A 461,373-nucleotide genomic window follows, 5' to 3' on the forward strand; every position below is an offset into this window, starting at 1 on the left:
CTAGGGTGTTGGCCTCGGGCTGTCGTAATTGGCCAATCATGCCCCATAAACCTTCCGAGCCGCCGAAGGTCATAGTGCCTAGGCACATTTCAGAGACAAACAAACCACTGTTGCCAAGTCGTTTCGTTTTCATATTGGGTATCCTTCAGGTAAGTTGCTGTAAGCAGTAGGGATACCTTGCCATAGCGGTGTGTCCCGGCGGCAGTGCGATCATCGCAAAGGCTTGCCTATTTCTATCAAGCCGGGGCAAAACCACCCATGTATGGAGCAATTGGGATAGACTCAGAGCCATGGACAACATCGAGCACTTAATACCGATTACCCGTCAACTGTTTGAGCTTTACGGCCAAGAACCACCGTTGCCGGGCCTTAAAATTACCTACGCAGAAGCCCCCACGGGGCTTATTCGTGCGGTGTATCAACCGTCTCTATGCGTCGTGCTGCAAGGTGCCAAAAAAAGTGTGCTAGGAGACCAAACCTACCATTACCAGGCGGGAGAGTGCCTGTTTGCCAGTGCCGATCTTCCGGTGAGCGCCAATATTTTGCAGGCATCGCCCCAGCAGCCCTATATTGCGTTCAGTATTGCTATCAACCCCAGCGTGGTTACCGAGCTGTGGTTACAGCAGCAGGCGCAAGCTAAGGGTGCCGGCGCTACTGCAAGCACGCAATCCGCAGGCACCAGCAGCCCGGCGTTAATCACCGCCAAATTGCCGCCCACCGTGCTAGACCCGCTCAGCCGCTTGTTGCAATTGGTGGGGGACGACGTTAACCAACCGGTGCTGGGCCCGTTGACCGAGCGAGAGTTGATTTGGCGCTTGCTGAGTACCGAATTAAAACCGGCCTTATGCCAGCTAGGTGTGGCCGATGGTTACAACGCAAGAATCAACACCGTTACTCAATATCTGCGCAATAATTACCAGGCTACAATAACCGTTGCTGAGCTGGCCGCCATGGCCAGTATGAGCGTGGCCAGTTTTCATCGGCATTTTAAATCGGTTACCCAGCTCTCACCGGTGCAGTTTCAAAAGCGCATCCGCTTACACGAGGCGCGCCGGCAGTTGGTGGCGCAACAAGAAATTGCCGCCATCAGCTACGCCGTGGGCTACGACAGCCCATCGCAATTCAGCCGAGATTACCGCAAACATTTTGGTTTATCCCCACTGCAAGATCGGCAAGAGCTGTTAGCCGAAGTGGGTTGACCAGCAAGTCTAAACGTTGGGCGTGAAGCTTGCCGTGTTTCTCTCCGTTGAAGTAACACGCGCATGATTGCGCACCGCTTACAAATTCAATAGCTCACTTCTAGTATTTTAAGCACATCCCTACACAGTGCTATCGTCTTCCAGAAACTTTTATCTCCGTGAACAATGTTGGCTTAAATTGTTTGATTTGTTCTGTTCGGGTTTTTATTTCGTTTTTTGCAAGCCAAGGCGCCGCCGCGCCAAAACCACTGTTTATATCGGGCCACTGTAACTACTTTGCCTATTTTATGGCAGAGTTTTCATGCTAGATTTGAATCGTCCCGGCAGAGGTTTTAAAAACAAACTAATAAAAGAATTTAATATTTCTGTTTATTCTTTGAGTTCAACAAAAATAATAAATGTGTTCAAAGGATCGGGCGTGCATCAATCGAAGACCTCCGGCCTACGCTGCGCGATTCGCAGTTTGGGTTGTTAATAATAAAAAATACAAAGATTGGAGTACCCTATGAAGCCTAGCTTTCGCAAAACACTCATTGCCAGCAGTGTCACCACCGCAATCAGCACTTTACCGATTCCTGCATTTGCACAGTCCGATGCGTTGGCGGCATTGGAAGAAGTGGTTGTAACCGCTCGTCGTCGCGACGAAAGTTTACAAGACGTGCCGCTAACGGTTAACGCCGTTAGCGGCGAGCAAATTGCCGATTTAAATATCCGCGAATTCGAAGACTTAGAAGGCGTGGTGGCAGGGTTAACCTTGGCCACCGATAGCATTGCCCCTAATGCCTCCATGCGCGGGGTTAAATACGATACCTTTGCCAGTGGTAACAATGCCACGGTGGAGTTCTACCTTAATGATGCGCCCTACGTTTCGGCCTCGGTTATGCAGGCCATGTTCGATGTGGGTCAAATTGAGGTATTACATGGCCCCCAAGGAACATTGCGTGGCCGGGCGTCGCCTTCCGGTTCTATTACGTTGACCAGTGTTGAGCCATCGCTCAGCGAGTTTGAAGGTTACGTGGATGTCACTGGCACCGACATTGGCGGCGCTAATTTTAACGGCGCGGTTAGCGTTCCTGTGATTGAAGATGTGCTTGGCTTTCGACTGGCGGCGTTTTCTGAAGAAAACGAAATCACCCAGGTAAAAAATCTGCGCGGTGAGGAATCTGGCTACGAAGCCGATGGCTACCGCATTACCGCATTGTACGAACCTACCGATTTTCTCTCAGCAAAAGCCTACTACCAACAGTTTGAACCTACTCGCGGATTGGTTTACCAAGTGGAATCCGCCTACCGGGCCGACCCCAGTAAAGCGCCGCCCAGTTTGTCTCGCGATATCAGCGCCAGCGATCGGTTAGGTACATCCTTCCGAGAAAGCAACGAGCAGGAACACCAGCGCCTTGGCGTAGAGTTATCGGTCGAGTTTGCCGGGCAGGCGTTAAAATACGTGTATTCTGATTCTGAGTTTACGTTAGATCGCACCTTGTCCGATGAATCCGGTGATGTTACCGGCGCACTGTTGCAAAACACCGACACTGCCATGTTAGAGGCTTGGTATTCCGTAGGCCAGAACACAAAAACCACGCAAACCTCGGAGAGCCACGAGCTGCGTTTGCAATCCACCGAGCCATTGTTCGGATTTATGGATTACGTGGTGGGCGGGTTTAAGTTAGATGCTGTACCGGATACTCGGCTGCAAAACCCCACGTTGTTAGAGATAACCGATTTCGGCGTTTATACCACCACCAATACGGCCATTCGCAGTACCAACCGCGCCTTTGAGGAATCCTTTTACGGCAACCTAACGTTTCGGCTCGGTGAAGTTACTGAACTGTCTTTAGGTGGGCGATATATCGAATATCGCGAAGACCGTTTTTTAGATGTGGGTGTGGTGATCTTGGGCGAGGGGTCGGTGTTTGGCAATGATGGCCAATCCACCAACTATGCCGACATCTATTCAATGACGCTAAAACACAATTTTACAGATGACGTTATGGCCTATGCCAACTACGGTTCTGCGTGGCGTGGCCCGGCTGCTGCCATTGGTGATTTTAGCCCGTTGCAATCGGCCAACCAAGCGGAGTTTGCCCGCACCGAGCCAGAGGAATCGGGCTCGTTTGAATTGGGAGTTCGCTCAACCTTCATGGATGGCCGTCTGCGATTAAACGGCACCGTGTTTAAGCAAGGATTTGAAAACTATGTTTACCGCGCACCCGGTAGCGGAATTTATTACAACAATTATTCAGTTGCGGTTGACCCTAGCACCGGAGCGCTGAGTTTTAACCCTAGTGTTACCCAACACAATTTTATTTCCGGCGTGGATATCGATGTGTTTGGTGTTGAGCTAGAAGCGCAATTTGTTGCCACAGAAAACCTACATTTCGGTGCGCAGTTGAGTTATTCGAAGGGTGAAATACAAGACGGAAAAATTCCCTGTAATGATTTAGATGGCGACGGCCAGCCGGATGGTTTCATTAACGGTGCTCCCAGCGTCGCCGATATCGAAGCCGTAAACGGCGGTAGCTACTTTGCCGGTGGCGAAAATGTTTCTGCCTGTGTTGTTAACTTTAGGGCCAACGATGCGCCGCTTTGGTTTGGTTCGTTTACTTCGGAGTACAATTTTGCGGTGGGTGATTTGAACGCCTACGTCAGAGGCCTATGGACTGTGTATGGTGATTCGGAAAACGACCCCATCAACCCCCTGGACGACGTCGACAGCTACAGCCTGTTTAACCTATACGCGGGCATTGGTGACCCCAACAACGGCTGGGAAGTTAAGCTGTTTGCCAAGAATCTTTTCGATACCGAAGAAGTGCTGGAGCGGGAGCAGTTCCCGGGCTCGCTCGGTTATCGCCAAGTCAGTGGTGGTAATGTGGTGGGCCAAGTCACCTTGGATTCCGACTATCGCCTAATCCAAATTACCAAGCCGAGGGAAGTGGGCATTAACCTTCGGTACGCGTTTTAACGTTTCCCTCAATTCACTTCTCAATTTGCTTCTCGCTTTGCCCGGTAGGCCGTTACGGCTACCGGGCCCTTCTTTAAATGTAAGTTGGAGTGCAAATTTTCTGTAATGTATATGAAATATAACTGTCACAAAATGCGGCGATTGCACGCTAAACAACCTTTAAAGTGCTAAATTTGCGTTATATCGCATTTCTTTGCTGTGAAGCCTTGAATATTCGAATTCGGTGTATATACTGCGCCTATCGTTCGTAATTAATGCGGACGAACTTACACTTGTTGTTTTAATTATTATAGAGAGGTCACTTCCATGGCTAAGAAAGCTTCAAAAAAAGTAGTATCACTGAAAAAAGAAATCAAAGCTCGTAAGGCTAAAGTTGCTAAGCAAACCGGCAAAATCAAAAAGCTGAAAAAGCAACTGAAAAAAGCGGCATAATTGCGCTAAATCAGTTTTCAAAAAACGGGCAGGGTGCAAACCCTGCCCGTTTTTTTGTGCCCAGAATTTGACTAATTGATTTTCATCCGTGCTTGCACCCTTGCCGCGCCTCGAAGCTATCGTCGCCAGATGGGCGTTGACTAAGCAGTTACCTTACGCCGGCTAGCCACCCTTGCCGCGAATGAGAGCAGACGCTAATACGTGATGGGTGTGTGAATAAAGGTCAATTTTTGGTAATTCTTCCGGTCGTCATATTTCAGTAGGATAATTTTGTAAGTATTAAGAAACTCGCTGTCGTTTGCAGGTATTGCAAGCATGCTGAGTCCTAGGGCCTACACGAATTCGGAGCCTCCAGCAGTGGTGCCAAATTAGTGTTAACAGGCCCCTATAGGTTAAATTACCCGCCGCCTTGCAGAATTAACACAATAAGGAATCATTGTGACCTTGACTTGCCCACGGTTGACCTTGCTGCTAACCAGCCTTGCCGCGCACACCGCGCTGGCTGACGGAGTCCACATTGAAGAAATCAACGTGATTGGTCGTCATGTTGAAACCGCCACCACGGCCTCCCACGGGCAAATCAGTGGTGAGCAGTTGGGCCAACGGCCCATTTTGCGCACCGGAGAGATATTGGAAGTTGTACCGGGGTTAGTAGCAACCCAGCACAGTGGCAGTGGCAAGGCAAACCAATACTTTTTGCGTGGTTTTAACTTGGATCACGGCACAGACTTCTCCACCACCGTGGATGCCATGCCGGTAAATATGCCCAGCCATGGCCACGGCCAAGGCTATGCCGATCTCAATTTTATTATCCCGGAGCTAGTCGCCTCCATCGCCTATAAAAAGGGCGCCTACTACGCCGATTTGGCGGATTTCTCTGGCACCGGCGGCGCACAGGTGCGCAGTGTTAATTACCTGAACGACTCGCAACTAGAGCTGGGGGTGGGCAACTACAACCACCGCCGGTTGCTGGCCACTGGCAGCCTGTTGTCCGCCGGCGGGGCGGAGTTTATTTATGGCTTGGAAGCACAGAAATACGACGGCCCTTGGGATGATATCAGCGAGGATGTGGATAAAAAGAATCTGTGGTTAAAGCAGGTTTGGGGTGACGAAGAAAATTTGCTATCCATCACCGCCATGGCCTACCAAAACAGTTGGAACTCCGCCGATCAAATTCCTCGCAGGGCAGTTCAGCAAGGGATTATTTCTGATTTAGGATCTATCGATACTACGTTAGGGGGCGAATCCAACCGTTACAGTTTGTCCGGCCACTGGTTAAAAACCGGTAGCGATTCCGTACTCGACGTCAACCTATACGCCATTGGCTACGATATGAATTTGTGGTCGAATTTTACCTACTTCACCCAGCCCCAGGGCGATCAGTTTGAGCAGGTAGATGACCGAACCATTGCCGGTTGGGATGCCCGCTACGCGCTCAACAGTGAATTTAATTCGCTGTCCATGACGAACACGTTTGGTAGCCAACTACGCCACGATGACATCGACCAAGTTGGCCTATTTGCCAGCAATCAGCGGGTGAGAACCGGCGTGTTCCGCCAGGACGAAGTGCAACAAACCAGCCTCGGTTGGTACTGGCAGAATCGCTTGCAGTGGTCAGAAAAACTCAGCACCACCTTAGGCGTACGCTACGACCGCTATTGGTTTGATGTTAACGCTTTGGCCGCTGCAGACCCGTCTACCTTGGCGGTTAACAGCGGCGATAGCAGCGACGATATTGTGACCGGATCATTTAATGTCGCCTATCAATTTAATTCGCATCTCAATGGATTTTTTAGTGTTGGCCAGGGTTTCCACAGTAACGATGCGCGGGGTACCTCCATACAACGAGACCCTGTTACCGGTGAAACGGTAGACCCCGTCGATCCGCTGGTGCCGACCTTGGGCTATGAGCTGGGCCTACGCAATGTGGTGAGTAATAATATTGAGCTGTCGGCGGCGCTTTGGTATTTAGAAGTAGATTCCGAGCTTTTATTTGTGGGCGATGCCGGCACCACCGAAGACACTGGCGTGGGCAGCGAGCGCACCGGGCTGGAGCTAACACTGTACGCGCGCTTGGGCGAAAAGCACCTGGTCGACGTTGAGTACAGTTATACCGATGCCCAGTTTGTGCAGCCATTGGACGGCTCGCGGGATATTCCCGGCGCCTTGCAAGATGTCTTTAGCTTGGGCCTCAACACCCAGTGGACGGAACAATTTTATACTCACCTGCGGGTTCGGCATTTTGGCGATTACGCTTTGGATGGCGGCGCCCAGGCAGAGCCCAGTACCTTGGTGAACCTGAGGGCAGGCATGCAGTTTAACGAGCGGTGGCAGGCCAAACTGGATATTCTTAACCTGTTGGATGCCGACGACGCCGATATCACCTATTACTATGCCTCCCAGCTGCAAACAGAAGCGCAGTCGGTGGATGATATTCATTACCACGTTTTTGAGCCAAGGGCCTTTCGCTTATCGGTTGGGTATCATTTTTAAAATGTTATTTTAATTTGTAAGCTTTTCTAGTGCAGGGCCCCGGCCAGGGGTAATTCAAACATTATCCCAATAGGGCGGTTGGCCAAAATAGCCGCTTAAGAATTCTAAAAATACTTTAAGCTTGGCCGCCATCAATTTGCGGTGGGGGTAGGTGGCGTATAAACCCATGGGTGCCGGCTCGTACTGTGGTAACAGTATTTTAAGTGTTCCGGCTTGTAATTCTCGCCAAATAATAAACGTGGGTTGTAACGCGTAGCCAAGGCCGGCCACCGCCGCTGCGGTTAATACCTCGCCGTTGTTGGCCACAAAGTTGGATTGTTTTTGGCTTAGTGCCAGCAGCAGTGCGGAATCTTTAGGGTGGTTATTCATATAGCTGTAGCTGAGATAATGGCCGCTGATTAAATCCTCCGGTTGTTCCGGAATGCCGTATTGTTCAAGGTAGCTTGGCGATGCGCACAGCACCAAGCGCATGGGGGCTACCTTGCGGGCGATCATGGACGAATCTTTCAAATAACCAATTCGCAGGGCTAAATCAAAGCCTTCTTCGACCACGTCGATAGTGCGGTCGTTGAGCTGCAAATCGATATTGACCGCGCTGTGCAACTTTTTAAAATCATTGAGCAGTGGCGCCAGGTGCAAGGTAGAAAACGACACCGGCGCGCTGAGCTTTAACACCCCTTGGGCCTGGCTATGCAATTGGCCCAGGTGGTTTTCCATATCCTGCAGGTTTTCCAGTATCAACTGAGCGTGTTGTAGGCACTGCTCGCCTGCCTCGGTGAGGTGAATGCGCCGGGTGGTACGGTTAAATAGGCGCTCCCCGATGTACTCCTCAAGCTGCGCTACGTATTTGCTCACCAGTTGATTCGAGGTATCTAACTTAGCCGCCGCTTTGGTAAAGCTGCCCTCTGCGGCCACTGCGGTAAATGCCTGCAATGCGTCGAACCGGTCCATCTCCACTCCTATCTACGCTATTGTCAATATTTTGTTGGTAATAATACAACAAAACCACCGTTTATCTTTACTTTGGAGGTTATTAATCTGTGTTCATCGGTTAGCGCAGAGGGCGCACCACACAAATCCAGAGGAATTCCGACATGAACCGCATTATCAATACCGTTTTATCCAGCAACGCAGGCGCAGGCGCTTTAATTCTGCGCGTACCCGTGGGCATTGTTTTGGCCGCCCACGGCAGCCAAAAATTATTTGGTTGGTTCGGTGGTTATGGCCTGGAAGGCACCGGCCAGTGGATGGCCAGCATCGGCATAGAGCCGGGCTTTGCAATGGCCCTGCTGGCCGGCAGCGCAGAGTTTTTTGGTGGTTTGGCTTTGGCGCTGGGTTTGTTAACCCGTCCTGCAGCGGTGGTGACTGCTTTCACCATGCTAGTGGCCATTTTTAGTGTGCACTTTAGCAACGGCTTGTTTTTAACCAACAACGGCTATGAATACGCACTGAGCTTATTTGCCGCCACAGCGGCCCTAGCAGTGCAAGGCGCGGGCAGTGTGTCGGTGGATCGATGGTTAACACATCGCTCGGGCCAGCCACGCAACAGCAACGCGGCCTCTATACCTGCGGCAGCTTAATCCCACCTCTTAGCCCCATGAGTTTGTATGCGCCCGGCCTGTACCCGGCGCTTTTCGAGCTTTGTTTTTAGGTGCGGCTACCTCGAAGAGTTAGCTCGATGCAAAAAATAGGAGACAGTTATGTTGGTGAAAGGCAAATGGCAGTCGGCCTGGCAGCCGGTGCAAAATAAAGATGAACAGGGCCGGTTTATTCGGCAGACCTCGTATTTTCGCAATTGGATTACGGCAGATGGTGCCCCCGGCCCAACCGGTAACGGCGGCTTTAAAGCAGAACCCGGCCGCTACCACCTATACATCGCATACATCTGCCCATGGGCCAGCCGAGCCTTAATGGCTAGGGCGATACTGGGGCTTACTGATTACATCACGGTATCGGTGGTTAACCCACAGTTGAGCGATCAGGGCTGGCGCTTTGGTGGCTACCCGGGCAGCGACGAAGCCGATGTTCTTAACCATTGCAAGTATCTACACCAGTTGTACACCCAGGTAGATCCAAGCTTCACCGGCCGCGCAACGGTACCGGTGCTGTGGGATAACAAAACCAACACCATCGTTAACAACGAATCTGCGGATATTGTGCGCATGCTCAATTCCGCTTTTCGCCATCTAACCAACGAGGGGCCTGATTTGTACCCAAGTGCACTGCAGTTGGATATAGACCAGCTCAACAGAACGCTATACACCGATTTTAATAACGGTGTTTATCAGGCTGGGTTCGCCTCTAGCCAGCAAGCCTATGATGAGGCCTACGAAAAAGTGTTTGCCGCCATGGATGGGTTGGAACACCAGCTGGCTGATGGCCGCCAGTATTTGTTTGGCGAACACATTACAGAAACGGATATCCGTGCTTATGTAACGTTGGTGCGATTCGACTTGGCCTATTACGGGCTATTTAAATGCAACCGCAATAGAGTTAAAGATATGCCAAATTTGCACGCCTATTTGCATCGCGTGCTAGCCTTAGATGCCGTAAAAAGCACCGTAAAGGTTGACCACATTAAAGCCGGCTATTACTCGATTAAAGCGCTTAACCCCACCGGAATTGTGCCAGTGGGGCCAGCGGAGATCGGTTAAGCCGGCAGTCTTTTTAAAGTAGCGCGCTTGTAAAACAATGATGGCGCTGGGTTGCCCAGCGTCACCGCTGTTATTCTTTTACGCAGTCTATGGAGTACACCGCCTTACCGTTTACGACTTCTTTAACAAGGCCGTGAATATCGGTTTCAAAACCGGGGAATAGCTCGTTAAATGTGCGTGCAAAGCGCAAGTACTCAACAATGGTTTTGTTAAAGCATTCCCCAGGGATTAACAGGGGAATACCCGGTGGGTAGGGCGTTACCATCATGGCGGTTACTCGTCCCTCCAGTTCATCAATGGGGACCCGCTCAATTTCGCGGTGGGCCATTTTAGACCAGGCGTCCGTGGGGCGCATTGCGGGCGTTAAATCGCTTAGGTACATATCCGTGGTTAGGCGGGCAACGTTGTGTTGTTTGTACACGTCGTGGATTTTTTGGCACAAATCCCTTAATCCCATGCCTTCGTACTGTGGGTGTTTAGCTAAAAAGTCTGGCATGCAGCGCCACAGTTGCATATTGGTATCGTAGCAATCTTTAAATTGCTGAAGCTCGGTAACCAGTGTATTCCAGCGGCCCTTGGTTATGCCGATAGTGAACATAATAAAAAACGAATAGAGGCCGCACTTCTCAACAATAATGCCGTGTTCACTTAAATACTTGGTGAGTAAACCAGCAGGAATACCCGACTCAGAAAAATGCCCGTCTACATCCAGCCCCGGGGTGATGATGGTGGCTTTGATTGGGTCTAGCATATTGAAGTCTTCGGCGAGATTGCCAAAGCCGTGCCAGCGCTCGTTGGCTTTTAACGTCCAGTGTTCGCGGTCGCCCATGCCTTCCTCGGCTAGGTAGTCCGGCCCCCACACTTTAAACCACCAATCGGCCCCCCATTCGTCGTCCACCTTGCGCATGGCGCGGCGAAACTCCATGGCCTCGGCAATGGATTCCTCCACCAGTGCAGTGCCACCGGGTGGCTCCATCATAGCCGCGGCCACATCGCAGGAGGCGATAATGGCGTATTGCGGAGAGGTAGAGGTATGCATTAAATAGGCTTCGTTAAATAGGTCTTTATCCAGTTTTCGGTTGTCGGAATCCTGCACCAAGATTTGCGAAGCCTGGGAAATACCCGCCAATAATTTATGCGTGCTTTGGGTGGCAAAAACTAGGGAGTCTTTGCACGGCGTTCGGTCTTCACCAATAGCGTGAAAATCGCCATAAAAATCGTGAAACGCTGCGTGGGGCAGCCAGGCCTCATCAAAATGCAGGGAGTCTATTTTGCCGTCGAGTTCTTCTTTGATTTCTTCCACGTTGTACAGCACACCATCGTAGGTGCTTTGGGTGATGGTTAGCACTCGGGGCTTGGCGTTTTTATTTTCGATAAAGGGGTTTTTTTCGATTTTTGCGCGGATGTTTTCCCACTGAAATTCACTCTTGGGAATGGGGCCGATAATGCCAAAATTATTGCGGGTGGGCATTAGAAAAATGGGAATGGCGCCGGTCATAATGATGGAGTGCAGAATAGATTTATGGCAATTACGATCTACCACCACGATATCGCCGGGGGCGACGGTGGAGTTCCATACGATTTTATTGGAGGTGGATGTACCATTGGTGACAAAAAACAAATGGTCCGAGTGAAAAATCCGCGCCGCGTTTTTCTCACTGGCGGCCACCGGCCCGGTGTGGTCTAGCAACTGACCTAATTCATCCACGGCATTACACACGTCGGCGCGTAACATATTCTCACCAAAAAACTGGTGGAACATATGGCCAACGGGGCTCTTTAAAAAAGCAACACCACCGGAATGCCCCGGGCAGTGCCAAGAGTAAGATCCATCGGCTGCGTAATCCACCAAGGCCTTAAAGAAGGGCGGCGCCAGGGTGGCCATATAGGCCTTGGCTTCGCGTACCACGGTACGCGCGATAAACTCCGGCGTATCTTCAAACATGTGAATAAACCCGTGCAGCTCTCGCAGTATATCGTTGGGGATATGGTAAGAGGTGCGGGTTTCACCGTAGAGGAAGATTGGGATGTCTGGGTTGCGATTGCGCAGCTCCGCCATAAAGGCGCGTAGGTTGCTTAACGTGAGCTCTGCTTGGTCGTCGTGGAACTCTTCATCGTCAATACTCAAGATAAAACACGAGGCGCGGCTCTGTTGCTGCACAAACGATGTTAAATCGCCGTAGCTGGTAACGCCCAAAACCTCTAGGCCTTCCGCTTCTATGGGTTCTACCAGTGATCGAATGCCCAGGCCAGAGGTGTTCTCCGACCGGAAATCTTCATCAATGATAATAATAGGAAACTGAAAACGCATGCTGCACCTCAATTACAAAGGGGCCGGAATCGGCAGTGGCTGTTATTGTGGTGGGCAGTGTAAACCAAGCTTGTGGGGCGGGCTACAAATAACGATTGGCCAGTAAACTGGCCCTTTTCACAGGCTGCATTAGGGTTAACAGCTGTCTAACATGCCAAGCGCCATTCAGGAGGGTGGGGGCCAAGAGGGTGGGCCATAGGGATAAGCATGGCAGGAGAATGGGGCCGATGGCGAATAGCCCAGGCGGGCAAAGGCAACTAATTGCTTTTGTAGCGGTCGCATCAGTATGCCAACTTTTAAACGCTGTTTTGCCAAGGCTGAATCTAAGGCCAATGCAAGTTACCTCCGTCCAGGCACTGATACAGTCGCCCAGCTCGTACCACTTCATGGCGGTCCGCCTCGTCGGCGGGTGTGCCAACTCTGGCAATAACGCGCCGTCGTGTTCTAAAGGGTAAAGCATTGCGCTTTCCGTTATCTTTAAAATTTATTTTTACACATCGCTTCCGGGCACCGGCTGGCATAACCGTTTATGTTGCTTTACTGGGAGATACCCATGGCTAAGCTATTTTTAACCTCATCTTTTGTCGACGTATTTTAACAACGCATTCATCGCTTAGCGCAGGGTAAAAGCGTTGCGTTTATCCCTACCGCCAGCAAGGTGGAAGAGGTCAGTTTTTACGCAGAAAAGGCTAGGCTCTGTGTTGATCAGCTGGGCATCGACGCACATGAATTGGATATCGCCACGGTAGCCAAGCAAGATATTCGCCAAACACTTGAGCGTTGTGATTATGTCTACCTGTCTGGCGGTAAACCTTATTATTTGTTGCAGCAGTTGCGCGCTACCGGTGCAGACCGATGGATCTTAAATGAGGCCGGAAAGGGCATGGCTATTATTGGTGAATCGGCCGCCAGTATCGTCATGGCGCCTAGTATTAACTACTTAGCAGCCATGGACGACCCCACTGTGCGGCAGGCCTAAGCGATTATACGGCTCTTAAGCTCGTTGCTTTTTACCCAGTACCCCAAAGCGGCAGCGAACACTTTCAGCCGGCGATTGATAAAGTTGTAGAGGACTACCAACAGTTGGACTTAAGGTTGTTGACCAATCAGCAGGCGTTGGAGGTGACCGATAACAACGTTGTCTTATTTGATCAAAACAATGAAGTTAAGTGACTGGAGCGTTGACACTCGGGTGTTAATCTCTACCTGCGGCATGGTTGTTTGCAGCGAGTAATTAATTGCAGTAAGTAGTTGTTTGCAGTTAGCGGTTGTTTGTAGTGAAGAGTTCTTTGAGGGGAAAATCTTATGTCTGTTGGTGTTAAGTGCGTTAAACGTACCACGAGCAATAAACGAGCTACTCAGATCAAGATTGCTCGGCGTAAAAAATGCCTGTATCAACACCTGCACACACCCACCACCGCCACGAGCTAACGTTTAAAAAGTATATCCAACAAAGATTTGCTTTTTATGGGGGGGATGGCGTCGCCTTGTTCGTCGATCAAGACTCCACTTTTGGCCGCTGATTTTAGTGCCGTATCGATTAGCTCAGCATCCATAGGCAGCGCCGCTTTCATTGATTGATAGGACGCAGGCCCTAACTGAATCGATAGGAAAGCGCCTTGATTAGGGAGCGCGAAAACTGAATAGTGAATCGGGCCACCGCTTGCGGAATAGCTCAGACTGGCCTCCTTATTTGACAAAATAATTTACCGGTGTACTATATGTTAATCATTGTTGCCTGGGTTGTGTACGAACAATAAACCTGGTCAATCAGGCATTCCCTGGTTGAACCTGCCGGGTTTACTGGTATGAGTCGATTTAACTAACGGCTTAATCATACAACGATAACTATTCTGTGAGAGAGTAATATGAATCAAAGAACCGGCCTTAACTATGAATTGGTCAGCGCTTGGTGTGGGCCTGTTTTTTTGATTGCGTTTGTTATTTTTTGGGGGGTGCTGGGGCAAAATCTTCCTAACCCGGCACCTTCTTTAACCGCCGTGGAGCTGGCAGATCGGTATGTCGAAAACCTGGAGATGATTCGTTTAGGTTTTATCATTTCATTGATTACGGTTGTGTTATACCTTCCCTGGACGTCTCTACTAAGTATGCAAATGGAGCGCATCGAAGGGCCGTACACGGTACTTTCGAAATTGCAGCTTTTGGGTGGCGGGCTTACCGTTATGGTTGTTTCCTTTAGCGCCATGTTTTGGGTGGTGGCGGGTTTCCGGCCTGAGCAGTCGCCAGAGATGATACAAATGTTAACCGACGTGGGCTGGTTGTGTATTGATCTACAGTATGCGTGTACAACGCTACAGATGTTTGCAGCCGCTTTCGTTGGTTTGAGCGATACGAGAGAGGTAAAACTTTTTCCGCGCTGGGTGTGTTTCCTTACCATTTGGTGCGGCATTAGCTTTATACCAGCCAGCCTAACCGGCGTGTTAAAAACGGGCCCCTTTGCTTGGAACGGCTTACTAAGTTACTACATCCCCTACGCGTGTTGGCTGGGGTGGTATTCTATTGCCAGCTATTTCATGCTTAAGGATGTTTATCGCCGCAAAGCGCTTGTGACTGAGGCGCCTGGGGCTTGAGTGGTGGGGGGTGAAGTACTCCGGTCAACTTCACCCCAACAGCCAGTCAAGTGCTTGTGTGTCTGTGTTGGTAGGTTGTTATCGGCGTATCAACACAGACACGTTATTCACAGTGTTTAGGTCTTCGTCACGCGCGAGCATTGGGTGTATCTTTCTATAAGGCTGATTACTATAAGGCTGATTAGTTTGCTCTGTTCCTTACTTGCTACGATGCCTCCACTATTGGCCAAACTGTCTTTGCTTAAGGCCATTCAGAAATGTTTGTACGTGCGCACGGCGCTGTGCCAGCGATGGTACCGTGGCACTCGCCCTGAAACCGGTTTAATGGCGCTATGCCGAGGTTTACCAAAGCGTACCGTCGGTGGATAGGGTGTTTGGTTTCGGGGCTGAACCATGTGGGGTTTAGTGCCTAACATTCTTAGCTAAAATCGGTAAAATAGTGGCATTTAACCCGATTCTTTATCCATGGCGAGTATAATCCGCGTGGACAACACTAAGAGGTTTTTGCGTGAGAGGAACAGAGCGACTTAAAGTAATCGAAAAAACCACAGATCCCCTTTTTGATGCATTACCGTTGTTGCCTAAGGCTGAAACGATTTTAGTCCGCTTGCTGCGGGTAGGCGCTCTAGGTTTAGACGAGTATTTTGCGCATATTTTTCGCCACTTGGATATAACCGAGAAACATTACCATGCTTTATGTGTATTGGTTTCCACTCGTCAGGGTACTTTGTATCCTAGCGAGCTGAGTGAAATTATCGGAACAAGTAGAGCCAACATAACGAAAGTTTTGTCATCGCTCGAAGCGAAAGGGTATGTAAGCCGTAAAAATAGTAATAAAGATGGGCGTCGTAATAGTATTTTAATTACAACCAAGGGCCGCCAAATAGTGGGCCGTATTACCGAGCAAATGGATACGCCAGTAGAGGCTGCGTTTGCTAATCTCACCAGTCGCGAGCGTAACCAGCTCGATAAATTACTGCGTAAAATGATCGTTTCGTTTGATGACGCTCTGCATGCCAATGATCCGATTGTGTAGCCGCGGTTTGGTTTAGGCTCGCAGTTGCTGATATTTGACGGGTGCGTTCTAAGTGTTTACCTTGCTTTGTCCCTTTAGTCTATTGTGTTGGTTGAAATGGTTCCACTGTCGATTTTGGATTTAGTACGTGTTACAGAAGCATCAGGGGTCCGTGGTGCGTTGGATAACGCCAGAGACCTGGCCGCCCACGCTGAAGGGTGGGGCTATCGGCGATACTGGGTGGCAGAGCATCATAATATGGTCAGTATCGCTTCGGCGGCGACATCCGTGGTTATTGGCCATATCGCCGCGGGTACTCAAACGATCCGCGTTGGCTCTGGTGGCATTATGCTACCCAACCATTCGCCGCTGGTTGTGGCCGAGCAATTTGGTACTCTGGCGGAGCTGTATCCAAACCGTATTGACTTAGGCTTAGGCAGAGCGCCAGGAACGGATCAGATGACGCTAAGAGCCTTACGCAGGTCACCGGCGGCGGCCGAGCGTTTCTCCGAGGATGTTAGCGAGCTACAAATGCTCTTGGGCGAGCCGGTGCCAGGCCAAAGCATAAAAGCGATACCCGGTGCAGGAACAAACGTACCCTTGTGGATTTTGGGCTCCAGCTTATTTGGTGCTCAGCTTGCTGCCGAAAAAGGATTACCCTATGCTTTTGCCTCGCACTTTGCCCCGCAGCAGTTGATTGCTGCATTGCGCATTTACCGCCGTTATTTTAAACCCTCGCAGCAACTAACCGCGCCCCACGCCGTCGTAACCATTAATGTCATAGCTGCTGACACCGATGAGGAGGCGCAGTACCTGGCCACCACAAAATTGATGTCTTTTACCAATTTAATTCGCGGTCAATTTCAGTTAAGCCAGCCACCAATTGAATCAATGGACAATTATTGGTCTCAGCCTGAGAAATCACAGGTAATGTCCATGCTTGCGCGTACCGTGGTTGGCTCTAAAGCCACGGTGGCCCGTGGTGTCGCTGATATCGTTACCGAGACCGAAGCGGATGAAATATTGGTTGTGAGCGATGTATACGACCACCAAAAGCGATTGCGTTCGTATCAGTTGTTGCGAGAAGCGTTTGAAGAGCATGGCTGACCCATGAACACTGGGAGTGGAAGCCACGTTGCAATGATGTTGACCGATGGCTGTGAGGGTGTTTAAGGCGGTTTTTGAGTGGCATGGTGATAGAAACATAAAGGGTAGAACATCTTCAGTCGATATCGCCATCAATCCCCAGGCTTGCCAAAATAACCGGGGTGCTATTTTTATTCTTCGTATAAACAGTATTGCTCAAGTACAAACCGGTATAGGTATACTAGAGATACGTATTTCTTTGCGTTGAGTGTTTTGCCTGTGCAGCGCTTACCGCACGGCGTTAGGGTATTGGATAACACTTTGTTGGCCCTCGTAAGATCGTAAAGCGACCTACCCAGATCAAAATTGCTCGGCGTAAAAAGTGCTTGTATCAATACTTGCACACGCCTACTGCCGCCGCGAGCTAACGTTTAAAAAGCATATCCAACAAAGATTTGCTTTCTATGGGGGGGATGGCCTCGCCTTGTTCGTCGATTAAAACTCCGTTTTTGGCCGCTGAGTTTAGTACTGTATCGATTAGCTCTGCATCCATAGGCAGTGCGGCCTTCATTGATTGGTAGGATACAGGCTGGCTGGCCATAATCTCCAACCACATCGCCAGCTCTGCGGTAACCGGTAAGCTAGAAAAATTCGTTTTGCCCTTAAACTGTATATTCTTTTTGGCCCAGGGAATGCCGCCGGATTTTGGTTGTGTTGCTTCTATCTTTTTTTGTGCTTTATCGGTTTGTTTGCTGGCTTGCTTGGGCCAAAGCGCCTTGGACGCTTTACCGGCCGACAGTTGTTCTACCGCTGTATCCAATAATTTGATTAATTTAAGCGCACGGAAGGGGGCAGGTAAGTGCATGCGGCCAGCGGTTTGCTGGGCATCTGCCGTGCCGACAATAATTTGCAGTGGGCTATCGCTTACGCCAATTCGCTGCCACACTTTGCTGCGACTATCGCAAATAATCAAATCCGCTTGCTCGGGCGCGGCCACCCATTGCCAAGTCTCTTTGCGTAATTTTAGCGTGGAGCGAACCACGGTTAGATGCTCTTGGGTGAGTTCGGCAAACAGAGCAAGCTTCATTATTGCAATATCCTGTAAAGCACAGCGTTAATCTTTAAATAACCGGTAGCCGTTGATCATGGTGCTCACCATGCTCTGCCTGCCAAGAATGTCTTCGCGGATGGCCGCGTAAATATGCAGCATAATAAAGCACAGCATTATCCACATACCGTAGTAGTGAATGGTGTGCACGGAATGGGAAGAGCCAAATAGCGGGATGACCCAGGAGGTGAACAGTGTGTGGGCGATGTGGCCGGGCATTGCACCCTCGCCGTAAAGTGCAAAGCCTGTGCAGATCATGATAATACCCAGCAGCACAAAGCACACAAACATGGACAGCCGCGCAATGGGGTTATGGCCAATATAACGGTTGGGGTAGGCGCGCAAAAATAAATACCAGCGCAGCATAGAAAATAACTCGCGCCAAAATAACTTGGTAAAGATTGGGATAAAAAACATTTCCCGTGCGTGGTAATTGCCGACAAAAGCCCAATAGACACGGCCTAAAAATCCGATGGCAAAAATATAGGCCGAGGCAAAATGGATAAACCGAATATAGCCAAAGAGAAAGTGTTCAGAAGCCTCGCCGTGGATGGACGTGGGCGGCGCAGAAATGAGGTAACCGGTGGCAATTAAGCACACCATGGCGCAGGCATTGATCCAATGCCAGGCACGGATGGGTGCCTCGTAAACGTAAATAGATTTTATTGTGGGTACCGCGTGTACAACTTGGTTGTCCACCGCTGCGGCTCGAGGTGTATTTGCTTCCTGCATATTGTTTTGGCCTCTGGGTTTGCACCAAGGTTAATGGTTTGAAAAGTGAATAACAACGTCTATTCAATGGTGAAAATAAAAAATCAAAAAAATTAACGCGCGCCAAAAGCAAAAGCTAAAAAGTGGAAACAAAGCTTACTTTTTGGTGGTAATAAGGTGTGCAAAAAACACCAATGATTAATGTTCTGGCTTGTACATTATTTGGCGGCAGTTTGTCGTGTGCGGAATAATTGGCACGCGTTTTAAACGCAGCATACTGGTGGGTAACCATGCGCTGGCCAAACGTTTGTTGTGGGCATTTGTGCGCCTTTGCGCGCTTTCTTTTGTGGGCAGGCGCGTTTGGGCGCGTTTGAGGACAGGCACGCCAAGGACAGGCACGCCAAGTATCTTTCGTGGACAGGCACACCATGGCTGCGTGGGATTGAGATTTGCTGCCTAGCCACAATTGGTTCTAGGTCGGCTGTGGCGTCCTCGAGGGGCTCGCAATTTAAAGGCGCGGGCAGGGTTGAACTTTAGCCTGTTCATTGGTACCAAAGCATCATTGAGGTGGTCTTTGGGCTCGCGTACAACAAGGGCGTGGCCACGGCCAACTACCCATAATCACTTATCCTAACGAGGTGGCACAGTGCAAGCGATCCGATTAAAACAGCCTGGCGGTTTAGAGAATATCTACGCCGAGCAAACCAATGCCCCAGAAACGCTAGGGCCCAACGATGTGCAGGTGCGCATCCACGCGGGTTCGCTCAATTATCACGACTATCTCGTGGCCGCCGGGGCCTTGCCCACGGACGATGGCCGTATTTTATTGTCTGATGGTGCCGGCGTGGTGGAAGCCGTAGGCGCCGAGGTTAGCGACCTTGCCGTGGGCGACCATGTGGTGTCTTGTTTTTACCCCCAATGGGAATCCGGCCCGGTGGTAGCCAGTGCTGGTGGCTTTGCGCGCACTCCGGGTGATGGCGTGGACGGCATGGCAGCCGAGGTTGTGGTGCGTAATCAATCCGCTTTCACCTTGGCCCCCGAGGGGTGGAGCCATGCAGAATCCGCCACTATAACCACCGCCGGTGTTACTGCCTGGCGAGCCTTAGTGGCAGAGGGTGGACTTAAAGCAGGGGACACGGTGGTTACCTTAGGTACCGGTGGGGTATCCATGGCGGCGCTGCAGTTGGCCAAGGCCATGGGCGCCAGTGTGATTGTGACCTCCTCCTCGGACGAAAAACTGGCCAAGGCAAAAGCGTTGGGAGCAGATGCCACTATCAATTACCGCGCCACGCCAGAATGGGGTAAAGCGGTGATGGAGCTAACCGAAGGCCTGGGCGCAAACCACATTGTGGAGCTGGGTGGCCCAGGCACATTGGCGCAATCCATAGAGGCGGTAGCCGTAGGCGGGCAAATTGCGCTAATCGGTGTGCTCACCGGTTTTGATGGGCCGGTGCCCACCGCGCAATTGATGTTTAAAAACGCGCGTTTGCAGGGCCTGTTGGTGGGCAGCCGAGCCAACCAACGAGACTACGTTAAAGCGCTGGAGCAAAACGGTATTCGCCCGGTGATCGACCGTACCTTCCGCTACGGCGAATTAGCGGAGGCCTTTGAATATCAATTGGCCGGCTCCCATATGGGTAAAATTTGCGTGGAGTGGTAGCGTAGCGCCCTGGGCTGGCAGCGGGGTAATCAAAAAGCGAGTTGCTGGCTGATCCTTGCCACGCGCTGGCCCAAGTAAACGGCGCTTGCTAAATCGCCACTGTGTACCACGCCATCAGCGCTGTGCGCCACCAAACCGGATTGGGCGCCCAATCTGTTCTGTGGCTTCATTGCAGTAGTCCCTTCGCCGGGCGAATTCGTGCCCGGTACATCCAGCCCTGCCCAAAGCATGCCATGCTGGCTGGCAAACACCTGCAGATACTGCAAGGTATTGAGTTGGTCGCCACTTAGATTGGAGCCAATGGTAAAACCCGCAGCAATTTTATTGGCCCAGCGCTGCTGCTCCCATAAATCGCCGGTGGCGTCGGCAAAGGCTTTAAACTGAGCGCTTACGCAGCCCATGTAAGTGGGGGAGCCAAAAATAATGGCTTTGGCTGGTTCTAATTGCTGTAAGAGCTCGGGGTTGCGAAAGCGGCCTTCGATAATCGCCTTGCCAGTAATTTGCAATAATTCTGAGCTAACCCCGCCGACGGAGATGCAGCCCTGGTGTACGGCCTGGGCCAACTGTTGAGTGGATCCATTATCGGAATGAAACACCACGGCTACATCTGCCATGCAACATCCTTATTCATTATTTAATCCATCGCTATCGATGGTCTATTTTACGCAACCCGTGGGACGGCAACGCCGCCGTCTTGGGTGTAGCTAGCTTCTCATAAAGTACATCACAACTGCGCACTGCGAGCCATCCAAGCGCTCTATGGGTATGGCCAGTAGTGTGTTGCCGTGGCCATGATCGGCGGCCGAAGTAAGTTGGGGCACGCCTGTTGTCAGAGCGCGGCCAGTTGGCCCTGCATCAGCCGCTATGGTGTTGAGGTGATCCTCAGAATCCACTGTGGTGCTGCCTGCGGTAATGCCTGCTGCTAACCAAAGCGTGTTGGTCTCTGTAGATTTTTGCCAAACTTCAAAACGCTGGGCCAGGGGTGTTTGTTTGGCCGACAAAAATACCAGCACCGCGGCGATGTCTTCATCGTGGCTGGGAGCGTAAAAGGGAATACCAACGCCGGTGGCGATGCCCGCTTCTTTGGCGTTAGCTGCCCGCAAAAATGAGCTGCTGTTGGCCAAATCTGGCATTATGGTGGGCTGGTGAGATTTCCAAACGCCGCCGGGTAAGCCAACCCCCAAAGGGAAGCGAACCTGCTTGGAGATCCACTCAAAGCGCTCCATGGCGCCATAGTAACCCTCAACCAGCGCCATGCCGCTTAAGCCGTCATCTTGCCACACCTCGATAGCGCCGGTGGCGGCATCCACGTCGCCGCACAGCATCACAACGACGGCTTTGCACTCACCGCCCATAAATACCGGCAGCGCCACACCGGAGGTTAGCCCGGCGTCTCGCGCTGCTGCGGTGCGTACAAAAGTGGCTTCTTCAAACTCTTTCAACACCAGCGGGCGCTGGCTTTGCCAAGCCTTGCCAGGTAAACCCTCCCCAAGGGCAAAGCTGGTTTCAGCGCTGACCTGGCTAAACGCCTTAAGGCCACCGTAATCGGCGCTGCTTAATACCAAGTTGGCACCGCTGGATTCCGGCACCCAAATCTCTATAACGCGAATAAAACTGCTGGCTGTTACCTTGTCTTGCTCCATAAAAATCTCCACAGGTCGAGGCTTTGCGCGGGTTGATAGGCACCGCTATCGCCTTAATCAATTGGTTTTTATATCGAGCTCATAAAACTTGCGGGTATTGGTGAGGTTGGCCTCACTCTGATTTGAACGGACGTTGTTCAGGATACTGCAATGTGGTGGGTTTGAGAATGGTTGATATAGGGAAACCCTGGGGGCAAGCTAGGTTGCGATACAACCACGTCTGCTTTAACCAAGTAGCGTAAATGGCATTTGTATCGAATGCCTACATCAACATCATGAGTGTTGTTAGCTACAGAGCGCAGGTGCGGGTAGCAAGAGGCTGAACTATTGAGCCGTGGCGGCACCTACATCAGCGGAAAGATACATGCTCTTAATAAATCGGCCGAGTAATGGCTAAACATCTGCTTGGAACAGCTAGCTAAAAATACGGTTAACACTAATGCCTGAATATATCCCTGGCCTGACTGTTGGCGTATTCCTAGCAGCTGCGATTTCTATGGAGGTTAATTAAAAAATGATGACAACTCCTACATCGACTTCGGCTCTTGCGTGATTTTCGATACCGCGCCGCTTTTACCATATTCAATTAACACCGATTCAGTTTTCGATGGCTTGCCGTTGCTGGTCATATCGGCAACTGCCTGCACAACGCCAAAAGGAATTTTGTCGGATAGGCAAGTTTCGTTGTCGCTATCAACTCTTATCTTTTTAATCACAATATTAATTTCTGTGCTGCCAGTGCCTTGGTAGGCAGTACAGGCGATAGTGCCTGCCGGGACTTTTAACGATTGCTCACCTACTTTTGAAAATTGGTAGGAAACCTTGGTGCCCAAGCTTTGCAGCATGGTTTGGCCAATTAAGCCACTTTGCTCGATTCTAATAGGGGCGTCGTCGCCGGTTTGAAAAATGATTTCGCGCCCATACTTGTTGATGTTACCCATCACATTGGCGACTTCACCGTTGGCCACGCTGGCGTCAACCAGCGCCTTCATTACTACCGGCTTACCCTTGGCTTTGCGCTTATCATTTTTCAGTTTGTACGAGGCCATTTCCATTTCTACCCAATAGTGAGGCGCGCCGTTATATTCCGTTTTGCTCAGCAGTGAAGTTTTAATAACGGTTAGCTCTTGCTTGCCTTTGTGATTGGTCGTGATCTCCTCACGCACCTGCCAGCTGCCAACCGGCGTTGATTTGGCAAAATCGAACTGCATATCCGCTCTTGCAACAGACATCATCGGCAGGGCGACGGCGAACACGATGAGTGCGTTGATAATGAATTTATTGATTCCTACCATGGTTTTGTTTCCCTTTGTTATTGTGCAGATTCTAAGTATTAGTGCAGTTTGTCTAGATTCTTTCCCAGTTGGAGCCGGCCTGGTTTGGATCCGTTAACGGATTCAACGGAGCAGGCGGCCGCAGAATGATAACAAACCTAGCCAGGGAGAATAGAAAAGAATTTGTTAAGGAAATGGGTTTTAATTTTAGACTGGGTTGGCTAAAAATATAGTTGTAGGGTTTTATCAACGAATCAATAACCTGGCAGCCCAGCGGCAGCCAGTCCCTGATATACCACAATGATTGATTGGCAGTGCGTGTCCTTGAGGCAGTGATTGGCCGTGCCTGTCCCCGGTCTTTGCCGATCTTGAGGTGCCTGTCCCTGAGGCCGATCATGAGGTGCCTGTCCCTGAGATGCCTGTTGCGGTCGGATTCTGACTTTTTTGGTCGTGCCTGTCCCTCCGGTGTCCAGCCCAGCGGGTACCTGTCCCTGAGATGCCTGTTCAATTGGGAACTGTGGTCTGGACAATCTTTTGAAATCGATCGATTTGGGTTTGCAGCTGCGCAGCTTTTCTGTTGCTTAAGTTTTCAACCGCCTGTAAGTCTCTAGATATTGCACGAATACTATCGTTGTCCAAGGCTGGCTGATTTGGGCTTTGGCTTCTGGCTAATGAAACAATTTTCTCATTGGTATTGCTGATCTCTGTTTGGAAATCAGCCAGTACTTCACGTGCAGCTACTACCTGCTCCACCGCTTGGTCGCGGTTAACTTTGGCCATTTCAATTTCATCTGCTGCAAAATAATAGGTGCACATAGCCCCTATGGCCGCTCCCATTACAGCGCCTATGCCGTTCCACAGCTTAATGGCTCCCTCAGCGCCGGACTTAATGACAGCGGCTAATAAGATTAAAAACGTGCCGCCAAGAATGGTGAGTGCTATTAGGGTCACATCGCTTAACAGTTGCATGGCTTTGATCCTTTCCTTGGCCTAATTTTGCTTGGTGTTATTCTTGTCGGTTCTGTGAAATATCCTAAACGGGCGCCCTTGGTGGCTTGCAATGGTAAGACGAAATACAGCCTTAGGTTTGCTGGCGATTCCAGTTGGGGCGGCACGCCGTTAGTCATCATCTTTTCATTTGCTGGCTTTGGAATCCGCGCCAAAATTCTCAGCTTGATGGCATCGGGTAGGTCACGACTAAGCCTTCCGGCTGGTGAGCGCTTTACACGGTTAGTGGTAGTTTTCTCTTGGCTATCCCAGCTGTGCAAAAATAAAAGTAGTGCAATGGCAGTTTAGATTTCTAATCAATAGCAATGGTAAATAAAACGTAATAAAGCCTATCGATTGGCATTAGGTTGTAGTCCTAACAGCAAGTCTGATGAGGTCATGTTCTGATGTTTTCCTATGCAGCCCAATAGACAAAGATCTACTTTGTTTAGTGTGGGAAGAGCGGGGTCGATGGTAGCAGGCGGGGGCGGATATGGGAGTGTTTGAACTTTGGAAATCTATACAATCAAGGATAAAAAATAAAATTGATAGTGCCTTTAAAAATGCCAACCAGTTATCTTTTGCTCTCGTTTAGGCATGGTGTATATTGCGTTAGTACTGGATGTATAATCATGTAACGGATTGCCATGACTCGCCCTAGAAAAACACAGGTCTGTATAGAAGGCACTCCGTACTACCATGTCGTTTCCCGTTGTGTTCGGCGCACATACCTGTGTGGTGTGGATCATAGCACTGGTCGTAGCTTCGAGCATCGTCGTAATTGGATAGAAGATAGGATCCGACTGCTCGCTTCTATTTTCAGTATTGATGTCAGTGCCTATGCTGTGATGTCTAATCACTGCCATATTGTATTAAAACTCAGCCCAGAGGAATCTTTGGGCTGGTCCGATAAAGAAGTATTGACGCGATGGACCAGCCTGTTCAAAGGGCCCACGTTGGTACAAAAGTACATCGATAATCAAAATCTTAGTCCAGTCGAATTAAACGCTGTAAGCGATTGTGTAGACGTCTACCGCAAACGGTTAGCTGATCTGGGTTGGTATATGAAATGCTTAAACGAGCCCATTGCTCGGCAAGCCAATAAAGAAGACGAATGCACAGGGCACTTTTGGGAGTCACGCTATAAATCCCAAGCTCTACTAACGCAAGAAGCCCTTCTGTCCGCGATGTGTTATGTTGATCTAAACCCGGTGAGAGCGGGTATGGCTATTACACCAGAGCAATCAGATTATACGAGCATCCAGGAGCGTATTAGGCCAAAGTTCAATACAGAGAAATCTGTTGGCGAACAGATAGAGCTGGGTGCCTTATCGGCGTTTGATTTAACGATAAAGCCATTACAACCTTTCGAGGAGGCAATCACCAACAGTCCTCAAAATGGCTTACCTTTTAATTTCCCAGATTATCTAGAGTTAGTCGATTTTACGGGCAGGGCGGTATTAGCAAATAAACGAGGGGCTATCGATAAACACTTGCCACCGATTTTACTGCGGCTGAATATTTCAACAGAAAGCTGGCTTAAAAATTCAACACAATTTGAGGCCAAGTACCGGTCAAGTTTCGCAAAAGGGCCGCCATCCATACGCCGCTCGGCCTGACCCGCCTTATATTTTTTCTACCTTCCTTTTGTTCCTTTCTTGCTAGGTTAAAGTAGTAGGCCTTAATTCGTCTTCAGTTGGTGAAATGTGGCTAATTGGTTTAACTTAAGGTCATATCTATAGTTTGTTGGTAGAGGTCGGGCCAAAAACCGTGCTCAAATAAGCTAGTTACTCCGACCTTGTATCTTAGATTTCGAATCTAGGTCTTTATTTATATAGTGCCTGTCCCCGGGATTCGGGATTGGATTTAGCCAGGCTAAAAAAAAATGCTTGTCCAAGAATGCCTGCAAGGTCTGGAGCGGCGAGCCCCAATACCAAAGTTGCCCTTTGTAGTGCCTGTCCCTGCAGTGTGTGTGTCCCTGCAGTGTGTGTGGTACTGCAGTGTGTGATTCAACTGAGACGCAGTTCTCAAATCTGCCGTTGCATTACCGCACAGCTTGAATGATCGTTAATTTTGCCCTGTGGCTATGGCATCATCCTGTTGATGTGTTGTACAAGGGAGGGAGTTCACCAAATTGAGTTTGTCTGGTGTGGTCTATAAAAGCCCGTTGACAGCCGGAAACGATTCTTTGTGTGAATAAATAATATTATGGAAAATATCAAATTAATTGTTTGCCTCCTATCCTTCTTTGCCGTTAGTTGCGCCAGCGCCAATAACCCCGAACCGTTAAGAGAACCCCTTGATAGTAAGCAGCGTATGCCCGTCGAACAAAGAGATTTGTCGGGTATCGAGTTCTGGGCAGCGTATATGTCGAAAGACGTTAAGCAGCGAAGATTTGCAGAAATGTATCTGGTTGGTGTATTGGATAGTAGTGAAGGCTATATGTGGTGCGGATATGACCAAGTCAAAGGTGGCTCCATTCAGGAGTTGCTTTATCGGAAGTTATCGAAAGCAAATGAAGAGTTTATGGCGGTGCGGGCGTCACATTTAATCACGAATATTTTAGCAGATAGTCTGCCTTGCAGGGAGCGCAAATGAGACCAACGTATCAAACTCTAAAAAGCAACTACTACTCGTCAAATGAATTGGCCGCTAATTTCGTTGATGGTGAGACCCTCTATTCAGAGATAGGTTATGATCAGAATAAATTAATCGAGCAAAACTCTGGTTATGTAAATACCTGTGCCACAAGGGTTAGTCTGGCATTGTTGAAATCCGGAGTCCGATTTCAGGGCCGCTTGAAAATAAAGCAAGGAGCCTATGAGGGTTATAAAGTTGAACCCGGTGCAAAGCTATTGGCCGATCAGCTGATGGATAACCCAAAGTTTGGCCGCCCTGAAATCTACAAGCCCAATGAGTTCGTCGAGAAGGTTAAGAATCGAAAAGGGATTGTTCTTTTTTGGAAGATTGCTGGTTACGGCGGCGGTCATATTGATCTTATAGAAGTTCATAATGCGGTTTCGGTATGTAACTCAAATTGTTATTTTCAATCCAAAGAAATTTGGTTTTGGGAGCTGAAATAGTAATATTTCCGATTTTATAGGGCGTGATCCTATATTAACCTTGCCTCACAGAGTCATAAAGGATGTGGAAGAGATGTGTCTGGGATATTAGGCTGATCCAGTCTGGTGGCGACCTTCTGTCAGCATCTGGTTATTCGTTTACTGCACAGCCAAACAAAAGTTTTAGTGTTTGGTCTTCTTTAGCATCGTTTAGTTTGGCCAGCTCAATAGTATCGATGCGACTATCCAAGGAATTGAAGGTGCCTGCATTAATTCGGCGGGCCAATTCGTTTTCCACGATGTAGGTGTGATAACTCACCATTGCTGATTTGCATCCGCAATACCCAATCGGCTTTTTAAAATCAAGTCTAGCTGCCAAGTGCAGGGTGCCGCTTTTATCTCGTATGCTCTGATTTGTTATATAGAGACAATCGCTGATAGGGTTGTTTACTTCCAGTGCTGGCTGGGCTGCGAATGTGGAGCAGCTTACTAGAACGACGAATAACCACAGAAATTGATGTTTTTGTGCCGCCATAGGCGATTCATCCTTTCTCTATATAGGCTTTATACGGTATTAATGTTTAATAGTGCCTGTCCCCGGGGAGTGCCAACTCGAAAAAGTAATTCATTGTGCCTGTCCCCGAGGAGTTTTCCCGAGGAGTTTTACTTCCAGAGCTGGCTGGGCTGCGAATGTTGAGCAGCTTACTAGAACGACGAATAACCACAGAAATTTATGTTTTTGTGCCGCCATAGGCGATTCCTTTCTCTATATAGGCATTATACGGTATTAATGTTTAATAGTGCCTTGTCCCTGGGAGTGCCTTTAATGTTTAAGAGTGCCTGTCCCGGGGAGTGAAATATTATGAGCTCTATCACACAAGCGAAACGTCGGGATAAGCTGTGCCTGTCTCCGGGAGCTACGCGTGCAGAAATTTGTTAGGTTTTAAGTATAACCCTTTGAGTATGCTGGCTCTGGTTACAGACTAAATGCTCACCTCGCCTAATTTTTGAGAATGCATTTAAAGCCGCCCATGCATAAATGCCACCAAAAGGTAGAGTGAATACTAAATACGTGAACATTTTGAAGACAGGTATACCGAAGTAATCTTGAGCCAAAAACGGTGATATGGCGAGAAATGCAAAAAAGATATAGAAAAACGTGTACATGGCTTTAAGCCACGTTCGGTACAGCTTAAAGGAGTACCTCTTTTTGAACCTCACTTTAAGATCCCCTTTCGTATCAATTTTTTCCATTAACTGCCTGGATAAAATATAGTCATCCAGGCACTGCAAAGGGTCTTCTAGGGAAAGTATGTATTCTACTTCTTGTGCCTTAACCGTATCTGTTCCAGCAATTGCTTGATAGCCTTTTTCGACAGAATATGGATGAAGATTTATCTCTTTATTATCAATATCACCCAAAAACTCTTTTGAAAATTTATACTCATCACGGAAGTATGACTTCTTCCATGACTTTATTTGATAAAAAAACTTCCAGATTCCAAATAACGCAACGCCAGAAACTATAACCTTTAATACTGTTTCTATTTCCATATTCGTTTCCATGATCTTAAGCTCGCAAACCTAACGTCCAGCGTACCTGCAAAATTCGAGCGCAGCGAGTATATTGTCCAGTGGAGCTAATTGTTATGCGATTCACAAGCGTAAAGTCGTTCTGCAAGCCTTGCTATATACAAGATATTCTCCGGAATAACCGAGCAAACGTAAGAGGTATTCACGCACTACATCGTGACAATAATCGTAATTCTTGATTAATGACTCGTAGGGTTTTCTTGATAAGCCGAAGTGAATGATTTCGTTCCGCAACCTGATTATTCGTTTGAGCTTCGGTTTCATTCCTTCGGCTGCAAGCATTTTTGTTAGTAAATCATTGAATGAAAGTTGCTTTTCTTTCTTTGTATTAGTCTTGGGAGGGTTGCTTATCTCACGAAAGAAGCCAGCTACAAATGGAATGCCAGAGTATTTGGCAAAAGTACCTTTTAAGTTTTCTAATATCACGAACATTTGCCCAAGCTGGATCTCAAGCGGTAAGCCAGGAAGCTCGCAAGTTGTTAGCATGTCGATTACTTCAGGTAACTTCCTAGATCTCTTTAATTTTCGATAGTTTGGCCACACTTTCTCCAAATATGACTTCACGACTGAACCATCGTGAATTTCAAGCAGCGGACGATATCGCATTGATTGCCCAACCGCCGACAAAGATTTAGCGCTGCCACGAAACTCAAAGTGATAAGGCGTGACTTGTGACATTGATGCCAAAGACAACAAATAACATATATCGAGTACTACCGACTGACCTTCGGAGAACGTTTTCACTCCTGCTACTGAAATACACGTAGTTTCAACAAACCCTTGGGGCTGTTCGGCATTCCACAAGATCGAGGGATTCTGCTCAAGTTCTACGCGGTACTTCCCTAGTTTCATCTTTATTAGGCATAAGCACCAAGATCCATCTTGGTAGTGCTTTACCTCACTGCCTGTGCCGAAATAATTTGCGATTTTAGCTTTGAACATCGTTTCTCTTACGCATACCAATTTTATATATGACTTGCGACTGCTCCATCTGTCGTATATCTACAAGAAGGTAAGCGGGGCCTAGCCATTGAGGATCAATATTCACTGGTTTCATTAACATTTTACCGCTAGCAAAAAAGCCCGTTAGCCACATATCCCTCAAAAGTTTTTAGCCATATGTGCCGCTGTATTTGTGCTATCGCCAACTTAACGGCAGTTGATCAAAAGTTCAAGAAATTGTCTAGGCCTGATGAGCCCATCAAGACGCGCCCCTTTTGTAGGCGGCCACGACAAAAACAGGGCTGTAACTTACCGATAAGGCCCGATAACGCCGGATACAGGAATCGCTGTTTGTAGGAAGTGGTTCCCAGCACAATATCGGGCATCGGCTTGAATACGGTGGGCCTTCACAGACTTCAAGAGTGGACCTACCTTGTCTTATACAGAGTAGAGTCGGGTGCTCTAACCAGCGTTATGGCTGGTGATGCTGCAATCATAACCTGTCCGCATTTTGTAACCATATCTTGGCCTTTATTAAGGCTAAAAATTGCTCTGCTCTCGCCACGATTTGAGGTATCTATTGACCTTCTCAATATCCTCAAAGTTACCAGTACTCATAATATCCAATGCAGACGCACCATCCCATTCACTGTTTGGTTTTCTTATCCAGGAACGGCGGGCTTGCTCGCCACCCAGGAGCACTTGAAGAGACTCATAAATCCCAATGAGTGCTGAAATCTTATAAAGATCTGGCATGGGAATGTTGAGATCATCCGTCAATTCGGTATTCAGCAGCGAGCGCTTCTCTGATTCTGTTAATGCCCATTCATCAGCTATTTTATCAAACAGCTTTTTGGCAACCTCGTGGGTGACCTTTGAATCCATTGCCATCTCTAACTCCTCGGCCGCAACACTAAATTCTGACGCTATCAGCTATTAATTTATAGGCTTCATGGAAGATACGTGACCAGAAGCGAGAGTGTCTGACTTTTCAAAAGGTATACCGTCAATCTGAAATTTTGCAGCCGAAAGTGCAATATAAATTGCACTTTGAAGCGGTTCCAGCTGAGAAACTGCAATATTTATTAACATATTGAAAAATATAGAGAAATTATCTCTATTATTCTTTACTCGCTCTATTTGATCCAATAATCTTTTTAAAAAATTACTGGATCGAGTGAAGTGATGACACCGTTTGGTAAAGTCCTCTCACAATTACGGCGTAGCCGAAAACTCCAGCAGCGTGAGCTGGCAGAACGTATTGGCGTTCAGCCTTGCTATATCTCCGCAATGGAAGGCGGCAAGAAGGGACCACCTTCAAAAGCCGTCATGCACAAGCTGATAGAAGCACTCGAACTTTCCCCTGAAGAAGCCGATTCCCTGACATCTTCCATTGGCCCATCTGAGCGCGTTTTCCGTGTCCCGGAAAGCGTCAGCCTGGAGGAGTATGCCTTTTTGTGGGAACTCAGACAGAGGCTTGGTTCTTTGAGTGGGGAAGAATTGGCCATTATGACCAATGCCCTGCGCCTTGGCGGGGCGAACAGGTAACAGCGCTAACCAAAAGAGGAGCTAAATCCATGATATAGAAACAAAAAAACCGAAAACAATGGCTTGCTTTCGGCTTCTTCGGGAGTAGTTACTCCGGTGTCGTGACCAAAGTATCTCTCTCAAGTCCCCGACCGTCAAGCCCTCAACTTCACGAAATCATGTTCGAGGCTTGGTTGCGCCCAGAGAAACTCGCATCCGGCCCTGGCAAGGGGATACCTATGCATACTGAAAATGAATTACACGACTACCTCTATCGTAGCGGCCACAACCTGTCGCTGGCTGCCATCGACTACATTCGCCAGAGCTGGATCAATCCATCAAGGATGGTGGGAGCTCATGCGCAAAGCAATGTGATTTCCTTTGTGCCAAGCCGAAAACTAAATGGCAAAACCTACTCCACTGAGAGCCGCTCACCGGAACGCTCGTTCTTGACCCTGTGCGAGTTCGACGATGACGTTATTTGCGCCTTGGATCAGCCTGATCCAATACAGATACAACAGACCATCAAGAACGGCATCAAACGCTGGGCAGGCTACACCCCAGATGCCCTGATCCTCACCCGAAATGGCCCGAAGGTCGTTGAGGTAAAAGCCTCTACCGAGGTGGACGACTTTCTTGTCAGCAAAGCAGAAGACTGGAAACGCTATGAGTCGGGTGAAATTGTGTTTGAGCCTGCACGGAAAGCCTTTGCCGAAATGGGTCTTGAGCATGTGGTGTATGTGTACAGCCAAGAGGATCGATTTCTGGTTGAGAATCTGGATCAGTTGCTCCTGTCCAGAACGCACGAAACCGAGTTGGTTCTGGATGAGGAGCGATTAACCAAGCTAATGCACAATGCATTTGCGATGACGCTTCATGATCTAAGGGAAAAGTTAAAGCTCAAAGATATGACGCCGCTCATCCACGCCATTGATCGAGGGCTGTTGGCCGCCGATTTGAAGCAGCACCGGTTAGCCGATTGCAGAAACTGTCTGGTTTCTTTGAATGAAGACATGCTTGAACACGCCATTGAGCTGCGTAACAAGCAACGGGTGTACTGGGATGGATTGTCTGAGCACAGTGACTTAACGCTGATACCGACCTTAGAGGCCGCTGAGAAAGCTATCACCAGGTTAGACAAAATAAAATCCGAGCGCTCTAGTCGAAGCATCCGCCGCTGGAAGCATCAACTCAGAATCGGGCAGGAGAATAACCTGACTGAATTTCAGTCGCTGATCCCGATGATACATCTTCGCGGAAACCGTAACCGCAAGATTCCCGCAGTCGTCGATGAGCTCTTAATGGAGTTCCTAATGGGCACTTACATTCACGAGCAGGGCTTATCCATATACAGGGGGTACATGCGCTACAAATCCCTGGCGCTGGATACTCACCCGCAGTTTCGACCTGTCTCGCGCCAAACCTTTACGACCCGTCTTGAGCAGATCCCCGGTGAAGTGATTGGCGAAGCCAGAGGTGGTAAGCGCAAGCGCAATGCGATGGGTGCACCAACTGACCCAGAAAAGCGCGGGTTAAAGGCCAGTATTCCCTGGCAAAGGGCGGCAATTGACCACTACCTTGCCGATATTTATCTCGTGGTGTTTACCCGCACGGGTGAAGTCTATGTAGAGCGTCCTTGGGTAACGGCCATGGTGGATCTTGCCACGTCCAAAATTCTGGGGTTATCCATCTCGTTCAGCTCCCCATCGCGTCGGTCTGTAGCCAAAGTCATGCGTGATTGTGTGCGCAGACACGGCAAACTGCCGAGAGAAATCATCGTAGACCGAGGGCCAGACTTTAAGTCGGTATACCTGGCATCCTTCATGGCCCACTACGGCTTGATACTCAGCCTGCGTCCGTCTGGATACCCGCAATTTGGCGGGGAAATGGAGGGCTTCTTTGGTGAGTTTGTGAAGCAGTGGCTATGCCAGCGCCCCGGCAACCTGGCTGATTACAAAGAAGTGCGCTCCGTCGATGGCAGCAAGGCACCGAAGAAGGCCGCGATACTCCAGCCGGTGGACTTCTATCAGGAACTTTGGGCATTTTGTGAATGGCGCGAAAACAAATGCCGGGGAACGGGAGCCAATTCAATCGAGGTCGCCTTTATGGAGGGGGCCGAGCTGTATCCCTTCTATGCCAAATCCATTAACTACGATTCTGAGTTCATCACCGTGACTGCTGTGGAAACTAAGAAGTACAGCTTTAGTTACCAGCGTGGCATCAACATAAAAAACACTTGGTACTACTCCCCGGCACTACGCAAGCTGAATGGTCGCAAGAAAAAGGTGGATGTGCGGCTCGACCCGGAGAATCCCAACCTGATTTTTGCGCGGGTAGAGGATAAATGGGAGCCCTGCTATAGCTCCAGCATCAACGCATATTCAGCTAAATGTGCAGTTCACCAGCTTGTGGAAGGCATGATCAAGCATGAGGCGTTTGGCCTCAGAGAAAAAATCAGTGAGCAACATGATCTGGAGTTGGCCAGAAAGATTCGTGAACTGGATGAGTTCAAGGAGCAGACCAAAACCACCCCGGTATTAGAGGTGCCCATTCCCGAGGGTGAGCCAGATAACACCGAGAATCTATTCAGCCAATTAGCCAACGCCACAGTGCGCCCCATCAACATTCAGCAATGGAGTGCCTGATCATGGATGAGTTGAATAACATCGATATAACCCGCGTGACGAACCTCAACTTCAAAATTCCGCATCGAAACTGGAAGCAGGCGTTGGCTGAAGCGTACATACTAATGACGACAGCGATGCCTGGCGAAGTTATTTGTATCTATGGGCCGTCTCGCGCAGGAAAGTCGTCGATGCTCCTAGAGCTAAGAAATGCGATCTGCGGCAACCCCAAGCAGAACCAGAATGAGATGCCATTTGTGCTGCTTGAAATAGACAATAACGGTGGCAAGGCAGCATTTAGCTACAAAGCATTTCTGCTGGATATGCTAGAACTAATTCAACATCCGATTTATTCAACAAGAAATTCTGGGGGTTGGTCAGATTTCACAAAGAGTAAAAGGAGCGAACGTGCAACAGAAGTGGTGCTTGCTCAGGCGCTGGTTGAATCGCTTAAAAATATGAATACCTTGTTTTGGGTGTTGGACGAGGCTCAGCATGTTCGGTATGCCGGGAAAGATGTCTTAGCAGCTTCTGGTGTAATGGATGCAATAAAAAATCTTGCCAAAAAAGCCAGTGTAGTCCTTGTTATTTGTGGAACTTACCCAGTATTGCAGTCAATAAATTATTCGGGACATCTCGAAAATCGTAAACATGATGTGCATTTAGCGCGATATCGCAATACTGATGATGATCTGAAGGAGTTTATCTGGATACTGGATAACTATGGCTCCAATCTGGACCTTGCCGCACCGCTAGGGTCATTAAGAAATTGCGCGGAGATACTCTACAAAGGAAGCTTTGGTTGCATAGGATCTGTTAGGGCAATTTTGTACCGAGCTTCAGTTTATGCTGCGCTAGAACACAAAAAAATCAACTTATCTCATATCCAGCGAGGACTGAAATCCCCAAATCAACTTGTTACAGCAGCAATGGAGATCTGGGATGGCGAGCGACTGCTTGGGAGTGAGCCTTGCATGGTTCTTGAAGAAGTGGTTATGACCCAAACTCCGATCGCCAAGAGCAAAGCTTCCGGGAAGCCATTTCAACGTAAACCGAAGCGCTACGATGCTGGAAATCGGTTATAAGGAGGCCGCATCATGCTTACGTGGAGATTGTTTCCGATTCCCATGCAGGGTCAGGGCACTGCGGACGTCGAGTCGCTGCCGTCATACCTGCTTCGCAGCGCCTACGCTCATGGTGCTTCGGGTGGTGTGCTGCTACAGGTGATTCATGAGTTTGGCGGGTGTAGCCAGAAGACTAAACCAAGAAGCATTGCCGGTAAGCATGGCATAGCTACTCTGGCGAGGGTAAATCAGTTTACTTGGGAGTTGCGCGATCGACTCGCGGAGTTTACGGGGCGGGATATGAGCTGTGAGCCCCTGCGATTTCTAGACAGCCAGGTGTACTGCATCAGCACTGAAATTGGGACTTTTCGTTGGTGCCCTGAATGCTTGGCCGAAATGGCGCGTATTGATGCGCCACTCTACTTCAAGCAGCTGTGGCATATGACAGCGGTTAGTCATTGTCCGGTTCATCGCGTGCGATTAAGTGAATGCTGTGAATTTTGCGGAAGCACACAGCATTCCCTCAAGGCAAAGCATCCCGTTGGCTATTGTGCTGAATGTGGTGAGCCGCTGTTCAATCGACGGATAGCTCTCTCAACAAAGGATATTCAGCCATCATGGGAATGCCCATCCCATGACGTACAGGAAATTTTTGAAAAGGCGGCAAGGCCAGGGATGACGGTCAATGGTTGGTTTGATGCATGTTGGTTTATTCGGTCAATGGCCGCATCGGCTGACCATGGACGGGAAAACTCCCATCTTACCGGCGAACTACGAGAGTTGCTTCGGGAGTTCGGGCGCAATTGGAAAGGCAATTGTCGCCTGATTAGTCTCCGGCGCCTTGCTTACCTGATGAACATGTCGCTTTACGAGTTGCTAACCTGCTCCGGTACAGCCTACAGGTTGTCATATGACGTACTCAACATTCAGTCTTTGCCTGAGCACCTGAAACGCAGGAAGAAGACAGTGCGAAATCACAAGCATGTATACCGAAAACTGGTTGCATATCTGGAGGAGCAGCAAATTCCACCGAGCTTGAAACAGGCGGCACGATTCGCACAGGTTTCACCAGGATATCTTGAATACCGCTTTCCTAGTCTTGTTCGTCGAATTGTTGATCGTTATCAGGCTCATCGATACCAGACATCCTTGGTGAATCGGTACCGCGCCCAAACTGCCGCGCTCCAGTTCTTTATTGATGACCGCTATGCCGACCACACCCAGTCCCGCAAAGAGGCGTTTCGGGTACTAAAGGAGGAAACAGGACTGCCCAAGTGGGTGCTGAAGAATGCCATTCAGACCGCCTACGGGGTGTTTCAAGTGGGAGCCGGGTAATCTACCAGTAGATTCAGAGGGGAGGATGGATGCTCTTCTTGTTTTTCCTCCTCATTTGAGGTATAAAAACCGGAAGACTCAAGCTTCATCCCGGAGAAGACTGAATGAACGACCAACTACACACTGAAGAAAATGCCCTGGATCGGTTATCCCAGCTGGGTATCCCGATGGCAGCGCTTACAGAGTCTGTATGGCAAGGTTACCTTGCACGGTCACGCACCACGAGCAATCACCCACGAATCGCTCGCGGAATCATCATGTGGGCAGAAGTCGTTGCAGTATTGAGAGAGCAGCTTATATCCCATGGTTGGGTTAAAGAGGATAAAGGCAACTACGAACTATCGGTAAACCAGAAAGCAGGTTTGGCCATTGTCGTTACTACTGGCGATGAAGCAACCGGCATGATCGGAGCGACGCCTTCAAATAAGTGCCCTAAGGGTGTGAACACGGCTGAGGCCGTTGAAACAAACAATCAGCTGGACATGTTCAGTGAGCTATTACCTGCAATTGAAGATGTTCAAGGCCTTACAACGTGGGTATTGCTGATGCACTTGGGTACTGATGAGGTGCGTTGCGAGCTCTCACTGCCATCGAGCATATCTAATGGCAAAATCAATGGCTGGAAAGAGCGCATTATTTTACCGAGCATGCCGTTGGATGATGATTCAATCGAAATTCAAGCACCTGATTTGCCGGATATAGAAGTACCTATCAAGAAGAAGGCATAACATGTTTAACAATACTCGTTTTGCTCTCGCGCGAAAGCGCCGAGGGCTAACAAAGCGGGCATTGGCGAAAGAAGTGGGTGTAACAGATCGGTCGATTACTGCTTATGAGAGCGGTCAAACCGTGCCTGAAAGCCAGACTATTGAAAAGATCGCGAACGCACTTCGTTTTCCGGTCGAATTTTTCTTTGCTGATGACGTAGAAGAGCTACCTGTTGAGGTGGCTAGCTTTCGTGCGCTTACCAAAATGACTGCTGCCCAAAGAGACATTGCGCTTTCTGCGGGATCTGTTGCGTTACTTTTGAACCAATGGATTGAGAATAAGTTTGATTTGCCTGCGCCGGATTTTCCAGAGGATTACAGAATCTCTTTGGGTGAAAGGGCAAAAAAGGATAAAGGCCAGCAATCGTCTGAAGGAGACCAATACCCAAGCGGGGGGCATGGCAATGACCCGGAAGCGGCCGCAGAAATGCTCCGCCGCTACTGGGATTTAGGTGAACTTCCAATCAAAAACATGATCGCATTGCTTGAAGCTAAGGGTGTGCGTGTCTTCTCGCTATCTGTTGATGCCAGAGAAGTTGACGCCTTTTCCATGTGGTATGGCGACATTCCTTTTGTGTTTCTCAACACCAAGAAAACAGCGGAACGTTGCCGCTTTGATGCGGCACATGAACTCGGCCATTTGGTTATGCATCGTCACGGTGCTCCCCAAGGGCAAGAAGCGGAGAAAGAGGCCAATGCCTTCGCGTCGGCCTTTTTAATGCCACGCAGGAGTGTTCTGGCCAATGCGCCGAGGTCGGCAACCTTAAAAAGCCTCATCTCCCATAAAAAGTACTGGAATGTGTCTGCTGCGGCACTTAACTACCGGCTTCACTCGCTCAACCTGACAACCGACTGGAGCTATCGAACGCTATGCATTGATTTGGCCAAACTAGGGCGGGATCATGAGCCGGAGCCGTCACCTTTTGAAACATCGCAAGTGCTCAAAAAGGTATTTGCTAGCTTGCGAGAGGACGGCATTTCCAAAGCCGATGTTGCGAGAGAACTACTCATCCAGCCAGAGGAGCTGGACGAGCTTACTTTTGGTTTGATGTTGAACGTCTTGAGCGGAAGATCACACGGTAATATCTCTCACAATAAGCGACCAAGTTTAAAGCTGGTGAATTAGCCTCAGAAGAATCTTACTACTTGGGCGGCAGCTTTCGTCTGTCGCCCAATATTCTAAATCCTTCGGGCACAGGTTTAAATTTGTCGCCTTCTTCTGGCCAGCGTTTAGCGCGACTTTGAAATCCTCTGAGTGCTGCAATATCCAAGGTCGCAGCAACCACGAAGTCATTGTCCCCACCTCTAAGTCTGGCAATATCCCTCAGGAAGCTCTCTTTGGCTGGTGATCGAACGCGGCTATCGCCATACTTCCGGTTGTTTACCAATATAGTGTAAGCATGAACATCCAGTGCAGCGGATTCGATCAGGGATGCGAAAGTATCCAGATCTCTATTCCAACTGAGCACCATAAGGGCATCAACAGCACCTTGGAAGCGAATCCGTGATTTGCTGTTTTGCAGTTCTGAGCAAACCATGACACCAAAGTTAACGCCGTTGTGAATATAAATTGGCTTCGGTGATTTTTTAGAAAGATCCCACTCCTTGCCAAATTTCACCGTGAGGTCTTTGTCTTCGCCAACGGCTGGCTCAAGCTTGGGTTGCCATATTTTTACAAAGGTTGGATAGCCGAGTCGGTTATCTGCCAAAACCAGAGCGGCCTCACTTAGAATCTTGTTTCCTTCGCTATGCCGATACTCCGTTCCTGCAATTAAACTAATACCCGCCGCACTAAGTCTGGCTGCAATGCTGTTCAGCCAGCGCAACGGGATTGAAAGCTCAGGGAAAAGGACGTAATCCGGCCTCGGATTAAGCTTTAATACATCGTTAACCAATTTGGATATTTTCTGGTAACGCTTGCGGCTTAAATTCGGCTTATTACATGCGGTAGCCGCCCAATCGCTGTCCTCGGTACGCAGGTTGGTTAATGCAACCACCACCTTGTCTTTACTGTCAGTGCCAATTTTCAGATACTTTTTGCGTCGTTTTGCTTTCTTATCGTTGGCGTCTTGTTCCGCTGCCAGAAGAGTGGGTTTTATCCAAACGCCACGCAAAACTTGCGTATATTTAGCCCATGTTACTGCTGGGCAGAAGGCTGGAGTTTTGCCTGAAGCGGATGGCAAGCCAACGCACTCGGGGGCTAATTCCGATATTTCAGCCGGAGATAGAGGTCGAGTGGGGAAAAGATAAGGCAGGTAGCTGTCATTTTTCTTCTGCCCTCTGGTTACCTTGCCTAATCTGGTTTTGCGTGTAGAGTTGATAAACTGTTCAAATATTTCCACGTCGAGAAGCTCGGCGCTGCCGAGCAACTTCAGAATTTTCTTCTCTTTCTTAGTATCACGTTTGCCAACGAGCTCCTCAGCAGACTGGCTATTCAAAATGTACTTGTAAGCCTCTTTCGCAAGATCTGCTGACGCAACAAGCGGTGCTTTATTCTCGAAATCAGCCACATCAAAGCGCAGATCCAGCAGCGCCTCAAAATCAGTCAGAGTTGCCACAATTTGATTCAGAAAGAGATCTGCTAAACGCTTCTTCTTGCTTGATCGTTCACCCAGAAATAGCTTGCTGGGATCATGGTAGCGTGTGGCTGCATCAATAAAAAGCCAAGTTAAAGTACCTTTGATATAACCCCAAAGATCTTTTAATACTTTGGCATCGCATCCGTTAATGCGAACTGTTTTTCCTCTGTCGACCTCAGAAGCTAAGGCATCAATTGCTCGATAGGACTTCACTGCTATTTGCTCAGCCTGCTCCCACTCATTCATGCTGATTGCAAAGCCGAGCAGTCTTGGTAAGTAGGTAAAATGAGCAAAGAGATTGTCTGCCCGTAAGATATGGTTATGGGCAAACTGATAAAATTCCTCGCGCTGCTCCTTCCATTGATTTGGTGGCAGATCCCGAGCCAGGGTTTCTACGTGACGCAGCTGTAGTGACCATCCTAACCGACGAATGGTCAGGCCATCAGCTCGACGCAAAGTATCTGCATTTTCGCCCACGCTTCCGGCAGCAGAGAGCACCTTGGCTGCCGTCGAGTGCTCTAATTGATCTGGCGATGGCATCAAACGGTGCTCGCTGGACAGTTCGTATATCTCCTTTTCGATACTGTCCAGCAGGTCGAGGCCGGCGCGCCCTTGCAATACAAATAGTTTTTGTTTGTCAGACTGGAGCGATATTCTGGTCTCGCCTTGGACGTCCGAACCCTGGTTAATCTCCCAAACCTTATCGTTCTTGGCGTTCTGTGAAATGTAACTTTCACCTATTCGAGACTGAACCATGTTCATCAGATCCAGGCTATTGGTGATCGTGCCCGTATCACGCAGTACCAGGAACATATCATCTACGTAGCGGCCATAGTGAATTGGCGCTAATTTCTCCAGAACAAGCTTGTCCCACCTGTGAAGCAAAGCATTGGAAATAACACGGCTGCACGTCAGACCTATCACTAATCCTCCGCTTATCTTGGCTTTCTTGCCCCCAACGGATTGGCCGAATTTTTCAGCACCCTTAGCCCAGGCGCATAGAAAACTTGCGAGTTGTTCGGTAAAGACCTTCTCTTCATCTGTCAGCTTCAGATCAAGTGCTTCAAGTAACGCTTTACCAGAAATCGCCGTCGGGTCAATAAAGTGGTAGTAGCTCTTCAAGTCGAGAGAAACCGCAATAACGTCGCGATCTTTTTCCAGCTCATCACGAATGGCCTTTAAACCATCGCTTCGCCACTTTTGATATGGCTGAAAATACGGCACAAATGATCCAATGGAACTGATATGAAACGGCTTTTCATCGTCCTCTGCGAATAGTTCATCGTTCCGGATGCGCTTTAGCCGAGCACCATAGCAGCTGTCGTCGAGCTTGGCATCAAACTGGTGGCCAATCATATTGATCCACAAGGCTGAGATGATGTGGGCATCAACCGGAAAGTCCCCCACAATCCGGAATTCAGGCGTTATATTGTAATTTTTGAATAGGCTTTCGACTGCCCGTTCAGGTTTGGAGAAATGTACATGGCCATTTTCGGTACTATCTGCCTTTCTAACAGTGGATAGCTTCTTTGGTAGTAATCGAAAATCCCCAAGCAGCTCTTTATCGTTTTCAAAGCCTGAGTTACTCTTCAATCGGCTTAACAGGTCATTTAGGTTGGCCAGCAGGTCTTGTTCGTATTCTGCGAACTTAATCGCAGTGGGGAATGTGTTTTCGAAGAAGCAGTCGGCTTTGGCTTTTCGATATGCGACAAGAAGATCTTCTATAGAGAGTAAATCCCATCCCTTAAATTTGGCTTGGTAACCCACTATTGCTCCCCTTGATTATCTATCGCTACTTGTTCAATCAATCGTTTAATTGTTGGATGGCTTAGCTTGGATGAGAGAGGTGATACATAGTCACGGCCTTGGCTCCAGTGCAGGTTGGTGTTGTAAATCAAACCAAGTAAGAAGTAGCTCTCTGGAATATCAATACCCGTGCTGGCCACGAACTCCATTTTGTTCTTGGTCTTTTTGGTATCAAGAAATTCGCTTCTTTTTTCGTCGGTTGTCAGCAATTCATAGCTGAGCCTCTCTACAGCAACACGGACAGCAAAGCAAACTGCAATTGGATCGTAGTTTTTGTGTTGTAGATAACGATTGAGTTCGTTAAGGATATATTCGTGAAATACTTCAGAGCGCCGCCAGTTTTTCGGTAAGTTGGTTGGCCAATCATTCTCTGGTATTTCGCATTGGCCTGTATGAAAGTGGAACCAATACACCTCCAGACGATCTTTGACCCCTGCCTGCGTATCTCTCGCCTTAATCAAGTGAAGTGCGTCCTGTGACTTTCCTATTTTCTTTGAATGAAGGTAATTTATCTGGATCTTGTGTTTATTGAAGCAGAAATCAAAGAATACGCCGGGGTCTAGGTGTGTCAGTATTATTGGATAAATTACTTGGTTACGCGCTTTGTATTCTTCAATGATTGAAGTGACGTAGTATTGGAAGGCTACTAGATTAGCGTCATCCAAGTAATCAAATACCTCATCGATGACCAATATGAGCGGTTTTTTGCTGCCCTCGTATAAGGTTTTGTGGAGCTGAACCACAAGCGTGATGATGTCTCTCTGTCCGTTCGATAATTGGTGGGCTTTGGGGAAGTTAATAACCAGCTCTTTCTTCTTTTTGGTTTCTTCAACTTTAGCCCATTGCCAGGTCGAACTTTTGAAGTTGGTAAGCAAGTCTTGATAATGTGCTTTGACTGTAACGTAATATAGCCAGTCTGTTGCAGCGGAAAATATTTTAGGATCGGCTGCATGTATGCTGGCGATCTGATAAGCCGTGAAAAATCCCTCAATCTCAGAATCAACAGCACCATACTGGACTAATCGTTCCGAGATGCTATTTAAAATTGGTACTGCTCTGAGCTCTTGAATACAGTTATCCAATATCCATTGGGATATTACGGCTGCACTCCCGTTTTGTTGGTTCACCTTTTCGACTATGGCTTGAACTGCTGTCTGAATGCGAACCTGGGTGAATTTTGATAAATCTACGCCCTGAATCGCATCCAAAAGTCTTGAGTCTTTTAATAGGTCAGAGATGTTGTGCAAAATCTTTCCATTTTGACCAAAGCTGGTTTTAGCATCAGTAGGTTTATAGGAAAATTCTGCTTTAGTTGGGATTTTACAGATGGTAATGGGCTTGACTTCAATAGTTGAGGATACCGCCCCCTTGAAGTGCTTTTTTGCCTTCGGGGTAAGACCGCTATTAACTACTAACACATCAAATTGTTTCCGAATCTCGTTTTTCGTTTTGTCGGCGGTTAATTTGTTTGTGTCAACTGTAATGCTCAATTCCGGCTCTAGTTTTAAATCTTCCTTGTGATGATCTTTATCGGCGAGATCCATTCGCTGGGTATTCATCGACGAGAATGCAGTCGCGACCGAGCTCTTGCCAAAGCCATTAGGTGCAACTAAAAGGTTGGGCTTGTAAGCTTTTAATTGCACCTTAAAGCATTCGTTTAAAATGCCTTTGATATTCCTTATCTCAATTTGGCTTATTGTCATCGCCCAATTTCCTTATTTTACCGTCACCTGACCGTTCATTAACATAGGGAGGAGCCAGTCCCGGAGTTTCGATAGCTCTGAATTTTGTTGATTGTTGCTAATAATCTTGCTGAGTATCGGCGAGAGCTTGGCATCCATGGCTTGAATTAGTTCTTTCGGAGGCAGGCTAACTCGGCTTGCAACAAGATGATCTTTGGTTATATGTCCCATTGTGGTTTTTCGAAGCTCCGCGACCATTTTGAAATACTCCAAGTATTTCAAAACTTCGAAGTAATAGAAAGTTTTTGGGTAACTATCCGATGTAACCTTGAATATGTGTTGATTTAACGCTCCTGTTCCACCAGTCCATAGCTGCACTTCTAAAGTTGCTGACCACGAGAAAAGAATGTCGCCATCATATACCACGACCTTCTCAGGAACACCTTGATGAACGGACTCCGAGCTGTCATCGAATCCAGAACTAAATTCTCTTATTTTGATTACTTTGTAAGTTGGTTCGTCCCCAGTGGGATAATACTTCTGACAAGCAATACCGTTTGTAAATGTCGCAATATCTACTAGCGATGCATCGCACCACCCCTCCGGTATTTCCCGCTTCAGGGTTGGGTTGTAGACCATTTTGCCGCCGGAGGTTTTATATGGTTTGCCGTTGGCGTCGGGAAAATCGAACTGTACAAACCAGTAGTCGTACAGGGTTTTGGCCATGGCTTCCAGTTCGGCGCTGATGCGGTTGTTGAGTGCAATCTTTTCATCTAAAAGATAAAGAAGATCACCTGCTTTCACTTGGTCATCATATTCGGGCAACAGAAGATCCAAATATGAGAATATCGCCTCATTCAGGCTTGCTCTAAGCGTCATGACAGCGTTGTTTGTCATGGTTTTTCTGAACATTGGGCTTCTTAAGTAGAAAGCCATAAATTTTGAGTAAGTTATATCAGTTTGTGTTGGCCGAAGACGTTTCAAAAAGCCACTATATGATGCATCGGGGTAATCCTTGATTGCTACACAGCTCATCGCGAGCTCATCAACTACTTCACTGGTTCGAGTAAGAAAAATATCACCGCTCTTTATTGAATAGGTCTCTTTTTCTTTATCAGATGTGGCCATCAAGTCGGGCAGTTCATCTGGTACGAAATAATTATTAAATACCACAGAGAACGATAGAAATGGGCTACCATGCCCAGCTTGGTCTTTTGTAGACGATATCCCGGAAGACATCGTGTATAGATCGCAAAACCGATACTTCTTGAGTTTATTCATGCTTCAACCCCGTCAACTGTTTTTTAATCTCAGTTTCCAACTCACGAGACTGGCTAAACAAGCTATCCAGATTGCTGGTAAAGCCCTGCATTTTTTCCGCAAACTGCTCCGGGGTAATATCCACATACTCGATTTTGACATCGAAATACTGGCCTGCGCTTAGTGAGTAGTTCTTGGCTTCAATCTCGTCATAGCTGACCGCAACGGAAAAGTCTTCCACGGCTTCTTTGGCATTGAAGGTGTCGATAATGCGTTGTTCTTCATCCGCGCTCAGTACGGTTTTCTGGTTCTTGCCGTCTTTGATTTTTTCGCCCAGGTTAGAGGCGTCAATCAGTACCACCTTGTCTTTGTTGCTGTCATCCATAAACAGGATGGAGACGTTGGTGCCGGTGGTAGCAAAAATGTTGGATGGCATGGAAACCACACCTGCCAGCATTTTGTGCTCGACTAAATACTTGCGAATACCTTTGTCGATACCCGATTGTGCCGTGATAAAGCCAGTCGGCACCACTACTGCCGCCTTGCCGCCCGGTTTTAGCGAGTGGATGATGTGCTGCAAGAACAATTGGTAAATCTCCATCTTGTCCTTGGCTTTGGCTTTAATCTTGGGGATACCCGCAAAGAAGCGCTCTTTGTTCTCTTTGCTGTCCAGCTCATCGCGGAAGTCGCTGAAATCCATCTTAAACGGTGGATTAGAAACGATGTAGTCAAACTTCTTCAGGTCTTTTCCATCCCGGTGATACGGATGTAATACGGTATTACCCTGGATCACATTGGGAATGGAGTGCACCAGATTGTTGAGGATCAGGTTGAGGCGCAGCAAATTGGAGGACTTTTGCGAGATATCCTGGGTGTAGATGCTGCAACGGTTTTCGCCAATGGCGTGGGCCACGTTCATTAACAATGTACCGGAACCGGCAGATGGGTCGTAGCAACTGACATTTTTCACTTTGCCTTGCTGGTCGGCAGGCACCAGAATGGCTGCCATAATGCGCGCCACCGCATGGGGTGTGTAGTACTCGGCGTATTTGCCACCGGAATTGCTGTTGTAGTCTTTGATCAGGTATTCAAAGATGGTGGCGTAAAAATCGAATTTCTGCGTGAAGATACGCTCGAAGCTGAATTCCACCAGCTTGTTGATGATGGCACGGCAGAAGGCATCGCGCTTGGATTCATCGGCAATGTATTCACTGACGCGATCAAACAGCACTACCTTGGCGCCGCCATCGGTTTTTACGGCAAACACGTCGTTATTGGTTTGAGCAATGTCACGCAGGGTGTCGTCAAACAGCTTGGCAAAGTCCGGCGCGTTCTGCTGGCTGAACAGGTAGCTGATAAAATGATGAGGCTTTAAACGAGCCGTATCGCCCCCCATTTGCAGTTGCAGCATTTCCAGCTCGTCTTCGCTCATGGCGACCAGGGCTTCTTCCCATTTCTCCGAGCTGGCGACCTTCTCGTCGATTTGTTTCGCCTCATAGGCGAACTTGTCGTTCAGAAACTTGTACAAGAAGGTCTGGGTAATGATTTTGAATTCATTACCATCATTGCCCAATCCATAGTGGGCACAGATGTTCTTCAGGCTGTCGATCAGCGCTTTGGTCTTTTGTTGAAATTCTAGCTCTACCATTTCTTACGGCTCTTATGATTTACCGACACTCATACCTAAGCATCACCATGCTCGGCTGCCGGTATTGAATTCTTTCAGGTACTCTGCGACCACCAGGTGATTAATAAATCTTGATGCGTCGGCGTTGAGTGGTATGTTTTGTTCTCCTTTGAAACGGCGTATGACTAGCGGCATCATCTGGCGTTCAAAGTAGCTTTCGTTGTCCAGTATCTGGCTGTTGTTCAGCACCTGCTCGTCGGCGTCTTGTTTTACGCCGGTTAGTGCTTCAAAAATCTTGCGTTCGTTCTCTGATATATCGCTCTTGTTCTCATGGCGCTCCTGCAAGCGCTTGTGAATACGGGTGTATTTGGCATCGCCCAGGTACTTCTGTCGCAGTTGATTATTCTGGCGGTTCAGTTCTTTTACGCGATCGTGAATCTTATTGAGCGCGTCAATATTGGCCACCATTTCATCCTGCGTGACCTCGCTGAGGTTCTTTTTCTTGAACAGCCTTTCCAACTCTTCTTTCAGGCTGACAAATTTTGGGTCCTGCTGATCAAAATTGCTGGCCAGGGCCTCGCGGGTTTGGCGAAGGGTGTTCTTTAACTGGTCAGCCAAAACCAGCTCTTCTTCGCCTACCTTGATAAAGCGGAACACCACATCTTCAAGGGCGACATTAAGCAGGTTGGCGGTGTCGGTGCCTTGTTCGATGCTCTCTTTCAGGTTGAGCATATCGAGGTGGTTGCAGGTTTCCCGATAGAGGATATTGAGCTTGGCAAAGTCCAGCTGTTCCAGTAACTCGTAGTCGCCTTGCAAGCGGATCAAGTTGTATAGGCTTTTGGCGTTTTCCAGCGCCTTTTTCAGAGCCAATACGGTTTCGCGGTCCTGAATCTGGCTGATTTGATCGGTAAAGATCTCGGCGTTGTCGGTATCAAAGCGGAACAGTACGTCTTTGATATGATCTATCTCTGCCGCGATCTCTTCCTGTGATTTGAACAGGTTGGAGTAGTGCTCCATTTCATCGCCGAGCTCAGATTGCAGCTCATCGAAATAGGCTTTGTTGGTGGCATCGAATTCTTTGCGAATGTCGGCAAAGTCCACCACGTAACCGTAGCGGAAGTCCTTATAGGTGCGGTTGACCCGTGTGAGTGCCTGGAGCAGGTTGTGTTTGCGGATTATCCGGCCGAGATAGAGCTTTTTCAGGCGTTTGGCATCAAAGCCCGTGAGCAGCATGTTGTAGACAAAGAGGAAGTCGATCTTGCCTGCTTTGAAGTCTTCTACCCATTCTTTGCGTTCTTCTTTCGTGCCGATGTCGTGCAGGATCAATGCTGCACTTTTAACCTTTCTTTCATTGGTTACTTTATTCCCGTTGGATTTTTTGTGATCGGCGCTTGGCTCACTACCGGGTACTGCGCCCGAAACGTTATATTCCGGGGAGTCTTCCGCCACCATCGGAAGGCCGTAACTCGGATTGTTGTCGTCGTTTACAGCCGCACCGGGTAGCTCATTTTCTGCGTATTTTTCACCGAAGAGCTTGAACATCTCTTTGGCCTGGTCTGAACTATCACAAATGACCATGCCGCCGATGCTGGCATCATTAAGCGCGCCGCGACTTTTCTCAAAATCGGTAACGATGTAATCCAGCATAGGCTCCACAAAGCTCGGATGGGCATAGATGAGCTTGCGATCGACATCCCCCATTTGGACTTCTACCTCTTCTAAGGCTTGTTGCAGCACCATCTTGTAGTTGGTGGCGATCTCTTCTCGAATCAGTCGCAGGGTGTAGCCATCGGCGATCGAGGCGTTGTAGTAGTACTTGTGGATATAGTCGCCAAAGATCTGCTTGGAGCTGATGGCTTTGGAATCGGGGTTCTTTCTGGCTGTGTCTTCGTCAACAATCAGTGGCGTGCCGGTTAGCGCGATCTTGATGGCGTTGGGATCGGACTGATATAGATTGGCCAGAAAGCTGCCTTTCGGGTTGTAACTTCGGTGCGCTTCGTCCAGAACGAATATGCGCTGGATGTTGATGTCATAGTCTTTGGTCGACATGACATCCGGGTCGTCCTGAAACTTCTGGATATTTACCACAGTGATTTCCGGCTTGCCGGAATGGTTGTGAATCACCTGTGTGGCCTTAATGTCTTTGGCAAAGGCATCACGGGAGTTAATGGTGTGCACCGTTAGCCCGCGCGCTGTGAATTCCCGCTGGGATTGCTGTAGCAGGTCAAGCCTGTCCACGATGAAGTAGAACTTGGGAATGACCTGTTGCTTTTGGAAATAGTCCGTCAGAAAACGAACGTTGTAATAGGTTAGCGCCGTTTTTCCACTACCCTGGGTGTGCCAGATGATGCCTTTCTTCACGCCCTCATTAAGCTTGCGTTCAATGGCTTTGGTGGCAAACAACTGGGGGTAGCGCATGATGTGCTTTTGCAGGCCATCGGTCTCAGCTACATAGGCCAGTGCATAACGCAGGATGAACGCCAGACGATCACGGCTAACCAAGGAGGTACAGATACTATTCGTTGGACGTTCTGGCTGCTTATTGGTCTGAAACTCCGGGTTGCTGCGAATGACTTCCAGGTTGTTGTCTTTCAGTACCCTTAGCTCTTCTTCCTCAGAAACGGACTTCAGCAACGCCGTGAGATTCAGTATCTCTTCTTCCCGGAAGTAGTTGAATACCGGCTTGTGATAGGAGCTGCTTGCGTAGAAAGCCCCTTGCACGGGTTCCGGATCGCCGTCGTCATACTCCATATTGTTGGAGAAGATCATGAATTGGGTGATGTTGGCGAAGCGCTTGAATTTCGGGTTCTGAAAACGTTTGTTGATGCGGTCGCGCTCAGCCAGGATGCCTTCGCGGTTATTGGGCTTTTTCACCTCAATAAAGACCAGCGGCATACCATTAATCAATAAGGTGATGTCTGGGCGGAATTCCTCATCACCATTTTGGCACGTCAGCTCAGTGACTACGTGAAAGCTGTTGTTGTTGAAGTTCTCAAAGTCGATCAGCTTGGTGTTCGATCGGTCTGTCAGGCGCTCAAAGAAAGCTCGCCCAAGGTCTTCGTTGTCGAGCTCCAACTTAATATCTTCGAGCAGGCGACTTACATCATCGGGCTCAATGCCTGGGTTGATTTTGAGAATCGCTGCGTTGAAAAGCTCGGGGAAAATATTGGTACCCAGATCCCAACTTTGGCCTTTCAGTGACAGGTACTGATAGCCGAGTCGCATCAAATGAAGGATGGTGGGAATTTTTACGCGAGTATCTTCATTAAACTTCATAACATTCCCTGTCTATTGTTGTGTCAGCTCTAGCAGGTCACCTACCTGGCACTCAAACAGCAGGCAGAGTTTCTCAATGGCTTCCAGATCCACTTTCTGGGCCGTCTCTTTATAAAGCAGGGTCACCGTAGCACGGCTTAACCCCGTTTCTCTGGCAACGTCGGCAATACGCATCTTGTGCTCGCCCATCATGCGGGCGAGATGGCAGCGGATCATGGCTGTGCCTCTGGCTGGTAATCAAGTTATCAGAATAACAAAGAAGCATACCATGACTTTGATATTTGCCTAGCATTTTGTGAGTTGAAATTGAATTATGTGGGGCTGATTTTTAAAAATAGGATAAAGAATTTCTAAATTACGCGGAGTTACGCGCCATATGCGTAATTACGCAAACCATGCGTAATCGCGCGTAATTTATATCTCACGGCGGAATAGTGGGGGCAAGAGCGTGTGACAATGCCGTACAGGCACTACCGCAGACGCAGGTTTAGGTTGTTGTGAATAGGGGCTGAGAGGAGGTTGTTTCGAGAAGATTTTGCTATTTGGCATGCGGCCAATTCTGCTTACCTATGGAAGCATAACCTGGCCAAAGCGGCCACATTATGGTTTCAATACCACTGGTGGTGTTAGGAGTAGGAAAATGGTGGGCCTTCACGGACTTGAACCGTGGACCTACCTGGTCTTATATAGAGTCGAGTCGGGTGCTCTAATCAGCGATATAGCTGGTGGTGTTAGGGGTAGGAAAGTGGTGGGTCTTTACGGACTTCGAGTGTGGACCTACCTGGTTTTATAAAGAGTCGAGTCGGGTGCTCTAATCAGCGACTTAGCTGGTGTTATGGATGGTTGGATAGCGGATAGCAGGAAAATGGTGGGCCTTCACGGACTTGAACCGTGGACCTACCGATTATGAGTCGGGTGCTCTAACCAGCTGAGCTAAAGGCCCATTTTCCTAGCTGGCTTGCCTGTTACTGCGGCAAGCCTGAGGACCTCACACCAGCCGGTGGTCTGGCTGGTGCGGGGGAGGGCCGCATTATAGTGCGGCCGCGATTGGTTGCAAATGCCTATTTGCGAATTTGCTAAATTATCGTTACTCGTCCAAGAAGCTACGCAGGTGATCCGAGCGCGATGGGTGGCGCAGTTTGCGTAGGGCTTTGGCCTCAATTTGACGAATCCGCTCGCGGGTTACGTCGAACTGTTTGCCCACTTCCTCTAGGGTGTGGTCGGTGTTCATATCGATACCGAAGCGCATGCGCAATACTTTGGCTTCACGGGCGGTGAGGCCGGCCAGTACTTCGCGGGTGGCTTCGGTTAGGCCTTGGCCGGTGGCCATATCGATGGGTGAGCTGACGCCCACGTCTTCGATAAAGTCACCCAAGTGCGAGTCTTCGTCGTCGCCGATTGGGGTCTCCATGGAGATCGGCTCTTTGGCGATTTTTAGCACCTTGCGGATCTTGTCCTCTGGCATTTCCATGCGCTCGCCCAGTTCTTCCGGGGTGGGCTCGCGGCCCATCTCCTGCAGCATTTGCCGCGAGATACGGTTGAGCTTGTTGATGGTTTCTATCATGTGCACCGGAATACGAATGGTGCGGGCCTGATCCGCGATGGAGCGGGTAATGGCCTGACGAATCCACCAAGTGGCGTAGGTTGAGAACTTGTAACCGCGGCGGTATTCGAACTTGTCTACCGCTTTCATTAGGCCGATGTTGCCCTCTTGGATGAGATCCAGAAACTGCAAACCACGGTTGGTGTACTTTTTGGCGATAGAAATCACCAGTCGCAGGTTGGCCTCTACCATTTCTTTTTTGGCGCGGCGGGCGCGAGCCTCACCAATGGACATACGGCGGTTGATTTCTTTGATGGAAGCCAGTTCTAGGCCGGTTTCTTCTTCAAGTTGCGCCAATTTACGCTGTGAGCGCATGATATCGTTGGCCAGCGGGCGCAGGGTTTCGGCGTAATCGCGTTTTTTAGCGATGATGTCCGGAATCCAGGAGTCGATGGTTTCGTTACCAGGGAACTCCTTGACAAAGGTTTTGCGCGGCATTTTACCTTTGCGCACACACAGGGCCATGATAACGCGTTCTTCACGGCGCACTTTCTCTAGCACGCCACGCACATATAGGTAGATTGGGTCGAACTGGCGCGGTGGCAGTTTGAAGAATTTGAAGATGTCGCCCAGGGCCTCTAGCTCTTTGCCGGCTTCTTTGCTGTTGCGGCCGTGCTTGTCGAGGGCTTGGTTGGCTTTGGCCAATTGCGCAGTCAGCTGGCCGAAGCGCTCTTTGGCCTCTTCTGGGTCTACGCCGGATATGGTTTCTTCATCATCATCATCGGAGCTGTCGTCGTCGTCATCGTCGTCGTCCTTGTCTTCCTCTTTGCTTTTAGCCGTGCTGCTGACGATTTCGGCCGGAGGCACGTCTTCGGTTGGGTCTAGCCAGCCGCTGATAACGTCTGCTAGGCGACGCTCTTCTTTGTCTACCAGGCTGTATTCGTCGAGAACTTTGGAAACGGCGCCAGGCCAAAAAGATAGGGCGTGCATCAGCTCGCGCACGCCTTCTTCAATGCGCTTGGCAATGGCAATTTCGCCTTCGCGGGTAAGCAGCTCTACGGTGCCCATCTCGCGCATATACATGCGCACAGGGTCCGTGGTGCGGCCGGCCTCGGTTTCCACGGCGGCCAGGGCGGCAGCGGCCTCGGCGGCGGCGATTTCATCGGTGGATGATTCGCCATCGGTCATCATTAGTTGATCGGCATCGGGCGCGGTTTCATATACCTTAATGCCCATGTCGTTGATCATCTGAATGATTTCTTCGACCTGATCCGGATCAGAGATGTCATCGGGTAGGTGGTCGTTGACCTCAGAGTAGGTCAAGTAGCCCTGTTCCTTACCGCGCGCGATAAGTTCTTTAATGCGTGATTGTTGCTGGGTATTTTCGGCCATTCTAAACCTTGCAAAAAACCAGTGATTACGAAAAGCGTAAACGCTCAATTATAGCTTGAATATGGTGCCGGGTGCGAACAAATCAACCACCGGTTACCACCGTTAAGTACTTGTACAGCTTGGAAATTCCGTTTTTGTGCCGCCGTTGACTCAGGTATGGCCGGTGGCGGTCGTTGTTTCCTGGTTAAATCCTAGATCGTGAGCTGCGGCGAGACTTACTGGCCGCTGTTCTCATCGGGCGCCGGGGCGTCATTTTGATGCTTGTTGGCTAATATTTGTTCTATCAGTTGTTTGCGCTCTTCTTTGCTTAGCTCGCCAATGGTGGCGGCTTGCAGACGCTTTAGGTCGGCCTGGCGGCGATACTCGGTTAAGCGCTTGTTAACTTGGTTGAGGCAGTCTTTAAATTCCCCTTGCACGTCGTATTCCAAACGGCTGCCGGCGCTGGCCAGCATGTCTTCGGCCACCAGGGATGCAAGGTCTTCGGTTTCCTGGGCGCCGCGGGTAGCTCGCCAGTAGCCCAGTACCCGGTTGATGGAGTAGTGCGGCCGTTGCTGCAGCAGGTCGAAGATGTCTCTAAAACGCGCTATATCGGGACTATCCACACTGAAGTTGCGCCAATTTATATCTTGCTTGGCGAGGTCTGGATGTTGCAGCAGCAGCGCACTAAGGCGTTTTTCAGGCGTCAATTTAAATAGGCTCTTATGTGTTTCTGCCAGGGGTTTTGGTGCCCTTTTGGCAGCCGGGCCGTAGCTCGGGTTCGGTGCTTTTGTGTGTTGCGGTAGATAGGCCGCAGACCGAGGTTGCTCGGCGTACTCGTTGTTGGCCGGCTGGGCCGGTGCCGGGCTGACGACGGGGGCTGGCTCCGGGGGCAGCTCGGTTAAATCCCGTATGGTGTCCAGGCTCAAATCTGTGCGTTTGGCCAACAGGCTGAACATCAGTTCGCGGTAAACACCGCTGGGCAGCTTGTTGATCAGTGGCGCGGCGCGCTTACTCATGTGCGCCATGCCCTCCATGGAGTTGATGTTCAGGCCTTCGGCGGCGCTGTCGAACAAAAAGTCCTCTAGTGGAACGGCTCTATCGATTAAATCGCTAAAGCGTTCAGCGCCGATTTGCCGCACCAGGGTGTCCGGGTCTTCGCCTTCGGGCAAAAACAAAAACTTCACCGCTCGGCCATCGGTCATCACCGGTAGGCTGTTTTCCAGCGCTCTGCGGGCAGCGGATCGGCCGGCCCGGTCGCCATCAAAGCAAAACACCACTTCGCTGGTGTGTTTAAAGGCCAGCTTGAGGTGGTCTTCGCCGCAGGCGGTACCCAGTGTGGCCACGCCGTAATGGATGCCAAATTGGGCCAGTGCCACCACATCCATATAGCCCTCAACGACCAGCAGGCGTTGGACTTGGCTGTGCTTTTGTTTTGCTGCCCACAGCCCGTACAGCTCCTTACCCTTGTAAAACACCGGTGTCTCCGGTGAGTTGAGGTATTTGGGCTGCTTTTTGCCGCTGTTTTCTTCCAGCATGCGGCCACCAAACCCAATAACACGGCCGCGTATGTCCTGAATGGGGAACATGATGCGGTGTCGGAAGCGATCGTACCGGCGCTTACTCTCTGGGTTTTCGATGGCTAGGCCGGCATCTTCGGCCAGCTTAAATATTTGCTCGCTGGTTAAACCGTTGTTTTTCTCAGCCAGGGCTTTGAGCAGTCCGTCCCAGCCCGGTGGTGCTAGGCCCAGGTTAAAATCTTTTACCACTTCTGCGCTGAGGCCACGTTTACGCAGGTAGTTGGCGGCTTCGCCCCGGGCCGGGTGTCGTCGCAACTGCGTTTGGAAAAAGACGCTGGCTTGATCCAAAGCTTGGTAAATCTGTTTACGGCGTCGTTCTGCCGCCTGCGCCGCAGTGGACTTTTCGGTCTCTTGCGGGATGTTAACGCCGGCCATTTTGGCCAGCCCCTCAATGGCTTCTCTAAAGCTTGTGCGGTCGTAATCCATCACAAAGCCCAAAGCGTTGCCACTGGCGCCGCAGCCAAAGCAGTAGTAAAACTGTTTGTCTTGGCTTACGGTAAATGAGGGTGTTTTTTCATCGTGAAACGGGCAGCACGCTGCGTAATTTTTACCGGTGCGCTTAAGCTTTACCCGCGAATCCACAATATCGACGATATCCAATCGGTCGAGTAGGTCATCGATAAAAGACTGCGGTATGCGTCCACTCATGGTGTGCCCGGCATTAAAGCGCAACGCGCGGAGCCAATGCCCGCACAATTAGCCCAATTGTTGTTTAACTAATTTACTGACTTCGCCCATATCGGCACGGCCTTGTACCTGGGGCTTAACGATGGCCATAACCTTACCCATGTCGCGGGTGGATTCGGCACCGGATTGCGCCACAGCGGCAGTCACTAGGGCTTTAATTTCGTCTTCGGTTAATGCTTGGGGTAAAAAGTCGGCAATGATGTCGATTTCCAGCTGTTCTTGTGCGGCCAAATCTTCGCGGCCGGCGTCAATGTATTGCTGGTAGGAGTCGCGCCGCTGCTTGGTCATTTTATCCAGCACGGCCAGAATACGAGCGTCATCGAGCTCAATGCGCTCGTCAACCTCAATGCGTTTAAACTCCGCGGTGATCATGCGCAAGGTGGCTAGGCGCTCTTTATCTTTAGCGCGCATGGCGGCTTTAACGGCGTTTTTAACGCTGGTGTAAAGTTCTGCGGTCATCTCAGCTCCGGTCTGTTCAATCGGTGGGCGAGGGTGATTATTACACCCGTGACGTCTAGAGATGCCAAAGCCTCAGAGCACCTATGTTATAACGCGTGGGTTAAAGACATCGGCGGCTGAGGCTTGGTAGGCCGGCACCTTGGTTGCCAGGCGGCATTAGCGCGCGCAGCGGGGCCCGGCAGCGATGGTTATATCGCTTAGTAAAGACGCTGAAATTTACGGCTTTCGCGTTGTACCTTTTTAGCGTGACGCTTAACAGCGGCAGCGGCTTGACGCTTACGAACAGTGGTGGGTTTTTCGTAGTGCTCGCGACGACGTACTTCGGCCAGGATGCCGGCCTTTTCGCAAGAGCGCTTGAAGCGGCGCAAAGCAACGTCAAATGGCTCGTTTTCTTTGATCTTTACTGAAGGCATAGAGCTACCTATTGTCGATTTAACTAGTTTGGTCGGCGATGCTCAGTATGATTGCTCGCTAAATGACCATTTAAAGGGGCGCAGAGTTTAAACGCTGGGCAGTCGGTGCGCAAGCTTAAATTTTATCAATCTTGCCATTGGGCGCTATGCCGCCGAAAAGCGCTGGCCGTAGGGCAGATGCGCAATTATCATGTCGCCGCTCTTAAGTTGTGACGCGAGGTAGGTAGAAAGGCCCTTGCCATAACATGGGCCCCGGCAAGGGTAGCTGCCTGCCGAAAAGGTTTGGGCTGGCACCGGATTCTATCTTCTTTATATAAGTAATGTTCTATCTAGGCGGGCTTCGTTCCTGCCCAACAACGTGGTTTATCTATCGTTATGCGTGTACTTGGAATCGAAACCTCCTGTGATGAGACTGGTGTAGCGGTGTTTGACACCAAGCACGGCCTGCTGGCGCACAGCTTGTACAGCCAGGCTAAGCTGCATGCTGAATACGGCGGTGTGGTACCGGAGTTGGCTTCCCGCGATCACGTGCGTAAATTGCTGCCGCTGGTGAACGAGACCTTGGCTAAAGCTGAAACCCGCCCCGACCAAATTGATGCCATTGCCTATACGGCGGGGCCCGGCTTGATTGGCGCCTTGATGGTAGGCGCCTGTTTTGCCCGTTCGTTGGCCTACGCTTGGGGGGTTCAGGCTTTGGGTGTGCACCATATGGAAGGCCACCTGCTGGCCCCTATGCTGGAGGATAACCCACCGGCATTTCCGTTTGTGGCGCTGTTGGTGTCCGGCGGCCATACCCAGTTGGTAGATGTGCAAGGCTTAGGGCAATACCAGGTGTTGGGCGAATCCTTAGACGACGCCGCCGGCGAAGCCTTTGATAAGGCGGCCAAAATGCTGGATTTGGATTACCCCGGTGGTCCACTGGTGGCCAAGCTCGCTGAGCAGGGGCGGCCTGGCCGGTTTGTATTCCCTCGGCCTATGGTGGATCGGCCCGGCCTGGAATTTAGTTTTAGTGGTTTAAAAACCTACACCCTCAATACCGTGGCCGAGCACGCCTTGGAAGATGGCCTGCCCGACGAGCAAACCTGCGCCGATATTGCCCACGCGTTTCAAGAGGCGGTGGTGCAAACCCTGGCGATTAAATGCCGCAGAGCTTTGCAGCAAACCGGGCATAAAACTCTGATTATTGCCGGTGGTGTTTCGGCCAACACCCGGTTGCGGGAGGAGTTGGAAATTCAACTGCAGAAAATTGGGGCGCAGGTGTATTATGCTCGCCACGAATTCTGTACGGACAATGGCGCCATGATTGCCTATGCCGGTGCCCAGCGTTTATTGCATGGCCAGCGGGAGCCGCTATCGGTAGCCGTGCACCCCCGCTGGGACATGACAATCCTGCCCGCGCTTTAGTGATTGTCCAACCGGCGCCGATGGCTCTGGATTGAAAACCGATTATTTATTTACTGCAAAAAAGAACCATTTGTGGACAAAGTTTTTATACAAGATCTTAACGTTGAAACCCTAATAGGCCTTTACCCTTGGGAGCAACAAGTTAAACAGCCCATGGTAATTAACCTGGAGTTGGGCTGGGATATGCGCAAGGCAGCGGCCACCGGCGATTTACAGTACACCCTCAATTACGCCGAAGTGGTGGAGCGGGTTCATCGGTTTTGCCGCGAGCACCAGCATATTTTGCTGGAATCTTTTAGCGACGATTTGGCGCGCATTTTAATACAGCAATTTAATGTGCCGTGGTTGAAACTGGCGGTTGGCAAAACCACCACCATTACCGCCGCCCGCCAGGTGGGTATCGAAATAGAGCGCAGCGCTGGCGATTACGCGAGCAAGTAACCCTTTAAGCCGCTAAAACCTCACATTTTGGTCAATTTTTTTCTGAATGTCCTGCGCTGTGGTTGACCTGGCTTACAAAAAGCACCACACTCAGGGCGGTGGAATTTTCACCGTCTTTCGAAATCTGTATTTGTCTTTCGAAGTTCCTGTATAAAGTTCCTGTATAAAGTTCCTGGCAAAACTGCGCCCCATATTTTCATGGCTGTCGCCGGAGTTATGTCTTGCCACTGTTTCATTTTTAATGACCTTTTAATCAGCGATTTACAGTAGTCACGATAATATGAATATTATGCCCTGCCACATTGCCAAACGTATTTGGCGCAAACTGCCGGTCGTCTATGACGAGCCGCGGCTGGGTTATGCATTGGTGCTTTAAATACTGCACCAAATTAATGTCCTAAAAGCCGCAGCACAGTCTGCGGCTTTTTTGTTTTTACGCACTCACTTTAGGGAGAAGGGGTTGTGCCAATTGCGTTAGTGTATGCCGTGGTGGTTTTAATTTGGTCTACCACACCGTTAGCCATTTTCTTTAGTAATGCTGATTTTGGCTTTTCGTTATCCGTTTTGTTGCGCATGGCCATTGGTGTGGTGTTGGTGTGGCTGCTGTTGGCTATTGGCAAACGCAAGCTCTTGGCCAGCCGTAACGATTGGCGCGTGGGCGCATTGGCCAGTATCGGTATTTTTCCTGCTATGCCGTTGGTGTATTGGGCTACTCAATTTGTGCCCACGGGTTTGGTATCGCTGATGTTTTCGTCATCGCCGTTTTTTGTCGGTGGCCTTTCCTGGTTTGTGTTGGGCGAAGCCATGGGTGCCCGAAAGGTGGCTGGTGTGTGCGTTGCCTTTGTGGGTATGGCGATTATTTTTTTGGATCAAATGCAGTTTGGCATGCAAACGGTGTACGGTATTTTGGTGTTGATTGCCTCCACATTCTTTTTCTCATGCAGCGCGGTGTTGTTGAAAAAATACAATGCTCATACCAGCCCCTTACAGCAAGCTGGTGGCTCTATGCTGTTTGCTTTACCCGGTTTGTTGGTGACGTGGTTGGTGGTGGATGGCAGTGTGCCCAGTGCGGTTAATTGGCAGCCAAGTCTGGCCTTGCTGTATTTGGCCGTGGTGGGGTCTGTGGTTGGCTTTAGTGGCTATTTTTATTTATTAAAAAATCTAACGGCAAGCTCGGTATCATTGATTAGCATGTTGTCGCCGGTGCTGGCCATGGGGTGGGGTTTTTTATTTAAGGGTGAGGTGGTTAATATTATATTTCTCACCGGGGCTGCCATTTTATTGCTTGGCTTAGGTGTTTACAGCGGTGTGCTTAAGGTGCGTCGGCGCGCTAAAGGTTTGGCTCACGTTGAGCCAAACGTTTAATGCGCCGATTGTGCAGGGCTGGGTGATTTTTCTTTTTGCTTAATGGGCAGTGTAATAATAAATTTGCTGCCCTTGCCCTCGTCGGTTTCCACTGCGATGCTGCCGTTGTGGCTTTGGATAATTCCGTAGGAAACAGACAACCCCAGGCCAGTGCCTTCACCCACGGGTTTGGTGGTGAAGAAGGGGTCGTAAATTTTATCCAGGTTTAGGTTAGCAATGCCTTGGCCGTTGTCTTCGATTTCGATAATGGCTTGGTTATTAACCGTATGCGAGGTGGTGATTTTTATTTCGCCAAAGTCGTCGATGGCTTGGGCTGCATTGACCAGTAAGTTAACCAGTACTTGGTTAATTTGCGGTACAACGCATTGGATAGCAGGTATCTCTCCATAGTTTTTAATGACGTTGGCTTTGTATTTAATTTCGTTGTTGGCAATGTTTAACGCAGATTCAATGCAGGCATTAATGCCTACGGTTTGCCAAGATTGTTGCTCTGGGTGGGAGAATACGCGTAAGTCGTGCACGATTTGTGTTACTCGAGTAACGCCGGTTAGAGATTCCTGCAATAGCTGTTTAGCATCGCCAAACAAAAAGCGAAAATTGTTTTTGTTCTCCAGCTCTTTGGCTTGTAGCCAGCGCGGGTCATCGCTGAAGTTTTCGGGTATGCCCATATAAGCCTGGGCTAATTGTTCGAAGTCGCCACAGTAGTTGGCCAACATCTGTAGGTTGGAATTAATGTAGGCGATGGGGTTGTTGATCTCGTGGGCGATGCCTGCAGACAGCTGCCCCAGCGAGGCCATCTTTTCGGCTTGTAGCAGCTGATGCAGGGTTTGCTGTAGCCGCTGGTTGGTGTCGCTTAGCTCCCGTGTTCTTACTGCTACCAGGTCTTCCAGGTATTGCGACCGGCGTTTTAGCGCTAGCTGGGTTTGCACTCTAGCCAGTAACTCCTCTTGGCTATAGGGCGTGGCCAGATAATCATCCGCGCCGGCTTTAAACGCTTTGGCTACGGTTTCTGGGCTGTGGTCTGCGGATACAATCATCACTCTGGGTCGGGCTGCTTTTGCAAGCTTGGGGATGCTTTGAAGAACATCGAAACCGGAAACCCCTGGCATGTTCATATCCAGCAGTAGCAGGTCTACGTTCTGTCGATTTAATGTTGCTAGGCATTCGTCGCCGGAGGCGGCCTCAAGCAATAGGTGGTATTGCTGGCCTAGGTGAGCGCGCAAAAGCTTGAGGTTAACGGCGTTGTCGTCGGTTAGGAGAATTCTGGGGTTATACGCTAGCGGCATATTCATAGGGTCGGTTTTCAATCTTCCACGCAAATTGAAATTAATAGAGCGCGTTGCTCTGTAGAAAATGCATTTCCCTATGTTGCAAAGCAGTATACCCAATAAAGAGCAGATTAGACCACGGGCTTGTGTGGTTAAAGGTGGAGTCTGTTGGTTGAGTGTGACCCTAAAAAAAGCCCCTCGATACAGCGGAGGGGAAAGGGTCTTAGGGTTGGGTTGCTAATGTAGCAAGCGTGTAAGTAAGTACTTACTGATTAGAATATGAGGGCGCGTATTATTAAGAAACCTGTCTAAACTGTCAACACGATCTTTGCATCGAGTAGGACGCACGGAATTCTTAAAACTTGTACAAATGACTCGGGCGCCGGGTTATAGTTTGCCGTTATCAGGCGGGGCGTATACTCGGTGTGGCTACTCTTTATTGCGGTTCCTATCCTTTGGATCGTTTTTTTATGTCTGGGTGATAAAAATAACAACGGCGACAGTGGTTAGATTGCCGGTAACGAATTTTTGTAAGTGCATTTAGGTGGCTTTATTTAGGTTGATCTAAACAAGAGTGCCGACTGAAGACGAGGGGAGCTGGCATGACAGAAGTACGGGTCTTAACCACGGGAGAAGCAGCGAAGTTCTGCGGGGTTAACTTTCGTACCATTATTCGATGGATCGAACGCGGCAAGTTAAAGGCGTATAAGTTGCCTGGCCGTGGCGATCACCGAATACGAGTTGAAGATTTTGTGGTGTTTTTGCAGGAAAATGACCTGCCCATTCCGGATGAGTTTTTGCCCGCCACGCGCTCGGTGTTGATTGTTGAAGACAACCGAGAGATGGCCTCGGCCATTGGCAGAGTATTGCTAAGAGAAGGGTTCACCGTGGAGGTGGCGCACGATGGCTTTGCCGCTGGCGCGCAATTGGCCGCTAGCAAGCCAGCCATTATGACGCTGGATTTAAAGATGCCTGGCCTGGATGGCTACGGTGTTTTGGAATACGTGCGCAACCACGAAGACTACAAGAATCTAAAAATTTTGGTGGTTTCTGCCGATACGGAAGAGGGCTTGGCTAAGGCGCAATCTGCCGGTGCGGACGCCATACTGCGTAAGCCCTTTCAAAACGAAGAGCTGCTGCAAGCGGTGGAAGCCCTGATGCCGTCCTAGGACGGCATCGTAATCTGCGTTTACCGGTGGGTTTCAACCGGCTGGTTGATCCAGGTCAGCTTAAAACAGTTCTTCGGCGTTGGGCGGGCAATGGTAGCTCTCACATACAACGCCGTCGTCGGTGGATACCAAATGCACATCAAATCCCCATATGCGGTGCACGTGGCGCAGCACTTCGTCCGCCGATTCGCCCAGGGGCATACGATTGTGGCGGGTGTGTTCTAGGGTAATGGAGCGGTCGCCACGCACGTTGACCTTTTTCACCTGGATGTTTGGCTCGCGGTTGCCCAGATTGTATTGGCCAGCCAGTGACTCTCTTATGCGTTGGTAGCCGTCGTAATCGTGAATGGCGCCAATCAAAATATCGCTCTCTAGGTTATCGTCGACGATATTGAACAGTTTCATATCGCGCATTACTTTGGGCGATAAGTACTGCAAAATAAAACTCTCATCTTTGAAGTTGCGCATGGCGAAATGCAGCGTCTCTACCCAGTTGCTGCCGGCGATATCGGGGAACCAATCGCGGTCCTCGGCGGTGGGGTTTTCACAAATTCTGCGCAGGTCTGTAAAGATGTTGAATCCCAGGGTGTATGGGTTGATACCGGAGTAATACTTGCTGTTGTAGGGTGGTTGGTAAACCACACTGGAATGTGACTGTAAAAACTCCATCATAAAGCCGTCGGACAGCTTACCGCGGTCGTAGAGGGTATTCAGCAAGGTGTAGTGCCAAAAAGTGGCCCAGCCTTCGTTCATTACCTGGGTTTGGCGTTGAGGATAAAAATACTGCGCTACCTTACGCACGATGCGGACGATTTCTCGCTGCCAGGGCTCCAGCAGAGGAGCGTTTTTCTCAAAGAAATAGAGCAGGTTCTCCTGGGGCTCCGACGGGAACAAAAACTCTTCTTTGGTGGCGGTACTGGCCTCGCTGATAGGGATGGTGCGCCATAGGTCGTTAACCTGGCGTTGTAAATACTCAGCCCGCTCTTTCTGTCGGAACTGTTCCTCGGCATTGGAGATGGGGGTGGGGCGCTGATAGCGATCGACGCCGTAATTCATAATGGCGTGGCAGGAATCCAGCAGTTGTTCCACTGCATTGATGCCGTGGCGTTCTTCGCACTTGGCGACGTAATTTTTTGCAAAAACCAAGTAATCGATGATGGACTCGGCATCGGTCCAGGCACGGAATAGGTAGTTGCCTTTAAAAAACGAATTGTGGCCGTAGCTGGCGTGGGCAATCACCAGGGCTTGCATGGTCATGGTGTTTTCTTCCATGAGGTAAGCAATACACGGCGATGAGTTGATAACGATCTCGTAGGCCAAGCCCATTTGGCCACGCGTATAGGAGCGCTCGGTGTTTAAAAATTGCTTGCCGTAGCTCCAGTGGTTGTAACCGATGGGCATGCCTACCGATGAGTAGGCGTCCATCATTTGCTCTGAGCTGATGATCTCGATCTGGTTGGGGTAGGTGTCCAAGCCAAATTCTTTGGCGATGGCGCCTATCTCTTTGTCGTAGGTTTCGATCAGCTCGAACGTCCATTCGGACGAGGTCGAGATGGGATTCTGGCTCATGCTGTCTTCTTCTGAAATAGTTCTCGAAATACCGGGTAGATGTCCGTTAGATCAATGATCTGCTGCATGGCAAATCGATCCGGAAAGGCCTCTGCCACGGTTTCGTATTCCTCCCACAGCGCTTGATGCTGGCGCGGGGTGATTTCGATGTACGAGTAATATTGCAGTTTCGGCAATATGTCTTTGATCAACAAGGTAGAACAGGTGGTGGAGTCGTCATTCCAGTTGTCGCCATCCGAAGCTTGGGCGCCGTATACGTTCCACTCGCTGGTGGGGTAACGCTCTTCCAGGATGTCTTTCATCATGTACAGAGCGCTGGATACAATGGTGCCCCCGGTTTCACGGGAATAAAAGAACTCTTCTTCCTCTACCTCTTTGGCGCTGGTGTGGTGGCGTATAAACACGACCTCGGTGCGCTCGTAATTACGCTGCAAAAACAAATACAGCAAAATGAAAAACCGTTTGGCCATGTCTTTGGTGGCTTGGCTCATGGAGCCGGAGACGTCCATTAGGCAAAACATTACCGCTTTGCTGTGTGGCACCGGGTATTTCACTTGCAGGTTGTATTTGATGTCGAAGTCGTCGAGCCACGGTACCTTTTGAATGGCGCCACGCAGGGCGGCAATCTCCGTTAACACCGCTTCGATACGTTTGTGGTCTTTGAGCGCTGGATCCATAGCCTCGAGTTTTTCGAGTTCTTCTTCCAGTGCCTTAATTTTTCTGCGTTTGCCACCGGTCAGTGCAATGCGCCGAGCATTGGCTGAACGCAACGAACGCACAATGTTGATTTGGCCGGGGGAGCCCTGGTTGGACACCCCCGCCCGACGGGTTTTAAATTCCTCGTTACCCGACAGTTGGCGCTTCACTAGATTGGGCAGTTCTAAATCCTCGAACATAAAGTCGAGAAATTCGTCCTGTGTTATTTGAAAGACGAAATCGTCTATGCCCTCGCCCTGGTCACTGGCATTGCCTTCGCCGGCTCCGTCGCCGCCGCCTCCACCGGGTGGTCGGGGTACACGGTCGCCCGCGACAAACTGATCATTACCGGGCAGTACGCGCTCCTGATACCCTCCTTGGCCGTGGTGAAACACCGGCTCGGATATATCCTTGGTGGGTATGCTTATTTGCTCACCGTTTTCCATGTCGGTGATGGAACGCTTGGTAACTGCCTCTGAAACCGCTTTCTTGATATGCTGCCGATAGCGTCGCAAAAATCGTTGCCGGTTCACCATGGACTTGTTTTTGGCGTTTAGGCGCCGGTCTATGATGTAACTCATCCAAACTCCTCAGTTGGTTGCCGTTATTGGCTGTGCCACGTTACTGAGATTTGCGCACGCGGAGGTACCATTCAGACAGCAGGCGAACTTGTTTTTCTGTATAGCCGCGCTCAGTCATGCGGACGACAAAATCTTGGTGTTTCTTTTTGTCGTCGTTAGACGCTTTGGCATTAAAAGAGATAACTGGCAATAAATCTTCAGTATTAGAGAACATTTTCTTCTCTATTACTGTGCGCAGTTTTTCGTAGCTATTCCAGGCGGGGTTCTTCCCGTTATTGTTCGCACGGGCCCTTAACACAAAGTTAACAACTTCGTTGCGGAAGTCTTTCGGATTGCTTATGCCTGCCGGTTTTTCGATTTTTTCCAGTTCTTCGTTGAGAGAAGCACGGTCTAGTATCTCGCCGGTTTCTGGGTCTCGGTACTCTTGGTCCTGAATCCAGAAGTCGGCGTAGGTCACGTACCGGTCAAAGATATTTTGGCCATACTCGGCGTAGGACTCTAAATACGCGGTTTGAATCTCTTTACCGATAAACTCGACGTACTTGGGCGCGAGGTACTCTTTGATGTAACCGACGTAGCGGTCCTGAACTTCTTGCTGGTATTGTTCCTGTTCAATTTGTTGCTCCAGTACGTACAACAAGTGCACTGGATTGGCGGCAACTTCGGTGGGATCGAAGTTGAAAACCTTGGATAAAATCTTGAATGCAAAGCGAGTTGAAAGTCCCGCCATGCCTTCGTCTACCCCGGCGTTGTCTTTGTATTCTTGTAAAGATTTGGCTTTGGGGTCGGTGTCTTTCAGGTTTTCACCGTTGTAAATGCGCATTTTGGAAAATACATTGGAGTTTTCCGGCATTTTTATGCGCGACAAAACACTGAACTGCGCCAGCATTTTGAGGGTGTCCGGCGCGCAGGGTGACTGACTCAACGAGGAGTGCTCAAGCAGTTTCTCGTAAATTTTTATTTCTTCCGATACGCGCAAACAATACGGGACTTTAACGATGTAAACCCGGTCAATGAATGCTTCGTTGTTTTTGTTAGTTTTAAAACTCTGCCACTCGCTTTCGTTTGAGTGAGCCAGGATAACACCTTCGTAGGGGATGGCGCCCAGGCCTTCTGTACTGTTGTAGTTGCCCTCTTGGGTAGCGGTGAGCAGAGGGTGCAGTACTTTGATGGGCGCTTTAAACATCTCCACAAATTCCATGATGCCCTGGTTGGCTCGGCACAGACCGCCGGAGAAACTGTAGGCATCGGGATCGTTTTGTGGGAATTCTTCCAAGCGGCGAATATCCACTTTGCCCACCAAAGAAGAAATATCTTGGTTGTTTTCGTCACCGGGCTCGGTTTTTGAAATGGCTACTTGGTCTAGGGTGGAGGGGTAAACTTTTACTACTTTAAATTTACTAATGTCGCCGCGGAATTCATGCAGGCGCTTAACGGCCCAAGGCGACATAATGGTTTTGATATAACGAGAAGGAATACCGAAGTCTTCGCGCAGAATCTCGCCATCTTCTTCTGGATCAAACAGGCCCAAGGGGCTTTCGAAAACCGGCGAACCTTTGATGCAATAAATGGGTTGATTTTCCATTAAGGATTTGAGTTTTTCCGCCAGGGATGACTTGCCGCCGCCCACCGGGCCCAGTAGGTAGAGTATTTGTTTTTTCTCTTCCAAGCCCTGCGCCGCGTGTTTAAAAAACGACACGATTTGTTCGATGGCTTCTTCCATGCCATAGAATTCTTCGAAGGCTTTGTAGCGCTTGATAATTTTGTTGGAAAAAATACGAGAAAGCCGCGAATCCAGAGAGGTGTCGACCAGCTCGGGTTCGCCAATGGCCATTAACATCCGCTCTGCGGCAGTGGCATAAACCCCCGGATCTGCCTTGCACAGATCGAGATACTCTTGAATGGTAAGTTCTTCCTCCTGAGTGGTCGCGTAACGATCCTGATAGTGACTGAAAATACTCATCTGATGCATCCTCTTGCGTTTGCTTGGCGCGCGGGGCCGATATAGCACGATTTACAATTTACGTGCCAGAAGGCAGTGCGGACCAAAACCAGTTGACGTTTCCACCTGAGCTGCCCGATTCAACGGTGAAACTTAGGTGAGACTCTGTACTTGTAACTGTCGCCGGTGCAGGTAGCGATTCTTGTTTGGCTGGGGTTCTCCTTGCGGGGAATGCCGTAAGCAGTTTGCTTGATGCCAAGTGGGCTCGTTTGCGATGTTTGGCGCACTTGGTGGCATATAACGGGCTATGAAGTTTAAGAACCGTAAAAAGGCATGAAGTTCATAGCTTTACCCGAAGGCAATCTCTTTTTTTGTGTTGTCTTTCAAAGGAGATTAGCCAGACTGTAATCAATTCAGTATTACAGTTATTATTGGTTCATAAACTGCGAAAGCGCAATAAAAAAGATCGTAAAACACCAAATTAAATATAGGAAGAAATTGATCATGGGAATGATTTTGGTGACCGGCGGTGCCGGATACATAGGCAGCCACACCTGTTTAGAACTGCTCGCAGCAGGCTTTGAGCTGGTGGTGTTAGACAACCTGAAAAACAGCAAGTCCGAATCGCTCACTCGGGTGGAAAAAATTACGGGAAAGTCGATCTCTTTCGTTGAAGGAGATATACGAGACAGAAATCTATTGCGGGAGTTGTTTAACGAATATTCAGTTGATGCGGTGATTCACTTTGCCGGTTTAAAAGCGGTGGGCGAATCTGCCGAAAAACCCTTGGCTTACTACGACAATAACGTATCCGGTTCAGTTGCCTTGTTTGAGGTAATGGAAGAGTGCGGCTGTACTAATATTGTGTTCAGTTCCTCCGCTACAGTGTACGGCGCTGATGCCCCTGTGCCCTACCAAGAATCCATGGCAACCAGCGCAACTAACGTCTATGGGCGCACCAAGCTAATGGTGGAAGAGATCCTCAAAGATACTTGTGCTAAACCCAACTCTGCGTGGCGAGTGTCTCTGCTGCGTTACTTTAACCCTATTGGTGCCCACCCCAGCGGTGATATCGGTGAAGATCCCAACGGCATTCCCAACAATCTTTTACCTTACATTGCCCAGGTGAGCGTAGGTAAGCGCGAATTCCTAGGCGTGTTTGGCGATGATTACCCCACCCGTGACGGCACTGGCGTGCGTGACTATATCCACGTGGTGGATTTGGCCAAGGGCCACCTGGCGGCGTTAAACAAGCTGCTGGGCAGCGACAGTGGTTGCCAGGTATACAACCTGGGCGCTGGCCGTGGTTTGAGCGTGTTAGAAATGGTAAAGGCCTACGAAGAAGCCTGTGGTAAGCCAATCCCTTACAGGGTGCTGCCACGGCGGGCAGGGGACTTGGCCGAGTTCTACGCCGACGCCGATAAAGCCCTGGCGGAATTGGGCTGGAAGGTGGAGTTGGGCGTGGAAGCCATGGTGGCGGATACCTGGCGCTGGCAGTCCAATAATCCCAACGGGTTTGGTGATTAATTCCTCGTCGTGCTAAAGCAGCGTGCCCGCCGCTTCGCGTATCAAAGCAAGCGCTGGCGTTAAGCACAAAAAAGCCCGGGTTTATGCCCGGGCCAGACTGCTGACAAAGCCCTAGCGCGTGCGCTGGGGCTTTGTTTTAATGGGGAATGCTTAAAGATCGCCCCCAAACCCAGTCATCGCTTGAGTTTGTCAGTATCGACGAGCTCGTTCCTCAAGATCACTTGTTGCGTAAGATCGAAGCCAAAGTGGATTTCAGTTTTATCCACGACTTGGTAAAAGAGTTTTACTGCGACAACAACGGTCGTCCCGCCCTAGACCCAACCCTGATGTTCAAATTGCTGTTCATTGGCTACCTATTTGGGGTTCGCAGTGAACGCCAATTGATTCGGGATGTTCAAGTGAACGTAGCCTATCGTTGGTTCCTGGGTCTTAGTCTGACCGATAAAGTGCCGGATCCATCCACCCTCAGCCAAAACCGTATCCGACGGTTTAATGAATCTGATGTCTATCAGCAGATCTTTGATCAGATTGTGTTGCAAGCGATGAAGAAAAAACTGGTGGGAGGTCATACCTTTTACACAGATTCCACCCATCTCAAAGCCAATGCCAACAAAAATAAGCATGTAAAAGTAAAGGTGCAGGAAGAGCGTCAGGCTTACCTCGAAGCGCTCAATGATTCCATCGAAGAGGATAGAATCGCTCATGGAAAAAAGCCCTTAGCGCCGCAATCAGCGGCGCCCAAAGAGAAAGAGATTAAGCAGAGCACCACCGATCCTGAGAGCGGATATATGGTTCGAGACGACAAGCCACGAGGCTTCTTCTATCTTGATCACCGCACAGTGGATAGCCGTTGTAACATCATCACCGATGTTCACGTAACCCCTGGAAATAAGCACGATTCCGTGCCTTATCTGCAGAGACTGGATCGCCAAGTTGAGCGCTTTGGGTTCGATATTGAAGCGGTTGGGTTGGACGCTGGTTACTTTACAACAGCGGTGTGTCATGGCCTGGAAGAGCGGGAGATCTACGCGGTCATGGGGTATCGTCGACCGACTCATAAAAAAGGATACTTCTATAAAAGAGAGTATGAGTACGACGAGAAGAAAGACGTTTATCGATGCCCAGAGGGTCAAGAACTTATTTACGCCACAACAGGTAGGGATGGTTATCGACGTTACCACTCCGATCCAAATCTTTGTAAACAATGCCCTTCGTTAGACCGATGCACCAAAAACCGTGACAAGGTAAAAACGGTAACTCGACATGTTTGGGAAGACAGCAAAGAGCGCGTTAATGAGCATCGGTTAACGGAGGAAGGCAAACAGATTTACGCGCGCCGAAAAGAAACCGTCGAACGAAGCTTTGCTGATGCCAAGCAGTTACATAATTATCGCTATGCGCGATTTAGAGGGCAGAGCAAGGTTCAAGCACAATGCTTAATGGTCGCTGCTGCCCAAAATATGAAGAAGATTGCGCTAATGGCCTAAAAGGGCCATTTTATGTTCGATTATCCGTCAATAAAGCCCCAAATCGGCTCTTCAATGGCTCTAGGCGACTCAGAAGTGGGACTCTGCCATTACAAGCCCGAAATCTAGCAGAACCGTAAATCAGCCTGAGCAGACTCCCAAAATAGAAAACCCCGACTAAAAAGCCGGGGTTTATCAACGATCTGGCCCGGGTTTATGCCCGGGCTTTTTTATGGACATTGTTATTACATTTCGATGCCTAGCCGCTTGAGCAGTGGCATTGCCAGCGGCGGCCGTCATCTAGGCACAGCAGCGTCATGCGGTTGCCCCACACGCAGCCGGTGTCCAGGCCGATGACTTTTTGGCTGCGAGTTTCACCATCCAGTGCCGCCCAGTGGCCAAAAATTAACGGTGGGTTGTTTGGGTTTTCCAAGTAGAACTCAAACCAGGGGCGGTAGCCTTCCGGGCCGTTCCTTGGGTCGCCCTTGTTGCTCAGCTCCAGCTCACCCTGTGCACTGCAAAAGCGCATGCGAGTGCAGTAATTGGTGATTAATCGCAGCCGTTCCATGCCTTTTAGGTTGTCGTCCCAGCGTCTCGGTTCGTTGCCGTACATATTGGCTAGATACTGTTCAAGCCGCGAGTCGTCTTGCAATGCGGCGGATACCTCGGCGCTGCGCTTGAGTGCTTGCTTAAGGCTCCATTGAGGCGGAATGCCCGCGTGCACCATGCCGTAGCCAATTGCTTCATCCCAGTGCACTAATGGCAGGGTTCTTAACCAACCTAACAGCTCCGCTCGGCGCGGGGATGCCAAAATCGGCGCTAGAGTATCGCCTCGGCTGGCCTTTCGGTAACCGTGGGCGTGGGCCAGTAGGTGTAGGTCATGGTTGCCGAGCACGGCGGTAATGCTGGTGCGATTGTGGTAGAGGAATTCTAAGGTCTCAAGGGATTGCGGGCCCCGGTTTACCAGGTCGCCTACCAGCCACAGCCGGTCGCGGCCGGGTTTGAAGTCGACTTCGTCGAGCAAACACAATAGTGGGTCTAGGCAACCCTGTAGGTCGCCAACGGCGTAGGTGGTCATGATTGTTAAATCTTAGTGCAGTGCGTGGGGAGGCACCAGTGCGAAGGTGGGCACTTGAGCATCGAAGGTGTCGCCGTTATCCGTCACCATTTGGTAGCTGCCTTCCATGGTGCCTATTTCGGTCTCTAATACCACGCCGCTGGTGTAGGTGTATTCCTCGCCCGGCTCTAGGTGGGGCTGTTCACCCACGACGCCTTCTCCGCGTACCTCTTGCACATTGTTGTTACCGTTGGTGATCAGCCAGTGGCGGCTAAGCAGTTTGGTGGCGATGTTGCTCTGGTTGCGAATGGTGATGGTGTAGGCGTACACAAAGCGGTGATCTGTCGGGTCGGATTGATCGGCAATGTAGTGCGTTTTCACGCTAACGGCGATGTCGGTGGTCATTGAGTCGGTTCTGTGCGATGGGCGATAGTTGTTTTTCTTTGGCTTTCACCAAGGTTACGCTGGGTTTAGCGTTGCTGGCAATAGTTGGCTAAGCGCACAAAGGCTTCTAGGTCGATGGTTTCCGCCCGGGCGGTGGGGTTGATGCCCTGCTGTTCCAGTTCTTCGGCGCTGCACCACTGCTTCAGCGCGTTGCGCAGGGTTTTCCGGCGTTGGCCAAAGGCGGCGGTGACCAGTTGGTCGAGAATGGCGACATCATTGGCTTGGTATTTTATTTCAACCCTGGGGACCAGGCGCACAATGGCAGAATCCACCTTGGGTTGAGGGGTGAAGCACTCCGGCGGCACATTGAATAGCTGCAGAACCTGGCAGTGGTATTGGGTCATGATAGACAGCCGGCCGTAGTTTTTACCTCCGGGTGCCGCAGCCATGCGCTCCACCACCTCTTTTTGCAGCATAAAGTGCATGTCTTTTACCTGGTTGCCCAGAGCCAGCAGGTGAAAAATCAGTGGTGTGGAAATGTTATAGGGCAGATTGCCAACAATGCGCAGGGGGCGCTCGGGCTCAAAGAATTGGCTGAAATCAAATTTCAGTGCATCCGCCTGGTGGATGGCAAAGCCTTTGTGGTTGGCAAATTGTGCCAACAAAATGGGTATTAAATCGCGGTCTAATTCCACCACGTTGAGCGTTTTTGTGCGCTCCAGTAGCAGACCAGTAATGGCGCCTTGGCCGGGGCCGATTTCAACCAGGTTGTCGTTTTCTTTAACGGCTACGGCAGCCACGATGCGCTGAATAACGCCTGGGTCGCGGAGAAAGTTTTGGCCGAAGCGTTTGCGGGCTTTATGCATGTAATGTGTGTCGGTTATCTGTGCTAATGAGTCATAAAACGGCATTGCTGCCGTTTCTTGTGGGTGGCCATAACTGGGTGTGGTGATCTATTTTGCGCAGGTACGAGCCATGGCCACTGCTTGGCGAATGGCCTCAAACAGGCCGCCGGGGTGGGCTTGGCCACTGCCGGCGATGTTCAATGCCGTACCATGATCCACCGAAGTGCGGATAATTGGCAAGCCTAGGGTGATATTGACCGCCCGGTGGAAGCCAATGTGTTTCAACACCGGCAGGCCCTGGTCGTGGTACATGGCCACCACGGCATCGGCTTCGGGCAGATGGTTGGGGGTGAAAGTTGTATCCGCCGGTAGTGGGCCGTCTAGGTTGAGCCCCTGGGCGTTGAGATGCTCTAGCACGGGAATGATAACGTCGATTTCTTCCCGTCCCAGGTAACCGCCTTCGCCGGCGTGGGGGTTTAACCCGCACACCTTAATGCGCGGCTGTTGAATGCCGAATTTACGGCGCAGCTCGGCATCGACGATGGTTAAGGTTTTGCTGAGTGAGGCTTGGGTGATGGCGTCGGGCACGTCGCGCAGGGGCAGGTGGGTGGTGGCCAGGGCCACTCGCAAGCCTTCGGTGGCCAGCATCATCACCACCTGTTCGGTGTCGGTTTGCTGGGCCAGGTATTCGGTATGGCCGGTAAAGGCCATGCCCGCTTGGTTGATAACGCCCTTGTGCACAGGGCCGGTGATCAGGCCGTCAAACAAGCCGGATTGGCAGCCTTCAATAGCGCGGTCTAGGCAGTTGATGACGTAGCTGGCGTTTTCTGGGTTGGTAACGCCGGGGCTCACCGCCGCCGCCAGGGGTTGATCCCACACTTGCACGTGGCCGGGCAGGTGGGGCTGTGGGTCTTCTGGGTCGAAGGGCACCAGGGTGATGGCGCGGCCCAGGGTTTGGCAACGCTGCTGGATTAGCTCTGCATTGCCGATCACCACCAAATTGGCGCAGGCCGAGGGCGATGCCTCGGCTTCATCCTGGGCCAAAGGCAGATCGGCGATTAAATCTGGGCCAATGCCGGCGGGCTCACCGGGGGTGATGGCCAGCCAGGGGCGGTTATTGCTGGAGTCGCGTTTCGACATAGGCTTGGGTGCGTAGTTCTTGGAGCCAAATTTCCAGTTCTTCGTTAAACCTGCGGCTGCGCAGAAGATTAACGGCTTGGTTTCTGACTACGGTGTCGGTCATGTTTTGGTCACGGCGGTCGTCTACCATCAGTATGTGCCAGCCAAATTGGGAGCGGAACGGCATGCTTATGGCGCCGACTTCTGTTTTACCCATGATCTGTTCGAACTCTGGCACAAACTTACCGGGCAGGGACCAGCCCAAATCGCCACCGCTGAGCATGGAGCCGATGTCTTCGGAATTCTCCTTGGCCAATTCGACAAAGTCAGCATCACCAGCCTCGACTTGATCACGCATTTCCATTAGCCGGTTGTAGGCTTCTTCGTCGGTCAGAATCTCAGAAGGCTTTAACAAAATATGGCGTACTTTGGTTTGTTGTATTACGGTTTCCTCTGCGCCACGTCGATCGTAAACCTTCAAAATATGGAAGCCAGCGCCGCTTTTGAAGGGCTCGGTGATGTCGCCAACCTTGGCCTCTTGCAACTCTTCGCTGAATAGCTCGGGCAGCTCGACGCCTTTGCGCCATCCGAGATCACCGCCCTGCAGGGCATTTTGGCCGCCGGACTGAGCCACGGCCAGGGAGCGGAAATCTGCACCGGCCTCAAGCTCGTTAAACACCGCTTGGGCACGGGCTCGGGTGTTGTCCAGGTCATCGCCGCGACCATTGCCTTCAAAGGAGATCAGAATGTGGCCCAACTGGAACTCGGGCGACAACCAAAATTTACCTTCCTCTGAGGCTAAAAAGTTGTCGATTTCCTGCTCGGATATTTGAATTCGGTAGTACACCCGGGCCTGCTGTACTTTTTGAATGGTAAGCTCGTTGCGCAATTGTTGGCGTAGCTGGCCAAGGCTTAGGCCATCGGCGCCGAGCTGGGCCATAAATTGATCAGGCGTAAGGTTATTTTGTGCCCGCATGCGCTCAATGGTTTGGTCGATCTCGGCATCGGTGATCTCCAGCCCCATACGCTCGGCCAGGCTCATTTGCAGCCGCTGCATCACCAGATGCTCTAGCACTTGTTCTTTGAGCACGTCTTCCGGTGGCAGATTGCTGCGGCCGGTAAATTGTTTTTTCACCTGCTTAAGTTGCCCGGCCAGTTCACTGGCCATCACCACGTCTTCGTCAACCACCGCGACTACGCGGTCTAGATCCTGAACTTTCGCCGCCACCGAATGCGCCAAGCTAAAAGCGATGGGCAGGGCCAAGGCGTGCCAAAGACGGGCGATGCGGCGCTGGGTGCGTGGTGAGGAAGTATTGCGGTGTTTGTGTTTCATAACGCTTTGTTACTCTGGGAAAACTGCTTGCTCGCGGAGGCTGTAGCCTGGAATGGTTTCGGACATTAACTGATAGAACTTACCGGTGCCACTGCCAAAGCCTTTAAATTGGATATCCAGAAACCAGCCGCGTTTATAGTTTAAATCGTCGTCGGCCACAACTCGGGATAGGTCGTTACTGACCCAGCGCCGCCATACCAGGCGGGCGCGGTAGCAACAGCTGTTGTATTCGAGGCCGGCAAAGCTGTCCAGTTCCCGCTCGAAGGTAAAATCGTGCAGGTTGCGGGCGATGAAATTCACCTTGTCGGATACCGGCAGCATCATGGAAATATCGCTTTGGCGGGTATGTTGCTCGATGGTTTCATCGTTGAGTGTGGTATCTGGTTTGCGGCGATAGCTAAAACCTAGGTTGATCAGGCGGTGGTCGTTGTCTAGGTACTGCAGATTGGAGCGGCCTTCGTTGATCACCTGTTGCCCCTCATCGTACAGCACCGAGGTGTTCCAGCTGATGGTGGAGCCAATGTTAAACGCCAGTTCAGCGGCCAGCTCTGAGCGTGGTGCATCGGTATATTGGTTGCTGGCGCTAATGTAATTGTTGTTGTACTGGGCCACAAAGTTGCGGCGATCCTGCAGGTAGTAGATTTGCCCCAGGCTGGCCCGCACCACCTCTCGGCCGCTGGTGCTGTCGATGAAGCGCGTGGTTAGGCCCACAGAAACGCGGTTGTCATCGTCAATGCGGTCGCCACCGGAGAAGCGACTATCACGGAACAGCTGGTTGTAGCTCATGGTAATGTCGGCGGAGTCGAAATCCACGTCCTGGCCATCGGCGGTAAGGTTGAACAGGCTACTTTGGTCGGTGTAATCGCTGTAAAAATAAAACAGTCGGGGCTCAAAGGTTTGCAGATAGTTGCGTTTGAAAATAGTGCCTTCGCGCTCAAAGAAAAGGCCACCGTCCAGGCTGGTTTGTAAGGCAGTAAACGATTGCTGAGCGTCTGCTTCGGGCAGGAGGTTGTAGTCATCCAGCTGGTAGCCGAGGTGTTTGAAGTACACCGCCGGGGTGAAGAATCCCCAAATGCTTTGCAGCGGATAGCTGACTTTATAATCTGCCCGGGCGCGCGCGCCTTTAATGATGCTGCGATCGTTGTTGTCAAAGTTCTGGCTTTGATCAAACCGCACCAGCTCGTGGTTGAGCTCTGTCAGCAGGCCCTGATAGAGGTAGGAGCCGTCTAATTTCATTCGTGGCAGCTCTTGGTAGGGCTGCTGCGTGTAGAAGTCGAGGGTTTGGTAAGCCCGGGCAGTGATACTGGATTGCCAATTGTCCCAGCGGTAGCCAAAGGTGCCCTGGCGCAACAGGTGGGTGTCGTAATTAACATCGATGGCAGTGTTGTCGAGATCACGAAAGTAGTTTTGGTCGCTGACCTTGGTAAAGTCGACATCGGTGTACCAAGCTGTGTTTTGGTCATTGGCCGAACCCCCCTTACTTTGAATGCCGAGTAACCAGCGATCCTCGCCAATAAAGGGGTTGTTGTCGCCTTCTTCGATGATACCTGCGTCCACCAAATAATCGACATTTTGGTTGTTAATGCCGCGGTCGTTGTTTAACAGAGCAAAATCCACGCTGCTGGCAAATAGCGAAGACAGATGGCGGAATTGGCCCTCTACGCCGGTGCCTCGGTTGTGAATGTAACGCGGGCTGAGCATTAGGTCGTAATTGGGGGCAAGGTTGAAATAAAAAGGAAATGACAAGTCAAAGCCGCCGTTGTCACTAAAGCCCATGCCTGGCCATAGGAAGCCAGACAATCGCGCGTCACTGGCCGGGAAGGTGATAAACGGCAGCCACATATAGGGCACGTTTTTAAAGCGAAACACCGGGTTTTTGGCCACTCCCCAAATGTTATCTTCGCGGATATCAATATGTTGGGCTTGGATTACCCAGTCCTCAGTGCCCGGCGGGCAGGTGGTTAACGTGGCATTACTGAGGTGAATACTGGCGTCGGTGTGCTTTTTGAAGCGGCTGGCGTCCGAACGCATTTGGTTCTGATAGAGCACGACGCCAACATTATGTAACTCGGCGGTGCCGCGTTGGTTGTTAATATGGCCGGATTCTGCCGCGACGCGGGCCGATGGGTCGCGCAGAACGATGTTGCCAGAGATTTCAGCCGTGCCGGTACTGCGGTCTACCTCGAGGCGGTCGGCCTCAATGGACTGCCGGCCCTGTTGGGCTTGTACGTTGCCTTCTAATATAAAGCGATTGCTGTTGATGGCACGTGAGCGGTCCGCGCTGGCGCGCATTGGGGCCTGGCTTGGGGCTAGGTCGGATTCGCCGGCGGCGGGGGTGGGGTAAAAATAAGCCCCGGTGCAGTTGCGGCCGACGGAACGCATTTGCTCGTCGGTGAGGTTGACCTTGGGTTGCCAATCGATGCGTTCTCGATTCACCGTCTCCGCAACTAAGCCGACGGGAGCTGTGACCAGGGTCAGGCCCATAACGGCAGTGCGCAGGCTGGCGCGCAGAGAAAACATCGGCCGTACGGCAGCTGTGGAAGTCTGGTTTGAATCGGGCATACCGTTGGCAAAAATCGTTGGCTAAAGCAGGCGCAGATTCTACGGAAACGGCGTTGTCAGGTGAAGGCCTGAAGCACAAAGCCGCGAAATTAAACGCACATCCACCGCTTGTATGGGCCGTAGTTGCAGTTTTGTTTGTTGAATTCGGCGCATTATGCGTCTTTGGTGGTACTCTATTGCAAACTTTAATAACACTGTTAGCCAGTCTATGAATGCATCCCAGCACACCAATCTAACCCAGTGGGTTAACCAACAGCTGCAAGCGCTGGGCGCTACAGAGCCCTGCACCCTGGCAGCACTTAGTGGCGATGCTGGGTTTCGTCAGTACCTGCGGGTGGATAACGGCCCGCGCCCAATGCTGGCGGTGTTGGCGCCGCCGGAGTCGGAAAACAACCCGTTGTTTGTGGCCTTGGCCATCGCCCTGCGTAAAGGACATTTATGCACGCCGGAGGTATTTGCCGCAGACTTTGAGCGCGGCTATCTGTTGGTGGAGGATTTTGGCGATCAACTGCTATGGTGCAGTTTGCAGCAACAGCCCATCAACGCCGATTGCCTCTACGGCCAAGCCTTAATCAGCTTATTGTCTTTACAGCAAGAACAACCCTACCACATCGATTTGCCCAGCTATGGCCCGCAGATGTTACTGCGCGAGATGAACCTATTTAACCATTGGTTTGTGGGTGAATTGCTGGGCTTGGACGAGCAACTGGGCCACGACACCCTGGCGCCCATTTACAACCAGCTAGTGGCCAACGCGTTGGCTCAACCCCAGGTGCTGGTGCACCGCGATTTCCACTCTCGCAACTTGCTAGAACGGCCCGGCCTGCCCCTGGGGGTGATTGATTTTCAGGGCGCCGTGTGGGGGCCGATTACCTATGATGTGGTGTCGTTACTAAAAGACTGTTACCTGCAATGGCCTCGCGCCAAGGTTGAAGGCTGGGCGCTGAGCTACTCCGAGCTGGCCAAGGACACCGGGCTGCTTGCGGAGGTAGATAACGCCACGTTTTTGCGCTGGTTTGACTGGACGGGGTTGCAGCGCCACATCAAGGTGTTGGGAATCTTTGCTCGCCTAGCGCTGCGCGATAACAAACCCAACTATCTGCAGGATTTACCGCTGGTGGTGCACTACGTGCGTGACTGCGCAAGCCGGTACAGTGCGCTACAGCCACTGGCCGATTTATTTGATCAACAGCTTATGCCAGTTGTCGAGGCGCAAAGTTGGTATCAACCGGTGGTAGCAGCGCAAATATGAGCCAATCGCCGGTCACTAAAGCCATGTTATTGGCCGCCGGGGAGGGCAGGCGCATGCTGCCTTTGACCCAGGATACGCCCAAACCCTTGCTGCCGGTGGTGAGCGATACGTTAATCGGTCATCAGTTGCAACGCATCCGCGCCGCGGGCCTGCAACAGGTGATCATCAATGTGGCATATTTGGGGCAACAAATCATCGAGCGGCTGGGCCACGGCGCAGACTACGATGTTACCATCGCCTATTCCGAAGAGCCTCAACCGTTGGAAACCGCTGGTGGTATTAACCGAGCCCTGCCGCTGCTAGGTGATGGACCCTTTGTGCTTGTCAACGGCGATGTTTGGTGCGATTTCGACCTGGCGCAGTTGGTGGATAAAATGTTGCCCGAACAATGCTTGGGGCACTTGGTTTTGGTGCCAAACCCAAGCCATAACTCGGGCGGGGATTTCGCCTTAGTTGACGGCCTATTGGTGCCCAGTGCCGGCGCTGACACCAGCTTTACCTACAGTGGCATTGCATTGCTGCGGCCAGAACTAATCGCCCATTATCCCCAGCGGCGGGAGCGCTTTGGGCTGAAAGAAGTGTTCGATTGGGCCATTGCCCAGGGTCGGCTCAGTGGTGAGGTGCATTCCGGCCATTGGCTGGATGTGGGCACCCCCGAGCGGCTGGATCAACTACGCATGCATCTGCGATAACCCGATTAAGGCGCTTAGCGGCGAATAAACCCCTTCACCCTGTTAACCAAACGCCGATCCGCCTGGTCTGAGGCCGCCGTGGGTGGGTGGTAATGCTGCTGCCGAAAGTACCCTCCGTAACCCGCTTTTTGCGCTGCCAAACGCCGTTGCTGGGGTTGGTTTTGAGTGCGTTCTGGTATTAGGTCCAACACCGGCATGGGGGCTTGCAGGAAGCTGGGCAGCGTTTGTGCTTGGCTGGGCAGTTGGTTGCGCGCTTCAATGAGCACCAGCTTGAGTGTAATCCGAGGCGTTTCTTCGTCTTCCGAGTTTATCTCGGCGGCGAGTTGCTCTGCCCAACGCGCAGCCCAGTAGCCGCCATCTCCGACCCCCACCAACACAATGTTCCTGCGCAAGGGCTCCTCCACCAGGGTAAAAGCCTGCAAGGTGAGTTGGTCGACAATGGTTTCTGCCGGTATGGCAGGTTCTGGGGCTGGCTCTGGATCAGTGGGCGGTTGGGCTGGCGCCGGAGCGGGCGATTGTGGTTGCTCGGCATCCGGTGCAGAGACCTCGGTTTCTTCTGCGGCTGGCTCTTGGTCGCCGTCGTCTGCCTCAGCTTCGGTTTCTGGTGTTGTGGGCGCTGGTGCTGGTACCGGCCGCGCTGGAATGGCCGGTGGGTTGGGCTCTGGTAAGGCCATGGCCAGCACTGTCCAGCCACTCTCTGACAGCTCGTTTCGCAACGGCCGAATCTGCAGCGGCCAATCTGGATGCTGGCCGCGGTCTGGCAGCAGTACCACCAGCCCACGGTTGTTGGGTTTTTGGCTTGGTTGCAGCAAAGCGAGGTAATTGTGCTCGGCAACCATTAAGCGGTGGGGCTGGGTATTGGGGTGCTCCCGAGTGACGGCGTCAATCAGCCATTGCGGTGTTTGATCCGGCAGCAGGCCAATGCGTTCTATGGGCAGGGGTGTGGCGGGCTGATCGGTTTCTTCGCTGGCCCCAGCGTCGGTTTGGTCTGGATTGGGGGCTTCTTGCGCCTTGCTGGGGAAGGCTGCGACCAACCAGCAGAGCACAAATATTGGCCAAAGTTTTTGCCCTAGGGGCCTGGCTTTGTTTACAATCCGCGCCCTCGCAAGTGGCTTGCCTGCTATTGGTAGCCAATCATTAAAAAAAGCATTCACATCACACATCAAAACCGAGATTCCTACGAGGCACAGGTAACACTATGGCAGATTATTGCATTGCTCCCTCTATTTTAGCTGCAGATTTTGCTCGTTTGGGCGAAGAAGTGGACGCGGTGTTGGCCGCTGGTGCCGACATGGTGCATTTTGATGTTATGGACAACCACTACGTTCCCAACCTGACTGTTGGCCCCATGGTGGCCAAAGCGCTGCGCAAGCACGGTGTGACTGCGCCGATCGACGTGCACCTGATGGTTGAGCCCGTGGACGACATGATCAGTATGTTTGCCGAGGCCGGTGCCAGCTATATCACCTTCCATCCGGAAGCCTCACGGCACGTCGACCGCTCCATTCAATTGATTAAAAATGCCGGTGTGAAAGCAGGCTTGGTGCTAAACCCCGCCACCGAGATTGATAGTATTAAAACCATCCTACCTCAGCTGGACATGCTGTTGTTGATGTCCGTAAACCCCGGCTTTGGCGGTCAAAAGTTTATCCCCTACGTGTTGGATAAGGTCAAGCAAGCCCGTGCCGCTATCGACGCCACAGGCTGTGACATTCGCCTGCAAGTCGACGGTGGCGTAACCGCAGATAACATCCGCGCGCTGGCCGAAGCCGGCGCCGACACTTTCGTGGCCGGCTCTGCCATCTTCGGCAAAGACGACTACCAAGCCGCCATCGGCGCCCTGCGTGAAGAACTGGCAAAGGCTTAACCACCCATCGTCAAACGTCACAGCAACGGCTGAAATAAGACCACTAGAACCCCTCTCTTAACGAGACACCCATGTTAACGAGACACTTAATGTGTGGGTGTCTTGATAAGGAAACCGTAGGGAAGCGGAAGGCAGGGAGATCGGCTTTGTTGAAGTGGGTGTCTTAGTAGCATCTTAGTAGCAATGCATCTTCGTGAGACAGCCGTGTTAACAAGACGTGTTAACAAGACGTGTTAACAAGACGTGTTAACAAGACGTGTTAACAAGACGTGTTAACAAGACGTGTTAACAAGACACCCACGTTAATAAGAGCCGTGTTAACAAGACACCCACGTTAATAAGGCACTCAGCGTGTGGATGTCCTGAGTAAGAACAAGGAGTCCTTAGCATGGGTGTCTTGTTAGTGGGTGATTACAAGACACCCACGGTTAATAATGCACTCAGCATGTGGGTGTCCTAAATAAGGACGACTAAGCCTTTGCATGGGTGTCTCGATAGGAAAGCTCCTTTAACATGGGTGTCTCAATAAGGAAGCGATAGTGAGGCAGAAGGCGTGTAAAACGGAGCTCTTCACATGGGTGTCTTACTTAGTGGGGCGAGACATGGTGTGGGTTTGTGGTTACAGTGTTGGCTTGTATTGAGTTGAGTGAGATCTTGGGTAATGAGTTCACAGTCCCCCAGTAGTACCGTTTTGGCCCAGTTGTTGGGTGGTTTGCCTGAGTTGGTGATGTACGATTTGGATGGCACGTTGGTCGACAGTGTGCCGGGTATTGCCCTGGCCGTGGACCGGGCATTGGAAGAATTGGGGGCTTCGCCTGCGGGGGAGGCTTTGGTGCGCACTTGGGTGGGCGGTGGTCAGCGGCTGTTGGTGCAGCAGGCGATCAATTTTGCTGGTATGGCTCCGGCCCAGCTGGATAGCGCCATCAAGGCGTTTCGTAAGCACTATGCCCACACTGCGGATCATAATTTGGCTCTATTCCCTGGGGTGGCGGAGACTTTGGCGTTTTTTGCCGATCACGGCGTTAGCCAGGTGGTGGTGACTAACAAGCCCATTGAGTTTGTGCCTGCCATGCTAGAGGGCCTGGGCATCGCCCATTACTTTGCCGATCAGCTGGGCGGCGAGTGTTTGGCCACGCGTAAACCAGATCCGTTGATGCTCAATACCATGCTGCAGCGTTTTTCTGTGCGCCCGGATAATGCCGTGATGGTGGGCGATTCCAGCAACGATTTGCTGGCCGCCAATGCCGCTGAAGTACCCTGTTTGGCAGTCAGCTACGGCTATGCCCGTGGCGATGACCTCAGCCAATATAACCCGGTTTGGTTGGGCGATAACTTGGCGCAATTGTTGGCCCCCAATTGAAACTGGACTCCACTTCAAAGGGTGGCTACACTAGCGCCGAAAATTGACCGCCAGGAACTCGGTACAATCCACCCATGTTTACTATCTGCAACATGACAGTCACCTCTCAATTGACCGCTAAGGTCAACCACCACTCTTGGCGATGGCGTCGCTAATCTGACCCTTTTTGCCCTTTACTAGGGCTGCTCGTACTCAATTTGCCTAAGGCAGGCTACAACAATCACTGATTTCAGTGGCTGGCCTACTGCACAGGATTACAACGATGACGCCAGAACAATTTACCCAATATCAACAGCAAGGCTACAACTGCATTCCCGTCTATCGGGAAGTGTTGGCCGACTTAGACACGCCAGTGTCGACCTACCTGAAACTGGCCCAGGGGCCTTATTCTTATCTGCTTGAGTCGGTCCATGGTGGCGAAAAATGGGGCCGTTACTCGATCATCGGTCTGCCGGCCAAAACCGTGCTTACCGCGCGCGGTGATAAGGTCGAAGTGCGTCGCGAGGGCAAATTGATTGAATCCCTCACCACCCCCGATCCACTGAGCTTTGTGGAGAGTTTCCGCAGCCGTTATCAGGTTCCATCCATGGACAGCCTGCCGGAGTTCAGTGGCGGCTTGGTGGGCTACTTTGGCTACGACTGCGTGCGATATGTGGAGCCAAAGCTCAAGCAAGGCCAAAACCGTGACGTAATCGGCACTCCAGATATTTTGCTGATGGTGTCCGAAGAGGTGTTGGTGTTTGACAACTTGGCCGGCAAAATACTGTTGATTGTGATTGCTGAAGCCAATGACCACGGCTACCAAAAGGCGCAATCTCGCTTGGATAGCCTGCAGGCGAGTTTATCCGAGCCCGCGCCGCGCACGGATTTGATCAAACTCAGTGGCGAAAAGGCCCGTGAAGGCCAATTTACCTCCAGCTTCGGCGAAGATAACTTCCATAACGCCATTGATTCCATCAAACAGCATGTACTGGCAGGCGATACCATGCAGGTGGTCCTATCCCAGCGTTTGTCCATTCCGTTTGCCGCATCACCGTTTAATTTGTACCGAGCTCTGCGCAACCTGAATCCCTCGCCCTACATGTACTTCTTGGATCTGGACGACCACCAGGTTGTGGGTTCTAGCCCAGAGATCCTGGCTCGTTTGGAGCACGGTGAGGTCACCGTGCGGCCCATCGCTGGCACTCGCCGCCGTGGCAAAACCGAGGCGGAAGATCTTGCCTTGGAACAAGAAATGCTGGCCGATCCGAAAGAAATCGCCGAACACCTAATGCTCATCGATCTGGGGCGTAACGACGTCGGCCGGGTGGCGCAGACAGGAACCGTAAAACTCACCGACAAAATGGTGGTGGAGCGCTATTCTCATGTTATGCACATCACCTCCAACGTCACCGGCCAGATCAACCCAGGTTTGACGGCCATGGACGTACTTAAAGCTAGCTTGCCGGCGGGAACTCTGAGTGGCGCCCCCAAGGTTCGCGCCATGGAAATCATCGACGAGCTGGAAAACGAAAAACGCGGCATCTACGGCGGTGCCGTTGGTTATATTGGCTGGAATGGCAACATGGATACCGCCATCGCCATTCGTACGGCGGTGATCAAAGACGGCACCTTATATGTGCAAGCCGGAGCCGGGGTGGTGGCGGATTCCGTGCCCGAGCTGGAGTGGAAAGAAACCATGAATAAAGCCAGGGCCATGTTCCGCGCTGTGGATATGGTGCTGTAGGAGGAATAGCCATGATATTAATGATCGATAACTACGACTCCTTCACCTACAACGTGGTGCAGTACTTGGCCGAGCTAAACGCTGAGGTTAAAGTCATTCGTAATGATGAGCTCAGTGTGGATGAAATTATCGACCTGGGGGCCGACAAAATCGTAGTTTCACCTGGCCCCGGCAACCCAGATGATGCCGGCGTCTCATTAGAAGTAATCAGCCGCTTGGGTGGCGCGGTGCCGATCTTAGGCATTTGCTTGGGCCACCAGAGTATTGGTCAAGCCTTTGGTGGGCGCATCGTGCGAGCCGGCCAAATCATGCACGGCAAAATTTCACAAATGCACCACAATGGCGTGGGGGTGTTTCGCAACCTACCTAGCCCATACCCAGCAACACGCTACCACTCCCTGGTATTGGACAAAAGCCAAGTGCCGGATTGCTTAGAAATTACAGCCTGGACGCAAACCGAGTCCGGTGAGATGGAAGAGATTATGGGTATTCGCCATAAAGACATGGCCATAGAGGGTGTGCAATTCCACCCGGAATCGATCCTGTCCGATCATGGTCATGCCCTATTGCAGAACTTTATCGATGGCTAATCCAAACAATAACAACAAGGAGGATGAAGTGATGGATATTAAGGCCGCATTGGCCCAGGTGGTGGAAGGCAAAGACCTCAGCACCGAACAAATGGCCGCGGTTATGCAGCAAATCATGACCGGCCAGGCCACCGACGCTCAAATTGGTGGATTTTTAGTGGCGTTGCGCCTCAAAGGCGAAACCGTGGATGAGATCACCGGCGCCGTTCAAGTAATGCGCGCCCTGGCAACCAAAGTTGAGCTGGGCGCAGACGATTTGGTCGATACCTGCGGCACCGGTGGCGATGGCGCTGATTTGTTTAACGTATCAACCGCGGCTGCGTTTGTGGTGGCCGCTGCCGGTGGACGTGTGGCAAAGCATGGTAATCGCTCGGTTTCTTCCAGTACCGGCAGTGCGGATCTGCTCGAAGCCGCTGGCATCAACCTGGCGCTGTCACCGGAGCAGGTAGGCCGCTGTATCGAAGCCTTAGGTGTGGGCTTTATGTTTGCACCGGCCCATCACAGCGCCATGAAGCACGCTATAGGCCCGCGTAAGGAGCTGGGCCTGCGTACCATTTTTAATATTCTGGGGCCGCTTACCAACCCCGCCGGAGTAAAGCGTCAGGTCATTGGTGTGTTCAATAAAGCGCTGTGCCGGCCGGTGGCTGAGGTGCTGGGCCGTTTGGGCAGCGAGCATGTGTTGGTGGTTCACGCCGAAGACGGCCTGGATGAGATCTCTCTGGCCGCACCCACCCACGTGGCTGAGCTACGCGCAGGAGAGGTGACCGAGTTCAGTATCGCGCCGGAAGATTTCGGTGTCGCCCGGCAAGAGCTCACTGGCTTAACTGTGGCCAACAGCCAAGAGAGCCTGGCGCTGGTTCGCGCAGCGTTGGGCAATGAGAAAACAGATTTGGCACAAAAAGCGCAAGATCTTATCGCCCTAAATGCCGGAGCGGCTATTTATGTCAGCGGCGCTGCAGCGAGCTTGGCCGAGGGTGTTACCCTGGCGCAGGATGCCCTGGGCAGTGGTTTGGCAAAAGAGAAAGTGTCTGAGCTGATGGCGTTTAGCGCCGTATTTGCCGAACACTAACAGTCAGCTAACAACCAGATTAGCCAACAGCACACAACCGCTGATTCGTCTATGGACGAACCAAACACAGAAAGAGAAGCATCATGGAAACGCCTACAGTATTACGTAAGATTGTTGCCAGAAAATTTGAGGAAATCCGCGAGCGCGAGCAAAAGGTCAACCGTGATCAACTGCTCCAAATCATCAAAGACAACAACGATACACCGCGCGGTTTTGTTAACGGCATGGAGCAGAAAGTCGCCCAGGGCCATGCCGCTGTTATTGCCGAAATTAAAAAAGCCTCGCCCAGTAAAGGTGTGATACGGGAAGATTTTTACCCTGGAGAAATCGCCCGCAGTTACGCCCGCGGGGGTGCCGCCTGTTTATCGGTGCTTACCGACGTGGATTTTTTCCAGGGCAGCAATGAATATCTGCAGCAAGTGCGCTTGGAAGTTGACCTACCGGTAATTCGTAAAGATTTCATCGTTGACGAGTATCAAGTATTTGAAGCTCGCGCCATTGGTGCCGATTGCATTCTATTGATTGTGGCCTGTTTGCAGCCGGAGCGCTTAAAGGCCTTAAATGAGCTGGCTATGGAGCTGGGCATGGATGTCCTGGTTGAGGTGCATAACGCCGAAGAATTGGAAACCGCCTTACAGTTACCCAATCGCTTAATCGGTATCAACAATCGCAACCTGCACAATTTTGAAGTGACCTTAGATACCACCTTCGATTTACTGCAGTCTATTCCTGATGATCGCATGGTGGTGACCGAAAGCGGCATCAACACTATTGACGATATCGCTGCGATGCGTGGCCACAACGTCAATGCGTTTTTGGTGGGCGAAGCCTTTATGCGTGCCGATGACCCTGGTCACCGGTTAATGGAAATGTTTAATTAACGGTTTTCTGTCTTTACCCATCGCTTGCCCTCGGGCGGGATTTTAATTGCTGTCAATGTCACGCAAACAATGTCACAGTAAGAAAAGTTTAACGCTCAAAAGCTAGGGTTAACAATTGCAAAAAAATCGCCGTGTTGATTAACAATACGGCGATTTTTTTTGCTTTAAATTTACGCTCGATGTCAGTTTGTTTACCGCCATCGTTAGGCCAATATTCGGCGCGCTCGTCAAGCGCTTGGACATGAGTCACGCCCAACGCGACAGATGTTTCACACGACCTTTATCCACAATAGCTCGAATCGACTTTAACTTCTTGGGGGTTAGGTGTTTATACACTGTCACTGCAATGCACCTCGCCGGCGAATGCCATTGGGCGAGTGTTACTGTGTAGTGCAAAAAAAGTTAATGTTGTTGATTTATGAAACAGTTTGACGCTCGGCGTAACAGAGGTTTCGTGGTGGTTAAAAAATCGCCAGAGGCGGCAAGGCAGCGAATTGTGACTTTTTAGCTTCATTATCCACAGTTTATATTCAAGCCTATGCACGAATTCTGTGAGTTAGTCACTAAACAGGAAAAATTGAGGGATGAGTGGAGTAAGCCAGTGTAAAACTTTGGGTTTTAATAGCGAAATATTACAAGTAAAGTTGATCTAACCCGCCGTATTGTTTCACGCACATTCGGCAGCGCCGTGTTTATTTGCGAATGAACCCGCGTAGTATGATGTTTTTGTTACCACTGTTGAGAGTATGGTCCATGAGAAGCTATCCCGCCACCCGCATGCGTCGATTACGCGCCAACGAATTTTCACGTCGCCTAGGGCGGGAAAATAATCTGACTGTGGATGACTTAATCTACCCTGTGTTTGTGCTGGAAGGCAGCCAGCAGCGCGAGAGCGTAACCTCCATGCCTGGAGTGGAACGGCTGAGTATTGATTTACTGTTAGAAGAGGCCGAAACCTGGGTGGCTCTGGGCATTCCTATGGTGGCCTTGTTTCCAGTAACTCCCGCCAGCGCTAAATCCGAGTTGGCGGAGGAGTCATACAACCCCGAGGGTCTGGCCCAGCGCGCAGTGCGGGCGCTTAAAGCACGCTTCCCTGAGCTCGGCGTGATGACCGATGTGGCTCTGGATCCTTTCACCACCCACGGCCAGGACGGCATCATTGATGAACAAGGTTACGTGTTGAATGATGTCACTGTGGATACCTTGGTTAAGCAGGCTTTGTCCCACGCCCAGGCTGGGGCCGACGTCATTGCGCCTTCGGATATGATGGATGGTCGAATCGGGGCTATCCGTGCTTGCTTGGAGTCCCAGGGCCACGTTAATACTTTAATCATGGCCTACTCGGCTAAGTATGCATCGGCCTTCTATGGCCCCTTTCGTGACGCCGTAGGCTCTGCCGGTAATTTAAAAGGCGGCAATAAATTTACCTACCAAATGGACCCGGCGAATTCCGACGAAGCTATTCAGGAAGTTGCCCTGGACCTCGCCGAGGGGGCTGATATGGTGATGGTAAAACCGGGCATGCCGTATTTGGATATTGTGCGCCGGGTGAAGGATGAATTGTCGGTACCGACTTATGTTTATCAAGTGAGCGGTGAATACGCCATGCTGCAAGCAGCGGCGCAAAACGGTTGGTTGGATTTAAATGCGGTGGTGCTGGAATCTCTGCTGGGCTTTAAACGAGCGGGTGCCAACGGCATTTTGACCTACTTTGCGCCCATGGTGGCCCAGTTATTTCAACAGCAAAAATAACCCGCAGCGCGGGTTAGGCGCTGGCGGGTTCTTGTTCGGTGGTTTCGCTAGTCGCTGTGGCCGTCGGAGCAGGTTGGCTTGTGCCTGGCTCGCCACTTAAATGGGCATACAGTTGATCAAACTCCAGGGCGACTTTGTGCTTGGGGGCAAAAAACGCCAGCGGTTTGTGGCTGCGGTGGGATTCGCGGATTTTCACCGAGCTGGAAATAAACGGCTCTAAAATGGGCAGGTCGGCCTGCTTTAACTCAGCCACGGCTTGGCTGGGTAATTTCGCCTGGGCGGAAAACTGATTAATGACCACGCCCTCAATAACCAGCTTCGGGTTGTGATCTTCTTTCACTTCTTTAATGTTCTCCAGCAGCTCAAATAGGGCATCGCGGCTAAAAATATCGCAATCGAAGGGGATAAGGCAGCGGTCGCTGGCAATCAAAGCTGATAGGGAATAAAAATTCAGCACCGGTGGTGTGTCGATGAAGATTTCATCGTAGAGCTTGCTCAGTTCGGTTAAAAAGCTGCGCAATTTATAGATTTTGTGGCGGGCGGCAAGCTTGGTTTCCAAATCGATTAAATCTTGGTTGGCCGATACCAAAAATAAGTTATCGAAGGACGTAGGGCGGACGAAGTCGTCCGCGCCAAAATCGCGAAAGCTGTAGTTGATTTGCGAATCGAAAAATTCCGGCATGCCCACAACGTTGTCGTTACCATTTTGACCAAGATAGTTGGTGCTATTGGCTTGTGGGTCTATATCGATTACCAGGGTGCGTTTACCGCGAGCGGCGGCCACCGCGGCGAGGTTGCAAGTGATGGTGGATTTGCCAACGCCACCCTTGCGATTAAATACCGTGCGGATCATTCCTTATTGCCTCCGAGCCAAGTTGGTTCAACTTCACAACAACTAACAGTCAGGTCAAAGCGTGTCGATAAACTAAGGTCTGTGTGGGACTGGGGTGCAAGCACATTATCCCGCCATTAAAAATAAGACGGTCATTGTCTGATTGACATCATGAAGCAAGTCCATGGTCTGGGCAACCTTTAGCGGGTTACGGGCACGCTAGATGGGTTGCCAAAAGAGGGTCTTTCATTGATGGGCTTGGTGTACGCGTGTTTGAAGCGAGGCGATTGAGGCGATGCGATTGCGGCGAGGTGGAAGCGAAGGTAGGGGGCGGAGCAGGTGGCCAAGATGTGTGAGGCGCCGGCGATGCCGGTGCCCCCACACAAAGGTGTAACGCTAGGCCTATACAGCGATAACGTTTTCGGCTTGTGGGCCTTTTTTACCGTCGGTTACATCCATTTCAACTTTTTGACCTTCAGCAAGTGACTTAAAGCCGTCGCCTGTGATCGCGCTATAGTGAACAAAAACGTCTGGACCAGACTCTTGAGAGATAAATCCAAAACCCTTGGTTTCATTGAACCATTTAACTGTGCCGACTGATTTGGCCATGATGTTAGTCCTGTATATAAAGTTTTTATCTGGGCTGGGCCTTTAACCGTTGTGCGACGGGCGCACAATGTGGGTCTCGGAGCCTGGTGCTCAGTTTTAAATGGCTCTAATGAGCCGAAACGTTAAATACGGTTGTTGCTTGATACACAAGACGTGGCACTGCTGAGGTTTGGTTGAAACGGAAAGCATGTGGACGCGATGAAAGGTGTGACAAGTGAGGTTCTACCGACATTTAAACGAAAACTAGCTTACTACTCGCGGGTTAAAAGGCAAGAGAAAGTTTGCGAAGAACACAAGAAAAACGGGACTTCTGTCAAAAAAACGCCCAATGATTGTTATCGGGCGAGTTTCTGTAAACGTTTTGTTACACGGCAAACCAAAAGGTCGTTGACTGTAACCGATTACTTCCATGGTTGGGTTGTTGGCCGTCGGAGCTCGGCCTGTTGAGTTGCCGATTATGGGCAAGCAGCTCGTCTAAAACCGGCCTTGCAAGCACCGCTCGGCCGTTAGCCCCAGCTGCGCGCGCGGATGTCGTCGTATTGCTCGGGTGACAAACGCGGACCAAATTGCGTCACCAATTGCGCGGAGGCGAGGCTTGCCAGCTTGCCAGCTTCGGCAAAGGTGTGGCCGTGACTGATGGCGTACAAGAATGCACCAGCGAACAGATCTCCCGCACCGTTGCTGTCTTTAGGTTGTACGGAGTGAGCCTCAATTTTGTGCAGGCTGTCGCCATCAAAGGCCAAAGCGCCTTCTGCACCCTGAGTAAGCACAAACTGACCGGCGATTTTCTTCAGCTCGGCGATGGCGGCTTCCGGGTTGTCGGCGCCGGTGAAATCCATGGCCTCGGTTTCGTTGCAAAATAACAGGTCTACGCCGTCGCCAATGATTTTAACCAAGTTATCCCGGCAGTAGTTCACCATGGATGGGTCAGAAAAGGTCAGCGCAACCTTAGTGCCGGCCTGTTTGGCCAGTGCTTTGATTTGTAAGCAGGCGTCGGTGGCCACATCGGAGGAGGCTAAATACCCCTCTAAATAAGCGTATTTGGCGTTGGTCACCGCCGGGGCGTGAATTTGCTGGGCATCGATGGTGGCGCTAATGCCTAGGTAGGTGTTCATGGTGCGCTCGGCGTCTGGGGTGATTAATACCAAACATTTGCCACTGGTGCCCTGGTTACTAGCAAACTCCGGCAGGTAATCAACGCCGGCGCGTTCTAAGTCGTTTAAATAGAAAGCCCCATTGTCGTCTTCGGCCAGCTTGCAGCTGTAAAAGGTTTTTGCACCGAAGTAACTGGCAGCGATGATAGTGTTACAGGCTGAGCCGCCACTGGCCCGGCGGGATGCCGTTAGGTGGTTGGCCAGCAGTTTGGTTAGTTCAACCTGGCGGTCTTCGTCTACCAGGGTCATAAACCCTTTCTCTATACCAAAACGAGTGAGATCTTCGTCGCTAACTTCGATTTCGGTATCCACCAAGGCGTTACCAATGGCGTAAATGTCGTATTCTTTCACGGTGAGTTCCCGGTAATGTAAACGCGATACCATAAGAGTTTAGCCCACGGCTGTCCAGAAGCTGCCTGGGCTGGGAGGTGCCATGCAAATCGCTCTGGATACGTGTCTCAGTAGTGGCGAAAAAGCGGTGCATTCCAGCGGTGTTGTCGCTAAACTGCCGCGCCATGGCAGCCAGAAAACCCTCCAAAACTCGCAAAAAACCCGCTTCCCGCAATTCCGCTAAAAAAACCACCGTCAGTTGGCGCGGCCGAATCTGGCGTGGCCTATTTTATGTGGGCCTGGCGGCGGTGCTCCTGTTCGCCGGCTATTGGGGCTGGATGGACCACAAGGTGCGCGACCGCTTTGCCGGTGCCAAATGGGAGTTAGCGGCTCGCATTTATGCTCGGCCACTGGAGCTTTACGCCGGAGCGCCGGTGTCCGCGCAAATGCTGCGCTTGGAGCTGAAAGGGCTGAATTATCAGCCGGTGGAAAAGGTGGTGCGGCCAGGGCAATTTTCTTGGCAGGGTAACCGAGTGGAAGTGTATCGCCGGGCGCACAAATTGGGTGCCGAAATGATCCCAGCGCTGCCGCTGGCGTTAACCTTTACCAGTAGAGATGCCCAGCAAATTGACAGCTTCACCGCCGACGATGCCATCGTCGCCCTAGAGCCGAAAGAAATCGGCTCTATTTATCCTGCCACCGGGGAAGACCGTGTGCTCACCCGTCTGCAAGAGATTCCTCCGCTATTGGGAGAAACCCTGCTGGCGGTGGAAGATCGCAGCTTTATGGATCATCACGGTATTTCTCTGCGCGCTATTTCGCGCGCGTTTATGGCCAACCTAAAAGCCGGCGCCGTGGTTCAGGGCGGCAGCACCCTCACCCAGCAGTTGGTTAAGAACATGTATTTAACCAACGAGCGCAGCTTAATTCGCAAGCTAAACGAAGCCTTGATGACGCTGTCTCTGGAGTGGCATTACAGCAAAAGCGACATCCTGGAGGCCTACCTCAACGAAGTGTTTTTGGGTCAAAGCGGCAATCGTGCCATCCACGGTTTTGCCTTGGCGTCGCAGTTTTACTTCAATAAAAATGTGTCCGCGCTGAATACAGAAGAAATCGCCTTGCTGGTTGGCTTGGTCAAAGGTGCTTCATTTTACAGCCCCTGGCGTCAGCCCCAACGCTCCAAAGCCCGGCGCGACACGGTGCTAGCAGTGATGCGCGATAGTGGCTTAATCACCGATGTGGAATTGACCCACGCCCTGGCTCAACCACTGACGGTGGTGAAATCGCCTGCAAGCCAACACGCGTATCCCGCCTTTGTGGGCTTGGTAAAACAACAACTGCTGCGCGATTATCCCCTCGAGCTTCTGCAATCCGATGGCTTAACCATCTACACCACCCTGGCGCCCAGTGTGCAAACCATGGCCGAGGAGTCGCTATCCCAAACCCTGGGACAATTGGAAACCCAATATAAAATCCCTGCCAGTCAACTGCAGGGTGCGGTGGTGGTCACTGCCGTGGGCAGTGGCGAGGTGCGCGCGGTGGTTGGGGACAGAAACCCGCGCTATCACGGCTTTAACCGAGCCCTGGATACCCAGCGAGCCATCGGCTCATTGATTAAACCCGCGCTGTATCTCACCGCTCTGGAAAGCGGTAATTTTACCTTGGCCACGCCATTGGACGATGGCCCGGTGGAGCACGAATTACGCAATGGCGATGTGTGGACACCGACCAATTTTTCCGGCATCGATCACGGTTTGGTGCCGCTGTATACCGCCTTGGCCAATTCCTACAACCAAGCTGCCGCCCGATTAGGGCTGGAGATAGGCATTGATGAAGTGGTTGATACGGTCCATAGGCTGGGGGTTGAACAGGCCATTGCCGAGGTGCCGGCGGTGGTGCTGGGCGCTGTTGATTTGTCGCCCCTGGTGGTGAGTGATTATTTTCACACCCTCGCTAACGAGGGTATCTACTCGCCGTTACGGGCCATTCGCGAAGTCTATGCCGCTGATGGTGCGCGCCTGCGTCGCTATCCGCTCAATGCGCGGGAGGCCATATCGTCTAATGCGTCTTATCTGATCGATTTTGCCATGCAAATTACGGCACGCCAGGGTACCGCGCGCAAATTGTACACCCAGTTGCCGGAGTCGCTGTCGGTGGCGGGCAAAACCGGCACCACAAACGATCAGCGTGACAGCTGGTTTGCCGGGTATACCGGCTCTGATCTCGGCGTGGTTTGGGTCGGCAGTGACGACAACGCCCCGCTGCCATTGACCGGGGCAACCGGTGCTCTGCCAGTGTGGCGAGCATTGTTTAAACAACTGCCGTCTGAGAGTATTAACCGAGTGCAGCCGCCGGAGGTTACCTTCGTATGGGTGGATGCCGCCAGCGGTATGCTCAGCGGTAGTGAGTGCCAGGGGGCTCTGTTGCTGCCCTTTGTTAAAGGCACGCAGCCTCATCAACGGGCCAATTGTGAGCGCATGAAGCGGCGTGAGTCTTGGTGGCGTCGCCTATGGGATGAAAATAACTAGTGGCTACTGCGGGCAGCCGACTTTAAGAAGGATGTACTAACCATGCGGATCTCATTAATCAGATCACTGCCAGGGGCAGGGCTTATTCCCCTGGTCACACTTATAACTGGGTGCGCCGGCAGTGCCATAACTCAAACACCGCCTTCCGTGCCCGGCGAGGTACAAGTTGTAGATAGCCAACCTATGGAGCCGTCGCCCCCGCCGCGTGTGCCGCAGACAGGCGATCCAGCCTCGGCGCCGTCCACGGCGGTGCCCATCGAGCAGCAGTTTATCATTGCCGCTAACCAAGCCCAGGCACAGCAGGATTGGAGCACGGCCATTGAGCAGGCCGAGCGCGGCCTGCGCGTCAATCGCCGTCAGCCCGAGCTGTATCTGATATTGGCGCAGTCCTATTGGCAGCTAGGAGAGAGTGCGCAGGCCAGCCAATTTGCTCGCCAGGGTTTGCGTTACCTGGGGCCGGGGAGTGAAGTTTTACAATTAAACCTTAGGAAGTTGGCTTATCCTAATAACGCAAATTAGTGATAGGCCAACACTAACAGCGTTAACAATTCTGTTCGGTGGTGCACAAAATATCGCAAATCCGATTTTTTGTTGCTTAATGTGTCTTTATTTCGCTAATCTTTGAGCTACATTAGAGATGGGTCATAGGGAAATTGCCTCATGGTCTCTGGGTAGCGGGCGCGTTGCGTCACGGTAGAACCCACATTCAAGCCGCTTTGATGTTTGCTTGTAAGTTGCAGTTTATACGTCCAGGGTGAGTCAAATGGTGCGCCTGTTAGGGAAGCTGAACTGGGTAAGTGAGCAAGCATTAACTATGCTTAGAGGTGGTGGTATTAACTTGCTTAGTCCGCACACAGCGTCGAAACTTCACTTAAACAAGCGCAAGCCATGCACTCGAGACAAACATCGCCACAAAGTAACGCGGAGCTGCAACTGATTGCACGCCTAAAGTCGTGCCAAAAAATCGTTGTAGATTACTCAGAGGAACAAATTCGGTTTTTCTACCAGGCACTGTGCGAACGTGTAGCAGAGCAGTCCCAGGCAGCCGGCTCAAATGCCGAGCAAAATGCGCTTATCGAGATCCAGCGCAGCTTTCGCCACCACCTGCCAGAGCTTGAACGCCACCTGTGCGGCGCTTTGGCCGAAGGGTTTGTAAAGTTCAAACAGGGTGACTTGAACACCCACCCCGCCACCAGTGATGACAATCACCTGTCTTTGTTAGGCAACGAAGAACTGGAAGAAGCCATTGCGGTTTCCTCGGTTGCTCGTCGGGCGGATACCCGCCACGTTGAATTACTGTGGTTGCTTAACAAGCGTTTTTCAAAGCTGCTGGGCGACTTACCGGTAAATGATGCCAGTAACCCTGTATCGCCCATTCAATTTTGCGAGTCTTTTCGCAAGGCGTTGGGCGCAATTCAAGTCAATTTGAAAGCCAAGCTGTTGGCCGTAGATGTGTTTGAACGGCACTTTATGGTGAAGTTGGATCACGTGCTAAACCAGGTTAACGAGTACTTGGTGGGTGAGGGCATCCTGCCCGACCTCACGTTCCACCAACACAGCAGCCAGGGTGACGTACCCACCGCCGCCACTCAATATCAGACCGAATTTGTGCCAGACCCGGCCAGCATGGAACAGGCGCCAACCTTTGGCCAACCTCAGTTTGATCAGCACGCCAGCTATGAGCATCAAGCCAACTTGCTGCGCGCCATCCGCGAGATTCAAAACTACGGTGGTCTTGCCGCTATGGATGGTCACCAAGCCGCGCCGGTCAGCTACGACCCGGTACCCATTTCAGCCCTGGCCGGATTCGCCGGCCAGTATCAAACCAGCCCATCGCGTTACAGCGCGGGTGCCATGCCTCCGGGGGCTGTTGCCGGCGGCGCTGCGGGCGGCCGGCCCATGACGGTGTTTACCAACCAGCAGTTGGTGGGTGCTCTGCAGTCCATGCAAGAGCAGATCGTCAATATTCGCCAGGCTACCGCGGATGTGTTGCAGCCTTTGCAAGTTGCCCAAATTACCGAGCAGCTTACCGAACAACTGGCCAAAGAAGCGGCGGACGGAGCGGTAGAAGCCGACGACATGCACGTCATCGAATTGGTGGGCATGTTGTTTGACTACATGCTGTCCGATGATTGCCTGCCCGACAACGTTAAAGCCCTGCTCAGTTATCTACACACGCCCTATCTGAAGGTGGCTTTCCTGGATGCCGAGTTCTTTGAACAAAGCGAGCACCCGGCCCGCTTGCTGTTAAATAATTTGGCCGAGGCCGGCGTGCGTTGGGTGGCCAATGACGGTAGCAGCCAGTTTGATATTTACGAAAAAATCAAAACCACGGTATCGCGGGTGCTTGAAGAATTTACAGACGACGTGCGTTTGTTTGCCGAACTGCTGGTGGACTTCAGTTCTTACACCAAAAAAGTTTTGCGTCGGCAGGAGCTGATGGAAAAACGCGCCATGGAAAAGGTGCACGGTGAAGAGAAACTGCGCGAAGTTAAAATCCGTGTCAATAATGAAGTGCGCAAGCGCACCGACGGCAAAGAGTTACCGTCTGCATTGTTGCTACTCTTATTGCAGCCGTGGAGTGATTATTTAGCGTTTATTTTGCTGCGTTACGGTGATCAATCGGACAGCTGGGCGCGGGCGGTAAAATTTATCGACGACATCATTTGGAGTGTGCAGCCCAAAAACAGCCCCGACGACCGGGCTCGTCAGCTGGAAATGCAAGACGAGTTGTTAGATCAAATGGAAGCCGGGCTTGAGACGATTGGCTACGACCAAGGCAAATCGTCCAAGCTGGTGGAAGCCCTTTCTAGGGTTCAGCGCACCGCCATTACCAAACGCGAGGTGGAGACCGCGCCGCCTCCCATGCGGCAAAAACTGGAAGCCATGGCTGCGCAAAAAGCTGGCAAAGCCCAGGTTACCAGCGATCGTATGAGCGAAGAAGAAGTCCGCTTGGTAGAAAGCCTTAAAATGATTGAGTTTGGCACCTGGTTTGAATTTGACGAAGGTCAGCGATTGAAAGTGGCTTGGTACAACTCCAAAACCTCGCACTATATGCTGGTGGATCAGACCGGCAAAAAGGTCGGTATGAAAACCGGACTAGAGCTGGCCCGAGACATGCTGGCCCGCAAAGCGCGAGTTATTATCGGTAGTACCAAACCTTTCTTTGAACGCGCCTTGGAAAATATTTTTGAAACCATGCAAGCCAACCCCAGTAAAACGCCTGAGAGCGTGCATTAATTATGACTGATCAGCCCCTCGGCCAAGATTCGGATCGTCGTTCCGAGCCTCGTTACCCGCTGGATGACAATGTACAAGTTATCGACTTGGGCAACGACTCTACACTCGGGGTGATTATGGATTTGCACTCCCACGGATTTATGTTGATGTGCCCCAAGGGAGCTGAGCAATCATTAACTTACTCGTTGAAGTTTTTGTTGCCCCGCCACATTAACGGCTGCTCCGAGCTGGCGCTGCATGCAACTTGTCTATGGACCGCTGAATCCATGTCGGAATCCGAAGACATGCAATGGGCTGGATTTGCTGTGGTGTCAGTAAGCGAGCATGCAGTAATTCGGCTGCAAGATATTGTGGCGGAATTTGGTATAGAGCCGAAAGATTGATTGCCAACGGTTGCTTGGCCAATCCATTTATCGAATTGCTATAAAAAAGGATAGCCTTTGTTGGGACTATCCATTTTTTTGGCCTTTTTTTGCGGCTGTGTGCGTTATTTCACCTTTTAATTAAGGTTTTTTATTTCCGCCGGGCGCTAATGGTTACGGCGCTGGGCAAACCGCTAAAGCGTTGCGAAAACCTCTCTCGCGGCCTGTAGGGTTTGGTCGATGTCGTCGCTGCTGTGTGCGGCAGACATAAACCCGGCTTCGTACGAGGCCGGCGCCAGGTAAACACCGCGCTTCAGCATGCCGTGGAAAAACTTATTAAAACGCGGAATATCGCAGGCCATCACCTGTTGATAATTGGTAATCTTAGCTTCTTCGGTGAAGAAAACCCCAAACATACTGCCTACATGGTTGGTGGTAAAAGCAATGCCGGCGTCGTTGGCCAGGGCGGTTAAGCCGTGTATTAACGTGTCGGTTTTGACGCTCAGTGTTTCATAAAATCCCTCGGCTTTGACGTGCTGTAGGTTGGCCAAACCCGCCGCCATGGCCACCGGGTTGCCCGACAGTGTTCCGGCCTGATAAATAGGGCCAAGTGGTGCAATCTGCTCCATCACTTCTCGCTTGCCGCCAAAGGCACCCACCGGCATACCGCCGCCCATGACCTTGCCCAGAGTGGTGATGTCCGCAGTGACGCCATAGTGACCCTGGGCGCCGGTTAGGCCAACGCGAAAACCGGTCATTACCTCGTCGATAATGAGCAGAGCGCCGTGGGCGTCGCACTGGGCGCGTAGGCATTGCAAAAAGCCCGGCACTGGCGGTACGCAGTTCATGTTGCCCGCCACAGGCTCTACGATTACACCGGCCACTTGGTCGCCGATGTCGGCGAAGGCCTGCTCCACACCGGCAATGTCGTTGTAGGTTAGCGTAACGGTGTGTTGCGCCAAGGACTCCGGTACGCCAGGGGAGCTGGGTACGCCCATGGTCAGTGCCCCGGAGCCGGCTTTGATCAGTAGGGAGTCGGAATGGCCGTGGTAGCAGCCTTCAAACTTAATGATTTTATCGCGGCCGGTAACACCTCGAGCCAGGCGGATGGCCGACATGGTTGCCTCGGTGCCGGAGTTTACAAACCGTACCAAGTCCATTCCGGGCATAATTTGCGTGAGTTCTTGCGCCAACGTGGTTTCAATTTCTGTGGGCGCACCAAAGCTCAGGCCGTGCTGTACTTTATCTACCACCGCTGCAATGACATCCGGGTGGGCGTGGCCTAACACCATGGGTCCCCAGGATTGCACATAATCGATATAGCGTTTGTCATCCACGTCAAACAGATGCGCGCCCTTGGCTTTTTGAAAGAACACAGGGGTGCCGCCAACGGCTTTAAATGCTCTTACTGGTGAGTTAACGCCACCAGGGATATATTTTTGGGCTTGGGTAAACATCTGCTCAGAGCGGCTCATACGGCTTTCCTTCCGGCTAAAACGATAAATCTACGAGTATCGTACCCAAACGGGCACAAGAGGTGCTTATGATACCTCAGATGCTCGGTTTGGGATTAATAGTGGGATTAATTGGTTGAGCAGTTTAACGCGGCTGGGGCGTTAATGCTTGGCGGAGTTGTTCTCGCGGGCCCAGTGCATGCGGTCGGGTACTGGTTGGCCCATGCCGATTCGGCGAGCCTGCGACAATGAGAGTATGGTAAATTTGTGGGCCAAGGTCACGCACTCTTGCAGTTGTACGCCGTGGGCCAGGTAGGCGGAGATACAGGCGCTGAGTACGGCAGCGGCATTGGATAAGGGCGCGCCAAGGTGGCCTTCATTGCTGTAACTGCGCATGGCTCCGCGTTGACTGTAGAGCTTGCAATAGGTTGTGCTGGCGCCTTTTTCTAAGCCCATCAACAGTAGGTGCTCACAGCCGGTTTCCAGTATTTCTGCGGCGCTGGCATCTAAGTTGTCGGCGGCTTTGGAGTAATCAAACACGCTACTGTGTGCCATGATGGCCAGATGCGCCCGTGGTAACAGCAAATTGCTGGAGGCCTCTGCCATGGCGGCCAGGTCGGCGTGGTTGTCGGCGCGGGAGTGGACCAGGGTTGGCTCTAACACCAGCGGTAGATTTGGGTAATCCTCTAGGATGGAGTGCAGAACCTCGATGTTTTCCACGCTGGTCAGCATGCTGCTTTTAACAATGTTGACCGGTACATCTTCTAATAGAGCGCGGGTTTGCTCAATGACCAAGCCTGGGTCAGTGGACGCGACTTCTTTTATTTCAGTGGTGTCCCGGGCAAGAATGGCGGTGGCAACGCCCAGGCAATGAGCGCCTAGGCTGGCGCAGGTTTCGATATCGTTATGTAACCCCGAAATTCCACTGGGGTCCACCGCGTTCAGGCTAAGCACCACAGGGGTGGCCTGGTTGGCAGGAGTCATCATACGGCTAGCGCCTCACAATTGAGTATGGGCAGGCCCTGTTCCCTGTTGTTGATGACGGTGTGGCTAACACTCGGGCTCTGGCGTGATAATCACCTTATATTAAGTCAGTGATTCTGATTACATTATTGTGCATATGCTCTTTAGTGCACGTGCTCGGCATTGCATCTGTTCTTTACAGTGCCTGTGCTACCTAACTATAGCAACGATATCCTTATAACGTACGAAACGTTTTATACACGCATGTCTTTCGACATTGGATTGTTAATATTGGATATCAATCTGTTAATAAGCATCAAAACGGCTTTACGATCACCAAAATCAGGATGCCCAGCAGTATTAACACCGGCGCTTCGTTAAACCAGCGAAAAAACACATGGCCACGTAGGTTTTCGTCCCGGGCAAAACGCTTCACAAATGCACCGCACATATGGTGGTAGCCAATCAGTAGCACTACCAAGGTGAGTTTGGCGTGCATCCAGCCGGAGGTAAAGTACGCGGCGGGATTCAAGCTGATCAGTGCCGTGCCGAAGATTAGAGTGCCGAGCATGGTGAAAGTGCCCATGCCTTTGTAGAGCTTGCGCTCCATCACCTTGAAGCGCTCATTGCCGGCTTGGTCGTCGCATTGCGCGTGGTAGACAAACAGGCGCGGCAGATAAAACAACACGGCAAACCAAGACACCACAAAAAACAGATGAAGCACTTTTAGCCATAAATACAGCACGTTGGGCGATTCCTTATCGATAGGCGGGACGATTTGCTTGCAAGAGTTTTATCACAGTTGTGCTACCATGCCGCAACTTTTTAAACGCCGAATCAGCTTTGGCAGGTGGCCAAACTGGCGGGTTGATCAACATACTAACAGGGTCAAATGGGCTATGCATTGTCCGTTTTGTGGAGCAGTAGAAACCAAGGTCATCGATTCCAGATTGGTGGCGGAAGGCGACCAGGTGCGCCGCCGGCGGGAATGTCTGTCGTGCAAAGAGCGTTTTACTACCTACGAAGTGGCTGAATTACTGATGCCCAGGGTGATTAAAAACGACGGCATCCGCGAGCCCTTTGATGAATCGAAGCTGCGTGCGGGTTTTCTGCGGGCCTTGGAAAAGCGGCCGGTGTCCACCGAAGCCATCGAAAGCGCCGTGGCGCAAATTAAGCACTTTCTGCAAGCCACCGGTGAGCGAGAGATCAAATCCAGAGTGATTGGAGAGCAGGTCATGGAAGCGCTGCGGGGCCTGGATGAAGTCGCCTACGTGCGTTTTGCATCCGTTTACCGCCGGTTCAAAGACTTAAACGAGTTTCGGCAAGAAATTGAACGATTGGAAAGCGGCGAGCGTAAATAGAACCGTTGACCGAACGGAGGCATTACTATTCGTTGGGTCCACCCCACAGTTAAGCGCGAAATCGGGGTCTTGCCTTCGAGCCACTCGTGTTAACCAGCGCTCGCGCTAATAAAGACGCGCTGACGAGACACCCATTAGAACAGCGCTAACAAGACACCCATATTAAGTCGCTTGAAAGCGCAATCAAGCGCAATCAAGACACCCATAATTACGTTGTAAGAATCGAGCGTAATCAAGACACCCATGTTAACCGAATCGCTAAGAAAGCTAACAAGACATCCAATAACAAGACTTCCACTAACAAGACACCCATAAAAGCAACCGCAATCATGCCCTCTCACCAGCCCTCCACTGACACCCTTGATGCTCAATATATGACGCGAGCGTTGGGTTTGGCGCGTCTTGGATTAAACACCACATCGCCCAACCCCAGGGTGGGCTGTGTGTTGGTGGTCGATGATGAGGTTATCGGCGAGGGATTTCACGTGGCGGCGGGTGGTCCCCACGCTGAAATTAATGCGCTTAATTCGGTAACCTCAGCCAACCGCAGCCGTATTAGGGGAGCGACGGCCTACGTCACCCTAGAGCCCTGCAGTCATCATGGGCGTACCGGCCCGTGTTGCGAGGCATTGGCTACGGCGGGTGTTGACCGAGTGGTGTTCGGCTGTGAAGACGCGAACCCTAGTGTCAGCGGCCGTGGTTTGGCGTATTTGCGCAGCAAGGGCATTGCCGTGGCCGGCCCGGTTCTGGAAGCCGAGGCCGCCGCATTAAACCCAGGCTTTAATGCCAGGATGTGCGGTCAGCGGCCCTATGTTCGCGTTAAGCTGGCCATGAGCTTGGATGGCCGGACTGCTATGGCCAGTGGCGAAAGCCAATGGATTACAGGCTCGGCGGCGCGCGCCCAGGTACAGGCCCTGCGCGCGCGCAGTTGTGCTGTTATCAGCGGTCACAGCACCGTGGCATTGGATCAGGCGCGGCTCAACGTGCGTGCCGATCAGTTGCCTGCCAGTACGGCTCAGATGCCTGCCGGCCACCCGGTGTACAGCGGCGTGCGCCAGCCATTGCGTGTGGTATTGGATGGGCAGGGCGGCCTGACCGGCCAGGAGCCATTGTTCCAAACACCGGGTCCAATCCTTTGGGTAACGGGCCACGGGCCTGCCATTGAGCGAGAAAATGTTGACCTTTTGGCTTTGCCTGGGCAGTCCGGGCGGGTAAACTTGCCAGCCCTTTTGCAGGCCCTGGCCCAGCGCCAGTGTAACGAGGTGTTAGTGGAGGCCGGGCCAACCCTGGCTGGGCAGTTTGTCGCCCAGGGTTTGGTGGACGAATTAATCGTGTTTATGGCGCCGGTGCTGATGGGCTCGGCGGCGCGGCCTCTGTTACAGCTGCCCATTGAAACCATGGCCGGAAAACACCACTTGCAAATAACCGACATCCGCGCCGTTGGCTCGGATTGGCAAATAACCGCCAAGCCCCAGGGGGCTGGCAGTACTGGAGCCCAATAGCCATGTTTACAGGCATTGTTGAAGCCGTTGGTGAAGTTGTTGCTGTTGAACCCAAAGGCGGCGACGTGCGACTGCGCATTGGCACCGGCAAACTGGATTTATCTGACGTACAACTCGGGGATTCCATCGCCACCAACGGTGTTTGCCTAACAGTGGTGGAGCTGCCCGGCGATGGCTACTGGGCCGATGTGTCGGTGGAGACATTGACCCACACAACCGTTGGCCAGTGGCAGAAAGGCCGCAAGGTCAATTTGGAAAAAGCTCTTACGCCCCGCAGCCGTCTGGGTGGGCATATTGTCAGTGGCCATGTCGATGGCGTGGGCACCATCGTCAGCCAGCACAGCGATGCTCGGGCCGAGCGCTTTAGGGTGCAGGCTCCGGCGCAGTTGGCGAAATACATCGCCCACAAAGGCTCCATTACTGTAGATGGTACTAGCCTTACCGTGAACGCCATCGATGGCGATCGGTTTGAACTCGCCATTGTGCCGCACACCATGGCTGAGACCATATTTGAGCAGTACCAAGCGGGGACCGAGATCAATCTCGAGGTGGACGTCATTGCGCGCTATCTTGAGCGCCTGTTACTGGGTGATAAAGCCGCCCAGGCTCAAGGCAGCAACATAGACCTGGCCTTTTTAGCCGAGCACGGTTTCCACCGTGGCTAAGTCATAACAGCCCAGGCACACAGATAAATTACAACGCACAAGGCAAGCTATGCAGTTAAATACCGTAGAAGAACTCATCGAAGACTTACGACAAGGTAAGATGGTTATTCTCATGGACGACGAAGGCCGTGAAAACGAAGGTGACCTGATTATGGCCGCCGATATGGTGCGGCCGGAAGACATCAACTTTATGGCCACCCACGCGCGCGGCTTAATTTGCCTGACGCTCACTGAGCAGCGCTGCCAAACTCTGGATTTGCCACTGATGGTGAGTGATAACCGGGCTGCGCATTCCACCGCGTTTACGGTATCCATCGAAGCGGCAGAAGGGGTTACCACGGGTATTTCCGCCGCCGATCGCGCGCGCACCGTTAGCGCTGCGGTAGCCGCTAATGCCGTAGCCAAAGATATTGTGCAACCGGGGCATATCTTTCCTTTAATGTGCCAACCTGGTGGCGTGTTGAGCCGTGCTGGCCACACCGAAGCCGGTTGCGATTTGGCGCGCTTAGCCGGCCGAGAGCCAGCCGCGGTGATCGTTGAAATTATGAACGAAGACGGCACCATGGCGCGCCGTCCGGATTTGGAAGTGTTTGCCAAGCAGCACAATTTAAAAATCGGCACCATCGCCGATTTGATTCACTACCGTTCCGTGAAAGAGCAAACCGTGGAGCGCATCAACGAGCGCCGTGTGGAAACAGCCTATGGCGAATTTACGCTCTACACTTATAAGGATTTGGCCAGCTCTGAATTGCACTACGCCATGGTGAAAGGGGATATTAATCCCGACGATGCTGTGCCGGTGCGTGTGCACGTGCTGGATGCCGCCCGCGATCTGCTCAGCATCCTGCGTGAAAGCGACAAGCAGTACAATTCTTGGACCTTCCAGCAGGCGTTGAAGTACGTGGCCGAGCAGGGTACCGGTGTGGTGGCCCTGATTTGCCATAGCATGTCTACCAAAGAAATTGACGAAAGCATTGACTGGATGCTGGCTGGTAAAAAGAAGGCTACCTCCCAGGATATGGTGTACCGCCAAGTGGGTACCGGCGCACAAATGCTGCGCGATCTGGGGGTGCGCAAGATGAATATCCTGGCCGCGCCGCTGAAATTTAGTGCGCTATCGGGTTTCGACTTAGAAGTGGTAGAGCGCACCGACGCGCCGGCTAACACCGAGCACTAATCTCAGTAACTAACCCCAGTAACTAATCCCAGGAATTACAGTGCGGGCCAAAGGCCCCAAACAGCGCAGCCCAGCTGCGCCAAGACAGAGGAAATATCATGAGTGGAATTACTGTCATTGAAGGCGATTTTTGCGACGTCAAAGGCAAGTACGCGCTGATCGTTAGCCGCTGGAACAGCTTTGTTGTAGAGAGCCTCAAATCCGGCGCTTTGGATACCTTGCGTCGCCACGGCGTGGCCGAGGAAGACATCACCATTTACTATGTTCCCGGCGCCTTTGAGTTTCCTATCATGGCTCAGAAAATCGCCGCCAGTGGTAAGTTTGATGCCATCATTGCCCTGGGTGCGGTGATTCGCGGTGGCACGCCGCACTTCGATTACGTTGCCGGTGAATGCACCAAGGGCTTGGCTCAGGTATCGTTAACCGCCTGTGTGCCCATCACCTTTGGTGTGCTCACAGTGGATTCCATTGAGCAGGCCATCGAACGTTCCGGTACCAAAGCCGGTAACAAAGGCGAAGAAGCCGCCGTTACCGCGTTGGAAATGGTCTCTGTATTAGGCAAGGTATAAGCCCTGTGAGCAACTCTCCCGCAGCCCGCCGTAAAGCCCGTCACTACGCCATGCAGGCCTTGTATCAATGGCATATGTCCGGCAGCGACATCAACAAAATCGAAGCCGAGTTTCGTACCGACTACGACATGAAACCCGTGGACGTTGCCTACTTCCACGAGATTCTGCACGAAGTGCCCAAACAGCTTAGTGAGCTGGAAGCGGTGTTTGTACCCCATCTGCAAGGTCGCGCGCTCAACGAACTGGACCCAATCACGCTGGCATTACTGCGCATGGCTTGCTATGAATTAAAGCAGCGCATCGACGTGCCCTACAAAGTGGTGATCAATGAATCGGTGTCGCTGGCAAAAAAATTTGGTGCCACCGATGCGCACAAGTTTATCAACGGTGTGTTGGATAAGGTATCCGCTGAGCTGCGCTCGGTGGAAGTCAACCATCGCGGGTAGCCAAAGGTCACAAAACACGGCGCCAAGGCAGGCGTGGCAAGCGGGAGCAGGAAGGCATGGCCAACATCAATGAATTCGATCTAATAGAAGAATATTTTGCCGGCCAGGTGGCCTCCTATGGCGTTAACCTGGGCATCGGTGACGATTGCGCCCTAGTGACCGTACCCCCGGGCCATCAGTTGGCCATGTCCATGGACTCCCTGATTGGCGGCGTGCACTTCCCGAAAAATGCTGATCCAGAACTCATTGCCGAACGCGCCGTGCGGGTAACCGTGAGCGACCTCGCCGCTATGGGCGCTGACCCATTGTGGATGACCTTGGGGCTCACCATGCCCACTTCCGAAAGCCATTGGCTAGCCGGATTTAGCCGTGGTTTGTTTCGCGCCGCCGAGGAATTCAACCTGTGTTTGGTCGGGGGCGATACTACTCGCGGCCCACTGGCGATCACTCTGCAAGTCCATGGCAGTGTAGAGCCTGGCAAAGCCATGCTGCGTTCCGACGCACGGGTGGGTGACATCATTTTTGTCACTGGCAATGTGGGCGATGGTGCCGCCGCATTGGCGGTGATCAAAAAACAATTGGACGTCGGTAAATCCGCCTTTGGCTACATGATGCAAGCTTACTACTCGCCCAAGGTGCGAGTGCGCGAGGGTAAAATCATCAACGCTGTGGCCAGCGCTGCCATTGATGTATCCGATGGCCTAATGGCGGACTTAAAACACATTTGCAAAGCCAGTGGTGTTGGTGCCGTGGTTGAGGCCGAGCGCTTGCCTATCTCGGAGCCCGTGCGCAAATTAACCGATCCGGACGTGGCCCTAGCTTGGGCGCTCACCGGTGGCGATGACTACCAGCTGTGCTTTACCGTACCACCGCAAAAAATTGCCCGTCTAGAAGAGCTGCAAGCAAAGCACAAACTGGATATCACTGCCATTGGCGAAATTGTGCGCGGCCCGGATTGTGTCTGTCTGAGTGACGGCCGTATCGTAGAATGCGATGTTAGTGGCTATAAGCACTTCTGATGTCTCGCGCCGATAAATCCGCCGTTCCGGCACCGTCCTTTCGTCGCTTGCTGCGCTCACCTTCACTGTTGTTGGCTTTCGGCTTTGGCTCGGGTTGTAGCCGTTGGGCGCCGGGCACCGTGGGCACGGTGGCGGCCATGCCGTTTGCCATTGCGTTGTTGCAATTACCTTTATGGGCATACGCGATATTGGTTCTTCTAGCGGCGGTGGCCGGCGTGTGGATTTGCCGCCAAGCCAGTGACGAGCTGCAAGTACACGATCACTCTGGCATTGTCTGGGATGAGTTTGTGGGCCTGTGGATCACGCTGATCGCTGCTCCCCAGCATTGGTTTTGGCTGTTGTTGGGGTTTGCGTTGTTTCGCTTTTTCGACATCCTAAAACCCTGGCCCATCAGCTACTTCGACCGCCACGTGCACGGCGGCCTGGGTATCATGATTGATGACATACTGGCCGGCTTTTTTGCCGCCCTGTGCCTGCAAGGCCTGGTCTACTGGGTGGGGTAGCTGACCATGGGTAACCAATGGCTTTGGAGGTACGTAATAGCCGCATTGTTATTGGCCACGTTGGCCGCAATCAGCCCTGCGAAGGCTGCCAATGTGGCCGTTAAAGGCTTATTCGCAGGCAGCGCGGTGCTCACCATTGACGGTCGGCAACGCCTGCTAAAAGCCGGTGCCACCAGCCCGGAAGGCGTTACCTTGGTCAGTGCCAACAGCCGCTACGCGGTGGTTGAAATTGACGGCCAGCGCCACCAACTAGGCATAAGCCAACACATCGCCTCGGGCTTTGCCAACGCCCAGCGGCGCGAGGTGCGTATAAACGAAGGTGCCGGCGGCCACTATTGGGCGGCGGGCCAAATTAACGGCCACGCCATCCGTTTTATGGTGGATACCGGGGCCACAAATATTGCCATGAACCGAGCCACCGCCGAGCGCTTAGGAGTTAATTTTCGCGCCGGTCGCGAGGCTCGGGCAGGCACCGCCGGGGGTATAGTGCCCATTTATTTGGTGCAGCTGGCGCGCGTGTCTGTGGGCGCTATTGTCCTCGACAATGTACAAGCTTCGGTACATCTGGATGAATCGCCGGCGCACGTATTACTAGGGAACAGTTTTTTAAGTCAGCTTGAAATGCAAAAAGAAAATGGCGTTTTGGTGTTAAGTTCCCAACGCTGAGAGGAGTCCCAGTGACAGTTAAGTATATCGAGTCGTGTAAGTTGCCAACTCCATTCGGCATTTTCGACATGCACGGCTTTGAGGACGGCGAATCCGATAAAGAGCACGTTGTGCTCACCATGGGTGACTTTGATGGCGAAGAGCCAGTGTTGGCCCGGGTTCATTCAGAGTGTTTAACCGGTGACGGCTTGTTTAGCCTGCGCTGTGATTGCGGTGCGCAACTGCAAGCGGCGTTGCATAAAATTGCCCAGCAGGGCCGTGGCGCTATTTTTTATTTGCGCCAAGAAGGCCGTGGTATTGGCTTATTGAATAAAATCCGCGCTTACCATCTGCAAGATGCCGGTGCTGATACCGTTGAAGCCAACGAGGCCCTGGGCTTCGGTGCGGACCTGCGCCGCTACGATATGCTCAAACCTATGATGGCGCATTTCGGCATCCAAAGCCTGCGCATAATGACCAACAACCCTCGCAAAATAGAAGCACTGCGGGAAATCGGCATTGACGTCACCGAGCGTCTGCCCCACGAAACCGGTCGTAATCCACACAACGCCAAATATCTAGAAACCAAAAAAGGCAAGCTGGGCCACATGCTCGACAGCGAGTAATTATCCAAGGTTTGCCGTTTGGTTCGTCAAAGCAGCGTATTCCCCAAACCCAGCGTAAGGTTTTGGGGGCGAGCTTTCTTTACGGACCTCTCCCATGTCTCAATTGGCACCCCACTGGCAACGATTTTTGGCCGCCAAGCGCCGGTCAGAAGCCGAGTATATTCCCGAGCTGTTGCAACAGCTGCATTTGTCCGAGGCCGACCGCACCGAGATATCCCAGCAAGCCCTGGTCATCATCGGTGCTGCGCGCAGTAATGCTACGCCACTGCTGGATAGCTTTTTAAGCGAATACAAAATCAGTGAAGGCGAAGGCGTGGCTCTAATGTGCCTGGCAGAGGCACTGCTGCGTATTCCCGATGCCCGCACTCGCGATCAGCTCATCCAAGACAAGCTCGGTTTTGCGCAGTGGGCCGAGCACAAGGGTCAATCGAAAAAATTTTGGGTTAATGCTTCCACCTACGGTTTGGCGCTCACCGGCCGAGTGCTGAATTTGAAACAGCGCAACAGCGTGGGTAAATCGCTGCATCGGCTAAGCCAACCGGTGATCCGCCGTGCGGTGGCCCAGGCCGTGGCCATGTTAGGCGAGCAATTTGTTCTGGGCGAAAGCTTGGCCCGCGCCCGCGCCAAAGCCGTGAAATTGCACTATGGCCCATGGTTGTTTTCTTACGATATGCTGGGCGAGGGCGCCCGCACCCGTGAAGACGCCGAGCGCTACTTTCAAGATTACAAATCCTCCATCGAGGCCTTGGCCGGCCAAACCCAGCCCAACCTACTTCTGCGGGCCGGCGTGTCGGTGAAGTTATCCGCGTTATACCCCCGCTTTGAATTCAGCCACGCCCAGAGCGCACTGACTATATTGCAAGAAAAGCTACTGACGTTGGCGCTAGCGGCGGCCGCGGCCGGCATACCGCTCACCATCGATGCGGAAGAATCCCATCGCCAGATGATGACCTTAAAGCTGGTGCAAACGCTTATCGCTGCACCGCAGCTGGCCGGCTGGAACGGCTTGGGTGTGGCCATGCAAGCCTACAGTAAATCGGCCCTGGCAGCGGTGCACTGGTTAATTGCCCTGGTTCAAAGCACGGACAAAACGCTCACCGTGCGCTTGGTTAAGGGAGCCTATTGGGACAGCGAAATTAAACAAGCCCAGGAGCAGGGCCTGGAGGACTTTCCGGTATTTAGCCGGCGCTGCAATACGGATTTGTCGTATCTCGCCTGCGCCCAACGTTTATTGGCCGCGCGGCCGGCCATCTACCCAGCCTTCGCCAGCCACAATGCCAATACCCTAGCCGCCGTGCGCCATATGGCCGGCAACAGTGAGGGCTATGAATTTCAGCGTTTGCACGGCATGGGCGAAGCGGTTTATCGCCAAGCCAGGCAGCACTGGCGCGTCATGGCTCCGGCACGCATCTACGCACCGGTTGGCAGCCACAAGGAGCTGCTGGCGTACTTGGTACGGCGACTAATTGAAAACGGCGCTAACAGCTCGTTTGTCAATCAATTAGCTGACGCCGAAGTGAGCACTCAACAATTGGCCCACGACGCGGTAGCCCAGGCGGCTAACAGCAGCGATCACCGTCACCCGGGCGTGGTGTGGCCCCGGCAACTGTTTGGCCAGCGGCCCAATGCCATGGGGTTGGATTTAAACGATGTACTGGTATGGCGGCAAATAAAAGCTGCCCTGGCCGAGCACAGCCAAAGCAAAGTAAAAATTACGCCGCTGGTTGCCGGCTGGCAGCCGTCAGCGGATGCCTCTAAAAACACCTTGGTTAACCCGGCCAACAACGGTGACGTGTTAGGCACCGCCGTATGGGCCGATGACGCCGCCGTGCAACAGGCCTTTACCATGGCCCAACAACACTGGCCCCAGTGGCGTGATACAGATGTGGCGCAGCGAGCCCAGTGTTTGCGCGCCGCGGCGGATTGCCTGGAGCAAGATATGTATCCGTGGCTTGCGTTACTGGTGCGAGAAGCGGGTAAAACCTGGGGCGATGCCGTGGCAGAAATTCGCGAGGCCGTGGATTTTTGCCGCTATTACGCACAGCAAGCGCAACAGCAGTTTGCCCAGCCAATACCGTTGCCAGAGGGCGGCGCCGGCGTTGCCGGAGAAAGTAACCAACTGAGCTACCACGGCCGGGGTATTTTTGTCTGCATCAGCCCGTGGAATTTTCCGTTAGCTATTTTTATTGGCCAGGTGACAGCAGCGCTGGTCACGGGTAACGCCGTCGTGGCAAAGCCTGCCCAGCAAACATCCATTATTGCTCAGCAGGCGGTGGCGCTGTTGCATCGTTGTGGCATCCCGGAGGGCGTATTGGCGCTGTTGCCCGGCGGCCGTGAGCTGGGCGCTGATATGATTAAACAGCCCCTGGTGGCCGGTGTTGCATTTACCGGCAGCGTAGCCGCAGCCCAGGCGGTTAATCGCGCCCTGGCCGCAAAGGATGGCCCCATTGTGCCTTTGATTGCCGAAACCGGTGGCCAAAACGTTATGATCGCCGACAGCAGCGCGCTACCAGAGCAACTGTGCGACGACGTAATGCGCTCCGCCTTTGCCAGTGCCGGCCAGCGTTGCTCTGCGCTGCGGGTGCTGTACCTGCAAAAAGAAATCTACCCTAAGGTGGTAGCCATGCTCAAAGGTGCCATGGCCCAATGGGTGGTGGCTAATCCAGAAAATTTATACAGTGACGCCGGCCCAATTATCGATGCCGAAGCGCGGGAAAAATTGCGCGCTTACATTGCGCAACAAAAAGCCACCGCAAAAGGGTATTTTTGTGCCGCCGCCGAGGTTGCCCGGGGCGGTTATTATTTGGCGCCGTGCCTACTAGAGATTGACGATATTCAGCAAATACCCGGCGAGCAGTTCGGCCCGATTTTGCATGTAATCGAATACCAGGAGAAAAACTTACCCCAGGTGTTGGAGCAAGCCCAAAGCACAGACTTTGGCTTAACCTTTGGTATTCACAGCCGCATTGAAACCAAGGCCCGTGCCATTGCGCAAAATATTGCGGTGGGTAACGTTTATGTGAATCGCAATATGATTGGTGCCGTGGTGGGATTGCAGCCCTTTGGCGGCATTGGACTATCCGGTACCGGCCCTAAGGCGGGCGGACCACATTATTTAACGCGTTTCTGTAACGAAAAAAGTATTTCTGTAAACACGGTGGCGGTGGGCGGCAACAGCCAGTTACTGAATTTAACGGATTAAATCCAACTAAGGTTTTCTCTGAAAAACGCATTTTTAATTTGACGTCGCTTCAGTTCATAGCACTCAGTTAGTGTTTATAGAATGCAACCGCTGAGCTAGCCCTAAGGCGATCTACAGTAAATTGTCGGGCAGTAAAATGGACATTAAGTAACAAACTTTATGACAGCGCCTCATAGAATATGCGCCGTTCATCGTGGTCTGACAGAGCTTGCTAAAGCGGTCGCGAGGCGATAGCCGTGTGGATCTTGGTAATAAGTAGGAGGTGGCGCGGTAGGAAGATAGTGTGATGCGGTGGTAGGCAGCGCTAGAGGCTGCCTAATGCAAAGTAGCTTAATACAAAGTAACTTAAAGCAAAGTAGCTTAAGGCATAAACCTAAGGTTGGTTTTTTTCGGATCCGGGCGGCCGGCTTTTTTGAATATCAACACAACCTTACCAATCTCTTGTACGACCTCGGCGCCGGTGCTGTCGACCAATTCAGCGATGATGGCCTTGCGGGCTTCGCGATCTGGGATGGCCAGTTTGATCTTGATCAGCTCATGGTCGCGCAGGGCTCTGAAGACTTCGTCCAATACCGATTCGCTCAGGCCGTTGCCGGCGATGGTGACGCAGGGCTTAAGTTGGTGGCCGATGGTGCGAAGACGTTTTTTGGTGTCGTTGGCGGTGGACATGTGGAGTGACCCTGATTGCGCTGCTGGGGTTGCGCCCATTAGCGGTTGCTGAAATGAAAAGGCCCTAGTCAAAGGGCGCCGGAGTCTAGCAGTTTACGGCGGCTTTGCCTAGAGTGCCTAGCAGGGCGCTAGGCTAAGGTTCACTCTGGGAGGGGTTGCGAGGTAACACCTGGGTGTTATTCGCCTTTGTCTTTACGGAACTTGCGCTCGCCGCGTTCGGCTGCGAACTTTTCTTTCATGCTTGAGCGCATGGCGGATTTCAGTTCATCAATTTCATCTTCAGTTAACAGCTCGCTTAGGCTGGCGTCGTATTCTTCTTTCAGCGCTTCTCTTTGTTCCTGAAAGCTGGTTTGTAATTCGATGCGCTTTTCGCTGCTTTCGGCAATCAGGGTTTTAACTTGTTCGGCAACGGCAGGCCGTAAATCCAGTTCGTCCACGGCTTCTTGTTGGACCGTGATCATTTCTGCCATTTGCTCCTCGCTTGGCGCTTCAAAGTGTGGGCGCTTGGCGTATGCCTGTGAGGCCATAACGACGCTTGCGGCTAATGCGATTGCAGTTGTTACTTTTTTCATAGCAATTTCTCTCTTTGGTTAGGACCGTTTGTCTAACTGACAGTGTTAGATTACGAGCCAAATGCGCAACAAATATGCACGCAATGAGGATTCGCTAATTATTTGGGCTCAAATTTGTAACCCACGCCATACACCGATTGCACATAGTGGTGGTTGGGCTCACAGGCTTCGATTTTCTTGCGCAGCTTTTTAATATGGCTATCAATAGTGCGTTCGCTCACCACGCGGTAATCGCGGTAGATGCTGTCCATTATCTGCCCGCGGGAGTAGATGCGACCGGGCTCTTTCATCAGCAGTGCCAGCAGTTGGGTTTCGGTGTTAGTTAACTCCACGGTTTGGCCGGAGATAGCCACCTGGCAGCGCTCTTGTAATAGCTCGATGTCTTTATTCGTGTCGCTGGTGCTGTCTGTGCGGCGCAGTACGGTTTTCACCCGAGCCACTACCTCTCTCGGGCTGTAGGGTTTGCAGATGTAATCGTCGGCGCCAAGCTCCAGGCCTACCAGCCGGTCTATTTCCTCCACGCGGGCGGTGGTCATTAAAATGGGAACATCGCTTTTGGCGCGAATTTTCTTACACAGATCGATGCCGTCGGTGCCCGGTAGCATTATGTCGAGCAAAATGGTTTGCACCGGGTGATCCAATAGCCAGGGCAGTACTTCGTCGCCGTGGTGGATTTTATGGGTGGCGAAGCCCGCTGCGTGCAGGTAGTCCGCCAAAAGATCGGCCAAGTGCTTTTCGTCTTCAACGATTAGCACCATTTTTTTGTGTTCGGTCATCGGGGGTGTTAATCCAGGTTCTGTAAAATTGGGATGGTGACAGTCACTTGCAGGCCACCCAATTCGCTGTGGTGCAAGGTAATGTCGCCGCCGTGGGCTTCGACAATGTTTTTGCACAGTGTTAAGCCGATGCCCGAGCCGCCGGTGGCTGAATTGCGCGATTGATCCGTGCGGTACAGCCGATCAAACAGCTTAGGCAATTCGTCGTCGTTAACACCTGGGTTTGAGTCTAACAATGTGATGGTGAGGCCAATATCATTACCCACGGCGGTTAAAGTCACCTGGCCGGGTGCTGCGGTGTGGCGCAAGCTGTTTGCCAAAAGGTTGTTCATCAGTTGGCAGAATCGCGATTCGTCTATAAACAATAAATAATCACTGGCAACACGGTTTATGACCGTAAACTCAAGTCCTTTATCCCTCATGGCAGCCGAGGCTTGGTCTGTGGTGAGGTCGATCAAGTCTTTTACTTGCAGCCAATGTTTTTTGTAGTTCATACCGCCCAACTCGGATTGAGACAGGGCGTAGAGTTCGTCGATTAATTTACTGAGCTGGTTTATTTGCTGTTCCAGTGCTTGCAGGTTTTCCGCCGTGGTGGGGCGAATGCCGTCTATTAAGGCTTCTATCTGCCCCTTAATAAAGGTGACTGGCGTGCGCAGCTCGTGGGAAATATCCGTCACCCATTTGCGGCGGGAGTTCTCATTGGCCTCCAAGGTGGCGGCAAGCTCGTTGAAATGCAGAGCCAGAGAGCCCAGTTCATCGTTACTGATCTGATCAATGCGGGTTTGATAGTTGCCCCGGGTTAACGCCTGGGTGGAGGATTCCAACTTGCGAATGGGGCGCACCAAATACGCCGCCAGTGGAAACGCAAACACGGCGCTAATCAGTAAACCCATTATCCCGATAATGACCAAGTTCTCGGTTTGCCGTTTAAGAAATTTTACCTCCTCCGGCGATTTAAACCGCTTCGGCGCTGCGTACCCGACGTAGCCCACCACCTCGCCATTGTGCTGTAACGGCAGCCATTTCGGGTTGTCGTCTAGGATATGGTAAGAGCCGAGCATAAAATTGTGCTGGCGATCTGCCAGTGCCACGCGGGTGTTGGTTTTGGAGTGCTTGTTGTCACGTCGGCGATCGTTGCTGCGATCAGGCTCAATCGGCGGAGGCATGTCCGCGCCGGGGGGGGGCTCAGCGTCATCGCCACGGTCGAAGCGATCGGTGGATTGCAGCCAAGCCTCACGTACCAATTGCCGCCATAGCTGAGGATCATTTAATAAAAACTGCCAGCTGCCCTCGGCCGTATACAGAGACTCTAGCTCGGGAATCAAGGCCTCAACATGGGCTCGGTTAAGCCGTTCAATAAAGTTTTGGAAGCCGTGGTTGACGCTAAAACGGAACCAAAGCAGGAGGCTGGCCACTAGTATAGAGGTGGCGGCAAACAGCACCATCCACAATTTTAAGGCTAGGTTGAAACGAAGGTGTTTGCGTTTGAGGCTGGGATTCATAAAACGTACTTACTGGCGCAAGCGTGTGCGTTTGGTGACGAATTGGCGTTGTGTAAGGTTACTTAAGGTTAATACTAAAGCCAAAACTACGGAAATGGGGACGATGGTGGTAAAGTCCTCAATCTTTCCTAAATCGTGCCCAGCCTTGGTGTGTAAAGCTGCCAAACAAGTGCTACCAAGGTGAGTAATGTAACAATCCGACAGGCTGGAGCGGTCAAAGAGTAGGGCTATGTCTCGATCAAAAAGCAGTAATCAGTGGTTGAATGAACATTTTTCGGACCAATACGTCAAACAATCTAAGAGCGACGGCTTTCGCTCCCGAGCGAGCTATAAACTGCTCGAAATTAACGAAAAAGACCGGCTCTTTCGGCCAGGGTTGTGCGTATTGGACTTAGGCGCTGCGCCCGGTGGCTGGACCCAAGTAGCCAGTCAACTGGTGGGCGAAAAAGGCGTGGTTTTCGCCTCAGATATCCTACCCATGGATAGCCTGGCCGGTGTTGAGTTTATTCAGGGCGATTTTACCGAGCAGTCGGTATACGACGAGCTTATGGCAACCCTTGGCGAGTATGGCCATTCTGGCGTAGATCTTGTTATTTCAGATATGGCCCCCAATATGAGTGGTATGACGGACATTGATCAACCCGCTGCTATGCATCTGGTGGAATTGGCCTTAGACATGGCCTGTTCGGTGCTTAAGCCCAACGGCAATTTTGTGGCCAAGGTGTTCCAGGGCGAAGGGTTCGATAATTACCTGCGAGATCTAAGAGAAAAGTTCAGTAAAGTCGTCACTCGCAAGCCTGGGGCTTCGCGAGCTCGCTCACGTGAATGCTACCTTGTCGGTAAGGGTTTTCGTGGATAACTGGCGCCATTTTTGAGACGGTCGGGTGGATATCGCATATCCCAATTAACTTACGCGCTAGCGCCAATAATCTGGCGGGCCAAAGCGCTGGCAGAACCTCGGGTGGTTGTGCCATGCTTAGAGTCTTGCGCATGCATTTATTGAGCGTACCCACGGGGTACGCAAAGCTCATTACAACGAGGACAATGCCTTGAATGACATGGTGAAAAATTTAGTTTTGTGGCTGGTTATAGCGGGGGTGTTGCTATTCACCTTCAACAGCTTCAATTCCACCACCGGGCCACAAGAGATCACCTACTCGCAATTCCTACAGGAAGTGCAATCGGATCGCGTCCGCTCCGTCACTATCGACGGCATGGTCATCTTGGGTGAGCGCCACGATAACCAAATGTTTAAGGTAATCCGCCCGCAGGTGCGCGACGATAACCTGATGAACGACATGTACACCCACAAAGTGGAGGTGAAAGGTCGTGAGCCAGAAACCCCCAGCTTGCTGCAGCAGTTGTTGGTGGCCAGCTTCCCAATCCTGATTATCATCGCCGTCTTTATGTTTTTTATGCGCCAAATGCAGGGTGGGGCCGGGGGTCGTGGCAGCCCAATGAGTTTTGGCAAAAGCAAAGCGCGCCTGTTGGGCGAAGACCAAATTAAAACCACCTTTGCCGATGTGGCAGGGGTAGACGAGGCCAAAGAAGAAGTACAAGAGCTGGTGGAGTTCCTGCGCGACCCATCCAAGTTCCAGCGCTTGGGCGGTATGATTCCACGCGGTGTGCTAATGGCGGGCCCTCCCGGAACCGGTAAAACCCTGTTGGCGAAAGCCATTGCCGGTGAAGCCAAAGTACCTTTCTTCTCGATCTCTGGTTCCGACTTTGTAGAAATGTTTGTTGGTGTCGGCGCCAGCCGTGTGCGCGACATGTTCGAACAAGCTAAAAAACAAGCGCCGTGCATTATCTTTATTGATGAGATTGACGCGGTTGGTCGCCATCGTGGAGGCGGTCATGGCGGTGGCCACGACGAGCGTGAGCAAACTCTAAACCAATTACTGGTGGAAATGGACGGCTTTGAAGGTAACGAAGGCGTTATTGTCATTGCGGCCACTAACCGTCCAGACGTACTGGATAAAGCACTGCTGCGTCCAGGCCGTTTTGACCGCCAGGTGTTTGTTGGCTTGCCGGACATCCGCGGCCGTGAGCAGGTACTTAAAGTACACATGCGCAAGGTGCCCATTGATGACAGCGTTGAAGCCAGTGTTGTGGCCCGTGGTACCCCCGGTTTCTCCGGTGCCGATTTGGCTAACCTGGTGAACGAAGCGGCATTGTTCGCTGCCCGCGCCAACAAGCGTGTGGTGACCATGGAAGAGTTTGAAAAAGCGCGCGATAAAATCCTTATGGGTGCCGAGCGTAAAACCATGGTGATGAGCGAGCAAGAGAAAGAAAACACCGCCTACCACGAAGCCGGCCACGCTATTGTTGGTCGTTTGGTGCCAGAGCACGATCCAGTGCATAAGGTAACCATTATTCCTCGTGGCCGCGCCCTGGGTGTGACGCAATTCTTGCCTGAGGCCGACAAATACAGCTACAGCAAACGTGCCATCGAAAGCCAGATTTGCTCGCTGTTTGGTGGCCGAATTGCAGAGGAGATGACGCTGGGTTTTGAAGGGGTTACCACCGGTGCCTCCAACGATATTGAGCGTGCCACTGAATTGGCTCGTAACATGGTGACCAAATGGGGCTTGTCTGAAAAACTCGGACCGCTGCATTACGGCGAAGACGAGTCTGGTATGCCTGGCGGCGGTAATCCAAACTACTCCGGCGCCACCAGTACCACCATTGATGAAGAGATTCGCGATATTGTCGACCGCTGTTACAAGCGAGCGGAAGAACTGCTGCAAGAAAACCGCGACATCTTAGAAGCCATGAAAGACGCGCTGATGGAATTTGAAACCATCGACGCCGAGCAAGTTGACGACCTGATGTCGCGCAAGAAAATGCGCCCGCCGCGCGACTGGCACGACGGTGGCTTTAGCAGTAGCAACAAAAGCGACGACGATGGTAAAAAGCCCTCCGGTGACACCATTGGTGACCCTGCCAAGGACGTTTAAACCGGGCGCTTAGCCCTACGCAAAAGCCGGCGCATGCGCCGGCTTTTGCGTTTCTGTGAATTACCTTCTAAGGAACCGCGCCCTATGGCCCCCACCCAATTACGCTGTGGTGATCTTTCCATCAGCCTGGCCAGCCCGCTGGTAATGGCCATTGTCAATGTCACGCCGGATTCCTTCTCAGACGGTGGCTCCTACCACTCTGCCCAAGGGCAGCTGCAGCTCACCGCCGTGTTAAACCGAGTGGAAGCCATGTTGCAAGAGGGCGCAGACATCATCGACGTAGGCGGTGAATCCACCCGGCCGGGCGCGATACCGGTAAGCTTAGAAGACGAGTTGGCTCGGGTGATTCCTGTGATAGAAGCCATTCGCAAGCGCTTTGATGTGGTGGTTTCTGTGGATACCAGCCGGCCCGAGGTCATCAGCCAGGCGGCAGACGCAGGCGCCGGCATTATAAATGACGTTAGAGCGTTGGAATTACCCGGTGCATTAGCCGCCGCAGCAAATACCAGCTTGCCGGTGTGCTTAATGCACATGCGCGGAAGCCCGCAAACTATGCAGGCCAACACCGAGTACGACGACTGCTTAAACGAAGTTCACGCCTATTTGGCGGGCCGTCAACGGGCGGCGTTGGACGCCAGTATCGCTGGCGACAATATTTTACTCGACCCAGGCTTTGGCTTTGGTAAAACCGAGCAGCACAATTTGGCGTTAATTAATCAGTTATACAGGTTTCACGACCTAGAGTGCCCGCTATTGGTTGGTGTATCGCGCAAGTCCACCATTGGCACCATTCTAAACAAACCGGTGGAGGAACGGCTGGTTGGCAGCCTTGTGTTGGCCTACGAGAGCCTGCGCCAGGGGGCAAAAATATTGCGAGTGCACGACGTTGGCCCTACCGTCGATATGGTAAAAATGTACAATGCGCTCGATCAAAACCGCGGCAGCTAAACGCGTACAATAGGTAACAGCGAGCTTTTAACTTTATGGCAAGAAAATACTTTGGTACTGACGGCATTCGCGGTCGGGTAGGTGAGGGGGCGATCACGCCAGAGTTTGTGTTGCGTTTGGGCTGGGCCGCGGGCCAAGTCTTGGTTGAGCACAGTGCCAAAACCGGTGGCAGCCGATTAATACTCATCGGTAAAGACACTCGTATCTCCGGCTACATGTTTGAGTCTGCCCTGCAGGCGGGTCTTATCAGTGCCGGCATCGACGTTGGCTTATTGGGTCCCATGCCGACCCCAGCCATTGCCTACCTTACCCGCACCTTTCAGGCCCAAGCGGGTATTGTTATAAGCGCCTCTCATAACCCTTATTACGACAACGGCATCAAATTCTTCTCCGCTACCGGTACTAAGTTGGACGACGAGCTGGAACAAGCCATCGAGGCCAAGCTGGATGAAGCCATGCAAACCGCACCGGGTCTTGGCAAGGCTCGGCGTATCACCGACGCCGCTGGCCGGTATATTGAGTACTGCAAAGGTACGGTGCCCTGGGGCTTCACCCTTACCGGCCTGCAAATCGTACTGGATTGCGCCAACGGCGCCACCTACCACGTAGCGCCCAAAGTGTTTGCCGAGCTAGGCGCGCGAGTGATTCCCATGGCTGTTGAGCCTGATGGCCTCAATATTAACAGCGATTGCGGTTCAACCCACCCGGAGCGCCTGCAAGCGGCAGTGCTGGCCCAGGGGGCCGACCTAGGTATTGCACTAGACGGTGACGGCGACCGATTGCTGATGGTGGATCACAAGGGTGAATTGGTGGATGGCGACGAATTATTGTATATCATCGCCGCCCATCGCCACCGCCAAAAAACGGCCTGTGCCGGTGTGGTGGGCACGCAAATGACCAACCTCGGTTTGGAAGTTGCTCTCAAAGAGCTGGGTATGGAGTTGGTGCGCGCCAAGGTCGGTGACCGCTACGTTATTGAGGCCATGCACAAACACCAGTGGCTACTGGGCGGTGAATCCTCAGGTCACATCATCTGCAACGACGTCTCCACCACCGGGGACGGCATCATTGCCGCGCTGCAAGTGGTAATGGCCATGATGGAAAGCGGCAACAATCTTAATCAGCTAAAACTGGGTATGTCGAAATACCCACAAACCATGATTAATGTGCGCACGCCGGCCAAAGATAAGCTGGCAGAACACACCGAAGTGCATCAAGCGGTGGCCGATGGTGAAGCTAAGCTTAACGGCAAAGGCCGCGTGTTGTTACGCCCCTCCGGTACCGAACCACTGGTGCGGGTAATGGTGGAAGGCGAAAACCAGCCACTGGTGCGAGAAGTGGCTCAGGATATCGCCGACGTGGTAGAGCGCTGCCTACAATAGTAAGCCATACTAAGACGGGCCGCTTTGCTTTCCCATGGTGCAGAGCTAACCGACTGTTAAATATAGAGATTTTCTCTACAGCCCAGGTTAATTGCCTGCGTAACTAAAATTTGCGGCCGGGCCGCCGATGGTTTATTGCAACTGAAATGCAACTCATATACCATTGGCGCCCGTTTTAGCTGCACCCCCTGGAACCAGCTGATTTAAAAGGAATAGTCATGCGAACACCTTTGGTGGTTGGCAACTGGAAAATGAACGGCAGCATCAGCGCTAACAAAGCGTTGCTGGCTGGTTTAACCGAGCAATGGCAAGGGCAGTCGGCAGAGCTGGCAGTGTGCCCACCGGCGGCTTACTTAAACCAAGCGCAACAATTGTTGGCGGGCAGCACTATCGCTCTGGGCGCACAGGATGCCTCGGCCCAGGCCAGCGGTGCCTACACCGGTGAGCACTCCGCGGCCATGTTGCAAGAGTTTGGTTGTCGGTTTGCGATTATCGGCCACTCCGAGCGGCGTGAATATCACGCGGAGACCGACCAGGCTGTTGCAGAAAAGTGCAAAGCCTTATTGGCAGCCGGTTTAGTCCCCATTGTTTGCGTGGGTGAAACCCTGGCCCAGCGTGAGTCCAACGAAACCTTGGACGTCATCAAGCGCCAGGTGAGTGCCGTTACCGATTTCGTAGGTAGCGAAGCTCTTGCTGGTGTGGTTATCGCATACGAGCCCGTGTGGGCTATCGGTACTGGCCTAACCGCCACACCGGAGCAAGCCCAAGAGGTGCACGCCTTTATTCGCCAGCAGTTGGGCAGTTTAGGCGACGAAACCCGTATCCTATACGGTGGTAGTGTAAAAGCGGATAACGCAGAAAAGCTGTTCGGTATGGCCGATATCGACGGCGCCCTAGTGGGCGGCGCATCGTTAAAAGTCGATGACTTTATTGCCATTGGCAATGCCGCAGCACAGTAGCGCTGCGCGGTTTAATTTAATGTTTAATTAGGTTTGCCAACGGCAAGCCGACACTGAGGCAACAATGGAATTACACACCATTGCAATGATTTTATATCTGCTAACGTCTTTCGCCATTATTGGCTTAATTCTAATGCAGCAAGGCAAGGGCGCAGAAGCGGGTGCTTCTTTTGGTGCGGGCTCATCCGCCACTGTATTTGGTAGCGCAGGCGGCGGCAACTTTTTCTCTCGCCTCACCGCCATCCTGGCCACCGTGTTTTTTGTGTTGGCCTTCGGCTTAACCCTGTTGGCCAAGCAAAGCGTCGGCGTAAGCGATATCCCTGCTGCAATCGAGCAAAACGTTGAGCAAGTGGAAGAATCCGATATTCCAACCTTGGATACGGCCCCGGCGGAATCCGCCGACGACGTACCAGCGATGGATGCCAGCGACGTACCGGCAGAAGATGTACCAGCCGCTGACGTACCTGCTGCGGAAGATGCACCGGTTGAAGAAACCGAGCGATAGAAAAACGTTTTATACCCCAAAATATGCCCAGGTGGTGGAATTGGTAGACGACGCACATGGATGTGCTAGTGTCGCGGGAGGCAGGATGCCGGGAGCGACCAAGCGTAGCGTGTCGGATCAATGGCACGTACGTTACAAGCAGTAATTGAGTTTTTATACTCCGAATATGCCCAGGTGGTGGAATTGGTAGACACGCTATCTTGAGGGGGTAGTGGCTTCGGCCGTGCGGGTTCAAGTCCCGCCCTGGGCACCAACTAAGGCCTTTTTTTATTTCCAGGCCGGGACTGCGTCCCGCGCACACTCGGCACATCCATGTGCCTTGCCCTTCGGGTTCGCTTTGCGAATGCTAATTCGTTCCCGACGAATTAGTGGGCACCAACTAAGGAGGCATCAGTATTCGGGGCTCTACACAGTTATCGGGGTATGACGCTTATCTCGTGCTATTAATCACGTCATTCCACCCGCAGTGGGCTTGCGCTCTTAAGCGATAGTTTTCTATTTTTCTAAAGCCATTCCCTGGTCTCCACTACATTTCCATTCTGATTCTGATCGAAAGGGCTTTAGTGATGCCAATGCTTTCTGCTGAGCCGGAACATCGCGGTTCTGGATTAACCGAATCAATCCTAACGAAAAAACATTGTGCTCCGCGCTGCGAATGAATTCGCCGGCATTGTGCGAGAATTCATTGACCAATTCGCAGTAGAAAGAAAGTGGGTCACGAACACAAGTTATTGCACGCTGATCAATGCTAATGATACCGTAACCGGCGCAAATCGCCTCGAAGCCTACTAGATTACCGAAAAAGCCATTTTTACATGAACTGCGCCACTTCGTATAAATGGTCCACTTAAGTGGTCGCCAACAACAGGCGAGACATAGCCCAGGTATGGACCTGTAATAACCTGCACGAATTCGAGAAGAACATCGGTCGAGGATCCGGATGTACGAATGTAGGGGTTACTTCATCATCTACGACTTCGTAAAAGCGCACTGTAACTTTGCTGATCCAGGCAGGGATGTTGAACTGCTTGAGCCTGAGGTCTGTAAAACATTCGATAATAAGTCTTGAAGTTGCTATCGGCTATGTCACGTGCTTGACTCTTAGGAGAGTACACTCCTTGTCAGCTATGTATTAGCTCGGATGGCAAAGCCATCGTAGCAAAATAATTAAGGAAGTGTTTGTCTGCTAAGTTGCCGTAGTTCATTTACGCCGACGAAGAACAATTGCTCGAAATCTAGAGCGATCGCTTCACCGCAGCTAAAGCTACGTGAAAACTTAGCGGAGGCCGGTTGTGACGAAGAAAAGCTAAGAAAAGGTATAGAGGGCCTGGTCGATGCTCAGGAAAGCGGCGTATAAGGTACGTTAGCATTCGTTTCTTGTATAACTAGGCAGGATGGTTTAAAGGTCGAGAGTCCAAATTCAGCGGCGGCTTACACTAGCTAGGAACAAGGTTTTTCATCCATTTCGTTCTTAACAAACTTTTAGAAAGCAGCCTCTGTGAGGGGTTCCTTTTCCCAGCTAGAAGGCTTAATACGTTTGAAGTGCATAACTATCAATAAAACAGTTGATGAGAAGATAACACCGACGGAAATTCTCAAGGTCTTTGTAGTGTTTCGAAAGCGCTTATAACGTGCAGAGTGCACGTTTTAAGCCTTGAATTACGCTGTTTATGACTCAACATGTCACAAAAGAGTGCTCGATGTTAGGCTTGGTTATAGATGGGTTGTCAACTTTTTGACTATGCTGAGCTTCTGAATGGCAGATTGTTTAACACGACTTATGAGGTTTATCCGTGTGTTTTAAACGGCAAGCTAATAAAGTCGGTTTTTTTGCTCATCTTGGAGCGTCGTTTGCTTAACGTTTCATTGTCTTGGCGCTGGCAAAAACATTTGCCTCAATATTAGTGGAAATGAGCAAGATGTTGGTTGTTGGGGCACTCACTTCGGCATATTTAGTGCTCTGCTTAACGTTTTTCGACATTACAGATCGACTGGTCATTAGTTAAGAAAATTTACGTGTCACAAGTGGTGATAATTTAAACATTAATTGGTAACATTTTTGTCGCTCTCAGCATGGAAGAGCGAGGATTAGTGTCTATACCTAAAGAATAGATACCTCAAAGGCTACTAGGTGCAATCAAAATGAATGTTGCGCAGAAATTGGCAAGGGACGTTTACAGTCAATATGCTGGATCTCTCCCCGTTGACCCCATTATGGTCGCAAGAGACATGGGGTGTGAAGTGGAACCCATAGATCCGTTTACGAGCGAGTTTGATCGGGAACCAAACTGTAGCGGCATGGCGTATTTAGACAGGGGTGTTAAGTATATAAAGTACTCTGCGAGTGAATCACCACTACGGCAAAGGTTCACTGTTGCGCATGAGTTGGGGCATCACCTTCTGGGTCATGTAAAGAAAGGCATGAAATTCAGAGATACGCCCAATGAATTTAGGGCAAGCGTTTCTAGTCGCGAGGAACGTGAGGCAAATGTGTTTGCGGCAGAGTTATTAATGCCTAGTGAACTTGTCATGTCTGCCTATCTCAACTCAAGTATCCGGGATGTCGAAAAACTCGCAAGTGCATTTGGAGTATCTAAAGTTGCGATGAGAATCAAGTTACAAGAGTTAGACCTAATTACGTCCATTTCCATAGACAGATCGGGAGTAAGGTACCCCTATAATGCCGGGTGATGATAACTCCGATGATCTTTCGGGAGGTTCCGATGGCACTAACTCGGCTTCTGAAAGCGGGGGAACTACAGACCAGCCGGTTTCAAATAGCAATTCTTCCGTTTCACAAAGTGATAGATCATCTAGTGCTGGCCCCACGGAAGAGCAAAGTAAGATAATTAAAGATTTTGACAAAGCGAAAAATCAGGCCCGACTTTTTAAATGGGTGTCTTTTACTGTCGCGTGGATAATCGCCTTTGTATTTTTTGTTTTCTTACTTTACCTAGGCTGGTTGGCTAAAGGTTTTTTCGAAACTCAGATAGAGATAGAAAAAAATAATATAGAAATCAAAGAGGCACTGATTAATTTCTATAAGAAACAGTCAAAATCTCCTCCGGAAACAAAGAAAGATTCAACGATTGTGATAATGCTTGGTGGAGATGAAACGAAGAAAATAGTCGCTAAAAAGGCCATTGGAAACGTAGCTGGTGTTGAGTTGGGCGATAAGCTCATCGAGTCAATGAAAGATGATGGTCAAAGAAGCATAATGACGCACTACCTATTGATGATGGTAATCTTTGCTAGTGTGGGGCTGTCGATAAGTATCATAGCTCTCCGTTTTTCATTCCAGTCGGAATCTCAGTCCTTTGAAAGTAATCAGTCTGGAGTTACTACTCCGTCGGTCGAAGTTCTGAAAGCATTCTCAGAGGCGTTTAATGCCGCCTTTAAAAAATTATGATTGGAATTTCTATTAGATCGTGTTGCAGCTATTGACGCCGTTAACTCGACAAAGTTATTCAAAAGTTGCCACCCATCCGTCTTCATTCATATGGTGTATGTTCCGCCTACTCTGCGAATCCAAAGTCTCACACTGGTTATGGGCGTCGCGGTGAGTCTAATCCAAGTCTTCACCAGTAAGCATTTGCCAGAACTTCTGCTGTTTCTCAGGCCCGGTATCCCGTGCGGTGTAGTACACAACGTGTTGTTCCGCTGTGGCGGTGGGGTTGAGTTCTATACCCCAAAGTGGGCTGATTTCGTTGGGCACCATGGAATAGCGCGTGTCTATGATGCGGTTGGGGGTTTTGGGATCTAGGGCTAGGTAGTGGTTGGAGAACCAATCGAAGCGTTGCACATCCTGATACTGCTGGCTGGTTGGCTTGAGCCAGGGAAAATCCGCTGCCAAATCGAGCTTGCGCGCGGCCTCACCGGGGTAGAGTTTGCTCTGGTTGAGCACCCGAACGGCATCGATGTAAAAATGGGTTTCTGTTTCGTAGACGATTTTCCATAGCAATAGGTTGCCAAACGATGGCTTGGCCTCTAGCCGAATTGGCGCATGGCCACGGGATTGCGCTAATTGCCAGCCAACGGTTTCTGCGCGGTCGCGCTGTACTAGGCCGAGCAGCAAATAGCACAGCCCGTACGCCAATCCCACCCGGCTGTATAGGGGCCGCTTCTTAACCAAGCCTAGTGTAATGCACACCAGAAGTGGCAGCGTAAATAAGGGGTCGATTATGGAAACCGTGTTCCAGGCGACCCGGGCGTTACTGAACGGCCAGAGCAACTGTGTGCCGTAGGTGGTGCAGGCGTCCAATAGGGCGTGGGTGGCGTAGCCAAGCGTGGTAAATAGCACGGTGGACTTAAGGGTTAGGCCCAATATTCGCCCGAATACGAAGAATAGCAACAGGCCAGTCAACACGCCGCCGATGGGAATAAATATCAGTGAGTGGGTGAATTGCCGGTGATATTCAAGAAACAGCAGTGGGTCTGTGGAGGAGCGCATTAATACGTCTAGGTCTGGCACCATGCCGCCAATGGCGCCAACCAAGCTGGCGGCGATAACCTGTTTACCTCGGCGCGCAGCCGCCTGGGATAAGCTGGCGCCTAATGCGCCTTGAGAAATCGGGTCCATCGGTGTCTTCTGCAATACATTCCCAGCCAGGATAACCGTTTTAAGGCGATATCCCAAAGAGCGAACTGTCCCTGGATGTTTTGGTGCACAGCTTTGTGGAATGAACTATCAAGATCGTCATTATCTAATCATCGACACCACTGTTTGCGGGGCTCTAGCTATTCACCATAGGGATGCTGGCCTCAGGGTACGTAATCGGCGGTGAAAGCAGATCGAAAACAAAGCAGAGCGACAAAAAGATGATAATGAGATTACTTCTGGTGTTGGTGGCGTTGCTCAGCGTTGGCTGTGGCCGCTTTTCAGTGCAAACCAACGCTAGCAACGTCTTGGCGGGCCAAACATCTGCGCTGCTGGTTAAGGAGTACGCGCCCACTGAAATCGCCCAGTACGATGCCTCTGTATTGGGCTATGTGGAGGCCTCTGATTGTCAGCAACGGGCCAGCGATACCAAGCCCAACCGAAGGTCGGTGGTAAATAAACTAAAAATTCAAACTCAAAAAATGGGCGGCAATGGCTTGGTGGTAATGGCCTGTGCCGAGTCCGTAGAGGCTATGTGCAATCGCTACTTGGCGTGTAGGGCAGAGGCTTATTTGGTGCCAGAACGTTAATCTGCGATCGGCAAAATGGTTGGCGCAAACAGACGCAGGGCAAAATTTGACGTGGTCTGATCCGTACAGGGGTCAGACACTTAATTTTTTTATTTGCTAAAAAACAATAGAAAAAACTGGGCCACAACAATTCTTACGAAGCGCGAGCGCAAGGCTTATTTTGTCAATATTCTTTTGGCTGTTATAACCGTATCGTTATTAAACCGATCGTTTTCCGCTATAAATTGTGCGTGGGAAGACTTTTTTGTCTTATAAAATCCTGGTCTTCTTTTGAATTGCAATAAGTAATCGCTTCCAATTATCAATCCAAAGTAGCAAGGCATCCATATAGGTGTTTTGCTGGTATCCGCCGCTTTCCTGGCCACTTTAAATTCTAAAATCTTGTGCTAATTTTTAAGTGAGTTGTACTGTCGCTGTAATCTTCTGGCGACGACAAAATCCGCGAGTCTTTGGCACCTAATACCGAATATAAAGCATATGAGTGGCAGCGATATTAAGATTTTAATAGTGGATGACTCTCCAACCGAAGTAGAGATTTTGGTGGAGTTATTGTCCGGTGAATACGAAGTGACGGCGGCGATGTCCGGCACCGAGGCAATGGCGCTGGTGAATTTAGGCTTCGACCCCAACGTGATATTGCTCGACGTCAATATGACCGGTGTTGATGGCTACGAAACCTGCCGGATGTTGAAAGAAGACCCGGCAACGGTGAACTCCGAGGTTGTATTTATCAGTGGCAACGACTCGGTAGAAGAAATTATGAAAGGCTACGAGGTTGGCGCTAGTGATTACCTCAGTAAGCCCATTCAGCCGCGTGAGCTGATGAGCAAATTACAGGTATTGGCGGTACAAATTCAAAAACGCAGCCACGCCATGGAAGATGTGAGTAGCGCTAGGGAAGAAGCCCAAAGCGCGCGAGACATGGCCATGAGCGCCATTATTGACGCCGGTGAGCAGGCCGCTGTTATTGATTTTATCCGCCAGTGCGGCCAAGCGACGACGGTATCTGGCCTGGGCAGTTTATTGATTGATGCGGTAGAAGCCTACGGTTTAGAGGCATCGCTGCGTTTGATGATGTCCGGTAAAGCCGAGTATATGAGCTCGGACGATTTAATGACGCCGCTGGAGCTAGAGATTTTACAAAAATCGCAAAATGTCAGCCGGCTCTACCAAAGTGGCAGCAAGCTCATTGCCAACTACCCAGGGGTGGTGGCCATGATTAAAAACCTACCCATGGAAGATGAAGAGCGGTGCGGTAGATTGCGAGATCACCTTGCCATTATTGTTGAGTCGGCCAGTAATCAGCTCAAAGCCATAAATCTTTCGGAAGATGTGAGCGCGTTGCTTGTGGACTTTAACAACTCCCTAGACCGCGTGCAAATCCAGCAAACCGCCTGCAAAAAGGGCAGCGTTCAATTATTGGATGCGTTGTCCGGTGAGATCCAAAAAACGTTCAATGATTTTGGTTTAAGCGAAGCCCAAGAGTCCGAGCTGATGGGAACCATTAGCCAATACGCCGAGAGGATTTTGGCGAATTATTCAGAAGGCATCGGCTTGGATGACGAGATGAAAAACGTATCCGATGGTTTGCGCATCATCGCCGATAAATTGGTTCCTAAATCGGAAGACATTGAATTTGATGTCTAATTTGGAGTTCTTTAATGGTTGGGTGCGTAAACGTTAGCTACGTAACCGATGACTAAGAACCGAGCCAGTAGAAGATGATAAAGCTTCATTTAACTAACAGCGAGCAACACCGCGGTGTTGTTTCGGATAAAAGTCAATTCATAAACCCCCCGTTTTGTGGGCTCTTAAAACGTTAGGTATGACGATGACAAAAGCAGCGTTAGTGGTTGATGATTCTATTTCTGTTCGGCAGGTTGTTTCGTTGGTAATGAAGAACGCCGGATTTGAAGTTTATGAAGCAGCCGATGGTAAACAAGCTTTGGATTTGCTGGACGGCCGGAAGTTACACATCATAATTTCCGATATTAATATGCCAGAGTTAGACGGTATCAGTTTTGTGAAGGCGGCAAAGGCCATCGAAGAATATCAGTACACGCCAATACTGATGCTGACCACGGAATCCAGTTCGGATATGAAAAAAAAGGGCGCCGAGGCCGGTGTGAAAGCTTGGTTGGTAAAACCTTTTCAGCCGAAAAAATTATTAATGGCTATCAATAAATTAACCTAAGGCTTTCCTTGGCCTCATTGTACCGGTTTACACCATGATTGCGCTGCAAATGCCCAGCGAGTTAACCATTTATACTGCACAGTCTGTGCTTGATCAGGTGTTGGCCGAGGAGGACTCCAGGGCCTTGCAGTTAGATTTATCCGCTACGCAAGAAATTGACGGTGCCGGCGTCCAGCTGTTGCTAGCCATTCAGGCCCATGCCAAGCAACGCCAATGGTCGGTTTCGCTCACCAACGCCTGCGCTAGTGTCTCAGCAGTGCTGGCTTTGTTCCAAATGGCTGATCTAATGACAGAGCCCCGTATCGATGAGTAAGGATGATTTAATTGGTCAGGTTGAGACTTTTCGAATCGAAGCGCGGGAGCATTTGGCCACGCTGGAAGAATCTCTGCTTGAACTCGAAGAATCACCCGAAGCGTTGCACCACGTTGACCAGGCTTTCCGCGCTATGCACACCATTAAGGGTGCTGGTGGGATGTTTGGTTATCACGATCTGTCTCAATTTACCCACTATCTGGAATCGGCGTTAGATCAACTGCGCGAAGGTGGCCTGGTCCTGTCATCCGAGTTTATCAGCCTTATGTTGGAGGCTGTGGATGCCATTAAATCGATGATTGCCGAGCCGGCATTTACGGTTGATCAAAATCTATTGGCCCAGGCATTGTTGTCGCGCCTGCGGCGGTTGGTGCCCAACTTAGACGAACAACAAGTCGAAGTAGAGGCGTCTTCGCAGGCGGCAGGAGAAGGCCCTGCTATTTACCGCGTGCGCTTTAAACCCAATCAAACAACCTTCACAGATGGTTTCGACGTAGTACCTATTTTACGAGAACTAAGCGCCTTAGGTGAATGTTCCGTTACCACTAAAACGGAAGCCATACCGCCGTTGGAACAATTTGAGTCATCGAATTGTTATTTGGCGTGGGATGTGGTGGTAACCAGCTGTGCAAGCCGATCGGATATCGAAGAGACCTTTATGTTCGTGGAGGACGACTGGTCCATCGGCATTGAAAAAATTGATTTACAGGATACGTCAAAAGAATCCGATCAATTAGGTGAGTTATTGGTTAGCCGCGGGCTGGTTACCCCGCAGCAGGTCGACGCCAATCTCTCCGATGAGCAACGTCTTGGTAAAGCACTCAGCGAGCAAGGGTTGGTTAAGGGGTCGGACGTGAACGCTGCTTTAAAAGAACAGCAGGCCACACGGCAACTAAAACAGGCCCTACAGCACAACAAAGTAGAAGACACCGTTCGTGTTCCGGCGGCGCGCTTGGACGCACTGATGAATTTAGTGGGTGAACTGGTGATTGTGCAAGCCCGGCTGAGCCAGTATTCACACCAGCATCACGATGAGACCATTGTTTCAATATCCGAAGATCTGGATTTGCTATCCACCGAATTGCGAGATCAAACTTTCAGTATTCGAATGCTGCCCATCGGTACCACCTTTGGTCGATTTCGGCGCCTGGTGCGAGATTTATCTAATAATTTGGATAAGAAAATTCAGTTGGTCACCAAAGGGGCAGAAACCGAACTGGATAAGATGGTCATCGACAAATTGTCTGATCCTCTGGTGCATTTAATCCGCAACAGTATTGATCACGGAATCGAAACCGCCGCTGAACGTGAGCAGTTGGGTAAGCCTGAGTGCGGCACGATTCAGTTGGTGGCAGAGCATTCCGATTCCAATGTCATTATTCATATTCGCGACGACGGCCGTGGTCTGAACCGCGATAGTATTTACGCCAAAGCCCTTTCCAAAGGCTTGGTCACGGCCCAAGATATTTTATCCGATAACGAAATTTGCCAACTCATTTTTGAGCCAGGCTTTTCCACTGCGGCGACGGTTTCTGATATCTCTGGCCGAGGTGTTGGTATGGATGTGGTAAAGCGATCCATACAGGAGTTGGGTGGCAAAATTGATTTGGTGTCCACCCAAGGCGAAGGCACCCACTTAACCATTCGCCTACCCATGACTCTGGCCATCATTGAAGGGTTAATGGTGAAAGTGGCCGATGAATATTATGTCTTGCCGCTGGGGTTGGTGGAAGAGTGTATTGAATACGAAAAAAGCAGCCGTACTTCCGCTCGTTGTCAACGTTTGGTTACCTTGCGTGGGGCCCAGGTTCCCTGTATGCATCTGCGAGAGTGGTTTGACGTCGACGGCGTTAATCCCACCATTGAGCAGATTGTTATTACGCGTATTGAGCAAGAGCGGTTCGGCTTTGTGGTGGATGAAGTGGTAGGGCAGTACCAGACGGTTATTAAACGTCTTGGTAAAATGTATGAGGGCATCATCGGTTTTAGTGGTGCCACTATTCTTGGCGACGGCAGCGTGGCGATGATTCTAGACCCGGTAGCATTGATAGAAGCGTTAGAAGCTCCTCTGAACCGTGTGCAGCCAATATCTTTGAATTGACGTGGAGCTTTTGTAATGAATCGTTTTGGCTTTAAAGCGCTAATGAGTGTCGCTTTTGTTGTCATTTTTGCCATGTTGGCGTTGACCAACTACATCGGTTTAGCGTCCTTAGCTGACATCAACACACGCGTGGCGGATATCGTCGATGGCTCGGTGCAGCGCGCCCAGTTGGCGGCTAGAATACGGCAGGATTTGCTCTATATTTCCCGTGCTGAGTTGGACATTCTTTTGGCTAAAGAAGGAGGCGAACGTGAGCAGTACGCGCAACAAATCGAAACCACTAAACAACAGCTCACGGACAAAACAGCGGATCTTCGTCAGAGAATAGACCCCGAAAATAAAGCCGAACTGGATCAATTCACCCGTGTGTGGCAAGAGTACTTGGAGGTGGATGAAGAAATACAACGGCTTACCGCTTTGGATTCCAACACGCGGGCGCAGACCATCAGCCGGCTGGAAGCTAACCCCGTAGCAGAAGAGCTTAGAAGCCTATTAGATGAACTACGCACCACCATCAACGCCGACATCAGTAAAAGCAGTAGTGTTGCCGGCGTGCGTAACCTGGTTGGTAGCCTGGATATCATTGCCAATATTGAAAGTGGTTTTAGTCGTGTTCAACAAAACGAAAAGAATATTTTATTGGCGATTACCATAGACGAAGTGGAGCGTTACAACAAAGTTATTCAGTCCGACCTTTTAAGCCTTACTGCCACGGTTAATCAATTGGTAGGCCAGCTAAACGGGCAGTCTCAGGAGCGCACCGAAGCCTTGCGCATTACCCTGGCAACCTATATTGAACTCAATGAGAAAATTCGTACAGCTAGGTTAGAAAACACTAACGGTGTAGCGTTTGGCCTGTCGCGAGATGAAAGCAAGCGGTTGCTGGAGCGAGCCGAAGCGTTGCTTCAAAATATTGTACAATACAACGAAGCCCGTATGGACAGCACCGCGGTGGACTCTTCGGCAATCTACAGCGAGACCAAAAGTCGCTTGCTGTTGTCTTTTGGTGTGGCGGTTTTGCTTATCGCCGCCTGTGCTTATCTTTTGGTTATTAGGATTGGCGTTATTGGGCGTATTACTGCTCGCATAGGGCGGGGTGATCTTACTGGAGAATTCGATGCCGGTGCCAGTAACTCCGATGTCTACGGCGTGCTGCGTAATATGAACACCAACCTGAAAGGCATCGTTGCTGAAATTGTTGAGGCCGCCAACAGCGTTTCTATGGGCAGTGCTCAGACCAGTGTTACCGGTCGGCAAATTGCCCAAGGCGCCACGGAGCAAGCTGCATCTTTGGAGGAGATATCCTCTTCCATGGAGGAGATGGCCAGCAACATTGCGCACAGCGCAGAAAACGCCGAGCAAACCGAAAAAATCGCCCAGTTCGCCGCCAATAATGCCGAAGTTACCGGCCAGGCAGTGGATGAAGCAGTGGCGGCCATGAAAGATATCGCTGATAAAATTGGCATTATCGAAGAGATCTCTCGGCAAACAAACTTACTGGCCTTAAATGCCGCCATCGAAGCCGCGCGCGCAGGTGAGCACGGTAAGGGCTTTACTGTGGTCGCCGCAGAGGTGCGTAAATTGGCCGAGCGAAGTCAATTTGCGGCCGGAGAAATTGTCACCCAAGCCAAACGTAGCTTAGAGGTTTCCGAGCAGGCCGGCAGCATGCTGGCTAAGCTATTGCCCGATATTCAAAAAACGTCGGAACTGGTGCAAGAGATTAGCGCTTCCGCCCGGGAGCAGGATGCTGGTGCTACAGAAATCAATAAAGCCCTGCAGCAGTTGGATCAAGTGGTACAGCAGTCGGCGGCCTCGGCGGAGGAAATGTCATCCACAGCGGAAGAGCTGTCCGCGCAGGCAGAGCAATTGCAAACCACGGTGAGCTTTTTCAAAGTCAACGATCAAGCAAAGGGTAAACAACACACATCCAAACGCGGAGGTAATCATAATTCCGGTGGCTCGGATACTGCCAAAGGGCAGTCTGCCAGCGCGACTAATATGGCTGGTGATGACGATGAGCGTGGTGTCGACATAAATTTAGATGACGACTCCACTGAGTTTGTGCGCTACTAAAGGACCCCACCATGCAGTCATCTCAATCTGTAGGCACCGGCCAAGAGCCCGCTGCGGCCGCCGGCACCGCGCAATTGCTGACCTTTATGTTAGATCAAGAGGTTTATGGCACCGATATATCACAGATACAAGAAGTACTGGAGTATCGCAAAATCACCTCGGTACCGAAAACCCCGGATGCACTCCTCGGTGTGATTAACCTGCGTGGCCAAGTGGTGCCGGTGTTGGATTTGCGCCGGCAATTTAATATGACGGTAACCGATGTTTCGGTGAATACCTGTATTGTTATTGTTGATGTCTGCCTAGACGGTGAAAAAACGCCCCTGGGCATTTTGGCCGATGCAGTGAAAGAAGTGCTTGAGCTACCCTACGACGCCATCAGCGCCCCACCCAAAATCGGCAGTAGAATCGACACGCAGTTTATCAGTGGCATGGGGGCCTATAACGGTGATTTTATTATTATTTTAAACTTGCCTAGGGTGCTGGGCGAGGAAGAATTGTCGGAAGTACTGGAGTCCATTCCCAGTGAATCCTAGAGGGGGTAACTCGCAGCGATATTTGCCATGCACGCTATTGATTTAAAGCCGCTAAAATGACCGCGAAGCCAGGGCCGTACCGGAATGGCTCGGATCAACTGTCGGTGGCGGATCGCCGTCGCATTGCGGATTTCGTTACTCGTGAGACCGGTATCCAATTGCCGGAGTCCAAGCACCAATTGGTGGAAGTAAGGCTGCGCAAGCGCCAGCGTGCCCTGGGTTTACCTTCCATAAAACACTACGTGAATTATGCTTTGGATAATAGCGCTCAAAATAACGAGCGAGGTCATTTGTTCGATGCCCTAACCACCAATAAAACCCAGTTTTACCGAGAAGCCAATCATTTTACGCTGTTGCGGCAGTACGTAGAGCAAGGCATGCAAAGCGTTGATGATGTTATAACACACAGCGACGGTTACGGTGATTCTGAATTGGCGGTGTGGAGCGCCGGTTGTTCCACCGGGCAAGAAGCCTATACCCTAGCTTTTGAATTAATGGAGCTGCAACAGGGTAATTCCGATTTTCACTTTTCCATCGCTGCCAGCGATATTTCCTCCCGCTGCTTAGAGCACGCCGCCAGAGCCACCTACAAGCACCAAGAAGCTGAGCAGATTCCCCTGGCGCTAAGAAAAAAATATCTGCTGCGCTCTAAGGGCGGCGAAGTTGATCGTGTTCGCATGGCGCCGGAGGTGACGCGGCACGTGCGGTTTTTTAATTTTAATTTGTTGCGTGGCAATTACTCGGCTTGGACGGCTCACTACGACGTTATATTTTGCCGCAATGTCATGATTTATTTTAGCCATGAAGATCGTGCCAAAATAGTGGCCAAATTGGCGAGCTGTTTAAAACCCGGTGGTCTTTTATTCGTCGGCCATTCAGAATCCATTGTCGATGTCGGGAAATCGCTAAGCCGATTGCAGCCGGCAGTTTACCGCAAGCGCCAATAATACCGTGGCTAGGATTCGAGTGTTAGTGGTGCATGATTCTGCGGTGGTTCGGCAAAGCTTAGTTGACGTGGTGGCTGCAGACCCTCAGCTTAGCCAGTGCGGTATAGCGTCCAACCCATACCTTGCCGTGGAAAAAATAAAGCAACTTACGCCCCATGTGATTATTACGGGTTTGGTGATGGCTAAAATGGATGGCGTCACTTTTATAGAAAAGGTTATGCAGCAGCACCCCATTCCCATTATTGTCTGCACGGCCTTGGATGAATCGGAATCCCCCATGGTGGCGAGGGCGATTCAGGCGGGGGCCATTGAAGTCATAAAGCGCCCAGTTATTGGTGGTAAAGTATTTTTTCAGCAATCGGCTCGTTTGATTTGTAATTCAGTTAAGGCGGCCGCAGCGGTTCGGCTTAAATGTCGGTCTGCGGTGTCTGTGGTATCGCAACCAAAACAAAATGCCGATGCCGTTATTGCCCCGGTCAAGAAACTTCAGTTGCCACCGGCCGAAGAGCCGGTGCTGTTATTGGGCGCTTCCACCGGCGGTACCCAGGCGCTGGATTTAATACTTGCACAAATGCCCAGTCACTGCCCTGGCATTTGTATTGTTCAACATATGCCCCGGGGGTTCACGGCAATGTTCGCCCGTCGCTTAAACGAATGCTGCGGTATTACTGTGCAACAGGCCTACCACGGCCAACGTGTGTGCGCGGGGCTGGCGTTAATCGCCCCCGGCAATAGCCACATGTTGTTACGCAGAGATGGGCGGGGCTATTTTGTTGAAATCGTCCACGGACCTTTGGTGGCTCGCCATCGTCCGGCGGTGGATGTTTTGTTTCGCTCCGCGGCTTACTGTGCCGGCCCCAAAGCGGTTGCCGCCGTGCTTACGGGCATGGGTGACGATGGTGCCCAGGGTTTGCTGGAGTTGCGTAGCCACGGAGCGTGGACCTGTAACCAAGATGAAGCCTCCAGTGTGGTTTACGGTATGCCAAAAGCTGCGCGCAAACAGGGTGGCTCGGGTGTGGAGTTGCCTTTGGAGACCATCGCCCAAGCCATGTTGGGGGCGGCGGGTGATGTTTAATTATTCCACCAATGACCCTTGTTATAGAGTTGGGGAGCGCCTGCCGTGAAACAAGCAGAACGCAAAGTTGTGCTGCACGCGGGCGAATATTGTTTTACCTCCGCCGGCACCCATGTGCACACGCTGTTGGGCTCGTGCATCTCCATTACGCTGTGGCACCCCGAGCTCAAAATTGGCGGCATGTGCCATTTCGCTTTACCGGAACGTACATCCAATGGCACGGGTATTGGTAATGGCATTGGCACCATTGCGGCTCAGCCGCGAAAACTCGACCCCCGCTACGCTGAGGATTGTATCGCTTTATTTTTGCGCTCTGTTCGGCGTAATAATACGGACATCACCGAGTACGAAGCCAAGATTTTTGGCGGTGGCAATATGTACGAAAAATATCCCAGCGTTGATATCGGTATGGTGGAGCGTTTACCGGTGGGCGAAAAAAATACGCTTGCGGCGTTTACGTTATTAACCGAACTGAGTGTCGATATCGCCGTGGCCCATGTGGGTGAATTTGGCTACCGTAGAATTATTTTTGATGTTGCCACGGGAGATGTATGGGTTAAGTTCAAACCCATAGGGCCGGGGGCAGGCGACCAGCGCTCGCTCAGTGGTAGGAGTTAAACGCTAAGAACAGGCGCCAAGAACAAACGGCAACAACCCAGGTTGGCAATCTGCGCCAGCCTCTGTGTTAATATCCAATCACTTTTAGCGCTTGTCATTGCCCCGAGTTATGAATACCGATCTTATCCAATTCATTAAAACCACTACCGGTGCCACGGAGATCTGCGGCGAAGAATCGCTACAGAGCCTGTGGAGTGGCTATGGCGAGATTCTGCGCCTGCAATTGCAGGGCGGCTCGGTGCCATCGGTGGTTGTTAAATGTATTCAAACCCAGCCCGTGGCCGAGCACCCTAGGGGGTGGAATACCGACACCAGCCATCAGCGGAAGTTAAAATCCTATCAAGTGGAGGTGGAGTGGTATCGCCGATGGGCAGGTGAGTGTGGCTCAGGCCCGCGTGTAGCGCATTGCTACGGTGTGCTCAGTAACCAAGCGCTGACGGTGATTGTGCTAGAGGATTTAGACAACAGTGGCTTTGCCTTACGCAAAAGCCATTTAACCTTGGCCCAGGTGCAGGTGTGTTTGCGCTGGCTGGCGGACTTTCATGGCCGTTTTTTGCAACGTTCGCCGGTTGGATTGTGGTCGGTGGGCAGTTACTGGCATTTGGCCACCCGGCCGGACGAATACCGGGCAATGGCGGATGGCCCGTTGAAGTCGGCCGCTGATAAAATCGATGACGCGCTCAATAATGCTCAGTATCAAACCCTGGTTCACGGCGATGCCAAGGTGGCCAATTTTTGTTTCTCCGCCCAGGCCGATGCCGTGGTCGCGGTGGATTTTCAGTACGTGGGCGGTGGTTGTGGCATCAAGGATATGGCCTATTTAATGGGTAGCTGCCTAACTGAGCGAGAATGTGCCCAGTGGCAAGACCAATGCCTGGCGGTTTATTTTCAGCAGTTGCGCGCCACCGTCGCTGCCGAGCAACGAGCGGCCGAGGACATCGATATGAACGCCTTGGAAGACGAATGGCGTTGCTTGTACGCCGTGGCCTGGGCGGATTTTCAACGGTTTTTATTGGGTTGGATGCCCAGCCATAAAAAAGTGAATGCCTACAGCAAAGACATGACCCAGCGGGCGCTGGAATATTTAAGTGGCGAGAGCGGTAAAAAATAACACTGTTTAATAACCACCGATCAATTGCAGTGGTTCATTGGCAGCGAGTTTGGTTACCACAAACAAAAACGATAACCGGTAGGTGCCGTTGTATTCGGTGTTGGTCACCTGCAATAGGGCGTCTTCCGTGCCATCTAAATTGACATCACCCCGGGCCAGTACGGTAACGGTCTGTGAGCCAAAGCCGAGGTCAAACACGGCGCTGTAGTCCCCTTGGGGCTGATAATGCACCACCGGTGAGATTTCCGCCGCGCTACCTTGGCTACTGCGGGCGCGAAGGGCATCTTGCTCTGTTACCACAAACGCGGATGAGGCGGGCATTTGCTGTAGAAAACTGCCGTCGATGATGGGGTCACCCAAATAACTGTATTCGGCCTGCTCCATATTGTGGGCCAACTGAATGGCCATGCATTGTACTACGCCATAGCGGAATTGCGGATAGGCCACCGGGCTCTCCGGTGCTATACCAAGTTGTGCCGTACTCAAGGCCTGTAAGCAATTGGTGACCACGTACTGTTGGCCGTCCTCCGGGGATACCACCGGGATCATCATCGACCAAGGCGCCACTAGCTGGTCTTCCAAGGCCATACTCTGATTACCCTCAGCCAGGTAGGAAAATATATTCAGCTCTGGGTTGATGAATGTGCTGTAAGTGACGCCGGAGGCGGGTTTACTGGCCGGGGCCGGGGCCGCGGCTGGCTCGGGTTGGCTTTGAGCTTGCGGTTGTGCCTGTTGGGTTTGGCAAGCCTGCAATAAGAAGGGCACCGTAAACAAGACCGCCAATAGGCTCCGTCGGTGTGCTGCAATTGAAAATGTGTGGATCACGTTATGCATAACAAGGCTATCAAATCGGAATCAAAGTTGCGCAAAGTTTAAGATAGACTGGCGCTTAAAGATAGCCGGGGAGGCTGGCTACAGGCGTGAGGAATCATTGTGTTTTATTTCCACCGGGCACAATGGCCGGGATTGCATGGCACGACCGACCGGTGCAGATATCAGACAATAATAAAGGCGATGGGGACACAGGTAAATGTGGCCCCATGCAGGCGAGGAGATTGGGATCGTTTTAGAATGTAATGCTGGCGCCTAGAGAAAAGTAATCGATGTCGGCATCGTCGAGTTCAAAAACCTCGTACTCGGCGCGAACCGCCAGCGATGCCAGTTGAATCTTAGCGCCCACGCCGTAGTACGGGTCGGTGCCAGAGGCGGAATCGTCAAATTCGAAGGCTTCCACATCGGTATCCCAATTGACCACACCCACCTTACCAAACAGCCCCAATGGCCCGAAATTCAGTCCACCCAGAGCAGCCGCGCTTAAAGCGGTGGTATCTAACTTGACCGGGGAGTTGGCGAAGCTGTCTTCCAAGGTGCCCAGGTCGAGATAAGAAAACTCAACGGCGACATCGATCAGTGGTAACAGGCCAAAGTTATAACCGGCGTAGACTTTGTATCCGGTGTCATCGTCTTCAAAGTTTACGTCGTCCAAATTGGGGTCGGAGTCGGAGTAATCGATACTGGCCGAGGCAATGGCGCCACCTATGTAGACGCCACTGTCGCTACCGGCGTGGGCGCTGTTGATGGCCAAAGCTAAACCGGCGCATAAAACTACTGAAAACAAAGGTTTGACTGCCATGGTAATTTCTCACTGCTGAATATAAGAAAAATTACAATAAGTGAGAGTGGGAATTGTCGTCTATGACTAAATTTTCAAGCTTAGACCTGCGCCATAAAATCAACAAAAACTCGCTCAATCTGGGCAAAAGAGCCTGGGCATTAATTGCCTATTCATTTTGAGGAAAGTTAACCGGTTATTGGCATTTTCAACCCGCTCACAGTCTTGCCTTAGTAGAGCGGTGATCTATAGTTAGGAAGACGCAGGTGTAAATCGTTGCCATTGCAGTAGCGTATCAATAAACCATTACGATCAGACCGAAAAATGAGCGAAGCCATTTCAGTTACGAACACCTCGCAGTTGTTGTCCATTATTAAGCGCCACCCCAAAGGGCTGTCTGAGTATCAGTTGCTGACCCTCGTTTACGAGCAGAATTCGGCGCAAGGTTTGCCCAATCTGCGAGACAGCTTAGTATTGTTTCAACAGCATTTTTGCTTGTTCCATTCGCTATACTTGCTGCGCGAAGGTTTGCACCGTGACAACCAAGGAACTCTGTTGATAGATGTGCTCAACATCCAATGGCTGCCGGCGGTGGGTTGCGGTGAAAATATGATGGCAGTACCGGACAGCCTGCGGGAATACTACCTCAATACCGAAAATTTATGCGCCACCAGCCGAGATCAGGTGGAGGCGTTATTGGATGGGTTTTGGTGTAGGATGCTGGCCAGCTCGGAACAGACCGAGGCTCTAGAAACCCTAGGATTGGCGCAACCGGTGAGCTGGCCAGACATCAAAAAACGCTACCGTCAATGCCTTAGCGAGTGCCACCCAGACCGCGGCGGCAGCCACGACCAAGCGGTAAAATACAATCAAGCCATCGCCGTGCTGGAGCGGTGTTACGGCTAGAGCTTATATCGGGCAACCAGGGTTGTTTGAGAAACGACGGCCAATAAGCCTAGCAGTCAAACTGCAAACTGGCGGCATCATCGATTAAGCCGCCCATTTTTCCGGCCAATGCCAAATGTGCTGGGTGTTCAATATAACGGCTGTAATCCTCGGCACTGGCAAACTCCGCTACCACGCCATAATCGAATTTGCCGGTATTGATGGTGGCGGCTGCGCCGTGGTCAAAATGTTGAACCACATCTATTTTTGCTTTCAGTTCCGATACCTCAGCCACAAACTCCTCAATGCTCTGTTTACTGGCATCGGTTTTAAACCGCAATAATACTACGTGTTTAATCATCAATTCGCTCACTTCTAACAAGGTTTCGCTGTAGTGTAATTTGGGCTTTGAGTCTCATAAAGAGGGGAGGGCTTGCTGAAGAGGTTAGATGGCCAAATGCGATATTTTTTTCTTTTGAAAACGAGCCCGTTGTTGCTTGGCACTGAATTAGAAACCGTGGGTTTCTATTGGTTGATTTAATTGCTGTTTGTTTTAACGAGTGCCATCGGTTGGGATTAGTCCTCTGGCCATTTTGTTGGGTGGCAGTTCCCTCTGCCACCTCTCTGTCTACCCGCTACTTGCCAGGCTTATAGACCCGCGATGGCTGCCTGGTCGTTGGTTTCAGGCTGAGTGTGAGTCAGGCTCATGGTGCGGGTGCGGTTGATGGCACCGGCAACGTAGGTTGTTTTGCCAGCTTCAACCGTAACCGTAACACTGCTGCGTTTTTTATCTTGTGCGGTGATAGTGTGCTCGCCGGGGGCCAAGGTTAAGCGCAGGGCCGAGGCGCTTTTCAGTTTGCCGGCGGGCTCGCCATCAACCGATACGCGGTAGTACACGCCCTTAGTCTTGGCGGATTCAGACAGTCGATAAATTATCAGGTTAGGCTCTTCCGATTGGGTGGCGCTAGCCGTATCAGCCTGGGCTAGACCGATGTTAGTCATCAATGCAAACAATGCTGCGGTGGCGGCGATTAAATGCTTCATAGTGTTGCTCCCTGGTAGGTTTTGCAGTTAAAGGTGTGTTGATTGGGGTCTATGGCGTGGCAGTTTAAGGGCTGGTATTGTTGTCGTAAATTGCATATTGTTAAACAATCATTGTTCAAAAATAAACAATAAGGGTTTGACAACAGAGGCTTAACAGCAGGTACTTATGAGAGACTGGGAAAACCTGCGCTTCTTTTTGGCTGTGGCGCGCTCGGGTACGGTATTGGCTGCGGCCAAGGAATTGCGCGTGAGCCACTCCACGGTGCTCAGGCGCATCGACCAATTCGAAACCAGCTTGGACAGCAAGTTGTTTCGCAAGTTACAGCGTGGCTACGAGTTAACCCAGGCCGGAGAGACTCTGTATGCCCAGGCGCAGGACGTGGCGGCAGATATCGACCGCGTGTTGGCGGATGCCGAGGGCAAAGACGACGCTACCGGTGGTGTGCTGCGGATTTCGCAGCCAGAAATCGGCATTCTAAACATGTACCCGCTGTACGCAGGGTTCCGTCGGTTGCACCCCGATATCACCTTACAAATACACAGCACCATGCAGCCTTCAAATGTGAATCAACAAGAGGTGGATATTGTGTTCCGCATTTCGGAGTCGCCACCGGATTTGTTGGTGGGGCGATGCCTAGGGCAGGTTAAAGCCAAGGCCTACGCACATCAGCAGTATCTGGCAGGGCTCGGCAGCCAGCACAATAGCGGTGATTACCAGTGGATTTTGTGGCAGCCAACGGCCGAGGCCAACCTAGCGTTGCTGGCCAGGGAGAATATCATAGACCCCAATGTGGTCATGTACGGTGCTTCGATGCCGGACGTGGTGTCGGCTATTCACCACCAAATGGGCGCGGGTTTTTTGTCCACCCAGCAGGCAAAGTTACACCGCAACCTAGTGCCTTTGTTTGATGGCCGGGTGTTTGCCCATTATTCAGTATGGATGCTCACCCACCGCGATCTGCGTAATAGTACACGGGTTAAAACCTTTATGCGCTTTATGGCTGACAATCTAAACTTGGATTAAAACAACCAAGGTTACGTTCAGCGATGGTTGCCAGTCAGCCGAAGCTACTTACAAGCCCAAACGGGAATCTTGGCTCGTACCGTAGATAACCTCAGGGTGAACTTCGGCATCGGCGGGGTTGGCATCCCGGGACATTCTCATAATCCACTGAAAGTATTTGATTTCGGCGATGGTTTTGCGCCGGCCCTCCACAAATGCAGCTCTCTTTTGGGGCAAGTGCGCACTTTGGCGCAGGCCGTCACTCATGAGCTGATGCGCTTTTAGAAGTACCTCCATCGCCGTAAGATAGCGGCCTTGGCACTTTAAGCACTCGGCCAGGCTGTGGTAACTGGTAACCACAGCTTCTACCACGTCGGAGCTGTTGTCATTTAATAATAAGCGCTTCTCGATGTGCTCGCAGGCGCGTATGTATGCCAATTCTGCTTCGTCTAAAACTGCATTGTGTAAGTGCTGGTCGCCGCAGCGAATGAGGTTTTGCCATACGTCCATCTGATTTGCCCTCGAGATATCGGTTGGGAAATGAGCGATCACTCATTTATGTAAATAATAATCATTATCATTTGTTGTGGCAACCGCTTTTTACCCCCTGTTTTTCATTTTGTGCTCTGTGTATCGCTTGGGTGTGTAAATGTTGGGTATCGGTATACACTTGCGGCTTTGCTAATAAATGTAAAGGATTCCGATATGGTTATCGCACTCACGTTGCATCTGCTCAGTGCTGTTATTTGGGTGGGTGGCATGTTCTTCGCCTACGTGGCACTGCGGCCGGTAGCTGCCGCATTATTAGAGCCGCCGTTGAGATTGCAGCTCTGGCAGGCCGTTTTCGCCCGCTTTTTTATCTGGGTCAGTGTGGCGGTGGTGGTGCTGTTGGCCACGGGCCTGTGGATGATTTTGGATGTGTACGGCGGTTTCGCCAACGTGCGGCCCTACGTACACGTTATGTTTTTAATTGGTCTAATCATGATGGCCATCTACGGTCACTTGTTTTTTGTGCCCTATCAACGCCTCTGTCGCGCGGTTAACAGCGAAGATTGGCCAACAGGGGGGCAGCAATTGGCACAAATTCGCAAATTGGTGGCGGTTAATTTAAGCCTGGGCGTGCTCGTCGTCGCCGTTGCCGGCGGCGGCCGTTATTTGATGTAAAACGTCGCCAGTTTAAGGTGGGGATGATTGTGTTGTCCGTCAGCGCGCGAGTGTGGCTGTCGTCTATACTGCAAGCATAGTTTAAGTAAAAGAAGTATTGTTTATGAAAGCGATAGGCCTTTTTGTGCTATCGGCGATTGCGTATTTTGCTGCTGGCAAGGTGGGAGGAGTACTCAGTATACCGCCCGGCTTTGCTTCGGCCGTTTGGCCGGCCAGTGGCGTGGCGTTGGCGCTGGCATTGCGTTTTGGCTTATGGCCTGCCGCTTTAGGTGCCTGGCTGGGCAACTTGGCTACCAGTTTGGCTCTGTCGTCAGATAACTTTTCTCACATCACTTTCCCCGGTGCCATGTCCTCAGGCTCCGTGGGTTTTGCAGCTTGTCTTCAGGTTGTTATTGGCTTTTGGCTGTTTCGGCGTTTACTGGGGGAGCAGCTCGAATTAACCGTGGCCCGGGCTATCACCAGCTTTGTGTTTGTGGTTGCCATGGTGGGCTGTTTTGTTTCCTGCACCGTTAGCAGCTTCGCGCTGTGGTTTTGGGGCCTCATTCCGGCCAGTATAATCGGTTTTACCTGGGTTACCTGGTGGGTGGGCGATAGCCTAGGGGTGTTGTTCTTCACACCGTTTTTACTGACCGTGATGACGTCTAATCGGTTGGTTACGATCATTCAGAAACTGCAGATTTTACTGCCCACCACCGCTATTTTTCTCTGCACTTGGATTATGTTTTCCACCTCGCAGGAGTGGCAGAAAAAAAGCACATTATTGCAAATTGAAAACGAATCCTTAGATATTTATCACTTTATTTCTGAGCACATGCAAACCTCCGGCGATGTGCTGGCGGCCTATGATGCGTTAGTAAATAGCTTAGATAGCTTCGACCAAAATCGATTCGAAACATTTTCAGCGGTGATGCTAAAAAACAACTTGGCGCTGTACGGCGTGGGTTGGACTGAAATTGTGCCGCACAGTGAACGGGCGGCTATAGAGCAACATTACCGGGATAACGGTTATCCAGATTTCAGTTTTACACAACTAACACCCGAGGGAGCACTCATCCAGGCTTTACCTCAGGATGAATACTATCCGGTTTTGAATATCTCACCATTAGCCAATAACCACCGCGCCTTTGGCTTAAACCTGGGGGCGGATAAGGATCGTTTTGCAGCACTAAGGCAGGCGCGGGAATTGGCTAGACCCATTGCTACTGCGCCCATTGTGCTAGCTCAGGAGCTCGATAACCAAAAAGCCATAATTGTTTACCGCCCCGTATTTGGCATTAACGACAATGTTTTTAAAGGCTACGTTAGCGGCGTTATGCGGGTGGACGGCATTATAGGCCAAGGCCTAAATCTGTTGCGCGATATTGGTTTCTCCCTGGTGTTAACGGATGTCACCAATCCGCAAAACCCACAGGGCTTAGTCCGTCAAGAGGGCCTCCGTTTGGCCGGGGTGGAGTCTTTTAATTATTTTACCTCCTTTGGAGGGCGGGACTATCAGTTAGAACTTTACCCTAATACTAATCATTCTTTGCCTAGTAAAAATTGGGTGAGTTGGGCGGTGCTTACCAGTGGCTTTTTTATTGCGGCTCTTACACAAATGTTTATTTTATCGGTGATTGGTAACCACGGTCGTATTCGCGAAGAAGTTGATCGCAAAACACTGGATTTAAAAACTCAAACCCTTCGGGCCAATGAGGCCAGCCGGGCCAAAAGCGACTTTTTATCCAATATGAGTCATGAGTTGCGCACGCCACTCAACGCCATTATTGGCCTGATTAACCTCTGTCGAAAGACTAACCTCACCAGCCAGCAGAGTGATTATCTTTATAAAGCAACTTTGGCATCTACCACTTTATTGTCGCTGATTAACCAAACCTTGGATCACGCTAAAATCGAAGCGGGGCGTATGGAATTATCGGTTGAGCCGTTTTCGTTGACCTACATGCTGCAGAAATTACACGCGGTATTTGACCAATCCGGCGAAGGTAAAGACATTACCTTTAACATTGTGAGCCGCGGCAGTTGTCCGGATTTGGTGGTAGGGGATGAGCTGCGCATTGAGCAAATCCTGATTAATTTATTGGGTAACGCGTTTAAATTTACCGAGGCCGGAACCATTACGCTATCCGTGGCCTACCAGGCCGAAGTTGGTTACCAATTTGAGGTGGCAGACACCGGCTGCGGCATCCCGCAGACCTACCAAAAAGACTTGTTCACCGCCTTTACCCAAGTGGACAGTTCCACCAGCCGTATCTTCGGTGGCACGGGTCTAGGGTTAAGCATCAGCGCCAATTTGGCGAGCATGATGAACGGAACACTGGAGTTGGTTAACAGTAGCGAGCAAGGCAGCTGTTTTAGAGTAACAGTGCCATTGCAAGTGCGCGTCAGTGAGCCGAGCATACAACTGATTACCGCGCTGCAACCCCATGCGGCATTGGCGGTTGGTGACGTTGAGCCAGAAACTGCCATGACCAATGACAAAGCTACCCTACAACAAACCCTAAAGGATCAGCCGTTGAGGGGGGTGGTGGTGTTGCTGGTGGAAGACATTGCGCTTAATCAAATGGTAGCCGAAGGTATTCTTAAAAGCTTCGGCGCCGAGGTGATTGTCGCCGCCAATGGTGAAGAGGCGCTGGCTGCATTAGCTGGAAAGCCCGGCGTAGATCTGATTTTGATGGACGTGCAAATGCCGATCATGGATGGTTACGAGGCTACCCGAAGAATACGTCAGCAACCGCAATTTAAGTCTCTTCCGATCCTTGCCATGACTGCAAACGCTATGGAGCAAGACATACTGTTGTGTCTGGAAGCTGGTATGGACGACCATATCAGCAAGCCGATAGAAGCGAATACATTGTGTGAGAAGATTCTGAAAAAGACTGACCAAGCCGCTTAGTCGATCTCCTCTGAGACGGCAAATCTGCCGTTTGGCGGGCTTTTTAAGCCACGCGCCTAGGGCAAATCTGATCCAAACGCCTCACAAAACCGCTCATATGCACTCCTCATATACACTCCTCATATACACACCTCATAGATAGCCCAGGGCCCCGCTAGTCTCAGCGACAGCGCTCCATTGCCCTTGCTTATCGTTCTGCATTGACTAAATTTATCGCCGCGCTAAAAATCATTAATTTCCTAAATCTCATGGGCGGACGCATACTGACCCTGTTCCTTACATAAACCGACTCAATTTAGGAGTTCACAATGATTAACACCGAAATCAAACCATTCAAAGCCACCGCCTTCAAACAAGGCGAATTCGTTGACGTAACCGAAGCCGATGTAAAAGGTAAGTGGGCGATTTTCTTCTTCTACCCAGCCGATTTTACCTTTGTTTGCCCAACAGAATTAGGTGATGTTGCGGACAAGTACGAAGAGCTGCAAAAGCTGGGCGTTGAAGTTTACTCCGTATCAACCGATACCCACTTCACCCACAAAGCTTGGCACGATACTTCCGACACCATCGGCAAAATCAACTACTACATGCTTGGCGACCAAACCGGCACCATCACCAACAACTTTGGTGTAATGCGTGAGGGTCAAGGCCTTGCAGACCGCGCCACCTTCTTAATCGACCCAGAAGGCATCATCCAGGTGGTAGAAATCACTGCCGAAGGTATTGGCCGTGACGCCGACGACCTGCTGCGCAAAGTAAAAGCGGCTCAGTACGTTGCCACTCATCCAGGCGAAGTATGCCCAGCCAAGTGGAAAGAAGGTGAAGCTACCCTTGCGCCTTCATTGGATTTAGTTGGCAAAATCTAAATGACGTTTGCGGCGGGCTCAGCCCGCTGCTTAGTCGCAAGACTTTTTAGACGAAACACTTTGGCGCTGGCCAACATTTTCTTAGCCACAGTTAACCGAACACCGAATTACTAATTGGAAACATAGCCATGTTAGAAGCAACAATGAAACAACAACTGGGCGCTTATCTGGAAAAGATCGTTACTCCGATCGCGTTGACAGTGTCCACCAATAGCAATGAAAAGTCGCAAGAGTTGGAATCACTTGCGCGCGAGATTTCTGAAATGTCAGAGAAAATTTCTCTGACCGTAAACAGCAACGACAGCGGCCGTGTACCTCGCATGGTGGTTGGCCCGCAAGGTGAGCAAGGCCGAGTAACCTTTGCCGGCGTTCCGATGGGCCACGAATTCACCTCCTTGGTGTTGGCGCTGTTACAGGCTGGTGGGCATCCGTCCAAAGCCAGCCAAGAGCTGCTCAGCCAAATTAAAGGTTTGTCCAAACCCCTGCGGTTTGAGGCCTATGTGTCGCTGTCCTGTCACAACTGCCCAGACGTTGTGCAAGCCATCAATTTAATGGCGGTGCTCAATCCCAATATTGAAGCCACCATGGTAGACGGCGGTGTCTTTCCGCAAGAGGTGGAAGAACTCGGCATTATGGCGGTGCCCACCCTGTACCTTAACGGTGAGCCCCTGGGCAACGGCCGCATGAGCCTGGAAGAAATCGTCAATAAAGTAGACGACGATGCCGATGCACGCATCGCCCAAGAACTGAACGCCAAAGCCCCCTACGATGTGTTGGTGGTGGGCGGTGGTCCGGCCGGCGCTTCGGCTGCAATCTACGCCGCCCGTAAAGGCATTCGCACCGGTATTGTGGCCGAGCGTTTTGGCGGCCAAGTGATGGACACTCTATCGATTGAGAATTTTATCTCTGTTAAAGAGACCGAAGGCCCTAAATTGGCCATGGCCTTGGAAGAACACGTTAAACAGTACGACGTAGACTTAATGACTAACCAGCGCGCTACGGCACTGCGCGAGGTGGGCAGTGTAAAAGAAGTTGAGCTGGCCTGCGGCGCGGTATTAAAAGCCAAAACCGTAATCTTGGCCACCGGCGCTCGCTGGCGAGAAATGAACGTACCCGGTGAGACGCAATACAAAACCAAGGGCGTTGCGTTCTGCCCACACTGCGATGGGCCGCTGTTCAAAGGCAAGCCTGTGGCCGTAATTGGCGGAGGCAACTCTGGTATTGAAGCTGCCATCGACCTGGCGGGCATTACCCGCGACGTGACTGTTTTAGAGTTCGCCGACAGCCTGCGTGCAGACGATGTGCTGGTGAAAAAGGCAGAGTCTCTTCCTAATGTGAAAATCGTGAAAAGCGCCATGACCACCGAAGTACTGGGCGCGGATGGCAAGGTAGTGGGATTGCAATATAAAGACCGCACCAGCGATGAGAGCCACGTGTTGGATGTAGATGGCATATTCGTGCAAATTGGTTTGGTGCCTAACAGTGAATTTTTAAAAGGCGCACTGGAGTTAACCGCCCGCGGTGAAGTAGTCATCGACGCCCACGGTCAGACCTCGCTGCCTGGCGTGTTTGCCGCCGGTGATGTGACCACCACGCCGTACAAACAAATTATTATTTCCATGGGTACCGGAGCCACCGCCGCCTTAGGCGCCTTCGATTACCTAATTCGAAACAGTTGATTTCGATGTTTATCAACCTCCCTCGGTTGATCTCTGGCCACCGCTTGCGGTGGCTTTTTTTTGTTCGTAAACTTTATTCGGGGCATAGAGGTCAAAGAGCTTATCTGTAGCCTAAACCTGGGTTGGGCTAAACCAAAGGACTTTTGATGATTACCTATTTTTACTGGGCCATTGTGCTGTTAATTGCCGTCGCCATTTTGGCCAGCTTTGCCAAGGCAGGGCAGTGGTTAGTGGCCGTGGGCGGCTTTATAGCCGTCATGGCCATCGGCAGCTTGGCTTACTATTTTCATTTTCAGCAGGTGTTTGTAAAAAATTACGGTGGGGTGATGTCGGTAACCGTACCCGAGGGTCAGCGTCACGTTGCGGCCACCTGGAAGGACAACAATTTATGGATTGAAAATTACGATCCGGCCACCAATACCTGCCATTTTAACGAGTACTCCAAAGGCAACCTGTTGCAGGGTAAGGTGATTATTAAAAACTGCTCGCCTGTGGCCCTAGGCGAGGCGCGTGCTACACCAAGCCCTTAAACCGTCTTTGTTTAAAACCGCCTATGATTAGGCGCCGCCCGCGCTCCATTGCCATGCCTTACTAGCCTGGGTTTGGTTAGAGCCTTATTTGCTTTAGAATTCAGCCACTTTTATTAAGGCCGGCGACAGTGCTGGCCAGCAACAGTGGGTGGCCAGTGCAAGACATCATCGAAAACATCGTTAGCACCGTGGGTGCCAGCCAGCAACGCGGCCAAGTTGCCGACTACATTCCGCAACTAGGCCGAGTGGACATCAATCACTTCGCCATCTCGGTGGCCACCTGCGATGGCCAGTTATTCAGCGGTGGCGATGCGCAAACACCGTTTTCGATTCAGAGCATCTCCAAGGTTTTTACCCTGACCCAGGCCCTGGGTAAGCTGGGTGACGGCCTATGGCGCCACGTAGGGCGTGAACCCTCCGGCGACCCTTTCAATTCCATTGTTCAGCTAGAACACGAACAGGGCAAACCTCGTAACCCCTTTATTAATGCTGGCGCCATCGCCGTGGCGGATGCCTTGCTCAGCGGTTGCCAGCCGAAAGAGATGCTGGCGGAGTTGCTGCGATTTGTGCGCAACCTGGCCAACGATGATTCTGTGTTTATCGATGAGGCCGTGGCTAAATCCGAGTTGGCCACCGGTGACCGCAACGCCTCTTTGGCGCACTTTATGGCCGGTTTTCGTCACCTGCGTCATCCGGTGGATAGCGTGCTGGGGGCGTATTTCCACCAATGCGCCATCGCCATGACTACCCAGCAGCTGGCCCAGGCCGGGTTATTTTTGGCCGGGGACGGCTTAAATCCTATAACCCAGTCTCGGGTAGTGCCCAGCCGCAGGGCTAGGCGGATAAACTCTTTGATGATGATGTGCGGGCATTACGATGGCTCAGGTGAGTTCGCTTATCGCGTGGGATTGCCGGGCAAGAGTGGCGTGGGTGGTGGTATTTTGGCCATTGCGCCGGGTAAAGCGTCAATTGCCGTCTGGTCGCCAGGCTTGGATCCCATTGGCAACAGTAAATTGGGCACCGAAGCACTGGAAGCCTTGATGCAGCGCACCGGTTGGTCGGTGTTTGTGTAGGAATATGAGCGAGTAAAGGGCTAAACACGGCGTAATCCGAAGCGTAAAATTAGGGAAACTCTGAATAATATCGGATGACTTCTGGCTCCCAGAGCTTTTTGAGATCGAGGCAGCGTTTTGAAGGCATACTGGCCGTACGTCAAAAAACGCTAACAAAGATATCAGAAAGCTCTGGAAGCCCCGTAGGGCGCGGTCTCAAAGCCCATCTGACTGCGTTGATTTTCTTGCTAAGGACGACGGCCATTAACTGCGAAAATCGCCTTGTCAGCTGAGCTTTGAGAACTCGCGCAGAAGCAACCGAGATTGATCAGAGGTTCCCTCGGTATAACCTTCGCACCTTGGTAAGCAATATCTGGTAGTCTGCGCTCAACGACGCTTATGGTCCATAGACCATGGTTCATAGATCTTGAGGTATCAGTATGAAGAAATCGGTTTTAGTATTGTGCTGCGCATTGGCCGCCACTGGCTGTTCCGAACTTACGCCTATTTTGGAGGCCGGCGCCGGTGTGGCCAGCGCCTCTGGTTACGGTAATCAGCAACAATTGGTCGACGGCATTAAGCAGGCCCTGGAGCTTGGCGCGGACCGCGCAACCACGGAGCTATCCGCCGACGGTGGCTACAGTAACAGCGAAGCTTATCGCATTGAGCTACCAGAGAACGTGCAAAATATTGCAACGACTCTGCGTCGCTTTGGCTTGGGCGGGCAGATCGACCGCGTAGAAAGTTTAATGAACGAGGGCGCCGAGCAGGCCGCCGCCGCCGCCAAACCTGTGTTTGTGGATGCCATTAAAAACATGAGCGTTACCGATGCGCTAACGATTATTCGCGGCAGCAACACCGAGGCCACCGATTATTTCCGCACAGAAACCGAAACCAGCCTGCGGACTCGCTACCAACCCATCATCGATGAAAGCCTGCAAAAAATCGGTTTTTACAGCCAGTACCAGCAATTGTTGAAAGTGTACGAGGGTCTGCCAATCAATAACAAACCGAACCTGGATTTGGAACAGCATGTATTAACGGCCAGTTTGGATGCGCTGTTTAAACAAATAGCGGTGGAAGAGCAAGCCATCCGGCAAGACCCAGTAGGTAAAGGCACGCAACTTATTTATTCCGTGTTTGGCAATCCGCAGACCCCGGCGCAATAAAACCTTGCAGCACCTTGCGTTGTTAAATGAGTGGTTGGCGTTGCCCAATAAAAGCTTCGCCCGCCACACCCATTTGGCCGAGGATAGTTTGGCCAGCGATTGTGCCGGGTTAATTGCTCTGTTGGCACAAACGCTTGCAATTGAGCCCGCGTGGGGGCTCAGTCGGCCGCGAGCGGTGCATTATTATAATTGGTTGCAAGAGGTTGGCAGCAACGTCATCACCAATCTAAAACCCGGCAATCTACTGGCTTGGCGCAAAGACCGCCTGCCCAAATCCGGAGATACCGGCCACGTTTTGGTGGTTAACGGCGAGCCGCAACCATGCGCGGATGGTGTTTATCGCGTTCGAGTTTTTGATAGCAGTAAAGTTAGCGGTGGCCTGGCGCTGCGAGACATCGAATTACACTGCCAGCAGCAACGTATTGTGGGAGTGCGGTTTGATTTAAACCAACGCAAAATTAAGCGCACCGCCATTTATCATTATCCAATGCTGGGTGGCCGCTATTGTTTTGGTTGCGCGCTGCCCCGCCGTGCCTGCAATTGTGGGGCGCTGGTGGCCGCTGATAACACCATTAACCTTGCCGTGTTACGCCACCCCCAAGAACGTAAACGAACACTGTCCACCGTGTCGTTGATCAAACAACGTTACCCCGCTATTTTGGTGAAAGACGGCGAGGTATTTGATGCCCGGGGCTTCCCGGAAGCCGCTTTGTTATTCCCAGAAGATGACACTGATTCGGCCTCGACAAGCCCACCGGCCAGTGAAAAGAAAGGTTCCTACCAGTTATTACTGATTGACGGCACCTGGCGTAAGGCGAAAAAAATACTGCATTTAAACCCTTGGTTAATGGCGCTGCCCAAGGTCAGCCTAGAGCCCGCGGCGACCTCGGATTACCTGCTGCGTAAAGTTCAGGGTGCTCAGATGCTGTCCAGTGTGGAGGCCTGCGCACTGGCGGTGGGGGATGACACCTTGGCGGCATCCCTGCGCCCGTTTATGGAAAAGCAAATCGCCCTATTGGGGCGCGATGTGTATCAAAAAAACTACGCCCACTACCTAAACTTTCAGCCCTAGCCAGCAACCATACCCTCCACCGAAACCCTTGCCGATGCTCATTTTTGGCGAACCCGCCGGGGCTTGCTACACTGCCGCCCATTGAATGTACTGATACTGGTAGGCGCTATGAAAAAAACCATCCTCTTTGTTGCTACTCTCGCCCTGGTTGCGTTAGGTGCCTTGTGGTTTATGAACTCCACGGGCGGCACCTACCCACTGCCAAAGGTCTTAGATTCCAATGCCAGGGGCCAGCTGCTGGCCTTGCCGGTGGTAACCACGGAAAAGCAAATCACCTGGAAGCCAGAGTGGGTGCCTGCCTCCCAGCCGGGCCAAGATGCGGTACAGCAAGCCCTGGCCAGCGTGGTTGAAGAGCTAGAGGGCGCGCCGGTATCGCTCAGCGTGATGGCTCACAAGGGCTTGGCCAGCCGAGAGCAGATTGCCCAGCGTTTGGGTGAGGCGCTTTCCCAGAATGGGGTGGGCCGTTATCAATTGCAGCCGTTGAATGAGGGCGAGCAGCAAAAGGTTGGTGTGGTATTAAATTGTGCCGTAGCGGATAGCGCGGTTGCCAAAAAACTGCTCGGCGCATTATCGCCCTACCTGGGTGGCCGAGTGGCTTTGCTGTACGGTGCACAGCCAGCCGGGGAGATGACCTTGGAGTTGTTGGGGACCCCGTTTTTTAACAGCCAAGGCCAAGCCACCTTTGACCCCAATATGATTAATCGTGGCAATGAATAAACCGTCCTTGCAGCCTGTATGCGGCGGCCTTGCAACGGCAACGGCAACGGCGGTGGCCCATGGATAAGGTACTGGTTTTGGTGGATGTGCAAAATGTGTATTACACCACCCGGCAAGCGTTTCGGCGAAACTTTGATTACAACGCTTTTTGGGCCAAGGTCGGCGCCAACCGTAGCATTGTTAAAGCCATTGCCTATGCCACCGACCGGGGGGACACCAAGCAGCGTGAGTTTCAAAATATTTTGCGCGCCATTGGCTTTGAGGTAAAACTAAAACCCTATTTGCAGCGGGCCGATGGCTCGGCCAAAGCCGATTGGGATGTGGGCATTACCATTGATGCCCTGGAATACGCCGAGCTGGCGGATGTGGTGGTGTTGGTGAGTGGCGATGGCGACTACGACCTACTGGTGCAAAACCTGCGGCACAAACGCAAAAAGCGAGTAGAAGTCTACGGGGTACGGCAACTCAGCGCCGATAATTTAATTAAGGCAGCCAGCCAATTTGAAGCCATCGACGACCCACTGCTGCTGTAATACTGGTGCAACAGTGGGCCACGCAATGACCCTGTTATTCGAGCTTCACTAATCGATTTCCACGGCTAGAATTCCACCAGATAGTACGGGCTTTTATCGCGCCCAGTATCCAGTTGTACTTTGCCATCCTTTAACGGCACGGTGGCGCCGGTTTTTTGGCCGTCGTGGTCTAATACCGTTATCCGTTTGGGTGTGCGCTTAAAGCTTACCTCGGCCTTCACCGGCTCCAACAGGGTAGGCGCCTGGCCCACCGAAATAATCAAATCTTTATCAAAACTCATTCCGGTGTTGTGCGCGCGGGACATAGCCACTAGCAGCACGCCATCGTCGTTAGCCAGGGTTTTATTCTGCCCCTGGGCGGTGGCTAAAATTACGCCATAGGGCGAACGGTTGGTGATGCTAAGATCATCAAAATTAAAACCTTGCTTACCGGTAAAACCGGCCACGCCTTGTGTGCCCGCGGTATTGATTTCAATAAAGCCGGATTGTGCGGTGTCGCCCTCTGTCCATTTTAATTGGCCAGTAGTGGAGTGAATAGTTTTACCCTTGCGATATTTTTGCCAGTCACCAATGGTGGAGGGTGTGGGTTTGTCGGTAAATTCAATCAGCACCTGGCCCACGGCCAACGCTTTTTGGCTGGGGGTGCCGTCAAAGCCTTTTAAATCTTGGGTTTGTACGCTGGTGCTGGTGAAATCATAGCTGCCCGTGCGGGCTTGCTCTGGCGTTAAACGGCGGGTAGCGATAACTTCGCCCGGGGTCACGTCGCCGCGCAATACCATGCGGCTTAGGATGGGGTATAGACCCACACCCACCGGCGTGAGATTGTTAAATTTTTTCTCCCGAGGGAAATTCAAGGTGCCAGTAAAGCCGTTGCCGTTGGACACAAAATGGTAGCTCATGTCCCAGCCCTGTAGGCCCATTCCGTAGGCGGCCATAATGGTGGTATCTGCCGCCGCCCATTCGGCCGGTGGCACCACCAACCATTCGCTCACCACAAACGGTTTGTCTTTCATCTGTTGCATGCCCGTACTCAACAACCGGCTACCGGCCTTGGGCAGCATGGTGTCATTTTTGAGGGTGTAGCCGGGCATTAATTTGTGTTGGGTTGGGCCATCGGCACCGCCCATATAGTTGTGTCGGTCTACCATGCCGAAGGAGGCATCGGAATATAAGTTGAGTAAATGCGCCGGCCCGCTCCCGGCCTGCCAGTTACTGGTTACGATCTCGCCTTTAAAACCCGTGGCGCGGATGGCCTCCACCGCACGTCGGTAATAATTGTTTTGGGTTTCCAATAAAAATTGAGCGGTGTCCTGTAAGCGTTTGCCCAGTCGGCTATCGTTAATTTGGTTGTCCCAAAACCAGGGGTTACCGGCTGGGTATATATTGTTTTTGTCCAGATGTTCGTCGGCAAAAGCGCCTTTGCCTTTAAAGCCATCTATGGCACCTCGGCCCCAGGCTTTGACTAACCCGCTGTGGCCGCCATAGCGCTGTTTTAACCATTGGCTAAATTGCTCGGCAAACATTTTTTTGTACGATGGCGAGCGCTGTATAAAACGATCGGTGGTGTAAAAGAAAATATCCGATTCGTTTTGGATCTCAAAAAAGCTGTGGTTTGGGTCCTCGGCGTAGGTCAACCCGGTGTATTGGTTTTTATGGGTTAGCAGGTTGACCATGGTTTCTATGTGCAGATCTTGCACATCTTTGGCAAACCAAACTGCGCCCCGAGTGTGGCCAACCTTGGCCAGCTCATCGTAGTAGGTGAGTTTGTTTTTGTCGCCGGGAAATATTTTCAAATCCCAGATGGGCGACAGGGTATAAGTAATATTGTGCTTGCCAAGCTCAGCGGTGAAGAAATCAAACTTTTCCAGTTTGTCGGCGGCAAATTCGCTGGCGCTGCGTTTGGTGCCTAAGCCTTCCCAACCCGGGTTGGTTAATTTGTGCAGGCGCACGCCGTTGATTCCGTACTTAGCAAAAAAAGCGGCCCGTTGCTCGGCATCTCTATGGCTGGGCGCCACCGCCGCGTATTCCACGTTGGTGCCCCAAATCTTTGCCGGCTTATCGTTGATTAAAACGTTGCCTCCGTCACTGGTAAGAGCCTTTTTAGGTGCTTGCAGCCAGTGGCTCATATCAAACTCGCTGGCGGAGGTTGAGCTTTTGGGGGTGAAGGCGTACCAGCCGTTGTGTTGGCTGGTGACCGGGTGTTGGCTAATGTCGGCGTAAAATTTCCCCGGCTGGGGGAAGCTAAGGGTGTACTGATTAGTCACGCTTTGTTGGGCGTTGATGCTCTGCGCAATCATTTTGATGCGCAGCGAGCGATCCATATGTACCGACGCCGGTTGTTTAAACGCCAGGCTAAAGCGAGACTGGTTGTTTTTATCCACCAACGTAACCTGGGTGATGCCGTCTGCCTCACCTTTGGCCAAAGGAAGACCTAATTTTTGGTTTTTACCGCTGCTATTGGTAAGCATCAGGTGGCTGAATTGGCCAGGTTCTAAAATCTCTAATTGCAGTCCCAAGTACTCCAAGGCCACATTGCGCTTGGCATCGACCTCGGCGTTGATGGCGATGCCTTCACCCTGGCTGCTGATGCCCAGGTACCAGCGCAGTGGCGCATTGGCATTGCCGTAGCGGTAACCTTCACCCTGTGCCAAGCGCTCGGTGGTGGGCTTGGGGCGGTTTAGCCACTGGTAGCCTTTGCCATAACCCACCAGGGATAGCTTAGCCAGGTTGGCGTCATCGTCTTTGATTAGAAAACGTTGATCATCCAAGTTAACCATGGCCGGAGCGGCCAAGCTGGGCGCCGCCCACTGGGCCAGCAGGCACAGTACAGCGCCGGCCACAGTCGAACCGATGGAAGCTGTTAGCCGGCGTGGCGCCAGGGGCGACTTGGTTTTGGGCTTAAAGCGGGCGCTGATATTTAACATAGGGGTAAACAATTCCGGTTGTTGTGCGAGAATTCCGTTTTTAGTCTTGTCGCCTTGGATTGAGCGCAAGGGCGTTAAGTTCCGCCTTGCATATGTACTCTCATATGTACTCTGGGCAACCTGAATTGCCCATTAATCTGTTACGCCTACCGGCCATTTGTCCGGTGGGGGCCTAACTCCGTGGCAGACGCAAATATATACTCATTGGCTGTCAATTCAATTACAGCTAATAGAACAACACCATGGCCAAGACCCAAGATGCGCAGGTAAGCGCCCCCAATAACGACCCGGATGCCATAGCCCAGCGTCACCAATACATTCTAGGCGCGTCGCCACGCCTGCCGCCTCTGCCCGAAGACCAACGCAGCCCTAGCCAGCAGGCTGTATTGGATGAGATCAGCATGGTTGTGGTGGATGGCGTGCGCAAACCCCGGGAAGATCTGGATTCTTTGGAGATTCTAATCCGTCACTCCAAGCTGTACTGCGCCCATCTAGAGGTCAGTAAAATCTACTTATCCGATGGCGAACTCTGTGTGCGTGATCGTGAGTTAGCTATCCTGCGCATCGGTTGGCTGTCCCAAGCGCCGTTTGAATGGGGCTCCCACGTGGTAATTGCCAAGCGCAACGGCGTCAGCGCGCAGGAAATAGAATGGATTATAGAGGGATCCCAGGCGTCGGCTTGGGGTGAGCGAGACGCCGCGTTGCTCAGGGCCATGGAGGAATTACATTTTGATTCCATGGTGAGTGACCCAACCTGGGCGACACTAGAGCGCAGCTTTAGCGATAAAGAGCTGATAGAGCTGCTGATTTTAGCTGGCCAGTACAAAACCGTGGCCTATCTGCAAAACAGTCTGCGGCTGCGAATCCCCAGCCATAAGCAGGGGTTGGATGCTCGTTAGCGAGCATCTGGCGCGCGTCTGGCCAGATTGCTTTCATAACAAGCTACAGCGAAGAACGCTCTGTATATAAGCGCTAAAAGCTCGTTTCTACAATGCCGCCTTCTACCCTCAGTGCCGCACCGGTGGTGTAGCTGGCTTGTTCAGACGCAACGTAAACACAAAGGTTGGCCACTTCCTCAGGGCGGGCAAACCGGGTCATCAAGGTTGATGGTCGGTTCTCATTCAGAAATAGCGTCTGCATTTCTTCTAGAGTGACGCCTCGCTCCTCGGCCATTTTTCCAATAAAGGTTTCGGTGCCCTCGGTGAGCGTCGGGCCGGGGAGGATGGAATTTACCGTCACTCCGCTACCAGCCAGAACCTTGGCCAGCCCTCGGGCCGCAGCCTGCAGTGCCGCCTTACTGACACCGTAGTGCACCATATCGCTGGGAATATTAATGGCGGACTCGCTGGAGATAAATTCGATACGGCCCCATCCGTTGTCTTTCATGCCTTGGGCATAGTGTTTTGCCAAGCGGATGGCGCTAAGAACATTAATGTGAAAAATGGTCAACCAATCGTCGTCGGTAAGTTCGAAGAAAGGTTTGGCGCCGTAGATACCGAGATTGTTCACCAAGATATCGGCCTTCGGCTCACGGGCGGTAAGCTCCTGGCAGCCGTCGGCGGTACTTAAATCCACGGCGTGGTAGCGGATTTGGCACTGGCTGTGCTCTGCAGTGATGGCGTCCACTTGCTGTTGCAACGTCTTTTCATTCCGGCCAGTCAGTACCACCGAGGCGCCCGCCAAAGCCAGCGCTTTACCAATGGCTAAACCGATGCCGCCGGAAGAGCCAGTTACTATTGCCGTTTTACCGGTCAAACGAATTTGCATAAAAACCTCTACAGTGTAAATCAACAGCATTACGATTTACTGTCATCAAAACCAATACCGATTTGCTTTAGAACAATACCTAATAGGTATTATTGTGTGCGGGTTTGAATTGCGGGAATCACCGAGATTTATCGTTAGGTTCTAGACAATTGGGTTCCATTTATCTACTCAACAACGATTCTAATATTATGGACGCCAAGTTCTGTGTTGAGTTCCGTGTCTATTTCTTTGTAAAACCTCGGCAAAAATAAGGTCTAAAGGATAAAGCCTTGATGTACTTACCTGCCGGTTGGGCTTAGCCGGTCTATACTAAGCCACTATGTGATTTTCTTTCTAGCGCAACGGTGGCTCGATATCGGTGGGGCAGTTCCAAAACGTTCGATTTGCAAATGAGAAATGCGCCTGCTGGGCAGCAGGAACGTTTTGGGCAGCGTTGCTAATGCTTATGGCTGGCGTTTCGGCTCACGCCAGCGTTGTGCTTGATAACGATTCTCAGTCCGTGAACCTGTCGCGTTATATGTCCATTTTGGAAGATGTGTCGGGTGAGCTGACGTTGCCCGATATATTAGCGCTAAATTCAAACGATGGGTTTACCGCTATTAACGACGAACACCTACAGTTGGGTTATAGCACCAGTGCTTTTTGGTTGCGATTTTCGGTGTCCAACCGTTTACCTGCCAGCGACATCTCCGCCTTAGAAGATCGATTTTATCTGACGTTAAAATACCCACTATTAGATTCCGTGGATTTTTACCGGGTGGCCGGGGATGATATCGTTCAGCTGAAGGAAGGCGATATGCTGCCGTTTCATCAACGGTTGTTCGCGGTGAGTGACTATGTGTTTCCTTTTTCATTAGCTAAACACGGTTCTGCCACGCTTTTTGTCCGAGTGGCTTCCTCCAGCTCCTTGCCAATACCACTACGATTACAAACCGAAAAAGCCTTTGTCGAAAACAGCTCTAAAGAGGATATGTTGAATGGCATTTATGTTGGTATTTCGGTTGGGCTAGGCGTTTATAACCTTATACTGTTTTTAATTATTCGCAGCCGGGCTCATGGTTTTTACGTGTTAATGGTGTTCAGCATCATGATGTTTAACACCGGCATGGCCGGGCTCACCTATCGTTTTTGGCCAGAGAGTATTCAGTTTCAACAAATGAATATCTATCTTTGGAGTTTTACCTCTGCGGTGCTCGTGCCGCTGTTTGGTATGGAGTTTTTAAAAACCAAGGAGAGCTTTCCTCGCTTTCACTCGGTGTTAAAACTGTTGGTGTGGTTAAACCTGCTGGTTATTCCATGCCTGTGGTGGGTTTCTGTGGCAACGGCGGCTAAACTCACGGTGGTGTTCACGGGTGTGACCGCGCTATCTGTGATTTTTGTAGCCATCAGCAGAGTGTTTCAAGGTTTTACGCCAGCGATTTATTACACCATTGGCCAGGGGGCGGTGATTGGCAGCGTTATTTTTACCGCGGTAACGTCGCAAAAGGTGATCCCTTTGTACCATTTGGCGCCGGAGGTTATGAAATGGTGCTCGGCGTTTGAATTGATGTTGTTCTCTATTGGCTTGGCCGGCATTGTAACAACCGAGCGGCGACTGAGAGAGCAAGCCCAGAGAGAATCGGCAAAGGCGCAAAAAGCGCTGTTGGATTCTCAAATTAAGCGCAACGAGGATTTGGATGTGCTGGTGGAGCAGCGCACCCGAGAATTAGAAAGCCTTAACTTACAACTGCTGCGCTTAAGCAATCAGGATGAGTTAACCGGTATGCATAACCGGCGCTATTTGAACGAATCACTGATAAAAGAATACGAGCAGGCTCGCGCCAATCAAAAACCGATTTCCATTTTAATGATCGATATAGACCACTTTAAACTAATCAACGATCACTACGGCCATCAATTCGGCGATTTCTGTTTGCAAGCGGCAGGGTCTATTCTGCACGCCAACACCCACCGGCCACCAGATGTCTGCGCACGCTACGGTGGGGAAGAATTCGTGGTGGTGTTGCCCGATACCAGTTTAAAAAACGCCACCATTGTGGCTGAAAAAATACGCCGTAATTTCGAGAACTATGACTTTTGTTTCCATGAGGATCACGCGCAAGTGTCGGTTAGCATTGGTGTGTGTTGCGAAACACCGAGCCCAATAGATCACCACGAGCTGTTACTGAATAGAGCCGACGAGTTGTTGTACCAAGCCAAATCCGAGGGGCGTAATCGAGTAGTGGTGCAACCCCCGGAGTCTGGCTCGCAGTTAGTGCCGGTCAGCTAGCGCTTTTAAGTCTATTCCTTTGAATCATCTTTTTCTAAGGTGTACATGGTATCGATGAAGCATTTTTCTTCGAATGAACGCGGTGCGTCAAACACCACAATAGCGTCGAAGTTAGAAAGTACGCTTCCGGTGGTGCTGGTTAAGCCAATGGTGTTGGTGCTGCGCAATGAGTGGCAGGGTGAGCGTAACAGCACCAGGTAATCTAGGCTGGGCCGGGCAGGGATGATGATGGCGTCGTCGCTCACGTACTGCCAGCCGTCAATCATATAGTTGTTGATGCGTTTCACTTCCTCACCTAGCTTGTAGCCGCGATCAATAACCTTAGCTACAGGGTCATCGCCCAGGGAATCCATGGGTGATTGCTGGGTGTTGCCGGCACAGGCGGTGAGGCTGGCCAGCAGTGCTATAACAAATAATGCTTTCATCATTCAGGCTCTTGCTTACAGCTCGTGCAGGGGGTTTCTGCACGGGTTTAGGTTATTGCGATGGGGGAACGGCCAGCGGGTCTTTGGTGTCGTCGGTGTAGTTTAAGCGCAGGGCGAAGTCCTCTTTTCTACCGAGGTAAATCACTAAACCGCTACGGCCGTTCTCTAGGTCGTTGACCATTTCGTACTGTTTAATTTGCTGCAGTTCTGGGCGTGGCTCGGTATCGGTGATTTTTTTCCCGTAAACAACCACTTCTTCCAGTTGGCCATTGCTGCCGTCGGCAATTTCTGCCGGCACGGACACCGATATTTTTACGCCGTTTTCATCTTCTTCCACACTGTGTACTTTTACGCCCAGTGTGGTCTCTTCCTGGCCAATTTCGCCTTTGAGCTCGCCGCTTTCTAACCACCGCTTGCTAGTCTGCGCAGTGCTCAGAGCTGTGAATAACGTTAGGGTGATGGCGATAAGGGTTTGGGCCAGAATAAGCGTGGGTTTGGCTGTGGGGGAGATGGCGCGTTTCATGGTAAGTCCTTCTATTTTTCGCTGAATATTAGTCTATATTAAAGTCACTTTGTTCCGTTTTGATCCCAGTCAGAGGCGCGAGAAGCTTTTGGTTTAACTTGTGAACCATTAGCGGTTGTTGATACTAAATTGCAGTATTATGCCGCGCTGAAGCTGATTCTTGGTACCGGTACCGCCTTTGGCTCATTTCCCCGGAACACTGCGATAAATTGATAAATAAATGATTACTTTTAAAAGGTTACTTTTTAGAGGTTACTTTGGACATCTATGAAAACCCAAACCAGTAAACCACCGATCACCGAACCCGCTCGCGCCCCATTGCTTGTGCAAACTGAGGCAGTGCAAACTGGAACTCCTACGCAGGGTAAAAGCAATCCTTGCGCCAACAGTAAGACATTGCTTTGTGCCATCGCGGGTTTTGGCGTGGCGCTATCGCTGGCGGCGCCTTGGGCGCTGGCCGATGCAACCGCACAAGCCATTGAGCAGGTTGAAGTGAAGGGTAAGGCGTACCAGAGTAAAGCCACAACCGGTGATGCGGCGCAGCTGTTGGCAGAACAGGGGGTGGAGTTTTCCAACGCCGGGGGTATCTCCAGTTTACCGATTTTGCGTGGTCTCAACGACGAACGTGTAAAGCTGGTGGTGGATGGCGCAGAGTCCACGTCTGCCTGCGGTAACCACATGAACCCGGCGTTATCGTACATTGATGCCAGCCGCGTCAGCAGCGTAGAGGTTTTGGCTGGGTTAACACCCGTGAGTATGGGCGGTGATAGCATCGCCGGCACCATTGTTGTGGAGTCCGAGCCTACGCGCTACGCGGAATCCGCCGATAAACTGCTGACCACCGGCTCTGCGGGCTACTTTTACCGCAGCAACTCGCGCAACGATGGTGTATCTCTGCAGGCCGTGCTGGCCAATCAAACCCTAAGCCTTACCTACAGTGGCTCCTGGGACAAGGCCGAAAGCTATCGTGATGGTGATGGCAATACAGTGCTGGATACCCTGTACGAATCGCAAAGTCACAATCTGACCCTGGGTTGGCAGGGCGAGAACCAAGAGCTCAGCGCCAAGCTTACCCACCAAGAGGTGCCCCACCAGGGCTTCCCCAACCAATATATGGATATGGTGGGCAACACCAGTAACGGGATTAATCTGCGTTACCAACGAGATTTTGCCTGGGGCCGACTAAATGCCAGCGCCAACTGGCAAGATGTTGACCATGAAATGGGTTTTTTCACCGACGAAAAGCCCGGCACCATGCCCATGGTGACCGAGGGGCGGGATATCGGCTATAAACTGGCCTTGGCGCTGCCCGTGGGCGACGACGCCACTCTGCGTTTGGGCCATGAATTCCACCGCTTTGAGTTGGACGACTACTGGCCTGCGGTGGCGGGCTCGATGATGATGGGGCCCATGGACTACATCAATATCAACGATGGCCAACGCGATAGACTGGCCCTTTACGCCGAACTAGACCAAGTGCTGAATGAGCAGTGGCAACTGCAAATGGGGCTGCGTTACGAGCATTTGGTGAGCGATACGGGCGGTGTGCAGCCCTATAACACCATGAGCTCGGGGATGGGAGGCATGGGTGGCATGGCTGGCATGGGCAACGCCGATGCAGCCGCCGCCATGGCGTTCAATGCCATTGGTCACCAACGCAAAGACGACAACCTGGACATAACGCTCCTGGCCAAGTATCAAATTAACGCGCAGACGCAACTGGAATTCGGCATAGCCCAGAAAACACGCTCTCCCAGCTTGTACGAGCGCTATTCCTGGGGTCGAGGCACCATGAGCATGGCCATGATCGGCTGGTACGGCGACGGTAATGGCTACGTGGGCGATCCAAATCTCAAGCCCGAGGTGGCGACCACGGCGGCGGCAACATTTACCTGGCAAGGCGACGGCCAAGAGTTCAGTCTGGCACCTTACTATACCCACGTGGATAACTATATTGATGCCGTGCAAGTTGGTAGCTTCAACCCGCGTATGGCCATGATGGTATCGCGGCCACAATTGCAGTTTACCAATGTAGAAGCTGAACTCTGGGGAGTAGAATTACGCGGTAAGCAGCGTGTGCTCAGCCGAAATGATCACGAGCTCAGTCTGTCGTTTAGTGCTGATGTCACCCGAGGCAAAAACACCGACAGCGACAACAATTTGTATCACATCATGCCGTTAAACACGTCGCTGAGCTTGGTGCACCAGTACAAGCAATGGAGCAACACCTTGCAGTGGCAGTGGGTGGATGAAAAGTCTCGGGTGGATGAACTGCGCTTGGCAAACACCACCGATGAATATTCGGTATTGAATCTCACCAGCCAATTGCAGTGGAACCAGTTTTCACTCAGTGCCGGTGTTAGCAATCTGTTAGGTGAGCAATACCAGGAGCCGTTAGGCGGGGTTTATCTGTCTGGGTGGATTGCCAGCGACCAAACGCAAAGCTTTGCTGCGCTGCCCGGGCGGGGGCGCTCGGTGGATTTGGGCATTCGCTATCAGTTCTAGCAAGTGTCGCTGGTTAAACAACTATTAAAAAAACCGGGGCATCCCGGTTTTTTATGGTTGTTGTTTAAATCTAGGTTATTTTTTATAAATCACGTACGTTAACTAGGCCGCTTGAAGCAGTGCAGCGAGGTCGTCGGCGTGTTCCTCTTCCACGGCAAGAATTTCTTCAATAATTCGCCGTGTGGTGGAGTCTTTCTCACCCAAATAATCAATCATCTCACGATAGCTGTCGATGGCGATTCGCTCGGCTATAAGGTTTTCTTTAATCATCTCGTCCACGCTGGTGGCAGGTACGTATTCCGAGTGCGCGTTATCGCTAAGATGTGCCGGGTCCATATCTGGCGTGCCCCCCAGTTGCGCGATGCGCTCAGCCAATTTATCGGCATGCTCTTGCTCTTGGTTGGCGTGCTCTAAAAATTCGTCGGCGGCGGCCTGGGCGTTAAAACCGTCGCACATGTAATAGTGCTGCTTGTATCTTAGGGTACAAATAATTTCCGTGGCCAGGGCGCCATTTAGCATGTTAATTACGCTGTCTCGGTCCAGTTCATACCCGGCGGTGACGGCGCCGTCTTCAATGTGTTGGCGAGCGTTGGCGCGAATCTGTTTAATATCACTGATAAAAGTTGCGGAGTTCATTGTGGTTTCTCCTTACATTGCTGAGCGTTATTTGTTGGCGACACTCCCGCAGGTAAGCTGCCGCCGTTGTAGTTAATAACGCAAGCCGTGTGCCATAGCGGCAAATCGCCGGCGCTGCCATTTAATTTGGTTAAAGCAGTTAGAATTGGCGAGGCAATATGGGTGGGTTTTGCAAAAAAACGTAAGCTTTACAATTTTCCGGACGACATCAATCGACCTGTCTAAGTGATTCCGTGGTGGCCAGTGAAGGCCAGCGGTGCGGCACCGCGCAGACGCCGTTCTCGTAGATAGCGTTTAAAAGAGAAGCGTTTGGACAGGGGCAAAACTAACGCGGGCGCGTTAGTGTAATAATCAGCGTCGCCACCACCAGCACCGCGGCCAATATAAACGGGGCCGGCCCGCCACTCAATTGCAACACCAACAACACTGCAACGCAACTGGCGCCGGCGGTTTGCCCCAGGGTGCGGCCGGTGGTAATTAAACTGGCCGCCGCCGCGGAGCGTGCGAGGGCAACGCTGCCGATGATCATGCGAGCGTTGGGCGAAAAGAACATCCCTACACCGGCGCCGATTAGCCAAAGCCGCCAGGTAATGTTGGCCAGAGACATTTCCTGCGGGGCAAATATCATTAAGCACAAGCCCACCAGCGATACCAGCATTCCAAGGCTGCACAGAAGCTCTATGGAAACTTTATCGGATAAATAGCCAGAAGTAGGGGCAAATAACAAGCTAGCTGTGGCGTAAATAGCTAATACGGAACCCACCTGAGACGGGCCGTAGCCAAGGCTGTTTTGCAAATAAAACGGCAAGTACAGAATGATCAGCATACCGGCTAAGGTGGCTAAGAAATTGGCCAGCAGGGCAAGAGACAATTTGGGGTTGGCCAGCATATCCAGCGGAAGCACAGGGTTTTCCACGGCCAGTTCGTGGCGCACAAACCAATAGCCTACGGCTAAGCCGAGCGCAGCGGTGAGCGCGCCGGCTAGCACCTGGCCTCCGTGTACCGCCAGTTCCACTCCGATAATAATGGCGCCGATAGACAGAGCACACAACAGCGAGCCTTTGCCATCAAATCGGCCTGGGTGAATTTCCGGTTTGGGAATGGTTTTAAACATGGCCAGGGCGATGGCCGACAATGGCACGATGGCGCAAAACACCCAGCGCCAATCGACGCTAGCGGCCAAGTAGCCGCCAATGGCCGGGGCCAGTGATGTGCCACCGGCATTGGCCACGGTATTTAGCGACATGCCCTTGCCCAAATGTTGGCTGGGATAAATATAGCGTACCAAGCCTATGGCGACGCTCAAGCCGGCTGCTGTGCCAATGGCCTGTAAAGAACGGGCCATTAATGCGGCGGTATATGACTCGGTGGTTAAAATCAGTAGGCCGCCGGCGGCGTGCAGCAATAATCCCAGGCAATACAGCTTGCGCATACCCAGGCGGTTGGCCAGGGCCGATAGTGGCAGCAGAGTCATGGCCAAAATAAGTTGGTAGAGCGTAACAAATATTACCGCTTTGGCATCGCTGATATTGAGCTGCTCGGCGATGGTGGGTAATACCACGGCGGCGATGGCAATATCCATGGATAACACCATAGAGCCACAAAAAACGGCAATAATTGCGTAAACGCGGCGGGGTAAGGGTAGGCCTAGATGAATATCTGTCACGCGGGAGTCTCTTTAACCAGACGGCATTATCGGCTTAGTATTCCACTTCTTCCACCGTGGCTATTTTGCTTTTGCCACGATCTAAAAATCGTTCTTCATCGTCGATAATCGCTTGCGGCATGGTATGACTGGACAAATACTGCACCGTGTTGTGGTAAATAGTTTCGTCCTTAAACCACAGCTCGGTAATCACATCGAATTCGGGTTCGGTTACTGCCCCGGTTTCGGCGTTGGGCAGTACATCGATGTATCGGCGTAGGTAACGGTCTACACCTTGGGAATATTGTAACGCTAATTTGGCGTGGGTGGTTTCGTAATAGTTTCGAAATTCCGCCACGCTGGTGCCTGGTTTGCGTTTCAAAAAAATCAGTATTTTATACATTGGATTGAACCTTATTATTGTTTTGCCGGCCTTTTTTTAAGCGAGTGCAGGTAGGGCTGTTAATTGATAATAAGGCTTAAACAGGCTGCAAACCATAAAACTCGCGCACGGGCAGAAATTTAATGATTTTATTTAACAGGCGGGAGGGTTTTGTTTAACGCAGGGAGGGGGTTAAAACAGCGCAGGCCATAATTGGCTCAATAGATGAATAATCTATATGACCTGCGCAATAAGAATTAGCGAACATTAAATGGCGTAGTTGGTATCCTCACCGCCAAATAGTGCGTACAAACTTCGAATAAAGTTGGCCAGCTCCAAGGTCATAATGGTGAAATCCACATCGAATTGTTGGGCCGCGGTATCGGGCTCTTCGGCATCGGCTTTTTCTTGAATCATATCGCCAAACTTGAGCCGTTTAACGGTTAGGTTTTCGTCCACAATACACTCAATACCGGCGCTGGAGATGATGGCCAGTTTGCTCACCAGCATGCCTTCTTGCAGATGGTTGATGATGTTCTCTGCACTTAAATCTTGGTTTTTGCAACGAATAATACCGCCATCTTCACCGGGGTCGCGTAACTCGCATTCCTGTCCCAAAACAAAATCCGAGTCGGTCTCCTGGTGTTTTAACCAATTGGTCATCACCTGTTGCGGAATGCTCTTACTGGCAGCGGGCACCACGGGTAAGCTGCCCAGGGCTTCGCGCAAGTTAACCAGCAGTTCTTCGGCGGCGGTAACCGAGCTGGAGTTAACAATTAAGTGGCCTTCTTTGGGGGCAAAGTAGGCATACAGGCGGCTAGAGCGAGTGAAGGCCTTGGGTAGCATGGTTATCACCAGCTCTTCTTTGATTTGTTGCTGCTCTTTGCGGCCAACCTTGCGGCCTTCATCTGCCTCTATGGCCTTCACCTTATCTTCCACAGCTTCATTAACGGCCGCAGCGGGTAGTACGCGCTGCTGTTTTTTGCTGCACACCATGGTGTAACCACCGGCGGCGTGCACTAGGTCGCCCTGTTCGCCAATGGGTGACACAAAGCCGGTGCGGCTGATTTCTTGGCTGCCGCAGGGCTTAAAGGGGTGCTCGGCCAGCTTTTCGGCCAGCTCTTCAGCGGAGATGTCAAACGGTTGCGTAAAGCGATAGATAATTAGGTTTTTAAACCACATAGTGTCTAGCCTGTCGGATTGCTGGTTTTTTGTTCAAATGGCGGCGGGCCGCGGCGAAAAGGGCAGCGATGATGACGAATTTCGCCGCAAAAGGATAGGCGCTATTTGCCTTTTTGCGGCCCGGTTTCCCATCTGGCTGATTTGTGAGCATTGCCATGGCGGTGGCGGTGCGATGCCGGTAGACTGAATGCAATTGCATTAAACGACGGACGGGTAGCCCTATGGACTCTGTATTGGCCTTGCAGCCCTGGCATTGGGTGGTATTTGGCGTAATTCTAGTGCTTAGCGAATTGTTAATTACCACCTTTTTTATCCTATGGTTTGGCATTGCCGCCATCTTGATGGGGGTGTTGCTGTTATTTTTGCCCATGTTGGCGTTAAGCACCCAAGTGCTGTTATGGACGGTGCTCTCGGTGCTATTTGCCGTGGCCTGGTTTAAGTTTTTGAAGCCCCTGTCGGTGGATAAAACCAAAGCCGGTTTGTCCAAAGAAGCCATTCTTGGTGAAGTTGGTCAAATAATATCCGCTCCCAATGGTGACCGGCGTGGTACCCTTCGATTTCCGGTGCCAATTTTAGGTGAAGCCGAATGGGCGGTGATCACCCAGGACTGCGTGCGCGAGGGCGACCGAGTGCGGGTGATTGATGTCGCCGGTAATGCGCTGGTTGTGGAAGCAATTTAAAACAAAAAGGAGATCAATGTTATGGGCGAAGTTTCGGGGTTAGGGATGGATGGTTTATACGTAGTTATTGCCATTTTTGTGTTGGTTTTGGTGACCGTCGCCAAGGGCGTACGGTTGGTGCCACAGGGCCATAAATGGGTGGTGCAACGGTTGGGTAAATACCACACCACGTTAAACCCGGGGTTGAATATCTTGATCCCCTATGTGGATCAAGTGGCTTATAAAGTCACCACCAAAGATATTGTGTTGGATATTCCATCCCAAGAAGTTATCACGCGGGATAACGCCGTAATCATTGCCAATGCTGTGGCTTACATCAATATTATTTCGCCAGAGAAAGCCGTATACGGTGTGGAAGATTACCAAATTGCCATCCAAACCCTGGTGCAAACCTCGTTGCGATCCATTATCGGTGAAATGGATTTGGACGATGCTCTATCCTCGCGCGATAAAATAAAAGCCCACCTCAAAAACGCTATCTCTGATGATATCTCGGACTGGGGTATCACACTAAAAACCGTTGAAATTCAGGATATTAACCCCTCGGGGACTATGCAGCAGGCCATGGAAGAGCAAGCCGCCGCAGAGAGGGCGCGCCGTGCCACGGTAACTAGGGCCGACGGTGATAAACAAGCCGCTATTCTAGAGGCCGAAGGTCGGTTGGAAGCATCCCGGCGCGATGGTGAAGCCCAGGTTGTGTTGGCCAAGGCCAGTCAGCAAGCCATTGAGATGGTAAGCACAGCCATCGGTGAAAAAGAAATGCCCGTAGTGTATCTACTGGGGGAGAAATACGTCAAAGCGCTGGAGGAGTTGGCGGTATCACAAAACAGCAAACACGTGGTATTCCCGGCGGACATATCCTCGGCCATCAAGGGTATGCTGGGTAAGTAGTTGTGGTAACAACTATTTGTTAGCGGCTAGATAGTTGATAGGCGATATAAGGGTAGTTAGGCGGTAAAGGTCGGCGCAAAAAAGCCAACCATGCAAAACAGAGTTACCGGCAGCGCCAACAAAGCGCAAGCCACACTAAGCCGAATCAGCACAACGTTGGTTCGGCTTTTTAGTTTCGGAGCCAGCCAAATTGCCAAGGGCATTGCACTTAGTACCACAAGGCACCATAGTACCGAAGGCAAACCCAGTGCTATTTTGGTTACCGTGGGTAGGGCGTTTTGGTCTAGGGTTGCGAATACCTCTGTGAAGCTTTGGTTGGTGCGGATTAAAATGCAGTAAAATACTACAGCGAACACGCTGCACAGAGTGCAGACAATTTTCTGCCCGGTACTAATGCTCGAGTCATTGTCTGGTGCTTGGCTCATAGTGCGGGGCCTTTCCCTGGTTAACGTGGCGCGGCCCGGTGGTGTTATTCAACCTGCACCGCGCCACTACAAATCATAGCCAGCAGTATAACCGCAGGCTGGGTGGGCGTCACCGTCGACGCCACAGGTGATTCCTTTCAACGTGCGGCTTTAATGTGGCTTTCACAGGTTTGGATTGGGCTGGGCCTTGTAGTGGCGGGCTAGGTCTAATTCTCGGGCGCTGAAATACGTTTGCGCAATTTGATCAATTTGCTCAAGTTTATCCTGCTCCACTAGGCCTGCTTTGAGTATTGCCCTTTTGTCTTTGTTAAAGCGCGCTAAGCGCTGCTGGAAGTCTCTTTTCTTGTTTGCATTGGTGATGGCTTTTTGCGCTGCAAAAAATGTGATGTTTTGATCGTGCAAATGGTTGATAAACGAATCGCTGGCACCTTGCTCCCGCAGCGTATAGGCTTGGTTCTTAATATAGGCAATGCCTGGGTTATCCGGTGCACCCAAGTGCAAATAACCGGCGGCAAGGTCTTCTTTCAGCCGGTCGGTTTGCTGCGCCATTTGTTGTTGGTTGGTGTCCGGTTGTTGGTGGATTTGTTGTGCCTTGGCGTAAAAGCGTACCAGGGCTTCTTCGTTGCCGTACAACTGGTTGGCCAACTCACCGCCCAGGTGTTGGCGCCGCAGTTGCGCCAGGGGTTCAACCTGTAATTCGTCAGCTTTGGGTGCTGCTGATAAGTACTGTTTTTCGGCCCGCTTATAATCGTAAAAATTTCTCAGCAGAGAGCCCGCCTGGGCGCCGAAGGGTTCTGGCAGAGTGCCCACCAACAGAGCCGTTAACTCTTTTAGGTTGTCATCGCTGAGGTCTAACCCCAATTGCACCACCGATTGCTCCAGTAGATATTTGGCGTTGTTGTCGATCACCAGGGCGTCGCCCTCAATCTCGATTTCACCTATGGCTTGATAAATACGGCTGAGGCTAAACCCAAAGCTTGTGAACTCACTGGCTTCGGAAGTGGTTGCCCGGGTCGATTGCCCGGCTTGGTAGCTTGGGTTTAACTGGCCTTGCATCAATGATGCTAGGCGTACCCGTTTAGTGGCGGGTTTGTTTTCCATGGCTTCAGTGGCCGTGTGCATCACTTGAGGCGGTGTTGGCTGCGCCGATTGTCGCCAAAAAAATGTGCCCGCTGTCAGGCTGGCCAGGGCTAGCCCGGTGAGGAGTATCGGCTGATAGGTCGTTTTCATTGGGCTTGCTCTTTTACAAAATATCCAGCAGTTCTACATCGAATATTAATACCGCGTTGGGGCCAACAAAATCACCTGAACCGCGTTCGCCGTAGGCGATGCTCGGTGGAATATAGAGCTCCCAGCGTGCGCCTTTGGTCATTAATTGCAACGCCTCAGACCAACCGGGAATCAATTGCTTCACCTTAACTTGGTAGGGCGTATTGCGGCTATGGGTACTTTCGAATTCGGTGTTATTCACAAAACGGGCGGTGTAATGCACCAACACCTCATCGGTGGGGGCGGGATGCTGTTGGCCTGTTCCGGTTTCTATGATTTTATATTGCAGGCCGGTGTCGGTTACCTTTATTCCGGGCTGTTGTGCGTTGTTACGCAAAAACGTTTCGCCCTGTTCAGAATTTTTTACGCCGGCGGCGGCCCAATCGGCTTCTTTCTTGTGGGTGTACACTTGCTGGTAGGCCTGTAGGGTGGCCTGTACCTCACCGGTTTTCAGGGCTGGCTGAGCATCGTCGAATACCGCTTGCATGGCCGAGGCGAGCAGAACCACATCCAGGGTTATACCTTCGGCTTTAAACTTGTTGGCCAAGTCTACACCATAGGCGTAACTGAACCGCTCTTCTAGAGATTTAAACTGTTGTTCGTTTTGCCCATAGGCTATTTGTCCGCAGCTGAAAACGGCAAAGATTAGAGCGGGAAGGTTTAATAGTCGTTTTAACTCGAAGTTGTTTGATGTGCTCATTTTTATTGTTTACGTTCTTTATCAATCAAAGCGTTTTAAAGATAGTTTACCTGTGGCGCAAATTCGATGACTTGTGTCATCGAATTTGGCAGCGCCCTGTCGCCACGCGTTGGTGTGGACGCGGAAATTACAACTAATTCGCTAACCAGCGCTGGGTATATTCGCGCATGGCATCGCCCACGGCACCACCGTCACCGGTGGTGGGGGTGAAATGAGAACCAGAGGTAAGCTCCTCGGTGTAGTTGGTTGCATTGCGGCGGCAGTTGCCAGAGTTAAATGGTAGCGCCGGAGCTAGGGTGTCGCCGGTACTGAAGATACACACTACATCAACGTTGCTTGCCACAGGGTTAAAAATGGAGGTGGTGTAAACCGTATCGGGCTGAACCGCAATGACGCAATCGGCATCCAGGCGATTGGCAGCGTTAAAGGAGCCGCCGCCGCCCTGTGAATGGCCAGAGGTACAGACCTTAGGGTTTGCGCCAACGATGCTGCTGTAACGGGATTTCGCTGATTCTACGGAATCCTCAACCTCACTGCCGGTACCGGAGTTGGCGGTGGTGGCTGCGGCTACCAAAATACATTGCTCTGCTACGGATTCCAACAAGCCTCGGTAGGTGCTGGAGGTGCCGCCGGTGCCGTTGCCCCAGCCCAAAATATTGTAGGTGCCGCTGCCGCCACTAGGCACATAAAAAACCGAGCCCAGTGCGGACTCGCGATCCACACTACAGGTGGTGCTGCCACCGCCACCGCCGCCACTACTGGCAAGGGTGCCGCTGGATGCAAAAACGCCGGCTAAAACTGCTATGCCACTAACAAGAACCTGCTTATGAAATTTCATAATATTCCCTATATTATTTCGTTTTAATGGGTGTTGTGAATGTTAACGCTGCTTCAATAAGTTAATGAGTTAACGATTGGCAAAGTAGATGATTAAAAAATGCGCCGCAACAAAATGGGCGCAAGAGTGTCGATTCGTGAAAGCAATTTATTGGCGAAGCAAAAAAACTTGCGCTGGTTTTAACTAACGCATGATGCCTGTCACACTGGGGCTATCAACGATGAGTTGTAATATGCAATTTAAATTTGCGCCACACACAAATGCCAAAATCACTAACGGTTTGCCGGTGGCACAGGCGCTGGTGTTGATGTGCGTTATTGCCTTGCTGGCACTTTGGACTGGCGGAGAGAAAAAGCCCATCATCACTCAAATTGTTCGCCTTGGCGATGTTGCCGGTAGTGCGCAGCTCGATTTTAATCGCGCAGAGGCTGGGTGGAGCGAGTTGAGTTGGAGCCGGGATGGCCGTTTGCTAATAGATAACCGCACCGAGCCGGCGTTGTCGGCATTGGTTGAAACAATGGTTGCAGCCGATAGCCTGCTCAAAAGTCAGCGGATATCTATTTTGTTGGAAAAACAATTTGGCCAACGGCGGGGCCAGCAAGTGGTGACGCTGGTAAATCAATTGGTCGCATTTAAAAAACGCGAACAAGCGTGGTTAAGCCGCAATGCAGATCAGACTCCGCCGCCTTTTGCTGAATTAATGGCACTGCAAGACGAGGCGTTCGGGGCCGATGTGGCGGCGCAACTATTTGCCGGCCAGCGACAGGTTATGCAGGTAATCCTCAATAGTCAATCAGCACCTGCGCTTCAAGGCAACCAGCGATAAACATCCACTGATGCTTCTAGATGCATCTAGGTGCATCTCATAAGTCGCTACTCTGGCGGTAAACTTTTAAAAAATAACAAAGGATTTCAATGCAAAGGTTAACCCACAATGAAGTAGATGCCCAGTGACTAGGCCTTCGGTGTTACTGCACAGGGCAGCTGCACATTGGTGGTTGACCTTTCCCCTATTAACGGCCCTGGGTTGCGCTTTAAGCTCGCTTTTTCCATCCCTGCATTTACTGGGGTGGGTTGCTTTGGTGCCGTTTTATGTCGGCTTGCAACGTTGCAGGGGTTATCGGCAATCGGCCTGGTTCGGTTTTATTACCGGGTTATTAACCTTTGGGTTGTCCACCTACTGGATGGCTGAATTTATTACCCTGTTTAAAAATTATCGCTTGGTTAGTGCCGTGGCAATGGCTTCTGTCTACTGGTGCTATTGCGCTCTGATATTTGTGGTAGTTGCGATTGTTACGCACCGGGCAAGGCAAACTCGGTGCGAACTTTGGTTATTTCCGTTGGCGTTGGCTCTGGTTTTTGCTTGGTTCCCGGTGTTGTTCCCTTGGCAATTGGGTAATGGACAGCATCCGTTTTTGGTGGCAATCCAAGGGGTGGACATCACCGGCGTTAGCGGTTTGGATTTTATCATCGGCTTGGTAAATGTGTTATTGGCCCAGGGCTTTATGCGCAAACGCATCCGAGCAGGGTGGCAACGGCGGTTAGCCTACGGTTTGCTGCTGGGGTGGTTTGGCTATGGCGCAGTGCAATTACATTTTTGGCAGAAGCCCCAGGCAGCCAACGCCGTTTTGGCCGTTGGCTTGGTGCAGGCTAACGGGCCGCCTTCACTGAATCCGCCCATCGCGCCCAAGGGCTACAGTTTAAGCTACCCGCCGGAGATGGCGCTAACCGAGCAATTAGCGCAACAGGGCGCGGCACTGGTGGTTTGGCCGGAATACGACCGGCAATATTACAATCTGCCCGCGGTTAAATTGGCCTATCAGCGTCAGGTGGCTGCCCTGGCCACACCGATGATGTTGCAATCGGTGGAGAAAACACCAGGCCCCGATGGTTATCAGAAATTCAGCACCATTACCTTGCTGGATGCCCAGGGCCAGGAAACCGGCAAATACCAAAAAGTGCAGCGTATAGCCGTGGCTGAATACTTGCCAGGGCTCGATCAACTGCCTGGAGTAAAGGCGGTGGTGTTGAATTATTTAGGGGATTTTTTCGGTGATTACCAGCCCGGCCCAGGGCCCGCGCGTTTTCAACTGGGCCCGCTGGCACTGACGCCACTGATTTGTTACGAGGTCATTTTGCCGCGCTTTGTGGCGCGCTCCGTGGCTGCCAGCGGCGGTAATATCATTACTGTACAGTCCAACAACAGTTGGTTCGGTGATAGCCGCGTGCCCTATCAACACATGGGCGCATCGGTGTTGCGCAGCGTGGAAAACCGTCGCCCCCTTATCCACGCTATGAATAACGGTCTGGGCGGGGTAGTGGCAGCCAGTGGCCAAATTTTATTGCAAACCAGCGCTAAGGAAATTGCCGGTTATTTAGTTGAAGTGCCTTATTCCGCTAATCCACCCACCACCATTTATCAACGCTGGCCGTGGTTAACCCTGGGGGGTTTTTCCATTGTATCTATTGTATTACTGTTCCGCCGGCGGAGTGTGGCTATTTCCGTCTAGTGATTGGCCTGGCAGTTCTAAAACCAGGGTGAATTTTTTGCCCGGCCGCATAATCCTAACGCCTGCCCACACAACACAAATCACTCCGGCGCCCAACCCCCAAACCCATTCCTTTTGAAAATCCTCAAGGGTGTAGTAATACTCCGGCCCAAGCCAGATTTCATAACCGACACTGATTAGCCACACCACCAAGTTGTTTAATGCATGGCAAATAATGGGCACCCAAAGGGTTTTGGTTTGCAAATACAGTAGGCACATGGCTGCGCCAAAAAAAGCAGCGCCAATTGGATCAGGATGGGCGATGCCAAAAAAAAATGACGACCATAGAATCGCCGGTAATACACCGTATTTATGGCCCCAGCGATGAAGCAGCAGGCCTCTAAAGGCAAACTCTTCTGTCACCGGAGCAATAACCGCAAGAGAAATTACGCTTAGCAAATTGGCCAGTAGGGGATAACTGCCCTGGTCATGGATGATCAAAGGCGGCAGGTTGATATACCAGTAATTAACGAATTCTGGCACCACAAAGGAGAGCGGGTAGAACAGGGCGTAGGCTGCCGCCATGGAAAAGAAAAAACTAAAGCCAGTCAGCGCCAGCGCCTGTGGAAACTGGCCTGCGGTTGGTGGTGAGAAAAAAACTTGGAGTGGCAGTTTATGCCAAACAACCAACAGGCCCAGCAGTAAAACCACCAGCGCGGCATAGAGGTAGTAATAGAGTACATCAAACCAATAGTCGGCGCCGCCTGCCTGCCAAATCAGCTCGTCTAATAACTCAAGGCCGGGTAGATAGAACCATGGCAAGAGCCAGATAAGCACCACATAGCGGCCTTGTAAGGGTAAAAGTTGGTTGTCCGTCATGGCAGTGAAAACATCCAGTGGCTTAGCAATTGTCGCAGAGTGTTATAGCTGGAGTTGAGCACTACTAGATAATACGCCATCAAAATCGAAGATGCACTCCAGCTATTCATCGAACATGGGGTTTTAGTGTGTGTTAAGTCTGTTTACTCAGAACGCCTGATATATGGCAACGCGCATTAGTGTTCGCGGACAATTTACTGCTACTAAATTATTGGATAGTCACCATTTGCAAGCTAACTGAGCGAAGCCGCCCGGGCCAGCCTATTCGCAATGGAAGTAACATTGGTACTATCTATCTACGTACCCCTTAGTTTTCTGATGTGGGCTCATGCTTCAAACAAGAAAGTGACTTTCAACTTATTATGGTGCCCTTTTTTTTATGGTTTCTTTGCAGCTGCGATAGTATCGCAAAAGCTTTTTAGAACTGCTTTCTTGGGTGACGATACCCCTCCTGAAATCGAATAGCTGATGGATACCCTACTATATGAGCCATTTTCTTCCAAAACTATGTTGAGTGGGGCAGTTTTTCCTTCCCCAAATGATACGTCTTGGCTTGCAGAGATAATGCCTAGCTTCTCATCAGCGTTAGTAATTTTCCAGCCATCTTGAGCGATATGTTGATAGATCTTCTTGAAAGCGTCCTGGGAATTTAGGCTGGCGATTTCTTCCCATGTTTTAAAAGTTTTGCCCTTTAAAAAATTACCTTCTACAGAAAAATTTTCTGCGCACTGTGACGCGTAGGTATGGCAAGCAGAGGTGCTTAGCCAAAGTACTGATACTGCAATGAGTTTGTTGTTCAATTGGATTCTCCCATTTTCAGATGAACTCGACCGGTGAGGCGGGGGCTTTTCGGGCCCTTATGGAACACTCATTTGTCGAGATTGAATGTTCGTTATTTATGACTCATTATCCTTTCTCGGTCAATGGAATAAGTGTCAATTGGTCGACCGGTGCTCACTTACGCCCCGGTTCAGCTGGCGTAGGGTACAATACCCGCTTTAGTTCAGTTCCAACCGTTAAGGAATTCGCTTTGTTGTTTTCTGTGCAGTCGCATTCTGCGCTGCGTGAGCCTTTGTATCGTCGCTACTTTTTAGCCTCCTGCCTGGGTACCCTGGCCAGTTGGATGGTGCGTTTTAGTTTGGGGTGGCTGGCTTGGGATTTAACCCACACGGTGTTTTGGGTGGGCGTGGCCAGCGCCGGGATGTTGTTGCCAACGTTTTTGTTGTCGCCGATTTTCGGCGTGTTATCGGATCGATTTAATCCTCGCAACGGCTTGTTAGTAACCACCCTCAGCCAAGGTGTGGTGGCGGGGTTAGTGGCTTTGGCCATGGCCTTGGGCATGTTTTCCCTACCGGTTTTATTGGTTGCCAGTGTGCTGGTGGGGGCGGTGAGTGCTGCGCATCACCCCATTCGGTTAGCGTTTATTCCGCGCATCGTGGGGCGGCAAGCCCTGCCCAGCGCCATTGGCTTGTCCGCCACCATGTTTAATACCTCGCGGGTGTTGGGGCCAGCTCTAAGCGGTGCGTTAATTGCCAATGCATCGGTGGTATTTACGTTGTTGTTTGCCACCGGGGCTTACCTGGCCTCCACCATCGCGTTGACTCGGGTTAAGCTGGATTACCAACCCAGTACGGTACAACACAAAAGTATTTTAGCGGAGTTGCTAGAAGGCATACGGACCAGCGCCGGGCGCCCGGTCATTCGGTTGATACTGTTGTTAACGGTGTTTAATGGCTTGCTGGGGCGCACATTGTTGGAGTTGTTGCCGGCGCTGTCGGGTAAATTATTGGGCGGTTCTGCCAGTGAGCTGGCTTGGCTTACCGCCGCTGCCGGTGTGGGTTCCATCATTGGTGGCTTGATCATTGCGCGGCTAAGAGATAACCACGGGTTGTTATTTCGCATTGTTATCGCAGGCTTGGCGGTTGCTGCGGTGAGTTTGGTGCCGCTGTATATGGCGGCGCAGCTCTGGTTATTGGCGTTGTTGGTGGGCGTAGTGAGTTTGGTTACCACGGTGACGGGGATTTCTAGCCAGGCTCTGGCGCAGTTGACGGTAGCCGACGATATGCGCGGCCGGGTGATGAGCCTGTGGACGGTGTGCTCCATGGGCAGCCCCGCCATCGGCACCTTTGGGGTGGGGGCGGTGGCAGACCATGTAGGTTTTGCCACCACGCTCAACGCAATGGCGGCGCTGGCCCTAGTGGCTTTATTTTGGGTTTGGTTGCCAGTACGGCGGCAAATTCGCCGCGCACAAGCCGTTAACCCGTCGGCGTAGCGGATTCGTCAGCGCTGTATTTGATGCGGGTTTTGGTTACCCAAATCAAAAAGCAGGGTAAAAAGGTTAGGGTGATGATGGTGGAACACAGTATCCCCGCCAGCACCACAATGCCCACTCCTCGGTACAATTCAGAGCCTGCGCCGGGGATCAAGACCAGCGGCGCCAGGCCAAAAATAGTGGTGAAGGTTGACATTAAAATCGGCCGTAGGCGGGTGCTGATAGCGCCGATAACGGCGTCTTGCACGGAAGTATCGGCCTGGGCCAAATTACGTCGGGTTTGATCGACGATCAATATCGGGTTATTCACCACGGTGCCCAGCAGTATTAAAAAGCCCAGCATGGTGATCATGTCGAAGGGTTGCGAAAGCCCCAGTACATTGAGCAATACTAAGCCGACGAGGCCACCTGCCAAGCCCAATGGAATGGTGGCCAGGATAATCAACGGGTAGCCCCAGTGCTTAAATATCGCCACCAACAATAAATAAATCAAAATTAAGGCTACGGTAAAATTATCTTTTAATGCCGTTTGTGTGGCCTGTAATTGGTCGGCTGCACCGGAAATGGTAATGTTAACATCCTGCGGTAATTCGCCGGCGGCGCGCATGGCTGGGATCAGCTCCGATTGCACTCGAGCCACGGCGGTTTCCAGGGCGACATCGCGCGGTGGAATAATACGCAAGGTTACGGTGCGGTGACCATCAATGCGGCGCACCGAGGCGCTGTCCACGGTTTCGGTTAAATCGGCCAGGGCGCTGAGCGGCAAAAAGCCAGCGTTGGGCGTCATTATGGGCAGGTCGGCCATGTTGTCGAGCTGTCGGTTTTGGCCGGCGTCGCTTAACAAAAAGATGTCGATTTTATCGTCGTTAAAAAAGAACTCATCCACAAACGCGCCATCGCTCAACGCGGCAACGGCGTAGCCAAATTCATCCGCCGATAGCCCATATTCTGCCAGCCGCTCCCAATTCGGTTTGACCTCCACCAGTGGTTGGTCCAGCGATAGCGACGACGGTTCTGATTGAATTTGTGGGTTGGTAAACAGTTCTTCCGCTCGGCGATAGGCGTTTTCTCCAGTGGTATAAAGCGTGGCCAAATCTGGGCCAGAAATATCCAGATTAACCGCCCGTGTGCCACCGTTGTTGCTACTGATAATGGAACCGCGGGAGGAAAACGCCCTCATACCCGGGTATTGGCGCATATAATCGGTGAGGCTTGCCATCATTGGCCCTATGTCGTCGCCCTCTGTGGGCTCGCTCATCACCCAAACGCCACCAGAGTTCACCGACATAAAATAGTACTTCAGCGACGGTAATGGTTTTTTACCTTGGTGAAATAATTCTGGGTCGGTATCGACGTTGTCTTCTAAGGTTTTGCGTACATCGGTACCGATGATTTCCATTTCGCTCATGTTGTAACCCGGTGGCGCGATCATCATGGAAAATGCCTTGGGTTCTTCACCCTCGGGCAGATACTCCGCCGGTGGCATTAAGATAATCGCGGCAACCAGAGTAGTGATTACGGCGATGGCCATGGTTACCATACGGCGGGTGAGTGTTTGCGTTAACCAAGTCACCATGGCCATAATTTTTCTGCTTAGACCATCCACCGTGGAATTGTCGGTTTCTTTACCAAATCCCAGCCGCGCACTGGCCGCCGGTACTACGGTGATGGCCACAAGCATAGAGGCGAGGATGGCCGCCGAAATGGCAATGGCAATGTCAGAATACAATTGGCCGGCTTCTTCCTTGATAAACAGTATCGGCGCAAACACCAAAATCGTGGTCATCGACGACGCCAGTACCGCCGACCACACCTCTTGTACGCCGGCAACGGCGGCGTCGAATAATGCCAAGCCCCGACGGCGGGCCTGCTCGATACTCTCCAAAACCACAATGGTATTGTCCACCGTCATGCCAATGGCAAAGGCTACGCCGGCCAGGGAAATAACGTTGATGGTGCGGCCAAAAATCAGCAGGCCGAAAAACGCGGCAATGGTGCAAATAGGGATACTTAACACACCCACCAGAGTCGCTTTGGCGCTGCGCAAAAACAAGTACATTATGGCGGTGGCTAAAAAGGCTCCAAGAGCCAAATTGGTCCATACGTTTTTAATGGAATCCTGCACATAGCGCACGTCCTCGCCCACCAGTACCATGCGCAGGCCATTGTCTTTTAATATGCCTTCTTGCATATCATCCACAATGGGCCAAAGGTCTTTTTTAATGTCGATAACATTGGCGCCGGTTTCGCGATTCACCGCCATGCGCAGGCCTTTTTCGCCTTCACGGTAGGTATTGTTGCGCACCTCGTAGTGGTCCAACACAACGTTGGCGACGTCTTTTAAACGCACCGTGGCGTTATCCTGTTGGCGAAGAATGGTGTCTTCTAATTCGGTTAAATCATCGTACCGGCCCACGGTACGAATTAAATATCGACGCTTGCCGCTTTCGACATCGCCGGCGGATCGGTCGGCGTTGCGGGCGCGGATACGAGCCCGTACTTCAGACAAGGTTAAACCCCGCTGCGCCAGCTTGATGGGGTCAATTAAAATTTGCACCTGGCGCTCGGCGCCGCCGCGTACTTCTACCTCAGAGATGCCGTCCACGCGTTCCATAATGGGCCGAATAAAATCGTCGACAAAGTCGTACATCATATCCATGTCCAAGCCCAGAGGGTTGCCAGGCAGTGGCACCACCGCAAAATAGATGAACGAGTTAGCCGAAAACGAGCTGCTGACCAAGCGCGGTTGATCGACGTTTTCTGGGTAGGCTGGCACCTGGCTCAGGGCATTGCTGACTTCGATTAAGGTTTGGTTGATATCGACCCCAAATGGAAATTCCAAGTCGATGCTGGCGCTGCCGGTTTCTGCCTCCGACGACATGCGTTGTAGGTTGGGTACGGTACGCAGGTAGCGTTCTTGCTCCAATAAAATTTCTTTTTCTACGTCCTGTGGTGTGGCGCCAGGCCACCCAGTACGAACGCCGATGGTGCGCACTTCTAAATCCGGGATCATTTGCACCGGGATTTGCAGGGCCGAGGTAATGCCCAACACGCAAATGATTAATACCGTAACACTAACGATAATGCCTTCGCGAACGCTGGCTTGAAACATAATAATTTCCTGTAATTAGCGTACGATTTTTATCGGTTGGTTGTTGCGCAAAATCTCATTACCGCGCACAACCACTTGGCTATTGGCGTCCAGGCCGGAGATAACTTCTATTTGGTCGCCCAGTATCTGGCCCACCTTTACCGGTTGGCGCTTGGCGATGGCGGGGTCGCTTTGCTCGTCGACAATAAACACCGCAAAGCTGTTATCTGGGTTGCGCAGTATGGCGTCGCGGGGCACGGTTAACACAGAGTCGTCGGCCTGTGCGGTGCTGAAGGTTGCCGTTGCCGAGCTGCCCGGAGGTAGGGCATTGCCTGGGTTATCTGCCACCAAGCGCAGGCGAAAGGTTCGGCTTACGGCGTTGGCAACAGGAATGCTGGTGTGTATGCGCGCGGGCAGTATTGTGTTTGGGTTTGTGTCCGGTTTAATTTCTACCTGGGTATTGCTGCTTAGGCTGTAAAACAAACTCTGGGGGATTTCCACATCCAGGTAGGTTGCCTCGGTGGCGACTAACTCTAAAACCGCAGTGCCGCGAGTAATCCATTCGCCTTGCTCGGTGAGTCGCTGGCTCACCACGCCGGTGAAGGGCGCGGTAATTTTATGGTATTGCAAACGCTGTTGCTGTGCGGCCACGGCGGCTTGGGCCCCTTTTAATGCTGCCTGTGTAGTTGCTTGGTTGGCCTGGCGCAGGGCCAACTCGGTTAATGCGATGTGCTTTTGTTGGCTTAACCGCTGAGCTTCGCTCACCAATCGTTGGGCCTCACCGGCCTCCGCCTGGGCGCGTTCCAACTCCGCTCGCAGACGCGACAATTCAATTTTTTCCAAGCTGTCGTCAAGCTCAATTAATACGTCGCCGGCTTGCACTCGGCTGCCGTCATCAATTAAGAGCTTGTCCACTGCGCCATCCACTCGGGCAGACAGGTTAGACACTTGAACCGCACGCACGGTGCCGGATAGTTGAATGGATTGGCTAGCGGCTTGGCTTTGTGGTTCGGCGACGGAAACCGGTGCTGTGTTTTGTGCGTAGGAAAGACAAGGGCTAAGTAGGCAAGCCAGTAAAGCAGCGTGGGCTACGCGAAGACGCAAGGGGTTATCCATGGAGAGGGTTCCGTGTGTGTAGGTTAGTTATCATCCTGAGACAGCATCATTACGGTTTCGCGGGGTCGAAATACACAGTTAAAGTAAAAGGCCGAGACGAAACCTGTCGATGCATTCACTTACTTGTTTCAGTGTTGATGACAGCTGCCATCGAATTTGGCAGCAGCTCCTTGTGCCACGCTAGTGCTCCGCCAGAGAACTGCTTTGCAGAACAAACTGCCTGGCTAGGAACTGGTTATTCATTGATGTTACACCATTATCGATATGCTAACCCAGGGTATAAAGTGGTGTAATAGGTGCGATAAACTTTCACAATGTTTGCACATTATTACTGGCAATCGTGCTTTTCCTCTGCAGCTCGCCGATGAAGACAACGCAAACACTGAAAAGGAACCGTTGCTCTAGGCCGAGAGCCATTTTGTTATTGATAAGCTAAAAAGGATAATCCATGACCATTATTGTGATTTGTTTAATTATTGCCGCGTTCACGCCGCTGTTAGCCAAAGCGCCCTTGGGCTACCTACAAGCCAAACAAGAGGGCGGTTATGACAACAACAATCCGCGGGCACAGCAGGCTGGGCTCAGTGGTTTAGGCGCTAGGGCGTTAGCGGCGCAAAACAATGCGTTTGAGGCGTTCCCTACCTTTGCTGCGGGTGTCCTTATTGCTCTGTGGGCTGAGGCGAACTTGGCTACTGTGCAGTTGTTGTGTGTGCTGCATATCGTGGCGCGTCTGTGCTATCTCACGTTTTATTTGGCGAACCTGGCCACCTTACGCTCGCTAAGTTGGATGGTGGGTTTTGGCTGTGCCATCGCGTTAATGGCGCTTGCGCTGTAGCCCCTAATTATTGAGCAAAGAAACTTAGCGCCGATTTAGGCCGTATTGTCACCGGCTACCTCTAGCACTAGGCCCCAGGTATTGAGCGGCGCGGGCACCGCCCAATCGCTGTAAAAGCCACCAAATTGCGCCTGGCATTGTTCTGCCATGGTTCTAAACGATGGTCGGCCGGGGTCGGTGAGTATGGTACGTGGCACACCGGCGGTGTGTGCTTTGGCCACCAGCTCAGCCACGGTTTCGGTTAGGCTATCCCAAAAACAAATGTCGGTGCCGATGATCACATCGAAGCCAGCCAGTTGGTCTGGGGTAATATCAGCTATATCAATGGCGATGGTATTCAGCTCAGCGCCATTGAGTTCGGCATGGTGCTCCAAATAGGGCAAGACATTTTCATCGGCGTCCAAGGCAACAACGGCGGCCTCAAATTGCTTGGCGCAGTAAATACCGGCCAGGCCCCAGCCACAACCCACCTCCAGCACACTGCTACCGGGCTCCAACGGGTACTCTTTCAAGTAGTCCATTAACACAAACGAGCTCTGCCACACTTTGTTGCCGTGCAAGCTGTGGCCGGGATAGCGTTTTTTTAAGCGGCGGATATCTGGGTGGGCGTTTTGCAAAATGGTGAGGCCAAAGGCTTCAAAACTGTGTTTGGTCATGGGTTGGCTGATTGTAATTTGGCGATTAGCGCGTTCAACTGTGCGGATTGCACGGAGTCTACAACGCCGGCCAAGGATTGTAAGCCATCGGGGTAAAAGCCAGAGACATTGTAGCTTTGGGTGATTTGCGTACCGCCATTGGCAAGGGGCTCAAATCTCCAGCTCATGGCGCCGTGTAAGTCCATCATTTGCAGTGGCCCCAGGCCGCGCAGCAGTTGCACTTCTTGGCCCGGATTCACCATGGCCACCACCATATGCTGCACTTGCTTTTGGCCCTGTATTTCACAAAAGCAGCCACCGGCGCGGGCATCAATGGATAGGTTCTCTGCCTTGCCAAACCGGGTGTGGCTGGCGATCCACCAGTCCTGTACCTTTAAAAACTGCTGGTAGGTTTGCTCTGGGCTGGCATCGGTGGAGCCGGTGATGACCAAATTAAAACCGTGTTCGGCCTTGTGGATTACCTCCGAGTTAGCGGCTGTGGCGGTGATAAGTAACAGCCATAGAGCAACACGTAAAATCAACATTAAGGTAGTCTCCGGTCTGTGGCTGAACCCTATATAAGCCTTAGGAGTCTGGTTGGGACTGGCCCAGAATTTCATAGCGCCGGGTGAGGAATCGCCAGACATTATTCTGTTTTATGTATTGGTCATGGTAGCAGCCAACCAAGTGTTTGTGAGCCCCATTTCTGGCCGCCACCCACTCCCGGCAGTAGGCCTTGCCTGTGGCATGGTCACCGTCGATGACCATATCCGCCGGCACCGAGATCATGCTCAAAAAGTCCACATAGGCCATCACCTGGGCAAACTTTTCAACGATGGCGGTTTTGCCTATGACTGGCTCTGGGAAAGACACCAACTTCCACGAGCACTGTTCGCTATCCGCCCAGGTGGCGCCCCAGGTGTCTGGATTGGTGCGCATGGCTTCGTGAGCGAAGGATTCCACCAGCTCTCTTATGGCCAAACGATCTTCTATGGAGCCTAGGTTCATAGTGCTTTCCTCTTCTTGTATTGGGAGTTTGGTTTTATGGTTTTGATACAACAGTGGTGTTTATTATGCGCAAGGGCGGCAACGGGGTAAACCATTGGCAAGCCAGTTGTACGGTTGCGCACCCGTGCGCCAAAGGTGTTATCCTTCGCCTCCAAACAGCACCAAGCTTGTGCAGCTGCAGATGGCTGCAAGCTTGGGGCAAACCGACGGCGGCTATTGCGAAAATAGGCCGCTTTTTTTGTAAATCGCGCCGCTTTTGTAGCATTTTGGTCACATTAGTAGGTAACCCTTTGGCACCTACACCAGGGGCGCAGTGTCCAAGCCAGGAATCGGATCATTAGGGTTATACGAATGTGGGTGACTAACCGCAGTGGCAGGCAGCAATAATGTTTAACGGCTACTGCTTGCTGTGGATTAACTGGCTTCACTATTGGGGCTGGCAGCTGCGCCATCTGTGGGCCGGTTTACAGTGGGCGAGCCTGCGCAATGTGCTGATGCTGGTGATTGGATTACCGGTGGTTTTGCTGTTGCTGCATTTGCACTGGTTTTTTTTGCTGGTGGATGAGTTGGTGTTTGCCGGTTACCGACGGGTGGTTGTTAGCAAGCCGGTATTTATTGTTGGGGTTCCGCGCAGCGGCACTACGTTTTTACAGCGAACCCTGGGCGATGACTCTCAGTTCACCACCACCACCTTGCAAGAATGCCTGCTGACGCCGGCCATTAGTCAGCGCTATGTGGCGCGTGCCCTAGGCTGGTTTGCCGCGCCCTTGCTTGGCCTTGGTAAACGGCTGTTGGCCGGTAAGCGTTTGAGGTTTAGCCAAAAGATGGATGACGTGCACCCGCTGGGATTGGACGAAGCGGAAGAAGATTTCTTGCTGCTATTACCGGTGCTGGGATGTTTTATTCAAATGGTGGTGTTTCCTCAGCATGCCAAAACCTGGCGTTTAGGCTTTTTTGATGAGCAAATCAGCGATTGGCAAAAACGGGCTATCCTGGGTTTTTACCGGGCGTTGGTTCAGCGCCATTTGTATTTCCACGGGCAGGATAAAACCTATCTGGCAAAAAACCCTTCGTTTACCTCCATGATTGGAAGCTTAAAGGAGGTGTTTCCGGATGCGACCATTGTGGCTTGCGTGCGCACCCCGGCTCAGGCGTTGCCATCACAGATTCGCTCCCTGACACCCGCATTAGAATTGCTTGGCCACGATGTGTACAGCGCAGAGTTTACCCAGCGTATTACCGCATTGCTGGCGCACTACTACCGAGAGATAGAGCGCTGGGCCGCCGCGGGTAATACCCTGTACGTGTTGGAGTTCAGTGAGTTAACCGAGCAATTGTTGGCCTGTATTCACAGTCTGTATCGCCACGCGGGCCTGGCGCTAACGCCAGATTTGGATGCGCGCTACCAGCAACTGGCGCAACAAAATAAACAGTTCCGCAGCCAGAAGTATTCCGCCGGCGCCGGCACCCAGGAAAGTTTTCAACACCTTTGGCCGCTGTCAGGCAGCAGCCGATTGATTGGCTCCACAGAGATAGTGTAAATGACCACGCTTAGCGACCTTAAGCTCGACCCCGCCCAGCATCAACAAATAAAAGATATGCGGGTGATGATTGTTTCCGACGCTGCTCCAGAGCGCAACGGCGTGGGCGCTTATTACCAAGATTTAATTCAGTATATGCAGCCGGAGGTGGCGGATTTAGCCATCATCAGCCCAATTATTAGAGAGGACGGTAGTTGGGAAGGCGGGATCAATGTGCCCCTACCGGGGGATACGACGCAGAAATTTTTGATTCCCAACTTTTTTAAAATCAGTAAGCAGATGAAGGCGTTTAAACCGGATGTGGTGATTGTGCCCACGCCGGGATTAATCGGTTTGGCCGGAGCCTATTTAGGGCAAAAGCAAGGCGCCATTGTGCTGCATGGCTTTCACACGTGGTTCGAGGCTTTGGCGGATTTGTACTGGGGCAAAATTGAGGGGGCCCTCAATCGCGGCTATTTTTGGGTTTCCAATAAATTATTGTTTCGCTGGTCTGATGTGGTGGTGGCCAACTCCGATGAGATGGTAAAAATCGCCGACGATTTTGGCAGTAAAAAGAGTTACCGAGTGGGTACTCCGGTGGCCTACCAGTTTATCAATACGCCACCTTCGGCACCGGTTACCCAGGTTAAAAAAGTCCTCTTTGCCGGCCGCTTGGCGGCGGAAAAAAACCTGCAGGCCATTATCGATGCGGCGCGCAGTCAGCCCGCGCTGCAGTTTAGTGTTTCCGGTGATGGGCCAGAGCGCAAACTGATTGAGCAGGCCGCCCGGGAGCTGCCTAATTTTACGTATCTTGGCTGGTTAAGCCGAGAGCAATTGATGGCGCGGATTGATCAGCACGATTGCCTGGTGCTGCCTTCCCACGTGGAATCGTTCGGCACCATTGCTCTGGAGAGCATGGCCCGTGGCCGAGTTACTGTAGTAAGCCGCAATTGCGGTATTTGTCAGTGGCCGGATCTCAACAAAGGTTTGTTTATTATTGAGCCCCATTCCAGCCTGAGCGATATGCTGGCGTCGTTGCAAAATATCGATGCTAAGTTAATTAAACAAAAAACCAGTGAAGGCCGTTCCGCCGCCAACGCCCTTAACGATTGGAGTATGGGCATGTGGTATTCGCTGTTGGGATCGCTGCGTCGTTCATGAAGTCCCTGCTGTCGATCCACGATTTAATGCCCGATACGCTAAAACGGGTGCAAGACATCTGTCGCCGGTTGGAGGCGCTATCGGTACCTGCGGATAAAGTCTATCTGCTGGTGGTGCCGGGCTTGGCTTGGAGGCCGGCACAAATTCAAGCTTTGCACGCTTTACAAAACCAGGGCTACCGTTTGGCCGGCCACGGTTGGTATCACCATATCCACAAGAAAACCAGCTTAAAGCATTATCTGCACTCTGCGTTTATTTCTCGCAATGTGGCCGAGCATCTGTCACTCAGCCAAGCTGAGATCACCGATATGATCGCCCGAAACAACGAGTGGTTTGACGAGCAAAATCTCCGCGTGCCGGAGCTGTACGTGCCACCGGCCTGGGCCATGGGGAAGATGACACCGGCACAGTTGCAAACCTTGCCGTTTCAATACTACGAATACTCCAGCGGCCTGCTGCACGCACCTACCGGGGCTTTTAAGGCATTGCCGCTTACCGGCTACGAGGCCGATCGCCTGTGGCGGGTGCCGGTGTTGTGGAGTTGGAATCAAATCAACGTTCGCTGGTTGGCCAAATCCACGCCGCTGCGTATTTCCATCCATCCCTACGATTTTGATTACCATTTGAAAAGCTCCATAACCGAGCACATTAAGCTCACCGACGAGTTTGTCGACTGCGCACAAGTGTTTGGCTGAGCCCGCGTTGAACCCCGGCGCGCGCCGGGCGGTCATAGCCCTGGGCTAGCGCGCCCATTTATTGCATGGCTGTTCAGCACATAGTGCTTAAATTGCACAGCGAAGCTCAGCAGAAGGTAGGGGTTACCGAAGTATGGCGGCAAGCAAAAAGCAAACGAAAACCATCAACCTAGCGTTACAGGGCGGCGGTGCCCACGGCGCCTTCGCCTGGGGTGCATTGGATGCACTACTGGAAGATGGCCGAATCGACATAGAAGGTGTTTGCGCGGCCAGTGCCGGTGCGATGAATGCCATTGCCTATGCCAGCGGTAATTTGGAGGGCGGCAAAGACGGTGCTCGCGAGAAATTACACAATTTTTGGTGGCAGGTGCATCAGGCCGGGCAGGCGTTTAATCCGATTAAACAACTGCCCTGGGAGCGGTTTTTTACCAACAGTATGGACCATTCCCTGTCCTACGGTTTCTTCGATGGTTTATTCCGCACGTTTTCACCCTATCAATTAAACCCCTTCGACTTTAACCCTCTGCGCGATGTATTGGCCGAAACCATCGATTTTGAAGCCCTCAAGCAATGCGATAAAACCAAACTGTACATCAGCGCTACCCACGTTCAATCCGGCAAGCTTAGAGTGTTTTCAACCCCGGAGTTATCCATTGACGTTGTCATGGCCTCGGCCTGTTTACCTTTTATTTATAAAGCGGTATCCATTGAAGGGGAGGACTATTGGGATGGCGGCTACATGGGCAATCCAGCGCTCTACCCACTGTTTTACGATACCCAATCGCGGGATATTTTAATCGTACACATCAATCCCATCGATCGCCCGGAAACGCCCCACAGCGCGCCGGATATTATGAACCGCATTAATGAAATCAGTTTTAATTCATCGCTGATAAAAGAAATGCGATCCATTGCCTTCGTTAAAAAGCTGCTCGAAAAAGACATGCTGAAAGACGAGTATCGAGACAGCTTTAAAGATATCCTGTTGCACTCCCTGCGCGCCGAGGGCGCCATGTGCGATTTATCCGTGGCCAGTAAATTCAGTTCCGATTGGGGCTTTTTAACCATGTTAAGGGACAAGGGGCGAGAGTACATGGGGCAGTGGTTGGAGCAGCACTACGATGCCATTGGTGTGAGAGAAACCGTGGATTTGCAAGGCGAGTTTCTAAATACCGTGGGTAAAATCTTCGACCGTTAAATTATGCTAGGGCCTGTTAGTTACGGCTAATAACTGAGTTATTGGGGTAGTTGTTCGCCCCTGCTGTTGGCTTACTTTTCTTAACTGAAAATCTTTGGAAGGGACCGACAATGAATGTCTGTAAGTGGTTGATTGCGCGTGGCTCGGCAATGCTGATAGCGCCTGTATTGCTGATGCCTGGTCTACTGCAGGCTGAACTGGCCCATACCGCAACGGAAACCGAAATCGCCCAAGCCCAACAGCAGGACGAGTTTGCCCAGTGGTTTGAAGAATTCAAAATCTCCGCCAGTGATCGCCAGCTGTATGAGTTTTTATACCACATGCCCAAGGGTGGCGATTTACACAACCATTTATCGGGTTCTGCATTTCCCGATTGGTGGTATCGGGCGGCGTTAGATGAGGCCGAGCGAGGCTATGAATACTACACCAAGGTGCGCATCCAAAACTGCCTCGCCTTGGACGAGCACAGCCCGCCGTACATGCCTTACTACTTGTTGTATCGCAATATTACCGCGCTGGAATACGAGCGCTTAAACGAATGCGAAAAAAGCGAGTATAAGCCGCTGGCCGACCTATCCCCTGCTGAAATCAATGCTTGGCAAAACAGCCTGCGCTTGGACAAACCCACCGAGGGGCGCCACGAATTTTTTGAGACTCATTGGCAAAGGCTTAACGCGTTATTTCGTAACCCCCATTTAATGGCGGAGATGCTCTACCAAAATATGCGCGCCTTTAGCCAAGAAGGCGTGCTTTATTTAGAAACCCAAATCTCTGTGGAAGGCCTGCAGCAGCCCAGTGGCGAATTTTTTAGCGCGGAAGAAGTGGCGGATATTTATCGCGCTCGGCTGGCCCAGGAAGACGCCCTTGCCACCGGTGTGGAAGTGCGTTTCCAGTTGGCCATTCTGCGTTTTTCTCGCTCCGCCGAAGAGGACTTAAAACGCAGCTATGAATTTATTCACAATAATCCAGATCGTTGGGTGGCCATTAATATGGTGGGCCGAGAAGACAACGACAAAGGCCACCCGTTGCGGTTTTTATCCACGCTGCGCGAATTGCGGCGCAAGTTCTTCGGTGTGAATTTATCCATCCATGCCGGTGAAGTGGATGAACCCAACCACCATGTGCGTGATACTTTATTGCTGGGCGCACAACGTATCGGCCATGGCGTTAACCTGATCAGCGACCCAGACACATTATTGCTCATGCGCAATGGCCCTTACCTAGTAGAAATTAATTTGGTCAGCAATTTACTGTTGGAGTACGTTTCGGACTACAGCCAGCATCCGTTCCCTGAGTATTTGCGTTTGGGCGTACCGGTGGCTCTGTCCACCGATGACCGAGGTATGTGGGACAGCCAAATTACCGATGAATTTTTTGTCGCGGTAAAAGAGTACGATTTATCCTGGCCAGAGCTGCAGCAACTGCACAGAAATTCGCTGCAATACGCGTTTGTGAGCGACGCGGTAAAACAAACCCTGCTAGACCAACATCAAACCGCTACCCAGGCCTTTAGTCAGTCTATTATGCAAATGGGATTGAGTGACAATGCCTTTGGTGCTGCGCCCAGCGCGTTTATCTGTCGGACTTATAACTTGTGCGAGGAGCCGACCGAGGCCATTTAATTAGCCGGCTTTGTTTGTCGGTTAGTTTTTTTGGGTGGGTTAGCTTTCTGGGTGGGCTAGCTCCGCCCAGAGGTCATGTTCGTCGGCCTGGAAAATTTTGGCGGTTACTAGGTCGCCGGGCATTAATTCGGTTTCGCCGTTTAAATAAACCATGCCGTCGATTTCCGGAGCGTCGGCTTTGCTGCGGCCAATGGCGCCTTCTTCGTCGACTTCGTCGATCAAAATTTCCATGGTTTGACCGATTTTATTTTGCAGCTTCTGCGCAGAAATTTCGGCTTGCAGGGCCATAAAAGCAGCTTGGCGCTCCTGGGCAATGTGTGCCGGCACATGGTCTGCCAAGTCATTGGCTTTGGCGCCTTCAACCGGCGAATAGGTAAAGCAGCCCACTCGGTCTAGCTGCGCTTCTTTTATAAAATCCAACAAAATCTCAAAGTCTTTATCGGTTTCGCCGGGGAAGCCGGTGATAAAGGTGCTGCGCAGGGTAATGTCCGGGCAGATGGAGCGCCATTTGTGGATGCGCTCTAGGGCTTTTTCAGCGTGGGCCGGGCGCTTCATGGCTTTCAAAACGCTGGGGCTGCCATGCTGGAAGGGAATATCCAGGTACGGCAAAATTAAGCCATCGGCCATCAGTGGAATCACTTTGTCCACGTGGGGGTAAGGGTAAACGTAATGCAGCCGGACCCAAATACCCATGCTGCCCAGGGCTTCACACAGCTCCTGCATATTGGTTTTTATGGGGCGGCCCTGCCAAAAACCGGTGCGGTATTTAATGTCTACGCCGTAGGCACTGGTGTCCTGGCTGATTACCAATAATTCCTGCACGCCGGCATTTACCAGGCGCTCGGCCTCATCCATTACATCGCCAATGGGGCGGCTCACCAAGTCGCCACGCAGGGATGGAATAATGCAAAAGCTGCAGCGGTGGTTACAGCCCTCGGAAATTTTCAAATAGGCGTAGTGGCGCGGGGTGAGTTTTACCCCCTGGGGTGGAATTAAATCCAGGTGCGGGTTGTGGTCTTTTACCGTAGGGATAAAATCGTGTACTGCGCCGACCACTTCTTCGTAGGCGTGGGCGCCGGTTACGCTGAGCACACCGGGGTGTTCTGCACGAATGCGGTCGGCTTCGTTGCCCATACAGCCGGTAACAATCACCTTGCCATTTTCCCGCATGGCTTCGCCAATGGCGTCCAGGGATTCTCGCTTGGCATCGTCAATAAAGCCACAGGTGTTAACCACCACGACATCGGCATCGTTATAGGTTGGCACCACTTCGTAACCGTCGGTACGCAATTGGGTGAGGATTCGCTCTGAATCGACCAAGGCCTTGGGGCACCCCAGTGAGACGAATCCTATACTTTTCTTTTCTTCTGTCATATACTTTTAAAATCAATAACTTAAGTTGGTTTATCCCAATGACAGGCATTGTTCTTACGACAAGCTCCGCATTAGTCACTATCGTGTATAGCTATATCCGGTTCAGTACGCCGGAGCAGGCTGCAGGTTCTTCTATGGACCGTCAGCTGGCGTATGCTCAGCAGTATGCGGCAACGCACGGTTATACGCTCGACGAATCCCTTACGCTAAAAGACGAGGGGTTGAGTGCATACCATCAGCAACATATCCAGCGCGGAGCATTGGGTGTATTCCTCAAGGCTATTGAGGATGGACTTGTTCCACCCGGCTCTATCTTGATCCTAGAGGGGTTAGATCGACTGAGTCGAGCTGAGCCCATTGATGCCCAGGCTCTTCTTTCTCAGATCATCAACGCGGGTATTACCGTCGTTACGGCCAGTGATGGCAAGCATTATAACAGAGATCTTCTCAAAGCTAATCCAATGGATTTGATTTATTCAGTCCTAGTGATGATTAGGGCGCATGAGGAGTCAGCGACAAAGGCTAAGCGCGTAAAGCTGTCTATTAGCAGACTGTGCGATAAATGGCAGGACGGCTCATATCGCGGCGTAATCCGCAACGGCAAAGATCCCAGCTGGGTCAAGTTGGTTAATGATAATCCCCTGGAATGGAGTTTGGTCGAAGACCGCGTAGAGGCCCTCAAGCTGGCAATACGCTTTTATATCGCAGGGTTTGGCGGCAAGAAAGTGGTTGATGAGCTTAATGCGCGAGGATTGTCGATTACAGGTAATCCGCCCCGTGCAAGTCATATCTATCGTTTGAAAGAGCTACGTTCCCTAATCGGCGAAAAGCAAATATCCGTCGATGGCGAAACCTATTTTCTTGAAGGCTATTATCCGTCAATTTTATCCAGTGAAGAATTTGCTGAACTGCAAGTTCAGCGGAAAAATCGAGCAAGGACAGTCGGCCAAAAGCAGATTGTTAATATCGTAACGGGTATGGGCATTACCTACTGTGGGTATTGTGGCTCTTCTGTAAACAGCCAAAACCTGATGACCAGAGCTAAAGCGGATGGCACTCTCAATGACGGACATCGTCGCGTACAGTGTTGTAGGGCCTCTCAATATTATGATTGCCCTGCAAATGGATCTAGTTCAGTCGTTCCCATCGAAAAAGCCCTCCTGGAATATTGTTCTGATCAAATGGCTATTGGAGATCTTTTGGCTGAAAAGAAAGATGAACTTCGACCCATAAAGGCGGAATTGATAGCGGTTGAGACGAAAATAGATACCAACCAGAGGAAAGTTCAGCGCCTTATCGAGGCTCTGGAAGAATTTGGCGAGGAGTCACCAAGGGCAATTGCATCGCAGCTTCGCCAATTAGAAGGCGAAGAAGACAGGCTGATTACTCAGAAACAAGAGCTAGAGAGCGAGCTTCTTGTACTGGGGAAGGCCGATCAGCCAGACCTCAGGGAGGAGTGGGCTAAGATCAAAGCCGATGTTGGCCTGCTTGATACAGAGGCTCGCATGAAAGTCCGGAATCTTGTTCTTAAATCTTTCTCTAGAATCGAGGTTTTCGTTAAAGGAATTGATGGGGTGGAGCAGGATGGTATTGCAGCGGAGGTATCCCGAGCTCTGCTTGTTGGGTCAGATTGGCCTTATGAGGATAATAAAAATCCCATTGATCTAATTCTTCGATTCAGGAGCGGTCAGATACGTGTACTGAGAATTCATCGAAAGAGTGGTGAGTGGTTCGCGGTCAGAGATGTGAATGTGGATTCGCTGGTAAAGACATTGAGTTGATGCCTTAACGACGAGCTTTTTGAAAACTGTGTTTTTTTACTCCCTTCTTGAGTATCGAAATAGTCTCTTCAACAACAGAATCAAAAATCATTTTTTCAGTTTCCTCCCCCTGCGCGACAATATCACCACTCTCAGAGATGATAGCGATTGAGCACCCCTCTGGTAGTTGAAAGCTGTTGTTTGAACATTTGATCAAGTTTTTCATGGTGATATGGGCTGCTCGTTAGCAGCCCGGTCTCGTAGTGTCATGGGTGGAATTAATGGGTCAATGGTGCACCCGTCTGTTGGTTTAAGCGTCTCTAATGAGCTCATCAATTGCCCGGTTGGTTTCCTCTTCTTCAGCGTGACGCTGTTTGATTTTGGCGAAGTTTTCTCTGCAAAGGGGGGAGAGGCTGTCGGGGTACTCGCGGGTGTGATACATGCCGTTGAGATACGCCACTGCGGCCTGGTAATTTATATCGTCGAAATAGAGTAGATCGCTGATATCGAAGTGGTGCTCGCCTTGTAGTGAACTGAGCAGCAGGCTGGCTGCTGTTCTCCCGCCTGAAGTATCGCTAAGTGCGAGCGTAGATAACCTCTCGGCTGAATTTCGGTAGTCGCTATACCAGGCCGGAGTCTGGCAGTTACAGGTGTTCGATTGCTCTTGGTTCATGGGGTTCTCCTCGCGTTTTAGGTGAGGAAATTTCAACACGGACAGAGAAAACAAAAAGTTGTTAACAAGCCGTTTTTTGGCTTCGGAAAAAATTAATGGCTGTGATTTGCAATTTTTTTCACTCTGATAGCCTGATATCTCACATTAAGAGGAGATATTTATGTGTATTGGCCCAGATGACGAAAAAAATGAATCAGACTCCGTTGATTACGGCATTAACCCAGCAACGGGGTTGTTAACCTACGGTGAACCAACAGGGATTGATTCAGGGGGTAGTCCCAGCGGTATGGATGTGGATGACTTAGTCGGCATCGACCCTCTCGATTCAACAATTCCGTTTGATTATTAGAAGTCTCCATTTTTCCAGGAGGGGTCGGGGATTTCGTCCCAGGCCCTTTTATCGCTAATACTGTCTCGAAGCCCTTGTAGCTCTTCCATTAAGCTAGGTTTGCTGTTTGGCGATTTATCAAGGAGGCGGAGATTGCAGTGAACATGGAGGGGATCGAAAGGTGCCTCGATGAAAAGCTGCTGCAGTCGCTGTTTGCTTATCCTATGGTTTTCATGCCATTCGCCAATTACTCTTTCAAGGAACCCCTTTGGCCTGGAGTCAGCCAGATTTATCCGAGCTTGATGGTGGTATTCATACTGGCAGCGTACCCATCGCATGATGTGTTCGGCTTCCAGTAGGTAAGGCAATGCCCAGCGGTTGTTCTCATTTAGCTGTCCTTTGAAATCGTTTAGCGAGTAGTGCCGGAGATCTGCAAGGATTGGTGGAACAGGCCCACTTGCTCTTCTTGTATGTAGATATTGTGACTGGATTCCCTCGCTACGATTTTTTGAGTAGTTCTCATTGAGTATTTTCCTCCAGTAAAAGCTCGCAGTTGGTCCGCAAGCAGGGTTGCGTTTTCGAACAATCGGCTCCAGAAAAAACCACTCGGCAGGAATCCGGTTTTCGACCAGCGAAAAACGATGTTGACGAAAAGCCAGAGCGACAAATTCACCGATGCGGATTACCTGTTCAACCGCCCAATCTGGCCCCCGGTTTGGCTGGCGGCAATGGTCATCCAATTCACCGATTAGTGTGATGAAATCGGTGTTTGTAAAAAGTTTGCGGCAAAAGTCTCGGCTGCTGGTCGTGGCTGGCATGGTACTTCCTCGCTATCAATTTCCAGACAGCATGTACTTAGGCAGAATTTATTTAGGGCTAAAACCGGACATAAAACGACGTTAAGAGATCATCCATCATTATTATTTTTTCCTTTACTACCTATCTAGGTGAACGAGTCATCATTGCTTCGGCTGGTGTACCGACAGTAAGCGTCCTTACAATTTAGGTGCACCGGTATTCATAATGGTGTTTCCGATCAGGGATTGAACAGTTCTGCTACTAGAGGTGCACGAGCATTGCTTTGCCCTGCCGAGCAATCAGTAGGCATTGCTTCTACTATTGGTGCACGAGCATCTCAACACGATAAAAAGAGCTGCCAAACAGCCAGCGTATATTGCTCCTACCTACAGGTGCACAGCCATTGCTTCACTACTGATAGGGATATTTGCTAAACCCTGTACCCTCTTGTACTATCTCGACAGCCTTAACCCCTATAACCAGTACGGCTTAATAATAATGGGTGATCAAATACTGACCGTTAAAGAGGTCGCGCAATACCTCAAGGTCAACGACCGCACCGTCTACCGCATGGCGGCATCTGGCAAGCTTCCCGGTTTTAAAGTGGGTACATCGTGGCGATTTAAGCAAACAGAGATAGAGCAGTGGATACAAGCTCAACATAACCAAACAGGGAACGAGAGTAGCTGATTTGTGATTACCGATTACCACGCCAAATACTATGCCCATGAATTGAGCAAACGCTGTTCGTCCGACAGCATGGAAAAGTTTGCCGGTACCCTCATGGATGCGCAGGTGGATTTAAACCCCCATCAGGTTGAGGCAGCGTTATTCGCGTTTAAATCACCACTGTCCAACGGCGCTATTCTTGCTGATGAAGTGGGCCTAGGTAAGACCATTGAAGCGGGCTTAGTGCTCTCTCAGAAGTGGGCCGAGGGCAAGCGGCGCATGATGATCATCGTTCCCGCCAGCCTCCGCAAACAGTGGAGCCAGGAGTTGGCCGATAAGTTTTTTCTGCCCTCTCATATCCTTGAGGCTAAGACCTATAACGCGGCCATCAAGGCAGGTAAGGCTAATCCCTTTGAGCATACCGAGATCCTGATCTGTTCATATCCCTTCGCCGCTCGACATGCGGAAGAGCTGATGCTGGTTCCCTGGGATCTGGTCGTGCTTGATGAAGCTCACCGGCTACGAAACGTTTATAAGACCCAGAACAAGACCGCCAGAGCGCTGCGCACCGCCTTAACCAACGTGCCTAAGGTTCTATTAACAGCCACACCTTTGCAGAACAGCCTGATGGAACTCTACGGGCTGGTGAGCTTCATCGACGAATATGCCTTCGGTGATGAGAAGAGCTTCAAGCAGCAATATTCCCGGATCAGCTCCGATGCCCAGTTTGAGTCCCTTAAAAACCGGCTCAAGCCACTGTGCCACCGCACTCTGCGCAGGCAGGTGCTCGAATATGTGAAATACACCAACCGTCAGCCAATCACTCAGGAGTTCTGGCCCTCGCAGGAAGAGCAAGACCTGTACGATATGGTGTCGGACTACCTGCAGCGCCCAGAGCTCTGTGCTCTGCCCAGCTCCCAGCGCAAGCTGATGACGCTGGTTATGCGCAAACTACTGGCCTCGTCGACCTTTGCTATCGCCGGTGCCCTGGATTCGCTGGTCAACAAGCTCCACCGCCAACTACGCGAAAACCAGAAACTCGTACAAAAGCTTGAATCCATCGAGGAGGACTTTGAGCTGCTCGATGAGTACGAGGATGAATACGGTATTGAGGAAGAGCAGGAGCCGCTGACCAAAGACGACATCGCTGCCATCGAAAAAGAGATCGATGACTTATCCGTATTTCGCGACCTGGCGGTCTCCATCTCTGAAAATGCCAAAGGCCTAGCGCTGTTAGAAGCCCTTGAATCAGGCTTTGCCAAAGCCAAAGAGTTGGGTGCAGAGCATAAGGCGATAATTTTTACTGAATCTCGCCGCACTCAAAACTATCTGGTCGAGCTGCTTTCTGAAAGGGGCTATGGCGACAAACTGGTGCTGTTTAATGGCTCCAACAGCGATGATAAATCCAAGAGTATCTATAAAAACTGGGTCGAGGAGCACAGTGGTAGCGACCGCGTCACCGGTTCTCGCACGGCAGATATGCGTGCAGCCTTGGTCGATTACTTCAAAGATGAAGCCCAGATAATGATCGCTACCGAAGCTGCAGCGGAGGGCATTAACCTTCAATTCTGTTCATTAGTGGTGAACTACGATTTACCCTGGAACCCCCAGCGCATCGAGCAGCGCATAGGTCGCTGCCACCGCTACGGCCAACAGTACGATGTCGTCGTAATAAACTTCCTCAATAAGGCCAATGCTGCAGACCAGCGGGTGTACGAGCTGTTGGACGAGAAATTCAGCTTGTTCAGCGGGGTATTCGGTGCCAGTGATGAAGTGCTCGGGGCGATAGAGTCCGGCATTGATTTTGAAAAACGCATTGTAGAAATCTACCAGACCTGCCGCGAGCCCCAGCAGATTGACCTTCAATTTGAAGAGCTACAGGTCGAGCTGGATGATCAGATTAACGAGGCGATGGACTCTACCCGCCAAAAGCTACTCGAAAACTTCGATGCTGAAGTGCACGACAAGCTCAAAGTAAATTTACAGGAGAGTAAGTCCTACCTGGACAAGTACGGCCAACTGCTCTGGCAGCTGACACAACATGGTCTGCGAGACCTCGCAGACTTTGGTGAGAAAAGCGCGGCAGCAGAGACGCGAGCCAACCAGCACCGTTTCACCCTCAATCAGCTACCCGCCGAAGCCACCCCATCCATCCCGCTGGGTGTATATTCCCTTACCGGCGGCAGTTCCGGCGCTGAGGCTGAAGATAGCCACATTTATCGAGTAGGCCATCCACTGGCTCAATACCTGATCGACCAGTTAGGTGGTCAGCAGTTGGCGTCATCACATTTGGTCTTCGACTACAGTAACCACCCTCAGCAATCCCAGAGCCTGGAGCCCCTGGTAGGGGAGAGTGGTGAGCTGGCACTCTATAAGTTGTCTATTAACGGCAGTGACAGTGAAGACCATCTGGTGTTTATCGGCAATACCGACGCGGGTGAGGCTCTCAGCCAGGAGCAAATGCAGCGCCTGTTCAATCTTGATTCTCAGTTAGAGCAATCAGACATTGCTGTACATGATTTTCAGTCTGACTATGAATCTCGCAAGGCGGAATTACTGGGTGACGTAGAGGGCCGCTATGCCAGCTTCTTCGAGCAAGAGATGGATAAGCTCGACAACTGGGCCGATGACAAGCGCAAAGGGCTCAAAGGCAACCTCAAAGACTTCGATAGCCAGATCAACGAGTTAAAGAAGTTTGCCCGTGGTGCCAAAAACCTGCCCGAAAAGCTGGCCTACCAGCGTCGCACCCAGAAACTGGAAAAGCAGCGTGACGAAGCATGGCGAGAATATGACCAGCAGGCTAAAGAGATTGAAACCAAGAAAGAGGGGTTGCTGGACACTATTGAAGGCAAATTGAAGATGGATATCGAGGATCAGTGCCTGTTCACCATAAAATGGGGGCTGATATAGTGTTATTATCTTTAAAATCAGTGAGTTATGGGGTTTATGTCGGCTTTGTCGGTACCTTGTTTTGGCGTTTGGCAGTTTATTTCCCCCTGCAACTTACCCTTGCATTGGTAAAGCAAAACACTATACTAGGCTGCAACAACACCCCTCCCGCTTCCCGTAAGATCAGCGCACCGCGAGGGGTTACTCATTTCTGGGGGACTGAAAATTCAGCACCTCAGCTTCAAGAGGGGCATTAATATGGCTCCTCGATCGAAAGTCCCCTTCACAAAGCCCCCCAAGTCTTTTGCCGAGCAAGTGCAAAAATTGCAGGATCATGGCCTTCATGTTCCTGATTCAGCTAGTGCTGAGTTTTATCTGTCGCAACTTAACTACTACCGTTTCGCAGCGTATTGTTTGCCGTTTGAGCAGGATCACGAGACGCATCAGTTTATTGCGGGCACGTCCTTTGATGATGTGCTTAATGTTTACATCTTTGACCGCGAGTTAAGGCTCTTACTACTGGATGCGATTGAGCGTATTGAGGTGTCTCTACGTACGCAGATGGCGTATCACCTGAGTCACAACCATGCTACGGCACACCCGCATCTAAAGCCTGAGATCTTTTTCAATCCGGTTATCTACGGTGGGTCAATTTCGAAACTGTCGAATGATGTCAGAAACAGCAAAGAAGATTTTATTAAGCATCTGACCAGAAAATACGAAGAACTGTTACCGCCTATATGGGCTGTGGTCGAATTAATGACCATGGGGCAATTGTCCAAGTGGTTTTCCAATATAAACGCCCGCAGTGACCGTCAGGCAATTAGCCGGGTCTACGGGGTCGATGAAAAGATCATGACTTCCTACTGTGAGCATTTATCGTTAGTTAGAAACCATGCTGCCCATCACGCGCGCCTGTGGAATCGGGATTTTACCAAAACCATGATGCTGCCCCGGCGTGGCCCGACAGATCTCACTGCCAGCTTACAAGTATTGCCTGACACAGATCGCCGGCTAAGAAAGCTCTACAACACCTTGGTAATGACAGGTTACTTAATGGATGTTATCAACCCAGGCCATCACTGGAAGCAGCGGCTCAAAGATTTGATTGATAGCCACAATATCGATGTGAACAAAATGGGCTTCCCGGCGGACTGGAAAACCAAACCAATATGGCTGTAGTGCCCTATAGAGGCACATAGGCAGAAGTAAACGATTATGAGCGAAACAACTATGACGGACTTACCTGAAACCATGACGGGCGAAACCTTGGATATCGCCGAACAACGCCGCGCAGAACTAAAGCAGCTGTTCCCTGGCGTATTTACCGAAACCACCGGTGATAACGGTGAGGTGGTAGAAACTGTCGATTTTGAACGGCTCAAAGCCGAGCTGGGTAGCTTTACCGATGTCTACGAGGGGCGTCGTGAGCGTTATGGCATGGATTGGCCCGGCAAACGTGATTGCATGAAATTGATTCAGGAGCCCACTCGCGCCACGTTAAAGCCCTGCCGGGAGGAATCGGTTGATTTTGATAATACCAAAAACCTGTTTATTGAAGGGGATAACCTTGAGGTGTTGAAGCTTTTCCAGAAGAGCTATTACGGTAAGGTAAAGATGATCTATATCGACCCGCCGTATAACACTGGAAGGGAGTTTATATATCCTGATAACTATCAGGAGAGCCTAGAGACATATTTGGCGTATTCTGGCCAGGTCGATGATGATGGAAAGAAGTTTTCCACGAACACAGCTTCAGAAGGCCGATTCCATACTCGTTGGTTAAACATGATGTATCCCCGGCTCTACTTAGCTAGGAATTTATTGAGGGATGATGGGGCGGTATTTGTTTCAATTGATGACAACGAGCTAGAGAATTTACGCAGGGTCCTCGATGAGTTATTTGGTGAGGAAAACTTTATTGGAATGATATCCCGTGCGACAGGAACACGTATGGGAAGTGGTAGTAGGGGTATTGCAAGGGAATTAGATTACATCCTTGTATACTCAAAAACTGACGCATATCAGCTCTCTCGATTGCCAATGACGAAAGAAGAGGCGGCAATTTACAATGAGGAAGATGAGCGAGGTAGATATTTATTGCGGTCTTTGAGACGTACTGGGGGAGAGAATAGAAGAGAAGATAGGCCGAGTATGTTTTTTCCTGTTACGGCCCCAGATGGGACTGAGGTTCTGCCTCTTGCTCCTGAAGGCTGGGAGAGTCGTTGGGTATGTGGAAGAGATACATATGACCAGTTACTTCAATCCGATGATATTGTATGGAAGCAAGTTAATAAGAACGGCGAGCTGAAGTGGCAGGTTTATCAGAAAACATATATGAGTGAAGAAGGTCGAGAGTCCTCGGATTTATGGGCAAAAGAGGATGGTAATAAAAAAGCGACTAGAGAAGTAAATGCGCTTTTTGGTGGGACAAAGGTATTTGACCATCCTAAGCCTGTGGGGTTGATGAAGAAGATAATTCAGCTCGGCACTAATAAACTTGATGAGTCGATTGTTCTCGATTTTTTTGCGGGGTCGGGAAGCATGGGACATGCGGTCTATGAGAAGAATATTGAAGATGGTGGTAATCGAAGATTTATATTGGTGCAGCTTCCAGAGATGCTGTCTGAAGAAAGTCAGGGGAAGAAGTTAGGTTATGAAACCATCGCAGATATCAGTAAAGATAGGCTTAGGCGTTCGGCTGAATCGTTAGCTAATGGTAGTGAGGGGCAGCTTAATTTTGGGGTTTCCTCCCAGAATGACGGTGCATTCAAGGTTTGTAAATTAGGGCCATCAACCTTTCAAAAATGGCAGACCGCCTCCGAAATATCAAAAGAAAATCTTGAACAACAGTTGCAGTTACATGTTAATAATGTTGATGATTTGGCAACTCAGGAAGAGATTCTTTATGAGTTATTACTAAAGGCTGGATTCGAACTCACAGTACAAATAGATGAATTAGAAGTAGTTGGGAAAACAGTGTTTTCTGTAGCTGAAGGGGCATTAATGATCTGTTTGGAGGAAGAATTAACTGCGGGGTTTATAGATGCTGTTGCTGATTTAGAGCCAATGCAGTTTATCTGCCTTGATAAAGGCTTTAATGGCAATGACCAGCTTAAAGCCAACGCAGTACAGACCTTCAAGTCTCGCTCTCAGAACAGTGAGTCTGAATTTGTGTTTAAGGTGGTCTAAATGTCAGCGCCTAAACTCAAATTCGATGCCACGCTGGATTATCAGCAGGAGGCAATTAACTCGGTGCTGAGGCTGTTTGAAGAGCAGCCGCTGGCGCAGGAAACTTACTCCGTCTCGGTGGGACAGCAAACCGGCGGTAGTCAGCTGGCGATGGGGGGGGATGTGTTTAGCGATATCCCCGCCGTAGCCAACCAGTTGGTACTGACCGATGAGCAGTTATTGGCCAATTTAGGCAAGGTGCAGCAGGCTAATAATCTGCCTGCACAGACAGAACTATTAAAAACCAGTTTTACCCTTGAGGGCGATGACCTAACTCGCACCGTTCCCCACTTCTCTGTCGAGATGGAGACCGGCACCGGTAAAACCTATGTCTACCTGCGCTCAATTTTTGAGCTTAACAAGACCTACGGCTTCACCAAATTTATTATTGTTGTTCCCAGTGTGCCGATCCGTGAGGGCACAACCAAAAGTATCCAGATCATGCGGGAGCACTTTAAAGAGCTCTATGATCAAGTGCCCTTTGATGCCTTCGTCTACGACTCCAAGAAGCTGGGGCAGGTACGGCAGTTCTCCAGCGCCAATAAAATCCAGATTATGGTGATTAATATTCAGGCTTTTGAGAAAGAGCAGAATATTATCAACCGGGAGAATGACCGGCTCAGTGGTAACAAGCCGATTGATTTTATTCGTGCCACCAACCCCTTTGTTATTATCGATGAGCCCCAGTCAGTAGAGGGGGATACCAGTAAGGTACAGACCAAGCGTGCAGATGCTCTGCATAACCTCAACCCGCTGTGTACCTTGCGCTATTCCGCTACTCACAAGAACCCCTATAACCTGCTGTATAGTTTGGGGCCTATCGAAGCCTATGATATGCGTCTGGTTAAGCGCATTGAAGTGTGTTCGGCGACAATTAGGGTGACCGGTTGACGACAACTATCTTGGCCGGTTGGGTGTGACAATAGGTACTTTGTTTTCCACTTTGGAGCACAGAGTGCCGGGTCAACACATAACCAACCGACAAGAGGAGCTGTACATGCAGCATCGACAAGACGGCGCCAGCCAGGAAGTGGCGGCCGCTAAGGCAGGAATTTCCGTCCGCTCTGGACGACGCATCGAAAAATCAGGCGCACCTCGCATTCAAACCCAGAGAGATTGGCGCACACGCGAAGACCCGCTTAACGCGGTATGGAGTACCGAACTGGAGGTATTGCTTGAGCGGGAGCCGTCACTGACCGGCACGACCTTATTGGAATATCTGGAAGAGCATTACCCGGAACATTACGACCAGCGTGTTCTGCGTACCTTGCAGCGACGGGTCAAACAATGGAAAGCACTGAATGGCCCCGATCAGGATGTTATCTTCCGCCAGCAGGCGGCCATTGCACAGCAGGGTTTCTCTGACTTCACTCACCCTGACAGCCCGATCACTATCCAAGGGACGCCCTTAAAACACCTGCTGTATCAGTTCCGCCTGGCCTACAGCGGTTGGCGCTCGGTTACCGTGGTGCAGGGTGGAGAAAGCTATGCTGCTCTTGCTTGCGGGCTACAGCGAGCCTTGCAACAGGCCGGTGGCAGCCCGATTGAGCACCGCACCGACAGCTTAAGTGCAGCACGCAACAATCGACAAAATGTCTGGACCGACGCCTATGGCGAGTTATGTGCACACTATCGGATGCAGCCCACCCGCAATAACCTGGGGCAGTCACATGAAAACGGTGTGGTTGAGTGCGCCAACGGGTCGCTAAAACGTCGCCTGTCGCAGCAACTGAAGCTGCGCGGGCACCATGACTTTGACAGCATTGAGGCCTACCAAGCGTTCATTGATCAGGTGGCATCCAAACTCAATCGCCGCTCTCACTCGCGTTTTACTGAAGAGCAGCAGGCCTTACAGCCCTTACCTAGTCATGAGGCCGCCGATTACCAAACGCTGAATATCAAAGTCACACGCTCTTCGACCATAGAGGTCCGGCGCGTGGTCTACACCGTGCCCTCGCGGCTAATCGGTGAGCGCGTTCAGGTCAGGCTGCATCATGACCAGCTGGTGTTGCACATCGGGCAGCAGCAGGCACTAACGCTACCACGTATCTACCCTAAGCCAGGAGAGAGCCGTGCCCGCTGTATCAATTACAAGCACGTCATCCGCTCACTGGCGTCCAAACCTCAGGCGTTCCGCTACTCTCAGCTGCGCGATGATCTCTTGCCCGACGACAACTACCGCCAGCTTTGGCGTCATGCCGATCAGCAGCTGGAGGCTCGCGAGGCCTGTAAGTGGATCGTCACCGTACTCAGGCTAGCCTATGAATACGATGATGAGCAGGCGCTAGGGCAGGACTTGTTGGTTCACGCTAAAGCCGGCAAGTTCGCGACAATTACGGAGCTTCAGGCCCGCTACCTCACCAGCCATCAACCCACCTTGCAAGCCACCTCCACCCAGCATGAGCTGATTAGCTATGACGAGCTGCTGTCAACGATAACGGGCGATAGCCGGCTGCTAGATCTGGCGCAGGAGGTGGTGTTGTGAGCGATTCAGTCGCCCTGCTATTAAAAGAGCTGAAGCTGCCGGCCTTTGTTCGGCACTACCAGTCGCTGTGGGACACGGCTGTGGAGAAAAGCTGGTCCCACACCGACTACCTGGCGGCTCTATGTGAGTACGAGCTATCTGATCGTTATCAGCGCAGGACTCAAAAATGGATACGCGAAGCCAGGCTCGCAACCAGTAAAACCTTCACAGCCTTGGATAACAGCAGCTTGAGCAGACCCAATCAAGCGGTACTGGCCAAACTGCAACAAGATACAGACTGGGCGCACAACGCGGATAACGTCCTGCTGATTGGCCCCAGTGGTACCGGCAAAACCCACATAGCCAACGCTTTGGGTCACCGGCTTGTTGAGCAAGGAGTGCGCTGCAAGCTGTTTCCGGCCATCGCACTGGTTCAGCTCTTGCAGCAAGCCAAGCGGGATCTTGACCTGATGACGGCAGTGACCCGACTGGATAAATACCGGGTCATCATCATTGACGACATTGGCTATGTGAAGAAAACCGATGCTGAAACACATGTGCTGTTTGAGTTTATCGCCCATCGTTACGAAAGTGGCAGCCTGATCATCACCGCCAACCAGCCCTTCAGTGAATGGGATCAGATCTTCCCCGACAGCATGATGACAGTGGCAGCTGTCGATCGGCTAATACACCACGCGACAATTATCGAACTTGAGGGGGAAAGCTATCGAAAGCAGCACCAGTTAGCACAAGCAAAAAGCAGTAAAAGTAAAAGCACCTAACCGGCCATCATAGTTGTCGCGGGCCGGACAAGATAGTTGACGTCTAACAGAAGTGGCCAGCCTGCTGGAGGATCAGAGCTTTAACTCCACCTTTGTGGGTTTAAAGAAGGTCGATAACAAAAATGGTATCAAAGCCAGTTTGCAGATTAATGTGCAGGAAAAAGCAGGCCCCAAGAAAAAGTCACTAACTATCAAGCAGGGTGATGACCTATTCCTAAAGTCCAAAGAGCGGCAAGAGTATGAAAATGGCTGGGTTGTTTCTACCATCAGCTGTGAGCCAGGTATTGAGCATGTAGAGTTTGCCAACGGTCAGGTTGTCAGGCTCGGAGAAGAGTTGGGCGGTCTCGGCGATGAGCTAATGCGTGCCCAGGTGCATGAAACCGTCGAACAGCACTTAAAGAAAGAGCTGGCGGTGAAAGGCAAGGGCATCAAGGTGCTATCGCTGTTCTTTATCGACAAAGTTGCTAACTACCGTGTTTACGGTGATGACGGTTCTACCAGTCTCGGTAAAATTGGGCAGTGGTTCGAGGAGGCCTACAACGAGCTAACCCAGAAGCCCTTGTATAAGGGGTTGTTGAGTTTTCCGGTTGAGCAGGTGCACAACGGCTATTTCTCACAGGATAAAAAGGGCAAGCTGAAGGATACCTCCGGTAAAACCAAGGATGACGAGGATACCTATTCGCTAATCATGCAAAAGAAAGAAGAATTGCTGGATGTGGACGTTCCCCTGCGCTTTATCTTCTCTCATACAGCATTGCGTGAAGGTTGGGATAACCCCAACGTCTTCCAGATTTGTACCCTCAATGAAACCAAATCACAGGATAAGAAGCGCCAGGAGATTGGGCGCGGTCTGCGATTGCCGGTTAATCAGCAAGGCGAGCGGGTTCGTGACGATAGTGTTAATCGCCTAACGGTTATCGCCAACGAGTCCTATGAGGACTTTGCCAATCAGCTACAAACCGAATATGAAGACGATTACGGTATCGGTTTTGGTCAGGTAGATATCACCGCTTTCGCCACTCTGGCAAGCCCCGAAGAGCAGCAATATGTTGCTATCGGTCAAGAAGCGTCAAAAGCGATAGTCGATTCTTTGAAAGAAAATGACTATTTGAACGATGAAGGGCGAGTCACCGATAAATTTGACCCTAAAAATCCACATTTTGTGCTGGAGCTTCCCGATGAGTGGGCACATATGCGTGCCCAGGTGGTGGATGAGCTCAACAAGTACGTATTTAAAAATCGTGTGGTCAATGTTCGAGAGCGTCGCACCCTGCAGCTGCGCAAGAATATCACTTTAGACCCGGTCTTCAGTGAACTGTGGAACAAGATATGCCAGCGTACCCGTTACCGGGTTCAGTTCGATACCGATGAGCTGATTAAGGCGACGGCAGCGGCCATAGCCGCAATGCCAGCCATTCACCGTACACGTATCACTACAGCTTTGTATCGACAGGAGGTATCCAAAGCAGGCATAGAGGGGGAGCAGATTTCGGGTGGAGTTCGCGAAGTCATTCAGGCCCCAGAGTTACCAGATTTGCTGGCTTATTTGCAGAACAATACCGAGTTAACCCGTTCCACACTGGTAGAAATACTAAAGGCATCAGGTCGATTGAAAGACTTTATCGAGAACCCCCAAGTGTTTATCAATCAGGTAACGGAGTGCATTCAGTCCCAGCTGCACCACGTTACAGTACAGGGCATTGAATACGAGAAGATCGGCGGGCTCTGCTACGAAATGCACCAGCTGGAACAAGAGGCCGATCGGGGCATAACCCGCTATATGAACAACCTCTATGCAGTGTCTAATCAGGACAAAACACTTTACGACCATGTGGAGTTTGACTCCGAGGTCGAAAAGCAGTTTGCCATCGCCTGCGATAGCGATGATCGTATTAAGTTTTATTGTAAGCTCCCCCAGCAGTTTAAAGTCGATACACCTGTCGGCCCCTATAACCCGGACTGGGCGCTAGTCACCGAGGGCGAGGAGAAGCTCTACCTGATCCGCGAAACAAAAAGCACTCGCAACAAGCAGGATCTCCGGGAGTCAGAGCAAGACAAGATCGCCTGCGGCGAAAAACACTTCGAGGCCATTGGTGTCGACTACGATGTGGTCACTAACCTAAATGAGGCGCTCAATGGCTAAGATGATTAAGGCTGAAGATTATATTGGTGAATATGTTAAGGGTGTGACCCTTGAAACCTGCCGTGATCCGCACAAGAGCAGGCCACGGGTAAAGGCTGTTGATCACTTTGTTGATGATATCCGTGTCGAGTTTCCAAGAAAACTGAGAGAGCTGTTTCCTATAGGTACTCAGTATATGGCTACGGTAAAAGTCTGCCAGAAGCACAGTGCTGATGGTAAACCATCAGGTAAGCCGTATCTCAGCGCTTCAGATATAGGGCTAATACCAGAGAGTGTGCCTGATCAGGGGTTAATAGCGCAGGTTAAGGCTGGCAGTGTTAGCGGCTTAGCCTATGAGTATCATTTTGAGAGCACATTTTAACAATTAGAAAGGTGTAATGGATATGTCTGTAAAGGAATACCGAGAAGGTGCGGAATGGAGGCGTTGGGACCTTCATATTCATACGCCTGGCACGAACAAAAATGACAAGTTTACGGGGAAAGATTTAGACGAAAAATGGGCTAAATATTGCACAGACATTAATGCCTATAAAGGTGAAATTTCAGTTGTTGGTATCACAGATTACTGGTCGATAGAGAATTATTTCGTTTTTAAGGAAAAGCTTAGGTCAGGTGTGATAAGTAAGAATATCGATTATGTGATTCCTAATGTTGAGATGAGGGTGACTCCCATAACGGGTAGTGGTAAGCCTGTTAATATTCACTGTCTTTTTAATCCTGCAATAGATTCTGAACTTGAGGATAGATTTTTTCAAAAGCTAACGATATCTCAAGGTAGGGAATTCTCAGCTACCAGAAGTGATATGGTGAATTTTGGCCGAGAGCTATCCGGCGACAATAAAATGGATGCTGAGCAAGCATATAAGCATGGCATCGATAACTTGGTTGTTGAGTGGAGAACTTTAGAAGTACTGTTTAAAAAGGATGAAGATTTAAGACGTAATACCGTTATTGTTGTCTCAAATAAATCTACTGATGGTGCTTCAGGTGTAGTTCAGCATAAAGACTTTTTTACCGACGATAAGCTATCACAGCTAGAGTCGCATAGGCGTGGCATTTATAAAATGTCAGATGCAATATTTTCTTCAAGGCCAAAGGATGCAGAATTCTTCTACGGCCACTCCGATGACTACCTCCGACTTTGTGGTAGACCTAAGCCGTGTTTTCACGGCTCTGATGCGCATGACAATAAAAAACTATTTGAACCTGATGAACAGAGATATTGTTGGGTAAAATCTGATCCTACTTTTGAAGGTTTGTTGCAAACTTTGAATGAGCCAATGGATCGAGTGTTTATTGGCTTGGAGCCACCGGCGCTTAAAATATTTGAAGAAAACAAAACTAAGTACATTAAGGCAATTACAATAGATTCTGTTCAGGGCTATAAGCAAGAGCAGGGTGTTTGGTTTGATGGTGTTCGGCTCTCGTTTAATAAGCAGCTTGTAGCAATTATTGGTAACAAGGGGTCTGGTAAGAGCGCGGTCGCGGATATTTTGGCGTTGTGTGGTGAAGCTTCTACGCCACTGGAGTTCCTAACGCCAAAGAAGTTCAAGAAAAATGGCCTAGCATCCAAGTTTACGGCTTCAATGTATTGGGATGATGGCACTGAATCAACCAAAGGGCTTGCAGAAGAAGTTAATGCATCAGTTCAGGAGCGTGTTAAATATCTCTCGCAAAATAATTTCGAATCTCTTTGTTCGGAAATTGATCAAATAGAGGGCTTTAGGACAGAGCTAGAAAATGTTGTCTTTTCTCATATACCTGTAGCGCAGCGTTACGGGTGTACAACCTTTGATGGTCTAGTTGATCATTTAAAGGGTAATAGCCTTAACGAAGTGATGGCGATCAAGGCTAAGTTACAGCAGGTGAATGAAAGAATAGCCGCGCTGGAGATGCAGAGAAACCAAAAGTATATCGATAATCTAAATAGCCAGTTGGAGATAAAAAATAAGGAGCTTGATGCCCATGACAGTATTGTTCCTGAAGAAATAGAGAATCCGAATAAGAGCGAGAAAAGTACTGAGCAGTCTGAGCAAAGCAAAAAGGCTGATTCGCTTCAGGCAGAAATTGAGCAAGTAGAGAATAAAATTGCTGAAGCTGAAGCAGAGAAACTTACAGTGTCAATTGCTTTGCAAAAGCTGAGGCAGATTAAAGTTACTGTTGAAGGGCTTGAAAAGTCGGTAGGGGAGCAGAGGCAATCTATTACTGATGAGTTGCTTCCTTACAGTATCTCTATTGATGATGTTGTTGGCTTCACGGTTAGCTACGACAAAATTGATCAGGAAATAGCCTCTAATGTGGGTAAAGACAAAAAGTTGTCAGTAGAGCTTGATGGTGATGGCACCCAGCAGAATACTGGCTTGCGAGGTACTCTGAAGTCTCTAACCCAGGAAAGAGCAAAAATACTGAACGACCTTGGTGCACCCGAAAAACGCTATCAGAAATATCTGGCAGATCTAGCTGAGTGGAAATCAAAGCGGAGGGCAATTGAAGGTGACAAAAGTGACCCTGCAACATTGGAGGGGCTGAAATCTTCGTTGGCCTATATTGCTGATGGTCTACAGGGCGATATAGACAAGTTTAGAGCTGAGCGTGTCGGATACGTTAAAGAGATATTTGCAGTAAAATCTAAACTGGTTGAGGTGTACCAGAACATAAAGGCGTCGATTGATGAATCACTCAACGAAAATCACGACCTACTGGGAAAGTATGATGTAGCTATAAAATCTTGTTTCGAATTCGATGAAAGCTTTATGCGCCAGTTTCAGGGGTATATTTCTCAGAATGTTAAAGGGAGCTTTTATGGTAAGGAGGCAGGCCAGATGAAGCTCAGGGGCCTTCTGGAATCTGTTGATCTAGGTGACCCTGAAAACCTTATTGTGTTCTTCGGCACGTTGATTGATCATCTGGAAAAAGACTATCGAGACATTACCAAAAAGCCTGTCCGATACATTGATGATCAAGTTCAAGATCTTACAGCGTTTTACAACTATCTATATTCATTGGATTACTTGACCGAGGCATATAGCCTAGAGATGGGCGGTAAGCAATTACAGCAACTTTCGCCTGGTGAAAAAGGTGCGTTGTTACTGATATTTTACTTACTTCTGGATAAGGACAATAAGCCGCTAATTATTGACCAGCCGGAAGATAACCTTGATAACCAAAGCGTATCTCGGATTCTCGTTCCCTTTATAAAAAAGGCGAAGTTGAGAAGGCAGATTTTCATGGTTACGCATAATCCAAATCTAGCTGTGGTTGCAGATGCGGAGCAGGTTATTCATGTGAATATTGAAAAGGACAAAGATAATCGAGTAACGGTTAATCCAGGTGCGATTGAAAGCCCTGAGGTGAATCGAGCTATTGTAGATATACTCGAAGGAACGATGCCTGCATTCAGGCAGCGTGATAACAAGTACATGAATTGATCAGTCTGATTTTAACTACTTGAGATCACCATTTTCCTAATAGATAGAGTTGTCAGTTCTGTATTACCCCAGGTGTTAGTGCTCTAAACAATGAGCTTTGGCTGTGGGGTAACTCCCAGAACTAACCCTTTACTTGCAAAATCATTTTTTTCGGTAGTTTAGAAGCCTTCTAGCAATAGCTTTTGGAGGCTGAAATGATAAAAATGATTTTTCCCCTGTTGGCGATATTGACCCTGCAGGCATGTACCGTGACTAAGAGTCAGCAGTTAGTAAATTACGCCGGTGAGATCAGCGAGTGTAAGTCTACTGTTGAGGGACTGCCTGCCTTTGACCCTGGGGCACATATCACCGCCAATCGGAATCTGCGTATTGTCTGTGAAAGTCGCGCTAAAACGGGATGGTATCCTGCCGAGAATGCAGGACGAGTGGTAATCACTACTATTCAGGCTGGTGAACGAGTGGTCGTGCAGTCGGTGGGTGAATCAGTGGTTAGCGTTCGTGCGCAGGATATCATTCTTAGTATTGATGGCGAGGCAGTGAATAATGCTGAGGAGGCTAAAAAGTACCTTTTCGGTAAGGTTGGATCACCGGTAAATATTACGGTGTTGCGGGATAATAAAGCGGTTATAGTCACTGAGCATCGGTCAAAATAATCGCGGTTGGCATTTAAGAAATAGTAGAACGTGCAATCTAGGTGCCGACAAAACCGACATGGCTACGGGTAGTAAAGATAATGTCGGTGTTGTCGGTATAGCGATTGCGTTCTTGTCAGATCCCACTGCTGCCCCCCCCCCATAGTAACTCTGGATTAATCTTCCAATATGGCTGGGTTTTTATAATAGTATTTACCTATCAGGTGTAGGTGGTGATGCTGGCATAGCTGCGATAGGGCATTCGCTCTGGCTTCAGAGGTTCTCAGACCAGACCAATCTTTATTCCGAATATCGCTGGCCGTGAACGGGTTGGGAAGTTTGGCCAGTTTGCTGCTTAGTGATCTGGCTTCGTAGAGTGGATCGTCTAATAGGCCATATACGCGCCTAGCATGACTCTCCAGGTACTTGCACCAAGCGACCGCCATTGCTGCTGATTGCTCGCTTATCTCAGTAGCCTCTTGGTTCTCCACTAATTGGATGATTAGCGCTAGGCTTGGCATGAGGCTCGGGTATTTATTCAGGTGGGCCTCTATATGTTCATTATGACAATCGATTCGACATCGCTCCATCAGTTTGATGTACCACCCATCAAAAACCCATTGCGCTTCTTCTGAGAATCGAAGAGCTGGTATTTCATCATCGCTGTCTGGTAGCATCGCAAGTCGATTGAATACACCTTCGGCTCGGATTTTGGCTTCTGCATCTGGGGCTCGATCAACATGTTTGAATGGAGGCGGATCAGGCCAGACCATTAGTTGCAATCGTTGTATCAGGCCGTCGTCCCCAGTTCCATCATGTAAGGCTTCAATGTATCCTCGTAGTTTACCCGGTTGAATACCACCCAGCAGCGATAGGGTAATACTTGGGATGTGTACAGTGCCCCGGCCTATACGGTCGAAGGTGAAATCACCAGAACCATTAAATGCTTCGAGATAAAAGGCCCTCTCTTGTGCTTTATCCTCTCTGTCTAGCATTTTTAGCAAGCCCGTTAGTTCATCCCTGAAGAATAATATCCCCATTGGGTTTTCTGACAGTATTTCACCGAGTTTTTCAACAGTCACATCATTGATTAGAAATCGCTTTATAGTTGGCGGCGTTGTATCGATAACAGATAGGAAAGACAGGCGGGCATCATCGATATCCCCCTTTTTTACTTTGGAACGGGCCTCTTTATTCGCTAGGTCTTTTTGAATTTTGGCTATTTCGACATCAGCTTCGTAATATCGGCATTCTGATTCAAAATCAAGGTTTGCTTCCTTTGCTAGCTGTTTAATAGGTTTGATAGCTTCGGAAAGCGATGGGGTTTTCTTGGCTGAAGGTCTACCTATAACAGCACCCCAGAGGTTTGGTATAACTAGCCAGTCATCAAACCTCTTGGGGTGCACTCCAATTTTTCTTCCTATAAGAGAGGCTAGACAACATACAGTTCCAATCGCTACGTAATCAGGTTGCTGTCCATCCATACGCTCAGCGATGTCGAGTACCCAGTCCCTAATAGCTTCTGGCAATAGATTTATATCGAATTTTTCAACTGGAAATAACTCAGTCGTTAAAGGTAGTGGCTTTTGCCATACGATATAGGCGTTGCCGATATGTAATTGGTGTTTGGTTGTTGTCATCTCTACTTCAATCTCTCTGTGGGCTCGAATTGAAGAGAATCTTAATATCGGCTGGCTAATCAAATGGTTCTTGAAACTTAGAAAAAGGGAGGGTAAAAGAAACTTTTACATAACAATTTTATTATTTTGGCATGAGATGGTCGTATCAAAACGTATGCTGGTCGAGACGCCTGGGGTGAGACGGTATTCTCGTCTCAATAGGGTTTGGAGTTGCAAATTTATACGGTGCGGTAATATCTCTAGACATTTTGAGACGTTTGGAGATTTTTATGGCTGTATATGGATACGCGAGAGTCAGCTCAGTTGGCCAGAGTTTAGAAATTCAACAAGAAGCATTGGCAAGAGCTGGGTGCTCTGTAATTAGATCGGAAAAGGTGTCCGGTACCTCCAGGCAAGGCCGGGAAGAATTGGAGAGGTTGCTCGAATTCGTTACCGAAGGGGATATTCTAGTTGTTACGCGCATCGATAGGCTCGCACGTAGTATGCGCGACTTACAGGATATTTTTCACGAGCTTAAATCGCGTGGTGCTTGTCTTCGAGCTACTGAACAATCGATTGATACCAGTTCACCGGAAGGCAAAGCATTTGCCGATATTTTAGGGGTTTTCTCCGAGTTTGAGACTGCACTGAGAAAGGAGCGTCAGATGGAAGGGATCGCTAAGGCGAAAGCTGAAGGCAGGTACTTAGGCCGCAAGGCGACAGCCAGGGCTAAATCTGAGCAGGTTTTGAATATGCGACAAGAAGGTATTGGTCCGACAGCGATAGCTCGGCAATTGGGAATAAGCAGAGCTTCTGTGTACCGAATTATTGGAAAAAAATGATTTTTACCTACATGGTATGTCCTGTTTTGACAGCGATGAGCCATGTAGGTGTCAGTTTATCTGTTATCGCTGTCGTGACGTGACGCTGTAACGATAAGACGCTGCAATCGCTTTTTGAAAGGCAGTTCTCCACAGATAGCTTGCAGTTTTGGTCTCGTTGCTATGATCACTATTTTGTTGAGGTGATCATGACAGAATGGTTTAACGCTAAAATATCTGCTTTTGGCCTGCTGCCTGAAGTTACTATCGAATACCGACTTCACCAGACTGCGCTTCACGAATATTGTATTATTCGGGAGTTGCAGCCTGATTCCATCGCTTCCAGTATTATCGCTGTCTTTGTCGATATACCGTGGCAGTCACAAACCCGGCTCCGGCGCAGGGTATATGTTTGTCAGTTCCATCAAAATTCTTCCAGCCGTTCTCAGGCTGTTCTCTATCCGGTGTTTCAGGGGGAAGAGATTGCCGGTGTGCGGTTGCTGCCTGTTCCCCCGAATATTCAGAAGCTTCTTGAGCTCCCCATTGACCAAACAAGTCATCCTCAAGCCTCAGAAAATACTTCTTTTAGGGCTGTTGATATTCCTTCTATTGGGCACATACCGGGTGGTAGTTACTCAATTGCTGAGGCGAAAAATGATTTTTTCTGTTGGAGTATTTTGTTGGTTGACTCGTCGAATGGCTTGGAATGGCAAGAGTCGCTATGGGCAATATTCAATGAGTTGCGTGAATCTGCTCTTAAGAAATTCAACATTCAGAGCGAGCGTTGGCGCATGGCTGTAGCTGACGGCTCAGAGAATAGTATTTTTGAAATTCGGCCGGTTTGGAAGGATGGGGCGTTAGTTCTCTTAGAGCGGCACTCACTGCCATCTGAGATTGAGCGTTGGATTGATGAGAAGGTCGAACTGTTCGAAGTCGCTGAGTTATAGCCTGGTGTTGTAGGGGGAGTGAGGAATTAATAAAGTATAGAAAGAGTGGCCTTGGGGCAACCCAGGCTAATAAAACCGACTTTTTTGGTATCCATAAATGGCGCCTATAGTGTTGCTGTAGCAGCCCGGGCCGCCGCAAAAGCGCGCATTGTACAGAGATTAGCCGGGCTAAGCACCTGCCGGCTGTGCCCTTACCTTGGGGAGCACCTTGAGAGTGGCTTCGGGGTTGGTTTTGAGCGTGGTCTTTAGCGTGGACTCGGTGGCGATGGGTGATTTAGGGCTTAAGGTGGTACCTAAGCCATGGGCTTGCTGGTAGCGCTGAACGTATTTGCCAAGCATGGAATCGCTCTGCGCCCGACGCTGCAAGGCGGCCAGGGTATCTTGGCCCAGTTTAACTTCCAGGAAGGGCGGGTGCAGAAACTCCGATGAGGGCGGCACGCCAAACACATCGCTAAAGCAGCGCGAGAAATGCGCCGTGCTGGAAAACCCCGTGCTCAGAGCCGCCTGGGTAACCGAATAGCCCAACGTGATGTACAGCAGGCCGACGTGCACTCGGAAATGAATGCGGAAGCGGGTAAGGGGAATGCCCATTTGTTGGCGAAACAGCTTTACCAACCGGGACTCGGACATATTCAGGCTTTTGGCCAAATCGGCATTCACCAAGTTTTCGCGAATATTATCTTCAATACAGGCTTTAACCGATTCGATGCGTGGGTCGATGCGTTGGAAGCGGGTTTGCTTTAAATGCTTGGCAATGATGAGGTCGTCGAGCACCTGGGCGGTGTCATCGGTGGCTAGGTCTTCGTCAAAAACACGGTTGAGCTGCCGGATGATTTCGGTTTCGTTCTGGTGATTAAAATAATCGCCGTTGACCTCAAGCTGCATTTGGGAGCGCGTGGCGTAAAAATCCTGGGCGAGGGAGTTGAGGTGGCAGATGGCCAGCCGGCTCCAGTGGTTGGTTACGCTCATTTGTGGAATTTTAGCGCCAGCGCGCAGCAAACTGGTGCGGCAATGGACATCGGGGTGATTGGGGAAACTGCGGGTAATGTGCCCGTCCAGGCAGACGATCAGTTGATCGGAACCGGCGACAAAATCTTTGGCTTGCACTAATTGCGGGGTTAAGTACAGCGCTCTGTTGCGCCACAGGTACATTCGAGAAAAGCTGGCCATGGAATTGCTCCTTGTGCACCAGGCACCAGGCACCAGGCACCAGGCACCAGCGCCAAGCCACGCTCGCACCTTTGGTTTGGTGTCGATATTTATTGTTGTGTGGCGGAGATTCGTTTTAAACGAACGTTAAATCATAAACTAACTGGCGGTTATTTTGTGGCCTTGCTCAGTGACCATATCGACCAACTTCGGTGGCAAATACAGTGCCGAGCTGGATTCGAGTCAAGTAGGGAGTTGCGGGGAAAGAACTAGAGAGACAGAAAATCCAGGCAAGGGCGCCGGCCACGGATCGCAGCCGGCATAATGCTGCTAGCGCTGCACCTGTTGTTCAAAGGCCTGTTTTAAATTGGCAGCCAAACCGTTGACATCGTGCATGGCTTCTACCCGGCGGCGGCCTTCTTCACCCATGGCTTTGAGCTGCTCTGGGCTGGTGCTGAGTAAGTCATCCAGTGTTTGGGTTAATCGCTCCACCGAGCCGGCAGGGGTGACCCAACCGCAGGTTTCGTCGATCAGTTCGGGAATGCCGGCAATGTAGGTGGCCATCACCGGCCGTGCGCGGGCAAAAGATTCCATAAACACAATGGGTAGGCCCTCGGCAAAGCTGGGCAATATCAGCGCCCGGCTAGCCCCGACAATATCACTGACCTGGGCATTGGTTTGCCAGCCGCGTAAATCGAAGTGTTTCTCTAGCCCCAAGGTTTTAATTTTGGATTCCAGTTTAGGGCGCATTTCGCCGTCACCAACAATAACGATTTTGACCTCGGGGTGTTTATCCACAATGGGAGCAATGGCATCCGGCAGCAGCATTTGGCCTTTTAAGCCGGACATCCTGGCCACGCACACCAGCTGGTAATTGTTTTCAAAGCTGTGATCTGAAGGCGTGAATTCCTCGGTGGCGATGCCGCAGCGCATCACTTTTATTTTGTCCCAGTTATCGAAGTTGCTGTAGCGTACCAATTGCGATTTACAAAAATCGGTAATGGCCACCACAAACGCCGCGTGCTCAATCTTTAACGCTGTGCTGTTGTGAACCGGCGCGTCCAATTCATCCGGGCCATGCACGGTAAAGCTGTAACTTGGGCCGCCAAGGGCGTGGCTGAGCATGGCCACGGCGGCGGTGTTGGTGGAGTAGTGGGCGTGCAAATGGTCAATGCTCTGTGCGCGGTAGGCTTGGTAGAGGCAGCAGGCTTCGCCTAGGTAAGCCGCATGGTGTACCAGCTGGCCCTTGGCATTGCCAATTAATTTGGCCATAAGCTTCAGTGCCCGCCAAAAGGCCTTGGGGTTTTCGGTCAGGGTTTTGGCGGTATTGCGCAGCACCCCCTTGGTGTTGCCAGTCAGCAGATACTGAGTGTTCGCCTGCTCTTCGATGTCTGCGGGGTCTACCAGTTGGTCGGTCCATTTGCGAATAGCGAAGCGGGAAATATTAACCCCAAGTTTTTCCAGCGCGCGAATTTCACGGCGAATAAAGGTGGCGCTGGTCACTGGGTAGATATTGCTCAGATAGGCGATTTTCATAGTGTGGGGGGCATACTCGATTTAAAGGTAAATTCTTAGCCGTAGGGCAATACCGGGATTGTGAACCGCATTTAAGCAGCTTTTGGGCAAAATGGGTTGCTCCATTGCTGAATTTGAGGGTTTAGTCTGGCCTTACGGGTTGCGAATAAGTATAACTGTTGCGCCGCCTGCGTGGCGGGTGGGCCGGCGCATTTTCAGTGCTTGTTATCGACCAGCGGTCGGATTGCCACCAAATAGGCTAGCGGTCAGGCTGGCGATACAGGGTTTACGCCTATTATTGGAAGCAGCGCCCCAAGTGTTTGTTTTACCAAATTAACGATAAGGAAATTCGATGATTGTAATAGCGCTGTGTTGGGTGGTTGTCTTGGTGGTATCCATCCCCCTAGCGATGTTTGTGGTGGAGTGTGTTGCCTCAGTATTTTACCGCCATCGTCACGTGCCGCCACAGGATGTGATTGCTGCCGTGTTGATCCCCGCCCACAACGAAGAATCCGGCCTGGCTGCAACCATTGCTGCCCTAACGCCGCAGTTGGGCGAAGACGACGTTATTGTGGTGGTGGCCGATAACTGCACCGATGGTACCGCTGACATTGCCCGCCAAGCGGGTTGCGTGGTTTTGGAGCGGGCCGACGCCAGCAACCGTGGTAAAGGCTTTGCGTTGGCCTACGGGATTGATCATCTGCGTGAATGCCCACCCCAGGTGGTTGTGATAGTGGACGCTGATTGCGAAGTGCTGCCGGGCACTTTGGCGCAACTGAAGGCAGCCGCGGTGGAATGTGATTACCCCATCCAGGCCAATTACCTGTTAAAAGCACCACCGGGCGCGTCTTTACCCATTAAAGTGTCTGAGTTCGCTGTACTGGTAAAAAATGCGGTGCGTTGCCGAGGTGCCTCGGTGCTGAGCATACCCGTGCCATTGCTGGGCTCCGGTATGGCGTTTCCCTGGGCCGATATTGCCGATGTTTCCATTGCCTCGGGTGAAATTGTCGAAGATATGAAATTGGGTATTGAACTGGCCTGCGAAGAAAAGGGTGCGTTGTATCTTGACCACGCCCGGGTAGAAAGCCGATTACCCAGCACCAAGGAGGCCTTGGCCAAACAGCGAGAGCGCTGGGAACACGGCCACCTGGGCATGATACAAAAGTTCTCCCCGCCGGTGCTGAAGGCAGCTTGGAAACTGAAATCTCTGCCTTTGGTGGGTTTCTTTTTAGACCTCATTATTCCGCCGCTGTCACTTTTGTTGGTATTCACCGTAGCAGTGTTTTTAGCCTTTGTCGGTTTGGGGCTGTTAGTGGATGTAGGTTCTGCCATTTACTTAGTGAGTTTTATGTTCTGCGCCGTGGTGGCAACCGTGCTGGCAGTTTGGTGGGCCCAGGGACGGGATATTTTGGCTCCCAAAGAGTTAGCCGCCATGCCGCTTTATGTGTTGTCAAAATTCGGTATTTACACCGGGTTTATGAAGCGCAAGCAGACCGAGTGGCAGAGAACGGATCGAGATTAATACCTAAGTAAATAGGCCTGGCGCAGAGGGCTGACTCCGTCTGCGCCGGCCAAACATCCTCAACCAAGCTCTACCTACCGTCGGCCACAAAGCACCAGCCCAAAAACACCAACCCCAAACGACGCCAATAGCGCGCGGCCCTGCGTCTGTTCTCCCAAACAAGAAAACACTACGTGGGTTTAGTCCCTGCACGTCTTAGTGGTCAGCTATCTTTCGTTATCAGCAATCTATTGTTATTAGCCCAACCGAGGAGTATGTAATGTTGTTGAGGAGTATTAAGGCTGCCTGTTTGTTGATGATTGTGGTCAGCCAATGGGGGCATGCTGCCGAGATTAGCCACGCGCCCGAAGCGGTGGTTTACCCCGCCGGAGCTCCCTTCACCGAGCTGGTGGTCGTGGATGAGACAATTTACCTGGCCGGGATGATTGGCGTTAAACCGGGCTTTATGGAGTTGGTGCCGGGGGGCATTAAGGCTGAGAGCAAACAGGTATTGGATAACATAAAGCAGGTGTTGGAGGCCAACGGCTTTGGTATGGCCAATTTGGTGAAGTGCACGGCCATGCTGGCGGATATTTCCCAATGGTCTGCCTTTAATGCCATTTATAAAACCTACTTTACCAGCCCCTATCCGGTGCGCAGTGCTTTGGGCGCTAACGGCTTGGCCCTGGGTGCTGCGGTGGAGTTGGAATGTATTGGTGCGGTGAAGCAAGGCCCTTAGGCTTGTTGTGCTGGGGCTAAAAAGTGAGTTGCGAGCTCTAAGGCTGCGGGCTCCATCGCGTTGGATCTCTTAGTAGCATTGGATGTCTTTGTAGCAAGGGATCGCCAAAGGCCTTGCACTCTTGGGCGATATTCCCTAAAATTCGCGCCCCTTAATGGCTCCGTTCGCTTTTTGAGCAGAGCCCTCCTTGCTTCACTGCTGTTTTAGTGCGCTGTTTTGGCACACTTTTTTGGCGGGAAGCGAAACCCGTAAGGAGTTTACATGCGTCATTACGAAATTGTTTTCTTGGTCCACCCAGACCAAAGCGAGCAGGTCCCTAGCATGGTAGAGCGTTACACCGCGTCTATCAAAGAATCTGGCGGTGCTGTACACCGTTTGGAAGACTGGGGTCGCCGTCAGCTGGCTTATTCCATCAACAAAATCCACAAAGCGCACTACATTCTGATGAATGTTGAGTGTTCTAACGACGTGTTGGATGAGTTGACCACTAACTTCCGCTACAACGACGCTGTTTTGCGTAGCATGGTTATCCGCAGTGACGAAGCTGTCACCGAAGAGTCGCCCATCATGAAGTCTGAGCAAGAGAGCCGTGAGCGTAAGTCTCGCCGCGAAGAGCGTCAGGCCCGTGAAGACAGCGAGAGCACTGCTGAGAAAGCAGCCGCACCCGCTACATCAGACGAAGAAGAGTAAGGGGAGACTAACTACCATGGCACGTTTTTTCCGTCGTCGTAAATTTTGCCGTTTCACCGCTGAAGGTGTATCTCAAATCGATTACAAAGATTTGGAAACCCTAAAAGCTTACATCACCGAAACCGGTAAGATTGTGCCTAGTCGCATCACTGGCACACAAGCTAAATACCAACGTCAATTGGCCAGCGCCATCAAACGCGCCCGCTACTTGGCTCTGCTGCCTTACACAGACAGCCACGAGTAACAACCAGACTGTGAGTGCATGATGGCACAGCTTTTTCGTGCACTGGCTCAGTTTGTAATGCAAGGGAAGCTCCAGGCATCGGTGATTGCCATCCTGGGGATTCCGGTAATCAGCCCCGCTGCAGTGGCCTTAGTGCTGATGCGGTTGGGCAGCAGCCCCGGCGCAATTGTATTTATTGCCGCCGTGGCCCCAGGGCTGGTGTTGTTTGCCAGCAGTGTAGCCAACGCCCTTATGGCGATGGTGTCTACGGCGATCTATCTGGCCATAGCCATTGCGGCTTTGGTGTTGCGCCAATCCCAGTCATGGAGTTACGCCCTCGGCGCGCTCCTTGGGTTAACGGTGGTAAATACCATTGTTATGTTTCTGGGGGCGCCCAGCCAAGTCGCGGCCATTACCAATGCCATAGCTGAAACCAGCCGGCAGATGGTGGCCCAGTACGGCACCGAGGCACAGGCACCGTTACAAGTAACGGATCGCTACACCCTGGGTATGATTGCCACGGTGAGTATGTTTGCCGCTATTCCCAGCTTATTACTGGCTCGCTGGTGGCAGGCGCTGCTCTACAACCCCGGTGGCTTCCAAAAGGAGTTTCACCTACTGCGGTTTGGCCCTGTGCTGGCCGTGGTGTGTTTGGGGGTGGGGCTATACCACTACAGCGCAGGTGAACCGTCCTGGGGTGCGGTCTTTTTTATGCCCTTAGTTGTGGCTGGAATAGGCTTAGTACACTGGATGGTGAAACAGCGCGGACTGGGCAGTCATTGGTTGATCGTGTTTTATATTTTTATGCTGTTGGTTGGGCCTATGCGAGGCATGATCGCGGTTTTGGCCGTACTGGACAGCTTGTTAAATTTACGTGGGCGTGTAGCGCCCCGGTCGCAAGATTAGGTTCTGCGGCCGCTACTCAAAACAGAGGGTAAACGAGATGGATGTTATTCTGCTCGAGAAAGTCGGTAAGCTTGGCGGCATTGGCGACAAAGTTACTGTAAAGCCTGGCTTTGGTCGTAACTTCTTATTGCCACAAGGCAAAGCACTGCCGGCCAACGAAAAGAACTTGGCTGATTTCGAAGCGCGCCGTGCTGACTTAGAAGCCGCTGCTGCTGCGAAAACATCAGAAGCACAAGCTCGCGCCGATAAACTGGCCGAGTTGGAAGCCATTACCATCACTGCAAAAGCCGGTGACGAAGGTAAATTGTTTGGTTCTATTGGCACCCGTGACATCGCCGAAGCCATCACCGCCGCTGGCGTTGAAGTGTCTAAAGCGGAAGTTAAGTTGCCAGAAGGTGCATTGCGTGAGCTAGGCGAGTACGACATCGACCTGCAGGTGCACACCGAAGTGTTCCAAACTGTTAAAGTAGTTGTTGTTGCTGAATAACTAACAGCATTTAGGCGGCGCCTGCGCCGTCTAGTTTTTGCTTTCAGCACTGCATTTCTGCCAAAAGCGAGCGGCTTTGCCAGCTCGCTTTTGTCGTTTGTGGCGGCGGTGATTTTAGGTCTGCTTTCCACAAGCCAAAATCGCTCGATTGCGTTAAGCTACAAGGCCGCGCCCAACCCCTGGGCGGGGCGAATTTGACTCAACGGCACACTCCCAAACACCCATGAACGAAGACGATATTCCCTACGAACCGATTCCCGATTCTGCCTACGAGCAAGATGCCGGTTTTGCTGGTGAGCGTTTTGAAGACGCCGGCGAAGGAGAATTGATGGCAGCGCCAGCCGACGAGATGCCGCATTCGTTGGAAGCCGAGCAGGCCGTACTGGGAGCCTTGATGCTGGACAACCAGCGCTTTGATGCCGTGGCCGAAGTCCTGGCCGAGGACGACTTCTACTCCGCCAGCCACCGCACCATCTACGCCATGATCTGCCGGCTGGAAGCCCGGGATATGCCGCTGGATGTGATTACCCTGGCGGAAGAACTGGAGAAAAACGACCAGTTGGAAGAGGTCGGCGGCGTCGGCTATCTCACTGGCATGGCCGCCAACACCCCAGGCGCCGCCAATATCGTCGCCTACAGCCGCATCGTGGCTGAGCGCTCCACCCTGCGCAAACTCATCGGCGCCGCCGGCGAAATCAGCCGCACTAGCTTTAACCCCGCAGGCCTGGGCGCGGACGAGCTACTGCAACTGGCCGAAAAATGGGTTGCCGAAATCGTGGAAGGCCAGCCCAAGCAGGGTGGCTTCCAAAAGATGAACACCCTGCTAAAAGAAGCCGTGGAGCGCATTGACGAGCTGTTTCGCTCAGACTCCGACATCACTGGTTTATCTACCGGCCTGGAAGACCTAGACTCGCGCACCTCCGGCTGGCAAAACGGCGAAATGATCATCCTGGCGGCGCGGCCCTCCATGGGTAAAACCGCGCTGGCGCTAAACTTTGTTGAGGCTGCGCTGTTTACCCAAACCCGCCCAGTACTGGTATTCAGCCTAGAGATGCCGGCCAATTCCTTGATGATGCGACTGTTGTCCTCAGTGGGTAAAATCGACGCTGGTAAAATCCGTGACGGTAGCCTCACCGAAGAAGACTGGCCCAAGCTCTCCGCCGCCATGGGTAAGCTGAAAGATAAACCCCTGTTTATCGACGACACCGCTGGCCTCACGCCGCAAGAGATGCGCGCCCGGGTGCGCCGTATTGCCCGTGAATTTGGCAACCCTGGTATGGTGATGGTGGATTACCTGCAGTTGATGCAGGTGGCCGGTAAAAGTGAAGGGCGAACCCAGGAGATCAGTGAAATCTCGCGCTCCTTAAAAGGTATCGCCAAAGAATTCGATTGCCCCATCATTGCGTTATCCCAGCTTAACCGTGGCGTAGAGCAGCGTCCCAATAAGCGGCCAATGAACTCCGACCTGCGGGAATCCGGCGCCATCGAGCAGGACGCCGACGTAATTTTGTTTATCTATCGCGACGAGTACTACCACGAAGAAAGCCCCGATAAAGGCATCGCCGAGTTAATCATCGGCAAGCAACGTAACGGTGAGGTTGGCACCAGCCGTGCCGCGTTTGTAGGCAAATTTACCCGCTTCGAAAACCTAGCACCGGAATACGCCAACCATGGTGGGGATTACTGACGGCGGATCAATGGGGTCAGAGCCATTGATCTGCCATCTGTCGCATAGGGCGCTCCACGGCCTTTCCTCTTTTTAACAATAACCCCGCTTCTTAATAGTTGCCCGCTGCCAAGCCAATAATTCAGCAAAAAATTCAGCCAATTCGACAATGGTGAATTAATCCCCCCCCGTGTGTATGATTTGCGCAACGATAACAAGTGAAGCAGTGATAGCGAGAGGCAGAACCATGCAGATATTTCACCACGTGCAGTCCATCCGCGAGACCCTGGCGGCGGAGCGAAAGGCAGGTAAAACCATTGGCTTTGTGCCCACCATGGGCAATTTGCACGACGCCCATCTGGAATTGGTGAAGATTGCGCAGCAACACTGCGATGTGGTGGCTGTCAGTATCTTTGTTAACCCACTGCAGTTTGGCCTGAACGAGGACTGGGATAAGTACCCGCGCACCTTTGACGCCGATACCCAACGTCTACGTGGCGTTAACTGTGACTACCTGTTTTATCCCGATGAGACCGAAATTTATCCCAACGGCATGGCCGAGCAAACTCGGGTGGTGGTGCCCACCATGACCGATGTGCTGTGTGGTGCTTCCCGGCCGGGGCATTTTGAGGGTGTTACCACCGTGGTTTGCAAGCTGTTTAACATCGTGCAGCCGGATGTAGCAGTTTTTGGCATCAAAGACTTCCAACAACTGGCAGTGATTCGCCGAATGGTGGAAGATCTCTGTATGCCGGTGGAGATCGTAGCGGGTGAAATCTACCGCGAGAGCGATGGCTTGGCCATGAGTTCGCGCAACGGCTACATAACGCCACAGGAACGGCCCAAAGTCAGTGTGCTCAACCGGGCGCTAAACACCGCGCGCGAGGCAATCATCAAGGGTGAAAAAGACTTCCACGCCTTGGAAATCGCCGCCAAAGAGGCCATTCAAGCCGCCGGATTTAAGGTGGATTATTTCTCCATATGTAACAGCAAAACCCTTGAGCCCGCCGCCAACGACGATGAAGAAATCACTCTGTTGGGTGCCATGTTTACCAATGCAGCCCGCCTGATCGATAACGTATCTTTACATTTGGGCGAGCCGAATAGCGCCGAATAACCCTGGGGTTAAATAATAACCAGTGAGACTTTAGGGTGAATTGGCCTACCACGATTGTCTAATTTCACCGCCACAGACAATCACGTAAGGTTTCAGGACTACAAATTCGAATAGCCTGTGACTGTTGGTGGTTAACCATGCGCCGCCAACACAGCAGTGAATAATTAAAACAGTGGAGGCTATAACAAATGGCAGATTCCAGTACCCGTCCCGTCCCTGCAGATTTCGCGGCACAAGCGCTTTACAATGAAGCTGCGTACGAAGCTGATTACAAACGCTCGGTTGAAGATCCAGATGGTTTTTGGTCTGAACAGGCGGAAAAATACCTCACCTTTACAAAGCCCTGGAACAGCGTATGTGAATACGACTTCCACGCCGGTACTGCCAAGTGGTTTGATGGCGCCACCCTCAATGTGAGCGTTAACTGTATCGACCGCCACCTAGAGACACGCGGTGACCAAGTGGCATTGATTTGGGAAGGCGACGAGCCTGGTACCGATGCCAAAATCACCTACAAGCAGTTGTCAGAAGAGGTCAACAAACTGGCCAACCTGCTGCGCGAGCGTGGCGTTAAGAAAGGCGACCGGGTGTGTATCTACCTGCCCATGATTCTAGAAGCCGCCTACGCCATGCTGGCCTGTACCCGCATCGGTGCGGTGCACTCCATTGTATTCGCCGGTTTCTCACCAGATGCCCTGAAAGACCGTATCAACGACAGCGACTGTAAAGTTGTTTTGACCTCCAACGAAGGCCTGCGCGGCGGTAAGCGTATCCCGCTGAAAGCCAGCGTTGACGAAGCCCTGAAAGACTGCCCCAACGTGCACACCTGTGTTGTCGTTGCTCACACCGATAAAGTGTGTGACACCTGGGTTGAAGGACGCGATATCGATTACCGCGAAGCCGTTGCTGGCCAATCCGTAGATTGCGAGCCAGAAGAAATGGGCGCGGAAGATCCGTTGTTCATCCTCTATACCTCCGGCTCCACTGGCAAGCCAAAGGGTGTTCTGCACACCACCGCAGGCTACCTGTTACAGGCAGCATTCACCCATAAAACCGTGTTCGATTACAAAGACGGCGAAGTTTACTGGTGTACCGCCGATGTGGGTTGGGTAACCGGCCACTCTTACATCGTCTATGGCCCGCTGGCCAATGGTGCCACTTCGTTGATGTTCGAAGGCGTACCTACCTACCCAGACGTAAGCCGTTGCTGGGAAGTGGTAGACAAGTACGACGTCGCTATTTTCTACACTGCGCCCACCGCCATCCGCGCCCTAATGGCCGCCGGTGATGAGCCCGTTACCAAGTGCTCTCGCAAGAGCTTACGCGTACTGGGTACCGTGGGTGAGCCCATCAACCCAGAGGCCTGGGAATGGTACTACCGCGTGGTTGGTGACGAGCGCTGCCCCATTGTTGATACCTGGTGGCAAACTGAAACCGGCGCCCACATGCTGACGCCACTGCCCGGTGCCACCGCGCTTAAGCCCGGCTCTGCCACCAAGCCATTCTTCGGTGTACAACCTGTACTGTTGGATGCTGACGGCAAAGAAATGGAAGGCCCAGGCGAAGGCAGCCTGGCCATTAAAGCCAGCTGGCCCAGCCAGATCCGTACCGTATACGGTGATCACAAGCGCTTGATAGACACCTATTTCTCCACCTACCCAGGTTACTACTTCACCGGTGACGGCGCCCGTCGTGACGAAGACGGTTACTACTGGATAACTGGCCGCGTGGACGACGTACTAAACGTATCTGGCCACCGCCTAGGCACGGCTGAAATCGAAAGCGCCCTGGTGCTGCACGATAAAGTCGCCGAAGCCGCGGTTGTGGGTTACCCCCATGAGATCAAGGGCCAGAGCGTTTACGCCTACGTCACCTTGATGGACGGCCAAGAGCCAACGGACGAGTTGAAAAAAGAGCTGCTGAAGCTTGTAGTGCAAGAAATCGGCGCTATTGCGCGACCAGAGATTATCCAATGGTCTCCGGGCCTGCCAAAAACCCGTTCTGGCAAAATCATGCGTCGTATTCTGCGCAAGATTGCCGCTAACGAGCTGGATACTCTGGGCGATACCTCCACCCTGGCAGATCCAAGCGTGGTAGACACCTTGATCGAAGAACGTGCCAACAAGTAAGTGTTGGTAAGAGCGCGGAAAAGGGCCTTCGGGCCCTTTTTTGTGCCTGGGTGTTTGGTGTACAGAGATAGGAAGTTCGATCTGGGCTGCCCGCCCAGGGTGGGCGGGGGAGGGTGGATTACTACCTATTGCTGAGTGCTTTCTATCAGGCGCTTTTCGACCTCGGCATCTAATTTTAACAATCGAGACAACTCTTTTAGATACATAGCCTCCATGGGGCTTTGCTCGTCAATCACCAGGCGCGACGCTAAGTAAATCTCTGATGCCATGGCTGGGTCCTTGGCCAATGCGGCGATTTCGGTTGGGTCCAGGGGTTTGTTAATTTCTTTCTCCAAAAAGCCGCGCTCATTAATGCTGAGGTTGGATGAGGCAAAAGCTTCGTTAATACGTGCCCGCTCTGCCTCATCTATATGACCATCGGCCTTAGCCGCAGCGATCATGGCTTTGAGAATCACCAAGGGGTGTTCTTCGTCGTTCTCATTAAACGACTGGGGGTCGCTTTGGTTGGATTTTTCCGCTTGGTAATCGTTGTATACCTTGTAGGCCAAAGCGCCCACGGCGGCAGCTCCACCGATTTTAAGCAGTTTAGATCCCTTACCGCTTTTGAGTAGCATGGTCAGTAAGCTGCCGCCGGCGGCACCCAGGCCTAGGTTCTTCAGTGCATCATTACCGCCTAAAGAGGCCCCCAGGCCCGCGGCCTGCTGTTTGCCCTGGTTTACTACCGATGAGTTCAACACTGTGCTTAACAGTTTGCTCAGATTCATGGGTTATTCCCTTTCAACAATTGTGCTCTCTAATGCCCTATTGGAACGTAACAAAGGGGGTTTGGTTCCGGTTTCGGTGTGCGTGGCAGAGCCAAGCTGGCTGCCAGCCGCCCGGCGCCGATCACTTGCAAACCCAACCCAGTGACATACAATCGAGCTTTGCGCTCTACCCAGGAGGAACCTATGTCGCGCCCTAATGATGACCAAGACTTCTTCCGCAGCGCCATGTCCGATGTGCGCCCAATCAACAAGAAGGCCAATCGTGTAGCGCTGTCTAAAACCGCCGATACCCTTAACCATGCGGCCCGGCGTTTGGCTGCCACCGAACAAGAGGTGGTGGACCAAAACGGCCTCACCGGCAGCGAAGAGCATATTGAAATGCTGTCGCCCTTTGATGTGCTCGAATACAAGCGCCCTGGCATACAAAACGGGGTATACCGCAGTCTACGCTTAGGCAAGTACAACATTGAAGCCCGCCTAGATCTGCATCGCCACACCGTGGATATGGCGCGTTCGGCGTTGTATCAATTTATTCAAGATTGCCTGCAACACGATATTCGCTGTGCCATTGTTTCCCACGGCAAAGGCGAGGGCAGGGATCAGCCGCCGGTGATAAAAAGCTGCATCGCCCATTGGTTGCCCCAAATACCCGAGGTGCAAGCCTTCCACAGTGCGCAAAAGCAACACGGAGGCACCGGTGCTACCTATGTGATGCTGAAAAAGTCCGAACGCAAACGTCAGGATGACCTGGAGCGCCATCAAAAACGCCGCGGCTAATCCATCTACTTGCCAAACGCTAACGCGGGCCCGTACCGAAGTAGGAACCGCTGCGACTATTCTCCTATTTACCCATTAGTGCGGCAGGTGTAATCTTGCCGCCGCCTAAGGGCGCATTCTTATGGGTTTTTTCTGTAGTGATGAAAAACAACCAGCCAACGTAGAGTGGCCCACAACAGCCGGCAATCCGCAACGCAAACGCGGCCCGCCCACCAGCAAACACCCCAGCGCCCAACGGCCTACGGGGCATTTCAATTAATTGAAAGCGATTAACTGAGGTGCTTCTAACAAGGACTAAAAGTTGGGATTTTTATGAGTGTTGTACACCTACTGCTAATTGGCTTGGCGATTCTCGCCTTGCTATCCATCGTGTTTGAAGAAGTCATTCACGTTAACAAAGCCAAAAGCACACTTTTTATCGGCTGCTTTTCTTGGCTTATTCTTTTTTTTACCGCAGGCTCCGCCGAGCACCAAGTGGACGTTGGTCACGCCTTAAATGAAAACCTATTAGAAATTGCCAGCCTGTGGTTATTTTTAATGTCTACCATGACCTTTGTGGCCTATCTTAATGCCAAGGGGATGATTCAATCGGTGGTGCAGACCATTTTCCCCCAGGAGTTGTCCGTACGGCGACTTTTATTTTTGGTGGCGCTGTTCTCCCTGGTTTTGTCGGCCATTTGTGACAACGTAACCGCAACCCTGGTTAGCCTCGGGTTAATTAATGCCTTTAACGTGCCACGCGATATTAAATTTAAAATGGCGGCGCTAGTGGTGTTTGCGGTTAACTCCGGTGGCGTGGCGTTAATTACCGGCGACGTAACCACGTTAATGATCTTTCTAGCCGGCCACGTATCCATGGTGGAGTTGGTAACGCTGTTGATTCCGTCTATGTTGGCGGTTGCGATTCTAGCTCTGCTATTTGCCATCGGCACCAGTGGCCGAGTCAGTACCACCCCGGTGGAATTTAATTTTACCCGGGTGGATATCACCATTACGGTGATATTTTTCGCCACTATCCTGTGCACCATGCTCTTTAATATATTGTTTAAAGTACCACCGGTGCTGACATTTTTGACGGGCCTGTCGCTGATGTTTTTGGTGGGGCGTGTCTCTAGCACCGATACCGAACAAACCAAAATTTTGGAGTACATCCGTCAAATCGAGTACGACACCTTACTGTTCTTTTTAGGCATTCTGTTGATTGTAGGCATGTTGCAGGAAATCCATGTGCTGCAGCAATTGGCCCAATGGTATATGGCCATCGCGCCGGAATACGCCAATTATATAGCCGGTGTTATTTCCGCTTTGTTGGATAACGTACCGCTTACGGCAGCGTTGCTAAAAGCCAATCCAACCTTAAGTGACCAGAATTGGCTGGGCTTGACGTACGCGGTGGGCGTGGGCGGGTCACTGCTCATTATTGGTTCGGCGGCGGGCATTATTGTGATGAGCAAGGTGGAGGGCTTAAGTTTCGGTCGCTATCTACGCTATCTGCCAGCCTTGCTAATCGCCTACACCAGCGGTTACGGCTTAACTTTGTTTTTGTCCGGTGTCTTTTTTGGTTAGTGGCTGGTTTGGCTAGTGGCTGTTTTTGGCTAGTGGGGGGTTAATAGCTTATTGGGTTGGTAACCTGTTTGGTTGGTCTCCTGAATGGTTGTTCACTGCCAGTGCGGATTTGGTCAGGTTTTTAATATTTGCACGGCTTTAAAGCCAAATGGCGCTTCTATTTTTTACCCTAGAGGCGCCAGTTTAAACCGGGTTTCGGTAGTCCGGTCAATTAAACGTGGCTGCGATTAAAAAGCTGTCCGTATCGGAAAAACGGGCAGTTATTCTCCTCTAATTTACTCTCACCCGTTCTAAAAACCCAAAATTCAGCACACGCTTAAGGGGTGAAAAAAGGCTGGCATAGCGGTTGCTGTCGGTTAATCGATTGATTGGTTGATTTATTGATCACTTTTTGGAGATTAACCACCACCCAGGAGACACGCGTGCATAATTTTAAATACCTGCCACAGTTATTTGCTTCTGCCACCATTGGTACAGTGGCTATAGGCCCGGTTTCTGCTGTAGGGCAGGAGATGGAAACCGTCGAGGTCACTGTAGTCCGGGATGAAAATTCCATTATGCCTTCCGGCGACGGTACCAGCTCGTTCGGATTCGACAAAGCCTTGGTAGAAACCCCACGTTCCATATCTGAAGTCAGCGCCGATTTAATAGAGGCCTACAGCTTGCGCAGTGTGGATGACCTGGTGCGGTTAACCCCCGGGGCATTTACCAGTTCGTTTTTTGGTATTGCCGGTGCCATGGATATTCGTGGTGAATCAGCGGATAACTTTTATCGTGGCTTTCGCAGAATTGCCAATCCTGGTGCCGTAAAAACCAACATTCGCGGCGCACAAAACCTAGAGATTATGCGAGGCCCAGTCACGCCACTGTACGGTACTGGTAGCGTGGGCGGGCAGCTCAACTACATTCCTAAGTCGGCCAAAACCGATACCACCAAATACATTGCCGAGGCCACCGGCCAAATTGATGCCACCCTAGGCTCCTACGACCAGAAAATTATTGCCGCTGAAGGTGGGCTGCCCGTTGAAATCGCCGGCCGCGCAGGGGGCATCTACGCTTTTGCCGAATACGAAAATTCTGGCTCATTTTACGATGGCTTTGATCACGAAGATTATCTGGCCCAGGTCACCTTTGATTTCGACCTAAGCGATACCTTGTTGCTGGAAGCGGGCCTGCAATGGCAAAAATCCAATGCCATTCAGGTGTCGGGTTGGAATCGCGTCACCCAGGAGCTAATCGATAGTGGCACCTATGTCACCGGCGGCGCGCCGGTAAGAAATTCTGATTCTGGCTTAGGCTCTGATCGGCTCTTGCCCCAAGAATCTGGCTTTGTCACCGGCGCGGCGCCGAATTTTATCAACTCGTCCTTTTCTGGCGTAGGTACGTTTTGTAGCCCCGCCACGGTGGACGGGGGCACCTCCAACAGCAACTACAGCTACAACGGTTTTGATTTATTTTGCCCAGGCGTGGGTACCAATATTGAAGACAGCTATGCACTGACTAACCCGGGCACGGCGCAGATCGACCACAGTACGATTTTTATCGACCCATTGGATTTCGCCGATACCACAGCGATTACGGCCTACGTGGATTTAACCAAATCATTCAACAGTGGCACCCAGTGGAAAAACCAACTGTTCTACGATTATATGGACCACACCAAGTATCAAAGCTGGGGTTTTACTGCAGACTACCCCGGCGCCGAAGTTATAGAAGCTCGTTCCACGCTGTCTTTTACCACTGACTTTGAAACCGTCGCCGTCGATCATATTACCGGTGTTTCCCTGCGCCATGAGGACTTGGACTTAAACCACGCTTTTTACGACGAAACCTTTGATTTTAGAGATATCTCCGTGGGGCCAACCGCCAATGATCGCATCGATTGGGCGGTGAGTAACCCCTACGCCAACGGCAGTATCGTCTACGATGCCAATGGCAACCCGGTGGGGATCGATGGCACGGTGCGACGCAATTTTAATGAAGAGCAGGTCTCAACGTTGTTTAACGCCGGTGCCTTTTATCTGGCGGATATCCAATACAATCAGTTAAACCTATTGCTGGGCGCGCGCTACGATTATTACGACGTCGAAGCCGCGGAAGAAGCGCGCAGTTTATTGGGGATATTATTCGCCGATGCCAACGGTGATAACCAACCGGATACGGTATCGGGCACAGAGGACGGACTGAGTTGGAATCTGAGTGTGTCCTATCAATTCGACAGCGGCTTTGTACCCTACCTTACGCTGGCGGAGTCGAGCTCATTGAGTACCAATCAGCTGGGAGGGATCATCGCCTCAACCGTAGAGAACGGAGAGTTTCTACAAGATTCCGAGCTCGCCGAAGCCGGTATTAAATTCGCCAGTGACGATGAGCGGATTTACGCAGCGGTGGCCGCCTACGATCAAGAAAAAACCTACCGCGATGGCCAAACCGGAGCGTTGATTGCCGTTTACAGCGAAGGCTGGGAATTCGAGGCGCGGGCATTGTTAAGCGAATATTTTTCCTTCACCGCCACCGCCACTCATATCGAAACCACAGAAGTCAGCGATGGCGCTTTGGCCGTCATCAATGGCGCTGAATTCGCGCAGCAGAATGGGTTAGAGGCATGGCAAGTCTATGGTGGCAGAATAGCCGGGGTGCGCTCTACCTTTGTTGGCTCAAACGTTGAGCTAGATCGCGGTGGTCTACCGGATAACATGTTGAGCCTGTACGGTAATTTTACCTACCCCACCGGGCTGGGTAAGTTTACTTCCAGCGTGGGCTTTAGCTGGGCCGATGAAACCTATACCGATGCCCTAGAAACCGTCTTGTTGCCCAGCTACACCGTTTGGACCGCCAGCGTTGGTTTGGTGGCGAGCCAATACGAGCTATTGCTAAGCATCAACAATTTATTCGACGAGGAATACTACACCTCGGCAGATCTGTTTGATTCTGTGGTGGTAAAACCCTCGGAAGGGCGGACCGGCTCGTTGATGTTCAGCTATAAGTTTTAGACCTCACAGGGAGGGCTCGTGTTAAAGGTTTTAGCGCGAGTCCAACCGCAGTACTTGGGCATCGTACCGCAGCATGATTGCTTTGCGGTCGGCCACTTTTAAACCGTAAAAAACCAAACTGTAGGAATGGTCGATCTGGCTTTCAATTTCGCTGGTGGGCACAGAGCCATCGAATAGAATGGTATTCCAGTGCTTTTTATTAAGGTGGTAGCCACCGCTTATGGCCGGGTAAATATCGCGTAGAGCCTGGGCGCGATCCGGGTCGCATTTAAGACTAATGCTGTGGCTTAAATCCTTGGGCATCGAAGCGCCTTTTACAGGGCTGTTTTTCTCCGCCGTTTGTTTGGCCTCCGGTATTAACGCGAAGACTTTGCCGCGTATTTTATAAACGGCAACTTCCGGGCCAAAGGGATATTCCATAGTGGCTTCGGGTTTAGTTTGGCAGTAGTGCTTGGCTTCTGTGCGGTTCATGTTTGGCCTACCTCATCGCCTGGGATAATTTCTGGTTCTTGCTCGGCATCACTAATCCATTGTTGCAATGCCGGGTTTTGCAGTTGCCAATCGGCGTAGATTTGGCCATCTCCGGATAAAACAATGCCATAGCTACGAAACCGCACAACAATGGGCGCGTAAAAACAATCGGCTATAGAAAATTGACCAAATAACCAGGGCCCTTGGTGACAGAACGTTTGCCGGCACCGGTTAAATAATTGATCAATTCTGGCAATGTCTTTGGCTAACTGCCCATCGGTTGGTACGCGTCTGCCGGTGGCTCGGCTGTTCATGGGTAATTGACTGCGGATAGCGCCAAAGCCGCTGTGCATTTCTGCGCTGGCCGATCGTGCCTGAGCGCGAACCATGGCGCTGGCGGGCCAACCTTGGTTATTTAAATAGTGCTCAGACACATACTCGCAAATCGCTAAAGAATCCCAAATCACCAAATCATCATCTTGTAGCACAGGCACTAGTCCCACCGGTGAATAGGTCGCTAACTGCTGCTTAAATTCCGCCGAGCCCAGCGAGAGGCGAACTTCTTCAAAAGGTATTTGATGATGGGCAAGCAAAAGCCAAGGCCGCAGTGACCAAGAGGAGTAGTTTTTACTGCCGATGATAAGTTTCATTGGATTATTGTTTCCGTTTGACGGGTTAGAAATCAATGGGGTCAGATCCGTGATCTGACCCCATTGATTTTGGTAATATGGCCACTATGACCGAGTCTCTGCCTGCATTGTTGACCAATATTCGCAATTGTACCCATTGCCAAGAGTACCTGCCCCAGGGGTGCCGGCCGGTGATCCGCGCGCGGGCCTCTGCTCGGTTGTTGATTATTGGCCAGGCTCCAGGTACCAAGGTGCACGCCAGTGGTATTCCCTGGGACGACGCCTCCGGCGAGCGCTTGCGGCGCTGGTTAAACCTCAGTAACGAGGTGTTTTACGACGAGAGCAAGGTCGCCATTATGCCCATGGGTTTCTGTTACCCTGGCAAAGGCAAATCCGGCGATCTGCCGCCTCGGCGGGAGTGCGCTCCCCTGTGGCACGGCCCGGTATTGGCGCAGCTACCTAAGGTAAAGCTTACGCTCTTGGTGGGCAGTTATGCTCAACAGTACTATCTTCCGGGTAGGGTGAAAACCCTGACCGAGCGGGTGCAACGCTGGCAGGAATACGGGCCGGCTTTTATTCCGTTGGTTCACCCATCGCCGCGCAACCAGCTTTGGCTGAAGAAAAACCCCTGGTTTGAGTCGGATATCATCCCTACGGTGCAAAAGCGAGTCGCCGAATTGTTGCCCGGGTGTTAGGCTAGGGTGCTCTGGTTTAGCGCTTAAAGGGACGGTATGTCGCAGAAGCACAAGCAAAAAATTGGTGGTTGGATGGAGAAATCCTGCACCACAGAATACGAAAACCCCTGGATCAAAGTTACCCACAGCGAGGTGCTGACCCCGGCGGGCACCGATGGCGTCTACGGTTTGGTGCACTTTAAGAACAAGGCCGTTGGCGTGCTACCCATTGACGACGACGGCAACACATGGTTAGTGCGGCAAAGTCGCTATCCATTGCAAGAATTCACCTGGGAGATTCCGGAGGGTGGCTCTCCCGAGGGTGAAGACCCACTGGCTACCGCTAAGCGGGAGCTGAAAGAGGAAGTGGGCTTGGAAGCCACTGACTGGCAATTACTGCAGCGCATGCACCTGTCTAATTCGGTCACCGATGAAGAAGCATTTCTGTACCTGGCTCGGGGCATCACCGAATCCGGCGGCATAGAGCTGGATGACAGCGAGGATATCACCAGCAAAAAAGTACCCCTGCAAGAGGCCATTGGTATGGCGTTATCCGGTGAAATCACCGATTCGCTGTCTGTGGTGGCGCTGTTGCGCTACGCGTTGAATGCAAAAGCCGAAGCAGGCTAAGTGGTCTAAAATTAAAACCAATAAAAGCGTTTATAAAAAATAAAGCAGTTTTATAAGAGAAGGTTATAACATGACATTCAAGGTGGATACGTCCATTTCACCCAAGCGCAGCTTGGAGATTTTGTCGCAAAAAGAAGTAGAAAACCTGCGCGTTACCAGCAAAAGCGAAGACAGCCTGCACGCGTTATTTCGTCAATGTGCACTGGCTATTTTGCACTCCGGTAAAACCACCGATGACGCAGCTGCCATGCTGGATGCCTACAACGATTTTGAGATCGACTTGATTCAACAAGACCGTGGTCTGCGGTTAAATTTAACCAATGCACCGGCTCAGGCATTTGTGGATGGCGAAATGATCGCTTCCAGCCGAGAGATGATATTCAGTGCGTTACGGGATTTAATTTATTGGCAAAGCATTCGCCAATCCAGCAGCGAAGACTTGTCCACCAGCGCTGGTATCACAGATTACGTGTTCCATTTGTTGCGCAATGCCCGTGCCCTAGTGGCTGGTGAGTTGCCGAAGTTGGTGGTGTGCTGGGGTGGCCACTCCATTAATCACGAAGAATACGATTACTGTAAAGACGTCGGCCACGAGCTAGGTCTGCGCAAGCTGGATATCTGTACCGGCTGTGGACCTGGTGCCATGAAAGGCCCCATGAAGGGGGCAACCATTGCCCACTCCAAACAACGCATAAACGATGGCCGTTACCTTGGCATTACCGAGCCGGGCATTATAGCCGCCGAGGCACCTAACCCCATCGTTAACGAGTTGGTGATACTGCCGGATATCGAAAAGCGCCTGGAGGCTTTTGTGCGCATGGGCCACGGCATTATTGTCTTCCCCGGTGGTGTAGGCACGGCGGAAGAGATTCTGTATTTATTGGGGATTTTATTGCACCCCGATAACGCTGACATTCCCTATCCATTAATTTTTACCGGCCCGGCATCCTCGGAAGCCTATTTTGTGCACCTGCACGAATTCATTGGCCAAACCCTGGGCATTGAGGCGCAACAAAAATACCGAATCATTATTGGCAACTCGCAACAAGCCGCCAAAGAAATGGCTGCGGGTATTGAGGCCGTGCGAGAATTTCGCATAAAACAAAACGATGCCTTTTACTTCAATTGGGCACTTAAAATAGAACACGCTTTACAGCAGCCCTTTGACGCCACCCACGAAAATATGGCGGCATTAAATTTGAGTTTGGAATTGCCCAAGCACGAGTTGGCGGCCAATTTGCGCCGGGCGTTTTCCGGCATTGTGGCGGGTAACGTAAAACCCAAGTGGGTAAGGCACATTAAAAAGCACGGCCCCTACCAAATTAAAGGCGAGCCAGCGATTATGGAGCCCTTGGATAGACTGCTACGCAGTTTTGTGGATCAAAAACGCATGAAACTACCGGGCAGTGAATACATTCCGTGTTACGAACTTATCGATTAATAGAAAGGATTAACCATGGCAGAGAATTACCTACCGGCCATTGAAGTGGAAACCGGAGAGAACATTACCGCCAGCGTCATTTGGTTGCATGGCTTGGGTGCCAGTGGCCACGATTTCGAACCCATTGTGCCGCATTTGGGCTTTGCCAAGCAGCAGGGTGTGCGGTTTGTTTTCCCCCATGCGCCCCAGCGGCCGGTAACCATTAATAACGGCGTAACCATGCCGGCCTGGTACGACATTTTATCCATGTCCCTGGAGCGTGAAGTCGACAGCGCACAGCTGCGCCAGTCTGCGGAGCAAACCATAGCTTTAGTGGAGCGAGAAATTGCCCGGGGTGTGCCCAGTGAACGCATTGTACTGGCTGGGTTTTCCCAGGGCGGAGCGGTGGTGTACGAGGCGGCGCTGAGTTTCAGCAAACCCCTGGCCGGGTTGATGGTGTTATCCAGTTATTTTGCTACCGCCGATTCCATTGACATTGCCGAGGCCAACAAAAGTATCCCCATACTGGTGTGCCACGGTACCCACGACCCGGTGGTACCGGAGCAGCTAGGCCAGCAGGCGGTGGCGCATCTTAAACAAGCCGGCTACAGCACCGACTACAAAACCTATCCCATGGACCACTCCGTTTCCATGCCGCAAATACAGGATATTTCAACCTGGCTGGGCAGCGTACTGCCGGCATAGCTCTAACCAGGCGGCCACGCCTGGGCTTTCAAATTTTTGCTTGTGCAGCACAAAATAAAACTTGCGCTGCCAATTGCGATGCGGGGCCTGCAACGGTTTAAGCAAGCCCCGTTCTATGTCTTCTTTGATACTGATCTCAGACAAACAGCCCACGCCCAGCCCGGCCTGAACCGCGCGCTTGATGGCCTCGGTGTGCTGCAATTGTAATCGGATATTGGTTTTGTTGATCAGTCCGGCCATGGCCCGGTCAAAGCCTTGGCGCGTGCCGGAGCCGGGCTCTCGCACAATCCATGGTAGGGCTTGCAGTTCTTCGTCGCTCAGCGCGTGGTCCGCGGTGCTGGTGTCGTCGGGCCGGGTAAAAATCTTCAGGTTGTCGTCCATCCACTCGATAACGTTTAAATCCGGATGGTTCAACTCCCCTTCTACCAACCCTACATCCAAATCAAAGTGCAGCACTTGGTCGACAATGCTCTGGGTGTTGGCCACGGTGAGCTCCACCCGAGCATTGGTCTCATCGGCCATATATTGGGCCATAAGCTCCACGGCTAAATAGTTGCCAATGGTGAGGGTGGCGCCCACCTGCAAGGTGCCCGGCGTGTTGTGTGCCGCCAGGGTGTGCTCCAGGGCATCGGCCTGGGCCAGCAAAGCCTCTACCTGGGGCCGCAGCTGCCGGCCGTGCTCATTGAGGCGTATGCGTTTTCCGGCGCGATCAAACAATTTGATGTCGTACTGGGACTCCAGCTCTTTCAGCGCGCTGCTGGCGGCGGATTGCGACATGGACAGGGCCTCGGCGGCGCGGGTCACGTTTTCCAGCCGGGCGATGGCCATAAACACTTGCAGTTGGCGAAGGGTGTAGTGCATATCAAAAAAATGGATTAATAAAATAAGATTAATTCATTATACGGATGGTTGATCAAAAGATAAACTGCTCGCCATTGAATAATACGATTCAAACCGAGGTTACTATGGCCAATATAAGGACTGAAACCGTTACCCACGTACATCACTGGGACGACAACCTGTTTAGCTTCCGCACCACCCGCGAGCCGGGTCTGCGCTTTGAAAACGGCCACTTTTTGATGGTTGGCCTAAAAGTAGACAACAAACCGCTGATGCGCGCCTACAGCGTGGCCAGCGCCAACTACCAGGATGAGCTGGAGTTCTTCTCCATTAAAGTGCCCAATGGCCCGCTCACCAGCCGATTGCAACACATTCAGCCCGGCGATGAGGTGCTGATCAGCACCAAGGCCACGGGTACCCTGGTGGCTGAGAACCTGTTGGATGGTAAAAATCTGTATCTTCTGTCCACCGGGACTGGCTTGGCGCCGTTTTTAAGCATCATCCGCGACCCAGCCAACTACGAGAAATTTGAGAAAATCATCCTTGTGCACGGTGTGCGCACGGTATCTGAGTTGGCGTATCAGGACTTTATCACCCAAGAGCTGCCCCAGGATGAGTATATCGGCGAGCTGGTTAAGGAAAAGCTGCTGTACTACCCCACGGTAACCCGGGAGGCCTATACCCGCACCGGCCGCCTTACCCACCTAATGACCAACGGCCAGTTATTTGCCGACTTAGAAATGCCCGAGCCTAACCTGGCAGATGACCGCTTTATGCTTTGTGGCAGCCCGGGCATGTTGAAGGATACCTGTGCAATCTTGGACGATTGGGGCTTTAAGGAATCCCGGGCCGGTATTCGCAATCAGTATGTGATTGAACGGGCTTTCGTAGAACAGTAGATGTCTCTGACGAGCTAGCTATAGCTGGCTTTGAGGGGGATGGTCGAAATATTTGAATAGTTTAGCTCTGGGCCTTGCCTTACTCTAACACCACAAGTTAGGAGGCACGGCCCAGTAGGAACTTAACCAACAGTTCACAGTCGTAGCCACATAACAATTTATGCCGAATTTTAGATTAATTGAGTGGAGCAACAACGTGAACAACAGTGTTAAAAAGACCCTTGCAGCATTATTTTTGTCGTCGGCTATGGCTACCACAGCCGGTGTTGCGCAAGCCGCCGAATACAAATTCGATATTGCCCATACCCAGATTTTCTTCAAAGTGAGCCACATGGGTTTCAGTACCTCCACTGGTCAGTTCATAGACTTCGATGGCAGCTTTGATTTTGACGAAAAAGATTTCGCCAAATCCTCCGTGGATGTCACTATTCAGGTAGACAGCCTAGACCTTAGCAACCACGAGAAGTGGAACGAGCATGTTACCGGTAAAGATTTTTTTGATGCTGCCAGCTACCCTACCATTACTTTTAAGAGCAAAAGCGTTGAGAAAACCGGCGATAAAACCTTCGCAGTCACCGGCGACTTAACCATCAAAGGTAAAACCAAGCCTGCGGTATTGGACGTAACCTTCAACAAAGCCGGCGAAGCCTTCGGCAAAGAAAAAGCCGGTTTCAGCGCCACTACCACAATCACTCGTACCGACTTCGGTGTTGACGCCTACGCTCCAGCTGTGGGTGTAGAGATTCCAATCACCATCGAAGTTGAAGGCGAAAAGATTTAACTCTAGCTAGTTTTTATAGACAAAAAGCAGCGTCTGCCGTCCCTTGGGGCGGCTTTTTTTTACCTGGGTTTTGTGCGCGAAATGTGCATAACTAGGCAATAGCCTGCTAGGCAGGTAGTAAATTACCACCGTGACCGAAGGACAACCATGAGCAACACACACACTTATTCGCTGGTGGCGCGATCCCTGCATTGGCTGATTGCGCTGCTGATTTTTTGGGCCATAGTGATTGGCCTGGTGGCAGAGGAGCTGCCCTATTCACCGGAAAAAATTCAGTTATTTGTGGTGCATAAATCGGTTGGTATCACCGTGTTGATGCTGGCCCTGGTGCGCTTGGCCTGGCGTTTTATCAGCCCGCCACCGGCGCTGGGGTTGAGCGCAAAAGAAGAAAAACTGGCCCACCTGGGCCACTGGGGCTTATACGCCTTAATGATCTCCGTACCGCTGAGCGGATGGCTATTAAATTCTGCTGCCGGCTATCCTTTTGCTTGGTTTAATTTGATTTCGGTGCCGCACATTCCGGGCGTTGGCGAAGACAGCAAAGATCTATTCGCCAGTGTGCATGTGGTGCTGTTTTACATCATCGCTGTTATGGTTATTGGCCATATATTGATGTTGTTTCACCACAAATTTTCCCAGGGCATTAATCTATTACCGCGCATGTTACCGGGGAAAACCGCGCTCTGGGCGGTGGTTTTGGTGGCGATTATGGCCGGCTTAATTGGCTACACCATTAATAAAGCCAACACCGCCAAGGCCAATGCCGAACAAGATTCCCAGGCAATAAAGCCTGCGCCCAGCCAATCTGCGGCATCATCGGCCGCTAGTTCAGATAGCCCCTTGTGGCAGTTAGTGCCCACGGAGGAAAATTTCCAATTCAGCAGCAGCTATTCCGGTGAGGCCTTTACCGGCCTCATCAAAACCTTTACGCCCAAGATCTACTTCGACCCAGACCACCCAGAGCAGGGTGTGCTGGATGTCACCATCGATACCACCAGCTTAACCACCCTTAACAGTGAGTGGGACAGCGCCATCACCGGCAGCCAGTGGTTTGCTACCAGCGACTACCCCAGCGCCCACTACGTAAGCGAAGACATTCGCCCGGATGGTGCTGGTTTTATTGCGCAGGGTGAGTTAACCCTGAAGGGCATCAGTAAGCCGGTGGAGGTGTATTTTGAGTGGGAGGCCCAGGGCGACCAGGCGATTTTCCTAGGCTCGGCAATGTTGGATCGACGGGAGTTCGATATCGGCAGTGGCTCCTGGGCCACCGATGACAGCATTGCGTTTGAGGTAACCTTGGATATCGACCTGCAATTAGAGCCGGCCCAGTAGGGCGGTTTATTGGCCCAGGTAGCGCTTGCGTTTGGCGGCTTTAAGCTGATGTAAATCCGCAATAAATAAGCCGTCGATGCAGTCCGAAAAATTGGGGTCGACGTTAAATGCTAACAATTTGAAGCCGCCTTCTTCATATAAGGCGGCGTACTGTTTGAACAGTACCGGGATTTTTTTACCCTGCTCAGTAAAGCTCTGCTGAAGCAATTTAAAACCTTGTTCGCGATCGCAGCCCAGGTATTTTTGCTCCAATTGGGTATTTCTTTGGCTGCTTATGGTGAATGGCATGCGACTAACAGCCAGCGTTTGTGAATGGTTATAAAAACGCTGGTAGTAAAATACCATCTCCTCGGTGAGTGCCCGCGAAAACCCAGCGCTAATGGTCACCGGCCCCAGCACGTAGCGGATATCCGGGTCGCGATTGATATACGCGCCAATTCCCTGCCACAGGTAGTCTAAACTGTTCTTGCCCCAATAGTTGGGGGCCACAAAACTGCGTCCTAGCTCAATGGTTTGGGTTAAATAGGGGCTGAGTGCCTCGGTAAACTCAAACAGCGAATGGGTATACAAACCCTCAACGCCCAGCGTATTAATAATGCTGTGGGTGTGCCCAATGCGATAGGCACCAGCCAATTCCAAACGTTGGCGATTCCACAGAATCAAATGATGATAGTAACGGTCGTACTCATCCAAATCTCGTTTTGACCCGGTGCCCTCGCCAACTTTTCTAAAACTGATTTCTCGCATGCGGCCTATTTCGCGCATCAGCGAGGGGTTGTTGAAGTCGGCCAGGTATATGGCGTTGTTGTCGCGGGTGCTGCCCAGTAATTCCACGCCCTCCAACTCCCGTTGCAACTCCGCGCGGCTTTCTGGGTGAGCAATGGTTTTTACAGTAACAAAGGTGGAGCCGCGCTTGCGCGCTAATTTAAACAAATGTTTGCGCAGGCGGGCGGTGAGTGCCTTGTCGTTCAGCTCAGGGTTTAGCAGTGCATCGGCGGCAATGAGCTCTCCTACGCACAGCTTTGCTTCTGTGCGCTGGGTGTTGCGTTGTGCCTTAAGCAGTAAGGTGTGGGACAAGCGCCGCAGGCGTTTTTGTGGCTGCAAAAAAATTGGCAAAACCGGCGTGCCGGTGCTGCGGCAATAGTGCAAAAACTCTGGCCGCCATGCTTGGTGTTTGCCTTTATTGGTACGCCCGGGCACCGATTTGGTGGACGGAAAAATAATCACTGCTTCTTCGTTGTTTAGTGCGGCGATGATGTCTTGTTGTTGATCAACGTTGCCGGCGTTGTGAATAATCGCTGGTGCCAGGGCGGCGCAATTGGCAAAGCCATCGGCCAGTACCAGCTTTACATCGTTGCGAACTTCGCTAACCAATCTAAAAACCGCCAGCGCGTGCAGCGGTGTGTAAGGCTGGTTGGCTATGATGATGGCGCGGCCATAATCAGGAATATTTTGTCGGTCGCGGGCAGCAATCTGGTAGGTAAAATTAAACTGCTCAAACAGCTGGTCGACAAAGTCGATACAGCCAATGGCGCTGCCGGAATCCAGATAATCGTTAATCGCCGGCCCATGGTGAATTTTTTCCATTAAGGCGCGTGCGGGCAGGCTCAGCAATTTAGTGGGTGCGGCCAGCATGGGGAATTTATCGGTAACGGAGCGAGCAAGTTGAATCATGGGTTTGCAGTCCAATAGGGTTGACCGAGCATAGAACCGCCAAGTGACAGTTCCGTTAATGCAAGGTGTCAGTTATGTGACCGAAAACCAGGCTGCAAAGAATGGGGAGTAGTGGGGCGCGCGCGCCTAGCTGGGGCCGAGCTGTGGCTCGGCAAAATCGCCGCACCTAAAACCTAAGCCTGTTTAGGTGCGGCGCTGGCTCAGTCTTGGTAGGGCTTGATATGTTCGCCCTTGGCCGGTGGCGCCTCTGAGTCTTGGTCGTCGCCCTCTGTGCTAGGCGCTTTTTCAAACAAGCTAGAACGAGGCCAGGGTTTATCCTCGCTTTGGCTGGTTTCCGTCCCCTGGCCATCGTCCGTGTCGAGGGCGTCCAGATCATCGTCGGTTAAACCGAATTCCGGGTCTGGCTCAAAGGCCATATCGTCGTCGTTATCAGAGGGATCGTCGCTCCACTGGCCGTCTTCTATATCGGCGGGCGGTTGCTGCTCTTGGTGGGGCTGGGCTGGTGCCGCGAAGTCTTCTTCGGGCGCCAATTGGCTGATTTCATCCAGATCGTCGTAGTGGGGGCTGGCGAAGGGCTCCAGGGTGTCTGCCTCGGTGGCAAATTGCAGTGATGGGTCCGGCGTTAGCGCCAGTCCTGCGCTATTGCTGTCTTGTTCCCTGGAGGGCTCCCAGTCTGGGTCTAGGTCTGGCTCACGGTAGGCTGAATCGCCGTCGAATTGTACGGTGTCTGAATCCTCTGCATCGTAGCTTTCAGGATCATACTCGTCCGAATCGTAGCCTTCCGTCTCATATTCCTCCGAATCATCGTCTTCAGAATCATAGCTATCAGAGTCATAATCGTCAGTGTCATATTCTTCGTCGTAGTCCTCGGCTTCGTATTCCTCAGCCGCATAGTCGTCCGACGGCTCATCAAATTTACCGGCAGGCAATAACTCACTGGCGGCAAGCTCGTCTTCGTCCAGGTCAAAATGCTCTTGTTGCTCCTGGGTGGCTTGGGCCAACTGCTCTTCGTATTTCTCGCGGTAGGCGGAGCCATCGTCGGTATCAATGTCGTAGCCGGAGGTACGCAGCAGTTGTTTTAGTTGGTTATCCAAAAGGCTTTGGTAGGTGTCGCCAAACTCTTCGGTCTCTAACCAATAGCCGTTGTCTTCGCGGAAGCGAAAGCGGTCGCTTACGGCTTCTGCCAGTGGTGCGGCAATGCCCAAAAATAGAGTCTTGTTACTGGCCTGGAATCGCTCTGGGCAATCGGTGAGTTTGCCGTCGCGTTGATATTGTTCCACTTGGGCGTGCAGGGCCAGCGGGGTTTTCATGCGATAGCTTAACGCCAGCAGCAGCTGTGCGCTGCACAGGGCGTTAACGGTGTTTTGCTCGCGGTCGTTACCGTCAAATAGCAGTATCGGCAAGGTGTGGCCAGCGGTAATCAGCTGTGCACCGTAGAGGCTCTTTACCGAGCTAATGTGGCGGTTTAGCTCATCCAGCACGCGGTTAAAGGTGGCGGCATTAAGCTGTTTGGCCACCTGGTTAATACGCTCGGAAACCAACGTCAGGGCGACGCAGTTGGGGCCAGGGGCTCGGTTGCTAGGGGTGAAAGTGAGCTCTTCTTCCTCTGTGGTGTCGTCTTCTTCGCCTTCGCCGTCTTCCACGGGTTGATTGAGCATGGGTAACTGGCGTTTTAACAGCAACAGCAATAAAGCGCCCATGGCCAAGGCGAAGATCGCAAACCACAAATTGCGGCTGCTGGTGTTACCCGGCCGGTGGGCGATAACGGTTAAATACCCAGCGACGTTGTCGTTTTGGGTAATCAGAGCGGTGCGATAAATTCCGCCGGAAGCAGCCACATTACCGGCTTGTGCCATCAGCCGGTTCTCAACATCGTGCACCGTTAGGCCCTGGACTTGATCCAATTGCACTAGGCTTGTGAGTAACACCTGGAGGCTGATCAAATCGTTGTTGAATAAGGGTTGGCTGGATTGGTCGGCGCCCAGCCGGGCAATGTCGCTGGCGTGTTCCGCCGCCAGGGCAGTGGCCGCGCTATCACGGCTGGAATCTAGGGCGATAAGGCTTACCGCCAAGCCAAAACAGACACCCACCAGCAGTGCTAGGGTTAGGTGTTGATAGTTGACCAGGATACGGGCGTACCAGGGTAGGGGCGAAGATTGGTTAGAGTCGCTCATAGGAAGACAAACATCACAATGGTTTTTCCAGCGACCATTGTAGTGGAAATGCTTAAGGAAGTTATAATACTGGCTAAACTATTTGTATAAATGCTCGTACGTGAAAGGTGATCCCCGTGAAAGAACTCTGTTTAATAACCTGCTCTGGCCCAAACCATGACAGTTTGGTGCCCGTGTTGATGGGGGTTTTGGCCGATCACTCGGTCAACGTTTTGGATATGGATCTCAGCGTAACCCATCGCCAAGTGAATACTGGCATTTTGGTGGAGATTCCAGGTGCGGCAGTGGCCGGAGCCGTACACAAAGATATTTTATTTGCCGCCCATGGCCTGGGCTTGCGGGTACGCTTTGAGGGCATCACCCTGGCGCAATACCAACAGTGGGTGGAGGACGCCAATACCAGTCGTTACATCGTTACCGTCTTGGCGCGTAAAATCGAGGCGCAGCACCTAGGTGCGGTGTCGGAAGTGGCCAGCCAGCACGGCTTAAGCATTGAGCACGTTGAGCGCATCGGTGGCCGTGTGTCGCTGGCCGCCAGGGACGCCCCCAGCCAGGAATGCCTGGAGATTACCACCGGTGGTCAGCCCAAGGATTTGGCCCATCTGCGTTCCGATTTTTTGGAGTTATCTAGTCAGCACCCCATCGACATTGCCGTGCAAGCCGACGATGCTTTTCGCCGCACTCGGCGTTTGGTGTGCTTCGATATGGATTCCACCTTAATTGAAGTTGAAGTCATCGACGAGCTGGCCAAGGCCGCCGGCGTGGGCGAGCAGGTGGCCGAGGTCACCGAGCGAGCCATGCGCGGTGAGTTGGATTTCAACGAGAGTTTTGCCAGTCGCTTGGCCACGTTAAAAGGCTTAGATGAATCCGTGCTATCGGCCATTGCCGAAGCCCTACCCATCACCGAGGGGGCAGAGCGTCTAATCAGCACTTTGCGGCGCATGGGCTACAAAACGGCGATTTTATCCGGTGGCTTCACCTACTTTGCTGAGCATCTGCAAAAAAAGCTCGGCATCGATTATGTGCATGCCAATGAGCTGGCCATTACCGATGGCAAGGTGATTGGTGAGGTGCGCGGCGATATCGTAAACGGCGAGCGCAAGGCGGCGCTGTTGCAACAATTGGCTGAGCGAGAGGGTTTATCTTTGGATCAGGTCATTGCTGTGGGTGACGGCGCTAACGACATACCCATGCTCTCGTTGGCTGGTCTTGGTGTGGCTTTTAGGGCCAAACCCGTGGTGCGAGCCCAAGCAGAGTACGCTATTACCACCTTGGGATTGGATGGGCTTTTGTATTTGATTGGTTATCGCGATTAATCCGTTTTTAATCGCGGATTTGATTGATTTTACGCAATGGCAAGGACGCTGTTTTAGGATCGCTTTTTCAAACGTTTGATTTCAGTTCTAGGTTTTCAACTGCAGACTAAAGCAAATCTAGCCGTCGCCTTCAAAGTCGTAATTCATGTTGGCGTTGGGCTCTTGTAAGTAGTAGCCCTGTATATAATGCACACCTGCCTGCCACAGTTTAGAAAGCGCTGATGCGTTTTCCACAAAGGGTACAATGGTGATTTTTTTCAATTCGTTTAATTCTTTCACCAAGTTCGTTAGGCCGCTGCTGCGTGGATTTTCTTGCAGCTCTTTGGTGTAAGATCCATCCAGCTTTACATACTCAACCGGTATGTGTTTCAGGGTATTTAGTGGATTCAGCACGCAACCAAAATTGGTGATAGACACCGGTGTGCCGTTTTCAGTAACCGCCGTTAAAAACTCACGCGCTTTAGTAATGTGTTTGGCGACATCGCTTTCTTTCATCTGGAACACCACCGCATCGGCTGGGAGGTCGGCAGCTTTTAAGGCAACTTTCAACCACGAGGGCAGGTTTTCATCGTAAAAGGCAGCCTCACTTAGATTAATCCACAGGCGTGTGTTGTGGCCTTTATTACGCTGCTCCGACAGCTTCTTCGCCGCGGTTAGCACCACCCAGCGGTCGAGCTTGTTCAGCAGAGCCAAGTCACCAACACTGTAAAACACCTCTTGGGTGGAAACCTGCTGGCCGGATTCGTCCTGTAGTCTCACCATAACTTCGTACTGTTCATCACCGGAGCCGCGCAAACCAATAATCGGCTGAAACACTAGGTGCAGCAGCTCATTGTTTAGCGCATTTTCCAGCGCATGGGTCATGGTTTCTTCGGCGGATATTTCTTGCTCGGGCAGCTCAAATAAATGAACACCACCTTCGCTTTTGGTATCGCTGCTGCGCAAGCTGTCCACCGCCAAGCGAGCGTGCTTGGTCACCTCATCGCTGTTTTCGATTACTTCGGTCATTAAGCTGATGCCGATGTGTGGTCGAATATGCACCGTGTTAGTTTTTACTTCGATGATTTGCTCGTTGATAAAACTCAGCAGTTGTTCGGCAAGTTTGAGCGCTTTAGTGGCAGAGCAGTCGCTGATCACCAGCCCTAATGCGCTGTCGCTGAAACGGCCAATATAGGCATCCTGTAATTGTTCGCTAACGCGACTTGCTAATTCTTTAATGGCTTGGTCGGCCAGGCGGTAACCTAGGGTGGCGATTACTCGGTGTTCAAACTCGGCAATTTCGATCAATAAAAATGCTTGGCTGGTACCGTGTTCGGCGCAATCGTCCAGGGCTTTTTCAATACGTTGGAATAGGGCGGTGCGATTAAACAACCCGGTATTGGTATCGCGCAGTTTTAAATGGCTGTGGTCTTCGGCTTTAGCGGCAGATTCTGCCGATGTTGTACCTGTGCTCTGTTCGGTAGTAGCGGGTAAGGTGCGGGGTTGGGTGCTTTTTACCAGCAGGCAATTTTCGTTATCGAAGGTGCCTTGGCTGAGGTAGATATCCAATGCCCGCTCTTGTTCGCTGGCATCAATAAACCGAACAGTAAGGGTTTCTGGCTCGGGCTCTACGTTGAGTGCATTGAACTTTTTTAGCGCTTGTTTAATTTTGGCTTGGTCATCATCCACCACCAGGTCGATCAGCGGCATGACCGCTAATTCGTCAAGATCGTCGTAACTCAATAACTCCGCCCAGGTATCGTTGACAAACAAGAACATCCCTTCTTGGACGTAGGCAATGGCGTCCTTGGCGTTCATAAGAAGGTCGCGGGCCTGTTGTTCGGCATCACGACGTTTGCGTTCTGCTAAGCGGTGGGTTTGACGGTGCTCGCGGTTACGCATTTCTCGCTTGATGACCAAAATCAGATGCTGGTCGTCATCCAGCTGAACCACATCCGTGGCACCGGAGCGCATGCCCTCAACAGTGGCCTGGGAGCCTTCTGTTTCGGTGACTAAAATCACCGGGATATCGCGGTTTAGTCGGGAAATTTCTTTAATGGCCTGACTTACCGGTAGGTTGCTGGTGGCGTCGTGGCCAACCAACAAATCCCAGCTTTGCTCTTCCAGTAATTTAGACAGCATTTCCAGGCTGGTGGCGTGTTGAGTACGCGCACTGACGCCAGCATTACGAAACATGCTCACAAGGCGTTCTACCTCGGAGCGAGAATCGTTGAGAATCAGCAATCTTAGTGTTTCAGTCAGGTTCATTAAGTCGTTTGTGGCCCTTAGTTCGCTAAGCCACAGAGTATTCCATTAGGCTGGTCTGGTGAACGTCGGCCGTACAAATTACAGTCGGACTACGAACAAAAACATCTTGGTTACATCGATGCATTATTAGTACGCCAAGCTTATAGCGGTACGAAATATTACGCTTGCGCGCCTATGACATACTGATGAAAGTATAGCCCCATCAATTCATAAGAAAAGTTTACAACACGGCCCCGGTACAGACGGGCACAAGGCCAGGGGATTGGTGCGGCCGGCTATATTACCAATCTACTTCCGTTAAAACCCGGGTTATAGCAATGCTATATGTAAAATATTTGTGAATCATGTCACGAGCTAGCTCGTGGTCGAGTAGCGATATTGGCAATAGGACGCGCTGGACGACAATCGTTTGCTGATGTGAACGCGTGTGCTCTCACCGCGCTTCTTGAGGATGACGGGATAGCGCTCATTAAACACGGAATTGGGTGTTACCAAACTGGTTTTGCCGTCTTCACTGCCTTCTTTAACCAGCAGTACTCGTAGGTAGTCGGAATCGTGGCCAGATTCCGTCTCGGTGCTGGCGCCGTAGGCCTCTAGTCGACGGCCAATCATCATAACGCCAAACTGGATACCGGTTTTTTCACTGCGTTTTACCCAGCGCACCACTGCCAGTTGCCAGTTGCGTTTGCCGGGCTCACGAAAGCCGATTAGCTCGCCGGCCTGGAGTTTTCTCGGTGCTTTATCTTGGCAGATGAGCTGAAAACCTTTTTGGCCCGAGTTAATGGCGGTAAGCCGATGGGTTTGAGCGCTGCTGCCGATGGGGATGTCTGGTGGTTCTGGCGAGGGCTTGTCGTCCCACTCGGTGCTCAACATAAAGCCGGCTTTATGGCTGCTGCCGGTGACAAACTCATCAAAATTTGCGCCCTTGGCAAGTTGGTCGTGGATGGCCGATATACCAATGCAGATTTCCAGTTCGGTATGACAGGCAATACGCTGGTTTTTGCGGCGAACGCGAGTCCCCCAATTAAGCGCCAGGTGCTGGTGCAAATTGATCGCTACCGGGCCTTTATCCGGGCCGGTTTGCTTAATGACTTTATCCAACTGCTGCAGCAGCGTACGGAAATCAAATACCATACCACTGGCTTGTAATTGGTGGCTTTCGAAACTGTCCAGGTAATCTGGCTCATGGTCGCTGTCGCCGATTACGGCAAAAAGGGCGTTACTGTCTGCTGTGTAGGGCGCCAAGGTTAGCTGTTTGGCCCAGGCGCTCAAGACTGAAAACAATTGTTCAATTTCACTGGGGCGCAATTGCAAGGGCCGGGCGACGGTGAGCGCGAGGATGGTAATGTAGCTGTGGTTGCAGGTGCCGGCGTAGTTGCTATTGAAGGCGTCGGTGACATTAACGTTGTGCAACTCTTGTTTGTTTGCCAGTTGGAACACGCCGTTGGTTAGGTGCCAAAAGTAATTCGGTACGGGGGTATAAAGCTGCACATTGTTTTTCAGCAATAGCGATAAAATAACCAGCGGACGCTGAAAATAACTGGCTTTGCTGGCTGCGTTGAGCTTTTTGTCGGCCAGGCTATTTACCCCGAGCCGGCAGTAGGCCAAAGCTAGGTGCTTTAATAGCGCCTGTGCCACCAGGGCGGTTTTTTTCTCTTTCTCGCTCAGCGCCAGGGGCTTTTTGGTCAGTGGCGCGGTAATGGCCGACACGCAATTGAGCACCAGTGGCCGTACATGTTCCAGTATTTCGACCCTGGCGGTGTTATTGAGTTTAACTCGGCACAGTTCGGGTAGGGCGCTGTACAGCTTGGTGGCAACCAGTTGGTAATCGGTAATGGGAAGATCGTCAAACCACTGTTTCACCTTGGCAGGTTTTACGCTTGCGCAAAACGTAAACCGCGGTTCGCTCTCCAAGGGCAGCGCCAGGGGTTGTTCGGCAGCCTCCGAGACGTTGTTTTTGCGGCTAAATGGGTTAGAGATCATACGGTAATCTTAGGCTCAGCTAATACTGGGAGCAAACGAGCAGTTTACCCCAAAACCGTATTAGTTATAGCGTATTGTTAAGAACACAAACTTTCTCGACTGTTTTTATTGCCAAATATCAGGTAATCGGTCGATTTTTATATGTGAAGCCAAGTTTTATTGGGTTGGCCAGGGGTTTCTCGCACCAGCTTTGGTACCAAAAAACCAGGCAATCGAGCACGCATTTGTTGATGTAATTGCTGTGCTTGCCCCTCATCAACATCGAAATGGGCGGCGCCCTGTACCCGGTCTAGCAAGTGCAAATAGTAGGGGTGAACACCGCAATCGAACAAGCTTTCGCTGAGCTCTACTAAGGTATCTGCACAATTGTTTACGCCGTTTAAGAGCACGGTTTGGTTAAACAGTTGTACGCCAGCGCGCTGTAACTGGCTCAGCCCCTGGCGCAATTCACCATCCACCTCCCTGGGATGATTACAGTGAATCACCAGCACGCATTGTAAGCCAGCCTGCTGCAGCGTGTGGATTAGCCCTTGGTCTATTCTGCTGGGGATCACCACCGGCAGCCGGCTGTGAATACGCAGCCGTTTAAGATGCGCGATCTTAGTAAGGTCGCTGAACCAACGCGCTAGTTGGTTGTTGCTCACCGAGAGCGGGTCTCCGCCGCTGAAGATAACCTCATTGATGCTGTCATCGGCGGCCAAATAATCCAATACACCCTGCCAAGCCGGGCCGCGAAGTCGATTCTCCTGATAGTTAAAGTGGCGTCTAAAGCAGTAGCGGCAATTAACGGCACACTGGCCGGTGGCGGTTATCAGTACTCGGCCGTGGTATTTATGGATCAGCCCAGGTACCGGGTTGGTGCTGGTTTCGTCCAGTGGGTCGCTGGAATAATCTGGTGGCGAGGTAAGCTCTTGGGCCTGGGGCAAAAACTGCCTCAGTATCGGGTCGTCGAGGTTGCCGGGTTCGATTTTATCCAGCATGCGGCGCGGTAGGCGCAGTTCAAACTGGTCGCCGGCGGCCTGGGACACCGCAGCATAGGGTAGTTGCAACAGTTCAGCCAGCTCCGCCGGCTGAGTAATCAAATCATTGAGCTGCTGTTGCCAGCTACTATTGGTCTGGTTTAAGCCATCAGTTATGATGTGCACCTTTTTCAAACACCTTATTTAAAACGCTTATACAAAATGGGCGGCTGGGCGCGGCAAGGCGCACGCCTTAGGGCGAATTGTACACGCTCAGGAAGAACCTGAATTAGAGGATTTTATGGCAACTTTTTCGACCAATGAATTTCGCGGTGGCATGAAGGTAATGCTCGACGGTGACCCATGCTCAATTATGGAGAACGAATACGTTAAGCCGGGTAAGGGCCAGGCATTCAACCGCGTTAAGTTGCGCAACCTCGCCACTGGCCGTGTGCTAGAGCGTACCTTCCGCTCCGGTGAGAGCCTTGAAGCCGCCGATGTGGTGGATCAGGACATGGAATACCTCTACACCGACGGTGAGTTTTGGCACTTTATGGACCCGGCGACCTTCGAACAGCACGCCGCCGACGCCAACGCCGTGGGTGATTCCATCAAGTGGTTGAAAGAGCAAGATAAGTGCGTAGTTACCCTGTTTAATGGCGCGCCTCTGGCCATCACTCCGCCCAACCACGTTGAACTGGAAATTGCCGAGACCGACCCAGGCCTTAAAGGCGATACCGCCCAAGGCGGCACCAAGCCTGCCACGTTGGTAACCGGCGCGGTGGTAAAAGTACCACTGTTTATGTCCACCGGCGAAGTGGTAAAAGTGGATACCCGCACCGGTGAATACCTGGGCCGGGCCGGTAAGTAAGCAGCATGACTGATTCAGCCGGCTGGCAACCCAGCGCCAGCCTGGTTGCTCTGCGTACACGGGCGCAGACCCTCCACACCATTCGGCAATTCTTTACCAGCCGACATCTGCTCGAAATCGATGTGCCGGTACTGGCCAGCCACAGTGTTACCGACCCATCCATAACCGCCATTCAAGCCACGGTGAACAACCAAACTGGCTTTTTGCAGACCTCGCCAGAGTATTTTCTAAAGCGCCTCATCGCCGCCGGTTATGGTTCGGTTTTTTATCTGGGCAAGGCTTTTCGCGACCAAGAGTACGGCCGGCGCCATCAGCCGGAATTCACCATGTTGGAGTGGTATCAACTGGGCTTTGATGATGTACAGTTGATGCAACAAACCCTGGCGCTTATGGCTGAGCTATTACCTGGTAAACCCCAGCGTACTGTCAGTTACCAGGCTTTGTTTGAGGCCGAATTCGGCGCTAACCCGCACACCATTGACGACGCAGCATTGGCGCAACTGGGCCAGGCCCGCTGCGCGGTGAGCTTTGACCAAGCCGATCGCAATACCTGGTTGGATTTATTGTTCAGCCATTGCCTAGAGCCAAAATTGCAAGACGTGGTGGTGGTGTGTGATTACCCCGCCAGCCAAGGTGCCCTGGCGCGGCTTGGCGAAAACCCACAGGGGCACAGGGTAGCAAAGCGGTTTGAGGTATTTGTGGATGGACTGGAGATTGGCAATGGTTACTGGGAGCTCAGTGACGCCGACGAGCTGGCCCAGCGCTTTGCCGCCGACCAAGAGCTGCGCCGAGAGCGCGGTGATTTCGTGCCGGCGGTGGACCCACAGCTGATGGCCGCCCAGCGCCACGGCTTGCCAGATTGTGCCGGCATTGCCATGGGGGTGGATAGAATCATTATGGCTAAGTTGGGTGCCAGCAGCTTGGCGGACACCCTGGCCTTCGCCACGCATTTTTCAGCTGAACCGTAACTGTCCGAACCTACCTAACCGAGTTATTCCCACAAAGGCAGCTCTGGCCAGGGCTTGGGTTTGCCGGCGGCTCAGCCGCAGTCTGCCTGGGCTTTGGTTTGCTTGCAACGCAGCAAATGGCACATAGCGGCGGCGGGGTTATCTGCGGTGGCCTCACCCATATCCACAGCCGGCACGCCAGCCACCACGCGGTGGTCAGGCACTGGCTTTAATACCACACTGCTGGCCCCAACCTGCGCGCCTTCGCCCACTCGGATATTACCCAGCACCTTGGCGCCAGGGCCGAGTAACACGCCCCGGCCAATTTTAGGATGACGGTCACCGCCTTCCTTGCCTGTGCCGCCCAGGGTAACCGACTGCATAATGGAAACATCGTCTTCTACCACGGCGGTTTCGCCAATAACTACGCCGGTGGCGTGGTCAAAGAAGATGCCCTTGCCGATTTTGGCGGCTGGGTGAATATCCACCGAGAACACCACGGAAATACGATTTTGCAAAAATAAAGCAAAGGCTTTGCGGCCCTGGCTCCACAACCAGTGCGCCACCCGAAACGCCTGCAGGGCGTGGAAGCCTTTGTAGTATAAAAACGGTACCGATAACTGGCTGCAAGCGGAATCGCGCTCAAAGGTGGCATGTAGATCGGCTTGCCCGGCTTCGCAGATGCCGGGGTCGGCGGCAAAGGCTTCTTCAATCACTTCACGGATCATCAGCGCCGAGGCGGTGGGGCTATCCAGCTTGCTGGCCAAAAGGTAGCTCAGCGCCGCCATGGGGGTGCTGTGATTTAAAATAGTGGCGTGCAAATAGCTGGCGAGAATGGGCTCTTCAGCCGCTTGTTGCTGGGCCTCTTCACGGATGGTTTGCCAGGTTGTCTTAATCACCGGTGTATTCCTCAGTTTGTGCCAAACCAGCGCGCGCTTATACGGCGGCGGGTTCGAGTGCTGGCCATTATCGCGGGTTTGTCCGGCCTTGCCAAATACGGACGAACTGTTGTTCCGGTTACCTTTTATCTGTGCCGCTAAAACAGGGCCAGCGGTGGTTCGGCAATGGCAGCCAATTGCTCGCGTAATTCCAGAATGTGCTCGGCCCAAAAGCGCTCGGTGTTAAACCAGGGAAAGCTGTGTGGGAAGGCTGGGTCTTGCCAGCGCCGGGCGAGCCAAGCGGCGTAGTGCATAATACGCCAGGTGCGCAGGGTTTCTATGAGGTTTAATTCGACGAAATTGAAGCTGGAAAACTGCTGATAACCTTCCAGTATTTCGCTCAATTGTGCTGTTTGGCTAGCGCGATCGCCGTTGAGCAGCATCCACAAATCCTGTACGGCGGGCCCGCTGCGGGCATCGTCTAGGTCGACAAAAAAGGCACTGTCGTCGCGCCACAGTATATTGCCGGGGTGGCAGTCACCGTGCAGGCGGATAGCATCGGTGGTTACTGACTGCCAAATGCCTTGGGTGGCTTTGATTAAATCGTCGGAGAGCGTTTGGTAGGCCACGGTAAGGTGGGGCGGAATAAAATCGTTGGCCAACAAAAACTGCTGTGGGATGCGAGCAAATTCGTCCAAATTGAAGTTAGGCCGGGCCGCGAAGGGTTTGGCGCGGCCGCAATTGTGCAGGCGGCCTAACAAGCGGCCAATCACCAATAGGTGGTCGAGGTTGTCCAGCTCCGGTGCGTGGCCGCCTTTGCGCTCATACACGGCGAAGTCAAAGCCCTGGTAATGGTGCAGGGTTTTACCCTCCATCAACATGGGCGGTACCACGGGTACCTCCAGGTCCACCAGCTCATGGGCAAAATTGTGCTCTTCCACAATCTGTTGGCGGCTCCATCGTTCCGGCCGGTAGAACTTAGCAATCAGCGGCGCTTTACCCTCAATACCGACTTGGTATACACGGTTTTCGTAACTGTTAAGCGCCAGTATTCGGGCATCGCTGAGGAAGCCCAAGGATTCCACCGCATCCAGAACAACATCAGGGGTGAGTGCTTGGTAGGGATGCGGTTGAGTGCTCATGCTGTGTGCCTGCTGCTGGGTAACAATTGCGGCAGTGTACCCGTGCAGCCATTCAAGTTACAGCAAAGAACCCGCAAGCCAGGCTAATTGCGCATTAGTGCCACGCTTTTTACCTGGGCAAAAACACTTTTGCCCACGCCAAGGCCCAGCGATTGGGCGGATAGGCGAGTAATTTGCGACAGGAAGTAATCGCCATCCATGGCTAATTTGAGCACCAGCTTGGCCGGGTCCGGGGCGGGCTGGATTTCAGCGATGGTAACCGGTAAAACATTGGTAATACTGGTGTTTTCTGGCTTGGCCAAGGCGATACTCACATCCTTGGCGCTGATGCGCACTCGCACAGAACTACCCACCATGGCCTGCCGGCGAGAAATCGCCACGGTGCCGCCGCGCAAACTGACATAGGTAAGGTGAAATCTGTCGTCGTGGCTCACCACCTGGCCATCCACACAGGCACTGGCCTCCTCTAGTTGGGCAAGGGGTAAATCCGTACGGGTGAGTATTTCGTTCACTGGGCCATGGGCCAACAACCGGCCGTTTTGTAGCAGGGCGATGCTGTCGGCCAGGCGGATCACTTCGTCTGGGCTGTGGCTAACATAAAAAATGGGGATGTTTAATCCGGCCTGCAATTGCTCAAGGTAGGGCAGAATCTCTGCCTTGCTGTGTAAATCTAAGCTGGCTAGGGGTTCGTCCATTAACAACAATTTCGGGTTTGTTAGCAGTGCGCGGGCTATGGCCACGCGTTGGCGTTGCCCACCGGAAAGCTGGGCGGAATACTTGCCCAGCAAATCGGATAGACCAAGCCATTGCACAGTGTCATCAAGGCGAATTGGGTTGGCCGAGTTAAGGCTCGGTTGCCGCTGACGTTTTACCGCATAGCGCAGGTTTTTTTCCACCGATAAATGGCCGAGTAAGTTCGCCTCTTGAAACACATAGCCAATATTGCGTTGATGGGTTGGTAAATTGACGTTGGCGTCCTGCCAGGTTTCACCATCGATGATAAACCGGCCTTCGGTGGCGGTTTCTAACCCGGCGATGCATCTTAATAACGTGGTTTTACCGGAGCCCGATTGGCCAAATAGGGCGGTTATGCCGGCGGCTTGGGTATCAAAGGCAACATCCAGAGAAAAGCCTGGGCGAGCCACCTTATACGCTAAAGAAATGCTAGCCACCGTGTACGCCCCCAATGTTGCCGCCGGGTTTATCGCCGTGGCTGGCGCGATTATTTAAAAAATGCAGGGCGAATAACACCAGTAATGAGAACAGCAACATAACGCCAGACAGCACATGGGCTTGGTGGTATTCGTTGGCTTCCACATGGTCGTAAATAGCCACGGACAACACTTTAGTTTCGCCTTCAATACTGCCGCCAATCATTAAAATGACGCCGAACTCGCCAATGGTATGGGCAAAGCTCAACACGCTGGCGGTGAGCAAGCCTGGCTTTGCCAGTGGTAGAGCCACACTGAAAAATCGATCCCAGGCGCTGGCGCCCAGGGTGGCGGCGACTTCCAACGGGCGCTGGCCGATGGCTTCAAAAGCATTTTGAATGGGCTGCAACGCAAACGGAAACGAGTACACCACCGAGGCCACCACCAAGCCGGGGAAGCTAAACGCTAACGTAGCGATGCCAAACTGATTGAGCAGTGGGCTCAATGGCCCCTGGGCGCCCAACAATAACAGTAGGTAAAAGCCAAGCACCGAGGGTGGCAGCACTAGCGGCAGGGTGGCCACGGCGGCGGCAAGGCTTTTAACCGGCCGGCTGCTGGCTCTTAACCACCAGGCGATGGGGGTGGCGATTAGCAACAGTATCACGGTGGTAATACTGGCCAATTTCAGCGATAGCCAAAGTGGATTTAAGTCGAGGTCTGTCAATCAAAGAGCTTCCTGTGCCAGAAGATAACGTGCACTATGGCGTCAATAGTGGGTTTACGCTACCAGATTGGGGGCGTTTACCAAAGCGCGTGGTATAGCCAATGGCGAGTTAATTGATTTGGGTAAATCAGATCTTTGAGAAAGGTGTTCAATGGAAGCGGTAGACAACCAACAAAGCACAGAAAAAGCGAAGCAGGTGGAGCAGCTGGATAAACTGGCGTGGTTGCTGGACGAATCCGTGCGCTTGCCCGGTGGGTTTCGAGTGGGGGTGGAATCCATCATCGGCTTAATACCCGGGGCGGGCGACGCACTCGGCTTTTTACTGAGCATGGCTCTGGTGGTGAAAGCGCGTCGAGCGGGTGCTTCCCGAGGGCTGCAAGCGCGCATGGTGGCCAACAGTGCGTTTGAGTCCGCCGTTGGGGTGGTGCCCATTGTGGGTGATTTGTTCGATTTTTGGTTTAAAGCCAATAAACGCAACATAAAACTGTTGCGTAACCATCTTGCCAAACAAGACCAAAGCCATGACCAAATCTAAGCCGCCTTCCTAGCCACAATCTTTTCTGTAAGTAGCAGTTTCGATGGCTCGCAGGGCCGTGTGCAAAGCAATCCAGAGGCCGCGCTTTAACTCCTTCATTTATTGCTGGCATCGCTAGCCCGGTCACGTCGCGGCGGAACAACCGTCATCGATGAATTCTGATCTGCGAATAAGGGATAAATCCGTCCCGCCATTCAAACCGCTGAAGCAAATGAAGCGTTTTTATTAATAAAGAACGGTTTTTTATATGAAAAGTTGGTCAAAAGCGTCATTGATATTTCAACTTCGCATGGTAACATCGCCGCGCAATGATATTGGCGTCATGTTATCTCTGGCAGAGTACTCTGCTGCGTAAAAATGCGTTTTTATACGTCAAAATTTTCAGCAAAAGCCTTAATTTGGCTCGTGCTCCTCGGAGTTAGACTAAACTCCTTTATTTTGTTCACCGCTGTAAGTAAATGCTTGTTGGTTTCTCATCTCTATTAAGCCAGCGGGCATAACGCAATGATTTTACGTTTGACGCTAGTTTAAATAACTCCAGTAAGGATTTAGTACATGTTTGCATTGAGTAAATCGCACCATTTATTGGCGCTAGCGGTTTTGTTTTCTGCCGCCAGCGTAAACGCCGCCGACATTCGACTAAACGGTTTTGCCTCTGTGGTTGGTGGTATGACCTTAAGCGAGGGTGAACTATCTAACGGCGACAAGGCTACCTTCGTAGCGGATGAACCCAGCGGTGGCGTGTACAACGACGAAATAAGCTTCCGCCCAGACTCCATATTTGGTTTACAAATCAGTGCCGACCTGGGCGATGGTCTAAGTGTTACTGGGCAAATCACCGGCAGTGGTGGAGAAGATTTTGACGCCAATGTGGCCTGGGCCTACGTCACCTATGAATTTAACCCCAACTGGTCCATCAGTTTAGGTCGTCAGCGTACCCAGTTGTTCTACTATTCCGACTTTCTCGATGTAGGCTATGCCTATCACTGGATTCGCCCTCCCACCGAAACTAACGTGCCCATCGACACCAACGAAGGTGTCACGCTGAACTACTATGGCAGCCTAGGTAATTGGGATAACCAAATCACCGTTTATGGCGGCACGGCGGAAGCCATGAGCCCTAGTGTTGGCCCTATCGGTATTAAAAATTCGGTGGGTTTTGTTGCTAAAACCAGTTCTGAATGGTTGCAACTGCGAGCCAGCTACAACGCCGGTGAATTCTACGCGGACGCCTTGGTGTTGCCATTTTTGGGCGTAGATCAAGGCGAAGAGAACCCGGTCGATCAAAGCTTTTACAGTTTGGCCGCGCACTTCACCTTTGGTAACACGGCGTTAATTACCGAAGCCATGCATTACGAATTTGACGACGCTCTGTTTGGTATTGGTTGGACCGAATTCTCCGGTGCCTATGCCTCGTTAACCCATCGTATTGGCGATTTCACGCCTCACATTACCTTCTCTATGCAAGAACAGGAGTTAGAAGGCGCGTTTTACTTACCCGATTACAGCAATCCAGACTTCACCCAAGCCATTCCTATTGGCAACGCCACCGAAAAGTCTGAGTCCATCACCCTAGGCCTGCGTTGGGATTTCCACCGTGCAGCCGCGTTTAAAGTGGAATATCAAATGCGCTCGGATGAGTCCGATGCATCTGTGATAGCGGCCAAAGGAGAGGCCGGAGAGGTAGATGTTATATCCGCAGGCATCGACGTTACCTTTTAATCAAGGAGGAATCGCAATGAAATTATTAACACTACGCCAAGCTTTGGCTGCCTCGCTCACGGTTTTGCTCTGCGCTGGGCCGGTTGCGTCTTTTGCCGAGGTGGCCGTTATTGTTCACCCGAGCAATAGCAATGAGCTCAATAAAAACTACATCTCTCGGATCTTCCTCGGCAAGAAAAAGGTTTTCCCTGACGGAAGTGAATTAATTGCCATCAGCCAAGATGAAAGCTCACCGGTGCGTGATGAGTTCGTTGAAAAGGTCGTGGGTAAAAGTCTGTCTCAATACAGAGCCTACTGGGCACAGTTGGTGTTTACCGGCCGAGGCAAACCACCCAAAGAAGTCGGCAGAGATAGCCAAGTTAAAGAGCTAGTAGCCCAAAACCCGGCGTTAATTGGCTTTATTGATGCCGCTGCAGTAGACGACAGCGTAAAGGTCGTCGGCAAATTCTAAACGCCTCCCCACCAGGGCAAGCCATTGCCCTGGGTATTTTTGCATTACACTAGGAGAATCAATGGGGCCGATCAATCGAGGTAAAGCCGTTTGATTCATCCTTCCTCCTATACCCCGCACGTTTAAAACCAATGGGGTCAGATCCGTTCGATCTCTCCTTCCTTCATTACCCCCACTCTTAATGCACTCCAGTGCCCACCTGCTAGCCGTTTGTGCATTCCTGCCTGATAACCAGTATCATGCCAACCGCTTTGCGTGTGCAGATTAGAGGGTGAACCATGAGAAAAAATTTAGTAGTGCTTGTGCTGCTAGTGCTTGCAGGCCTGGGCTACATTGAGAAAGACACCGTAATAGCTCTGACCGGTGGCAGTGCCGGCAGTAGTCAGTCTCAGCAAACAGGTAATGCTGGCAACAGCAGTAGCGACACCAGCGACAGGGGAACGGCAATTATCGCCAAAGCCTTTGCCCAACGTCGGAGCGATGTACAGGTAGAAGGGCAGGGCAGGGTTATCAAAGTTCTGCCAGACGATACCAAAGGCAGCCAGCATCAGCGTTTCATTTTGAAGCTCGATAACGGCCAAACACTGCTAGTAGCCCACAATATTGACCTGGCCCCGCGGGTTGCTAACTTAGATGAGGGTGATACCATACGTTTTTTCGGTGAATACGAATGGACCGAACAAGGCGGAGTGATGCACTGGACCCACCACGACCCGCGGGGTAACCACGTAGGCGGTTGGTTAAAACACAACGGCAACACCTACGAGTAAATCAATGGCTCTGACCCCATTGGTTTTTAGGGTGCTGGGTTGTGCTCATCTAGGAATGAGCCCAGGACGGATAATAATTGATGGCGCATTCCGCTAGTTGATAGCCAGTGGTCTTCGCCTTTGAGACCTATTAGGGTCGAAACGACGCCTGCCTTTTTGAGGGCTTTGTGCATTTTTGTGCTTTGTCTTGGAGATACAATGCTGTCGTCTTTGCTGTAGATGAGTAAGGTTGCTGCATTAAATCTATCGGCGAAAAAGTAGGCGGAGACTTCATCCAATCGTTTGAAGGCGTTCTTGTCATCACCAAAAACGCCCTCCCATTGCCTGCGGACTAGCTCTGGCTCGGCGTTGTTTCGAATGCTGCGGTTTATGTGTTGGCGGACATCAGATATGCCGTTTATTGCTATCACGCAACGGTATAGTTCAGGTGTAAGGGCCGCGCCTGCTAGGGCGGCGTACCCTCCGTAGGAGGCCCCAACAATGCACGTTCGTTTGGGGGCGGCGATGCCCTTGCTGGTTAGATAATTAACTCCATCGCTGATGTCATTTTGCATTTCTCGGCCCCAGGCACCGATACCGGCGCGATGAAAGTCGCCGCCAAACCCGGTGGAGCCACGAAAGTTAGGTTGCAAAACGAGATAACCTTTATTCGCCAAAAATTGAGCGAGCCAATCAAAGCCGATGGCGTCATAGGCGTCTGGGCCGCCGTGTGGCAGTACGATAAGAGGTAGGTTTTTACGTTGCTCCGCTGTCTTTTTGTCACTTGGCCAAGTCAGTACGGCGGGAATCTTCAACCCGTCCCTGGCAGGGTAGCGGAACGCAATAACCTCTCCTAAGTCCTCGCTGGCCAGGCTGCTGTAGCCCTTGGTGAGCCAGCGCAATTTGCGGTTTTGGGTATCAAAAAGGTAGTACGCCTCCGGCTCTGAATTACCGCTGACTTTAATAATAAATTGCGTTTTATTCGCCGAGATACTCAAAAGCGCCAGTGAGCTGGAAGGAAAGATATCTTGAATCTCTTCAACCGATGACTGCAGATGTTTTTCTGTAAACTGATAGCTGGGCTGGAATCCAGCGAATTTTACAGCGATGAGTTTGCGATTGACGTCCGTGATCAATATCTTCTTGTTGGTTAGCGATGGGCCATTGATGCTGTTTGCCGCTACTTAACTCTATAGCCAGTACCTGGGTTAGGTTCTGGCTGGTATCCGCAAGTAATAGCGTCTTTTCGTCTTGGCTTAGGGCTTCGCTGGATATCTCAGGCAGATGCGTTTTTTGAGTGAAGATTTTTTCCGCTTTGCCATCGCTGTAGCTGTAGAGTGCGTATTCATTTTTCTCGTGATCAAAATCTTCACGGGCCAGCACGTCTCCCTGAGCGCTAACAAACCAATCGGTGGTTCGCCAACTGCCGGGGGCAGTCAAAACACCTCGGCCAGTCTCTAAGCTAACTTTATACAGGTTGTACCTGGGCGTACTTTTGTTGTCCCAGGCTGGCATAAACACGGAGGCATCGTCTTCGTTAACGCCAATAATTCTGCCAAGGCCCGTCTGCGATAAATACAAATCTTGAGTGCCGAGTAGTAACCGCTTCACTTCTCCGGTGGCAAGGTTAAAACTGAATGCGCCGCTATATTCTAATGGGTTTAGACGACTGTAAAACCGCTGGGTGGAAGAAGCAGGCAGAACGACATATTCGTTAGTCGCAAAATTGATAGAGCGGTTTTTGATTTTATCTCCGGTCCTCTTAACGGTGGTGGCATCTTTTTGTGTGTCATAGACCACAATGAGGTTTTCATCGTTTTCTTGTTGCAACCAAGCGTAGTACCGGCCATTGGGTGAGATCGACATGCTGCGTACCGACGGAATCTTGCTAAATGCTGAGATATCCGCTGCCGCCAATGCCTTGCTATTGCCAGCAAGACCTAACAATACCGTTAACGATAAGGCCAGAGCGCGCCAAATTTTAGCCTTAGGCCATGCGGCGATCGTGGAAAATGCATTGCAGACATTCATAAATTAAAGGAAGTTTATTGTGTTGTATCAATTTCTAGGCCGTCGGCTAAAGCACAATGGCAACACCTACGAGTAAATCAATGGCTCTGACCCCATTGATTTCTGACCCCATTGATTTTTAGGGTGCTGGGTTGTGTTTGTCCAAGTAGGCTTCGATGGTTTTTAATAGCTCTAAGCGCATTTTGCTGGTGGACATCCAATGGTCTTCGCCTTTTAGGGCGACCAGTTTGGAGTCTTTGCCGGCTTTTTTTAGTGCCTTGTGCATTCGGATGCTTTGGACGGGTGCCACTACTGTGTCGTCTTTGCTGTAAATTAACAGGGTGGGTGCGGTGAATTGATCGGCAAAGTAGTAGGGCGATACCGCGTCCAATTGTTTAAATTTTTTATCGTCGCTACCGAAGGCATCCATCCAATAATTGCGTATCCAATCGGTTTGGTAAGCTTGCCTAAGATCTTTTTTAATTTCTTTGCGTATGTCGGAAACAGCATTGATGGCAATGGCGCAGCGATATAATTCTGGGGTGTAGGCGGCTCCGGCCAGTGCGGCGTAGCCCCCGTAGGACGCGCCGAGAATACACACTCGGCTGGGGTCGGCTACGCCTTTGCTCACCAGGTAATTAACACCATCGGTAATGTCATCTTGCATTTCTTTGCCCCATCGACCCTTGCCGGCTTCCTCGTGGGCGAAGCCAAAACCTGTGGAGCCGCGGAAGTTTGGCTGCAATACCGCATAGCCTTTGTGCGCTAAAAACTGCGCCAGCCAGTCGAATCGAATGGCATCGTGGGCTGCCGGGCCACCATGGGGCAGTGCAATCAAAGGTAGAGCCTTGCGCTCTTCGGCAGTGTTGACACCCACAGGCCAAGTCAGTATCGCAGGGATTTTTAAGCCATCGCGAGCGCTGTAGCGAAAGCCGACGACTTCGCCCAGGTCTTTCTGCTCGATATTTTTGTAGCCGTTGGTAAGTCGTTTTAATTGCTTCTTTTTAATGTCGAATGTAAAAAACGAATTGGGGTCAGTATTGCCGGTAATGCGTACTAAAAAGGTATTTTCGTCGGCGGACATGGTTAAAAGGTGCACCGCGCTGGCGGGGAAAATACTCAGTAATTCGTCGAAGGCGGTTTGTAGTTTGGGTTTTTCGAATTCGTAGCTGGGTAAAAAACCGCTGTACTTAACCGCAATTAACCGGCGATTGGTGTCGGTGAGTAGCCTGTCTATGCTTTTATCCTCGCGGTAAAACATGGCCGGGCTGATTTGTCCATCCTGTAAACTCAGCGCGTGTACGGTTTCACCATCGTCATTTTTTTGCACAAACAGTAGGTGTTTTTCATCCCAGGAAACCGCTTGAACCGACATTTGCGGCAGTTTTGTATCATAGCTGAACACTTTTTCAGGTTTGCCGCTTAAATAGGAGTAGAACTCGTGTTTTTCGCGCTTATCGTCAAAATCCTCGCGGGCCAGCACCTCGCCCTTACTATTGACGAACCAATCTATGGTGTGTGATCTCCCGGAGGCGTGCAGTTTGCCTTTGCCGCCTTTTAAGCTGACGCGGTAGAGGTTTCTTTGCGGCGTAGAGCTATCATTAAACGCCGGCATATACGCGATGCTCTTTTTGCTGTTGACGCCAACAATGGTGCCCAGACCGGATTGGGCCGGGTGCAGATCTTCGGTGCCACGTAACAGATGCCGGGTTTTGCGGGTTTTTAAGTCAAAGCTAAAGGCGGCGGAATATTCAAACGAATTCGAATAGCCGAATTGCACGCGGGTATCTGAGACATGCATTATTGCAAAGTCGTCACTGACAAATTCCACATCTCGCGCTTTAATTTTATCGTTAGCGCCAACCCCAAATGGTTGCCCGTCCTCAATGTTGTATACCACCATGCCTTGCATGCCGTCACTTTCTTGCAGCCAAGCAAAATGCTTGCTGTCCGGTGACATCGACATACTGCGGATAAACGGCAAATTACCGTAATCTTCAATGGTGGGTTGTGCTAAAAGGGGCGGGGAGTTGGCTGTAAAAGAAACCAGTACGAAAATAATAAGAGAGCGGAGTGTGATGCGCGTACTGCAGTCGCTGGTTAGAGCAAAAAACACAATAAAGTCCCTGTGGCTGTAATCCTTTGCCAATAATACTAGCATTTAACCGCTCAGTTTGCAGTTTGGCGTACTTAGATGGTGATGGCGATGGCGATGGCGATGGTGATTGAGGCGAGGCGCAGCGAGGGGAAAATGGATTGTGTTGGTATTGAACTGGATCAAAGCTGGCCATCTTTGAAGGATGGCCAGCGAGGCTATTCAGAATTTATTAGTAAAAAACAGAAATAAAGAATCGAATGACGTCGGCATCAAAGCTAAACAAGGGTTCCTCGCCAACGGCGTAGTTGCCATTAAGGCTTTGGGTGGCGTCGCGGAAGTTATCGTAGTCAAACTGCAGCCGGTCGTAGTGCAAATTGAAGGTGGTTCTGTCCACAAATAGCCAGGGGCGTTTGTACTCATAGCTCAAGCCAACGCCCAGTTGGGTGGTGGAAAAAGTGCTGAGTTCTTTGTCTCGGGCGTAGAAGTTGGTGGCGTCTTCAAAGGGCAGTAAATCGCTGTAGAAATCCGCTTGGGTTTGGTCGTGCACGCGGTAGCGCAGCTCCAAGGTTAAACCTTCTACCTGCTTTAGCGGGTGTATGTAGCGCAGCTCGTAGGTGTCTGCGTCTATGCCCCAGCTGTCTCGGTAGAGGCGGTAATCGGCCCGAAGGGAGGCGCGATAGGGTAGGTAAAACATCCCTTTAATGGCGTAGGCATCGCTGTTGCGAGTGCTGGGGTAGAGCTCGGTTTTTCTGCCAACGGCGTCGCCTGTTAAAAAACGTACTTGGCGATAGGGGTTGTTTAAATAGCCCTCGTCCACCACGGATTCTGCGTTCAGCGCAACAATCAGGTTTTTGGTCAATACCTGGGTGAGGCCAAGGCTGTAACGGGTTTGGTCGTTGTACTCTTTAAAGCTGGTGTCGCCGTTTTGGCCGACGATGTTTTCGCCGTAGCTAACGCCCATGGAGAGCGTTGATAGGTCGCCGAAGAAATCCTGGCTAAAGCTCAGGCTGTAGGTGTCGGCTTCGTAGTCGTTTTCGCTACTGTTGGTGTAGCTGGCGCTCATCATGGTTTTGTCGTAGAGGTAATCTGCCCCCACGCTGTATTGTTCTCGTTCTTCGCTGTAGGGCGAGCCGTAGCTCAGTACATCGACGGAGGCACCGGAGACTTCATCCACATAATAATTGCCGTAAACCGAGACGGTATCGGCAACGTTTTTACGCACCAATACCGATGGCCCATCAATTTTTACGTTGTCGCCATCGTAGCTGTGGTAGAGGATGTCGGCGCGGTCTTCGGGCAGTACAGCGGCACCGGCGCTGGTGGCTAATACCAGTGCAACCGTGCCTACAAACAAAGCCCCCAGGGCTTGGATAAAATTGTTCTTCATTAGTTACAACCACAGCCTCCGCCGGCACCACCCTCGGCACCGCGGGCAGCCTCGCGAGCGTCGTACACGTGAATCATATAACTGGCCGATACCTGATCGCGCTCAAAGCTCATGATGGGATCGGCCAGGTTCTGCCGTTCGTAGGGTTTAACCCAAGGTTGCACGGCGCAGCCGGTGGTGAGCAGGGTGCTTACGGCAATGGCGCAGCTCAGCGTTCGCATCATTCTTTGATTAACTCTCTAATTTGGTTGCGGTAGTCCACCTCGTAACCCGGCTTATAGCCGCGGTGTAGGTAGCGCACCTTGCCGCTGCGGTCTACCAAAATGCTGGTGGGCATGGCATCCACGTCAAATAACTCGCTGACCGAGCTTTCGGCGTCGTACAGCACCGGGAAAGTCACGGGGATTTTTTTCAGCATGGCATCGGCCTTGCGCGGGTCTTCGTCGATGGTGATGCCGATAACGTTAAACCCAGCACTGCGATAGCGCGAGTGCAGTTCATCTAAGATGGGCATCTCTTGCCGGCAGGGGCCACACCAGCTGGCCCAAAAGTTGATAAATAGCACTTCACCACGGTGTTCTGCCAGGCGGAAGTTGCCACCGGTTTTCATTTTTAAGGTGAAATCGGGGGCGGGTTTGTTGACCTTGGTGGCGGCAAAGCCTGGTACGGATGAGGCAAGCAAAACCAGCCCTAGGGCAATGGGTTTTACTAAGGTTTTAGCCATGGAGGATGCTGGCATGGGGCAAGAGCTCCTTGTCTGTTCGCGCCAGGGGCTTAAAAGAAAATATTAAAGCCCAGGGTGGTTTCGATATTGTGGGTATCTACAGTTTCGCCAAAGACATCGTGCTCGAACATGTGGTCGCGCACATCGAAGCGAATGCTCAGCCAATCGGCTGGTAGTACCTTAAAACCGGCGCCTATGTTGTAAGTAAAATGTTCTTCATCGGCAAAATCGGTGTTGCCCACACCCGCCAACACGTAAAAGGCCGTGTTAAGTGCCCATTTAGAGCCTACGAAGACTTCGCCTGGGAGCAGGTTGTAGCCGATGGAAAAGTTATAGTAGATCAAATCGCGCTGTTCGTCGGTGAGCAACTGAATGTCGCCGGTGAGCAGTTCATAGCTGGTTTCGTCCAACCGGGTTTGGCCGGCGGAAGCTTCAAAAAAGAAGCTCTCGGTCAAATGGTAAGCCAAGCGCAGGCCGACGACGTCATTGCTGCCAAAATCTTCGATGTTGATCACACCGGCATAGAGGCCTATTTCAAAATCTTCGCTGTCGATGTCGCTTTCTTTGATGGTGCGGCGTTCTACATCGGGCTTAATGATGTCGTCTAGGACTTCTTGTTGAGCATTAACGGCGGGCGCCATAAGGCCTGCCAGCAACGGTAGGCTCAGAAAAAAGCGGTTAAGGCGAAGCGCCATTCGTCAATCTCCTCGTTTTCGTTACGGTCGGTAACCAACTTGTTGTTGTTGTACTGCACTCGAGCCACAAAACGGCTCGTAATATAGCCGTACACGCCGGCACCGGCTTGTATTACCGTATTGGTTCGCTCTTCGGTATCCACCAGGGAGGTGTCCGGGCTAATTTTGATCTCGCCGGTGCCCAGGGTAACAAAGGGCGAAATGCGCCACTCAGGGAAGGGCTGCAGCACGATGTTGGCGGTGTAGCCAAAGGCGTCGGAGAAATCTCCAACCACGTCCACAACGTGGGCTTCCACCGAGATGTTGCGTGTCCAGCGCCAGCCGACGTAGGCGTTAATGGCATCGGCACCGCCGTAATCACCCAGGCCAAAGCCCAGCTCGTAACGGCGGTTTAGGAAGGATTCAAAGGTGGGTGCAGCAAAAGCGATTTGCTCGCCATTAATACCTTGGTTTTGGTTGATATCGGCCACCATGACCCAGCCGGTACGGCCGCGTTTGGTTTTGATTTTGACCCAATCGGTGCGTTTTTTTACCAGTTCTACCTGGTCGCCTTTTTCCAGAGCGTAGGTGATGGGGTAGCCTTTACCGGGGCCGGTGTACACATCTACATAAGACATGGTTATCTCGGCCATGAGCGGTTCTTTCGCCGCTTGGGCGACGCTTGGGACGACAGCCGCCCATAGCAGAAGGCCAATCCCTGTAAGGTTGGCCAAGCTGCGCGTTAGGGCGCTCAGGCTGGCCGGGAATTCAATGTTTAACACTCAGTCGTTCCATCTGTTTAGTTGAGCGGTGCAGCAAACGGATTGTTGTAGTACTGCGCGCCCAAGTCCAGCCATTCTGCAATTAATTTCAGCTCGTCTTGGCTTAACCGGCCCGCGTGGCTTCCGCCCTCAGCGAAGCGATCAAAAAACTCTGGGCTGGCAACCGCGGCGCCGGGGGTTAATGGCCCAGGGTTGCCCACCGAGGTGGTTTGGTACTCGGGCACTGGGTTGCCATTGGCGTCCAGTAGGATGTTGCCATCGGCATCGGTTTGGTAAATCACATTACCATCGCCATCGCGCACCGGGATGGGGTTGCCGTTGCCATCCAGTAGCAGCTCTAAGCGCGGTACCAATACGCCGTCTTCGTTTAGCTCCAGCTCTACATCACCCGCGCCCACGTCTAAAAAGGAGCGGTAGCGGTTGTTGGTATCCAAGGGCGATTGGGTTAATTCCAACTGGCCAGCGGGTACCTGGGCACCACCGTTTTCGTTCTGCGTATTGTGGCACAGGGTGCAGGTGTTATCGACGATGACATTGCCAACATCGTCTAATTCTTGGCGATTAAGATCCCAAATTGGTTGAATATGATCGGGATAGTTGATGGTTACGCGGCATTCAGAGCGCCACTGGCTTTGGCAGACGTCGCTGACTGGCGCCGGCGTTTGTAAATTGGCGTACTGATAGGCAAAGCTCGGATCTTTGGCGCGCACAGTGGGGTTGGTCCATTCATCTTGGTAGATGAGGTCCACGCTCAACCGGCGGATGCCGTTGATGCGGGCCCAGGTTTCAGCCATGGTTTCCCCGGTTCGGGCAATAAGCAGGGGTTCGGTATTGGGGAAGTTGTAGCCGTCCATGGGCGCACCGGGGTTGGTGCTGGCTTGGGTTTCGTCTAATCGGCGCAGGCCGACGTTTAAATCGTGTGATTCAATGGTTTGGCCGGGGCGAGCGCTAAACCAAACACTGGTGGTGCCGCTAACGCGTTGGCCGGCGGCATTGGTAAGCGAAAGCGTCAGTGCCACATCCGTGGGAATCAGCGTTTTAACCGAGCCATCGGGCTCCACCGGGGCGTAGCCCATAATCTCGCGCATTACGTTAGTGTAGCCAAAGGCGGCGTTGGAGAAATCCAGTACCTCTTGGCTGGGTTGGCTCACCGGTTTTTCGATTTTGATAAACCGCGCCGGGCGTTCATCGGCAGAAAATAATGCCGGGTCTGCTAGGGCAGTTACATCGATTTCAGATTCTCCGGCCACCTCATAGACGTTGCGAATGTGCAACACAGCCGCGCCTTCGTTGACCAAATCCTGGTTCAGTTCTACACCGCCTTGGCGATCGGCTAAAAAAGTGTTTTCCGGGCGCACGCCAAACGACACCACATCGGTATACATATAGCCGGGGGTGGGGGCAAACAGCGGTTGTAAGGTCAGGTTTTGCAGGTTGTAGATCCACAGGCCGTAGAGCGGGTCTGCTTCGGTAATGCCTTCTATGGCAAGGTTGCTCGCCACACAACCCAGAATATCTCCGCTCGCTGGATCTTGTAGGCGGCAGTCTGTTCTTGCCACCAGTAGGCGGGGCGTGTCGTCGTAGAGTTCGGTGGCGGCGGAAAAATAGCCGTTGAGCGCGATGGTGGTTGGGTCGTTATCAACGATGACGTCGGCAAAGGCGATGGACTCTTGCCCCGGGGTGGCCGCCGCTACACCGGGCTCTTCACTGATGGGCAGGTAAATATCCTGGCCAATATCACTGTAGTTGTCGTAATCAATGGCCATTAAATCACCGCCCCAGTTGTTGCTTTCGCGGGGGCGTAGAATGGTCAACACGCGGCCATCGGCCAGTATGCGCGGGTCAAAGAAAATTGCCGCGCTGTCATCGTTGCCAGTGTTTTGGCTGTTGTAGCCGTACAGTTCCTGGGTGTCTTGGCCGTCTGGCCGGGTGGTGAACAACGATAACCGGTTGTTGCCGCCTTTACGGTTCCAGCGGTTAAACACAATTAACCCGTTGGGCAAAACTGTTGGCTGTAAATCGTGGCTTTGATTAAAGGTAATTTGTTGTAGGTTGGTGCCAAATTCATCCATTACATGCAACACAAAGCCATCTTCTTGACGGTCATCGGTGAGCGCGGCGTACTGCGGTTTACCATCGTCCAATAAGATGGCTTTGCTGCGCACTTGTCGGTTGGATGAAAATACAATACGGCCATCGGGCAGGTAGGCCGGGCTCACATCTTGGCCATCCTCGGCGGTAATGTCATCGCTGATGATTCGGTTTAATTCATCGGTGGTTAAATCGTATTGCCAAATATTCCAGGTAGGTTGTTCGTCTTCGTCGGCGTCTTCTAGTTCAGGCGCGCGCATGGCAAACAATAATTTTGAGCCATCATTATTGGTGGCTAAATCTTTCACATCGTATTGTGCATCGTCTCCAAACACTCTGGCTGAGAGGTTTATTTCTGCGGCGTTGGCATCGGCGCGATCACGAATAAACAGCTGCGCGCCGGCAATAAACTGGCGAGGGTTTAACGCATCGTTGGCGATGAGCGTTCCGGTTTCTTCGTCCAGCGGTAGGCTGCGGCGAATATACGCAATGGGGATATCCGCAATCACTGCGTCGGCGTCGTCACCGACGCTAGAATTATTGCTTTGGTCGCCGTCGTCTCCGTTGCCGCCGCCACAGTTAATCAGAACCGCACTGGTGGTTGCGAGCCAAAACAGTTTGCTAAAAATGGCCAGCCGCATTTTTAATCTCTCTTTTTCGATAAATTGCGCGATAATTTTGCTCGAAAGGCCATTCAATATTGCTGGCCGTTATTAAGCGCTCGCGCTTGCTTACTTTAGTTATAGGCGCTAGGCCTGTTGTCTGTTTTAAGCGGGCGGCGAATTGTCTTTAAAACGGGATAACAGGTCTGAGGTGTGAGTCACGCTTTACTTTGCGCTTGTTTTACCGTGGCTAATTGCCCGATTATCGGTCACTCACTTGGCCCTTGTCCGTATACCTCTGCCGGTTTACCCCTGCCCGTTAACAGTTGCCCCTATTGAGTTACGCCCCTATCTAAATTCGTTTGCGGAAAACACCCGTTTTGCTTCGGGCTCAACCGTTTGCCTTCCTGCCCCAGTTTTTACTCGTTGAAGGCAAGTTTCTTTGCCGCGCTTTTGGAAATTTTTGTGATGCCTCGTTATGCGTTAAAAAATTTACGTTTCTTAATTTTTGGGCATCTTTCTCAGTTACGACCTCCAGGTTGCCAAATACTGCAGTGGAAAAAATCCAATTTTCTGCAGTCTAATTGCCTCGCTTCAGCCCTCTAATTTAGTGCGCTCTTAAGCGCTGCATTAGTTTTGTATTAGCAACCCAATCGACGGTTTTTGTGCTGGCTATAACCAAAACGCCTTAACATTTTCCGCTTATCAGAAAATTATGTGTTTAGAAAGGTAAACTTGGGACTTGCTTATCATTTTGGCCCACAAAAAGTTCCGTTTCATACACATCCGCCGCGGGCATAATAAACTACAGTGATACCACTGATAAGGAATCCGCCTAGCCACCCGCTTGGTTTTACGAGTTACCGCCGGTTTTTTTATTGGTAGGCCGCAGGCTTTTTTGCCTCTGCCTCCTTAACAACACCCGGTTCTGTTTTTGGTTTGCCATAGTTATTTGCCATAGTTATTTGCCATGGCCATTTGCCACGGTTAATAACCATGGTCGTTTTGTTTTAAACAGCCAGTCAAAACAATCTACGTAAAAACTGAGTGCTATTCAGGGCGGAGCCAAGATACGCACAGAGCTTATTTCTACAATGAACGTTTCCGTTACCCAGTCAGGGAAGCTGACTCGCACCCGGTTGCTTAAAGCGCCGAGTTTGATCGCTGCCACCTTGCTTGGTTGTTTATCTGCCGTCGCTAGCGCCGGTGAATACGAACAAGCCAAACGTATGCACGACCGCCTAGTGGGTGCGCCGGCCACCGAGCCGGTGCTCAACCGCATGGCCGCCGATATTGCCGAGGGCGATGCCGTGGCCGCGGCCTACACCGCCATGGAAGACCCGCGCTTTTATTCGGTAACCGTTAAAAACTGGGTAACCCCCTGGACCAACCGCGACCAAAATATCTTTCGCCCACTGAACGATTATACCGCCACCGTCATCGGATATGTGCGCGATCAACGGGATTTCCGCGGCCTGCTATACGACGACGTCATTTACACCGGCGCAGCCAACCTGGGCTTGCCCGAGTATTCCAACAGCAACAACAGCCACTACGAGCAACTGCAAGCGCAAAATCTGGATTTAAGCGACCCGGCGGTATTGGTAGAAACCGCCCAATCTTCCGTAACCGGTTTACCGGCGGAGGCGACCTCCGGTGTTATTACCACCCGCGCCGCAGCCAGGGCCTTCTTTTACGCCGGTACCAACCGCGCCATGTTCCGCTACACCTTAATGAACCACCTGTGTAACGACCTGGAGCAAGTACAGGATGCCACCCGCGCACCGGATCGCATTCGCCAGGATGTATCGCGCAGCCCAGGCGGTGACAGCCGGGTGTTTTTAAATAACTGCTCCAGTTGCCACAGCGGCATGGACCCAATGGCCCAGGCCTACGCCTATTACAGCTGGAACTACGACACCGAAGCCGACCCCGAGGGCAACGATGGCCAAATCGAGTACCACGGCGCCGGAGAAATAGACCCAGAAACCGGCACCCGTGTGCAGGCCAAATACCACATCAATGCCAATACCTTTCCGTTGGGTTATGCCACTGCCAACGACAACTGGGACAACTACTGGCGCGAAGGCATTAACAAACACCTGGGCTGGGACGAATCCTTGCCGAGCAGTGGCACCGGCGCTCGCAGCATGAACACCGAGCTGGCCCACAGCGAGGCCTTTGCCAGTTGCCAAGTGAAAAAGGTATTCAGCGCCGTGTGCTTGCGCGAGCCTCAAGATGGCAACGACCGAGCCCAAATAGACGCCATGGTGGGCAGTTTTTCGGCCAATAATTACAACGTTAAACAAGTGTTTGCCGAATCCGCAAACTACTGCAAAGGCGAATAGGAGGCAGCCATGAGACATCCATTCGCCGGGCTAGTTGCCCTAGTTAGTGTTCTTTTATTGGCCGGTTGTGGTGGCGGCGGAGGTGGCGGTGCTGCCACCGTTGCCAACCAAGACACCAGCAACGATGCAATCGCCGAGGTGGTTTACAGCGGGCCCAATCCCACCACCACGGACGTACAAAATTACAAAACCTACGTCTGGGACAACCTCAACAGTGGCGAACGTTGTGGCGCCTGCCACACCAACCAAGCGCCCAGCTTTTTGCGCAGTGACGATATCAACCAAGCCTACGCCCAGGCAAATGCTTTGGTGGATTTAAATATACCGGGGGATTCTCGCTTGGTGACCAAAGTGGCTGAGGGCCACAACTGTTGGGAGTCGGTGAGTTCAGTCTGTGCCGATATCATCACCGGCTTTATAGAGTCCTGGGCGGCGGCCTCTGGCAGCGTATCCAACACAATTACACTGACTGACCCCCTGTTAAAAGACGTGGGCGACAGCAAAAATTTTCCCCAGGACGCCTTGGATTTTGAAACCACGGTGTATCCCATGCTCAACACCTATTGCGCAGGCTGCCACAGTGAGGAAGCGGCCACGGGTCAGCAACCGTTTATTGGCAGCAGTGATGTTGCCGTGGCCTACGAGGCGGCCAAAACCCGCATCGACTTAACCACGCCGGGTAACTCGCGCCTGGTATTGCGACTGCGTAACGAGTTCCACAATTGCTGGACGGACTGCATCGAAAACGCCGATGCCTTACAGCTTGCCATTGCCGAGTTTTCCGCCCAGGTGCCAGTGACTTCGGTAAACCCAGAGCTGGTGATCAGCCGGGCTATGGAGCTGTACGATGGCGTAACCGCCAGCAGCGGTGGCCGGGTGGAATCTAACGCCGTGGCGATTTGGGATTTTAGTACCGGTGAGGGTAGTGTGGCCTACGATAAAACCGGCATTGAGCCGGCGTTAAATTTAAGCCTCAGCGGTGACGTGCAATGGCTGGGTGCTTACGGCCTCAGTTTTGGCCCCGGTGGCCGTGCCCAGGCGCTCACCGCCGACAGCGGCAAACTCTACGACATGATCGCCTCCACCGGCGAGTTCAGCTTGGAGGCCTGGGTTGTGCCGGCTAACGTAAGCCAGGAAGGGCCGGCCCGCATCGTCAGCTACTCCGGTGCCGCCGACAGCCGTAATTTTATGCTGGGGCAAACGCTGTATAACTACGACTTTTATACTCGTTCTAGCGTCTCTGATGCCAACGGCAGCCCAGGTTTAAGCACACTGGATGACGACGAAGTACTACAAGCGACATTGCAACATGTGGTGGCCACCTTCCACCCGGTGAGTGGACGCAAGCTGTACGTCAACGGTGAGCTGGTGGCGGAAGACGCCACGGTGGGTAACTTCAATGCCTGGGATAGCAGCTTTGCCCTGGTACTAGGGGCCGAAGTGGACGGCCAATATGGATGGGAAGGCTTAATACGCTTTTTGGCGGTGTATAACCGCGCCATGTCAGAGGAAGATGTGGCCACCAATTTTGATGCCGGTGTGGGCGAGCGTTATTACCTGATGTTCAATATTGAAGAGCATGTGGATGTGCCCCGGGCCTATGTGGTATTTGAGGTCTCCCAATTTGACGACTACGCCTATTTATTTGCCGAGCCGTTTTTTATCTCTTTGGATGCCAACGCCAATATTGGCAATATTAACCTCGAGGGCATGTACCTCGGTGTTAACGGCCGCGAGTCCCCGGTGGGGCAGGCGTTTTCCAACCTATCGGTCAATATCACCGACGCCAGTTATCAGCCGGGCATCGGCCAGCCGCTCTCCGCCGCCGGCACCTTGGTGCCGCTGGAGTTTGGCCCCGGTGAAGATCAATTCTTTTTAAGCTTTGATCGCCTGGCCAATAATCAGTACAGCCGGCCGGAAGCCGAAGCTCCCGCGTTGGCCGAGCAAGCCGACCAAGAGCCCGCGCCCGATATCGGCTTCAAAAACTTCGCTGAAATCAACGAGACCCTGGCCGCCATTACCCAGGTGCCCATTACTGACGCACGGGTAGCGGCGACCTTTTCTACCATAGAGCAACAGTTACCCTCGGTGGAAAACATCAACAGCTTTTTAAGCTCGCACCAAATGGCTGTTACTCAATTAGCGGTAGCCTACTGTAATGCCATGGTTACCGATGCTGGAGCAGGCCTACCCAGCCGCGACGGGTTAATCGACAGCCTGTTAACTGCCATGCTGGCCAACGGTTTGGCCGGCAACGGCGGCGCCACCATCGCCAGCCAACCCGACCCGGATCAGCCCGACGAGAGCGCGGCCAATTCGGTAAGAGATGAATTGGCCAACTTGCACGATCGCATTAGCGCCGCCTCTGGTACCAGTGCAGCGGCCATTGCCACCTGTGCCGCCGCTGCCGGCAGCGCATTGGCTACACTGCAATAAGCCATTGCCGGCGGCCCGGGGTTACCGGGAGCCGGCCAAGTAAAGATTTGAACGCCAACCGATTTCAACAAGACACAGCACTAAGACCAAGTACTATGACAACCCGTAAACGCTTTAAACAACTCGATGAGCCATTACTCTACGGTGATCACCGCCCACTGTCGCGGCGATCGTTTATCGCCCAGGGTTTATCCGCCGGCGTGGCCAGTGTGATGGGGGGCAGTGTGCTGGGTTTATTTGCCAATCCGCACAAAGCGGCAGCGGCGCTATCCGATGACGTGGCCCAGGTGCTCAACAACACCTGTGGCGGCATTAGCTCCGCCAATCGCATTCCATTTATTTGTTTTGATTTGGCCGGCGGCGCCAATATGGCGGGCTCCAATGTGCTGGTGGGTAAGCAGGGCGGCCAGTTGGATTTTTTGTCCACCGGTGGTTATAGCAAGCAAGGCTTGCCCGGCGACATGATCCCCCAGGTGGCGGATGCAGACACCGGTGCCACGGATTTTGTGGATACGCAATTGGGCTTGGCATTTCACAGTGATAGCCAATTTTTAGCCGGCATTATGGAAAAGCTCGGCCCGGATACCGCTGCCCGTATTAACGGTGCGGTGATTCCCGCCCGCTCGGAAAACGATACCGGCAATAACCCCCATAACCCAATGTACGGAATCCACGTGGCCGGGGGCGATGGCGAACTGGTTACCTTAGTGGGCAGCAGCTCCAGTGAATCCGGTGGCAATTCACAAAGCCCCATGTCCATGATCAACCCCGAGGTGAGGCCCACCAAGGTGGATCGCAGTTCCGACGTAACCGGTCTGGTGGATACCGGCGATTTGGTCGGATTGCTCAGCCAGCAGGATACCGTTGCGGTGATGGAGTCCATTTACCGTATCAGTGACCAAAAACTCGGCAGTGTGGATACCCAAATTACCGCCGATGATGTGGTAAAAGATCTTGTGCGCTGTGGCTACATCAAGGCCGCGGATTTGGCCGACCGCTTTGGCAACCCCCAGGGCCTAGACCCAGCCGCAGACCCAGATTTAGTTGGCGCCGATGGCGTGTTTTCGGTGGACGAATTCAACTCCGACCGCGAGTTTGAAAAAACCGCCTCCATCGCCAAGCTGGTCATTAATGGCTACTCCGCCGCCGGCACCATCACCATGGGCGGTTACGATTACCACACCGGCGACCGTGCCACCGGAGAGCTGCGCGATTTACGCGCCGGCCGCTGTATGGGCGCCTGTTTGGAATACGCCCACCGCAAGGGCAAGCCGTTAATGATGTACGTGTACAGCGATGGCTCGGTGTTTTCCAACGGTATGGTGGATAACTCGGTGGAAGGCCGAGGCAAGGGCGTATGGACGGGGGATAACCAGCAAACCGCGGCATCTTTCTTTTTGGTGTACAACCCCGGCATGCGCGCAATATTAATGGGCGGCTCGCCGGATGAACAAGCGCTGCATCAGCAAATAGGCTACATGCGCGACTCCGGCGATGTCGAAACCTCTTCCAGCCCGGCGGCCAATAACGTTAACCTGCTGGTGGAAACCGTGGTGCTTAACTTTTTGGCGTTGCACAACTTGCACGGCGAATTTGAAAACCTCTTCCCCAGTCACGGCCTGGGCAATGGTGCCAGCCGCGATACTCTCACGGCCTTTGAGCCGATCTTTAACGGCAGTCTAAGCAACCCGGTGTAACGGGCATCATGGTGCTAGGTGCCAGGCGATCCAAGCTGTGGCACTCCTTTCTGGGGAGTTGGTTCGTTAATTTATTATCAACTCTCCTGGCACTCCCTACGCTAAATTCGACCCTTGCCTAGGCTGGGGTTTAGAATTTTATGCCACCGCCGATACAGTAACCGTATGGCGGCTAATTCCTACCAAATGTGCGGCAGTACGCATTTATTACCTTTCCCCGCGGGGTTTCGGCTCGTGTTTGCTGTGATCTCAACTAGAATTTGAGGCGGGGTGGTATATTGCCGCAGCCCTTAACAGGGGCCACCTGCATTTTCCATATTGGGCTTAAAGTTCAGAAAGTTGTCTATTCTTGTTAAAGTCTAATATAAAGAGTTGCTCGCTCTCAGGGAGTCGAGTCGAAAGTTGATGAAATGGAGCGTTTTGGAGAAATTAAATAATGGCAGTCTTACACTGTATCCGCGCTAACGCTAGCAAGTCCCGCTTCCTGATTGCCTTGCTGCTTGTAATGGGGTCCCTTACCTTGACTGCCTGTGGTGGTGATGGTGGTGGCGGAAGTAACACACGGTTGGCAGAAGGTGGCACTGGCACCGACATCGCTGATACCGACGACACAGACACGGATTCCACGTTTACAGGGGTCAAAATCGGTAATGGCACCGGCACTAACTTTACTCAGGGGGTGTTGGGTGCGGATGACACAAGTCTGCAAGCTGGCGGATCAACCACATTGAGAGTCAACTTTGTTGACGCCAATAACGATGCGCTAGGCGCGGCTGTAGTCGTTGATTTCACTTCCAATTGTTATGCAATGGGCCTTGCACAGTTTTCAGATGTGCAGGTAACCACCAATTCCGGTGGTTTTGGTACCACAACTTACACAGCTAATGGTTGCTCCGGTGACGATGAGATTGTTGCTACGGCCACCGTCGATGAGCAGGTTTTAACGGCCAGTGTTACCGTTTCGATTGAGGCAGACGAAGTACTTTCTATTTCTTTCGTTGAAGCTGGAACAACTACGTTGAACCTAGCCGGTACTGGCGGTACAGAAACAACCGTCGTTACTTTCCAGCTTGAGGGTGCTCAAGGGGCGAGTATAGTTGGTGAATCGGTATCCTTTGCGATTCAGGGAGAAGAGGGAGATGCTACTCTAGCCCCTAATACCCAAACTGACATTTCTAACGCTGAAGGCCTTGTCTCTACTGTTTTGCAAAGCGGCACGGTTGCAACGAATATCAAAGTTGTTGCAACCCACGACAGCACTGGTATAACCGCCGTATCAGACAGTATTTCCATTTCGGCAGGTTTGCCGATTCAAAAAAGTTTTTCAATTAGCGCTGAAACCTTCAACCCTCCAATCTCTAATGGTACAGACGGAATCGAGTCCAGAATAACCGTGATAGCAGCGGATCAGTTTGGTAATCCGGTCTCAGAAGGCACTCAAGTTTCTTTCTGGACTGAATGCGGGATTATCGACGCAAACTGTACTATAGAAGACAGGGGGTGTTCAGTTTTGTGGACGAGTAATAATGCTAATCAGCGATATGCAGATGGGCGGTGCTCGGTTCTGGCATTTACTGAGGGAGTTGAAACATTCGATGACTACAATGGTAATTTCGTGTACGAAGGTGTCGATGTTTTCGATAGTTTAGTCGATGATTTGCCTGAGCCTTGGCTCGATTCTGACGAAAATGGTGAGCGTAACTCTGGAGAAGATTTTGTTGACACATCCAATGGCGTGATCGGGGAATATGATCAGCCTAACGGCCAGTGGGATGGTTTGTGTTTAAATGGAATATATCCAAATGCTGTTTGCGATGGTGATGATTCTGCGGTAGTTTTTCAACAGTTAGCGATTGCAACAACATGCAGTGCTGCGACGCTTATTGGTGCGGCTCCAGCTATCGGAAGTACTATAGATCTGAGTGGTGGAGGACAAGTTGAAGTGGGCGTCACTGTTAGTGATGACTGTTTTACTCAAAATGCAGCAGCCAATGGCACCACCGTTAACTTCAGTGCTGATGGTTTTGAAATCTTGACATCTGAATCCCAAGTTGTGCCGTCAAACTTGTCAGTCCCGTCGAATTTTAGTGTCGTCATACGAACCGATGGAACTGGAGGTGGCGGCGAATTGAAATTGGAGTTGACAGTGCCTAATGGGGAAACTTCTGTTTACTTTTGGAATGTCATAGACTAGTCGTGTAGTGCGAATTAAAAAGCCCGTGACCAAAATCGCGGGCTTTTTTTTGCCGTAAAAAATAACTGCTTTTTTTCTTCATCGCCTGGGCCAATAGCGCACCCATACCGCCATAGCAGGCTGTTACGATTGCTGTCTATTTCTACCAAAAAGTAGAGCGCATGCAAAATGAGAGGGCAGTGCGTTTTTATCGCAGACTCGCTTTTTCGCATTACCGATCGTGAGACTGTTTGATAAGTCGGCTGAAAGCCGCTAAAGGTCGAAAGAGTCGATAACCTGATTAACAAAAGCCGGCGAACCCCAAATACAAAGAATCGGGTTGATGAAGCTACTGAACGAGCAGTCATTGACTACGCCTTAGAACAGCCTGCACATGGCCAACATCGGACCAGCAGTGAATTGCGTTAGGCCGGTGTCTTCGTCTCTGGTAGCGGTGTTCGATCCATTTGGGTGAGGCACAATCTCGAGAACTTCAAAAAGCGACTAGCTGCCTTAGAAAATAAGGTAGCTAACGACGGCATTATCCTAAGCGAGGCTCAGGTGGCTGCGCTATAGAAAAAGAAGACTGACGATGAGGCTTGCGGTGAGATCGAGACTGCGCACCCCGGAGGTCTAGGCTCTCAGGACACGTTCTACGTTGGAAACTTAAAGGGTGTGGCGCGAATCTATTAACAGACTTTCGTCGATACCTACAGCAAGGCGGCATTTTGCAAACTCTACATTACCAAAACACCTATCACCGCTGCTGATGCGTTGAATGACAAGGTATTGCCATTCTTTGAGTCCCACGAACTCCCCATGCTGCGTATCCTGACTGATCGCGGAACAGAGTACTGCGGCCGCGTTGATCAGCATGACTACCAACTCTATCTAGCGATCAACGATATCGATCACACTAGGACTAAAGCCATGTCACCGCAGACGAACGGTATTTGCGAACGTTTCCACAACGCAATTCTTACTGAATTTTACCAGGTCGCGTTTCGCAAGAAGCCGTAATCCTCACTGGAGGAACTACAAAAAGATCTGGACGAGTAGATGGATTACTACAACAATGAACGCACGCGTCAGGGCAAAATGTGTTGCGGTAGAACGCCGTTGGAAACTTTAATCGATGGCAAAGCGATCTGGGCTGAGAAGGATTTAGCTCAGATCTAAACTGACAGCCACCTTTTGAAAACGGGTAACTGTCAGATCAAGTCTGAGCTACTGCATCTTAACTTATGGTCTCAGTAATTCATTGGATTCTAATACAGTCATCAAATCAAAAGGTTGTGTTCCTAGCACTGATTCGTAGTAGGCGCGTTTCTCGGCAGAGAGCTTTAAATAATCTATCTCAAGTTTGATTTCCTTGCTTGAAGGATAGACTGCCAGGCTTTGAATGCGTTCGATCGAATCGGTTGCAACATTCAGCTCCACTTGAAGATTCTTTAGTGTAGCTAAAAGAAATGCAAAATTATGACGCTCTTTTCTTTCACATTCATAATAATTATTAAAGCTAATGAAAGACACCGCAGTGATGGATTCTGTTCGTGTGGCGCCAAGACTTTTAAGTCTGTTTAGGTCAAACTTCACTCCTGGATACTTTAATATTTGCGCATCACACCATTCGATTCTAGCACCATAGATTGATGTCGCTTCTAAAACTTTCTTTGAGAGTAGGTTAGATTCTTCGGTGTTATCGAGAGTCTGGCCTGCACTACATCCCGTGGTTACCAGGCCTAAAAAGAACGTAATAAAGAACCTGATATGGGTGGATGTCGACTTATTGTTACTTGCACGCATGCTTCATTCCCTGCCAGAATTGTACATGTTGGTGATCATACTTGCCCATCTGATAGTGTATTATCATTAGGTCTATTTCTTTTTGGATTGCCTTTTTCTGTATGCTTGGTAGCGCATTCATCGCTTTAGAATATAATTCCCAGTCTGTTTGGGTTATGTTAAAGGCGGCGACTGGAGGTTCGCTTTTGGTGAAAATGGAATTGAATACTCCAAGGCTCAGTGCAGTGCCGAGGTACTTAGTGATCTTTTTATTATCGTTAATACGTTGCAGAGCGGCCCTGCTCTCTGAATCTAACCTAAACCCTGATATAGGACTACAAGGCATGGTAACTCCTTTTAATCAATAATGCGTACATTCCAGGTCTACGCGTTTAAATGCTAGCTTGTGTGCCGGTGCTGATCTAGCCTAATTGGAAATGTTTTTTCGCATGAGGCTAACCTACCGTTGCGAATCAAACAAGCTTTGGATTAGGAAAATATCGTCTTCATCTACAGCAAGCGAACGATGTCACACTTAGGATGGCACAATAGCGAGTTTAAAATCGTGTTACTCGTAGAGGACGTGAATACAAGCCATGTTTGTAGGTCGTTTGCTAACGGTGTTGTATGGTTTATCGGGTTGGATCAGTGATTTTTGTGTAATGCCTGCCCCTCCGCATCCGATAATATCCCTCTGGTTAAGTTTTAGTATTCTTTAGAAGCTTGTTGAGGGGGATTGGAGCCAAACCCTTTTCTTCTTCTGTTTTGTACGTCTCACACAGTTTGCTTAATTCTAGTTCATACATGTACTTGCATTCTTCATAGTCATCATTGTCCGTTGTTTCAGACTGAGAGAGAAAGTCGTAGTAACGAATTGCATCTTCGAGTGCTTGGATACATACTGCAATTGATCTTATATCAATATTCGGCATTTGAGCGAGGTCCTAGTTTGAGTTTTGCGTTGATAGCCAATTGATCCAGTGCATCTAGGAATTTTGTAACAGGCATATCGAAGTTTGGAGAGATGGAATAGTGCCAGCTCTTTTTCTTAGCAATATAGTGGTCTTTAGTAATTACAAGCTCTTCTGGTACAATTGTACCGGCTGGAATGACGACATAATCCCAACTTTTATAACCAAAAAGACCCTGTTGATCGGATAATGATGTGCCTATACTTTCCTCTGATTTAACGTAAAGAACACCGTTTTTAGTGTAGGTAGTAACATCGGCCAGCCTTATCCTGCCGTTGGGTAGGGATCTTTCTTTTAGGTCGGGGTAAAGCGGATTGGAAGGTTGAACACCCGATTTATTCACCGCTCTCCATAGTGTTAAAGAGATGTTGGAGCGATAGATTTTCTCCAAATCCCCTCTATCGATAATAATTTCTTCTAGTGTAATCACATTATCTCCTTGGCGTTATTATCCGTAGATATATGAAGTCCAGATTTATCTATCACCTACCGATACAGCCTCTATTGAGGCAAGGTGGTCCGGCTTCCTGAATTCAGGGAAACAGTTCAGAGCCGAAATTTAGTTTGCCATTTTGAATCTTCGGGCAATACTGTTGACCTTAGAATGTAAGGCAGAGACCTCTGTGAGAGCTGCAAGATTATAGATCTTCAATCTGGCAGCTGGTGCACGTCTTGTTTACTCCCATGTCTAGTCTATCAAATGAATTAGATCAATGAGTAGTGCCTCTTTGTGCTGTCTGTCAAAAGATAGGTAAATTTTTCACCGTTGAAATTGCCATGTATTTTCTGTGACGATTCAGTTTGGCGAGCTGTTAATTCTTCTGGGCGTGCTGTTCAGAGTGGTATTAATACTTCTTTTTCACCTATCGCAGTATGACAACAGGGCTGTAATATTTCGTCGACTCTGATTTGGGATGGTGCGCTTCTGTCTTGTGGTATATTGCGCCATCTGGGCCTTGAATCCCTAGGGGGCCGATCATCGGTGCGTACTTTAAACCATTAATGTTAATAAATGGCAGTAGAAACGCTAGCGCGCAAGGGTTTGTCTTTAGTGGTGGGGTGTTGGTCGCTGAGAATAATAAACAACGCCTTAAAAATTTTGATCACTTTTTCCTACTAAAAGCTAGATCGAACAAGCAAACGCATGACCGTTTTTTTGCTTGGCGGTCTATAGGCAGTCGCTGTGATTTTGAGCCTTTTGAGTAAGTGCAAAGAAGATAAGTTCTCTAGTCTTGAATTTGGTAATGGAAAAGCGCTTTTGTTACCTGATGGGTTGTCGGAATATATGGATACAGGATTAAGTGCCGCCAAGTCGTTTAATTGCCGCTGGGGACGGTAACTTATAGCGAGTTATACTGCGAGTGAACGGAAAATAGGGCGATGCGCTGCCCGAATTCGGCGTCTCCGATTATGCCAATGAGTTTTTTTGGAGTGTATTAGGGCTGCCAGACGACTTTTGTGTTCTCCAAGTCGAACTCAATTTCTTACGAGGTTTTTAACTCTATTTGGCTCGTGCCCAATACGTTGATGTCTGTGATGGCTTGTTCGCCGTATTCAAAATCGGTTGAGGCGCTATGGATTGGTTTGTCCGCTGTTTTCCCGCATTGATCGAACGATATGGGTTCTTTGAATAGATGGAAAATAACTGATTTTTCCTGAAATCCTGAAATAACGGCATAGACGGAGTAGGACGTGTTCTCGACTGTACTGGTTGATAGCTTGTAAGGTTGATCGGATATAAAGCAATCACTGTCGTGTCTTATTTTTACCAACGAATAAATTGCAGAGCTAATAGCAGCGATTAAAAACAGTCCGATTACTATTCTTATTGCTTTGAATGATGGTGATGCGGTCATGTTGATCCGAGCTGTCCTAGGGGTGCGCCACAGTTGTTAGTCGCTTTGATGAACATGGGCAATATGGATTTGTCAGAGATCGTCTGGGTGTTTGTTGATCACCCGGTCCCAATCATGCCTAGTAGATTCCTGGTGTAACTTTGTTAAAAGTAATCTAGTTAAGGTTTAGTTTGTGTGAGCAACAACTCAAACTAGTTAAGTATTGATATTGGTGTGTTTTCCCGAACGAGAATCAGGCCTATTTTACCGTCTGAGGGATCAAATCTCTGCAATTGACTGGCGTGGAGGGTAGAGTCTGGTCGCTAGAAAACAAGTAACGGATCACATATAAGCACTAAATTGGCCTTTTCCGTGGCTGTATATAAAGAGTTTGGTTGATCAGTACCGATGATCAAAAGTAAGTTCAGTGGTTTATTTAGTATGGTGAGGGCTAAGTGTGCACCTGTGGGCTAGCCGGTAGACGTTAAAGAAAGGTGGTGTCGGATGAAAATTGTCAAAATAGCGTTCACCTTTTTATTGCTTGCAGCATTTGGTATTTATCTCTGGAATAGAGTTGGCGTAGAGGAAAAGGACAGTACTTTCTACTGTTACTACGTGACTTCCTTGGCGATTATCGGTTATCTGACGATTAAATGGACAGATGCAGAGCAAAAATTAAGGCGTATACTCGATCAACTCGAAAATGAGGATTAGCCACAAGCTGGTTGGAAGGTGGAGTGAGGGAATGCTTTTAAGTGGGCTTGGTTGTTTCAGGTCTTGATACAGCAGGAGTGCTTCCGCTACTAAACAGCCCGAGCAAATGCCCGGGCTTTTTATTTACAGAAGTTATTTTTTCTTCATCGCCTGGGCCAATAGCGCACCCATACTGCCCATGGCCGGCTGTTGCGATTGCTGTTTATTGACCTGGCGTTTTTGGCGTTGGCTGCCTTTGGCTTTGCGGGCTTCGCCGGCGCTGACTTTGCTGCCGGCTTCGTCGCTCATGCGCATGGATAGGCCAACGCGTTTGCGGGCTTCGTCGATGTCGATCACTTTCACTTTGACGATATCGCCGGCTTTTACCACATCCCGTGGGTCTTTCACGAAGGTCTCTGACAGCGCCGAGATATGCACTAGGCCATCTTGATGCACGCCGATATCCACAAACGCGCCGAAATTAGTAACGTTGGTGACGGTGCCTTCCAATACCATACCGGGTTCCAGGTCAGAGATTTTTTCTACGCCGTCTTGGAGGCTGGCGGTTTTAAATTCTGGCCGTGGGTCGCGGCCGGGTTTGTCCAGCTCGCTGATAATGTCGGTTACGGTGGGCACGCCAAATTGTTCGTCGGTGTATTCGCTGGGTTTTAATTTGCGTAAAAAGTCGCTGTCGCCCAATACCTGTGTTAGCTCGCGCTGGTTTTTACCGGCGATGCGTTCAACCACCGAGTAGGATTCCGGGTGTACCGCGGATTTATCCAGTGGGTTGTCGCCGTTGGCGATGCGTAAAAAGCCCGCCGCCTGCTCAAAGGTTTTGTCGCCAAAGCGCGGCACTTTGCGCAGCTGGTTGCGGTTGGTAAAGGCGCCGTTCTCGTCGCGGAAGCTGACAATATTGTTGGCCAGGCTTTGGGTTAAGCCCGATACCCGAGCCAGCAATGGCGCGGAGGCGGTGTTTACTTCTACGCCCACCGCGTTCACACAATCTTCCACCACGTTATCCAGGGATTTGGCCAATTGCGGTTGCGATACATCGTGCTGGTACTGGCCCACACCAATGGATTTAGGGTCAATTTTTACCAGCTCGGCCAGTGGGTCTTGCAGGCGGCGGGCGATGGAGATGGCTCCGCGGATGGTTACGTCCAAGTCTGGAAATTCTTTGGCGGCGAATTCACTGGCGGAGTATATGGATGCGCCGGCCTCGTTCACCATTACCTTGCGCGCTTTTAATTCTGGGTTGTCTTTCAGCATGTCGCCCACAAAACGGTCGGTTTCGCGGCTGGCGGTGCCGTTACCTATGGCGATGAGTTCCACATCGTGCTTTTTGCACAGCGCCAGCAGAATGGCGGCGGATTCTCGGATTTTATTTTGCGGAGGGGTGGGGAAAATAGCGCCGTGGTCTACTACTTTGCCGGTGGCGTCGATCACCGCTACTTTTACCCCGGTGCGTAGGCCTGGGTCTAGGCCTACGGTGGCCTTGGCGCCGGCCGGTGCGGCCAACAGTAAGTCTTTTAGGTTGTGGGCGAATACGTCGATGGCGGCGGCTTCGGCTTGCTCACGAAGCTGGCCCACTAGGTCGGTTTCCAGGTGGGTGAGCAATTTGATTTTCCAGGTCCAGCGCACCACTTCGGCCAGCCAAGCATCGGCGGCGCGGCCTTGGTTTTGAATGTCCCAGTGGCTGGCCACCATGCCCTCGCAAGGATGGGAGCTGGCGTCTTCGGCCTCGGGTATGGTGATGGACAGCGACAATATACCTTCGTTGCGGCCGCGCAGCATGGCCAGGGCCCGGTGGGAGGGCACGCCTTTAAGCGGCTCGTCGTGATCAAAGTAGTCAGCAAATTTGGCGCCTTCGCTCTCTTTACCGGTGGCCACTCGGGCGCTGAGTTGGCCGTTGTTGGTGAGGTAATCGCGCAACTTGGCCAGCAGGTCGGCGCTTTCGCTAAAGCGCTCCATCAATATGTACTTGGCTCCGTCCAGAGCATCTTTGGCGGTGGCTATTTTGTGCTCTTCGTTGAGGAATTGGCCGGCTTGTTCTTCTGGGTTGAGGCTTGGGTCTTCCAGTAGCGCGTTGGCCAATGGCTCCAGGCCGGCTTCGATGGCAATTTGGCCTTTGGTTCGGCGCTTGGGCTTGTAGGGTAAGTACAAATCTTCCAGGCGGTTTTTGGTATCGGCGGCGTTGATATCCGCGGCCAGTTGCTCGCTGAGTTTGCCCTGCTCGTCAATGCTTTTCAAAATCGCCGCCCGGCGCTCTTCCAACTCTCGCAAATAGGCCAAACGATCGTTCAGGGTGCGCAGTTGATTGTCGTCCAAGCCGCCGGTGACTTCCTTCCGGTAGCGGGCAATAAACGGCACGGTGGCGCCTTCGTCCAGCAGGCCTACGGTGGCCTCAATTTGTTGGGTTTTTACGCTCAGTTCGTCGGCGATTTTCTGCAAGATTGGGTCGGTCATGTACGGCCTGTTGTCGCTGATACAAGGGTTGATGAGCACCGCGCCCCCAGAAGTTACGGTATTAGGAACACGAATAAGGCGGGCATTATGCGAGATTTTTCGGCAGAAGAAAGACTTGTTTAAACAGCAATAATATGGTCAGCCCGTAGGGGTTGAAATAGGTGCCAATTGGGGGTGAGGCGTGGTTGGAAATGTGAATTGGTGGTCGGAGTTAGCTTTTAGCAAAACGTGTGTTTTGGCCGGTGAAAGTGCCCCCGCGCTGGCGGCCACGGGGTGATAACGCAAACATAGCCGGTTGGATGGTTAACTCAAAAACTTACCCGAAAACCAATCCCATATCCCAAATGAAAAGTCTTTAAAGATATCGATGCCCAGGGCGCTTTTGATCAAGTACAGCACCAACAGCCCGGTAACGGCTAAAATGGTAATACCGCAGGCGATTAAGCACAGCAGGGTGCGGGCGGCGATGCGTTGCTCTTTGGCGGACATGTCCCGTCGGTTGCGGCCGGCCAGCAGTACCAGGTAAAAGCTCCAGGGTAGAAGCGGGACTTTTACCACCGGTCTTAGGTCCACGGCGTGGTTGCCGCCAGCCATGGCGGTGCGCAGGGCGGCGATTTGTTGGTCTGAGAAGCTGGTGCGCATCTCGGCGGGTAACCGCTCCAGCATTTGCGTGGTTGGGTCTTGTTTGGCCTGCTTTTCCTTGATGCGCATTTTAAATCCTTAACATTGCTGGTCGATAATGGCCGCGCTTTCACCGGGGCTTTGTGATGCGGTGGCCCCATTTTTGAGAATCTTGCTTGTGAAATTGGCGCCGTCTGTAGGTGCTTTTGGAACGTAAGACACGTACACGGGTATCAATCCGGCTATACACAGAGATAGGTGGCGAGTTGAAAGAACTAGCATTACTCACTGAGTTTATCGGCCAGCACCGCCGATTATTGATAATTACAGGCGCTGGCTGCAGTACCTCCTCGGGTATCCCGGCCTACCGCGATCGGTTGGGCAATTGGTTGGCGCGTAAGCCCATTCAGCATCAGGAGTTTCTTAACCAAGAGGCCACCCGCAAGCGCTATTGGGCGCGCAGTATGTTGGGCTGGCCCAATATGCGCGATGCCCAGCCCAATGGCCTGCACAACACATTGCCGGCCTGGGAGCAAGCCGGCCGAGTGGAACTGCTAATCACTCAAAATGTGGATGGCTTGCATCGCCGAGCAGGCTCGAACAAGTTGGTGGAGCTGCACGGCCGGGTGGGCCGAGTAACCTGCTTGCAGTGCAGCAGTTTTGGTGATCGCAATGCTGTGCAGCAGCGCCTGGAAGCCTTAAATGGTGAGTTGTTGGCCCGAATCGCCCAGGCCGATGTTGATTTTCGTCCCGACGGCGACGCCGAATTTGGCGGCATTGATTACAGCGGCTTGGTGTGCCCGCCCTGCGCCCATTGCGGCGGCACTCTGATGCCAGATGTGGTGTTTTTCGGTGGCAGCGTACCAAAACAGCGGGTGGAACGCTGCAATATGGCGGTGGCTTGTGCCGATGCTGTGTTGGTGCTGGGCAGCTCGCTTATGGTGTATTCCAGTTTTCGGTTTTGCCGCCTAGCGCGGGAGCTGAACAAGCCCATCGCCATCATTAACCAGGGGGTGACTCGGGCCGATGACATGGCCGATTTAAAACTGGAGTTGGAGTGCGTGGCTGCGGTTGAAGCTATGCGCCCATGGATTACGGAGCCACTGGCTTAGGCGCTACTTTTGCGCCCAGGGTTTCGTAGGCGGCGTAGCCTCGGCTGTTCCAAAAGTACTCGGCGGTGGGGTCATTGCGCCAGGCTACCTGGAAGCTGCGGGCGCCGATCTCGTGCAGGTATTCTTCTGCGGCGGTGGCCAACTGGCTGGCCAGCCCTTGGCGGCGGAACTGTGGGTCTATCCACAGGTTGTAGATGATGCCCACTGGCGAATATGTGGATTCGATCTTATCGTAAAGATGGGCGCAGATGGTGCCGGCGGCCTGTTTGCCGTGCCAGCCTATCAGCGCAAAGCCATGGTCCATTTTGGTCAGTTGCCGGGCCAATTGCGCGTAGAATTTCTTTTTGCCCGAAGGCGAGGCGCCAAAGGGGTTTTCTGGCAGGCTTAAATCCAACTGTTCCCAATAGCGGATCAGTTGTCTGCGGTCAGAGTTTTTGGCTCTGGTGATATGGAATTTTGCGTCCAACGGCGGGGTAGAGGGAAGCGATGGGCCGGTGGGCCCATCGCTATTCGGCCCGAATTACGCGGCGGGGCCAGCGGCAGCGATGTCTTCGCTGACGTTGAACTTAACGATGTTGTCGGCAAACAGCTTAGCCAGCTTTTGCGCGGCGTCGTCGTAGGCAGCAGTATTTTCCCAGGCCTCACGCGGGTTCAGGTACTTGGCATCTACGCCGGATACTTCTACCGGAATGTCTAAATTCATGGCATCCAAACGTTGGGTTTGCGCGCCTTCCAAGGCTCCGCTTTGAATGGCGGCAACCACAGCGCGAGTTACTGGGATTGGGAAACGCGAACCTTCGCCACCGGCACCGCCGGATCCGCCGGTCCAACCGGTGTTCACCAAGTACACGTTGGCGCCGAAGTCTTGAATGCGTTTCATCAGCAGCTCGGCGTACTCACGGGCAGGACGAGGCATAAACGGTGCACCAAAACAGGTAGAGAAGGTGGGGTGGATGCCCGCTTCTGCGCCAAGTTCGGTGGAGCCAACCCGGGCGGTGTAGCCGGATAAAAAGTGGTAAGCAGCGGCTTCTTTGCTCAGTACAGCTACCGGAGGCAACACACCAGTGACATCACAGGTTAGGAAGATCACGTTCTTCGGCTCGCCGGCGCGGTTCTCTTCAACCCGCATTTCAACGTGCTCTAGTGGGTAAGAGCAGCGGCCGTTCTCGGTTAAACTGGTGTCGCAGTAGTCTGGGATGCGCTTGTCGGCATCGTGCACTACGTTTTCAACAATGGCGCCAAAGCGGATGGCGTCCCAGATAACAGGTTCGTTTTTCTGGCTGAGGTCGATGGTTTTGGCGTAGCAGCCGCCTTCCATATTAAACACAGTGCCCTTGGCCCAACCGTGCTCGTCGTCGCCAATCAGGTAGCGCTCAGGGTCGGCGGATAGGGTGGTTTTACCGGTGCCAGACAAACCAAAGAACAAACAGGTATCGCCGTCTTTGCCAACGTTGGCGGAGCAATGCATCGGCATAACGTCTTTTTCTGGCAGTAGGAAGTTCTGCACGGAGAACATGGATTTTTTCATTTCACCGGCGTATTTCATGCCGGCAATCAGTACCTTGCGCTGGGCGAAGTTGATGCAAACAATGCCTTCGGAGTTGGTGCCGTCGCGCTCTGGGCTACATTCGAAGTTGGCCGCGTGCAGAATGCGCCATTCCTCTTTTCCTTTGGGGTTGTAGTTGTCGGTGCGGATAAACATGTTCAGGGCGAACAGGCTGTGCCAAGCGGTTTGCGTGGTAACCAATACCGGTATGTAGTGGTCGTTATCTTGGCCCACGTGCAGGTGCGATACAAAGCGATCTTGTTGCACCAAGTACTCTTCTACTCGATCCCACAGTAGGTCGAACTTGTCAGCGGGGAAGGGACGGTTAACACCACCCCAGTCGATGGCTTCCGCACTGGATGGCTCTTCGACGATAAATCGGTCGGCGGGTGAGCGGCCGGTACGGGCTCCAGTCTCAGCAACAAAAGCACCGGTGTGAGACAGGTAACCTTCGTCGCGTTGTAGAGCTTGTTCGATCAGCAAGGGCGCAGTCAAATCCGTATGTACGTTGGCCGTGGCTTCTTCTATCTGTGTCATTAGATTGATCCTATGAGCATCATTTGTGGCCAATCTGTGTGTTGGTGTCGAGCGTCGCTGCCGTGTGATCTGGCCACGTAATCACCGGCAAACAATTTTTTTATGTCACCCTTCCGCTAGTAAGGGTTTGGTTGGCACTTTAGTGCTCTATTTTCTGCCCCAAATTTGGGGCTGCGAAGTATGACAGAAAAGCACAGCCTAGGCTAAACGGTTGGCGGACATTTTGGTCCCCCGACGCCTATATTTTAGTCTTAGGTGTGTGCCGTGCTATCAATGCAACGTGTGGTTTGTGTCTGGGAATAGCTCCGTTAAATTGTTTTGGTCAAACTCGTAATGCTGGTGGCAAAACTGACAGTCAATGGCAATGACTGGGCTCTCCGCCAACATGCTACGAACGTCGTCCTCGCCCAGGGCGCTGAGCGCTTGTGCCGAGCGTGCTCGAGAACAGCTGCAATGAAACCGAATGGGGGTGGCATCAAACATGCGCACGGTAAATTCGTTCAGCAGCCGGTAGGTTAATTCCTGTGGGACCAGGGTTAACAATTCTTCGTCTTTCACCGTGGCCACCAGCTGACGAGCGGTGTGCCAGTGTTCTTGGTTTTCCTCGGGCGTGGCCACTTCGCTTTGCGGCAATGCCTGCAGCAAGAAGCCACCGGCGAGCTTGCCATCACTGGCTAACCATACCTGGGTGTTAATCTGTTCAGACTGTGCAAAATAGTGGCCAATGCAGCCGGCGAGGTCGGGTTGATCCAACGGCACTATACCTTGATAGCGCTCACCCACTTCTGGGTCGATGATAATGGCCAGTAAACCGTCGTCGCCAATCAATTGCTGCAAGCTGGCATCCGCCAGGGCGGCTTCATTGGCATCCTCGGCTACGTTGGCAATGGCGCGCACCTGTTGCTGGTGGTCGCACTCCGCCATGATCATCTCCAGGGGGCCGCTGCCTCGGGCTTGCAAAGTAAGGATGCCTTCGAATTTAAGGGTGGCTGCGAGCAAGCTGACGGCCGATAGAAATTCGCCCAGTAAGCGTTGAATGGGAGGTGGGAGTGGGTTGTTGGCCAATACTTGCTGGTAGCAATCACTCAGCTGGACAACTTCACCGCGAATATCTGCGTTTTCTAAAATGAAACGGCACTGCTGATCCGACATATAACCAAGTTTCGTTGGGCCATGGATTTGGGCGGCATTGTACCGAAACTACCGCCCGTGAAAAGCCTAAGACGCGAAAACCTTACTCTATCCGCAATTTTGCTCGATGGATTGCCGTAATTTGTGCTCTTTATCGGCGCGTTCTTGTTCGCTGATCTCAAATACGGAGCCATCTTCGCGGGTGAATACCACTGGGCCGCCAATCGTTTTGAGCTGCTGGCGGGCTTTGTCGCATTTGGTTTGCCAAACCTGCCCACGCTTGCGGTTTTCTGCCATGGTGCGGTGGTCTATTTCCAGCTCAGCGGCGGATTTTGGTTGCTGTGCACCAAACTCTTGCACTGGCTGGCCCTGGGTAATGTTCACGCTTTTGAGGCTGCCGCTGACGTCTTCGGCCTTGCGGTCTTGGGCGCGGTCGCTGTAATGCACGCGCCCTTTGTCATCTACCCAGCGGTAGATCTCCGCCCAGCTAGTAACGCTCAGCGCTATGGTGGCTATGAATATGGTGGCTATGAAAATGCGGTTTTTTACCATGGTTAATCCACCGCCGGTGGCGGCATCTCTATGGTGTCACCGTTGTTATTTTGGGCAGTGTTGTCGCTGGTGATTGCCATGGGTGTTTCCGGGGTGCGATTGGCGATGCGATCAAACAGGCCCACGGAGTGGCTGGCGGGCAGGCCGTATAATTGTTTTATCGCGTCTTCCGCGGCCAGGGCCTGGGCGTGATCTAGCACCATTTTATAGCCTTTGTTGTCACCGAGCTGGATGAAATCGCCATCAAAGCTGTAGATTAGCTCGGCAAAGTGATCAAAGTCTGTGATGGCCTCGCCATTTACCTGTTGGATGGTCCAATTGGTCCAATTGTGATAGCCCAGGTTAACGTCGGCGGCCAGCACTTTTAACGCCACCACCAGTTCTCTTTGCTCTGGGCTAGCCCATTGGCCACGCCAGTGCAAAAAGTCGATGGGCGCTTGGCTGTGCCAGTCGCGGCCCCAGCGGCGAATTAAATTCATATTCAGCGGCACAAATACTACGCCTGCGTATACCATATAGCGCGGTTGCTGATCGTATTGCAGTGCCTGTACTAGGCTGCGATTTTTGTTTTGTTGGGCCGCGGTTAAAGCGATGTCCAATGCAACTCCGTCGCGTTTTACCGCCAGGCTCACCGCATCGCCTGGGTGCAGGTTGTCGACCACGTATTTAAAGTCGGTGCGCAGGTCTGCCGCTAGGTCGATGGTTTGGTCGTCGGCAATAACGTGGCCGTTAATGGCCAAAATCACATCATCGACCTGTAATTTGTGCGCCGCCGGGCCATCGGCAAACACCTTAGTAACCAGCGCGCCGCTGTCGTTTTCGGCCAGGCGATAGGCGCGCTTGGTGGCGGGGCTCTCTAGGCTTTGGGTTAAAAAGCCTATTTCTGGTACGCCGTCAAAGTGGTTGTCTTCGGCGTCTTTCAGCACGTGCTCAATCACCGAGGGCGGCACAAAGTAGCCTTGGTTTTCAGCGCGGGCACCGGCGTTGGCTTGCATCACCACACCGACGATTTGATTGTCCACCAAAACCGGGCCGCCGCTGTTGCCGGGGTTGATGGCGGCGTCTATCTGCCCGGCCAAAAGGTAGCTGCCGGCGTGGGCGTAGCGCTGGTGCTCAACCCGGGACAACACGCCTTTGGTAATGCTCAACGACTGGCCGCCAAATGGGTAGCCAAACACAGATACCTCGGTAAGCGCGGCGGGCAGTTTACCAATGGAGAGTGGATTTAAGTCGTCAAAGAAATGCTTGTCGTCAACCGTAAGGATGGCGAGGTCGGCCTCGTGGGACACAAATGCCACCTCGGCCAGGTATTTTTTCGGATCGTTGTGTTTTTGCACCTGCAGGTAGCGAGCGTCAGCAATCACATGGGCGTTGGTGAGGATGCGTTGGCCACTGATCACCGCGCCGGAGCCGCTGGTTTGTTCCAGGTTCAATAGGCGCCAGGGGGTGAAGTAGTCGGGTGCCGCGCGGGTGGTGTGAATTTTAATCACCGCCTGCTTGGTGCGTTGCAAGGTAGACTCGGGGTTGGCGGTTGCTGCCAAGGAGGTGCTTAACAGCAGTAGGCCGAGGATGAAGCTTGGCAGCCTACTTAGTCCTGTGTTGCATTGGGGCATGGCGCTTGTGGGTTCCTTGCTAGCGGGGCTTAGGCCCTTATGGTTACCGTCGGCAAGTGGTTTGCTGGATTGCCGTCCTGGCTTTTGTTTGATGATGCTTGTTGATCAAACCCTCGGCTTGGTTGCTTTTGGGGTCTCTCAGTTTGGGTTTAGTCGTCGTTGTCGAGCAGTAGGTCGCGCAGCCGATGTATTTGCCGGCGCTCGCGTTTGTTGGGCCGGTGGTCAAAGCGCTGGGCACCACTGCCGGCGGCCTTGCGTTGCGCGATGGTGCGTTCCCGGCGCTCTACGCTGCCTGTGGTTTCTTTATACAAAGTTTGTGCCTCGGGGGCGCCGCGGCGTTGATCAGACAGGGCAACGATTTCAACGTCGGTTTTGTCCCAGCCCTTGGTCACCGAAAGTACCAGGCCCGGTGTGACTTCTTTACTGGCTTTAACGCGCTGGCCGTCGCACTGCACTTTGCCGCCATCGATGGCTTGCTTTGCCAACGAGCGGGTTTTGTAGAAACGTGCGGCCCACAGCCATTTGTCTATTCGGACTTTGTCCATAAATACCTTGAATATGTAAGGCCAATACTATGACAGTGCAGCCCCCAGCTCGCAACCGCTAGCAGCTAAAGAACGGTGTTGCCCGACAGGCGTTTGCATTAGAATGCCGCCTCGAACAACAAGTGAGAGAGACCATTGGCCAAGCCTCCCCTACGTGTGGTGCAAGTATTACCAGAGCTTAACGCTGGCGGCGTGGAGCGCGGCACCGTAGAGTTTGCCCAGTTTTTGGTGGCTCAGGGGCACCAGTCTACGGTGATATCCGCCGGCGGCCGGTTGGTGCCGGAGCTGACTGCCCAGGGCAGTGAGCACATTGCTTTTCCCGTGCACCGCAAAAGCTTAGCGTCTTTGTTTAAAGTCCGTAGCCTGCGCCGTTTGTTGATGCAACTTGCACCGGATATCGTCCATGTACGTTCGCGGGTACCTGCTTGGATGGTGTGGCTGGCTCTGCGCGGCATGCCACATGCTCAGCGCCCGGCGTTGGTGTCTACTTTTCACGGCTTGTATTCCATTAACGCCTATAGCGCCATTATGGGTTGTGGCGACGCCGTGATTGCCATTTCCGAGTGTGTCCGAGAGTACATCCTGAATAATTACCCCAAGGTCGACCCCGCCAAAATCTCCCTGGTGCATCGCGGCGTGGATACGGACCAATTTAATACCCAATGCCGGCCCAGTACCGACTGGCTGGCGCAGTTTGACCGGGAGTTTCCGGGCCTGCGCCAAAGGCCTGTGTTATTAATGCCCGGCCGACTAAGCCGCTGGAAAGGTCAGCTTGAGTTCATTGATTTAATGGCACAGTTGCGGGCGCAAAACATCGCCGCCACGGGTTTGATCGTGGGCGATATCACACCGGGCAAAGACGATTACCTGGGCGAGTTAAAAGCCAAGGTGGCGGCCCTGGGCCTGGATGAGCAGGTTAAATTTTTGGGCCACCGCAGCGATATGGCGCAGCTTTACGCCATCAGTACCTTAGTGTGTAACCTTTCCCAGCGGCCAGAGCCCTTTGGCAGAACGGTGATAGAGGCCATGGCCATGGGCACTCCGGTGGTGGCCTATAACGTGGGCGGGCCGGCAGAATCCTTGGCTCTAGCGCTACCCCAGGGGTTGGTGGCCACCGGCGACGGCCAAGCGCTGTTGGCTAAGGTGGCCGAGTTCATCGCCTCGCCTCCGGTGCCTAAACAGGTGCCGGAGTTCACATTGCAGACCCAAGCGCAAAAAACGCTGGCTATTTATCAGCGTTTGCTGGTCCAAACCGGTAACCTTAATTCAACTGGCGGAACCGAATAATCGTGCGAATCATTCATGTAGCTCATCAACAATTACGTAAGTACGGGCACAATCGAGTCAGTTGGGGGCAAAAGCTGTATTTCGGCTTAATCCGCAACGGCCACTGTGTGCAAGCCTTCAGTGACCGCGATGTAGCGGCCTTTGAAGCGCCCATGGGCATTCGCGATCTCGGTAAAAGCAAAGCCAATAAACGCCTGCTGCAAACCGTGGAGGCGTTTGAGCCCGACCTGATGATCGTCGGCCACTGTGATTACATCAGCAACGAGACCCTAGCCGAAGCGCGCAAGCTCAGCCCCAATTTGGTTATCGCTGGCTGCAACAATGACCCGCTGTTCGTCCCTGAAAATGTCGACAAAATTGCCCGCCGGGTAACCGAAGTGGACGCCATGTTTGTCTCCACTGGTGAACAAGAGTTAGCGCAATTTACTGGGCACAGAGCGCAATTACTGCACATGCCCAACCCGGTGGACAGCTCCATTGAAACCTTCGACGCATCGCTGTGTGAGGAGCTGCCAACAGACCTGCTGTTTTGCAGCAAAGAGACTGCACACACATCGCGCGGTGAGTTAGTAACGCAGTTAAAACAGCGCTTGCCGGACCACCTCGTATTCCATACTCCAGGCAGTTTTGAGCAGCCCGGGGTTTGGGGGCGTGACTACGATCGTGCCCTAGCCGACAGCAAAATGGGGTTAAATCTGAACCGACAAGAAGGCCTGCACTGGTACTCATCCGCACGCATGGCGCAGATGGTGGGCAATGGCCTGCTCACGTTTACTCATGCCAGCGGCGGTTTCCATGAATTTATGCCGGAAGAAACCCTGGTTTATTTCAACGATTTGGACGATTTAGCCCAGCTGGTAACGGAATTTAACCAAGATAGCTTTAAGCGCAGATACTGGGCCGACAAGGCACGCACTTTCTTCCATCAAGAGATCAACTCAACTCTGTACGCACAGTACATAGTGGAAAGTGCCATGGAGTTGCCCTATTCACACCCCTACGTTTGGCTGCAATGACAGAGGTTATCCTGGGTGGTTTAGAGCGGGCCTTTGCGCAGGGTGGTAATCGCCTGTGCTTCATCGACCCGCGCGACCCAAATCGCATTATTAAAGTGCTGCGGCCGGACCGCAGTGCCGATATAAAGCGCGCTAAGCAGAGTTTTCCACGCAATTTAAAGCCCCTGCGTTACTTTGATGAAAATTGGCAAGAACAACGGGTGTACCAAAAAATCCAGATCGCCGTGGGCGATGCAGCCTACGATTTAATTCCGCGGTGCTATGGATTGGTGGCCACCGATTGTGGCCCCGGTTTAGTCACTGAAATGATCAAAGACCACGATGGCCGAGTGTCTTTGTCGTTAAAACAGTGCATATGGCAGCAGGGCAAAGCCCGCTCGTTGATGGCGGTGGTGGAAGATTTTGTGCAGCGCTGGGGCGAGTTGGGGATGCCCTCGCGCAACCTGCTTTTACATAACATTGTGGTGCAGCAGTCGGTCGATGGTCCCAAGCGTTTGGTGGTCATCGATGGCTTGGGCTGGGCGGATATTGTCCCTCTTGCCTATCGCTGCCCTCGCCTGGCTCGTTGGAAGGCTCGGCGTAAGGCACAAAGGCTGCCCCAAGCCATGGATCAGTTGCTGGAAAAACAGCGCACCGGCCAGGATTGGGGCTACCACGGTTGGTTAGACGAAGAACAACGCATTGTGGCCGCGGGCTCCAGTGCTGCCTCACAGACAGATAGGTAAACGATTGTCATCACTTAAATTTGCGCCGGTGTTGGCCGGGGCCCCCGTTGGCGGGGCAGAGAATTTTTACACGCGTTTTGTGGCGGAAATGCAAACCCGCACAGATTACGACATATGCGCCTTTACTCGCCCCAACCCCAAGCGCGAACAGCGGCTGCGAGAAGCCGGTGCGCGCTATCAGTTGTTCCCCTTGGGCGGCAGGTTAGACATGCTGGGCCGCTGGCGTTATCAGCGTGCGCTGAAACAATTTCAGCCCGATGTGGTAATGACATTTATGAACCGGGCAACCGCACTCACACCCAAGGGCGGCTACCAGTTGGTGGCCCGCCTAGGGCATTACTACGACCTAAAATACTACCGGCACTGCGATTATTGGGTGGGTATCACCAAGGGTATCTGCGATCACCTGATTAAAGGTGGCATGCCGGCGGAGCGCGTGGTGCATATCCCCAACTTTGTGGACGAAGTAAAAGCCCCAGCTCTGGCGCGGGACAGCTTTGCCACACCCACGGATCAACCTCTCTTGTTGGCCTTTGGTCGGTTGCACCACAACAAGGCCTTTGATGTATTGCTGCAGGCTTTGGCAAAAATGCCGAGCGGCGTTTTATGGTTGGCCGGCAGCGGCCCGGAAGAAGAAAACCTGAAACAACTGGCGCAATCTCTGGGCATCACCGAACGGGTGCGGTTTTTGGGCTGGCGAGACGACATCAATGCGCTGTTGGCAACCGCGGATTTGTTTGTGTGTCCTTCCAGGCATGAGGGGCTTGGCAGTATTTTGTTGGAGTCCTGGTACCATGGCTGCCCCATTGTGGCGGCTGCGTCCCAGGGGCCGGCAGAAATATTAACCGACGGTGACAACGGAATGCTCGTACCGATAGATCAAGTGGACGATCTACAGCACGCCATGCAACACGTGCTGGATGACCAAGCCTTTGCTAGGCAGCTGGTAGAAGCTGGCCAGCGTGATTACCACGCGCTTTATAGCACCGAGAAAATCATTCAACAGTACCAGGATTTTTATCGGGCCATCGTATGAAATTAGCAGTGCAAACCGAAACCACTAAACCGGCGCTAAGTGCGACCTTTGCAGCGCGCTGGCGAGTTTTTTGGGGTTATTGTTTAGCGGTTGGTATTTATGCCATCACCGTGGGCTTTTTTGTTTTCCCATCCAATGGTGGTATTCAGTCGTCTTATTATTCTCTGGTGGCCCTACCCACGTTGATGATTATGGTAACCAAGCCCAGCCTTGCCGTTCATGGGCGCTGGCTATTGCTGTTTTTAGGCGCGCCCTTGTTTCTGGCCATCAGCAGTTTTTGGTCGGATCCCAACGTTGCTACCACCTACCGCGAACCCAGCTTTTTTATAAAAATGTTGGCCATTTTAGCTTTTTTGTATTTCGCCATCGCCTATGTGATGCAAACCTATAAACACTTCAGTGGGCTGTGGGTTATTGTGCTTGGCTGGGTTGCCGGTGCCAGTGCATTAGTCGGGCTGGTGGATTACCTAGTGCAACACCACGGGGCAATCCCCGGCCAGTGGCCTCGTTTTAAGGGTATTGCCTGGGGCGGTGATACCAACCGTGTGGCGGCCTTTTATACCGTGGGGTTTCTAGCTTGCGTCTATTTGGCCTACTTTAAACAAGGCCTGTGCCAAGTGATTTCTGTACTGTGTGCACTACCACCGGTACTGGTGGTGATGTTGGCGCAAAGCAAAGTGCCTTTTTTAGTGATCGTCGCCACCGTGTTGTTGGTGATTGCCACCCGCGTCACCACCCGCGACTGGCGCTGGCTCGCCGCCGGTGCCGTAGTTTTCGTCGGGCTTGGTTTGTGGTTGTCTTTAGGTACCAATACGTTTGCTCGAGTATATTCGTTTTTCATTCGTTGGGAGTTGTGGCAAGCCGCCATCGCTAGTCTTAATGACAACTGGTTGTGGGGCACGGGCCTGAATTATCGCGTGAGCCTTACCGTAGACGGCACTGTATTTGGCCAGCCCCATAACTTTTTGGTTGATACCCTGCGTTTCGCCGGTGTTATTGGCTTGACGCTATTAGTGGCGCAAATGGTGGCCACCCTGGTGGTGGTGATTAAATCTCTGCCTAGCATGCCAATTATGTGGTTTTACGGTGGCTGGTTTTTAAGCGGTGTGGGCACGGCATTAGTAGAAGCCCAGCAGCCGCTCATGCGGCCCAGCTATGTTTGGTTCCTATACTGGTTGCCCACAGTATTTATTTGGCACGCTTACCAAAGTAACAAATTGCCGTCAGAGGGCGCCACCTCTGCTCAAGTAGGTGAGTCATAGCCGTGGCCAGTGATAACGGTTTTAAATCCGCAGATCCGCCGTTGAAGGTGTTGGCCTGGCCGATGGAAAAAAACATCGATGCCAACCCCTACAATCATATTTTGTATCAGGCCATGGCGGAGTTTGCTTACGTGGGGGAGTTCCATTCGCGCAAAATGCACTGGGCCGGCGAAAATATACTGCACGTGCATTGGCCTGATATGCTGTTGCGCGGCCGCCGCACCTGGCGTATTAAAATTCGCTTTCGCCGCCTAGCTAAAATGGTTGCCAAGTTAAAGCGAAATGGCGGAAAACTGGTTTGGACAGTGCACAATTTAAAACCGCACAATCCTACCCATCCTCAGTTGGCTGACCGCTTAATGGCTGAGTTTGTCAGTTGGGTGGACGGTTTTATTTTTCTAACCGACGAAAGCCGAGGCCAATTTTTAGCGGCGTTTCCGGCCGAGGCCGATAAACCCTATTGCGTTACGCCCCACGTACACTATCGACATTTTTATCAGCCCGGCCGGCCCACGGTAACCCGGCAATCGCTGTCGATTCCAAACGACGCAACCGTGTTGTTGATGTTTGGCAAGTTGCGCCATCACAAAGGGTTACAGCAATTACTGCAGGCCCACAAAGGCTGCGAGGCCAATGATGTTTATTTAGTGATTGCTGGTGAGCCCAGTGATAAAGTCGCAGCCCAGGCATTACTTGCCCAGGTGGCGGGCAACACGCATGTACGCGTGCAGTTGCAGCATATCGCACCGCAACAGGTGCCGGATTATTTCGCCTTGGCAGACGCGGTAGTGTTGCCCTACGTTAAAATTTTAAATTCCGGCACGGCGGTATTGGCGTTATCGTTTGGTTTGCCCATCATCGCGCCTGCCATGGGCAGCTTAACCGCACTGCGAGAGCAATTCGGTAAGCAGCAGGTGTTTTTGTATACGCAGGAATTCACTGTAGGGGCCTTGAAAACGGCCTTGCATTGGTTGGCTTCAGCGCCTGATTCCGAGCCTCACCGCTTGATTGAAACGCTCAGCCCAATGGAGCCCAGGGCGGTTGCGTTGGCCACAGCCAGCTTTTTTCAGAGTTTACTGGCCCAGTAAAAGCTTATTGGTTTAGTAATAGATCACTGGTGTAGTAAAAGGTCACAGGCCCAGCAAAGCTAGCAACTGAGCACCGACGGTTAAGTGGTGGTTGGCGGCGGCAGATCTCGGTGGAGCAGGGTTGTACTGGTCGCTTGCTATAACGCCTACCTCACCGGCATCCACCAAGCCCTGGGCTGCCTTGGCAATTTTATTGGCCGTGCCCGGCATAATCAGCGGTAGGTCAATTAGCCCAACCCCTGCTTGGGTGTTTAATGCCTCTGCCACCATGGATGCTGAATCCTTGGTGATCCAAATTTCTCCCACCTTGGTCAATTGCTCTGCTAGCCAGCCCGGTGGGCATTGATCGACGCTGATAAATTCAGCATCGTCGTGTTGTTGGCACCAGGTGTTAAGTGCATTGCTGGTGCTGTTGGGGGTGCGCCGGGAGTTGGAAATTAACCAGTGTTTGCCGGATTGGTGGGTAACGAGTTGGTTAACGGCTTCGAGTATTTGCGGTTCAGGCCAGGCGAAGTGTTTATTGGTTCCCCCCAGCAGAATTAATCCCAGGTTTGGGTTGGGATCGCTCAGCACCGTAGGTGCTAATGCGGTGGCAGACACTAGGCGATTACCTCCGGCTTGCAAGCCATCGTGTGCCGGCGTAATGACCGCATCAAACCAATTGCTGGGTAGGCTTGGGTTCATAATGACCACGGCCTTGGCACCATACACCCGTTTCATTGCGAGCAAGGCCAAGTGCGTGGCGTGGCCAGCACCGATAACGACATCCGGGACGCCGCTGACCGCATTAATGGTGTTTAATTCTGGCCAACGTCCGGTGATCAGTGCGCGCAATGTGTGCTTTAGGTTGCCCACAGGCACCGTTTGCGTTTGCACCGGGCGCTGATTAACCAAACCTTCAACCAAGGCTTGGCTTTGTTTCTCGTGCCCTGGTTTGCCATCCACAAGGCGCCACACAGTGAGCGTGGCAGAGCAAGCTTCAGCCATGGTTTAAGGCATGATTTCGTCAAAGTGATGGATGGCCGGAAATTCATCCACGGTGCGAGGTTTTTGGCTGTCGGGTTGATGAATACACAGCAGGTGGCGGATACCGAAGTCCTGGGCGGCCTTTAAAATGCGCACGGTATCGTCGATAAACAATGTTCGGTTGGGGTCAAAAGGCTCCACTTCGGCCAGGCGCTGCCAAAAGGTTTGGTGTTCTTTGGGGTGCTTAAACTGATGCGAGGACAGCACCACATCCAGCCACTGGTTAATTTCAGTGACTTCCAATTTCAATTTCAGAACTTCTTGGTGGGCGTTGGTTATGAGCACCAGCTTTTTATTATGTTGCCGCAGGGCGGTTAAAAACCCCTCAACGTAGGGCCGTATTTTAATTTTGTGCTGTACCTCACGCTTTAACTCACCCACATTGAGCTTCAACGCGGCTGACCAGAAATCTAAACAATACCAGTTGAGGGTTCCCTCGTGCTCATTAAAATAACGGCCCAGATGAGCATGGGCGTCTGCCAGTGGTATGGCGTTGGTTTGTGCATAGACGGCGGGCAAATGCTCCAGCCAAAAATAGTTATCAAAGTGCAAATCGAGGAGGGTGCCGTCCATGTCTAACAGCACGGTGTCGATTTCTTGCCAGTTCAGCAGAGGTTGGGCGGGGGCAGACATCTAGAGCGCAGACCGTTTAAGAAGTTTATTCACCAAAGAGCCGGTAGTATGCCTTCAATCGGAACCGGTTTGAAGCAAACCGTGGTATGGTAGGCGTCGGATTTCCACACATTTTAGAGGACGATACATGGACAAAGAGCTGTTATCACAGGTAGTGAGCATTTCCCGCGATGCAGGAGAGGCAATTTTAGAAGTATACAATCGCGCTGCGGGTTATGAGATTGACGCCAAAGCCGATGACTCTCCTGTCACCGAGGCCGATTTAGCAGCCCACGCAATTTTAAACCCGGCGTTAGCCAAGTTGTTGCCGGGCGTTCCTGTGTTGTCTGAAGAGTCTACTTTACCGCCGTTTTCTGAGCGTGGTCAGTGGAACAAGTACTGGATCATCGACCCACTGGATGGCACTAAAGAGTTCATCAAACGCAACGGCGAGTTTACCGTTAACGTTGCTCTAATTGAGAACGGCGAGCCGGTATTGGGCGTGGTATACGTACCCGTGCTGGACATTACCTACTCCGGCATCAAAGGCCAGGGCGCCTGGAAAATTGCGGACGGTGCAGAGTCTGAAATCAAAGTGCGCACCCTGGCCGAGCAGCAAGCCAGCGGTAACCCCATTGAGGTGGTTGCCAGCCGCAGCCACGGTGCTGAAGCCGTGGAAGCCATGTTGAACAAGCTGACCGACGCACTTGGCCCGGTTGAAACCAAAAATATGGGCAGTTCGTTGAAGCTGTGTTTGGTGGCCGAGGGTCAGGCGGATTTGTACCCGCGTTTGGCGCTGACCTCTGAATGGGATACCGCAGCAGCCCAAGCGGTGGTTGAAGCCGCCGGTGGTAAGGTGATGGATATCGACTTCAACGTACTGCGCTACAACACCAAAGAAGACATCCTAAACCCGTTCTTCTATGTGGTAGGCGATACCGAGTACGACTGGAAAGCCTTGCTCGGCAGTTAATGATTTTCTGCCCGGCTGTCCTGGCTGGGCATTGTTTCCCCTTCATTGCTCAACACATTACCCGCTTCTCCTTTGCCTCGCAGGCGCAGGCTTTTGCCTGGACATTTGTTCGGTAGGTCATTGGGGAACAGAGCCGCTTTGTGGGTGCGAAAGTACGCATGGCGTTTGCGGCTAAAGCTAAGCTTGGCAGGGTGGTGGCGGAGTTTTTGCCAAAGATTGGGTTTTTGGCAGCGATTACAGGGGGTTTTCTGGACGTTGGTAGGGCGCACACGTTCGTAGGCGATGTGTGGCTCCACGGCATGCTGCGCTACATCAAACAAAAAGAAATGATCTAGCACGTGGTCGATGGCCTCGTACATATCCCAGGCGTGGTCCAAAAATTTCTGCATACCCCGGCGATTAAACAGGTAGGCCTGAGTACCTAGTACACCTCGCTCGGGCCGGGTAAGTAAGCAACCGCTGGCCAGGGTTTTAACCACTTTTCGGCGCCGTAACTTCAGCGCCATTAGCCGCACCAGTTCCAGGTCTTCGGCCATTAGCTCGCGCACCACGGTGGCGAAATTGTCTTCAATTACAACGTCATCTTCTAATATACAGGCGAACTCGTAACCCTGTTCATAGGCTTGTTGCACGGCTCTGTAGTGCGATAGATAGCAGCCTATTTCGCTGACCGTCAGCTCCTGGCGGTGGCGAGTGAGCGCTCGGTCCAAGTTGTAGAACTCACGCCCCTGTAGTGCTGGCTTTTCTTGGCGGCCATCGACGCCGGCAAACCATTGGCAGGGTAGGCCCTGCTGCTGTATGTCTCGGAACAAGTTGCCGGCGGTTTCTACCTGCCGGTTTAGCGTAATAATGCTGCAAATTAGATGCGGTAGATCTGTCATGTGCGGTATGAGGTTGTTAGCGGCTCAATCGGCGCAAATACTACCATTGAATAGGCAAATTGAAAAAAAACGGTGGCTGCTGGGTGGGCTGGTTACGTCGCTGGGGCTAGTTTATGGCGAAACGCTATTGCCAGTGCGGGTTTGAGTTCGAATCAATCTTTAGATTTAACGGAAATTTGCGTGGCTTATTTGGGGCTATGCTAATCTTGCCGCTTTCATTAGGCCTGTAAGCTTCTGGCGTTATTCAGTGCTGCAATTGGCTTTGGCCAAGGCTGCGCCCGTGTGGAATGCGCAATAGTAGGTCGATAGGAAGCGATGCACGCCAGTAAAATTGGGCGTCCCTAAAAATCAGATCTGAGTCGCATTTTTACCACCTGCAGTGGGTGTATAAAGGTGCTACTTAACATCGAAATGAAGTCATTGAGCTGTTTCGGCTGCGGCTGGCATTGGCGCACCATTTTTGTATTCTCCGTTTATTCGTTGGCAATAATATGAGGCATCACAAATGAAAGAACCAAAACTCCCCGTCAATGTAGATCAACAATTGTCACAACTCACCCGCTATAAAGTGCAATCCGAGATCATCAGCCTGCAGCGTCAACTTGAGCGCATCAGCGTTGATACCAACACGGTTGATTTTGCTCTGCTGGAAACCTTTAAAGAAATGATCCATTCCCGCCGACAACTATTGTCGTCGCTACGTCCCTCCGTTTAGTTACAGCCGATGCCGGCCACGGCATTGAGTGCCAAAAAAGATCGTTTTCACGCTACCGGCGTTTGTTAGTCATCATTTGCGCTATTTTTAATATCGCTGTGTACTAATTCTTAGTTTTTCACGGATTTTGGGAGAAATTTTCAGGAAGAATCGAAAAGTACTGCTACATTTAAATGAGTTGGCCTGAAAGGCAACAGAAGATTTACAACTGTGTGTGAATGTCCGTTGATCGACGCTTGGTTAACATCTCATTAATCCTAGTATGGAGCCAATTGGTATGGGTGCTTCGAGTAACTTTGATCCTTCTTTCTGGTATGTGATTAACCACCGCTACAACCATCTTGTGTATCGCACAAAAGATCGGGCTAAGGCTAAGGCCTATGCGCTGTCGCGTAACAAAGCACATTTGGACGAAAGTGAATACGGTGTGATTTCCGGTTCGCAATTGATGGTGCGTGGTGTTGACGCTGCGCTGAGAAGCCCTTCCTTCGGCTAGGCTTGTACCTGCCCGTGGGCTAATTTTTCCACCGCGGGTAGTTTGGTCACTTATCGCTGGGTTTTGGTGTGCGGGCTAGAGTAAATACGTCCACCGTGTTAGCTCCAGCTTCTAACAACTGGCCCGCCAGTGTATTCACCGTGGCGCCGGTAGTGACCACATCATCGACTATTAAAATGTTGTGCCCGCCTAAATCCTGTGAGCAGACAAATGCCTGCTCCAGGTTCTGTTCGCGTTCTCGCTTGTTGAGCTGCTTTTGGTCCACGCCGGCCAGCCGCCTTTTAGCCGTAACAATCGGCAATGCCCATCTCTGCGCCAATACCCGGCTAATTTCGTAGGCCTGGTTGAACCCTCGTCGCCACTGTTTGCGCCAGTGCAATGGAACTGGTGTTATCGCCGTCCACGGTAGTTCGTCTGGCCACTGCTGGCTTAAATGGTCGGCCTCGGCATTAACCTCAGCCAGCCACCATTTGCGGATGGGCTGATGGTTATGTTCTTTATACTGGTTGATTAGATAATCGATAGGAGAGCGGTACTCGTAGCGCGCAAAGCTGCGGTTTACAGGTGGCGGCCGCTGGCTGCACTGGCCACATAAAGGCGCCGGTTGGGGCAGCGGTAGTGCGCAGCGCGGGCAGCATATGGAAAGCCTCGGCAATTCTGAGTTACAGGCCGTACACAGGGCGCTTCCAGGGCTTGGAGTAGTGCACAGAAGGCACCTACGTTGCTGTGCAACTAGGCGCTTAATCTCCTTAGTAACATCCATGTGTTTGCCTCAAATGGTCGACTTGTTAACCGCTTGGCATTGTTTGGTTGACAGCGGCTGGGCGGAGTTTACACTATCGTCAAAATACGAGACTGTGAGATCAAGCATGACCGCTGCAACAATCCGCCACGATTGGACCCGTGCCCAAGTATTAAACCTATTTCAACAGCCCTTTATGGACTTGTTGTTCCAGGCGCAAACCGTCCACAGAGCTAACTTTGACCCCAACCAAGTACAAGTCAGTACCTTGTGCTCCATCAAAACCGGCGCCTGCCCAGAAGACTGCGCCTATTGCCCGCAGTCCGCTCGTTACGATACCGGCTTAGAAAAGCAAAAGCTAATGAAGGTCGAGGCCGTTGTAAAAGAAGCCGAGGCTGCAAAAGCAGCCGGTGCCACTCGGTTCTGCATGGGTGCGGCTTGGCGCTCACCGAAAAACAAGGATATGCCCTACGTCACCGATATGGTGCGCCGGGTAAAATCCTTAGGTTTGGAAACCTGTATGACCTTGGGCATGCTTAAAGATGAGCAAGCTGAAGAGTTGGCCGACGCTGGTTTGGACTACTACAACCACAACCTGGATACCTCCAAAGAATACTACGGTGAAATCATCACCACTCGCACCTATGACGATCGCTTGCAAACCTTGGCGCGTGTGCGCGCCGCAGGCATGAAAGTATGCTCCGGCGGTATTGTTGGCATGGGCGAGGAAGAGACCGACCGCGCGGGTATGCTCCAACAGCTGGCCAATATGCCCGAGCACCCGGATTCCGTGCCCATTAATATGTTGGTAAAAGTGACCGGCACTCCGCTGGCGGAAAACGACGACATTGATCCCTTCGAGTTTATTCGCACCGTTGCTGTGGCTCGTATCATGATGCCGAAATCCTACGTGCGTTTATCCGCAGGGCGGGAAGAAATGAACGAGCAAATGCAGGCCCTGGCATTTTTTGCCGGAGCCAACTCGATTTTCTACGGTGAAAAATTACTGACCACCCCAAACCCTGCGGCCAACCAAGATATGATGTTGTTTGCCAAGCTAGGTATACAGCCCGAAACCCGCGAAGAGCATATGAGCGACGCGCAGCAAACCGCAGAGCTGGAGCAACAGCTCACCGAGCGAGCCAACGAGGAGCGTTTTTACAACGCCGCAGTTTAGTGATCGAGCAGCAGTTAGCGCAAGCGTTACAAGAGCGTCAACAAGCCGGCTTGATGCGCCAACGGCGGCAACTCGAAACTGCCCAGGGCGCGAGCATTAGCGTGGATGGCGAAACGCTTTTGGGTTTCGCCAGTAACGATTATTTGGGTCTCGCCAACCACTCCAGTGTGGTTGCAGCTTTTACCCAGGCGGCCAAACATTATGGCGTTGGCAGTGGCGCTTCGCACTTGGTAAATGGCCATAGCCGCGAACACCATCTGCTAGAAGAAGAAATTGCCGCCTTTACCGGTCGCGATCGCGCATTGCTTTTTTCCACCGGTTATATGGCTAACTTTGGCACCATCATGGCGTTGTTGGGCCAGGGTGATTTGGTGGTGGAAGATAAGCTCAATCACGCCTCGTTATTGGATGGTGGCTTAGCCTGCGGCGCAAAGTTTCGGCGCTACTTGCACAATGATGTTGCCAGTTTAGAAAAAACCTTGGCCTTGCCAGGTCAGCGTAAATTGGTGGTAACCGATGGCGTGTTCAGTATGGATGGCGACATCGCCCCGCTCAAAGAGGTGGTGCAATCCTGCCGTAAAAATAATGCCTGGTTGATGGTAGACGATGCCCATGGCATTGGTGTTTTAGGCGCTACCGGCGCCGGCAGTTTGCAGTACTTTGGTTTAAGTCAGCAAGATGTGCCCATTTTAATGGGCACCCTAGGTAAGGCCGCGGGCGGCTTTGGTGCGTTTATTGCCGGCAGTGACGTATTAATCGAAACGCTCACCCAATTCGCCCGCCCGTATATTTACACCACCGCAACACCACCGGCGGTGGCCGCGGCAAACCGCGCGGCCTTAGAAATTATCCAGCACGATAGCACTCGGCGCGAACATCTAGCCCAATTGATAGCCATGTTTAGGGCCGGCGCTGCCAGCCTAGGTGTGCAGCTAATGGATTCTTTTACAGCCATTCAACCGGTGCTATTGGGCAGTGCCCAGCGCACCCTAAGTGTTGCTGGCACACTGCAAAAACAAGGTATTTTGGTGGGCGCCATTCGCCCGCCCACCGTGCCCAATGGCAGTGCGCGTTTGCGCATTACTCTCACCGCTAACCACAGTGCCGAGCACATAGAACAGTTGCTTGTGGCTTTGGATTTTGCGTTAAAACTACACCCCGCAACTGATTTAGACAATCAAGGCACAGCGTGACTTCCGCAGTAAATTCCAATATACCCCCGTCGGTACTCCAGCCCGGTGCACCTGTGGCCCCGGGCTATTATTCCGCCTCACAACCTTTGGTAGATGAGCCTCTGGTGATGCTGCACGGCTGGGGTGGTGATTCCCGCGCTTGGCAAGATTTTGCTTACCAACTCAATCAGCATTTTCATTTGCATATTTTGGATTTGCCAGGCTTTGGAGGCAATCGACACGCGCCGGTAAACCACCAAAGTTTAATCGAGATGCTCCCCCAGCGCTGTTATTTATTGGGTTGGTCGCTGGGCGGAATGGTTGCTGTGCAGCTTGCCGCCGGTGCGCCGGATAAAATCGCCGGCGTTATTACCTTGGCGGCTAATGCCAAATTTGTCGCCAGCGATGATTGGCCGACGGCCATGGCCAAGGCCACCTTTGAGCAGTTTTACAGTGGCGCCAGCCGTTCGCTACAAACCACATTAAAACGATTTGCACCCTTGGTGGGTAACGACTTGGATAAAACCCAGTTGGCGCAATTACGCAGTGATCTGATGGCGGCGCAAAAAGCCTACCCGGATGCGGCCTATATGTCGGGCTTAAACTGGTTACAAACGCTGGATAATCGCGAATCCTTGGCGCAAATGGCCGTGCCTTCGTTGCATCTTTTGGGTGAGCACGATCAACTGGTACCCGCTACCGCGGCGCAGCCGCTGGCCAAATTATTAATAAAAGCACCGGTGGTAGGTGCGGTAGAATTAATCCAGTGCGGCCACGCGCTGCATTTGGCCGAGCCCCAGGCGGTGGAACAGAAAATTGTTCAATTTATTGGTGCCAATCAGCCCAATCGCGACAAACAAAAAGTGGCGGATTCCTTCAGCCGAGCTGCGCCAACCTACGACTCCGTGGCGCAATTACAGCGTAAAGTGGGGGCGCGCTTAAGCGGTTTATTTCGCCGTTCCATCGCTCGGCGCCAGGTTGATTCGGTGTTGGATTTAGGCTCTGGTACCGGGATCTACTCCAAGGCGCTGGCCGAGCTGTTGCCCGATGCCACGGTGGTTTCAACGGATTTTGCCCAAGGAATGCTGCAGTACGCCCGAAGCCAGCAACAGGGTGAATTATTTTGCGTGGGTGATGCCGAGCAATTGCCATTTGCCGATGACAGTTTTAGCGCGTTGTTTTCCAGTTTGATGGTGCAGTGGTGTGAAAATACCGCCACCGTGCTGGCCGAAATATACCGCGTCCTTAAACCTGGCGGCTGTGCGGTGATCGCCACTCTGGGGCCAGGCACTTTATACGAATTAAACCACGCCTGGGCGCAAGTGGATGACGACCAGCATGTTAATAAATTTACCTCGGCCAAAGTATGGTTGATGCAGGCGGCTCAGCTAGGCTACGCCCGCGTTGAATACAAGAAAGAACCCATCACCCAGTACTACGATAACGTGCGCGACCTAACGCATTCACTGAAAGCCTTGGGCGCGCGCAATGTGAATATCCGCAGTGCGGCCGGCCTGGGCGGGCGACAAAAAATTGCTGAGTTTACCCGGGCGTATGAAACGCAGCGCACTCAGCATGGTCTGCCGTTAAGTTATCAGGTTGATTATTTTATTTTGGAAAAGTAAATGGCGTTGCTGAAAAAAACTTATTTTGTCACCGGCACCGATACCGAGGTTGGTAAAACGTTTATCAGTTGCGCCATTTTGGCAAAAGCGGCGGAGCAAAAATTGGTTACCGGGGCATTAAAGCCTGTGGCTGCCGGCTGTCAGTTCGTCGATGGCGAGCTGCACAACGAAGATGCCATAGCTTTGCAGGCTCACTGCAATTTGCCGCTGCCGTACCAAACCATTAACCCAGTGGCGCTTAAAGAAGCCATTGCGCCGCACATTGCTGCCCAGCGTGAAGGCAAGCAACTGCAGGTGTCTCGCCTGGAAGGGTTCGCCCGTGGCGCCATGATGACGCCCGCCGACTTGTGGTTGGTTGAGGGCGCCGGCGGCTGGCTGGTGCCACTTAATCCGCGCGAGACCTTGGCGGATTTGGCTGTGGCCCTGGACACACCGGTGATTGTGGTGGTTGCCGTTCGCTTGGGGTGTATTAACCATGCGCTGCTTACCGTTGCTGCCATTCGTGCCCGCGGCTTAGCCGTGGCCGGCTGGGTAGCTAACTGCCCAGGTGAAAACGACCTGCAGCACAGCGCCAACCCGGCGCTATTGGAAAATATCGCCACGCTCAAATCACTGATGGGCGCGCCTTTACTGGGGCAGGTGCCGCAGTGCGATACGCCGGTCCAGGCCGCTCAATACTTGGATCTGGTGCCTCTTTGGCACTAAATAAACCAGTCCGCATGTTCCTCCTTGCCAGCTGTTTGGTTCACAAACTTTTCAATTGTTGTTGTAAATTAAAAAACCTTTGGTTAGACTTTTGCTCATTCGTAAGCGTCTTGTCGGGGTGCTTTTGTGTTTTAACCGGTTAATTTTAATTTCGGTTAAAACTCAGAGGCTGAGATGAAGTAGTCAAACCCGTCGCACCTGAACAGGTTAATTCCTGCGTAGGGAACAAGTGTTTAAGCTCGCGAGTGTGTTAAAAGCGTAATTTGATTTTGCTTGGCCCACGGGCCTTCATCTCAGCAGTTTTCTGTTGGTAGAACCGGGAGCGGCTTAGTTTTTTAAGGCCGATTAATCTCCAGGCTCTCTGTCATCAGGCTCTTGGGTCCTCAGGCTCCTAGTTCTCAGGCTCTTTGGGGGGGCCGCGCTAACACACTTACCGCCTTTCGCTTGGCCTCGGCATGTCGCATGTGTATCACTCTACCGGAGTTCACTCATGCCAAACAATGCCGAAACTGCCCTCGCTTCACCGTCTGTTCTTGCCAGCGCCGGGCCGCTGGAAAATTCCAAAAAAATCTTTGTAACTGCGCCGAATTCTGATGTGCAAGTCGCCATGCGCGAGGTGCACCTAGATCCCACGCGCTTGCCAAATGGCGATGTAGAGCAAAATCCGCCGGTGAAGATTTACGATACCTCCGGCCCCTACACCGATCCCACCGTTACTGTAGACGTGCGCCAAGGCCTGCCGTTGCATCGCAGTCAGTGGATTGCCCAGCGCAACGATACCGAGCAACTGGCCGAATTTAGCTCGCAGTACACACGCTTGCGAGGTGCCGATATCAGCATTGAAAACTGGCGCTTTCCCAATCCACCTAAGCCCAAGCGTGCCTTGCCCGGTAAAAATGTAACCCAGATGCACTACGCCCGGGCCGGTATCATTACGCCAGAAATGGAATACATTGCCGTGCGCGAAAACCTAGGCCGAGCCGAATTAACCGACGCCCAGGGCAAACCCGTGCAGTTGATTACCCCAGAGTTTGTGCGCGACGAAGTGGCTCTCGGCCGCGCGGTGATTCCGGCCAATATCAATCACCCAGAGTCTGAGCCCATGATTATTGGCCGTAATTTCTTGGTAAAAATAAACGCCAATATTGGTAACAGCGCGGTGTCTTCCTCGGTGGAGGAGGAGGTGGATAAATTGGTGTGGGCCACTCGCTGGGGCGGCGATACCGTAATGGATTTATCCACGGGTAATAATATCCACGAAACCCGAGAGTGGATTGTGCGTAATTCTCCGGTGCCCATCGGCACCGTGCCTATTTACCAAGCCTTGGAAAAAGTCGGCGGCATAGCCGAAGACTTAACCTGGGAAATTTTCCGCGATACGTTAATCGAACAAGCCGAACAAGGTGTGGATTATTTCACTATTCATGCCGGCGTGCTGTTGCGCTACGTGCCTATGACGGCCAAACGCGTCACCGGCATTGTGTCGCGCGGGGGCTCGATTATGGCGAAATGGTGTTTGGCCCACCACCAAGAGAATTTTCTCTACACCCACTTTGCCGACATCTGCGAGATTCTAAAACAATACGATGTCACCATCTCGTTGGGTGATGGCCTACGGCCTGGCTCCATAGCCGACGCCAACGACGAGGCCCAGTTCTCTGAATTAAAAACCCTGGGTGAATTAACCAAGATCGCTTGGCAGCACGATGTGCAGGTTATTATTGAAGGTCCTGGGCATGTGCCCATGCACAAAATTCAAGAAAACATGACTGAGCAATTAAAGCACTGCCATGAAGCGCCGTTTTATACTCTGGGGCCGTTAATTACCGATATATCGCCTGGTTATGATCACTTTTCTTCCGGGATTGGCGCCGCCATGATTGCTTGGTATGGCTGTGCCATGCTGTGTTACGTCACACCCAAAGAGCATTTAGGGTTACCCAACCGAGACGACGTGAAAGAGGGCATCATTGCTTACAGAATCGCTGCCCATGCAGCGGATTTAGCCAAGGGCCACCCTGCCGCGCAAATCCGCGATGATGCTCTATCCAAGGCGCGCTTCGAGTTTCGTTGGCAAGATCAATTTAATCTAAGCCTAGATCCAGACCGCGCTCGGGAATTCCACGACGAGACCCTACCCAAGCAGTCCGCTAAAGTTGCACATTTTTGCTCCATGTGTGGGCCGAAATTCTGCTCCATGAAAATCAGCCAAGAAGTGCGTGACTTGGCTAACCGGTCCAGCGCCGATGTGCAAACCCAGGAGGTCAGCGAAGGTATGGCGGAAATGTCGCGGGAGTTTAAGGCCAGTGGCAGCAAGCTATACCGATAATAATCGAATGCAAAATCGCACTCGGGTTGCTGTGGTGGGTGCTGGTATTACCGGTAGGCTTTGTGCTTGGCGATTGTTGCTGGCCGGCCACCAAGTAACGGTGTTTGATAAAGACAGCGTTGAAGCCGGCAGTGCAGCCTCCCATGTGGCGGCGGGAATGCTAGCACCTTACAGCGAGTTGGAATCCAGCGAAGAACTTATTTTTTTGCTGGGTTGTAATGCCATGGGACTATGGCAAGCCTGGACAGAACAACTGCAAATCTCTAATGCCTATCAACGCGTGGGCACAATGGTGGTTGCCCATGCCAGTGATCAGGCCGAGCTTTTTCAATTTAAACGACAACTGGGATTCAAATCGCGCAGTCAACAAGAGCACGCAGCAGGTGATGATTACTGCGAGCTGGATGCCCAAAGTCTGGCCTGCCTGCAGCCGGAATTGTCCGGCCGATTTTCCCAGGCAATCAATCTGCCTAATGAGTCCTATGTTAATCCGCCGCAGGTGTTGTCGGCCTTGGCTTCCGCCATTAAGCATCTCGGTGGGCAGTGGCAGGACAAAACCCCCGTTATTGAACTGGGGCCAGGCTGGGTGCAAACCGAGCAGAAAACAATGAGTTTCGATACGGTAATCGATTGCCGGGGCATGGGTGCTAATTCTTCTGCTATGCCGCTGCGAGGCGTGCGTGGCGAGATTATCGAAGTGCACGCGCCGGAGGTTAACCTAACCACCATGGTGCGGTTAATGCACCCTCGCTATCGCTTGTATTTAGTGCCGCGGCCAAATCATCACTACGTGCTGGGGGCGACGCAAATCGAAACCGAAGATTACAGCCCAGCCAGTGTGCAGTCGGCATTGGAGTTGCTGTCCGCGCTCTACACCATCCATCCAGGGTTTGCCGAGGCCAGGATTACCGCACTGCGCACTAATTGCAGGCCGGCCATGACGGACAATTTACCACGCATTTATTATCAGGCAGGTCTCATCGAAATTAACGGTTTGTTCCGCCATGGCTATTTATTGGCGCCGCTGTTGGCTGGGGCTTTGGTGAATTATTTGCAAGCCTGGGGCCAAAGTAATGACCGGAAAATGTTTAATTTAATCCATCTTTTAAATACCTATGATTACCATCCTTGTTAACGGCAAACCCGAGCAAATACCAGCGCCTGAAAATTTACAGAATTTTTTGCAGGCATGGTCAGGCTTACCCGAGCACTATGCCATCGCTGTAAATCAACAGTTTGTGGCCAAAGAAAACTATCCGCAGCAGGCTATTACCGCCGGCGATGCGATTGAAATATTGGTGGCTATGCAGGGAGGATGATAGCGGGCAGGGAGGGTGATAAGGGCAGGGTGTATAACTTGCGGGCAGAGCGAATATTTTTGGTGGGTAACAAAACTCAAAGGAGTTATAAGCAATGTGGCAATTACTGGGCGAGAGCCTAAACAGCCGATTGTTTTTGGGGACGGCGCAATACCCGTCGCCGCAGGTATTAAGCGATGCGGTAACGGCGTCCGGCACGGATGTCATTACGGTATCCCTACGCCGGCAAATGCAGAGCAGTACAGGCAACGGCTTTTGGCAGCAGTTGAAAACACTCAATAAAAAAATTCTACCCAACACCGCCGGCTGTACCAGCGCTAAGGAGGCGATTACCACCGCGCAAATGGCCCGCGAGTTATTTGGCACTCACTGGATTAAATTGGAGGTTATTGGGGATCAACATACCTTACAACCGGATCCGTTCGAGCTGTTGACTGCCTGCCGGGAATTAATTCAACAAGGTTTTGAGGTGTTTCCTTATTGCAACGACGATTTGATTTTGTGCCAGCGCTTAGTCGACGCCGGCTGCAAGGTGATTATGCCCTGGGGTGCGCCCATTGGCTCGGGCCGGGGTTTGGTTAATGAGCGGGCTCTAACGTTGATACGGCAACGATTACCAGACATCAATTTAGTCGTTGATGCCGGTATCGGTGCGCCTTCCCATGCGGCAAGAGCCTTGGAGTTGGGTTACGATGCTGTGCTACTGAATACCGCGGTGGCTAACGCCGGTGACCCGGTAGCCATGGCGCAAGCGTTTAAATTGGCCACGCAGGCTGGCCGCCTGGCCTTTATGGCAGGGCAAATGGCCCAACGAGAAATGGCCGTAGCCAGCACGCCAGTCATTGGCCAGCCGTTCTGGCATCAGGCCACGGTGGCAGCCAAATGATTGATACCCATTCGTACACTGCACCTCAACCCTATTGGCCTGCTCTATTGACTATTTCGGCCAGCGACAGTGCAGGGCTTGCCGGCAATCAAATGGACCAGCGTTGCGCTGCCGCCATGGGTGTGCACGCTTGTAGCGCCATTACCGCCACAACCGCGCAAAACTCGGATGCTTTTTTGGCTACCAACGCTGTGAGCAGTGAAGCTTTGGTCAGCCAAATAAAAGCCGCCTTGGTACTGAAGCCGCGAGCGGTAAAAATAGGCTTGCTCGCAAGCGTTGAGCAAATTACTGCCGTTGCCCATTGCCTGCGCGGGCTGGATTGCCCCATTATTTTTGACCCTGTGCTGGCCACCACCAGCGGTAAGGTTAATTATTCTGCGCAAATGTTAGCAGCCATGCACAGTGAATTATTACCGTTAGTCGATGTGCTTACGGTCAATATCCCAGAGGTGGAGCAGTTGTTGGGGTTCCGCTTAGGCAGGGGAGGCGTGGTGGTTGCTGCGTGCAAATTGCAGCTGGCATTGAGCCAAGGTGCTAGCGCACGGGATGCGAGTGCTTTGCCGTGGGTGGTGATAAAAGGCGGCCATCTGTTGGGGGATTACGCCTCGGACTACTGCCGGGGGGCTGGTTTACAGTTTAGTTTGTGCCATGCAAAAGTTGGAACTCAAAATACCCGCGGCACAGGCTGCGCGCTGTCTACGTTTATTGCCAGCGCCAAGGCGTTAGGTTACGAAACCCGTGACGCATTAGTGATTGCCAAAATGGCCATGCAAGCCGGGCTTAAAAACGCCGCCGGTGTTGATACGTCGGTCGGTTGTTTACGTCCAACAGAATTCCCCCAAAGCCACTGGCCAAAATTAATTGATCACAGACTATCGCAAGCAATGCCGTCGCAGCCCTTTGCTACGTGTGTTGGTGGTAACCAGGCCGAGACCCTTGGTCTCTATCCCATCGTAGACAGTAGCGAATGGTTAAAGCGACTTCTCCCGTTGGGTATCACCACGGCGCAATTGCGGGTTAAACATTTACAGGGGCAAGCCCTCAAACAAGAGATTCAAACTGCGGTGGCTTTGGCCAAGCACTACCGTTGCCGTTTGTTTATCAATGATTATTGGCAAGAGGCCATTGCCGCCGGTGCCTACGGAGTACACCTAGGGCAAGAAGATATCGCCAGCGCCGATTTAGTGGCTATTGCCCAAGCCGGACTTCGCTTGGGGGTGAGTAACCATTGCCACTGGGAAATGGCTCGTGGCAAAACCCTTCGGCCGTCGTATTTGGCGTGTGGGCCTGTGTTTGCAACCCAAACTAAGGCGATGCCGTGGGTGCCCCACGGTCTGGCAGGGTTACGTTATTGGAGCCAATCCTTACCCGGCCAGACCCTGGTGGCCATTGGTGGTATTAAGCAAAGTAATTTAAGCGCCGTGGCTGCCACCGGCGTTTCTGGCGTGGCGTTAATCAGTGAAATAACTGCGGCGCAAAACCCAGAGCAAGCCACCCGTCAATTAATGGCGATGATGCCCGGTAATGCCTGCTTGCAAAAATCTGTTTTATCGCAACCGGCAATTACCAAAACCGAAGACTCAGTGGCGCAGTAATAAATATCATGGCGAATCAACCCTTACCGTCGGATAAGCACATTCAGCGACGTTACCTGCGGCAAATTCAGCTACCCGGCTTTGGTGAGGCAGGCCAACAAAGCCTAGGTGAAGCCCGTGTACTAATCGTTGGGCTTGGTGGGCTTGGTTGCGCAGTGGCACAATATCTGACGGCCGCGGGTGTTGGCAATATTACCTTGCTGGACGGTGATGACATTGCATTAAGTAACCTGCAGCGGCAGATATTGTTTGATGAAGCCAGCATCGGTGCTAACAAAGCCGACGTTGCCAAACAGAAATTACAGCAATTGAATTCGCAGGTTCAGATCACGGCAATAGATCGCCATTTGGATTTACCCCTGGCAGAAACGCTTATAGCCTCGGCGGATTTAATTTTAGATTGCACCGATAACTTTACCACTCGGTATTTAATTAACGATGTGGCGCATTTTTATAAAAAGAATTGGGTCTACGCCAGCGTGTTGGGTTTTGCCGGGCAGGTGGCCAGCTTTAACACCAGGTTAAGTTGTTTTCGGTGTTTGTATCCCAACGTTAGCGAAGTGCCCAATTGTAACCAAGCAGGTGTGCTTGGGGTTTTACCCGGCATTGTGGGTAATCTGCAGGCGCTAATGGCGATACAGATGCTCTGCTGCGAGCAAACATGCAATCAGTTAGTTAGATTCAGCGGTAACGATTACAGCTTGCAGACGATTGGCCTGGCAAAGTCGCGGCAGTGCCTAATATGCTCCGGCCAGCAAGAATACTTCCAGTTACATTCCCACCGCTGTGATGAATCTGCCCAACCCAGAGCCATCACTGCGTCGCAGATTAAAACCTTTATAGAGCAGCACCCCAATGCAAAATTGGCTGACATTCGCAGCCCGGCGGAATACCAAGAGCATAACGCCGGCGGTATAAACATCCCGTTGTCAGACTTTGAATCTTGGTTTGCTGGGCAGGTTTCTCAACCGCTTATTTTACTCTGCCAAACCGGTAAACGTTGCCAGTGGTTGCTCGGCAGATTGCCCGCTAGTTCCACAGCAAGGTCACCTGTGGTGTATCTCGAAGGTGGCTTAGACGCATTAACCCATCCCACGCATTCCCTGCATCTCCTCAAGGCGCTCTAACTGCGCTCTCGCCTTCTGGGCGCTCCTACTACTGATGACTGCCAAAGGCTACCGGCACTTGGTGGCTTATGTAAGCGCTTATGGCGGTATTTGTAATTGAGCGTATTTTGCACCGGTCTACAATAATCTTGCCTTATCTGAGTGGCGTTGCGCGACTCACGCAGTAGATAAGGCATCTACCAGACGTCATGCCCCGATGTTTTTTTAATAACCGCTGGGGTTTTGATAACAATAAAAATATAGGTTTGGGGCCGTCTATGTCGATACCGCTGTTAAACGAACGCGATATAAATTTTCTGCTCTACGAGTTGCTGGATACTGAATCGCTGTTGTCTCGGCCACGCTACCAAGAGCACTCTAAAGAAGTATTCAATGCGGTTTTGGATACGGCCCACAAGCTGGCCGAGAAATACTTTGCCAACCACAATGCCAAGGGTGACGCTCATGAGCCCAGGTTCGTTGACGGCAAGGTAGAGATGATTCCCGAAACCAAGGTAGCTTGGCAGCAGTACGCTGAGGCAGGATTTTTATCGGCACACTGCGATATGGACGCTGGCGGTATGCAGTTGCCGGAAATCATTGTCCGGGCCGCCAACGCTTATTTTAGTGCCGCCAACACCGCCACCAGTGGCTATTCCATGCTCAGTGTGGGGGCAGCCAATCTCATAGACAGCTTTGGCAGCGAGCAACAGCAGCAATTGTTTTTACCCCCCATGCGGGAAGGTCGGTTCAGCGGCACTATGGCGTTAACCGAACCAGCCCAAGGGTCGTCCTTGGCCGACATCACCACCACGGCTACAGCCCACGAAGATGGCAGCTATCGTATTCATGGCCAAAAAATGTATATCTCCGGCGGCGATCAAAACTTTACCGACAATATTATTCACATGGTTTTGGCGCGAATAAAAGGTGCGCCGGCCGGGGTGAAAGGTATTTCGTTATTTATTGTGCCCAAATTTTTGGTTAACGATGACGGTAGTTTAGGCCCGCGTAACGATGTGGCCCTGGCCGGCCTGCTTCATAAAATGGGTTACCGTAATACTACTTCGACAGTGCTGTCGTTTGGTGAACAAGACGGTGCAGTGGGTTATTTGGTGGGTGAACCCCACCATGGCATAACTTACATGTTTCAGATGATGAATGAAGCGCGTATTGCTGTGGGTACCGGTGCTGCGACCATTGCTTATCAAGGATTTAATGCCGCACTGGATTACGCCAAGGGGCGCCCTCAAGGACGCTTGCCGGATCAAAAATCTGCCCAGAGTAAACAGGTAAATATTATCGAGCATGCCGATGTAAGGGCCATGCTACTGGCGCAAAAAGCCTATGCCGAAGGTAGTCTGGCGCTGTGTTTCATTGCCAGTTCACTGTTTGAGGACAGCCAAACCGCGGATAGCAAAAGCGCTCGCCTCGAAGCGCACCTGTTATTGGATTTGCTGACGCCGGTGGTGAAATCCTGGCCATCCCGCTACGGCTTAAAAGCCAATGAACTGGCGATACAAATTTACGGTGGAGCCGGCTACATTCGCGAATACCCGGTTGAGCAGTTGTATCGTGATCAGCGTTTAAACCCCATTCACGAAGGCACCGAGGGCATACAGGCGTTAGATCTCTTGGGCCGAAAAGTCATTAGCCAAAACGGCGAAGGCTTAAAATTATTGCTGATAAAAATTCAAACGTGTTTGGCTGCTGCTCGCAAACATGATCAGTTGGCCGAACCCTGCGAACAGTTGGCCGAGGCGCTGGAAACACTGCAAACCACCACACAAGTGTTGTGCGCTCATTTAGCGACAGAGACCAACAAAACCTTGGCTAACGCCAGCGTGTATTTGGATATGTTTGGGCGCGTAGTAATGGCCTGGGTGTGGTTACAGCAGGCCGATATTGCTTGCCGTGCATTGGCGGGCAACCCCCACCAAGAGGATCAATGGTTTTATCGCGGTAAATTGCAAACCGCGCGCTTTTACCTGCTGCGCGAGTTACCAGAGGTAGAACACCAAGCGCGTTTGTTGCAGCGCTTTGACAGCAGCGCATTGGATATGGATCCGCACTGGTTCGCCGGCAACTAAATCAAGGTGCTTAGCTCTGCTCTATAGCAACAGTTGGTTAAAAACAGCTCGATAAAAACAACGAAATAAAAACAGCCAAAGGCTACTTAGGAGTACGTATGTCAGACTCGGTTATCTATAAAACGCAAGGGCAGATCGCCTATCTGTTATTGAATTCGGCGCCGGTCAATGGCTTGGGGCAGGCTGTTCGTCAGGGCTTAAGCGATGGCTTTGCGCAAGCCAGCCAGGATAACACTATTAAAGCCATTGTTGTTGGCTCAAACATTGGGCCTTTTTGCGGCGGCGCTGACATTGCAGAATTCTCCGCCGGCACCTTTGCCGATAAGCCATTACTACCTCAGGTGTTTAACCAAATTGATGCCAGTTCCAAACCCGTTATTGCAGCCATTGATGGTCTTGCTCTGGGTGGCGGCTTGGAGCTGGCCTTGGCTTGTGATTATCGCGTTGCCACAAACAAAGCTAAATTGGGTCTGCCGGAGGTTCACCTAGGCATATTGCCGGGTGCAGGCGGTACTCAACGTCTGCCTCGCTTGGCGGGCATCGCTAACGCATTGCAAATGATCGTCAGTGGAACGCCAGTATCGGCCCAGCAAGCCCAACAGTTGGGCTTTGTTGACTTGGTGGTAAAAGAAGGTGAGGACGTTATCACCGCGGCCACCAATTACGCTGAACAATTGCTTGCCCAGCAAGCCCCGGCTTTAAATTGTGCGGATATGCCCGTAGATAGGGAGTCATTACCGTCGGATTACTTCGCTGAGTTCCGTAAAAGTATTGAGCGTAAAACCCGCGGTTTTTACGCGCCAGAGCGATGTATTCAAGCCGTTGAGGCGGCCTGCGTGTTGCCCTTAGTGGATGGGTTAAAGAAAGAGGGCGAGCTGTTCTTGGAGTGTATTAATACACCCCAGGCTCGTGCACAACAACATTTGTTCTTTGCCGAGCGCGCCGCAGGTAAGGTGCCCGGCGTGGCCAAGGATACCCAGGCACGGCCCGTGAAAAAAGTCGCCGTTATTGGTTCCGGTACCATGGGTGGCGGCATTGTGATGAATTTTTTAAATGCCGGTTTCGCTACCACCATGTTGGATTTGAATGCCCAAGCTCTGGAGCGGGGCGTTGGCGTAATTCGTAAGAATTACGAAATCACCGCCAAGAAAGGCAAATTAACTGGCCAGCAGGTGGAGCAGCGCATGGGTTTGCTAACCACCTCCACCCAGTACAGCGATATTCAGGATGCAGACTTGGTGATTGAGGCTGTGTTCGAAAAAATGGACGTCAAAAAAGCAGTGTTCAAAACCTTGGATGAATGCTGTAAACCAGGTGCAATTCTGGCCACTAATACCTCGACCTTAGACGTAAACGAGATAGCCGAAGCCACCAGCCGGCCACAAGATGTCATCGGTTTACACTTTTTCAGCCCCGCCAATGTCATGCGATTACTCGAGGTAGTGCGAGCCGAGAAAACCAGCCCAGATGTGATTAAAACCGTGTTGGGATGCGCCGCAAAAATTAAAAAATTACCTGTGGTTGTGGGCGTGTGCTTCGGCTTTGTGGGCAACCGCATGCTAGAGCCCTACGGCCGGGAAGCGCTACGGCTTTTACTCGAGGGCGCCACACCGGAGCAAATCGACCGCGTTTTGACTGAATTCGGTTTTCCCATGGGCTTTTGTTCCATGATCGACCTGGCTGGTAACGATATTAGCTACCTCACACGCCAAGCCCATCCCGAGGTCACTCAGGGCGACCCAAGTTACGGTGCGCTGGTCGATAGCCTATATGAGCTGGGTCACTACGGCCAAAAGACTGGCTGCGGCTTTTATCAATACAACGGCCGCGATAAATCGGCCAACCCCGATGTAATCACCTTGGCGGAGCAAGCGGCGTTTAAGCACGGAATCACCCGGCGCGAGATCAGCGACCAAGAGGTTCTAGAGCGTTGCCTGTATCCGCTCATCAACGAGGGGGCTCTGATATTAGAAGAAGGCATTGCCGCCAGGGCAAGCGACTGCGATCTGATTTATGTGAACGGTTACGGATTCCCAGCTTGGCGCGGTGGCCCCATGCAATACGCCAATGAAATTGGTTTAACCAATGTTTTAAACGCGCTAAATAAATATAAGGAGCAGCTGGGTGAGTACGGAGAGCGCTGGTTTAAGCCTGCCCCTTTATTGCAAAAGCTGGCAACCGACGGCAAAAGCTTCAACGCCGTGTAGCAAAAAAATTGATGTGAAAGAACCACGCGAACAACTATCAAGCGAACAACAAACAAGAAACAGGGTTACTCCATGAAAGAAGCTGTGATTGTCTCCACTGCGCGCACGCCCATCGGCCGTGCATTTAAAGGCTCGCTAAACAATATCAAATCCCCCACTTTACAGGCACACGCCATTCGTCATGCAGTAGAACGGGCGGGTGTAGACGCCAACGAAATTGACGATGTGGTGATTGGCTCGGTACTCAATTCTGGTACGGCGGCCGGTAATATCGCACGCTTATCTGCCCTGGCCGCCGGCTTACCGGTAACCGTGGCGGGTCAATCCATTGATCGGCAATGCGCCTCTGGTCTTATGGCCATTGCCACCGCTGCCAAGCAAATTGTGGTTGACGGAATGCGTATTACTGTAGCAGGAGGCCAGGATAACATCTCCGCCGAACAGCAAGCCTATTTCGAATCCGCGAGCCGAGCCCAGGATCCCAACGTGATTGCCCAGGCAGAGCATGCTTATATGCCGATGCTGCAAACGGCTGAGTTTGTGGCCAACAAGTACAACATCAGTCGTGATCAACAAGATGAGTACGCGCTACAATCCCAGCAGCGTACTGCCGCAGCCCAAGCGGCCGGTATTTTTGATGACGAAATTGTACCCATTAATGCTACCCAAGCGGTTTTTGATAAAGAAACCAAACAGGTCAGCTACCGTGAAGTGACTCTGGCCAAAGATGAAGGCAACCGGCCGCAAACCACGATGGACAATTTGCGAGATCTCCAGCCGGTGCTAGACGGGGGTGTGATCACCGCAGGTAATGCCAGCCAGTTATCCGATGGCGCCAGCGCTTGCGTGTTGATGGATCGTCAACTAGCTGAACAAAATGGCGTGCAGCCACTGGGGATTTACCGTGGTATAACGGTGATCGGAAACGCGCCCGAGGAAATGGGCATAGGGCCGATCTACGCCATCCCTAAACTGCTTAAACAGCACGGTTTAAAGGTGGACGATATCGGTCTGTGGGAGCTCAACGAGGCTTTTGCTTGCCAAGCGCTGTATTGCCGTAATGTGCTTAATATCAACCCAGAAATCTACAACGTTAGCGGCGGCGCGATTTCCATTGGCCACCCCTATGGCATGACCGGCGCTCGGCTAGTTGGCCATGCGCTTTTGGAAGGCAAGCGCCGAGGGGTGAAATACGTTGTTGTGTCCATGTGCGTTGGTGGTGGCATGGGCGCCGCAGGACTGTTCGAGGTAGCCTAAGTGAGCCCAAATGGCAGCGATACAAATCGCGATAATGCTAAAAACATGGATCAAAACCCAGATAGAAACATAGATAGAAACATAGATCGAAACACAGATAGCAACACAGACAGCAAAAAAGGCGGCCTGGCGCTAACAGCCGGGCAGGCCTTAGGTATCAGTGATTGGTTTGCCATGGATCAATCCCGTATCGATGCCTTTGCCGAAGTCACTCTGGATTTTCAGGCCATTCATGTAAAACCTGAGGTAGCGGCGTTGACCCCCTTCGGCGGCACCATTGCCCATGGTTTACTGACCTTATCCATTGTGCCGCATTTGCTCTACCCACTGCTCAACCCGCATATTACGCCGGGTGTTACGCTAGTTAATTATGGTGTGGAGGCGCTGCGCTTTTTGCAGCCGGTAAGAAGCACCGACCGTATACGATTACATGCCCGAGTACAGGGAGTAGAGGAAAAGGAGCCGGGCCGTATTTTGCTGCGCTTAGCAAATACCGTCGCCATTGAAAATAGCGACAAACCGGCGCTGGTATCGGAGTCTTTGATTATGGTGTTGACGGCTGCAGGCGAGAATTAAAAACCACCCATGTTAAGCTCGTTTTACGTCACGCTATTATGTTGCACTAACAACGTTATAACCGCCATTGCTGGACGAAAATGCTCTCGCTTTAGGCATCTTTCGCTGGTTGTCGGTTAGAGGCTTCTGCCGCGCGGTATTGGCCGGGGGTAACCCCGGTCCATTTTTTAAAGGCGCGGAAGAACACGCTCAATTCATCAAAACCCAAGCGGTCGGCAATCTCTCGGTTGCTTAAATCGGGGCAGGCAAGGTAGTGGAACGCTGCTTCCATGCGGCACTCGTCCTTCAAACGTTGGAACGACGTACCTTCGATTTGAAGGTGGCGGCGCAGGGTGGTAACGGACATGTTCAGTTTATCAGCCACTTTTTCCGCCCCCAGCATGGTGTGGCCGACATTTTGGTTGAGAATGGCTTTTACCCGAGCCTTGGTGGTTTTACCACTCTCAACATTGACTAGCAGGCCGAAAGGCGCCATACGCAGAAATTCTTCCAGGGTATCTTCCGTTTGGATGACGGAATAATCTAGAAAATAGGTGGGGAATTCAAAACCCACAATAGACTGGTTAAACATCTCTTCACCACAACTGAATTGGGACATTTCCCAGTCGTTTTCAGGTTCGGCAAAAGGGTAGTAGGTTTTGGTGAGCTGTAACTCTGAGCCAATTAACCAGCTCCAGTGGCGTTGCATGCCGGCCAGTGTATGGCGCAATTTTACCGGGCCGGCTAAGTCAATGAGCTGATTAAACTCATCCAGGCCAAGGTCATCGATGGGGGTTAGAGTAACGCGAGCGGTGTCTTCAAAAATATCCAATTGCTCACTGACCTTAAAGCCTCGGCAGATTTTACCGAATGCTCGCGCCCTCAGAATCACCTGGTGTAAGGTCCTGCACTGTACCATCAATAGGCACAATAATCGAAAGGACCCAGGGCGTATTTTGCCGCCACTGAGCATGCCAAACCATTCATCTTGTACCACACCAATGACGCGTTGGTAGAGCTTACCGTACAACACTGCTGAGAAATAACGCTGCCGTTCTAGGTCTTCGTTGGTGATGCCCACTTCGTCGAGGAAGGTCTGGGTGTTGTAGCCCTTTTCCTCCACTTGATGAAGAAGGGTAGTGATATAACTTGCGGGAATCGTAATTTCTTCAGTTGCCATGCTATTGGAATATTTCGTGCTGTCCAGCTGTTGATGGGGAATGCGTCTTCATCATTACGTTAACGGGCCATGGCCAGTGCTGACTATAACAGTGCTAAGCGTGCAGCGTGCCAGTTTTGTTAAGTGGCTGCGCATATTGTGATGTAAGAACAGTCTACTGGCTTGTCATCCCCGTTGCCAATTTCTTTCTGTAACATTCGCTGTGGTTGCCGACCTAACTGTTACCAAATGAAACCAATTTTGCGGCTCAAATGTCCGAATTGGACGGTGCCGCCGCCACCTGCGTAAATCCTCAGAGTCTTTCGTCTATAGTGAAGAAAGTGGCATTTGATCAGTGTTTTACGGCGTTTTTTATTCGATTTTTAACTCGCGTAGTTTTGCCAGTTAACATGGTAGAAATTGTCATTGTTGAATTTAGTGTAACTAATAGACTTGATCGTACAACTCAACCACATAACGACAAAAAACATTGAGTGACCGTCAACCGAATGGCCGATCACCGACAGTTGTAAGTCCGGCCCCTGTTGCGGTTCTTAATAATAATAAAAATTGGAGGCATCATGCAGCACAACCCTAAGTTATATCAGCACCCCGTTTTTTCTTTTACCACTTTAAAGTCATCGTTCAGCAATCCCTTATTTAAAACATTGCTCGCTGCAGGCGTTGCTGGCGCACTAATGCCATCTGCGCAGGCGCAGCAAAACTCACGATCTTCTGCCGTGCTACTTGAAGAGGTTGTGGTTACTGCCCGTAAACGAGACGAAAATTCACAGGATGTTCCGTTGGCGATTTCTGCCTACGGCGAAGGCCAATTAGACGCATTAAAGGTGCGTGATTTGGAGGATCTTTCGGTGGGTATGCCCAATGTGTCTTTGGATGACACCGGTACCGCCAGAGGTTACGCCAACTTCTCCATTCGTGGTTTGGGTATCAACAGCTCCATTATTTCCATAGATCCAACCGTGGGTATGTTTGTCGATGGCGTCTATCTTGGTGTGTCCGCCGGCCAAGTGTTTGATATGTTCGATCTCGAAAGCATTGAAGTTTTGCGTGGCCCGCAAGGGATATTATTTGGTAGAAATGTGACTGGCGGTGCCATCCTGGTCAATACCAAGAAGCCCGGTGATGAATTTGAAGGCTCCGTCCGTGCAGCGGTTGACGGGGGTGGCGACGGTGGTCTAAATCGCTATCTTATGGGCTCTGTGTCTGGTCCTTTGTCCGATACCTTCGCCGGTAAGTTATCTCTATACGTAAACGATGATGAAGGCTGGTTTGAAAATCAACACACTGGCGATGACTTCGGAGAGGTGCGAGAGGAGATGGCGCGCGCGGTGGGTGTGTGGACGCCATCCAGCAATACCGAATTTGTGTTCCGATTAGAGACCGGAGAAACCGAAAGTGATGGCCCCCCCGCTCAATCTCACACCAACGGTTCTGGCGTGCCGGGTACCTTTGCTAATTTCGATCGTGACAGCCACGATTTCGCCATTGACGAAGAGGGGTTTTACAACAGTGAATCCGATGCGGTGACTATTGAAGCCAATATCGATGTTGGCTTCGGCGACGGCACCATTACCAATATCCTAGGGTGGCGACAGTTATACACCACGTCTCTCGGTGATATCGATTCTCAGCCGGTGTGGATTTTTCACTCTGCGTCGTGGACCGACGCCGAGCAAATCAGTAATGAGTTGCGCTATTCCGGAACTTTCGGCGAGAACACCACCTTAACCACGGGCCTGTATTATTTTAATAACGACGTGCAGTACCATGAGCGACGTGAATTATTAGGCATTGCCACGGGTGGTGTTGCGCCGGCGGCCACCTTTGATGGTGGTGGTTATTACGAGGTGGAAACCATTGGCGTGTTCGCGGCGGTGGATTATGCGCTCACCGATATGCTCACGTTGACCGCTGGCTTGCGTTATACCCAGGAAGAAAAAGAAGCCAGAATTGCCTCGTTAAGTCAAAATATTGCTTCCATCGGCGTGCCGACGTGTAACTTAGTGGCACCAGCGGCAGGCGAAGCCAAATGTACAACGGACTTCAATGACGACGATAGCTGGAACAGCCTGTCGCCTAAATTGGGATTAACCTATCTGCTTTCCGACGACGCCCAGGTTTACGCTCATTGGACTCGTGGATTCCGGTCCGGCGGTTATAACCTAAGGAATACGTCTTTTAACCCGGCCGATGTACCAGGGCCGTTTGATGAAGAAACCGTGGATGCCTTCGAAGTGGGTTATAAGTCGACCTACGAAAAAGGCCGCCTCAACGCCGCCGTTTTCTACAACCGAGTCTCGGATATGCAGCGCGAAGTCAACTACGCCGGGCCTATTGGTGTGGTGCAATTGGTTCGCAACACTGCAGATGCTGACGTGATGGGCCTGGAATTAGACGCCACCTATTCCGTATCGGATAGCATTATTCTTACCGCGGGCCTGGGCTACACCAACGCTGAGTACACCGATATGAAAGCGGATCTCAACCGTGATGGTGTCGTCGACTCCTCCGATGAAGGTCTAGAGCTGCCCCGTGCGCCGGAGCTCACTTACAGCTTAGGTATAAACCACGATATGGACATCGGCGATTGGGGTTATATGAGTTCGCGTATCAGCTACAGCTATCGTGATGATCAAGCCTACACCGACGATAATCTTGGCTATATTTTGGACCAAGAAATTCTTAATGCGGGTATCGATCTGAGCAGCGCCGACGGTGCTTGGCAGTTTGGTATCTATGGTAAGAATTTGCTTAACGATGTTAAGCACGGCGGCGATACTCAGTTGCCGAACGAAATTTCTGGCGTGCCCACCGGCGGTACTTTTTCGCCGCTGTCCAAAGGCCGCATCATAGGTGTTGAAGCCACCTATAACTTCTAGTGTGTAGATTGGGCCAGCATTAGCTGGCCTTTTTTTCTTTTCTGTCTGTTCTGGCAATTTTGTTCTTACAAGCTACCCGTCTTTTTGCTGTTCATTTTTGGGGGGAAACCATTATGAAATGCGATCTAACTATTCCTCAGATCTTGTCTGAAGCCTGTCTGCGTTACGGCGATAAAACCGCGTTTTCAGGTTTGGGCCAGTCATTGAGCTATGCCGATCTTGATCGGCTTAGCGATAATTTTGCCAGTTATCTCCAGCACCACACCGGCTTGCAGCCGGGCGACCGTATTGCGCTTCAATTACCCAATTTAATTCAATACCCGGTGCTGGTGCACGGAGCGTTGAAAGCCGGAATGATTGTTGTAAATACCAACCCGCTTTATACCGCCCGCGAGTTGCTTCACCAATTTAACGATGCCGGCGTCAAATTGGTGGTGGTGGCATCGATGATGGTGGGTGGTGTAGCAGAGGTGGTTGCTAACACCAATATTGAGACGGTGGTGGTTACTTCGCCGTTGGAACTTGGGCCCTCGCTCAGCCAGGCCGGGGTGGTTATTCCGGCTCCTGAGGAGCCTGTTAATATCGGCGTTGAAACCCTTAGCTTACTGCGAGCCTTAGAGCTGGGCTCAAAAAACAGCGCACAACCTACTGCGCAGTCTGCGGATGACATCGCCATGCTGCAATACACCGGTGGTACCACCGGTGTCTCCAAGGGCGCGATGTTGAGCCACAGTAATATCACCTCTAATGCCCGCCAAGTAACCACGCATTTAGCCGATATTTTTCGTGATGGCCTTGAAGTTACGCTCTGCCCGTTGCCCCTGTACCACATCTACGCTTTTACCGTGCACTGTATGGCGTCGGTGTCTAGGGGTGGTCATAATGTGCTTGTGGCCAACCCAAGAGACCTTGATGCGTTAGTCAGAGAAGTTCAATCGGCGCAACTAACGGGTTTTGTGGGTTTAAATACACTGTTTAATGCACTGTTGCACCACGAAGGGTTTAACCAATGTGATCTTAGCGCCTTGCGCAGCACCAGTTCCGGTGGCATGGCTTTGACCAGTGAAATATCCAAGGCGTGGAAAGATCATACGGGAATCCAAATTGCCGAAGGCTATGGTCTAACAGAGACCTCGCCGGTAGTATGTTCAAACCCACCGGGGGAAATTCAACCGGGTACTGTGGGCTATCCCGTACCCGGCACGGAGGTGAAAACCACAGACCCCAGTGGCAATCGCCTAGGCAATGACGAAGTCGGTGAGCTGTGTGTACGCGGGCCCCAGGTAATGCAAGGTTACTGGCAGCGACCGGATGCTACCAAAGAAGTGCTGGATGACGAGGGTTGGTTAAAAACCGGTGATATGGCCGTTATTCAGCAAGACGGGTACGTCCGCATAGTCGATCGTAAAAAAGACATGATTGTAGTATCCGGCTTTAACGTCTATCCCAACGAAATTGAAGACGTCGCCAGTCAGTTTTACGGTGTTTTGGAATGCGCCGCCATTGGCGTCGCTGACGCAAACTCCGGCGAAGCCGTCAAACTTTTCGTTGTCCCTGATGCCGATGGCTTCGACGAAGCGGAATTTAAGAATTACCTACGTTCGCAACTTACCGCCTACAAAGTGCCGAAAAAAATAGAGTTGATGGACGCGCTACCAAAATCTAACGTTGGAAAAATTCTCCGCCGGGAGTTGCGTTCATAGGCGCTCTTTTGTATTTAATCGCAGGCAGTGGCAGATTTAGTTAACCGAGCTGCGGATTTTAGTTATTGCTCGTTGCTAGCAGCTCGGTAAACTGGTTTGGCTACTTCGGCGCGCTGCATGGTTCTATCTAAGCATCGCCATACATCACTACGATTGTGTCAAGCTACCCAAGTGGCTAGGCAAAAATAGGTCTGTTTTTTTCTAAGATACCGTATTTTCGCCCGTTAAATTTCATTTTTAAAATAACCACGAGCAGCCAGTAAAGCGGTGGACGAATAAATAGGAAACATTATGGCGGAAGACCCCCCCCAAAACCTGGACCTCAAGCTGCTGCAACAAGAGCTGGAAGCCAATGTAGAAGGTTTCTCTGGACTACTCACTGCAAAAAAGTTTCCCGGTGGTCAATCCAATCCCACCTATCTGCTTACGGCCAATAACCAACAATATGTTCTGCGCAGCCAACCACCGGGTAAGCTTTTGCCATCTGCCCATGCAGTGGATAGGGAATTTAAGGTGATAGAGGCCTTAGCGAATAGCGCGGTGCCGGTGGCACAGAGTGTTTACTTCTGTGAAAACAAAGCCATTACTGGCGGTTTATTCTACGTGATGAGCTACGAGCAGGGCGATATTTTTTGGGATCCTGCTCTACCGGGTATACCAGCCGATGGTAGGGCTGACTATTTTTATGAATTAATCGATATATTGGCCGCCATACACAGTGTCGATATTGAGCAAGCTGGCCTGGCCGACTTCGGCAAGCCGGGCAACTATTTTGAGCGTCAGCTAGGCCGATGGTGCAAACAGTACCGTGCTGCCGAAACGGAAGTTAACCCCAGTATTGAAGCGCTTATTCAGTGGTTGCAAAAGCACTGCCCGGAAGACGACGGCCAGGCGTGTCTGGTACACGGAGATTATCGCATCGATAACGTCGTTTTTTACCCGGGCCAAGCGAAAGGCCAGGCCGTGTTGGATTGGGAGTTGTCTACCATCGGACATCCCATGGCGGACCTAGCCTATTTTTGTATGTGTCTGCGTCTACCTCCCACCAAGCACAGTAGTGGGCTGGGCGGCTTGGACCGCGAAAAACTGCACATCCCCAGCGAAGAACTACTGATACAGCGCTATTGCCAAAACCGAAATAAAAACGCATTGCAGCATTGGAATTTTTACTTGGCGTTTAGCTTTTTTCGCTTGGCGGCCATCGTACAGGGTGTATACAAGCGCGCCTTACAAGGCAACGCATCTAACCAAAACGCCTTGCAAATGGGGAAATTGGTTACCGTTTTAGGGCAGTTGGCAGAGCAGGTTATTGATTAAAGCTCCCAGCTTTGTCGAACAAAATCCCGCCGAGAAAGAACGCGCCGTTGTGGCAAGCTCTCGCAATCATCTGTGGCGGCCGGTTTTCCAACCTAGCTGCCAAATAATAGTGAATAATAAGGAGTCAGAATGAAGGCCATTGTATGTGAGAATTTTGCGCCTATTCAGGAATTAAAATTACTGGATGTTGAATCGCCGGTGGCGAAGCCCGGCGAAGTTGTCGTTAACGTAAAAGCCGCCGGCGTGAACTACCCTGACGCGTTAGTGGTGCAGGGGTTGTATCAAGTTAAACCGCCATTACCGTTTGTGCCAGGGTTTGAGTTCGCTGGAGTTGTGGATTCCTTTGGCGACGGTGTGGATCAATTTCCTGCGGGTACACGAGTGCTTGGCGTTCATCCAGGCTACGGTGCCTACGCTGAACAAATAGCCGTGCCAGCGATGTGCTTAATGCCCATACCCGACGCGGTATCCTTCACCGATGCTGCCAACCTTGCTTGTGCCCACGGTACTGCCCATCACGCTTTAAAGCAACGTGCCCAGCTTAAAGCTGGCGAAACCTTATTGGTGCTCGGCGCTGCAGGTGGCACCGGCATCGCTGCGGTACAAATCGGTAAAGCCATGGGAGCCAAGGTGATAGCCGCCTGTTCCAGCGAGGAAAAACTGGCAGTGGCGAAGCAAAACGGGGCTGACGTATTAATTAATTATGCAAGCCATGATCTGCGCAAAGCATTGAAAGGAGTTACCGCCGGTAAAGGTGTCGATGTCGTCTATGACCCGGTGGGTGGCGATGCCTTCGACCAGTGCTGTAGAAGTATGGCGCGCAACGGCCGTCTTTTGGTTGTGGGCTTTGCCAGTGGTCGTATTCCTCAGTTGCCTGTGAACCTCGCCCTGGTCAAGGAGTTTAGCGTCGCGGGTGTTTTCTGGGGTAATTTTATTGAAAACGAGCCAGAGGTATACGCACAGAACGTGAAAGAAATGTTCACCTGGTTTCTAGAAGAAAAAATAAAAGTGGTCACCGACGCGGTGTTTGCCTTAGAGCAAGCCCCCGAGGCGCTTCAGCGTCTAATGGATCGGCAGGTGGCCGGTAAACTGGTATTGGAGATATAAATGAATAACCTACAAAACCCCTTCGATCTTAGTGGCCGAGTGGCCTTGGTAACTGGCGCCAGCAGAGGGATAGGCGAGTCGATAGCTCATTTATTGGCTCAGCACGGAGCCCGGGTAATTGTATCGAGCCGAAAAATCGACGACTGCCAAAAAGTGGCCGATGCCATTAATCAAAACGGTGGCGATGCAACGGCGTTGGCTTGCCATGTTGGCGATATGGAAGCCATTACTGCGGCCTTTGATCAAATAGAAACGCAATACGGTCGGCTGGATATTTTAGTCAACAACGCAGCGGCGAACCCCTACTTTGGCCACATTTTAGATACAGACCTCGGGGCGTTTCAAAAGACCGTGGATGTGAATATTCGCGGTTACTTTTTTATGTCCGCTGCGGCCGGAAAACTCATGAAGAAGCAGGGTAAGGGTGCCATCGTTAACACCGCGTCTGTGAATGCGTTGCAGCCCGGGGTAGGCCAAGGCATTTATTCGATCAGTAAAGCGGCCGTGGTCAGTATGACAAAGGCCTTTGCGAAAGAGTGCGGGCCTTTGGGTATTCGAGTCAATGCATTGTTACCTGGCTTAACCGAAACCAAGTTTGCAGGAGCGCTGTTTGATAACCAAGATATCTACAAGAGCTTTGTCGATAAAGTGTCATTGGGGCGGCACGCCAAACCGGAAGAGATGGCCGGCGCAGTTTTGTATTTGGCTTCAGATGCCGCAAGTTACACCAACGGCGAGTGCATTGTGGTTGATGGTGGCCTGACTCTTTAGGGAAACTAAAATGGAAAATTTATTCGTAGATAAAGTGGTTTTAATTACCGGTGCTGCCAGTGGTTTTGGCGCGCTGTTGGCAAAGTCGTTGGCCCAGCGGGGATGTAAGCTGGTACTTGGCGATTTAAATCTCGATGGCTGCCAAACGGTGGCGCAAACCCTGGCTGATCAAGGCACCCAGGTGGTTTACCAGCATTGTGATGTGACTGACGAATCGGCCTGTGAAGATTTAGTGAAATTGGCAGTTGATAGCTTTGGCCGATTGGATATGGCCTGTAACAACGCCGGCATGTCCACTGCAATTCGCCCGTTAATCGAGATGACAGAAAAGGACTTTGATCTTAATTTTGCTGTTAATACCAAGGGCGTATTCTTTGGGATGAAGTACCAAATACAGCAAATGCTGACACAGGGCTCCGGTATTATTCTTAATGTAGCATCTATGGCTGGGTTAGGCGCTGCTCCCAAGCTGGCCCCCTATTGTGCCGCAAAACACGCGGTGGTGGGACTCACTAAAACGGCCGCTGTGGAGTACGGACGTAAAAATATTCGCTGCAATGCAATATGCCCATATTTCAGCCCAACGCCTTTAATTGCCGACACTCCGTTTGAGGATGATGACAGTCCTTTTGCTCAGGCATCTCCCATGAAAAGACTCGGTCAACCACAGGAGATCGTAAACACCATGGTGAGTTTACTATCACCGGAAAACAGCTATCTCAACGGCCAAACCTTAGCCGTGGATGGCGGCATATTAGCGATGTAGGCGGAGAATAGTTATGGATTTTGCGTATTCAGAGCGCGTAGTCGAATTTAGCCAGCAGCTCGAATCCTTTATGGCCGAGCACATAGAGCCAAGGATTCGACAGTACAACGAGGCCATTGAAGAGGGTACCTTCCCGGTACCTTTTATGGCGGAGCTTAAAGAGCTGGCCAAAAGCCAGGGCCTATGGAACTTATTTTTACCAAGCTTAAAACCGGATGAGCCAGGTATTGGCTTAACTAATTTAGAGTACGCACCCTTGGCCGAAATTATGGGGCGCGTACATTGGGCATCGGAGGTGTTTAACTGTAACGCACCGGATACGGGCAATATGGAGTTATTGCATATGTTTGCCACACCGGAGCAAAAGCAGCAGTGGCTGGAACCGTTGCTCAATGGTGAAATTCGCTCGGCCTTTTGTATGACCGAGCCAGACGTATCTTCCTCCGATGCCACGAATATCACCATGAATATTCAGCGCAGTGGCGATGAATACGTTATCAATGGTCGCAAGTGGTTTATTACCAACTCCGCCCACCCCAATTGCCAATTGTTTATTGTGATGGGTAAAACCGACCCTGATGCGGCCAGTCATCAACAGCAAAGTATGGTGTTGGTTTCTCGCCATCAACCGGGTATTGAAATTGTTCGTAATCCCCCTGTGCTTGGTCACCATTCGCCGGAAGGGCACTGTGAAATCGTATTTCGGGATGTTCGCGTGCCCGTGGCAAATTGCCTGGGCGGAGAGGGCAGTGGCTTTGCTCTGGCCCAAGCGCGTTTGGGCCCAGGCCGTATCCATCATTGCATGCGCTCTATTGGTGCGGCTGAGTTAGCGTTACAACTGATGACTGCCCGTGCGCAGGAGCGTAAAGCGTTTGGTAAATACTTGCATCAGCACGGCACGGTTGCCGAGTGGATCGCCAAATCCCGTATGGAAATCGACCAAGCTCGATTACTGGTACTTAAAGCGGCTTGGATGATTGACCACCAAGGCGCGAAGGCTGCTCGAAAAGAAATTTCTATGATCAAAGCCGTGGTGCCAGCGATGCACACCCGGGTAGTGGACCGCGCGATCCAAGTGTTTGGTGCCATGGGTCTAACACCAGACACACCCTTGGCAGAGAGCTATATTCAAGGCCGCTGCCTGCGTTTTGCCGATGGCCCGGACGAGGTGCACCTGCAAACTATTGCAAAGTTAGAACTTAAGCAGAGCGCCGAGAACCCTGGTGCAACACTGCCCTATTTAACACCTCCTTTGCGTTGATCAGCCCGCGCGGATAAGTCCGCGCAGACTAAACGGGCACAGAGAAATAGTTAGAGAAATAGGTACAAAAAAGCGCTTTTCACAGCGCTTTTTTTGTGCCTAATTAATGTTTGCCATCAATGCCCTTCAGTTGCTGCTTGTGGTTGGCTTATTTTGGCCATTATTAGGCGTATGCCTAAAATGCCCATAACCACCACGATACCACCGACGACGACTAAGCCGGCCCACAGCAGTGGCGCTGGTTGATCCGCCCTAGCCGCTAGCCCGCTTACCAAGTAAAACATAAACGCATAGTTATTGAAGATAGCAGGAAGCACTTCGCCAAAAGCGACTATGGCGTAGACCACGGTACACACAAACGCTAAACGAGCTGCGGCAATTCCCAAGCTGGGCGCTGCCAGCTCAACAAATTTAACCGTGGCGACGTAGCAGGCGATACCCACAAGCCCGCCCATAATGATTTTATGGGCTTTGGATTTATCCATGTGGGTTTCAAAGAAAAAGATCATCACCATAAATACCGGCCAGGCCGGTAAATGCCAGTGGTGCAGCACCAGCTCAATGGCTATGATCAGTAGTATTAAAAATACGCCAAAAATAAGTCGTTCTTTACGAATACCTAACATCATTATTATTCTCGTTTTAGGTTTAGGTTTAGGTTTAGGTTTAGGTTTAGGTTTAGGTTTAGGTTTAGGTTTAGGTTTAGGTTTAAGTTAGGGGCGGTTGCGGCCTAAGTCGTCGTGGCTGCTTACCCATTCTTCGGAGACAACAGCCGCACCGAGGGAGATCTCTCCGCACAAGACGGTAGCCGCTATTATTTCAGCCAGTTTTTTCGCTTTGCCTGTGCCGTAGCAATCCATTACTTCTAAGCATTCCCTTTGTGTTGCCAAACCAGTGCCGCCGCCATAGGTGGCGACAATAAGGGAAGGTAGGGTGACGGAATAATAATAATCGCCTTCAGGTGTTACTTCTGCATGCACCAAACTGGCGTGGGCCTCGGCAACGTTGGCTTCATCTTGTCCGGTGGCAATAAACATAGAGGCAATGCCATTGGCGGGGTGCACGCCATTGTGCACAGCGCCGGCCATTAAACCACCCAATTGCGAGGTGCGACGGGCGGCGTACATGGCCTCCGGGGAAGTTCTGAGTCGATCCAAAATTAATTGTCTGGGGATGGTGACCTCTGCAACCACGCGTTTGCCTCGGCTGTGTAACGTATTAAGTGCAGAGTGCTTTTTATCGGTATCCATATTGCCGGATAAAAAATAGTAACTGACTTTGCCTGGGTAGTTTTGGCTGATCCATTGGCAGGCTACGTAGGTCGCTTTGCCACACATGTTTTGGCCGGCTGCGTCTCCGGTGGTGTAATTAAAGCGTAGGTAGAGCAATTTAGAGGCCGCAAACTGTTGAATGTTTCTCAGCTTGCCGCTGCGCGTGGTGGTTTCCGCTGCGGCTTTTATGCCGGCAAAGTTCTCATTCACCCATAGGCCAAAATCCCGTGCTTCTCGGGCGTTGGCAAAAGCATAGACCGGTGCTCGTTGCATGGCATCGTCTACCACAGTGGTGGTGATACCGCCGGCGGCGCGGGTAATCATCATGCCACGGCTGTAACTGGCAACCAAGGTACCTTCGGTGGTGGCCATGGGCACAAAAAAATCGCCCTGGGCGTGCTCACCATTGACTTTAATAGGGCCTGCGAAACCCACGGGGAGTTGTACCACGCCGGTAAAGTTTTCAATGTTGCCGGGTAGCATGGCAGGGTCGAAGGAAAATTTGCAGGTGTGCTCTAAATTTGCGCCAGTGTGCTCTTCGATAAATCGGCGTCTAAGGGCTGCGGCCTCGCGGCTGTAGTCGTTGGTTTGATCGCGCGGTACGGATAAATTACTCATGTGGAAAGTCCTCGTTTATTGTTATTGTCACTGTGCTACTGGCTTGGCCGCGTTTGGGAAAGCCGTTCTAATTGCGTTCGAATCGTTAAAGGAATGGGTACCGGGCGTTCGCTTTCGCGATCGACGAATACGTGGGTGAAATTACCGAAAGCGCAGGCGGTAGACTTGCCCTGTTCAAAAATACCCAGCCCATATTGAACCGAGCTATTGCCCAATTTGTTGACTTTTAGTCCGCCCTCAAGTGTGGCCGGAAAGGCGACCCCACTGAGGTAGTTGCACTCCGAATGCACAATGTAACCAATGGCATCGCCGCGGCGGATGTCCAGGCCGCACTGCTCAATTAAAAAGTGGTTAGTAACCGTGTCAAAGTAGGAGTAGTACTGCACATTATTAATATGGCCGTAAATGTCGTTATCCATCCAACGAGTGGTCAACGGTAAAAACCAAGCGTATTGGTCGCGCAAGCTATCTGGGTTTACCATGGAGGCCTCAAAAACTGTTTTGATAAATCGTCAGCGCGTCGCGCTCGCTGAGTTCACGTGGGTTGTTCACCAACAGACGCTGTTGCAACATGGCATCCTTGGCGAGCATGGGTAAATCGGATTGTTTGATACCAACTTCGGATAACCGATTGGGCAGCGCCAGCTCATCGATTAACTGGATAAAATACTCGATTAAACGCGCTGTTTTAGCCTGTGCATCCACGCCCTCGCCACGTTTAGAAGGCACTATCAAATCTGCCAAATCGGCATATAAGCTGGCTGCGCTGGTGGCGTTGAATTTTAATACTTCGGGTAATACCAGCGAGTTACTCAGCCCGTGGGGGAGGTGAAAGTGGCCCCCCAATGGGTAGGCCAAGGCGTGAACCGCCGCCACGGGGGCATTGGCAAAGGCTTGGCCGGCCAAGCAGGCGCCCAGCAGCATTTGTTGTCGCGCCTCAATGTCAGTGCCATCAGAAAACGCGGTTAGCAGATTAGCGCTAAGCAGTTTTAGAGAGTGTAGGGCGAGCATATCGGAGTAGGAGTTTTTCTTGAGTTTGCTGGTGTAGGCCTCAATGGCGTGCACCATGGCGTCGATACCGGTCATCGCGGTGGTAGCTGGGGGCAGTCCCAGAGTCAGTTCTGCGTCCAGCAACGCCACATCGGCAAATAAAACCGGGGAAACTACTCCAGCTTTGGTGGTATTGCCGGTGGTGACAATGGCCACCGCGGTTACCTCAGAGCCAGTGCCTGCGGTGGTGGGGATCATTATCAGAGGCAGCCGTTGCCCCTGTACATTGTCAACTCCGTAAATATCCACCAAGCGCTCGTCACTATTAACCAGTAATGCCACCAGCTTAGCGGTATCCAGAGAGCTGCCACCACCCAGGCCAATGATACCGTCGGCGGCACAGGCCTTAGCCATTTCCACGGCCTGCAAAATGATGTTTTCCGGTGGGTCGGCAATAACTTGGGTAAAACACTCACAGTTTACGCCGGCCTGGCTAAGTGGATACATCGCCTGCGCTACTAAGCCGCTTTTCTCTATACCGGGGTCAGTAACGATAAACGGCCGTTTGATTTTTAATTGACGGCAGATATTGTTAAGTTGTTGCACTGCGCCGGGCGCGCTTATTAAGGAAGCAACCGTACCGAAGCTGAAGCTATTCATGGTGTTATCCGGGCAAGTCGTTATCGTTATTTTTGAGTAAGTGCTTAGGTAGAACAAGAATCCAAGCGTTGTCCCAGCTTAAAAGAACGGCTAATTCGCTCAATAGCATTTTTGACCATAAGGGATTGCCAAAAGCAGCTGGTAGCTTTAGTGGATACTGCTCTCATATTGCTAGGGCAGCTTTTCGCAGAAGATAGGCAGCCGGCGTTGAACCGTGTTAACCGATTGCAATGAGCTTAGATTTGGAGGCTAAATGGCTAACGATACCGAAAATACTCCCAGTGATACCCCCACTAATACTCCCAGCAAGAGCCCGGGGCAAAATCAATCCAACCCTGTAAAACAAGAACTAATGAGCGAGCAATTTGATGAGGGCGACGGCACCTCTATTGAAACTGGTGCTCGATCTTCCACGGTGGGCCAGAGTCTGCACGCATTGGCGCTAAAGCGGCACGACCCGGAAGCCATAAAGCGCAGTTTTGAAACCGGTGAATACCCCTATAAGAACAAAATGCGCCGATCAGTCTACGAAAAACAGAAAACGCAGCTGCAGGTAGAATTACTCAAGGCCCAGCGTTGGGTGAAAGAAACCGGGCAAAAGGTGGTGATTGTGTTTGAAGGCCGAGACGCGGCCGGCAAAGGGGGGACAATCAAGCGTTTTATGGAGCATCTAAACCCTCGCGGTGCGCGGGTAGTGGCATTGGAAAAGCCCACCGAGGCGGAACGTTCCCAGTGGTACTTTCAGCGCTACATTCAGCATCTACCGGCGGGAGGCGAAATGGTGTTGTTTGATCGCTCTTGGTACAACCGAGCCGGGGTAGAGAGAGTGATGGAATTCTGCACACCTAACGAGTATCTGGAGTTTATGCGCCAATGCCCAGATTTTGAGCGGATGCTGGTGCGCTCGGATATCCATCTTTTTAAATACTGGTTTTCGGTCACCCAAGACGAACAGGCCCGCCGTTTCGCGCAGCGCCGCAAAGATCCGCTTAAGCAGTGGAAGCTGTCGCCTATAGATAAGGCGTCGCAAAACAAGTGGGACGACTACACCGAGGCCAAGGAAGCCATGTTCTTCTACACCGACACCGCCGATGCGCCGTGGACAATCATCAAGTCCAACGATAAAAAGCGTGCCCGCATTAATGCCATGCAGCATTTTCTCAGACATTTGCCCTACGCTGGTAAAGACACCAGTGTTGTACGCGCGCCGGACCCACTGATTGTGGGTGCTAGTAGCCATGTGATTGGGGAGTCTGAGCATGTGTTTGGTAAAACCCTGCACCCCACCATGAAGTAAAACTCCACCTACCTGTAAAAAATCAGTGGTCTGTGCATCCAGGGCATCATTTAAGTGAGTGACAGAGGTATCAATTCGAGTAATTAGACGCCTTTAATGGTTGTTACTATGTCACTGACTTGTTTACTTTATGCATGTTAAGTAAATTTTTGTTTATTTGTTGTTGCTAATTGTTATACTCAAAGCACAGTCAAGCACTAAAAACGCCTAACATCAGTGCATAAGTGCAACCTATTAATGAGTTACCGTATAGTGAAGGTCAAATACGACGTATTTTGCCTGCTATTTAACCAGTTGGAACGAAAATCGCTTAGTTGTCTAAAGCAAAGTCTTTAGACGGAATATTGGCGGCCAGGGAGAGGCGTTACACCGCCCCCGCGCTGATTACAAAACTGTAAATAATTGTAAGTATGGTAGTAAGCAAGGTGGTTGGGGCAAGGCCCCAAGCAAGGTGGACCATCGTTATAGTCGATAAGACGATGGTGTGGTTAGAGTAAAGGTGTGCGGCGTTGTGGTAGTGACTGCGAACATATTGACTGTATATCGGCCAGCGTGCACTGATGGAGTAGGGAATGTCTAACCTGCTTGAGCAGGCAATAACGGCCTCCAGCACGCGGCTCGAACATTTAAGTTCTCGGCAATATTTTGCTGAACTGGTAAGCACGTTAAGCGAACTGGTTGCGGCGGATTACGCCGTTGTCTGTGAGCTATCCGATGACCAGCAAACGGGTCATACTTTATCTGTTTATGGCCGCGGCCGTTATCTCGACAGTTTCTCCTTCCCCCTGCACAATACCGCTAGCCTACAGACCATAATGAATGGCGCTTGTTGCCTACCTGATCGCGCTTGCGAGCGATTCCCAGACGACCAACTCCTACAGCGATTTTCTGGTAAAGCATTCCTGTCCATCGTATTAAAAGATCATGCTGGCCGCGCTATTGGCTTACTCAGCATTGTGTTCAGCACGGCGGTGGTGGACAGTGACTTACTTACCCATACCTTGCGGTTGTTTGCCTTGCGCGCCAGTGCAGAATTAGAGCGCTCCCGGCACGAGGGCAGTATCAATCAGCTGCTAACCACACTGCATGATCAAAACCACAGTTTGTTGGTCGCCAAACAGATCTACAGCCACACTTCCGATGGCATTATTGTTACCAACAGTGATAATCACATCATCTATGTAAATCAAAAGCTTGAGGGGATGTCGGGCTATAGCCGGGAAGAACTCATGGGCAAAAGCCCACAGGTGTTGTTCTACGGCGGCCAAACCGAGAACGTGCGTGAAAAAATGTGGCAGGCCCTAAAGCTCAATGGTGTATGGCAGGGTGAGCTGGTTAATCGGCGTAAAAACGGCGAATACTATTCCGTGTTTACCTCGGTGAGTGCGGTGCGAGACAACCAAAGTCGGGTGCAAAGCTACGTGTTTGTGCACAAAGACACCTCCCAAGAGCGCGCCGCGCAAAACCTTATTACCTATCAGGCCACCCATGATCAACTCACCGGCTTGCTGAACCGATATGAGTTCAATGGCCGCATCGATAATCTGTTAAAAGAGAACTCCGGCGTTACCACCCGCTGGGCGTTTTTCCTAATTGACCTCGATGATTTTAAAGAGATCAACGATTCAAGGGGGCATTTAGTCGGCGATCAGGTGTTAAGTGCGATTGCCGCACGACTCATGAACAGCGTAAGCCAGGGTAATCTATTGGCTCGCTTAGGTGGCGATGAATTTGGTGTATTTGCTCGGGTGGAGCGCAGTAAAGACTCTGCCGCGTTAGTGCAAAGCCTGCTCGATGTCTTCAAAACGCAGTTTATTTTAGTGGATGGCAGCCACTATACGCTGACCGCATCCATAGGTATTAGCTTTTATCCGGATGACGCCAAATACGCAGAAAAGCTCTATTCCGAAGCGGATCAAGCACTGTATTCCGCTAAGTTGGAAGGCAAAAACACCTACGCATTTTTCAATCGTTCGCTAAAAATAAAAGCGTTTCGCCAACAAACAGTGAAGCAGCGCTTGCACAAGGCTATTGTGTCGCGTCACATTGAAGTCCACTTCCAGCCCATTATTCATTTGCAAAGTGGCGTGGTGTCCCATTGTGAAGCCTTGGCGCGTTGGACGGATGAAGAATTGGGTGAGGTATCACCGGAAGAGTTTATCCCTGTGGCTGAGAACTACGGCTTGATGCCAGAGCTTGGCTACTGTGTGGCAGAAAAAGCCATTAAAACCATGGCCCAGCTGAATGCGCGAACGGCCGCTCCTATTGGCGTTGCGATTAACCGCTCGCCGCAGGAGTTTGTTAACCGCGATGTTGAGCCGCTGGTTAACATTGCCAAAACCTATAACTTTCCTGCGGAGCTGGTGAACATTGAACTCACCGAAAGCTTAATGGTTAAAAAGCCAGAAAAAGCCCGTGTGCAATTGCGGCAATTGCAATCCCATGGGTTTGGCATCGCCATGGATGACTTTGGTACGGGTTATTCATCACTCGCTTATTTACGTAAATTCCCTTTCCATGTTCTTAAAATCGACCGAGAATTTATCGCCGATATCTGCGAGCGTGGTGAGGACTACAATCTGGTCAAAACCATTATCGAAATGGCCAGAAACTTTAAACTGCACACCGTGGCCGAAGGCGTCGAGACCAAAGAGCAGATGTTATTGTTGCGCTCCATGGGCTGCGATTACGGCCAGGGCTTCTATTTTAGCCGTCCTTTAAGAGCCGATGCGCTGGTGGACTATGTTATGAGCTCCGCGCTACCTCAGCCCATAGCCCACACTATTAATCGCAATAAATTAATTTAGGCCGTTTAACTTTGCGTTCTAACCCCGTTTCCGTGGTTCATCCTACTCGCAGATGCGTTCGAGGCGCGTTCTCAGAGTATCAATGAAGCCCCAGCCTACCTATGCAGCGACAATGCATGGCGTATTACCCAGAAATCCCAACACATTGGCTTTATTAGCCTAAACTTAAACAAACCCGTTTCAACAGGCCTAGCGGCACTCGAATCAGTGCGCCGCGTTGAGGCATTAGAGTCTGTCGCGTCAATAAACTTTAGTGGACACTAAAGGAAACCTAATGGCGGCCGAAATCCTTTTAACAGCGGCTACTATTTGTTGAATGGTGGCTTAGGAGGTAAGCCTGCTCAGTTCTTTGTCGGTGGGGTGCCGGCGAGGGACGGGCGGCAACTGTTTTGGAAAGCAGTAGTAGGTGTGGGAGCCGGAAATGACCTTTACAATTAAAGCCAAATTGGTGATTTTATGCATATTTTTGGTATCAGTAACGTGTTTAACTATCAGTGTCGGTATCAGTAGCTCCGCCATCAGTAAAGCGGGGCATTCGCTCAATGAGTCAGCAGAAAAGCGCTTAATTGCAGTGCGCAACGCAACCAGTGCGCGTATTGAGGATTACTTTAAAACCATTGAAGATCAGATCGTTACTTACTCTAGCGATTTAATGGTTGTAGAGGCTTTAAGTGCCTTTACGCCGGCGTTTGTACAGGCGACTGAAAACGCCAGTGAAGCCGAAATTAGCGCAAAGCGGAGCGCGCTCTTGCCTTATTATCGCGATGAATATGACGCCAAATTCCGTCGCTTAAACGATAATCGCTCGTCCAGTCCGGGTTATTTGGCTGAAGCAATCCACAGCCCCGCTGTGTTGATGCAACACACTTACATCACGCAAAACCCCGCCGGCTTGGGTGAGAAAGACTCCCTTAGTGCAGCCAACACTGGCACGATTTACGATTACCATCACGACCGCTACCATCCGGTTATTCGCCAATTTTTACAAACCTTCGGCTACTACGATATCTTTTTGGTGGACGCCAATTCTGGCAGTGTTGTTTATTCGGTTTTTAAAGAGCTGGACTACGCAACCTCGTTAAAAACCGGCCCCTATGCCGATTCTGGCCTCGGCCAGGCGTTTAAGATGGCGCTCACCGCCAACCAAGCCGATCAGACGTTTATTACCGATTTTGCACCCTACGTTCCGTCCTATAATTCTCCGGCGTCGTTTATCTCTTCGCCAATCATGGTAGAAGGCAAAATCACCGGGGTGTTGATTTTTCAAATGCCTATTGATCGTATCAACAATATCATGACTCACAACCATCAGTGGCAGGCCAATGGTCTAGGGCAGTCTGGCGAAACCTATCTTGTTGGCGCAGATGGGTACATGCGCAGTGACGGTCGTTTTCTATTGGAAGACAAACCCGGTTTTTTGCAGCTGATGTCCAGTTTAGAAATGCCCGCTGAAAACATAAAACAAATGGCCGACAAAGACACGACCATCGGATTGCTGCGCGTCAGCACTGAGGGCACACAGCAAGCCTTAGCCGGCACCGAGGGTTACGATATATTCACCGATTACCGCGGTGTTTCTGTTCTGTCTGCCTTTAAGCCGTTGAACATCAATGGTCTTAATTGGGTGCTGATGAGTGAAATTGATGAGTCCGAGGCGTTCAGTAATATTCAAAAGTTGCAGGCCAATATTATTTCGCGCAGCATGATCATCACCTGCCTGGCGATTTTCTGCGGTGGCATTTTGGCCTGGGCCATTGCTAGCGTGTTAACTCGGCCAATCCGAGAAATGACCAAACTGGTTGCGGAGCTGGCCAGTGGTGAAGGCGATTTAACCCAGCGTATACCGTTAAAAGGTAATAACGAGCTATCGGCTCTGGGGCATGAATTTAATACCTTTATTGGCAACTTAGATAAAACCTTTTCGGATTTGCTGTCTTCCATTGTGCGTTTGGTTCCTATCTCGGAAGACCAAAAAGAGGTGATCAGTAACCTCGCCAGCTCCGTTGAAGAGCAGCGAGCGCACACCGGCGATATCAATTCCTCACTACAGGAAACCCATCACTCATCAGAGCAGGTGGCTGTGCAACTAGCGGAAATACATCAGGCGACTACGACAGGTAACGAGGTGGTGGATACCAGCCGTGAGGTGGTAAGCAACGCTGCTGTGGCTATCGACTTGTTGTCCGTCAACATGGAGCAGTCGGTTGCCGATATTCAAGCCCTGCGAGCGGACTCGGAGCGCATCGTTTCGGTGGTGGATGTCATTAATGGCATTGCCGAACAGACCAATTTGCTGGCGTTAAACGCGGCCATCGAAGCCGCCCGCGCCGGCGAAGCTGGCCGCGGGTTTGCTGTGGTAGCGGATGAAGTACGTACCCTAGCGTTTAAAACGCGGCAGTCCACCGAGGAGGTTTCCGACATGGTGGCGGCCATTCAAAAAGGTACGAAAACCGTGGTGGATTCCATGGAACAAGGACGGGCTAACGCCGTTAACAGCTCTGGCAAAATGCAAAATGCCACGCAACAGCTGGGCTCTATCACCAGCGCCATGCAAAACGTTTCTGATCGGGTGCAAGGAATCTCAGAGGCTATTGCTAACCAGGGTAAGAATTTTGAGCGTGTTAACCAGGAGTATGAATTGTTAAATAACTGCTTTAGTCGGTCTATTTTAATACAGGAAGACGCCGAAGTAGTCTGCACCGACATCACCAAGCTGGGGGACAAGCTTTCAGACATGGTGCGTCAGTTTAAGGTGTCAGAGCAAACCATCTCCACCCAGCGTCGGGAGAAAATGCGCCGCCAGGGTGAGTAGGCCGTCATTGGGCGCACCCGGTTAGGATCGACAGTTTACAGTCGCCAAGAGCTGCTTTTACACTGAGGCTAACCCAAGCCCGAATGTGCAGCCTTGCCGGAGTAATTTATGAAAGCCGTCATCCTCGATGCCGCGACCCTGGGGCAGGATATTGATCTTGCTCCGATACAAACCCTGGTATCCGATCTTATTGTGCACAGCACCACCACCGCAAGCCAGGTGGACGAGCATTTAGGCGATGCCCAGTTAGTGCTCAGTAACAAAGTCGTCCTTGGCGCAAGCCAATTACAGGGCCGCAAGGCGGTATTTGTATTGGCCACCGGTACTAACAACGTGGATCAGCAAGCAGCCCTGGCCTTGTCTATTCCGGTGTATAACGTTGAAAACTACGGCGCAGACTATGTAGCGCAGCATACCTGGATGCTGATTCTGTCACTGGCGGGGCGTTATCCGCAGTACCAAGCTGCCGTGGCACAGGGGCAGTGGCAAGCCAACCCTTATTTTTGCTTAAACACCTACACCACCACGCAACTGCACGGCAAGCATCTGGTATTGCAGGGCAGTGGTCATATTGGGCGGCGGGTGGCTTCTATTGCTGAGTCGTTTGGGATGCGGGTTAGTGTGGCGGCAAGGCCTGGTGACTCTACCGATAGCCGGCCACCGTTACAGCAACTGCTACCCGAAGCAGACGTTTTGAGCTTTCACTGCCCGCTAACCAGCCACACGCGGCATTTACTAAATAGCGACACCTTGGCGCAAGTAAAACCAGGGTGTTTGGTAGTTAATTGTGCTCGTGGTGGTGTAATAGATGAAGGTGCCTGCCTAACGGCGTTGCGCGCCGGCGACATTTCGGGGCTGGCAACGGATGTTTTGCCTACGGAGCCCCCCGTGGCTGGCCACCCGCTATTGGATGCCCTGGCAGAGCCGTTAAACTTAGTGATAACGCCACACAACGCGTGGATTAGCCCCGAAGCCAGGCACAATATCGTCCGGCTTACTGCGCTTAATATGCAGCGCTTTCTCGCCGGTTAATCTTGCCGGTTAAATTAGCACCATCAGGTGCTTAGTGCCCGTACTGGTGCTTGCGGCTGCATTCGGTCAGCCGGTTGACGTTACTGGTAACGCATTGGTAAAAAAGCTGTGCCGGACCTGAGGCGCTGTCGCATTCCTGTATCGACATGGCTTTTTTAATTTTTGCCAGTGCATCCGCGGATTGGCGATAGGTTGCATCGTTAATGTATCCGCTGTGAAAATTCTTTTGGTTGATGGCCAGTTTGCCGTCGATGTGATCATTGGCCGAGTAAATGGTTTTTTTGCAGTCCATCTTTTTTCGGCTCGCGGCTAGCGACTCGATGGTATGGGTTTTTCTAACATTGCCCGAACTGTGCGATTTGGGCGTGGCCTGTCTTGTTTGTTTTTGTTCAACACCTGCCCTGTGTGGCTTTTTTAAATCCATCTTGCTGGAGTCAGCATGAGCAGGCCGGGTGGTGCCAAAGTGAGTTACTCCATTTTCATCTACCCATTTGTAGATTTGCCCAGCGTTGGCGTGAGTAAAACACGTTATAAAAAAAGCCATTATCCAAATTATTTTATTCATGTAGATGATCTTTTTGGCCGGTTTTATCAGTGTTTATGCGATTAAGTAGGTGCTAAATTAATGCCGGTTTGCGCCCGCGTTACTCCTTCATTGCACCTGTGTAGCATTGAGTTTAGCACTCCCAATAGCAGTGCTAGTGGTCGCCAGGGATTAATGTGATGAATTTTTTGTCCGGGGTGACAAACGTTATCTGAGCCGCGGTAAACGGTTTTTCTTATAATAAAACGATTTTATCGACTGCATTTCTATGCGTTACTGATCTGCTGTTAAACACTTGCAGTTTGTTTGTCTATTTGCAGCTGTCTTCTTAGCAAGATTTGGTAAATCCTGTACACCTAATAAGTGCTTTGGTGTAAGCTGAAGGCCGTTGATTTTTTATTTGGGTTTATCAGATTTAATAGCGTAGGTTGTTTATTAGTCCTAATAAATGAGACCTAATAGAATAGTTCTAGTTATTGATCGACTAAGCAATGCCTGCACTGTTCAAATTCAGAGATAAATCTTATTTGTCTGGCACATGGGCGTGCCTGAGGAGCTCACGATGAGTGCAATCTCCGCAGTTCCATTGTTGGTGCAGTTTCAGCAGTAATGATTGAACAGCCCAACTCTGAACTTGCATAAGCAATAAAATATATAAAAAAGTCTTAAAGTGGTGAGTATGGAACAAATTACCGGTGAACAAAAAATCGAGGCCGAAAGCCAAGTTGGTTTAGGTCAGGTACGGGTGGTCAGTAAATTTTGGGACAAGCCTGTAGATATTCTCGGGCATCCAAAAAATTATCACCTAGAAATGTCGTTGTTGCCTCGGCCGGAGATGGCGCAAGCCTGCTTTGTGGACCACTGGAGTCCAAAACGGTTTGAGCCATTTGGCGATCTGTTTCTACTGCCGGCTGAGCATCGCATCCGTGCGCAGAGCAATTGTCGGCACCAAAACAGCATTGTCTTTACTTTTTCCCAAGAAGCTGTCGCACCCTGGTTCGATCATAACCTACGGTGGACAGACTCTCGTTTGCAAGGCGCACTGGATATCGCCAGTGGAAAAATACGCAGCCTTTTGTTTCAAATTGGCGAAGAGCTGCGCAGCCCTCGCTTCGCCAGTGGCAACATGGTTGAATTGTTGTCCAGCCAAGTGATCATAGAATTATCCCGTTATCTTCACTCGGTGGATGAAGAAAAGTCTCGTGGCGGGTTGTCTGAGCTGCGATTGCGCAGAATCGATGAGCGGTTATCCGAGCGCGATATTCCGCCGTCGTTGGCTGAGCTGGCAGATTTGTGCAATCTCTCAGTGCGCCAGCTTACTCGCGCCTTTCGGGTTAGCCGTGGGCGCTCCATCGGCAAGTACATTGCCGAGTACCGACTGGACAGGGCTAAGCGCTTACTGGCTTCTGGTATGAGCGTTAAATGCGTGGCTTACACCGTGGGTTTCTCTGCGCCGTCTAATTTCACTGCCGCGTTTTTAAGAGAGACCGGCGAAACCCCCAGGGATTATCGGTTGCGGCTTAAAGGCAGTCAGCCAGTTAAGTCCGGTTTGCATTAATAGAGCGCATTGAGAGTGAAAACGCGGGCACCCTAGGCTGAAGCCTCACCGCTGGTAGGGCGTCAGGTGTGGTACGTCAGGGGTGGTACATCAGGGGTGGTACATCAGGGGTGGTACATAGCGGTCTCGGCCTTATTTGGCGGCGCCCAACTTTCTCTGGTTGTTTTGTGGTCAGTCTGTGGCCTGGTTCTAGCGCTAGCCTATTTCTCCAGGCACGAAAAAGCCCTCACTTGCATTCAAGGAGAGCTTTTCAGTTTAAGAGACTTTTCTCTCTCATAGGTAGGTGCCTGGGGCTAGCCTTAGGTACCTAGGCTAAGGCACTCTCGGCTAGTTCGGCATCCGCGCCCCACGCATGGTTGGTGAGATAGCGCTCTTGGTGGCGGGAGTCAAAGGCCGTGGCCAATGTAGACTCCACTGTATGGATTGCCTGGCCACTGGTTAACCCAGCTTCGATCAGCATGCGGCTGCAAGCCAGTGCGCTGCGGCCTTGGCCGTTGTGGCAATGAAACACCACAGAACTGCCACAGGCTAATTGCCGGTGAAGTAGTGGTGCCACTTGGCGCCATTTGGATTCAAAGGCCATATCCGGTGCGTGGCCGTCGCGGATTGGCAGATGTAGCCAGATCATATTCTTGCTCTGCACCGATTGCGCGAAATCGGGCACCCCAAGCATGGTGAACTCGTGTGGCTCCACTAAGGAAACAATAGTGGCGCAGCCCCAGCATTGAAGTGCTTCGAGCTCTTGGTTCAGTGGTTCGTTGCCAGTGAGGCCAGGGCACGCCATAAATCCAATCTCGCCGGGGCCTTTGGGGTACTGTAGCGTGTTAACCCTTGGCGGGGCGTTGCGGCGGGCAGGGTAGGCAGTAATGCTTTGGCTTGTGGTGCTGTGTGCCAATCGCCGGGCTTGCTTGGCGCGCAGTTGGGCCAGCGGGCTCCAGGTGCGGTGGTCTTCGTTGTACCACGACCAGAATTGCCAAGCGTCGCCCGAGGTGTGCCGGGCTTCGGCGCCCATGGCGACATCGATATCGGCGTAGCGACGACCGTCGATTTCCACCGACCCATCACCCTGCAGAAAGGCGTTTAACTGGTCGTCTCCCAGGCCCGCCTTTAGCGGTAAAGGCGCATTTAAACCAGCGTGTTGAAAAAGACTAACGACAGCGGATGACTCAAATTTGTTTCTGTTTTCCATGGACGGTTGCAGGCCCCTGAACAATTGATGAGCTGATTATATGTTGTTTTTAAACTATTAGAGTGACGTAGAGCGTGTTTTTACGCCTCTTTACATCCTCAGTTAGTGAATGTTCAGATAACGTATGATGCGTACCATTGTGATCTGACAACAAGGTTTTGATTCGGTTCTCTGCAATAAGCAGAAAACGGGAAGAAAAGGCCAGCCGAAAAACTTGCCCTGTGTATGGCGCTCCCCAGGTATGGGGGAAGGCCTGCAGGTAACTCAAAGATGGCTCGTCTGGGCGGTGATTTCTATGGCGCACAGCTTTGAATTCGTCCGCAAAATAGCATGCCATAGTCACCATGGCCATAGTCATCATGGCCTTACTAACGTTGTAAAATCCAATAATATCATCGGGTTATGGTGTGTCTGAGGTTGTGGTTTTGGCAATCGAAATGTCAATTTGCCATGCTCAGAGAGCAGGGTGTTTGACGCTTTGGAGCGCTCGCTGGTTAAGTGCATGGTCTGCTTGACCTCGCGCTATCACCGCTGGTGGAACCCGTGCGGGCTTCCCTGCCGATAGAGTCGGCACTTGGTGGGCCCTAGTTAAGAAGGTCTTTGTTCAAAACGTTAGGGGTTACCTTGGGTCACGAAGAGCAACAACCGAGATATCTGAAATCTGTCGTTCATAGAAATGAACATGGCAACATCATCAAAATCGCGGTGGAGAAAACCGATAATCCCCGCTTCCGCACACCTGCCTATGATAACCTCGTAAAAGACGGAATTCCCCCTTGGCTAAGGGTGGGGCCTGACTAAAAACTGAGTAGGGATGTTGCTCTGTAGCTTATTTTTTATCTGCACGCTTTTTAATCAAAGAGTTGTTTGTTTGAACAGCGATTCACTCCTGCGTCCAAACTTCAAACCGTGTCTCGCCAATCACAATATCGTTCCATTCAGAGGGTTGTGTGGCTACCTCGCCATCTTCAAGTGTTTGGTAAAACGCATCGGCGTTGTCTTTTCTGTTCCACAGGGTTTGCAGGTGCAGTGCCCGCCAGTTTGAGTCTTCTTCAACAAAGAGGGTGATTGTCGTCCAGTCATCCCGCCGTTGTATCCAGAGGTATTCCAAGCGGCCGTCCTGGTTGGCATCCACCGCGCGTAAGTAATTTTTTTGCGTTTTTTGCAAGTTCCAACGATTTTTAGACTCTTTTTTATAAAGCGTGGTAAGTAGTGGCTCTGGCGGGTTTTGTGTCAAAAACTCTATGCCGGCCATGAATTCTTCTCTGGTTGAACTGGGTTGTTTATGATCGGCGTAAAGCGCATTGATTCGTACCGTTAGGTTGGGGTGCGTATCCGCGTATTTTTCTTTTAAGGATTGCAGGGCTTCATAGCCCTGTCTCGCCAGGTGGCGGCGAAAATAGTAAATATCGAAGTCATCTACGGCGACTGTATTGTCGGCAAGGCGTTGCAGTTGATCGGCTGTGGTCATTTTGCGGAAATCCACCAGCGGGGAATTCACCAGCAACATTACGCCCAACACCACCAGGCCAATGGCCACATTGACCTTACTAAGTTGATGGACCCAGTGGTCTCGATTTTTTGCGATCCCCCACCAATAACCCAGCGGAAACAGGGCCAATAGGAACCAAATCAAAAACGCCCAATAGCGGCTAAGGCTCCAACCGTATTGCTCTACCCGTAGGCTCAGGCCGTAAAAACTGATGGCGCTATAAATGGGTAAAGCGGCAACACCCAGGTAGACAAAGCGATGCAGCCATTTGGAGTAGGGCCAATTGTCGGGTTCGTCTTGATAAACGGCGTTAACAAAAAACAGCATTAAGGCCTGCATGCACAATATCAGGCTACTGCCACCACTTTCCCATAATGGAGTGAGGCCTGTGAAGGGCAGTGCGGTTAGAAACAGCAGTGACACCAATACCAGAACAACGAGTAAAAATTTCATCAAGGCCTGTTGCAGGCGAGTGATGGTGTCGATAACGCGTGTTTGGCTGCGAAAGATGATGACCCCAAAGCCATTGGCCAGGGCCAGTGCCGGATAGTAAAACCAGTGTTGTTCAAACAAGTTGTGAAAGAAGTTGATTCCGATGGCTTTAAACAGCGCTCCCCAAAGCAGCAGTATTAACCAAAAACAGCCAGCGAAAAGCAGCGCAAGGCAGAGCGTTAGAAAGTTACGCCAGGACCAAAGAAACAGGGCGCTGTAACTAACACGTTCCCCCAGGGCGCATTGTTGGCTGTACATCAGTGCTTTAAATGTGGCAATGGCCATGGTGAGTACAAAACTCAACAGCACCGCATCAAAACGAATATGCTCTATGGGGGTGGCTTGGTAGCCGGTATAGTACCCGAGCAAACCGCAAAGTAGAGCAAAGGGTAGCGTGAATTTGACGATGGCTTTGGTATTGTAGGGGGTAAGCCCGAGCAGCAGCATGGTGGGCCAAATAAAGGCTAAGCTGTAGAGCGCGAATAGCCACTGTGGTTGCTGGTGGGGCCAGTAGTGCAGCTCAATGGCCTGGTGCAAATAGAGCAGGCATAGGCCCTGCACCAACGATATCAGTACCATCAGTTTGCTGGGCAGCTCCTGGGGCTTATCCATAAGAGTAATTCCTTTTAATCTTGGCCAAGTATTTCGCTGGGCTCAGGCGCATTGGTTGCTTCGGGCTTTGAGGCATTTTAGTCTTTTGGGTTCAAAGTTTTTGAGCCTCTTGTGGCCGACTCCTCATCTAACCAAGCCCCCATCTAACAGAGCCCTAATGGTTCAGTTCTCATCGGCTGAAAATACTGACTGAAAATAACCCCATGCGCTGTCTTGGCATTTATATTTTTTGCTGCTAAACAGAAATGTTTTGTGCTCAAAGGTAGTGCAGCACTTAACCTCTAAACTAAATTTGATCTTTCAAAAGGTCAGCAAGTAACAGCGCGAAGTCCACATATTTTGGAATCATTATTCGGATGCGGCAGGGGATTAACGGCTCTATGACCATAATCGCTCATTCTTCGCGTATCTTGTCTCGTAATCTCGCCAAAGCTAGCCTCAAAAGTGCCATTGATCTCTACAGACTCAATGGTGACCAATAAGGCAGCAACCCCGCTCATAGTTTAAAATATCCTTTTTTTAGGTACTTAAAGTACCAAAAAAAGACAAAATATAAACCTTTTGATTGATTGAGTTTAAAAAATTGGTTAAATTGGTACTATGAGTACCGAAAATGAGTCAAAATTAAACCATCTGCTCAGCACTCAGCCTTTGGGCGTCGTGCTCTCTTCGGCATGGCTAGCTGATCAGGGTTACAGCCTTGATTTGCAGAAACGCTACAAGCGAAGCCAGTGGTTTGATTCTATCGGTACAGGGGCGTTGATACGCCATAGCGATCAGGTGGACTATCTGGGCGGCATCTATGCCTTACAAAGCCAATTAGGTCTATCTGTGCATCCAGCCGGTAAAACAGCGCTATCCATGCAGGGCAAGGCGCATTATTTGGAACTGGCGACTAAATCAGTCCAGCTCTTTGGCGGCAAGGATGACAGTCTGCCCCTTTGGTTCAAAAAGCGGGATTGGGGTGTCAGTGTGGATTGTAAACTGACATCGTTTCTACCGCCGGAACTTGGCTTGGTAGAAATGCAGCATAAGGGCTTTAAGGTAAGAGTATCCAGCCCCGCCAGAGCGGTTATGGAGTGTCTTTACCTAGCACCTAAGTCGCAGCCGCTTTTGGAAGTGTTTGAGTTGATGGAAGGGCTAAACAATCTGCGGCCAGCCAGCGTTCAAAAATTGCTGGAAGGTTGTACTTCTGTGAAGGTAAAACGCCTATTTATATACTTGGCGGATAAGGCAGGCCATGAATGGCTTAGCTATATCAACCTCGATAAGGTTGATCTGGGTTCAGGTAAGCGATCAATCGTGAATGACGGTGTATATGTTTCGAAGTATCAAATAACTGTCCCCAAGGAGCTGGAAGCTGTTCATGAATGAAGCCTATAAAAGCAGGCCAGGTTTCTTTTGAATGTGCTGCCTGAAGTCGCCAAGTAAGAGACCTTTGCCATGAATGGCGGTACGGCGTCAATCTCTTTTAACGTGATATGCCAAGGCTGTCAGTGGACATCGACTTAACCTATGTCGAGATCGCTGAGCGGAATGAAACGCTCCAAGGCATTAATGCAGCTTTGTTAAGGATTAAAAAGCGTATAGAAGCGCTGCGTCCTTCGATTCGGGTTCAACACAAAGATAAGGTTTGTAAGTTACAGCTTGATGAGCGCGGTGTACTCATCAAGATTGAAGTGAATATGGTAGGGCGGGGCTTGCTAGGCGAGCCGAGTAAAGCGCCTCTTTGCGAAGCTGCTCAAGAGCTGTTCGATGCCTTTTGCGCCATGCCGCTGGTGCCGTTGGCGCAGCTATATGGCGGCAAGTTATGGGCTGCTTTAGATAGGCAGCACCCAAGAGATTTATTTGATGTAAAGCTCTTGTTTGAAAACGAGGGGTTAACGGACGAGATCAAGCAAGGATTTATTCTAGGCCTGGTGAGCAGTAATCGCCCGACCCATGAAATGCTTGATCCACACTTACTTGATCAGCGCACAGCTTTTGAAAATCAGTTTGAAGGCATGACGACGATAGAGTTTAGTTACGATGATTATGAGGCCACACGGCTTCAGCTTATCGAAGCGGTAAAGGCCAGCTTGAGCGAAGAAGATAAGGCTTTTCTATTGAGCCTAAATCGCCTCACGCCAGATTGGTTGATCTACGACTTTCAGGATTTTCCATCGGTGAAGTGGAAGCTTCTGAACTTGGAGAAATTCAAGAACGATAATCCAGAGGCTTATCAGCAACAACTGAGTGAGCTGGAATGTATTCTGGAGCAGTAATTTATAGCGCGGTTGTTTATTGGTAATATAGCGCGCTTTTCCGTCCCGAAAGGGCAATGTAACGAACAAATGCAGATTTAGGCGTAAATAAGGTTCAGGTATGGCTGATAGCAATTTTCTTAACGAAATCAACAACAGGCGCACGTTTGCTATCATCTCGCACCCGGATGCGGGTAAAACCACCATCACCGAAAAGCTGTTGTTGTTCGGTAACGCCATTCAAACAGCCGGTTCGGTGAAGGGAAAACGTGGCCCCCATGCTAAGTCTGACTGGATGACCATGGAGCAGGAGCGCGGTATCTCGGTAACCTCTTCGGTGATGCAGTTTCCCTACAAAGATCGCACCGTAAACCTATTGGATACCCCCGGGCACGAGGATTTCTCGGAAGATACCTACCGCACACTGACTGCGGTGGATTCTGTGCTTATGGTGATTGACGGTGCCAAAGGCGTGGAAGACCGCACCATCAAGCTGATGGAGGTCTGCCGGTTGCGTGACACGCCCATATTATCGTTCATTAATAAAATGGACCGTGATATTCGTGACCCGATTGAGGTTATGGATGAAATCGAAGATGTACTCAAAATCTCAGCCGCGCCGATCAATTGGCCGCTGGGTATGGGTAAAGAATTTAAAGGCGTGTACAACCTGTACACTGATACCGTGCACGTATTTCAGTCGGGCATGGGCCATACCATCAACGACGATTTGCAAATCAAAGGTTTGGACAGCCCAGAATTTGATCAGTTAATGGGCTCGTATGCCGATGACGCGCGCGAAGAAATTGAATTGGTGCGTGGTGCCACTAACGAGTTCGACCTAGAAGCCTACTTGGCGGGCCAGCTGACGCCGGTGTTTTTTGGTACTGCCCTAGGTAATTTTGGTGTGCGCGAAATGCTCGATGGTTTTGTGGAGTGGGCGCCGGCGCCATTGGGTCGCGCAACCCACGATCGAGAAGTGGCGCCCACCGAGACTGATTTCAGTGGCTTTGTGTTTAAAATCCAAGCCAATATGGACCCAAAGCACCGCGATCGCATTGCGTTTATGCGGGTGTGCTCCGGCGCCTACAAGCAGGGCATGAAGATGCGGCATGTGCGTATTGGCAAAGACATCAAAATTGCCGATGCCGTGACCTTTTTGGCGGGCGACCGCAGTTCGGTAGATGAGGCTGTCTCCGGCGATATTATTGGCTTACACAACCACGGTACCATCCAAATTGGCGACACTTTCACCCAGGGTGAGCCGCTAAAGTTCACCGGTATTCCGCACTTTGCCCCAGAACTGTTCCGCCGTATCCGCTTAAAAGACCCACTGAAAACCAAAGCGCTGCAAAAAGGCCTGCAGCAGCTGTCGGAAGAGGGCAGCACCCAGGTGTTTTTCCCGGTCAATAACAACGACATCGTCGTGGGCGCCGTGGGGGTTCTGCAATTTGAAGTGGTGGCCTATCGCTTAAAAGACGAATACAAAGTTGAGGCTATTTACGAGCCGGTAAACGTACAAACCGCGCGCTGGATTGAAGGTGACAACAAGGCCATTGAAGAAATCAAGCGCAAAGCCAGTGATAACATCGCCATTGATGGTGGCGGCCATTTAACCTACTTGGCGCCGACCCGGGTTAATTTGAATTTGGCCGAAGAGCGTCACCCAGATATTCAGTTCCGCTCCACGCGGGAACACTAGGTACCGAGCAGTAGTTGGAGGTTGGCCATGACACAGCCCGGATCTGACAACAATAGCAAGCCCTACCAAAAACCGCTGCCCAGGCCGGTGGAAGAATTGACCTTGCCACTGGCCATGCCGCGCATGGGCAATCGATTTAGCCGCTGGTTAGGGCGCAAATTAATGGCGCTCAGTGGCTGGCAGGTGGCTGGAGAAATACCCAACCAGCGGCACTTGGTGATTGCCGCCGCCCCCCATACCTCCAACTGGGATTTCATCCATGCCATGTGTTTGGTATTGGCAGTTGGGGTTAAATTTTCCTATTTAATGAAGCAAGAGGCGTTTTTTTGGCCGTTTAAAGGTTTGTTTATAGCCCTGGGAGGGATCCCGGTAGATCGCACCCGTGGCGATGAAATTATGAGCCAAATGCAGGAGTGGTTTAATCACAACCCCAATTGTTGGGTAGCCATGACTCCTGAGGGCACTCGCGGTGAAGTGTCACGCTTTAAAACCGGTTTTCTGCGCATCGCCCAGGCGGTGGATGCTCCCATCATGTTGGTTGCTTTTAGTTACCCTAACAAAACTTTTTACTTCGCCGAACCCCCACCGTTAAGCGGCGATATCGACACCGACGCCGACGTCATTAAGGCGTTTTTTGATGAACATTTTGGAGGTTCTAAACCTCGCAGGTAAATAAAATGCGGGCGTGGTGATTGGGGGAAGCGGCGGCTATTTCTGAGCTGGCAGGGAGGGAAGCCGACAAATTAGAGCGTGTGTCTGGACGTGCAAGGGTGATACGGCAGGGGGCCGTATCACCAAAGCTATCGATTAAAAGCGAACCGAAGCTGTAACTGCGAACAAACGCCAATCTTTTTCCATGGCGGCGGGGTTGGGGTTTTCTAATAAAGAAAGCCAACCAGTGCCTTTTATGTCGTGAACTTCAGCGCTAATCAAAAGGTGCTGATTTATGTCCCAACGTAGGCCTAGTGTCCAATCCTTCGCGTAACGGGTGTACCCAGGGTAGGGGTAGAAAGGGTTGCTAGCGAATTCCTCGCCTTTTTTGTCATCGTTATCCCACACTAAGCTGTCGTATCTGAGCTGAACGGTAAGTGAGTTTGATATCCGATATGCGGCTTGTAAAAAGTAGCTGGTGCCCGCGAGCTTCCAGTCGGGTAACACTTCTAAGTTGGTAAGTTCAGTTTTTCTCCGGGCCCATTCGGTAGTCAGTTCCCATTTCTCTGTATTGTACTGCGCAGACAAAATGATAGGTTGGAATGAGAGGTCACCGTCGCGAATAATTGGGTCATTCTTAGGTTGATACTCTAAATTTAGATCCGCGGCCGTAAGCGCTAAACGAATTTTTCCAAAATCATGCTCGTAGAGTACTCTACCTAGCCAACTCGTGGTTCCTTCCAGAGAGCCGGGGCGAGACGTTCCAAAAAGTGCCGGTTCTAAATCGGGGTCTCTGGTTCTCGGCTCAGCTATAGATAGCTGGAAGGAGAGGTCGTTTTGTTCACTAAATTTATCATAAAATATAAACACGCCGTCGGACGATAACGCGAGGTTCCGGTTTACATCGAAATAAATGGATTGTGGTAGTAGCGTACCAGGTCGTGTTGCGGCTACGTCTCTTGATTCATTGTAAAAGCCGAGAGGATTAACAACGCGACCCACGCGAATTCCTGTGTTGCTGGAGCTGGTGGTTAGCAATTGGTATTCTAAAAAACCGTAATCTAGGCGGATGCTGCCGTCATCCGTATTACCCGCGTCGCGTGCTACAGCTTGAACTGCTAGCTTTAGCTTCTTGGTGGGCGCCCACAATGTGTTAATGCCCAATTCAAAAAAATCGAAGCTCCCGTCGCTGCTTTCGCCAAAAAAGTTATTCTCAGAGGAATAAAGGTAGCTTTGTGTGGCAAAACCGTGGAAATCAATTTCCTTCAGAGCATCCTGCGCGGAAACTGCACCAGCGCTACCTGCTAGAAGGATCGTGGATAGGTGAAGCTGCCAGTGGTGTTTCATCGTTCTAACTCCACTACTTTTGCACTATCACGATAGTGATGTTTGGTTACATAGCCAATTGAGTTAGGGGTGTTGCTAACTTTCTCGATCATTTCTTCTTCTGTACTAACTACATTGGGAAGTTGGCCGGTACCGGAGTAGGCGCGCCTGTCCCATATACGACGTAAGTTATGTGGAAAGGTATGCAGGATTGACTTGGTGAAAGAGGAATGGGTCGGGTGGTCGTCCGGTAATACAAATACTTCAAGGCGGTCTTCTTTGCCCCAACGACGCAGGCGCATGGCAAAGATCGATCTTAGGTTGTGAACAGCAATCGACTCTTCTTGAGTCATTAGATTGGTTATCACAACGATTGACTCTTTTCTCTGGCCAGAATTTTCTTTGCTCTCATCAATATGAGACGAGCTTTCTTCAACAGCGCCGGAGAAAGAGGTATTCAATAATAAGGTGAGTGCAAAACCTATCAACGCGTACTTCTTGGAAAAAGCGATGCGCTGAGTGTTGTTGATTGATTTGTCTTGCTTGTACACCGCTAACATCCGTTGCCTGTCGTGTTTATTACAGGATCAAGTGCCCCTAGCTGATGGCTACTTGGGCTTTGAAGTCTCAACACTATAGGCGCATGGCTACTATCGTGCATTGATTTAAGATCCTGTCCAATGGATGAGGGTTAGTTAATCTGTCACTGTGCCTATGGGTAAAGCTGAAGTAAAGTAGATGATAACAGTATGTACCGCAGATCCCCAACAAGCCAAGAGCCAGAGCGTGTCAACTTTTCGATTGGTCGGAAAGTGATCGCTTAAGTGCCGTCTACTTGGCTAAGTCCTCAGTGGCGCAAATATCTTCCCTCGCATAGCTCTTCGGCATCTTTCTTAATATCTTTACGAAATTAAACCAAGCTGAGCAAGTGCAAGCGCTAGAAATACAATAACCTATCGTCAATATTTCTAGCTGATTGAGGCGCCAATCAGAACCTTCGTTAATTCATAGATCACTAGTGAACAGGTTTCAACCGAGGATATGAATATTTCTTTTGAATGGCGCGATATTCATCATTTGTTGCGGCTGAATTGCCTTTTGATAAGAGTTTTAAATTTAACGCCGCCTAGGTGTCACCGAAACTATGATATGAATTGAGGCGGAGGCTTCCGATTTATCGTATAAAAGCGAGCAGACGCATTCATTGCTTATCAGTGGTGCCTGTAAGCGTTGGTGGTACTAATTCGGGGCATCCATATCTTGAATAGGTGATTTGCATTTCTGGCGAGCAAGATTGGCCATTGAGTATTAAGCCTTAAAAACTAGGGCAAAGTACATTTAAGCGTCAGAGTATAAGAAAGATAGGTGAGAAGGCGTCTGCTGCTGGATCAATAAAAGTAATGCGACGAGGACTATTTAGACCTAGCCTCGCCGCCAACCATTACTCAGGAACGGATGCAGTGGCCATGGTTAAGCACAGTGTCGCTTGAAATTTGCCCGCCGCAGAGTGGGCTGCGATTTGGTCATGCCAGTGTGATATTTCGTCTGGCGTCGCTATGTTGTTCGCTAGGGCGGACTGTTCAATCTGCTCCGTTTGGATAATCAAACGCCAGACATTTGGGTCGTCGATGCTGAATGCATGTACTGAAACCTCGATGTTTTCTAGACCAAACGCCTTTAATTGGCCTGCCAAATTACGTCCAGAAAAGCCATTGGGTAACATATCGTTTACTAGATGGTGGCTCAATTTGCGTTCCAGAGCGTCATTGCCAGTAGCGCTAGAAAGCGTCGCCCAATCGCTATCAATGATCACCATTTTACCGCCTGGCTTAGTAACGCGACACATCTCCTCTATCGCTTTCTCTGGATTATCCAAGTGCATTAATAGACGTTCGCTTCTAGTGGCGCAAAAAGAATTGGCTTCAAAAGGAAGTTCATAAGCATTGGCTTGCTGATAATTTAATTTGTCGGTTAGGCCAAGTTTTGCCGCTGTTTGCGAAGCGGCAAGAATCATCCGCTCGTCGAAATCCACGCCGGTAACGTGATGTTGGGCTGGCGCTATTTTTGCAATGTTGGTGGCATCAATGCCGGGGCCGCATCCTACATCCAAAATTTTACTGTTTGATTGCAGTTCTAGGGCTTTGTAGCTGGCGGCTTTAATTGGGCCAAGAATATCGCCGGCTTTCATTAAATAGGATTCGTCTACTTGCTGCTGATCAATCGTTGCCATGTGTTACCTGAAATAAAAGTATTTGCGTTATGAATTTAACTGACGTTAACATACAGTCGTACGTCACGTATTCTTAGGGCTCCCCAAGAACAATGCAAATTAAAAAATACTTTGCAGAAAACTTCTCTATTTGCGAAGCCATCACCACCTCACAGATTGATGAAACCTACCGCGTGCGCCACGCAGTGTATTGCGATGAATTCGAATATTTGTCTAAACACACTGATGGCAAGGAAAGTGACGAATATGACAGTCAGTCCTTCCACTGCTTAGTTAGGGATCTATCGTCCAAATCTCACATTGGCTGTATGCGATTAATTCAGGGTAGCGCCGATTCAAATAACGGCACCCTGCCAGTATTCAGGCAGTGCGCCGAAGCCTTTGATAAGCGCTTATTTAACGTTAACGATTACGAGCCGGGCCAGCTGGGCGAGGTTTCCAGGTTAGCGGTTATTAATTCCCACCGTATGCGCAACGCCGATCGCCGCAAACCCAGCGCGCCTGAACCATCCCAATCTGAGCAAAGAGCCAAGAAAAACAGACGCCAACATTCCGTCGTACCGCTCAGTTTATTCCTGGGCGGCATGGTTCTTTTTAAAAAGATGGAGGCTGAAATCGTGGTGGCCATGATGGAGCCAAGCCTTGGCCGGATGTTGAGAATGTCTGGGATTATGTTTGAGCCAGTGGGTCAAATCGTGGATTATCACGGCCCAAGAGCGCCATTTATACTGCGTAAAGAGTTGATGTTTAGGGAGCTCTCCGATGACATGATGGAGCTGTTCGAACACGTCGACCGCGAAATGAAAGCATCCGCCGCTGCGGAGCAAGATCAAAATATAGGTTTCGAAAAACTGCTGAGAGCCGTTCGGTAGGCGCTTTCAAGCCGACGCAGACCGCTGGTGCAGACGAATGCGCTGGCAGACAAATGAGATGCGAAATTATATCTTGTTAAACCATTAACTAGGCCACGTGAGCTTCTTTCTAGGCTTATGTGTCATTGCTGTGTTACTCATCTACCCAAGGTATGGGTAACAACATATCATCCGGCGAGCTTTCACTTAAACCGATCATTTCCCCATAGGCCGTGTTCTGGTGTAAATAGGCTTTAGCGGGTTTGTAATCCAATTTCCTGCAATACTCTTTGATCGCCTGCGTGCTGCGAAAGGTTTTACTGACGCCAGCACTGTCGGCCAGTATATAGGTCTGTTCTGCCAGGGTGACTTCCGCGCGATAGATACCACAGCTCAAACTGCGGATGACCAAAGCGTCAGGTGTTCCAAATTGCAAAACCTTGTCTAGCGATAGTTTGTGCATCACCGACTCCACTTTTTAGGTTGTCGTAAACTTGGCGTGGCCATAATAGTGGCCGCAGTGGTAGGTTCTACGTAACGCAACGGAGGTGGGATTACTGTTAGGAGGGTGGTTTCCATTCTGAGGCGGCTTCCCTGCCGTTGCGCAATCTCAAATCGCCAATATTACAACTCGGCATCATTGACCATTGGCTTGGTTCCAGGCAATACATTGCGCCAGGGTCACGTGGCTACCGCCAAAGATATCCAAGGCGCTGCCTATGGTGAGGTCCACCCTGCCATTGGAGAGCGTTTTCACTTTTTCTAAATCGTCTAGCCCGGTTGCGCCGCCTGCGTAGGTAGCGGCTATGGGGCTGTGTTTTCCCAATAGGCTGACCAACGCTTCGTCGATGCCCTGTTGCAAGCCTTCAACATCCGCGGCGTGCACTAAAAATTCGCTGCATTGGCTAGCAAGCTGCTCTAAAAGTGCCGGAGTTATGGCGGTGCCGGTAACGGTTTGCCAGCGGTCGGTGGCGATATTCCAGCCTTGGTCGGTGCGGCGGCAACTGAGATCCAGCACCAAGTGTTCGGCGCCTACAAGCTTGACCATTTGGTTGAGTTTTTCCAAGGAAAACACACCGCCGGAAAATAAAAAAGAAGTAACAATTACGTGGCTGGCGCCTGCATCTAGATAGCTTTTGGCGTTTTCTAAGTTAATGCCACCACCGTATTGCAAACCTTTGGGCCAGGAGTTGAGAGCGAGCTTTGCCTGCTCTTCATTGCCAGGGCCAAGCCCGATGACGTGGCCGCCCTGCAGCCCATGTTGCCGATACAGGTTGGCGAAATAGTCCGCGCCTTGCGCACTGACAAAGTTGGTGGTGGCGCCCGCATCAGTAAGGCTGCCGCCAACGATCTGTTTTACTTTGCCCGCGTGTAAATCAATGCAAGGGCGAAATTGTGTCATGGCCAGCTCCTTAACCATAAAATTGTGTGCGCGCGGGATTATAACCCGCAAATTTCTAGGTTTAGTCACAGAAATGCCAAAAAGGGAAATTATGCTACGCCAAGCATAATTGGCAGCACAACAAGGAAGCCCTATGTTAACTGAGCAACAACTACTGGCCATGTCGGATGACGACTACATGAACGACAGCCAGCGACAGTTTTTTCGCGCTCTTTTGCAGCGTGAACAGTATGAGGTAGAGACGCTATTGGCATCGGCCCGCGAGTCTATGCACAGCCACCAGCGCGAGGCTGACGAGCTCGACCAAGCATTGCTGGAAGAAGATCACCGCCATCGATTGCGCATGGCCGACCGGCAAACCAAGCTGCTGCGTAAAATCAATAAAACCATTGCGCGGTTGGATCAGGGCGATTACGGCTACTGCAAAATTACCGGCGAGCCCATTGGTATTCAGCGCTTACTGCTGCGGCCAACGGCGGATATGTGTGCGGAGGAAAAGGCGCGGCAAGAGGTGCGCGAGCACCACTTTGCCAAGGTGCGGTAAAAGCCCAGCGCTCTATTTAAGATGGCCTACAGCCCACTGAATGGGCTGTTGATAGTCTTCGCCAAACAGGGGTGCCAGTTGTTGCAGGCTGCTGATGAGCGAGCCTGTGTCGGCGCAACACAAGTTAATATGCCCAACCTTACGCCCTGGGCGCACGGATTTGCCGTACCAATACACCTCGGCTCCGGGTACAGCCAGCCAGCGTTGGTCCCACTCACAGCCAATAAGGTTGATCATAACACTGCTGGCTTTCACCCAGGCTTGGGTGAGGGGCAGGCCAGCAACCGCCCGCATGTGGTATTCAAACTGGTTGATGGTGGCCCCGGCCTGGGTCCAGTGGCCAGTATTGTGCACACGTGGCGCCAGCTCATTGATTAGGATTTCGTCGCCACGGCGGAACAATTCCATTCCCATGACGCCCACGTAATCCAGCTCGTTTAATAAACTGGTCAGCATTTGCTCGGCTTGACGCTGCCATTGCTGCAACCGAGCCACCGGCGCAACGGTGGCACGCAAAATACCATCGGTGTTTAGGTTCAGCGTCAGCGGGTAGAAAAATACCTTGCCATCACGATCCCGGGCGCCCACCAGTGACAGTTCTTCATCAAATGCAATGGCTTGCTCGGCAATGGCATGGTCGCCCCAGTCTTCTGGGATTTGGCTGGGCGCACTGGTGCGCAGCCAATGTTGGCCGCGGCCATCGTAGCCGCCGCTGCGGCGCTTCAATAGCACGTTTTCACCCAGTTGTTGGTGCAAATCCGCGGCCGTGGTATTGCCTTCAACAGCGCGCCAGGGCGCGGTGCCTAAACCCAGTTGGTCGATCAAAGATTTTTGTGTCTTGCGATCGGCCAGGGTGGGGAACACCGACAAATTAACGAAATTGGGGTGGTTGGCCAGCTGTTGGGTAATGGGGGTTTCTGGCCACTGTTCGCGTTCAGCGGTGACCAGGTCGCCCGGCGCTAGATCGATGGCGGCTGTGCTATCTATGTCCACCGGAATCACCGTCAGATTCAACGGGTTGGCAGCCTGCTTTAGCATGGCGCCCAGTTGACCGTTACCCAATACCCAAATGCGCGCCATATTCGCTCCGATGATTAACTGACTTAAGCTTAAAAAGGATTTACCGAGGGTCTGGGTTATCCAGAACAGTTTGCGATTGCTGTTGGCGGAACTGGTCAATACGCTGGGCCAAGGCTGGGTCTTGGTTGGCCAGGATTTGAGCTGCCATTAAGCCTGCATTGAAGGCGCCAGCGCCGCCAATGGCCAGGGTGCCCACGGCCACGCCGCGTGGCATTTGCACGATAGAAAGCAGGCTGTCTTGGCCATTGAGTGCCTTGCTTTGTACCGGGACGCCCAGTACGGGCAGGCGGGTCTTGGCGGCGATCATGCCTGGCAAGTGGGCCGCACCACCGGCACCGGCGATGATGACTTGCAAGCCGTTATCGGCAGCGTTGGCGGCAAAATCGAACATTTTGTCGGGGGTGCGATGGGCAGAAACTACCTCTACGTGGTGCTCTACACCCAATCGATCCAAAATGTCGCTGGCTTCTTTCATGGTAGGCCAGTCGCTGGACGATCCCATAACAATAGCTATCTTGGCGCTCAACACAGTTCTCCTGGTAGTCTCGCCTTGCTGGGTAAGTCCGGCTGGGCAAGTGTTACTGCTTTTATACAGTGGGCAGTAGGCTTCTGGCCATGGCAATCTGCGCCCTGGCGGTAAATTTGAGGGGGCGCATTATATAGAGGACAGTGGTTAAACAAAACCCAAAGTTGGTCGTTTACTTAGGTAAGTGTGGTGTATCCCTGCAATTATCGGCCTTAAACCCCGTCAGCCGCCGCAGGCTGGGAATTGTCAGCCCAACATGGTGTAATCGGGGCACCTACGCAATTCACTTGGCCAATTACAGGAAGGATTCCATGGCATTACACCCCCAGGCCGGTAAGGCTGCACAGCGTGAAAACCTCGTCAATGTTCCACAATTGGTAAGCGCATACTACTGTTTCCAGCCCGATATCCAGGCCAAACCCGAGCAAGCCGTTGCTTTCGGTACCTCTGGCCACCGCGGTTCAGCACAGAACACCACGTTTAATGAAAATCACATCCTAGCGATCACCCAGGCAATCGCGGAATACCGTGCCCAGGCCGGTATCACTGGCCCCGTTTACATCGGCAAAGATACCCACGCATTGAGTGAGCCGGCGTTTATTTCCGTGCTAGAGGTACTCGCTGGTAATGGTATTACCTGCCGCGTACAAACCGGAGATGGATATACCCCCACCCCGGTTATTTCCCACGCCATTCTTACTCACAACGCCGGCGACGTGGCACTGCAGGCCGATGGCATCGTGATTACACCGTCGCACAACCCGCCCACCGATGGTGGCATCAAGTACAACCCGCCCATGGGTGGCCCCGCCGATAAAGACATCACCGATGCAGTGGCCAAGCGCGCTAACCAACTGTTAGAAGCAGAATTGGTTGGTGTAAGCCGGATGACTGTAGCCGATGCCGAGGCGGAAGGCTTGGTAGAGCACTTTGACTACGTGAATCACTATGTCAGCCAGTTAGATCGAGTTGTTGATATGGCAGCCATTGCCAAGGCTAAGGTGCGCATTGGTGTCGACCCAATGGGTGGGTCAGGTATTGACTACTGGGCACCCATTGCCGAGCGATACGGTTTGGACATCACTTTGGTTAACGACAGCGTAGACCCCAGTTTTGCGTTTATGCCATTGGATAAAGACGGCAAAATCCGCATGGATTGCTCGTCTCCCTACGCCATGGCTAACCTGTTAAAACTGCAAGACGACTTTGATATTTCTGTGGGTAACGATCCCGACTACGACCGCCACGGTATTGTTTGCAAGGGCACCGGGTTAATGAACCCTAACGCCTATTTGGCCGTCGCGATTAATTATTTAATTGATCACCGACCGGATTGGCCCCAGAGCCTGGCCCTGGGGAAGACCCTGGTATCCAGCGCCATGATCGACCGAGTGGTGGCAGGTAAAGGTCGCGAGCTGTGCGAGGTTCCGGTGGGCTTTAAATGGTACGTGGATGGCTTGTTCAATGGCCGGCTGGCCTTCGGTGGTGAAGAGAGCGCCGGGGCCTCTTTTTTACGCCGGGATGGTTCTGTATGGAGTACCGATAAAGACGGGATTATCCTGGCCTTGTTGGCGGCTGAAATACTGGCCGTTACCGGCAAAGACCCTGCCAGCCATTACGCCGAACTCACCGAGAAATACGGCGCGCCCACCTATCGCCGAATCGATGTGCCGGCAAGCCTAGAGCAGAAAGCGCGCTTGTCGTCGCTCAGCGAGTCTGATGTAGAAGGCGATACCTTGGCCGGTGACGACATCACCCGCATTTTAACCAAAGCACCGGGTAACGACGCCGCCATCGGTGGCTTAAAGGTTGAGACTGCCAACGGTTGGTTTGCTGCGCGCCCATCCGGCACTGAAAATATTTACAAAATTTATTTGGAGTCGTTTGTCGGCGATGAGCACTTGAGCCAATTAGAGGCCGATGCTAAAGCGCTGGTAGATAAAGTGCTGCAAGGCTAAGGGTTCGCAGATCGAAGATTACCCAGGCGTAGCGATCACGCCTGGGTTTTTTTTCCCGTTTAAAAGGCCGGGCGGGTTAGGTTTTCTGAGCCTTGTTCGGTAACACGAACGTTGTCTTCGATTCTGATGCCGCCAAATGGCTTTAGCGTTTCAATTAAAGCCCAATTGAAATGTTTGCCACGGCCATCGCTGTGGGCTTTTTTGAGTAACTGATCAATAAAATAAATGCCGGGCTCGATTGTAAACACTTGGTCCGTCGCCAAGGTGCGAGTAAACCGCAAGTGAGGGTATTTCTCCGGCGGTGGGTTAGGGGTGCCGCGGGTATCGGCCTGGTGGCCACCGCGATCGTGCACTTGGACACCCAGCAAATGACCAAGGCCATGGGGGAAAAATACCCCGGCCAGTTGTTGTTCCTTGGCCTGTGATTTCGAACAAGTGATGATGTTGTTATCCACCAATAACTCGGCGATGCCTAGGCTCGCTTGATGGTGGTACTCAGTGTACACCACACCTGGTTTAATGCTGTCACACAGGGCTGTTTGTAAGGTATCCAGCTGTGCAATCAAATCCGCAAACAATCCCGGTTGGTTACCGTAGGTGCGGCTAATGTCAGAGCAATAACCTAAATAGGTGGCGCCGGCATCTATCAATAAACTGTTCATTGATTGCGGCTCATCGTTGCGCAGGGTGTAGTGCAAAATGGCGGCGTGCTGATTGCCGGCGATGATATTGTCGTAGGGCAGGGTGTCGTCACTGGCGTCAATGGCTTCTAGGTATTTCAAATGCAGTGCTAATTCACTGGTGGTGGTGCGGCAGGTCTCGGCCACGGCTTGGTGGCCTTTGGCCGCGATCTGATTGGCCCGCCGGATACAGGTTATCTCATAACCGGTTTTTACCGCTTGTTGAAAGTCGAGGTAGGCCAGTAGTAATGTCGGGTTTGGCTGGGCGTGGTCAAAGCGCTGAGGTCGCTCGCCCAGGTAAGCTACCGCTTGGCCGCCGGTGATGGCTTTGGCTTCTTGCAGCAGGCGTTCAATCTGGCTAAAGGTTTTTACAGTAAATCGCTGCTCTATAGCCGGGCAATCCAATCCAGCCACGGCGTGCCAGTAGTCTTCCGGCTGGTAGAGTAAAAGCGCGGGTTGCTCACCGTGGCCGATAATCATCAACGATTCTGGGAACGACTGCAGCGGTGCCAACCGAGCACTGTAGGGGTTTAGTCTAAACGGGTAGGTGGTGTCATCCAAAAACCGCGTTTGCAGGCCGCCGCTGTCTACGATGAGCCACTGTCTTCCGGCGGCCTGCATGGCAGCCTGGTATTGCGTTAACCGAATTTGACAGTGTTCGTTATACGCTTGCTGCAAATCTGTTGGAATCACCCGATCCTCCTAAAGTACTGGCACCGCTAACTCTGAAACCAATACTGTTATCATGTGGTTTTGTTGCCCGGGGCCCTCTATTCGTATAGAACAATAGGCCGCCTTACGTTACTGTCTTGTTGTAGCCAAGACGTGTCTGCCCTTAAACCCCATAAGACGCTTGTTGGCGCAAGTGCAAAGAGATTGTATATGTCTGCCGATAGTATGGCCCAATTTGATGTTGGAATTGTTGTAACCTTTGCTCTGTATCTCGCCGGCATGTTTGCCATTGGTTTTTGGGCTTGGCGTAAAACCACGGATACCGCCGATTATTTTTTAGGGGGTAGATCGTTATCGGCTTGGCCGGCGGCGTTGAGCGCTGGTGCCTCGGATATGAGCGGTTGGCTACTGTTGGGTTTGCCGGGCTACGCCTACCTTGCGGGTATGGAAGCCATCTGGATTGGGGTGGGGCTGCTATTAGGCACTTGGCTCAACTGGCTGTTGCTGGCAGACCGATTCCGTACGGCCACCGAGCATTACGGTAACGCCCTTACTATTCCCGAGTACCTGAGCAATCGCTTTGACGACCACAAACGCATTTTGCAGATGGTGGCAGCGGTATTTATTGTGCTTTTCTTTCTTATCTACACCAGCGCGGGTTTGGTTGCGGGCGGCAAGCTATTTAATACCGTATTTGGCGCACCCAGCCATTGGGCGGTGCTGATCGGTTGCTTATGCATCGTCAGTTACACATTCTTTGGTGGCTTTTTAGCGGTTGCCTGGACGGACCTAGTACAAGCCCTGTTGATGGCGGCGGCATTATTAGTGGTGCCAATTATGGCGTGGCAAGGGTTAACGGGCTCCGGTAGCTTGGCCGGCATGGACGCCTATCGATTGAATCCCTTCACCCAGGCCGATGGTCAACCGCTGGGTGCCACTGTGTTGGTGTCGTCCTTAGCTTGGGGCTTGGGGTACTTTGGCCAACCCCACATCCTGGCGCGCTTCGCGGCCATCTCCAGTGTGGGTGAAGTACCTAAAGCGCGGCGGGTAGCGGTGACTTGGTGTGCTCTTACTATGGCCTGCGCCTTGGCCGTTGGCATGCTGGGTTATTCCTACGCGCAGCGCCACGGTTTGAATATCGCCGACAGTGAAACCGTATTTATGGTGCTGGTGAATGTACTTTTCCACCCTTGGATTGCTGGGATTCTATTGGCAGCTATCCTAGCGGCGATTATGAGTACGGCGGATTCGCAATTACTGGTGTGCTCATCGGCACTGGCTGAGGATTTCTACAAAACGCTGTTCAAACGCTCCGCAACCCCTGCACGAGTGCTGTGGGTAAGCCGGTTAGCGGTGGCCGCGGTGGCAGTTATTGCCACGCTGTTGGCATTGATGCCGGGTAATTCAGTACTGGACTTAGTGTCCTACGCCTGGGCCGGATTTGGCGCGGCCTTTGGACCTATTATTTTACTCAGTGTTTACTGGCAAAAAATGACCTGCTGGGGCGCACTGGCGGGCATGTTGGTTGGAGCGTTGACCGTGGTTGTTTGGAAAAACCTAACCGGCGGGGTGTTTGAAGTGTACGAATTGTTCCCCGGTTTTATTTTGGCCGCAGCGGCGACCATTGTCGTGTCTAAATTAAAAAGGCCAACAGCTTAAGCCTTATTGACCTAGGGCCTGTTGACACTAATTCGGAGCCTCTGTTGAGTCAGGAAATAGTCCAATCTAGGCGCGAACCGCGAAGTTTGGTGGGCCCAAATAAGCGGTGAGCAACAACGAGTGGGCTATTTCCTGGCTCAACCCGTAGGGCTGGAGCCAGCTTCCCGCTCAACGTTGTTGCCAATCGCTCATGTAGGCCCACTACATTTCACGCTTGGCGCCTAGTTGAACGGGAAGATGCTCGGGGCGCGTAGCCCGGGGCGCGTAGCCTCCAGCAGTGGTGCCAAATTAGTGTCAACAGGCCCTAGCCGCACTTGACTTGGTTGGTTTTTAAGGTGAAGTCCAGCAGCTGTTGCAAAGCCATGGGCTTGGCGTAGAGGAAACCTTGTAAGTACTCACAGCGCTTTTGTTTTAAAAACGTCGCCGCTTCGATTGTTTCCACGCCTTCGGCCACCACCGCTTTACCTAGGTTGTGGGCCAAAGAAATCATGGCTCGCAAAATGGCCAGGTCGGATTCATTAGCGTCGTTAAAGGATCTAACAAAACTCTGATCTATTTTTAACGTATCTACGGGCAATTCTTTTAGGTAGTTCATGGAGGAATACCCTACGCCGAAATCATCCAGCGAAAGGTGGCAACCCAAGGAGCGTAAAGCGCCCAGAGTTTGCATAGTAAACTGAGTTTTTTCGATCAAAGACGATTCTGTAATCTCCAGGTGAATATTGCCCGGTAGCAGTTTTTGTTCTGCCACAACGTTGGCCACCCGGTTTACAAACCCGGGGTCTTGCAATTGCATGGGTGATATATTCACACTCATCCAACAGTGCTGATCTAAAGCGCCAGCACGGCGTAGCTGATTAAAATCCCTTCCAGCTTGTTGAATCACCCAAGCGCCAATCATATGAATCATGCCAGTTTCTTCCATGATGGGAACAAACTCGGCAGGCGAGATCGTTTCTCCTTTGCGTGTGGTCCAGCGCAGAAGGGCTTCGTAGCCTTTCACTCGATCCGTGTTAGCATCGATAATGGGCTGGTAATGCACTGTAAACTCACCGGTCCTAAACGCCAATCGCATATTCTTCAACATTTGATTACGCCGGTTTACACGAATTCCCAGTTCTTGGTCAAAGAAACTGATACAGTCGCCGCCCTTATGCTTGCACGCCATCAACGCCGAGTTGGCTTCTTGTAAAAACTGATCGGCATCCGGAGCGCGGGCTTCGCCATCGTACTGGGTAATACCAATACTACAGCGGGAATCAATGGTTTCGCCTTGCTCCAAGGTCACGCCCAAGCGTACCGTTTGCAGAACTTTTTCTGCTACCACCGACGAAGGAATAATACATTTCTCCTTGGAATTGATCACAATCACAAATTCGTCGGCGCTAAGTCGTGCCACAAAATCGCCACCACGTACGCACTGTTTTAATTGCTTACCCAATTGCGCCAAAAATTCGTCGCCGGTGGTTTGGCCGCGTGTATCGTTGATGACCTTAAACTTATCGCAATCGATGTAAAACAGCGACAGTTGAAACTGCAGCCGTTCGGCCTCTTTTAATTGTTGCTGTATAAACGATATAAAGCCGGCGCGATTGGCAAGTCCTGTGAGCGGGTCTAAGTTGCTTTTTTCTAGCGCATAATCGATACGCTGTTTACTGCGCAAGGCGTAGCGGAAAAGTCGGGCAATAAATTTAGGCGCGTTATCGTCGGTAGTAAAATAATCGATAACACCATGTTCTAAGCAGGCGCTGGCCTCGTCTTCCTGACAGGGATCGGTCAATATGATGATTGGAGTACGCGGAGCGCAACGGTGCAGTAGTAGCAGGTTGCTGGATGTCTGTTGCTCGGTAAAGTCGGTACTGATCAGTATTAAATGAAAGCTCTTTAATTTTAAGTAGGTTGTCGCTTCCGCAATGGATTGAACGGTGTAAGTTTCGAACAGCGGCAGTTGATGGCTGCCGGGCGAGGGAAAGTCCAAGGTCTGTAACTGACGTTGCTCTCGGCTGGTGCTGGCGACGATGAGTATGTTCACTTCAGTCATTGAGCGTTAACCGGCGTAGTATCGAACCTGTGCGGGGCAGCGGCGGTTGGGGTAAAACTGACTTTGGTTGCAATGGCATCAGGTTCAACAGAAATTCTATGCAGTGAATACATTAACAGTTGAGTGGTCATAGTCCGTTATCTGCCCTTTGAGTTTGCTGACGAACCCCATCACCGTGCAACCCCATCCACAGGGCTACGCACACAGTACGCTGGTTCACGCCGAGATCACTGGTTGCCTAGAGTTGCTTAGAGGTGTCCTTTAGTGGCGTTTTTGCCCAGGCTAAGTTGTGCGGAGATTACCCACCAAAAGTCTGCGCACAGCTAACCTTTCAAAAAACCAACTCTCGAAAACCAGTGTGGTTATTCAATTAATTCGACTGTGCTGGCCAAATCTTGAATCTTGCCTCCAAATATTACATTTCGATTCAATATATTGGGTGGGGCTAATGGAGCGGTGGGGAGGGCTATAGACAAAACGAACCAAAAAAACCGTCCTTAAGAACTTTTTTAAGGATTCTAATGATCTTCCGGCAAACTCACATTTCTGGGTCTACCCTTTATTGCAAAGGCACCGTCGTAAAAAGAAAGGCATAACAAAGCCGGATCTTAGTCTGTAATGCACGGTGGATAAGGACGCCCCCCGCCATTTGGCGCCGCCTACATTGGTCAAAAATAAAGGCACGTACATTTTAAAGTTTGCCGCTGCAAGGCCGATTACTTTAGTACTTATTGGTATTGTAATGTGACGGTTTGTGCAAACGCGTGCCAATGCGATTAGAAAGAATGATTTAGAGAGGCAATTTATGGCTGATAAAACCACATTTTCCTGCGGTGACAGCCTGGATATCCAACAGGTTTCGTCGCTGTATAAACGTCTGCAAAAGTCTGTAGAAAAGGCTATCAACATTGAGCTGAAAGCAGATTTAGTGGCAAAAGCCGACACCGCCGGGCTGCAGATGTTTGTCAGCCTGCGCCAAGAATTAAAAGCCTTGGGTGGCGACATTATTTGGAAGAAACCCAGCGACGAACTTCTACAAGCCGCCAAGCTACTTGGCTTAACCGTAAGCCTTGGCTTGCCGGTGGCCGCGGAATAACTTCATTATTTAAATCTCTCATAAACCACAGCTAACAACAGTGCAATACAGTGTTCAAGGAGTACATGCATGGCTCGAATATTAATCGTTGATGACTCTGCCTCCATGCGCAACATGGTGGCCGCAACGTTACAATCGGCAGGGCACCAAATCAAAGACGCCGCAGATGGTCAACAGGCGTTTGGCGTTGCCAAAGGAGAAAGCTTCGATGCCGTTATTACCGACCTCAATATGCCGGTAATGAACGGAATTGAATTGGTGCGCAATCTACGCACGCTACCCAACTATAAATACACGCCCATCCTGCTACTCACCACGGAATCCTCCATGGATAAGAAAAGTGAGGGTAAAAGTGCGGGTGCTACTGGATGGCTGGTGAAACCTTTTAACCCAGAGAAGCTACTTGCCACTGTTAATAAGGTTCTAGGTTAGAAGTCGAGGTCAGGGTCATGACAATAGATTTAAAACAGTTTTATCAGGTGTTTTTCGAAGAGAGTTATGAAGGCCTCGATGTAATGGAGCAGGGCTTGTTAGAAATTAGCAAGTCCGGCACCGATGACCCTGAGTTGATTAATACCATTTTCCGTTCTGCGCATTCCATCAAGGGTGGCGCTGGTACCCTAGGTTTTCCGGAAATCGTGAGCTTTACCCACGTGCTGGAAACGTTGTTAGATGAAGTGCGCGATGGTGCGCGTAGTCTAACCAATGAATCCATCGATTTGTTACTGAAATCCTGTGATGCGTTGCGCGATATGTTCCAATCTCTAGAGCAAGAACAGCCTATCGACGACACGGTGAGTAAAGAGCTATTGGCGGCGTTTGAACAGATGCTGTCTCAACCTTCCGCTACCGGTGAGACGGCGGCGGGTGAAGCCGCCGGATCCGATGCAGGATTAAGTAGCCAAGACAGCGCCCTGGAGCAAACGTTTTTCCCAACCGGTGATGCTGCCGATGGTAGCGCAGGCAGTGATGCTGGTGGTGACAAAATCTGGCTCATTGGTTTTAAACCCGAACCGCAAATTTTACTGACTGGTAACGAGCCGCTGCGTATTTTTCGCGAGCTAGAAGAGCTTGGCAGCCTAGACGTGGAAGCCAATGTAGAAGTCGTCCCCGCCTTCGATCAAATATCCGTCGACGAGTGCTTTGTTAGCTGGACGCTGCGTTTAGATGGCAGCGTTGATCGAGACGATATTGAATCAGCCTTTGACTGGGTAATGGACGAATGCGAACTTAACATTGAACGGGTGGATGCCCATGCCACTTCGGATGACGCTTCAGCGAATGAGAGCGCTGAGATTGAAGTCACGGCAGCAAGTGATGGCACCGATGAGCCAACACCTGCAGTTGCGGAACCCCAAGCGGCACCGGAGCCGGCGACGGTAAGCGTTGCAGAGGCTCCTGCCGCTCCAGCGGCTAAGCCGTCCGGCACACTGGCAGCCAAAGCGCCAGCGGCAAAAAGCGAGTCGGGTGGAATGTCGTCCTCTGCCGGTGGTTCCATTCGCGTTGGTATCGATAAGGTCGATAACTTAATCAACCTAGTGGGTGAATTGGTTATTACTCAGTCAATGTTATCCGAGTTGGGTAATAATTTTGACATGGACAAGCTGGAACGCTTGGCCAACGGTTTAGAGCAGCTACAACAAAATACCCGTGAATTGCAAGAAAGTGTTATGCGCATCCGTATGCTGCCCATTAGCTTTACCTTTAATCGCTTCCCCCGAATGATTCGCGATCTTTCCATGAAGACCGGAAAAAAAGTCGACTTGGTTTTGTCCGGTGAGCAAACCGAGCTGGATAAAACCGTGATGGAGCAGATTGGTGATCCGTTAGTACATTTGGTTCGCAATGCCATCGATCACGGCCTAGAAATGCCGGAAGAGAGAGCTGCAGCCGGCAAAGATGAAACCGGAAAGATTCAGCTCAACGCCGAACACCGTGGGGGTAATATCGTTATTGAAATCACTGACGATGGCCGCGGCATAGACCCGGATAAAATTCTTGCCAAAGCCAGAGAAAAAGGCCTAGTAGCTCCTGAGCAAGAGCTGACAGTACCAGAGATATACGATCTTATTTTTGAGCCAGGTTTCTCCACGGCGGCTTCGGTAAGTGATATTTCTGGCCGTGGTGTGGGCATGGATGTAGTGCGCAGGAATATCAAATCCTTGGGTGGCCGCATCGAAATCGAATCCGAGCTAGGTAAAGGCTCTACTATTCGTGTGCACTTACCCTTAACCCTGGCGATTTTGGATGGTCAGCTGGTTCGCGTGGGCAAAGAGGTATTTATTATTCCATTGGTTGCCATTGTTGAATCATTACAAATTAAAGCCGAATTAGTCAATCGTGTGTCTGGCAACATGGTGCTATATCGCCTGCGTGAAGACAATGTGCCCATCGTTCCTATCTATAAAGAGTTTAATATCGAAGCCGATAACCAAGAATTGGAAAACGCTTTGTTGGTGGTTGTGGAAGGCGACGGTAATAAGATCGGCTTATTGGTAGATGATTTATTGGCCCAGCAACAAGTAGTGATTAAGAGTTTGGAAAGCAACTATCGCAGGGTAGAGGGCATCAGTGGTGCCACGATTCTAGGTGATGGTTCAGTGTCGTTGATTTTGGATATTCAGGGCTTAATTACACGCGCTTCACGCAATCGTCGTAAAAGCCACTCGAGCCGTGCGGCTTAAAGGAGATTTTTTGTGAATGCTCTTGTAGAAGTGCCTGATGTAGCCTCAAAAGATCATGGCGACCTATCCTTAGAGGGTATCGACTTTATATCAGACGGTGATCAATACCTGACGTTTTGCCTTGAACATGAGCACTATGGTGTGGATATTTTATCCGTCACTGAGATTCGTGGTTGGGAAGCGCCAACCCTGATTCCCAATTCCCCGGAGCATGTATGCGGTGTAATTAATTTACGCGGTGTGATTGTGCCGATCCTTGATCTACGATTGAAGTTTCAAATTGGTGAGCCAGTCTACAACCCAACAACGGTCGTTATTGTGTTAACGGTAAAAACGGAACGTGATCACTGCACCATGGGCTTTGTCGTCGATGCCGTATCTGACGTGCTAAACGCTGAGGCCCAAGACATCAAACCTGCGCCGTCGTTTGGTGGCATGGTGGACGGACGTTACATCCAAGGGTTGGTTAATGTTGGCTCAGACGTGGTAACCATACTCAACGTTGAGCAGTTGTTATCGCTGACTGAAGAGGAAGATTTTGATGAGTGACAGTTCAGCAGAGTATTTGACTTTTTTACTGGGCGGTGAAGAGTTTGGCGTGGATATTCTACGAGTGCAGGAAATCATGGGCTGGTCGCCGGTCACTGAAATTCCAGGTACGCCAGGGTATTTGAAAGGCGTGATTAATCTAAGGGGATTAATTGTTCCTATCGTTGATATGCGTCAACGTTTTGGTTTAGAAACGGCGCAGTACAGTGAAACCACCGTAGTTATCGTCCTGCGGGCGGGTGGTACTGGAGATGATAGCTTGGCGGTTGGGCTTGTTGTTGATGCGGTGTCTGAGGTTTACAAGGTAGAGCATCGGGACATCAAAAAGGCGCCAGATTTCGGCGCGGCTATCGACAGTCGATTTATCATTAGTATGGCGGCTGTGGATGAAAAGCTGATTATCTTATTAGACACACAGAAGTTGCTCAACGTTAATGACCTTTACAGCGTTGTATCACAGGCCAAGCCAGTAGCGGCTCAAGCCTAGCAGCCAACGCAATTTTTTAGATAGACAACTGCTTTTATAGAGCTGTCAAGGCACACGTTCGCTTGAACAATGGTTCGTCTTGTAGCTAACAACCTGAACGGGAGCAGAGGAATAACAAATGCAATCCGATAGCACCGACATACAATCTGCTAACAAAGAAACAGTTAACAAAGAAACCCTGTACGCCAGTGCATTAGACAACATGCTTACGGCAATTATGATGGTCGACAGAGACTTTAACGTAACCTACGTTAATAAAGCAACCATAGATCTACTCGACAAACACCAGTCCAGTTTTCAGAAGCTTTGGCCAGAATTTCAGGCCACGGAAAACTATTTAATGGGACGTTGTATTGATGGTTTTCATAAGCAGCCTAGCCACCAGCGACAAATTCTATCGGACCCAAGTAACCTGCCCATTAGAACCGATATTAAAGTCGATGACTTAGTCATTGAACTTAACGTCTCTGCTATGACTGATGCCAGTGGCGAATACATTGGTAACACCTTGGAATGGTATGACGTTACTGAAACACGTGCCAGAGAAGCCGAGATTGGTCGACTGAGCTCAGCGGCTAATGGCATGACGGTAAACCTTATGATGGCGAACGAAGAGGGCGTAATTGTTTACGTTAACCCTTCGCTGGAAAAAATGCTCTCTCGCCGAGAAGCGGCCATTCGCAAAGTGTTGCCAAGTTTTGATATGCGTACGCTGGTGGGTAGCAATATCGATATTTTTCATCAAAATCCTGCTTATCAACGGGCAATGTTGGCGGATATGAGTAATTTTCCTCTCAACACCAATATCCGCGTCGCTGATTTGCACTTTAACCTCACTGCTATCGAATTGAAGGATAGCGCCGGTAAAAATCTGGGTACTGCCGTGCAGTGGATGGATGAAACCGATGAGAAAGGCGCCCAAACTCAAATCGAAGCTATGATCTCCACGGCGACACAGGGTGACTTGAGCAGCCGCATCGAAACCGGCCAGTACGAGGGCTTTAGTCGTTCCGTAGGCGAAGGAATTAATGGCTTAATGGACGCCATAGTCAGCCCCGTGAATGAAGCCATGGCCGTAGTTAAAGGTTTGGCTAAAGGTGATATTAGCCAATCCATGGCCGGAACCTATAGCGGCCAGTTTGCCGAATTAAGCAGTGCAATTAACGAGTCCATGGATAATCTTCGTTCCATGGTTCAGGAGATCCGTTCGGCATCCAATAACGTGTTCAGCGCCGCACGTGAGATAGCTCAAGGTAACGATGATTTAAGTCAAAGAACAGAATCCCAAGCTTCCAATTTAGAAGAAACCGCTTCTGCAATGGAGGAATTAACGTCCACTGTCCAGGGCAATGCCCGCGCTGCTACTGAGGCCACTGAAAAAGCCAACGGCGCTATGTCTAAAGCGAGTAACGGCGGCGAGGTAGTGAAAAATGCAGTCACTGCTATGGAAGAGATTACTAAATCCAGTAAAAAAATTGCCGATATCATTGGTGTGATTGATGAGATTGCCTTCCAAACCAACCTGCTGGCGTTAAATGCAGCTGTAGAAGCGGCCAGAGCCGGCGAGCAAGGTAGAGGCTTTGCTGTGGTGGCGGCAGAAGTGCGCAACCTAGCACAGCGTAGTGCCAGCGCCGCCAAAGAAATCAAAGAGCTGATTAACGACAGCGTAGATGCTGTAGAGAAGGGGACTCGCTTAGTAGACGACACTGGCGCGACCTTCGGCGAATTGGTCTCGGCGGTGCAAGAGGTCGTTTCCATGGTGTCTAGCATTGATAGCGCTAGCCGCGAGCAGTCCTCGGGCATCGTTGAGGTGAGCAAAGCCGTATCGCAGATGGATGAAATGACCCAGCAAAATGCAGCTTTGGTTGAGCAGGCTTCCGCTTCCAGTAAAGCCATGGAAGAGCAAGCGCAATCCTTGTTGCAGCAAATCAGTTTCTTCCGCTTGGCCGATGAACAAAGGGCGGCACCGGCAGTTGCTTCAGGTGGACACGCGGCTTCCGGGCCGGCCGCGCCTGCGCGCAGTAAACCGTCACGCTCCGTTCCCGTAGACGAAGAGTGGGAAGATTTTTAACGATCACCAATATCGGTGTGATGATTTAACCAGGCATTAGTTTTTTTGCTGAAGATGCCAACCATTTATTGATAAACGAAGTAGCGATTAAAACCTATGAACAATTTATCTGAACACAATGTTTCAATACAGGGCTTGTTAGGCTCCGCTAACATCGGTTTGGTTTTACTGAACAACGATCTCGTCATTGAGTATGCCAGTGAGTTGGCGCAATCGCTACTCACCGATAATGCTGATGAACTTAACGCTTTATTAAGCAAGCCATTAAACGATGGCATTGAGGGGGCCGACCTTTCCTCGCTGTTCAAAGCAGCACCAGAGCTGAAACCCTGGAAGGTATTTGCGGATAACGCCGCCACAGACCTTGTGCTGGGCGAAAAGTGCTTTTCAGTTTGGTCTGTCGTCGATGGCGAAAATCTACTGATGGCCTGGAAAGACACCACCGATGCCAAGCATGAGATGAGCGATCTGCGTGGTCAGTTGACAGCTCTCTCCCGTTCCCAGGCTGTTATCGAATTTGACCTTGAAGGTAATATCCTCACCGCTAACGAGAACTTCTGTGCCGCAGTAGGGTATTCCCTAGCTGAAATTCAAGGTAAACATCATTCTATATTTGTTGAGCCTAGCTATCGTACCTCCGCTGAGTACCAAACATTTTGGTCTCGCTTGGCCAGCGGTGAGTTTTTCTCCAGCGAATATAAACGCATCAAGAAATCAGGCGAGCCTATTTGGATTCAGGCCTCTTATAACCCCATTTTCGATGCCGATGGCAAGCCATATAAGGTCGTTAAATACGCCAGTGACATCACCGAGCAAACACTCAAGAATGCTGAATATTCCGGGCAAATCGACGCGATTGGCAAGTCCCAGGCGGTGATCGAGTTTGAAACCGACGGCACCATTAAGTGGGCTAATAGAAACTTCCTGGCCACCACAGGCTACGATTTAGCTGAAATTCAAGGCAAACATCACAGTATGTTCGTTGACCCTGCAGAGGTCCGCTCCCCAGCCTATCAAGAATTTTGGAATAAGCTTGGGCGCGGAGAGTTCGACTCAGGAGAGTACCGCAGGTTCGGCAAGGGCGGTAAAGAGGTTTGGATTCAAGCCTCTTATAATCCTATTATGGGCCCTGACGGTACAGTATTGAAGGTCATCAAGTACGCTTCGGATATCTCTGAACAGAAACTTCAGTTTGCAGACTTTTCTGGACAGCTACAAGCGATCGGAAAGTCTCAAGCGGTAATTGAGTTCAACATGGACGGTACCATCCGTACTGCTAACCAAAATTTCTGTGCTGCACTGGGCTATCAGCCGGATGAAATAGTTGGCCGTCACCACCGTATATTTGCCGAGCCGGAATACGCTGCCAGTCAAGAGTACTCGGATTTTTGGGCAAAATTGAATCGAGGCGAATTCGACGCGGGAGAATACAAGCGCTTCGCCAAAGGTAATCGCGAGATTTGGATTCAAGCCACCTACAACCCGATTTTGAACGCCAGTGGCGAACCCTACAAGGTGGTGAAATACGCCACCGATATCACCGGCCGCAAACGAGCCATTGCTGTTATTCAAGAAAGCCTGGCCGAGCTGGCCACCGGTAATCTCTGTGCCTCTATTGATGAGGAGCTAGAAGGCGAATTTAGCTTCCTGAAAGAGTCCACCAACGACTTCATAAGCCGCCTTAATGATTTGGTCACGGAAATTAAATCAGCGTCCAATAACGTATTTACCGCGTCCCGTGAAATCGCTCAGGGCAACGATGATTTAAGCCAGCGTACCGAATCCCAGGCCTCTAGCCTGGAAGAAACGGCCTCAGCTATGGAGGAAATCACTTCGACCGTGCAAGCTAACGCGCGTTCAGCATCAGAGGCAACGGACAAAGCCAACGGCGCCATGGAGCGTGCCGGCAAAGGCGGTGAAGTGGTTCGCAACGCAGTAACCGCCATGGAAGAGATCACCAAATCGAGCAAGAAAATCGCCGATATTATTGGTGTGATCGACGAGATCGCCTTCCAAACCAATCTATTGGCGCTTAACGCTGCGGTGGAAGCTGCACGAGCCGGTGAACAGGGCCGAGGTTTTGCCGTGGTAGCGGCTGAGGTGCGCAACCTAGCCCAGCGCAGTGCCAGCGCTGCTAAGGAAATCAAAGGTTTAATTAACGACAGCGTAGATGCCGTAGAAAAAGGTACTCAGTTGGTGGATAACACCGGCCAAACCTTCGACCAATTGGTAGAGGCCGTACGCGAAGTCGTGAGTATGGTTTCCGATATCGACAACGCCAGTAAAGAACAGTCCTCCGGCATAATGGAGGTGAGTAAAGCGGTATCACAAATGGATGAAATGACCCAGCAAAACGCCGCCTTGGTGGAAGAAGCTGCGGCATCCAGTAAAGCCATGGAAGACCAAGCGCAATCTTTACTGCAGCAGATTAGCTTCTTCCAGTTGGATGATTCGCCTACCGCTACCATTCAATCGCCCGTTAGCCGCGCCCGCCCCCAGGCCGCTGCCTCGGCCAGCCCCGCAAGAAGCCGTCCCATGGATGATGACAGCTGGGAAGAGTTCTAGGCGCTTCCACTGTAGTTTAACGTGATAGCGGCTTCGGCCGCTTCATTGTCACCGCTTGATATAACGCTCGTCTCTTTTTGGGCGTGTAAGTCAGCTGATTTTTAGCCCGCCGGGTAACACCTTGGCCTATTGGGATGGAGTACATCAGTGGAAGCAAGATCAGAAGAACACAGCTTATCGGATAAGCAGTTCAAAAAGTTGTGCGATCTCGTTTACGATTCAACCGGCATTGTACTGGCAGAGGGCAAACGGCAAATGGTCTATCGCCGTTTAATGCGCCGCATACGCGAGCTAAAACTTAAAACGTTTCCTGAATACTACGCGCTGCTAGAAAACAACGACGATACCGAATGGCCTAATTTTCTTAATGCCATTACCACCAATTTCACCAGTTTCTTTCGCGAGAATCATCACTTTGAATATTTAAAGAGTGAATTTTTGCCCAGACACTGTCGTGAATTCGGCCGCGACCGGCTGCGAGTGTGGTCTACCGCCAGCTCTACCGGAGAGGAGCCTTACTCGCTGGCCATTACCCTGCGCGATTTCTACGGTCACGGTGTGGCGGACACCGATTGTCGCATTCTGGCCACGGATTTGGACACCAACGTTTTAGAAACCGCCCGCGCAGGCATCTACGATGCCGATCGCATTGAAGGCCTACCGGAAGCAGTAAAAAGGAAAAACTTTAAACAGCGCGTGGTGGATGGCAGGGCCCTGGTGAAAGTTGATCAAGAATTACAGCAACTGCTTGCCTTTAAGCAACTAAACTTAATGCATGACTGGCCAATGCGCGGGCCCTTCGATGTGATTATGTGCCGTAACGTGATGATTTATTTCGATAAGCCAACCCAGGCTAAATTGCTGAATAAATTTATGCGCTTGTTACGGCCCAATGGTGTGCTGATGCTTGGCCACAGTGAGAGTATTGCCAAAGACTTTAGCCAGCTAAAGTCCGATGGCAAAACCACCTATATTAAAGTGGCCTAATACGGCGCTTCAGCTCACATAAAAATTACTACAGTAGGCGATCTATGAGTGATGATCAGAAAGCTTCCTTCGACCGCCCGGCGGACGGGCCTGAGGCAACGCTACCCGGGTTTGAGCATGTAAACCGATATTGGAATCGCGGTATGGGCGTGTTTATCGCCAAAATTTTACCGGGTGAATTTTACGTTACCAAAACGGATGAGCTTATTGCCACAACCCTGGGCTCCTGTGTGTCAGCCTGTATTTGGGATCCTGAAAATAAAATAGGTGGCATGAACCACTTTATGTTACCGCTTACGGATAAAGACGCCAAAGAGGTTACCTGGGGCAATATCGCCAGCGACGCCACACGCTATGGTAACTACGCCATGGAGCATTTAGTTAACGAAATGCTTAAATACGGTGCTATTCGTCGCAACCTGCGCGCCAAGGTGTTTGGTGGCGGCAAGGTGCTGAGCCAGGCCACGGATGTCGGCGCCAAAAACGCAGATTTTGTATTGCTGTACTTGCATCAAGAAAACATCAAACTAGAGGCCCAAGATCTGGGCGATGTTTACCCGCGCAAGGTGCTATTTGACCCGAAGACGGGCAAAGCCAAAATGAAGCGCATACAAGTACAAAATAACGAAACAATAATCAACCGCGAGCGTGATTACCGTAAATCCATTAACCAAGCGCCGGTTGAAGGTGACATTGAGCTATTTTAACGTATGAACACCACACGAGTATTAATTGTTGATGACTCTGAGCTGATACGCTCGATTCTCACGACCATTCTATCTGGCGACCCTACCATTGAAGTGGTTGGCACGGCAGCGGACCCCTTCGAAGCGCGCCACAAGATAAAGCAACTCAATCCAGATGTTATCACGCTGGATGTAGAAATGCCGCGTATGGATGGCATCACATTTTTAAAAAATTTGATGCGGTTAAGGCCGACACCGGTGGTAATGATTTCTACGCTAACCCAGCAGGGGGCTGAGATCACCATTGAGGCCCTAGAGCTGGGCGCGGTGGACTTTATAACCAAACCGCGAGTGAGTAAAAAAGATGCCCTACTAGCGCTTACCGAAGTTATCCAAGAAAAGGTGCGCCATGCATCACGCGTTAACCCAGCTTCACTAGGCCAGAGCAATGCCGCCAAGGCGGGCAATAAAATTAGCTACGACACTGCTAATTGTGTGCAAGCGGGTGTTGATATTATCGCTATTGGCGCATCCACCGGCGGCACCACCGCGATCAAAGACGTGCTAGCGGAACTTCCCGCCAATATGCCGCCTATTGTTATCGTCCAGCATATGCCCGAGCAGTTCACCGCCTCCTTTGCCGCCCGCCTGGATAAGGCCAGCGATATAAACGTATTAGAAGTGATCCAGGACAATACCCTGCTTAAGCCTGGCCATGCTTATCTGGCTCGGGGTGATCAGCATATGAAGGTAGCTTTGCGCGGCGGAATTTTTTATGCAGAGTTGGACGACAGTGGGCCGGTTAGCGGCCACAAGCCCTCGGTTAATGTTTTGTTTGATTCGGTCGCTAAACTAAGTGGGGCTCGTTCGGTTGGTGTACTGCTCACCGGCATGGGTTCCGATGGTGCCACCGGGCTCGGCCGCATGAAACAAAAAGGGTCTGTCACCGTTGCCCAGGACGAAGCAACCTCTGTGGTATGGGGAATGCCAGGCGTTGCGGTGCGGGCTGGAGCGGTGGATAAAGTTTTACCATTGGATAAGGTAGCCGAGTTTTTGGTGCGCGTATGTTATTCCGGGCAGCTGCCAAAACGGACCATAGGCAACCGAGGATAAGAACAGTTAAAGGGTATAACTATGTCTGTAATTGAATTCGCGCTCAAATGTAAGCTTGGTGTCGGCGTAACTGTTGTAATGCTATTGCTGACCGCGCTGGGTGCGAACACTTGGCTAACGCTGCCGGTGGCCCTGGCCTTACTGCCAGCCTGGTGGTGGAGCCTGCAAGGGGTGGTGGGTGCCCAAAATGCCAACGATGAAGATAGCGACGTTGTAGTGGACGCTCAATGGCAGGCCGAGATGGATCGCATTGGCCGTAATATTGAAACTATCCTCAGCGAGGAGACTACCCACGTTAACGAGCACATTTCGCGCATTAAAAATCTGATACAAGATTCTACGCTATCGTTGCAAGATAGCTTTGGAGTGATCGTTAATAAAACCGAGTACCAAAACGATGTGGCACAGGGACTGGTCTCTGGGTTAACTGCTCAGCACGGTGACACTAACGATAAATCCACAGACGGATTCAGCTTTAAAAATTTTGTTAACCATGTCGATGGAATCTTGCAAGGCTACGTCGATTTGTTAATTGATATTAGCGACAAAAGTGTGGCCGCCATTCATCGAATCAGTGATCTAACCGAGCACATGGAAAGTATGTTTTCTATACTGGATGATGTGCAGCAATTGGCCGAACAAACAAACCTGCTGGCACTAAACGCCGCCATTGAAGCGGCCCGGGCAGGCGAAGTAGGGCGCGGGTTTGCCGTTGTGGCCGATGAAGTTCGCAGTTTGTCGGTATCCTCGCAATCATTAAACGAGGAAATTCGTACCAAGGTTAACCGGGCCAAATCCAGTATGGCCGATGTTAATGCTGAGGTAAGCGCGGTGGCAGCGTTAGATATTAACACCGTGATTGAGGGGCGGGTAAACATCGACGGCATGTTGTACCGAATTGAAGAATTCAATGTGCAAACTGAAAAAGTGGTTAACGAGCTGGCCTTGGCCTCTAAGGACATTGGCCATGAGATTAATAACTCCATTAGAGCGCTGCAGTTTGAAGACATTATTAATCAGCTCTCCACCCATATGCAGCAACGGATCGAGCACATAAACGAAGTGGCCACCGTAGCCCATACCCAAATTTCTGGCGCGGCCGGCGTTGCGGGTTTAACTGCAGTTGCGGACGAACTAGAAACTATGCGGCATCAGTTCCACGAGCAAAATTTGGAAAGTAAAGTGCAGCAAGAGTCCATGGACGAAGGCGACGTCGAGTTATTCTAATCGATGTCCTCCGAGAAATATATGAATTAATGACCTCGAGAACCGTAGGTTTCTGCATAAAAACTCAATAGGTAGAAAATATGAGTATTTCAGCTAAAAACGCAAATGGTGTGATTACCATCACCTTAGACAACAGTTTCGATTTCGAATCGGTAAGTGAGTTTCGCGACGCCTACGTGAATAACCCAGGCCGTGAATACCACGTCGATTTCCGTAATACAGAATATATGGAAAGCTCCGGTCTAGGTATGTTGCTCAACATGCTGCGCCATTGCGGCGGGAGTGCTGTTATTCGATTGGTTAATTGCCGCCCGCACATTCAAAAGATTTTAAAGATTTCTAACTTTCAGCAAAAATTTCAAATCGGTTAATATCGGTGGCAGTTCTAATTGTTAGCGAGGACCGAAATCTCAACGAGCTACTGGTTAGCGTAGTAGAACGCAATGGCATCGAATCTGTGGTGTTCACGGATTCGGTGACGGCTATGCGGCATTTAGAACAGCCCGGTACCACCCTGCCGTCCTTGGTATTTACCCAATACGAAGGCGATAGAGTGTTATTTACCCGTTTTATTCAACATCTTAAAGCCGATTCCGAAGGGCGCTATTTCGCCACCGTTGCCATCGTCAATCACAAAGCCGAGCTGGAGCAGTGCGTTGGCTTGGTGGATGATGTTCTGGTAAGGCCGTTTAATCCTACCCAGGCAGAATACAAGCTAAACACCCACCTGCGCTGCTTACGTTTATTCCGTGAGCTGGCTAACGAACGCGACGGCCTAGAGATCTACCAAAAAAATGTCTGTGTAGAGCAGGAGCTGGTGAACAAAATGTTCGCTGTGCAGTGTGAAAGCCAATTAGTGTCCTTTGATAACGTTCGCTGTCAGTACTCTGCTGAGGCCATGTTTCATGGCAGCTTTTTGTTAATTCAACAAGGCCCTACCGGCAGTATCTATATTCTCTTGGCCGATGCCGATGGTACTGGCCTGCCCGCCACCATGGCCTCTAACCCGCTGTTTTCTGTGTTTCGGGCCATGGCGCAAAAAGGTCTGCCACCCGGCAGCATCGCCGCCGAACTGAACCGGGTATTACCCAGTAGCGTGCCGGACGGTATGCTGGTGGGGGCAGTGGTGGCGGAGCTTAACAACTCAGCTGATCAGCTTACGGTATGGTCTGGCGGTATGCCCGAAGGGGTTATCATTAATGCTGATGGCCAACTGCAGGCAGCCATCACCAGTGTGCATGCCCCATTAGTGGCGAAAGAAGAATTTGATTTCTGCCAAGACGTGGACGTCTATTCCGTAGCTAAAGGTAATCGCTTTTTGTTGGTTACCAGTAGCTTGGAGCGCTCAACTAATTACGATAAAGTCGTTTTTGGCCACAATCGATTTTTGCAGTTGTTCAACGGCAATCATAACGATTGTTTTGAAGCGCTACTCCAAAGCCACCAAGGTTTTACCGAAGGCGCGCCACAGTTGGCCGATATCGCGGTGGTGGAGGTGCTGTGCGATGCCGATGAAATGCCAGCACTCAAAACCCAGACAAAATCGACCCGTCCCATTCCTTGGCAACTCAACGTAGAGCTTACCACTGACGACTTGCGTTCGGTCAGCCCGGTGCCGCAGATTGCCAAGTTGTTATCTAACGCCGTTGGTTTGGACGTGCACCAAGATTTTATCTCCACGATTTTATCCGAGCTTTACAATAATGCTCTAGAGCATGGTGTGCTTGGGTTGTCTTCTGAAATGAAGCAATCTGAAGACGGGTTTTTAGAATACTATATGCAGCGCGAAAGCCGCTTGGCAGAATTAAATGAGGGCTGGGTAAACATTGCCATCAGCTTAGACCAGGGTAAAGTGGTGTTAAGTGTGCACGACAGTGGCCCCGGCTTCGATTACCACTCGCTCACCCAAGCCTCTGAAGAAAACGCCTTTGGCCGGGGCATGAGTATTATCAATTCTGTATGTGATAGTTACCACTATTCCCACGGCGGAGCCAAGGTAACCGTTCACTACTCGGTTTCTGAATAGAAATTCAACACTAAAGTGGGGTTTCTTTAGTCTTCGTAAGTTAACGATATTAGTTGCAGTTTCACCCATCAGCCGTTTCACTGCTATTTCAGCCTACCTCACTGTGAAAAAACCTGACCACTCGCGCGGCCTTTTAATCCACGCTTAGTCTACATTGAGGATTATGTGTATCGTGGTTTCTAGGTGCACCGGTTTCGATCTCACTTTTCTCTGTCGTTGCGTCAATGCAGTTGTTTGGTGCGTTTTGATTTTCTTTGTGTAATTCCTCGGGATTTGTCAGCGCCAAAATCGAACACTGTAAAAAGCATAGTGATCATTCCTGGTGCTGGCGACACTTTGCGACATCTTGTTTCGAATGAAAATTCACCCGATTAAAGAAATTTGGGTGTATAGACAACTTTGGAACAGTTTTTGTTATCAGATTTGACAGTTTTTATTGCTTTCACTTGTTTGATTGTTCAAGCAGTGGGCAGCCAAAGAAACTTTGGTGTAGATAAAAGCAGATAGAAACAGACGTTGGATTTTGGACTTTGATAGCAAAAATGATGGGCCGCTGTATTTACCAATTGTGTTTACCAGGAATTGAGTTTTTGGCTCACCGTTGTGAGGGGCTCAATTCCAAAGCCTCCCGAAGCTGAGCCTCCTTTTTAAATGCATTGTTAAAACAAAGTGACCCTACACGTTTGCATGCCCCGGGTTTTGCCGCGTTAATTTCAAACCAAAATCTTATTCTGGCGGCGTAGATTGCCAGAGACACAATAAGGATTGCCGCCAGGATGGCTAAAAAGCTACCGATGCAATTCGGTTTATGAGTTCAGAAAACCCTTGGGGTTTGTTTACTAAGTTTTCACATTTATATATTCACTTAAGGCGAGACGCTTTGGAGTTTTTCCATGACACAATTTAAGTCACACATACTACCCATCACCATCGCGGCGGTATGCGCGCAGGGGTTTGCGGCTTCAACGGTATTTGCCCAGGATGCCGCCAACGCAGCACTGGAAGAGTTAGTGGTAACCGGTAACCGGGCTAAACCGCGTACGGTTTCGGATTCGCCGGTTCCCATCGACGTATTTAATTCAGAGCAAATCAGCAGTGTGTCTTACACCGATACCAACGACATTCTGCAAACCCTGGTGCCGTCTTACTCGGTAAGCCGTGTACCCATTGGTGATGGTGCTACCTTTATTCGCCCGGCCAGTTTGCGAGGTATGCCAACCGATAAAACCTTGGTGTTGGTGAATGGTAAACGTCGTCACCGTGCGGCACTGGTAGAGATCGGTGGCTCCGGTACCCAGGGCCCAGACGTGGCAACCATCCCTGGCTCCGCCTTGCAAACCGTTGAAGTTTTGCGTGATGGTGCAGCGGCATTGTATGGCTCCGATGCCATCGCTGGTGTAATCAACTTTATTTTAAAAGACAACTCCGAAGGTGGCTCACTGAGCGTAGACTACGGTGAGTATTTTGAGGGTGACGGAGAATCCGTAACCGTTACTGGTAATATTGGTTTACCCCTGGGTGAAAGTGGTTTCTTTAGTTTATCCGGTGAATATTCCAGTTCGGATTTTACCTCTCGTTCAGAGCAATACTGTGAATCCTGGTTCTGTGTAACTGATCAAAGTGCGGAGTATCAAGCCGCGGCGGCCAACGCGTCTTTGGAAAGCGACGTGGTTCAGCCTTGGGGTGCACCTAATAGCGAAGGCACACGTTTATTCTTTAACGCTGGCTTGCCGTTAACTGACACCGCCGAGCTGTACGCCTTCGGTAACTACTCCGAGAGCGAGGCCGATGGTGGTTTCTATTATCGTTACCCAGGTAACGGCACCATTATGGATTTGCGTAACGAAGACGGTAGCATCTACTCGCCTTTGGAGAAATTCCCCGGCGGTTTTACCCCTCGCTTCTTTGGTGAGGTAACCGACTACTCACTGGCCGGTGGTATTAAAGGTGAGTTCACTAGCGAGCTAAGCTACGACATCAGCGCTCGTTACGGCTACGATGAAATTTCCTACACCCTAAAAAATACCATTAATCCTTCACTGGGTGCCGCCAGCCCCACCTCGTTTAAACCGGGCGACCTAAGCAACGAAGAGATTCAACTGCAAGCGGATTTCGTTTACCTGATCTCCGATACCATGGCCATGTCGTTTGGTGCCAGCTATATGGAAGAGTCCTACGATATTACCGGTGGTGAAGAGTCCTCCTACACTGCAGGCCCTTACGCTACGGAAGATCCCTATAATTTCTGTAACGACGACGGTACCCCAACCGCCGCGGGTATTGCGGTAAGCGCCAACGGCCTCAACTGTGCTGACCCTAGTGACCCTGTTTACCAAGTTGTTGGCGTAGGCTCCAACGGTTTCCCAGGTTATTCACCAGAGTACTCCGGTACCTACGAGCGTGACTCTTTTGCGCTGTACGTTGATTTAGAAAAAGACGTCACCGATTCGCTGTTAGTGAAAGGTGCATTACGTTACGAAGACTACTCGGATTTCGATTCGGAGCTGGTTGGCCAGGTAGCCATGCAATATGACGTAACCGATACCTTTGGTATTCGCGGTTCTGTGGGCACCGGCTTCCGTGCACCTACCCCAGGCCAGCAAGGTACCACCAACGTATCTACCCGCCTGCCTGACGGCCAGCCGGTTGCCACCGGTCTCTTCCCAGCCAGCGGTGCGGTGGCGCAAGCCCTGGGTGCCAGCGATTTGGAGCCAGAAACGTCCACCAACTTTACCTTTGGTATGACCGGTGAAACTGGCCCGGTAAGTTGGACTCTAGACTTCTACCGTATTGAAGTACAAGATCGTACCTACGCGATTTCTACTTTGGATGTGGGTACCGACCCTACAGATGCAGATGCCTTTGCAAACTTCCAAGCCTTGGAAGCCGCCGGGGTACAGGGTGCTAACACCATCGGTGGTGTGTTCTACTTTACCAATGCCTTTGACACCGTCACCAACGGTATCGACTTCGTTGCCACCATGCCATTGGAGTGGGATAACGGCGGTTTAACCGATCTAAGCCTATCGGTTAACTACAACCAATCTGAGTTCGATTCCGACCCAAGCGAATTCCTCAATATCGAAGATACCTACGATTTCGAAAATATGATTCCTGAGTGGCGCGGTGTGCTATCGGCTCGTCACACCATGGAGGCGTTCTCGTTCTTAGTGCGTGCTAATGTATACGGCAGCTACACCAACTCCAACAACAATGGCCCAGACGACGCCGACGGTAATGCAACGTTAACCTACCAAGAGTTCGACCCCATCGTGCAGTTTGACTTGGAAGGCTCTTACCAATTTAACGACAACCTCAGCCTAACTGTGGGTGGCCGTAACATCTTTGATGAGTACCCAGAAGAAGATGAAATTGGTGATTACTGTTGTGGTGCCAAATACCCCACCGACACCATCGTATCTTGGCAGGGCGGTTACTACTTTGCTCGCCTAAACTACGACTTTTAATTGAGTTTATGACCTGAAACGCCGGTTTCAGGTCTTCAACCAATAAAGAAGTAATTAGCGTTTAGTAACAACAGGGCCTAGGGATGGGCCCGTGCAAAAATTGACTTCGTTTTTTGACATGAGGCAGCCCAGGGCTGTCTTTTTTTTAGTGGGGCAGTTTTTAACGAGGCTGTTTTAGAGTAGGTGTGGTTTCAGTTCAACCGAGCAAGACAAGCTCTATCAGTAAAACTGATTTATAGCATCAAAAGTTTCGAATACAGGCATAGGGCGGGGATGCGTCCCGGTTGCAGGTTCGTTCTACCAACGATTTACGGGTTGTGCCTGGGCACTGTGTTACATAAATACTGCGTAGCGCCGTATAATGCCCAAACCCAAACACTCAATAAAAAGCGCTGCCATGTTGGTTAGGAAAGTAACAAAAGTCAGCGCCGGAAGACCTCATGAATATCAAAACGCCCGCCTGGCGAACTCTCGCGCTAACGTCTCTCGTTTCCTGTTTGTTGCTCGGCTGTGAGCAAGATGCAACAACCGAAAGTGTCGCTAAAAAACCACGGCCAGCGCCGGTAGTAGAAACCGCCACTGTTGAAGAACGTTTTGTGGTGGATGAAATTGACGCGATTGGCACACTGCAAGCCAACGAATCGGTGGTGATCAGCGCGGCAGTTACCGAGCCCGTGGCCAGTGTTAATTTTGTTGATGGCCAACAGGTTAAAAAAGGTGATGTCCTAGTCACCCTAACCAGCGATGAGCAGGCCGCAGAGCTGGCAGAATCCGAGGCCAATTTGGCCGATGCCAAGCGCCAATTGAAGCGCATTAAAAGCATCGGTAAAAATCTGGCATCCAAGTCGGATATCGACGCCGCCCAGGCCAAGGTCGATGCAACCAAAGGCCAGCTAAGCGCCATTAAGGCTCGCCTGGCCGACCGCCTAGTCACCGCGCCCTTTGATGGCGTACTGGGCTTTCGCCAAGTCAGTGTGGGCGCTTTGGTGACGCCGGGAACGGAAATTACCACCTTGGATGACATCAGTATCGTTAAGCTGGATTTTACCGTGCCCGAAGTCTTTTTAGGCAAGGTGCATACGCAAAGCTTGGTGTCTGGTACCAGCCCGGCCTGGGCCGGCCAAATCTTTGAGGGCAGGGTGGCCTCCATTGACAGCCGAGTAGACCCCAGCACCCGCGCCATTCAAGTGCGGGCCGAAATCGCCAATGCAGATCACAAACTGTTACCGGGTATGCTAATCAATGTCACCTTGTTCAGTGATCAGTACCCGGCCTTGGTGGTGGCCGAGAGCGCCGTCATTCAATCCGGCTCGCGGGCCAGCCTGTATGTGGTAAAAGACGATAACAGTGTCGAACTGCGCAACGTCACCATTGCCAAGCGCATGCCGGGCCAAGTGGTGCTGTCAGAGGGTGTTGAGCGTGGCGATACCATCGTTGTGGATGGCACGCTCAATCTTAGCCCCGGTATGAAGGTACGCGTGCTGGGTGAAGAGCAGAGCAGTCTCGCCCGCGAATCCGACAGCTCCAATATACATTCTTCCTGAGGCCCGTATGGTACTTTCTGACGTTTGCATTAAGCGCCCCGTATTTGCCTCGGTGATCGCGCTGCTCATTGCCGTGTTTGGGCTATTTGCCTATTCCCAGTTATCCACCCGCGAATACCCTGACATCGCTCCGGCGGAGGTTTCGGTAACCACGGAATACCCCGGTGCCGCGGCGGATATTGTGGAAAACCGAATCACCCAGGTATTGGAGAGCGAGCTGTCCGGTATTGAAGGCATCAAAGTAATGCGCTCGCGCAGTATTGATGGCCGCTCCAACATTAATTTGGAATTCGACCTAAGCCGAGATATCGACCAAGCCGCCAACGATGTGCGTGATTACGTCTCGCGCGTGCGCCGCCGTTTGCCGGAGGAAGCCGAAGACCCGCAAATTAATAAAGCCGATAGCGATGGCCGGCCTATTATCTTTATCAGTTTGATGTCTGATACCTGGAACATGATGGAGTTATCAGACTACGCCGAGCGCTACGTCAAAGACCGATTTAGCGTTATTCCCGGGGTGTCCTCGGTGAACATTTTCGGCGGTGGCAATCCCTCCATGCGCATTTGGATTGATAAGCACAAGTTGATTGCCCGCAACCTAACGGTGTTGGATGTCGTCAACGCCTTGCAGCGAGAAAACATCGAATTGCCCGCAGGCAGAATTGACTCTGTGACACGGGAGTTTCCGGTGCGCATTGCGCGCAATTATCAAACCGAACAGGATTTTCGTAACCTAGTGGTGGCCACCGGCGGTGACGGGCACTTGGTGCGCCTCAGCGAGGTGGCCGATGTACGGCTAGACCGGGAAAATATGCGCCGGGTGTTCCGCGTTAACGGCCAGGACAGCATGGCCATCGGTATTTTAAAGCAATCCACCGCCAACACGGTGGAGGTGTTGGACGGCATCCACAAAGAGATGCAAAGCATCGCCCAAAGCTTGCCGCCGGGCGTAGACATTAAAGCCTCGGGGGATGCCTCGGAATTTATTCGCGCCGCCATCAGCAACGTTTACAGCACCATTTTGGCCACCATTGCTTTAGTGGCTTTTGTGCTCTGGTTATTTTTAGGCAACTGGCGAGCGTTGCTCATTCCCGTGGTGTGTATTCCTCTGTCCCTGGCCGGGTCCTTCGTTGCCCTGTGGATGTTTGGGTATTCCATTAATCTCATTACCCTGCTGGCCATGGTGCTGTCCATTGGTATGGTGGTGGATGACGCCATTGTAGTGTTAGAAAATATTCACCGGCGGGTGGAAGATGGCGAACCGCCCTTACTGGCCGCCTATTATGGCGCGCGCCAAGTGGGGTTTGCGGTAATAGCCACCACCTTGGTGTTGATCGCCGTGTTTGTACCCATCGGTTTTTTACAGGATAACACCGGCCAAATTTTCTCTGAGTTAGCCGTGGCCATTGGCTCCGCCGTTATTTTTTCTACGCTGTTGGCCCTCACCATGGTGCCCATGATGTGCAGCAAACTGTTGCACAAAGGCGACAGCAACAATTGGGTTGTGCGCACGGTTGAGCGCGGCATGGCCGGTATGAGCCGGCAGTACGAGCGCAGTTTACGCAGCTCGCTTAAATTTAAAATGCTGCCGCTGTTGCTGGCCGTCAGTGCTCTCGTAAGTGCCTATTATCTCTACGCAAACTTGCAGCAAGAATACGCCCCCTCGGAAGACCAGGGCACCTTATTTGCGATTATTAAAGCCGAAGAGGGCACCAACACCCGCAAAATGAGCCAAATCATCGATGACTTGTACGAGCCCATCGTTAACAAAGTTGAATCCGGTGATATTACCCGGGCGCTGTTTGTGTCGCCATTTTTTGGTTCGCTAAACCCGAATACCTCCTTTGCACGGTTGAGCTTTATTAATTGGGACGAGCGCGATTACAGCGTGTTTGATGCGCAACAAGAAATTGCCGGCGCTTGGTCTGGCATACCGGGGATTCGCCCCATGGTGTTTGTGCCCAACGGCTTAAGCCGGGGTGGCGGTAGCTCGCCGGTGGAGTTTGTGATTCAAGGCGATACCTATGAGAATCTTACTCAATGGCGCGACCTTGTGATGGCAAAAGCGCGTGACAGCGGCTTATTTACCACTATTAATTCAGACCTCAACGAAACCCAGCAGCAGATACACGTCAGTGTAGATAAAAACCGGGCGGCGGCGTTGGGTGTTTCTGTGGCCGATATTGGCCAAACCTTGCAGGCCATGATGGCCGAGCAAGAAATCTCGCAATACGTTTTCGACGGTCTGGAATACCCGGTCATTATGGCGGTGCAGGACAACCAGCGTGATACCAGTGAAGATATCACCAATACCTACGTGCGCTCTAACACCACCGGTGATTTAATTTCGTTAGCCAACTTGGTTTATCTCGAAAACCGTGCCGATATTCCCTCCTTAGAACGTTACAACCGCCTACGGGCAGTGACCATTAGCGCGGGCTTAGCACCCGGCGTGAGCTTGGATCAGGGCCTTAGCTTTTTAGAGCAAGTGGTGATTGACGAGCTGCCGCACCAGGCCAAGGTGGATTACAAGGGCGAATCACTGGAATTTAAGGAAGCCTCCGGCGGCACCCTGTTTATTTTTGGTTTCGCCCTGCTGATTTTATTTTTGGTGATGGCTGCGCAATTTGAAAGTTTCGTGCACCCCACGGTGATTATGTTCACCGTGCCTCTGGCCATAGCCGGTGGCTTGTTTGGCCTGTGGGTAACCCAATCCAGTTTTAATATCTTTAGCCAGGTGGGCTTTTTGATGTTGATAGGTATTGCCACTAAAAATGGCATTTTGCTGGTTGAGTTTATTAACCAAATGCGAGATGAGGGCAAAGCTTTTGGTGAGGCCATTATCACTGCCTGCCAAATGCGTTTGCGCCCAGTGTTAATGACCACTGTCTCCACCGTGGTTGGAGCCATACCACTGATCATGGCCGCCGGCCCGGGTGAGGCCAGCCGTAACGTGCTGGGTGTGGTGGTGTTGTTTGGTGTGGCCATTGCCGCGTTGTTGACTTTGTACGTGGTGCCCGGTTTTTACCAGTTGCTGGCCCGTCGCACGCAATCGCCGGAGGCTGTGGCCAAGGAGCTTGCACAATTGCAAACTAACCACGCGGTTGCCAAAGAGATATAGTGTCTCTGTGGAATGCAGAACACAGCTAAGCCAAAACTTGTTTAGCCTAAACTTACTAAACCCGTAAAGGATTGATGAATGTTAGCCAGGCCGTTTCGCAGTATATCTCTCGTTGTTGGTTGTTCTTTTTTTGTTGCCAGTTGTGGCACTCAGCTCCAACAAACAGAAACCAGCCACAGCTTCAGTAACGCACAGCCCACGGGCTTGGTGGCCGAGCATGCTGCAGTGGTTTCGGCGCGGCAGGAAGTATCTGATATCGGCTTGGCCGTATTGCAAAACGGCGGCAACGCCTTTGATGCCATGGTAGCCGTAGAAATGGCCCTGGCTGTGGCTTACCCCTTTGCCGGCAGCCCCGGCGGTGGCGGCTTTGTGGTGTATCGCCAAGCTAACGGTGATGTCGGCGCGTTGGATTTTAGAGAAAAAGCGCCAGCGGCTGCCCACCGTGATATGTACTTGGACGAAAACGGTGACGTCATCAATGGCATGAGCCGAGACGGGGCTACCGCAGTGGGCGTGCCCGGCACCATTGCGGGTATTTTTGCCATAAACGAAAAACTCGGCACCAAGCCCATGGCTGAGCTGTTACAACCGGTGATTGAATTGGCGGAGCAGGGCGTGGTAGTTACCCCCTATCAAGCTGGGCGATTGGCCGACTCGCGGGAAAAAATCACCAGCATCAGTGGCCCCAGTTCTAAATTTTCACAGGCCTACAGCGCCGGCGATGTTATTAAACGTCCGCACCTTGCACAAACCCTACGCAAATTAGCCAGTGGCGGCAGAGACGAATTCTACAAAGGCGAAACGGCGAAAAAAATCGCCCGCTTCATTCAGGTCAATGGTGGTTATATCACTGAGCAAGATCTCGCTAACTATCAAGTTGCTTGGCGTGAGCCGGTACAGTTTAGCTACAAGGGCTTGGATATTATTTCCATGAGCCCACCCTCCAGCGGTGGTATTACGCTGCAACAAATTATGGCCATGATAGAACCCTTTAATGTGGGCCAATACGATCACAACAGTTTGCCTGTGGTGCAGGTGTTAACCGAGGCTGAGCGCCGCGCCTACGCCGATCGCAATCACTTTTTGGGCGACCCAGATTTTGTTGAGATTCCCTACACTCAATTGACCGGCTCCAATTATCTGAGCCAACGCATGGCCAGTTTCAGCTTTGACACTGCCACAAAATCCAGTGACGTAGCCCACGGCGCAATTGAAGTTGTAGAGAGCAACGAAACCACCCATTACTCCATTGTTGATCAGTACGGCAACGCAGTGGCCGCCACCATTACCATTAATGGTGCCTACGGCTCTAAATTGTACAGCGATGAATTGGGCTTTTTCTTTAACAACGAAATGGACGATTTCAGCGCTAAGCCCGGCGTGCCGAACATGTTTGGTTTAACCGGCAGCGAGGCCAACAGCATTGCGGCTGGCAAACGCATGCTCAGTTCCATGACGCCAACCATTGCCTTAAAAGACGGCGAGTTATTTATGGTGTTGGGTGCGCCCGGCGGCTCCACCATTATTACTTCGGTGTTGCAGACGTTGATCAATGTGTACGAGTTTGGCTACAGCATGCAAGCCGCGGTTAACGCACCGCGTTTCCATCACCAGTGGTTGCCCGATGCCATATTATTTGAAACCGAAGGCTTTGACCCGGCTTTAATGCCGCAGTTGGAGGCCAAAGGCTACAACGTTATGCAGGGGCGTTCGCCGGTGATTGGTAAAGTGGATGCCATACTGCGGCTGGACGATGGCCGTTTAGAAACTGGAGCCGATAAGCGTGGCGATGACGCCGCTGCTGTTTATTAATTTTGCCAGGGGTAATTACATGGAATTGTTAACGGCCAACGCGGCTAACAAAAAGATCGCACTCAGTGTTTTTGTGGCCATGGCTTTAATGGCCTGCGAACCCAAGGCGGATGAATCGGCTGATACCAAAGCGCCTCCTGTGGCTGAGGTTGCTTCAGCACAGAGCGCCCAAGCACAGAGCGCACCAGCCCAGGCGCAGCCACCGCAAAGCGCCGGTGAGATTCACGCGGCGGCGGTTACCATTGATACTCACATTGATATTCCCCTAAGCCTGGGTACGGAAGCGGCGGATTTTCGCAGCGATGGCCCCATGCAGGTGGATTTGCCTAAAATGCGCGCCGGCGGGTTGGACGCTGGCTTTTTTATTGTCTATGTCGGCCAAGGCCCGTTGAACGAGGCCGGTTATCAAGAGGCCTACGCCGAGGCCCAGCGTAAATTTGAAGCCATTGAGCGCATGGTGAGTAACAGCCCGGACGACATCGCCCTGGTAACCTCGCCGGCCCAATTAAAAGCGGCCTTAGCGCAGGGCAAGTTGGCCGCCGCCATCGGCGTGGAAAACGCCTATCCACTGGGCCCAGATTACCAGCACCTGCAAGAATTCTACGATCGCGGCGCTCGTTATATTTCCCTCACGCACTTTGGCCACAACCATTTTGGCGACAGCTCCGCCGCTAAGGGCGAGCAAGGCGGCGTAGCAGAGCCGGTGAGCCATGGCCTCAGTGAAAAAGGCCTCGCCTTGATAGATCAAATGAACCGTCTGGGCATTATGGTGGACGTCTCCCATACGTCGAAGGAATCCACACTGGCGGCGGTGGAGCGCTCCAAAGCTCCGGTGATTGCCTCCCATTCCGGGGTAAAGGCGCTCTACGATCATCCGCGCAATTTATCCGATGAAGAGATCAAGGCCATTGCCGCCAAAGGCGGAGTGATGCAAATCGTGGCCTTTGACAGCTACATGCGCGACGTGAGCGATGACAATAAAGCCGCCGTCGCTGCCATCCGCGAAGAGATGGGGCTAACCGCAGCGGATTGGTACAAAACCGCCAGCCAGGCCACCATTGGAGGCTTTCGCAAGGCCGTTGCCGCCCTCAACAGCCAATTCCCCCGCGCCAGCGTGGCCGACCTGGTGGACGGCATTGACTACGTGGTCAAGCTGGTGGGCATTGATTACGTCGGTATCGCGTCGGATTTCGGCGGTGGCGGCGGTGTTCAGGGCTGGGATAGCATCGATCAGAGCCAAGCCATCACCGAAGAGCTGGTTAACCGAGGCTACACCTACCCACAGATTGAACAAATCTGGGGCGGAAATCTGTTACGTGTTTGGCAACAGGTGGAAGATTCGGCCCAAACCGCCCTGTAAACCTCGCTCACCGGTTCACAGGCAGGGTGGCCTTGGGTAGAATCCCCGCTTTCTAATGAAGAGACGAGGCATGCAATGGGAAGAGCCTTCCAGAACCGCAAAGAATCCATGGCCAAAACCTCAGACGCCAAGGCTAAGGTTTACAGCCGTTATGGCCGCGAGATTTACGTCTGTGCCAAAACCGGTGGCGTAGAGCCAGACGGTAACCTGGCTCTGCGCAGCCTGATGGATCGCGCTAAAAAAGATCAAGTGCCCAGCCACGTGATTGATAAGGCCCTGGATAAAGCCAAGGGCGGCGCTGGCGAAGACTATAGCCCCGCGCGCTACGAGGGCTTTGGCCCCGGCAATTGCATGGTGATCGTTGAATGCCTCACCGATAACCCCAACCGAACCTTTGGCGATGTGCGCCAGTGCTTCACCAAGTGTAAATGCAAAATTGGCAGCCAGGGCAGTGTGGCCCACATGTTCGACCACAGCGGTATTCTGGTGTACGCCGGTGACGACGAAGAGGCTGCCCTAGAGGCGCTTATGGAAGCCGATGTTGAAGTTAGCGACATAGAGTGTGAAGACGGCAAAATCACCGTATTTGTGCCCAACACCGAGCATTACAAAGCCAAAACTGCCCTAACAGACGCCTTTGGCGAAATCGACTTCGATGTCGACGAAATTCAATTTGTACCCAAAGAGTCCACCCCGGTGGCCGGCGATGACGTAGAAGTCTTCGATAAATTTATGGGTATGCTCAACGATTGCGACGATGTGCAAAATATTTATCACAACGCGGAGTTGCCAGCGTAATTCGCGCTAAAGTTGTTTGTACAAACTTGGGGGTTTGCGCTCCCATGTTTTTGTTAGCATCCAAGATCTTCTGTTCCTCACTCCGTCAGTACCCTAGCGAATTCTTGTAGTAAAACCACCCGCTAAGCTCGCGCTATACTGCTTTTCTTCATATATTTCCCGATTCTTTATAACGTAACTACCTGTGTGGCTGGCACTTTGGATGACTGTCCGTGCATTTGCGCGTTTATCCTAGGAATGCGGCACCAGCTCAATCCCTTGCTACACTAATTAAGAATGTTGGAATGATCGATATTTTTGTCACCAAGCTTTTGGCATTGGCCAATGCAGTGACAATGGTAGTACCAGCCAGGGCTAATGTATTTGGTGGGCCCAGCGAGAACGATAAATAAAGTGATGTTTGGCGCGCGGAGGCGCTAAAGCGCACACAGGGTGGTGACCACGTAGGATGTTCTGTAAAAACTCATTGTTTGCTTTTGGGGAGAGGTTCGCTTGCTAGACCGATTCCAGAGCACCGTAGCCAATAGAAGTCTGTTCGTACGCCTGTTAATGGCCGTGCTGCTGGTAACTATTGCCGCTCATTTGGTGCTGATAAGCTTTACCCTCAGAATCAACCTCACCGATCTGGAGCGCAATCTAGAGCATCGAACGCAAGACATAGGCGCCATCATTGAACAAGTGGTGGTGCAGGGCGGCACCGGCACTCCAGCCAATTTTAGCGCCGAAATTAACTCCGCATTGCAGCGCCTACTATACATTGATCATATCCGCGTCACCGACAGCCAAGGCGTAGTGCGCTATCAAAGTGATACACCAACTCCACCATCCTTTGCGCCGCAGTGGTTTATCAATTGGCTGGATTTGGAAGGTACCGAGGGTACCATTGATCTCACCACGCAAAATTCCATGCAAATCAACTTTAAGGTCAGTGCCAGCCCTTACTACGATGCCCTATGGCGCAGTGTCACCCGTCTATTGGTGTTACTCACCAGTGCCGCCTGTGTGGTGTTTGCTGTGGCTTGGTGGGTGTTGCGCAGAACACTAAAACCACTGCATCAATTGGATGATGCTGCGCAATCCATTGCGCAGGGCGATTTAACAGTGCGCTTACCGTCGGTGGGTGCACACAGTGATCTTCGGCCAACTTTCTCGGCGTTCAACAACATGGCCGAAGAAACAGAGCGCTTGGTAACGACGCTGCATCAGCGGCAGTCCACCATCACCACATTATTCAAAGATGCGCCGGTGGGAATCGTGCGCATGAACCTCGATGACGACCGAGTTTCGGTCAACCCGGCTATGATGCGTTATGCCGGTATTGACCAAGAGCAGGTATCCGCCGAAGCGCTGGTCAATAACTTTCATCCGGAAGACCGGGCCAAGCTACCTAAGGACTGGCGCCGTTACCTAGCCGAGCACGCCCACACGCATTTTGTTCATCGCCAATTGGATAAGCAAGGCGAGTATCGCTGGGTACAAACCAGCATCATAAAAATCAATGCGGATGATCATGGTGGCCGAGAATTCGTTGCCTTTTTAACCGATATCACCAAAGAGCTTACCCATAAGCAAAATTCAGAACGCAGCGCCAGCTTTTACCAAACCTTGTCCGACATTAATTCTGCCATTGTTAACTCGGCCAACCGGGAAGAATTGTTCCGCGTAGTGGGTGAGATCTTTGTGCAAGCCGGTGGTTTTTGTATTTCATCCTTTGCCATGCCCGACGATGAACCCGGATATTATCGCAGTACCTTAATGTATCTATCGTCGGCTGAGAGCAATACAGTAGAAGAGCTGTTTACGCGGTTTCACAGCGATGAACATTTGGCTGGTAGTCTCAGTGCCAAAGCCATTACGACGGGCAAGCCGCTGGTAGACAACGACTTTAAGGTGGTCTTCCATGGAAGTGATGCATTAGATCAAACCACGATAAGCCAAATTCGAGCCGCCATGGTGGTGCCCATTCGCTGTTACGGTGAGAACGTGGCAGCACTGTGCGTAGCATCACCAGAGCGGGATTATTTCTCTGCCGATATTCAAGAATACGTGGAAAAGATCGGCGCTAATATTTCCCACGCACTGGACAACTTTGCCCGTCAGAATGCGTTACAAACTACTCTTACACTGGCGGAACAAAGCGAGCAACAATTAACGACGACGCTGCGCAGTATCGGCGATGCCATTTTTGTTACCGATGCCGTAGGCCGTATCACCATGATGAATTCCGCCGCAGAATCGATGACGGGCTTCAGCGAGGAAGCGGCCCAGGGATTGTTGGCAAGCGACGTCGTACACTGGCTAGACGTAGAAGAAAGTAGCGCGCCGGGCAAATCTTCCATCGTCGATGAGGTCATTACAAGGGGCACCCAGGTGTCGCACCACGAACAAGAGTATTTGTTGAACCAAGACGGGGTGAAATTACCCATTGCACAAACCGGAGCGCCACTGCGCTACGGCATCGGCGATCAAGTGGATGGAGTGGTCTTGGTGGTGCGCGACCAAAGCAAAGACGTGCAAGTGAGAGAAGCCCTACGCAAGGGCGAGTCACGCAACGCGACGCTGATCGAAACGCTACCCATTGGTGTGTTTATTTTTGAGGCGGAAACCAAGCAATTTTTTATCAACGGAGAACTGCGCCGAATCCTCAAATTGTGGAAGCGCCAGGTCACCATCCACGACGTTGAAAACCTAGTACACCCAGATGACATCCACGCCCTTCGGCACTATTTTCAACTGGCAGCGGAGCGCGCCGAGACTGTAATCACCGACTACTATCGCTATCGCTGTGAGGATGGCTCTATCATTTGGGCCAAAATGCGCCTCACGCCCACTTTGGATGAGTCTGGCCGAGTATTGAGTATGGTGGGCGGCGTGCTCGATGTCACCGCAGAACGCGAGCACCTGCATAAAATTCAAACGCTCTCCACCATGTACGCCACGCTCAGCCGTGTTAATTATCTGGTGGTGACCGCTACCGAGCAGTCGCCATTACTGCACGATGTGGCTGAAACCATCTCCAAAGTACCCGGCTTTGATCAAGTCGGGTTCTATTCTTTTGATAATGGACAAATAAACCAACGGCTTAAATTCGGCGCGCTAGGGGCTGATTTTGACGGCCGCGAAAGCAGCCCAATGGATTTGTCGTTAACTAAATCCATAGAATCCACTTTGCGATTTAGCGCGCAAGAGATTGATCAAAAGAGTGGTGTTGTTAACGATTGTTTGTCGGATTCCCGTTTTAGCGAAGGCATTAAAGATTACTGCTTAAGCCGAGATATCAACGCTGCCTTGGCTTTACCGATAAAGCAATCCGGTCAGGATTTTGGCTCCATATTAATTCTTTCTAAACAGCCCGATATCTTCACCCAGCAGGTGCAAGAACTGGTAGAAGAAATCAGCGGAGTGGTATCGTTTGCGTTAACTCAGTTACACAATGATGAGAAAAAACGCCAAGCTGAGCTGGAGCTTACCCGTAACGAGGAGCGACTACGGCTCGGTTTAAGCGTAACGCACACTGGCATGTTCGAAATTAATTTTGTCACCGGTAAAGTGATTTTGGATGATGTCAGCCGTGGCTTATCGGGCCTGACGCAATCCGAGGCCGAGTGCTCTATCAACACTTTTTACCGCGCCTTACCCCAGGAGCTTAAAGACGCCATTGAGAGTGCCGCCTTGGGTGTATCGAACAACCATAGAGCAAAAGATACGTTCTCCTTGGATGCGCGTATTTACCAGGGCGATGAAAGCTCCCGTTGGCTAAGAATGTACGGTGCAATCACCGCAGAACGCACACCATTGGATGAGCCTGTGCGTCTGTTAGGTTTTATATCGGATATCACACATCTAAAAGAGCAAGAAGACAAAGAATACTTGGCGGCCACGGTTTTTGACAAAAGCAACGAATCCATTTTGATTTTGGGTGAAAACCGAAAAGTCATTATGGCCAATCAAGCGTTTTGCGACGCCTATGGCTATGAGCTGGATGAAGTGATAGACCAAACGTCCAACATATTCCGTTCCGACCAACACAATGATGCTTTCTACCGCGACATTCACAGCAGCATAAAGCAAACTGGCAGCTGGCACGGAGAATGGTGGCGTAAGCGTAAAGGTGGCCAGGAGTACCCAGCTCTGGCGGTAATATCTGCCGTTTGTGATTCCTCTGGTACTATCACACACCAAGTGATTCAAGAGATGGATATCTCGGATCAAAAAGAAGCTGAGCAACGCATCAGTAACTTAGCCTACCACGACGAACTAACCAATTTGCCTAACCGCAGCCTGCTGCGTGATCGCGTGGAGCAGGCCATTGCGGTTTCTGAGCGCGAAGAAGAAACCATGGCCCTGCTATTCTTGGACTTGGATCATTTCAAAAATATCAATGACTCCTTGGGCCATGCGGTGGGAGATTTACTACTGCAAGAAGTGGCCAATCGGCTGCAGCGGTCCATTCGCAAATCCGATACCGTGGGCCGTTTGGGTGGCGACGAATTTTTGATGTTACTGCCAGATGCGGATGCCGACGACGCGGCCCATGTGGCGCAAAAGGTGTTGGAAGAGTGCATCAAACCCTACGAATTGGATAACCACAACCTAGCCGTAACGCCCAGTATTGGCATTGCCATGTTCCCGCGCGACGGCTCGGATTACAACGAGCTATTGAAAAAAGCCGATACCGCCATGTACCGGGCAAAAGACGAAGGCCGTAACGGCTATCGCTTCTTTACGCCAGAGATGAACCAAGCGGTGTTCCAGCGTATGGTTTTGGAGAGCAGATTACGCAAGGCGGTGGAAAAACAAGAGTTTGAGTTGCATTACCAACCGAAATACTCCATTGATGGGCAACAGTTGGTTGGTGCTGAGGCACTTATTCGCTGGCACCAACCAGAAATGGGCATGGTATCTCCGGCGCAATTTATCCCGGTGGCAGAGGACTCCGGTTTAATTGTGGAAATAGGCCATTGGGTGCTGCACGAAGCCTGCCGTCAAATTAATGAGTGGCGCAGTCAGTCCTTGCCGTCCATCAAGGTCTCCATCAACTTCTCAACTCGGCAGTTTAAATCCCGTGGGGTAGAGCAGTCGGTGTTCGACGCGCTAGAGCAACACAACCTGCCTGGAGAATGCTTAGAGATCGAAATTACCGAAAGCCTTTTGGCCCAGGATATGGACAACACTTTAAAATCGTTAAAAACTCTGAAACAGCGCGGCATTGATATTTCAGTGGATGACTTTGGCACTGGCTATTCCAGTTTGTCTTACCTTAAGCGTTTTCCCATTGACCGACTCAAGATTGACCAGTCTTTTGTGCGAGATTTAGAAAGCGAATCCGATGACCGAGCCATCGCCTCGGCGGTGATTACCATGGGCCATAGCCTGGGTATGAAAGTGATTGCTGAAGGCGTAGAAACTGAAGAGCAACTGGGCATTCTGCAAGCCATGGACTGCGATGAAGTGCAGGGCTACTACCTCGGCCGCCCCATGGACGCCGACGCCATGACCGGGGTTATGCAACGCTATCAAGCGGCGTTGGCCAGCCGCTGTGTAGCGCTAAAATAGGCGGTAACCTAACGCCCTGATCCTTCGGGGCGCTGCACATTATTGTCTGGGCTTTAATGTTTGGTAATACTGTTTGGTACTACAGTCTGCTATCTGACAATCTCTCTCGCTATTTCAAGTCTCTTTTTCCTTGCATCTCTCTTCTTGACTACCTCCGTGTTGGTTTTATCCATTACCGCTATTCATAGGTCTACCCACGTCTATGGGACTAATCACGGGTTGGGTTCGTTGTTAAGCTAGTGCCTAAGATATACCTAATGCAAGTTAGCCCGCTGCCGCGGGGGAGAAGGAAAATGAAAACACGCCAGTTAGGAGCATCCGGTTTAACGGTTTCAGAATTAGGTCTAGGTTGTATGGGGTTGAGTTTTGGTTACGGCCCTGCCACCGATAAAAGCGAGGCCATTAAATTAATCCGCCGTGCGGTAGAATTGGGAGTCACTTTTTTTGATACCGCGGAAACCTATGGCCCGTTTATAAATGAAGATGTGGTTGGCGAGGCGCTAAAACCGGTGCGAGACCAAGTGGTAATTGCCACCAAATTCGGTTTTAAAAATGGCAATGTGGTAGAAGGTTTTGACAGTAGCCCGAAACAAATTCGCAGGGCCGTGGAAGGATGCCTAAAGCGCCTACGCACGGATCGAATTGACCTGCTCTATCAACATCGGGTAGACCCAAACGTACCCATGGAAGAGGTGGCCGGTACGGTAAAGCAGTTGGTGGGCGAGGGCAAAGTAAAACATTTTGGTTTATCCGAGGCGGGCGTAGAGAGTATCCGCCGGGCTCACAGTGTATTGCCTGTGGCTGCGGTACAAAGTGAATATTCGCTGTGGTGGCGAGAGCCAGAAACAAGCATCTTCCCAGTGCTGCAGGAACTCGGTATTGGTTTTGTCCCCTTCAGTCCGTTGGGTAAAGGTTTTTTAACCGGTGCCATCGATCAAAACACCCAGTTCGAAAGCACCGACTTCCGCAACACGGTGCCGCGTTTCGATAGCGAGCATCGCGCTGCCAACCAAGCTTTGGTGGATTTATTGAAACAGATGGCCAGTGCTAAGGGGATCACTCCGGCACAGTTAGCGTTGGCATGGGTGCAGGTACAAGCGCCTTGGATTGTTCCTATTCCGGGCACCACCAAGCTGCACCGCTTGGAGGAAAACCTAGGTGCCGCAACAGTGGACTTGAGCGATGCAGACAAGCAGAAAATTGCCTCTATTTTGGCGCAAGCTCCGGTGCAGGGTGATCGCTACGCAGCCCGCGCCCAAAAGATGATTAACCGGTAAGGAGCCGATCGTGTGGCAGTCGATATCGTTAGGGTTTTTAGGCCAGTTAATGGCATTGATACTGTACAGCGCAGCAATCAATGCCAGCGACAGCCCGGTAGCCAATGGATCAAGCACAAAGGGCGAAGCACCTAACCGCGAAAAGACGCTAAAGCAGCCAATGAACACCGCAATTATTTATTTAACGCGCACCGGCAATACCGAAGCCGTGGCCAAGATGATTCAACAAGAGATAGGCGGCGACCTGATTGAACTGCGGCCCGCGCAGTCGTACCCCAGTGATTACCAAGCCCACGTAGATCAAGTGGATGAGGAAAATGATCTTGGCTTTTTACCGCCTTTGGCCAACGACCTTGCAGGGCTGGCGCAGTACGAACGGCTATTCTTAGGCTATCCCACCTGGGATATGACGTTACCGCCGCCTTTTAAAACCTTGCTCAGCCAAGGGGATTTTAGCGGTAAAACCATCCTTCCCTTTAACACCAATGCCGGTTTTGGCGCCGGCGATAGCGTTGCTGTGATCAACCAATTGTGCAGTGACTGCCGGGTTAAAAAAGCACTGATTGTGGAAGGCGGCTACGAGCGCAAGGGCATAATGTTGGCTATACAGGGCGCCCGGGAGCAAGAGGTACAAGCACAGGTAAAGGATTGGCTCAAGGAAACCGCAGGAGAGAGCAGGCCCTAGGGTTTCAAGCAACCTGCTACACAGGCCAGTTTGGCGTATGTCTGCTAATATCAGGGGGTCCTGTTAGTAGAAGTTGAGTTAGCCCATTATGCGTTTGGTTGCGTGCCCCCGTATTGTGATCAGCCTAGTGATCTGCGCACTGTGTGCCTGTACGGAGCAAAAGTCCGTAGCGCCAAACGAGCCCGGTGAGCAGAAAGCCGAATATCAAAACCAAACCGAGCTCTCTCAAGCCCAGCAACCTCAAGCCCAGCAGTCCCCAACGGTACCAAGCCCAGCAGAGGAACCGTTGCCGGCGCAACCAGACTCCAGCCCGGCACTAAGCCCAGCCGGGCCCGCTGCAGACTCAGAATTCAACGATGCCCTAACGCTCAGTAAAATCCACTGGTACGAAGGCCAGGTTCAGGCGGCGTTTGACGAAGCCAAGCAAGCCAACAAGCCGTTGTTTTTGTACTGGGGAGCCGTGTGGTGCCCGCCCTGTGAAGAGATTAAACAGACGGTATTTAAGAGCCTGGATTTTATAACCCAGTCTCGCCTTTTTATCCCGGTGTATTTGGATGGCGATTCCCAACGAGCGCAAACTTGGGGCGAAACCTTTGCCGTAAAAGGTTACCCCACAATGATCGTGTTTAACCCCCAAGGTGAAGAAATTACCCGTATTCCTGGAGGCATAGATATTAGTCAATACAACCAAGTGCTGGCGCGCAGCCTAGAAGCCATGCGGCCCACCTCGGAGCTGCTTACCCTAGCGTTAACTCGCGGTACCTCTCGGTTAACGGCCCAGGATTTCTCTCAGATTGCCTACTATTCTTGGTGGCAAAAAAATTTACCAGAAAACATTTTGGTATCCGCATCAACGTTATCCAAATTAGCTCACTTAGCTGAGGAAAAGGGCAACCGTCTGGCCGCCGATCGACTGCAATTACAAGCGTTGATTTTAGGCTACGAAAACGAACAAAACCTCTCCCCGGAAGATGCGCAAAACGTGCATAAATATCTCTCTGTGTTATTGGCTGATCGGCACCGAGTGATTGCCAATTTAGATTTATTAATCTTTTGGTCGGAGGAGATCCTCAGTGTCATTGCCGAGCCCGGCGAAGAGCGCGCCCAGTTGGTGATGCGTTGGGTAGCCGGCATGAAGGCCGTGCGTTACGACCAGCGCCTTTCTCACCCGGAGCAAATAGGCACTTGGTACCCAGAACTGTATTTTTATTGGATGGACAACCCCGAGGCAACAAGCCTGGAAACTGCCGACCTGCAGGATTTACTGCAGCACATCAACCGGCTGGATAAATCCACCCAGGGCAGCGCGCGGCAAGCCTATGTGAACCGCGCCTACCAGGTATTGCTGGCCGCGCGGTTGCCGGCCCAGGCAGAGTACATGCTGCAGCAAGAGATTAAAAACTCGCACCAACCCTATTATTTTATGAGTAGCCTGGCCCAGCTGGCGCGAGATCAGGGCAACAGCGACCTGGCCATCCACTGGTTGCAAAAAGCCTACGAGGCCGCCCATGGCCATGCCACCAGGTTTCAGTGGGGGGTAGAGTACATCACCGGTGTGTTGACCATGCAGCCTGAGCAAACCCGGGTTATAGACCAGGGCATTGATAGCCTGCTGGCCACCATGGAACAACCTCAGGATGTTTTCGCCGGGCGCAATTTTCGGCGGTTAAACACCCTTTTGGCCGCAATAGAACAGTGGCCCAGCCGGGAGGCCAGCACCGCAGTGATGGCATTTTACGATTCTTTACGTAGAGCCTGTAAAGCCAGCCGGCGGGATTCTATCGCCCGGCAAAACTGTCGTACTCTTGATGTGATCACCAATAGCTAGATTACATTATCCTGTGTAATTTTACGCAAATCCCAGGCCTGTGCTTCTCAGCGCCGGTTTGAATCGTGTACTCTAGGTCCGCTGTTTAGGACTCTAGGAGTGTTTGCGTATGTCGGACTTCATGCCATTTATAATTTTTGCCATCATTGTGCCGCTGTTTTGGGCAGTATCCACCTATAACCGCTTTATTAAATACACCAACATGATTGAAGAAGGTTGGAGCATTATTGATGTTGCGTTAAAACGCCGTGCTAATCTCATCCCCAAATTGGTCAGTGCAGTGAGTGGTTACAGCCAGCACGAGACCGATACCTTGAAAAACGTAACGGCTCAACGCCTGGCTACCGACGACCGCAGTGAGCGCACCAAGGAAGAATCCGAGGTTTCCCGTGGTTTAGGTAATTTATTGGCGGTGGCAGAAAATTACCCAGAACTCAAAGCCAGCCAAAACTTTTTAGAGTTGCAAAAAGCGTTAAACCAAGTAGAGGCCGAAGTCGCTTCCTCCCGCAACACCTTCAACCAGCGTATTCGCCAGTTAAACACGTTGGTACAGCAGTTTCCCAGTAATATCATTGCCTCTATTTTTAACTTTAAGCGAGACGAGTACTTTCAGCTGGAGTTAGCAACAGAGCGTGAAGTACCGGAAACACCGTGGGATAGAAAATAGTAAAAGGGATAAACCATGCGTTGGCAGAGAACTCGCAGAAGCAGTAACGTAGAAGACCGTCGCCGAGGCGGCGGTAAAGTGGGTGGCAAAGGCCTATTGGGCGGTGGCATTGGCACCATCGTCATTGCCTTGGTGGCCATGTATTTTGGCGTTGACCCGCAGTTAATCAACAGCCTAGTGGGCGGGCTAGAGGGCGGTACCGCCAGCCAATCTACAGCCAGTGAACCCATCCCTACCAACGACCCCCAGGCGCAATTTGTGGCTGCAGTGCTTGGTGATACCGAAACCACCTGGCACGAAATCTTTGCCGCCAACAATGCCCGCTACCAGGAGCCGAAGCTGGTACTGTTTAGCGGTGCTGTGCGCTCAGCGTGCGGCCACGCGCAAGCGGCTATGGGGCCGTTTTACTGCCCCGGCGACAAAAAGGTGTACATTGATTTAAGCTTCTTCCGGGATTTGGCCAACAAGTACCAAGCACCGGGTGATTTTGCCCAGGCCTACGTCATTGCCCACGAAGTTGGCCACCACATTCAAACACTGCTGGGGATTTCCTCCCGCGTTCATATGCAAAAGCAGCAGGTGAGCAAAACCCAGGCAAATGCGTTATCGGTTAAGCAAGAGCTGCAAGCCGATTGCTTCGCCGGCGTTTGGGCGCACTACGCTAAAAACAAGCGCGATTTATTAGAGCCCGGTGATTTAGAAGAGGGTTTAAAAGCGGCATCAGCCGTAGGCGATGACCGCCTACAAAAACAAGCCCAGGGCTACGTGGTGCCAGAGAGCTTTACCCATGGCAGCTCCGAGCAACGTATGCAGTGGTTCCAAGTGGGCTTTAAAGCCGGCGATCTTAACCGCTGTGATACCTTTACCAAAATGTAGTTTTACGAATATGTAGCTATACCAAATGTAGCTATCGATCTGAAACGGCAAATTTACCGTTTCAGCGCCGCACATAAGCCCGATTCGGCACCCCAACGAAACGGGCTTGATGCCAATCAATATCCCCCATTGCACCAGCCCTATAATGCCAAATTTTCTACGAGTGATTGGTTATGTCTTGTGCAACCGTTCTTTGGAACGCCGATCTTATTCACCGTTACGACCTGGCCGGGCCAAGGTACACCTCCTACCCAACCGCACCGCAGTTTGTTGAGGGCTACCCTCAATCCGAAGTGGACAACGCCATCGCCCGCAGTAACCAAGCCGGCCGGCCGCTGTCGCTTTACTTTCATATTCCGTTCTGCGACACCATCTGCTACTACTGCGGTTGCAACAAAATTGTGACGGCCAATAAACGCAGGGCGCAGCCCTATCTAAACGCGTTACACAAAGAAATTGCGTTGCGCGCGCAGCAGGTGGAAAGCCACCGGCCGGTGAATCAATTACACTGGGGTGGTGGAACGCCAACGTTTATCAGTGACGACGAAAAGCGCGAGCTAATGCGAGTCACCGCCGAGCATTTTAATTTGGCCGGCGATGACAGCGGTGAGTATTCCATTGAAATTCACCCCGGTGGCTTGGCGTTGGATAGCCTAGGCGTATTGCGAGAGATAGGCTTCAATCGGTTGAGCATGGGGGTGCAGGATTTCAACCCCCAGGTTCAAATGGCCGTAAATCGCTTTAACTCGGTGGAGGAAGTGGCGGCGCTGGCGCAACGGGCCAAAAGCGAAGGCTTTTTATCACTGAGCATGGATTTAATTTATGGCCTGCCACACCAAAGTGTGGCCACCATGACCGAGACCTTGCAGCATATTATTGCGCTAGACCCAGAGCGGCTATCGCTATTTAACTACGCGCACATGCCGCATCTGTTTAAAAGCCAAAAGCAAATTGACGAATCCGGCTTGCCCAGTGCCCAGGAAAAACTGGCTATCTTAAAATCCGCCATCGGCCAATTGCAGGCCGCGGACTATGTTTATGTGGGCATGGATCATTTCGCTAAACCCTGTGATGATCTGGTAGTTGCACAGCGCCAAGGCACGTTGCAGCGCAACTTTCAGGGCTATGCCACCCATGGTAATTGTGATTTGCTCGCCTTTGGTGTGTCGTCCATCAGTGCTGTGGATTCCATCTTTGCGCAAAACCACAAAGATATCCCCAGTTACGTGAATGCGCTTAGCCAAGGCACACTGCCGGTAGCCAAAGGGCTTAGCCTCAATCAAGAAGATTTATTGCGCCGAGCGGTTATCAATCAATTGATTTGCCAATTCGAATGTGACTTTGCAACGATCAGTGAGCAATGGAAGATTAATTTTGAGCAGCATTTTGCACAAGAGCTGGCACAACTGAAGCCCATGATAAACGATGGGTTAATTTTGCTTACCGAGCATGGCCTTAGGGTTACCGATCAGGGGCGGTTATTAATTCGCCGTATTTGTATGGTATTTGATGAATACCTATCGCCGGGTAAAGCCGCCGCGCAACAGAGCCTGCGCGCGCGCTACTCAAAAATTCTGTAACCGCTTGGTTACAGAAACTCGGAGCGAAACTTACACACCGGCTCGCCATGTTCGTTGCTATAAAGCATAAATTGCAGTTGCGGTGCGCCGGTTTCTTTATTGCGGGTAATTTCCACAATGCCCATATTCATATCTCCGCAGGGGTTGCTCTTGTCATCGTCTACGCCGGGCAATAACTGAACCTTGGCGTGTGGCCCGGTTTTTACGTGCAGTGTGCGTTTTGTGCGAATAATCAAACTCGATAAAAATTGAATCACCTTGCCGGTGTCGTGGGTGATACCGCTGGAAATAAACTGGTACAAATTAGGCGGTTGGTCTTCCCAGCTAATGCTGTGCACACAGCCAATATGAATATCGCCGCTGAGTAACACCATTTTTTGCTCGGGGTAATCTCGCTGATGCTGGTGCAGCATGGCTGCGATCAAGTCTCTATCGTGGCGGTGGCCGCGAGTGGACCAGCGGTCGGAGAAGTCTTCTCCCTCTGGCGTTATGCGGGCCGCCAAGCGGGTGAGCGGCTTTGGCAAGTGCACCAAAGGCACGGATAACACTAAAAATAAAAATTCTTTATCGCCGTTGTTGGCCAGGTACTGTTTTAAATCTTCCAGTTGTTGGCTGCTAACGATGCGAGGGCTATCACCCACCCGGCGATTGGAGCGTATATCCAAAAAGTAGGTGCCAATGCTGCCGAACTCGCTGGCAAAATCGAAACTCGGTGGCGGTACTTGGCTGGGGTGATGAATTAGCGAACCCTGGTAATCCACAAACGCCTGGAAGGCGCCTTGCCGAAAGTTCTGCCATTGTGGCTGATTGTGCTCAATGGCTGAGCCCCAGTTATCGATAATATCGTGGTCATCAATGGCGGGGTAACAGGCGTAGTTGGCCAATAATTTTTTCCACCCGGGCACATTCCAAAAGTGGCGATAGCGCTGGTGAAATAATTGGCGAACCTCCTCGGCGCTGCATTCCAATATGGTTTGTTTGCCCTCTGGGGCGACGGTTTTAAAATAGTCATCATCAAACAAAGACATGGTGCCGGGCATGTCAGAGTACATTTGATCGCCACCCATAATGACCTGATCCACCTGGTGCTGTTCAAGCACCTTGTGCATGGCGGTGAGCATGTCTTCCGAAGACGAGCGAATATCACCATTATTTTCAAATGGTTGGTGGCAGCTCATTAAGGCCAGGCTAAACTTTTCGGGTTCGCAGTCATCGCTGGCGGCGGTGCGAAAGCTGCCTTGGGCCAATACCTGGCCTTGCTCATCACACAGTTTTAGCCAATAACGTTGGCTGGCTTGCAGGGGCTCAAGAATCTCACTGCCGGTGTAATCCGCCAGGTCATCACTTACGGTGACAGCCAGTTGGCCATCGCATTGGCTGGAATCTTCCAGTCCCCAGCGCAGCTCAAAGCGGCCGGTACTACCGGTGCGGTACCAGGCCCGAATATTGGTGGCGTTGGTTGCGCCAATGGCCAGTGTAGATTCTAGGGGCGGGTTGGAAAAATGTTGCGGTTTGATGGCGGCGCGCTCCAATAACAGCCATTGATTGCGAGTTTGCCAGGGGCATTACTCAATGAAGTGACAGTGTACGATATACTGAAACAAATCAGGGTTATAAGTTCCGGGTATATGATTGATATCTACTGCGAGCGCAACGGGCCGGCGTTTTGGTCGGAGCCGGTGAACGCGTTGACTAATTTGTCTTTTTTCGCGGCTTTTTTATTGTTGGTCCCGGTGCTACGCCGGCACTGGCCCGCACTGAGTAACGCCAACCGAGTGGTTAGCATGGTGTTGATGGTTTTGCTGCTGGCCATCTGCATTGGTAGCTTCGCCTTTCATACGCTCGCCTCGAAGCCCGCTATGCTGGCCGACATCATTCCTATTTCGTTATTCCAATTGGTGTTTCTGGCGGCCTATATGCGCTTAGCCATGGGGTTGGGTAGGCTTAAAGTGATTGCTGCAATGTCGGCATTTTTTGCTTGTGGTGCACTGTGCAGTGCACTGCCTATTGCGTTAAACGGCTCTCAGACCTACATCGCCGCACTGGTATTTTTGTCCATACTCGCGACGTCGCACTATGGTCACAGCTAGCGTCATCCTAAGGCCCTGTGGTTGGCCGTGGCCTGCTTTACGCTGGCATTGTGCTTCCGTACCCTAGACTCGCTGGTATGCCCGCTGTGGCCCCTGGGGCTGCACTTTCTCTGGCATCTGACCAATGGCGTGGTGCTGTATCTGTGCGTTCAGGCCTATCTTGATCGGGTTTCAAGCGATACGTTTAAATAGTAGTCTAAGCGCCACGCTAAACCATGGCCCAAGCCAAGTGCTTGAAAACTGTACAAATTTTATTTTCACAAAAGGGGTTGACCCCAGTAGGGGCCCTCCCTATAATGCGCAGCCTCTGGTGGCAAGGTTACTAACCAACGCCAACCAGCGACGTTGATGCGGGGTGGAGCAGCCTGGTAGCTCGTCGGGCTCATAACCCGAAGGTCGTCGGTTCAAATCCGGCCCCCGCTACCAAAATACGAAAGGGTCGTCCTTAATAGGACGGCCCTTTTTTATTTGTGCTGTGGGTTGTTGCTATTGTTTGTAAGGCGGTTAACGTTAATGATAATTTGCGCGCAATTTATCAATTTCTGTTCTTACAGCACTGTCATAGATTACTTCAGTACAAAATAGAACAGGCAGCGTTTTGTCCCCATCGGCTAGGTTCTCGCTACGTACAACTGGCAATGGGTTTTGCTCGCTGAAAATTTTAACCGCGTCAATTAGTCCTGTCAGTTCATCTGGGTGTAGTTGCGAGCGCTGTAAAACCGCCGACGCAAAGGCGTCACCTTGATCCATTAAGTATGGCTCGGTAAGAAAGGTGTAGCAGCTTGCGATCGCATAGCTATTGATGTCTTTGAGAATGGTATTTTCCGATGGTTTATCGCTTCGCGAAAAAGACGATGAACAACCTAGAGCCGATGACAGGGTTAGTGCCAGTAGCGACGTTTTTATTACGCTAATTCCCAAAATTCACCTCGTGATGTTTTAATTGATGGCTCGTGGCTATTTATGTAGGTTGAATAATTGTCATAGCTGGGCTCACGATACGAGGCGCCGTCCCACAGGGCGATGTGACCTGTTGCGCCAGTCCAATTTACGCTAAATGCGACAATCCCCTTCTTTTTCTTAAAAGTGTCGTCAAAGGGGGAGACATCATCAATTGAGGGTGCTCCTAGTGTTTTGATGAGGTACTTTCTTAGGTCGGCAACTCTAAAAATGATTCTTGAATTATTTTCGGTTCCAAGTGTTGTGGCGCCAACAGCATCTGAAATGTCCTGTTGAATAGGGCTGCCACCATTATTGAAGGCAACACTTAATCTACTTGCGCATGTGTTTCCGTTCGGCCCGAAACCAGGCACATTGATGTTTTTTTCTGCAGTGCCACCTAGGCTGGTGTATAAATCCTTGAGCGTGGGGTAGTTAATGTGATCAGGGAACGCATCCCATAACATACGAAAATTTGGTTTAGCCATAGTCCGGTTCCGTCCGTTAATTTCTCATCAGAAGAACCTATCTTACAAAACTCGGTGTGATCAATATGTGGCTGGTCGCTATCTCCATCTTTTTCTACAGCAGGAGAACAGGGTCACACATTTAGTTTTCATCCGCCGACAGACACGTGGAGTTTCGAAAAAAAAGAGGGGTGAGCGCTTCTGCTTTGTTGAGTCGCGGAATATGGCTTCGATGTGTCGATAAACTTTACTAAGTGGTATAGGCCGTTAATAACTTAACTAAGTTGCAGGCCGGCTTTGATGATGTCAATTTTGCATGTGGTGGCCTAACTTCTAGTTTGCGTAATTCGGAGGGCTTTCGTTATTTGAGCTGAGGATCTGTGTCTGCCATCAATTTTATGTCTCTATTTTAAAGTCTTGCTGTAGCCCACTCCAGTGAGTTTTGAGCGTTTCTTTATGTGCTTCGTCCATTGGCAGTTTGTTCAGAGAATCGGGCCAAAGCGCTCTAGCTTTTGTCATTGTGTCATCTAAATGAGGCTCTATCGCCCGCCATGGTATGCCGGCTTTATCTGCCCATAGCTGAAAATGTCTCTTGGAGACGGAGTGCCACTCTTTAGTCTTGCCGAGATTTAGCGCGTACTTAGTTTCATTTTCCATATACACCTTCGTGGTAACGATATCGTAGGCAGGTGAATGCCGCGGGGTGACTTTGTTAGGATAGAGAAAGCTCCAGTTCTTTAAATGTGCATCACCGTTAGCTAAGAGGATATTCACCAGCAACCGTCTTGCAAACTGCTGCGCGTCGGCCAACCCATCACCGGAGAAACCATAAATGATCTTCCCGATGTGTTCATAATTGGATGAGGTATATTTTTCATGAGGATATCTTACGAGAACCTGAGCAAAATCCTCCATGTGAATGCGCTGGCTTGGCGTGTGTTCAATGCTGGAGCGATCAAATCGCTTGATGGCAAAGGCATACTTTTCGTCAGGTAAGTTAATGTGTGGTAGGTTGTCGAGCTTGTTTAACTCTACCAATTTGATTTCAGGAATATCAACGCCAGCAAGTCCCGCCAATGACATGGCAGTATATTCGTTCTGCGGCACAAGCTTATGTGTTCGGCGACAATTAGGGTGACCGGTTGACGACAACTATCTTGGCCGGTTGGGTGTGACAATAGGTACTTTGTTTTCCACTTTGGAGCACAGAGTGCCGGGTCAACACATAACCAACCGACAAGAGGAGCTGTACATGCAGCATCGACAAGACGGCGCCAGCCAGGAAGTGGCGGCCGCTAAGGCAGGAATTTCCGTCCGCTCTGGACGACGCATCGAAAAATCAGGCGCACCTTGCATTCAAACCCAGAGAGATTGGCGCACACGCGAAGACCCGCTTAACGCGGTATGGAGTACCGAACTGGAGGTATTGCTCCGGCACGACCTTATTGGAATATCTGGAAGAGCATTACCCGGAACATTACGACCAGCGTGTTCTGCGTACCTTGCAGCGACGGGTCAAACAATGGAAAGCACTGAATGGCCCCGATCAGGATGTTATCTTCCGCCAGCAGGCGGCCATTGCACAGCAGGGTTTCTCTGACTTCACTCACCCTGACAGCCCGATCACTATCCAAGGGACGCCCTTAAAACACCTGCTGTATCAGTTCCGCCTGGCCTACAGCGGTTGGCGCTCGGTTACCGTGGTGCAGGGTGGAGAAAGCTATGCTGCTCTTGCTTGCGGGCTACAGCGAGCCTTGCAACAGGCCGGTGGCAGCCCGATTGAGCACCGCACCGACAGCTTAAGTGCAGCACGCAACAATCGACAAAATGTCTGGACCGACGCCTATGGCGAGTTATGTGCACACTATCGGATGCAGCCCACCCGCAATAACCTGGGGCAGTCACATGAAAACGGTGTGGTTGAGTGCGCCAACGGGTCGCTAAAACGTCGCCTGTCGCAGCAACTGAAGCTGCGCGGGCACCATGACTTTGACAGCATTGAGGCCTACCAAGCGTTCATTGATCAGGTGGCATCCAAACTCAATCGCCGCTCTCACTCGCGTTTTACTGAAGAGCAGCAGGCCTTACAGCCCTTACCTAGTCATGAGGCCGCCGATTACCAAACGCTGAATATCAAAGTCACACGCTCTTCGACCATAGAGGTCCGGCGCGTGGTCTACACCGTGCCCTCGCGGCTAATCGGTGAGCGCGTTCAGGTCAGGCTGCATCATGACCAGCTGGTGTTGCACATCGGGCAGCAGCAGGCACTAACGCTACCACGTATCTACCCTAAGCCAGGAGAGAGCCGTGCCCGCTGTATCAATTACAAGCACGTCATCCGCTCACTGGCGTCCAAACCTCAGGCGTTCCGCTACTCTCAGCTGCGCGATGATCTCTTGCCCGACGACAACTACCGCCAGCTTTGGCGTCATGCCGATCAGCAGCTGGAGGCTCGCGAGGCCTGTAAGTGGATCGTCACCGTACTCAGGCTAGCCTATGAATACGATGATGAGCAGGCGCTAGGGCAGGACTTGTTGGTTCACGCTAAAGCCGGCAAGTTCGCGACAATTACGGAGCTTCAGGCCCGCTACCTCACCAGCCATCAACCCACCTTGCAAGCCACCTCCACCCAGCATGAGCTGATTAGCTATGACGAGCTGCTGTCAACGATAACGGGCGATAGCCGGCTGCTAGATCTGGCGCAGGAGGTGGTGTTGTGAGCGATTCAGTCGCCCTGCTATTAAAAGAGCTGAAGCTGCCGGCCTTTGTTCGGCACTACCAGTCGCTGTGGGACACGGCTGTGGAGAAAAGCTGGTCCCACACCGACTACCTGGCGGCTCTATGTGAGTACGAGCTATCTGATCGTTATCAGCGCAGGACTCAAAAATGGATACGCGAAGCCAGGCTCGCAACCAGTAAAACCTTCACAGCCTTGGATAACAGCAGCTTGAGCAGACCCAATCAAGCGGTACTGGCCAAACTGCAACAAGATACAGACTGGGCGCACAACGCGGATAACGTCCTGCTGATTGGCCCCAGTGGTACCGGCAAAACCCACATAGCCAACGCTTTGGGTCACCGGCTTGTTGAGCAAGGAGTGCGCTGCAAGCTGTTTCCGGCCATCGCACTGGTTCAGCTCTTGCAGCAAGCCAAGCGGGATCTTGACCTGATGACGGCAGTGACCCGACTGGATAAATACCGGGTCATCATCATTGACGACATTGGCTATGTGAAGAAAACCGATGCTGAAACACATGTGCTGTTTGAGTTTATCGCCCATCGTTACGAAAGTGGCAGCCTGATCATCACCGCCAACCAGCCCTTCAGTGAATGGGATCAGATCTTCCCCGACAGCATGATGACAGTGGCAGCTGTCGATCGGCTAATACACCACGCGACAATTATCGAACTTGAGGGGGAAAGCTATCGAAAGCAGCACCAGTTAGCACAAGCAAAAAGCAGTAAAAGTAAAAGCACCTAACCGGCCATCATAGTTGTCGCGGGCCGGACAAGATAGTTGACGTCTAACAAAGACTGCTGACAGGAGGTGACAGCAGTGCTCTGTTAATCTTTCGGCACGTATATTTATCATTCAAACCCTAACTTAAGGATATCTTTATGTATACACTTTATGGCTTTCCATTCTCACAGCACAGTCGACGTGTGGTTTCTTTATTAGAAGAGACTGGATTAGAATACGAATTTAAAAACGTCGATATGATGAATGGTGAGCATATGTCTCCAACATATCTGGAGATCAATCCAAATCATCAGGTTCCCACGTTAATTGCCGATAATGTTAAGATTCATGAGTCAAATGCGATACTACGCTATCTCTGTAACAAGCATGACTTGGAAGTTTGGTACCCTCAGGATGCTGATACGCGAGCGGCTGTAGATCAGTGGCTGGACTGGATTCAATGCCGTTTATCTCTCGCTGTTCTCGGTATTGTGCTTAACAAAGTATTTATGGGAGAGGACGCTGATCAAGATGCCATCAAGCAAGGGCAAGAAAAAATGGTAGAGTTGTCGCCTCTGCTAGAGGAAACCTTTGCTGATTCGCAGTTTCTTTGCGGCGCAAGGCCGACCATCGCCGATCTTGCGCTTGTCTCTAATATATTTCATCTGGGTTTAGCAGACGAACTTCCCACAGGGGAAAGCACTGGAAGGTGGTACAAGGCCATGCTAGAAATGGATGGCGTTAAAAAGTCATTACCAGAAATGTGATCAGGGCCTTATGTCAGCGACAAGACGACTCTTTAGTATTATTCAGACCTTGCGATCGGCCAAGCGGCCGATCACTGCGCAACAATTATGTGAGCAGCTGGAGGTCTCGTTACGCACTATCTATCGAGATATAGCAGAGCTTCAGGCACAGAACATTCCAATAGAGGGGGAGGCAGGCATTGGTTACATTTTGAGAGATGGCTACGACATGCCTCCTTTGATGCTTACGTTAGATGAGCTGGAGGCTGCGCTTTTAGGGGCTCAATGGGTTGCCGAGCGTGGTGATGAGAAACTCTCGATCGGCGCGAGAAGCTTGGTTGAAAAGCTAAACGATGTCGTACCTCAGCACCTAAAACAAGTTGCTGACTCTTTGGTTGTTGTTGCCCCCTGCCTTACGCCTATCATCTCCGATACGATAGACTCTGAGGTTTTGCGTGAAGCAATGCGCTCGCGAAAGAAAGTCAAAATAGAATATACAGATGGAGCTGGCAAGGTTAGCCTGCGAACTATTTGGCCTTTTATGCTTGCCTATTTCGAAACGGTTAAACTCGCTGTCGCATGGTGCGAAAAACGAGAAGGATTCAGGCACTTTCGCACGGACAGAATAGTTCATATGGAGGTTTTAGAGGAACAGTTTCCAGCAACAACCAGCCAGCTTAAGCAGGACTGGTGGGAACAAGAAAAAGAAAAAGAAAAGCCACGGTTTCATGCAGAAGGCAGTCTCTACACATAATCCAAAGGCACCGAGTCGTTATCTCGAATCAATTCAAACATATTATCTTCTATCCAGCGATCCAAGGTGCAGATTTTCATCCTGAGATCCTGTCCGAGCGGAGTGAGCTCGTATTCGACGTGGGGTGGAACGGTGCCCATGTCTATGCGAAGCACTAGGTTCATGTTCTCGAGTTCGCGCAGGGTTTGAGTTAGCATTTTTTGAGAAATGCCTTCGATTTTCCGCATCAGCTCTCCATTTCGCCAGCGTTCTTTAGCTAGCGCATCAATCACCAGTAAGTGCCATTTTCCGGCTAGAAAGGTCAATAGACAACGTGCTGGACATTTCGCGTTGAAAACATTTGGCTGTGCTTTCGTACGATCTTTAGGTAGTTCATACATGACGAAACCCTGAATTCTACATTTATTTGACAAAAATTATGGTTACCAAAAGGTGCGTACTATATTTTTAGTTATTTTAAAAATAATATCAATACCTCAAGTTGTTTTTATCAAATATCAAGGAGTCTATATGTTTAATGCTATTCAACCGGAAACCGCTTCCAGCGAAGCCCTCGCAGCACTTAACGAAGCTAAGTCTCAATTCGGAGCGGTAATTAATCTTTTTAAAGTAACTGCGAATGGGCCGAACGTACTAAAAGGCATCGCAGCCTTCAATAGAGAGCTGTCTGAATCCATTGAGTTAACACCTGCTGAAACCGAGCTTGTTGCAATGCTAACCTCGGCGCTGAACCATTGCGATTATTGCGTTAACGTCCACATGCAGATTGGAAAAATGCATAAACTGAGCGAAGAAGATTTAGTCGAAGCCCTGTCCGCACGCGCACAGAGCCCTCGCAATCAGGCGCTACTTGATTACACCAATGAACTAGTTCGTAATAGAGGTCGCGTTTCTAAACACGCGATAGACAACGCTATAGCGGAAGGTTTCAGCCAAAAAGCTTTGCTGGAAGTGATTGGTGTCGTAGGTGTTTATACCAGTCTTCAATATATCCGACATGTCGCTGACCCAGAGCACGATTTTCCGCGAGTAAAGCAGTTTAATGCGTGCGAGCACGGCGCTTAATAAAGATAAGCGCTGAGCTTTTCGCTTGAAAGTATCGAGTGATTTAACTGGTTTACTATCAAAGGGGGCGAGATCTGGTTGCTTATCTTCAAATCTAATCGTGCAGAATTTCTTGCTATCAAAAGATGCTTTCTTAAAGAAAATTAGATCAAGTAATTCTTGAGATGGCTCCCTTTTGTTAGGTGATATTCAGTAATGTTTGTTCCGAAAATGACCTTTCCCCTAAGTTAATACCACTCCCTCGATGAGATATTTGCCTTATGCTGCCTGTGCCGCGTAGGCTACTGGCGTCATGTAATTTAATGAGCTGTGCGGCCGCTCATGGTTATAGTGCGCACGCCATTGATCTATTTCGTAGCGGGCTTCCTCTATTGTTCGGAACCAGTGCTGATTCAGACAGGTGTCTCTAAACTTGCCATTTAGGCTTTCGACGAAGGCGTTTTGCGTTGGCTTGCCAGGCTGAATAAAGTTGAGTTTGACCTGATTTTCTTTACTCCAGAAGAACATGGCTTTGCTGGTGTATTCAGTACCGTTGTCACAAGTGATACTTTCAGGCTTACCACGGGTCTCGATTAGTTGATCTAAGAAACGGGCTACGCGATTTCCACTAATAGAAAACTCTGCCAGCTGTCCGACCAGTTCGCGACTGTAGTCATCAACTACATTTAGTATTCGGAAACGTCTACCATTACTCAGTTGATCTGATACAAAATCCATAGACCAGCGCTCGTTGATTTGCTTAGGTAAGTCCATCACAGGCACAGGGCGCGTGAGCTTTTTACGCTTTTTTGTACGAACCTGCAGTCCTTCCTCTGTGTAAACACGGTAGGTTCGCTTCTTGTTAGTCACCAACCCTTCGGCTTTCAGTAACCCGTGTAGCAAGAGGTAGCCATACCGACTGTATTGTGCTGCTAGCTCTTTCAGTCGCTTCCGAAGAACATCGTCGTCGTAGCCCTTAGCCCGATAGCGATAGCCTGTTCGGCTAATACCAGAAAGCCAGCAAGCACGGCGCTCGCTCAAGCCAAACGTTTCGACCAGATAACTGGCGACAGGCTTACGTTCAGCCGGCTTTACCACTTTTTTGACAAGACATCCTTCATGGCCTCCACTTCAAGTAGCTTTTCTGCAAGAAGCTTCTTCAACTTGGCGTTCTCCGCCTCCATATCCTTCATGCGCTTAGCTTCATTGACTTCCATGCCAGCATACTTTGACCGCCAGTTGTAGAAAGTACCTTCAGATATTCCCAGCTCGCGACAAATATCAGGCACTTTGGTACCCGCTTCATGCTGTTTGATCGCTTTGATGATTTGCTCTTCGGTGTATCGTTTCTTCATAGTAATGAGATCCCCTTGGGAGTAGATTAACTGGAAATCTCATCAACGTCATGGTTCTATTTTTCGGGGAAAGGTCAAAAACTGTAACGGTTTCAATCTATGTCATTGGTTAGCGCTTCATAAGCGCTAACTTTCTTGCTAGGACTCATTTATACCCATTGACCTGTCTACTGCTTTACAGTTTAAGATCACTCACAGTCAATTCTAAGAAGGTTTAACGCTCTGTACAAAATATCAGAACTTGCAAGAAAAGTTGAATTATCAAGAACCACTCTTCTTTACTATGAAAAGATTAGATTGATCTCTGGCGACAGACAGCCGAATGGCTATCGAGTATATACAGAGAAAGATTTACAGCGAATCTTGTTGATCCAAAAATTGCAATCTGGTGGTTTGACACTGAAGGAATGTAAAGCATGCCTTGAGGAAAAAGTTAATAAAGCGCTATTGATGGAGCGTGTAACAGTACTTGATAAAGAGATTGAGCAAAAACAGCAGTCTAAAAAGTTGCTTGTGGCCTTAATCGGTGAAGGTGACACCAAAGCGTGGCACGAAGACTTAAATAAGCGGGCACCTGATGCTCATTTAGAGTGGTTATTAACTCAGGGTTTTAGCGATAAAGAAGCTCTACAACTGAAGTGGTTATCAAAGAATATGAACGAACACGACTTATATATGAACGATTTCATGAAGATTTTTGAAACACTAGAGCGATGGGGTCCAGGTAGTGAGGAAGATACCAAAAAAGCATTGCTCGCTGTACCAAAATTGCCAGAATCCATTCTGGAGATCGGTTGCGGTAAAGGGCTTTCTGCTGAAGTATTGGCAAAATGTAGTAACGCAGAGATTACAGCCTTGGATAATGAGCAATCAGCTCTTGATAGGCTGGAGCAGCGCTTTGCGCAACAATGTCTGGTTGACCAACTCAGCACGGTTTGTGCAGGCATGACGGAGCTTCCTTTTCCAAAAAACAGTTTTGACCTTCTATGGGCGGAAGGAAGTGCCTATATAATCGGAGTGGAAAATGCATTGGCGCAATGGCGTTCTGTACTTAGAAAGCACGGGTATTTAATGCTCAGCGATATGGTCTGGCGAACATCGACTCCGAGCTGTGAGTCAATTGAGTTTTGGGAACAAGAATATCCGGATATTCAACTGGTTCAGACCAGAATTAATCAAATGAAAAAAGCCGGTTATCAGGTCATTGATCACTTCCCACAAAGCGAAAGCGCATGGTTAAACTACTATACGCCATTGGGGAAGCGACTAAGCGAGCTAGAAAGGGATTTGGCAGATAGCTCCGCATTCAAGGATGTACAAAATGAGGTGAATATTTGCACTCAATTTGGTCATGAGTTTGGCTATCACATGTTCATTCTAGAAAAACTCAATTCTTAGTCCCGTATTTGTGTTTTTGACGCTTAGACATATAAGCGTCGTAATGCCTCAAAACCCTACCTTTTAGACGGAGTAAGCTAGAGTAGCGTTTCATTCAACGGGACATTGCCTTGACATTAATAGTAGAACGGTCTAATAATAAATAACAAAAGTCGGACTGCTCATCTGTCTTATCGACTTTTTCGACTACAACGTAATGAGCGTGAGGCTAAGGAAATGAAAAAATTAGAGGGTAAGGTAGCCGTAGTAACAGGCGGGAATAGCGGTATTGGTTTTTCGATAGCAAAGATGTTTTCTGATCATGGCGCTAAGGTCGTTATATTTGGTCGCGATGCAGAGTCCCTGAAGGACGCAGACATAGCTCTTGCTGGGGAAAGCATGTTTATAAAAGGCGATGCCTGTTCTCAGGAAGACCTTGAGACATTGTTTAGGAAAACACGGAACCACTTCGGCACCATCGACATTGTTGTAGCTAACGCGGGAGGAGCCATAATGCAGCCATTTCTGGAGGTTACAGAAGAAGACTTTATTTATCAGAGTGATGTTAATTTCAAAGGCGTATTTTTTACACTTCAAAAGGCGGCTCCATGTATGAACGATAGTGGAGCGGCCATTATCGTATCATCAAGTGCTAACTGCCGAGCTGTACCGGGCATGAGTGTCTACGGCTCAGCCAAAGCTGCTGTAAGAGCACTTGCCCGAACTTTAACCCAGGAACTCGCACCTCGAAAAATACGTGTAAATGTTCTTACTCCTGATCCAGTCATGACAGCGGCGTACAGCCGAACGGGTCTGTCAGAGGAAGAGATCGGCGATTTTCAGGCGCTGCAAGCGTCCCAGATCCCGCTTAAGCGAATTGGACAGCCGGACGAAATAGCAGCAGCTGCACTATTTCTCGCTTCATCGGACTCTTCTTTTGTGGCTGGGGCTGAACTGGTTACTGACGGTGGCATGACACAGATCTGACATTAGGATTATCGATACTTTCCCAATTTAACCTAACAAATGATGATCAAAACAGATGGCTAGAACACGAGATATAAAAAACTACGACGACGCAAAAACGCGCTTACTGGAAACAGGAATGTCACTCATACGCTCTGAGAGTTTCTCAGGTATTGGCATTAACGACGTTCTTAAAAAAAGCGGCGTACCGAGAGGTTCTTTTTACCACTATTTCAAAAGTAAAGAGGCGTTCGGTCTAGAAGTAGCCCAGTACTATCACGGCTTGCAAATAGAGGGCGCAAACCAGGTATTAAATGATCAAACCCTCACTCCTATAGCTCGCCTGGAAGCTTTCTTTAGAGGCGCTAGCGAAGAATTTAAAGCTCGCAATTACGCGGAAGGTTGCCTGATGTGCAACCTATCAACTGAGTTAGCAGACACAAATGATGAGTTTCAGAAAATACTCAAAAAACATTGGGTGGAGCTCTCATCGGAAGTCGCACAATGTTTAGCGCATATTCAGCTTGGCGATATTGGTTTAGGCCACCTAAGCAATACAGAAGCTGCGGATTGGCTTATGAACGCCTGGAGTGGCGCATTGGTGCGCATGAAAGCTGAGCGTAGCGAAGCCCCTCTTCAACTCTTTGAAAAAACCATATTTAACATTAAGAAAGGAACACGCAAATGAGTAAAAACATATTAATCACCGGAGCAAGCCGAGGAATTGGTTACTTGACAGCCAAAACACTTGCCAAAGGAGGCCATCATGTCATTGCATCTATGCGAGATATTAAAGGACATAATGCGGCTATTGCTACCGAGCTTGCTGGCTGGGCGGCAGAGCATGGTCATTCTCTGGAGGTAGTAGAGCTGGATGTTACGTCCGAAGATTCCGTAGATTCCGCGATACAAGCTTTGGAAGAACGTTTAGATATTGATGTGCTTATTAATAACGCGGGCATTATGCCATGTGGCATCACAGAGGCTTATACGCCTGAGCAGGTTTCAGCATGCTTAGATGTTAACGTTGTCGGTGTTGCTCGCACCTGTAGAGCCGTTCTCCCGCACATGCGCGAACGAAAATCAGGGCTTCTAATCCATATAAGTTCAAGTTCCGGTCGGCTTGCGATGCCCTTCTTTGGGTTGTATTGCGCGAGCAAATGGGCACTAGAGGCTATGGCAGAATCTATGCATTATGAACTCGCCAGCTTTGGCGTGGAGTCCATAATCGTTGAGCCTGGCGGTCATGGTACTGATCTGATCCAAAGCCCTCCCGCTCCATCCGATACCCGGTGCATTGAGTCATATGGTGATATCGCTAAAGCGCCAGCGAATATTGTGGACATGTTCCAAGGCGTATTTGCACAAGGGGATAAAAGTACCGACGCACAAAATGTCGCAGATCAGCTTGCGGAACTTGTCGATATGGAAGGCGAGCGGCCAATACGTACGACAGTAGGCCATAATATGGGTGTTGACCAGATCAACACACGAGTTGCGCCAGTACAAGCCGAGTTCATTCGTTCATTTTTGCCGATGGCAGGCATAGAAGCACAGGATAACAGATTGTTTGTTTCGGCAACCATCACCTTAAAGCCCGAATACTACGACGAAGGCTTAGCCGCCCTTGAATCCATTATTCCCCAAACACTCAATGAGCCGGGCTGTCATGTCTTTACTCTCATGAAAAATAAGGAAGGTAATGGGACGCTTCACCTTTTCGAATGTTTTGAAGATGAACAAGCTTTGATGCTGCATTATGAGCAAGACTATACCAAAGCTGTTTTTGCTCAATATGAAGAGTGGTTAGAAAAACCCGTTGAAGTAACAAAGATGCTCGCATCCTCTTCGGTAACTTCGGCACAGTTTTAGTTCTCCAATGGCCTTGCTATTGCCCCGCTTACCTATGTGGATTGTTAATAAAATGACTGATCGAAAAAGCCGTTTGGCATTTATATTCATTGCAAGTTTCCTGGTATCGGGAATGGCAGCAGGTGCAGAGCCACTCCCCGCCAAGGAGAGTATTGATATGGATTTGTACAAGCGAGGTTTGCAGAACCTAAAAAAAGTTTCCCCAAACACGGAAGGTAAGCCCTTAACAAATGGCATGCCTTCCGCTCTGGCTGATCACTTTATCAGTTTTCTTTACGGCGAAGTTTATGAATCCATAAATCTTTCGCCTAAGAATAGAGAACTGGTATTGGTGGCTGGGTTGATCGCAATGGGTGATAAGACAACTGAGTTAAGCGTTCATATTAATGGTGCGCTAAATTCGGATTGGACAGCTTTAGAAATGCAGGAGGTGATGCTGCAAATGTCCGTTTATTCGGGCTTGCCATCTTCTGTAAATGGAATGAATACACTAAAAGAAGTGTTAGATCGGCGTAAACAAAGAGGTATAACAGATCACTGCTGCCCCATAAACATGAAACAAAAAAGGCTTAAATCTCAACAAGTTGGTACAATGAAAGTGCGAACAAACACTGTAAAACCCGGAGATTTAAGCCTTGGCACATCATAATACGATTTTCTCACAATTGCTAAAATTTATCCCGAGACATGAATTTGAGACGTTAGCCAATCAACATCATCAAGGTCGCAAGCTGCGCAAAATGTCTCGCTGGTCGCAATTTGTTGCCTTGGGCCTCGGTCAGCTCTCCGGTCGCAGCAGCCTGCGCGACATCGTCACGAATGTTTCCGCTCAAGCCAGTAAGCTTTACCATCTCGGTGCCTCAACAGTCAGTCGTTCTTCGCTTGCCCGGGTGAATGAGCAACAGCCACACACGCTGTACGAAGCATTGTTCGGCAAGTTACTCGCTCGCTGCCAGGGATTAGCACCCAAGCATGGCTTTCGCTTCAAGAACAAGCTTTACTCCCTTGACGCTTCCACCATTGATCTCTGCTTGGACGTTTTCCCTTGGGCAACCTTTCGCTCCACCAAAGGCGCGATTAAGCTACATGTTGGTCTGGATCACAGCGGCTACCTGCCAACATTTATGACCGTCACGGATGGCAAAGCCCACGATGTCACCGTCGGTCGTACGCTCAAACTCCCAAAACAAAGTATCGTCGTCTTCGATCGCGGATATACCGACTGCAAATGGTATAACTTACTGGATAATAACGATATTTTCTTTGTTACTCGGCAAAAATCCAACGCCACTTTCGACGTTATCGAGCGCCGTTCTGTTACCAAAAAATCAGGGCTTACCTCCGATCAAACGATTAAAATCAAAGGCAGTAAAGCCGCCGATTGTCCGATCGCGTTACGCCGTATCGGCTTCCGCGATCCCGGCACGGGGAAACACTATGTCTTCCTGACCAACAATTTCAAACTGGCTGCCAGTACAATCGCCAATATCTATAAATCACGCTGGCAGATCGAGCTGTTCTTTAAATGGATCAAACAAAACTTAAAGATCAAAACGTTTTTGGGTACGTCCAAGAATGCGGTGTTAACACAGGTTTGGATTGCCGTATGCATGTATTTGCTCTTGGCATATATCAAGTTTTGTAACAAGTTGAACTCGAGTCTCCAGCAGATTTTGCGGTTGCTCCAGCTCAATTTATTTGAACGGCGAGGCTTGGTAGATCTTCTGAGGGGTGACCCTCCGAAGCCATTAGACCCTCAACTACAAACCCAACTGCAATTTACCTAATGTTTATGGGACAGCAGTGATAACAGATGTAACAAGCCCACGCTTAGCATCTAAGCAAAAAACAGAAAAATCTAGGCTAGAGATTGGCTCTAATCAGCTTGAGAAATTGCAGGTCATAGAGGCTAAAGCACTTCAGGACGCATATAAAGATGTTTCGCCTAACTTTGCCAAACATGTTATTGAATATGCGTTTGGCGACATATTATCGAGACCAGCGCTAGACTACCAAACGCGAGAAATGATCACGATTGCGGCGCTCACCGCAATGGGCGCAACCAACCAATTGAAGCTTCATATGCAGGGTGCACTAAACCTTGGAATCCACTCAAGAGAGATTGCCGACATTATTATTTTGGTGGGAGCTTACTCAGGCTTTCCTTCGATGGCAAACGCAACAAATGCTCTAAAGGAAGTTCTCAATGAACGAAAGTAACACGACGAGAAGCACTGCCTGGTAATTCAGAGAGTGCGTATGAGAAACCGAGCAAGTCAACAACCGCCAAATACATATTTTCAGGAGTTTAGCTATGCCAAATGTACTCATTGTTGGAGCAGGAGCTGGTTTAAGCGCTTCGCTAGCTAGATGCTTCAGAAAGGCGGGATACTCGGTTTCTCTTGCCGCGCGCAATACTGTAAAACTCCAAGAGCTTGCCGATGAAATAGGCGCACAACTATTCACCTGTGATGTATGCGAGAAAAGTGATGTACACACTCTCTTTGAAGAGTTAGATAACCACAATTTTACGCTCGATACCGTAATCTACAATGCGGGAGCGTATACCAGAGGCCCTATTACCGAAATTGATACAGATCTTACAAAAGAGACGTTAATGATTAATAGTTTTGGGGCCTTATTGGTAGCACAGCAAGCCGCCAAACGGATGCTTAAAAATGGACGAGGAGCAATGCTATTTACCGGTGCCTCAGCGGGTGTTAAAGGCTTCTCTCAATCGGCCCCATTTGCGATGGGTAAATTTGCGCTTCGAGGGTTGTGTCAGAGCCTGGCAAGAGAACTCGCACCTCAAAACGTACACGTTGCGCACTTTATCATTGACGGCCTTATTTACTCTGCCGGCAGGGGAGCCCCTTATGATGATACAGCAATCACACTAAATCCGGATGAAATTGCGAAAACCTATCTTTATGTGTCAGAGCAAGAACGTAGTGCTTGGACTTGGGAGTTAGAACTCCGCACTAATACCGAGAGCTTTTGAGCTATAGGCCACACTATGACGACCCACAAATTACTTTTATTCAGCGCAATTATCGCTTGTCTATTAATCTCAAGTTGCTCATGGATTACACAAGATCATTATTTTTCAAATAATGATCTTTCATCTCCATGGAAAAGTCTATTTAGGCATGGCGTCCCATCCAACAAAACAGAGGGCTACCCAGATACATCATTAGCCATTTTAGAAAGAAGTGACGTTAAACTAGTTGTGGATGTTAGCTATCAAGAAGTGACATTTTCGGGACCCATGTTTCAGCTTTCCTTTTTAAAGGAAGCGGTAACAGCCATATGCTGCATCGCTTCCTTGCACCCATGTTTGAAAATTAGCTACGCGCCTGTTGGTAACAGGTAATCGCTTTCTCAGAATTAAGCCACGTAACTATTAATATCATACGTGTTGTATCTTAATTATTCGTTAATCGCTCGGAATTGACGGCTCTGCTTTACCGTCCAGTGCGCCTTGAACAAGTGAACCTAAGAATTTTGTAAAAGGCTCTATGTTTTGATTTGTGCTCGCTTCTTCCAAAGCAGCCATGTAATCATTGCGCTTTTCCAGCGGCACAATCGTCCAAGGGTAGCCACCACTCGCAAGCATCGCATTCATCAAAAAACGCCCCGTGCGGCCATTGCCATCCATATAGGGATGAATATAAACAAAGATAAAATGCCCTAGCACAACACGCACAGCGGCATTCTCTTCGGCTTGCAGCAACTCAAAAAACGCTGGCATTGCATCGCGCACAGCCTCTCGGCTTGGCGGCGTGTGCATGGAACCACGGATAAAAACAGGCGCATTCCGATAACCAGCAAGATCAGCAGGCTTGTGAATACCAGCCGTCACTCCGGGTGCAAACATTTCGCGATACCATACACGATGATCGTTGTCGACGACTTCCCCTGCATTATGCCCATCGAGTATTTGCTCTATGCTCTTGCGCACGGCTTGATAAGCCTGCCAATAGCCTCGGGCGGCCAAAGAATTTAGCCGCTCTTTATCATCGGCATGTTGTTCTGGATTCCAGTCTCCAGTGCGAACGCGGTTGATCAAATCTGGCGTGACGCGATATCCCTCAATAGAAAGCGAGTGATAGGCGTCTGTCACATACACATCTTCAACGTGCTGCATGTATGCGGTTTTATCGACTGCTTGAGAGGGCGATGCTGGAAAGCGCTCTATCACTGTTTCCCGCATATCCTGCCACATAAGCCGAATACGATTGACGTATGGGGATTGTTCGCGCCGCGAGAAGCTTAGGCTGGATTGAGCTTCAAACGGGTCTGTTTCGCGCAAATCATACCCAGCCGCGCGCATTGTACCCATAATATCGTCGGCAATTTGATTGCGGCCAATATTCCTGAATGCTCCTGCTAAGCGGCCAGCGATAGAACTGTGCCCACCCTCTAGCAGTTGCTCCAAGACTTCAGATGCATCACTGATCATGGATAATGCCGCGCGCATATCGGTTGGGTTCTGAGCGAAGCTCTGTTTGCTACAGGCAATCAAAGCAGAAGGAAGGCTATATATGCGCAACCCATTTTTGATGTTAACTTGAGTGGGTTCAGGGAGCGAAGAACGGATATCCAGAAGTGACGTGCCATGAGGTAATGCTGTTACATTGTTCCGTGCCTTGGTGGCTCGAACCAATAGCTGTTTTGGTACTGTCATATTCTCAGTATGGAGCGCGATAGATTGCTCAGGTGATAAGCACCAATCATCACCTTTTAAATGATTAAGGTAGGCTGCACAAAATTGCCAAAAGGACGCATACCAAGCAGTGCTTTCGCCGCGTGTTTCATCGGGGCGTGCTGGCACATACCAGCCCTTGATAACTTCCTCAAGGAAGCCGTTTTGAACGAGGCGTTCACGATGAGTGCGCGAGAGATCGGCAGAGCGTATGGCAACTGAGCCATTTGTCTGAAGGTCGTGAAGGGCTTCTAAGGCATCAGCCAGTTTTTCGGAAGGGGTCGCCATGGTGGTTCTTCTCGCTTATCATGCGTATCTATTATTCGCTTATTATGTTGTACCACTATTCGCTTATTGTGTCGATCTATGATTCGCTTATTGTGCTGAATAGGTAGTGGGCACGGAGCATTAAAGAGTAAACTTCTGCCCTCGGGGCAGGCCTTAGTACCACCGTCATCGTGAAGATGAGGCAAGAGTGAGCAGGAATAAATTGCTGCAATTCAGCATAGTTCCGCTATTGGCGCGGCTTTACGATGACCGCAAGATGTGTGCGTGTAGTACAAAATGTGCCATTTTGCCCTCCCCGCACCTATCTTGAGAAGGACGTTGCCCCGTCCGTTCTATCCTCTGGCGACGCTCTAAGCATCGAATTATCATTCTCTGGCAAGAGCTTATCTGGTGCGCAATCCATAGTGATTGGTACGTATCCTCTTGCTTGTGCTTGTCGTCATGCGTGCGAGAGGTTGGAAATGAATTCGGTGCACGTTTTATGTAGAGGAATAGAAGTGGTTAGGCGTAAGCTAAAATCGAGAAATGGCCTATAGCTCGTACTAACTGTTCGGCCGAGTTATCGATCGTTTTTACCGTGCGGCGGGAGTGGCGTTTGGTTGGTTTGTGTATCGATTTATCAGTATTTTTTAGCGCATCTGTATTGTTCTATAGGCTCGTATTATGGATCTTCAGCCTTGGTCTTCCCCCATCAACTTTCCTAAAAAATTCCGATTAAAGTGTGCTCTTGAGTGCCTTAATAAATCGCTCAAAATCTTCAATTTGCGGTAAATGACCTAAACCTTCCAGCTCAATAACCTCAATATCTGAGTTGCGCTTTTTAATGTCTGCGCCCAATAAATCATAGCGCCCCAATTCACGCTGAACACCCGGTTTCTTCCAGTTTCTGCCTGGGCCAGTTCTGTCTCGGGTGCCCAGTATTAGGGTGGTGGGTACCGTTATATCTTTGAATTCTTCCACCACGGGCCCGGTGAAAATCATGTCGTAGGTTTTGGCACTTACCAGCGCCAATTGCGGCCAATCGGGGCCGTTAATCCAGCCTATCAGCGGCTCGGTTAGAGCGGCGTAGCGCTCGTTCCAGTCACCGGCGTAGTAGTTTTTCTTTTGATAGCTGACGACTTTTTCCGGTGTTTGCTTGAGTTGATTTTGATAAAAGAAATCGATGTCTTTGTATTCGACAAACTGCAGATAGTTCTCTAATCCGATGGGGTTAACCAGTATCAGTTGTTGCGTTGCTTGGGGAAAGAGTAGCGCAAAACGGGTGGCTAACATTCCGCCCATGGAGTGGCCTAATATGATACTGCTTCTCAGTTGCAAGCTATCCATCAGTGCTTTGGTATTGTTGGCCAGCGCCGCAAAGCTGTATTGATAGTCCGTGGGCTTAGATGATTTGCCGAAGCCGATTTGGTCTGGCATTAAAACGCCATAGCCCAAGCTTTGCAGTGTGTCGGCGGCTTCTTGCCAGTAAGCGGCGTTGAAATTCTTGCCGTGAAGCAGGGTTACCACCGGCTGATTGCCTTTGGGTGGGACAAACATATAGGACATTTTTAAGCTTTGGCCCTGAGATTCGAAAGTATATTTTTTAACGCTATAAGGATAGGTGTATCCGTTGAGCAAAGCGTCGAATTTAGGCGGCTCGGTTGTGCTTTGGGCTGCCAATGGCAATAGAGCGGTGTAGGTGGCGACAAGTGCGGCGAAAATGGCGAAGAGGGAGGGCTTTGCGTCGGTGATGCGCATTGGGGCTGGCCTTCAAGGAATGCAGAGTTGAAGGCCTATAGACAAGTGTCGGGGCGTTTAATTCTGTTGCAATCGTCTAATTAACCCCGGTGGATTCCCGAATAATCAACGCGGTGGGAATCAGTTCACTCTCGGCCTGTTTACCGTTAATGCGGGCGAATACTTTATCCACCAGTTTTTGTGCAGCAATTCTGCAGTTTTGATTAATGCTGGTCAGGGCTGGGGTCATAAACTCTGATGATGAAATGTTATCGTAGCCTACGATCCGAACATCACTGGGCACTTTAATTTGGCAGCTGCGTAGTGCTTGAATGGCCCGGTTGGCCAATAAATCACTGGCGGCAAATAGGCCATCCATGGGTTTATTGGCTTGCACGTATTCCGATACCAAGCGATAGCCACCGTCGTTGTGGTTTTCTCGGCAATCAATCACATTTAATTCAGTGTCGGGGACGAGTGTTTCTACGGTGTCTTTAAACCCGGCAAAGCGCTGCATGCTCTCCGGGCAGGTGGTGTTGCCTAAAAATGTTAATTGCTTGCAGCCTTGTTGAAGTAGGTGTTCTGCAACCAGCTTGCCACCTAGATAATTGTCGGAGCCCACCGTTATATAATTTTGCTCGGGCATGCGCGCGCCCCACACCACAAGGTTGGGATAATCTAGAGCAATTTCGTTAAGGATGTCGTGATAAATATTTTGGCCGAGGATGATAACGCCATCAACGCTGCGGGTTTCTACAAACTCTCTAAGCCAAGACGGGTCGCGGTTGGAATGTTTGGCAAATAGGAGTTCGTGGCCCTTTTTTTCCAGCTCGTCGGCCAGGGCGCCTAGCATTTCCAGTACAAATGGATTGGTGGCGGGGGGCTCGCCCTGGGAGTTAGAGGGCATGGGCACCAGTACGCCGATGGTGAGCGTTTCTCGTTTTCTAAAATTACGGGCACGGGCGTCCATGCGGTAGCCATGTTCTTTGGCCAGGGCTTTAATTCGGGTGCGAGTTTCTTCGGTGACTAGCTCGCTGTTGGCCAGTGCTCTAGAGACGGTGGATTTGGACACCCCCGCGATTTTGGCAAGGTCGGACATTTTCATGTTACTACTCCGATCGCAGGCGTTTATTCGTTTGTTGTTATGGGCCGCTAGGCCAGGTGTAACGGTGCCTGTAGCCATTTCACACACTGGCGCGTCGTTCTTTCTCTCACAGGCGTTGATGTTACATTTTGGCATTCAACAATGCAATCGGTTGCAAGGTTGTGCAATCGGTTGTATATTAAGTGAAACCGGTTGCATTTCACGCCACACTAATAAATCTGTTTGGAAGCGATCGGCAGTATCAGCCAGCGGGCCCAGCTCGCGGTTTTACCAATAATAATTTGACGACACACGGGTGAGTGCTAGCCCTGTTGGGTGATCGCAAGCCAGCAATAGTTTGGAGATAAGAACATGAGAACTCGAATTTTTGGCGGTGGTTTCGCAGTATTGGCAACAGCCATCATGGCAGTGAACAGCAATTCTGCTTTAGCTCAAACGGATTCGAGCGATACTTTGGAAGAAGTCATCGTTACCGGCGTAGCCCGGCCCACCACAAAGTTAGACGCTACCAACTCAGTTACAGCCCTAGGTGCCAGCGACATTGCTAACTACGCGCCTCGTTCCACTGCAGAAATCTTCCGTAACCTTCCCGGTGTTCAGGCCGAAGCTACGGGCGGTGATGCCAACGCTAATATTAAAGTGCGCGGCTTACCAATCAGTGCCGGTGGCGCTCGATATTTATCAATCCAAGAAGATGGTTTACCTGTGTTGCTGATTGGCGACATGGAATTTGGTACCTCAGATAGCTTTTTGCGCTTTGATCACAGCGTTCGCTCCGTGCAAGCCATTCGAGGCGGCGCGGGCTCTACCCAGGCGGCAAACTCGCCCGGCGGTATTATTAACTTTATTTCCAATGACGGCAGCGAAGAGGGCGGTTCTGTTGCGCTAACTACAGGTTTGGATTACGACGCAAACCGGTTGGACTTTGCCCATGGCAAGCCAATTAATTCAGATTGGCAATATCATGTCGCCGGTTATGTGCGCGATGGCGAAGGCCCCCGCGATGTGCCAGACAACATAGAATCTGGCTACCAAATTAAAGCCAATGTTACCAAAGAGCTGGAAGACGGCTTTGTTCGAGTGCACGTAAAGCGTTTGGATGACAGCGCACCAACGTATTTGCCAATCCCCGCCGTCGCCGATGGTAACGGTAGTTTCAGCTCCGCTGGCGTGGATTTGGGTGAGGGTACTTTGTATCTGCAAGGTGGCGACGTGCTCAACCGCGATGCTGGCCGTCAAACCACCAGTCTTACTCACGGATTTTCCTCCGATGTGACCTCTGTAGGTTTCCAATTAGAAAACAACATTAATGATTCCACCACCGTAGGTTTGGTGCACAGAGTCAGTAAAATTTCTGGCCAGTTTGTATCGCCGTTCCCTGCCGAGGTGTATACCGATGTTGACGACGATACCGCCGCCCGCATTCATTACTTCAATACTAAACTGGATAGCCTAGATAACACCTTCACTGATTTAAATATCCGCAAAGAGTTTGATGCGGTGACGGTTAAAGCGGGCATTTTCCGTGGCGTTCAAGATTACGATGCCCAATGGGGATGGAACACCTATTTTGTTAAATTAAATGGTGCACTGTCCGCCACTACTGGCCCCAACGGCGAAGCCAGTTTTGTACCCGGCCATGCTGCTTGGGGTGAGTGCTGTTCGCGCAGCTACGACTACGAAGTAGAAAATATTGCGCCATACTTAGCGCTTACTGGTGAAATTGGTGAGCAGTTATCCTGGGATGCCAGTTTGCGCCACGATTCTTGGAATGTGGACGGCAATTACGCGTTCTCCGGGGCTGCTGATGCCGATGGTTATCTAACCTACGCCACTGCTAGCCCCATCGATTACGATTTAAGTTACACCTCTTGGTCGTTGGGTGTTAACTACGCCGTGGGTGAAAATTCTGCGTTATTTGGTAGCGTATCTGAAGGTGGCAGCGCCACGGCGACTTCTCGTATCACGGGTAGCTTATTGGCCAATGGTGATATCAACGATGAAGAGTCTGGTTACAGTATCGTTGAGCAAATTGAGATTGGCTACAAGTATCAGGGCGATGATGCCTCTGTGTACGTTACCTTGTTTAACGCCGAAACCGAAGAGGCCGGTGGCTTTGAGGTAACCACACAATCCGTAATTCAAAATGCCTACGAATCCACCGGTTTGGAAGTGGAAGGCGAGTACGAGTTGGGTAATGGCTTTGCCATCGCCGGTGGTTTTACCTACACCGATGCCGAAATCACCGACTCCAATGTGCCTGCCAACGAAGGCAACACGCCTCGTCGTCAAGCCGAATGGATTTACAACATCACGCCTTCGTACAGCTCGGCTAAGCACAACATTGGTTTGAATATCATCGGCACCGATGACACCTATATTCAAGACAGCAACCAAGCAAAATTTGATGGCTACATAGTCACCAACTTGTTCTGGAATTACGACATGACCGAGTCTTTGGCGTTGAGCTTTAACGTCAATAATTTACTGGATGAAGAAGGCTTTTCAGAGGGAGAAGAGGGCGGTCCTTTTGCCGGTGGTGAATTTGTACGAATTCGCCCGATCAATGGCCGTACCACGTCGTTGTCGCTACGTTATTACTTCTAATCTGTGTGGAGCCCGGCTCAACCCGTTTTCCGAGCCGGGCCTTTTTTTAAGGAATAAAACAGATGCGAAGCGAAACTCCGCGCCCAATCATATTTGGTGAAGTGCTGTTCGATTGTTTTGAGGATGGCAGCCGTGTACTGGGAGGTGCTCCATTTAATGTTGCGTGGAATCTTTTTCAGCTAGGCGAAAACCCGTTATTTATCAGTCGTATTGGTGACGATGATCTGGGCCATGAAATCATCACGGTTTTACAGCGCTCTGGGTTTGATACCACCGGTATTCAGGTTGATAATCAGCGGCCAACCGGCCGGGTGGAAGTCAGTGTTGTAAATGGCGAAGCCAGCTACACCATTGTGCCCGAGCAAGCCTACGACTTTATTGAAGAGCAGTCTTTGCCAGCGCTTGCCAATGGCGGGATTTTATACCATGGCACTCTGGGGATTCGTCACCCAGCGGCGCTAGCGGCATTGACCGCGCTCAAGGCGAACGCTGATGTTCCGGTATTGCTCGATGTTAATTTGCGCAAACCCTGGGACGCTCATATCGACCTCAACTCGCTGTTGCAAAGCGCCCATTGGTGCAAACTCAATGGCGATGAATTTACCCAACTGCTGAACAACACATTTTCGGTTGAGCCAAGCTCTTTAGATGCCCAGGAAAAACAGCTTGCGGAAATGGTGCTTGATAGCGCTCATCTGGCAGGCCTGTTAATCACCCAAGGGGAGAAGGGCGCTAGCGCTTACCAGCGCGGCCAATGCCCTACCCACATTAGCCCGCAGTCTGATACGGCGGTGGTTGATACCGTCGGCGCCGGCGATGCGTTCTGCTCGGTGTTTTTACTGGGCTTATTGCGTGGCTGGGCGATGCCAGAAATCCTGCAGCGGGCGCAAGCTTTTGCCTCCTGCGTGGTGGGCCTCAAGGGCGCTACCAGTATGGATGCGGGCTTTTACAACCGGTTTAAGCAGCAGTGGTTAAACAATAATTAAACGTTTTTGGTAGTAAACACATGACTCTGTCTGATCACATTGCGGCAGTCGGCAAACCGAACCGGCCTGAGCATCATTTTACCCCCGCCCACGGCTGGATGAATGATCCCAACGGCCTGGTCTATTTTGAAGGCGAATATCACCTCTTTTATCAGTATTTCCCAGATGACGTCGTATGGGGCCCCATGCATTGGGGGCACGCGATTAGCACGGATTTAATGCACTGGACTCGGCTGCCGGACGCCCTAGCGCCCGACGATCAAGGCATGTGTTTTTCGGGCAGTGCGGTGGTAGATAAGCACGATGCCACAGGATTGTTTAACGGTAAGCAAGGCTTAGTGTGTTTTTACACGGCCCACCGCATTATCGGCCCAAGTGATACCGACTACGTGCAAGAGCAGTGCATTGCCTACAGCCAGGATAAAGGCCGCAGTTGGCAAAAGTATGACGGTAACCCGGTCATCAGTACGCCCGGCTTTCGCGATTTTCGAGATCCAAAGGTCTTTTGGCACCAAGCCAGCCAAGCCTGGATTATGTCGGTGGCCTGCGGCCAGAGTATTCAATTTTACCGCTCCCACAACTTGCTCGAGTGGACGCTTGCCAGTGAATTTGGTGCCGGCCAAGGCAAGCACACCCAGGGACCTTGGGAATGTCCGGATTTGATTCCAATGCCAATCGCCGGCAGTGACCAAACACGCTGGGTTTTGATTGTGGGCGTGGGTGCCTGTGAAGAAGCGCTCGGCTCGTTTACCCAATACTTCGTGGGCGATTTCGACGGCCACACCTTTACTAACGAAAATCCAGCAGACACCGTGTTGATGTTGGATAACGGCCGGGATTTCTACGCTACGCAGAGTTGGTCTGGCTTAACAGGTTCGCGAACATTGGCTATCTCCTGGGCCAGTAATTGGCTTTATGCCAATCAGTTGCCGCACCATGGTTGGCGTGGAATGATGAGTTTGCCGCGCCAATTTACCCTGGTGCAAACCCCACAGGGGCCAAGAGTGCAGCACGCCTTTGCCGATGAAGTCCATCGCTGCTTTAGCCAGGAGTTTGAAACCCAAGAAGGCGTTGACCTGAAAGCCGGCCAAAGCCTGTTATTGGCAACGGAGCAAAACAGTGCGGCAGACTATACTGCAATTAGCCTAGAGCTAAGCCTAGGTGGCTGTTTACAGTGGGCGTTAAGCGAGGCGGGGTGTTCTGTGCTTACGATAAAGCGAGATGACCAAGGCTACCGCGTGCAGCACCGACGCACAGGGCCTAAGGTATCCGAGCAGTACGACAAAACCTATCCCTGCGATTACGCGCTGCCTGCTATCAATAAAAAGGTGTTGCATATAGAGGTCTGTCGCGACCGAGGCATACAAGAGTGTTTAGTGAACCATGGCCAGTATTCCATTACCTCGTTGGATACTTGCACGGTGGAAGTCGACATACCAGCGCCCACACGCTTGGAGGTCATGGCGGGGAGTTTAAAAATGGATGCCGTAGTAAAAGCAAAAGCCTAAAACCGAGCCGGATCTTTTTTCCGGCTGGCAATAACAATAAGAGTGTGTACTCCCATGGCAGTAGATAATGCCCATCAAAAGTTAAGCTTTAAAGAAAAAGTTGGCTATGGCCTAGGTGACATGGCCTCTAACTTTTATATGGGCTTTTTTGGCCTATTTTTATTGTACTACTATACCGATATCTTTGGCCTAGCACCGGCGGCGGTAGCCACCATGATGCTGGTTACCAAAATCGTGGATGCCTTTACCGACCCGGCCCTGGGCCTGATTGCCGACCGCACCAATACCCGCTGGGGCCGCTACCGGCCATTTTTGCTATGGGTGGCCATTCCTTACGGTATTCTGGGGTATATATTATTTCTAGGGCCTGAGCTTTCAGACACCGGCAAGTTAATTTACGCCTATGTAACCTATACAGCGGTAATGCTGGCTTACACCGCTATCAATGTCCCGTATTCGGCGTTGCTCGCAGTGATTTCTCCATCGGCCCAGGAGCGCACTAAAGTCACTACCTATCGGTTTGTGTTGGCCTCGGTCGGAACCTTGGCAGTGGCGGCGTTTGCCACGCCATTAAAAAATTGGTTGGGTGGGGGCGATGAGTTGCTGGGTTTTCGTCTTACGATGATTATCTTTGCCATTTTGTCAGTGGCTCTATTTTGGGTAACCTTTGCCACCACTAAAGAGCGCATTCGTTTAGAGCCACACAAAGCCAGCGTGCGTACCGACTTGGGTGAGATGATCACTAATAAATCCTGGTTGATCTTAATCGTTGCCGGTATTTGCATTGTTACCGGCCTGATTGCCCGATTTGCCTCAATCGTTTTTTACCTAAAATACTATATGCAAGACGACGGCGAGGTAATTTTTTGGATATTTGATCGCACCGCGCTTATCACGTCTTTTGGTTTAATTGGCCAATTAATCGGCGCACTTATCACGCCCTATCTGGTGCGTTATTTCAGCAAGCATCACTTGGTCGTGGTAGTAAATGTATTCCATGCGGCCTTACTACTGGCTAATTACCTGGTTCCGGCGGATCAGTTCTGGCTAATCGTTGGTATGCATGCGTTAGGGATTCTCACCTTCGGTATTACCATTACGCTGTTATTTTCTATGTACACAGATTGCGCCGAATACGGTGAATGGAAAACTGGCAAGCGTATTTCAGGGTTGATTGTATCGGCGTCTATGTTCTCACTGAAATTTGGCTCCGCACTCGGCGCAGCCTTACCGGGCTTTATACTGGCGGCCTTCGGTTTCGTCGCCAATGCAGAGCAAACCGAGCAAGCTCTAGTGGGAATTCAATTTATGTTTAATGGCTTGCCGGCGATCTTATTTTTCGCAGGTGGCGTGGCAATGCTGTTTTACGGTATAGACAAGCACACCTTGCAATCCATAGAGCAAGATATGCAGCGCCGCCGAGCAGGGCTTTAAGTTATCAAAAAAAACCTAGGGCCACGTAAAAGCACATGGGCCCTTGGTTTTGCATCTTTGCAGTGTCATTATTCTATCCGTAATTTTCGTACTCACCCTATCTCTACTCACAGTCAGGCCCAAGGCAAACAAAAAACAGCTCAGAGTTTGGTTCACTGATGCCGTTCAAATATGGTGGTGTTTGTCTCGGTGATTTACCACCAATCAATCTCTTTTCCAATTCAAGTTGCGCGCGAAGGCGTGGATATCGTTAAAGGCAGCGATGAGATCCCTGCCAACTGGTATTTGCTAGGAGGGTCGCTTAACGTCCAAAAGCCAGTAGTTTACAGTGTTAAAGCGCCGCTTTCCTCGAAGGCGAGGGTATAGAAAATCCAAGTTGCCATACTTTAAAGGTATGTACTGGGGCATAAGATGATATTGGACTGATGGCCGTTATCGTAAGACCATTTTGCCAATAATGCCTGGGCTGTTGTGAGTTGTTCCGCTGTGTTTGACACGCCCGCCCAGGCCCCCTTACAGGCAGATAATAATAAGAGGCAACAACCATGAAACATGGCGTTATGCGTCCTGGTCACGTGCAAATCCGAGTGTTGGATATCGAAGAGGCCGTTACTCACTACACGGATTTAATGGGCCTAATAGAAACCGACCGCGATGACCAGGGCCGGGTGTATTTAAAAGGCTGGACCGAAGTCGATAAATTCTCCGTGGTGCTACGCAAAGCCGATGAGCCGGGTATGGATTTTTTGGCCTTCAAGGTGCTGGACGAGCAAACCTTAAACAAGCTAGAAGCCAACTTAAATGCCTATGGTTGCGCGACCGAAACCGTGGCCGCCGAAGAGCTAAAAGGCTGTGGTAGAAGAGTACAGTTTGTAGCGCCCTCCGGCCACTTATTTGAACTGTTTGCCGATAAAGAACAAACCGGAAAATGGGGCGTAAGTAACGTTAACCCGGAGGCCTGGCCCCGGGGTTTGCAGGGTATGCAATGCACGCGCTTTGATCACACCTTGCTGTATGGTCCTAACGTGGAGGCCTGCACCCAATTATTTTGCGATGTGTTGGGCTTTGGCCTGGCGGAGCAGGTGGTAGACCCGGATGGTAACAAAATAGGCTCCTTTATGAGTGTGGGTATGAAAGCCCACGATATCGCTTTTATTGAGTGCCCGGAAAAAGCCAAGCTGCATCACACCTCGTACTTTTTAGAAAGCTGGGAGTCGGTATTAAAAGCGGCGGATTTAATCTCCATGACCGACACCAATATTGACATTGGCCCCACTCGTCACGGGCTAACCCACGGACAGACGATTTATTTCTTTGATCCGTCGGGCAATCGCTGTGAGGTGTTCTGTGGAGGCGATTACTACTACCCAGACCACGAGCCCATTACGTGGAAAGCAGAAGATTTAGGTAAAGCTATTTTTTACCACGACCGAGTGCTCAACGAGCGGTTTCTGTCTGTTTTGACTTAAGGAATATTTATGGATCAGCAATTAATTCAACAGTGCGGTGCTGAGCTTTACCAAGCCATGGTAGAGCGAACAACTGTGCAGCCTTTTACCGATCGTTACAGCGATATCACCATCGAGGATGCCTACCATATATCACTGGCGATGCTGGAAAAGCGCATTGCCGCCGGTGCTAAGGTAATTGGTAAAAAGATTGGCGTTACCTCAAAAGCGGTGCAGGATTTTCTCAATGTACATCAGCCAGATTTTGGCTATTTAACGGATGATATGGCCTTCAGCCAGGGGCAGGAAATGCCCATCAGTGAAAAGTTAATTCAACCCAAAGCCGAAGGTGAAATCGCCTTTATTTTGAAGAAAGACCTAATCGGCCCGGGCATTACCAATGCCGATGTCATCGCCGCCACCGATTGCGTTATTCCGTGTTTTGAAATAGTCGATTCCCGTATCGAGGATTGGAAAATCAAAATTCAAGATACCGTGGCAGACAACGCTTCTTGCGGCTTGTTTGTGTTGGGCGATACCGCCATCAGCCCCACCAAAGTGGATTTATCCACCTGTGGCATGGTGGTGGAGAAAAACGGCCAGTTGCTGTCCACCGGTGCCGGTGCAGCAGCCCTGGGTAGCCCGGTCAATTGTGTGGCTTGGTTGGCCAACACCTTGGGCCAGTTTGGTATTCCATTAAAAGCCGGTGAGGTGATTTTGTCTGGCTCGTTAGTGCCGTTGGAGCCCGTCCAGGCCGGTGACTTTATGAGTGTTTCTATTGGCGGGATTGGTCAAGCATCGGTTAAATTCGTTTAACAGCAAAGGTTGCAGATGAGCAAAAAATTAAACGCAGTGATCATCGGCCCGGGCAATATCGGAACCGATTTGTTAATGAAAATGCAACGCTCTGAGTGGGTTCAGCCGGTGTGGATGGTGGGTATCGATCCGCAGTCCGCGGGCCTTAGCCGGGCGCAAGAGATGGGCATAAAAACGTCGGCCACGGGTGTGGATGGCATGTTGGCAAAAGTCGCTGAAGACGATATCCGCATCGCCTTTGATGCCACCTCCGCCTATGTGCACGCCGAGAACAGCCAAAAGCTGAATGACCTTGGCGTAATTATGGTGGATTTAACACCAGCGGCCATTGGCCCTTATTGCGTGCCGCCGGTGAATCTCGTTCAGCACGCCAAACAACTGGAGATGAACGTAAATATGGTTACCTGCGGTGGCCAAGCGACCATTCCAATCGTCGCCGCAGTATCCCAGGTGCAGGCCGTAGATTACGCCGAGATCGTCGCCACGGTATCGTCCAAATCCGTAGGGCCGGGTACGCGGCAAAATATCGATGAGTTTACCCGCACCACCGCCAGCGCCATCGAAAAAGTCGGTGGGGCCAAGCAGGGCAAAGCCATTATTATCATCAACCCAGCCGAGCCGCCTTTAATTATGCGCGATACCGTGCACTGCCTGTGCGCCGGTAAGCCCGACCAAGTCGCCATTACCGAGTCGGTCCACGCCATGGTGGAGCAGGTACAAAAATACGTGCCCGGTTACCGCTTGGTCAATGGCCCGGTGTTCGACGGCAATAAAGTCTCCGTGTTTATGGAAGTGGAAGGCCTGGGTGATTTTCTGCCTAAGTACTCCGGCAACCTGGATATTATGACCGCCGCCGCTCTGCGCACCGCAGAAATGTTTGCCGAAGAAATTGCCAACGGCGCCATTCAATTGCCAGCCCGAGGATAACCGCCATGGATTTAACCGGTATAAAAGTCAAATTGCACGACATGAGCCTGCGTGATGGTATGCACGCCAAGCGCCATCAAATCTCCATTGAGCAAATGCAATTCATTGCCATGGGTTTGGATGAAGCAGGTATTCCATTAATTGAAGTAACCCACGGCGACGGCCTCGGTGGTTCGTCCTTAAATTACGGTTTCCCCGCCCACACCGATGAAGCGTATTTTAAGGCCGTAATCCCCAAGCTTAAAAACGCGCGGGTTTCGGCTTTGCTGTTGCCGGGTATCGGCACGGTGGATCACCTAAAAATGGCCCAGGCCAACGGCGTGGCCTGTATTCGAGTGGCCACTCACTGCACCGAGGCCGATGTCTCTGAGCAGCACATCGGCATGGCCGCCAAAATGGAAATGGACACCGTGGGCTTTTTAATGATGGCCCATATGATTTCCGCTAAGAAATTACTAGAGCAAGCCAAGCTTATGGAAAGCTACGGCGCCAACTGTATTTACTGCACCGATTCAGCCGGCTTTATGCTGCCGGATGAAGTCACCGAAAAAGTCGGCCTATTAAGGGCCGAATTAAACCCAGGGACCGAGATTGGTTTCCACGGCCACCACAATATGGGGATGGCCATTGCCAACTCCCTAGCAGCCATGGAAGCCGGAGCCGATCGCATCGACGGTTCCGTGGCCGGCCTTGGCGCCGGCGCTGGCAACACGCCACTGGAGGTGTTGGTGGCAGTGTTGGAACGCATGGGTGCCGACCACGGTATTGATCTCTACAAAATTATGGATGTGGCCGAAGACCGAGTAACACCCATGATGGATCAACCCATTCGCGTTGACCGCGATGCCCTAACGCTGGGTTACGCCGGTGTGTACAGCTCGTTTTTACTATTTGCCAAGCGGGCGGAGCAAAAATACGGCATCCCAGCGCGGGATATTTTAGTAGAACTGGGCCGCCGCGGTACCGTGGGTGGTCAGGAAGATATGATTGAAGACTTAGCCCTAACCATGGCCAAAGCGCGGGAGGCAACCCATGGGTGAATTAACCAAACAAGAAGTCAGCCAACTGGCAGAACACCTAGAAAAGGCAGAATTAGAAGCCTACGAAGTCACAAAAATTACCAACGACTTCCCCCATATGACCTACGAGGATGCCTTCGATATCCAGTGGGAAATCCGCCGTCGCAAGCAAGAGCGCGGCAATAAAATCGTCGGTATGAAAATGGGGTTAACATCCTGGGCGAAGATGGCCCAAATGGGGGTAGAAGTCCCATGTTATGGCTTTCTGGCCGACTATTTTGCCATCCCCGATGGCGGCGAAATCAAGCACGATGAATTGATTCACCCTAAAATCGAGGCGGAATTGGCCTTTGTCACCAAAGCGCCCCTAAAAGGCCCGGGGATTCATATCGGTGATGTGCTGCGGGCCACCGACTTTGTTATGCCTGCGGTTGAGGTTATCGATTCGCGCTACAAGGATTTTAAATTCGATTTAAAAAGCGTTATTGCCGATAACTCCTCGTCCAGCCGATTTATCGCCGGCGGTAACGCCAAGCCTGTTAGCAAATTAGATCTTAAAACCCTGGGTGTGGTGATGGAGGTTAACGGCGAAGTAGTGCAGCTGGGGGCGGGCGCTGCGGTGCTGGGCCACCCGGCGTCATCCGTGGCCATGCTGGCCAATATGCTGGGCGAGCGGGGTGAAGAAATCCCAGCCGGTACCTTTATTATGATCGGCGCCATTACCGCTGCGGTACAGGTAAACAAAGGCGATAGCTTTGTGGTGCGCTACCAGGATTTAGGCACCGTTAGCGGTAAGTTTGTATAGCTTTCTATAGTTTGATCCAGTTCTTCTTCGGCCGGTGTTTGGCATCGGCTTTTTTTAATTCCTATCTCTCTTTGTCTTCTTCTCTTTGCTTTTGAGAACGCCCTGCTCACCACGGGGCGGATTTTTTAATCCGAAGTGTGAGTGTTTCCCTCGCATGGGGTGGTACTTTCTGCTTCGTATTTTCTGTTTTATTTCATCTATTTCCAGCCTGGGGTAACCCGTTGGCACGATAATTTACTTAATTGTTGATATTTTATAAGGTTTGCTTGATAAATAAACAAATTCAACTACGTTAAATAGAATTGTGGCATAACTGATCAGTTTTTCGCCGGGTGTCGTTGATACCCTGCCAACCGTTTTGCCCTTTATTGCGCTCTAGGTGTTCCGGTTTGGCCCTATGTTGTGGGTAGCATCCTCTCTAGATATCACTCGCGCTGCTGGCCGGGTGTGTGGGGTTTGAATGTGAAAATTGCCTACTTCGGTGACGATTTTTTTAAAGACTGTTTCGATGTGATTGTTCGGCGTGGTCACGTTGTGGCAGGGGTGTTTGTGGCAGGCCCTAGTGAGTATTTTAAAGGGCTTAAGGATATGGCCCAACGATTAGGGATTAAAGTCCACAACAGGAATATCGATCACAAATGGCTAAGTGATTTTGTCCGTAAAAATAAAATAGACTGTATTATTTGCGCCGGTTACTGCAAAAAAATTGAGTTCGATTTCAATACCGTTTCCTCAGTTAATATCCATCCTTCCTTATTGCCGGTAGGGCGTGGCGCTGATGCCGCGGCTTGGATCAGTCTGCTCCACCAAAATGCTGCGGGCGTTACTTTCCACAAAATATCCGAAAGCTTAGACGAGGGCGATATAATTATTCAAAAAAGGCTTAACATCGACAGGCTAGAAAGTTGGGATATGTATATGCTCAAAGCCAAGCTTACGGCAAAAGAGATGCTAACGTCCTTGCTGGATAATTTTCCGCATTACTATCGTAAGGCAAGGCGGCAGGGGCCGGGTATTGAGTGGCCAGTGCTCACAGCTTCCGAGCGCGTTTTATCCTGGGTGCATTCCCACGAAGAAATAGTAACCCTTATCAAAGGGTTTGGGCGGTGGGGTGTAATCGCAGTAATTAGTAAGCGGTATTTTCTCGTTAATAATATCGAGGTAAGTCGCTTTGAACATCACTTGCCGGTTGGCGAGGTCATAACGGAAGATAAATTTGCGTTCTATATTGCCACCAAAGAGGGGGTGGCAATAGTGAGAAGCCAGGACATACTCCGAGAAATCCACCCTGACGAGGCCACCAAACTTGGGTTGCCGGAGTTCTAACGTTAGTTGTGAAATGACCTCAGATCAAAACAGGACTAGTGTGATATCACTGTTGTTTAGCCATTTGGCACAGATCGATATCGCGCGGTGGCATCTGCGAAATTACTCGAGCAGAAGTGATTCTACCGCTTAATAGGTTAAATACTTTAAGTTGAGTGCCTTTGACCAGTTTATCGATGGCAACCATAGCGTCGCCACATTGTTTGGGTCTAATATCATACCAATTGACGAAAACCCGCCAAGCATTTGAGTAACAGTAGCCAGTGGTGAAATTGGCCTTAAACGATGACGAAGGTACACAGGCCACAACCGGGTCTGTGGCTATAATTCGTGCTTGCGGTTTCACACTAAAAGCGCCTATTTCCCAGCTTTTCTCTGCCCAGCGAAAAACACTACCTTCTTCCGTGAGTAAATGTACTTGGTTGTCCATAAGAAAGAACTCCGCGAGCAGCTCATAAAACTCAGTGGTTTTCTGTTGCTTGGACGATAAGTCAAACCAGACAACTTTTGGGTGATTTATGCTTTGATTGTCAATGGTGGTTCCTTTTATGAATAACTCTCCATCTTTTTCTTGAACCTGTTCTATCGCGTCTAATCCGAGATCTGCTTTGTTGCCATCGCTCGTAATGATGTGGCCATCTTTTATTTCGTAGGTTCCGTAATTTGGTGGTGAACTTTGTTCGCTGTTCTTGCTGGGTTGAGCCGCGCAGCTAGTAATCCAGAAGGTTAATGCAATTGCTTTCGCCAATGGCGAGGCGTATTTCGCGATAGAGATCTTTCTTCTTGAACGTCTTTTCATTGGTCAGCCCCGGCCTGGTAGCGTTCATGATACTTGTGGACAATAAATGGCGTGCCGGGCTCGAATCCGCCTCTGGTGAATATTATCTCGCGATCGGATGGTTTTAAATGGATGCATCCGTGGGAATGGGAAAGCCTGATGGGGTCTGAACGGGAGTGTTGGGCCTCGTTTTCGGGTGTGGTATGAAACATTTGGCCCGATAACCGTTCATCGTCATTTAAAGTACGGTCGCCATTGGTATCTTTAAACCAACGGATCGCCACGGGGCCAAAATCGTTAAAAACCCAGCTGTTTGGCACTACATCGACCCGATAGAGGTTAAGATAAGATCGGCGAATATGTTCTCGGGTAATATTAAAATCCTTTTTTACAGACCCCCATGCGCCCGAACTTAATTGATACCATACATCATTCAGATCTGGTTTATCCTGCAACTTAGTCCCCCATTTTATCTGCGACCAAGGCCACGTCGGTGTTCTGTACTTTTCAGCTCTTTCAATCACATAGGAACCTGGCCAAGTTGGCTCTTCTGGCATGGAGGGGTCATCGCTAATAGTGGACGGGCCGCCCCATGCCTCGTAACGGCCTAGCACGGTTATTCCTTTTTGTAGAACGAGGACTTTCTGTCCGGGGTAAAAGTGTAATTCCATTTAAGCACCTTTGATTTAGAGCCTCTTTAAAACCAGTGAGACAGCAACCGCAGAAGGGTAGCATGTGCGAACTGGGTTGAAGTGTGAGTGAAGTCACAGGTACTTTAAAACATCGTCAATATTGAAGGTATCAAGCGTTTTTGAAAACAGACGTAAGAGTAGGGGGGAAGAGGGCAACCGAGCGCTATGACAGGCTCTATTGTCTTGGTTAGCCAAGCGCTGATTGGTTGGGTTAATCCGCGTCTTTTGTAGGTATTAATATGTAGGTATTAATACTCGGCCTGGTGAAGTGTCAGCGAGTAAATATCATGTTATAAGGGCCGCCACTGCTGCAGAAAAACGAATTATCCCCGATAAATACACTTCAACCGTTTGCGTGCAATGCGTTTTTCTTGCGGGTAGGCAAAGGCATTGTTTAAGTAGCGTACTCCAGCGATGGTGGTATCCACATTAACGTGGCTGTGGCCGTACACGTGGATGGATGGGTTGTATCTACGCAATGCCATATCGATTTTAAGGGAGCCTAACACCGGGTACACAATGCGATGTTTGTGGGGAATAAAATCCGGCATAACATCAATACGCGGTAAAAAGTGGGAGCAGGTAATCACCGTGTGTTTTGGCTTTTTTTCGTCGGTCTCAGCCGGGACCGCATTTTGGGCCAGAAAATAATCGCAAATGGTTTGTTCAGTGTAACCCTCCGGCCAGCGGCAGGCGCGGTAGTCTACCCAGGCAGCTTTAAGTTGCTCAGAGGGTTGGCCGAAGGAATAGTCGTACCAACCGTGAACGGCAATACAGCTAACGCGTTCGCTGTGCAGTTGTTGGTGTTCTATACCATGCGCTTTGGCCAGTGCCAGCACCGCGTGATATTTGTCGATGGAGGTGGCATAGGGTTCGCGTTTTACCCATAAATCGTGGTTGCCTGGCACAAACAACACTTTGGCAAAATTGCGTGTCACAGTGGCAAAGCAATGCTCCAGTAGGGCTAGGCGGTCGCTGATATCACCGGCTAACAACAGCCAATCATCTTGGTAGTCCCAGTGGGACATTTTAGTAAGCCAGCGTTTGTTCTCTGGGTAGTCGGTGTGGAGATCCGATAATGCAAACACGCGCATAGTTGTGGGGCCAGCTTATAAAGGACAAGTCAGTGTTGGGCAGTTGATTGGTTGGCTAGTCTCCACATAGGGGATTTCTTCGTCAAGAGCGGCTCGCTCTGCGTCCAGGCTAACCTCTTTTAATGTAGCTCGGTAATTGTCGTTGTTGGAATCCAAGCTTACGGCGCAGGTGGCGGCCTGGGTCGCTTGGGTAGAGCACTGCGCGGCCAGTAATAAATAGGCATAGTTATTCCAGCCCTGGCTAAAGTTTGGGTTCTGGTTTATCAACCGTTGGTACAACTGGTTAGCCTCCGGGTAATTGCCCTGCACGTGGTAAAAATTGGCCATGCCGAACAACGCCATTTCCTCATCGGGCCAGCGGGCGAGGGCTGCTTGGTAGCCTTGCTCCGCCGCTTCCAGGTGGCCGACTTGCTCTAAATCGTTAATGGCTTTTATCAAGGGTAGTGGCTCGGCGCTGGCCGGTAGCTGCGATGGATGCAACACAACCAGGCCCCAGCGCTTGGCGCGGGCCCAGGTTTTTTCGAATAACGCAGCCGGCATTGTATAGTCTTCGGTTTTGCCGGAGTTTAATACAATGAGTTCGCGATCTAGGTCGTAGCCCTTTACCACCGCGTAGTGCCATTTAGGCCACCAGCTAAAACGAAGGTTTTGCATTACCAACACGGGATTGTTTTGAGTAACCTCCGCCAGCAAACTGGCGAAGTTATTCGGCAGCGTGTAAGCCAATTGCCCGGTTCGACGTGCTTGGGCCACTAACTCTATCTGCAATGAGCCGCCGCGTTTGGGCACAAACACCGTTTTTGCCAGCGCTTTCGGTGTTACCGGTTGGCCCCGATAGTTCAGCACCGTGGCTAGAGCCGCCGGGCCACATTGGTTTTCCGTCTGCGGGAAAAACGGCAGCTCGGCAATGCGATGCTGGCGTGGCAGGTTCTCATCGAGCGGCCAAGGCTGCTGTTGTATAGAAGGCTGTTGTTGTACAGAAGGCAGCCGGGCGCAGGCGGCCAGCATCAGCAGCGCGGCGGTAATGGCTAACCGGCTTGCGGTTGCAATAACTCGGCTTGGCGTGCGTTTGGCGCCGTGTAACGGCAGGTCTGCCGTTGCCGCATAAGCGCATTTTAAGGAGGTTGGCATAAACAGTGGTTCTGTTTGGTGAAAGCGTCTCTATTTGTTGATGCAGTTTACAAAACTGAACAGGTCCGTGGCACATAACATATCAGTGATCACAAACACCACGAATACGACCAACAGGGTACCTAAAAGGCCTTCGCCTGCGGGCCCACTTTGCAGCGCATCATTAAACGCCAGCAATTCTGAGTGGGTCATGGCATTAACGCGCTGTTCGGCATCGGCAGCGGACACGCCATAGCGTTCCAATTGTTGTTTTATATCGTCGGTTTGGATCAGGGTTAACAATGCCTCGCGGTCATATTCAGTTTGGGCAGCCGCCAAGTAACTGTCGGTTCCAACCATGGCTGCGTTGGTGTGGTTACTTACAAGGCTTGCGCCCAGTAGCAGGCTGATCATCAGGTAAATAGAAGCCTGTTTTAATTTAGTGTTTATCATAGAAGAGAATCTCTTGCTGGGGGTGGTTTTTGAGGGTAGGGCCACTGTCAGGGCTCTGGTGAGAGCTTGGGTGAAAGCTAGAGTGGGAGCCAAGAGGTTAACCACCCGCGCACATAAATGAAGGCGGGTGGTAAGCTGTCACTGTGTAGGCTTAGTTCTTTACATCAAGCGGTGTAACGCAGTTGCTTGGCCGACAAAATTTCGTCAATGATTGCGCGGCAAAAGGCATCCAAATCGTCGGGCGTACGGCTGGTAATAAGTCCACCGTCCACCACCACGGGTTCGTCCACCCAATTGCCGCCGGCATTAATAATGTCGGTTTTAACACTGTTGAACGATGTTAATGTTCGGCCTTTTACCACATCGGCTTCCACCAGCATCCACGGGCCGTGGCAAATTGCCGCCACCGGCTTTTGCTGGCTAAAAAAGCTCTGCACAAACTTAACCGCCTCTGGGTTAGCTCGCAGGCTATCCGGGTTGTGTACGCCGCCGGGCAGTAGCAATGCGTCGTATTCATCGGCGCGGGCAGTGGCTACCGTCTCGTCTACGTGGAACATGTCGGCGGGCGATTGATGATTAAACCCTTGGATGTCGTCATCTTTCAACGAAATGATAACGGTTTCCGCTCCGTGGGTTTGGAAGGCCTGTATTGGCTCTTCCAGTTCGCACTGCTCAAAGCCATCGGTGGCCAGTACGGCAATTTTGCGTCCCATTAAGTCGTTCATAATGTTACCTCCACTCGGGGTTTTGCTTTGTTATGTGATTTACATGTCTAGTTCACTCTTTACGCCGGCCTCAATACGTTCGCCAACGTTAATATCGATGCGCTTCCAATACTTAAAAGCACGCTCTAATACCGGTTTGGATACGCCATCGCACAAATGCCCTACCACGTTGTTGACTAAGCGATGGCGTGCTTGTTCGTCCATGACTTCGTTGATGAGCACCCGCGCTTGGCTGTAGTCGTCGTCATCGGGCCTTTCGCTGTAGGCGGCTCGTACCATGCTGCCGTCGGCAGACCAAACCGCCGATTCCGGGTAACGCTCAGGGTCGGCCTGGGGTCCACCCTTACTGTTGGGAGCGTAAACAGGGTCAGCTACTTTGTTGACACGCATGGCGCCGTCTTTGCTGTAACTGTGGAAAGGGCATTGCGGCGCGTTTACTGGGATCTGCTTGTAGTTCACACCCAAACGCGCACGGTGCGCATCGGCGTAGGCAAACATGCGGCCCAGCAGCATTTTATCTGGGCTTGGGCCGGTGCCTGGCACCATGTTGTTGGGCTCAAAGGCAGCTTGTTCAATTTCAGTGTGGTGATCGGTGGGATTGAGATTCAACGTCAGTTTGCCGACTTCAATCAGAGGGTAGTCCTCGTGGGGCCATACTTTGGTTAAATCGAACGGATTGATGCGATAGGTTTTGGCGTCCTCGTAGGGCATAACCTGCATCTTAAGTGTCCAGCTCGGATGGTTGCCCTCATCAATCGCGTTAAATAGATCGCGGGTGTGGTAGTCGGCATCTCGGCCGGCCATTTTGTCGGCGTCATCCTGGGTGAAGCACTCAATGCCCTGGTCGCACTTGAAGTGGTATTTCACCCAGAAGCGCTCGCCTTCAGCATTTACCCACATATAGGTATGGCTGGAGTAACCGTTCATGTGGCGCCAGGTTTTCGGAATACCGCGGTCGCCCATTAACCAGGTTACCTGATGGGCTGACTCGGGAGATAGCGTCCAGAAGTCCCACTGCATATCGTGGTCGCGCAGGTTGTTGTCGGCTCGACGTTTTTGCGAGCGGATGAAGTGCTGAAACTTCAGTGGATCGCGGATAAAAAATACCGGGGTGTTATTGCCCACTAGGTCGAAGTTGCCCTCGCTGGAATAAAACTTCACGGAGAAGCCACGCGGGTCGCGCCAGGTGTCAGGGCTGCCGCGCTCACCGGCCACGGTAGAAAAGCGCATCAGCACATCGGTTTTCGTATTGGGCTGGAACACCGCAGCTTTGGTATAGCGGCTAACGTCGTGGGTAACTTCAAAATGGCCAAATGCGCCACTGCCTTTGGCATGGGGTTGGCGCTCCGCAATGCGTTCGCGGTTAAAGTTCGCCATCTGCTCAATAAGATAATGGTCGTGTAAAACGATAGGGCCATCTTGTCCAACGGTTAAAGAATGTTCGTCACTGGCTACTGGGATGCCGGCATCTGTGGTTGTAGGCTTGCGATTGTTTTCCGCCACGGTTCTCTCCAACGAAATGTAGTTTGTACAAAGGTCTGCAAAGGTTACAGCTGATAAGACTGTGATTTAGCGGCCTTTGGCCCGTATTCTGGGCGTTTTGATTAATTTGCTAATGGTTTATGGCAAGGGCTGTGCCAGACGAAGACAGGGGTACAAAGTGAGTCGCAGGAAAATCGCCAAAAGGTAATTAAAGAATGCCCCGTGACGGTTCTCTTAAGGACCTATTGTGGACTGGGTTAGACAGCTAACTAGCGCAGGGTAGGAATACAAATTGGCTAATAGTGTTGGCATCTTGTAATGCTCAATAATCGGCGGCCAACCGCTGAGGCACTGAGACAACCGGGGGCAGCCCAACACTCCTATAGAAGGTGCAACTGCAAGCCAGGTTTGGTACTACTCATTTACAAATTGTTTACAACCGAGGGTATTTTGTTGGATTAAAGTTAGGGTATTTAAGGCGATCAATAACGCGACGCGGTGATGGCGGCGCAAACTAGTAATCAGTGCCGTTTGTGCCTCGGTTTGGCCGGTTGTCCTCTGGCGAAAAAACTTCGGTTTTTGCAGTGGCGGAAGTGGAGAGCATAGACCACAATTACAGTATTGCACTGCGGCATTAGTTCTGGCTGGTAAAGATCCTGGCTTAAGCTTTGCTTTGTTACTGCTGATTACGCGGCTGAGTGCGGCGTTAAACACAGCAGGAGACTTTCCCGGCCCGGGCGGTAGATTATTTATCGGTGCTTGTGACGCAGTTATCCAATAGCTGATTTTGATATTAAACATTCAGCATGGATTCATCGGTTTAGCACACACTAACGGCTAAGTTGCAGAAGACAGCGATGGCCTAGGTACAGGGATTCAGTAGCGACCAAAAGTCATTCTTGATAAACCAACCTAACACCCTCGGTAGGAAGTAATGGTAAAGGCATTCAAACCCAACGTTTATTTAAAAACCACTTGTCCAAACTCGTTTAAGTTTTATTTATTTTTAGCTGAGTCGGGCATCCTTAAAAATTTTAAGATCATTCGCTGTAACCCGGAGCTCGAAGCCGAGTTTGAAGAGATGAATGTATTTCTGGCCAAGGCCACCGGTAAGTCGCCTGCCTATCCAATGGTCGAGTACCATCCTGGGGAGTACTTATCGGATTCTGACCGGTTGATTGATTACTACTCCGTACGCGAAGGCGTTTCTGAGATCGGCATGCCAGCCCTTCAGTACTATCGAAATGAGTTTTTCCCCTCCATGGTTGATATGGACGCCCAGCCGGTGAAATCGGCATAAGCGAAGACTTGAGTTCAAGACAACCGGCTTACATTTTTTAGCTTAGCAAAACTTGCAATGGCCAAGGCTCATTTAAGAGTCATGGCCGTTGAGAGTCAAACCGGCGGCGGTGCTTCCCCATAGCCCCTGAGGTTATCCGTTCTTCGCTTGGTACTGCTCAGGCTTACTTACCATAACGTGTTGTCTGTTTAGACCGGAGCTTTAGATCAGGCTAATTTTCAAAGTTCTTGTAGCGCGGCTTTTGTAGTCGCACGAGGGTTTAACCAGGTCTCGCGAGGCACTAGGCAAGTAATGGCTTTCCATACTGACGTAAATACCTACGTTCCTCTCCACGTTCTATCCTACATTCTGCACTCGCGCGCCAAAAGTAAGCGCGTATATAAGTAGTGTGACCATCTTTTGACACACCAACACAATTTGGCCGAGTTGGAAGGGTTGATATCCTATATTTGGTGCCATATCTTGGCTTATATCAGCCGGTAGGTGACATTTCATAAGTTGGTTTTTAAATTGCTTAGTTTTTACCTATAGCCGAAAAGCAAATGCTCAAAGTGCGGCTTTGTCCAAGCTTTACAGGGTAAATGCCTGATATGATCGCGCGCTTTTCGAATTGGCGAGAAATAAAGAGGTCAGCTCTTTTATTTCGCTCCCGCGAATCGGCAGATTTACCGGTTTGGGACTGAGACTCTTTATCGGAGGTAACGATGTTTGTATTGTGGTTGCGAAAACCATTGTTGTGTACAGCGGCACTGTTGTTGTCGGCCAGCGCGTCGGCAAAACAAGAGGTATTCGGTTGGATTGAGAAAGCATCCATGCCCGGTATTGGTGTTACTGCTAAGGTAAAGATGGATACCGGTGCTTTGACATCGTCGATCCACGCTACTGATGTAGAACGTTTTTTGAAAGATGACGAAAAGTGGGTGCGTTTCACCGTTAAACTGGAAGACAGCAATACCGAAGAGCCGGTGACCAAAACCCTAGAGCGCCCGTTTCATCGAAAGGTGAAAATCTCCGGTGCCGGTGGTGTCGATAACCGAGTGGTGGTGTTTCTTGATATTTGCATTGGCGACCGGTTGTTGCGCGAGCAGTTCACCCTGAGCGATCGCGAGGACAAAAAGTACGGCATGTTAATCGGCCGCCGCACCATGAAACATATGGGCTTGGTGGATGTGACACAAACCTTTACCAGCCAACCCGACTGCAGCCAAAGCTTGGGCTCTTTGTAATCCGCGCTTGGCTCACCGAGCTAAACTACCGCCAAAAAACCCGCGCCTCGCGCGGGTTTTTTGTGTTTGGCGGCGGGCTTTAAGGCTGCCCCCTGAGTAGTAGTAATTACTTATAACGCTGATGAACGGTTTTAATGGTTACTTTAGCTACCGGCCCCTGCCAGTTATAGGTTGCCGTGGATAAATCGCCTTCACCGTGAATACCAGGGCTTGGGTAAACATAGCCTTCGTCATCTTCACCGGCGGAGACACCCTCGCCACCGCAGGTTGGCCCAGGAATGCTAATACACAATTCATCGTTCATTTCGCTACCGGCATCGTAAGCGTGGGCATAAAAGGTTGCTTTGCCGCGCAATGGTAAGCGCACGGTATCCAAGCCTACAAAGGTATCGTTGGTTGGCAACAACATTGCCGCGGTGCTAAAAAAGCGCGCGCCAGGTGCCGTGGTAATGGTGAACGAGACACTGTTGCCAGGCTGCAGCAGGCCTTCGGTGGTTTCGATATCGTTGACCCGATGGTTGACCAGCAGAGTGTCCATCAGTGGCACGACATCGCCACCTTCGGCCAGTGCCGCCAACTCTTCAGAGGCGGGCTCGCCCACCGAGTAAAAATCCGTGGCCTTATTGTGAGTGGCGGCAATAAAGGGGGTGAAGGCGATGGATTTTGTGATGTTGGTGATGGTGACTTTATAGGTTTTTTCTGCTGCGTAGGTCAGGCTAGAGGCGGCCATTAGAAGGGCACCGGTTGCGGCTATATGCGGCAATTTACGAGAAAGAATAGACATGGTTTGCTCCAGTATTTTTAGTCAGCGCGTTGGCAAAAGTCGAAACTTTTGGCGATATACTTAAGTGCAGTAAACGGCGAGTAACCGGTTAGCGGTAAAAGGCTCAACACTTAAGTATCTGGAGCAATATTAAAAAGTTATTCACTGGTATTATTCACAAGTGAATAACCAAACCATCACAACTTGGTTTTAAATTTCATTGGAACTTCTGCTTAGGCAGAGGGTGGCGACATTGCCTTGTACACAACGGACAGTACACAACGGACAGTACACAACGGATAGAACACAACGGATAGTGCACAGCGGTTAGTACACAACCGGTAGTGGCCTATTGAGCGCAATGTTGGAAACGGTTAAGCGCGCTTGGTACGCCAAAATTTCCACGCCATCTGCGGCGGCTTTGCGCAGTAACTCACCATAAAGCGGGTCGATATGGTCGGCAGGGCTCACGGTTTCTATGCCTGCGTGCTGCACGCAAAATAGAAGCACGGCACGTTTACCTTGATTAACCAGTTCACTCAGAGCGCGTAAATGTTTTGCTCCGCGATCACTGACAGAATCGGGAAAATACCCCTCGCCGGGAGCCTCCATCAACGTGACGTTTTTCACTTCAACAAAGCACTCCCGGCTATCAGCGTCACTCTCGCTCAGTAAAAAGTCGATTCGGCTATTATCAATACCGCACACGGCTTCAGGTTTTATCAGTTGATAATGCGCCAGCTCCTTAATAGTGCCGTTGATTATTGCTTCTTTGACCAAGTGGTTAGCTCTACCCGTATTGATGCCAGCGCGGTAATTTCCTTCGGCGGTTACCAGTTCTAACGTATTGGGATATTTGCGTTTTGGGTTATCAGATAGTGAATACCAACAAGGAGAGTTTGGCACTAGGCAATGCCGCATGGAGCCAGTGTTAGGGCAGTGCACGGTGATCACTTCACCACTGGATGTTTTTATATCGGCGAGGAATCTTTTGTATCGTTTTAATAAGATTCCTCGCTCAAGCTTAGGAGAAATTTTCATAATAAATTGCATTCTTTAGCGCCGAAATAGGGCGCAATTCGTCGTTAAAAGTGGCGTATGGTAACAATTTAGCGTTACCCCTGTGTCATTTGGGAAAAACTGCTAGCACTGGTCAGAGGTTTCTGGTAGGTTCCCTTGCTCTAAAAATCTGGACTTGAAAAAAAGAGTTTAGGCCGCATGTTAATGGGCCTGTGTTTTCGACTAGCGAGGCGTAGCAACCATGCCAAATTCAACCGCCGCAGACAAGATTTCCTCCCACGGTATTGAGCCGTACCAGGAGAAGCCCGGTGAGGAATATATGAACTCCGATCAACAGGAGCACTTCCGCCAATTGTTATTGGCTTGGAAGTCTGAGTTGATGGAAGAAGCAGGCCGTACCATGTCCCACTTGAAAGACGAAGCGGCCAATTTTCCTGACCCGGCCGACCGTGCCAGCCAGGAAGAAGAATTTAGCCTTGAGTTGCGTACTCGAGACCGAGAGCGCAAGTTGATTAAAAAGATCGACTCCACATTGGAGCTGATCGAAGCAGGCGACTACGGATTCTGTGACACCTGTGGGGTCGAGATTGGCGTTCGCCGACTAGAGGCTCGTCCAACGGCTACCCTGTGTGTTGATTGCAAAACCCTGGCTGAGATTCGCGAGAAACAAGTCGGCGGTTAATGTGCTTTCTCCCGCACCCAGCCGCACTGCTTGCGGCTGGGCATGCACTCTTCCTTCTTTATATACTGCTTCTACCCAATATAGCTTCCATCCTTTGCCTGTTGGCATCTCAACGTTGTGTTTAGGCGGCCTGCATGACTGCTTCAGCCTCTAACTATGTTGGGCGCTTCGCGCCATCGCCCACCGGACCCCTGCATTTTGGTTCGCTTGTGGCTGCTTTGGCCAGCTACCTGGATGCTAAATCCTGCGCCGGTCGTTGGCTGGTGCGGGTGGAAGATATTGATCCGCCACGGGAAATTCCCGGTGCTAGGGACGCAATCCTCAATGCCCTGGTGGCCCATGGTTTAGACTGGGACGGTGAGATATTGTTGCAGTCACAACGCACGGCACACTACAAAGCTGCCCTGGCCGAACTTTCCGCCCAAAGGCACACCTATGCGTGCAGTTGCAGCCGGCAACGTCTACGTTCTCTGCCCAACGGTTACGATGGGCAATGCCTGAGCCAACCTCCTACGTCGCGCACTCCGGCGGCTATTAAGCTCAAAAGCCGGTCTTTCTCCTACCAATTTGAAGATCTTATCCAAGGGCGGCAGTCGCAGTTGTTGCAGGCCCCCCAGGATGATTTTGTGCTCTGGCGCAAAGACGGTTTGGTGGC

General features: G+C 51.0%; 391 protein-coding genes, 3 tRNA genes, 2 pseudogenes and 1 riboswitch (2 of these 397 only partly in view). Of the genes and pseudogenes, 245 read left to right on the forward strand and 151 right to left on the reverse strand.

What is annotated here, in order from left to right:
* Positions 1-133, reverse strand: the start of a protein-coding gene (locus ACGHM3_RS04300) for an aldo/keto reductase (RefSeq protein WP_345427560.1). 902 nt of this gene lie to the left of the window's left edge; 133 of the gene's 1,035 nt are visible here — the first part of the coding sequence; its start codon is at positions 131-133; its stop codon lies off the left edge, out of view.
* 157 nt (positions 134-290) lie between these two features.
* On the opposite strand from ACGHM3_RS04300, the gene ACGHM3_RS04305 reads away from it, so the two are divergent.
* From ACGHM3_RS04305 to ACGHM3_RS04320, 4 genes are all read left to right on the forward strand, one after another.
* Positions 291-1,199 carry an AraC family transcriptional regulator gene (locus ACGHM3_RS04305; RefSeq protein ID WP_345427558.1) on the forward strand — a complete coding sequence of 303 codons (909 nt, stop codon included), beginning with the start codon at positions 291-293 and terminating at the stop codon, positions 1,197-1,199.
* A gap of 505 nt (positions 1,200-1,704) precedes the next feature.
* Complete coding sequence (locus tag ACGHM3_RS04310) at positions 1,705-4,161, forward strand: TonB-dependent receptor domain-containing protein (RefSeq protein ID WP_345427556.1); 2,457 nt, start codon at positions 1,705-1,707, stop codon at positions 4,159-4,161.
* 306 nt (positions 4,162-4,467) lie between these two features.
* Complete coding sequence (locus ACGHM3_RS04315; RefSeq protein ID WP_345427553.1) at positions 4,468-4,593, forward strand: hypothetical protein; 126 nt, start codon at positions 4,468-4,470, stop codon at positions 4,591-4,593.
* A gap of 438 nt (positions 4,594-5,031) precedes the next feature.
* Positions 5,032-7,086: a TonB-dependent receptor domain-containing protein gene (locus ACGHM3_RS04320; RefSeq protein ID WP_345427551.1), complete on the forward strand. Its 2,055-nt coding sequence runs from the start codon at positions 5,032-5,034 to the stop codon at positions 7,084-7,086.
* 54 nt (positions 7,087-7,140) lie between these two features.
* Here ACGHM3_RS04320 and ACGHM3_RS04325 read toward each other — a convergent pair whose 3' ends face one another.
* Positions 7,141-8,037, reverse strand: coding sequence for a LysR family transcriptional regulator (locus ACGHM3_RS04325; RefSeq protein ID WP_345427549.1), 897 nt, complete (start codon positions 8,035-8,037; stop codon positions 7,141-7,143).
* Between the two features lie 143 nt (positions 8,038-8,180).
* Here ACGHM3_RS04325 and ACGHM3_RS04330 point away from each other — a divergent pair, with 143 nt between their 5' ends.
* On the forward strand, positions 8,181-8,666 hold the full coding sequence (locus tag ACGHM3_RS04330) for a DoxX family protein (protein ID WP_345427547.1): 486 nt from the start codon (positions 8,181-8,183) through the stop codon (positions 8,664-8,666).
* 120 nt (positions 8,667-8,786) lie between these two features.
* Positions 8,787-9,740 (forward strand): glutathione S-transferase C-terminal domain-containing protein, encoded by a 954-nt coding sequence (locus ACGHM3_RS04335; RefSeq protein ID WP_345427545.1) that lies wholly within the window; start codon positions 8,787-8,789, stop codon positions 9,738-9,740.
* A gap of 70 nt (positions 9,741-9,810) precedes the next feature.
* Here ACGHM3_RS04335 and ACGHM3_RS04340 read toward each other — a convergent pair whose 3' ends face one another.
* Positions 9,811-12,051: an arginine/lysine/ornithine decarboxylase gene (locus tag ACGHM3_RS04340; RefSeq protein WP_345427543.1), complete on the reverse strand. Its 2,241-nt coding sequence runs from the start codon at positions 12,049-12,051 to the stop codon at positions 9,811-9,813.
* Between the two features lie 604 nt (positions 12,052-12,655).
* Here ACGHM3_RS04340 and ACGHM3_RS04345 point away from each other — a divergent pair.
* The 5 genes and pseudogenes from ACGHM3_RS04345 (at position 12,656) to ACGHM3_RS04365 (ending at position 16,764) form a co-directional block, all read left to right on the forward strand.
* Entirely contained in the window at positions 12,656-13,030 is a 375-nt protein-coding gene (locus tag ACGHM3_RS04345; protein ID WP_345427663.1) for a Type 1 glutamine amidotransferase-like domain-containing protein, read from the forward strand.
* 11 nt (positions 13,031-13,041) lie between these two features.
* Positions 13,042-13,224, forward strand: a pseudogene (locus ACGHM3_RS04350) (hypothetical protein); the annotation flags it as partial.
* A 695-nt stretch (positions 13,225-13,919) separates the two neighbouring features.
* A complete protein-coding gene (locus tag ACGHM3_RS04355) occupies positions 13,920-14,642 on the forward strand; it encodes a hypothetical protein (RefSeq protein WP_345427541.1) in 723 nt (240 codons plus the stop codon).
* A 508-nt stretch (positions 14,643-15,150) separates the two neighbouring features.
* Positions 15,151-15,678 carry a MarR family transcriptional regulator gene (locus ACGHM3_RS04360; protein WP_345427539.1) on the forward strand — a complete coding sequence of 176 codons (528 nt, stop codon included), beginning with the start codon at positions 15,151-15,153 and terminating at the stop codon, positions 15,676-15,678.
* A gap of 96 nt (positions 15,679-15,774) precedes the next feature.
* A complete protein-coding gene (locus ACGHM3_RS04365) occupies positions 15,775-16,764 on the forward strand; it encodes an LLM class flavin-dependent oxidoreductase (protein ID WP_345427537.1) in 990 nt (329 codons plus the stop codon).
* A 403-nt stretch (positions 16,765-17,167) separates the two neighbouring features.
* Here ACGHM3_RS04365 and ACGHM3_RS04370 read toward each other — a convergent pair whose 3' ends face one another.
* The gene (locus ACGHM3_RS04370) at positions 17,168-17,830 is read right to left on the reverse strand and encodes a hypothetical protein (RefSeq protein ID WP_345427535.1); all 663 of its coding nucleotides are present in this window, start codon (positions 17,828-17,830) and stop codon (positions 17,168-17,170) included.
* A gap of 27 nt (positions 17,831-17,857) precedes the next feature.
* Positions 17,858-18,583, reverse strand: coding sequence for a Ni/Fe-hydrogenase, b-type cytochrome subunit (cybH, locus tag ACGHM3_RS04375; RefSeq protein WP_345427533.1), 726 nt, complete (start codon positions 18,581-18,583; stop codon positions 17,858-17,860).
* Between the two features lie 625 nt (positions 18,584-19,208).
* Between cybH and ACGHM3_RS04380 the strand changes: the two genes are divergently transcribed.
* On the forward strand, positions 19,209-20,222 hold the full coding sequence (locus ACGHM3_RS04380; protein ID WP_345427531.1) for an NAD(P)-dependent alcohol dehydrogenase: 1,014 nt from the start codon (positions 19,209-19,211) through the stop codon (positions 20,220-20,222).
* A 29-nt stretch (positions 20,223-20,251) separates the two neighbouring features.
* Here ACGHM3_RS04380 and ACGHM3_RS04385 read toward each other — a convergent pair whose 3' ends face one another.
* The 4 genes from ACGHM3_RS04385 to ACGHM3_RS04400 form a co-directional block, all read right to left on the reverse strand.
* The gene (locus tag ACGHM3_RS04385) at positions 20,252-20,836 is read right to left on the reverse strand and encodes a flavodoxin family protein (RefSeq protein WP_345427529.1); all 585 of its coding nucleotides are present in this window, start codon (positions 20,834-20,836) and stop codon (positions 20,252-20,254) included.
* A gap of 90 nt (positions 20,837-20,926) precedes the next feature.
* Positions 20,927-21,865 (reverse strand): GAF domain-containing protein, encoded by a 939-nt coding sequence (locus tag ACGHM3_RS04390; RefSeq protein ID WP_345427527.1) that lies wholly within the window; start codon positions 21,863-21,865, stop codon positions 20,927-20,929.
* 527 nt (positions 21,866-22,392) lie between these two features.
* The gene (locus ACGHM3_RS04395; protein ID WP_345427525.1) at positions 22,393-23,160 is read right to left on the reverse strand and encodes a hypothetical protein; all 768 of its coding nucleotides are present in this window, start codon (positions 23,158-23,160) and stop codon (positions 22,393-22,395) included.
* Positions 23,161-23,643: 483 nt separating this feature from the next.
* Positions 23,644-24,108 (reverse strand): hypothetical protein, encoded by a 465-nt coding sequence (locus tag ACGHM3_RS04400; protein WP_345427523.1) that lies wholly within the window; start codon positions 24,106-24,108, stop codon positions 23,644-23,646.
* A gap of 1,241 nt (positions 24,109-25,349) precedes the next feature.
* On the opposite strand from ACGHM3_RS04400, the gene ACGHM3_RS04405 reads away from it, so the two are divergent.
* From ACGHM3_RS04405 to ACGHM3_RS04415, 3 genes are all read left to right on the forward strand, one after another.
* Positions 25,350-25,745, forward strand: a complete 396-nt coding sequence (locus ACGHM3_RS04405) for a hypothetical protein (RefSeq protein WP_390517765.1) — start codon at positions 25,350-25,352, stop codon at positions 25,743-25,745.
* 589 nt (positions 25,746-26,334) lie between these two features.
* Positions 26,335-26,724 carry a Rap1a/Tai family immunity protein gene (locus ACGHM3_RS04410; RefSeq protein ID WP_345427519.1) on the forward strand — a complete coding sequence of 130 codons (390 nt, stop codon included), beginning with the start codon at positions 26,335-26,337 and terminating at the stop codon, positions 26,722-26,724.
* Positions 26,721-27,209: a T6SS effector amidase Tae4 family protein gene (locus ACGHM3_RS04415; RefSeq protein WP_345427517.1), complete on the forward strand. Its 489-nt coding sequence runs from the start codon at positions 26,721-26,723 to the stop codon at positions 27,207-27,209. The genes ACGHM3_RS04410 and ACGHM3_RS04415 overlap by 4 nt, the downstream gene beginning before the upstream one ends.
* Positions 27,210-27,339: 130 nt before the next feature.
* Here ACGHM3_RS04415 and ACGHM3_RS04420 read toward each other — a convergent pair whose 3' ends face one another.
* The 4 genes from ACGHM3_RS04420 to ACGHM3_RS04435 all read right to left on the reverse strand — a co-directional run bounded on the left by ACGHM3_RS04420 (position 27,340) and on the right by ACGHM3_RS04435 (position 30,614).
* Positions 27,340-27,723: a DUF2195 family protein gene (locus ACGHM3_RS04420; protein WP_345427515.1), complete on the reverse strand. Its 384-nt coding sequence runs from the start codon at positions 27,721-27,723 to the stop codon at positions 27,340-27,342.
* Positions 27,724-28,124: 401 nt separating this feature from the next.
* Entirely contained in the window at positions 28,125-28,742 is a 618-nt protein-coding gene (locus ACGHM3_RS04425) for a hypothetical protein (protein WP_345427513.1), read from the reverse strand.
* Between the two features lie 102 nt (positions 28,743-28,844).
* Entirely contained in the window at positions 28,845-29,723 is an 879-nt protein-coding gene (locus tag ACGHM3_RS04430) for a hypothetical protein (protein ID WP_345427511.1), read from the reverse strand.
* Positions 29,724-30,263: 540 nt separating this feature from the next.
* On the reverse strand, positions 30,264-30,614 hold the full coding sequence (locus ACGHM3_RS04435; RefSeq protein WP_345427509.1) for an MbcA/ParS/Xre antitoxin family protein: 351 nt from the start codon (positions 30,612-30,614) through the stop codon (positions 30,264-30,266).
* A 294-nt stretch (positions 30,615-30,908) separates the two neighbouring features.
* Here ACGHM3_RS04435 and ACGHM3_RS04440 point away from each other — a divergent pair, with 294 nt between their 5' ends.
* The 6 genes from ACGHM3_RS04440 to ACGHM3_RS04465 all read left to right on the forward strand — a co-directional run bounded on the left by ACGHM3_RS04440 (position 30,909) and on the right by ACGHM3_RS04465 (position 38,166).
* On the forward strand, positions 30,909-31,271 hold the full coding sequence (locus ACGHM3_RS04440) for a helix-turn-helix transcriptional regulator (RefSeq protein ID WP_345427507.1): 363 nt from the start codon (positions 30,909-30,911) through the stop codon (positions 31,269-31,271).
* A gap of 218 nt (positions 31,272-31,489) precedes the next feature.
* A complete protein-coding gene (locus ACGHM3_RS04445) occupies positions 31,490-33,895 on the forward strand; it encodes a DDE-type integrase/transposase/recombinase (protein ID WP_345427504.1) in 2,406 nt (801 codons plus the stop codon).
* A gap of 2 nt (positions 33,896-33,897) precedes the next feature.
* Complete coding sequence (locus tag ACGHM3_RS04450) at positions 33,898-34,959, forward strand: AAA family ATPase (protein ID WP_345427502.1); 1,062 nt, start codon at positions 33,898-33,900, stop codon at positions 34,957-34,959.
* Between the two features lie 12 nt (positions 34,960-34,971).
* Positions 34,972-36,273, forward strand: coding sequence for a TniQ family protein (locus ACGHM3_RS04455; RefSeq protein ID WP_345427500.1), 1,302 nt, complete (start codon positions 34,972-34,974; stop codon positions 36,271-36,273).
* Positions 36,274-36,377: 104 nt separating this feature from the next.
* A complete protein-coding gene (locus ACGHM3_RS04460; protein ID WP_345427498.1) occupies positions 36,378-37,001 on the forward strand; it encodes a hypothetical protein in 624 nt (207 codons plus the stop codon).
* A gap of 1 nt (position 37,002) precedes the next feature.
* Entirely contained in the window at positions 37,003-38,166 is a 1,164-nt protein-coding gene (locus tag ACGHM3_RS04465; protein WP_345427496.1) for an XRE family transcriptional regulator, read from the forward strand.
* Between the two features lie 16 nt (positions 38,167-38,182).
* Here ACGHM3_RS04465 and ACGHM3_RS04470 read toward each other — a convergent pair whose 3' ends face one another.
* The 11 genes from ACGHM3_RS04470 to rpsU all read right to left on the reverse strand — a co-directional run bounded on the left by ACGHM3_RS04470 (position 38,183) and on the right by rpsU (position 55,320).
* Complete coding sequence (locus tag ACGHM3_RS04470) at positions 38,183-41,386, reverse strand: RNA-directed DNA polymerase (protein WP_345427494.1); 3,204 nt, start codon at positions 41,384-41,386, stop codon at positions 38,183-38,185.
* Positions 41,386-43,128, reverse strand: a complete 1,743-nt coding sequence (locus ACGHM3_RS04475; protein WP_345427492.1) for a hypothetical protein — start codon at positions 43,126-43,128, stop codon at positions 41,386-41,388. Before ACGHM3_RS04475 ends, ACGHM3_RS04470 begins: the two co-directional genes overlap by 1 nt.
* Before the next feature lie 12 nt (positions 43,129-43,140).
* Entirely contained in the window at positions 43,141-44,388 is a 1,248-nt protein-coding gene (locus ACGHM3_RS04480; protein ID WP_345427490.1) for a restriction endonuclease subunit S, read from the reverse strand.
* The gene (locus ACGHM3_RS04485; protein ID WP_345427487.1) at positions 44,381-46,015 is read right to left on the reverse strand and encodes a class I SAM-dependent DNA methyltransferase; all 1,635 of its coding nucleotides are present in this window, start codon (positions 46,013-46,015) and stop codon (positions 44,381-44,383) included. Before ACGHM3_RS04485 ends, ACGHM3_RS04480 begins: the two co-directional genes overlap by 8 nt.
* A 42-nt stretch (positions 46,016-46,057) precedes the next feature.
* Positions 46,058-49,270: a type I restriction endonuclease gene (locus tag ACGHM3_RS04490; RefSeq protein ID WP_345427485.1), complete on the reverse strand. Its 3,213-nt coding sequence runs from the start codon at positions 49,268-49,270 to the stop codon at positions 46,058-46,060.
* Between the two features lie 12 nt (positions 49,271-49,282).
* The gene (locus tag ACGHM3_RS04495; protein ID WP_345427483.1) at positions 49,283-49,486 is read right to left on the reverse strand and encodes a helix-turn-helix transcriptional regulator; all 204 of its coding nucleotides are present in this window, start codon (positions 49,484-49,486) and stop codon (positions 49,283-49,285) included.
* A 650-nt stretch (positions 49,487-50,136) separates the two neighbouring features.
* Positions 50,137-50,213: transfer RNA gene (locus tag ACGHM3_RS04500), tRNA-Ile, on the reverse strand.
* Between the two features lie 144 nt (positions 50,214-50,357).
* Entirely contained in the window at positions 50,358-52,205 is a 1,848-nt protein-coding gene (gene rpoD / locus ACGHM3_RS04505; protein ID WP_345427480.1) for an RNA polymerase sigma factor RpoD, read from the reverse strand.
* Between the two features lie 215 nt (positions 52,206-52,420).
* Positions 52,421-54,409 carry a DNA primase gene (gene dnaG / locus ACGHM3_RS04510; RefSeq protein ID WP_345427477.1) on the reverse strand — a complete coding sequence of 663 codons (1,989 nt, stop codon included), beginning with the start codon at positions 54,407-54,409 and terminating at the stop codon, positions 52,421-52,423.
* Positions 54,410-54,457: 48 nt separating this feature from the next.
* Positions 54,458-54,907 (reverse strand): GatB/YqeY domain-containing protein, encoded by a 450-nt coding sequence (locus ACGHM3_RS04515; protein ID WP_345427474.1) that lies wholly within the window; start codon positions 54,905-54,907, stop codon positions 54,458-54,460.
* Between the two features lie 197 nt (positions 54,908-55,104).
* On the reverse strand, positions 55,105-55,320 hold the full coding sequence (gene rpsU, locus ACGHM3_RS04520) for a 30S ribosomal protein S21 (protein WP_345427472.1): 216 nt from the start codon (positions 55,318-55,320) through the stop codon (positions 55,105-55,107).
* 375 nt (positions 55,321-55,695) lie between these two features.
* Between rpsU and tsaD the strand changes: the two genes are divergently transcribed.
* From tsaD to ACGHM3_RS04535, 3 genes are all read left to right on the forward strand, one after another.
* Complete coding sequence (gene tsaD / locus ACGHM3_RS04525; protein WP_345427470.1) at positions 55,696-56,724, forward strand: tRNA (adenosine(37)-N6)-threonylcarbamoyltransferase complex transferase subunit TsaD; 1,029 nt, start codon at positions 55,696-55,698, stop codon at positions 56,722-56,724.
* A gap of 72 nt (positions 56,725-56,796) precedes the next feature.
* Positions 56,797-57,165, forward strand: a complete 369-nt coding sequence (folB, locus tag ACGHM3_RS04530; RefSeq protein ID WP_345427468.1) for a dihydroneopterin aldolase — start codon at positions 56,797-56,799, stop codon at positions 57,163-57,165.
* Between the two features lie 462 nt (positions 57,166-57,627).
* Positions 57,628-58,530, forward strand: a complete 903-nt coding sequence (locus tag ACGHM3_RS04535) for a DMT family transporter (RefSeq protein ID WP_345427466.1) — start codon at positions 57,628-57,630, stop codon at positions 58,528-58,530.
* Here the strand turns inward: ACGHM3_RS04535 and ACGHM3_RS04540 are convergent.
* Entirely contained in the window at positions 58,527-59,822 is a 1,296-nt protein-coding gene (locus ACGHM3_RS04540; RefSeq protein ID WP_345427464.1) for an ATP-binding protein, read from the reverse strand. The two genes, ACGHM3_RS04535 and ACGHM3_RS04540, sit on opposite strands and share 4 nt — an antisense overlap.
* 578 nt (positions 59,823-60,400) lie before the next feature.
* On the opposite strand from ACGHM3_RS04540, the gene ACGHM3_RS04545 reads away from it, so the two are divergent.
* Positions 60,401-60,967, forward strand: a complete 567-nt coding sequence (locus ACGHM3_RS04545; RefSeq protein ID WP_345427462.1) for a response regulator — start codon at positions 60,401-60,403, stop codon at positions 60,965-60,967.
* A gap of 60 nt (positions 60,968-61,027) precedes the next feature.
* Here the strand turns inward: ACGHM3_RS04545 and ACGHM3_RS04550 are convergent, their stop codons facing one another.
* Genes ACGHM3_RS04550 through ACGHM3_RS04560 form a run of 3 tightly spaced genes read right to left on the reverse strand, consistent with a single transcriptional unit; the run spans position 61,028 to position 65,776 of the window.
* A complete protein-coding gene (locus ACGHM3_RS04550; protein WP_345427460.1) occupies positions 61,028-62,536 on the reverse strand; it encodes a SpoVR family protein in 1,509 nt (502 codons plus the stop codon).
* Complete coding sequence (locus ACGHM3_RS04555; protein ID WP_345427458.1) at positions 62,533-63,813, reverse strand: YeaH/YhbH family protein; 1,281 nt, start codon at positions 63,811-63,813, stop codon at positions 62,533-62,535. The genes ACGHM3_RS04550 and ACGHM3_RS04555 overlap by 4 nt, the downstream gene beginning before the upstream one ends.
* A 40-nt stretch (positions 63,814-63,853) precedes the next feature.
* Complete coding sequence (locus tag ACGHM3_RS04560; RefSeq protein ID WP_345427456.1) at positions 63,854-65,776, reverse strand: PrkA family serine protein kinase; 1,923 nt, start codon at positions 65,774-65,776, stop codon at positions 63,854-63,856.
* Between the two features lie 483 nt (positions 65,777-66,259).
* Between ACGHM3_RS04560 and galE the strand changes: the two genes are divergently transcribed.
* A complete protein-coding gene (galE, locus tag ACGHM3_RS04565) occupies positions 66,260-67,282 on the forward strand; it encodes a UDP-glucose 4-epimerase GalE (RefSeq protein WP_345427454.1) in 1,023 nt (340 codons plus the stop codon).
* A gap of 146 nt (positions 67,283-67,428) precedes the next feature.
* A complete protein-coding gene (locus tag ACGHM3_RS04570; protein WP_345426163.1) occupies positions 67,429-68,769 on the forward strand; it encodes an IS1182 family transposase in 1,341 nt (446 codons plus the stop codon).
* A gap of 238 nt (positions 68,770-69,007) precedes the next feature.
* Here the strand turns inward: ACGHM3_RS04570 and ACGHM3_RS04575 are convergent, their stop codons facing one another.
* The 6 genes from ACGHM3_RS04575 to ACGHM3_RS04600 form a co-directional block, all read right to left on the reverse strand.
* The gene (locus ACGHM3_RS04575) at positions 69,008-69,826 is read right to left on the reverse strand and encodes a symmetrical bis(5'-nucleosyl)-tetraphosphatase (RefSeq protein WP_345427803.1); all 819 of its coding nucleotides are present in this window, start codon (positions 69,824-69,826) and stop codon (positions 69,008-69,010) included.
* 12 nt (positions 69,827-69,838) lie between these two features.
* A complete protein-coding gene (gene apaG, locus ACGHM3_RS04580) occupies positions 69,839-70,210 on the reverse strand; it encodes a Co2+/Mg2+ efflux protein ApaG (protein ID WP_345427802.1) in 372 nt (123 codons plus the stop codon).
* Positions 70,211-70,275: 65 nt separating this feature from the next.
* Positions 70,276-71,100: a 16S rRNA (adenine(1518)-N(6)/adenine(1519)-N(6))-dimethyltransferase RsmA gene (rsmA, locus tag ACGHM3_RS04585; RefSeq protein WP_345427801.1), complete on the reverse strand. Its 825-nt coding sequence runs from the start codon at positions 71,098-71,100 to the stop codon at positions 70,276-70,278.
* Between the two features lie 42 nt (positions 71,101-71,142).
* Positions 71,143-72,174: a 4-hydroxythreonine-4-phosphate dehydrogenase PdxA gene (pdxA, locus tag ACGHM3_RS04590; RefSeq protein ID WP_345427800.1), complete on the reverse strand. Its 1,032-nt coding sequence runs from the start codon at positions 72,172-72,174 to the stop codon at positions 71,143-71,145.
* Positions 72,149-73,486 carry a peptidylprolyl isomerase gene (locus tag ACGHM3_RS04595; RefSeq protein ID WP_345427799.1) on the reverse strand — a complete coding sequence of 446 codons (1,338 nt, stop codon included), beginning with the start codon at positions 73,484-73,486 and terminating at the stop codon, positions 72,149-72,151. The genes pdxA and ACGHM3_RS04595 overlap by 26 nt, the downstream gene beginning before the upstream one ends.
* Positions 73,487-73,495: 9 nt before the next feature.
* Entirely contained in the window at positions 73,496-76,048 is a 2,553-nt protein-coding gene (locus tag ACGHM3_RS04600) for an LPS assembly protein LptD (protein WP_345427798.1), read from the reverse strand.
* Positions 76,049-76,256: 208 nt separating this feature from the next.
* Here ACGHM3_RS04600 and ACGHM3_RS04605 point away from each other — a divergent pair, with 208 nt between their 5' ends.
* Together ACGHM3_RS04605 and murU are read left to right on the forward strand one after the other, a co-directional pair.
* A complete protein-coding gene (locus ACGHM3_RS04605; protein ID WP_345427797.1) occupies positions 76,257-77,300 on the forward strand; it encodes a phosphotransferase in 1,044 nt (347 codons plus the stop codon).
* Positions 77,297-77,992: an N-acetylmuramate alpha-1-phosphate uridylyltransferase MurU gene (gene murU, locus ACGHM3_RS04610; RefSeq protein ID WP_345427796.1), complete on the forward strand. Its 696-nt coding sequence runs from the start codon at positions 77,297-77,299 to the stop codon at positions 77,990-77,992. The genes ACGHM3_RS04605 and murU overlap by 4 nt, the downstream gene beginning before the upstream one ends.
* A 14-nt stretch (positions 77,993-78,006) precedes the next feature.
* Here the strand turns inward: murU and ACGHM3_RS04615 are convergent, their stop codons facing one another.
* Entirely contained in the window at positions 78,007-79,038 is a 1,032-nt protein-coding gene (locus tag ACGHM3_RS04615) for a DUF3530 family protein (protein WP_345427795.1), read from the reverse strand.
* Between the two features lie 152 nt (positions 79,039-79,190).
* Between ACGHM3_RS04615 and rpe the strand changes: the two genes are divergently transcribed.
* The 6 genes from rpe (at position 79,191) to trpC (ending at position 85,485) form a co-directional block, all read left to right on the forward strand.
* Complete coding sequence (rpe, locus tag ACGHM3_RS04620; RefSeq protein ID WP_345427794.1) at positions 79,191-79,859, forward strand: ribulose-phosphate 3-epimerase; 669 nt, start codon at positions 79,191-79,193, stop codon at positions 79,857-79,859.
* Between the two features lie 661 nt (positions 79,860-80,520).
* On the forward strand, positions 80,521-81,219 hold the full coding sequence (locus ACGHM3_RS04625; RefSeq protein ID WP_345427793.1) for an HAD family hydrolase: 699 nt from the start codon (positions 80,521-80,523) through the stop codon (positions 81,217-81,219).
* Positions 81,220-81,481: 262 nt separating this feature from the next.
* Positions 81,482-82,945, forward strand: a complete 1,464-nt coding sequence (gene trpE, locus ACGHM3_RS04630; protein WP_345427792.1) for an anthranilate synthase component I — start codon at positions 81,482-81,484, stop codon at positions 82,943-82,945.
* An 11-nt stretch (positions 82,946-82,956) separates the two neighbouring features.
* The gene (locus ACGHM3_RS04635; RefSeq protein WP_345427791.1) at positions 82,957-83,535 is read left to right on the forward strand and encodes an aminodeoxychorismate/anthranilate synthase component II; all 579 of its coding nucleotides are present in this window, start codon (positions 82,957-82,959) and stop codon (positions 83,533-83,535) included.
* A gap of 31 nt (positions 83,536-83,566) precedes the next feature.
* The gene (gene trpD / locus ACGHM3_RS04640; protein WP_345427806.1) at positions 83,567-84,604 is read left to right on the forward strand and encodes an anthranilate phosphoribosyltransferase; all 1,038 of its coding nucleotides are present in this window, start codon (positions 83,567-83,569) and stop codon (positions 84,602-84,604) included.
* A gap of 83 nt (positions 84,605-84,687) precedes the next feature.
* Positions 84,688-85,485 carry an indole-3-glycerol phosphate synthase TrpC gene (gene trpC, locus ACGHM3_RS04645; RefSeq protein WP_345427790.1) on the forward strand — a complete coding sequence of 266 codons (798 nt, stop codon included), beginning with the start codon at positions 84,688-84,690 and terminating at the stop codon, positions 85,483-85,485.
* Between the two features lie 88 nt (positions 85,486-85,573).
* On the opposite strand, the gene ACGHM3_RS04650 is transcribed toward trpC, so the two are convergent.
* The gene (locus ACGHM3_RS04650; RefSeq protein WP_345427789.1) at positions 85,574-85,735 is read right to left on the reverse strand and encodes a hypothetical protein; all 162 of its coding nucleotides are present in this window, start codon (positions 85,733-85,735) and stop codon (positions 85,574-85,576) included.
* 503 nt (positions 85,736-86,238) lie between these two features.
* Between ACGHM3_RS04650 and hemB the strand changes: the two genes are divergently transcribed.
* On the forward strand, positions 86,239-87,237 hold the full coding sequence (gene hemB, locus ACGHM3_RS04655; RefSeq protein WP_345427788.1) for a porphobilinogen synthase: 999 nt from the start codon (positions 86,239-86,241) through the stop codon (positions 87,235-87,237).
* Between the two features lie 13 nt (positions 87,238-87,250).
* On the opposite strand, the gene ACGHM3_RS04660 is transcribed toward hemB, so the two are convergent.
* The 3 genes from ACGHM3_RS04660 to ACGHM3_RS04670 all read right to left on the reverse strand — a co-directional run bounded on the left by ACGHM3_RS04660 (position 87,251) and on the right by ACGHM3_RS04670 (position 90,183).
* Positions 87,251-88,090 carry a ParA family protein gene (locus ACGHM3_RS04660; RefSeq protein ID WP_345427787.1) on the reverse strand — a complete coding sequence of 280 codons (840 nt, stop codon included), beginning with the start codon at positions 88,088-88,090 and terminating at the stop codon, positions 87,251-87,253.
* Positions 88,091-88,471: 381 nt separating this feature from the next.
* Entirely contained in the window at positions 88,472-88,678 is a 207-nt protein-coding gene (locus ACGHM3_RS04665; RefSeq protein ID WP_345427785.1) for a cold-shock protein, read from the reverse strand.
* A gap of 506 nt (positions 88,679-89,184) precedes the next feature.
* The gene (locus tag ACGHM3_RS04670; RefSeq protein ID WP_345427784.1) at positions 89,185-90,183 is read right to left on the reverse strand and encodes an adenosine kinase; all 999 of its coding nucleotides are present in this window, start codon (positions 90,181-90,183) and stop codon (positions 89,185-89,187) included.
* 164 nt (positions 90,184-90,347) lie between these two features.
* Between ACGHM3_RS04670 and mrcB the strand changes: the two genes are divergently transcribed.
* The 4 genes from mrcB to ACGHM3_RS04690 all read left to right on the forward strand — a co-directional run bounded on the left by mrcB (position 90,348) and on the right by ACGHM3_RS04690 (position 96,313).
* Positions 90,348-92,690: a penicillin-binding protein 1B gene (mrcB, locus tag ACGHM3_RS04675; protein WP_345427783.1), complete on the forward strand. Its 2,343-nt coding sequence runs from the start codon at positions 90,348-90,350 to the stop codon at positions 92,688-92,690.
* Between the two features lie 42 nt (positions 92,691-92,732).
* Positions 92,733-93,209 (forward strand): hypothetical protein, encoded by a 477-nt coding sequence (locus tag ACGHM3_RS04680; protein ID WP_345427782.1) that lies wholly within the window; start codon positions 92,733-92,735, stop codon positions 93,207-93,209.
* A 369-nt stretch (positions 93,210-93,578) separates the two neighbouring features.
* A complete protein-coding gene (locus ACGHM3_RS04685) occupies positions 93,579-95,930 on the forward strand; it encodes a DUF1631 family protein (protein WP_345427781.1) in 2,352 nt (783 codons plus the stop codon).
* Positions 95,931-95,932: 2 nt separating this feature from the next.
* Positions 95,933-96,313 (forward strand): hypothetical protein, encoded by a 381-nt coding sequence (locus ACGHM3_RS04690; RefSeq protein ID WP_345427780.1) that lies wholly within the window; start codon positions 95,933-95,935, stop codon positions 96,311-96,313.
* Positions 96,314-96,486: 173 nt separating this feature from the next.
* Here the strand turns inward: ACGHM3_RS04690 and hemL are convergent, their stop codons facing one another.
* From hemL to hemJ, 3 genes are all read right to left on the reverse strand, one after another.
* A complete protein-coding gene (gene hemL, locus ACGHM3_RS04695) occupies positions 96,487-97,767 on the reverse strand; it encodes a glutamate-1-semialdehyde 2,1-aminomutase (RefSeq protein ID WP_345427778.1) in 1,281 nt (426 codons plus the stop codon).
* A gap of 141 nt (positions 97,768-97,908) precedes the next feature.
* Positions 97,909-98,733, reverse strand: a complete 825-nt coding sequence (locus ACGHM3_RS04700) for a bifunctional hydroxymethylpyrimidine kinase/phosphomethylpyrimidine kinase (RefSeq protein WP_345427777.1) — start codon at positions 98,731-98,733, stop codon at positions 97,909-97,911.
* 292 nt (positions 98,734-99,025) lie between these two features.
* Positions 99,026-99,454: a protoporphyrinogen oxidase HemJ gene (gene hemJ, locus ACGHM3_RS04705; RefSeq protein WP_345427776.1), complete on the reverse strand. Its 429-nt coding sequence runs from the start codon at positions 99,452-99,454 to the stop codon at positions 99,026-99,028.
* 154 nt (positions 99,455-99,608) lie between these two features.
* On the opposite strand from hemJ, the gene nrdR reads away from it, so the two are divergent.
* The 11 genes from nrdR (at position 99,609) to putA (ending at position 110,424) form a co-directional block, all read left to right on the forward strand.
* The gene (gene nrdR, locus ACGHM3_RS04710) at positions 99,609-100,070 is read left to right on the forward strand and encodes a transcriptional regulator NrdR (RefSeq protein ID WP_345427775.1); all 462 of its coding nucleotides are present in this window, start codon (positions 99,609-99,611) and stop codon (positions 100,068-100,070) included.
* A 329-nt stretch (positions 100,071-100,399) separates the two neighbouring features.
* Positions 100,400-101,572, forward strand: a complete 1,173-nt coding sequence (ribD, locus tag ACGHM3_RS04715) for a bifunctional diaminohydroxyphosphoribosylaminopyrimidine deaminase/5-amino-6-(5-phosphoribosylamino)uracil reductase RibD (protein WP_345427774.1) — start codon at positions 100,400-100,402, stop codon at positions 101,570-101,572.
* Positions 101,573-101,574: 2 nt separating this feature from the next.
* A complete protein-coding gene (locus ACGHM3_RS04720; RefSeq protein WP_345427772.1) occupies positions 101,575-102,237 on the forward strand; it encodes a riboflavin synthase in 663 nt (220 codons plus the stop codon).
* A gap of 49 nt (positions 102,238-102,286) precedes the next feature.
* On the forward strand, positions 102,287-103,414 hold the full coding sequence (ribBA, locus tag ACGHM3_RS04725) for a bifunctional 3,4-dihydroxy-2-butanone-4-phosphate synthase/GTP cyclohydrolase II (RefSeq protein ID WP_345427771.1): 1,128 nt from the start codon (positions 102,287-102,289) through the stop codon (positions 103,412-103,414).
* Positions 103,415-103,512: 98 nt separating this feature from the next.
* Entirely contained in the window at positions 103,513-103,983 is a 471-nt protein-coding gene (ribE, locus tag ACGHM3_RS04730) for a 6,7-dimethyl-8-ribityllumazine synthase (RefSeq protein WP_345427770.1), read from the forward strand.
* Positions 103,984-103,988: 5 nt separating this feature from the next.
* Positions 103,989-104,429: a transcription antitermination factor NusB gene (nusB, locus tag ACGHM3_RS04735; RefSeq protein WP_345427769.1), complete on the forward strand. Its 441-nt coding sequence runs from the start codon at positions 103,989-103,991 to the stop codon at positions 104,427-104,429.
* Between the two features lie 56 nt (positions 104,430-104,485).
* Positions 104,486-105,448, forward strand: coding sequence for a thiamine-phosphate kinase (gene thiL, locus ACGHM3_RS04740; protein ID WP_345427767.1), 963 nt, complete (start codon positions 104,486-104,488; stop codon positions 105,446-105,448).
* A complete protein-coding gene (locus tag ACGHM3_RS04745) occupies positions 105,448-105,951 on the forward strand; it encodes a phosphatidylglycerophosphatase A (protein ID WP_345427766.1) in 504 nt (167 codons plus the stop codon). Before thiL ends, ACGHM3_RS04745 begins: the two co-directional genes overlap by 1 nt.
* Before the next feature lie 6 nt (positions 105,952-105,957).
* Positions 105,958-106,617, forward strand: a complete 660-nt coding sequence (locus tag ACGHM3_RS04750; RefSeq protein WP_345427765.1) for a TIGR02281 family clan AA aspartic protease — start codon at positions 105,958-105,960, stop codon at positions 106,615-106,617.
* An 11-nt stretch (positions 106,618-106,628) separates the two neighbouring features.
* A complete protein-coding gene (gene ribA / locus ACGHM3_RS04755) occupies positions 106,629-107,222 on the forward strand; it encodes a GTP cyclohydrolase II (protein WP_345427764.1) in 594 nt (197 codons plus the stop codon).
* A gap of 94 nt (positions 107,223-107,316) precedes the next feature.
* On the forward strand, positions 107,317-110,424 hold the full coding sequence (putA, locus tag ACGHM3_RS04760) for a bifunctional proline dehydrogenase/L-glutamate gamma-semialdehyde dehydrogenase PutA (RefSeq protein WP_345427763.1): 3,108 nt from the start codon (positions 107,317-107,319) through the stop codon (positions 110,422-110,424).
* 360 nt (positions 110,425-110,784) lie between these two features.
* On the opposite strand, the gene ACGHM3_RS04765 is transcribed toward putA, so the two are convergent.
* The 4 genes from ACGHM3_RS04765 to ACGHM3_RS04780 all read right to left on the reverse strand — a co-directional run bounded on the left by ACGHM3_RS04765 (position 110,785) and on the right by ACGHM3_RS04780 (position 113,943).
* Positions 110,785-111,093 (reverse strand): YhbY family RNA-binding protein, encoded by a 309-nt coding sequence (locus tag ACGHM3_RS04765; RefSeq protein WP_345427762.1) that lies wholly within the window; start codon positions 111,091-111,093, stop codon positions 110,785-110,787.
* A gap of 176 nt (positions 111,094-111,269) precedes the next feature.
* Entirely contained in the window at positions 111,270-111,665 is a 396-nt protein-coding gene (locus tag ACGHM3_RS04770; protein WP_345427760.1) for a hypothetical protein, read from the reverse strand.
* Between the two features lie 98 nt (positions 111,666-111,763).
* Positions 111,764-112,441, reverse strand: a complete 678-nt coding sequence (locus ACGHM3_RS04775; protein ID WP_345427759.1) for a response regulator — start codon at positions 112,439-112,441, stop codon at positions 111,764-111,766.
* An 8-nt stretch (positions 112,442-112,449) separates the two neighbouring features.
* Positions 112,450-113,943: an ATP-binding protein gene (locus ACGHM3_RS04780; RefSeq protein WP_345427758.1), complete on the reverse strand. Its 1,494-nt coding sequence runs from the start codon at positions 113,941-113,943 to the stop codon at positions 112,450-112,452.
* A 229-nt stretch (positions 113,944-114,172) separates the two neighbouring features.
* Between ACGHM3_RS04780 and rlmE the strand changes: the two genes are divergently transcribed.
* The 9 genes from rlmE to ACGHM3_RS04825 all read left to right on the forward strand — a co-directional run bounded on the left by rlmE (position 114,173) and on the right by ACGHM3_RS04825 (position 124,103).
* On the forward strand, positions 114,173-114,802 hold the full coding sequence (gene rlmE / locus ACGHM3_RS04785; protein ID WP_345427757.1) for a 23S rRNA (uridine(2552)-2'-O)-methyltransferase RlmE: 630 nt from the start codon (positions 114,173-114,175) through the stop codon (positions 114,800-114,802).
* Between the two features lie 199 nt (positions 114,803-115,001).
* Positions 115,002-116,900, forward strand: a complete 1,899-nt coding sequence (gene ftsH, locus ACGHM3_RS04790) for an ATP-dependent zinc metalloprotease FtsH (protein WP_345427804.1) — start codon at positions 115,002-115,004, stop codon at positions 116,898-116,900.
* An 84-nt stretch (positions 116,901-116,984) separates the two neighbouring features.
* Positions 116,985-117,848: a dihydropteroate synthase gene (gene folP / locus ACGHM3_RS04795; RefSeq protein WP_345427756.1), complete on the forward strand. Its 864-nt coding sequence runs from the start codon at positions 116,985-116,987 to the stop codon at positions 117,846-117,848.
* A gap of 35 nt (positions 117,849-117,883) precedes the next feature.
* On the forward strand, positions 117,884-119,230 hold the full coding sequence (glmM, locus tag ACGHM3_RS04800; RefSeq protein ID WP_345427755.1) for a phosphoglucosamine mutase: 1,347 nt from the start codon (positions 117,884-117,886) through the stop codon (positions 119,228-119,230).
* A gap of 218 nt (positions 119,231-119,448) precedes the next feature.
* Positions 119,449-120,189, forward strand: coding sequence for a triose-phosphate isomerase (gene tpiA / locus ACGHM3_RS04805; RefSeq protein ID WP_345427753.1), 741 nt, complete (start codon positions 119,449-119,451; stop codon positions 120,187-120,189).
* Between the two features lie 64 nt (positions 120,190-120,253).
* Positions 120,254-120,694 (forward strand): preprotein translocase subunit SecG, encoded by a 441-nt coding sequence (gene secG, locus ACGHM3_RS04810; RefSeq protein ID WP_345427752.1) that lies wholly within the window; start codon positions 120,254-120,256, stop codon positions 120,692-120,694.
* Positions 120,695-120,862: 168 nt separating this feature from the next.
* Positions 120,863-120,947 (forward strand) — tRNA-Leu (locus ACGHM3_RS04815).
* A gap of 1,889 nt (positions 120,948-122,836) precedes the next feature.
* Positions 122,837-123,385 carry an ImmA/IrrE family metallo-endopeptidase gene (locus tag ACGHM3_RS04820; protein WP_345427751.1) on the forward strand — a complete coding sequence of 183 codons (549 nt, stop codon included), beginning with the start codon at positions 122,837-122,839 and terminating at the stop codon, positions 123,383-123,385.
* Positions 123,375-124,103 carry a hypothetical protein gene (locus tag ACGHM3_RS04825; protein ID WP_345427750.1) on the forward strand — a complete coding sequence of 243 codons (729 nt, stop codon included), beginning with the start codon at positions 123,375-123,377 and terminating at the stop codon, positions 124,101-124,103. Before ACGHM3_RS04820 ends, ACGHM3_RS04825 begins: the two co-directional genes overlap by 11 nt.
* Before the next feature lie 156 nt (positions 124,104-124,259).
* On the opposite strand, the gene ACGHM3_RS04830 is transcribed toward ACGHM3_RS04825, so the two are convergent.
* Positions 124,260-125,273, reverse strand: coding sequence for a metal-dependent hydrolase (locus ACGHM3_RS04830; RefSeq protein ID WP_345427749.1), 1,014 nt, complete (start codon positions 125,271-125,273; stop codon positions 124,260-124,262).
* 245 nt (positions 125,274-125,518) lie between these two features.
* Between ACGHM3_RS04830 and ACGHM3_RS04835 the strand changes: the two genes are divergently transcribed.
* The 11 genes from ACGHM3_RS04835 to ACGHM3_RS04885 all read left to right on the forward strand — a co-directional run bounded on the left by ACGHM3_RS04835 (position 125,519) and on the right by ACGHM3_RS04885 (position 136,849).
* Positions 125,519-125,881, forward strand: a complete 363-nt coding sequence (locus ACGHM3_RS04835; protein ID WP_345427748.1) for a hypothetical protein — start codon at positions 125,519-125,521, stop codon at positions 125,879-125,881.
* 507 nt (positions 125,882-126,388) lie between these two features.
* A complete protein-coding gene (locus tag ACGHM3_RS04840) occupies positions 126,389-127,528 on the forward strand; it encodes a response regulator (RefSeq protein WP_345427746.1) in 1,140 nt (379 codons plus the stop codon).
* Positions 127,529-127,706: 178 nt separating this feature from the next.
* The gene (locus ACGHM3_RS04845; RefSeq protein WP_390517770.1) at positions 127,707-128,075 is read left to right on the forward strand and encodes a response regulator; all 369 of its coding nucleotides are present in this window, start codon (positions 127,707-127,709) and stop codon (positions 128,073-128,075) included.
* 34 nt (positions 128,076-128,109) lie between these two features.
* Complete coding sequence (locus ACGHM3_RS04850; protein ID WP_345427744.1) at positions 128,110-128,388, forward strand: STAS domain-containing protein; 279 nt, start codon at positions 128,110-128,112, stop codon at positions 128,386-128,388.
* Complete coding sequence (locus ACGHM3_RS04855) at positions 128,381-130,489, forward strand: chemotaxis protein CheA (RefSeq protein ID WP_345427743.1); 2,109 nt, start codon at positions 128,381-128,383, stop codon at positions 130,487-130,489. The genes ACGHM3_RS04850 and ACGHM3_RS04855 overlap by 8 nt, the downstream gene beginning before the upstream one ends.
* 15 nt (positions 130,490-130,504) lie before the next feature.
* Positions 130,505-132,562, forward strand: a complete 2,058-nt coding sequence (locus ACGHM3_RS04860) for a methyl-accepting chemotaxis protein (protein ID WP_345427742.1) — start codon at positions 130,505-130,507, stop codon at positions 132,560-132,562.
* 11 nt (positions 132,563-132,573) lie between these two features.
* Positions 132,574-133,098 carry a chemotaxis protein CheW gene (locus ACGHM3_RS04865; protein ID WP_345427740.1) on the forward strand — a complete coding sequence of 175 codons (525 nt, stop codon included), beginning with the start codon at positions 132,574-132,576 and terminating at the stop codon, positions 133,096-133,098.
* Between the two features lie 56 nt (positions 133,099-133,154).
* A complete protein-coding gene (locus tag ACGHM3_RS04870; protein ID WP_345427739.1) occupies positions 133,155-134,045 on the forward strand; it encodes a CheR family methyltransferase in 891 nt (296 codons plus the stop codon).
* A 4-nt stretch (positions 134,046-134,049) separates the two neighbouring features.
* A complete protein-coding gene (cheB, locus tag ACGHM3_RS04875) occupies positions 134,050-135,120 on the forward strand; it encodes a chemotaxis-specific protein-glutamate methyltransferase CheB (RefSeq protein ID WP_345427738.1) in 1,071 nt (356 codons plus the stop codon).
* 45 nt (positions 135,121-135,165) lie between these two features.
* Complete coding sequence (locus ACGHM3_RS04880) at positions 135,166-135,738, forward strand: chemotaxis protein CheD (RefSeq protein ID WP_345427737.1); 573 nt, start codon at positions 135,166-135,168, stop codon at positions 135,736-135,738.
* Positions 135,739-135,847: 109 nt separating this feature from the next.
* Positions 135,848-136,849: an oxidoreductase family protein gene (locus ACGHM3_RS04885; protein ID WP_345427736.1), complete on the forward strand. Its 1,002-nt coding sequence runs from the start codon at positions 135,848-135,850 to the stop codon at positions 136,847-136,849.
* Between the two features lie 6 nt (positions 136,850-136,855).
* Here ACGHM3_RS04885 and ACGHM3_RS04890 read toward each other — a convergent pair whose 3' ends face one another.
* Complete coding sequence (locus tag ACGHM3_RS04890; protein ID WP_345427734.1) at positions 136,856-137,632, reverse strand: hypothetical protein; 777 nt, start codon at positions 137,630-137,632, stop codon at positions 136,856-136,858.
* 283 nt (positions 137,633-137,915) lie between these two features.
* A complete protein-coding gene (locus tag ACGHM3_RS04895; RefSeq protein WP_345427733.1) occupies positions 137,916-138,482 on the reverse strand; it encodes a porin family protein in 567 nt (188 codons plus the stop codon).
* A 303-nt stretch (positions 138,483-138,785) separates the two neighbouring features.
* Here ACGHM3_RS04895 and ACGHM3_RS04900 point away from each other — a divergent pair, with 303 nt between their 5' ends.
* On the forward strand, positions 138,786-139,367 hold the full coding sequence (locus tag ACGHM3_RS04900) for a DNA-J related domain-containing protein (protein ID WP_345427732.1): 582 nt from the start codon (positions 138,786-138,788) through the stop codon (positions 139,365-139,367).
* A gap of 49 nt (positions 139,368-139,416) precedes the next feature.
* Here the strand turns inward: ACGHM3_RS04900 and ACGHM3_RS04905 are convergent, their stop codons facing one another.
* Positions 139,417-139,707 (reverse strand): Dabb family protein, encoded by a 291-nt coding sequence (locus ACGHM3_RS04905; RefSeq protein ID WP_345427731.1) that lies wholly within the window; start codon positions 139,705-139,707, stop codon positions 139,417-139,419.
* Between the two features lie 287 nt (positions 139,708-139,994).
* Entirely contained in the window at positions 139,995-140,390 is a 396-nt protein-coding gene (locus tag ACGHM3_RS04910) for a hypothetical protein (protein WP_345427730.1), read from the reverse strand.
* Between the two features lie 166 nt (positions 140,391-140,556).
* Between ACGHM3_RS04910 and ACGHM3_RS04915 the strand changes: the two genes are divergently transcribed.
* Positions 140,557-141,414, forward strand: coding sequence for a LysR family transcriptional regulator (locus ACGHM3_RS04915; RefSeq protein WP_345427729.1), 858 nt, complete (start codon positions 140,557-140,559; stop codon positions 141,412-141,414).
* A 48-nt stretch (positions 141,415-141,462) separates the two neighbouring features.
* On the opposite strand, the gene ACGHM3_RS04920 is transcribed toward ACGHM3_RS04915, so the two are convergent.
* The gene (locus ACGHM3_RS04920; RefSeq protein ID WP_345427728.1) at positions 141,463-141,903 is read right to left on the reverse strand and encodes a hypothetical protein; all 441 of its coding nucleotides are present in this window, start codon (positions 141,901-141,903) and stop codon (positions 141,463-141,465) included.
* Positions 141,904-142,098: 195 nt separating this feature from the next.
* Between ACGHM3_RS04920 and ACGHM3_RS04925 the strand changes: the two genes are divergently transcribed.
* The 10 genes from ACGHM3_RS04925 to ACGHM3_RS04970 all read left to right on the forward strand — a co-directional run bounded on the left by ACGHM3_RS04925 (position 142,099) and on the right by ACGHM3_RS04970 (position 153,068).
* Positions 142,099-142,557 (forward strand): DUF4149 domain-containing protein, encoded by a 459-nt coding sequence (locus ACGHM3_RS04925; protein WP_345427727.1) that lies wholly within the window; start codon positions 142,099-142,101, stop codon positions 142,555-142,557.
* Between the two features lie 103 nt (positions 142,558-142,660).
* Positions 142,661-145,450 (forward strand): CHASE domain-containing protein, encoded by a 2,790-nt coding sequence (locus tag ACGHM3_RS04930; RefSeq protein WP_345427726.1) that lies wholly within the window; start codon positions 142,661-142,663, stop codon positions 145,448-145,450.
* Between the two features lie 308 nt (positions 145,451-145,758).
* Positions 145,759-146,316: an alkyl hydroperoxide reductase subunit C gene (ahpC, locus tag ACGHM3_RS04935; RefSeq protein ID WP_345427725.1), complete on the forward strand. Its 558-nt coding sequence runs from the start codon at positions 145,759-145,761 to the stop codon at positions 146,314-146,316.
* Between the two features lie 128 nt (positions 146,317-146,444).
* The gene (gene ahpF / locus ACGHM3_RS04940; RefSeq protein WP_345427724.1) at positions 146,445-147,995 is read left to right on the forward strand and encodes an alkyl hydroperoxide reductase subunit F; all 1,551 of its coding nucleotides are present in this window, start codon (positions 146,445-146,447) and stop codon (positions 147,993-147,995) included.
* Between the two features lie 146 nt (positions 147,996-148,141).
* Positions 148,142-148,525, forward strand: coding sequence for a hypothetical protein (locus ACGHM3_RS04945; protein ID WP_345427723.1), 384 nt, complete (start codon positions 148,142-148,144; stop codon positions 148,523-148,525).
* A 155-nt stretch (positions 148,526-148,680) separates the two neighbouring features.
* The gene (locus tag ACGHM3_RS04950; RefSeq protein WP_345427722.1) at positions 148,681-149,598 is read left to right on the forward strand and encodes a glutaminase; all 918 of its coding nucleotides are present in this window, start codon (positions 148,681-148,683) and stop codon (positions 149,596-149,598) included.
* Between the two features lie 419 nt (positions 149,599-150,017).
* Positions 150,018-150,746 (forward strand): DUF4197 domain-containing protein, encoded by a 729-nt coding sequence (locus ACGHM3_RS04955; protein ID WP_345427721.1) that lies wholly within the window; start codon positions 150,018-150,020, stop codon positions 150,744-150,746.
* A 4-nt stretch (positions 150,747-150,750) separates the two neighbouring features.
* A complete protein-coding gene (locus ACGHM3_RS04960; RefSeq protein ID WP_345427720.1) occupies positions 150,751-151,818 on the forward strand; it encodes a DTW domain-containing protein in 1,068 nt (355 codons plus the stop codon).
* A gap of 108 nt (positions 151,819-151,926) precedes the next feature.
* Positions 151,927-152,535: a hypothetical protein gene (locus ACGHM3_RS04965; RefSeq protein ID WP_345427719.1), complete on the forward strand. Its 609-nt coding sequence runs from the start codon at positions 151,927-151,929 to the stop codon at positions 152,533-152,535.
* A 59-nt stretch (positions 152,536-152,594) separates the two neighbouring features.
* The gene (locus ACGHM3_RS04970) at positions 152,595-153,068 is read left to right on the forward strand and encodes an NYN domain-containing protein (RefSeq protein WP_345427717.1); all 474 of its coding nucleotides are present in this window, start codon (positions 152,595-152,597) and stop codon (positions 153,066-153,068) included.
* Positions 153,069-153,133: 65 nt separating this feature from the next.
* Here the strand turns inward: ACGHM3_RS04970 and ACGHM3_RS04975 are convergent, their stop codons facing one another.
* Complete coding sequence (locus ACGHM3_RS04975) at positions 153,134-155,992, reverse strand: hypothetical protein (protein WP_345427716.1); 2,859 nt, start codon at positions 155,990-155,992, stop codon at positions 153,134-153,136.
* 242 nt (positions 155,993-156,234) lie between these two features.
* On the opposite strand from ACGHM3_RS04975, the gene ACGHM3_RS04980 reads away from it, so the two are divergent.
* A complete protein-coding gene (locus ACGHM3_RS04980) occupies positions 156,235-156,891 on the forward strand; it encodes a carboxymuconolactone decarboxylase family protein (RefSeq protein ID WP_345427715.1) in 657 nt (218 codons plus the stop codon).
* 73 nt (positions 156,892-156,964) lie between these two features.
* On the opposite strand, the gene ACGHM3_RS04985 is transcribed toward ACGHM3_RS04980, so the two are convergent.
* Positions 156,965-157,759, reverse strand: coding sequence for an SDR family oxidoreductase (locus ACGHM3_RS04985; RefSeq protein WP_345427714.1), 795 nt, complete (start codon positions 157,757-157,759; stop codon positions 156,965-156,967).
* 445 nt (positions 157,760-158,204) lie between these two features.
* On the opposite strand from ACGHM3_RS04985, the gene ACGHM3_RS04990 reads away from it, so the two are divergent.
* Positions 158,205-160,028, forward strand: coding sequence for a diguanylate cyclase (locus ACGHM3_RS04990; protein ID WP_345427713.1), 1,824 nt, complete (start codon positions 158,205-158,207; stop codon positions 160,026-160,028).
* 11 nt (positions 160,029-160,039) lie between these two features.
* Here ACGHM3_RS04990 and ACGHM3_RS04995 read toward each other — a convergent pair whose 3' ends face one another.
* Positions 160,040-160,456 (reverse strand): DUF6491 family protein, encoded by a 417-nt coding sequence (locus ACGHM3_RS04995; RefSeq protein WP_345427712.1) that lies wholly within the window; start codon positions 160,454-160,456, stop codon positions 160,040-160,042.
* Positions 160,457-160,505: 49 nt separating this feature from the next.
* The gene (locus tag ACGHM3_RS05000; protein WP_345427711.1) at positions 160,506-160,976 is read right to left on the reverse strand and encodes a hypothetical protein; all 471 of its coding nucleotides are present in this window, start codon (positions 160,974-160,976) and stop codon (positions 160,506-160,508) included.
* 267 nt (positions 160,977-161,243) lie between these two features.
* On the opposite strand from ACGHM3_RS05000, the gene ACGHM3_RS05005 reads away from it, so the two are divergent.
* Positions 161,244-163,481, forward strand: a complete 2,238-nt coding sequence (locus ACGHM3_RS05005; protein WP_345427709.1) for a TonB-dependent receptor domain-containing protein — start codon at positions 161,244-161,246, stop codon at positions 163,479-163,481.
* Between the two features lie 102 nt (positions 163,482-163,583).
* Here the strand turns inward: ACGHM3_RS05005 and ACGHM3_RS05010 are convergent, their stop codons facing one another.
* The 4 genes from ACGHM3_RS05010 to rdgC form a co-directional block, all read right to left on the reverse strand.
* The gene (locus tag ACGHM3_RS05010; RefSeq protein ID WP_345427708.1) at positions 163,584-164,117 is read right to left on the reverse strand and encodes a ferritin-like domain-containing protein; all 534 of its coding nucleotides are present in this window, start codon (positions 164,115-164,117) and stop codon (positions 163,584-163,586) included.
* Between the two features lie 325 nt (positions 164,118-164,442).
* The gene (locus tag ACGHM3_RS05015) at positions 164,443-165,783 is read right to left on the reverse strand and encodes an MFS transporter (protein WP_345427707.1); all 1,341 of its coding nucleotides are present in this window, start codon (positions 165,781-165,783) and stop codon (positions 164,443-164,445) included.
* Positions 165,784-165,817: 34 nt separating this feature from the next.
* Complete coding sequence (locus ACGHM3_RS05020) at positions 165,818-166,165, reverse strand: EthD domain-containing protein (RefSeq protein ID WP_345427706.1); 348 nt, start codon at positions 166,163-166,165, stop codon at positions 165,818-165,820.
* A gap of 246 nt (positions 166,166-166,411) precedes the next feature.
* Positions 166,412-167,326, reverse strand: coding sequence for a recombination-associated protein RdgC (rdgC, locus tag ACGHM3_RS05025; protein WP_345427705.1), 915 nt, complete (start codon positions 167,324-167,326; stop codon positions 166,412-166,414).
* A 221-nt stretch (positions 167,327-167,547) separates the two neighbouring features.
* On the opposite strand from rdgC, the gene ACGHM3_RS05030 reads away from it, so the two are divergent.
* Both ACGHM3_RS05030 and ACGHM3_RS05035 read left to right on the forward strand, forming a co-directional pair.
* On the forward strand, positions 167,548-168,006 hold the full coding sequence (locus ACGHM3_RS05030) for an NfeD family protein (protein ID WP_345427703.1): 459 nt from the start codon (positions 167,548-167,550) through the stop codon (positions 168,004-168,006).
* 21 nt (positions 168,007-168,027) lie between these two features.
* Positions 168,028-168,897 (forward strand): stomatin-like protein, encoded by an 870-nt coding sequence (locus ACGHM3_RS05035; RefSeq protein WP_345427702.1) that lies wholly within the window; start codon positions 168,028-168,030, stop codon positions 168,895-168,897.
* Between the two features lie 56 nt (positions 168,898-168,953).
* On the opposite strand, the gene ACGHM3_RS05040 is transcribed toward ACGHM3_RS05035, so the two are convergent.
* The 4 genes from ACGHM3_RS05040 to ACGHM3_RS05055 all read right to left on the reverse strand — a co-directional run bounded on the left by ACGHM3_RS05040 (position 168,954) and on the right by ACGHM3_RS05055 (position 172,129).
* Positions 168,954-169,322, reverse strand: coding sequence for a hypothetical protein (locus ACGHM3_RS05040; protein ID WP_345427701.1), 369 nt, complete (start codon positions 169,320-169,322; stop codon positions 168,954-168,956).
* Between the two features lie 162 nt (positions 169,323-169,484).
* Positions 169,485-170,552 (reverse strand): lipase secretion chaperone, encoded by a 1,068-nt coding sequence (locus tag ACGHM3_RS05045; protein WP_345427700.1) that lies wholly within the window; start codon positions 170,550-170,552, stop codon positions 169,485-169,487.
* A 13-nt stretch (positions 170,553-170,565) separates the two neighbouring features.
* Positions 170,566-171,291: an FKBP-type peptidyl-prolyl cis-trans isomerase gene (locus ACGHM3_RS05050; protein WP_345427699.1), complete on the reverse strand. Its 726-nt coding sequence runs from the start codon at positions 171,289-171,291 to the stop codon at positions 170,566-170,568.
* A gap of 133 nt (positions 171,292-171,424) precedes the next feature.
* Entirely contained in the window at positions 171,425-172,129 is a 705-nt protein-coding gene (locus tag ACGHM3_RS05055; protein ID WP_345427698.1) for a hypothetical protein, read from the reverse strand.
* A gap of 232 nt (positions 172,130-172,361) precedes the next feature.
* Here ACGHM3_RS05055 and ACGHM3_RS05060 point away from each other — a divergent pair, with 232 nt between their 5' ends.
* Positions 172,362-172,955 (forward strand): hypothetical protein, encoded by a 594-nt coding sequence (locus ACGHM3_RS05060; RefSeq protein ID WP_345427696.1) that lies wholly within the window; start codon positions 172,362-172,364, stop codon positions 172,953-172,955.
* Positions 172,956-173,079: 124 nt separating this feature from the next.
* Positions 173,080-174,639 (forward strand): apolipoprotein N-acyltransferase, encoded by a 1,560-nt coding sequence (gene lnt, locus ACGHM3_RS05065; RefSeq protein WP_345427695.1) that lies wholly within the window; start codon positions 173,080-173,082, stop codon positions 174,637-174,639.
* Here lnt and ACGHM3_RS05070 read toward each other — a convergent pair.
* Positions 174,601-175,497, reverse strand: coding sequence for a CPBP family intramembrane glutamic endopeptidase (locus ACGHM3_RS05070; protein WP_345427694.1), 897 nt, complete (start codon positions 175,495-175,497; stop codon positions 174,601-174,603). The genes lnt and ACGHM3_RS05070 overlap by 39 nt on opposite strands.
* 377 nt (positions 175,498-175,874) lie before the next feature.
* The gene (locus tag ACGHM3_RS05075; RefSeq protein WP_345427693.1) at positions 175,875-176,297 is read right to left on the reverse strand and encodes a hypothetical protein; all 423 of its coding nucleotides are present in this window, start codon (positions 176,295-176,297) and stop codon (positions 175,875-175,877) included.
* A 230-nt stretch (positions 176,298-176,527) separates the two neighbouring features.
* Here ACGHM3_RS05075 and ACGHM3_RS05080 point away from each other — a divergent pair, with 230 nt between their 5' ends.
* Positions 176,528-177,769, forward strand: a complete 1,242-nt coding sequence (locus ACGHM3_RS05080) for an MFS transporter (RefSeq protein ID WP_345427692.1) — start codon at positions 176,528-176,530, stop codon at positions 177,767-177,769.
* Here the strand turns inward: ACGHM3_RS05080 and ACGHM3_RS05085 are convergent.
* Together ACGHM3_RS05085 and ACGHM3_RS05090 are read right to left on the reverse strand one after the other, a co-directional pair.
* A complete protein-coding gene (locus tag ACGHM3_RS05085) occupies positions 177,753-180,881 on the reverse strand; it encodes an efflux RND transporter permease subunit (protein ID WP_345427691.1) in 3,129 nt (1,042 codons plus the stop codon). The genes ACGHM3_RS05080 and ACGHM3_RS05085 overlap by 17 nt on opposite strands.
* 15 nt (positions 180,882-180,896) lie before the next feature.
* The gene (locus ACGHM3_RS05090; RefSeq protein WP_345427689.1) at positions 180,897-181,976 is read right to left on the reverse strand and encodes an efflux RND transporter periplasmic adaptor subunit; all 1,080 of its coding nucleotides are present in this window, start codon (positions 181,974-181,976) and stop codon (positions 180,897-180,899) included.
* Positions 181,977-182,424: 448 nt separating this feature from the next.
* Between ACGHM3_RS05090 and ACGHM3_RS05095 the strand changes: the two genes are divergently transcribed.
* Positions 182,425-182,811, forward strand: a complete 387-nt coding sequence (locus tag ACGHM3_RS05095) for an MAPEG family protein (protein WP_345427688.1) — start codon at positions 182,425-182,427, stop codon at positions 182,809-182,811.
* 35 nt (positions 182,812-182,846) lie between these two features.
* On the opposite strand, the gene ACGHM3_RS05100 is transcribed toward ACGHM3_RS05095, so the two are convergent.
* From ACGHM3_RS05100 to ACGHM3_RS05110, 3 genes are read right to left on the reverse strand one after another with little or no spacing between them, the layout of a single operon-like run.
* The gene (locus tag ACGHM3_RS05100; RefSeq protein WP_345427687.1) at positions 182,847-183,467 is read right to left on the reverse strand and encodes a methyltransferase domain-containing protein; all 621 of its coding nucleotides are present in this window, start codon (positions 183,465-183,467) and stop codon (positions 182,847-182,849) included.
* Positions 183,464-183,991, reverse strand: coding sequence for a hypothetical protein (locus ACGHM3_RS05105; RefSeq protein WP_345427686.1), 528 nt, complete (start codon positions 183,989-183,991; stop codon positions 183,464-183,466). The genes ACGHM3_RS05100 and ACGHM3_RS05105 overlap by 4 nt, the downstream gene beginning before the upstream one ends.
* 40 nt (positions 183,992-184,031) lie before the next feature.
* On the reverse strand, positions 184,032-184,454 hold the full coding sequence (locus ACGHM3_RS05110; RefSeq protein WP_345427685.1) for a nuclear transport factor 2 family protein: 423 nt from the start codon (positions 184,452-184,454) through the stop codon (positions 184,032-184,034).
* 386 nt (positions 184,455-184,840) lie between these two features.
* Between ACGHM3_RS05110 and ACGHM3_RS05115 the strand changes: the two genes are divergently transcribed.
* The 5 genes from ACGHM3_RS05115 to ACGHM3_RS05135 all read left to right on the forward strand — a co-directional run bounded on the left by ACGHM3_RS05115 (position 184,841) and on the right by ACGHM3_RS05135 (position 190,650).
* A complete protein-coding gene (locus ACGHM3_RS05115) occupies positions 184,841-185,995 on the forward strand; it encodes a sulfotransferase (protein WP_345427683.1) in 1,155 nt (384 codons plus the stop codon).
* On the forward strand, positions 185,996-187,135 hold the full coding sequence (locus ACGHM3_RS05120; protein ID WP_345427682.1) for a glycosyltransferase: 1,140 nt from the start codon (positions 185,996-185,998) through the stop codon (positions 187,133-187,135).
* Entirely contained in the window at positions 187,132-187,830 is a 699-nt protein-coding gene (locus ACGHM3_RS05125) for a polysaccharide deacetylase family protein (protein WP_345427681.1), read from the forward strand. The genes ACGHM3_RS05120 and ACGHM3_RS05125 overlap by 4 nt, the downstream gene beginning before the upstream one ends.
* 133 nt (positions 187,831-187,963) lie before the next feature.
* On the forward strand, positions 187,964-189,028 hold the full coding sequence (locus tag ACGHM3_RS05130) for a patatin-like phospholipase family protein (protein WP_345427680.1): 1,065 nt from the start codon (positions 187,964-187,966) through the stop codon (positions 189,026-189,028).
* 110 nt (positions 189,029-189,138) lie between these two features.
* Entirely contained in the window at positions 189,139-190,650 is a 1,512-nt protein-coding gene (locus ACGHM3_RS05135) for an adenosine deaminase (RefSeq protein WP_345427679.1), read from the forward strand.
* A gap of 39 nt (positions 190,651-190,689) precedes the next feature.
* On the opposite strand, the gene rimO is transcribed toward ACGHM3_RS05135, so the two are convergent.
* Positions 190,690-192,024 (reverse strand): 30S ribosomal protein S12 methylthiotransferase RimO, encoded by a 1,335-nt coding sequence (gene rimO / locus ACGHM3_RS05140; protein ID WP_345427678.1) that lies wholly within the window; start codon positions 192,022-192,024, stop codon positions 190,690-190,692.
* Between the two features lie 38 nt (positions 192,025-192,062).
* Here rimO and ACGHM3_RS05145 point away from each other — a divergent pair, with 38 nt between their 5' ends.
* The gene (locus ACGHM3_RS05145) at positions 192,063-193,805 is read left to right on the forward strand and encodes a recombinase family protein (RefSeq protein ID WP_345427677.1); all 1,743 of its coding nucleotides are present in this window, start codon (positions 192,063-192,065) and stop codon (positions 193,803-193,805) included.
* A gap of 4 nt (positions 193,806-193,809) precedes the next feature.
* Here the strand turns inward: ACGHM3_RS05145 and ACGHM3_RS05150 are convergent, their stop codons facing one another.
* Together ACGHM3_RS05150 and ACGHM3_RS05155 are read right to left on the reverse strand one after the other, a co-directional pair.
* On the reverse strand, positions 193,810-194,010 hold the full coding sequence (locus ACGHM3_RS05150) for a hypothetical protein (protein WP_345427675.1): 201 nt from the start codon (positions 194,008-194,010) through the stop codon (positions 193,810-193,812).
* 84 nt (positions 194,011-194,094) lie between these two features.
* Positions 194,095-194,457: a hypothetical protein gene (locus ACGHM3_RS05155; protein ID WP_345427674.1), complete on the reverse strand. Its 363-nt coding sequence runs from the start codon at positions 194,455-194,457 to the stop codon at positions 194,095-194,097.
* A 160-nt stretch (positions 194,458-194,617) separates the two neighbouring features.
* Between ACGHM3_RS05155 and ACGHM3_RS05160 the strand changes: the two genes are divergently transcribed.
* Positions 194,618-194,806 (forward strand): hypothetical protein, encoded by a 189-nt coding sequence (locus tag ACGHM3_RS05160; RefSeq protein ID WP_345427673.1) that lies wholly within the window; start codon positions 194,618-194,620, stop codon positions 194,804-194,806.
* On the opposite strand, the gene ACGHM3_RS05165 is transcribed toward ACGHM3_RS05160, so the two are convergent.
* Complete coding sequence (locus ACGHM3_RS05165) at positions 194,803-195,603, reverse strand: hypothetical protein (protein WP_345427672.1); 801 nt, start codon at positions 195,601-195,603, stop codon at positions 194,803-194,805. The genes ACGHM3_RS05160 and ACGHM3_RS05165 overlap by 4 nt on opposite strands.
* A 478-nt stretch (positions 195,604-196,081) precedes the next feature.
* Between ACGHM3_RS05165 and mads1 the strand changes: the two genes are divergently transcribed.
* The 11 genes from mads1 (at position 196,082) to ACGHM3_RS05220 (ending at position 211,842) form a co-directional block, all read left to right on the forward strand.
* A complete protein-coding gene (gene mads1 / locus ACGHM3_RS05170; RefSeq protein ID WP_345427671.1) occupies positions 196,082-196,273 on the forward strand; it encodes a methylation-associated defense system helix-turn-helix domain-containing protein MAD1 in 192 nt (63 codons plus the stop codon).
* 3 nt (positions 196,274-196,276) lie between these two features.
* Positions 196,277-199,162, forward strand: a complete 2,886-nt coding sequence (locus ACGHM3_RS05175; RefSeq protein WP_345427670.1) for an SNF2-related protein — start codon at positions 196,277-196,279, stop codon at positions 199,160-199,162.
* Between the two features lie 237 nt (positions 199,163-199,399).
* Entirely contained in the window at positions 199,400-200,323 is a 924-nt protein-coding gene (locus tag ACGHM3_RS05180; protein WP_345427668.1) for an Abi family protein, read from the forward strand.
* A 36-nt stretch (positions 200,324-200,359) separates the two neighbouring features.
* Positions 200,360-202,333 carry a site-specific DNA-methyltransferase gene (locus ACGHM3_RS05185; RefSeq protein ID WP_345427667.1) on the forward strand — a complete coding sequence of 658 codons (1,974 nt, stop codon included), beginning with the start codon at positions 200,360-200,362 and terminating at the stop codon, positions 202,331-202,333.
* On the forward strand, positions 202,334-203,263 hold the full coding sequence (locus ACGHM3_RS05190; RefSeq protein WP_345427666.1) for a DEAD/DEAH box helicase family protein: 930 nt from the start codon (positions 202,334-202,336) through the stop codon (positions 203,261-203,263).
* A gap of 106 nt (positions 203,264-203,369) precedes the next feature.
* Positions 203,370-204,857 (forward strand): IS21 family transposase, encoded by a 1,488-nt coding sequence (gene istA, locus ACGHM3_RS05195; protein ID WP_390517725.1) that lies wholly within the window; start codon positions 203,370-203,372, stop codon positions 204,855-204,857.
* On the forward strand, positions 204,854-205,618 hold the full coding sequence (gene istB, locus ACGHM3_RS05200; protein ID WP_390517726.1) for an IS21-like element helper ATPase IstB: 765 nt from the start codon (positions 204,854-204,856) through the stop codon (positions 205,616-205,618). Before istA ends, istB (ACGHM3_RS05200) begins: the two co-directional genes overlap by 4 nt.
* A 52-nt stretch (positions 205,619-205,670) precedes the next feature.
* Positions 205,671-207,761 carry a hypothetical protein gene (locus tag ACGHM3_RS05205; protein ID WP_345421713.1) on the forward strand — a complete coding sequence of 697 codons (2,091 nt, stop codon included), beginning with the start codon at positions 205,671-205,673 and terminating at the stop codon, positions 207,759-207,761.
* Entirely contained in the window at positions 207,754-208,122 is a 369-nt protein-coding gene (locus tag ACGHM3_RS05210) for a hypothetical protein (protein ID WP_345421710.1), read from the forward strand. Before ACGHM3_RS05205 ends, ACGHM3_RS05210 begins: the two co-directional genes overlap by 8 nt.
* A gap of 22 nt (positions 208,123-208,144) precedes the next feature.
* Positions 208,145-211,189 (forward strand): TrlF family AAA-like ATPase, encoded by a 3,045-nt coding sequence (locus ACGHM3_RS05215; protein ID WP_345421707.1) that lies wholly within the window; start codon positions 208,145-208,147, stop codon positions 211,187-211,189.
* A gap of 194 nt (positions 211,190-211,383) precedes the next feature.
* The gene (locus tag ACGHM3_RS05220) at positions 211,384-211,842 is read left to right on the forward strand and encodes a PDZ domain-containing protein (protein ID WP_345421704.1); all 459 of its coding nucleotides are present in this window, start codon (positions 211,384-211,386) and stop codon (positions 211,840-211,842) included.
* Between the two features lie 155 nt (positions 211,843-211,997).
* Here ACGHM3_RS05220 and ACGHM3_RS05225 read toward each other — a convergent pair whose 3' ends face one another.
* Complete coding sequence (locus tag ACGHM3_RS05225; protein ID WP_345421701.1) at positions 211,998-213,461, reverse strand: YfjI family protein; 1,464 nt, start codon at positions 213,459-213,461, stop codon at positions 211,998-212,000.
* A gap of 269 nt (positions 213,462-213,730) precedes the next feature.
* On the opposite strand from ACGHM3_RS05225, the gene ACGHM3_RS05230 reads away from it, so the two are divergent.
* Both ACGHM3_RS05230 and ACGHM3_RS05235 read left to right on the forward strand, forming a co-directional pair.
* The gene (locus ACGHM3_RS05230; RefSeq protein ID WP_345421698.1) at positions 213,731-214,282 is read left to right on the forward strand and encodes a recombinase family protein; all 552 of its coding nucleotides are present in this window, start codon (positions 213,731-213,733) and stop codon (positions 214,280-214,282) included.
* A 188-nt stretch (positions 214,283-214,470) separates the two neighbouring features.
* A complete protein-coding gene (locus ACGHM3_RS05235) occupies positions 214,471-215,208 on the forward strand; it encodes a hypothetical protein (protein ID WP_345421695.1) in 738 nt (245 codons plus the stop codon).
* Positions 215,209-215,376: 168 nt separating this feature from the next.
* On the opposite strand, the gene ACGHM3_RS05240 is transcribed toward ACGHM3_RS05235, so the two are convergent.
* Positions 215,377-216,378 (reverse strand): AraC family transcriptional regulator, encoded by a 1,002-nt coding sequence (locus tag ACGHM3_RS05240; RefSeq protein WP_345421693.1) that lies wholly within the window; start codon positions 216,376-216,378, stop codon positions 215,377-215,379.
* Positions 216,379-216,687: 309 nt separating this feature from the next.
* Positions 216,688-217,893 carry a glycosyltransferase family 4 protein gene (locus ACGHM3_RS05245; protein WP_345421690.1) on the reverse strand — a complete coding sequence of 402 codons (1,206 nt, stop codon included), beginning with the start codon at positions 217,891-217,893 and terminating at the stop codon, positions 216,688-216,690.
* Positions 217,894-218,224: 331 nt separating this feature from the next.
* Between ACGHM3_RS05245 and ACGHM3_RS05250 the strand changes: the two genes are divergently transcribed.
* The 9 genes from ACGHM3_RS05250 to acs all read left to right on the forward strand — a co-directional run bounded on the left by ACGHM3_RS05250 (position 218,225) and on the right by acs (position 227,330).
* Positions 218,225-219,394 (forward strand): glycosyltransferase family 2 protein, encoded by a 1,170-nt coding sequence (locus ACGHM3_RS05250; protein WP_345421687.1) that lies wholly within the window; start codon positions 218,225-218,227, stop codon positions 219,392-219,394.
* Between the two features lie 259 nt (positions 219,395-219,653).
* Entirely contained in the window at positions 219,654-220,112 is a 459-nt protein-coding gene (locus tag ACGHM3_RS05255) for a Rid family hydrolase (protein ID WP_345421684.1), read from the forward strand.
* Positions 220,113-220,373: 261 nt separating this feature from the next.
* Complete coding sequence (gene rpsF / locus ACGHM3_RS05260; RefSeq protein WP_345421681.1) at positions 220,374-220,802, forward strand: 30S ribosomal protein S6; 429 nt, start codon at positions 220,374-220,376, stop codon at positions 220,800-220,802.
* A gap of 16 nt (positions 220,803-220,818) precedes the next feature.
* Positions 220,819-221,046, forward strand: coding sequence for a 30S ribosomal protein S18 (rpsR, locus tag ACGHM3_RS05265; RefSeq protein ID WP_345421678.1), 228 nt, complete (start codon positions 220,819-220,821; stop codon positions 221,044-221,046).
* A gap of 18 nt (positions 221,047-221,064) precedes the next feature.
* Positions 221,065-221,931, forward strand: a complete 867-nt coding sequence (locus ACGHM3_RS05270) for a hypothetical protein (protein ID WP_345421675.1) — start codon at positions 221,065-221,067, stop codon at positions 221,929-221,931.
* A gap of 37 nt (positions 221,932-221,968) precedes the next feature.
* Positions 221,969-222,418: a 50S ribosomal protein L9 gene (gene rplI / locus ACGHM3_RS05275; RefSeq protein WP_345421672.1), complete on the forward strand. Its 450-nt coding sequence runs from the start codon at positions 221,969-221,971 to the stop codon at positions 222,416-222,418.
* A 328-nt stretch (positions 222,419-222,746) separates the two neighbouring features.
* Positions 222,747-224,105, forward strand: coding sequence for a replicative DNA helicase (gene dnaB / locus ACGHM3_RS05280; RefSeq protein ID WP_345421719.1), 1,359 nt, complete (start codon positions 222,747-222,749; stop codon positions 224,103-224,105).
* A gap of 226 nt (positions 224,106-224,331) precedes the next feature.
* On the forward strand, positions 224,332-225,201 hold the full coding sequence (gene panC, locus ACGHM3_RS05285; protein WP_345421669.1) for a pantoate--beta-alanine ligase: 870 nt from the start codon (positions 224,332-224,334) through the stop codon (positions 225,199-225,201).
* Between the two features lie 188 nt (positions 225,202-225,389).
* Positions 225,390-227,330 (forward strand): acetate--CoA ligase, encoded by a 1,941-nt coding sequence (gene acs, locus ACGHM3_RS05290; RefSeq protein ID WP_345421667.1) that lies wholly within the window; start codon positions 225,390-225,392, stop codon positions 227,328-227,330.
* A gap of 125 nt (positions 227,331-227,455) precedes the next feature.
* Here the strand turns inward: acs and ACGHM3_RS05295 are convergent, their stop codons facing one another.
* Entirely contained in the window at positions 227,456-228,094 is a 639-nt protein-coding gene (locus ACGHM3_RS05295; RefSeq protein WP_345421664.1) for a tellurite resistance TerB family protein, read from the reverse strand.
* A gap of 183 nt (positions 228,095-228,277) precedes the next feature.
* On the opposite strand from ACGHM3_RS05295, the gene smrA reads away from it, so the two are divergent.
* The 3 genes from smrA to ACGHM3_RS05310 all read left to right on the forward strand — a co-directional run bounded on the left by smrA (position 228,278) and on the right by ACGHM3_RS05310 (position 233,430).
* Positions 228,278-228,871, forward strand: a complete 594-nt coding sequence (gene smrA / locus ACGHM3_RS05300; protein WP_345421661.1) for a DNA endonuclease SmrA — start codon at positions 228,278-228,280, stop codon at positions 228,869-228,871.
* A gap of 312 nt (positions 228,872-229,183) precedes the next feature.
* A complete protein-coding gene (nhaD, locus tag ACGHM3_RS05305) occupies positions 229,184-230,437 on the forward strand; it encodes a sodium:proton antiporter NhaD (protein ID WP_345421658.1) in 1,254 nt (417 codons plus the stop codon).
* A 422-nt stretch (positions 230,438-230,859) separates the two neighbouring features.
* Positions 230,860-233,430, forward strand: coding sequence for a TonB-dependent receptor plug domain-containing protein (locus ACGHM3_RS05310; RefSeq protein ID WP_345421655.1), 2,571 nt, complete (start codon positions 230,860-230,862; stop codon positions 233,428-233,430).
* A gap of 30 nt (positions 233,431-233,460) precedes the next feature.
* Here ACGHM3_RS05310 and ACGHM3_RS05315 read toward each other — a convergent pair whose 3' ends face one another.
* Both ACGHM3_RS05315 and ACGHM3_RS05320 read right to left on the reverse strand, forming a co-directional pair.
* Positions 233,461-233,901: an MmcQ/YjbR family DNA-binding protein gene (locus ACGHM3_RS05315; protein WP_345421652.1), complete on the reverse strand. Its 441-nt coding sequence runs from the start codon at positions 233,899-233,901 to the stop codon at positions 233,461-233,463.
* Positions 233,898-234,551 (reverse strand): glutathione S-transferase family protein, encoded by a 654-nt coding sequence (locus ACGHM3_RS05320; RefSeq protein ID WP_345421649.1) that lies wholly within the window; start codon positions 234,549-234,551, stop codon positions 233,898-233,900. The genes ACGHM3_RS05315 and ACGHM3_RS05320 overlap by 4 nt, the downstream gene beginning before the upstream one ends.
* A gap of 86 nt (positions 234,552-234,637) precedes the next feature.
* Here ACGHM3_RS05320 and ACGHM3_RS05325 point away from each other — a divergent pair, with 86 nt between their 5' ends.
* The 4 genes from ACGHM3_RS05325 (at position 234,638) to ACGHM3_RS05340 (ending at position 237,959) form a co-directional block, all read left to right on the forward strand.
* Positions 234,638-235,225, forward strand: coding sequence for a uracil-DNA glycosylase family protein (locus ACGHM3_RS05325; RefSeq protein WP_345421646.1), 588 nt, complete (start codon positions 234,638-234,640; stop codon positions 235,223-235,225).
* 36 nt (positions 235,226-235,261) lie between these two features.
* Complete coding sequence (locus ACGHM3_RS05330; RefSeq protein WP_345421643.1) at positions 235,262-235,834, forward strand: NUDIX hydrolase; 573 nt, start codon at positions 235,262-235,264, stop codon at positions 235,832-235,834.
* Positions 235,835-235,916: 82 nt separating this feature from the next.
* Complete coding sequence (gene ppnN / locus ACGHM3_RS05335; protein WP_345421716.1) at positions 235,917-237,275, forward strand: nucleotide 5'-monophosphate nucleosidase PpnN; 1,359 nt, start codon at positions 235,917-235,919, stop codon at positions 237,273-237,275.
* A 15-nt stretch (positions 237,276-237,290) separates the two neighbouring features.
* Positions 237,291-237,959, forward strand: coding sequence for an alpha/beta fold hydrolase (locus tag ACGHM3_RS05340; protein WP_345421640.1), 669 nt, complete (start codon positions 237,291-237,293; stop codon positions 237,957-237,959).
* On the opposite strand, the gene ACGHM3_RS05345 is transcribed toward ACGHM3_RS05340, so the two are convergent.
* Complete coding sequence (locus ACGHM3_RS05345) at positions 237,927-238,820, reverse strand: LysR substrate-binding domain-containing protein (RefSeq protein ID WP_345421637.1); 894 nt, start codon at positions 238,818-238,820, stop codon at positions 237,927-237,929. The genes ACGHM3_RS05340 and ACGHM3_RS05345 overlap by 33 nt on opposite strands.
* 104 nt (positions 238,821-238,924) lie before the next feature.
* On the opposite strand from ACGHM3_RS05345, the gene ACGHM3_RS05350 reads away from it, so the two are divergent.
* The 3 genes from ACGHM3_RS05350 (at position 238,925) to ACGHM3_RS05360 (ending at position 241,811) form a co-directional block, all read left to right on the forward strand.
* On the forward strand, positions 238,925-239,698 hold the full coding sequence (locus ACGHM3_RS05350) for a ferredoxin--NADP reductase (RefSeq protein WP_345421634.1): 774 nt from the start codon (positions 238,925-238,927) through the stop codon (positions 239,696-239,698).
* Positions 239,699-239,894: 196 nt separating this feature from the next.
* Entirely contained in the window at positions 239,895-240,479 is a 585-nt protein-coding gene (locus tag ACGHM3_RS05355; RefSeq protein ID WP_345421631.1) for a YceI family protein, read from the forward strand.
* 147 nt (positions 240,480-240,626) lie between these two features.
* A complete protein-coding gene (locus ACGHM3_RS05360) occupies positions 240,627-241,811 on the forward strand; it encodes a cytochrome b/b6 domain-containing protein (protein ID WP_345421629.1) in 1,185 nt (394 codons plus the stop codon).
* Between the two features lie 6 nt (positions 241,812-241,817).
* On the opposite strand, the gene ACGHM3_RS05365 is transcribed toward ACGHM3_RS05360, so the two are convergent.
* Together ACGHM3_RS05365 and ACGHM3_RS05370 are read right to left on the reverse strand one after the other, a co-directional pair.
* Positions 241,818-243,485 carry a lysophospholipid acyltransferase family protein gene (locus ACGHM3_RS05365; RefSeq protein WP_345421626.1) on the reverse strand — a complete coding sequence of 556 codons (1,668 nt, stop codon included), beginning with the start codon at positions 243,483-243,485 and terminating at the stop codon, positions 241,818-241,820.
* Between the two features lie 200 nt (positions 243,486-243,685).
* Positions 243,686-245,659: a hypothetical protein gene (locus tag ACGHM3_RS05370; RefSeq protein WP_345421623.1), complete on the reverse strand. Its 1,974-nt coding sequence runs from the start codon at positions 245,657-245,659 to the stop codon at positions 243,686-243,688.
* A gap of 116 nt (positions 245,660-245,775) precedes the next feature.
* On the opposite strand from ACGHM3_RS05370, the gene serB reads away from it, so the two are divergent.
* Positions 245,776-246,975 (forward strand): phosphoserine phosphatase SerB, encoded by a 1,200-nt coding sequence (serB, locus tag ACGHM3_RS05375; RefSeq protein ID WP_345421620.1) that lies wholly within the window; start codon positions 245,776-245,778, stop codon positions 246,973-246,975.
* A 117-nt stretch (positions 246,976-247,092) separates the two neighbouring features.
* Here serB and ACGHM3_RS05380 read toward each other — a convergent pair whose 3' ends face one another.
* The 3 genes from ACGHM3_RS05380 to epmB form a co-directional block, all read right to left on the reverse strand.
* Complete coding sequence (locus ACGHM3_RS05380; RefSeq protein ID WP_345421617.1) at positions 247,093-249,222, reverse strand: EAL domain-containing protein; 2,130 nt, start codon at positions 249,220-249,222, stop codon at positions 247,093-247,095.
* Between the two features lie 354 nt (positions 249,223-249,576).
* Positions 249,577-251,205, reverse strand: a complete 1,629-nt coding sequence (locus ACGHM3_RS05385; protein WP_345421614.1) for a hypothetical protein — start codon at positions 251,203-251,205, stop codon at positions 249,577-249,579.
* 137 nt (positions 251,206-251,342) lie between these two features.
* Entirely contained in the window at positions 251,343-252,350 is a 1,008-nt protein-coding gene (gene epmB / locus ACGHM3_RS05390) for an EF-P beta-lysylation protein EpmB (RefSeq protein ID WP_345421609.1), read from the reverse strand.
* 115 nt (positions 252,351-252,465) lie between these two features.
* On the opposite strand from epmB, the gene efp reads away from it, so the two are divergent.
* Together efp and epmA are read left to right on the forward strand one after the other, a co-directional pair.
* On the forward strand, positions 252,466-253,035 hold the full coding sequence (gene efp, locus ACGHM3_RS05395) for an elongation factor P (protein ID WP_345421606.1): 570 nt from the start codon (positions 252,466-252,468) through the stop codon (positions 253,033-253,035).
* A gap of 5 nt (positions 253,036-253,040) precedes the next feature.
* A complete protein-coding gene (gene epmA, locus ACGHM3_RS05400) occupies positions 253,041-254,003 on the forward strand; it encodes an EF-P lysine aminoacylase EpmA (RefSeq protein ID WP_345421603.1) in 963 nt (320 codons plus the stop codon).
* Between the two features lie 71 nt (positions 254,004-254,074).
* Here epmA and cysE read toward each other — a convergent pair whose 3' ends face one another.
* The 4 genes from cysE to modB all read right to left on the reverse strand — a co-directional run bounded on the left by cysE (position 254,075) and on the right by modB (position 257,877).
* Complete coding sequence (gene cysE, locus ACGHM3_RS05405; RefSeq protein WP_345421600.1) at positions 254,075-254,881, reverse strand: serine O-acetyltransferase; 807 nt, start codon at positions 254,879-254,881, stop codon at positions 254,075-254,077.
* A 137-nt stretch (positions 254,882-255,018) separates the two neighbouring features.
* Positions 255,019-256,002, reverse strand: a complete 984-nt coding sequence (locus ACGHM3_RS05410; RefSeq protein ID WP_345421597.1) for a serine/threonine protein kinase — start codon at positions 256,000-256,002, stop codon at positions 255,019-255,021.
* Positions 256,003-256,085: 83 nt separating this feature from the next.
* Positions 256,086-257,174, reverse strand: coding sequence for a molybdenum ABC transporter ATP-binding protein (modC, locus tag ACGHM3_RS05415; RefSeq protein WP_345421594.1), 1,089 nt, complete (start codon positions 257,172-257,174; stop codon positions 256,086-256,088).
* Positions 257,167-257,877, reverse strand: coding sequence for a molybdate ABC transporter permease subunit (gene modB / locus ACGHM3_RS05420; RefSeq protein ID WP_345421591.1), 711 nt, complete (start codon positions 257,875-257,877; stop codon positions 257,167-257,169). Before modB ends, modC begins: the two co-directional genes overlap by 8 nt.
* 151 nt (positions 257,878-258,028) lie before the next feature.
* Between modB and ACGHM3_RS05425 the strand changes: the two genes are divergently transcribed.
* From ACGHM3_RS05425 to ACGHM3_RS05440, 4 genes are all read left to right on the forward strand, one after another.
* Complete coding sequence (locus tag ACGHM3_RS05425) at positions 258,029-258,412, forward strand: DUF4112 domain-containing protein (protein ID WP_345421588.1); 384 nt, start codon at positions 258,029-258,031, stop codon at positions 258,410-258,412.
* A 555-nt stretch (positions 258,413-258,967) separates the two neighbouring features.
* Positions 258,968-260,134 (forward strand): hypothetical protein, encoded by a 1,167-nt coding sequence (locus ACGHM3_RS05430; RefSeq protein WP_345421586.1) that lies wholly within the window; start codon positions 258,968-258,970, stop codon positions 260,132-260,134.
* A 16-nt stretch (positions 260,135-260,150) separates the two neighbouring features.
* Positions 260,151-260,585 carry a phosphate ABC transporter substrate-binding protein gene (locus ACGHM3_RS05435; protein ID WP_345421583.1) on the forward strand — a complete coding sequence of 145 codons (435 nt, stop codon included), beginning with the start codon at positions 260,151-260,153 and terminating at the stop codon, positions 260,583-260,585.
* A 278-nt stretch (positions 260,586-260,863) separates the two neighbouring features.
* A complete protein-coding gene (locus ACGHM3_RS05440; protein WP_345421580.1) occupies positions 260,864-261,355 on the forward strand; it encodes a DUF3465 domain-containing protein in 492 nt (163 codons plus the stop codon).
* 26 nt (positions 261,356-261,381) lie between these two features.
* Here ACGHM3_RS05440 and ACGHM3_RS05445 read toward each other — a convergent pair whose 3' ends face one another.
* Positions 261,382-262,470, reverse strand: a complete 1,089-nt coding sequence (locus ACGHM3_RS05445; protein ID WP_345421577.1) for a prolyl oligopeptidase family serine peptidase — start codon at positions 262,468-262,470, stop codon at positions 261,382-261,384.
* On the reverse strand, positions 262,373-263,200 hold the full coding sequence (locus ACGHM3_RS05450; RefSeq protein WP_345421574.1) for a hypothetical protein: 828 nt from the start codon (positions 263,198-263,200) through the stop codon (positions 262,373-262,375). The genes ACGHM3_RS05445 and ACGHM3_RS05450 overlap by 98 nt, the downstream gene beginning before the upstream one ends.
* Between ACGHM3_RS05450 and ACGHM3_RS05455 the strand changes: the two genes are divergently transcribed.
* Entirely contained in the window at positions 263,199-263,372 is a 174-nt protein-coding gene (locus tag ACGHM3_RS05455; protein ID WP_345421571.1) for a hypothetical protein, read from the forward strand. The genes ACGHM3_RS05450 and ACGHM3_RS05455 overlap by 2 nt on opposite strands.
* A gap of 111 nt (positions 263,373-263,483) precedes the next feature.
* On the opposite strand, the gene ACGHM3_RS05460 is transcribed toward ACGHM3_RS05455, so the two are convergent.
* On the reverse strand, positions 263,484-265,505 hold the full coding sequence (locus ACGHM3_RS05460) for a prolyl oligopeptidase family serine peptidase (protein ID WP_345421568.1): 2,022 nt from the start codon (positions 265,503-265,505) through the stop codon (positions 263,484-263,486).
* A 33-nt stretch (positions 265,506-265,538) separates the two neighbouring features.
* On the opposite strand from ACGHM3_RS05460, the gene ACGHM3_RS05465 reads away from it, so the two are divergent.
* Positions 265,539-265,691, forward strand: coding sequence for a hypothetical protein (locus tag ACGHM3_RS05465; RefSeq protein WP_345421565.1), 153 nt, complete (start codon positions 265,539-265,541; stop codon positions 265,689-265,691).
* On the opposite strand, the gene ACGHM3_RS05470 is transcribed toward ACGHM3_RS05465, so the two are convergent.
* The 6 genes from ACGHM3_RS05470 to ACGHM3_RS05495 are packed head-to-tail and all read right to left on the reverse strand — an operon-like array spanning position 265,672 to position 271,741.
* The gene (locus ACGHM3_RS05470) at positions 265,672-266,829 is read right to left on the reverse strand and encodes a DUF3570 domain-containing protein (RefSeq protein ID WP_345421562.1); all 1,158 of its coding nucleotides are present in this window, start codon (positions 266,827-266,829) and stop codon (positions 265,672-265,674) included. The genes ACGHM3_RS05465 and ACGHM3_RS05470 overlap by 20 nt on opposite strands.
* Positions 266,829-267,053, reverse strand: coding sequence for a DUF4266 domain-containing protein (locus tag ACGHM3_RS05475; RefSeq protein ID WP_345421559.1), 225 nt, complete (start codon positions 267,051-267,053; stop codon positions 266,829-266,831). Before ACGHM3_RS05475 ends, ACGHM3_RS05470 begins: the two co-directional genes overlap by 1 nt.
* Positions 267,050-267,568: a TlpA disulfide reductase family protein gene (locus ACGHM3_RS05480; RefSeq protein ID WP_345421556.1), complete on the reverse strand. Its 519-nt coding sequence runs from the start codon at positions 267,566-267,568 to the stop codon at positions 267,050-267,052. Before ACGHM3_RS05480 ends, ACGHM3_RS05475 begins: the two co-directional genes overlap by 4 nt.
* A 35-nt stretch (positions 267,569-267,603) precedes the next feature.
* Complete coding sequence (locus tag ACGHM3_RS05485) at positions 267,604-268,248, reverse strand: outer membrane beta-barrel domain-containing protein (protein ID WP_345421553.1); 645 nt, start codon at positions 268,246-268,248, stop codon at positions 267,604-267,606.
* Positions 268,218-269,009: an SH3 domain-containing protein gene (locus ACGHM3_RS05490; RefSeq protein ID WP_345421550.1), complete on the reverse strand. Its 792-nt coding sequence runs from the start codon at positions 269,007-269,009 to the stop codon at positions 268,218-268,220. Before ACGHM3_RS05490 ends, ACGHM3_RS05485 begins: the two co-directional genes overlap by 31 nt.
* 17 nt (positions 269,010-269,026) lie before the next feature.
* Complete coding sequence (locus tag ACGHM3_RS05495) at positions 269,027-271,741, reverse strand: hypothetical protein (RefSeq protein WP_345421547.1); 2,715 nt, start codon at positions 271,739-271,741, stop codon at positions 269,027-269,029.
* A gap of 1,055 nt (positions 271,742-272,796) precedes the next feature.
* On the opposite strand from ACGHM3_RS05495, the gene ACGHM3_RS05500 reads away from it, so the two are divergent.
* The 5 genes and pseudogenes from ACGHM3_RS05500 to ACGHM3_RS05520 form a co-directional block, all read left to right on the forward strand.
* Complete coding sequence (locus tag ACGHM3_RS05500) at positions 272,797-274,050, forward strand: hypothetical protein (protein ID WP_345421544.1); 1,254 nt, start codon at positions 272,797-272,799, stop codon at positions 274,048-274,050.
* A gap of 9 nt (positions 274,051-274,059) precedes the next feature.
* On the forward strand, positions 274,060-276,486 hold the full coding sequence (locus ACGHM3_RS05505) for a LamG domain-containing protein (RefSeq protein WP_345421541.1): 2,427 nt from the start codon (positions 274,060-274,062) through the stop codon (positions 276,484-276,486).
* A 95-nt stretch (positions 276,487-276,581) separates the two neighbouring features.
* The gene (locus tag ACGHM3_RS05510; RefSeq protein WP_345421538.1) at positions 276,582-278,183 is read left to right on the forward strand and encodes a hypothetical protein; all 1,602 of its coding nucleotides are present in this window, start codon (positions 276,582-276,584) and stop codon (positions 278,181-278,183) included.
* 520 nt (positions 278,184-278,703) lie between these two features.
* A complete protein-coding gene (locus tag ACGHM3_RS05515) occupies positions 278,704-280,377 on the forward strand; it encodes a hypothetical protein (RefSeq protein ID WP_345421535.1) in 1,674 nt (557 codons plus the stop codon).
* A 267-nt stretch (positions 280,378-280,644) separates the two neighbouring features.
* A pseudogene (locus tag ACGHM3_RS05520) lies at positions 280,645-281,535 on the forward strand (integrase core domain-containing protein); the annotation flags it as partial.
* A gap of 63 nt (positions 281,536-281,598) precedes the next feature.
* Here the strand turns inward: ACGHM3_RS05520 and ACGHM3_RS05525 are convergent.
* From ACGHM3_RS05525 to ACGHM3_RS05535, 3 genes are all read right to left on the reverse strand, one after another.
* Positions 281,599-282,162, reverse strand: coding sequence for a hypothetical protein (locus tag ACGHM3_RS05525; RefSeq protein ID WP_345421532.1), 564 nt, complete (start codon positions 282,160-282,162; stop codon positions 281,599-281,601).
* A gap of 897 nt (positions 282,163-283,059) precedes the next feature.
* Positions 283,060-283,542 carry a hypothetical protein gene (locus ACGHM3_RS05530; RefSeq protein WP_345421526.1) on the reverse strand — a complete coding sequence of 161 codons (483 nt, stop codon included), beginning with the start codon at positions 283,540-283,542 and terminating at the stop codon, positions 283,060-283,062.
* 1,054 nt (positions 283,543-284,596) lie between these two features.
* Positions 284,597-284,968, reverse strand: coding sequence for a hypothetical protein (locus tag ACGHM3_RS05535; protein ID WP_345421523.1), 372 nt, complete (start codon positions 284,966-284,968; stop codon positions 284,597-284,599).
* A gap of 483 nt (positions 284,969-285,451) precedes the next feature.
* Between ACGHM3_RS05535 and ACGHM3_RS05540 the strand changes: the two genes are divergently transcribed.
* Positions 285,452-285,661: a hypothetical protein gene (locus tag ACGHM3_RS05540; RefSeq protein ID WP_345421520.1), complete on the forward strand. Its 210-nt coding sequence runs from the start codon at positions 285,452-285,454 to the stop codon at positions 285,659-285,661.
* 132 nt (positions 285,662-285,793) lie between these two features.
* On the opposite strand, the gene ACGHM3_RS05545 is transcribed toward ACGHM3_RS05540, so the two are convergent.
* Positions 285,794-288,106 (reverse strand): Tex family protein, encoded by a 2,313-nt coding sequence (locus tag ACGHM3_RS05545; RefSeq protein WP_345421517.1) that lies wholly within the window; start codon positions 288,104-288,106, stop codon positions 285,794-285,796.
* A gap of 303 nt (positions 288,107-288,409) precedes the next feature.
* Positions 288,410-288,817 carry a 3-phosphoshikimate 1-carboxyvinyltransferase gene (locus tag ACGHM3_RS05550; protein ID WP_345421514.1) on the reverse strand — a complete coding sequence of 136 codons (408 nt, stop codon included), beginning with the start codon at positions 288,815-288,817 and terminating at the stop codon, positions 288,410-288,412.
* A 176-nt stretch (positions 288,818-288,993) separates the two neighbouring features.
* On the opposite strand from ACGHM3_RS05550, the gene ACGHM3_RS05555 reads away from it, so the two are divergent.
* Positions 288,994-289,839: an NAD-dependent protein deacetylase gene (locus ACGHM3_RS05555; RefSeq protein WP_345421512.1), complete on the forward strand. Its 846-nt coding sequence runs from the start codon at positions 288,994-288,996 to the stop codon at positions 289,837-289,839.
* Here ACGHM3_RS05555 and ACGHM3_RS05560 read toward each other — a convergent pair.
* The 6 genes from ACGHM3_RS05560 to ACGHM3_RS05585 all read right to left on the reverse strand — a co-directional run bounded on the left by ACGHM3_RS05560 (position 289,820) and on the right by ACGHM3_RS05585 (position 295,763).
* Positions 289,820-290,233 carry a GNAT family N-acetyltransferase gene (locus ACGHM3_RS05560; RefSeq protein ID WP_345421509.1) on the reverse strand — a complete coding sequence of 138 codons (414 nt, stop codon included), beginning with the start codon at positions 290,231-290,233 and terminating at the stop codon, positions 289,820-289,822. The two genes, ACGHM3_RS05555 and ACGHM3_RS05560, sit on opposite strands and share 20 nt — an antisense overlap.
* Before the next feature lie 126 nt (positions 290,234-290,359).
* On the reverse strand, positions 290,360-291,922 hold the full coding sequence (locus ACGHM3_RS05565) for a phosphoenolpyruvate carboxykinase (protein WP_345421506.1): 1,563 nt from the start codon (positions 291,920-291,922) through the stop codon (positions 290,360-290,362).
* A gap of 270 nt (positions 291,923-292,192) precedes the next feature.
* Positions 292,193-293,074 carry an Hsp33 family molecular chaperone HslO gene (gene hslO / locus ACGHM3_RS05570; RefSeq protein WP_345421504.1) on the reverse strand — a complete coding sequence of 294 codons (882 nt, stop codon included), beginning with the start codon at positions 293,072-293,074 and terminating at the stop codon, positions 292,193-292,195.
* An 87-nt stretch (positions 293,075-293,161) separates the two neighbouring features.
* Positions 293,162-293,605, reverse strand: a complete 444-nt coding sequence (locus tag ACGHM3_RS05575) for a DUF4124 domain-containing protein (RefSeq protein ID WP_345421501.1) — start codon at positions 293,603-293,605, stop codon at positions 293,162-293,164.
* A gap of 2 nt (positions 293,606-293,607) precedes the next feature.
* On the reverse strand, positions 293,608-295,218 hold the full coding sequence (locus ACGHM3_RS05580) for a serine protease (RefSeq protein ID WP_345421498.1): 1,611 nt from the start codon (positions 295,216-295,218) through the stop codon (positions 293,608-293,610).
* 149 nt (positions 295,219-295,367) lie between these two features.
* Positions 295,368-295,763 carry a S4 domain-containing protein gene (locus ACGHM3_RS05585; RefSeq protein WP_345421495.1) on the reverse strand — a complete coding sequence of 132 codons (396 nt, stop codon included), beginning with the start codon at positions 295,761-295,763 and terminating at the stop codon, positions 295,368-295,370.
* Positions 295,764-295,898: 135 nt separating this feature from the next.
* Between ACGHM3_RS05585 and ACGHM3_RS05590 the strand changes: the two genes are divergently transcribed.
* Genes ACGHM3_RS05590 through ACGHM3_RS05615 form a run of 6 tightly spaced genes read left to right on the forward strand, consistent with a single transcriptional unit; the run spans position 295,899 to position 302,177 of the window.
* Positions 295,899-297,050 carry a glycosyltransferase family 4 protein gene (locus ACGHM3_RS05590; RefSeq protein WP_345421492.1) on the forward strand — a complete coding sequence of 384 codons (1,152 nt, stop codon included), beginning with the start codon at positions 295,899-295,901 and terminating at the stop codon, positions 297,048-297,050.
* Between the two features lie 2 nt (positions 297,051-297,052).
* The gene (locus ACGHM3_RS05595; RefSeq protein WP_345421489.1) at positions 297,053-298,066 is read left to right on the forward strand and encodes a glycosyltransferase; all 1,014 of its coding nucleotides are present in this window, start codon (positions 297,053-297,055) and stop codon (positions 298,064-298,066) included.
* Positions 298,063-298,791, forward strand: coding sequence for a YrbL family protein (locus ACGHM3_RS05600; RefSeq protein ID WP_345421486.1), 729 nt, complete (start codon positions 298,063-298,065; stop codon positions 298,789-298,791). The genes ACGHM3_RS05595 and ACGHM3_RS05600 overlap by 4 nt, the downstream gene beginning before the upstream one ends.
* 4 nt (positions 298,792-298,795) lie before the next feature.
* Complete coding sequence (locus tag ACGHM3_RS05605) at positions 298,796-299,827, forward strand: glycosyltransferase (RefSeq protein WP_345421484.1); 1,032 nt, start codon at positions 298,796-298,798, stop codon at positions 299,825-299,827.
* Positions 299,824-301,089, forward strand: a complete 1,266-nt coding sequence (locus ACGHM3_RS05610; RefSeq protein WP_345421481.1) for an O-antigen ligase family protein — start codon at positions 299,824-299,826, stop codon at positions 301,087-301,089. Before ACGHM3_RS05605 ends, ACGHM3_RS05610 begins: the two co-directional genes overlap by 4 nt.
* Positions 301,090-301,091: 2 nt before the next feature.
* Positions 301,092-302,177: a glycosyltransferase gene (locus tag ACGHM3_RS05615; protein WP_345421480.1), complete on the forward strand. Its 1,086-nt coding sequence runs from the start codon at positions 301,092-301,094 to the stop codon at positions 302,175-302,177.
* Positions 302,178-302,219: 42 nt separating this feature from the next.
* Here the strand turns inward: ACGHM3_RS05615 and ACGHM3_RS05620 are convergent, their stop codons facing one another.
* Both ACGHM3_RS05620 and yrfG read right to left on the reverse strand, forming a co-directional pair.
* Complete coding sequence (locus ACGHM3_RS05620; RefSeq protein ID WP_345421478.1) at positions 302,220-303,164, reverse strand: ELM1/GtrOC1 family putative glycosyltransferase; 945 nt, start codon at positions 303,162-303,164, stop codon at positions 302,220-302,222.
* Between the two features lie 3 nt (positions 303,165-303,167).
* Positions 303,168-303,836 carry a GMP/IMP nucleotidase gene (yrfG, locus tag ACGHM3_RS05625; protein ID WP_345421475.1) on the reverse strand — a complete coding sequence of 223 codons (669 nt, stop codon included), beginning with the start codon at positions 303,834-303,836 and terminating at the stop codon, positions 303,168-303,170.
* A gap of 127 nt (positions 303,837-303,963) precedes the next feature.
* Here yrfG and cysQ point away from each other — a divergent pair, with 127 nt between their 5' ends.
* The gene (cysQ, locus tag ACGHM3_RS05630; protein WP_345421472.1) at positions 303,964-304,788 is read left to right on the forward strand and encodes a 3'(2'),5'-bisphosphate nucleotidase CysQ; all 825 of its coding nucleotides are present in this window, start codon (positions 303,964-303,966) and stop codon (positions 304,786-304,788) included.
* Here cysQ and ACGHM3_RS05635 read toward each other — a convergent pair.
* Positions 304,785-305,669: a glycosyltransferase family 25 protein gene (locus ACGHM3_RS05635; protein ID WP_345421469.1), complete on the reverse strand. Its 885-nt coding sequence runs from the start codon at positions 305,667-305,669 to the stop codon at positions 304,785-304,787. The two genes, cysQ and ACGHM3_RS05635, sit on opposite strands and share 4 nt — an antisense overlap.
* A 505-nt stretch (positions 305,670-306,174) precedes the next feature.
* On the opposite strand from ACGHM3_RS05635, the gene ACGHM3_RS05640 reads away from it, so the two are divergent.
* Together ACGHM3_RS05640 and ACGHM3_RS05645 are read left to right on the forward strand one after the other, a co-directional pair.
* The gene (locus ACGHM3_RS05640) at positions 306,175-306,384 is read left to right on the forward strand and encodes a hypothetical protein (RefSeq protein WP_345421466.1); all 210 of its coding nucleotides are present in this window, start codon (positions 306,175-306,177) and stop codon (positions 306,382-306,384) included.
* A 277-nt stretch (positions 306,385-306,661) separates the two neighbouring features.
* On the forward strand, positions 306,662-306,880 hold the full coding sequence (locus tag ACGHM3_RS05645; protein WP_345421463.1) for a hypothetical protein: 219 nt from the start codon (positions 306,662-306,664) through the stop codon (positions 306,878-306,880).
* Between the two features lie 46 nt (positions 306,881-306,926).
* Here the strand turns inward: ACGHM3_RS05645 and ACGHM3_RS05650 are convergent, their stop codons facing one another.
* Complete coding sequence (locus ACGHM3_RS05650) at positions 306,927-307,643, reverse strand: ComF family protein (protein ID WP_345421460.1); 717 nt, start codon at positions 307,641-307,643, stop codon at positions 306,927-306,929.
* A gap of 106 nt (positions 307,644-307,749) precedes the next feature.
* Here ACGHM3_RS05650 and bioB point away from each other — a divergent pair, with 106 nt between their 5' ends.
* From bioB to ACGHM3_RS05720, 14 genes are all read left to right on the forward strand, one after another.
* Positions 307,750-308,799: a biotin synthase BioB gene (gene bioB / locus ACGHM3_RS05655; RefSeq protein ID WP_345421457.1), complete on the forward strand. Its 1,050-nt coding sequence runs from the start codon at positions 307,750-307,752 to the stop codon at positions 308,797-308,799.
* On the forward strand, positions 308,799-309,992 hold the full coding sequence (gene bioF, locus ACGHM3_RS05660; protein ID WP_345421454.1) for an 8-amino-7-oxononanoate synthase: 1,194 nt from the start codon (positions 308,799-308,801) through the stop codon (positions 309,990-309,992). The genes bioB and bioF overlap by 1 nt, the downstream gene beginning before the upstream one ends.
* Entirely contained in the window at positions 309,989-311,596 is a 1,608-nt protein-coding gene (gene bioC, locus ACGHM3_RS05665; protein WP_345421451.1) for a malonyl-ACP O-methyltransferase BioC, read from the forward strand. Before bioF ends, bioC begins: the two co-directional genes overlap by 4 nt.
* Positions 311,597-312,301: a dethiobiotin synthase gene (gene bioD / locus ACGHM3_RS05670; protein ID WP_345421448.1), complete on the forward strand. Its 705-nt coding sequence runs from the start codon at positions 311,597-311,599 to the stop codon at positions 312,299-312,301. It abuts the gene before it with no gap.
* A gap of 104 nt (positions 312,302-312,405) precedes the next feature.
* Positions 312,406-312,543: riboswitch (TPP riboswitch) on the forward strand.
* A 248-nt stretch (positions 312,544-312,791) separates the two neighbouring features.
* Positions 312,792-314,630 (forward strand): phosphomethylpyrimidine synthase ThiC, encoded by a 1,839-nt coding sequence (thiC, locus tag ACGHM3_RS05675; RefSeq protein ID WP_345421445.1) that lies wholly within the window; start codon positions 312,792-312,794, stop codon positions 314,628-314,630.
* Positions 314,608-315,765 (forward strand): glycine oxidase ThiO, encoded by a 1,158-nt coding sequence (gene thiO / locus ACGHM3_RS05680; protein WP_345421442.1) that lies wholly within the window; start codon positions 314,608-314,610, stop codon positions 315,763-315,765. The genes thiC and thiO overlap by 23 nt, the downstream gene beginning before the upstream one ends.
* Positions 315,746-315,949, forward strand: a complete 204-nt coding sequence (thiS, locus tag ACGHM3_RS05685; RefSeq protein ID WP_345421438.1) for a sulfur carrier protein ThiS — start codon at positions 315,746-315,748, stop codon at positions 315,947-315,949. Before thiO ends, thiS begins: the two co-directional genes overlap by 20 nt.
* A gap of 94 nt (positions 315,950-316,043) precedes the next feature.
* On the forward strand, positions 316,044-316,835 hold the full coding sequence (locus ACGHM3_RS05690) for a thiazole synthase (RefSeq protein WP_345421435.1): 792 nt from the start codon (positions 316,044-316,046) through the stop codon (positions 316,833-316,835).
* On the forward strand, positions 316,832-318,430 hold the full coding sequence (thiE, locus tag ACGHM3_RS05695) for a thiamine phosphate synthase (protein WP_345421432.1): 1,599 nt from the start codon (positions 316,832-316,834) through the stop codon (positions 318,428-318,430). Before ACGHM3_RS05690 ends, thiE begins: the two co-directional genes overlap by 4 nt.
* A gap of 8 nt (positions 318,431-318,438) precedes the next feature.
* Positions 318,439-319,557, forward strand: a complete 1,119-nt coding sequence (locus tag ACGHM3_RS05700) for a ThiF family adenylyltransferase (protein WP_345421429.1) — start codon at positions 318,439-318,441, stop codon at positions 319,555-319,557.
* A gap of 257 nt (positions 319,558-319,814) precedes the next feature.
* On the forward strand, positions 319,815-321,626 hold the full coding sequence (locus tag ACGHM3_RS05705) for an acyl-CoA dehydrogenase (RefSeq protein ID WP_345421426.1): 1,812 nt from the start codon (positions 319,815-319,817) through the stop codon (positions 321,624-321,626).
* A gap of 98 nt (positions 321,627-321,724) precedes the next feature.
* Entirely contained in the window at positions 321,725-323,833 is a 2,109-nt protein-coding gene (locus tag ACGHM3_RS05710; RefSeq protein WP_345421423.1) for a 3-hydroxyacyl-CoA dehydrogenase NAD-binding domain-containing protein, read from the forward strand.
* Between the two features lie 72 nt (positions 323,834-323,905).
* Positions 323,906-325,090, forward strand: coding sequence for an acetyl-CoA C-acyltransferase (locus ACGHM3_RS05715; RefSeq protein ID WP_345421420.1), 1,185 nt, complete (start codon positions 323,906-323,908; stop codon positions 325,088-325,090).
* Positions 325,091-325,666, forward strand: coding sequence for a MaoC family dehydratase (locus ACGHM3_RS05720; RefSeq protein ID WP_345421417.1), 576 nt, complete (start codon positions 325,091-325,093; stop codon positions 325,664-325,666). It abuts the gene before it with no gap.
* Between the two features lie 91 nt (positions 325,667-325,757).
* On the opposite strand, the gene ACGHM3_RS05725 is transcribed toward ACGHM3_RS05720, so the two are convergent.
* Positions 325,758-326,825 carry a helix-turn-helix domain-containing protein gene (locus ACGHM3_RS05725; RefSeq protein WP_345421414.1) on the reverse strand — a complete coding sequence of 356 codons (1,068 nt, stop codon included), beginning with the start codon at positions 326,823-326,825 and terminating at the stop codon, positions 325,758-325,760.
* 677 nt (positions 326,826-327,502) lie between these two features.
* On the opposite strand from ACGHM3_RS05725, the gene ACGHM3_RS05730 reads away from it, so the two are divergent.
* From ACGHM3_RS05730 to ACGHM3_RS05760, 7 genes are all read left to right on the forward strand, one after another.
* Positions 327,503-329,707 carry a TonB-dependent receptor domain-containing protein gene (locus tag ACGHM3_RS05730; protein ID WP_345421410.1) on the forward strand — a complete coding sequence of 735 codons (2,205 nt, stop codon included), beginning with the start codon at positions 327,503-327,505 and terminating at the stop codon, positions 329,705-329,707.
* Between the two features lie 113 nt (positions 329,708-329,820).
* Positions 329,821-331,410: an AMP-binding protein gene (locus ACGHM3_RS05735; RefSeq protein WP_345421407.1), complete on the forward strand. Its 1,590-nt coding sequence runs from the start codon at positions 329,821-329,823 to the stop codon at positions 331,408-331,410.
* Positions 331,411-331,701: 291 nt separating this feature from the next.
* Entirely contained in the window at positions 331,702-332,727 is a 1,026-nt protein-coding gene (locus ACGHM3_RS05740; protein WP_345421404.1) for a phosphotransferase family protein, read from the forward strand.
* Positions 332,728-332,856: 129 nt separating this feature from the next.
* Complete coding sequence (locus tag ACGHM3_RS05745) at positions 332,857-333,834, forward strand: NADPH:quinone oxidoreductase family protein (RefSeq protein ID WP_345421401.1); 978 nt, start codon at positions 332,857-332,859, stop codon at positions 333,832-333,834.
* Positions 333,835-334,605, forward strand: coding sequence for an SDR family oxidoreductase (locus tag ACGHM3_RS05750; RefSeq protein WP_345421398.1), 771 nt, complete (start codon positions 333,835-333,837; stop codon positions 334,603-334,605).
* A 10-nt stretch (positions 334,606-334,615) separates the two neighbouring features.
* The gene (locus ACGHM3_RS05755) at positions 334,616-335,371 is read left to right on the forward strand and encodes a glucose 1-dehydrogenase (protein WP_345421395.1); all 756 of its coding nucleotides are present in this window, start codon (positions 334,616-334,618) and stop codon (positions 335,369-335,371) included.
* Between the two features lie 13 nt (positions 335,372-335,384).
* A complete protein-coding gene (locus tag ACGHM3_RS05760; protein ID WP_345421392.1) occupies positions 335,385-336,632 on the forward strand; it encodes an acyl-CoA dehydrogenase family protein in 1,248 nt (415 codons plus the stop codon).
* A 116-nt stretch (positions 336,633-336,748) separates the two neighbouring features.
* On the opposite strand, the gene ACGHM3_RS05765 is transcribed toward ACGHM3_RS05760, so the two are convergent.
* From ACGHM3_RS05765 to ACGHM3_RS05780, 4 genes are all read right to left on the reverse strand, one after another.
* A complete protein-coding gene (locus tag ACGHM3_RS05765; RefSeq protein WP_345421389.1) occupies positions 336,749-337,261 on the reverse strand; it encodes a hypothetical protein in 513 nt (170 codons plus the stop codon).
* Between the two features lie 84 nt (positions 337,262-337,345).
* Complete coding sequence (locus ACGHM3_RS05770; protein WP_345421386.1) at positions 337,346-338,521, reverse strand: hydroxymethylglutaryl-CoA reductase; 1,176 nt, start codon at positions 338,519-338,521, stop codon at positions 337,346-337,348.
* Positions 338,522-338,556: 35 nt separating this feature from the next.
* The gene (locus ACGHM3_RS05775) at positions 338,557-339,003 is read right to left on the reverse strand and encodes a thioesterase family protein (RefSeq protein ID WP_345421383.1); all 447 of its coding nucleotides are present in this window, start codon (positions 339,001-339,003) and stop codon (positions 338,557-338,559) included.
* Positions 339,004-339,010: 7 nt separating this feature from the next.
* Positions 339,011-340,171: an iron-containing alcohol dehydrogenase gene (locus ACGHM3_RS05780; protein ID WP_345421380.1), complete on the reverse strand. Its 1,161-nt coding sequence runs from the start codon at positions 340,169-340,171 to the stop codon at positions 339,011-339,013.
* Positions 340,172-340,424: 253 nt separating this feature from the next.
* Here ACGHM3_RS05780 and ppk2 point away from each other — a divergent pair, with 253 nt between their 5' ends.
* From ppk2 to ACGHM3_RS05800, 4 genes are all read left to right on the forward strand, one after another.
* On the forward strand, positions 340,425-341,468 hold the full coding sequence (gene ppk2, locus ACGHM3_RS05785; protein ID WP_345421377.1) for a polyphosphate kinase 2: 1,044 nt from the start codon (positions 340,425-340,427) through the stop codon (positions 341,466-341,468).
* 572 nt (positions 341,469-342,040) lie between these two features.
* Positions 342,041-344,275: an EAL domain-containing protein gene (locus tag ACGHM3_RS05790; protein WP_345421374.1), complete on the forward strand. Its 2,235-nt coding sequence runs from the start codon at positions 342,041-342,043 to the stop codon at positions 344,273-344,275.
* 421 nt (positions 344,276-344,696) lie between these two features.
* Positions 344,697-347,087, forward strand: coding sequence for a methyl-accepting chemotaxis protein (locus ACGHM3_RS05795; protein ID WP_345421371.1), 2,391 nt, complete (start codon positions 344,697-344,699; stop codon positions 347,085-347,087).
* 108 nt (positions 347,088-347,195) lie between these two features.
* Entirely contained in the window at positions 347,196-348,119 is a 924-nt protein-coding gene (locus ACGHM3_RS05800) for an NAD(P)-dependent oxidoreductase (protein ID WP_345421368.1), read from the forward strand.
* A 31-nt stretch (positions 348,120-348,150) separates the two neighbouring features.
* Here ACGHM3_RS05800 and ACGHM3_RS05805 read toward each other — a convergent pair whose 3' ends face one another.
* Positions 348,151-348,684: a DUF4124 domain-containing protein gene (locus ACGHM3_RS05805; RefSeq protein WP_345421365.1), complete on the reverse strand. Its 534-nt coding sequence runs from the start codon at positions 348,682-348,684 to the stop codon at positions 348,151-348,153.
* Positions 348,685-349,342: 658 nt separating this feature from the next.
* On the opposite strand from ACGHM3_RS05805, the gene ACGHM3_RS05810 reads away from it, so the two are divergent.
* Entirely contained in the window at positions 349,343-350,221 is an 879-nt protein-coding gene (locus ACGHM3_RS05810) for an AraC family transcriptional regulator (RefSeq protein WP_345421362.1), read from the forward strand.
* Positions 350,222-350,528: 307 nt separating this feature from the next.
* Here the strand turns inward: ACGHM3_RS05810 and ACGHM3_RS05815 are convergent, their stop codons facing one another.
* Positions 350,529-351,410, reverse strand: a complete 882-nt coding sequence (locus ACGHM3_RS05815; protein ID WP_345421358.1) for a hypothetical protein — start codon at positions 351,408-351,410, stop codon at positions 350,529-350,531.
* A gap of 883 nt (positions 351,411-352,293) precedes the next feature.
* A complete protein-coding gene (locus ACGHM3_RS05820) occupies positions 352,294-354,006 on the reverse strand; it encodes a DUF4153 domain-containing protein (RefSeq protein ID WP_345421355.1) in 1,713 nt (570 codons plus the stop codon).
* A gap of 600 nt (positions 354,007-354,606) precedes the next feature.
* On the opposite strand from ACGHM3_RS05820, the gene ACGHM3_RS05825 reads away from it, so the two are divergent.
* The 4 genes from ACGHM3_RS05825 (at position 354,607) to ACGHM3_RS05840 (ending at position 358,623) form a co-directional block, all read left to right on the forward strand.
* Positions 354,607-355,380 (forward strand): type IV toxin-antitoxin system AbiEi family antitoxin, encoded by a 774-nt coding sequence (locus ACGHM3_RS05825; protein ID WP_345421352.1) that lies wholly within the window; start codon positions 354,607-354,609, stop codon positions 355,378-355,380.
* Positions 355,381-355,502: 122 nt separating this feature from the next.
* Positions 355,503-356,270 (forward strand): nucleotidyl transferase AbiEii/AbiGii toxin family protein, encoded by a 768-nt coding sequence (locus ACGHM3_RS05830; protein ID WP_345421349.1) that lies wholly within the window; start codon positions 355,503-355,505, stop codon positions 356,268-356,270.
* Positions 356,271-356,370: 100 nt separating this feature from the next.
* The gene (locus ACGHM3_RS05835) at positions 356,371-357,951 is read left to right on the forward strand and encodes a peptide chain release factor 3 (RefSeq protein WP_345421346.1); all 1,581 of its coding nucleotides are present in this window, start codon (positions 356,371-356,373) and stop codon (positions 357,949-357,951) included.
* 27 nt (positions 357,952-357,978) lie between these two features.
* Positions 357,979-358,623 carry a 1-acyl-sn-glycerol-3-phosphate acyltransferase gene (locus tag ACGHM3_RS05840; RefSeq protein ID WP_345421343.1) on the forward strand — a complete coding sequence of 215 codons (645 nt, stop codon included), beginning with the start codon at positions 357,979-357,981 and terminating at the stop codon, positions 358,621-358,623.
* Positions 358,624-358,758: 135 nt separating this feature from the next.
* Here ACGHM3_RS05840 and ACGHM3_RS05845 read toward each other — a convergent pair whose 3' ends face one another.
* The 3 genes from ACGHM3_RS05845 to ACGHM3_RS05855 form a co-directional block, all read right to left on the reverse strand.
* Positions 358,759-359,949, reverse strand: coding sequence for a hypothetical protein (locus tag ACGHM3_RS05845; RefSeq protein WP_345421340.1), 1,191 nt, complete (start codon positions 359,947-359,949; stop codon positions 358,759-358,761).
* On the reverse strand, positions 359,946-360,479 hold the full coding sequence (locus ACGHM3_RS05850) for a hypothetical protein (protein WP_345421337.1): 534 nt from the start codon (positions 360,477-360,479) through the stop codon (positions 359,946-359,948). Before ACGHM3_RS05850 ends, ACGHM3_RS05845 begins: the two co-directional genes overlap by 4 nt.
* An 890-nt stretch (positions 360,480-361,369) precedes the next feature.
* On the reverse strand, positions 361,370-362,158 hold the full coding sequence (locus tag ACGHM3_RS05855) for a methyltransferase domain-containing protein (protein ID WP_345421334.1): 789 nt from the start codon (positions 362,156-362,158) through the stop codon (positions 361,370-361,372).
* A gap of 92 nt (positions 362,159-362,250) precedes the next feature.
* On the opposite strand from ACGHM3_RS05855, the gene ACGHM3_RS05860 reads away from it, so the two are divergent.
* The gene (locus ACGHM3_RS05860) at positions 362,251-363,030 is read left to right on the forward strand and encodes a PEP-CTERM/exosortase system-associated acyltransferase (RefSeq protein WP_345421331.1); all 780 of its coding nucleotides are present in this window, start codon (positions 362,251-362,253) and stop codon (positions 363,028-363,030) included.
* A 133-nt stretch (positions 363,031-363,163) separates the two neighbouring features.
* Here the strand turns inward: ACGHM3_RS05860 and ACGHM3_RS05865 are convergent, their stop codons facing one another.
* Both ACGHM3_RS05865 and hisA read right to left on the reverse strand, forming a co-directional pair.
* Positions 363,164-363,472 (reverse strand): DUF6482 family protein, encoded by a 309-nt coding sequence (locus tag ACGHM3_RS05865; RefSeq protein ID WP_345421329.1) that lies wholly within the window; start codon positions 363,470-363,472, stop codon positions 363,164-363,166.
* Between the two features lie 174 nt (positions 363,473-363,646).
* Positions 363,647-364,411: a phosphoribosylformimino-5-aminoimidazole carboxamide ribotide isomerase gene (hisA, locus tag ACGHM3_RS05870; RefSeq protein WP_345421326.1), complete on the reverse strand. Its 765-nt coding sequence runs from the start codon at positions 364,409-364,411 to the stop codon at positions 363,647-363,649.
* A 133-nt stretch (positions 364,412-364,544) separates the two neighbouring features.
* On the opposite strand from hisA, the gene ACGHM3_RS05875 reads away from it, so the two are divergent.
* Positions 364,545-364,955: a TraR/DksA C4-type zinc finger protein gene (locus tag ACGHM3_RS05875; protein ID WP_345421323.1), complete on the forward strand. Its 411-nt coding sequence runs from the start codon at positions 364,545-364,547 to the stop codon at positions 364,953-364,955.
* A 12-nt stretch (positions 364,956-364,967) separates the two neighbouring features.
* On the opposite strand, the gene purK is transcribed toward ACGHM3_RS05875, so the two are convergent.
* Positions 364,968-366,035 carry a 5-(carboxyamino)imidazole ribonucleotide synthase gene (gene purK, locus ACGHM3_RS05880; protein WP_345421320.1) on the reverse strand — a complete coding sequence of 356 codons (1,068 nt, stop codon included), beginning with the start codon at positions 366,033-366,035 and terminating at the stop codon, positions 364,968-364,970.
* Between the two features lie 40 nt (positions 366,036-366,075).
* Positions 366,076-366,561: a 5-(carboxyamino)imidazole ribonucleotide mutase gene (gene purE / locus ACGHM3_RS05885; RefSeq protein ID WP_345421317.1), complete on the reverse strand. Its 486-nt coding sequence runs from the start codon at positions 366,559-366,561 to the stop codon at positions 366,076-366,078.
* Between the two features lie 311 nt (positions 366,562-366,872).
* Here purE and pgm point away from each other — a divergent pair, with 311 nt between their 5' ends.
* Positions 366,873-368,519, forward strand: a complete 1,647-nt coding sequence (gene pgm, locus ACGHM3_RS05890) for a phosphoglucomutase (alpha-D-glucose-1,6-bisphosphate-dependent) (RefSeq protein WP_345421314.1) — start codon at positions 366,873-366,875, stop codon at positions 368,517-368,519.
* Between the two features lie 59 nt (positions 368,520-368,578).
* Here the strand turns inward: pgm and pepQ are convergent, their stop codons facing one another.
* Positions 368,579-369,892 (reverse strand): Xaa-Pro dipeptidase, encoded by a 1,314-nt coding sequence (gene pepQ / locus ACGHM3_RS05895; RefSeq protein WP_345421311.1) that lies wholly within the window; start codon positions 369,890-369,892, stop codon positions 368,579-368,581.
* A 189-nt stretch (positions 369,893-370,081) separates the two neighbouring features.
* Here pepQ and putP point away from each other — a divergent pair, with 189 nt between their 5' ends.
* The gene (gene putP / locus ACGHM3_RS05900; RefSeq protein WP_345421308.1) at positions 370,082-371,530 is read left to right on the forward strand and encodes a sodium/proline symporter PutP; all 1,449 of its coding nucleotides are present in this window, start codon (positions 370,082-370,084) and stop codon (positions 371,528-371,530) included.
* Between the two features lie 304 nt (positions 371,531-371,834).
* On the opposite strand, the gene ACGHM3_RS05905 is transcribed toward putP, so the two are convergent.
* Positions 371,835-373,571: an EAL domain-containing protein gene (locus ACGHM3_RS05905; protein WP_345421305.1), complete on the reverse strand. Its 1,737-nt coding sequence runs from the start codon at positions 373,569-373,571 to the stop codon at positions 371,835-371,837.
* Entirely contained in the window at positions 373,568-373,702 is a 135-nt protein-coding gene (locus ACGHM3_RS05910) for a hypothetical protein (protein ID WP_390517815.1), read from the reverse strand. Before ACGHM3_RS05910 ends, ACGHM3_RS05905 begins: the two co-directional genes overlap by 4 nt.
* A 674-nt stretch (positions 373,703-374,376) precedes the next feature.
* Between ACGHM3_RS05910 and ACGHM3_RS05915 the strand changes: the two genes are divergently transcribed.
* The 26 genes from ACGHM3_RS05915 (at position 374,377) to hemN (ending at position 413,633) form a co-directional block, all read left to right on the forward strand.
* A complete protein-coding gene (locus ACGHM3_RS05915; protein ID WP_345421302.1) occupies positions 374,377-374,667 on the forward strand; it encodes an STAS domain-containing protein in 291 nt (96 codons plus the stop codon).
* A 69-nt stretch (positions 374,668-374,736) separates the two neighbouring features.
* On the forward strand, positions 374,737-375,099 hold the full coding sequence (locus ACGHM3_RS05920; protein WP_345421300.1) for a response regulator: 363 nt from the start codon (positions 374,737-374,739) through the stop codon (positions 375,097-375,099).
* A 17-nt stretch (positions 375,100-375,116) separates the two neighbouring features.
* Positions 375,117-377,351 carry a chemotaxis protein CheA gene (locus ACGHM3_RS05925; protein ID WP_345421297.1) on the forward strand — a complete coding sequence of 745 codons (2,235 nt, stop codon included), beginning with the start codon at positions 375,117-375,119 and terminating at the stop codon, positions 377,349-377,351.
* Between the two features lie 12 nt (positions 377,352-377,363).
* A complete protein-coding gene (locus tag ACGHM3_RS05930; RefSeq protein ID WP_345421294.1) occupies positions 377,364-377,900 on the forward strand; it encodes a chemotaxis protein CheW in 537 nt (178 codons plus the stop codon).
* The gene (locus ACGHM3_RS05935; protein WP_345421291.1) at positions 377,893-378,387 is read left to right on the forward strand and encodes a chemotaxis protein CheW; all 495 of its coding nucleotides are present in this window, start codon (positions 377,893-377,895) and stop codon (positions 378,385-378,387) included. The genes ACGHM3_RS05930 and ACGHM3_RS05935 overlap by 8 nt, the downstream gene beginning before the upstream one ends.
* A gap of 118 nt (positions 378,388-378,505) precedes the next feature.
* On the forward strand, positions 378,506-380,458 hold the full coding sequence (locus tag ACGHM3_RS05940) for a methyl-accepting chemotaxis protein (RefSeq protein WP_345421287.1): 1,953 nt from the start codon (positions 378,506-378,508) through the stop codon (positions 380,456-380,458).
* Between the two features lie 96 nt (positions 380,459-380,554).
* A complete protein-coding gene (locus ACGHM3_RS05945; protein WP_345421284.1) occupies positions 380,555-383,023 on the forward strand; it encodes a methyl-accepting chemotaxis protein in 2,469 nt (822 codons plus the stop codon).
* Positions 383,024-383,170: 147 nt separating this feature from the next.
* Positions 383,171-384,010, forward strand: coding sequence for a protein-glutamate O-methyltransferase (locus ACGHM3_RS05950; RefSeq protein WP_345421281.1), 840 nt, complete (start codon positions 383,171-383,173; stop codon positions 384,008-384,010).
* A gap of 44 nt (positions 384,011-384,054) precedes the next feature.
* Positions 384,055-384,717, forward strand: a complete 663-nt coding sequence (gene cheD / locus ACGHM3_RS05955) for a chemoreceptor glutamine deamidase CheD (protein WP_345421278.1) — start codon at positions 384,055-384,057, stop codon at positions 384,715-384,717.
* Positions 384,718-384,720: 3 nt separating this feature from the next.
* Positions 384,721-385,809, forward strand: coding sequence for a chemotaxis response regulator protein-glutamate methylesterase (locus ACGHM3_RS05960; protein WP_345421275.1), 1,089 nt, complete (start codon positions 384,721-384,723; stop codon positions 385,807-385,809).
* 21 nt (positions 385,810-385,830) lie between these two features.
* Positions 385,831-387,036 (forward strand): methyl-accepting chemotaxis protein, encoded by a 1,206-nt coding sequence (locus ACGHM3_RS05965; protein WP_345421272.1) that lies wholly within the window; start codon positions 385,831-385,833, stop codon positions 387,034-387,036.
* 80 nt (positions 387,037-387,116) lie between these two features.
* Positions 387,117-387,407, forward strand: coding sequence for an STAS domain-containing protein (locus tag ACGHM3_RS05970; protein WP_345421269.1), 291 nt, complete (start codon positions 387,117-387,119; stop codon positions 387,405-387,407).
* A 5-nt stretch (positions 387,408-387,412) separates the two neighbouring features.
* Positions 387,413-389,062 (forward strand): SpoIIE family protein phosphatase, encoded by a 1,650-nt coding sequence (locus ACGHM3_RS05975; protein ID WP_345421266.1) that lies wholly within the window; start codon positions 387,413-387,415, stop codon positions 389,060-389,062.
* A gap of 893 nt (positions 389,063-389,955) precedes the next feature.
* Positions 389,956-392,529, forward strand: a complete 2,574-nt coding sequence (locus ACGHM3_RS05980) for a TonB-dependent receptor domain-containing protein (protein WP_345421262.1) — start codon at positions 389,956-389,958, stop codon at positions 392,527-392,529.
* Between the two features lie 440 nt (positions 392,530-392,969).
* On the forward strand, positions 392,970-394,073 hold the full coding sequence (locus ACGHM3_RS05985) for an efflux RND transporter periplasmic adaptor subunit (protein WP_345421259.1): 1,104 nt from the start codon (positions 392,970-392,972) through the stop codon (positions 394,071-394,073).
* Between the two features lie 7 nt (positions 394,074-394,080).
* Positions 394,081-397,194, forward strand: coding sequence for an efflux RND transporter permease subunit (locus ACGHM3_RS05990; protein ID WP_345421256.1), 3,114 nt, complete (start codon positions 394,081-394,083; stop codon positions 397,192-397,194).
* A gap of 78 nt (positions 397,195-397,272) precedes the next feature.
* Entirely contained in the window at positions 397,273-399,006 is a 1,734-nt protein-coding gene (gene ggt / locus ACGHM3_RS05995) for a gamma-glutamyltransferase (protein ID WP_345421253.1), read from the forward strand.
* A 19-nt stretch (positions 399,007-399,025) separates the two neighbouring features.
* Complete coding sequence (locus tag ACGHM3_RS06000) at positions 399,026-400,366, forward strand: dipeptidase (protein ID WP_345421250.1); 1,341 nt, start codon at positions 399,026-399,028, stop codon at positions 400,364-400,366.
* 75 nt (positions 400,367-400,441) lie between these two features.
* A complete protein-coding gene (locus tag ACGHM3_RS06005) occupies positions 400,442-401,164 on the forward strand; it encodes a YebC/PmpR family DNA-binding transcriptional regulator (RefSeq protein WP_345421246.1) in 723 nt (240 codons plus the stop codon).
* A gap of 492 nt (positions 401,165-401,656) precedes the next feature.
* Positions 401,657-406,720 (forward strand): EAL domain-containing protein, encoded by a 5,064-nt coding sequence (locus ACGHM3_RS06010; RefSeq protein WP_345421243.1) that lies wholly within the window; start codon positions 401,657-401,659, stop codon positions 406,718-406,720.
* Positions 406,721-407,013: 293 nt separating this feature from the next.
* Entirely contained in the window at positions 407,014-407,997 is a 984-nt protein-coding gene (locus ACGHM3_RS06015; protein WP_345421240.1) for an aldo/keto reductase, read from the forward strand.
* 10 nt (positions 407,998-408,007) lie between these two features.
* Positions 408,008-408,682, forward strand: a complete 675-nt coding sequence (locus ACGHM3_RS06020) for a flavodoxin (protein ID WP_345421237.1) — start codon at positions 408,008-408,010, stop codon at positions 408,680-408,682.
* A gap of 88 nt (positions 408,683-408,770) precedes the next feature.
* Complete coding sequence (locus ACGHM3_RS06025; protein WP_345421234.1) at positions 408,771-410,510, forward strand: thioredoxin family protein; 1,740 nt, start codon at positions 408,771-408,773, stop codon at positions 410,508-410,510.
* 109 nt (positions 410,511-410,619) lie between these two features.
* Complete coding sequence (locus ACGHM3_RS06030) at positions 410,620-411,177, forward strand: LemA family protein (protein ID WP_345421231.1); 558 nt, start codon at positions 410,620-410,622, stop codon at positions 411,175-411,177.
* A gap of 15 nt (positions 411,178-411,192) precedes the next feature.
* Entirely contained in the window at positions 411,193-412,053 is an 861-nt protein-coding gene (locus ACGHM3_RS06035) for a neutral zinc metallopeptidase (protein WP_345421228.1), read from the forward strand.
* Positions 412,054-412,226: 173 nt separating this feature from the next.
* Positions 412,227-413,633: an oxygen-independent coproporphyrinogen III oxidase gene (gene hemN, locus ACGHM3_RS06040; protein WP_345421225.1), complete on the forward strand. Its 1,407-nt coding sequence runs from the start codon at positions 412,227-412,229 to the stop codon at positions 413,631-413,633.
* A gap of 8 nt (positions 413,634-413,641) precedes the next feature.
* Here hemN and ACGHM3_RS06045 read toward each other — a convergent pair whose 3' ends face one another.
* On the reverse strand, positions 413,642-415,165 hold the full coding sequence (locus ACGHM3_RS06045) for an alkaline phosphatase D family protein (protein WP_345421222.1): 1,524 nt from the start codon (positions 415,163-415,165) through the stop codon (positions 413,642-413,644).
* A 96-nt stretch (positions 415,166-415,261) separates the two neighbouring features.
* Between ACGHM3_RS06045 and ACGHM3_RS06050 the strand changes: the two genes are divergently transcribed.
* The gene (locus ACGHM3_RS06050; RefSeq protein ID WP_345421220.1) at positions 415,262-415,723 is read left to right on the forward strand and encodes a hypothetical protein; all 462 of its coding nucleotides are present in this window, start codon (positions 415,262-415,264) and stop codon (positions 415,721-415,723) included.
* Positions 415,724-416,072: 349 nt separating this feature from the next.
* Positions 416,073-416,149 (forward strand) — tRNA-Met (locus ACGHM3_RS06055).
* A gap of 84 nt (positions 416,150-416,233) precedes the next feature.
* Here ACGHM3_RS06055 and ACGHM3_RS06060 read toward each other — a convergent pair.
* The 3 genes from ACGHM3_RS06060 to ACGHM3_RS06070 form a co-directional block, all read right to left on the reverse strand.
* The gene (locus ACGHM3_RS06060) at positions 416,234-416,644 is read right to left on the reverse strand and encodes a hypothetical protein (protein ID WP_390518284.1); all 411 of its coding nucleotides are present in this window, start codon (positions 416,642-416,644) and stop codon (positions 416,234-416,236) included.
* Positions 416,629-417,150: a T6SS effector amidase Tae4 family protein gene (locus tag ACGHM3_RS06065; RefSeq protein WP_345421215.1), complete on the reverse strand. Its 522-nt coding sequence runs from the start codon at positions 417,148-417,150 to the stop codon at positions 416,629-416,631. Before ACGHM3_RS06065 ends, ACGHM3_RS06060 begins: the two co-directional genes overlap by 16 nt.
* A gap of 375 nt (positions 417,151-417,525) precedes the next feature.
* The gene (locus ACGHM3_RS06070) at positions 417,526-418,236 is read right to left on the reverse strand and encodes a HipA domain-containing protein (protein WP_345421212.1); all 711 of its coding nucleotides are present in this window, start codon (positions 418,234-418,236) and stop codon (positions 417,526-417,528) included.
* Positions 418,237-418,574: 338 nt separating this feature from the next.
* On the opposite strand from ACGHM3_RS06070, the gene ACGHM3_RS06075 reads away from it, so the two are divergent.
* The 4 genes from ACGHM3_RS06075 to ACGHM3_RS06090 all read left to right on the forward strand — a co-directional run bounded on the left by ACGHM3_RS06075 (position 418,575) and on the right by ACGHM3_RS06090 (position 422,089).
* Positions 418,575-419,849 (forward strand): Mu transposase domain-containing protein, encoded by a 1,275-nt coding sequence (locus tag ACGHM3_RS06075; protein WP_345421210.1) that lies wholly within the window; start codon positions 418,575-418,577, stop codon positions 419,847-419,849.
* Entirely contained in the window at positions 419,846-420,610 is a 765-nt protein-coding gene (istB, locus tag ACGHM3_RS06080) for an IS21-like element helper ATPase IstB (RefSeq protein ID WP_390517726.1), read from the forward strand. The genes ACGHM3_RS06075 and istB (ACGHM3_RS06080) overlap by 4 nt, the downstream gene beginning before the upstream one ends.
* 137 nt (positions 420,611-420,747) lie before the next feature.
* On the forward strand, positions 420,748-421,356 hold the full coding sequence (locus ACGHM3_RS06085; RefSeq protein WP_345426203.1) for a glutathione S-transferase family protein: 609 nt from the start codon (positions 420,748-420,750) through the stop codon (positions 421,354-421,356).
* Between the two features lie 10 nt (positions 421,357-421,366).
* On the forward strand, positions 421,367-422,089 hold the full coding sequence (locus ACGHM3_RS06090; protein ID WP_345426205.1) for a YafY family protein: 723 nt from the start codon (positions 421,367-421,369) through the stop codon (positions 422,087-422,089).
* Here the strand turns inward: ACGHM3_RS06090 and ACGHM3_RS06095 are convergent.
* On the reverse strand, positions 422,080-422,469 hold the full coding sequence (locus ACGHM3_RS06095; protein WP_344799468.1) for a helix-turn-helix domain-containing protein: 390 nt from the start codon (positions 422,467-422,469) through the stop codon (positions 422,080-422,082). The two genes, ACGHM3_RS06090 and ACGHM3_RS06095, sit on opposite strands and share 10 nt — an antisense overlap.
* A 130-nt stretch (positions 422,470-422,599) precedes the next feature.
* Between ACGHM3_RS06095 and ACGHM3_RS06100 the strand changes: the two genes are divergently transcribed.
* Entirely contained in the window at positions 422,600-423,154 is a 555-nt protein-coding gene (locus tag ACGHM3_RS06100; protein ID WP_344799467.1) for a carboxymuconolactone decarboxylase family protein, read from the forward strand.
* Between the two features lie 258 nt (positions 423,155-423,412).
* Here the strand turns inward: ACGHM3_RS06100 and ACGHM3_RS06105 are convergent.
* A protein-coding gene (locus ACGHM3_RS06105; protein WP_390517716.1) for an IS3 family transposase occupies positions 423,413-424,488 on the reverse strand; the annotation gives its coding sequence in 2 pieces (ribosomal slippage) (positions 423,413-424,239 and positions 424,239-424,488; 1,077 coding nt in all).
* A gap of 222 nt (positions 424,489-424,710) precedes the next feature.
* On the opposite strand from ACGHM3_RS06105, the gene ACGHM3_RS06110 reads away from it, so the two are divergent.
* The 8 genes from ACGHM3_RS06110 (at position 424,711) to ACGHM3_RS06145 (ending at position 431,704) form a co-directional block, all read left to right on the forward strand.
* Positions 424,711-425,886 (forward strand): MerR family transcriptional regulator, encoded by a 1,176-nt coding sequence (locus tag ACGHM3_RS06110; protein WP_345427448.1) that lies wholly within the window; start codon positions 424,711-424,713, stop codon positions 425,884-425,886.
* 216 nt (positions 425,887-426,102) lie between these two features.
* Positions 426,103-426,852: a glucose 1-dehydrogenase gene (locus tag ACGHM3_RS06115; protein ID WP_345427247.1), complete on the forward strand. Its 750-nt coding sequence runs from the start codon at positions 426,103-426,105 to the stop codon at positions 426,850-426,852.
* A gap of 55 nt (positions 426,853-426,907) precedes the next feature.
* Complete coding sequence (locus ACGHM3_RS06120; protein WP_345427248.1) at positions 426,908-427,519, forward strand: TetR family transcriptional regulator C-terminal domain-containing protein; 612 nt, start codon at positions 426,908-426,910, stop codon at positions 427,517-427,519.
* Positions 427,516-428,703 carry an SDR family NAD(P)-dependent oxidoreductase gene (locus tag ACGHM3_RS06125; RefSeq protein ID WP_345427250.1) on the forward strand — a complete coding sequence of 396 codons (1,188 nt, stop codon included), beginning with the start codon at positions 427,516-427,518 and terminating at the stop codon, positions 428,701-428,703. The genes ACGHM3_RS06120 and ACGHM3_RS06125 overlap by 4 nt, the downstream gene beginning before the upstream one ends.
* Before the next feature lie 52 nt (positions 428,704-428,755).
* The gene (locus ACGHM3_RS06130; RefSeq protein ID WP_345427252.1) at positions 428,756-429,352 is read left to right on the forward strand and encodes a carboxymuconolactone decarboxylase family protein; all 597 of its coding nucleotides are present in this window, start codon (positions 428,756-428,758) and stop codon (positions 429,350-429,352) included.
* The gene (locus ACGHM3_RS06135; RefSeq protein WP_345427254.1) at positions 429,339-430,490 is read left to right on the forward strand and encodes an IS4 family transposase; all 1,152 of its coding nucleotides are present in this window, start codon (positions 429,339-429,341) and stop codon (positions 430,488-430,490) included. Before ACGHM3_RS06130 ends, ACGHM3_RS06135 begins: the two co-directional genes overlap by 14 nt.
* Before the next feature lie 16 nt (positions 430,491-430,506).
* A complete protein-coding gene (locus ACGHM3_RS06140) occupies positions 430,507-430,923 on the forward strand; it encodes a carboxymuconolactone decarboxylase family protein (protein WP_345427256.1) in 417 nt (138 codons plus the stop codon).
* A 94-nt stretch (positions 430,924-431,017) separates the two neighbouring features.
* Positions 431,018-431,704, forward strand: a complete 687-nt coding sequence (locus tag ACGHM3_RS06145; protein WP_345427258.1) for an SDR family NAD(P)-dependent oxidoreductase — start codon at positions 431,018-431,020, stop codon at positions 431,702-431,704.
* 435 nt (positions 431,705-432,139) lie between these two features.
* Here ACGHM3_RS06145 and ACGHM3_RS06150 read toward each other — a convergent pair whose 3' ends face one another.
* From ACGHM3_RS06150 to ACGHM3_RS06160, 3 genes are all read right to left on the reverse strand, one after another.
* The gene (locus tag ACGHM3_RS06150; protein ID WP_345427260.1) at positions 432,140-433,696 is read right to left on the reverse strand and encodes a Fic family protein; all 1,557 of its coding nucleotides are present in this window, start codon (positions 433,694-433,696) and stop codon (positions 432,140-432,142) included.
* 714 nt (positions 433,697-434,410) lie between these two features.
* The gene (locus ACGHM3_RS06155) at positions 434,411-435,433 is read right to left on the reverse strand and encodes an alpha/beta hydrolase (RefSeq protein WP_345427262.1); all 1,023 of its coding nucleotides are present in this window, start codon (positions 435,431-435,433) and stop codon (positions 434,411-434,413) included.
* Between the two features lie 76 nt (positions 435,434-435,509).
* The gene (locus ACGHM3_RS06160; protein ID WP_345427264.1) at positions 435,510-436,517 is read right to left on the reverse strand and encodes a LacI family DNA-binding transcriptional regulator; all 1,008 of its coding nucleotides are present in this window, start codon (positions 436,515-436,517) and stop codon (positions 435,510-435,512) included.
* Between the two features lie 351 nt (positions 436,518-436,868).
* Between ACGHM3_RS06160 and ACGHM3_RS06165 the strand changes: the two genes are divergently transcribed.
* From ACGHM3_RS06165 to ACGHM3_RS06210, 10 genes are all read left to right on the forward strand, one after another.
* A complete protein-coding gene (locus tag ACGHM3_RS06165; RefSeq protein ID WP_345427266.1) occupies positions 436,869-439,124 on the forward strand; it encodes a TonB-dependent receptor domain-containing protein in 2,256 nt (751 codons plus the stop codon).
* 62 nt (positions 439,125-439,186) lie between these two features.
* Entirely contained in the window at positions 439,187-440,110 is a 924-nt protein-coding gene (locus ACGHM3_RS06170; RefSeq protein ID WP_345427268.1) for a PfkB family carbohydrate kinase, read from the forward strand.
* A gap of 20 nt (positions 440,111-440,130) precedes the next feature.
* Positions 440,131-441,618 (forward strand): glycoside hydrolase family 32 protein, encoded by a 1,488-nt coding sequence (locus ACGHM3_RS06175; protein WP_345427270.1) that lies wholly within the window; start codon positions 440,131-440,133, stop codon positions 441,616-441,618.
* Positions 441,619-441,672: 54 nt separating this feature from the next.
* Positions 441,673-443,052 (forward strand): MFS transporter, encoded by a 1,380-nt coding sequence (locus ACGHM3_RS06180; RefSeq protein WP_345427272.1) that lies wholly within the window; start codon positions 441,673-441,675, stop codon positions 443,050-443,052.
* Positions 443,053-443,597: 545 nt separating this feature from the next.
* Positions 443,598-444,521 carry a catechol 2,3-dioxygenase gene (locus ACGHM3_RS06185; RefSeq protein WP_345427274.1) on the forward strand — a complete coding sequence of 308 codons (924 nt, stop codon included), beginning with the start codon at positions 443,598-443,600 and terminating at the stop codon, positions 444,519-444,521.
* 9 nt (positions 444,522-444,530) lie between these two features.
* Entirely contained in the window at positions 444,531-445,316 is a 786-nt protein-coding gene (gene dmpE / locus ACGHM3_RS06190) for a 2-oxopent-4-enoate hydratase (protein WP_345427276.1), read from the forward strand.
* A gap of 15 nt (positions 445,317-445,331) precedes the next feature.
* The gene (locus ACGHM3_RS06195) at positions 445,332-446,243 is read left to right on the forward strand and encodes an acetaldehyde dehydrogenase (acetylating) (RefSeq protein WP_345427278.1); all 912 of its coding nucleotides are present in this window, start codon (positions 445,332-445,334) and stop codon (positions 446,241-446,243) included.
* Between the two features lie 5 nt (positions 446,244-446,248).
* On the forward strand, positions 446,249-447,283 hold the full coding sequence (gene dmpG / locus ACGHM3_RS06200; protein ID WP_345427281.1) for a 4-hydroxy-2-oxovalerate aldolase: 1,035 nt from the start codon (positions 446,249-446,251) through the stop codon (positions 447,281-447,283).
* The gene (gene dmpH, locus ACGHM3_RS06205) at positions 447,276-448,067 is read left to right on the forward strand and encodes a 2-oxo-3-hexenedioate decarboxylase (RefSeq protein WP_345427283.1); all 792 of its coding nucleotides are present in this window, start codon (positions 447,276-447,278) and stop codon (positions 448,065-448,067) included. Before dmpG ends, dmpH begins: the two co-directional genes overlap by 8 nt.
* 462 nt (positions 448,068-448,529) lie before the next feature.
* Complete coding sequence (locus ACGHM3_RS06210) at positions 448,530-449,393, forward strand: formyltransferase family protein (protein ID WP_345427285.1); 864 nt, start codon at positions 448,530-448,532, stop codon at positions 449,391-449,393.
* A gap of 46 nt (positions 449,394-449,439) precedes the next feature.
* On the opposite strand, the gene ACGHM3_RS06215 is transcribed toward ACGHM3_RS06210, so the two are convergent.
* The 7 genes from ACGHM3_RS06215 to ACGHM3_RS06245 all read right to left on the reverse strand — a co-directional run bounded on the left by ACGHM3_RS06215 (position 449,440) and on the right by ACGHM3_RS06245 (position 455,748).
* Positions 449,440-450,192: a hypothetical protein gene (locus tag ACGHM3_RS06215; RefSeq protein WP_345427287.1), complete on the reverse strand. Its 753-nt coding sequence runs from the start codon at positions 450,190-450,192 to the stop codon at positions 449,440-449,442.
* Entirely contained in the window at positions 450,189-450,842 is a 654-nt protein-coding gene (locus ACGHM3_RS06220; protein WP_345427289.1) for a L,D-transpeptidase family protein, read from the reverse strand. The genes ACGHM3_RS06215 and ACGHM3_RS06220 overlap by 4 nt, the downstream gene beginning before the upstream one ends.
* Positions 450,843-451,186: 344 nt before the next feature.
* Positions 451,187-451,957, reverse strand: coding sequence for a metallophosphoesterase (locus ACGHM3_RS06225; RefSeq protein ID WP_345427291.1), 771 nt, complete (start codon positions 451,955-451,957; stop codon positions 451,187-451,189).
* 15 nt (positions 451,958-451,972) lie between these two features.
* On the reverse strand, positions 451,973-453,088 hold the full coding sequence (locus ACGHM3_RS06230; RefSeq protein WP_345427293.1) for a PA2778 family cysteine peptidase: 1,116 nt from the start codon (positions 453,086-453,088) through the stop codon (positions 451,973-451,975).
* Between the two features lie 30 nt (positions 453,089-453,118).
* Positions 453,119-453,520 carry a PA2779 family protein gene (locus ACGHM3_RS06235; protein ID WP_345427295.1) on the reverse strand — a complete coding sequence of 134 codons (402 nt, stop codon included), beginning with the start codon at positions 453,518-453,520 and terminating at the stop codon, positions 453,119-453,121.
* A gap of 164 nt (positions 453,521-453,684) precedes the next feature.
* Complete coding sequence (locus ACGHM3_RS06240; RefSeq protein ID WP_345427297.1) at positions 453,685-454,245, reverse strand: type 1 glutamine amidotransferase domain-containing protein; 561 nt, start codon at positions 454,243-454,245, stop codon at positions 453,685-453,687.
* A 39-nt stretch (positions 454,246-454,284) separates the two neighbouring features.
* Positions 454,285-455,748, reverse strand: coding sequence for a catalase (locus tag ACGHM3_RS06245; RefSeq protein ID WP_345427299.1), 1,464 nt, complete (start codon positions 455,746-455,748; stop codon positions 454,285-454,287).
* A gap of 913 nt (positions 455,749-456,661) precedes the next feature.
* Between ACGHM3_RS06245 and ACGHM3_RS06250 the strand changes: the two genes are divergently transcribed.
* Together ACGHM3_RS06250 and ACGHM3_RS06255 are read left to right on the forward strand one after the other, a co-directional pair.
* Entirely contained in the window at positions 456,662-457,027 is a 366-nt protein-coding gene (locus ACGHM3_RS06250) for a hypothetical protein (protein WP_345427301.1), read from the forward strand.
* Between the two features lie 704 nt (positions 457,028-457,731).
* Positions 457,732-458,253, forward strand: coding sequence for an ATP-dependent zinc protease (locus tag ACGHM3_RS06255; protein ID WP_345427303.1), 522 nt, complete (start codon positions 457,732-457,734; stop codon positions 458,251-458,253).
* A gap of 106 nt (positions 458,254-458,359) precedes the next feature.
* Here the strand turns inward: ACGHM3_RS06255 and ACGHM3_RS06260 are convergent, their stop codons facing one another.
* Together ACGHM3_RS06260 and sfsA are read right to left on the reverse strand one after the other, a co-directional pair.
* The gene (locus ACGHM3_RS06260; protein WP_345427305.1) at positions 458,360-459,037 is read right to left on the reverse strand and encodes a spondin domain-containing protein; all 678 of its coding nucleotides are present in this window, start codon (positions 459,035-459,037) and stop codon (positions 458,360-458,362) included.
* 306 nt (positions 459,038-459,343) lie between these two features.
* Positions 459,344-460,057: a DNA/RNA nuclease SfsA gene (gene sfsA, locus ACGHM3_RS06265; RefSeq protein WP_345427307.1), complete on the reverse strand. Its 714-nt coding sequence runs from the start codon at positions 460,055-460,057 to the stop codon at positions 459,344-459,346.
* Between the two features lie 220 nt (positions 460,058-460,277).
* On the opposite strand from sfsA, the gene dksA reads away from it, so the two are divergent.
* Both dksA and gluQRS read left to right on the forward strand, forming a co-directional pair.
* Positions 460,278-460,718 carry an RNA polymerase-binding protein DksA gene (dksA, locus tag ACGHM3_RS06270; RefSeq protein ID WP_345427309.1) on the forward strand — a complete coding sequence of 147 codons (441 nt, stop codon included), beginning with the start codon at positions 460,278-460,280 and terminating at the stop codon, positions 460,716-460,718.
* A gap of 134 nt (positions 460,719-460,852) precedes the next feature.
* On the forward strand, positions 460,853-461,373 hold the 5' portion of the coding sequence (gene gluQRS / locus ACGHM3_RS06275) for a tRNA glutamyl-Q(34) synthetase GluQRS (RefSeq protein WP_345427311.1). The gene runs 367 nt beyond the window's last position; the window shows 521 of its 888 coding nt (coding positions 1-521); it begins with the start codon at positions 460,853-460,855; the stop codon falls past the right edge of the window.

The organism is Halioxenophilus aromaticivorans, assembly GCF_042850945.1.
Lineage (GTDB): Bacteria > Pseudomonadota > Gammaproteobacteria > Pseudomonadales > Cellvibrionaceae > Halioxenophilus > Halioxenophilus aromaticivorans.

What these genes read in the sequence shown, in the direction of transcription:
- ACGHM3_RS04305 (WP_345427558.1), top strand. Translation starts at nt 291, where the DNA reads ATGGACAACATCGAGCACTTAATACCGATTACCCGTCAACTGTTTGAG.
- ACGHM3_RS04310 (WP_345427556.1), top strand. Translation starts at nt 1,705, where the DNA reads ATGAAGCCTAGCTTTCGCAAAACACTCATTGCCAGCAGTGTCACCACC.
- ACGHM3_RS04315 (WP_345427553.1), top strand. Translation starts at nt 4,468, where the DNA reads ATGGCTAAGAAAGCTTCAAAAAAAGTAGTATCACTGAAAAAAGAAATC.
- ACGHM3_RS04325 (WP_345427549.1), bottom strand. Translation starts at nt 8,037, where the DNA reads ATGGACCGGTTCGACGCATTGCAGGCATTTACCGCAGTGGCCGCAGAG.
- ACGHM3_RS04330 (WP_345427547.1), top strand. Translation starts at nt 8,181, where the DNA reads ATGAACCGCATTATCAATACCGTTTTATCCAGCAACGCAGGCGCAGGC.
- ACGHM3_RS04335 (WP_345427545.1), top strand. Translation starts at nt 8,787, where the DNA reads ATGTTGGTGAAAGGCAAATGGCAGTCGGCCTGGCAGCCGGTGCAAAAT.
- ACGHM3_RS04340 (WP_345427543.1), bottom strand. Translation starts at nt 12,051, where the DNA reads ATGCGTTTTCAGTTTCCTATTATTATCATTGATGAAGATTTCCGGTCG.
- ACGHM3_RS04355 (WP_345427541.1), top strand. Translation starts at nt 13,920, where the DNA reads ATGAATCAAAGAACCGGCCTTAACTATGAATTGGTCAGCGCTTGGTGT.
- ACGHM3_RS04365 (WP_345427537.1), top strand. Translation starts at nt 15,775, where the DNA reads ATGGTTCCACTGTCGATTTTGGATTTAGTACGTGTTACAGAAGCATCA.
- ACGHM3_RS04370 (WP_345427535.1), bottom strand. Translation starts at nt 17,830, where the DNA reads ATGAAGCTTGCTCTGTTTGCCGAACTCACCCAAGAGCATCTAACCGTG.
- cybH (WP_345427533.1), bottom strand. Translation starts at nt 18,583, where the DNA reads ATGCAGGAAGCAAATACACCTCGAGCCGCAGCGGTGGACAACCAAGTT.
- ACGHM3_RS04385 (WP_345427529.1), bottom strand. Translation starts at nt 20,836, where the DNA reads ATGGCAGATGTAGCCGTGGTGTTTCATTCCGATAATGGATCCACTCAA.
- ACGHM3_RS04390 (WP_345427527.1), bottom strand. Translation starts at nt 21,865, where the DNA reads ATGGAGCAAGACAAGGTAACAGCCAGCAGTTTTATTCGCGTTATAGAG.
- ACGHM3_RS04395 (WP_345427525.1), bottom strand. Translation starts at nt 23,160, where the DNA reads ATGGTAGGAATCAATAAATTCATTATCAACGCACTCATCGTGTTCGCC.
- ACGHM3_RS04400 (WP_345427523.1), bottom strand. Translation starts at nt 24,108, where the DNA reads ATGCAACTGTTAAGCGATGTGACCCTAATAGCACTCACCATTCTTGGC.
- ACGHM3_RS04405 (WP_390517765.1), top strand. Translation starts at nt 25,350, where the DNA reads ATGGCTATTACACCAGAGCAATCAGATTATACGAGCATCCAGGAGCGT.
- ACGHM3_RS04410 (WP_345427519.1), top strand. Translation starts at nt 26,335, where the DNA reads ATGGAAAATATCAAATTAATTGTTTGCCTCCTATCCTTCTTTGCCGTT.
- ACGHM3_RS04415 (WP_345427517.1), top strand. Translation starts at nt 26,721, where the DNA reads ATGAGACCAACGTATCAAACTCTAAAAAGCAACTACTACTCGTCAAAT.
- ACGHM3_RS04420 (WP_345427515.1), bottom strand. Translation starts at nt 27,723, where the DNA reads ATGGCGGCACAAAAACATCAATTTCTGTGGTTATTCGTCGTTCTAGTA.
- ACGHM3_RS04425 (WP_345427513.1), bottom strand. Translation starts at nt 28,742, where the DNA reads ATGGAAATAGAAACAGTATTAAAGGTTATAGTTTCTGGCGTTGCGTTA.
- ACGHM3_RS04430 (WP_345427511.1), bottom strand. Translation starts at nt 29,723, where the DNA reads ATGTTCAAAGCTAAAATCGCAAATTATTTCGGCACAGGCAGTGAGGTA.
- ACGHM3_RS04435 (WP_345427509.1), bottom strand. Translation starts at nt 30,614, where the DNA reads ATGGCAATGGATTCAAAGGTCACCCACGAGGTTGCCAAAAAGCTGTTT.
- ACGHM3_RS04440 (WP_345427507.1), top strand. Translation starts at nt 30,909, where the DNA reads ATGACACCGTTTGGTAAAGTCCTCTCACAATTACGGCGTAGCCGAAAA.
- ACGHM3_RS04445 (WP_345427504.1), top strand. Translation starts at nt 31,490, where the DNA reads ATGCATACTGAAAATGAATTACACGACTACCTCTATCGTAGCGGCCAC.
- ACGHM3_RS04450 (WP_345427502.1), top strand. Translation starts at nt 33,898, where the DNA reads ATGGATGAGTTGAATAACATCGATATAACCCGCGTGACGAACCTCAAC.
- ACGHM3_RS04455 (WP_345427500.1), top strand. Translation starts at nt 34,972, where the DNA reads ATGCTTACGTGGAGATTGTTTCCGATTCCCATGCAGGGTCAGGGCACT.
- ACGHM3_RS04460 (WP_345427498.1), top strand. Translation starts at nt 36,378, where the DNA reads ATGAACGACCAACTACACACTGAAGAAAATGCCCTGGATCGGTTATCC.
- ACGHM3_RS04465 (WP_345427496.1), top strand. Translation starts at nt 37,003, where the DNA reads ATGTTTAACAATACTCGTTTTGCTCTCGCGCGAAAGCGCCGAGGGCTA.
- ACGHM3_RS04475 (WP_345427492.1), bottom strand. Translation starts at nt 43,128, where the DNA reads ATGACAATAAGCCAAATTGAGATAAGGAATATCAAAGGCATTTTAAAC.
- ACGHM3_RS04480 (WP_345427490.1), bottom strand. Translation starts at nt 44,388, where the DNA reads ATGAATAAACTCAAGAAGTATCGGTTTTGCGATCTATACACGATGTCT.
- ACGHM3_RS04485 (WP_345427487.1), bottom strand. Translation starts at nt 46,015, where the DNA reads ATGGTAGAGCTAGAATTTCAACAAAAGACCAAAGCGCTGATCGACAGC.
- ACGHM3_RS04490 (WP_345427485.1), bottom strand. Translation starts at nt 49,270, where the DNA reads ATGAAGTTTAATGAAGATACTCGCGTAAAAATTCCCACCATCCTTCAT.
- ACGHM3_RS04495 (WP_345427483.1), bottom strand. Translation starts at nt 49,486, where the DNA reads ATGATCCGCTGCCATCTCGCCCGCATGATGGGCGAGCACAAGATGCGT.
- rpoD (WP_345427480.1), bottom strand. Translation starts at nt 52,205, where the DNA reads ATGGCCGAAAATACCCAGCAACAATCACGCATTAAAGAACTTATCGCG.
- dnaG (WP_345427477.1), bottom strand. Translation starts at nt 54,409, where the DNA reads ATGAGTGGACGCATACCGCAGTCTTTTATCGATGACCTACTCGACCGA.
- ACGHM3_RS04515 (WP_345427474.1), bottom strand. Translation starts at nt 54,907, where the DNA reads ATGACCGCAGAACTTTACACCAGCGTTAAAAACGCCGTTAAAGCCGCC.
- rpsU (WP_345427472.1), bottom strand. Translation starts at nt 55,320, where the DNA reads ATGCCTTCAGTAAAGATCAAAGAAAACGAGCCATTTGACGTTGCTTTG.
- tsaD (WP_345427470.1), top strand. Translation starts at nt 55,696, where the DNA reads ATGCGTGTACTTGGAATCGAAACCTCCTGTGATGAGACTGGTGTAGCG.
- ACGHM3_RS04540 (WP_345427464.1), bottom strand. Translation starts at nt 59,822, where the DNA reads ATGAATATGCCGCTAGCGTATAACCCCAGAATTCTCCTAACCGACGAC.
- ACGHM3_RS04545 (WP_345427462.1), top strand. Translation starts at nt 60,401, where the DNA reads ATGACAGAAGTACGGGTCTTAACCACGGGAGAAGCAGCGAAGTTCTGC.
- ACGHM3_RS04550 (WP_345427460.1), bottom strand. Translation starts at nt 62,536, where the DNA reads ATGAGCCAGAATCCCATCTCGACCTCGTCCGAATGGACGTTCGAGCTG.
- ACGHM3_RS04555 (WP_345427458.1), bottom strand. Translation starts at nt 63,813, where the DNA reads ATGAGTTACATCATAGACCGGCGCCTAAACGCCAAAAACAAGTCCATG.
- ACGHM3_RS04560 (WP_345427456.1), bottom strand. Translation starts at nt 65,776, where the DNA reads ATGAGTATTTTCAGTCACTATCAGGATCGTTACGCGACCACTCAGGAG.
- galE (WP_345427454.1), top strand. Translation starts at nt 66,260, where the DNA reads ATGGGAATGATTTTGGTGACCGGCGGTGCCGGATACATAGGCAGCCAC.
- ACGHM3_RS04570 (WP_345426163.1), top strand. Translation starts at nt 67,429, where the DNA reads ATGCTTAAAGATCGCCCCCAAACCCAGTCATCGCTTGAGTTTGTCAGT.
- ACGHM3_RS04575 (WP_345427803.1), bottom strand. Translation starts at nt 69,826, where the DNA reads ATGACCACCTACGCCGTTGGCGACCTACAGGGTTGCCTAGACCCACTA.
- apaG (WP_345427802.1), bottom strand. Translation starts at nt 70,210, where the DNA reads ATGACCACCGACATCGCCGTTAGCGTGAAAACGCACTACATTGCCGAT.
- rsmA (WP_345427801.1), bottom strand. Translation starts at nt 71,100, where the DNA reads ATGCCGTTTTATGACTCATTAGCACAGATAACCGACACACATTACATG.
- pdxA (WP_345427800.1), bottom strand. Translation starts at nt 72,174, where the DNA reads ATGTCGAAACGCGACTCCAGCAATAACCGCCCCTGGCTGGCCATCACC.
- ACGHM3_RS04595 (WP_345427799.1), bottom strand. Translation starts at nt 73,486, where the DNA reads ATGAAACACAAACACCGCAATACTTCCTCACCACGCACCCAGCGCCGC.
- ACGHM3_RS04600 (WP_345427798.1), bottom strand. Translation starts at nt 76,048, where the DNA reads ATGCCCGATTCAAACCAGACTTCCACAGCTGCCGTACGGCCGATGTTT.
- ACGHM3_RS04605 (WP_345427797.1), top strand. Translation starts at nt 76,257, where the DNA reads ATGAATGCATCCCAGCACACCAATCTAACCCAGTGGGTTAACCAACAG.
- murU (WP_345427796.1), top strand. Translation starts at nt 77,297, where the DNA reads ATGAGCCAATCGCCGGTCACTAAAGCCATGTTATTGGCCGCCGGGGAG.
- rpe (WP_345427794.1), top strand. Translation starts at nt 79,191, where the DNA reads ATGGCAGATTATTGCATTGCTCCCTCTATTTTAGCTGCAGATTTTGCT.
- ACGHM3_RS04625 (WP_345427793.1), top strand. Translation starts at nt 80,521, where the DNA reads ATGAGTTCACAGTCCCCCAGTAGTACCGTTTTGGCCCAGTTGTTGGGT.
- trpE (WP_345427792.1), top strand. Translation starts at nt 81,482, where the DNA reads ATGACGCCAGAACAATTTACCCAATATCAACAGCAAGGCTACAACTGC.
- ACGHM3_RS04635 (WP_345427791.1), top strand. Translation starts at nt 82,957, where the DNA reads ATGATATTAATGATCGATAACTACGACTCCTTCACCTACAACGTGGTG.
- trpD (WP_345427806.1), top strand. Translation starts at nt 83,567, where the DNA reads ATGGATATTAAGGCCGCATTGGCCCAGGTGGTGGAAGGCAAAGACCTC.
- trpC (WP_345427790.1), top strand. Translation starts at nt 84,688, where the DNA reads ATGGAAACGCCTACAGTATTACGTAAGATTGTTGCCAGAAAATTTGAG.
- hemB (WP_345427788.1), top strand. Translation starts at nt 86,239, where the DNA reads ATGAGAAGCTATCCCGCCACCCGCATGCGTCGATTACGCGCCAACGAA.
- ACGHM3_RS04660 (WP_345427787.1), bottom strand. Translation starts at nt 88,090, where the DNA reads ATGATCCGCACGGTATTTAATCGCAAGGGTGGCGTTGGCAAATCCACC.
- ACGHM3_RS04665 (WP_345427785.1), bottom strand. Translation starts at nt 88,678, where the DNA reads ATGGCCAAATCAGTCGGCACAGTTAAATGGTTCAATGAAACCAAGGGT.
- mrcB (WP_345427783.1), top strand. Translation starts at nt 90,348, where the DNA reads ATGGCAGCCAGAAAACCCTCCAAAACTCGCAAAAAACCCGCTTCCCGC.
- ACGHM3_RS04680 (WP_345427782.1), top strand. Translation starts at nt 92,733, where the DNA reads ATGCGGATCTCATTAATCAGATCACTGCCAGGGGCAGGGCTTATTCCC.
- ACGHM3_RS04685 (WP_345427781.1), top strand. Translation starts at nt 93,579, where the DNA reads ATGCACTCGAGACAAACATCGCCACAAAGTAACGCGGAGCTGCAACTG.
- ACGHM3_RS04690 (WP_345427780.1), top strand. Translation starts at nt 95,933, where the DNA reads ATGACTGATCAGCCCCTCGGCCAAGATTCGGATCGTCGTTCCGAGCCT.
- hemL (WP_345427778.1), bottom strand. Translation starts at nt 97,767, where the DNA reads ATGAGCCGCTCTGAGCAGATGTTTACCCAAGCCCAAAAATATATCCCT.
- ACGHM3_RS04700 (WP_345427777.1), bottom strand. Translation starts at nt 98,733, where the DNA reads ATGATGACTCCTGCCAACCAGGCCACCCCTGTGGTGCTTAGCCTGAAC.
- nrdR (WP_345427775.1), top strand. Translation starts at nt 99,609, where the DNA reads ATGCATTGTCCGTTTTGTGGAGCAGTAGAAACCAAGGTCATCGATTCC.
- ribD (WP_345427774.1), top strand. Translation starts at nt 100,400, where the DNA reads ATGCCCTCTCACCAGCCCTCCACTGACACCCTTGATGCTCAATATATG.
- ACGHM3_RS04720 (WP_345427772.1), top strand. Translation starts at nt 101,575, where the DNA reads ATGTTTACAGGCATTGTTGAAGCCGTTGGTGAAGTTGTTGCTGTTGAA.
- ribBA (WP_345427771.1), top strand. Translation starts at nt 102,287, where the DNA reads ATGCAGTTAAATACCGTAGAAGAACTCATCGAAGACTTACGACAAGGT.
- ribE (WP_345427770.1), top strand. Translation starts at nt 103,513, where the DNA reads ATGAGTGGAATTACTGTCATTGAAGGCGATTTTTGCGACGTCAAAGGC.
- thiL (WP_345427767.1), top strand. Translation starts at nt 104,486, where the DNA reads ATGGCCAACATCAATGAATTCGATCTAATAGAAGAATATTTTGCCGGC.
- ACGHM3_RS04745 (WP_345427766.1), top strand. Translation starts at nt 105,448, where the DNA reads ATGTCTCGCGCCGATAAATCCGCCGTTCCGGCACCGTCCTTTCGTCGC.
- ACGHM3_RS04750 (WP_345427765.1), top strand. Translation starts at nt 105,958, where the DNA reads ATGGGTAACCAATGGCTTTGGAGGTACGTAATAGCCGCATTGTTATTG.
- putA (WP_345427763.1), top strand. Translation starts at nt 107,317, where the DNA reads ATGTCTCAATTGGCACCCCACTGGCAACGATTTTTGGCCGCCAAGCGC.
- ACGHM3_RS04765 (WP_345427762.1), bottom strand. Translation starts at nt 111,093, where the DNA reads ATGTCCACCGCCAACGACACCAAAAAACGTCTTCGCACCATCGGCCAC.
- ACGHM3_RS04770 (WP_345427760.1), bottom strand. Translation starts at nt 111,665, where the DNA reads ATGAAAAAAGTAACAACTGCAATCGCATTAGCCGCAAGCGTCGTTATG.
- ACGHM3_RS04775 (WP_345427759.1), bottom strand. Translation starts at nt 112,441, where the DNA reads ATGACCGAACACAAAAAAATGGTGCTAATCGTTGAAGACGAAAAGCAC.
- ACGHM3_RS04780 (WP_345427758.1), bottom strand. Translation starts at nt 113,943, where the DNA reads ATGAATCCCAGCCTCAAACGCAAACACCTTCGTTTCAACCTAGCCTTA.
- rlmE (WP_345427757.1), top strand. Translation starts at nt 114,173, where the DNA reads ATGTCTCGATCAAAAAGCAGTAATCAGTGGTTGAATGAACATTTTTCG.
- ftsH (WP_345427804.1), top strand. Translation starts at nt 115,002, where the DNA reads ATGGTGAAAAATTTAGTTTTGTGGCTGGTTATAGCGGGGGTGTTGCTA.
- folP (WP_345427756.1), top strand. Translation starts at nt 116,985, where the DNA reads ATGGCCCCCACCCAATTACGCTGTGGTGATCTTTCCATCAGCCTGGCC.
- glmM (WP_345427755.1), top strand. Translation starts at nt 117,884, where the DNA reads ATGGCAAGAAAATACTTTGGTACTGACGGCATTCGCGGTCGGGTAGGT.
- tpiA (WP_345427753.1), top strand. Translation starts at nt 119,449, where the DNA reads ATGCGAACACCTTTGGTGGTTGGCAACTGGAAAATGAACGGCAGCATC.
- secG (WP_345427752.1), top strand. Translation starts at nt 120,254, where the DNA reads ATGGAATTACACACCATTGCAATGATTTTATATCTGCTAACGTCTTTC.
- ACGHM3_RS04820 (WP_345427751.1), top strand. Translation starts at nt 122,837, where the DNA reads ATGAATGTTGCGCAGAAATTGGCAAGGGACGTTTACAGTCAATATGCT.
- ACGHM3_RS04825 (WP_345427750.1), top strand. Translation starts at nt 123,375, where the DNA reads ATGCCGGGTGATGATAACTCCGATGATCTTTCGGGAGGTTCCGATGGC.
- ACGHM3_RS04830 (WP_345427749.1), bottom strand. Translation starts at nt 125,273, where the DNA reads ATGGACCCGATTTCTCAAGGCGCATTAGGCGCCAGCTTATCCCAGGCG.
- ACGHM3_RS04835 (WP_345427748.1), top strand. Translation starts at nt 125,519, where the DNA reads ATGAGATTACTTCTGGTGTTGGTGGCGTTGCTCAGCGTTGGCTGTGGC.
- ACGHM3_RS04845 (WP_390517770.1), top strand. Translation starts at nt 127,707, where the DNA reads ATGACGATGACAAAAGCAGCGTTAGTGGTTGATGATTCTATTTCTGTT.
- ACGHM3_RS04850 (WP_345427744.1), top strand. Translation starts at nt 128,110, where the DNA reads ATGATTGCGCTGCAAATGCCCAGCGAGTTAACCATTTATACTGCACAG.
- ACGHM3_RS04855 (WP_345427743.1), top strand. Translation starts at nt 128,381, where the DNA reads ATGAGTAAGGATGATTTAATTGGTCAGGTTGAGACTTTTCGAATCGAA.
- ACGHM3_RS04860 (WP_345427742.1), top strand. Translation starts at nt 130,505, where the DNA reads ATGAATCGTTTTGGCTTTAAAGCGCTAATGAGTGTCGCTTTTGTTGTC.
- ACGHM3_RS04865 (WP_345427740.1), top strand. Translation starts at nt 132,574, where the DNA reads ATGCAGTCATCTCAATCTGTAGGCACCGGCCAAGAGCCCGCTGCGGCC.
- ACGHM3_RS04870 (WP_345427739.1), top strand. Translation starts at nt 133,155, where the DNA reads ATGACCGCGAAGCCAGGGCCGTACCGGAATGGCTCGGATCAACTGTCG.
- ACGHM3_RS04885 (WP_345427736.1), top strand. Translation starts at nt 135,848, where the DNA reads ATGAATACCGATCTTATCCAATTCATTAAAACCACTACCGGTGCCACG.
- ACGHM3_RS04895 (WP_345427733.1), bottom strand. Translation starts at nt 138,482, where the DNA reads ATGGCAGTCAAACCTTTGTTTTCAGTAGTTTTATGCGCCGGTTTAGCT.
- ACGHM3_RS04900 (WP_345427732.1), top strand. Translation starts at nt 138,786, where the DNA reads ATGAGCGAAGCCATTTCAGTTACGAACACCTCGCAGTTGTTGTCCATT.
- ACGHM3_RS04905 (WP_345427731.1), bottom strand. Translation starts at nt 139,707, where the DNA reads ATGATTAAACACGTAGTATTATTGCGGTTTAAAACCGATGCCAGTAAA.
- ACGHM3_RS04910 (WP_345427730.1), bottom strand. Translation starts at nt 140,390, where the DNA reads ATGAAGCATTTAATCGCCGCCACCGCAGCATTGTTTGCATTGATGACT.
- ACGHM3_RS04915 (WP_345427729.1), top strand. Translation starts at nt 140,557, where the DNA reads ATGAGAGACTGGGAAAACCTGCGCTTCTTTTTGGCTGTGGCGCGCTCG.
- ACGHM3_RS04920 (WP_345427728.1), bottom strand. Translation starts at nt 141,903, where the DNA reads ATGGACGTATGGCAAAACCTCATTCGCTGCGGCGACCAGCACTTACAC.
- ACGHM3_RS04925 (WP_345427727.1), top strand. Translation starts at nt 142,099, where the DNA reads ATGGTTATCGCACTCACGTTGCATCTGCTCAGTGCTGTTATTTGGGTG.
- ACGHM3_RS04930 (WP_345427726.1), top strand. Translation starts at nt 142,661, where the DNA reads ATGAAAGCGATAGGCCTTTTTGTGCTATCGGCGATTGCGTATTTTGCT.
- ahpC (WP_345427725.1), top strand. Translation starts at nt 145,759, where the DNA reads ATGATTAACACCGAAATCAAACCATTCAAAGCCACCGCCTTCAAACAA.
- ahpF (WP_345427724.1), top strand. Translation starts at nt 146,445, where the DNA reads ATGTTAGAAGCAACAATGAAACAACAACTGGGCGCTTATCTGGAAAAG.
- ACGHM3_RS04945 (WP_345427723.1), top strand. Translation starts at nt 148,142, where the DNA reads ATGATTACCTATTTTTACTGGGCCATTGTGCTGTTAATTGCCGTCGCC.
- ACGHM3_RS04955 (WP_345427721.1), top strand. Translation starts at nt 150,018, where the DNA reads ATGAAGAAATCGGTTTTAGTATTGTGCTGCGCATTGGCCGCCACTGGC.
- ACGHM3_RS04965 (WP_345427719.1), top strand. Translation starts at nt 151,927, where the DNA reads ATGAAAAAAACCATCCTCTTTGTTGCTACTCTCGCCCTGGTTGCGTTA.
- ACGHM3_RS04970 (WP_345427717.1), top strand. Translation starts at nt 152,595, where the DNA reads ATGGATAAGGTACTGGTTTTGGTGGATGTGCAAAATGTGTATTACACC.
- ACGHM3_RS04975 (WP_345427716.1), bottom strand. Translation starts at nt 155,992, where the DNA reads ATGTTAAATATCAGCGCCCGCTTTAAGCCCAAAACCAAGTCGCCCCTG.
- ACGHM3_RS04980 (WP_345427715.1), top strand. Translation starts at nt 156,235, where the DNA reads ATGGCCAAGACCCAAGATGCGCAGGTAAGCGCCCCCAATAACGACCCG.
- ACGHM3_RS04985 (WP_345427714.1), bottom strand. Translation starts at nt 157,759, where the DNA reads ATGCAAATTCGTTTGACCGGTAAAACGGCAATAGTAACTGGCTCTTCC.
- ACGHM3_RS04990 (WP_345427713.1), top strand. Translation starts at nt 158,205, where the DNA reads ATGGCTGGCGTTTCGGCTCACGCCAGCGTTGTGCTTGATAACGATTCT.
- ACGHM3_RS04995 (WP_345427712.1), bottom strand. Translation starts at nt 160,456, where the DNA reads ATGATGAAAGCATTATTTGTTATAGCACTGCTGGCCAGCCTCACCGCC.
- ACGHM3_RS05000 (WP_345427711.1), bottom strand. Translation starts at nt 160,976, where the DNA reads ATGAAACGCGCCATCTCCCCCACAGCCAAACCCACGCTTATTCTGGCC.
- ACGHM3_RS05005 (WP_345427709.1), top strand. Translation starts at nt 161,244, where the DNA reads ATGAAAACCCAAACCAGTAAACCACCGATCACCGAACCCGCTCGCGCC.
- ACGHM3_RS05010 (WP_345427708.1), bottom strand. Translation starts at nt 164,117, where the DNA reads ATGAACTCCGCAACTTTTATCAGTGATATTAAACAGATTCGCGCCAAC.
- ACGHM3_RS05020 (WP_345427706.1), bottom strand. Translation starts at nt 166,165, where the DNA reads ATGTATAAAATACTGATTTTTTTGAAACGCAAACCAGGCACCAGCGTG.
- rdgC (WP_345427705.1), bottom strand. Translation starts at nt 167,326, where the DNA reads ATGTGGTTTAAAAACCTAATTATCTATCGCTTTACGCAACCGTTTGAC.
- ACGHM3_RS05030 (WP_345427703.1), top strand. Translation starts at nt 167,548, where the DNA reads ATGGACTCTGTATTGGCCTTGCAGCCCTGGCATTGGGTGGTATTTGGC.
- ACGHM3_RS05035 (WP_345427702.1), top strand. Translation starts at nt 168,028, where the DNA reads ATGGGCGAAGTTTCGGGGTTAGGGATGGATGGTTTATACGTAGTTATT.
- ACGHM3_RS05040 (WP_345427701.1), bottom strand. Translation starts at nt 169,322, where the DNA reads ATGAGCCAAGCACCAGACAATGACTCGAGCATTAGTACCGGGCAGAAA.
- ACGHM3_RS05045 (WP_345427700.1), bottom strand. Translation starts at nt 170,552, where the DNA reads ATGAAAACGACCTATCAGCCGATACTCCTCACCGGGCTAGCCCTGGCC.
- ACGHM3_RS05050 (WP_345427699.1), bottom strand. Translation starts at nt 171,291, where the DNA reads ATGAGCACATCAAACAACTTCGAGTTAAAACGACTATTAAACCTTCCC.
- ACGHM3_RS05055 (WP_345427698.1), bottom strand. Translation starts at nt 172,129, where the DNA reads ATGAAATTTCATAAGCAGGTTCTTGTTAGTGGCATAGCAGTTTTAGCC.
- ACGHM3_RS05060 (WP_345427696.1), top strand. Translation starts at nt 172,362, where the DNA reads ATGCAATTTAAATTTGCGCCACACACAAATGCCAAAATCACTAACGGT.
- ACGHM3_RS05070 (WP_345427694.1), bottom strand. Translation starts at nt 175,497, where the DNA reads ATGACGGACAACCAACTTTTACCCTTACAAGGCCGCTATGTGGTGCTT.
- ACGHM3_RS05085 (WP_345427691.1), bottom strand. Translation starts at nt 180,881, where the DNA reads ATGTTTCAAGCCAGCGTTCGCGAAGGCATTATCGTTAGTGTTACGGTA.
- ACGHM3_RS05090 (WP_345427689.1), bottom strand. Translation starts at nt 181,976, where the DNA reads ATGGATAACCCCTTGCGTCTTCGCGTAGCCCACGCTGCTTTACTGGCT.
- ACGHM3_RS05095 (WP_345427688.1), top strand. Translation starts at nt 182,425, where the DNA reads ATGACCATTATTGTGATTTGTTTAATTATTGCCGCGTTCACGCCGCTG.
- ACGHM3_RS05100 (WP_345427687.1), bottom strand. Translation starts at nt 183,467, where the DNA reads ATGACCAAACACAGTTTTGAAGCCTTTGGCCTCACCATTTTGCAAAAC.
- ACGHM3_RS05105 (WP_345427686.1), bottom strand. Translation starts at nt 183,991, where the DNA reads ATGTTGATTTTACGTGTTGCTCTATGGCTGTTACTTATCACCGCCACA.
- ACGHM3_RS05110 (WP_345427685.1), bottom strand. Translation starts at nt 184,454, where the DNA reads ATGAACCTAGGCTCCATAGAAGATCGTTTGGCCATAAGAGAGCTGGTG.
- ACGHM3_RS05115 (WP_345427683.1), top strand. Translation starts at nt 184,841, where the DNA reads ATGTTTAACGGCTACTGCTTGCTGTGGATTAACTGGCTTCACTATTGG.
- ACGHM3_RS05120 (WP_345427682.1), top strand. Translation starts at nt 185,996, where the DNA reads ATGACCACGCTTAGCGACCTTAAGCTCGACCCCGCCCAGCATCAACAA.
- ACGHM3_RS05125 (WP_345427681.1), top strand. Translation starts at nt 187,132, where the DNA reads ATGAAGTCCCTGCTGTCGATCCACGATTTAATGCCCGATACGCTAAAA.
- ACGHM3_RS05130 (WP_345427680.1), top strand. Translation starts at nt 187,964, where the DNA reads ATGGCGGCAAGCAAAAAGCAAACGAAAACCATCAACCTAGCGTTACAG.
- ACGHM3_RS05135 (WP_345427679.1), top strand. Translation starts at nt 189,139, where the DNA reads ATGAATGTCTGTAAGTGGTTGATTGCGCGTGGCTCGGCAATGCTGATA.
- rimO (WP_345427678.1), bottom strand. Translation starts at nt 192,024, where the DNA reads ATGACAGAAGAAAAGAAAAGTATAGGATTCGTCTCACTGGGGTGCCCC.
- ACGHM3_RS05145 (WP_345427677.1), top strand. Translation starts at nt 192,063, where the DNA reads ATGACAGGCATTGTTCTTACGACAAGCTCCGCATTAGTCACTATCGTG.
- ACGHM3_RS05150 (WP_345427675.1), bottom strand. Translation starts at nt 194,010, where the DNA reads ATGAAAAACTTGATCAAATGTTCAAACAACAGCTTTCAACTACCAGAG.
- ACGHM3_RS05155 (WP_345427674.1), bottom strand. Translation starts at nt 194,457, where the DNA reads ATGAACCAAGAGCAATCGAACACCTGTAACTGCCAGACTCCGGCCTGG.
- ACGHM3_RS05160 (WP_345427673.1), top strand. Translation starts at nt 194,618, where the DNA reads ATGTGTATTGGCCCAGATGACGAAAAAAATGAATCAGACTCCGTTGAT.
- ACGHM3_RS05165 (WP_345427672.1), bottom strand. Translation starts at nt 195,603, where the DNA reads ATGCCAGCCACGACCAGCAGCCGAGACTTTTGCCGCAAACTTTTTACA.
- mads1 (WP_345427671.1), top strand. Translation starts at nt 196,082, where the DNA reads ATGGGTGATCAAATACTGACCGTTAAAGAGGTCGCGCAATACCTCAAG.
- ACGHM3_RS05180 (WP_345427668.1), top strand. Translation starts at nt 199,400, where the DNA reads ATGGCTCCTCGATCGAAAGTCCCCTTCACAAAGCCCCCCAAGTCTTTT.
- ACGHM3_RS05185 (WP_345427667.1), top strand. Translation starts at nt 200,360, where the DNA reads ATGAGCGAAACAACTATGACGGACTTACCTGAAACCATGACGGGCGAA.
- ACGHM3_RS05190 (WP_345427666.1), top strand. Translation starts at nt 202,334, where the DNA reads ATGTCAGCGCCTAAACTCAAATTCGATGCCACGCTGGATTATCAGCAG.
- istA (WP_390517725.1), top strand. Translation starts at nt 203,370, where the DNA reads ATGCAGCATCGACAAGACGGCGCCAGCCAGGAAGTGGCGGCCGCTAAG.
- ACGHM3_RS05210 (WP_345421710.1), top strand. Translation starts at nt 207,754, where the DNA reads ATGGCTAAGATGATTAAGGCTGAAGATTATATTGGTGAATATGTTAAG.
- ACGHM3_RS05215 (WP_345421707.1), top strand. Translation starts at nt 208,145, where the DNA reads ATGTCTGTAAAGGAATACCGAGAAGGTGCGGAATGGAGGCGTTGGGAC.
- ACGHM3_RS05220 (WP_345421704.1), top strand. Translation starts at nt 211,384, where the DNA reads ATGATAAAAATGATTTTTCCCCTGTTGGCGATATTGACCCTGCAGGCA.
- ACGHM3_RS05225 (WP_345421701.1), bottom strand. Translation starts at nt 213,461, where the DNA reads ATGACAACAACCAAACACCAATTACATATCGGCAACGCCTATATCGTA.
- ACGHM3_RS05230 (WP_345421698.1), top strand. Translation starts at nt 213,731, where the DNA reads ATGGCTGTATATGGATACGCGAGAGTCAGCTCAGTTGGCCAGAGTTTA.
- ACGHM3_RS05235 (WP_345421695.1), top strand. Translation starts at nt 214,471, where the DNA reads ATGACAGAATGGTTTAACGCTAAAATATCTGCTTTTGGCCTGCTGCCT.
- ACGHM3_RS05240 (WP_345421693.1), bottom strand. Translation starts at nt 216,378, where the DNA reads ATGGCCAGCTTTTCTCGAATGTACCTGTGGCGCAACAGAGCGCTGTAC.
- ACGHM3_RS05245 (WP_345421690.1), bottom strand. Translation starts at nt 217,893, where the DNA reads ATGAAAATCGCCTATCTGAGCAATATCTACCCAGTGACCAGCGCCACC.
- ACGHM3_RS05250 (WP_345421687.1), top strand. Translation starts at nt 218,225, where the DNA reads ATGATTGTAATAGCGCTGTGTTGGGTGGTTGTCTTGGTGGTATCCATC.
- ACGHM3_RS05255 (WP_345421684.1), top strand. Translation starts at nt 219,654, where the DNA reads ATGTTGTTGAGGAGTATTAAGGCTGCCTGTTTGTTGATGATTGTGGTC.
- rpsF (WP_345421681.1), top strand. Translation starts at nt 220,374, where the DNA reads ATGCGTCATTACGAAATTGTTTTCTTGGTCCACCCAGACCAAAGCGAG.
- rpsR (WP_345421678.1), top strand. Translation starts at nt 220,819, where the DNA reads ATGGCACGTTTTTTCCGTCGTCGTAAATTTTGCCGTTTCACCGCTGAA.
- ACGHM3_RS05270 (WP_345421675.1), top strand. Translation starts at nt 221,065, where the DNA reads ATGATGGCACAGCTTTTTCGTGCACTGGCTCAGTTTGTAATGCAAGGG.
- rplI (WP_345421672.1), top strand. Translation starts at nt 221,969, where the DNA reads ATGGATGTTATTCTGCTCGAGAAAGTCGGTAAGCTTGGCGGCATTGGC.
- dnaB (WP_345421719.1), top strand. Translation starts at nt 222,747, where the DNA reads ATGGCAGCGCCAGCCGACGAGATGCCGCATTCGTTGGAAGCCGAGCAG.
- panC (WP_345421669.1), top strand. Translation starts at nt 224,332, where the DNA reads ATGCAGATATTTCACCACGTGCAGTCCATCCGCGAGACCCTGGCGGCG.
- acs (WP_345421667.1), top strand. Translation starts at nt 225,390, where the DNA reads ATGGCAGATTCCAGTACCCGTCCCGTCCCTGCAGATTTCGCGGCACAA.
- ACGHM3_RS05295 (WP_345421664.1), bottom strand. Translation starts at nt 228,094, where the DNA reads ATGAATCTGAGCAAACTGTTAAGCACAGTGTTGAACTCATCGGTAGTA.
- smrA (WP_345421661.1), top strand. Translation starts at nt 228,278, where the DNA reads ATGTCGCGCCCTAATGATGACCAAGACTTCTTCCGCAGCGCCATGTCC.
- nhaD (WP_345421658.1), top strand. Translation starts at nt 229,184, where the DNA reads ATGAGTGTTGTACACCTACTGCTAATTGGCTTGGCGATTCTCGCCTTG.
- ACGHM3_RS05315 (WP_345421652.1), bottom strand. Translation starts at nt 233,901, where the DNA reads ATGAACCGCACAGAAGCCAAGCACTACTGCCAAACTAAACCCGAAGCC.
- ACGHM3_RS05320 (WP_345421649.1), bottom strand. Translation starts at nt 234,551, where the DNA reads ATGAAACTTATCATCGGCAGTAAAAACTACTCCTCTTGGTCACTGCGG.
- ACGHM3_RS05325 (WP_345421646.1), top strand. Translation starts at nt 234,638, where the DNA reads ATGACCGAGTCTCTGCCTGCATTGTTGACCAATATTCGCAATTGTACC.
- ACGHM3_RS05330 (WP_345421643.1), top strand. Translation starts at nt 235,262, where the DNA reads ATGTCGCAGAAGCACAAGCAAAAAATTGGTGGTTGGATGGAGAAATCC.
- ACGHM3_RS05340 (WP_345421640.1), top strand. Translation starts at nt 237,291, where the DNA reads ATGGCAGAGAATTACCTACCGGCCATTGAAGTGGAAACCGGAGAGAAC.
- ACGHM3_RS05345 (WP_345421637.1), bottom strand. Translation starts at nt 238,820, where the DNA reads ATGCACTACACCCTTCGCCAACTGCAAGTGTTTATGGCCATCGCCCGG.
- ACGHM3_RS05350 (WP_345421634.1), top strand. Translation starts at nt 238,925, where the DNA reads ATGGCCAATATAAGGACTGAAACCGTTACCCACGTACATCACTGGGAC.
- ACGHM3_RS05360 (WP_345421629.1), top strand. Translation starts at nt 240,627, where the DNA reads ATGAGCAACACACACACTTATTCGCTGGTGGCGCGATCCCTGCATTGG.
- ACGHM3_RS05365 (WP_345421626.1), bottom strand. Translation starts at nt 243,485, where the DNA reads ATGATTCAACTTGCTCGCTCCGTTACCGATAAATTCCCCATGCTGGCC.
- ACGHM3_RS05370 (WP_345421623.1), bottom strand. Translation starts at nt 245,659, where the DNA reads ATGAGCGACTCTAACCAATCTTCGCCCCTACCCTGGTACGCCCGTATC.
- ACGHM3_RS05380 (WP_345421617.1), bottom strand. Translation starts at nt 249,222, where the DNA reads ATGAACCTGACTGAAACACTAAGATTGCTGATTCTCAACGATTCTCGC.
- ACGHM3_RS05385 (WP_345421614.1), bottom strand. Translation starts at nt 251,205, where the DNA reads ATGATCTCTAACCCATTTAGCCGCAAAAACAACGTCTCGGAGGCTGCC.
- efp (WP_345421606.1), top strand. Translation starts at nt 252,466, where the DNA reads ATGGCAACTTTTTCGACCAATGAATTTCGCGGTGGCATGAAGGTAATG.
- epmA (WP_345421603.1), top strand. Translation starts at nt 253,041, where the DNA reads ATGACTGATTCAGCCGGCTGGCAACCCAGCGCCAGCCTGGTTGCTCTG.
- ACGHM3_RS05410 (WP_345421597.1), bottom strand. Translation starts at nt 256,002, where the DNA reads ATGAGCACTCAACCGCATCCCTACCAAGCACTCACCCCTGATGTTGTT.
- ACGHM3_RS05425 (WP_345421588.1), top strand. Translation starts at nt 258,029, where the DNA reads ATGGAAGCGGTAGACAACCAACAAAGCACAGAAAAAGCGAAGCAGGTG.
- ACGHM3_RS05430 (WP_345421586.1), top strand. Translation starts at nt 258,968, where the DNA reads ATGTTTGCATTGAGTAAATCGCACCATTTATTGGCGCTAGCGGTTTTG.
- ACGHM3_RS05435 (WP_345421583.1), top strand. Translation starts at nt 260,151, where the DNA reads ATGAAATTATTAACACTACGCCAAGCTTTGGCTGCCTCGCTCACGGTT.
- ACGHM3_RS05440 (WP_345421580.1), top strand. Translation starts at nt 260,864, where the DNA reads ATGAGAAAAAATTTAGTAGTGCTTGTGCTGCTAGTGCTTGCAGGCCTG.
- ACGHM3_RS05455 (WP_345421571.1), top strand. Translation starts at nt 263,199, where the DNA reads ATGCTGCGTACCGACGGAATCTTGCTAAATGCTGAGATATCCGCTGCC.
- ACGHM3_RS05450 (WP_345421574.1), bottom strand. Translation starts at nt 263,200, where the DNA reads ATGTCGATCTCACCCAATGGCCGGTACTACGCTTGGTTGCAACAAGAA.
- ACGHM3_RS05460 (WP_345421568.1), bottom strand. Translation starts at nt 265,505, where the DNA reads ATGCTAGTATTATTGGCAAAGGATTACAGCCACAGGGACTTTATTGTG.
- ACGHM3_RS05465 (WP_345421565.1), top strand. Translation starts at nt 265,539, where the DNA reads ATGGTGATGGCGATGGCGATGGCGATGGTGATTGAGGCGAGGCGCAGC.
- ACGHM3_RS05470 (WP_345421562.1), bottom strand. Translation starts at nt 266,829, where the DNA reads ATGAAGAACAATTTTATCCAAGCCCTGGGGGCTTTGTTTGTAGGCACG.
- ACGHM3_RS05475 (WP_345421559.1), bottom strand. Translation starts at nt 267,053, where the DNA reads ATGATGCGAACGCTGAGCTGCGCCATTGCCGTAAGCACCCTGCTCACC.
- ACGHM3_RS05480 (WP_345421556.1), bottom strand. Translation starts at nt 267,568, where the DNA reads ATGCCAGCATCCTCCATGGCTAAAACCTTAGTAAAACCCATTGCCCTA.
- ACGHM3_RS05485 (WP_345421553.1), bottom strand. Translation starts at nt 268,248, where the DNA reads ATGGCGCTTCGCCTTAACCGCTTTTTTCTGAGCCTACCGTTGCTGGCA.
- ACGHM3_RS05495 (WP_345421547.1), bottom strand. Translation starts at nt 271,741, where the DNA reads ATGCGGCTGGCCATTTTTAGCAAACTGTTTTGGCTCGCAACCACCAGT.
- ACGHM3_RS05500 (WP_345421544.1), top strand. Translation starts at nt 272,797, where the DNA reads ATGAACGTTTCCGTTACCCAGTCAGGGAAGCTGACTCGCACCCGGTTG.
- ACGHM3_RS05505 (WP_345421541.1), top strand. Translation starts at nt 274,060, where the DNA reads ATGAGACATCCATTCGCCGGGCTAGTTGCCCTAGTTAGTGTTCTTTTA.
- ACGHM3_RS05510 (WP_345421538.1), top strand. Translation starts at nt 276,582, where the DNA reads ATGACAACCCGTAAACGCTTTAAACAACTCGATGAGCCATTACTCTAC.
- ACGHM3_RS05525 (WP_345421532.1), bottom strand. Translation starts at nt 282,162, where the DNA reads ATGCGTGCAAGTAACAATAAGTCGACATCCACCCATATCAGGTTCTTT.
- ACGHM3_RS05535 (WP_345421523.1), bottom strand. Translation starts at nt 284,968, where the DNA reads ATGACCGCATCACCATCATTCAAAGCAATAAGAATAGTAATCGGACTG.
- ACGHM3_RS05540 (WP_345421520.1), top strand. Translation starts at nt 285,452, where the DNA reads ATGAAAATTGTCAAAATAGCGTTCACCTTTTTATTGCTTGCAGCATTT.
- ACGHM3_RS05545 (WP_345421517.1), bottom strand. Translation starts at nt 288,106, where the DNA reads ATGACCGACCCAATCTTGCAGAAAATCGCCGACGAACTGAGCGTAAAA.
- ACGHM3_RS05550 (WP_345421514.1), bottom strand. Translation starts at nt 288,817, where the DNA reads ATGCGCATCAAGGAAAAGCAGGCCAAACAAGACCCAACCACGCAAATG.
- ACGHM3_RS05565 (WP_345421506.1), bottom strand. Translation starts at nt 291,922, where the DNA reads ATGACACAGATAGAAGAAGCCACGGCCAACGTACATACGGATTTGACT.
- hslO (WP_345421504.1), bottom strand. Translation starts at nt 293,074, where the DNA reads ATGTCGGATCAGCAGTGCCGTTTCATTTTAGAAAACGCAGATATTCGC.
- ACGHM3_RS05575 (WP_345421501.1), bottom strand. Translation starts at nt 293,605, where the DNA reads ATGGTAAAAAACCGCATTTTCATAGCCACCATATTCATAGCCACCATA.
- ACGHM3_RS05580 (WP_345421498.1), bottom strand. Translation starts at nt 295,218, where the DNA reads ATGCCCCAATGCAACACAGGACTAAGTAGGCTGCCAAGCTTCATCCTC.
- ACGHM3_RS05585 (WP_345421495.1), bottom strand. Translation starts at nt 295,763, where the DNA reads ATGGACAAAGTCCGAATAGACAAATGGCTGTGGGCCGCACGTTTCTAC.
- ACGHM3_RS05600 (WP_345421486.1), top strand. Translation starts at nt 298,063, where the DNA reads ATGACAGAGGTTATCCTGGGTGGTTTAGAGCGGGCCTTTGCGCAGGGT.
- ACGHM3_RS05610 (WP_345421481.1), top strand. Translation starts at nt 299,824, where the DNA reads ATGAAATTAGCAGTGCAAACCGAAACCACTAAACCGGCGCTAAGTGCG.
- ACGHM3_RS05620 (WP_345421478.1), bottom strand. Translation starts at nt 303,164, where the DNA reads ATGGCTGAAGCTTGCTCTGCCACGCTCACTGTGTGGCGCCTTGTGGAT.
- yrfG (WP_345421475.1), bottom strand. Translation starts at nt 303,836, where the DNA reads ATGTCTGCCCCCGCCCAACCTCTGCTGAACTGGCAAGAAATCGACACC.
- cysQ (WP_345421472.1), top strand. Translation starts at nt 303,964, where the DNA reads ATGGACAAAGAGCTGTTATCACAGGTAGTGAGCATTTCCCGCGATGCA.
- ACGHM3_RS05635 (WP_345421469.1), bottom strand. Translation starts at nt 305,669, where the DNA reads ATGACAGATCTACCGCATCTAATTTGCAGCATTATTACGCTAAACCGG.
- ACGHM3_RS05640 (WP_345421466.1), top strand. Translation starts at nt 306,175, where the DNA reads ATGAAAGAACCAAAACTCCCCGTCAATGTAGATCAACAATTGTCACAA.
- ACGHM3_RS05645 (WP_345421463.1), top strand. Translation starts at nt 306,662, where the DNA reads ATGGGTGCTTCGAGTAACTTTGATCCTTCTTTCTGGTATGTGATTAAC.
- ACGHM3_RS05650 (WP_345421460.1), bottom strand. Translation starts at nt 307,643, where the DNA reads ATGGATGTTACTAAGGAGATTAAGCGCCTAGTTGCACAGCAACGTAGG.
- bioB (WP_345421457.1), top strand. Translation starts at nt 307,750, where the DNA reads ATGACCGCTGCAACAATCCGCCACGATTGGACCCGTGCCCAAGTATTA.
- bioD (WP_345421448.1), top strand. Translation starts at nt 311,597, where the DNA reads ATGGCGTTGCTGAAAAAAACTTATTTTGTCACCGGCACCGATACCGAG.
- thiC (WP_345421445.1), top strand. Translation starts at nt 312,792, where the DNA reads ATGCCAAACAATGCCGAAACTGCCCTCGCTTCACCGTCTGTTCTTGCC.
- thiS (WP_345421438.1), top strand. Translation starts at nt 315,746, where the DNA reads ATGATTACCATCCTTGTTAACGGCAAACCCGAGCAAATACCAGCGCCT.
- ACGHM3_RS05690 (WP_345421435.1), top strand. Translation starts at nt 316,044, where the DNA reads ATGTGGCAATTACTGGGCGAGAGCCTAAACAGCCGATTGTTTTTGGGG.
- thiE (WP_345421432.1), top strand. Translation starts at nt 316,832, where the DNA reads ATGATTGATACCCATTCGTACACTGCACCTCAACCCTATTGGCCTGCT.
- ACGHM3_RS05700 (WP_345421429.1), top strand. Translation starts at nt 318,439, where the DNA reads ATGGCGAATCAACCCTTACCGTCGGATAAGCACATTCAGCGACGTTAC.
- ACGHM3_RS05705 (WP_345421426.1), top strand. Translation starts at nt 319,815, where the DNA reads ATGTCGATACCGCTGTTAAACGAACGCGATATAAATTTTCTGCTCTAC.
- ACGHM3_RS05710 (WP_345421423.1), top strand. Translation starts at nt 321,725, where the DNA reads ATGTCAGACTCGGTTATCTATAAAACGCAAGGGCAGATCGCCTATCTG.
- ACGHM3_RS05715 (WP_345421420.1), top strand. Translation starts at nt 323,906, where the DNA reads ATGAAAGAAGCTGTGATTGTCTCCACTGCGCGCACGCCCATCGGCCGT.
- ACGHM3_RS05725 (WP_345421414.1), bottom strand. Translation starts at nt 326,825, where the DNA reads ATGGCAACTGAAGAAATTACGATTCCCGCAAGTTATATCACTACCCTT.
- ACGHM3_RS05730 (WP_345421410.1), top strand. Translation starts at nt 327,503, where the DNA reads ATGCCATCTGCGCAGGCGCAGCAAAACTCACGATCTTCTGCCGTGCTA.
- ACGHM3_RS05735 (WP_345421407.1), top strand. Translation starts at nt 329,821, where the DNA reads ATGAAATGCGATCTAACTATTCCTCAGATCTTGTCTGAAGCCTGTCTG.
- ACGHM3_RS05740 (WP_345421404.1), top strand. Translation starts at nt 331,702, where the DNA reads ATGGCGGAAGACCCCCCCCAAAACCTGGACCTCAAGCTGCTGCAACAA.
- ACGHM3_RS05745 (WP_345421401.1), top strand. Translation starts at nt 332,857, where the DNA reads ATGAAGGCCATTGTATGTGAGAATTTTGCGCCTATTCAGGAATTAAAA.
- ACGHM3_RS05750 (WP_345421398.1), top strand. Translation starts at nt 333,835, where the DNA reads ATGAATAACCTACAAAACCCCTTCGATCTTAGTGGCCGAGTGGCCTTG.
- ACGHM3_RS05755 (WP_345421395.1), top strand. Translation starts at nt 334,616, where the DNA reads ATGGAAAATTTATTCGTAGATAAAGTGGTTTTAATTACCGGTGCTGCC.
- ACGHM3_RS05760 (WP_345421392.1), top strand. Translation starts at nt 335,385, where the DNA reads ATGGATTTTGCGTATTCAGAGCGCGTAGTCGAATTTAGCCAGCAGCTC.
- ACGHM3_RS05765 (WP_345421389.1), bottom strand. Translation starts at nt 337,261, where the DNA reads ATGATGTTAGGTATTCGTAAAGAACGACTTATTTTTGGCGTATTTTTA.
- ACGHM3_RS05770 (WP_345421386.1), bottom strand. Translation starts at nt 338,521, where the DNA reads ATGAGTAATTTATCCGTACCGCGCGATCAAACCAACGACTACAGCCGC.
- ACGHM3_RS05775 (WP_345421383.1), bottom strand. Translation starts at nt 339,003, where the DNA reads ATGGTAAACCCAGATAGCTTGCGCGACCAATACGCTTGGTTTTTACCG.
- ACGHM3_RS05780 (WP_345421380.1), bottom strand. Translation starts at nt 340,171, where the DNA reads ATGAATAGCTTCAGCTTCGGTACGGTTGCTTCCTTAATAAGCGCGCCC.
- ppk2 (WP_345421377.1), top strand. Translation starts at nt 340,425, where the DNA reads ATGGCTAACGATACCGAAAATACTCCCAGTGATACCCCCACTAATACT.
- ACGHM3_RS05790 (WP_345421374.1), top strand. Translation starts at nt 342,041, where the DNA reads ATGTCTAACCTGCTTGAGCAGGCAATAACGGCCTCCAGCACGCGGCTC.
- ACGHM3_RS05795 (WP_345421371.1), top strand. Translation starts at nt 344,697, where the DNA reads ATGACCTTTACAATTAAAGCCAAATTGGTGATTTTATGCATATTTTTG.
- ACGHM3_RS05800 (WP_345421368.1), top strand. Translation starts at nt 347,196, where the DNA reads ATGAAAGCCGTCATCCTCGATGCCGCGACCCTGGGGCAGGATATTGAT.
- ACGHM3_RS05805 (WP_345421365.1), bottom strand. Translation starts at nt 348,684, where the DNA reads ATGAATAAAATAATTTGGATAATGGCTTTTTTTATAACGTGTTTTACT.
- ACGHM3_RS05810 (WP_345421362.1), top strand. Translation starts at nt 349,343, where the DNA reads ATGGAACAAATTACCGGTGAACAAAAAATCGAGGCCGAAAGCCAAGTT.
- ACGHM3_RS05815 (WP_345421358.1), bottom strand. Translation starts at nt 351,410, where the DNA reads ATGGAAAACAGAAACAAATTTGAGTCATCCGCTGTCGTTAGTCTTTTT.
- ACGHM3_RS05820 (WP_345421355.1), bottom strand. Translation starts at nt 354,006, where the DNA reads ATGGATAAGCCCCAGGAGCTGCCCAGCAAACTGATGGTACTGATATCG.
- ACGHM3_RS05825 (WP_345421352.1), top strand. Translation starts at nt 354,607, where the DNA reads ATGAGTACCGAAAATGAGTCAAAATTAAACCATCTGCTCAGCACTCAG.
- ACGHM3_RS05835 (WP_345421346.1), top strand. Translation starts at nt 356,371, where the DNA reads ATGGCTGATAGCAATTTTCTTAACGAAATCAACAACAGGCGCACGTTT.
- ACGHM3_RS05840 (WP_345421343.1), top strand. Translation starts at nt 357,979, where the DNA reads ATGACACAGCCCGGATCTGACAACAATAGCAAGCCCTACCAAAAACCG.
- ACGHM3_RS05845 (WP_345421340.1), bottom strand. Translation starts at nt 359,949, where the DNA reads ATGAAACACCACTGGCAGCTTCACCTATCCACGATCCTTCTAGCAGGT.
- ACGHM3_RS05855 (WP_345421334.1), bottom strand. Translation starts at nt 362,158, where the DNA reads ATGGCAACGATTGATCAGCAGCAAGTAGACGAATCCTATTTAATGAAA.
- ACGHM3_RS05860 (WP_345421331.1), top strand. Translation starts at nt 362,251, where the DNA reads ATGCAAATTAAAAAATACTTTGCAGAAAACTTCTCTATTTGCGAAGCC.
- ACGHM3_RS05865 (WP_345421329.1), bottom strand. Translation starts at nt 363,472, where the DNA reads ATGCACAAACTATCGCTAGACAAGGTTTTGCAATTTGGAACACCTGAC.
- hisA (WP_345421326.1), bottom strand. Translation starts at nt 364,411, where the DNA reads ATGACACAATTTCGCCCTTGCATTGATTTACACGCGGGCAAAGTAAAA.
- ACGHM3_RS05875 (WP_345421323.1), top strand. Translation starts at nt 364,545, where the DNA reads ATGTTAACTGAGCAACAACTACTGGCCATGTCGGATGACGACTACATG.
- purK (WP_345421320.1), bottom strand. Translation starts at nt 366,035, where the DNA reads ATGGCGCGCATTTGGGTATTGGGTAACGGTCAACTGGGCGCCATGCTA.
- pgm (WP_345421314.1), top strand. Translation starts at nt 366,873, where the DNA reads ATGGCATTACACCCCCAGGCCGGTAAGGCTGCACAGCGTGAAAACCTC.
- putP (WP_345421308.1), top strand. Translation starts at nt 370,082, where the DNA reads ATGTCTGCCGATAGTATGGCCCAATTTGATGTTGGAATTGTTGTAACC.
- ACGHM3_RS05905 (WP_345421305.1), bottom strand. Translation starts at nt 373,571, where the DNA reads ATGACTGAAGTGAACATACTCATCGTCGCCAGCACCAGCCGAGAGCAA.
- ACGHM3_RS05910 (WP_390517815.1), bottom strand. Translation starts at nt 373,702, where the DNA reads ATGACCACTCAACTGTTAATGTATTCACTGCATAGAATTTCTGTTGAA.
- ACGHM3_RS05915 (WP_345421302.1), top strand. Translation starts at nt 374,377, where the DNA reads ATGGCTGATAAAACCACATTTTCCTGCGGTGACAGCCTGGATATCCAA.
- ACGHM3_RS05920 (WP_345421300.1), top strand. Translation starts at nt 374,737, where the DNA reads ATGGCTCGAATATTAATCGTTGATGACTCTGCCTCCATGCGCAACATG.
- ACGHM3_RS05925 (WP_345421297.1), top strand. Translation starts at nt 375,117, where the DNA reads ATGACAATAGATTTAAAACAGTTTTATCAGGTGTTTTTCGAAGAGAGT.
- ACGHM3_RS05935 (WP_345421291.1), top strand. Translation starts at nt 377,893, where the DNA reads ATGAGTGACAGTTCAGCAGAGTATTTGACTTTTTTACTGGGCGGTGAA.
- ACGHM3_RS05940 (WP_345421287.1), top strand. Translation starts at nt 378,506, where the DNA reads ATGCAATCCGATAGCACCGACATACAATCTGCTAACAAAGAAACAGTT.
- ACGHM3_RS05945 (WP_345421284.1), top strand. Translation starts at nt 380,555, where the DNA reads ATGAACAATTTATCTGAACACAATGTTTCAATACAGGGCTTGTTAGGC.
- cheD (WP_345421278.1), top strand. Translation starts at nt 384,055, where the DNA reads ATGAGTGATGATCAGAAAGCTTCCTTCGACCGCCCGGCGGACGGGCCT.
- ACGHM3_RS05960 (WP_345421275.1), top strand. Translation starts at nt 384,721, where the DNA reads ATGAACACCACACGAGTATTAATTGTTGATGACTCTGAGCTGATACGC.
- ACGHM3_RS05965 (WP_345421272.1), top strand. Translation starts at nt 385,831, where the DNA reads ATGTCTGTAATTGAATTCGCGCTCAAATGTAAGCTTGGTGTCGGCGTA.
- ACGHM3_RS05970 (WP_345421269.1), top strand. Translation starts at nt 387,117, where the DNA reads ATGAGTATTTCAGCTAAAAACGCAAATGGTGTGATTACCATCACCTTA.
- ACGHM3_RS05980 (WP_345421262.1), top strand. Translation starts at nt 389,956, where the DNA reads ATGACACAATTTAAGTCACACATACTACCCATCACCATCGCGGCGGTA.
- ACGHM3_RS05985 (WP_345421259.1), top strand. Translation starts at nt 392,970, where the DNA reads ATGAATATCAAAACGCCCGCCTGGCGAACTCTCGCGCTAACGTCTCTC.
- ACGHM3_RS05990 (WP_345421256.1), top strand. Translation starts at nt 394,081, where the DNA reads ATGGTACTTTCTGACGTTTGCATTAAGCGCCCCGTATTTGCCTCGGTG.
- ggt (WP_345421253.1), top strand. Translation starts at nt 397,273, where the DNA reads ATGTTAGCCAGGCCGTTTCGCAGTATATCTCTCGTTGTTGGTTGTTCT.
- ACGHM3_RS06000 (WP_345421250.1), top strand. Translation starts at nt 399,026, where the DNA reads ATGGAATTGTTAACGGCCAACGCGGCTAACAAAAAGATCGCACTCAGT.
- ACGHM3_RS06005 (WP_345421246.1), top strand. Translation starts at nt 400,442, where the DNA reads ATGGGAAGAGCCTTCCAGAACCGCAAAGAATCCATGGCCAAAACCTCA.
- ACGHM3_RS06015 (WP_345421240.1), top strand. Translation starts at nt 407,014, where the DNA reads ATGAAAACACGCCAGTTAGGAGCATCCGGTTTAACGGTTTCAGAATTA.
- ACGHM3_RS06025 (WP_345421234.1), top strand. Translation starts at nt 408,771, where the DNA reads ATGCGTTTGGTTGCGTGCCCCCGTATTGTGATCAGCCTAGTGATCTGC.
- ACGHM3_RS06030 (WP_345421231.1), top strand. Translation starts at nt 410,620, where the DNA reads ATGTCGGACTTCATGCCATTTATAATTTTTGCCATCATTGTGCCGCTG.
- ACGHM3_RS06035 (WP_345421228.1), top strand. Translation starts at nt 411,193, where the DNA reads ATGCGTTGGCAGAGAACTCGCAGAAGCAGTAACGTAGAAGACCGTCGC.
- hemN (WP_345421225.1), top strand. Translation starts at nt 412,227, where the DNA reads ATGTCTTGTGCAACCGTTCTTTGGAACGCCGATCTTATTCACCGTTAC.
- ACGHM3_RS06050 (WP_345421220.1), top strand. Translation starts at nt 415,262, where the DNA reads ATGATTGATATCTACTGCGAGCGCAACGGGCCGGCGTTTTGGTCGGAG.
- ACGHM3_RS06065 (WP_345421215.1), bottom strand. Translation starts at nt 417,150, where the DNA reads ATGGCTAAACCAAATTTTCGTATGTTATGGGATGCGTTCCCTGATCAC.
- ACGHM3_RS06085 (WP_345426203.1), top strand. Translation starts at nt 420,748, where the DNA reads ATGTATACACTTTATGGCTTTCCATTCTCACAGCACAGTCGACGTGTG.
- ACGHM3_RS06090 (WP_345426205.1), top strand. Translation starts at nt 421,367, where the DNA reads ATGTCAGCGACAAGACGACTCTTTAGTATTATTCAGACCTTGCGATCG.
- ACGHM3_RS06095 (WP_344799468.1), bottom strand. Translation starts at nt 422,469, where the DNA reads ATGTATGAACTACCTAAAGATCGTACGAAAGCACAGCCAAATGTTTTC.
- ACGHM3_RS06100 (WP_344799467.1), top strand. Translation starts at nt 422,600, where the DNA reads ATGTTTAATGCTATTCAACCGGAAACCGCTTCCAGCGAAGCCCTCGCA.
- ACGHM3_RS06115 (WP_345427247.1), top strand. Translation starts at nt 426,103, where the DNA reads ATGAAAAAATTAGAGGGTAAGGTAGCCGTAGTAACAGGCGGGAATAGC.
- ACGHM3_RS06120 (WP_345427248.1), top strand. Translation starts at nt 426,908, where the DNA reads ATGGCTAGAACACGAGATATAAAAAACTACGACGACGCAAAAACGCGC.
- ACGHM3_RS06125 (WP_345427250.1), top strand. Translation starts at nt 427,516, where the DNA reads ATGAGTAAAAACATATTAATCACCGGAGCAAGCCGAGGAATTGGTTAC.
- ACGHM3_RS06130 (WP_345427252.1), top strand. Translation starts at nt 428,756, where the DNA reads ATGACTGATCGAAAAAGCCGTTTGGCATTTATATTCATTGCAAGTTTC.
- ACGHM3_RS06145 (WP_345427258.1), top strand. Translation starts at nt 431,018, where the DNA reads ATGCCAAATGTACTCATTGTTGGAGCAGGAGCTGGTTTAAGCGCTTCG.
- ACGHM3_RS06150 (WP_345427260.1), bottom strand. Translation starts at nt 433,696, where the DNA reads ATGGCGACCCCTTCCGAAAAACTGGCTGATGCCTTAGAAGCCCTTCAC.
- ACGHM3_RS06155 (WP_345427262.1), bottom strand. Translation starts at nt 435,433, where the DNA reads ATGCGCATCACCGACGCAAAGCCCTCCCTCTTCGCCATTTTCGCCGCA.
- ACGHM3_RS06160 (WP_345427264.1), bottom strand. Translation starts at nt 436,517, where the DNA reads ATGAAAATGTCCGACCTTGCCAAAATCGCGGGGGTGTCCAAATCCACC.
- ACGHM3_RS06165 (WP_345427266.1), top strand. Translation starts at nt 436,869, where the DNA reads ATGAGAACTCGAATTTTTGGCGGTGGTTTCGCAGTATTGGCAACAGCC.
- ACGHM3_RS06170 (WP_345427268.1), top strand. Translation starts at nt 439,187, where the DNA reads ATGCGAAGCGAAACTCCGCGCCCAATCATATTTGGTGAAGTGCTGTTC.
- ACGHM3_RS06175 (WP_345427270.1), top strand. Translation starts at nt 440,131, where the DNA reads ATGACTCTGTCTGATCACATTGCGGCAGTCGGCAAACCGAACCGGCCT.
- ACGHM3_RS06180 (WP_345427272.1), top strand. Translation starts at nt 441,673, where the DNA reads ATGGCAGTAGATAATGCCCATCAAAAGTTAAGCTTTAAAGAAAAAGTT.
- ACGHM3_RS06185 (WP_345427274.1), top strand. Translation starts at nt 443,598, where the DNA reads ATGAAACATGGCGTTATGCGTCCTGGTCACGTGCAAATCCGAGTGTTG.
- dmpE (WP_345427276.1), top strand. Translation starts at nt 444,531, where the DNA reads ATGGATCAGCAATTAATTCAACAGTGCGGTGCTGAGCTTTACCAAGCC.
- ACGHM3_RS06195 (WP_345427278.1), top strand. Translation starts at nt 445,332, where the DNA reads ATGAGCAAAAAATTAAACGCAGTGATCATCGGCCCGGGCAATATCGGA.
- dmpG (WP_345427281.1), top strand. Translation starts at nt 446,249, where the DNA reads ATGGATTTAACCGGTATAAAAGTCAAATTGCACGACATGAGCCTGCGT.
- dmpH (WP_345427283.1), top strand. Translation starts at nt 447,276, where the DNA reads ATGGGTGAATTAACCAAACAAGAAGTCAGCCAACTGGCAGAACACCTA.
- ACGHM3_RS06215 (WP_345427287.1), bottom strand. Translation starts at nt 450,192, where the DNA reads ATGAAAAGACGTTCAAGAAGAAAGATCTCTATCGCGAAATACGCCTCG.
- ACGHM3_RS06220 (WP_345427289.1), bottom strand. Translation starts at nt 450,842, where the DNA reads ATGGAATTACACTTTTACCCCGGACAGAAAGTCCTCGTTCTACAAAAA.
- ACGHM3_RS06225 (WP_345427291.1), bottom strand. Translation starts at nt 451,957, where the DNA reads ATGCGCGTGTTTGCATTATCGGATCTCCACACCGACTACCCAGAGAAC.
- ACGHM3_RS06230 (WP_345427293.1), bottom strand. Translation starts at nt 453,088, where the DNA reads ATGCCAACCTCCTTAAAATGCGCTTATGCGGCAACGGCAGACCTGCCG.
- ACGHM3_RS06235 (WP_345427295.1), bottom strand. Translation starts at nt 453,520, where the DNA reads ATGATAAACACTAAATTAAAACAGGCTTCTATTTACCTGATGATCAGC.
- ACGHM3_RS06240 (WP_345427297.1), bottom strand. Translation starts at nt 454,245, where the DNA reads ATGAACGACTTAATGGGACGCAAAATTGCCGTACTGGCCACCGATGGC.
- ACGHM3_RS06250 (WP_345427301.1), top strand. Translation starts at nt 456,662, where the DNA reads ATGGTAAAGGCATTCAAACCCAACGTTTATTTAAAAACCACTTGTCCA.
- ACGHM3_RS06255 (WP_345427303.1), top strand. Translation starts at nt 457,732, where the DNA reads ATGTTTGTATTGTGGTTGCGAAAACCATTGTTGTGTACAGCGGCACTG.
- ACGHM3_RS06260 (WP_345427305.1), bottom strand. Translation starts at nt 459,037, where the DNA reads ATGTCTATTCTTTCTCGTAAATTGCCGCATATAGCCGCAACCGGTGCC.
- sfsA (WP_345427307.1), bottom strand. Translation starts at nt 460,057, where the DNA reads ATGAAAATTTCTCCTAAGCTTGAGCGAGGAATCTTATTAAAACGATAC.
- dksA (WP_345427309.1), top strand. Translation starts at nt 460,278, where the DNA reads ATGCCAAATTCAACCGCCGCAGACAAGATTTCCTCCCACGGTATTGAG.